Source organism: Pseudomonas sp. MF08831 (genome assembly GCF_059862645.1).
Genome location: NZ_JCBCUX010000001.1, coordinates 226,593 through 683,510 on the forward strand (window position 1 = coordinate 226,593; position 456,918 = coordinate 683,510).

General features: G+C 60.5%; 414 protein-coding genes, 6 tRNA genes, 1 other RNA gene, 5 pseudogenes and 1 riboswitch (2 of these 427 running past the window's edge). Of the genes and pseudogenes, 241 read left to right on the forward strand and 185 right to left on the reverse strand.

Going from position 1 to position 456,918, the window contains the following annotated elements:
• A protein-coding gene (locus AC19YS_RS01075; RefSeq protein WP_500600687.1) for an LTA synthase family protein crosses the window boundary here: on the reverse strand, positions 1-667 show its 5' portion. 1,283 nt of this gene lie to the left of the window's left edge; 667 of the gene's 1,950 nt are visible here — the first part of the coding sequence; the start codon lies at positions 665-667; its stop codon lies off the left edge, out of view.
• A gap of 201 nt (positions 668-868) precedes the next feature.
• Here AC19YS_RS01075 and colR point away from each other — a divergent pair, with 201 nt between their 5' ends.
• The 5 genes from colR (at position 869) to AC19YS_RS01100 (ending at position 4,639) form a co-directional block, all read left to right on the forward strand.
• Positions 869-1,552, forward strand: a complete 684-nt coding sequence (gene colR, locus AC19YS_RS01080; RefSeq protein ID WP_003175870.1) for a two-component system response regulator ColR — start codon at positions 869-871, stop codon at positions 1,550-1,552.
• Entirely contained in the window at positions 1,542-2,822 is a 1,281-nt protein-coding gene (locus AC19YS_RS01085; RefSeq protein ID WP_106578331.1) for a sensor histidine kinase, read from the forward strand. Before colR ends, AC19YS_RS01085 begins: the two co-directional genes overlap by 11 nt.
• A 188-nt stretch (positions 2,823-3,010) precedes the next feature.
• On the forward strand, positions 3,011-3,691 hold the full coding sequence (locus tag AC19YS_RS01090) for a class I SAM-dependent methyltransferase (RefSeq protein WP_106578332.1): 681 nt from the start codon (positions 3,011-3,013) through the stop codon (positions 3,689-3,691).
• A 4-nt stretch (positions 3,692-3,695) separates the two neighbouring features.
• Positions 3,696-4,415 (forward strand): lipopolysaccharide kinase InaA family protein, encoded by a 720-nt coding sequence (locus tag AC19YS_RS01095; protein WP_119736897.1) that lies wholly within the window; start codon positions 3,696-3,698, stop codon positions 4,413-4,415.
• On the forward strand, positions 4,412-4,639 hold the full coding sequence (locus AC19YS_RS01100; protein WP_119736900.1) for a hypothetical protein: 228 nt from the start codon (positions 4,412-4,414) through the stop codon (positions 4,637-4,639). The genes AC19YS_RS01095 and AC19YS_RS01100 overlap by 4 nt, the downstream gene beginning before the upstream one ends.
• 120 nt (positions 4,640-4,759) lie before the next feature.
• On the opposite strand, the gene AC19YS_RS01105 is transcribed toward AC19YS_RS01100, so the two are convergent.
• The 3 genes from AC19YS_RS01105 to AC19YS_RS01115 are packed head-to-tail and all read right to left on the reverse strand — an operon-like array spanning position 4,760 to position 8,398.
• Positions 4,760-5,860, reverse strand: coding sequence for a DUF1513 domain-containing protein (locus tag AC19YS_RS01105; RefSeq protein ID WP_500600929.1), 1,101 nt, complete (start codon positions 5,858-5,860; stop codon positions 4,760-4,762).
• 2 nt (positions 5,861-5,862) lie between these two features.
• Complete coding sequence (locus tag AC19YS_RS01110) at positions 5,863-6,927, reverse strand: imelysin family protein (protein ID WP_119736904.1); 1,065 nt, start codon at positions 6,925-6,927, stop codon at positions 5,863-5,865.
• 31 nt (positions 6,928-6,958) lie between these two features.
• Positions 6,959-8,398 (reverse strand): di-heme oxidoreductase family protein, encoded by a 1,440-nt coding sequence (locus tag AC19YS_RS01115; RefSeq protein ID WP_367243011.1) that lies wholly within the window; start codon positions 8,396-8,398, stop codon positions 6,959-6,961.
• A gap of 139 nt (positions 8,399-8,537) precedes the next feature.
• Between AC19YS_RS01115 and AC19YS_RS01120 the strand changes: the two genes are divergently transcribed.
• The gene (locus AC19YS_RS01120; RefSeq protein ID WP_106578338.1) at positions 8,538-9,101 is read left to right on the forward strand and encodes an NAD(P)H nitroreductase; all 564 of its coding nucleotides are present in this window, start codon (positions 8,538-8,540) and stop codon (positions 9,099-9,101) included.
• Between the two features lie 136 nt (positions 9,102-9,237).
• On the opposite strand, the gene AC19YS_RS01125 is transcribed toward AC19YS_RS01120, so the two are convergent.
• The 8 genes and pseudogenes from AC19YS_RS01125 to gap all read right to left on the reverse strand — a co-directional run bounded on the left by AC19YS_RS01125 (position 9,238) and on the right by gap (position 18,304).
• Positions 9,238-9,993, reverse strand: a complete 756-nt coding sequence (locus AC19YS_RS01125) for a methyl-accepting chemotaxis protein (RefSeq protein ID WP_370004810.1) — start codon at positions 9,991-9,993, stop codon at positions 9,238-9,240.
• A 102-nt stretch (positions 9,994-10,095) separates the two neighbouring features.
• A pseudogene (locus AC19YS_RS01130) lies at positions 10,096-11,430 on the reverse strand (methyl-accepting chemotaxis protein); the annotation flags it as partial.
• Between the two features lie 73 nt (positions 11,431-11,503).
• On the reverse strand, positions 11,504-11,917 hold the full coding sequence (locus AC19YS_RS01135) for a YbaN family protein (protein WP_500600931.1): 414 nt from the start codon (positions 11,915-11,917) through the stop codon (positions 11,504-11,506).
• Positions 11,918-12,070: 153 nt separating this feature from the next.
• Positions 12,071-12,679, reverse strand: coding sequence for a biliverdin-producing heme oxygenase (locus tag AC19YS_RS01140; protein ID WP_106578341.1), 609 nt, complete (start codon positions 12,677-12,679; stop codon positions 12,071-12,073).
• A gap of 151 nt (positions 12,680-12,830) precedes the next feature.
• On the reverse strand, positions 12,831-15,395 hold the full coding sequence (locus AC19YS_RS01145) for a TonB-dependent receptor (RefSeq protein ID WP_200623846.1): 2,565 nt from the start codon (positions 15,393-15,395) through the stop codon (positions 12,831-12,833).
• Between the two features lie 115 nt (positions 15,396-15,510).
• On the reverse strand, positions 15,511-16,479 hold the full coding sequence (locus tag AC19YS_RS01150; RefSeq protein ID WP_119736911.1) for a FecR family protein: 969 nt from the start codon (positions 16,477-16,479) through the stop codon (positions 15,511-15,513).
• A gap of 74 nt (positions 16,480-16,553) precedes the next feature.
• Positions 16,554-17,072 carry an RNA polymerase sigma factor gene (locus AC19YS_RS01155; protein WP_106578344.1) on the reverse strand — a complete coding sequence of 173 codons (519 nt, stop codon included), beginning with the start codon at positions 17,070-17,072 and terminating at the stop codon, positions 16,554-16,556.
• Between the two features lie 230 nt (positions 17,073-17,302).
• Positions 17,303-18,304 carry a type I glyceraldehyde-3-phosphate dehydrogenase gene (gap, locus tag AC19YS_RS01160; RefSeq protein WP_106578345.1) on the reverse strand — a complete coding sequence of 334 codons (1,002 nt, stop codon included), beginning with the start codon at positions 18,302-18,304 and terminating at the stop codon, positions 17,303-17,305.
• A gap of 221 nt (positions 18,305-18,525) precedes the next feature.
• On the opposite strand from gap, the gene edd reads away from it, so the two are divergent.
• The 4 genes from edd (at position 18,526) to AC19YS_RS01180 (ending at position 23,653) form a co-directional block, all read left to right on the forward strand.
• Positions 18,526-20,352, forward strand: coding sequence for a phosphogluconate dehydratase (gene edd / locus AC19YS_RS01165; RefSeq protein ID WP_106578346.1), 1,827 nt, complete (start codon positions 18,526-18,528; stop codon positions 20,350-20,352).
• A complete protein-coding gene (locus tag AC19YS_RS01170; RefSeq protein WP_200623847.1) occupies positions 20,349-21,305 on the forward strand; it encodes a glucokinase in 957 nt (318 codons plus the stop codon). Before edd ends, AC19YS_RS01170 begins: the two co-directional genes overlap by 4 nt.
• 154 nt (positions 21,306-21,459) lie before the next feature.
• On the forward strand, positions 21,460-22,194 hold the full coding sequence (locus AC19YS_RS01175) for a response regulator (RefSeq protein WP_106578348.1): 735 nt from the start codon (positions 21,460-21,462) through the stop codon (positions 22,192-22,194).
• Between the two features lie 31 nt (positions 22,195-22,225).
• On the forward strand, positions 22,226-23,653 hold the full coding sequence (locus AC19YS_RS01180) for an ATP-binding protein (RefSeq protein ID WP_442793492.1): 1,428 nt from the start codon (positions 22,226-22,228) through the stop codon (positions 23,651-23,653).
• A gap of 124 nt (positions 23,654-23,777) precedes the next feature.
• On the opposite strand, the gene AC19YS_RS01185 is transcribed toward AC19YS_RS01180, so the two are convergent.
• Positions 23,778-24,707: an AraC family transcriptional regulator gene (locus AC19YS_RS01185; RefSeq protein ID WP_106578351.1), complete on the reverse strand. Its 930-nt coding sequence runs from the start codon at positions 24,705-24,707 to the stop codon at positions 23,778-23,780.
• A 327-nt stretch (positions 24,708-25,034) separates the two neighbouring features.
• Here AC19YS_RS01185 and AC19YS_RS01190 point away from each other — a divergent pair, with 327 nt between their 5' ends.
• Positions 25,035-25,376 (forward strand): antibiotic biosynthesis monooxygenase family protein, encoded by a 342-nt coding sequence (locus AC19YS_RS01190; protein WP_106578352.1) that lies wholly within the window; start codon positions 25,035-25,037, stop codon positions 25,374-25,376.
• A gap of 44 nt (positions 25,377-25,420) precedes the next feature.
• Positions 25,421-25,669, forward strand: a complete 249-nt coding sequence (locus AC19YS_RS01195) for a hypothetical protein (RefSeq protein ID WP_106578353.1) — start codon at positions 25,421-25,423, stop codon at positions 25,667-25,669.
• Positions 25,670-25,793: 124 nt separating this feature from the next.
• Here AC19YS_RS01195 and AC19YS_RS01200 read toward each other — a convergent pair whose 3' ends face one another.
• The gene (locus AC19YS_RS01200) at positions 25,794-26,426 is read right to left on the reverse strand and encodes a flavin reductase family protein (RefSeq protein ID WP_119736923.1); all 633 of its coding nucleotides are present in this window, start codon (positions 26,424-26,426) and stop codon (positions 25,794-25,796) included.
• Positions 26,427-26,619: 193 nt separating this feature from the next.
• Between AC19YS_RS01200 and AC19YS_RS01205 the strand changes: the two are divergent.
• Positions 26,620-27,374: pseudogene (locus AC19YS_RS01205) on the forward strand (COG4705 family protein).
• A gap of 121 nt (positions 27,375-27,495) precedes the next feature.
• Here AC19YS_RS01205 and AC19YS_RS01210 read toward each other — a convergent pair.
• The 4 genes from AC19YS_RS01210 to AC19YS_RS01225 form a co-directional block, all read right to left on the reverse strand.
• Positions 27,496-28,815: an MFS transporter gene (locus tag AC19YS_RS01210; RefSeq protein WP_106578356.1), complete on the reverse strand. Its 1,320-nt coding sequence runs from the start codon at positions 28,813-28,815 to the stop codon at positions 27,496-27,498.
• 209 nt (positions 28,816-29,024) lie between these two features.
• The gene (locus tag AC19YS_RS01215; protein ID WP_500600694.1) at positions 29,025-30,350 is read right to left on the reverse strand and encodes a sigma-54-dependent transcriptional regulator; all 1,326 of its coding nucleotides are present in this window, start codon (positions 30,348-30,350) and stop codon (positions 29,025-29,027) included.
• Positions 30,344-32,110 carry a sensor histidine kinase gene (locus AC19YS_RS01220; RefSeq protein WP_119736930.1) on the reverse strand — a complete coding sequence of 589 codons (1,767 nt, stop codon included), beginning with the start codon at positions 32,108-32,110 and terminating at the stop codon, positions 30,344-30,346. Before AC19YS_RS01220 ends, AC19YS_RS01215 begins: the two co-directional genes overlap by 7 nt.
• Before the next feature lie 339 nt (positions 32,111-32,449).
• Positions 32,450-33,973 carry a fumarate hydratase gene (locus tag AC19YS_RS01225; protein WP_005790979.1) on the reverse strand — a complete coding sequence of 508 codons (1,524 nt, stop codon included), beginning with the start codon at positions 33,971-33,973 and terminating at the stop codon, positions 32,450-32,452.
• A gap of 218 nt (positions 33,974-34,191) precedes the next feature.
• Here AC19YS_RS01225 and AC19YS_RS01230 point away from each other — a divergent pair, with 218 nt between their 5' ends.
• The gene (locus AC19YS_RS01230) at positions 34,192-35,124 is read left to right on the forward strand and encodes an iron-sulfur-binding ferredoxin reductase (RefSeq protein ID WP_119736937.1); all 933 of its coding nucleotides are present in this window, start codon (positions 34,192-34,194) and stop codon (positions 35,122-35,124) included.
• Positions 35,125-35,154: 30 nt separating this feature from the next.
• Complete coding sequence (locus tag AC19YS_RS01235) at positions 35,155-35,904, forward strand: enoyl-CoA hydratase-related protein (protein WP_169367518.1); 750 nt, start codon at positions 35,155-35,157, stop codon at positions 35,902-35,904.
• Between the two features lie 196 nt (positions 35,905-36,100).
• On the opposite strand, the gene pyk is transcribed toward AC19YS_RS01235, so the two are convergent.
• Entirely contained in the window at positions 36,101-37,552 is a 1,452-nt protein-coding gene (gene pyk / locus AC19YS_RS01240; protein ID WP_106578361.1) for a pyruvate kinase, read from the reverse strand.
• Between the two features lie 175 nt (positions 37,553-37,727).
• Here pyk and AC19YS_RS01245 point away from each other — a divergent pair, with 175 nt between their 5' ends.
• Together AC19YS_RS01245 and AC19YS_RS01250 are read left to right on the forward strand one after the other, a co-directional pair.
• Positions 37,728-38,102 (forward strand): tetratricopeptide repeat protein, encoded by a 375-nt coding sequence (locus tag AC19YS_RS01245; RefSeq protein WP_106578362.1) that lies wholly within the window; start codon positions 37,728-37,730, stop codon positions 38,100-38,102.
• Positions 38,103-38,325: 223 nt separating this feature from the next.
• On the forward strand, positions 38,326-38,685 hold the full coding sequence (locus AC19YS_RS01250; RefSeq protein WP_106578363.1) for a PilZ domain-containing protein: 360 nt from the start codon (positions 38,326-38,328) through the stop codon (positions 38,683-38,685).
• A 70-nt stretch (positions 38,686-38,755) separates the two neighbouring features.
• On the opposite strand, the gene AC19YS_RS01255 is transcribed toward AC19YS_RS01250, so the two are convergent.
• Genes AC19YS_RS01255 through AC19YS_RS01280 form a run of 6 tightly spaced genes read right to left on the reverse strand, consistent with a single transcriptional unit; the run spans position 38,756 to position 45,423 of the window.
• Positions 38,756-40,087 carry a DUF58 domain-containing protein gene (locus AC19YS_RS01255; RefSeq protein ID WP_500600699.1) on the reverse strand — a complete coding sequence of 444 codons (1,332 nt, stop codon included), beginning with the start codon at positions 40,085-40,087 and terminating at the stop codon, positions 38,756-38,758.
• A 7-nt stretch (positions 40,088-40,094) separates the two neighbouring features.
• A complete protein-coding gene (locus tag AC19YS_RS01260; protein ID WP_119736945.1) occupies positions 40,095-41,090 on the reverse strand; it encodes an AAA family ATPase in 996 nt (331 codons plus the stop codon).
• Positions 41,087-42,244: a DUF4350 domain-containing protein gene (locus tag AC19YS_RS01265; RefSeq protein ID WP_500600700.1), complete on the reverse strand. Its 1,158-nt coding sequence runs from the start codon at positions 42,242-42,244 to the stop codon at positions 41,087-41,089. Before AC19YS_RS01265 ends, AC19YS_RS01260 begins: the two co-directional genes overlap by 4 nt.
• Positions 42,241-43,767 carry a DUF4129 domain-containing protein gene (locus tag AC19YS_RS01270; protein WP_500600702.1) on the reverse strand — a complete coding sequence of 509 codons (1,527 nt, stop codon included), beginning with the start codon at positions 43,765-43,767 and terminating at the stop codon, positions 42,241-42,243. The genes AC19YS_RS01265 and AC19YS_RS01270 overlap by 4 nt, the downstream gene beginning before the upstream one ends.
• Complete coding sequence (locus AC19YS_RS01275; RefSeq protein ID WP_214247078.1) at positions 43,754-44,734, reverse strand: stage II sporulation protein M; 981 nt, start codon at positions 44,732-44,734, stop codon at positions 43,754-43,756. The genes AC19YS_RS01270 and AC19YS_RS01275 overlap by 14 nt, the downstream gene beginning before the upstream one ends.
• Positions 44,731-45,423, reverse strand: a complete 693-nt coding sequence (locus AC19YS_RS01280; protein ID WP_500600704.1) for an RDD family protein — start codon at positions 45,421-45,423, stop codon at positions 44,731-44,733. The genes AC19YS_RS01275 and AC19YS_RS01280 overlap by 4 nt, the downstream gene beginning before the upstream one ends.
• A 167-nt stretch (positions 45,424-45,590) precedes the next feature.
• On the opposite strand from AC19YS_RS01280, the gene sbcB reads away from it, so the two are divergent.
• Positions 45,591-47,018 carry an exodeoxyribonuclease I gene (gene sbcB / locus AC19YS_RS01285; RefSeq protein WP_500600706.1) on the forward strand — a complete coding sequence of 476 codons (1,428 nt, stop codon included), beginning with the start codon at positions 45,591-45,593 and terminating at the stop codon, positions 47,016-47,018.
• Between the two features lie 89 nt (positions 47,019-47,107).
• Here the strand turns inward: sbcB and mvaT are convergent, their stop codons facing one another.
• Positions 47,108-47,482, reverse strand: coding sequence for a histone-like nucleoid-structuring protein MvaT (mvaT, locus tag AC19YS_RS01290; RefSeq protein WP_005790963.1), 375 nt, complete (start codon positions 47,480-47,482; stop codon positions 47,108-47,110).
• Positions 47,483-47,831: 349 nt separating this feature from the next.
• On the opposite strand from mvaT, the gene purU reads away from it, so the two are divergent.
• Complete coding sequence (gene purU / locus AC19YS_RS01295) at positions 47,832-48,680, forward strand: formyltetrahydrofolate deformylase (RefSeq protein ID WP_005790961.1); 849 nt, start codon at positions 47,832-47,834, stop codon at positions 48,678-48,680.
• A 78-nt stretch (positions 48,681-48,758) separates the two neighbouring features.
• Complete coding sequence (locus tag AC19YS_RS01300) at positions 48,759-48,929, forward strand: hypothetical protein (RefSeq protein ID WP_164487960.1); 171 nt, start codon at positions 48,759-48,761, stop codon at positions 48,927-48,929.
• A 35-nt stretch (positions 48,930-48,964) separates the two neighbouring features.
• Here the strand turns inward: AC19YS_RS01300 and AC19YS_RS01305 are convergent, their stop codons facing one another.
• Positions 48,965-49,729: a methyl-accepting chemotaxis protein gene (locus AC19YS_RS01305; protein WP_370004806.1), complete on the reverse strand. Its 765-nt coding sequence runs from the start codon at positions 49,727-49,729 to the stop codon at positions 48,965-48,967.
• 93 nt (positions 49,730-49,822) lie between these two features.
• Positions 49,823-50,857 (reverse strand): annotated as a pseudogene (locus AC19YS_RS01310) (HAMP domain-containing protein); the annotation flags it as partial.
• 204 nt (positions 50,858-51,061) lie between these two features.
• On the opposite strand from AC19YS_RS01310, the gene AC19YS_RS01315 reads away from it, so the two are divergent.
• Positions 51,062-52,540 (forward strand): helicase HerA-like domain-containing protein, encoded by a 1,479-nt coding sequence (locus AC19YS_RS01315; protein ID WP_106578373.1) that lies wholly within the window; start codon positions 51,062-51,064, stop codon positions 52,538-52,540.
• Here the strand turns inward: AC19YS_RS01315 and AC19YS_RS01320 are convergent, their stop codons facing one another.
• A complete protein-coding gene (locus AC19YS_RS01320) occupies positions 52,541-52,999 on the reverse strand; it encodes a DUF721 domain-containing protein (RefSeq protein WP_106578374.1) in 459 nt (152 codons plus the stop codon).
• Between the two features lie 307 nt (positions 53,000-53,306).
• On the opposite strand from AC19YS_RS01320, the gene secA reads away from it, so the two are divergent.
• The 3 genes from secA to AC19YS_RS01335 all read left to right on the forward strand — a co-directional run bounded on the left by secA (position 53,307) and on the right by AC19YS_RS01335 (position 58,349).
• Positions 53,307-56,042, forward strand: a complete 2,736-nt coding sequence (secA, locus tag AC19YS_RS01325; protein WP_106578375.1) for a preprotein translocase subunit SecA — start codon at positions 53,307-53,309, stop codon at positions 56,040-56,042.
• 124 nt (positions 56,043-56,166) lie between these two features.
• On the forward strand, positions 56,167-57,384 hold the full coding sequence (gene argJ, locus AC19YS_RS01330) for a bifunctional glutamate N-acetyltransferase/amino-acid acetyltransferase ArgJ (protein WP_500600709.1): 1,218 nt from the start codon (positions 56,167-56,169) through the stop codon (positions 57,382-57,384).
• A gap of 20 nt (positions 57,385-57,404) precedes the next feature.
• Entirely contained in the window at positions 57,405-58,349 is a 945-nt protein-coding gene (locus AC19YS_RS01335) for a Nudix family hydrolase (RefSeq protein WP_119736958.1), read from the forward strand.
• Positions 58,350-58,475: 126 nt separating this feature from the next.
• Here AC19YS_RS01335 and AC19YS_RS01340 read toward each other — a convergent pair whose 3' ends face one another.
• Genes AC19YS_RS01340 through AC19YS_RS01350 form a run of 3 tightly spaced genes read right to left on the reverse strand, consistent with a single transcriptional unit; the run spans position 58,476 to position 62,057 of the window.
• Complete coding sequence (locus AC19YS_RS01340) at positions 58,476-59,054, reverse strand: cob(I)yrinic acid a,c-diamide adenosyltransferase (protein ID WP_106578378.1); 579 nt, start codon at positions 59,052-59,054, stop codon at positions 58,476-58,478.
• 2 nt (positions 59,055-59,056) lie between these two features.
• Entirely contained in the window at positions 59,057-61,093 is a 2,037-nt protein-coding gene (locus AC19YS_RS01345; RefSeq protein ID WP_106578379.1) for a sensor histidine kinase, read from the reverse strand.
• Positions 61,094-61,139: 46 nt separating this feature from the next.
• Complete coding sequence (locus AC19YS_RS01350) at positions 61,140-62,057, reverse strand: putative 2-dehydropantoate 2-reductase (protein ID WP_200623860.1); 918 nt, start codon at positions 62,055-62,057, stop codon at positions 61,140-61,142.
• 123 nt (positions 62,058-62,180) lie between these two features.
• On the opposite strand from AC19YS_RS01350, the gene AC19YS_RS01355 reads away from it, so the two are divergent.
• Together AC19YS_RS01355 and AC19YS_RS01360 are read left to right on the forward strand one after the other, a co-directional pair.
• Positions 62,181-62,666: a YajQ family cyclic di-GMP-binding protein gene (locus AC19YS_RS01355; RefSeq protein ID WP_003193880.1), complete on the forward strand. Its 486-nt coding sequence runs from the start codon at positions 62,181-62,183 to the stop codon at positions 62,664-62,666.
• A gap of 136 nt (positions 62,667-62,802) precedes the next feature.
• A complete protein-coding gene (locus AC19YS_RS01360) occupies positions 62,803-63,645 on the forward strand; it encodes a mechanosensitive ion channel family protein (RefSeq protein ID WP_106578381.1) in 843 nt (280 codons plus the stop codon).
• A 189-nt stretch (positions 63,646-63,834) separates the two neighbouring features.
• Here the strand turns inward: AC19YS_RS01360 and AC19YS_RS01365 are convergent, their stop codons facing one another.
• Positions 63,835-65,106: an OprD family porin gene (locus AC19YS_RS01365; RefSeq protein ID WP_106578382.1), complete on the reverse strand. Its 1,272-nt coding sequence runs from the start codon at positions 65,104-65,106 to the stop codon at positions 63,835-63,837.
• Between the two features lie 742 nt (positions 65,107-65,848).
• On the opposite strand from AC19YS_RS01365, the gene AC19YS_RS01370 reads away from it, so the two are divergent.
• Both AC19YS_RS01370 and AC19YS_RS01375 read left to right on the forward strand, forming a co-directional pair.
• A complete protein-coding gene (locus AC19YS_RS01370) occupies positions 65,849-66,274 on the forward strand; it encodes an HIT domain-containing protein (RefSeq protein WP_500600711.1) in 426 nt (141 codons plus the stop codon).
• 3 nt (positions 66,275-66,277) lie between these two features.
• The gene (locus AC19YS_RS01375; protein ID WP_017847119.1) at positions 66,278-66,484 is read left to right on the forward strand and encodes a SlyX family protein; all 207 of its coding nucleotides are present in this window, start codon (positions 66,278-66,280) and stop codon (positions 66,482-66,484) included.
• 66 nt (positions 66,485-66,550) lie between these two features.
• On the opposite strand, the gene AC19YS_RS01380 is transcribed toward AC19YS_RS01375, so the two are convergent.
• Positions 66,551-67,153 carry a cold-shock protein gene (locus tag AC19YS_RS01380; protein ID WP_106578384.1) on the reverse strand — a complete coding sequence of 201 codons (603 nt, stop codon included), beginning with the start codon at positions 67,151-67,153 and terminating at the stop codon, positions 66,551-66,553.
• A gap of 455 nt (positions 67,154-67,608) precedes the next feature.
• Here AC19YS_RS01380 and AC19YS_RS01385 point away from each other — a divergent pair, with 455 nt between their 5' ends.
• The 18 genes from AC19YS_RS01385 (at position 67,609) to AC19YS_RS01470 (ending at position 81,358) form a co-directional block, all read left to right on the forward strand.
• A complete protein-coding gene (locus AC19YS_RS01385) occupies positions 67,609-68,082 on the forward strand; it encodes a Dps family protein (RefSeq protein WP_003193874.1) in 474 nt (157 codons plus the stop codon).
• A 193-nt stretch (positions 68,083-68,275) separates the two neighbouring features.
• The gene (locus tag AC19YS_RS01390) at positions 68,276-68,617 is read left to right on the forward strand and encodes a ribbon-helix-helix domain-containing protein (protein ID WP_119736966.1); all 342 of its coding nucleotides are present in this window, start codon (positions 68,276-68,278) and stop codon (positions 68,615-68,617) included.
• A gap of 168 nt (positions 68,618-68,785) precedes the next feature.
• Complete coding sequence (locus tag AC19YS_RS01395) at positions 68,786-69,007, forward strand: FmdB family zinc ribbon protein (RefSeq protein ID WP_017139808.1); 222 nt, start codon at positions 68,786-68,788, stop codon at positions 69,005-69,007.
• Between the two features lie 107 nt (positions 69,008-69,114).
• The gene (gene aspS / locus AC19YS_RS01400) at positions 69,115-70,890 is read left to right on the forward strand and encodes an aspartate--tRNA ligase (protein WP_200623862.1); all 1,776 of its coding nucleotides are present in this window, start codon (positions 69,115-69,117) and stop codon (positions 70,888-70,890) included.
• Positions 70,891-71,040: 150 nt separating this feature from the next.
• On the forward strand, positions 71,041-71,787 hold the full coding sequence (locus AC19YS_RS01405; protein WP_017139810.1) for a YebC/PmpR family DNA-binding transcriptional regulator: 747 nt from the start codon (positions 71,041-71,043) through the stop codon (positions 71,785-71,787).
• A 142-nt stretch (positions 71,788-71,929) separates the two neighbouring features.
• Positions 71,930-72,454, forward strand: a complete 525-nt coding sequence (gene ruvC, locus AC19YS_RS01410; RefSeq protein WP_016975450.1) for a crossover junction endodeoxyribonuclease RuvC — start codon at positions 71,930-71,932, stop codon at positions 72,452-72,454.
• Positions 72,455-72,521: 67 nt separating this feature from the next.
• On the forward strand, positions 72,522-73,133 hold the full coding sequence (gene ruvA / locus AC19YS_RS01415; RefSeq protein ID WP_025854761.1) for a Holliday junction branch migration protein RuvA: 612 nt from the start codon (positions 72,522-72,524) through the stop codon (positions 73,131-73,133).
• Positions 73,134-74,192, forward strand: a complete 1,059-nt coding sequence (ruvB, locus tag AC19YS_RS01420) for a Holliday junction branch migration DNA helicase RuvB (protein ID WP_003193867.1) — start codon at positions 73,134-73,136, stop codon at positions 74,190-74,192. It abuts the gene before it with no gap.
• A 140-nt stretch (positions 74,193-74,332) separates the two neighbouring features.
• Positions 74,333-74,788, forward strand: coding sequence for a tol-pal system-associated acyl-CoA thioesterase (ybgC, locus tag AC19YS_RS01425; RefSeq protein WP_071484353.1), 456 nt, complete (start codon positions 74,333-74,335; stop codon positions 74,786-74,788).
• A 1-nt stretch (position 74,789) separates the two neighbouring features.
• Positions 74,790-75,485 carry a protein TolQ gene (tolQ, locus tag AC19YS_RS01430; RefSeq protein ID WP_003209819.1) on the forward strand — a complete coding sequence of 232 codons (696 nt, stop codon included), beginning with the start codon at positions 74,790-74,792 and terminating at the stop codon, positions 75,483-75,485.
• A 23-nt stretch (positions 75,486-75,508) separates the two neighbouring features.
• Complete coding sequence (gene tolR / locus AC19YS_RS01435) at positions 75,509-75,961, forward strand: protein TolR (protein WP_161630238.1); 453 nt, start codon at positions 75,509-75,511, stop codon at positions 75,959-75,961.
• Positions 75,961-77,034 (forward strand): cell envelope integrity protein TolA, encoded by a 1,074-nt coding sequence (gene tolA, locus AC19YS_RS01440; RefSeq protein ID WP_106578387.1) that lies wholly within the window; start codon positions 75,961-75,963, stop codon positions 77,032-77,034. Before tolR ends, tolA begins: the two co-directional genes overlap by 1 nt.
• 17 nt (positions 77,035-77,051) lie before the next feature.
• Positions 77,052-78,332, forward strand: a complete 1,281-nt coding sequence (tolB, locus tag AC19YS_RS01445) for a Tol-Pal system beta propeller repeat protein TolB (protein WP_043205819.1) — start codon at positions 77,052-77,054, stop codon at positions 78,330-78,332.
• 55 nt (positions 78,333-78,387) lie between these two features.
• Complete coding sequence (pal, locus tag AC19YS_RS01450; protein WP_003209827.1) at positions 78,388-78,888, forward strand: peptidoglycan-associated lipoprotein Pal; 501 nt, start codon at positions 78,388-78,390, stop codon at positions 78,886-78,888.
• 6 nt (positions 78,889-78,894) lie between these two features.
• Positions 78,895-79,728, forward strand: a complete 834-nt coding sequence (gene ybgF, locus AC19YS_RS01455) for a tol-pal system protein YbgF (protein WP_119736970.1) — start codon at positions 78,895-78,897, stop codon at positions 79,726-79,728.
• Positions 79,729-79,892: 164 nt separating this feature from the next.
• Positions 79,893-80,540 (forward strand): 7-carboxy-7-deazaguanine synthase QueE, encoded by a 648-nt coding sequence (queE, locus tag AC19YS_RS01460; protein WP_106578389.1) that lies wholly within the window; start codon positions 79,893-79,895, stop codon positions 80,538-80,540.
• A 1-nt stretch (position 80,541) separates the two neighbouring features.
• Positions 80,542-81,219 carry a 7-cyano-7-deazaguanine synthase QueC gene (gene queC / locus AC19YS_RS01465; RefSeq protein WP_234452524.1) on the forward strand — a complete coding sequence of 226 codons (678 nt, stop codon included), beginning with the start codon at positions 80,542-80,544 and terminating at the stop codon, positions 81,217-81,219.
• A gap of 63 nt (positions 81,220-81,282) precedes the next feature.
• A tRNA-Lys gene (locus AC19YS_RS01470) sits at positions 81,283-81,358 on the forward strand.
• A 210-nt stretch (positions 81,359-81,568) separates the two neighbouring features.
• Here AC19YS_RS01470 and pstB read toward each other — a convergent pair.
• The 7 genes from pstB to AC19YS_RS01505 form a co-directional block, all read right to left on the reverse strand.
• Positions 81,569-82,348: a phosphate ABC transporter ATP-binding protein PstB gene (gene pstB / locus AC19YS_RS01475; protein WP_106578391.1), complete on the reverse strand. Its 780-nt coding sequence runs from the start codon at positions 82,346-82,348 to the stop codon at positions 81,569-81,571.
• Entirely contained in the window at positions 82,348-83,220 is an 873-nt protein-coding gene (gene pstA / locus AC19YS_RS01480; RefSeq protein ID WP_106578392.1) for a phosphate ABC transporter permease PstA, read from the reverse strand. Before pstA ends, pstB begins: the two co-directional genes overlap by 1 nt.
• Positions 83,217-84,212, reverse strand: a complete 996-nt coding sequence (pstC, locus tag AC19YS_RS01485; RefSeq protein WP_179609718.1) for a phosphate ABC transporter permease subunit PstC — start codon at positions 84,210-84,212, stop codon at positions 83,217-83,219. The genes pstA and pstC overlap by 4 nt, the downstream gene beginning before the upstream one ends.
• Before the next feature lie 55 nt (positions 84,213-84,267).
• The gene (gene pstS, locus AC19YS_RS01490) at positions 84,268-85,284 is read right to left on the reverse strand and encodes a phosphate ABC transporter substrate-binding protein PstS (protein ID WP_119737129.1); all 1,017 of its coding nucleotides are present in this window, start codon (positions 85,282-85,284) and stop codon (positions 84,268-84,270) included.
• Between the two features lie 172 nt (positions 85,285-85,456).
• Positions 85,457-90,412 carry a hemagglutinin repeat-containing protein gene (locus AC19YS_RS01495; protein ID WP_500600714.1) on the reverse strand — a complete coding sequence of 1,652 codons (4,956 nt, stop codon included), beginning with the start codon at positions 90,410-90,412 and terminating at the stop codon, positions 85,457-85,459.
• A gap of 107 nt (positions 90,413-90,519) precedes the next feature.
• Complete coding sequence (locus AC19YS_RS01500; protein WP_500600716.1) at positions 90,520-92,235, reverse strand: ShlB/FhaC/HecB family hemolysin secretion/activation protein; 1,716 nt, start codon at positions 92,233-92,235, stop codon at positions 90,520-90,522.
• Between the two features lie 319 nt (positions 92,236-92,554).
• Positions 92,555-94,552 (reverse strand): hybrid sensor histidine kinase/response regulator, encoded by a 1,998-nt coding sequence (locus AC19YS_RS01505; protein WP_500600718.1) that lies wholly within the window; start codon positions 94,550-94,552, stop codon positions 92,555-92,557.
• 413 nt (positions 94,553-94,965) lie between these two features.
• Here AC19YS_RS01505 and AC19YS_RS01510 point away from each other — a divergent pair, with 413 nt between their 5' ends.
• The 3 genes from AC19YS_RS01510 (at position 94,966) to nadA (ending at position 99,252) form a co-directional block, all read left to right on the forward strand.
• A complete protein-coding gene (locus AC19YS_RS01510) occupies positions 94,966-96,252 on the forward strand; it encodes an OmpP1/FadL family transporter (RefSeq protein WP_200623867.1) in 1,287 nt (428 codons plus the stop codon).
• A 129-nt stretch (positions 96,253-96,381) separates the two neighbouring features.
• A complete protein-coding gene (locus tag AC19YS_RS01515; protein WP_500600721.1) occupies positions 96,382-97,959 on the forward strand; it encodes a lactate dehydrogenase in 1,578 nt (525 codons plus the stop codon).
• 234 nt (positions 97,960-98,193) lie between these two features.
• Positions 98,194-99,252: a quinolinate synthase NadA gene (gene nadA, locus AC19YS_RS01520; protein ID WP_106578396.1), complete on the forward strand. Its 1,059-nt coding sequence runs from the start codon at positions 98,194-98,196 to the stop codon at positions 99,250-99,252.
• A gap of 131 nt (positions 99,253-99,383) precedes the next feature.
• Here nadA and AC19YS_RS01525 read toward each other — a convergent pair whose 3' ends face one another.
• The 12 genes from AC19YS_RS01525 to arcD (AC19YS_RS01580) form a co-directional block, all read right to left on the reverse strand.
• Positions 99,384-99,872 carry an RDD family protein gene (locus tag AC19YS_RS01525; RefSeq protein ID WP_124418356.1) on the reverse strand — a complete coding sequence of 163 codons (489 nt, stop codon included), beginning with the start codon at positions 99,870-99,872 and terminating at the stop codon, positions 99,384-99,386.
• A gap of 94 nt (positions 99,873-99,966) precedes the next feature.
• Positions 99,967-100,179, reverse strand: a complete 213-nt coding sequence (locus AC19YS_RS01530; RefSeq protein WP_014339904.1) for a cold-shock protein — start codon at positions 100,177-100,179, stop codon at positions 99,967-99,969.
• A 390-nt stretch (positions 100,180-100,569) separates the two neighbouring features.
• Complete coding sequence (gene gcvT, locus AC19YS_RS01535; protein ID WP_500600724.1) at positions 100,570-101,694, reverse strand: glycine cleavage system aminomethyltransferase GcvT; 1,125 nt, start codon at positions 101,692-101,694, stop codon at positions 100,570-100,572.
• Between the two features lie 39 nt (positions 101,695-101,733).
• Positions 101,734-103,110 (reverse strand): L-serine ammonia-lyase, encoded by a 1,377-nt coding sequence (locus AC19YS_RS01540; RefSeq protein ID WP_106578399.1) that lies wholly within the window; start codon positions 103,108-103,110, stop codon positions 101,734-101,736.
• A 164-nt stretch (positions 103,111-103,274) separates the two neighbouring features.
• Positions 103,275-106,115, reverse strand: a complete 2,841-nt coding sequence (gcvP, locus tag AC19YS_RS01545; protein WP_500600726.1) for an aminomethyl-transferring glycine dehydrogenase — start codon at positions 106,113-106,115, stop codon at positions 103,275-103,277.
• Positions 106,116-106,125: 10 nt separating this feature from the next.
• Positions 106,126-106,509, reverse strand: a complete 384-nt coding sequence (gene gcvH / locus AC19YS_RS01550; protein WP_145165334.1) for a glycine cleavage system protein GcvH — start codon at positions 106,507-106,509, stop codon at positions 106,126-106,128.
• Positions 106,510-106,920: 411 nt separating this feature from the next.
• Complete coding sequence (gene gcsR / locus AC19YS_RS01555) at positions 106,921-108,429, reverse strand: transcriptional regulator GcsR (RefSeq protein ID WP_500600727.1); 1,509 nt, start codon at positions 108,427-108,429, stop codon at positions 106,921-106,923.
• Between the two features lie 184 nt (positions 108,430-108,613).
• Positions 108,614-108,976, reverse strand: coding sequence for a DUF5064 family protein (locus AC19YS_RS01560; RefSeq protein WP_119737150.1), 363 nt, complete (start codon positions 108,974-108,976; stop codon positions 108,614-108,616).
• Between the two features lie 18 nt (positions 108,977-108,994).
• Entirely contained in the window at positions 108,995-109,924 is a 930-nt protein-coding gene (gene arcC / locus AC19YS_RS01565; protein WP_106578404.1) for a carbamate kinase, read from the reverse strand.
• Between the two features lie 198 nt (positions 109,925-110,122).
• Entirely contained in the window at positions 110,123-111,133 is a 1,011-nt protein-coding gene (locus AC19YS_RS01570; protein WP_071484378.1) for an ornithine carbamoyltransferase, read from the reverse strand.
• 69 nt (positions 111,134-111,202) lie between these two features.
• Positions 111,203-112,459: an arginine deiminase gene (gene arcA, locus AC19YS_RS01575; protein ID WP_106578405.1), complete on the reverse strand. Its 1,257-nt coding sequence runs from the start codon at positions 112,457-112,459 to the stop codon at positions 111,203-111,205.
• A 24-nt stretch (positions 112,460-112,483) separates the two neighbouring features.
• Positions 112,484-113,911 (reverse strand): arginine-ornithine antiporter, encoded by a 1,428-nt coding sequence (arcD, locus tag AC19YS_RS01580; protein ID WP_106578406.1) that lies wholly within the window; start codon positions 113,909-113,911, stop codon positions 112,484-112,486.
• Positions 113,912-114,356: 445 nt separating this feature from the next.
• On the opposite strand from arcD (AC19YS_RS01580), the gene arcD (AC19YS_RS01585) reads away from it, so the two are divergent.
• Together arcD (AC19YS_RS01585) and AC19YS_RS01590 are read left to right on the forward strand one after the other, a co-directional pair.
• On the forward strand, positions 114,357-115,784 hold the full coding sequence (gene arcD / locus AC19YS_RS01585; RefSeq protein ID WP_179609703.1) for an arginine-ornithine antiporter: 1,428 nt from the start codon (positions 114,357-114,359) through the stop codon (positions 115,782-115,784).
• Positions 115,781-116,644, forward strand: a complete 864-nt coding sequence (locus AC19YS_RS01590) for a DNA-3-methyladenine glycosylase family protein (RefSeq protein ID WP_500600730.1) — start codon at positions 115,781-115,783, stop codon at positions 116,642-116,644. Before arcD (AC19YS_RS01585) ends, AC19YS_RS01590 begins: the two co-directional genes overlap by 4 nt.
• Positions 116,645-117,074: 430 nt before the next feature.
• On the opposite strand, the gene AC19YS_RS01595 is transcribed toward AC19YS_RS01590, so the two are convergent.
• From AC19YS_RS01595 to AC19YS_RS01625, 7 genes are all read right to left on the reverse strand, one after another.
• Positions 117,075-118,424, reverse strand: a complete 1,350-nt coding sequence (locus AC19YS_RS01595; protein WP_200623871.1) for a CoA transferase — start codon at positions 118,422-118,424, stop codon at positions 117,075-117,077.
• A 40-nt stretch (positions 118,425-118,464) separates the two neighbouring features.
• Positions 118,465-119,808 carry a sensor histidine kinase gene (locus AC19YS_RS01600; protein WP_124418349.1) on the reverse strand — a complete coding sequence of 448 codons (1,344 nt, stop codon included), beginning with the start codon at positions 119,806-119,808 and terminating at the stop codon, positions 118,465-118,467.
• Between the two features lie 67 nt (positions 119,809-119,875).
• Positions 119,876-120,340 carry an LTXXQ domain protein gene (locus AC19YS_RS01605; protein WP_106578411.1) on the reverse strand — a complete coding sequence of 155 codons (465 nt, stop codon included), beginning with the start codon at positions 120,338-120,340 and terminating at the stop codon, positions 119,876-119,878.
• A 1,256-nt stretch (positions 120,341-121,596) separates the two neighbouring features.
• Entirely contained in the window at positions 121,597-122,274 is a 678-nt protein-coding gene (locus AC19YS_RS01610; protein WP_200622984.1) for a response regulator transcription factor, read from the reverse strand.
• A gap of 7 nt (positions 122,275-122,281) precedes the next feature.
• Positions 122,282-122,689, reverse strand: coding sequence for an SH3 domain-containing protein (locus AC19YS_RS01615; protein ID WP_200622983.1), 408 nt, complete (start codon positions 122,687-122,689; stop codon positions 122,282-122,284).
• A gap of 119 nt (positions 122,690-122,808) precedes the next feature.
• On the reverse strand, positions 122,809-123,108 hold the full coding sequence (locus tag AC19YS_RS01620; RefSeq protein WP_015885584.1) for a YciI family protein: 300 nt from the start codon (positions 123,106-123,108) through the stop codon (positions 122,809-122,811).
• A 1-nt stretch (position 123,109) separates the two neighbouring features.
• On the reverse strand, positions 123,110-123,706 hold the full coding sequence (locus tag AC19YS_RS01625) for a septation protein A (protein ID WP_106578415.1): 597 nt from the start codon (positions 123,704-123,706) through the stop codon (positions 123,110-123,112).
• An 87-nt stretch (positions 123,707-123,793) separates the two neighbouring features.
• Here AC19YS_RS01625 and AC19YS_RS01630 point away from each other — a divergent pair, with 87 nt between their 5' ends.
• From AC19YS_RS01630 to rluB, 6 genes are all read left to right on the forward strand, one after another.
• On the forward strand, positions 123,794-124,657 hold the full coding sequence (locus tag AC19YS_RS01630) for a PHP domain-containing protein (RefSeq protein ID WP_106578416.1): 864 nt from the start codon (positions 123,794-123,796) through the stop codon (positions 124,655-124,657).
• Positions 124,658-124,670: 13 nt separating this feature from the next.
• Positions 124,671-125,300 carry an L-threonylcarbamoyladenylate synthase gene (locus tag AC19YS_RS01635; protein ID WP_106578417.1) on the forward strand — a complete coding sequence of 210 codons (630 nt, stop codon included), beginning with the start codon at positions 124,671-124,673 and terminating at the stop codon, positions 125,298-125,300.
• A complete protein-coding gene (locus tag AC19YS_RS01640) occupies positions 125,301-126,119 on the forward strand; it encodes a segregation and condensation protein A (protein WP_106578418.1) in 819 nt (272 codons plus the stop codon).
• A gap of 12 nt (positions 126,120-126,131) precedes the next feature.
• Positions 126,132-127,130, forward strand: a complete 999-nt coding sequence (gene scpB / locus AC19YS_RS01645) for an SMC-Scp complex subunit ScpB (protein WP_500600733.1) — start codon at positions 126,132-126,134, stop codon at positions 127,128-127,130.
• Between the two features lie 135 nt (positions 127,131-127,265).
• Positions 127,266-127,457, forward strand: a complete 192-nt coding sequence (locus AC19YS_RS01650; protein ID WP_005790815.1) for a DUF1289 domain-containing protein — start codon at positions 127,266-127,268, stop codon at positions 127,455-127,457.
• A 144-nt stretch (positions 127,458-127,601) separates the two neighbouring features.
• Entirely contained in the window at positions 127,602-128,846 is a 1,245-nt protein-coding gene (rluB, locus tag AC19YS_RS01655) for a 23S rRNA pseudouridine(2605) synthase RluB (RefSeq protein ID WP_106578420.1), read from the forward strand.
• Positions 128,847-129,037: 191 nt separating this feature from the next.
• Here the strand turns inward: rluB and AC19YS_RS01660 are convergent, their stop codons facing one another.
• Positions 129,038-129,997 carry a CgnE/CgnB domain-containing protein gene (locus AC19YS_RS01660; RefSeq protein ID WP_200622977.1) on the reverse strand — a complete coding sequence of 320 codons (960 nt, stop codon included), beginning with the start codon at positions 129,995-129,997 and terminating at the stop codon, positions 129,038-129,040.
• A 73-nt stretch (positions 129,998-130,070) separates the two neighbouring features.
• Entirely contained in the window at positions 130,071-130,208 is a 138-nt protein-coding gene (locus tag AC19YS_RS01665; RefSeq protein WP_003175756.1) for a hypothetical protein, read from the reverse strand.
• Between the two features lie 647 nt (positions 130,209-130,855).
• On the opposite strand from AC19YS_RS01665, the gene AC19YS_RS01670 reads away from it, so the two are divergent.
• The 3 genes from AC19YS_RS01670 (at position 130,856) to arfB (ending at position 133,492) form a co-directional block, all read left to right on the forward strand.
• A complete protein-coding gene (locus AC19YS_RS01670; protein ID WP_106578423.1) occupies positions 130,856-132,277 on the forward strand; it encodes an amino acid permease in 1,422 nt (473 codons plus the stop codon).
• A gap of 105 nt (positions 132,278-132,382) precedes the next feature.
• Positions 132,383-133,066, forward strand: coding sequence for a pentapeptide repeat-containing protein (locus tag AC19YS_RS01675; RefSeq protein WP_106578424.1), 684 nt, complete (start codon positions 132,383-132,385; stop codon positions 133,064-133,066).
• A 12-nt stretch (positions 133,067-133,078) separates the two neighbouring features.
• On the forward strand, positions 133,079-133,492 hold the full coding sequence (arfB, locus tag AC19YS_RS01680) for an alternative ribosome rescue aminoacyl-tRNA hydrolase ArfB (RefSeq protein WP_034109044.1): 414 nt from the start codon (positions 133,079-133,081) through the stop codon (positions 133,490-133,492).
• On the opposite strand, the gene AC19YS_RS01685 is transcribed toward arfB, so the two are convergent.
• The 3 genes from AC19YS_RS01685 to AC19YS_RS01695 all read right to left on the reverse strand — a co-directional run bounded on the left by AC19YS_RS01685 (position 133,489) and on the right by AC19YS_RS01695 (position 135,674).
• Positions 133,489-134,685, reverse strand: coding sequence for an MFS transporter (locus AC19YS_RS01685; protein ID WP_106578425.1), 1,197 nt, complete (start codon positions 134,683-134,685; stop codon positions 133,489-133,491). The genes arfB and AC19YS_RS01685 overlap by 4 nt on opposite strands.
• A 103-nt stretch (positions 134,686-134,788) precedes the next feature.
• Entirely contained in the window at positions 134,789-134,971 is a 183-nt protein-coding gene (locus AC19YS_RS01690) for a hypothetical protein (RefSeq protein ID WP_169367492.1), read from the reverse strand.
• Positions 134,972-135,362: 391 nt separating this feature from the next.
• On the reverse strand, positions 135,363-135,674 hold the full coding sequence (locus tag AC19YS_RS01695; protein WP_106578427.1) for an Mpo1-like protein: 312 nt from the start codon (positions 135,672-135,674) through the stop codon (positions 135,363-135,365).
• A 159-nt stretch (positions 135,675-135,833) separates the two neighbouring features.
• Between AC19YS_RS01695 and AC19YS_RS01700 the strand changes: the two genes are divergently transcribed.
• On the forward strand, positions 135,834-136,892 hold the full coding sequence (locus AC19YS_RS01700; RefSeq protein ID WP_106578428.1) for an AraC family transcriptional regulator: 1,059 nt from the start codon (positions 135,834-135,836) through the stop codon (positions 136,890-136,892).
• Here the strand turns inward: AC19YS_RS01700 and AC19YS_RS01705 are convergent.
• From AC19YS_RS01705 to AC19YS_RS01735, 7 genes are all read right to left on the reverse strand, one after another.
• A complete protein-coding gene (locus tag AC19YS_RS01705; protein ID WP_200622972.1) occupies positions 136,849-138,303 on the reverse strand; it encodes a TrkH family potassium uptake protein in 1,455 nt (484 codons plus the stop codon). The genes AC19YS_RS01700 and AC19YS_RS01705 overlap by 44 nt on opposite strands.
• 174 nt (positions 138,304-138,477) lie before the next feature.
• The gene (locus AC19YS_RS01710) at positions 138,478-139,821 is read right to left on the reverse strand and encodes an imelysin family protein (RefSeq protein ID WP_106578430.1); all 1,344 of its coding nucleotides are present in this window, start codon (positions 139,819-139,821) and stop codon (positions 138,478-138,480) included.
• Positions 139,822-139,948: 127 nt separating this feature from the next.
• Positions 139,949-142,000, reverse strand: a complete 2,052-nt coding sequence (locus AC19YS_RS01715) for a putative bifunctional diguanylate cyclase/phosphodiesterase (protein ID WP_200622971.1) — start codon at positions 141,998-142,000, stop codon at positions 139,949-139,951.
• Between the two features lie 200 nt (positions 142,001-142,200).
• Positions 142,201-142,440: a hypothetical protein gene (locus AC19YS_RS01720; RefSeq protein ID WP_200622970.1), complete on the reverse strand. Its 240-nt coding sequence runs from the start codon at positions 142,438-142,440 to the stop codon at positions 142,201-142,203.
• Between the two features lie 149 nt (positions 142,441-142,589).
• Positions 142,590-143,186 carry a superoxide dismutase gene (locus tag AC19YS_RS01725; RefSeq protein WP_003212997.1) on the reverse strand — a complete coding sequence of 199 codons (597 nt, stop codon included), beginning with the start codon at positions 143,184-143,186 and terminating at the stop codon, positions 142,590-142,592.
• A gap of 178 nt (positions 143,187-143,364) precedes the next feature.
• Positions 143,365-143,964 carry a LysE/ArgO family amino acid transporter gene (locus AC19YS_RS01730; RefSeq protein WP_119741464.1) on the reverse strand — a complete coding sequence of 200 codons (600 nt, stop codon included), beginning with the start codon at positions 143,962-143,964 and terminating at the stop codon, positions 143,365-143,367.
• Between the two features lie 5 nt (positions 143,965-143,969).
• Positions 143,970-144,371 (reverse strand): ACT domain-containing protein, encoded by a 402-nt coding sequence (locus AC19YS_RS01735; protein WP_200622969.1) that lies wholly within the window; start codon positions 144,369-144,371, stop codon positions 143,970-143,972.
• 98 nt (positions 144,372-144,469) lie between these two features.
• Here AC19YS_RS01735 and AC19YS_RS01740 point away from each other — a divergent pair, with 98 nt between their 5' ends.
• The 10 genes from AC19YS_RS01740 (at position 144,470) to AC19YS_RS01785 (ending at position 155,837) form a co-directional block, all read left to right on the forward strand.
• Entirely contained in the window at positions 144,470-145,366 is an 897-nt protein-coding gene (locus tag AC19YS_RS01740; RefSeq protein WP_200622968.1) for a LysR family transcriptional regulator ArgP, read from the forward strand.
• Positions 145,367-145,464: 98 nt separating this feature from the next.
• A complete protein-coding gene (locus AC19YS_RS01745) occupies positions 145,465-146,463 on the forward strand; it encodes an NAD-dependent epimerase/dehydratase family protein (protein WP_119741470.1) in 999 nt (332 codons plus the stop codon).
• Positions 146,464-146,590: 127 nt separating this feature from the next.
• Positions 146,591-147,418: an ATPase gene (locus tag AC19YS_RS01750; protein WP_124418339.1), complete on the forward strand. Its 828-nt coding sequence runs from the start codon at positions 146,591-146,593 to the stop codon at positions 147,416-147,418.
• Between the two features lie 256 nt (positions 147,419-147,674).
• Positions 147,675-148,934: a D-mannose isomerase gene (locus AC19YS_RS01755; RefSeq protein ID WP_200622966.1), complete on the forward strand. Its 1,260-nt coding sequence runs from the start codon at positions 147,675-147,677 to the stop codon at positions 148,932-148,934.
• A gap of 104 nt (positions 148,935-149,038) precedes the next feature.
• Positions 149,039-150,325: an ABC transporter substrate-binding protein gene (locus AC19YS_RS01760; RefSeq protein ID WP_106578439.1), complete on the forward strand. Its 1,287-nt coding sequence runs from the start codon at positions 149,039-149,041 to the stop codon at positions 150,323-150,325.
• A gap of 92 nt (positions 150,326-150,417) precedes the next feature.
• Positions 150,418-151,326 carry a carbohydrate ABC transporter permease gene (locus AC19YS_RS01765; RefSeq protein ID WP_017253695.1) on the forward strand — a complete coding sequence of 303 codons (909 nt, stop codon included), beginning with the start codon at positions 150,418-150,420 and terminating at the stop codon, positions 151,324-151,326.
• The gene (locus tag AC19YS_RS01770) at positions 151,319-152,164 is read left to right on the forward strand and encodes a carbohydrate ABC transporter permease (RefSeq protein WP_106578440.1); all 846 of its coding nucleotides are present in this window, start codon (positions 151,319-151,321) and stop codon (positions 152,162-152,164) included. Before AC19YS_RS01765 ends, AC19YS_RS01770 begins: the two co-directional genes overlap by 8 nt.
• 2 nt (positions 152,165-152,166) lie before the next feature.
• Complete coding sequence (locus AC19YS_RS01775; protein ID WP_200622964.1) at positions 152,167-153,327, forward strand: ABC transporter ATP-binding protein; 1,161 nt, start codon at positions 152,167-152,169, stop codon at positions 153,325-153,327.
• A gap of 96 nt (positions 153,328-153,423) precedes the next feature.
• Positions 153,424-154,770, forward strand: a complete 1,347-nt coding sequence (locus tag AC19YS_RS01780; RefSeq protein ID WP_200622962.1) for a carbohydrate porin — start codon at positions 153,424-153,426, stop codon at positions 154,768-154,770.
• Between the two features lie 221 nt (positions 154,771-154,991).
• A complete protein-coding gene (locus AC19YS_RS01785; protein ID WP_200622961.1) occupies positions 154,992-155,837 on the forward strand; it encodes a D-hexose-6-phosphate mutarotase in 846 nt (281 codons plus the stop codon).
• Positions 155,838-155,967: 130 nt separating this feature from the next.
• On the opposite strand, the gene AC19YS_RS01790 is transcribed toward AC19YS_RS01785, so the two are convergent.
• Positions 155,968-156,828, reverse strand: coding sequence for a MurR/RpiR family transcriptional regulator (locus AC19YS_RS01790; protein ID WP_170039859.1), 861 nt, complete (start codon positions 156,826-156,828; stop codon positions 155,968-155,970).
• 219 nt (positions 156,829-157,047) lie between these two features.
• Here AC19YS_RS01790 and zwf point away from each other — a divergent pair, with 219 nt between their 5' ends.
• From zwf to AC19YS_RS01805, 3 genes are read left to right on the forward strand one after another with little or no spacing between them, the layout of a single operon-like run.
• Complete coding sequence (zwf, locus tag AC19YS_RS01795) at positions 157,048-158,514, forward strand: glucose-6-phosphate dehydrogenase (protein ID WP_106578444.1); 1,467 nt, start codon at positions 157,048-157,050, stop codon at positions 158,512-158,514.
• Positions 158,501-159,214, forward strand: a complete 714-nt coding sequence (gene pgl / locus AC19YS_RS01800) for a 6-phosphogluconolactonase (RefSeq protein ID WP_500600741.1) — start codon at positions 158,501-158,503, stop codon at positions 159,212-159,214. The genes zwf and pgl overlap by 14 nt, the downstream gene beginning before the upstream one ends.
• A gap of 17 nt (positions 159,215-159,231) precedes the next feature.
• Entirely contained in the window at positions 159,232-159,897 is a 666-nt protein-coding gene (locus AC19YS_RS01805; protein ID WP_106578446.1) for a bifunctional 4-hydroxy-2-oxoglutarate aldolase/2-dehydro-3-deoxy-phosphogluconate aldolase, read from the forward strand.
• 202 nt (positions 159,898-160,099) lie between these two features.
• Here the strand turns inward: AC19YS_RS01805 and AC19YS_RS01810 are convergent, their stop codons facing one another.
• Together AC19YS_RS01810 and AC19YS_RS01815 are read right to left on the reverse strand one after the other, a co-directional pair.
• On the reverse strand, positions 160,100-161,275 hold the full coding sequence (locus AC19YS_RS01810; RefSeq protein WP_200622953.1) for an aminotransferase class V-fold PLP-dependent enzyme: 1,176 nt from the start codon (positions 161,273-161,275) through the stop codon (positions 160,100-160,102).
• A gap of 10 nt (positions 161,276-161,285) precedes the next feature.
• On the reverse strand, positions 161,286-161,522 hold the full coding sequence (locus AC19YS_RS01815) for a DUF3820 family protein (RefSeq protein WP_017139191.1): 237 nt from the start codon (positions 161,520-161,522) through the stop codon (positions 161,286-161,288).
• A 204-nt stretch (positions 161,523-161,726) separates the two neighbouring features.
• Here AC19YS_RS01815 and AC19YS_RS01820 point away from each other — a divergent pair, with 204 nt between their 5' ends.
• Positions 161,727-162,194, forward strand: coding sequence for a ferritin-like domain-containing protein (locus tag AC19YS_RS01820; protein ID WP_106578448.1), 468 nt, complete (start codon positions 161,727-161,729; stop codon positions 162,192-162,194).
• A gap of 69 nt (positions 162,195-162,263) precedes the next feature.
• Here AC19YS_RS01820 and AC19YS_RS01825 read toward each other — a convergent pair whose 3' ends face one another.
• Positions 162,264-162,734, reverse strand: coding sequence for a MaoC family dehydratase (locus AC19YS_RS01825; protein WP_003175719.1), 471 nt, complete (start codon positions 162,732-162,734; stop codon positions 162,264-162,266).
• Between the two features lie 71 nt (positions 162,735-162,805).
• A complete protein-coding gene (locus AC19YS_RS01830; RefSeq protein ID WP_200622952.1) occupies positions 162,806-163,750 on the reverse strand; it encodes an alpha/beta hydrolase in 945 nt (314 codons plus the stop codon).
• Between the two features lie 221 nt (positions 163,751-163,971).
• Here AC19YS_RS01830 and fadD2 point away from each other — a divergent pair, with 221 nt between their 5' ends.
• Both fadD2 and fadD1 read left to right on the forward strand, forming a co-directional pair.
• A complete protein-coding gene (gene fadD2, locus AC19YS_RS01835; RefSeq protein ID WP_119741486.1) occupies positions 163,972-165,660 on the forward strand; it encodes a long-chain-fatty-acid--CoA ligase FadD2 in 1,689 nt (562 codons plus the stop codon).
• 389 nt (positions 165,661-166,049) lie between these two features.
• Positions 166,050-167,741 (forward strand): long-chain-fatty-acid--CoA ligase FadD1, encoded by a 1,692-nt coding sequence (gene fadD1, locus AC19YS_RS01840; RefSeq protein WP_145159507.1) that lies wholly within the window; start codon positions 166,050-166,052, stop codon positions 167,739-167,741.
• Between the two features lie 166 nt (positions 167,742-167,907).
• Here fadD1 and AC19YS_RS01845 read toward each other — a convergent pair whose 3' ends face one another.
• Positions 167,908-168,285, reverse strand: coding sequence for a hypothetical protein (locus AC19YS_RS01845; RefSeq protein ID WP_106578452.1), 378 nt, complete (start codon positions 168,283-168,285; stop codon positions 167,908-167,910).
• 198 nt (positions 168,286-168,483) lie between these two features.
• Here AC19YS_RS01845 and AC19YS_RS01850 point away from each other — a divergent pair, with 198 nt between their 5' ends.
• From AC19YS_RS01850 to def, 3 genes are all read left to right on the forward strand, one after another.
• Positions 168,484-168,669: a CsbD family protein gene (locus AC19YS_RS01850; RefSeq protein ID WP_076015848.1), complete on the forward strand. Its 186-nt coding sequence runs from the start codon at positions 168,484-168,486 to the stop codon at positions 168,667-168,669.
• A 181-nt stretch (positions 168,670-168,850) separates the two neighbouring features.
• Complete coding sequence (locus AC19YS_RS01855; RefSeq protein ID WP_106578453.1) at positions 168,851-169,819, forward strand: YihY/virulence factor BrkB family protein; 969 nt, start codon at positions 168,851-168,853, stop codon at positions 169,817-169,819.
• Positions 169,816-170,355: a peptide deformylase gene (gene def / locus AC19YS_RS01860; RefSeq protein ID WP_200622951.1), complete on the forward strand. Its 540-nt coding sequence runs from the start codon at positions 169,816-169,818 to the stop codon at positions 170,353-170,355. Before AC19YS_RS01855 ends, def begins: the two co-directional genes overlap by 4 nt.
• A gap of 136 nt (positions 170,356-170,491) precedes the next feature.
• Here def and AC19YS_RS01865 read toward each other — a convergent pair whose 3' ends face one another.
• Both AC19YS_RS01865 and AC19YS_RS01870 read right to left on the reverse strand, forming a co-directional pair.
• Positions 170,492-171,310 carry a class I SAM-dependent methyltransferase gene (locus AC19YS_RS01865; RefSeq protein ID WP_200622949.1) on the reverse strand — a complete coding sequence of 273 codons (819 nt, stop codon included), beginning with the start codon at positions 171,308-171,310 and terminating at the stop codon, positions 170,492-170,494.
• 66 nt (positions 171,311-171,376) lie between these two features.
• The gene (locus AC19YS_RS01870) at positions 171,377-171,808 is read right to left on the reverse strand and encodes a GNAT family N-acetyltransferase (RefSeq protein WP_106578456.1); all 432 of its coding nucleotides are present in this window, start codon (positions 171,806-171,808) and stop codon (positions 171,377-171,379) included.
• A gap of 301 nt (positions 171,809-172,109) precedes the next feature.
• Between AC19YS_RS01870 and AC19YS_RS01875 the strand changes: the two genes are divergently transcribed.
• The 9 genes from AC19YS_RS01875 (at position 172,110) to AC19YS_RS01915 (ending at position 183,128) form a co-directional block, all read left to right on the forward strand.
• Positions 172,110-173,039, forward strand: coding sequence for a fatty acid desaturase (locus AC19YS_RS01875; RefSeq protein WP_106578457.1), 930 nt, complete (start codon positions 172,110-172,112; stop codon positions 173,037-173,039).
• A 9-nt stretch (positions 173,040-173,048) separates the two neighbouring features.
• Complete coding sequence (locus AC19YS_RS01880) at positions 173,049-173,840, forward strand: phosphate/phosphite/phosphonate ABC transporter substrate-binding protein (RefSeq protein ID WP_200622948.1); 792 nt, start codon at positions 173,049-173,051, stop codon at positions 173,838-173,840.
• A gap of 108 nt (positions 173,841-173,948) precedes the next feature.
• The gene (locus AC19YS_RS01885; RefSeq protein WP_106578459.1) at positions 173,949-174,458 is read left to right on the forward strand and encodes a sigma-70 family RNA polymerase sigma factor; all 510 of its coding nucleotides are present in this window, start codon (positions 173,949-173,951) and stop codon (positions 174,456-174,458) included.
• Complete coding sequence (locus tag AC19YS_RS01890; protein WP_119741494.1) at positions 174,455-175,393, forward strand: FecR domain-containing protein; 939 nt, start codon at positions 174,455-174,457, stop codon at positions 175,391-175,393. Before AC19YS_RS01885 ends, AC19YS_RS01890 begins: the two co-directional genes overlap by 4 nt.
• Positions 175,394-175,634: 241 nt before the next feature.
• Positions 175,635-178,271 (forward strand): TonB-dependent receptor plug domain-containing protein, encoded by a 2,637-nt coding sequence (locus tag AC19YS_RS01895; protein ID WP_500600746.1) that lies wholly within the window; start codon positions 175,635-175,637, stop codon positions 178,269-178,271.
• A 151-nt stretch (positions 178,272-178,422) separates the two neighbouring features.
• Positions 178,423-179,436, forward strand: a complete 1,014-nt coding sequence (locus tag AC19YS_RS01900; protein ID WP_124418327.1) for an ABC transporter substrate-binding protein — start codon at positions 178,423-178,425, stop codon at positions 179,434-179,436.
• On the forward strand, positions 179,436-180,362 hold the full coding sequence (locus AC19YS_RS01905) for an aliphatic sulfonate ABC transporter substrate-binding protein (RefSeq protein ID WP_200622944.1): 927 nt from the start codon (positions 179,436-179,438) through the stop codon (positions 180,360-180,362). The genes AC19YS_RS01900 and AC19YS_RS01905 overlap by 1 nt, the downstream gene beginning before the upstream one ends.
• Before the next feature lie 370 nt (positions 180,363-180,732).
• Entirely contained in the window at positions 180,733-181,737 is a 1,005-nt protein-coding gene (locus tag AC19YS_RS01910; RefSeq protein WP_119741505.1) for an ornithine cyclodeaminase family protein, read from the forward strand.
• The gene (locus tag AC19YS_RS01915; protein ID WP_200622942.1) at positions 181,734-183,128 is read left to right on the forward strand and encodes an aromatic amino acid lyase; all 1,395 of its coding nucleotides are present in this window, start codon (positions 181,734-181,736) and stop codon (positions 183,126-183,128) included. Before AC19YS_RS01910 ends, AC19YS_RS01915 begins: the two co-directional genes overlap by 4 nt.
• Positions 183,129-183,253: 125 nt before the next feature.
• Here the strand turns inward: AC19YS_RS01915 and gstA are convergent, their stop codons facing one another.
• Entirely contained in the window at positions 183,254-183,856 is a 603-nt protein-coding gene (gstA, locus tag AC19YS_RS01920) for a glutathione transferase GstA (protein ID WP_500600748.1), read from the reverse strand.
• A gap of 96 nt (positions 183,857-183,952) precedes the next feature.
• On the opposite strand from gstA, the gene AC19YS_RS01925 reads away from it, so the two are divergent.
• The 3 genes and pseudogenes from AC19YS_RS01925 to AC19YS_RS01935 all read left to right on the forward strand — a co-directional run.
• Positions 183,953-184,822 carry a LysR family transcriptional regulator gene (locus AC19YS_RS01925; protein WP_106578468.1) on the forward strand — a complete coding sequence of 290 codons (870 nt, stop codon included), beginning with the start codon at positions 183,953-183,955 and terminating at the stop codon, positions 184,820-184,822.
• A gap of 272 nt (positions 184,823-185,094) precedes the next feature.
• Positions 185,095-185,718 (forward strand): annotated as a pseudogene (locus AC19YS_RS01930) (PAS domain-containing protein); the annotation flags it as partial.
• Between the two features lie 177 nt (positions 185,719-185,895).
• Positions 185,896-186,309, forward strand: a pseudogene (locus AC19YS_RS01935) (methyl-accepting chemotaxis protein); the annotation flags it as partial.
• 116 nt (positions 186,310-186,425) lie between these two features.
• Here AC19YS_RS01935 and AC19YS_RS01940 read toward each other — a convergent pair.
• The 5 genes from AC19YS_RS01940 to AC19YS_RS01960 form a co-directional block, all read right to left on the reverse strand.
• On the reverse strand, positions 186,426-186,962 hold the full coding sequence (locus tag AC19YS_RS01940) for a hypothetical protein (RefSeq protein ID WP_119741514.1): 537 nt from the start codon (positions 186,960-186,962) through the stop codon (positions 186,426-186,428).
• A 133-nt stretch (positions 186,963-187,095) separates the two neighbouring features.
• A complete protein-coding gene (locus tag AC19YS_RS01945) occupies positions 187,096-188,511 on the reverse strand; it encodes an MFS transporter (RefSeq protein ID WP_119741516.1) in 1,416 nt (471 codons plus the stop codon).
• A gap of 140 nt (positions 188,512-188,651) precedes the next feature.
• Positions 188,652-189,389 carry an NAD-dependent epimerase/dehydratase family protein gene (locus AC19YS_RS01950; protein ID WP_119741518.1) on the reverse strand — a complete coding sequence of 246 codons (738 nt, stop codon included), beginning with the start codon at positions 189,387-189,389 and terminating at the stop codon, positions 188,652-188,654.
• 15 nt (positions 189,390-189,404) lie between these two features.
• Positions 189,405-190,037: a glutathione S-transferase family protein gene (locus AC19YS_RS01955; RefSeq protein WP_106578473.1), complete on the reverse strand. Its 633-nt coding sequence runs from the start codon at positions 190,035-190,037 to the stop codon at positions 189,405-189,407.
• Positions 190,038-190,096: 59 nt separating this feature from the next.
• A complete protein-coding gene (locus AC19YS_RS01960; protein ID WP_200622936.1) occupies positions 190,097-190,531 on the reverse strand; it encodes a PACE efflux transporter in 435 nt (144 codons plus the stop codon).
• Positions 190,532-190,640: 109 nt separating this feature from the next.
• On the opposite strand from AC19YS_RS01960, the gene AC19YS_RS01965 reads away from it, so the two are divergent.
• On the forward strand, positions 190,641-191,516 hold the full coding sequence (locus tag AC19YS_RS01965) for a LysR family transcriptional regulator (RefSeq protein WP_179609653.1): 876 nt from the start codon (positions 190,641-190,643) through the stop codon (positions 191,514-191,516).
• 134 nt (positions 191,517-191,650) lie between these two features.
• On the opposite strand, the gene AC19YS_RS01970 is transcribed toward AC19YS_RS01965, so the two are convergent.
• Entirely contained in the window at positions 191,651-191,890 is a 240-nt protein-coding gene (locus AC19YS_RS01970; protein WP_106578476.1) for a DUF6124 family protein, read from the reverse strand.
• Between the two features lie 461 nt (positions 191,891-192,351).
• Positions 192,352-193,383: an HTH-type transcriptional regulator GntR gene (gntR, locus tag AC19YS_RS01975; RefSeq protein ID WP_200622993.1), complete on the reverse strand. Its 1,032-nt coding sequence runs from the start codon at positions 193,381-193,383 to the stop codon at positions 192,352-192,354.
• 212 nt (positions 193,384-193,595) lie between these two features.
• Between gntR and AC19YS_RS01980 the strand changes: the two genes are divergently transcribed.
• Together AC19YS_RS01980 and AC19YS_RS01985 are read left to right on the forward strand one after the other, a co-directional pair.
• A complete protein-coding gene (locus AC19YS_RS01980) occupies positions 193,596-194,129 on the forward strand; it encodes a gluconokinase (RefSeq protein ID WP_200622927.1) in 534 nt (177 codons plus the stop codon).
• 84 nt (positions 194,130-194,213) lie between these two features.
• Complete coding sequence (locus AC19YS_RS01985) at positions 194,214-195,566, forward strand: GntP family permease (RefSeq protein ID WP_106578477.1); 1,353 nt, start codon at positions 194,214-194,216, stop codon at positions 195,564-195,566.
• A gap of 122 nt (positions 195,567-195,688) precedes the next feature.
• Here the strand turns inward: AC19YS_RS01985 and alaC are convergent, their stop codons facing one another.
• Complete coding sequence (gene alaC, locus AC19YS_RS01990) at positions 195,689-196,906, reverse strand: alanine transaminase (RefSeq protein WP_200622926.1); 1,218 nt, start codon at positions 196,904-196,906, stop codon at positions 195,689-195,691.
• A gap of 197 nt (positions 196,907-197,103) precedes the next feature.
• Between alaC and AC19YS_RS01995 the strand changes: the two genes are divergently transcribed.
• On the forward strand, positions 197,104-197,586 hold the full coding sequence (locus AC19YS_RS01995) for a GyrI-like domain-containing protein (protein ID WP_106578479.1): 483 nt from the start codon (positions 197,104-197,106) through the stop codon (positions 197,584-197,586).
• A gap of 38 nt (positions 197,587-197,624) precedes the next feature.
• Here AC19YS_RS01995 and AC19YS_RS02000 read toward each other — a convergent pair whose 3' ends face one another.
• Positions 197,625-198,230: a pyridoxamine 5'-phosphate oxidase family protein gene (locus AC19YS_RS02000; RefSeq protein WP_119741528.1), complete on the reverse strand. Its 606-nt coding sequence runs from the start codon at positions 198,228-198,230 to the stop codon at positions 197,625-197,627.
• Between the two features lie 21 nt (positions 198,231-198,251).
• Positions 198,252-198,740, reverse strand: a complete 489-nt coding sequence (locus AC19YS_RS02005) for a GNAT family N-acetyltransferase (RefSeq protein WP_106578481.1) — start codon at positions 198,738-198,740, stop codon at positions 198,252-198,254.
• Between the two features lie 147 nt (positions 198,741-198,887).
• On the opposite strand from AC19YS_RS02005, the gene AC19YS_RS02010 reads away from it, so the two are divergent.
• The 4 genes from AC19YS_RS02010 to AC19YS_RS02025 are packed head-to-tail and all read left to right on the forward strand — an operon-like array spanning position 198,888 to position 201,418.
• Positions 198,888-199,307, forward strand: coding sequence for a YybH family protein (locus tag AC19YS_RS02010; protein ID WP_500600753.1), 420 nt, complete (start codon positions 198,888-198,890; stop codon positions 199,305-199,307).
• Between the two features lie 42 nt (positions 199,308-199,349).
• Positions 199,350-199,694 (forward strand): YciI family protein, encoded by a 345-nt coding sequence (locus tag AC19YS_RS02015; protein ID WP_106578483.1) that lies wholly within the window; start codon positions 199,350-199,352, stop codon positions 199,692-199,694.
• A gap of 27 nt (positions 199,695-199,721) precedes the next feature.
• Positions 199,722-200,198: an SRPBCC family protein gene (locus AC19YS_RS02020; RefSeq protein ID WP_500600755.1), complete on the forward strand. Its 477-nt coding sequence runs from the start codon at positions 199,722-199,724 to the stop codon at positions 200,196-200,198.
• Positions 200,195-201,418 carry an RNA polymerase sigma factor gene (locus tag AC19YS_RS02025; protein WP_500600757.1) on the forward strand — a complete coding sequence of 408 codons (1,224 nt, stop codon included), beginning with the start codon at positions 200,195-200,197 and terminating at the stop codon, positions 201,416-201,418. Before AC19YS_RS02020 ends, AC19YS_RS02025 begins: the two co-directional genes overlap by 4 nt.
• Positions 201,419-201,544: 126 nt before the next feature.
• Here AC19YS_RS02025 and AC19YS_RS02030 read toward each other — a convergent pair whose 3' ends face one another.
• Positions 201,545-202,270 carry an SDR family oxidoreductase gene (locus AC19YS_RS02030; protein ID WP_200622916.1) on the reverse strand — a complete coding sequence of 242 codons (726 nt, stop codon included), beginning with the start codon at positions 202,268-202,270 and terminating at the stop codon, positions 201,545-201,547.
• Between the two features lie 111 nt (positions 202,271-202,381).
• Here AC19YS_RS02030 and AC19YS_RS02035 point away from each other — a divergent pair, with 111 nt between their 5' ends.
• Positions 202,382-203,224 (forward strand): LysR family transcriptional regulator, encoded by an 843-nt coding sequence (locus AC19YS_RS02035; protein WP_200622914.1) that lies wholly within the window; start codon positions 202,382-202,384, stop codon positions 203,222-203,224.
• Positions 203,225-203,368: 144 nt separating this feature from the next.
• Here AC19YS_RS02035 and AC19YS_RS02040 read toward each other — a convergent pair whose 3' ends face one another.
• Positions 203,369-204,223, reverse strand: coding sequence for a LysR family transcriptional regulator (locus AC19YS_RS02040; RefSeq protein ID WP_119741536.1), 855 nt, complete (start codon positions 204,221-204,223; stop codon positions 203,369-203,371).
• Positions 204,224-204,311: 88 nt separating this feature from the next.
• Between AC19YS_RS02040 and AC19YS_RS02045 the strand changes: the two genes are divergently transcribed.
• A complete protein-coding gene (locus AC19YS_RS02045) occupies positions 204,312-204,752 on the forward strand; it encodes a multidrug/biocide efflux PACE transporter (RefSeq protein ID WP_106578489.1) in 441 nt (146 codons plus the stop codon).
• On the opposite strand, the gene AC19YS_RS02050 is transcribed toward AC19YS_RS02045, so the two are convergent.
• Both AC19YS_RS02050 and AC19YS_RS02055 read right to left on the reverse strand, forming a co-directional pair.
• Complete coding sequence (locus tag AC19YS_RS02050) at positions 204,739-205,644, reverse strand: LysR family transcriptional regulator (protein ID WP_106578490.1); 906 nt, start codon at positions 205,642-205,644, stop codon at positions 204,739-204,741. The two genes, AC19YS_RS02045 and AC19YS_RS02050, sit on opposite strands and share 14 nt — an antisense overlap.
• A gap of 50 nt (positions 205,645-205,694) precedes the next feature.
• Positions 205,695-206,453, reverse strand: a complete 759-nt coding sequence (locus tag AC19YS_RS02055; RefSeq protein WP_200622912.1) for an SDR family NAD(P)-dependent oxidoreductase — start codon at positions 206,451-206,453, stop codon at positions 205,695-205,697.
• 106 nt (positions 206,454-206,559) lie between these two features.
• On the opposite strand from AC19YS_RS02055, the gene AC19YS_RS02060 reads away from it, so the two are divergent.
• Entirely contained in the window at positions 206,560-207,456 is an 897-nt protein-coding gene (locus AC19YS_RS02060; protein ID WP_200622910.1) for a LysR family transcriptional regulator, read from the forward strand.
• On the opposite strand, the gene AC19YS_RS02065 is transcribed toward AC19YS_RS02060, so the two are convergent.
• Entirely contained in the window at positions 207,453-208,370 is a 918-nt protein-coding gene (locus AC19YS_RS02065; protein ID WP_200622908.1) for a LysR family transcriptional regulator, read from the reverse strand. The two genes, AC19YS_RS02060 and AC19YS_RS02065, sit on opposite strands and share 4 nt — an antisense overlap.
• Positions 208,371-208,474: 104 nt before the next feature.
• Between AC19YS_RS02065 and AC19YS_RS02070 the strand changes: the two genes are divergently transcribed.
• The 3 genes from AC19YS_RS02070 (at position 208,475) to AC19YS_RS02080 (ending at position 211,436) form a co-directional block, all read left to right on the forward strand.
• The gene (locus AC19YS_RS02070; RefSeq protein WP_448197966.1) at positions 208,475-209,278 is read left to right on the forward strand and encodes a 5-oxoprolinase subunit PxpA; all 804 of its coding nucleotides are present in this window, start codon (positions 208,475-208,477) and stop codon (positions 209,276-209,278) included.
• A gap of 308 nt (positions 209,279-209,586) precedes the next feature.
• Entirely contained in the window at positions 209,587-210,465 is an 879-nt protein-coding gene (locus AC19YS_RS02075) for a 5-oxoprolinase subunit B family protein (RefSeq protein ID WP_500600762.1), read from the forward strand.
• Entirely contained in the window at positions 210,462-211,436 is a 975-nt protein-coding gene (locus AC19YS_RS02080; protein ID WP_119741546.1) for a 5-oxoprolinase subunit C family protein, read from the forward strand. The genes AC19YS_RS02075 and AC19YS_RS02080 overlap by 4 nt, the downstream gene beginning before the upstream one ends.
• A gap of 123 nt (positions 211,437-211,559) precedes the next feature.
• Here AC19YS_RS02080 and AC19YS_RS02085 read toward each other — a convergent pair whose 3' ends face one another.
• The 5 genes from AC19YS_RS02085 to AC19YS_RS02105 all read right to left on the reverse strand — a co-directional run bounded on the left by AC19YS_RS02085 (position 211,560) and on the right by AC19YS_RS02105 (position 217,451).
• A complete protein-coding gene (locus AC19YS_RS02085; protein ID WP_200622905.1) occupies positions 211,560-213,176 on the reverse strand; it encodes an inorganic phosphate transporter in 1,617 nt (538 codons plus the stop codon).
• A 261-nt stretch (positions 213,177-213,437) separates the two neighbouring features.
• Complete coding sequence (locus tag AC19YS_RS02090) at positions 213,438-214,460, reverse strand: transporter (RefSeq protein WP_106576083.1); 1,023 nt, start codon at positions 214,458-214,460, stop codon at positions 213,438-213,440.
• A gap of 100 nt (positions 214,461-214,560) precedes the next feature.
• Positions 214,561-215,733, reverse strand: a complete 1,173-nt coding sequence (locus tag AC19YS_RS02095) for a GAF domain-containing sensor histidine kinase (RefSeq protein WP_200622904.1) — start codon at positions 215,731-215,733, stop codon at positions 214,561-214,563.
• A 185-nt stretch (positions 215,734-215,918) separates the two neighbouring features.
• Entirely contained in the window at positions 215,919-216,224 is a 306-nt protein-coding gene (locus AC19YS_RS02100; RefSeq protein ID WP_106576085.1) for a PepSY domain-containing protein, read from the reverse strand.
• Between the two features lie 99 nt (positions 216,225-216,323).
• On the reverse strand, positions 216,324-217,451 hold the full coding sequence (locus tag AC19YS_RS02105; RefSeq protein ID WP_500600764.1) for a glycerophosphodiester phosphodiesterase: 1,128 nt from the start codon (positions 217,449-217,451) through the stop codon (positions 216,324-216,326).
• Positions 217,452-217,683: 232 nt separating this feature from the next.
• Between AC19YS_RS02105 and AC19YS_RS02110 the strand changes: the two genes are divergently transcribed.
• Positions 217,684-218,007, forward strand: a complete 324-nt coding sequence (locus tag AC19YS_RS02110; protein ID WP_500600766.1) for a DUF2025 family protein — start codon at positions 217,684-217,686, stop codon at positions 218,005-218,007.
• Between the two features lie 132 nt (positions 218,008-218,139).
• On the opposite strand, the gene AC19YS_RS02115 is transcribed toward AC19YS_RS02110, so the two are convergent.
• Positions 218,140-218,460, reverse strand: a complete 321-nt coding sequence (locus tag AC19YS_RS02115; RefSeq protein ID WP_500600768.1) for an antibiotic biosynthesis monooxygenase family protein — start codon at positions 218,458-218,460, stop codon at positions 218,140-218,142.
• Positions 218,457-219,164: a CTP synthase C-terminal region-related (seleno)protein gene (locus tag AC19YS_RS02120; protein ID WP_179609635.1), complete on the reverse strand. Its 708-nt coding sequence runs from the start codon at positions 219,162-219,164 to the stop codon at positions 218,457-218,459. The genes AC19YS_RS02115 and AC19YS_RS02120 overlap by 4 nt, the downstream gene beginning before the upstream one ends.
• Before the next feature lie 80 nt (positions 219,165-219,244).
• Between AC19YS_RS02120 and AC19YS_RS02125 the strand changes: the two genes are divergently transcribed.
• The gene (locus AC19YS_RS02125) at positions 219,245-220,123 is read left to right on the forward strand and encodes a LysR family transcriptional regulator (protein WP_500600770.1); all 879 of its coding nucleotides are present in this window, start codon (positions 219,245-219,247) and stop codon (positions 220,121-220,123) included.
• A gap of 261 nt (positions 220,124-220,384) precedes the next feature.
• Here the strand turns inward: AC19YS_RS02125 and AC19YS_RS02130 are convergent, their stop codons facing one another.
• The 4 genes from AC19YS_RS02130 to AC19YS_RS02145 form a co-directional block, all read right to left on the reverse strand.
• A complete protein-coding gene (locus tag AC19YS_RS02130) occupies positions 220,385-220,903 on the reverse strand; it encodes a DUF1003 domain-containing protein (protein ID WP_119741558.1) in 519 nt (172 codons plus the stop codon).
• A gap of 76 nt (positions 220,904-220,979) precedes the next feature.
• A complete protein-coding gene (locus AC19YS_RS02135; RefSeq protein WP_106576092.1) occupies positions 220,980-222,299 on the reverse strand; it encodes a methyl-accepting chemotaxis protein in 1,320 nt (439 codons plus the stop codon).
• A 264-nt stretch (positions 222,300-222,563) separates the two neighbouring features.
• Positions 222,564-223,622, reverse strand: coding sequence for a diguanylate cyclase (locus AC19YS_RS02140; protein WP_500600773.1), 1,059 nt, complete (start codon positions 223,620-223,622; stop codon positions 222,564-222,566).
• A 193-nt stretch (positions 223,623-223,815) separates the two neighbouring features.
• Entirely contained in the window at positions 223,816-224,439 is a 624-nt protein-coding gene (locus tag AC19YS_RS02145) for a TetR/AcrR family transcriptional regulator (protein ID WP_106576094.1), read from the reverse strand.
• Between the two features lie 122 nt (positions 224,440-224,561).
• Between AC19YS_RS02145 and AC19YS_RS02150 the strand changes: the two genes are divergently transcribed.
• Together AC19YS_RS02150 and AC19YS_RS02155 are read left to right on the forward strand one after the other, a co-directional pair.
• On the forward strand, positions 224,562-225,620 hold the full coding sequence (locus AC19YS_RS02150) for an MBL fold metallo-hydrolase (protein ID WP_119741564.1): 1,059 nt from the start codon (positions 224,562-224,564) through the stop codon (positions 225,618-225,620).
• A 107-nt stretch (positions 225,621-225,727) separates the two neighbouring features.
• Entirely contained in the window at positions 225,728-226,462 is a 735-nt protein-coding gene (locus tag AC19YS_RS02155) for a hypothetical protein (protein WP_500600776.1), read from the forward strand.
• A 24-nt stretch (positions 226,463-226,486) separates the two neighbouring features.
• On the opposite strand, the gene AC19YS_RS02160 is transcribed toward AC19YS_RS02155, so the two are convergent.
• Positions 226,487-227,278, reverse strand: coding sequence for an SDR family NAD(P)-dependent oxidoreductase (locus AC19YS_RS02160; RefSeq protein WP_500600778.1), 792 nt, complete (start codon positions 227,276-227,278; stop codon positions 226,487-226,489).
• 114 nt (positions 227,279-227,392) lie between these two features.
• On the opposite strand from AC19YS_RS02160, the gene AC19YS_RS02165 reads away from it, so the two are divergent.
• On the forward strand, positions 227,393-228,325 hold the full coding sequence (locus AC19YS_RS02165; RefSeq protein ID WP_500600933.1) for a GlxA family transcriptional regulator: 933 nt from the start codon (positions 227,393-227,395) through the stop codon (positions 228,323-228,325).
• 38 nt (positions 228,326-228,363) lie between these two features.
• Entirely contained in the window at positions 228,364-228,921 is a 558-nt protein-coding gene (locus tag AC19YS_RS02170) for an AAA family ATPase (protein ID WP_119741571.1), read from the forward strand.
• On the opposite strand, the gene AC19YS_RS02175 is transcribed toward AC19YS_RS02170, so the two are convergent.
• From AC19YS_RS02175 to argH, 7 genes are all read right to left on the reverse strand, one after another.
• Positions 228,851-229,231: a helix-turn-helix domain-containing protein gene (locus tag AC19YS_RS02175; protein WP_106576099.1), complete on the reverse strand. Its 381-nt coding sequence runs from the start codon at positions 229,229-229,231 to the stop codon at positions 228,851-228,853. The genes AC19YS_RS02170 and AC19YS_RS02175 overlap by 71 nt on opposite strands.
• 107 nt (positions 229,232-229,338) lie before the next feature.
• Positions 229,339-230,286, reverse strand: a complete 948-nt coding sequence (locus tag AC19YS_RS02180) for a hypothetical protein (protein WP_200622896.1) — start codon at positions 230,284-230,286, stop codon at positions 229,339-229,341.
• Between the two features lie 173 nt (positions 230,287-230,459).
• Positions 230,460-231,635: an MFS transporter gene (locus tag AC19YS_RS02185; RefSeq protein WP_500600780.1), complete on the reverse strand. Its 1,176-nt coding sequence runs from the start codon at positions 231,633-231,635 to the stop codon at positions 230,460-230,462.
• Positions 231,636-231,782: 147 nt separating this feature from the next.
• Complete coding sequence (locus AC19YS_RS02190; RefSeq protein ID WP_106576101.1) at positions 231,783-232,604, reverse strand: ABC transporter substrate-binding protein; 822 nt, start codon at positions 232,602-232,604, stop codon at positions 231,783-231,785.
• 25 nt (positions 232,605-232,629) lie between these two features.
• Positions 232,630-233,394 carry an amino acid ABC transporter ATP-binding protein gene (locus AC19YS_RS02195; RefSeq protein WP_119741579.1) on the reverse strand — a complete coding sequence of 255 codons (765 nt, stop codon included), beginning with the start codon at positions 233,392-233,394 and terminating at the stop codon, positions 232,630-232,632.
• Between the two features lie 24 nt (positions 233,395-233,418).
• Entirely contained in the window at positions 233,419-234,297 is an 879-nt protein-coding gene (locus AC19YS_RS02200) for an amino acid ABC transporter permease (protein ID WP_017134649.1), read from the reverse strand.
• A 106-nt stretch (positions 234,298-234,403) separates the two neighbouring features.
• Positions 234,404-235,831: an argininosuccinate lyase gene (gene argH, locus AC19YS_RS02205; RefSeq protein WP_500600782.1), complete on the reverse strand. Its 1,428-nt coding sequence runs from the start codon at positions 235,829-235,831 to the stop codon at positions 234,404-234,406.
• A 228-nt stretch (positions 235,832-236,059) separates the two neighbouring features.
• Between argH and AC19YS_RS02210 the strand changes: the two genes are divergently transcribed.
• Entirely contained in the window at positions 236,060-237,019 is a 960-nt protein-coding gene (locus AC19YS_RS02210; protein ID WP_500600784.1) for a LysR family transcriptional regulator, read from the forward strand.
• Between the two features lie 363 nt (positions 237,020-237,382).
• Here the strand turns inward: AC19YS_RS02210 and AC19YS_RS02215 are convergent, their stop codons facing one another.
• From AC19YS_RS02215 to AC19YS_RS02230, 4 genes are all read right to left on the reverse strand, one after another.
• Complete coding sequence (locus AC19YS_RS02215) at positions 237,383-238,027, reverse strand: HAD-IB family hydrolase (protein WP_124418911.1); 645 nt, start codon at positions 238,025-238,027, stop codon at positions 237,383-237,385.
• 72 nt (positions 238,028-238,099) lie between these two features.
• Positions 238,100-238,813 carry an HNH endonuclease gene (locus AC19YS_RS02220; RefSeq protein WP_500600786.1) on the reverse strand — a complete coding sequence of 238 codons (714 nt, stop codon included), beginning with the start codon at positions 238,811-238,813 and terminating at the stop codon, positions 238,100-238,102.
• Between the two features lie 174 nt (positions 238,814-238,987).
• Positions 238,988-240,238, reverse strand: coding sequence for a ribonucleotide-diphosphate reductase subunit beta (locus AC19YS_RS02225; protein WP_032879817.1), 1,251 nt, complete (start codon positions 240,236-240,238; stop codon positions 238,988-238,990).
• Positions 240,239-240,816: 578 nt separating this feature from the next.
• Positions 240,817-241,086: a DUF2790 domain-containing protein gene (locus tag AC19YS_RS02230; RefSeq protein ID WP_106576108.1), complete on the reverse strand. Its 270-nt coding sequence runs from the start codon at positions 241,084-241,086 to the stop codon at positions 240,817-240,819.
• Positions 241,087-241,483: 397 nt separating this feature from the next.
• Here AC19YS_RS02230 and acs point away from each other — a divergent pair, with 397 nt between their 5' ends.
• The 7 genes from acs to argR all read left to right on the forward strand — a co-directional run bounded on the left by acs (position 241,484) and on the right by argR (position 249,525).
• The gene (acs, locus tag AC19YS_RS02235; RefSeq protein ID WP_106576109.1) at positions 241,484-243,439 is read left to right on the forward strand and encodes an acetate--CoA ligase; all 1,956 of its coding nucleotides are present in this window, start codon (positions 241,484-241,486) and stop codon (positions 243,437-243,439) included.
• Positions 243,440-244,132: 693 nt separating this feature from the next.
• On the forward strand, positions 244,133-244,918 hold the full coding sequence (locus AC19YS_RS02240; protein WP_106576110.1) for an ABC transporter substrate-binding protein: 786 nt from the start codon (positions 244,133-244,135) through the stop codon (positions 244,916-244,918).
• A 91-nt stretch (positions 244,919-245,009) separates the two neighbouring features.
• Complete coding sequence (locus AC19YS_RS02245) at positions 245,010-245,699, forward strand: ABC transporter permease (RefSeq protein ID WP_032886746.1); 690 nt, start codon at positions 245,010-245,012, stop codon at positions 245,697-245,699.
• The gene (locus AC19YS_RS02250) at positions 245,696-246,394 is read left to right on the forward strand and encodes an ABC transporter permease (protein WP_106576111.1); all 699 of its coding nucleotides are present in this window, start codon (positions 245,696-245,698) and stop codon (positions 246,392-246,394) included. Before AC19YS_RS02245 ends, AC19YS_RS02250 begins: the two co-directional genes overlap by 4 nt.
• A 1-nt stretch (position 246,395) precedes the next feature.
• Positions 246,396-247,508, forward strand: coding sequence for a succinylglutamate desuccinylase/aspartoacylase family protein (locus tag AC19YS_RS02255; protein WP_179609611.1), 1,113 nt, complete (start codon positions 246,396-246,398; stop codon positions 247,506-247,508).
• A 27-nt stretch (positions 247,509-247,535) separates the two neighbouring features.
• The gene (locus AC19YS_RS02260; RefSeq protein ID WP_003214336.1) at positions 247,536-248,300 is read left to right on the forward strand and encodes an ABC transporter ATP-binding protein; all 765 of its coding nucleotides are present in this window, start codon (positions 247,536-247,538) and stop codon (positions 248,298-248,300) included.
• Between the two features lie 244 nt (positions 248,301-248,544).
• A complete protein-coding gene (gene argR / locus AC19YS_RS02265; protein WP_106576113.1) occupies positions 248,545-249,525 on the forward strand; it encodes a transcriptional regulator ArgR in 981 nt (326 codons plus the stop codon).
• Between the two features lie 6 nt (positions 249,526-249,531).
• Here the strand turns inward: argR and AC19YS_RS02270 are convergent, their stop codons facing one another.
• Positions 249,532-255,456: a dermonecrotic toxin domain-containing protein gene (locus AC19YS_RS02270; protein WP_500600792.1), complete on the reverse strand. Its 5,925-nt coding sequence runs from the start codon at positions 255,454-255,456 to the stop codon at positions 249,532-249,534.
• A gap of 286 nt (positions 255,457-255,742) precedes the next feature.
• On the opposite strand from AC19YS_RS02270, the gene AC19YS_RS02275 reads away from it, so the two are divergent.
• From AC19YS_RS02275 to astE, 7 genes are all read left to right on the forward strand, one after another.
• Complete coding sequence (locus AC19YS_RS02275; protein ID WP_106576115.1) at positions 255,743-256,963, forward strand: aspartate aminotransferase family protein; 1,221 nt, start codon at positions 255,743-255,745, stop codon at positions 256,961-256,963.
• A gap of 200 nt (positions 256,964-257,163) precedes the next feature.
• Positions 257,164-258,183, forward strand: coding sequence for an arginine/ornithine succinyltransferase subunit alpha (gene aruF, locus AC19YS_RS02280; protein WP_106576116.1), 1,020 nt, complete (start codon positions 257,164-257,166; stop codon positions 258,181-258,183).
• A 51-nt stretch (positions 258,184-258,234) separates the two neighbouring features.
• Entirely contained in the window at positions 258,235-259,260 is a 1,026-nt protein-coding gene (gene astA, locus AC19YS_RS02285) for an arginine N-succinyltransferase (protein ID WP_106576117.1), read from the forward strand.
• The gene (astD, locus tag AC19YS_RS02290) at positions 259,257-260,726 is read left to right on the forward strand and encodes a succinylglutamate-semialdehyde dehydrogenase (protein ID WP_164487997.1); all 1,470 of its coding nucleotides are present in this window, start codon (positions 259,257-259,259) and stop codon (positions 260,724-260,726) included. The genes astA and astD overlap by 4 nt, the downstream gene beginning before the upstream one ends.
• A gap of 191 nt (positions 260,727-260,917) precedes the next feature.
• Complete coding sequence (astB, locus tag AC19YS_RS02295) at positions 260,918-262,264, forward strand: N-succinylarginine dihydrolase (protein ID WP_169367453.1); 1,347 nt, start codon at positions 260,918-260,920, stop codon at positions 262,262-262,264.
• Between the two features lie 36 nt (positions 262,265-262,300).
• Positions 262,301-262,591 carry a hypothetical protein gene (locus tag AC19YS_RS02300; protein ID WP_003214319.1) on the forward strand — a complete coding sequence of 97 codons (291 nt, stop codon included), beginning with the start codon at positions 262,301-262,303 and terminating at the stop codon, positions 262,589-262,591.
• 11 nt (positions 262,592-262,602) lie between these two features.
• Complete coding sequence (astE, locus tag AC19YS_RS02305; protein WP_106576120.1) at positions 262,603-263,607, forward strand: succinylglutamate desuccinylase; 1,005 nt, start codon at positions 262,603-262,605, stop codon at positions 263,605-263,607.
• Positions 263,608-263,612: 5 nt separating this feature from the next.
• On the opposite strand, the gene AC19YS_RS02310 is transcribed toward astE, so the two are convergent.
• A complete protein-coding gene (locus tag AC19YS_RS02310; protein ID WP_500600796.1) occupies positions 263,613-265,127 on the reverse strand; it encodes a M91 family zinc metallopeptidase in 1,515 nt (504 codons plus the stop codon).
• 147 nt (positions 265,128-265,274) lie between these two features.
• Positions 265,275-265,781, reverse strand: coding sequence for a 6,7-dimethyl-8-ribityllumazine synthase (locus AC19YS_RS02315; protein WP_119741967.1), 507 nt, complete (start codon positions 265,779-265,781; stop codon positions 265,275-265,277).
• A 113-nt stretch (positions 265,782-265,894) separates the two neighbouring features.
• Positions 265,895-266,064, reverse strand: a riboswitch (FMN riboswitch).
• A gap of 192 nt (positions 266,065-266,256) precedes the next feature.
• Between AC19YS_RS02315 and ltaE the strand changes: the two genes are divergently transcribed.
• The 8 genes from ltaE (at position 266,257) to mgtE (ending at position 273,998) form a co-directional block, all read left to right on the forward strand.
• On the forward strand, positions 266,257-267,261 hold the full coding sequence (gene ltaE, locus AC19YS_RS02320; protein WP_500600798.1) for a low-specificity L-threonine aldolase: 1,005 nt from the start codon (positions 266,257-266,259) through the stop codon (positions 267,259-267,261).
• A 146-nt stretch (positions 267,262-267,407) separates the two neighbouring features.
• Positions 267,408-270,026 (forward strand): alanine--tRNA ligase, encoded by a 2,619-nt coding sequence (gene alaS / locus AC19YS_RS02325; RefSeq protein WP_500600800.1) that lies wholly within the window; start codon positions 267,408-267,410, stop codon positions 270,024-270,026.
• A 97-nt stretch (positions 270,027-270,123) separates the two neighbouring features.
• On the forward strand, positions 270,124-271,365 hold the full coding sequence (locus AC19YS_RS02330) for an aspartate kinase (RefSeq protein WP_056861669.1): 1,242 nt from the start codon (positions 270,124-270,126) through the stop codon (positions 271,363-271,365).
• Between the two features lie 175 nt (positions 271,366-271,540).
• Positions 271,541-271,729, forward strand: coding sequence for a carbon storage regulator CsrA (gene csrA / locus AC19YS_RS02335; RefSeq protein WP_003175645.1), 189 nt, complete (start codon positions 271,541-271,543; stop codon positions 271,727-271,729).
• Between the two features lie 62 nt (positions 271,730-271,791).
• A tRNA-Ser gene (locus AC19YS_RS02340) sits at positions 271,792-271,882 on the forward strand.
• A 108-nt stretch (positions 271,883-271,990) separates the two neighbouring features.
• A tRNA-Arg gene (locus tag AC19YS_RS02345) sits at positions 271,991-272,067 on the forward strand.
• A gap of 72 nt (positions 272,068-272,139) precedes the next feature.
• Positions 272,140-272,216, forward strand: a tRNA-Arg gene (locus AC19YS_RS02350).
• Between the two features lie 339 nt (positions 272,217-272,555).
• Positions 272,556-273,998, forward strand: a complete 1,443-nt coding sequence (gene mgtE / locus AC19YS_RS02355; protein WP_053257609.1) for a magnesium transporter — start codon at positions 272,556-272,558, stop codon at positions 273,996-273,998.
• A 116-nt stretch (positions 273,999-274,114) separates the two neighbouring features.
• On the opposite strand, the gene AC19YS_RS02360 is transcribed toward mgtE, so the two are convergent.
• From AC19YS_RS02360 to AC19YS_RS02370, 3 genes are all read right to left on the reverse strand, one after another.
• The gene (locus AC19YS_RS02360; RefSeq protein WP_003193592.1) at positions 274,115-274,441 is read right to left on the reverse strand and encodes an Arc family DNA-binding protein; all 327 of its coding nucleotides are present in this window, start codon (positions 274,439-274,441) and stop codon (positions 274,115-274,117) included.
• Between the two features lie 392 nt (positions 274,442-274,833).
• Positions 274,834-275,013 (reverse strand): PA3371 family protein, encoded by a 180-nt coding sequence (locus tag AC19YS_RS02365; protein ID WP_500600801.1) that lies wholly within the window; start codon positions 275,011-275,013, stop codon positions 274,834-274,836.
• A 10-nt stretch (positions 275,014-275,023) separates the two neighbouring features.
• Positions 275,024-275,251, reverse strand: a complete 228-nt coding sequence (locus AC19YS_RS02370; protein WP_500600802.1) for a hypothetical protein — start codon at positions 275,249-275,251, stop codon at positions 275,024-275,026.
• A gap of 327 nt (positions 275,252-275,578) precedes the next feature.
• On the opposite strand from AC19YS_RS02370, the gene AC19YS_RS02375 reads away from it, so the two are divergent.
• Positions 275,579-275,655: transfer RNA gene (locus tag AC19YS_RS02375), tRNA-Arg, on the forward strand.
• 280 nt (positions 275,656-275,935) lie between these two features.
• Positions 275,936-277,321 carry an MFS transporter gene (locus AC19YS_RS02380; protein ID WP_500600804.1) on the forward strand — a complete coding sequence of 462 codons (1,386 nt, stop codon included), beginning with the start codon at positions 275,936-275,938 and terminating at the stop codon, positions 277,319-277,321.
• A 60-nt stretch (positions 277,322-277,381) separates the two neighbouring features.
• Here the strand turns inward: AC19YS_RS02380 and AC19YS_RS02385 are convergent, their stop codons facing one another.
• The 4 genes from AC19YS_RS02385 to flgA all read right to left on the reverse strand — a co-directional run bounded on the left by AC19YS_RS02385 (position 277,382) and on the right by flgA (position 279,971).
• Complete coding sequence (locus tag AC19YS_RS02385; RefSeq protein WP_500600806.1) at positions 277,382-278,131, reverse strand: flagellar brake protein; 750 nt, start codon at positions 278,129-278,131, stop codon at positions 277,382-277,384.
• Positions 278,132-278,227: 96 nt separating this feature from the next.
• A complete protein-coding gene (locus AC19YS_RS02390; protein ID WP_106576129.1) occupies positions 278,228-278,698 on the reverse strand; it encodes a flagella synthesis protein FlgN in 471 nt (156 codons plus the stop codon).
• 48 nt (positions 278,699-278,746) lie between these two features.
• Positions 278,747-279,070 (reverse strand): flagellar biosynthesis anti-sigma factor FlgM, encoded by a 324-nt coding sequence (gene flgM / locus AC19YS_RS02395; RefSeq protein WP_106576130.1) that lies wholly within the window; start codon positions 279,068-279,070, stop codon positions 278,747-278,749.
• Between the two features lie 142 nt (positions 279,071-279,212).
• Entirely contained in the window at positions 279,213-279,971 is a 759-nt protein-coding gene (gene flgA, locus AC19YS_RS02400) for a flagellar basal body P-ring formation chaperone FlgA (protein WP_500600807.1), read from the reverse strand.
• Positions 279,972-280,052: 81 nt separating this feature from the next.
• On the opposite strand from flgA, the gene AC19YS_RS02405 reads away from it, so the two are divergent.
• The 7 genes from AC19YS_RS02405 (at position 280,053) to AC19YS_RS02435 (ending at position 286,528) form a co-directional block, all read left to right on the forward strand.
• Complete coding sequence (locus tag AC19YS_RS02405; protein WP_106576132.1) at positions 280,053-280,985, forward strand: chemotaxis protein CheV; 933 nt, start codon at positions 280,053-280,055, stop codon at positions 280,983-280,985.
• Between the two features lie 43 nt (positions 280,986-281,028).
• Positions 281,029-281,856 (forward strand): protein-glutamate O-methyltransferase CheR, encoded by an 828-nt coding sequence (gene cheR / locus AC19YS_RS02410; protein WP_200622880.1) that lies wholly within the window; start codon positions 281,029-281,031, stop codon positions 281,854-281,856.
• Positions 281,857-282,290: 434 nt separating this feature from the next.
• Complete coding sequence (gene flgB, locus AC19YS_RS02415) at positions 282,291-282,698, forward strand: flagellar basal body rod protein FlgB (RefSeq protein ID WP_010208346.1); 408 nt, start codon at positions 282,291-282,293, stop codon at positions 282,696-282,698.
• 3 nt (positions 282,699-282,701) lie between these two features.
• Entirely contained in the window at positions 282,702-283,154 is a 453-nt protein-coding gene (flgC, locus tag AC19YS_RS02420; RefSeq protein WP_106576134.1) for a flagellar basal body rod protein FlgC, read from the forward strand.
• Between the two features lie 16 nt (positions 283,155-283,170).
• Entirely contained in the window at positions 283,171-283,905 is a 735-nt protein-coding gene (gene flgD / locus AC19YS_RS02425; RefSeq protein ID WP_106576135.1) for a flagellar hook assembly protein FlgD, read from the forward strand.
• A 31-nt stretch (positions 283,906-283,936) separates the two neighbouring features.
• Entirely contained in the window at positions 283,937-285,247 is a 1,311-nt protein-coding gene (gene flgE / locus AC19YS_RS02430; RefSeq protein ID WP_106576136.1) for a flagellar hook protein FlgE, read from the forward strand.
• Between the two features lie 189 nt (positions 285,248-285,436).
• Complete coding sequence (locus AC19YS_RS02435; RefSeq protein WP_500600810.1) at positions 285,437-286,528, forward strand: hypothetical protein; 1,092 nt, start codon at positions 285,437-285,439, stop codon at positions 286,526-286,528.
• Between the two features lie 88 nt (positions 286,529-286,616).
• Here AC19YS_RS02435 and AC19YS_RS02440 read toward each other — a convergent pair whose 3' ends face one another.
• A complete protein-coding gene (locus AC19YS_RS02440; protein WP_200622878.1) occupies positions 286,617-289,514 on the reverse strand; it encodes a ribonucleoside-diphosphate reductase subunit alpha in 2,898 nt (965 codons plus the stop codon).
• A 716-nt stretch (positions 289,515-290,230) separates the two neighbouring features.
• Here AC19YS_RS02440 and AC19YS_RS02445 point away from each other — a divergent pair.
• Both AC19YS_RS02445 and AC19YS_RS02450 read left to right on the forward strand, forming a co-directional pair.
• On the forward strand, positions 290,231-290,956 hold the full coding sequence (locus tag AC19YS_RS02445) for a response regulator (protein WP_106576138.1): 726 nt from the start codon (positions 290,231-290,233) through the stop codon (positions 290,954-290,956).
• On the forward strand, positions 290,953-292,563 hold the full coding sequence (locus AC19YS_RS02450; protein ID WP_500600812.1) for an ATP-binding protein: 1,611 nt from the start codon (positions 290,953-290,955) through the stop codon (positions 292,561-292,563). Before AC19YS_RS02445 ends, AC19YS_RS02450 begins: the two co-directional genes overlap by 4 nt.
• Before the next feature lie 84 nt (positions 292,564-292,647).
• Here the strand turns inward: AC19YS_RS02450 and AC19YS_RS02455 are convergent, their stop codons facing one another.
• Positions 292,648-293,364: a 4'-phosphopantetheinyl transferase family protein gene (locus tag AC19YS_RS02455; RefSeq protein WP_500600813.1), complete on the reverse strand. Its 717-nt coding sequence runs from the start codon at positions 293,362-293,364 to the stop codon at positions 292,648-292,650.
• Positions 293,365-293,502: 138 nt separating this feature from the next.
• On the opposite strand from AC19YS_RS02455, the gene AC19YS_RS02460 reads away from it, so the two are divergent.
• From AC19YS_RS02460 to AC19YS_RS02470, 3 genes are read left to right on the forward strand one after another with little or no spacing between them, the layout of a single operon-like run.
• Positions 293,503-293,811: a hypothetical protein gene (locus AC19YS_RS02460; RefSeq protein ID WP_119741979.1), complete on the forward strand. Its 309-nt coding sequence runs from the start codon at positions 293,503-293,505 to the stop codon at positions 293,809-293,811.
• Positions 293,812-293,829: 18 nt separating this feature from the next.
• Positions 293,830-294,507, forward strand: coding sequence for a response regulator (locus AC19YS_RS02465; RefSeq protein WP_017138377.1), 678 nt, complete (start codon positions 293,830-293,832; stop codon positions 294,505-294,507).
• Positions 294,504-295,850 carry an ATP-binding protein gene (locus AC19YS_RS02470; protein ID WP_106576142.1) on the forward strand — a complete coding sequence of 449 codons (1,347 nt, stop codon included), beginning with the start codon at positions 294,504-294,506 and terminating at the stop codon, positions 295,848-295,850. Before AC19YS_RS02465 ends, AC19YS_RS02470 begins: the two co-directional genes overlap by 4 nt.
• 130 nt (positions 295,851-295,980) lie before the next feature.
• On the opposite strand, the gene AC19YS_RS02475 is transcribed toward AC19YS_RS02470, so the two are convergent.
• Positions 295,981-296,979, reverse strand: coding sequence for an AraC family transcriptional regulator (locus tag AC19YS_RS02475; RefSeq protein ID WP_119741981.1), 999 nt, complete (start codon positions 296,977-296,979; stop codon positions 295,981-295,983).
• A 339-nt stretch (positions 296,980-297,318) separates the two neighbouring features.
• On the opposite strand from AC19YS_RS02475, the gene AC19YS_RS02480 reads away from it, so the two are divergent.
• From AC19YS_RS02480 to AC19YS_RS02490, 3 genes are all read left to right on the forward strand, one after another.
• The gene (locus tag AC19YS_RS02480) at positions 297,319-298,650 is read left to right on the forward strand and encodes a dicarboxylate/amino acid:cation symporter (protein ID WP_106576144.1); all 1,332 of its coding nucleotides are present in this window, start codon (positions 297,319-297,321) and stop codon (positions 298,648-298,650) included.
• A 258-nt stretch (positions 298,651-298,908) separates the two neighbouring features.
• Positions 298,909-299,895 (forward strand): XdhC family protein, encoded by a 987-nt coding sequence (locus tag AC19YS_RS02485; RefSeq protein ID WP_500600816.1) that lies wholly within the window; start codon positions 298,909-298,911, stop codon positions 299,893-299,895.
• Positions 299,892-300,482 carry a nucleotidyltransferase family protein gene (locus AC19YS_RS02490; RefSeq protein ID WP_500600817.1) on the forward strand — a complete coding sequence of 197 codons (591 nt, stop codon included), beginning with the start codon at positions 299,892-299,894 and terminating at the stop codon, positions 300,480-300,482. The genes AC19YS_RS02485 and AC19YS_RS02490 overlap by 4 nt, the downstream gene beginning before the upstream one ends.
• A 122-nt stretch (positions 300,483-300,604) precedes the next feature.
• On the opposite strand, the gene rne is transcribed toward AC19YS_RS02490, so the two are convergent.
• On the reverse strand, positions 300,605-303,832 hold the full coding sequence (gene rne, locus AC19YS_RS02495) for a ribonuclease E (RefSeq protein ID WP_500600818.1): 3,228 nt from the start codon (positions 303,830-303,832) through the stop codon (positions 300,605-300,607).
• 759 nt (positions 303,833-304,591) lie between these two features.
• Here rne and rluC point away from each other — a divergent pair.
• From rluC to AC19YS_RS02510, 3 genes are read left to right on the forward strand one after another with little or no spacing between them, the layout of a single operon-like run.
• Positions 304,592-305,551 (forward strand): 23S rRNA pseudouridine(955/2504/2580) synthase RluC, encoded by a 960-nt coding sequence (rluC, locus tag AC19YS_RS02500; protein ID WP_058427510.1) that lies wholly within the window; start codon positions 304,592-304,594, stop codon positions 305,549-305,551.
• Positions 305,538-306,200, forward strand: a complete 663-nt coding sequence (locus tag AC19YS_RS02505) for an HAD-IA family hydrolase (RefSeq protein WP_500600820.1) — start codon at positions 305,538-305,540, stop codon at positions 306,198-306,200. Before rluC ends, AC19YS_RS02505 begins: the two co-directional genes overlap by 14 nt.
• Positions 306,201-306,221: 21 nt before the next feature.
• Complete coding sequence (locus AC19YS_RS02510; protein WP_500600822.1) at positions 306,222-307,205, forward strand: S49 family peptidase; 984 nt, start codon at positions 306,222-306,224, stop codon at positions 307,203-307,205.
• A gap of 130 nt (positions 307,206-307,335) precedes the next feature.
• On the opposite strand, the gene AC19YS_RS02515 is transcribed toward AC19YS_RS02510, so the two are convergent.
• Complete coding sequence (locus AC19YS_RS02515) at positions 307,336-307,914, reverse strand: Maf family protein (protein WP_500600824.1); 579 nt, start codon at positions 307,912-307,914, stop codon at positions 307,336-307,338.
• A gap of 105 nt (positions 307,915-308,019) precedes the next feature.
• On the opposite strand from AC19YS_RS02515, the gene AC19YS_RS02520 reads away from it, so the two are divergent.
• From AC19YS_RS02520 to AC19YS_RS02620, 21 genes are all read left to right on the forward strand, one after another.
• Positions 308,020-308,550, forward strand: coding sequence for a YceD family protein (locus AC19YS_RS02520; RefSeq protein WP_032886799.1), 531 nt, complete (start codon positions 308,020-308,022; stop codon positions 308,548-308,550).
• A gap of 13 nt (positions 308,551-308,563) precedes the next feature.
• Positions 308,564-308,746: a 50S ribosomal protein L32 gene (gene rpmF, locus AC19YS_RS02525; protein ID WP_008152339.1), complete on the forward strand. Its 183-nt coding sequence runs from the start codon at positions 308,564-308,566 to the stop codon at positions 308,744-308,746.
• Positions 308,747-308,750: 4 nt separating this feature from the next.
• Positions 308,751-309,761, forward strand: a complete 1,011-nt coding sequence (gene plsX / locus AC19YS_RS02530; RefSeq protein WP_500600827.1) for a phosphate acyltransferase PlsX — start codon at positions 308,751-308,753, stop codon at positions 309,759-309,761.
• Positions 309,762-309,905: 144 nt separating this feature from the next.
• Positions 309,906-310,844, forward strand: coding sequence for an ACP S-malonyltransferase (gene fabD, locus AC19YS_RS02535; RefSeq protein WP_179609588.1), 939 nt, complete (start codon positions 309,906-309,908; stop codon positions 310,842-310,844).
• A 32-nt stretch (positions 310,845-310,876) separates the two neighbouring features.
• On the forward strand, positions 310,877-311,620 hold the full coding sequence (gene fabG, locus AC19YS_RS02540; RefSeq protein WP_500600829.1) for a 3-oxoacyl-ACP reductase FabG: 744 nt from the start codon (positions 310,877-310,879) through the stop codon (positions 311,618-311,620).
• 192 nt (positions 311,621-311,812) lie between these two features.
• Entirely contained in the window at positions 311,813-312,049 is a 237-nt protein-coding gene (gene acpP / locus AC19YS_RS02545; protein WP_016973676.1) for an acyl carrier protein, read from the forward strand.
• Positions 312,050-312,193: 144 nt separating this feature from the next.
• A complete protein-coding gene (gene fabF / locus AC19YS_RS02550; protein WP_106576156.1) occupies positions 312,194-313,438 on the forward strand; it encodes a beta-ketoacyl-ACP synthase II in 1,245 nt (414 codons plus the stop codon).
• Entirely contained in the window at positions 313,438-314,253 is an 816-nt protein-coding gene (gene pabC / locus AC19YS_RS02555) for an aminodeoxychorismate lyase (protein WP_106576157.1), read from the forward strand. The genes fabF and pabC overlap by 1 nt, the downstream gene beginning before the upstream one ends.
• Before the next feature lies 1 nt (position 314,254).
• A complete protein-coding gene (gene mltG / locus AC19YS_RS02560; protein WP_119741995.1) occupies positions 314,255-315,400 on the forward strand; it encodes an endolytic transglycosylase MltG in 1,146 nt (381 codons plus the stop codon).
• A gap of 19 nt (positions 315,401-315,419) precedes the next feature.
• Positions 315,420-316,052, forward strand: coding sequence for a dTMP kinase (gene tmk / locus AC19YS_RS02565; RefSeq protein ID WP_119741997.1), 633 nt, complete (start codon positions 315,420-315,422; stop codon positions 316,050-316,052).
• Positions 316,045-317,034: a DNA polymerase III subunit delta' gene (locus AC19YS_RS02570; RefSeq protein ID WP_106576160.1), complete on the forward strand. Its 990-nt coding sequence runs from the start codon at positions 316,045-316,047 to the stop codon at positions 317,032-317,034. Before tmk ends, AC19YS_RS02570 begins: the two co-directional genes overlap by 8 nt.
• Before the next feature lie 63 nt (positions 317,035-317,097).
• Entirely contained in the window at positions 317,098-317,883 is a 786-nt protein-coding gene (locus AC19YS_RS02575; protein WP_200622856.1) for a TatD family hydrolase, read from the forward strand.
• Between the two features lie 443 nt (positions 317,884-318,326).
• Positions 318,327-318,995 (forward strand): TetR/AcrR family transcriptional regulator, encoded by a 669-nt coding sequence (locus AC19YS_RS02580; RefSeq protein WP_200622855.1) that lies wholly within the window; start codon positions 318,327-318,329, stop codon positions 318,993-318,995.
• A 139-nt stretch (positions 318,996-319,134) separates the two neighbouring features.
• A complete protein-coding gene (locus AC19YS_RS02585; RefSeq protein ID WP_500600833.1) occupies positions 319,135-320,103 on the forward strand; it encodes a GTP 3',8-cyclase MoaA in 969 nt (322 codons plus the stop codon).
• 108 nt (positions 320,104-320,211) lie between these two features.
• Positions 320,212-320,817: a DUF4823 domain-containing protein gene (locus AC19YS_RS02590; protein WP_106576165.1), complete on the forward strand. Its 606-nt coding sequence runs from the start codon at positions 320,212-320,214 to the stop codon at positions 320,815-320,817.
• 18 nt (positions 320,818-320,835) lie between these two features.
• A complete protein-coding gene (locus AC19YS_RS02595) occupies positions 320,836-321,396 on the forward strand; it encodes a DUF1285 domain-containing protein (RefSeq protein ID WP_124418282.1) in 561 nt (186 codons plus the stop codon).
• A gap of 70 nt (positions 321,397-321,466) precedes the next feature.
• Positions 321,467-322,180: a GntR family transcriptional regulator gene (locus AC19YS_RS02600; protein WP_500600834.1), complete on the forward strand. Its 714-nt coding sequence runs from the start codon at positions 321,467-321,469 to the stop codon at positions 322,178-322,180.
• Positions 322,177-323,178 carry an ADP-ribosylglycohydrolase family protein gene (locus AC19YS_RS02605; RefSeq protein ID WP_500600836.1) on the forward strand — a complete coding sequence of 334 codons (1,002 nt, stop codon included), beginning with the start codon at positions 322,177-322,179 and terminating at the stop codon, positions 323,176-323,178. The genes AC19YS_RS02600 and AC19YS_RS02605 overlap by 4 nt, the downstream gene beginning before the upstream one ends.
• Before the next feature lie 195 nt (positions 323,179-323,373).
• Entirely contained in the window at positions 323,374-324,840 is a 1,467-nt protein-coding gene (locus AC19YS_RS02610; protein WP_500600837.1) for a purine-cytosine permease family protein, read from the forward strand.
• Positions 324,833-325,750 carry a PfkB family carbohydrate kinase gene (locus AC19YS_RS02615; RefSeq protein ID WP_500600838.1) on the forward strand — a complete coding sequence of 306 codons (918 nt, stop codon included), beginning with the start codon at positions 324,833-324,835 and terminating at the stop codon, positions 325,748-325,750. The genes AC19YS_RS02610 and AC19YS_RS02615 overlap by 8 nt, the downstream gene beginning before the upstream one ends.
• A gap of 25 nt (positions 325,751-325,775) precedes the next feature.
• The gene (locus AC19YS_RS02620; protein ID WP_500600840.1) at positions 325,776-326,492 is read left to right on the forward strand and encodes a class I SAM-dependent methyltransferase; all 717 of its coding nucleotides are present in this window, start codon (positions 325,776-325,778) and stop codon (positions 326,490-326,492) included.
• A 157-nt stretch (positions 326,493-326,649) separates the two neighbouring features.
• Here the strand turns inward: AC19YS_RS02620 and AC19YS_RS02625 are convergent, their stop codons facing one another.
• From AC19YS_RS02625 to AC19YS_RS02640, 4 genes are all read right to left on the reverse strand, one after another.
• Positions 326,650-327,030 (reverse strand): Rho termination factor N-terminal domain-containing protein, encoded by a 381-nt coding sequence (locus AC19YS_RS02625; protein ID WP_119742016.1) that lies wholly within the window; start codon positions 327,028-327,030, stop codon positions 326,650-326,652.
• A gap of 50 nt (positions 327,031-327,080) precedes the next feature.
• Positions 327,081-327,347: a hypothetical protein gene (locus tag AC19YS_RS02630; protein WP_106576174.1), complete on the reverse strand. Its 267-nt coding sequence runs from the start codon at positions 327,345-327,347 to the stop codon at positions 327,081-327,083.
• A 50-nt stretch (positions 327,348-327,397) separates the two neighbouring features.
• Positions 327,398-327,751 carry a hypothetical protein gene (locus AC19YS_RS02635; RefSeq protein ID WP_145159255.1) on the reverse strand — a complete coding sequence of 118 codons (354 nt, stop codon included), beginning with the start codon at positions 327,749-327,751 and terminating at the stop codon, positions 327,398-327,400.
• An 84-nt stretch (positions 327,752-327,835) separates the two neighbouring features.
• Complete coding sequence (locus tag AC19YS_RS02640; protein WP_500600841.1) at positions 327,836-329,041, reverse strand: MFS transporter; 1,206 nt, start codon at positions 329,039-329,041, stop codon at positions 327,836-327,838.
• Between the two features lie 191 nt (positions 329,042-329,232).
• Here AC19YS_RS02640 and AC19YS_RS02645 point away from each other — a divergent pair, with 191 nt between their 5' ends.
• The 6 genes from AC19YS_RS02645 (at position 329,233) to AC19YS_RS02670 (ending at position 336,083) form a co-directional block, all read left to right on the forward strand.
• Positions 329,233-329,712: a GNAT family N-acetyltransferase gene (locus AC19YS_RS02645; RefSeq protein WP_119742815.1), complete on the forward strand. Its 480-nt coding sequence runs from the start codon at positions 329,233-329,235 to the stop codon at positions 329,710-329,712.
• 1,069 nt (positions 329,713-330,781) lie between these two features.
• Positions 330,782-331,603, forward strand: a complete 822-nt coding sequence (locus tag AC19YS_RS02650) for an SDR family oxidoreductase (RefSeq protein WP_106576178.1) — start codon at positions 330,782-330,784, stop codon at positions 331,601-331,603.
• A 29-nt stretch (positions 331,604-331,632) separates the two neighbouring features.
• A complete protein-coding gene (locus tag AC19YS_RS02655; protein ID WP_106576180.1) occupies positions 331,633-332,613 on the forward strand; it encodes a substrate-binding domain-containing protein in 981 nt (326 codons plus the stop codon).
• Complete coding sequence (araG, locus tag AC19YS_RS02660) at positions 332,610-334,109, forward strand: L-arabinose ABC transporter ATP-binding protein AraG (protein ID WP_106576181.1); 1,500 nt, start codon at positions 332,610-332,612, stop codon at positions 334,107-334,109. The genes AC19YS_RS02655 and araG overlap by 4 nt, the downstream gene beginning before the upstream one ends.
• A gap of 17 nt (positions 334,110-334,126) precedes the next feature.
• Positions 334,127-335,092 carry an L-arabinose ABC transporter permease AraH gene (gene araH, locus AC19YS_RS02665; protein WP_500600842.1) on the forward strand — a complete coding sequence of 322 codons (966 nt, stop codon included), beginning with the start codon at positions 334,127-334,129 and terminating at the stop codon, positions 335,090-335,092.
• A gap of 187 nt (positions 335,093-335,279) precedes the next feature.
• Positions 335,280-336,083: an IclR family transcriptional regulator gene (locus tag AC19YS_RS02670; RefSeq protein ID WP_106576182.1), complete on the forward strand. Its 804-nt coding sequence runs from the start codon at positions 335,280-335,282 to the stop codon at positions 336,081-336,083.
• On the opposite strand, the gene AC19YS_RS02675 is transcribed toward AC19YS_RS02670, so the two are convergent.
• The gene (locus AC19YS_RS02675; RefSeq protein WP_106576183.1) at positions 336,084-337,136 is read right to left on the reverse strand and encodes an NAD(P)-dependent alcohol dehydrogenase; all 1,053 of its coding nucleotides are present in this window, start codon (positions 337,134-337,136) and stop codon (positions 336,084-336,086) included. It abuts the gene before it with no gap.
• Positions 337,137-337,317: 181 nt separating this feature from the next.
• Between AC19YS_RS02675 and AC19YS_RS02680 the strand changes: the two genes are divergently transcribed.
• A complete protein-coding gene (locus AC19YS_RS02680; RefSeq protein WP_106576185.1) occupies positions 337,318-338,208 on the forward strand; it encodes an AraC family transcriptional regulator in 891 nt (296 codons plus the stop codon).
• Positions 338,209-338,385: 177 nt separating this feature from the next.
• On the opposite strand, the gene AC19YS_RS02685 is transcribed toward AC19YS_RS02680, so the two are convergent.
• The gene (locus AC19YS_RS02685) at positions 338,386-340,050 is read right to left on the reverse strand and encodes an electron transfer flavoprotein-ubiquinone oxidoreductase (protein ID WP_106576188.1); all 1,665 of its coding nucleotides are present in this window, start codon (positions 340,048-340,050) and stop codon (positions 338,386-338,388) included.
• A 532-nt stretch (positions 340,051-340,582) separates the two neighbouring features.
• Here AC19YS_RS02685 and AC19YS_RS02690 point away from each other — a divergent pair.
• The 14 genes from AC19YS_RS02690 (at position 340,583) to AC19YS_RS02755 (ending at position 352,262) form a co-directional block, all read left to right on the forward strand.
• Positions 340,583-341,332: an electron transfer flavoprotein subunit beta/FixA family protein gene (locus tag AC19YS_RS02690; RefSeq protein WP_057009251.1), complete on the forward strand. Its 750-nt coding sequence runs from the start codon at positions 340,583-340,585 to the stop codon at positions 341,330-341,332.
• A gap of 2 nt (positions 341,333-341,334) precedes the next feature.
• Complete coding sequence (locus AC19YS_RS02695) at positions 341,335-342,264, forward strand: electron transfer flavoprotein subunit alpha/FixB family protein (protein ID WP_053257535.1); 930 nt, start codon at positions 341,335-341,337, stop codon at positions 342,262-342,264.
• 81 nt (positions 342,265-342,345) lie between these two features.
• Positions 342,346-343,167 (forward strand): substrate-binding periplasmic protein, encoded by an 822-nt coding sequence (locus tag AC19YS_RS02700; protein ID WP_200622836.1) that lies wholly within the window; start codon positions 342,346-342,348, stop codon positions 343,165-343,167.
• Between the two features lie 9 nt (positions 343,168-343,176).
• Complete coding sequence (locus AC19YS_RS02705; protein WP_500600845.1) at positions 343,177-343,539, forward strand: DUF4398 domain-containing protein; 363 nt, start codon at positions 343,177-343,179, stop codon at positions 343,537-343,539.
• A complete protein-coding gene (locus tag AC19YS_RS02710) occupies positions 343,536-344,351 on the forward strand; it encodes an OmpA family protein (protein ID WP_106576191.1) in 816 nt (271 codons plus the stop codon). Before AC19YS_RS02705 ends, AC19YS_RS02710 begins: the two co-directional genes overlap by 4 nt.
• Before the next feature lie 252 nt (positions 344,352-344,603).
• Positions 344,604-346,043 carry an aminotransferase-like domain-containing protein gene (locus AC19YS_RS02715; RefSeq protein WP_179676874.1) on the forward strand — a complete coding sequence of 480 codons (1,440 nt, stop codon included), beginning with the start codon at positions 344,604-344,606 and terminating at the stop codon, positions 346,041-346,043.
• Positions 346,044-346,160: 117 nt separating this feature from the next.
• Positions 346,161-346,655 carry a translation initiation factor 2 gene (locus AC19YS_RS02720; RefSeq protein ID WP_500600848.1) on the forward strand — a complete coding sequence of 165 codons (495 nt, stop codon included), beginning with the start codon at positions 346,161-346,163 and terminating at the stop codon, positions 346,653-346,655.
• A 161-nt stretch (positions 346,656-346,816) separates the two neighbouring features.
• Positions 346,817-347,071 carry a YkgJ family cysteine cluster protein gene (locus AC19YS_RS02725; RefSeq protein WP_083357231.1) on the forward strand — a complete coding sequence of 85 codons (255 nt, stop codon included), beginning with the start codon at positions 346,817-346,819 and terminating at the stop codon, positions 347,069-347,071.
• Between the two features lie 41 nt (positions 347,072-347,112).
• A complete protein-coding gene (locus tag AC19YS_RS02730) occupies positions 347,113-347,718 on the forward strand; it encodes an START domain-containing protein (RefSeq protein WP_106576195.1) in 606 nt (201 codons plus the stop codon).
• 103 nt (positions 347,719-347,821) lie between these two features.
• Entirely contained in the window at positions 347,822-348,058 is a 237-nt protein-coding gene (locus tag AC19YS_RS02735) for a hypothetical protein (protein WP_106576196.1), read from the forward strand.
• Between the two features lie 213 nt (positions 348,059-348,271).
• The gene (locus AC19YS_RS02740) at positions 348,272-348,613 is read left to right on the forward strand and encodes a ribonuclease E inhibitor RraB (protein WP_003193463.1); all 342 of its coding nucleotides are present in this window, start codon (positions 348,272-348,274) and stop codon (positions 348,611-348,613) included.
• Positions 348,614-349,097: 484 nt separating this feature from the next.
• Positions 349,098-350,507: a circularly permuted type 2 ATP-grasp protein gene (locus AC19YS_RS02745; RefSeq protein WP_124418274.1), complete on the forward strand. Its 1,410-nt coding sequence runs from the start codon at positions 349,098-349,100 to the stop codon at positions 350,505-350,507.
• Positions 350,508-350,511: 4 nt separating this feature from the next.
• A complete protein-coding gene (locus AC19YS_RS02750) occupies positions 350,512-351,462 on the forward strand; it encodes an alpha-E domain-containing protein (RefSeq protein ID WP_106576198.1) in 951 nt (316 codons plus the stop codon).
• Entirely contained in the window at positions 351,459-352,262 is an 804-nt protein-coding gene (locus tag AC19YS_RS02755) for a transglutaminase family protein (RefSeq protein WP_200622834.1), read from the forward strand. The genes AC19YS_RS02750 and AC19YS_RS02755 overlap by 4 nt, the downstream gene beginning before the upstream one ends.
• Before the next feature lie 146 nt (positions 352,263-352,408).
• Here the strand turns inward: AC19YS_RS02755 and AC19YS_RS02760 are convergent, their stop codons facing one another.
• Positions 352,409-353,215, reverse strand: coding sequence for a c-type cytochrome (locus AC19YS_RS02760; RefSeq protein WP_106576705.1), 807 nt, complete (start codon positions 353,213-353,215; stop codon positions 352,409-352,411).
• Positions 353,216-353,862: 647 nt separating this feature from the next.
• Between AC19YS_RS02760 and AC19YS_RS02765 the strand changes: the two genes are divergently transcribed.
• The 3 genes from AC19YS_RS02765 to AC19YS_RS02775 all read left to right on the forward strand — a co-directional run bounded on the left by AC19YS_RS02765 (position 353,863) and on the right by AC19YS_RS02775 (position 358,175).
• Positions 353,863-355,068 carry an acetyl-CoA C-acetyltransferase gene (locus AC19YS_RS02765; protein ID WP_200622833.1) on the forward strand — a complete coding sequence of 402 codons (1,206 nt, stop codon included), beginning with the start codon at positions 353,863-353,865 and terminating at the stop codon, positions 355,066-355,068.
• Between the two features lie 16 nt (positions 355,069-355,084).
• Positions 355,085-357,232: a 3-hydroxyacyl-CoA dehydrogenase NAD-binding domain-containing protein gene (locus AC19YS_RS02770; RefSeq protein WP_500600853.1), complete on the forward strand. Its 2,148-nt coding sequence runs from the start codon at positions 355,085-355,087 to the stop codon at positions 357,230-357,232.
• 214 nt (positions 357,233-357,446) lie between these two features.
• A complete protein-coding gene (locus AC19YS_RS02775) occupies positions 357,447-358,175 on the forward strand; it encodes an amidotransferase (protein ID WP_124418271.1) in 729 nt (242 codons plus the stop codon).
• A gap of 38 nt (positions 358,176-358,213) precedes the next feature.
• On the opposite strand, the gene AC19YS_RS02780 is transcribed toward AC19YS_RS02775, so the two are convergent.
• From AC19YS_RS02780 to AC19YS_RS02790, 3 genes are all read right to left on the reverse strand, one after another.
• On the reverse strand, positions 358,214-359,185 hold the full coding sequence (locus AC19YS_RS02780) for a magnesium and cobalt transport protein CorA (RefSeq protein ID WP_058420797.1): 972 nt from the start codon (positions 359,183-359,185) through the stop codon (positions 358,214-358,216).
• Positions 359,186-359,321: 136 nt separating this feature from the next.
• Positions 359,322-360,062: a lysophospholipid acyltransferase family protein gene (locus AC19YS_RS02785; RefSeq protein ID WP_500600855.1), complete on the reverse strand. Its 741-nt coding sequence runs from the start codon at positions 360,060-360,062 to the stop codon at positions 359,322-359,324.
• Between the two features lie 215 nt (positions 360,063-360,277).
• Complete coding sequence (locus tag AC19YS_RS02790) at positions 360,278-360,970, reverse strand: crotonase/enoyl-CoA hydratase family protein (RefSeq protein ID WP_119742052.1); 693 nt, start codon at positions 360,968-360,970, stop codon at positions 360,278-360,280.
• Positions 360,971-361,306: 336 nt separating this feature from the next.
• Between AC19YS_RS02790 and AC19YS_RS02795 the strand changes: the two genes are divergently transcribed.
• A tRNA-Ser gene (locus tag AC19YS_RS02795) sits at positions 361,307-361,396 on the forward strand.
• A 299-nt stretch (positions 361,397-361,695) separates the two neighbouring features.
• Positions 361,696-362,064 (forward strand): hypothetical protein, encoded by a 369-nt coding sequence (locus AC19YS_RS02800; RefSeq protein WP_200622827.1) that lies wholly within the window; start codon positions 361,696-361,698, stop codon positions 362,062-362,064.
• Between the two features lie 255 nt (positions 362,065-362,319).
• On the opposite strand, the gene AC19YS_RS02805 is transcribed toward AC19YS_RS02800, so the two are convergent.
• The 8 genes from AC19YS_RS02805 to AC19YS_RS02840 form a co-directional block, all read right to left on the reverse strand.
• On the reverse strand, positions 362,320-362,694 hold the full coding sequence (locus tag AC19YS_RS02805) for a c-type cytochrome (protein WP_177410066.1): 375 nt from the start codon (positions 362,692-362,694) through the stop codon (positions 362,320-362,322).
• 192 nt (positions 362,695-362,886) lie between these two features.
• Positions 362,887-363,156, reverse strand: coding sequence for a short-chain dehydrogenase (locus AC19YS_RS02810; protein WP_200622826.1), 270 nt, complete (start codon positions 363,154-363,156; stop codon positions 362,887-362,889).
• Between the two features lie 222 nt (positions 363,157-363,378).
• Positions 363,379-364,419, reverse strand: coding sequence for an EamA family transporter (locus tag AC19YS_RS02815; protein WP_200622825.1), 1,041 nt, complete (start codon positions 364,417-364,419; stop codon positions 363,379-363,381).
• A gap of 68 nt (positions 364,420-364,487) precedes the next feature.
• Entirely contained in the window at positions 364,488-364,823 is a 336-nt protein-coding gene (locus AC19YS_RS02820; RefSeq protein ID WP_106576263.1) for a hypothetical protein, read from the reverse strand.
• Between the two features lie 100 nt (positions 364,824-364,923).
• Positions 364,924-365,277: a gamma-glutamylcyclotransferase family protein gene (locus AC19YS_RS02825; protein WP_106576264.1), complete on the reverse strand. Its 354-nt coding sequence runs from the start codon at positions 365,275-365,277 to the stop codon at positions 364,924-364,926.
• A gap of 9 nt (positions 365,278-365,286) precedes the next feature.
• Positions 365,287-365,946 (reverse strand): M24 family metallopeptidase, encoded by a 660-nt coding sequence (locus AC19YS_RS02830; protein ID WP_106576266.1) that lies wholly within the window; start codon positions 365,944-365,946, stop codon positions 365,287-365,289.
• Between the two features lie 206 nt (positions 365,947-366,152).
• A complete protein-coding gene (locus tag AC19YS_RS02835) occupies positions 366,153-366,731 on the reverse strand; it encodes a DUF4337 domain-containing protein (RefSeq protein ID WP_119742060.1) in 579 nt (192 codons plus the stop codon).
• 54 nt (positions 366,732-366,785) lie between these two features.
• Positions 366,786-367,670 (reverse strand): LysR family transcriptional regulator, encoded by an 885-nt coding sequence (locus AC19YS_RS02840; protein ID WP_200622824.1) that lies wholly within the window; start codon positions 367,668-367,670, stop codon positions 366,786-366,788.
• A gap of 92 nt (positions 367,671-367,762) precedes the next feature.
• On the opposite strand from AC19YS_RS02840, the gene AC19YS_RS02845 reads away from it, so the two are divergent.
• Positions 367,763-368,731, forward strand: a complete 969-nt coding sequence (locus AC19YS_RS02845; protein ID WP_179676880.1) for an NAD-dependent epimerase/dehydratase family protein — start codon at positions 367,763-367,765, stop codon at positions 368,729-368,731.
• Here AC19YS_RS02845 and AC19YS_RS02850 read toward each other — a convergent pair.
• Both AC19YS_RS02850 and AC19YS_RS02855 read right to left on the reverse strand, forming a co-directional pair.
• On the reverse strand, positions 368,718-369,074 hold the full coding sequence (locus AC19YS_RS02850; protein WP_106576272.1) for a DUF2784 domain-containing protein: 357 nt from the start codon (positions 369,072-369,074) through the stop codon (positions 368,718-368,720). The two genes, AC19YS_RS02845 and AC19YS_RS02850, sit on opposite strands and share 14 nt — an antisense overlap.
• A gap of 30 nt (positions 369,075-369,104) precedes the next feature.
• Complete coding sequence (locus AC19YS_RS02855) at positions 369,105-370,001, reverse strand: LysR family transcriptional regulator (protein WP_169367421.1); 897 nt, start codon at positions 369,999-370,001, stop codon at positions 369,105-369,107.
• Positions 370,002-370,098: 97 nt separating this feature from the next.
• Here AC19YS_RS02855 and AC19YS_RS02860 point away from each other — a divergent pair, with 97 nt between their 5' ends.
• Positions 370,099-370,947, forward strand: coding sequence for an oxidoreductase (locus AC19YS_RS02860; protein WP_500600856.1), 849 nt, complete (start codon positions 370,099-370,101; stop codon positions 370,945-370,947).
• 104 nt (positions 370,948-371,051) lie between these two features.
• Positions 371,052-371,741 carry an HAD-IA family hydrolase gene (locus AC19YS_RS02865; RefSeq protein ID WP_106576275.1) on the forward strand — a complete coding sequence of 230 codons (690 nt, stop codon included), beginning with the start codon at positions 371,052-371,054 and terminating at the stop codon, positions 371,739-371,741.
• A gap of 110 nt (positions 371,742-371,851) precedes the next feature.
• Here the strand turns inward: AC19YS_RS02865 and AC19YS_RS02870 are convergent, their stop codons facing one another.
• Positions 371,852-372,598, reverse strand: a complete 747-nt coding sequence (locus tag AC19YS_RS02870) for a 3-oxoacyl-ACP reductase family protein (protein WP_106576276.1) — start codon at positions 372,596-372,598, stop codon at positions 371,852-371,854.
• Between the two features lie 106 nt (positions 372,599-372,704).
• On the opposite strand from AC19YS_RS02870, the gene AC19YS_RS02875 reads away from it, so the two are divergent.
• Positions 372,705-373,628, forward strand: coding sequence for a LysR family transcriptional regulator (locus tag AC19YS_RS02875; protein ID WP_500600858.1), 924 nt, complete (start codon positions 372,705-372,707; stop codon positions 373,626-373,628).
• 106 nt (positions 373,629-373,734) lie between these two features.
• On the opposite strand, the gene AC19YS_RS02880 is transcribed toward AC19YS_RS02875, so the two are convergent.
• The 3 genes from AC19YS_RS02880 to AC19YS_RS02890 all read right to left on the reverse strand — a co-directional run bounded on the left by AC19YS_RS02880 (position 373,735) and on the right by AC19YS_RS02890 (position 377,209).
• Positions 373,735-374,463, reverse strand: a complete 729-nt coding sequence (locus tag AC19YS_RS02880; RefSeq protein ID WP_500600859.1) for an aspartate/glutamate racemase family protein — start codon at positions 374,461-374,463, stop codon at positions 373,735-373,737.
• A 13-nt stretch (positions 374,464-374,476) separates the two neighbouring features.
• On the reverse strand, positions 374,477-376,006 hold the full coding sequence (locus AC19YS_RS02885) for an NCS1 family nucleobase:cation symporter-1 (protein ID WP_500600860.1): 1,530 nt from the start codon (positions 376,004-376,006) through the stop codon (positions 374,477-374,479).
• Positions 376,007-376,474: 468 nt separating this feature from the next.
• Complete coding sequence (locus AC19YS_RS02890) at positions 376,475-377,209, reverse strand: phosphoadenylyl-sulfate reductase (protein ID WP_200622819.1); 735 nt, start codon at positions 377,207-377,209, stop codon at positions 376,475-376,477.
• A gap of 152 nt (positions 377,210-377,361) precedes the next feature.
• On the opposite strand from AC19YS_RS02890, the gene thrH reads away from it, so the two are divergent.
• Positions 377,362-377,979 carry a bifunctional phosphoserine phosphatase/homoserine phosphotransferase ThrH gene (thrH, locus tag AC19YS_RS02895; protein ID WP_119742077.1) on the forward strand — a complete coding sequence of 206 codons (618 nt, stop codon included), beginning with the start codon at positions 377,362-377,364 and terminating at the stop codon, positions 377,977-377,979.
• A 219-nt stretch (positions 377,980-378,198) separates the two neighbouring features.
• On the opposite strand, the gene pabB is transcribed toward thrH, so the two are convergent.
• From pabB to rloA, 4 genes are all read right to left on the reverse strand, one after another.
• On the reverse strand, positions 378,199-379,542 hold the full coding sequence (gene pabB / locus AC19YS_RS02900; RefSeq protein WP_169367418.1) for an aminodeoxychorismate synthase component I: 1,344 nt from the start codon (positions 379,540-379,542) through the stop codon (positions 378,199-378,201).
• A 177-nt stretch (positions 379,543-379,719) separates the two neighbouring features.
• Positions 379,720-380,706, reverse strand: a complete 987-nt coding sequence (locus AC19YS_RS02905) for an alpha-L-glutamate ligase-like protein (RefSeq protein ID WP_106576284.1) — start codon at positions 380,704-380,706, stop codon at positions 379,720-379,722.
• Positions 380,706-382,238 carry an osmotic stress tolerance membrane protein RloB gene (rloB, locus tag AC19YS_RS02910; RefSeq protein WP_106576285.1) on the reverse strand — a complete coding sequence of 511 codons (1,533 nt, stop codon included), beginning with the start codon at positions 382,236-382,238 and terminating at the stop codon, positions 380,706-380,708. Before rloB ends, AC19YS_RS02905 begins: the two co-directional genes overlap by 1 nt.
• 5 nt (positions 382,239-382,243) lie before the next feature.
• Positions 382,244-382,780, reverse strand: coding sequence for a retropepsin-like aspartic peptidase RloA (rloA, locus tag AC19YS_RS02915; protein ID WP_119742081.1), 537 nt, complete (start codon positions 382,778-382,780; stop codon positions 382,244-382,246).
• Between the two features lie 270 nt (positions 382,781-383,050).
• Here rloA and AC19YS_RS02920 point away from each other — a divergent pair, with 270 nt between their 5' ends.
• The 6 genes from AC19YS_RS02920 to prpD all read left to right on the forward strand — a co-directional run bounded on the left by AC19YS_RS02920 (position 383,051) and on the right by prpD (position 391,559).
• A complete protein-coding gene (locus AC19YS_RS02920; protein WP_200622815.1) occupies positions 383,051-383,746 on the forward strand; it encodes a GntR family transcriptional regulator in 696 nt (231 codons plus the stop codon).
• A gap of 11 nt (positions 383,747-383,757) precedes the next feature.
• A complete protein-coding gene (gene prpB / locus AC19YS_RS02925; protein WP_025854214.1) occupies positions 383,758-384,651 on the forward strand; it encodes a methylisocitrate lyase in 894 nt (297 codons plus the stop codon).
• A 67-nt stretch (positions 384,652-384,718) separates the two neighbouring features.
• Positions 384,719-385,846 (forward strand): bifunctional 2-methylcitrate synthase/citrate synthase, encoded by a 1,128-nt coding sequence (gene prpC / locus AC19YS_RS02930; RefSeq protein ID WP_106576288.1) that lies wholly within the window; start codon positions 384,719-384,721, stop codon positions 385,844-385,846.
• 199 nt (positions 385,847-386,045) lie between these two features.
• A complete protein-coding gene (gene acnD, locus AC19YS_RS02935; RefSeq protein WP_500600863.1) occupies positions 386,046-388,640 on the forward strand; it encodes a Fe/S-dependent 2-methylisocitrate dehydratase AcnD in 2,595 nt (864 codons plus the stop codon).
• A gap of 10 nt (positions 388,641-388,650) precedes the next feature.
• Complete coding sequence (prpF, locus tag AC19YS_RS02940) at positions 388,651-389,841, forward strand: 2-methylaconitate cis-trans isomerase PrpF (protein WP_500600865.1); 1,191 nt, start codon at positions 388,651-388,653, stop codon at positions 389,839-389,841.
• Between the two features lie 233 nt (positions 389,842-390,074).
• Positions 390,075-391,559: a 2-methylcitrate dehydratase gene (gene prpD / locus AC19YS_RS02945; protein ID WP_200622811.1), complete on the forward strand. Its 1,485-nt coding sequence runs from the start codon at positions 390,075-390,077 to the stop codon at positions 391,557-391,559.
• Positions 391,560-391,718: 159 nt separating this feature from the next.
• On the opposite strand, the gene AC19YS_RS02950 is transcribed toward prpD, so the two are convergent.
• Both AC19YS_RS02950 and AC19YS_RS02955 read right to left on the reverse strand, forming a co-directional pair.
• Positions 391,719-393,038, reverse strand: a complete 1,320-nt coding sequence (locus AC19YS_RS02950) for an ABC transporter ATP-binding protein (RefSeq protein ID WP_106576292.1) — start codon at positions 393,036-393,038, stop codon at positions 391,719-391,721.
• Positions 393,039-393,052: 14 nt separating this feature from the next.
• Entirely contained in the window at positions 393,053-394,798 is a 1,746-nt protein-coding gene (locus AC19YS_RS02955) for an ABC transporter permease (protein ID WP_106576293.1), read from the reverse strand.
• Between the two features lie 393 nt (positions 394,799-395,191).
• Between AC19YS_RS02955 and AC19YS_RS02960 the strand changes: the two genes are divergently transcribed.
• Positions 395,192-396,082 (forward strand): hypothetical protein, encoded by an 891-nt coding sequence (locus AC19YS_RS02960; RefSeq protein ID WP_500600867.1) that lies wholly within the window; start codon positions 395,192-395,194, stop codon positions 396,080-396,082.
• A 59-nt stretch (positions 396,083-396,141) separates the two neighbouring features.
• On the opposite strand, the gene AC19YS_RS02965 is transcribed toward AC19YS_RS02960, so the two are convergent.
• Genes AC19YS_RS02965 through AC19YS_RS02985 form a run of 5 tightly spaced genes read right to left on the reverse strand, consistent with a single transcriptional unit; the run spans position 396,142 to position 401,630 of the window.
• Positions 396,142-396,873 (reverse strand): alanyl-tRNA editing protein, encoded by a 732-nt coding sequence (locus tag AC19YS_RS02965; protein WP_169367416.1) that lies wholly within the window; start codon positions 396,871-396,873, stop codon positions 396,142-396,144.
• 2 nt (positions 396,874-396,875) lie between these two features.
• The gene (locus tag AC19YS_RS02970) at positions 396,876-397,868 is read right to left on the reverse strand and encodes a serine O-acetyltransferase (RefSeq protein WP_106576296.1); all 993 of its coding nucleotides are present in this window, start codon (positions 397,866-397,868) and stop codon (positions 396,876-396,878) included.
• A 37-nt stretch (positions 397,869-397,905) separates the two neighbouring features.
• Positions 397,906-398,820: a PLP-dependent cysteine synthase family protein gene (locus AC19YS_RS02975; protein WP_119742096.1), complete on the reverse strand. Its 915-nt coding sequence runs from the start codon at positions 398,818-398,820 to the stop codon at positions 397,906-397,908.
• A 15-nt stretch (positions 398,821-398,835) separates the two neighbouring features.
• Positions 398,836-400,698, reverse strand: a complete 1,863-nt coding sequence (moeB, locus tag AC19YS_RS02980) for a molybdopterin-synthase adenylyltransferase MoeB (RefSeq protein WP_500600869.1) — start codon at positions 400,696-400,698, stop codon at positions 398,836-398,838.
• A 38-nt stretch (positions 400,699-400,736) separates the two neighbouring features.
• The gene (locus tag AC19YS_RS02985; protein ID WP_164487959.1) at positions 400,737-401,630 is read right to left on the reverse strand and encodes a DMT family transporter; all 894 of its coding nucleotides are present in this window, start codon (positions 401,628-401,630) and stop codon (positions 400,737-400,739) included.
• Between the two features lie 160 nt (positions 401,631-401,790).
• On the opposite strand from AC19YS_RS02985, the gene AC19YS_RS02990 reads away from it, so the two are divergent.
• Positions 401,791-403,215 carry an aminotransferase-like domain-containing protein gene (locus tag AC19YS_RS02990; RefSeq protein ID WP_500600871.1) on the forward strand — a complete coding sequence of 475 codons (1,425 nt, stop codon included), beginning with the start codon at positions 401,791-401,793 and terminating at the stop codon, positions 403,213-403,215.
• A 109-nt stretch (positions 403,216-403,324) separates the two neighbouring features.
• Here AC19YS_RS02990 and ppsR read toward each other — a convergent pair whose 3' ends face one another.
• Positions 403,325-404,143 carry a posphoenolpyruvate synthetase regulatory kinase/phosphorylase PpsR gene (ppsR, locus tag AC19YS_RS02995; RefSeq protein ID WP_058412273.1) on the reverse strand — a complete coding sequence of 273 codons (819 nt, stop codon included), beginning with the start codon at positions 404,141-404,143 and terminating at the stop codon, positions 403,325-403,327.
• Positions 404,144-404,321: 178 nt separating this feature from the next.
• Here ppsR and ppsA point away from each other — a divergent pair, with 178 nt between their 5' ends.
• The 8 genes from ppsA (at position 404,322) to AC19YS_RS03035 (ending at position 412,464) form a co-directional block, all read left to right on the forward strand.
• The gene (gene ppsA, locus AC19YS_RS03000; protein WP_106576300.1) at positions 404,322-406,697 is read left to right on the forward strand and encodes a phosphoenolpyruvate synthase; all 2,376 of its coding nucleotides are present in this window, start codon (positions 404,322-404,324) and stop codon (positions 406,695-406,697) included.
• A gap of 106 nt (positions 406,698-406,803) precedes the next feature.
• A complete protein-coding gene (locus tag AC19YS_RS03005; protein WP_500600872.1) occupies positions 406,804-407,793 on the forward strand; it encodes an alpha/beta fold hydrolase in 990 nt (329 codons plus the stop codon).
• Positions 407,794-408,023: 230 nt separating this feature from the next.
• Positions 408,024-408,515, forward strand: coding sequence for a ribonuclease E activity regulator RraA (rraA, locus tag AC19YS_RS03010; protein WP_106576302.1), 492 nt, complete (start codon positions 408,024-408,026; stop codon positions 408,513-408,515).
• A gap of 25 nt (positions 408,516-408,540) precedes the next feature.
• Positions 408,541-409,536 carry a divalent cation transporter CmaX gene (gene cmaX / locus AC19YS_RS03015; protein WP_106576303.1) on the forward strand — a complete coding sequence of 332 codons (996 nt, stop codon included), beginning with the start codon at positions 408,541-408,543 and terminating at the stop codon, positions 409,534-409,536.
• Positions 409,537-409,622: 86 nt separating this feature from the next.
• Positions 409,623-409,868 (forward strand): hypothetical protein, encoded by a 246-nt coding sequence (locus tag AC19YS_RS03020; RefSeq protein WP_005790375.1) that lies wholly within the window; start codon positions 409,623-409,625, stop codon positions 409,866-409,868.
• Between the two features lie 2 nt (positions 409,869-409,870).
• Complete coding sequence (locus AC19YS_RS03025; protein WP_003193288.1) at positions 409,871-410,695, forward strand: mechanosensitive ion channel family protein; 825 nt, start codon at positions 409,871-409,873, stop codon at positions 410,693-410,695.
• Positions 410,696-410,782: 87 nt separating this feature from the next.
• Positions 410,783-411,373, forward strand: coding sequence for an RNA polymerase sigma factor SigX (gene sigX, locus AC19YS_RS03030; protein WP_034120675.1), 591 nt, complete (start codon positions 410,783-410,785; stop codon positions 411,371-411,373).
• Between the two features lie 107 nt (positions 411,374-411,480).
• On the forward strand, positions 411,481-412,464 hold the full coding sequence (locus AC19YS_RS03035) for an OmpA family protein (RefSeq protein ID WP_200622806.1): 984 nt from the start codon (positions 411,481-411,483) through the stop codon (positions 412,462-412,464).
• Positions 412,465-412,524: 60 nt separating this feature from the next.
• Here the strand turns inward: AC19YS_RS03035 and cobA are convergent, their stop codons facing one another.
• The 8 genes from cobA to AC19YS_RS03075 form a co-directional block, all read right to left on the reverse strand.
• Positions 412,525-413,268 (reverse strand): uroporphyrinogen-III C-methyltransferase, encoded by a 744-nt coding sequence (gene cobA, locus AC19YS_RS03040; protein ID WP_200622805.1) that lies wholly within the window; start codon positions 413,266-413,268, stop codon positions 412,525-412,527.
• 9 nt (positions 413,269-413,277) lie between these two features.
• Complete coding sequence (locus AC19YS_RS03045) at positions 413,278-415,986, reverse strand: nitrate reductase (RefSeq protein ID WP_500600876.1); 2,709 nt, start codon at positions 415,984-415,986, stop codon at positions 413,278-413,280.
• Positions 415,986-416,303 carry a nitrite reductase small subunit NirD gene (gene nirD / locus AC19YS_RS03050; protein WP_500600877.1) on the reverse strand — a complete coding sequence of 106 codons (318 nt, stop codon included), beginning with the start codon at positions 416,301-416,303 and terminating at the stop codon, positions 415,986-415,988. Before nirD ends, AC19YS_RS03045 begins: the two co-directional genes overlap by 1 nt.
• A complete protein-coding gene (nirB, locus tag AC19YS_RS03055; RefSeq protein ID WP_500600878.1) occupies positions 416,300-418,753 on the reverse strand; it encodes a nitrite reductase large subunit NirB in 2,454 nt (817 codons plus the stop codon). Before nirB ends, nirD begins: the two co-directional genes overlap by 4 nt.
• Positions 418,754-418,987: 234 nt before the next feature.
• A complete protein-coding gene (locus AC19YS_RS03060) occupies positions 418,988-420,658 on the reverse strand; it encodes a bifunctional protein-serine/threonine kinase/phosphatase (RefSeq protein ID WP_179609532.1) in 1,671 nt (556 codons plus the stop codon).
• Positions 420,658-421,869, reverse strand: a complete 1,212-nt coding sequence (locus AC19YS_RS03065) for a nitrate/nitrite transporter (protein WP_124418244.1) — start codon at positions 421,867-421,869, stop codon at positions 420,658-420,660. Before AC19YS_RS03065 ends, AC19YS_RS03060 begins: the two co-directional genes overlap by 1 nt.
• Before the next feature lie 211 nt (positions 421,870-422,080).
• On the reverse strand, positions 422,081-422,656 hold the full coding sequence (locus AC19YS_RS03070) for an ANTAR domain-containing response regulator (RefSeq protein WP_083357333.1): 576 nt from the start codon (positions 422,654-422,656) through the stop codon (positions 422,081-422,083).
• A 13-nt stretch (positions 422,657-422,669) separates the two neighbouring features.
• A complete protein-coding gene (locus AC19YS_RS03075; protein ID WP_500600880.1) occupies positions 422,670-423,896 on the reverse strand; it encodes a CmpA/NrtA family ABC transporter substrate-binding protein in 1,227 nt (408 codons plus the stop codon).
• Positions 423,897-424,155: 259 nt separating this feature from the next.
• Here AC19YS_RS03075 and sctC point away from each other — a divergent pair, with 259 nt between their 5' ends.
• From sctC to AC19YS_RS03095, 4 genes are all read left to right on the forward strand, one after another.
• Positions 424,156-425,634 (forward strand): type III secretion system outer membrane ring subunit SctC, encoded by a 1,479-nt coding sequence (gene sctC, locus AC19YS_RS03080; RefSeq protein ID WP_500600881.1) that lies wholly within the window; start codon positions 424,156-424,158, stop codon positions 425,632-425,634.
• 201 nt (positions 425,635-425,835) lie between these two features.
• Positions 425,836-426,237: a winged helix-turn-helix domain-containing protein gene (locus AC19YS_RS03085; protein ID WP_106576312.1), complete on the forward strand. Its 402-nt coding sequence runs from the start codon at positions 425,836-425,838 to the stop codon at positions 426,235-426,237.
• Positions 426,230-426,685 carry a transglycosylase SLT domain-containing protein gene (locus tag AC19YS_RS03090; protein WP_179609528.1) on the forward strand — a complete coding sequence of 152 codons (456 nt, stop codon included), beginning with the start codon at positions 426,230-426,232 and terminating at the stop codon, positions 426,683-426,685. The genes AC19YS_RS03085 and AC19YS_RS03090 overlap by 8 nt, the downstream gene beginning before the upstream one ends.
• A gap of 86 nt (positions 426,686-426,771) precedes the next feature.
• On the forward strand, positions 426,772-427,797 hold the full coding sequence (locus tag AC19YS_RS03095) for a quinone-dependent dihydroorotate dehydrogenase (RefSeq protein WP_106576314.1): 1,026 nt from the start codon (positions 426,772-426,774) through the stop codon (positions 427,795-427,797).
• A 182-nt stretch (positions 427,798-427,979) separates the two neighbouring features.
• Here AC19YS_RS03095 and rmf read toward each other — a convergent pair whose 3' ends face one another.
• Positions 427,980-428,195 (reverse strand): ribosome modulation factor, encoded by a 216-nt coding sequence (gene rmf / locus AC19YS_RS03100; protein WP_002553055.1) that lies wholly within the window; start codon positions 428,193-428,195, stop codon positions 427,980-427,982.
• A 532-nt stretch (positions 428,196-428,727) separates the two neighbouring features.
• On the opposite strand from rmf, the gene rlmKL reads away from it, so the two are divergent.
• Both rlmKL and AC19YS_RS03110 read left to right on the forward strand, forming a co-directional pair.
• Complete coding sequence (gene rlmKL, locus AC19YS_RS03105; protein ID WP_200622792.1) at positions 428,728-430,992, forward strand: bifunctional 23S rRNA (guanine(2069)-N(7))-methyltransferase RlmK/23S rRNA (guanine(2445)-N(2))-methyltransferase RlmL; 2,265 nt, start codon at positions 428,728-428,730, stop codon at positions 430,990-430,992.
• 150 nt (positions 430,993-431,142) lie between these two features.
• The gene (locus AC19YS_RS03110; RefSeq protein ID WP_500600884.1) at positions 431,143-433,527 is read left to right on the forward strand and encodes a sensor domain-containing diguanylate cyclase; all 2,385 of its coding nucleotides are present in this window, start codon (positions 431,143-431,145) and stop codon (positions 433,525-433,527) included.
• A gap of 138 nt (positions 433,528-433,665) precedes the next feature.
• Here AC19YS_RS03110 and dacB read toward each other — a convergent pair whose 3' ends face one another.
• Positions 433,666-435,126 (reverse strand): D-alanyl-D-alanine carboxypeptidase/D-alanyl-D-alanine endopeptidase, encoded by a 1,461-nt coding sequence (gene dacB / locus AC19YS_RS03115; RefSeq protein WP_106576317.1) that lies wholly within the window; start codon positions 435,124-435,126, stop codon positions 433,666-433,668.
• Positions 435,127-435,362: 236 nt separating this feature from the next.
• On the opposite strand from dacB, the gene AC19YS_RS03120 reads away from it, so the two are divergent.
• Positions 435,363-435,707, forward strand: coding sequence for a YggL family protein (locus AC19YS_RS03120; protein WP_003193255.1), 345 nt, complete (start codon positions 435,363-435,365; stop codon positions 435,705-435,707).
• A gap of 36 nt (positions 435,708-435,743) precedes the next feature.
• Here AC19YS_RS03120 and AC19YS_RS03125 read toward each other — a convergent pair whose 3' ends face one another.
• On the reverse strand, positions 435,744-436,934 hold the full coding sequence (locus AC19YS_RS03125) for a benzoate/H(+) symporter BenE family transporter (protein WP_119742116.1): 1,191 nt from the start codon (positions 436,932-436,934) through the stop codon (positions 435,744-435,746).
• Positions 436,935-437,160: 226 nt separating this feature from the next.
• On the opposite strand from AC19YS_RS03125, the gene AC19YS_RS03130 reads away from it, so the two are divergent.
• A complete protein-coding gene (locus AC19YS_RS03130; protein ID WP_017134778.1) occupies positions 437,161-437,925 on the forward strand; it encodes a GntR family transcriptional regulator in 765 nt (254 codons plus the stop codon).
• 126 nt (positions 437,926-438,051) lie between these two features.
• Here AC19YS_RS03130 and guaD read toward each other — a convergent pair whose 3' ends face one another.
• The 4 genes from guaD to xdhA all read right to left on the reverse strand — a co-directional run bounded on the left by guaD (position 438,052) and on the right by xdhA (position 444,165).
• Positions 438,052-439,356 carry a guanine deaminase gene (gene guaD / locus AC19YS_RS03135; protein ID WP_169367404.1) on the reverse strand — a complete coding sequence of 435 codons (1,305 nt, stop codon included), beginning with the start codon at positions 439,354-439,356 and terminating at the stop codon, positions 438,052-438,054.
• Between the two features lie 7 nt (positions 439,357-439,363).
• Positions 439,364-440,206: a xanthine dehydrogenase accessory protein XdhC gene (xdhC, locus tag AC19YS_RS03140; RefSeq protein ID WP_106576319.1), complete on the reverse strand. Its 843-nt coding sequence runs from the start codon at positions 440,204-440,206 to the stop codon at positions 439,364-439,366.
• A 118-nt stretch (positions 440,207-440,324) separates the two neighbouring features.
• Entirely contained in the window at positions 440,325-442,724 is a 2,400-nt protein-coding gene (xdhB, locus tag AC19YS_RS03145; RefSeq protein WP_124418238.1) for a xanthine dehydrogenase molybdopterin binding subunit, read from the reverse strand.
• Positions 442,717-444,165, reverse strand: coding sequence for a xanthine dehydrogenase small subunit (gene xdhA / locus AC19YS_RS03150; RefSeq protein WP_500600888.1), 1,449 nt, complete (start codon positions 444,163-444,165; stop codon positions 442,717-442,719). Before xdhA ends, xdhB begins: the two co-directional genes overlap by 8 nt.
• A 280-nt stretch (positions 444,166-444,445) precedes the next feature.
• Here xdhA and AC19YS_RS03155 point away from each other — a divergent pair, with 280 nt between their 5' ends.
• The 10 genes from AC19YS_RS03155 to AC19YS_RS03200 all read left to right on the forward strand — a co-directional run.
• The gene (locus tag AC19YS_RS03155) at positions 444,446-445,105 is read left to right on the forward strand and encodes a GntR family transcriptional regulator (RefSeq protein ID WP_500600890.1); all 660 of its coding nucleotides are present in this window, start codon (positions 444,446-444,448) and stop codon (positions 445,103-445,105) included.
• 2 nt (positions 445,106-445,107) lie between these two features.
• Positions 445,108-448,596 (forward strand): chromosome segregation protein SMC, encoded by a 3,489-nt coding sequence (gene smc / locus AC19YS_RS03160; RefSeq protein WP_500600892.1) that lies wholly within the window; start codon positions 445,108-445,110, stop codon positions 448,594-448,596.
• Positions 448,597-448,881: 285 nt separating this feature from the next.
• Positions 448,882-449,745 carry a cell division protein ZipA gene (gene zipA, locus AC19YS_RS03165; protein ID WP_034119293.1) on the forward strand — a complete coding sequence of 288 codons (864 nt, stop codon included), beginning with the start codon at positions 448,882-448,884 and terminating at the stop codon, positions 449,743-449,745.
• A gap of 87 nt (positions 449,746-449,832) precedes the next feature.
• Positions 449,833-452,199, forward strand: coding sequence for an NAD-dependent DNA ligase LigA (ligA, locus tag AC19YS_RS03170; RefSeq protein ID WP_500600893.1), 2,367 nt, complete (start codon positions 449,833-449,835; stop codon positions 452,197-452,199).
• A 136-nt stretch (positions 452,200-452,335) separates the two neighbouring features.
• Positions 452,336-453,499 carry a zinc-binding metallopeptidase family protein gene (locus tag AC19YS_RS03175; protein ID WP_500600895.1) on the forward strand — a complete coding sequence of 388 codons (1,164 nt, stop codon included), beginning with the start codon at positions 452,336-452,338 and terminating at the stop codon, positions 453,497-453,499.
• Between the two features lie 115 nt (positions 453,500-453,614).
• Positions 453,615-453,711: signal recognition particle sRNA small type (gene ffs, locus AC19YS_RS03180), an RNA gene on the forward strand.
• Positions 453,712-453,928: 217 nt separating this feature from the next.
• Entirely contained in the window at positions 453,929-454,930 is a 1,002-nt protein-coding gene (locus tag AC19YS_RS03185) for an N-acetylmuramidase family protein (protein WP_500600896.1), read from the forward strand.
• A gap of 156 nt (positions 454,931-455,086) precedes the next feature.
• On the forward strand, positions 455,087-456,133 hold the full coding sequence (locus tag AC19YS_RS03190) for an N-acetylmuramidase family protein (protein ID WP_119742130.1): 1,047 nt from the start codon (positions 455,087-455,089) through the stop codon (positions 456,131-456,133).
• A 1-nt stretch (position 456,134) separates the two neighbouring features.
• A complete protein-coding gene (locus tag AC19YS_RS03195) occupies positions 456,135-456,725 on the forward strand; it encodes a hypothetical protein (protein WP_500600898.1) in 591 nt (196 codons plus the stop codon).
• A 75-nt stretch (positions 456,726-456,800) separates the two neighbouring features.
• Positions 456,801-456,918, forward strand: the 5' portion of a protein-coding gene (locus AC19YS_RS03200) for a hypothetical protein (protein ID WP_500600900.1). Its footprint extends 104 nt past the window's final position; the window shows 118 of its 222 coding nt (coding positions 1-118); its start codon is at positions 456,801-456,803; its stop codon lies beyond the right edge, outside the window.

Genomic DNA, 456,918 nt, shown 5'->3' on the forward strand with positions numbered 1-456,918 from the left:
TTCGGAACGCGGCGAAAAACTGATACGGGCCATTACTGGCCAATTCATTGTTGTACGCGTTACCGCCTTGGGCGCGTGGGCTGTCCTGGCTGATCAATTGCAGGCTGAGCCCGGCGGCGATCAATAAGCCCAGCGCATTCAGCAGCCGGCCACGCATGGGCGGCAGAGGCGCGCGCATCGCCGCGTTGAAGGGCTTGCGCAGGGCCAGGCTCAACACAATCGCCAACATCGCCAGCAAGCTGAGCAGCTTGCCGATCGGGTACGACTCCAACAGGTTGTTCAGTACTTCATTGGAGTACACCAGGTAATCGACGGCGATAAAGTTGAAACGCACGCCAAACTCATCCCAGAACAGCCACTCCGCAACCGAGGTGAACAGCATCGCGAACAGGCTGACCGTCAGCACGGCCTGCAGGAACCAGCGATGGCCGCGGCGACGCCACAGCGCGGGCGGGCACAGCAGCAAATACAGCCCCAGCGGCAGGGCGGCGTAGGTGAGAAAGCCCAGGTCGTAGAGCAAGCCGACGCCAAACACCGGCAGCAGGTTGCCACCGACTTCGTCCAGGTGCGTGAAGAGCAGCACACTGCGCGTGAGCAGGAAAATAACCAGCCACGTGCCGGTTACGAGCAGCAGAAAGCGCATAGGCGCTGTTTTGAGAAACCCCATGTCTATGTTCCTTATATCGATGGGCGGTGATCTTCGGCCTGACACTGTAGTCAGTTTGTGAAGCTATAGTGAAAAACTTGTTGGTTTATCTTATTGGTTGAAAACCTTTATCGCTAAGGCTCTGAGGTCTATCCCTGAGCCACACTTGGCCTTAAGCTGCGCGAGCCAACACGGCCGTTACCGCGTACGGAGACACTGCCCATGCGAATTTTATTGGTTGAAGACAACCGCGATATTCTGGCCAACCTGGCCGATTACCTGGGGCTAAAGGGCTACACCGTGGACTGTGCGCAGGACGGTTTGTCGGGCCTGCACCTGGCCGCTACCGAGCATTACGACCTGATCGTGCTCGACATCATGCTGCCTGGCATCGATGGCTACACCTTGTGCAAACGCCTGCGTGAAGACGCGCGCCGCGACACGCCGGTGATCATGCTCACCGCCCGTGACCAGTTGGATGACCGGCTGCAGGGCTTCAAGTCCGGCGCCGATGATTACTTGCTCAAGCCGTTCGCCCTGTCGGAGTTGGCCGCCCGCATTGAAGCCGTGCTGCGCCGTGCCCAGGGTGGCGGCCGCCGCGCCCTGCAAGTCGGCGACTTGAGCTACGACCTCGATACCCTGGAAGTCACCCGCGAAGGGCGCCTGCTCAAACTCAACCCTGTGGGCCTGAAGTTGCTTGCGGTGTTGATGCAAAAAAGCCCGCATGTGCTGCGTCGCGAAATTCTCGAGGAGGCCTTGTGGGGCGATGACTGCCCCGACAGCGACAGCCTGCGCAGCCATGTCCACCAATTGCGCCAAGTGATCGATAAGCCCTTCGCCAAGCCGCTGTTGCAAACCGTGCACGGTGTGGGTTATCGCCTGGCCGAGGGTCGTGATGGAGTTTAAGCAAAGCCTTGCCCAGCGGATCATCATCGCCTTTGCCTTGATGAGTGCGTTGGTGGCGGGGGCGTTCGCCATGGGCATCGTTGCGACTGTGCACCTGGTAGAAGAAAAACTGATTTCGGCAGGCTTGGGCGGCGACTTGCAACGGCTGCTGTTGATGGACAGCGTCGAGGACTGGAGCCACCGGCCAGAGCCCGACCAACTGTTCTATTTCAGTGGCGGGCGTGGGGATTTCGAGCTGCCCAAGGATTTGCGGCACCTGGAACCCGGGTTTCATGAGGTGTTCCGCGAGGCGCTGTCTTACCACGCCATGGTCGAAGTGGTGGATGGCCGTCGGTATGTCCTGCTGCAGGACCAAAGCGATTTCGAGGAACGCGAGCGGGTTCTATTTGCCGTGGTGCTGGTGGGCTTCGTGCTCAGCCTGGCGCTGGCGGTGTTCCTCGGTTGGGTGCTGGCGCGCAAAGTGATGGCGCCGGTGGTGCGGCTCGCTCGGCAGGTGCGTCATCGCGACCAGTTGCTGGGCCTGGCGCCACCGCTGGCACCCGATTATGCGGCGGATGAAGTCGGCGAACTGGCCGTGGCCTTCGATGCCACACTGGGGCGTCTGCGACAGGCGTTATCACGCGAGCAATTGTTCACCAGTGACGTCAGCCATGAATTGCGCACGCCTTTGATGGTGCTGGCCAGTTCCTGCGAACTGCTGCTGGAAAATCCGGCGATCGATCAGCGCGGCCGCAATCAGGTTGAGCGTATCGCGCGTGCCTGCGAAGAAATGCGTGAGCTGGTGCAGACCTTCCTGATGCTGGCCCGTGCCGAACACGATGAAGCGGCCATGTCGCCGCAGGTAACGCTGCCGCAGGTGGCGGACGATTTGCTCGGCATCTGGCGCGAGCCGATCGAGCGCAAGGGCCTGGCGTTGATCTACCAGCCAGGCAACCCTTCGGACGCGCGCTATAACACCACCTTTCTCCACGCCGTTATGGGCAACCTGTTGCGCAATGCCCTGCATTACACCGAACAGGGCTTCATCCGCCTGACCCTCGAACCCAATGGTTTTGTGGTGGAGGACACCGGTGTAGGGATTCCCGAAGACAAGCGTGAGGCGATGTTCGAGCCGTTCGTGCGTGGCAGCGAAAAGCGCGGCGAAGGGCTTGGCCTGGGATTATCGCTGGTGCAGCGTATTTGTGAAAACCAGGGTTGGACGGTCAGTCTCAGCACGATGGAACCCAACGGCTGTCGTTTCCACGTGCAGTTGAGTCAGGTCAATCCCTGACACTCACCCTTGCCGTTATCCTGCCAGACATCACCGTAAATCGGCGAAGATGGCCCCATGCTATTGCTTGTGTCTGTAAAGTCTTGAAATGTATGAGGTTGGACAGGACAAGTTTTTCACAACGGGTTGACCTGTTGATCACAGTTCGCTGCATAAGGTTGTAGGCATCAGCTACTGGAGATCCGTTGATGTCTACCCCGATCAAGCTCGATTTTTCTGAAAAGTACGACGATCAGCACGCGCAAAATTATTTGCTCAAGCATCAGGACAATCTGGCTCGCCGGTTGTCCCACAAACGCGACGAGCAATTGGCGCGGGGTGCGCTGGCCATGGCCGGCGAACCTGGCCTGGTGTTGGACCTGCCGTGCGGCGCCGGGCGCTTCTGGCCGCTGTTGGCTGAGAAACCCAACCGTGTGATTATCGGCGCCGATAATTCAGCGTCGATGCTCAAGGTTGCGACCGTTGCTCAGCCAGCGGACGTGGTGAAACGGGTACGACCTTTGCAGACTTCTGCCTTTGATATCGATTTGCCGGATAACTCGGTCGACAGTATTTTCTGCATGCGCTTGATGCACCACATTGGTGATCCGGCGCACAGAATGACAATACTGCGAGAATTTCAGCGGGTTACCCGCGACAGCGTGATTATTTCGCTGTGGGTGGATGGCAATTTCAAGGCCTGGAAACGCAAACGCGCCGAAGTGAAACGTCGCAACAGAGGTGAGCAGGAAGGTTACCAAAACCGGTTTGTGTTACCGGCTGCTACTGTCGAGGCAGAGTTTGAGCAGGCCGGTTTCCGTGTTCAGGAATCCCTGGACTTCATACCGCTCTACGCCATGTGGCGAGTATATGTATTGCGTAAGAGGTAACAGGATGGCAGTTGAGTGCGTAGTAGGCAGTCATGTAGCTCCCGAGGAACGATTCGATTTTTTCTGGCGCCTGCAGGGCGAGTGGGTTGAAGAACCCAATCGCCGACGTGGCGGTGAAAGTGGTGTGCAACGCGTGATGAGCCCCAACGGCCGCTTGCTTTACAGCAAACGCCAGACCGGTCACATCTACCGCAGCTGGCTTCACCCGTTTGGGCGCCCCACCGTACTGCGTGAGCGTGATGCCCTCAGGGGGTTGCGTTCATTGAACGTACGCGTGCCGGAGCTGGTGTTCTGCGAGGCACGTCGCGACCCTGAGCATCAATGGAAAGCGTTGTTGGTGACGGCGTCGCTCGACGGTTTCGACGAAATCGAAAACTGGTACGCCGCCGGTGGTCGTGAGCAATACGGTGAGGCGGTGCATGAGCGCCTGCTCAAGGAATTGGCGGGCACCCTGGCACGTATGCACAAGGGCCGCTGGCAGCATGGCTGCCTGTACATCAAGCACGTGTTCGTACGCGTAACCGGGGAAGGCGACTCGGCCAAAGTAGAAGTGGCGTTGCTGGATTTTGAAAAATGCCGCCAGCGTCTGACCGCTTATCGGGCGGCGTCCCATGACATGCTGCAACTGCGGCGCCATTCGTCGTGGAACGACACCGACTGGAAAAAACTCAGCTACTTTTACGAGACGGCGTTTGGCAGCGCTATCAAGGGTTTAACCAGATGAAGCTAGAAATAGCACGAGGTTTGTTCCTGGTCGGCGCGTTGGGCATTTCAGCCCTGGCGCTGGCTGCCTGGGAGCTGCCTCGGACACAAGTGCTCAGTGCGGTGCAAGGGGGCGGGCAGTGCCCGTTACCGCGCATCGCCAAGGCGAGTGTGGCGGTCAAGCCTGATCATGAGTTGTTGTTGTTCATGTTCGGGATGTCTCAGGGCATGAGGCCGCAGAGCTGAATAAAGCGTTGAATAGATTCAAACCCCAAAAAAGGGCCTTGCGATGCGAGGCCTTTTTTTTGCCTGTTGATTTGGGCCGCAGCACCTGTCCGTCACCGCAGTCACGCACAGGTGTCGATTTCAAATCACATGCAGATGGTTATCCCAAAATCCTGACGGCAGCTCCAACGGTTTAGCCACCAACTGCTTCTGGCGACAGTCGTAGAAGCGGCAGCGTCCCTGGCCTGAAGTCACCACAAACCCGTCCGCTACCGCACCCACGCCGGCACAGTCGGGCAAAGGCCCATCCAGACGCAGCTCGCCGCTGTCCATGTTCCAGATAAAAAAGCGATTGCCGCGCGGCGCCGTCAGCGCCACCAGGCGTAACTCACTGTGCACGGCGACGCTGGCGGTGTAATGCCCCATCGCCTGCAGTTGCTCATCCGCCACCGGGAACGCCACAAACGGCTGCCCCGGTCGTTTGATCGCCAGCAACTCGGACCGCTCCTGAGACGGCCCCATGAACTGCTGCCCCGTGACAATAGTGCCGTCGTCGGCAATCCCCATATGACGCACGCTGTTCATCTGCTGGCCCAGGGTTTCCTTGCTGATCAACCGGCCATCGCGGTGCATCAATACCAGGCTCGGCTCCATCGCATTGAGGTTCATCTCAACCCGGCTTTCCGCCTCGGTACGAATCCCGCCGTTGGCCACCACCAGGGTTTCCCCGTCGGGCATCCACGACACTTGGTGCGGCCCGATGCCGTGGGTCGACATCTCGCCGTTGTGCACCAGCCGTTCGCCCTCGAACTTATACACACCCAGCAACCCACGGCCCGGGTCGGACGTGTCGTTCTCGGTGGCATACAACCAGTCGCCGCTCTTGTGAATCACCGCATGCCCATAGAAATGGCGATTGGCATTCGACGTGATGGTCTGCAGCAACGCGCCATCACGCAGGTTGATCAGGTAACTCTCAGTGCCCGGGCGACGGGCGACAAACAGCGCAATTGGCAGCGTCGGGTGGTTGATGATGTCGTGGCAGCGCTGACCGACCTGGGTGGCAAACACCTGCTTGCCGTCCAGGTGATAGCCCACGGCGTAGTGCTTGCCATCGGCATCATCACGCGCCGAGAGCAGCAACGGGCTTTTCAAGCCCTTCTGCTTGAACAGCGTCCAACCGCCCAACGTGAGTGCGCTGAGCAGCACACTGCCCACCGCCAAAGCCTGTCGCCTGAGCATCATCAGTCACCGTCGTTGGCGTTAAAGCCCAGTTGAATGCCCAGCGCTTTGGCCAACTCGCCTTCGTGCAGGCGGTGGACCACGTTGAGGCTGTCGTAAATGTCGTTGAGTTGCTGGCGGCCGGCGTCGTCGGCCAACAGTTCGTTGAGCGTGCGCTGATTGCTGGCGAACAGCTTCAAAGACGCGGCGTAGGCGGCGTCGATCTTGTCGGCCAACGGCTTCTGCTCCGACGGCAACAAGCCACGCAGGCCTTTGTTGTCGACGCCGGCCCACACGGTCTGGGCCGCAGCCAGGCTGGCTTCCAGGCTTTGCAGGGACGACTGGCTGCGCCACGCATCGGCCTGGAACGGTTGCGGGATGCCCTTGGTCTGGCGACCCATCGGCGTGCCGAGTTTTTTCTTCAGCGTGTCCAGCGCAGTGACTTGCACGCGCAGCAGATCAGCGATGGCTTCGTGGGAATCGGCGTAGCGCTGGTTGGGAAACTTGGTCATCTGCGCGAGCATGCCGTCGGTGCTGTTCCAGCTTGCCAGGATCTCTTCAGCCAAGGCTTTCTGGCGCTCGCCGATGGCGACCAGCAGCGGGCAGTAGCGGGCTTTCTGGGCCTCGTCGGCGACGTCGGTCTTGGCGTCGTAAAGGATGTATTCGTAGGCCGACAGGCCTTGTACCACCACGCTGGACTTGGCCAGGGCCGCGCCATCGATCTGCGGCTGGGCGGTGACCAGTTGTTCGACTTGGCGGCCGACCAGGTTTTTCTTGTCCGGCCAGAACTGCACTTGCCACGAACGGTTGCCCTCGGCCAGCGGGCCGATCAGCAGTGGTTGCAACTCGGCCCAGGCTTTTTGCGCGTGGAGGAAGTCGGCGCGGGCGGTCTCCAGGCTTTCTTTGCCCTGGCAGTAGGCGAGGGCGCTGACGGCCAGTTGGCGGTCGGCTTCAACCCAACGGCTGTAGGTCGGCAGGATCACTTGCTTGGCGATAGCCGCCGAGGTCACCGCTTGCGGGTCCTGCGGCGAGCAGGCGCCGAGGGCGAGGGCGGCCAGGCTGGTGAACAACAACTTGGGACGAAACATGTCGAGCTCCCTTCTGTAAGTGCGGCAAAGCTTATAAAGAATTCAGGAACGCCAGCAACGCGGCACGCTGCTCGGCATTAAAGGACAGCACATGCTGCTGCGCCGCTTGTGCTTCACCGCCATGCCACAGCACGGCTTCGAGCAGATTGCGGGCGCGGCCATCATGTAAAAACTGGGTGTGGCCACTGACGGTCTGCGTCAGGCCAATGCCCCACAACGGCGGGGTGCGCCAGTCGCGGCCACCGGCCTTGAATTCGCTGCGGTTGTCGGCCAGGCCTGCGCCCATGTCGTGCAACAGCAGGTCGCTGTAGGGGCGAATCACCTGGTTGGCCAGTTCGGGTTCGGCGGCGCCTGCGGCCGTGGTGAACGTGGGTTTGTGGCAGCCCTGGCAACCGGCCTGGTAGAACAGGTTTTTCCCGGCCAGTACCTGCGGCGTGTTGACGCCACGGCGCACCGGCACGGCGAGGTTGCGGGTGTAGAACAGCACCAGGCGCAGGATGTTATCGCTGACTTCCGGCTCGCCATCGGGGCCATTGCCGTTGGGGGCCTGCTTGCAGGCGACTTGGGCGTCGGTGCAGTCATCAAAGGGTCTCAGGGACGTGGTGAGGCCCATATCACCAGAAAACGCGTGAACATTTTGTTGATTGAGGTTGGGTTGCCCGGCTTTCCAGCCAAAGCGCCCGAGCACGGTTTTTTGCCGGGCGTCATCCCACACCCAATTGGCGCGGCCGACGAGGGCTTCTTTGTCGGCCGTTTTCGGGTCGGTGTTGCGCAACACATCGGCGTCGCTGATGGCTTCGAGCAAGCCCAGGCCGATCATGGGCGGGGCGATGCGCGCTGAGAAAAGTGTATCCGGATGCATTGGGCCGTAGCCGAGCTGGGTGATGTGGAGGTCGGGCTTGCGCAGCTCGACCACGGTGCCGTCCTTGAACGTCACGTTGACCGGTGTGTAATCCACGCGCACCTTGCCTTCCGGGGCCACGCCCGGCACGGCCATGTCCTGCAATTGCCCGCCGTAGACCGGCTCGGGCACTACGCCGAGCTGCTCGATGAGTTTGGCGTAGGGCGCAGGCGCTGTCATCGGCACGGGAATCGACAGGCGCACCAGCATCGACACCGCATTGGGCGCGTCGGGCAGCGGTGGGTGACCCCGGCCGTCCTTGATGTGGCAGTTCTGGCAGGCGTTGGTGTTGAACAGCGGGCCCAAGCCGTCGCGCGCGGTGGTGGTGGACGGCGCGATCACCCACGGGCTGCGGAAAAAGCTGTTGCCGACGCTGAAGTCCAGGCGGCGCGTCGGCGCCAGGTTGGCCGAGGGCAGGGAAAAGGCGTTCTGGTCGCGCTTGTTCACCGTCGTCGCGCCGCCGGCTCGCGCTTCACCAGGCTCGGCCTTGGTGAAACGTGGGGCGTCATCGCAGGCTGTCAGGCTCAAGGCCATCAACGCTGCGGACAGGCGAAAAAGCGAACAGAACATCAAGTTTCCTGAAGCGATGGCCAAAATTAGGCCGCAAAGTCTAACAGGGCGGGGCTCAATGAATAAGAGCAATTATCGTTTGGTCGAATCCGATTCATTCCCGCTAGAATGGCCGCACATTTTTCTCTGGAGGTGGCCAATGCAGGCTCTCGACGCTTTGCTCAACCGTGTTTCCGTGCCGCGTTTGCTGGAACCGGCACCGACCCAGGAGCAGCGCGATGTGCTGTTCGCCGCCGCCATGCGTGCACCGGACCACGGCCAGTTGCGCCCATGGCGTTTTCTCACCGTCGAAGGCGCGGCCCGCGAGCAGATGGGCACGCTGCTGGCCGAAGCGGCGCGCCTGCAAGACGCCGACGCCCCGCAAGCCGCCATCGACAAAGCGCAGAATGGCCCGCTGCGCGCGCCGTTGGTGGTGGTGGTGATTGCCCGCCTGCAAGAACACTTCAAGGTGCCAAAGTCCGAGCAACTGCTGGCGGCTGCGTGTGCGGCCCACGGTATTCTGCTGGCGGCTTATGCACAGGGGATCGGCGCGGTGTGGCGCACGGGCGAGCTGTCCTACTCGGCGCACGTGGCCAAAGGCCTGGGGCTGACGGCGGATGAGGAAGTGATTGGCTTCCTTTATCTGGGCACGCCGCAGAACCCGCCGCGCACTGCGCAGAAAGAAGATGTGGCGGCGTTTGTTCAGGCGTGGCCTGGCCTGTAGGCCAACGGTGATCTAAATGTGGGAGCGGGCTTGCTCGCGAATGCGGTGTGACAGTCACTGGATGTATTGACTGATCCATCGCATTCGCGAGCAAGCCCGCTCCCACATTTGCTCTTCATTGGCTTTAGATTCGGTGTTACACCTTGAACTGATCCATCAGCTTCATCTGCTGGCTGGCCAAGGCATTCAGCTGGCTGCTGATGGCCGCCGACTCGGTGGCCTGGCCGGTGAGGGTTTCAGTCACGGTACGAATTGCCGAGACATTGCGATTGACCTCTTCGGCCACGGCGCTCTGCTGCTCGGCGGCGCTGGCGATTTGCAGGTTCATGTCGCTGATGACTGTGACCGCGTCGCTGATCTTGCCCAGCGCTTGCACGGCCTGATGGATCTGCCCGGCATTGCTTTGGGCCTGGTGCTGGCTGGAATGCATGGTGGCCACCACGCCACGGGTGCCGCTCTGGATGCGCTCGATCACCAGGCGAATTTCTTCCACCGAATCCTGTGTGCGTTTGGCCAGGTTGCGCACTTCGTCGGCCACCACCGCAAACCCACGTCCGCTTTCCCCGGCGCGTGCCGCTTCGATGGCGGCGTTGAGGGCCAGCAGGTTGGTCTGCTCGGCAATGCTGCGGATCACTTCCAGCACCGAACCGATCTGCTCGCTGTTCACCGCCAAGGCCTCGACCTCGCTCACGGCCTTGCTGACTTCTTCGGCGAGGGTGGTGATGTCGCGGGTGCTCTGCTCAATGATCGACATGCCCTCGCGCGCCGACTGGTCCGCCCCGCGTGCCGCGCTGGCAGCGTTGGACGCGCTGTTGGCCACGTCGTGGGCGGTGGCGCTCATTTCATTGGACGCCGTGGCAACCTGGTCGATTTCGCGGAACTGTACCTGCATGCCTTCGCTGGTCTGGCGCGCAATGGCGGATGACTGATCAGCCGTGCCGCGTGCTTCGGTGATGCTTTGTTTGATCTGCGCGATGGTCGGTTGCAGCTTGTCGAGAAAGCGGTTGAACCAGTTCGCCAGTTCGCCCAGTTCGTCTTTCTTGGCGTAAGTCAGACGCTGGGTAAGATCGCCTTCGCCACTGGCGATGTTCTTGAGCATCGCGGCCACGGTGTTGATCGGGCGGGTTACGCCGGTGGCGGTCAGCCAGATCAGCACCAGGCCCAGCAATGCGGCGGCGGCGCCGACCAGCAAGGCCTTGAGCGTGCCGGCTTGCTGGGCGTTGTCGAGGACGCCTTGCAGTTTCAGGGTGTCCGCCAGCATCACGTTCTTGGGCAGTTTGATCACGATGCCCCAGGACTTGGCGTCGGCAATCGGTTTGACCGGGTACACGGCGCGGATCGTGTCCTCTTGCTCGCGGAGAGTGCGCGTGTCGTTGGCCAGCAATTGCACAATCTCTTTGCCCTCGGCGCCCAGGGTGTCGATCAGGTTTTTGCCGACCCGCGCCGGCTCGCCGCTGTAGGCCGCGATCAAGCCGGTGCTGGAGAGAATTTCCAGGTGCGCGGCGCCGTCGAAGAGTTCTTTTTGTGCTGCGTCGGTCACCGCCTGCAGGGTGTTGAGGGCCAGGTCCACGCCAACCACGCCGATGACCTTGCCGTCGACGATCAACGGCAGCGAGAGGGTGGTCATCAGCACCTGCTTGCCGGCCACGTCGTCGGAGTACGGGTCAAGCAGGCAAACAGTGCGCGTGTCCCGTGGGCAGGTGTACCAAATGTTGTAGGGCGTGCCGCTGAGATTCGGGGTGGTCTTGGTCAGGTCGTCCTCGACCATCACCGTGTTCAGGCCTTCACCGGCGGCGCGGCTCCAGTAGCTGGAAAAGCGACCTTTTTCATTCGAGACGCGGGCCTTGTCGTCGACAAACTCGCTGTCCTTGCCATCCAGGCCATTGGGTTCGAACGACAGCCAGATTCCCAGCACCTTGGTGTTGCGCTCAAAGGCGGTCTTGAGGCTCTGGTTGAGTTCTTCACGCAGTGCACCCGCTTCCAGCCCGCGCTTGGTGGCGGTGGTGCGCAGGCCCTTGATCTGGTCGGCCAGTGCGGTGACCACCACCAGGCTTTCGCCAAAGGTTTTCTGCAGTTGTACCGCCTGTTCGCCGGCTTTGGCTTGCAACAGGTTCTGCACACTCTGGGTGAGCATTCGCGAGCTTGAATCGCTGACCAGTCGGTTGTTCTGATCGGCCTCGTAAAGGTTGACGCCGATGACCAGCGCAATCACGCCCAACAGGCAGAGGCCGGACAGCAGCACGATTTTCAAGCGGATAGAGAGGGTGTCGAACATAGGTTCACTCGCGATTGGACTTGTTGACCTGCAAGCAGGGCGAGCCAAGTCCATTCGGCGCTATGTCCGAAACATCGGCGTAACGAGTTGTTTCATGAGAGAAAGACGATGAGCGGTAGGAAAAAGACTACACGCCGCGCCCTACGGGCGCTGCAAGCCGTTCCGGGCGTGACCATATCCACAGGTTGCCCAGGCTCATGCCGGCGATCGCCAGGTAGATCGGCCAGCCATGATCGAGCACCACCAGCATCAAACCGGCGCACAGCAGCATGCTGACAGTGGCGCTGACTTTGGCACGGCGGGCGATGATCTTGCCGTTGCGCCAATTGAACAGGATCGGCCCGAACAGCCGGTGGTTTTCCAGCCAGGCACTCAGGCGCGGCGAGCTTTTGGTCGCGGCCCAGGCGGCGAGCAGGATGAATTCGGTGGTGGGCAAACCCGGTATGACAATCGCCACCAACCCAATGCCCAGGCTGACGTAGGCCAGCAGGCCGAAGAGGATCCGCGCGATTTTTGAGGTGGATTGGGTTTTGCCGGTCATAGGTTGGTTGATCACAAAAAATCAGTTTGAAATGAGATACAACTGTGGGAGCGGGCTTGCTCGCGAAGGCGGTGGTTCAGTCATGTATATGTCGACTGACACACCGCCTTCGCGAGCAAGCCCGCTCCCACATGTTTAATCGCATTCCAGCAGTCAGGCCAATTCAGGGGCGCTAGCGTACGCCTGTTCCAGCAGCACGGTGAAGCGTACAAACGCGTCGATCGCACCTTTTTCTACCGCCGCTTCTTCTTCAGCGCTGAATGCCAGGCCGTCGAGGGTGCGGGTAAAGCGCTTCCAGCCCTCGGCGCGACCACCGGCCGGCTCGCCGAGGTGACGGGCTCCGAAGGTTTCGCTCAGGCCCAGGCCCACGGCGCGTTTGATCAGGAACGCGGCGCCCAGCTTGGAGCCTTCGGAGACGAACAGCCAGCCCAGGGCTTCGGCCTTGCTCGGGTTCTTAACAGCGCCGGCGACCGGTGCAGGCACTTCGGTGTCCAGGTCGCCGAGGTCCAGCTTGGCGGCTTCGGCGCGGCAGCGTTCAGCCAGGTCAGGGACGATCTTGATCAGCTCAGGGTCGTTGTACAGGGCCACCAGTTCCGATTGGAACAGGTACTGGGCGACCACGAAGCGGGCGAAGTTGGCTTGGGTTTCGAATGGGGCGTGGGCTTTGACCAGCGCATCGAGCTTGGTGTGGGGCTCGTTGGTGATCTGGTTCAGGCGCTGGGAGCGCAGGCTTGGGCGTTCTGCGGTAGGGGAAGCGGTCATCGAAAAAAGTCCTTGAGAAGAGTAGCGCCTGGGTGCCCTAAAGAGAGCTGTTATCAACTAGACGAACAAGAAGACGCGGCACAGTAAAAAATCCTCACCTCGCCGGTGAAATTCCGGCGAGGTAAGGAGACGGCATTTGGGTGTGGTGCTGTCAGATGTCCCAGATCAGGTTGATCGCGAAGTTGCGGCCGGGCTGGGTCAGGCGGTCGAGGTTCGCGGGCGCTGTCACGCCCGCTTCGCCGACGCCGTCGTAGCTGCGCACGTCATCCCAGTTCCAGTACTTCTTGTCGGTGAGGTTGTAGAGGCCGCCATTGATGGTCACATCGTGGGTGACTTTGTAGTAACCGGTCAGGTCGACGATGCCGAAGCCAGGCGTTTTGAACGGCGCACTGGTGCTGCCATCCGGTGCGTGGAAGGTGGTGCTGTCGACGCGGTTCTGTTTCTTCACCAGCGTCCAGCTGACCAGCGCGCCGTATTGCTCTTGCTCGTAGCCCAGGCCGAACACGCCTTTAAGCGGGTTGACGCTGTTGAGCGGCTCGCCGTTGTCGTCGTTGCGGCCGTAGGTGTAACCGACCGAGCCCTGGGTGTAGAGGCCTTGCGGTGCGCCGAACGCGTCGAGGTTCAGGCGGCCCTTGGCTTCTACCCCTTTGATGGTGGCGTGCTTGATGTTGTTGGCTTCGAAGGTTTGTATGTCGCCGCCGGCGACCGAGGCGTCTTCGTCGATAAAGTCGCGGTACTTGTTGTAGAACACCGCGATGTCGAAAGAGCCCTCGTCGAAATGACCGCGAATCCCGGTTTCGATGCCCTTGCTGGTTTCCGGCTTGAGGTTCGGGTTTGGCTCGACGGTGTAGCCAAGGTTGAGGTTTTCAAAGCGACCATAGAGCGCCTTGGCCGATGGCGTGCGGAAACCCTCGGCGTATTGACCGAACCAGGTGTATTGATCGGTCAGCGCATAGGTCAGGCCGAACTTGGGCGTTACACGGTGCCAGGTTTTTTCTTTGTCGCTGACCGGGTAGGTGCCGGTCGGGTTTACGGTGTTGAGGAATTCCTGGGTCAGCTTGGGTTTGAGCTGGGTGTAGTCATAGCGCACTGCCGGCAGGAAGGTCCATTTGTTCCAGGTGATCTGGTCCTGGGCAAACAGCGAGTAGGTGTTGATGGTCGGGTCCGGGAAGTCGCTGGATTTTTTCACGCTGTCGCTGGCTTGCGGGCTGGGGGCGCCGATGGCCGTGCAACCCGAGCCGACGGCGAGGCAGGAGGCCGAGCCTTCGCGCGAGCCGGTGACTTTCTGCTGTTTGAGTGTGGTGCCATAGGTCACTTGGTGATCGGTTTCACCGATGTTGAAAGCCTTGTCCAGTTGGGCGTCGAAGACCCACTGTTTTTCTTCGTATAGCGTGTCACGGGTGCGTAATACGCGACGACCCGCCTGGTAGATTTCGGCGGTGGTCTGGTCGGTCTTGGCGATCTGGTAGTTCAGGCTGGTCTTGATGCGATCGGCAATCGGCGACTCCAGGGCAAAGGTGTTTTCCAGGCCGAAGCGCTCGCGAGTGATGGTGTCGTTGCCCGAGCGGGCACGGTACAAATTCATTCCTCGACCACCGATGAACGGGCCGCCCACGGCGTTTTTCAGGTTAACGTCGCGGTCATCCTTGAACTTCTCGTAGGTCAGGCCCAGTCGGTTGTCATCGCCATAGTTCCAGCCCAATTTGGCCAGGATATTGGTGGTGCGCGCGTCTTCCGGGTTGGCACCGGTGCGGGCCAGGCCGGTGGCGTTGTTGCCGTCGTAGGATTCCATTTCATGGCCATTGCGCTGGCTCAAGTGCAGCAAACCGTCGAAGTCCTGCACGCGGCCGGCAACGGTGCCGGAGGTCAGCCAGCTGTCGTCGGCGGAGCTGTAGCCGGTTTTCAGACGGGCGCCGACGTCCTGGCCGGGCTTGATGATGTCGTCCGGGTCGAGGGTGAAGTAGCTCACCGCGCCGCCGATGGCGCTGCTGCCGTACAAGGCCGAGGCCGGTCCACGCAGGATTTCTACGCGCTTGACGATTTCCGGGTCGACGTAGTTGCGGCGCGTCTTGGCGTAGGGGCCGTTGAAGAAGTTGTCCGGCACTTCGACGCCGTCGACTTGAGTGAGGATGCGGTCGCCGTCGATGCCGCGAATGTTGTAGCCCGCGTTGCTGGCGCGGGTGCCTGCGCCACCGACTGACACGTTGGGCTCGTAGCGCACCAGTTCACGGATGGTGTTGACGTTCTGGCGGTCCAGTTCCTGGCGATCATGCACAGTGACCGTGCTGGGCACGCTGTTGACGTCCTGTTCGTTGCGCGTGGCGCTGATGGTCACCTGTTGCAGGTTGAGCACGCTGCCGGTCGCGCGTTTTTCCAGCACGATGTTGTTGGTGCCCAGTTTGCGATAGCTCAGGTTGGTCCCCACCAACAACCGGTCCAGGGCTTTTTCGGGTGACAGCGGGCCGCGTGCGCCAGGGGACGACACACCTTGGCCCAGCTCTGCCGGCAGGCCGACTTGCCAGCCGGTCACGGCGGTAAACGCGTTCAGCGCCGAGACCAACGGCTGCTGCTCGATGCTGAAATTGTAGTTGCCGTGGCTGCGGGCGACCGGCTCGGCGGCAGTGGCGGCCATGACTGGCGCGCTGGCCATCAGAATGGCAGCGGTCAGCAACGACAGGACGGGCGAAGAAGACCGGCGGTTGAAACGAGAGGACATCGAGAGCGCTCCGGAGTACGAATCTTATAGTTGCGAACCGAATCAAATAGGAATCAGTTGCATTGGCTATAACAAGACGTACCGCCGGTTAACATCGAGTAAAAATAATTCTCATTTAGTTCAGAATGACCAGCGCCGGGTATTCCGAGAGCGTGGCCGAGGTGATGTGCGCCAGTGAGCGCACCACGTCCAGCGGCTGGTCGAGGCGGTAATTGCCGGTGACAGCTGTGCTGGCGAGCTTGTCGTTGGTGTTGACGATCCAGCCCGGGTAATAGCGGCGCAGCTCTGCCAGCACGTCGCTCATCGGGCAGTTTTCGAACACCAGCCGACCTTGGACCCAGGCCAGGTCCTTGCTCACATCCAGCTTGGCGGGTTGGCCAAAGCCTTTGGGGCCGATACGGATACTTTCACCGGCGCGCAGGCGCACGCGGGCGTCGTCGAAGGTGTTGCTCAGGTCGACGTCACCGCGCTGCACCTGCACTTGCGCTTCGCCGTTGAGGTAGCGCACGGCGAAGTCGGTGTCGCGCACGCTGGCGCGCACCGGCCCGGCGTCAATCTCCAGGGGCAGGCCACGGTTGGGCGCAACTTCGAAAAATGCCTCGCCTTGGTACAGGCGCGCGATGCGCTGGTGGTCTTTGATGCGGCTGGAAAACGCCGAGTTGGTGTTCAGCAGTACTTTAGAGCCGTCGTCCAACTGCACGCGCTGGCGTTCACCGACCACGGTGAGGTGGTCGGCTTGCAGGCGCACGGGCAGGTTGCTGAAGCTGAACAGGCCGATCAACAGCACGGCGGCGGTGGCCAAGGGTTTCCAATGCGGTTTTACCCGGCGCCAGGCGCTCGGTTTGCGCGGCGCTGCCAGGGCCACGGCGGCGCTGTGTACCGGCGCGCCGCCCCAGGCGGTCCGGGCTTTGTTGAACGCGTGTGCGTGTGCCGGGTCACTGGCCAGCCAGGCATCGAACTGCGCTTGCTGCCCGGGTTGCGGGCACTGCAAGACGATCAGCCAGTCAAGGGCCTGGTCCATAGCAGTGTCTTGCAACACCTCATGAGCCAGCTCATGGGGGCGCAGTTTATTCGGGTCGGTCACGGTGTTCCTCGGGTCTTCGCCACGTTCTATTCATCTTTCCTACAGACTGGATCGCCACATCTGTCGGCTGAAGCTTAAGGCTGATCCAGCCGTTCAGCCACTCCTACACAGATGGCCATGATCAATTTCAGTTCCTTTTGCACGGTGCTCAAGGACACTTGCAACTGATCGGCAATCTCTTGGTAGCTGCAACCGTGCAGGCGGCTGAGGATGAATATCTGCTGTTGCCGAGCGCTCAGCTGGCCGAGGCTGACACTCAGGTGTTCGAGCAATTGCTCGGCCTGGGTCGCGTCTTCGGGCGTGCTGATGGGCGCCGCGACGCTCTGCAACACGTCCAGCGGGACGTCTTCCTGCAGCGTACGGGCTTGAATGCGGCGCGAACGCAGGTGGTCCAGCGCCAGGTTGCGTGCAGTCTGGTAGACGAAGGGTTCGAGGTGATCGATCGGCCGCTCGCTGAGGGCCCGGGTGACGCGCAGGTAGGTTTCCTGCAACAGGTCCTCGGCGGTGCTGTGGTTGTTCACCATCCGCTGCAAGGTGCGAAGCAGAATCACCCGTTGAGTGATAAAGACTTGGTTGAAGCGGGATTGGCTCACAGTGCTACCAGATCGATTTGCAGTTAATGATAATGCTTATCATCAACGGAAATGGCAAGTGGCTATTGCTGTGGGCCTACCACGGGCTGGTTAGTGCGCAAAACTCATGTGGGAGCGGGCTTGCTCGCGAATGCGCAGTGTCAGTCAATGGATCGGGCGACTGATTCACCGAGTTCGCGAGCAAGCCCGCTCCCACACAAGCCCGCTCACACAGAGCGCTTCGTGCCTGCTTACTCGGCGTTGCAGAGCGCCAGGCAGTTATCCAGCATCCGGTTGGAGAAACCCCACTCGTTGTCGTACCAGGCCAGCACTTTGAGCAATTTACCGCTGACCTTGGTGTGATTGGCATCGAAGATCGACGACAGCGGGTTATGGTTGAAGTCACTGGAAACCAGCGGCAGGGAGTTGTAGCCGAGGATTTTCGAGTGCTGGCTGGCTTCTTTGAGCAGCGCGTTGACTTGCTCGGCGGTGGCTTCTTTCTTCAGCTCCACGGTGAGGTCGACCAGCGACACGTTGATCACCGGTACCCGCACCGCCATACCGGTCAGCTTGCCCGCCAGTTCCGGCAGCACCAGGCCCACCGCTTCAGCAGCGCCGGTCTTGCTTGGGATCATGTTCTGGGTGGCCGAGCGCGCGCGGTACGGGTCGGTGTGGTAGACGTCGGTCAGGTTCTGGTCGTTGGTGTAGGCGTGAATGGTGGTCATCAAGCCGTTTTCGATGCCCAGCTCGCGGTGCAGCACCTGGGCCACAGGCGCCAGGCAGTTGGTGGTGCAGGAAGCGTTGGAGATGATCTGGTGCGATTGGCGCAAGATGTCATGGTTCACCCCGTACACCACCGTGGCGTCTGCGCCTTTGGCGGGGGCCGAGATGATTACCTTGCGCGCGCCGGCGGTAATATGAGCGGCGGCCTTGTCACGGTCGGTGAACAGACCGGTGCATTCGAACACCACGTCGATCTTGTGCGCCGCCCACGGCAACTCGGCGGGGTTGCGAATGGCACTGACGGCAATCCGGTCACCATTGACGGTCAGGCTTTCCTGATCGTGGGCAACCTCTGCTTCGAAAGTACCGTGTACGGTGTCGTATTTGAGCAGGTGGGCATTGATCGAACTGTCGCCCAAATCATTGATGGCGACGATCTGCAAATCCTGGCGGTAGCCTTGGGTATACAGTGCGCGCAGGACATTGCGGCCGATACGGCCAAAACCATTGATTGCGATACGAAGAGTCATTGGAAAGTGCCTGTCGTCGATTTGTTGTAAGAATTACAAGATTATTCGCATAAAAATAGAAAACAAGCCTTTTTAGTGGCAATATTTTGTTCAATCTACAACGAGTGACCTGAATCAACTGGTCCGATGATACAAACGACACCCTGCCATCCCATGAGCTGCGGGCGTTTGATCAGCATAGACACTCAGGTCGCCACATCCGTTAGCCTGGAGTTCTACACATGCATCCCCGCGTTATTGAGGTCACCGAACGGCTTATCGCCCGCAGTCGTGCAACCCGCGAGGCTTACCTTGCGCTCATTCGCGGCGCCGCCAGCGACGGCCCGATGCGCGGTAAGCTGCAATGCGCCAACTTCGCCCACGGCGTGGCGGGCTGCGGCACTGAAGATAAAAATAGCCTGCGCATGATGAACGCCGCCAACGTGGCAATTGTTTCCTCATATAACGACATGCTCTCGGCGCACCAGCCGTACGAACATTTCCCTGAACAGATCAAAAAAGCCCTGCGCGAAGTCGGGTCGGTCGGCCAGTTCGCCGGCGGCACGCCTGCCATGTGCGACGGCGTAACCCAGGGCGAACCCGGCATGGAGCTGAGCCTGCTCAGCCGTGAAGTCATTGCCATGTCCACAGCGGTAGCGCTGTCGCACAACATGTTCGACGCCGCGCTGATGCTGGGCATCTGCGACAAGATCGTCCCCGGTCTGATGATGGGTGCGCTGCGCTACGGCCACCTGCCGATGATCTTTGTGCCGGGCGGCCCGATGCCCTCGGGCATCTCCAACAAGCAGAAGGCCGACGTGCGCCAGCGCTACGCCGAAGGCAAGGCCACCCGCGAAGAGCTGCTGGAATCGGAGATGAAGTCCTACCACAGCCCCGGCACCTGCACCTTCTACGGCACCGCCAACACCAACCAGTTGCTGATGGAAGTGATGGGCCTGCACTTGCCGGGCGCTTCGTTCGTCAACCCGTACACGCCGCTGCGTGATGCACTGACCCGCGAAGCCGCGCACCAGGTCACGCGCCTGACCAAAGCCAGTGGCGACTTCACGCCGATCGGCGAGATCGTCGACGAAAAATCCATCGTCAACTCCATCGTCGCGCTCAACGCCACCGGCGGTTCCACCAACCACACCCTGCACATGCCGGCCATCGCTATGTCGGCGGGCATCATCCTCACCTGGCAGGACATGGCCGACCTCTCCGAGGTGGTGCCGACCCTGTCCCACGTGTATCCAAACGGCAAGGCCGACATCAACCACTTCCAGGCGGCGGGCGGCATGTCGTTCCTGATCCGCGAACTGCTCGAAGCCGGCCTGCTCCACGAAGACGTCAACACCGTGGCCGGCAAGGGCCTGAGCCGCTACACCCAGGAGCCGTTCCTGGTCGACGGCGAGCTGATCTGGCGCGACGGCCCGATCGAGAGCCTCGACGAAACCATCCTGCGCCCCGTGGCCCGTGCGTTCTCGCCCGAAGGCGGCTTGCGCGTGATGGAAGGCAACCTCGGCCGTGGCGTGATGAAAGTCTCTGCCGTTGCCCCGGAGCACCAGATCGTCGAAGCGCCGGCCGTGGTGTTCCAGGATCAACAGGACCTGGCCGACGCCTTCAAGGCCGGTGAGTTGGAAAAAGACTTTGTCGCGGTGATGCGCTTCCAGGGCCCGCGGTCCAACGGCATGCCGGAATTGCACAAAATGACGCCGTTCCTGGGTGTATTGCAGGACCGTGGCTTCAAGGTGGCGTTGGTGACAGACGGGCGTATGTCCGGCGCGTCGGGTAAGATCCCTGCCGCGATTCACGTCAACCCCGAAGCCCAAAGCGGCGGGCCACTGGCGCGGGTCAAAGATGGCGATATCATTCGCGTGGATGGCGTGAAAGGCACCTTGGAGCTTAAGGTGGACGCCGAAGAATTCGCAGCGCGCACGCCTGCCACGGGCCTGTTGGGCAACAACGTGGGGGCGGGGCGTGAGCTGTTTGCATTTATGCGCTTGGCCGCAAGCTCCGCAGAGCAGGGCGCCAGCGCCTTTACCTCTGCCTTGGAGACGCTTAAGTGAAGCTTGCGCTGGTCGGTGACATCGGTGGTACCAACGCCCGTTTTGCGTTGTGGCGGGATCAGGAGCTGCACTCGATCCGCGTGCATGCCACCGCGGACCACCACAGCCCTGAGGAGGCCATCAAGGTCTACCTCAAGGAAGAAGGCCTGGAAATCGGGGACATCGGCGCGGTATGCCTGTCGGTCGCCGGGCCAGTGAGTGGCGATGAATTTAAATTCACCAACAATCACTGGCGCCTGAGCAAAACTGCATTCTGTAAGACCTTGCAGGTGGATGAGCTGCTGTTGGTCAATGACTTCACGGCCATGGCCCTGGGCATGACTCGCCTCAAGCCCGACGAATTTCGCGTGGTCTGCGAAGGCACGCCGGAACCGCTGCGCCCGGCGGTGGTGATCGGGCCGGGTACCGGCCTTGGCGTCGGCACCTTGCTGGACCTGGGCGAAGGCCGATATGCGGCGCTGCCGGGGGAGGGCGGCCACGTCGACCTGCCGCTGAGCAGCCCGCGTGAAACCCAGCTGTGGCAGCACATCTACACCGAGATCGGGCACGTCAGTGCCGAAACCGCCTTGAGCGGCAGCGGCCTGCCACGGGTGTACCGCGCGATTTGCGCGGTCGACGGGCACACGCCGGTGCTGGACACGCCCGAAGCCATTACGGCAGCCGGCCTGGCAGGAGACCCGGTGGCGATCGAAGTGTTGAACCAGTTCAGCATCTGGCTGGGCCGCGTGGCCGGCAACAACGTGCTGACCACCGGGGGACGCGGTGGCGTGTATATCGTGGGCGGGGTCATTCCACGCTTTGCCGACTTCTTTATCAACAGCGGTTTTGCCAAGAGCTTCAGCGACAAAGGCTGCATGGGCGATTATTTCAAAGGCATTCCGGTGTGGTTGGTGACCGCGCCGTATTCCGGGTTGACCGGGGCGGGTGTGGCACTTGAGCAGGCTTTTGCGTAGGCAGTGATGGCCTCTTCGCGAGCAAGCCCGCTCCCACATTCAACCGCATTCATCCAGTTGGAATGAGTTTAAATGTGGGAGCGGGCTTGCTCGCGAAGGGGGCCTTGAAAGCAACACATGACTCAGGTTTGGCCATAACAACAAGGAGGACCCCGTGAGCGCAATCAGTAAATCGATTCTCCTCGTCGACGACGACCAGGAAATCCGCGAATTGCTGCAGACCTACCTCAGCCGCGCCGGCTTCCAGGTGCGTGGCGTGCCGGATGGTGCAGGGTTTCGCCAGGCGATGAACGAGGCGCCGTGCGATCTGGTCATCCTCGATGTGATGCTGCCCGACGAAGACGGTTTCAGCCTTTGCCGCTGGATTCGCCAGCACCCGCGCCAGGCGCAGGTGCCGATCATCATGCTCACTGCCAGTTCCGATGAAACCGACCGCGTGATCGGTCTGGAGCTGGGCGCCGACGACTACATCGGCAAGCCTTTCAGTCCGCGCGAGCTGCAAGCGCGAATTAAAGCCTTGCTGCGCCGCGCCCAGTTCGGCCAGGAACGCAGCAGCGGCGGCGATGTGTGGGTGTTTGATGAATGGCGACTGGACATGATCAGCCATCGCCTGTTTCACGTGGACGGCGAAGAGGTGATTCTTTCCGGCGCCGACTTTGCCCTGCTCAAACTGTTTCTCGATCACCCGCAACAAATTCTCGACCGCGACACCATCGGCAACGCCACCCGTGGCCGCGACCTGATGCCGCTGGACCGTATCGTCGACATGGCCGTGAGCCGCTTGCGCCAACGCCTGCGCGATACCGAAAAACCCCCACGGCTGATCCGCACCGTGCGCGGCAGCGGTTATCAACTGGCAGCCAGCGTGGTTGCCGGCAATGCCCACTGAGCATTTAAGCGAACGCCGCCGCCGTTTCCCGGTGCCGCGCTCGCTGCTGGGGCGGATGTTGCTGCTGACCTTGCTCGCAGTGCTGTTCGCCCAGGCGCTGTCCAGCGTGATCTGGGTCTCGCAATTGCGCGCCACTCAACTTGAAGGCCTGGTCACCAGCGCCCGCAGCCTGGCGCACTCGATGACGGCCAGCGTGAGTTATTTCCGCTCGTTGCCGGTGGCCTATCGCCCGTTAGTGCTTGATCAACTGCGCAGCATGGGGGGCACCCGCTTTGTGGTGACGCTCAACGATCGCCCGCTGGATATGCAGATATTGCCGCAGACCCCGCGCAAGCAGGCGGTGTTGCAAGCGGTGGACGAAGTGCTGCGCCAGACCCTGGGCAGCGACGTGCATATTTCGGTGGAATTCGTCAGCGCCGAGGACCTGCGTATTTTCAACGCTGGCCTGAAGCTCGATGAACTGCCCCGGTCCTGGGCGCATTACGCGTTGACCCTGGAGCCGGTGAATCCGCCGGTGCTGGTCACGCAGATCCAGCTGGCGCCGGGCGAATGGCTGTACATCGCTTCGTTGTTGCCCGAGCCCTACACCAGCCTTGAAGAACAGGGCCTGCCGTCGCAGCAGGTGTGGTTTATCGTGCTGACCAGCGGTTTTCTATTGTTGTTTATCGGCCTGTTGGTGCACTGGCAAAGCCGACCGCTCAAGCGTCTGGCGCGGGCAGCGCGAGACATGTCCCTGGGGGCTGACGTGGAGCCGGTGGCCGAAGGCGGCGGCAGCGAAGTGGTGGAAGTGGGCCGTGCGTTCAACGCCATGCGCGAACGCATCAGCCGTTACCTGACCGAGCGCAGCCAATTGTTCAGCGCGATTTCCCACGATTTGCGCACGCCGATCACCCGCTTGCGCCTACGCGTGGAGCTGCTCGAAGACGAAAACCTGCAAGCCAAGTTCGGTCGCGACCTGGATGAATTGGAGTTGCTGGTGAAGGGCGCGCTGCAATGCGTGAAGGACACTGACATCCACGAAAACATCGAGCCGGTCGACCTCAATCACGTACTCGATTGCCTGGTAGAACCGTACCTGGCGCCCAACGGCAATGGCCGCATCACCCAGGATGGCCGCGCCCTGGCGCCGTATGCAGGCAAGCCGCTGGCGCTCAAGCGCTGCATCGGTAACCTGATCGACAACGCGTTGAAGTACGGGCAGAACGCGCATTTGCACATCGAAGACGATGGCGCGGAATTTATCCTGCACGTTGATGACGAGGGGCCAGGCGTGCCGGAGCAGCGGCTGGAGCAAGTGTTTGAACCGCATTTTCGGTTGGCCGGGCAGCAGCAGGGCTATGGATTGGGGTTGGGCATCGCGCGCAACATTGCCCATAGCCATGGCGGTGAAGTGAGTTTGCAGAACCTGCGCGAGGGTGGTTTGCGAGTCACCTTACAGCTCCCGCGAACCCTGGACTAAAGCACACAGAGGATCAAATGTGGGAGCGGGCTTGCTCGCGAATGCAGAGTGTCAGTCACCGAAAATTTTGACTGATCCACCGCTTTCGCGAGCAAGCCCGCTCCCACATTTTGACGCCTTTGGGTCAGATGCTCTGGCGCAACCGGGCCAAATCTCTCAGCGGTGGCGCCCCAAATAGCCGGCTGTACTCGCGGCTGAACTGCGAGGGGCTTTCATACCCCACCCGATACCCCGCCGCCGAAGCTTCCAGCCCTTCGGCAATCATCAAACGCCGCGCTTCCTGCAGGCGCAACTGCTTCTGGTATTGCAGCGGGCTCATCGCGGTGATCGCCTTGAAGCGGTGGTGCAACGTCGAGACGCTGAGGTTCACTTCACGGGCCAGGTCATCAATACGCAGCGGCTGTTCGTAGTTGCCGTTCAGCCACTTGATGGCCTGGCTCACACGATGGCTCTGACTGTTGGCCACGGCGATTTCATACAGCCTGTAACCCTGCGGCCCACGCAGCAAACGGTAAAGAATTTCGCGGTTGATCAATGGCGCCAGCATCGCGATGTCTTTGGGCGTATCCAGCAGGCGCGCCAGGCGCAGCACGGCGTCGAGCAATTGGGTGTCGATGCGGTCGACGTACATGCCGCGCGAAGTCGGACGCGACGGCACGCCCATTGGCCCGGCCTCGGCGATCAGCGCCGTGAGTTGCGCCGGGTCGATATTGATGCGCACCGACAGGTTGGGATCTTCCGGCGTGGCATCGATGATCCGCCCGGCCACCGGCATCGCCACGGAGAACACCAGATAGTTGAGCGGGTCGTAGGCGAAGATTTCGTCAGCCAGGCGTACTTCCTTGCTGCCGCTGGCGAGGATGCACAGCGCAGGTTCCACCAGCACCGGCATGAAGTCGCGCGGCGTGTTGTGGCGGTTGAGGAACAACGAGGTGATCGCCGTGCCGTAGGAGCCATCTTCCCAGGTATGCCGGTGCACGATGCTGGCGAGTTCGGCGCGCTGTTTTTCCGTCTCGGCATCGAGGGGAGTGGACTTATGTTCCGACGACGACATGACGTGTCCTCTACAAGCTTTTTGATGGGATCAGCTTAGCGGCGGCCTTTGAGAAAGTGTTACGTCGATCCTGCACAATCCTTGCCTGATCCTGCGATAAGTCGCGAATCAGGCAAGTGCAGTGCCTGTCATCTGCCTGAAACACTGAACATGGCCATGGAATAAACCCGTGGGGCCAAACGTCTTATCTACGCTTCTGGCAGGATTGTGCAATAAGCCGGCAGGAATTGACTAACCGCGCCCGCACCCGCGCCGTTATCTTTGATCCTGTGGCAGCACGCCCTCACAGTGCTTGCCGAGCATCACTTCTCAACGGGAGAGTCGAACATGTCCACCCCCATTCCCGCGAGCCATATGGCCTTTATCCGTGCCCGTAACGGGTGCAGCACCGAACTCGGTGCACGCTTGAGCAGTTTGATTGAACCGGGCCGTCAGGCTCAGGGTTGCCTGCAATTCTCGTTGCAGCATTCCCAAGTGGATCCCGATGTGTGGCTGATCTGCGGCTTCTGGAGCAGCGAGCAGGCGATGAGCGCCTACTTCAATTCGCCCGCCTTGATGATCTTTACCGAGCTGTTGAACGACATGGTGGTGCGCAGCATGGACTTCCAGACCTTTACCGATGCATCCGCTGCGCATGCCTACGGCGAGTACCTGCAACTGGCCGGTTGAGAGGGTTAGAATGGCCGACTTTCCCATTGGCCAGGACCTGCAACATGGCACGTAAAGAGTTTGCCCACCACGAAGCCGTTTCCGCCTTGGTGCGTGAAGAAGAGGGTGGCTACAGCGCTGCCATTGCCGTCAAGGCACTGGATGGCATGGGCGCCCCCAGGTTTCACAAGATCCTTGAAGGACACACGTTCAAGACCGCTGACGACGCCGACGATGCGGCTGCCGCGCAATTGCAGCGGTTGGTCGACGTGGACGAAGAAGGGCAATTGACCTGGTCACCTGCGGCTGACTAAGCAACCCCACCGATGCAAAGGTGGGAGCGGGCTTGCTCGCGAATGCACCGTGTCAGTCACCGAAACATTGACTGATCCACCGCCTTCGCGAGCAAGCCCGCTCCCACTTTTTTTTGCCTTTCACTCAGCGCTGAGTGGCGCCTGGGCGATACATCTTGAACAACGCCTGCGGCTCTATCTGGAAGTAATCCGCCGGGCCACCACCGCGCAAGATCGGCTCGGCGGCGGCCGTGTCATAGATCCCATCCTTGAGCAGCCACTTGGCAATGTGCACCGCTACCACCTCGCCAAGCACCAGCCAGCTCGGCACCAACTCTTTGTCGGCGCGCTGTAGCTGAATAATCTGCGTCACTTTGCATTCAAACGACACCGGACTTTCGCCCACGCGCGGCACGCCGACGATTTTCGAGGCGACCGGCGTCAGGCCGGACAGCTCGAACTCGTTGACCTCTGGCGATACCGCCGCGCAACTCTGGTTCATCTGTTCGGCCAACGGGCGAGTGGCCAGGTTCCACACGAATTCGCCGGTCTGTTCGATGTTGTTCAGGCTGTCTTTGCGCCCGACGCTGGAAAACCCAATGATCGGCGGAATGTAATTGAACGCATTGAAGAAGCTGTAGGGCGCGAGATTCAGGCGGCCCTCGCGGTCGTGGGAGGAAATCCAGCCAATCGGCCGTGGCCCGACGATGGCATTGAACGGGTCATGAGGCAGGCCGTGGCCATTGGCGGGTTCGTAGAAATGGATATCGTCAGACATGGGCCGGGGTTCCTGCTGCGGGGGGCTGTGAGGTAGCCATAGTGCAATCCATGACGGCGAATTTCCATTGGCCGGATGGAATTTTCATTGATTGCCCACCTATTTTCACAGCGTGCCGTTCAGTCTGCGCGCCAGGTCGACACTCCCTATGAATCGGCCCCCTGCATGACTGAGCTTCGGAGCCTTGCGCACAATGAACAAACTTCCTCAGATAACCCTGGCGTTCTGGGTCATGAAAATCTGCGCAACCACCCTGGGCGAAACCGCCGGGGATTTGTTGTCGATGACCCTGAATGTCGGCTACGCCATCAGTTCGATGATCTTGATCAGCGTATTTCTCGTCACCCTGATGACGCAGCTCTGGTCCAAAACCTACAACCCGGTGTTGTACTGGATCGTGATTCTGTCCACGAGTACCGCCGGCACCACGATGTCGGATTTCATGGACCGCACCTTGGGCCTCGGGTACGCCACCGGCTCGATGATCCTGATCGTGATCCTGATGATCATCTTCGCGTTGTGGCACCTCAGTGGTGATTCGCTGAACGTGAACAAGGTCCAGACCTTTCGAGGCGAGCTGTTTTACTGGATGGCGATCCTGTTCTCCAACACCTTGGGCACCGCGTTGGGCGACTTCCTGGCGGACGACTCCGGGTTGGGTTTTGCCGGTGGCGCCTTGCTGATCGGCTCGGCCATTGCGGTGGTGGTAGCACTCAAATACTTCACCCAGATTTCTTCGTGCTGTTGTTCTGGGTGGCGTTTGTGCTGACTCGGCCATTTGGCGCGACCCTGGGCGACTTCCTTACCAAGCCCCATGAAAAGGGCGGGCTGGATTTCGGCACCATGGGTTCATCGGCGGTGTTGGCGGCGGTGCTGGTGGTGATGATTGCCGGGGCGTCGTATGCGCAGCGCCGGTATGGGCGCCGGCAGCCCGTAGAGCTGACCTGACGCTGTTTATGAAACGCTGAAGAACAACATGTGGGAGCGGGCTTGCTCGCGAATGCGCAGTGTCAGTCGACGTTGCTCTGACTGATCACCGCGTTCGCGAGCAAGCCCGCTCCCACACTGTTCAGTCCGTGGTAATGCGCGAATGTTTGCGGGTGTCTTTCATGGTCACGTAGACCACCAGCGACACTGCAATACAGGCCGTCACATACCAGTAGTAACCGGTTTCCATGCCAATGCTCTTGAACCACAGCGCGATGTATTCAGCCGTACCGCCGAAGATCGACACGGTCAGCGCATACGGCAGGCCCACGCCCAAGGCACGAATTTCCGTAGGGAACAGCTCGGCCTTCACCACCGCGTTGATCGAGGTATAGCCGCTGACGATGATCAGTGCCGCCATGATCAGGAAAAACGCGCCCCACCAGGTCTGGATGGTGTGCAGGGTGGTGAGGATCGGCACGGTAAACAAGGTGCCGAGGATGCCGAAGGCGATCAGGATCGGCCGGCGGCCAACCTTGTCCGACAGCCCGCCGACAATGGGTTGCAGGCACATGAACAGAAACAGCGTGGCCGCCGAAATGGTGGTGGAGTCGGAAATGCTCATGCCCACCGTGTTCACCAGGTATTTCTGCATGTAGGTGGTGTAGGTGTAGAACGCCAGGGTGCCGCCCATGGTCAGGCCGACCACGGTCATCAGTTCCTTGGGGTGGCGCATCAAGGTGCGCATGGCGCTTTCCTTGGCCTTTGCCTTTTTGGTGAACGACTCGGTTTCTTCCATGCCACGACGCAGGTACAGCGCGACCACTGCGCACAGGGCGCCGATGGCGAACGGGATGCGCCAGCCCCAGTCGTACAGTTGTTCGGTGGTGAGCACCTGTTGCAGCACAATCAATACTGCCAGCGCGATGAGTTGGCCGGAGATCAGCGTCACGTATTGGAAGCTGGAGAAGAAGCCGCGACGTTCCTTGGTCGCCATTTCACTCAAGTAAGTGGCCGAGGTACCGTACTCGCCACCCACCGACAGACCTTGCAGCAGGCGGGCGAACACCAGCAGGATCGGCGCGCCGACGCCGATGGTTTCATAACCCGGGCTCAGGGCGATGATCAGTGAGCCGAAGCACATCAACAGCACCGAAGCCATCAAGGCCGCTTTGCGACCGGCACGGTCCGCGTACAGCCCCATCAGCCAGCCACCGATCGGGCGCATCAGAAAGCCCACGGCGAAGATCGCGGCGGTGTTCAGCAGTTGGGCGGTAGTGTCGCCTTTCGGAAAGAAGGCTTTGGCGAAGTACAGCGAGAAGGCGGCGTAGACGTACCAGTCGTACCACTCGACCATGTTGCCGACCGAGCCGCTGAAAATCGATTTGATCCGGCTGGAAGTACTGCGTTCTTTTGCCGGCGCAGCCGCCGACCCCAGAGGCAGGGAGTTGGAGTTATCCATTGAAGGATCCTTCATCTAGTTGTTTTTATGGAGCCGCACGAGCGCAGCCTGTTCGGGCTATAGCAGGAGCTGTGCCAGTTAGATCAAGGCCCGGTTTAGAAGGGTTTCAGAATGTTTTTGAGCGGAAAATTGCTGATGATTTGAGGGTGATGAGCGGAAATCCGCTTATGGCTGCTGGCCTCTTCGCGGCAAACACCACAGAAAATGGCCTACAGAAACATCTCCCGCACCAGCCCATGCCGCTGCATCTTTTCATTAAAGGTGCGACGCGGCAGCTGCAGCTCCGCCAGTACTGCCTTGATATCGCCCTTGTGCCGCACCAGCGCCGCTTTCAGGCAATGCGCTTCGAAGGCTTCCTGTTGCGCCGCCAGGGATTGCCCGGCCTCGATACCTTCCGGCTCCGGTTCACCCAGGCCCAGCACTTGGCGCTCGGCGACGTTGGCCAGTTCACGCACATTACCCGGCCAATCATGGCTGAGCAGCCGCCCCAGTTGCGCGCCGCTCAAGGGTTCGGCGCTGCGGCCCAGGCGCTCGGCGGCGCTGTGGGCAAAGTGGTCGAACAGTAGCGGAATGTCTTCACGACGCTCGCGCAGAGGTGGCAGGCGCAGCTGTGCGACGTTCAGTCGGTAGGCCAAATCTTCGCGAAAACGCCCTGCGCGTGCCTCTTCCAGCAGGTCCGGCTTGGTGGCGGCAATGATGCGCAAGTCCACGTGAATGCTTTGGTTGGAGCCCAGTCGCTCAAGCTTTTGTTCCTGCAATACGCGCAGCAACTTCACCTGTTGGGCCAGCGGCATGCTTTCGATTTCATCCAGGAACAGCGTGCCGCCATGGGCATATTCCAGCTTGCCGATACGCTTGCCTTGGGCGCCGGTGAACGCGCCACTTTCGTGGCCGAACAATTCGGCCTCAAACAGCTGCTCGGGGATGGCGGCGCAGTTGAGCGCTACAAACGGCTTTTTTGCACGCGGGCCAAAATCGTGCAAGCAGCGCGCGACCAGCTCTTTACCGCTGCCGGTCTCGCCACGGATCAACACATTGACCGGCAGGTTCGCCAGGTCGAGCACCTGACGTCGCAAGTTCTGCAAGCCTCGGGACACGCCCAGCAGGCTCAATTCGAGCTGCGCGCGGTGATCGGCCTGTTGATGCAGACGTCGGTTCTCCAGGATCAGTCCGCGTTTGTCCAGGGCGCGGCGCAGGCTGTTGAGCAAGGCGTCGGGGCTGAAGGGTTTTTCCAGAAAGTCATAGGCACCGTCGCGCATCGCTTCCACCGCCATCGGCACATCGCCGTGGCCGGTGAGCAGAATCACCGGCAAATCGGCATCCCGGCGTTGCACTTCGGCCAGCAGTTCCAGGCCGCTGAGCCCGGGCATGCGCACATCGCTCAGGATCACCCCGGCAAAGTCCCTGGGCAGGTGCGCCAGGCATTCCTCGGCGCGGCTGAACAACTGCACATCAAACCCTGACAGGCTCAACCATTGTTCGACGGCCGTGCGAATGCTGGCTTCGTCATCGACCACAATCACGGCGTTCAACATAGGTCGGGCGTCTCCAGCGCAATCGGTAAGGTCAAGGTGAAAACCGCGCCGTCGCCACGGTTGCCGGCGAGCAGACGTCCGCCCAGTTCATGCACGATAGCGTAGGACACCGCCAGCCCGAGGCCGAGGCCGTCTCCTACGGGTTTGGTGGTAAAGAACGGGTCAAACACGCTGTTCAAGTGTTCTTCTGCAATGCCGCCGCCGCTGTCGCTGACGGTCAGTCGCCACAACTGCTGGTCGGCGTGCAGGCGGATCTCCAGGCGTTTGCGTGGCGTGTCGGCCATCGCATCCAAGGCGTTGCGCAGCAGGTTGATCAACACCTGTTCCAGGCGGATGGCATCACCGCGCACCCATGCGGGGCGGGTCAGGTCCAGCACCACGCCGATGGCTTCGTCGCGCAGGCGCGCGTCGAGCAAGTGCAGGGACTGGTCGACGACGGTGGCCAGGTCGAGCTTTTCGCGCAAGCCGCTGGGGCTTTTGCGCGCGAAGGTCTTGAGGTGGCCGGTGAGTGCGGCCATGCGCGTGAGCATGTCGTCCAGCGGTGTGAGCGCCTGGTAGGCATCGTCCACGCGGCCGTGGTCCAGCAGCAGGCGCAGGGTCGCCAACTGCATGCGTTGGGCGGTCAGCGGCTGGTTGATTTCATGGGCGAGTGCGGCGGACATCTGGCCCAGTGCCGCCAGTTTGGCCGATTGCACCAAGCCATCCTGGGCCGTGCGCAGCGCCTGGGTGCGCTCCTCCACAAGCTGTTCCAACTCTTCGCGGCTGCGCTGGCGCAGGCGTGCCAGGCGCCAGCGCTGGGTCAGGAACAGCACCAGAAACACCAGGGCTAACCAGGACCCGGCGGCGGCGAGGCCGGCGTTGCGTTGGTCTTCAAAGGCAAATTGGGGTTTGCGCAGCAGGTGCAGGGTCCAGCCTTCGGCCTTCAGTGGCAGGGATTCCCAGATGTAGTTGGCATTGCCTTCAGGGCCACTGACGCGCATCAAGTGGCTGTTTTCGTCGAAGCGCTGCAGCGTCTGGGTTTGCAGCGGCTGCAATTGCTTTTTATCGTATTGGCGCGTGGCCTTGAGTTCGGCAAGGTCACTGGCCGACAGCGGCCGCAGGTTGCGGTAACGCCAGCCCGGCTGGTTGGCGATAAACACGATGCCGCGCGCGTCGCTGACCAGCAGCAGGTCATTGCCCTGGGCCCACTCACGTTCAAGTTCGGGGAATTCGAGCTTCACGACCATGGCGCCGAGAAACTGCTCATGCTCATCGACCACCGCGCTGGAGAGGAAGTAACCCGGAATGCCGGTGGTGACTCCGACCGCATAAAAACGCCCGGTGCCTTGGCTCAAGGTCTGGCTGAAATAGGGGCGAAACGCGTAGTTGTGGCCGACATAACTGCTCGGCAAGTTCCAGTTACTGGCGGCCACGGCCAGGCCGTTGCGGTCCATCAGTTCCAGGGTTGAGGACTGTGCTGCGCCGTTGATGCGCTCCAGTTTGCGGTTGAGCAGGTCCTGGGTGGTGGCGTCGAGCGGGCCTTTCAAGGCGCTGATCATTTCCGAATCCAGCGCCAGTACGGCGGGCAGGGCGCGGTAGCGTTCGATCAGGGTGTGCAGGGAATTGCCATAGAGCGTGAGCTGTTGATGGGCGCGGGCGGCGTCATCCACCAAGGCTTGGCGTTCGGCATGGCGAGTGGCCAAGGCAGCGGCCAGCACCGCACCGGCGATGATCAACAGTGAGTAGAAGGTCAGGCGCAGTGGGCGTGGGATCACGATCATACGGTGATGAACAGGCACGGTAAGGGGTGAGCACCATAGCATGCACTGGGTGGGTCTTGTGGCCTGGCAAACCGGCTTGTTGTGGGCAGCGGCCTTGCCCGCGTTGGGTGGCGCAGCCGGCCTGAAACCTGCCACCGCGCTCTGCCTGACACACAGTGCAGGCTGTATGGGGCTGCTGCGCAGCCCAACGCGGGGCGAGCCCGCTCGCCACAACTAGCCCGCTCGCCACCGCTAGCCCATTAGCCATAGCAGGCCCATTCACCACAGAAGAATAGGCAGGTCATAAAAAAGGCGACTGGGCCATGGGCCGCAGTCGCCTTTATCCGTGCAGTGAAGTGCTTACTGCACTTCTACCGCCAGGCTTTCACTGATCTTTTTCTGCCAGATGGCAGGGCCGGTGATGTGGACGGATTCACCCTTGCTGTCCACCGCAACGGTGACCGGCATGTCCTTCACGTCGAACTCGTAGATCGCTTCCATCCCCAGTTCGGCGAACGCGACTACGCGCGACTTCTTGATGGCTTGCGCCACCAGGTACGCCGCACCGCCCACGGCCATCAAGTACACGGCTTTGTGGTCCTTGATCGCTTCGATGGCGGTTGGGCCGCGCTCGGATTTGCCGATCATGCCCAGCAGGCCGGTCTGCTCGAGGATCTGACGGGTGAACTTGTCCATCCGCGTGGCGGTGGTCGGGCCAGCCGGGCCAACCACCTCTTCGCGCACCGGATCAACCGGGCCGACGTAGTAGATGAAGCGACCCTTGAGGTCTACCGGCAGGGTTTCGCCCTTGTTCAGCATCTCGACCATGCGCTTGTGCGCCGCGTCGCGACCGGTGAGCATCTTGCCGTTGAGCAATACGGTTTCGCCCGGTTTCCAGCTTTGCACTTCTTCCGGGGTCAGCGTGTCGAGGTTGACACGGCGGGCCGATGGGCCGGCTTCCCAGACGATTTCCGGGTAGGCGTCCAGCGATGGCGCTTCCAGCGACGCCGGGCCCGAACCGTCGAGCACGAAGTGCGCGTGACGGGTGGCGGCGCAGTTGGGGATCATGCACACCGGCAGCGAGGCAGCGTGGGTCGGGTAGTCCATGATTTTCACGTCGAGCACGGTGGTCAGGCCACCCAGGCCCTGGGCGCCGATGCCCAGTTGGTTGACCTTCTCGAACAGCTCCAGGCGCATCTCTTCGATACGGTTCTGCGGGCCGCGCTTTTTCAGCTCGTGGATGTCGATGGACTCCATCAACACTTCCTTGGCCATTACCGCAGCTTTCTCGGCGGTGCCGCCGATGCCGATGCCCAGCATGCCCGGTGGGCACCAGCCGGCGCCCATGGTCGGAACGGTCTTGAGCACCCAGTCGACGATCGAGTCGGACGGGTTGAGCATGGCCATTTTCGACTTGTTCTCGGAGCCACCGCCTTTGGCGGCCACGTCCACTTCCACGGTGTTACCCGGGACGATGGAGTAGTGGATCACGGCCGGGGTGTTGTCCTTGGTGTTTTTACGCGCACCTGCCGGGTCGGCGAGGATCGAGGCACGCAGGACGTTTTCCGGCAGGTTGTAGGCGCGACGCACGCCCTCGTTGATCATGTCGTCCAGGCCCATGGTGGCGCCATCCCAACGTACGTCCATGCCCACGCGCACGAACACGGTAACAATACCGGTGTCCTGGCAGATCGGGCGATGGCCGGTGGCGCACATGCGCGAGTTGATGAGGATCTGCGCGATGGAGTCACGGGCTGCCGGCGATTCTTCGCGCAGGTAGGCTTCGTGCATCGCCTGGATGAAGTCAACGGGGTGGTAGTAGGAAATGAATTGCAGGGCGTCGGCAACGCTCTGAATCAGGTCGTCTTGCTTGATCACGGTCATGAGTCGCGCTCCTCTATAAGACGGGAACATTCAATAAAGGTGGCTCAGTTGGGTGCATCGGTCGGCTGAGTCCACCTTTCCAAGGCACGCCGTAGGTGCAGGCGCGACGCTAAAAAGGCGCGGCAGTATAACCCGGCGCGGTGGCCGATACACCCGACTATGGTCAAACTCTGTCGGGCATGATTCCCTGTAGGCAGCCCTTCTGATTGAGACCTTATATGCCTGAACTGCACGTCGGCGAACGCCACTGGTCGGTAGCCACCGGCAGCAACTTGCTGGATGCCCTGAATCTGGCGGGGGTGGCCGTGCCTTACAGTTGCCGGGCGGGCAGTTGCCATGCGTGCCTGGTGCGTTGCCAGGGTGAGGTCGAGGACAAACAACCCGACGCCTTGAGCCCGGCACAACGTCAGGACGGGTGGCGCCTGGCGTGCCAATGCCAGGTTGTCGGGGACGTGCAAGTTGAAACGTTCGACCCGCTGCGTGACGGTTTGCCCGCCCGGGTGGTGGGCGTCGACTGGTTGAATGCGAGTGTGCTGCGCCTGCGCTTGCAACCGGAGCGTGGCCTGCGTTATCGCGCCGGGCAGCATCTGGTGGTGTGGGCCGGACAGGTGGCGCGGCCCTATTCCCTGGCGAGCTTGCCCCAGGAAGATCCGTTCCTGGAGTTTCACCTCGATTGCCGTCAGCCCGGTGAATTCATAAGCATCGCCCGCCAGTTGCAACTGGGAGACGACCTGCGCCTGGGCGAGTTGAGAGGCGGGGCGCTGCAATACGACCCTGACTGGCATTCGCGGCCGCTATGGCTGCTGGCCGCCGGCACGGGGCTTGGCCCGTTATGGGGCGTGCTGCGCGAGGCGTTGCGCCAGGATCATCAGGGCGCCATCCGTGTGATTCACCTGGCTCATGATGCCGACGCGCATTACCTGGCCGAGCCCCTGGCGCAGTTGGCTTTGCAGCACCCAAACGTCACCGTGGAGCTGTGGACTGCGGCTGAGTTGACCCAGGCATTGGCGCAACTGCGGCTTGTTTCGCGGCAAACTCTGGCCTTACTCTGCGGGCATCCTGTCAGCGTCGAGGCGTTTTCCAAGCGCTTGTTCCTGGCCGGTCTGCCGCGCAATCAACTGCTGGCCGATGTGTTTGTGCCCCGTGGTTGAGCGCTGACTTCTACAGCCGCGAGATCCACCATGACCGACGCCATCCTGCTGCAACGCGAACGCGGGCTGCTGACCTTGCAGCTCAACCGGCCGGACAAAAAAAACGCCCTGACCCGCGCCATGTACACGCAATTGGCCCACGCGTTGGAGCAGGCCGATGCGGACCCAGCCATCCGTGCCGTGCTGATTCAGGGCAGCCGTGAGTGTTTTACCGCCGGTAATGACATCGGCGATTTCCTCGAACAGCCGCCCAGCGACCTCGACAGCCCGCCGTTTCACTTTATGAAAAGCCTGCTCAATTGCCGCAAACCAGTGATTGCCGCTGTGGCCGGCGCGGCGGTGGGCATTGGTACGACTCTGTTGCTGCATTGCGACCTGGTGTATATCAGCCGCGATGCGCGCTTGCGCATGCCGTTCGTCAACCTTGGGTTGTGTCCGGAGTTTGGCTCAAGCCTGATCCTGCCGCGATTGCTCGGGCATGCCAAGGCGGCTGAGCTGTTGCTGCTGGGCGAGGGATTCACCGGTGAGCAGGCGGCAGCGTGGGGCATTGCCACGCAGGCGTTGAGCAGCGGTGAAGCGGCGCTGGCCAAGGCGCGGGAAGTGGCTGAACGCTTTGAGACGCTGGCGCCGGGTGCGGTGCAGGTCAGCAAACACTTGATGAAAAGTGTGGATCGCGAGCAGTTGCGTCACGTGATCGAAGAGGAGGGGGCGTTGTTTACGCAGCGGTTGAAATCGCCGGAGGCGATTGCGGCGTTGTCGGCTTTTGTCACCAGGCGGTGAATTAGCGTTAAGTGGTCGGACGTCTTCGCGAGCAAGCCCGCTCCCACATTCGAGCGTGTTTCTTCAGGGTGTATGCGGTCAGATGTAGGAGCGGGCTTGCTCGCGAAGAGGCCAGTGACGCCAACACCACTACCAGCCTGAAATGCAAAAAGCCCCGCCATTCACATGGCGGGGCTTTTGTTTTTCAGCCTGTCACTCAGACCATTGGATCGCCAACGTGCAGGATCTTCATGCCGTTGGTGCCACCGATGGTGTGGTAGCTGTCGCCCTTGGTCAGGATGACCCAGTCGCCTTTCTCCACAACGCCGCGCTTGATCAGCTCGTCGATGGCAGCCTGGCTGACTTCATGCGGCGGCAACGAGGCCGGGTCGAACGGCACGGTGTACACGCCACGGAACATGGCCGCGCGGGCCTGGGTTTCGCGGTGCGGGGAGAACGCGTAGATCGGCACCGAGGAACGGATGCGCGACATGATCAACGGCGTGTAGCCACTTTCGGTCAAGGCGATGATCGCTTTAACGCCCGGGAAGTGGTTGGCGGTGTACATGGCTGCCAGCGCGATGCTCTGGTCGCAGCTTTCGAACACTTTGCCGATGCGGTGGCTGGAGGTCTTGCTGGTCGGGTGCTTTTCGGCACCGACGCAGATCCGCGCCATGGCCTGTACGGCTTCCAGCGGGTACGGGCCGGCAGCACTTTCAGCTGAGAGCATCACGGCGTCGGTGTAGTCGAGCACGGCGTTGGCTACGTCGGACACTTCGGCGCGGGTTGGCATCGGGTTCTGGATCATCGACTCCATCATCTGGGTCGCCACGATCACCGCTTTGTTATGGCGGCGTGCGTGCAGGATGATCTTTTTCTGGATACCGATCAGCTCGGCGTCACCGATTTCCACGCCCAGGTCGCCACGCGCAACCATCACAGCGTCGGAAGCCTTGATCAGGCCGTCGAGGGTTTCGTCATCGGCAACGGCTTCGGCGCGTTCGATCTTCGCTACCAGCCAGGCAGTACCGCCGGCTTCGTCGCGCAGTTTACGTGCGTATTCCATGTCGGCAGCATCGCGCGGGAAGGACACGGCGAGGTAGTCCACTTCCATTTCGGCGGCGAGCTTGATGTCGGCCTTGTCTTTTTCAGTCAGGGCCGGCGCCGTCAGGCCACCGCCGCGACGGTTGATGCCTTTGTGGTCGGACAGCGGGCCACCGATGATCACGGTGCAGTGCAGTTCGGTCGGGGTCGCGGTGTCGACGCGCATGACCACGCGGCCATCGTCCAGCAGCAGCTCGTCACCGACGCCGCAGTCCTTGACCAGATCCGGGTAGTCGATACCCACGACTTGCTGGTTGCCTTCGGTCAGCGGATGGCTGGTGGAGAAGGTGAACTTGTCACCGATCTTCAGCTCGATACGCTTGTTGGCGAATTTGGCGATACGAATTTTCGGGCCTTGCAGGTCACCCAGCAGCGCCACGAAGCGGCCGTGCTTGGCGGCCAGGTCACGCACCAGCTTGGCGCGAGCCTTGTGCTCGTCCGGGGTGCCGTGGGAGAAGTTCAGACGGGCAACGTCCAAACCAGCCAGAATCAGCTGTTCGAGGACTTCCGGCGAGTTACTGGCCGGGCCAAGGGTGGCGACGATTTTGGTACGACGGACGGACATGCACAGACTCCTGAGTTCAAGCGCTGGAGAAGGCTACTATGCTCTTTCGTTGTAGTCATTGTTCGTTTGCACTACTTATCGACGATTGGCTTGTTTTTGCAGCGGTTGAATAGACGAACATCCTTGAAGATTTTCGACGAGGGGTCGATACACTGCTCAAGACAGGAGAACCCCCATGCGAATTTTGCTCGTTGCTGCCCTGGCCGTCAGTGTTGTCGGCTGTACCCGCTGGTCGATGGACCACCATTTGAACAACGCTTACCGTGCCTATGGGGTGGGTGATTGCGAGCGCGTCACGCTGGAATTGTCCCAGGTTGACCGCGAGAGCCGCACCCGTCGCTACGTGCAACCGGAGGTCTCGATGTTGCGCGGCCAATGCCTGGAGCGACAGAAATTGTTCGTGGATGCAGTCCAGACCTATCAATTCATCATCAGCCAGTACCCGACAAGTGAATACGCCTACCGTGCGCGAGCCAGGCTCGACACGCTGCAGCAGTTGGGGCATTACCCCGGCGCCAGTGCTGCACAGACGCGGCCGGCGTCTTTGTAATGATATTTGTCATTCTATAGCTGGCCCGTCGCCAGTCTTGAGCTATCCTTTGGGTGTTCGTTTGTACAAGTTTCTATTCGAACGAATGCGAGGCCCGGATTCGGCAGTTGTTTAGTGACCATAGCGACGTCTGTTGGCACACCGAGATCCAGGGAGAGCGAGCCATTGGCTCGTTCCGAATCACTGGACCGGCCAGGGCATGGCCATTGGATGGCGATCTCACATGTTTACCCACCGACGGATCGAGCGGCACCAATTACATTGCTTCCTGCAGGTATTCAACCGAGTTACCGATAAACCTATCGGTTTTCTGGGCAACGTTTCTGAAAGTGGGCTGATGTTGATCAGCCAGTTGCCCATGATGGTCGATGTGGATTTCGAGTTGCGTCTGAAAATTCCTGGCCCGACCGGCGAGTGCCAGGCAATCGACCTGACCGCGACCTGCCTGTGGAGCCATGAAGACATCAACCCGCAGCATTACGACTCGGGGTTCAGTGTGATTGAAGCGGGCGAAGAGTACAGCCAGTTGATCAGCGCCTTGTTGAATTACTTCAGCTTCGATCCGCTTCAGGCATCCGCTTAGGCATTGAACGTGTTGACCCGGCTTGGGGTGGTTAGCCCGGCCTTGGCAACGTGTCTGTGTCAGCGCGCTTTCAGAACACTCCGGCTTTTTTCCAACCCAGATAACGCGTCACGAGCGCGGCTCCCAACCCTGATGGGGGAGTGTCCAGTACGGATAACCCATGGGCGTTCAACCGGTCATGGAGTTCGTTGCGTGTATTGAGGTAGTCGACCGTCCCGCAATAAGCCAATGCTTCGGGCAGGGTTTGCACGGGGGTCTGGCGCAAATCATCGAGTACTTCCTCCCTCAGGCTGGCCACCAGTACCCGATGTTGTCGGCTGATACGCTTGACCGCTGTCAGCAATGCTTCATCGTCCTCATCGCGCAGATTGGTGACCACGATCACCAGCGCCCGGCGTTTTTGCCGAGCCAGCAGTTGGCTGGCCGCAGCTTGATAGTCGGCCGTCCGGCGGGTGGTATCAAGGTCGTACACCGCATTGAGCAGCAGGTTCAGTTGGCCGCTGCCCTTGACCGGCGCCAGGTAACGCGGCTGGTCACTGGCAAAGGTGCTCAGCCCCACGGCATCGCCCTGACGCAGCGCAACATAACTGAGCAACAGGCAAGCGTTGAGTGCATGGTCGAAATGTGACAACTCGCCGTCCTGACTGCGCATGCGTCGACCGCAATCGAGCATGAACACAATCTGCTGGTCGCGCTCATCCTGGTATTCACGGGCGATGGGTGTGCGTTGTCGTGCGGTAGCCTTCCAATCGATCTGACGCAGGCTGTCGCCCTCGCGAAATTCGCGCAGTTGGTGAAACTCCAGGCCCAAGCCCCTTCGCTGGCGTTGGCGTACGCCGAGTTGGCTGAGCCAGTTATCCACACCGAGCAACTGTGCGCCGTATAAATGGGCGAAATCCGGGTAGACGCGAGTGGCATCGCTGACCTCGGAAAATTGCCGTGCCGACCATAGCCCAATAGGGCTGGGCAGGTGAATTTCACAGCGGCTGAAGCTGAAGTGTCCACGGCGCAGAGGCCGCAGTCGGTAGCCCAGTTCGCTGCGTTCACCGGGGCGCAGTTCGATGCTTTGGGGCATGTTTTCCATGCTCAAGCCGTCAGGAACATGATCGAACACCTTCACTGTGATTGGTCGCGAGTAATCGTGCGCCAGGGTCAGGCGCACTTCACCCCAGCGTCCGAGTGCCAGGCTGCCCGGCATTTGCCGCTGAATTTGCACGCCGGGGCGACGCCGCAGGCGCACGGCATCCAGCAGCGCCAGCAGCAACAGCGCCAGTAACAAGCCCCAGGCTATCGAGTGCAGCGTGTCGGGCACCTTGAACTGCAGCGCCGCTGCGGCGCCGAGCAGGATGTTCAGGCCCAACAACACACTCAGCCAGCTCAGCAACAGGCGGGTCGGCTTCATGGGCGAGTCACTGCCGGGGCGCCGGGATCTGGTCCAGCAGTTGCTTGAGCACTTGGTCTACCTCCAGCCCGTCGATGTCCAGTTCCGGCGCAATGCGCACCCGATGACGCAATACCGCCAGCGCGCACCCCTTGATATCGTCAGGGGTGACGAATTCACCGCCACGCAACAACGCGCGTGCCCGGGCTCCGCGAACCAGGGCGATGGAGGCCCGAGGACCGGCGCCGATGGTCAGCCCAGGCCACGTGCGGGTGGCTCGCGCCAGGCGCACGGCGTAGTCGAGGACTTGTTCATCCAGCGCCAGTTCGCTCGCGACCTGCTGTAGGTTTAACACATCATGGGCCTGCAGCACCGTACGTAGCGGGTGCACATCGAGCATGTCTGCCCGGGACGAGCGAGTGACTTCGCGCACCATCTCCAGTTCTTGCTGAGCATCGGGGTAATCCATGCGCACCTTGAGCATGAAACGGTCGAGTTCGGCTTCGGGCAGGGGGTAAGTACCTTCCTGTTCGATAGGGTTCTGGGTCGCCAGTACCATGAAGGGCTGACCGATAGGCAGCGCCTCGCCTTCGAGAGTGACTTGGCGCTCCTGCATGGCTTCAAGCAAGGCGGCTTGAGTCTTGGCCGGAGCGCGGTTGATTTCATCGGCCAGCAGCAAGTGAGTGAACAGCGGGCCCTTGCGCAGTTTGAACTGCTCGGTATGCAGGTCATACACAGCGTGGCCGGTGACATCGCTGGGCATCAGGTCCGGTGTGAACTGGATTCGCGCGAAATCGCCACCAAAGCAACGCGCCAGGGCACGCACCAGCAACGTCTTGCCCAGGCCGGGGACGCCTTCGAGCAGTACATGACCGCCAGCGATCAGCGCGGTAAGTACGTCGTCGATCACCTGATCCTGGCCAATCACCGCCTTGCGCAATTCAACGCGCAGGGCCTGTGCCTGCTGGCTGGCGTGTTGAAGGCTTTCGGCGGTAGGGGCAGTGGCTGCTGGGAGTTCGCTCATAGGGCATTCCTGAGAGTTTGCAGGCATGCCACCTGACGGCTGAAATCGGCGCTGGTGAGCCGTTTTGCCGGGAGTGGGCCAAGGGCCTGACTGATGATGTGGGAGGGTTGGCGCGTCAGGCGTTCAAGTACCTGCCACTGTTCAGCGGTGTCGAGGTGTTCAAAGCCAGGGTGACGTCGGCGGGCAGCGCGCTGGATGTCGCGCTGCAGGGCGTGCAAGAGGGCGCCCTGGCCGGTGCGACGCAGCAGGAAATCGGCGCTGGCCTTCAAGTGTTCCTGCAACTGCCGACGTGCCCTGGGCGCAGGCGCCTGGATCGGGCCCTGGCGCATGCCGGTCCGCCAGAGTGCCAGAGCAATCAACGCCAGGAGTGCCACCAAGGCTTGGGGGAAATAGCGCATCAACAGGGTCAACAGACTGTCTACATCGCTGTTGAACAACAAGGTCACGCCAGTGCCTTGGTTGAGGTACCACAGCAGCCAGGCGTTATCGTGTTGGCCGATGCCCGGGGTTTTCCACAGCTCGCTGTCGGTTACCACGGTGACGGTGCCATGCCCGAGATTGCGTTGCATGAGATGGCTGGATTTGGCGCTGTTGGCTGAAAACTGTGCCAGGTGTTTGGGATCGGTGAGGTTGAAGTCGGTATCGAAACTGAAGTACGCCGGGGCGGTTTCATTGTCGACATAGAGTTTGGTCAGATCCGGCGTTTTCTTTTTGCGCGCCGAGGCTGGCTCATCGAAGGTTTCGCTCAAGGTCTGGTGGATGTCCAACCGATCAAGCAGCAGGTCGCCGCTTTTACCTGTCTCTTCATCCCACAGCGCTTCGGCGACCACCAGCAAATGGCCACCGGACTTTGCCCAATCGAGCAGTTCATCCACCTGGCGTGGTGTCATGTTGCCGCGATCACCCAGCAGCAGAAGGCTGTTGCCTTTCGGCTGGAGGTGAGCGAGGCGTTTGAGGCTCTTGGCATGCTCGACGCTCAGGCCTTGCTGGCGCAGAAAGTACTCGGCCGCCAGATAGGGATTTTCCCGTGCTTGGGGCGATGGGCCGCGATCAACCACTTCGTCATAAGGGATCGCTTTGTGCCAGGCATAAAATGCACCAGCCCCCAGCAGGCACGCCAGCAGTAGACCTGCCCACAGTAATGGGCGGTTCATTGCGCGGCGTCCGAATTGAACAACGCGCGCCATTCGCTGCAGAGCTTTTGCTGGGCGGCGAGCGGAGGCAGTCGATGGCCGTAGGCCAGGTTTTGCCAGTGGCGTGTCAGCTCATTACTGAACACCAGCAGCTGCGGTTGTTGTAATTGGTGAACACGCTCCAGGACCTGGCCTTCGGTGTCGGCGGTTTTCAGTGCAATGTTGTAGTCGTGCAACAGGTGGCTGAGCAGGCCTCGGTACAAAAGGCTGAGGGCTTGCCGTGGTTGTGTGGGCCATAATTGTTCGGCAGTACTGGCGATGTCTTCGGGCAAGGTTTCTATGCCCAACTCCAGGCCGAATAACTGCGTCGGAGCGGGTTTGGTGGCCCTGGATTGACTGATTGCGCGCCGACTGACAAAAGCGTGCAACCCGTCGCGGTAGTGCCAACCGAGCAATGCGAGGCCTCCAATCAACAGGCCCCACAGGAGTATTTCCAATCCCTGGCCTACGTGTTTGAAGGTGTTGCTGTTGAGGTGATCGAGCAGTGCCTGTAACCATCCGGGTAATTTGCCGTCACCGTGCGCGGTGCCTTTGGCCGCAGGCTGGTCTTCGCCGAAGCGATAGCGGGTGACGGTTTCCGGGTTTTTGAACGGGGGGAGGGCCAGCAGAGTCTTGATGGATTGACTCGCAGCCGGGGTGCTCAGTTGCGGTTGGCTACTGGACTCATCCGCCATGACCTGTGGACTGGCCTGCAACATCAGCCCGACCGCCAGGAGCAGTAGCGTCGCCACGCTGCCCAGGCGCTGGCGTAAACGCCGGAATACCAGTTCCAGGTCCCAGGCTTCCAGTACGGTACGGCGGTTGAGGTACAGGCTGAAACCGCAGGCGACGTAGATAGGCTCCCAGAACACCAATATCAACGCATAGAACGCGTTGCCCAGATGCCCCAGCCATAGCCATTGCGAACTGGTGGCGAGCGCCAACCGTTGCCAGTCCCAATCGCGTTCAACCTGCTCAGGAATGAAGAGATAGAACAGTGCCATGCAGCCAAGCCACAGGCCGATTTCCAGGTGCATGCCAATGATTGTCAGCCAGCGCGCGGCCCCTGCGTTGCGTTGTAACAGCACGCCGAGGCGGTGTTGGCGCGCCTGGCCACCCAGGCCTTCGAGTTGGCTCACTGGCAGCACGAAACTGCGGCTCAGGCTGAGACGCCGCCAGGTCAGGCTGACCAGCAACTGGCTTTTTAACAGTCGCGGCCAATGGCGCACGGCTTGTTTGACGCTGGGTGTTTCACCAAACAGTGCCTTGGAGAGGATGTACAACGGCAACCGATCGAACGCCGGCTTGAGCCACCAGAACAGCAAAACGGCGGCCAGTGGAGACTCCCATAACAACACGGTGAGCAAGGCAAATACTGGCAAGCTCACCAGCGCCCAACTGCTCATCAACAGCCAGCGATGCTCCCTGGCCATCAACACACCAAGGTCCATGGCTTCCCAGGCAGTACGGGGGCGAATTGCCACGCTGGCGTCACTCAGGCGCATGGTGAACCCGCCCGGCGAGAATCAAGTAAGCGGCCACCAGTAGCCAAAGCGCGGCGCCCACGAGGTATTTGATCCAAGGCGTGATAGTTGTGGTGGAAGACCAATAGGCCTCAATCAACGCAGCGATCAGCAGGAACACCATCACCCCGCAGAGCATCTGCACGCTTTTGCGCGCCGCCAAACGCAAGGATTCGCTGCGAGCGAGCGACCCCGGAGCGATCAGTGACCACCCCAGTTGCAAACCCGCTGCGCCGGCCAGGGCGATAGCGGTCAGTTCGAATGCACCGTGGCCGATGACAAACGACCAGAAGGTCTGGCCATAGCCAATTTCGGTCAGATGGCCGCAGATTGCGCCGATGATCAAGCCGTTGAAAATCAGAAAGAACACGCTGCCCAGGCCAAACAGCAACCCGGCTGCAAAGGTCTGGAAGGCGATGCCGATGTTGTGCATCACGTAGTAGCCGAACATCATCCAGTTTTCGCTGGAGGCTCGCTCGGCGGCGCGCCCGAGGCGGCTGGCATCGGGGTCGTACATGCTTTGCATGTCGGCGACCTGCTGGGCGCTGACGATGCTGTAGATCAGGTCGGGAAACAGGTAAACCAGCAGGGCTATTCCCAGCAGGCTGCCGAAAAACAACAGGCCGGCGATTAACACGAAGCGCCATTGCTCACGTACCAGGCGTGGGAAGTCGGCCAGGACGAAACTCAGGACCTTTGCTCCCAATTGACTGCGATGGCGATAGAGCTGCTGGTGGCCGCGCAGGGCCAATTGCTGCAGCGGATCTACCAGATAACTGCTGTAGCCACGCTCCTGTGCCAGCGCGAGGTGCTGGCACAGGCGTCGATAGTGATGGGGGAAGTCCGCCACGTCGCGGGCCTTGGCCTTGCCTTGCTCCAACTGTGTCAGTTGCGCTGCAAAGGCTTGCCATTGGGGCTGGTGACGGCTTTCGAACAGGCTCTGCTTCATGTCGGCCCCAACAAGCCACGGGCCACACCATTGAGTTGCTCTACGGCGCGTGCAGGAGACACTTGCAGAGGAGTCGCGAGGATGGACGCAAGTTCATGCACCCGTTCGGCAGAGAGGTCGCCCTGGCGTTCGGCGAAGGCGAGAATGGCGCGCTGTTCGCTCAGGTCAAGGGCGAAGGGCAGGCGCAACGCAGCCGCTTGAGGTATCCGGGGGCGGGCCAGTGATTGTTCGCGGTAGATCACCAGGGTGCCGGCGGCGAGGTCGCCGAGCCGTTTGAAATGGGGATGTTGCAGGCAACTGATGGCGCCGAGGAAGTAGCCGAAGGGCAGCATGTCGACAAAGCGCAGCAGGTTGCGGATCAACGAGGCGGACCAGCCGACAGGCGTGCCATCGTCCTGTACGACCCGCAGGCCCATGACCTGCTTGCCTGGAGAGCAGCCTTGATTGAGCACTTCGAACAAGACCATGTACCACCAGCTGACCAGAAACAGCAGCAATGCACCCAGGCCAATACCAATATTGCCCAACAGGGCCAGCGGCACGAGCAGGATGCCCATGACCAAGCCACGCAAGCCCAGGTCGAAAGCAAAAGCCAGTACCCGCGGCGGCAGGCCTGCCGGGCGCAAGGGCAGATCTATCCCCTCAGGGGTCTCGATCTGGTAGCGGGTATCCAAAGGGTTTTTCGGCATTGCGATCCCTGGCAGTGCGAAGCGGCTGAGAGACACGGATGCTAGCAGTGTCGACGGTGGAAGCAACCATTCAAGGTTTTGCTGGATATTTGTACAGCCAAGGTATCGCTGGCCCCGGACGGCCAACAGCGCCTAGACTTTGCCGGTCTTCAGCACAGGAATAGCCCGTGACCTCCATTTTTTGGTACGACTATGAAACCACCGGAATCAACCCGCGCAGCGATCGCCCGCTTCAGGTTGCCGGTATTCGTACCGACCTCGAACTCAACGAGATCGGCCCGCCGGTCAACCTTTATTGCCAGCTCAGCGACGATATCCTGCCTCATCCGGCCGCCTGCGCGATCACCGGCATCACCCCTGACGTCCTGGCGGAAAAAGGCCTGGCCGAAGCCGACTTCATGACCCGAGTGCATGCCGAACTGGCCGCACCGGGCACCTGCGGCGCCGGTTACAACACTTTGCGTTTTGACGATGAAATGACGCGCTACAGTTTGTATCGCAACTTTTTCGACCCTTACGCCCGTGAATGGCAGGGCGGCAACAGTCGCTGGGATTTGATCGATGTGGTGCGCACGGCCTACGCACTTCGCCCGGAAGGGATTGTCTGGCCAGAGCAGGATGGGCGCGTCACCCTCAAGCTTGAGCGTTTGACCGCAGCCAACGGGATCGACCATGGCCAGGCCCACGACGCCTTGTCGGACGTGCGAGCCACGATCGCCCTGGCGCGCCTGGTCCGCGAGAAACAGCCCAAGTTGTATGAGTGGCTGTTTCAATTGCGCAGCAAGCAGCGGGTGATGGATCAGGTACGCCTGTTGCAACCGATGGTACATATATCCGGACGCTTTTCCGCCGAGCGTCACTATTTGGGCGTGGTGCTGCCGCTGGCCTGGCACCCGCGCAATCGCAATGCATTGATCGTCTGTGACCTTGGGCTGGACCCGCAGGGGTTGCTGGATCTGGACGCAGAGACCTTGCGCCAGCGCCTCTACACGCGCCGTGGCGACCTGGCGGAAGGCGAACTGCCCGTGCCGCTCAAGTTAGTGCATATCAACCGCTGCCCGGTCGTTGCCCCGTTGAATGTGCTGCGGGCGCAGGATCGCGAGCGACTTCAATTGGATATGGACACGTACCAGGCACGTGCGCTGCGACTAACTGACGCACACGAAGTTTGGCGCGATAAGTTGGCGGCTATTTATGCCGAGGAAGATTTTGCGCCGAGTGCGGATCCCGAGCAGCAGCTCTATGACGGTTTTATTGGTGATCGCGATCGTCGTTTATGTGAACAAGTCCGGGCTGCCGAGCCTTTACATCTGGCGCATCAGCAGTGGCCATTTGATGATCATCGTTTGCCGGAATTATTATTCCGCTACCGCGCGCGTAACTTTCCTGACACCTTGAACAACGAGGAACAACAGCGCTGGAAACTTTTCTGTCAGCAACGGTTGTCGAGTTCGGAGTGGGGCGCGCCGACTACCCTGTTGGCATTTAAGCAGGCGCGCGAGGAGTTGGCCGTTAGTGCTACATCGTTTCAGTGTCAGGTGCTGGATCAATGGCAGGAGTACGCCGACTCTTTAGCCGCCCGGCTGAATCTGTAGTCAGGCATTGGAGAATATTCTGACAATAAAAAACGCCAGCAAGCTGGCGTTTTTATTTTGTTGCTTATCAGGCGAAAGCCCGACCAGGCTTAGCCCAGCAGGGTAGCCCAGCCTTCAACCACGTCGCCGCCCCACTTGGCTTTCCACTCTTTCAGCGTCTTGTGGTTGCCACCTTTGGTTTCAATCACTTCACCGTTGTGTGGGTTCTTGTATTGCTTGACCTTGCGAGCACGCTTGGTGCCGGTAGTTTTCACAGCGCCGCGGGGTGCCTTAACTTTCGACTCTGGATCCAGCAGCGCGATGATGTCACGCAGGGATTTGGAGTATTCACCCATCAGGGTGCGCAGTTTGCCTTCGAATTCCAGCTCGGTTTGCAGCTTGTCGTCTTGGGACAGGTTCTTCAAACGGGCTTGCAGCTCTTTGATAGCTTCTTCGGTGGCACGGTATTCGTTGATCAGAGACATGTGGACTACCTTATGTAGAGCGCTGATTGGCAGGAGAGTGGCCTAATAATAGTCAGGCACTAACCCCAAGTAAACATTTAAGGATGCATTTATGTGAATTACGTTGAATGTTTGTAGCCCTGCTACGCAATCGAGTTAATTAGTAGGTGGTAGACGTAAAGATAATCTCGTTTATTTTCCGACAATTGCCCGTGCATCACGTTGTACACGCATATAGCGTTGGTAAAACCTTACGCTATTAAGGGCTGTAGGCAGAGGTTGGGGGCAGAATAAGCCGTAAGGAATACTGCAGTTTTTCTGCGCAATCGCTAGAATGGCCGCCTTTGCGAAGTTCTGGAGTTTCCCCCTAATGCGCACTTTTCGGCTGGTGATTGCTTGCCCGGACCGGGTTGGCATCGTTGCCAAAGTCAGTAACTTTCTGGCCTCCCACAACGGCTGGATCACCGAGGCGAGCCATCACTCGGACGATCTCAGCGGTTGGTTTTTCATGCGTCACGAAATTCGTGCCGACACGCTGCCCTTTGGTCTTGAAGCTTTTCGTGAGGCGTTTGCGCCGATCGCCGAAGAGTTTTCGATGACCTGGCATATCACCGACACCGAGCAGAAAAAACGTGTCGTGCTGATGGCCAGCCGCGAGTCCCATTGCCTGGCCGATTTGCTGCACCGCTGGCACAGCGATGAGCTGGACTGTGAGATCGCTTGCGTAATCTCCAACCATGACGACCTGCGCAGCATGGTCGAATGGCATGGCATCCCGTATTACCACGTGCCGGTCAACCCGCAGGACAAGGAGCCGGCCTTTGCCGAAGTCTCCCGCCTGGTTAAGCAGCACGAAGCGGATGTGGTGGTGCTGGCGCGCTACATGCAGATTCTGCCGCCGGAACTGTGCCGCGAATACGCCGGCAAGGTCATCAACATTCACCACAGCTTCCTGCCGTCTTTTGTGGGTGCCAAGCCGTACCACCAGGCTTCCCTGCGTGGCGTGAAGCTGATTGGCGCAACGTGCCACTACGTCACCGAAGAGCTGGACGCCGGCCCGATCATCGAGCAGGACGTGGTGCGCGTCAGCCACAGCGACAGCATTGAAGACATGGTGCGTTTCGGCCGTGACGTCGAGAAGATGGTGCTGGCCCGTGGCCTGCGTTATCACTTGGAAGATCGCGTGCTCGTGCATGGCAACAAGACTGTAGTGTTCTGATACACGTCTTGAAGAAGCACAGGCCTGGGCGTTAAATCGTCCCAGGCCTTTTTTTTTCCTGCTGTTGGGGATTGATCAATGAGCGATCCACTGGACAAAGCCACCTCCCAAGCCCCGGCGACGCTGGGGGAGGGGTGTTTAAGTCGATATGACCCGGATGACCTGGACGCTGAGGACGGCACCGAGTTTCCCGGTGCCGCTGAGTTGTGGGAGCGCGAACAGGCCAAATCCGAGCGCTCGGAAAAATAACGGCCCGCCGCTCTGAAAAGCGGCGGGCACTGGGCTCAGATTCGGAAACTGCCCACCAACTGTTTCAAGCGTGCGGCCTGTTGTTCCAGGTCGGTGCAGGCGCGCAGGGTGGATTGCAGGTTTTCCACGCCTTCCTGGTTGAGGGTATTGATCTCGGTAATGTCCATGTTGATCGACTCCACCACCGAGGTTTGCTCCTCGGTAGCGGTGGCCACTGACTGGTTCATGCCGTCGATCTCACCAATGCGCTGGGTCACGCTGTTCAAGCGCTCGCCGGCCAGGTTGGCGATTTCCACGCTGTCCTGGCTGTGGCGCTGGCTTTCACTCATGGTGCTGACCGAGTCGCGCGCACCGACTTGCAGCTCCTCAATCATCTTCTGCACTTGCTGCGCCGACTCTTGAGTGCGATGCGCCAGGTTGCGCACCTCATCGGCCACGACCGCAAACCCGCGCCCGGCTTCCCCGGCACGCGCCGCTTCGATGGCGGCGTTCAGTGCCAGCAGGTTGGTTTGCTGGGAGATGCTGGTGATCACCTCCAGAATTTGCCCGATGTTCACAGTCTTGCTGTTCAGCGCTTCTATATTGCTGCTGGAAGCACTGATCATCGCTGACAGTTGGGTCATTGCCTTGATATTGCGATCTACCACCTGCTGGCCGTCTTCGGCCAAGTGCCGCGCATCGCTGGCCTGGCTGGAGGCTTGTGCGGCGTTGCGCGCGATTTCCTGGGCGGCGGCGCCCAGTTCGTTGATGGCGGCGGCGACGCTATTGGTGCGGTTGGCCTGCTCGTCGGAGTTGACCATCGAGGAATTGGAGGCACTGACCACGCGCAACGCCACTTCGTTGACCTGTTCGGTGGCCGAGGACACCTCGCGGATCGAGGTATGAATCCGCTCCACGAAGCGGTTGAAGGCATTGCCCAGCGTGCCGAACTCATCGTTGTTCTGGATGGTCAGGCGGCGAGTCAAGTCGCCCTCGCCATCGGCGATGTCCTGCATTGCGCGGGTCATTACGTGCAGCGGTTGCAGCAGCACGCGGATGAGCATGCCCAGCAGCGCAATGATGATCACCACAGCGATGATCGTGGCGATGACCGCCGAATTGCGGAACTCGCTGAGCATGGCGAACGACTTGTCTTTATCCACCGAAATGCCCAGGTACCAGTTCACCGAGGGCAAGCCCTTGATCGGTGTAAACGTCACGATGTTGCCTTTACCGTTGGCTTGAACTTCACTGAAGTCAGCACTGATCTTGGGCGTGTGATTGGGGTACACGTCGGCCAGGGTCTTCATCACCAGGTTTTTGTCCGGGTGCACGAGCACTTTGCCATCGGCACTGACCAGGAAGGCATAACCCATGCCGCCGAAGTTCAGCGCGCCAATGTTATCCACCAGCGTTTGCAGGCTCAGGTCGCCGCCTACCACGCCGATGCTCTGGCCAGTTGTTGTGGTGCTGGGGGTGGCGACCGAAATGATCAATTTCCCGGTGGCGGCATCAATGTAGGGTTCAGTCAGGGTTGAGCCATTGCTGGACTGGGCGCCCTTGTACCAGGGGCGAACCCTAGGGTCGAAGCCATCGGGCATCTTGGTGTCGGGGCGGATGGTGAAGGCGCCTTTGCTGTCGCCCACGTAGGTGGCCATGAACGAGGACGTCAGGGCTTTCTGTTCCAGCAGGCCGGCGACGGCGGCGGGCTCAGGGTTGATGGCAATGTTCTGTGCTGCGTTTTCTACCAGCGCTATGCGCCCGGTGAGCCAGGTCTGAATATTGCTGGCGGTGACGTCGCCCATTTCATGCAGGTAATTATTGAGGTCGTCGCGAATCGCGTTGCGTTGCAGGTAGTCGTTGTAGAGGGTAAACAATGCGAAGGCGGCGATGACGATAAGAGCGGCTGCAAGCAGGATTTTGTGGCTGAAGCGCAGGTTTTTATTCATGGCTTGAAGGGTCCGCTAAGGTCTTGATATCCGAAGCGCGTCCTCATGGGATGCGCAAAATGGCAGCGTCAAAAAAGGTGTGGTACTTCTGGTGATAGCTCTGTAAGTCCCTTTAGGAACCATCCGATCTGTTTTTAGACTTTGTGGGTCTTACAATTATCTGTATCGACCTGGCGGCACTAAAGATTAACCAAAGGTGACGAAATGCCTGACTCCTCGCAACTTCTTATTGGCGCCGGTCCGGACGGCCAACCTGTCGCCCAGGCCATGCGCCTGGCCAACCGTCACGGCCTGATTGCTGGCGCCACGGGCACCGGCAAGACCGTCACCCTGCAGCGCCTGGCAGAGGCGTTCAGTGATGCGGGTGTGGCCGTGTTCGCCGCTGATATCAAAGGCGATCTGTGTGGTCTGGGGGCTGCCGCGAACCCTCAAGGAAAAGTGGCTGAGCGCATCGCCGGCATGCCCTTCCTTAATTACACGGCGAAGGCTTATCCGGTAACGCTGTGGGATATCCACGGGCAGTCGGGTCATCCACTTCGCACGACCATCAGCGAAATGGGACCTCTATTGCTCGGCAGCCTGTTGGAACTCACCGACAGCCAGCAGTCGGCACTCTATGCCACCTTCAAAGTGGCGGACCGCGAAGGCCTGCTGCTGCTCGACCTCAAAGACCTCAAGGCATTGCTCAACCATCTGCGCTATCACCCGCAACTGCTGGGTGACGATGCCGCGCTGATGACCACCGGGTCCAGCCAGGCGCTGTTGCGGCGCTTGGCGGTGCTTGAACAACAGGGCGCAGAAGCCTTGTTTGGTGAGCCGGCCCTGCAGCTTGAAGATATTTTGCAGCCGGCCAGCGACGGCCGCGGGCGTATCCATTTGCTCGACGCCAGCCGGCTGGTACACGAGGCGCCCAAGGTGTACGCGACTTTCCTGCTGTGGCTGCTGGCCGAACTGTTCGAGCAGTTGCCGGAGCGCGGGGATGCCGACAAACCGTTGCTCGCGCTGTTTTTCGATGAGGCGCATTTATTGTTTGCCGACACGCCCAAGGCTTTGCAGGATCGACTGGAGCAAGTGGTGCGTCTGATCCGCTCCAAAGGTGTCGGCGTGTACTTTGTCACTCAATCCCCCGGTGATTTGCCTGACACGGTCTTGGCGCAACTCGGTCTGCGTATTCAGCACGGCTTGCGGGCGTTCACCACAAAAGAGCAGAAATCCCTGCGCGCGGTGGCGGATGGCTTTCGGGCCAACCCGGCGTTCGACACCTTGTCGGTGCTCACAGAGCTGGGCACCGGTGAGGCACTGGTGGGCACCTTGCAGGAAAAGGGTACGCCGCAAGTGGTCCAACGCGTGCTGGTCGCGCCGCCGCAATCGCGCATCGGGCCGCTCAGCGAAGCCGAACGCGCCGCGCTGATTGCCAGCTCGCCGTTGCTGGGGCGGTATGACAAGCCGATTGACCGGGAGTCGGCCTATGAAGTGTTGATGGCGCGCAAGGAGCTCGGGCCGACTGAGGCAGCCACGCCTGCTGCCGAAGAACCAAGCTTTACCGACAAGGCCGGAGCATTTTTGGGCACCACGGCCGGCAAGGCACTCAAATCAGCCATGCAACAGGCCGCCAATCAGATGGGCCGGCAGTTGGTGCGGGGTTTGTTGGGCTCGTTGCTGGGCGGCAGCAAGCGTAAGTAGCTATTCAGATTTGGGCTTGGCGTGCGCGGCCAATCGTTCCAGTGCCGCGCGCAAGCCCGGATCGCTGATCCCGTCGGCCGTCGCCTGAATGGTTTCGGCCGCATTCACCGAAAGGTTGATGGTGTGCCCCACCGCACCTTGCTGCACGGTAGGCGGCTGCACCTTGAACTGGATACGGGTCAAACTGGCAAATTCATCAAAGGCCATCAATTGTCGCTGCAGACGTTTTTGCTGATAGCGCAAACGGGTCGCCCAATGACCGTCGGTGACAATTAACAGCAAATTTCCTTCGCGCCAGGACGCCACATGGCAATGTTCACGTGCGGCAGGTTGTAGCTGGCTTTCTACCAGGCGTTGCAAATGGCCCAAGCGTTGCGCATGGCCGAAGATGGCTTTCAACGGCTTGGCTTCGCGGAGCAACACGCTGGGCGCGCGGGCTGTAAGAGGGCGAAATGCCATGTTTAGACACCTTAAGTAACAGAGCCGCCATCTTAGCAGAAAGCGCCTGTGTGCCCCCCAGCCAATGCGTCACCCAGCGCTTTGCTCGTAAAATCAATGGGTAACTTCTGCGCCTGATGGGTTGAAGTTCCAGCAAAAGCCCTTATTTTAAACAGGCCCTCTCACAGCGCCATGCCAGCATCAGGGAATAACGCCACTTTCCTCACCCACGATTCCGGGTAGAATGCGCGTTCGCATGCGGCCGTGAGGGCTGCTCGGGCCACTCACGGTGCGCCCTCCATCCCTATGTGTGGAAGAACCTGCCGATATGTTTGCGCCTTTGTTAAAGAAACTTTTTGGAAGCAAGAATGAGCGCGAAGTTAAACGCATGCTCAAGACGGTGCAGCTGGTCAATGCCTTCGAAGAGCAGATGGTTGCCCTTTCGGACGAGCAATTGCGCGCCAAGACCCAAGAGTTCAAGGCCCGCATAGCCAAAGGTGAAACCCTCGACAAGCTGCTTCCCGAAGCCTTTGCGGTCGCCCGTGAAGCCGGCAAGCGTGTCATGGGCATGCGCCACTTCGACGTGCAGTTGATCGGCGGCATGACCTTGCATGAAGGCATGATTGCCGAAATGCGCACCGGTGAAGGCAAGACCCTGGTGGCAACCCTGGGTGTTTACCTCAACGCACTGTCCGGCAAGGGCGTGCACGTTGTGACGGTGAACGACTACCTGGCCCGCCGGGACGCCAACTGGATGCGCCCGCTGTATGAATTTCTCGGCCTGACCGTCGGCGTGGTAACGCCGTTCCAGCCGCCGGAAGAGAAGCGCGCCGCTTACGCTGCCGACATCACTTACGGCACCAACAACGAATTCGGTTTCGACTACCTGCGCGACAACATGGCGTTCAGCATGGAAGAAAAATTCCAGCGCGAACTCAACTTTGCCGTGATCGACGAAGTCGACTCCATCCTCATCGACGAAGCCCGTACCCCGCTGATCATCTCCGGCCAGGCCGAAGACAGCTCGCGCCTGTACACCGAGATCAACAAGTTGATCCCGCGTCTGGAGCAGCACATCGAAGAAGTGGAAGGCGTGGTGACCAAAGAAGGTCACTTCTCCATCGATGAGAAGACCCGTCAGGTCGAGCTCAACGAAGCCGGTCACCAGTTTGTCGAAGAGATGCTGACCCAGATCGGCGAGCTGGCCGAGGGCGAAAGCCTGTACTCGGCCCACAACCTGGGCCTGTTGACCCACGTGTATGCCGGCCTGCGCGCCCACAAGCTGTTCCATCGCAACGTCGAATACATCGTCCAGGACGGCCAGGTCGTGCTGGTTGACGAACACACCGGCCGTACCATGCCGGGTCGTCGTCTGTCCGAAGGCCTGCACCAGGCCATCGAAGCCAAGGAAGGGCTCAACATCCAGGCTGAAAGCCAGACGTTGGCATCTACCACTTTCCAGAACTACTTCCGTCTGTACAACAAGCTGTCCGGCATGACCGGTACGGCCGACACCGAAGCGTTCGAGTTCCACCAGATCTACAACCTAGCCGTGATGGTGATTCCACCGAACAAGCCGCTGGCGCGTAAAGACTACAATGACCTGGTGTTCCTGACGGCCGAAGAGAAATACGCGGCAATCATCAACGACATCAAGGACGGCATGGCCCAGGGCCGTCCGATCCTGGTGGGTACTGCCACCATCGAGACTTCCGAGCACGTGTCCAACCTGCTCAACAAGGAAGGCATCGAGCACAAGGTTCTCAACGCCAAGTTCCACGAAAAAGAAGCCGAGATCATCGCTCAGGCCGGTCGCCCAGGCGCACTGACCATTGCCACCAACATGGCCGGTCGTGGTACCGACATCCTGTTGGGCGGTAACTGGGAAGTGGAAGTTGCGGCGCTGGAAAACCCGAGCCCTGAGCAGATCGCTCAGATCAAGGCCGACTGGCAAAAACGTCACCAGGCCGTGCTGGAATCCGGCGGCCTGCAGGTGATCGCCTCCGAGCGTCACGAATCGCGCCGTATCGACAACCAGCTGCGTGGTCGTGCCGGTCGTCAGGGTGACGCCGGTTCGAGCCGTTTCTACCTGTCGCTGGAAGACAGCCTGATGCGCATCTTCGCCTCCGATCGGGTGAAGAACTTCATGAAGGCCCTGGGCATGCAGTCCGGTGAAGCGATCGAGCACCGCATGGTGACCAACGCCATCGAGAAGGCCCAGCGCAAGGTAGAAGGCCGTAACTTCGACATTCGTAAGCAACTGCTCGAGTTCGATGACGTCAACAACGAACAGCGTAAAGTGATTTATCACATGCGTAACACGTTGCTGGCCGCCGACAACATTGGCGAGACCATTGCCGATTTCCGTCAGGACGTGCTCAACGCCACCGTCAGCGCGCATATCCCGCCACAGTCCCTGCCTGAGCAGTGGGATGTTGCCGGTCTGGAAGCGGCGTTGAAAAGCGACTTCGGTGTCGACTTGCCGGTTCAGCAGTGGCTGGACGAAGACGACCACCTGTATGAAGAAACCCTGCGCGAGAAGCTGATGACCGAGCTGCTGGCCGCGTACAACGAGAAAGAAGAGCAAGCGAGCGCCGAAGCGCTGCGCACCTTCGAGAAACAAATCGTACTGCGTGTGCTGGACGACCTGTGGAAAGACCACCTGTCGACCATGGACCACTTGCGTCACGGTATCCACTTGCGTGGTTACGCCCAGAAGAACCCGAAGCAAGAGTACAAGCGCGAGTCGTTCACGCTGTTCTCCGAGCTGCTGGATTCGATCAAGCGCGATTCGATTCGCGTGCTGTCCCACGTTCAGGTGCGTCGCGAAGACCCGATCGAGGAAGAAGCTCGCCTGCGCCAGGAAGCCGAAGCATTGGCTGCGCGCATGCAGTTCCAGCACGACGAAGCACCGGGTCTGGAAGCGCCTGAGGTGTTGGGCGAAGAGGTCGATGTGGCCTTGGCGCAAACCCCGGTTCGCAATGATCAGAAGCTGGGCCGCAACGAACTGTGCTGGTGTGGTTCGGGCAAGAAGTTCAAACACTGCCACGGCGAAATCAACTAAGATTTTTGCCTGACGCTGCAACACCCCGCGCCGCGACCGGCATCAGCCGTCGCGGCGTTTTGCCATTAATTCCCACCGTCGATAGCGACGGCACAGATATCACCTATTTTTAAGGAGCGCATTCATGGCTGTTGGTCTTGGTCCTTTGCCCACATTGCACCCGGTTGCCGGTTTTGAACTCGGTATCGCTTCGGCCGGCATCAAGCGCCCCGGGCGCAAGGATGTGGTGGTGATGCGCTGTGCCGAAGGTTCGACCGTCGCCGGTGTGTTCACCCTTAATGCCTTCTGCGCCGCGCCGGTAATCCTGGCCAAACAACGCGTGGCCGGTTCGATTCGCTACCTGCTGACCAACACCGGTAACGCCAACGCCGGCACAGGCGAGCCTGGCCTGGTGGCCGCTGCCCGCACCTGCGCCAAGCTGGCCCAGTTGACTGGCGTGGACGCCAGCCAAGTGCTGCCTTACTCCACCGGCGTAATCGGTGAGCCATTGCCGGTAGAAAAAATCGAAGGCGCCCTGCAAGCCGCGCTGGATGACTTGTCTGTGGATAACTGGGCTGCCGCTGCCACAGGCATCATGACCACCGACACACTGCCAAAAGGCGCGAGCCGTCAGTTCGTGCACGACGGCGTGACCATCACCGTGACCGGCATCAGCAAAGGCGCGGGCATGATCCGCCCGAACATGGCCACCATGCTCGGCTACATCGCCACCGACGCCAAAGTCTCCCGCGACGTGCTGCAACGCTTGATGCTGGACGGTGCCAACAAGTCGTTCAACCGCATCACCATCGATGGCGATACCTCGACCAACGACTGCTGCATGTTGATCGCCACCGGCCAGGCCAACCTGCCGGAAATCACCTCCACCGAAGGCCCGCTGTTCGCCGCGTTGAAGCAGGCGGTGTTCGAGGTGTGCATGGACGTGGCCCAGGCCATCGTGCGTGACGGCGAAGGCGCGACCAAATTCGTGACCGTTGAAGTCAACGGCGGCAGCAACCACCAGGAATGCCTGGATGTTGGCTACACCGTGGCGCATTCGCCGCTGATCAAGACTGCCTTGTTTGCCTCTGACCCGAACTGGGGCCGCATCCTCGCCGCCGTTGGCCGTGCCGGCGTGCCTGACCTGGACGTGAGCAAAATCGACGTGTTCCTTGGCGAGGTGTGCATTGCCAGCCGTGGCGCCCGCGCCGAAACCTACACCGAAGCCCAGGGCTCGGCAGTGATGCAGCAAGAGGAAATCACCATCCGCATCGAACTGGGTCGCGGTGAGTGCAGCGAAACGATCTGGACCACTGACCTGTCCCACGAGTACGTGAAGATCAATGCGGAATACCGCACCTGACAGCCAAGAGGATAAGCGCGGTGAAACGAGTGCATGTAGCAGCAGCGGTGATCCGCGGTGTCGATGGCAGGATCCTGCTGGCGCGCCGTGCCGATACCCAGCATCAAGGCGGCCTCTGGGAATTTCCCGGTGGCAAGGTGGAGGCCGATGAGTCGGTTGCTGCCGCCTTGTCCCGCGAATTGCAGGAAGAACTGGGCATCCAGGTCACCACGGCACGCCCGCTGATCAAGGTGCAGCATGACTACCCGGACAAGCAGGTGTTGCTGGATGTCTGGGAAGTCTCGGCCTTTACCGGCGAGCCCCATGGTGCCGAAGGGCAGCCGTTGGAATGGGTGGCCCCGCGAGACTTGATCAACTATGCGTTCCCCGCGGCGAATGCCCCGATCGTGGCGGCGGCGCGGCTGCCGGCTGAGTACCTGATTACCCCGGGCGAGCTGGAAACCCCGACGTTGCTGCGCGGTATTCAGAAGGCGATTGCCGGGGGCATCAAGCTGGTTCAGCTGCGTGCGCCCAATGGTTACGACCCTAAGTACCGTGACCTGGCGGTGGACGCCGTTGGCCTGTGTGCCGGCAAGGCGCAATTGATGCTCAAGGGCCCGTTTGAGTGGCTGGGGGATTTCCCGGCGGCCGGCTGGCACATGACGTCGGCGCAGTTGCGTAAATACGCGAGCAAGGGACGCCCACTGCCGAAGGATCGCTGGTTGGCGGCTTCCTGCCATAACGCTGAAGAACTGGCGCTGGCGCAAATGATGGACGTGGATTTTGTCACGCTGTCACCGGTGCAGCCGACACAGACGCATCCGGATGCTCAGCCATTGGGTTGGGAGCAGGCGGCCGAGTTGATCCGTGGGTTCAGCAAGCCGGTGTTTTTGCTCGGCGGTGTAGGGCCGGCTGAGCGGGAACAGGCTTGGGCCGCTGGGGCTCAGGGTGTGGCAGGTATTCGGGCGTTTTGGCCGCAGGTTTGATGTTGTTCTGACGGGCCTGTTCGCGGACAAGCCCGCTCCCACAGTCGACCGGGTTCCAACGTTGGAATGCAGTCAAATGTGGGGGCGGGCTTGCTCGCGAAGGGGCCAGATCAGTCACCCCAAAACTCAGTGTGGCTTAGCCGCCGCCTGCCACAACACCTCCGCAACCCCCTGGCGCTTGGCAATCACCCGTGCCGCCACAAACAACAAGTCCGACAACCGATTGATGTACGCCAACCCCACGCCTTCCAACGGTTCAATCGCATTCAACTGCTGACACCGCCGCTCCGCACTGCGCGCCAGGCTGCGGCACACGTGCGCTTGGGCGATCAGCGCTGAACCACCGGGCAAGATGAAGTTTTCCAGTGGCCCGACTTCCTCGTTCCAGCGATCAATCGCCGCTTCCAGCCGATCAACTTCGGCCGCATTCAATGCCTTGTACACCGGCATCGCCAGCTCACCGCCCAAATCGAACAACCGATGCTGGCAAGGGGTAAGCACCTCAATCACATCGTCCAGTTGCGGATGCTTGCCGCTCTGCTCTTCAAGGCTGGCCAGCAGTAAACCCAGCTGGCTGTTGAGCGTGTCCACCTCGCCGATGGCTTCCACGCGCGGGTGGTCCTTGGGCACGCGGCGGCCGTCGCCCAGGCCGGTCTCGCCTGTGTCGCCGGTACGGGTGTAGATCTTCGACAGGCGAAAGCCCATGGTTATTGCTCCAGTTGAGTCAGATCAAAGGTTGGCATTTGGCTGCCGGCCAACGGCAGGCGCAGGGTGAAGCAGGTACCTTGGCCGAGGGTGGAATGCACTTCCATCTGGCCCTTGTGGTTATTGGTGATGATGAAATACGACACCGACAGCCCCAGCCCGGTGCCTTGGCCGATTTCCTTGGTGGTGAAGAACGGCTCGAAAGTGCGTTTGCGCACGTTTTCGCTCATGCCGATGCCATTGTCTTCCACCTGGATCTCCGCCCAGGGCGGGTTGAGGCGGGTACGCAAAATAATGCGCCCGGGCTCGCGGTCGTCTTCACGCAGGTGAATGGCCTGGGCGGCGTTTTTCAACAGGTTGAGCAGTACCTGTTCCAGTTCGTTGGCGGTGCCGGGCACCGGGCCGAGCTGCGGGTCGAACTGGCGGATGATTGCCTGACCCTTGAAGTCGAAGCCGATCGTCAGGTCGAAGTCATTACCGGCAATTTCCACTGCCTGGTCGATCAGTGCCGGCAAATCGCAAGGCGCCATTTGGCGATTGCTGCGGCGGCTGAAGCTGAGCATATGCGTGACGATCTTCGCCGCGCGTGCGCCGGCTTGCTGGATGCCATCGAGCAATTGCGGGACTTCGCGGCCCTGCAGGTAGCGGTTGACCACCTCCAGTTCGATGCCCGCCTGTTCCGCGTGTTCCAGGTTTTTCGGCAGGTCGGGAGACAGGCGGCGGCGGATGTTCTGCACGTTGTGCAGGATTGCCCCGAGCGGGTTGTTGATTTCGTGGGCCATGCCCGCGGCCAGGCCGCCGACGGAGAGCATTTTTTCCGACTGCACCATCATTTCTTCCAGGGACAAGCGCTGGGTGATGTCGTCGATACGGATCACCACCCCGCGCCCGGCGCCGCCCATCAAGGGGTAGAAGGTCAGGGCGTAATGCTTGGCCTCGTCATCCTTTATCCAGGTGACGCGCTCAATGCGTTCAACCGTGTGTTGCTCAACCGTGGCCTTGATTTGCGGCAGGTAGGGCTTGAGTGGCTGGAACGCGAGGAAGATCGGCTGGTTCAGCGCTTCGTCCAGGCGCGTGCCGGAAAGCGCAGTGGCTTCCTGATTCCACTGGGTGACGTAGAGTTGTTCGTCCAGGGCGATCAGCGCAGAAGGCATCGAGTCGATAATACTGTTGAGGTAATTCTGGAAGCCCGTAAGTTTTTTCTCGATCTTGCTGCGAACCTGCACCTCGAGTTCCAGCTTGCGGTTGGTGTGACGCGTCTCTTCGGCCAGGCCCTGGGCTTGGGCGTAGGCGGCCTGGGAGTCGTCCCGCGCTCGCTTGAGCTGATGCTCGCGGGCTTCGATGCGCGACAGCATGGTGTTGAACGCTTCGGCCAGGCTGCCGATTTCATCATGGTTACCGCGCCCGGCACGCAGGGCGTAGTTTTCTTCGCGGGTCACCTGGCGCGACAGTTCTTCGAGTTCGTGAATCGGGCGGGTGATCAAGCGTTTGATCTGCCGGGCGATGACCAGCCAGAGCAATACGCTGAAAATCAGGATGCCGAGGCTGGCTGTCAGCGTGCCGGTGTAGAACGCCACGGGTAGCTCGCTGCTGGCGACCAACAGTAAATGCCCCGGAGGCTGGCCGGCGCGGGGCAGGGTGATGACTTGGTTGCTGCGAAATTCGGTGACGCGCCAGGCCTCGATATGCCGGTAGTTGTCCGGCAGGTGCAGGCGGTTGCCATGTTGCATTTGGGCCAGGCGGGTGCCTTCGCCGTCATACAACGCGGCGGCGCGTAATGGCGAGTAACTGGTCAATTCGCTGAGCAGGGCGTCGGCCTTGGCCGGGGATTCGAGGGCTTCGGCGGCGAGGGCGGGGTTGGACACCAGGCGACCGATGGCCTGCAACGCCTGCGGGGCCATGCTTTCCTGGGAGATCCAGTAGGCGGCGCTGATAAACGTCAGGTTGGCCACCAACAATACGGTGGTCAACAACACCAGCAGGGCGGCCAGCAGTTTCTGCCCTACCGGTAGATTTTCAAGACGCTGGCGCAATGGCATCAGGGTTTTCCCAGGTGATAGACAGGTAGGCAGGGTAGCGCGTGCCTCAGTCGGTGGCTAATCCGCGTGCGCGTAAGTGGTCGATCAGCCGCGCTTGCACCTGTTGCAGATGCGGCAGGACCAACTGATGGCGGGCTGCCGCCTGGCAAGCGTAGCCCAGCAGGTAGCTGATTTCGGTGCGCCGGGCGTTGGCCACGTCTTGATACATGGAGGAGTAGTTGGCCGCCGTTGCGTGGATGACCCGCTCTACTTCGCTGTGTAACGCCTCGGCGGCGGCCGGTTGACCGCAGCATTCGAGCAACTCGGTCAATTCGGCGCACAAGGTCGCCACTTCGCATTGGTGGTCGTGCAGGCCGCCGTTGCGGCACTGGTAGAGCACGGTCAACGGGTTGATCGCGCAATTGAGCGCCAGCTTGCGCCACAGGCGGGTGAGAATATCGGTGCTCCATTCGTGGGGAATGCCGGCGGCGTGCAGGTCGTCCAGCCACAGCGGTGGCGTCGGGTGGCCCGCGTCCCCCAGCCAGGTGTAGCCATGGCCGGCAAAGACTACGCGCCAATCGCCGTCGCGGAATGCGCCCTCGGTGCTGGAGGCGAAGATGCAGCGGGCCTGCGGCAGCTGCGCGGCCACGGCATCCTGGCTGCCCAGGCCGTTTTGCAACAGGATCAGTTCGGCGTCCGGTACCAGCCGGTGTTGCAGCTGTGCGATGGCGGTTTCGGCGTCGTAGGCTTTGCACGCCACCAGCAGACGATGAATGGGTTCTTGGCTGTGGGGCGTTTCGCCGATCACTGGGTAGGTGTGTGCTACGCCATGCTCTACCAGCGTCAGGCCGTTTGCCTGCCGGTAGCTGGACAGGCGGGCCTCATCCCGCAGGATCAGCCGCACGGGTACGCCCGCGCGCGACAGGCGTGTGGCCCACAGTGTGCCCAGGCTGCCGGCGCCGAGAATGTGCCAGGTAGTCGACATGAGTTTTTGCTCCGTAGGGTCGCTCACAGTGAACAGCGCGAAAGAACCGCTATAATGCCTCGGCATTTTAGCTTGGGCGCGCTCCATCTCTACTGAGCCCGCCCCTTATATTGGAGAAATGACATGCCTTCGTTCGACGTGGTATCCGAACTGGACAAACACGAAGTCACCAACGCCGTCGAGAACGCCGTCAAGGAATTGGACCGCCGCTATGACTTGAAAGGCAAGGGCAGCTTCGAGTTCAAGGAAAAGGAACTGACCGTCAACCTGACCGCTGAAGCCGATTTCCAGCTGGAAGCGATGATCGAGATTCTCAAGCTGGCCCTGGTCAAGCGCAAGATCGACGTGCAGTGCCTTGAAGTCAAGGACGCCTACGCCTCCGGCAAGCTGATGAAGCAGGAAGCCGTGCTCAAGGAAGGCATCGACAAAGAGCTGGCGAAGAAGATCGTCGCGCATATCAAGGATGCCAAGCTGAAAGTCCAGGCCGCCATCCAGGGTGAACAGGTTCGCGTGACCGGCAAGAAGCGTGACGATCTGCAAGAGGCAATCGCGGCCCTGCGCGCCAAGACTTTCGACATGCCGCTGCAGTTCAATAACTTCCGCGACTGATGGCACTTTGCGGAACCTGCGGGTGTTTTTGACGTCCCACGCCCCAGAGTCTGTGCCTACACTTGAGCCCCACGGGGCTCATTTGCGTTTTATGGCAGTCAATCAAGCCGCACATCCGCGCAACAGGAGAAGATAGATGGATTTGAACGCTGAAGTGGATCACCTGATCAAGACCTCGCAGTCCTGGATCCCGATGATTATGGAATACGGCAGCCGAGTGTTGCTGGCAGTGATAACCCTGGCCATCGGCTGGTGGCTGATCAACGTATTTACCCACCGCGTAGGGCGCTTGCTGGCCATTCGCAATGCGGACCTGGCGCTGCAGCACTTCATCACCAGCCTTGCCAACATCGCATTGAAAGTGATGCTGATTGTCAGCGTGGCCTCGATGATCGGCGTGGCAACCACCTCGTTCGTCGCCGCCATCGGTGCGGCTACCCTGGCTATCGGCCTGGCGTTGCAAGGCAGCCTGGCCAACTTCGCCGGCGGCGTGCTGATTCTGCTGTTCCGCCCGTTCCGCATCGGCGACTGGATCGAGGCTCAAGGCACGTCCGGGACGGTCGACAGTATTCAGATCTTCCACACCGTGCTGCGTACCGGCGACAACAAAACCGTGATCGTGCCTAACGGCATCCTGTCCAACGGCATCATCACCAACACCAACCGTCAGCCTACCCGCAAGGTAGTGTTCGACGTGGGTGTCGACTACGAAGCCGACTTGCAGAAAGCCCGTGAAGTGCTGCTGGAACTGGCGAAAGACCCGCGCGTGCTGACAGACCCAGCAGCGGTGGCGGTGGTGTCGACGTTGGGCGACAGTTCGATCACGGTGTCTTTGCGTTGCTGGACCAAGACTTCCGATTACTGGGACGTGGTGTTCATGCTTAATGAACTGTCGCGTGATCGCTTGAAAGGCGCGGGCATTGATATTCCGTTTCCACAGCGCGTTATCCGCGTGATGCAGGAACCGGCTGCGAAATAACTAAGCGCAGTGTATCGAACTTGGCCGAATGGTCAGGTTCGATGCGCGCCGTTAACCTCGTTAGTTAGCTTGCTAGTTATTTTTTCAGCGAAATAAAACTGCAATAAAAAAGCCGCTCCCTTGCAAACAGGGGAGCGGCTTTTTATTTAAGGCCGAGGCCTTAAGCCATCGTTGTAATCAAACTGGCAATTACAAGATGTTCAACGGGTATTGCGCGATCAGACGCAGTTCGTCGATAGACGCCGAACCGTAGTACACGCCATCAGACGAACGATAGGTCGCTTGACGCACGCGCAGGCTCAGGTCTTTTGCTGGACCGCTCTGAATCACGTACTTGGCTTCGATGTCACGTTCCCACTCTTTGCCGTTGGAGGTCTCTGCGGTATTAGCGCCGGTACCTTTAACGTAGCGAGTCATGAAGCTCAGGCCTGGCACGCCGAAGGTGGCCATGTTCAGGTCATAACGAGCCTGGAACGATTTTTCGTCTTCTGCGTTGAAGTCGGAACGGGCGATGGAGTTGGCCAGGAAAATCGTGCCGCCGCCGTCTACGCCGTAGCCGTAGTCACCGTCACCGCTGACTTTCTGGTAGGCCAGGGTGAACGTGTGAGCCTGGATGGTGTACGCGCCTTGCAAGCTGTAGGCACGGTTGTCCAGTTTGGTGGTGCCGTCTTTTTCTGCGCGTTGCAGGCCGGCGCCGTCGCTCTTGGTGCTGTAGATGTTGAAGTCAACGGCCAGGGACTGTTCGTTGCTCAGCGCGTGAGTCCAGTTCAGGTTGGCGTAGGTTTTCTTCCAGTAGTCTTCAGTCTTCGCGTAGTAGAGGCTGGCGCTGACTTCTGGAGTCAGGGCGTAGACACCGCCGATGAAGTCGGTTTTGGTCAGGCCCAGGCTGTCACGGTAAGTCTGTGCTTGTGCCACGCTCGAGGTGAAGTGACCACCTTCAAGTTTCAGGCCCTTGATCTCGTTGCTGGTGATCGAGATACCTTGCGGCAGCTCTGGCAGCAAGCGGCTGTCATCGGAAGCGAATACCGGCGCGGTGGTGTACTGGTCGCCGACTTTGAGCACGGTGTCGGAGATGCGGAACTTAACAGCGCCGCCGCCTTTGGAGTAGTCGTCTTGCGCGCGGCCGTCTGCACCGGTAGGGAACAGGCCAGTGCCCGAACGACCCTTGCCGCTGTCGAGTTTCACGCCCAGCAGGCCGATGACATCAACACCGACGCCGATGGTGCCTTGGGTGTAGCCCGACTGGAACAGGCCGTTGAAGCCCAGGCCGGTTTCGTCTACACGGCTTTTGCCGGTGTCGTTGTTACGGAAGTCGCGGCTGAAGTTCAGCAAGCGAGTGTTGATGCTGAAAGTACTGTCTTCAACAAAGCCCTTGGAATCGTCCTGGGCGGACGCCATTGCGAACTGCGAGGTGCCTGCTGAAACAGCCAGGGCGATCATGCTCCACTTCATCACGCGCATCGTGATTTGCTCCTTTGGTTTTAGGAAGAGTACTGCCGTCCCACCTGTATTTTTATCTGGGCGGCTCTTTCTTTTTTGTGTCGGCGCAAAGTTATATCACGCGGACCCTATTGACGATACTTACCCATCTATCCTTTCAGCTTCTTTACGAGGCTGTCGTAAATTGCTATTTCCATGTCGCAAATTCACAGCCCGATTGTCACCAGGCTGACAACTTAAGTGCTGTTTTCAGACCGCTTTCGAAGTTTGAAATCTTCCGTGATACGCACTGAATCGCTTGTTTTTTTATCGCGAAACACCTGCTTCCAAACGGGTGTCGTTGCCGACGATAGTGGGGTGAATGCAACAAGCGTGCACAAAGCGGTAACCGAATGTCATTTTTTCGTGAAAAACGTTACGGGAGTGTAAAAACCGCATAAGCACGGGCTTTTTACGCCGTTTGGTTTGGGCTTGACGTCCAGGTGTTACACCTGTGAAGGGGTACCTAAATCCTGTTCCAGAGAAAAACGTTACCGGTTGACCCCCATGAGTGGGTAATCGGCGGATCCCTTTGAAGCACAGGTGGGTCATTTTGGTGCATCCCGTCGAGGCCCGATTTAGCGTAGCTCAAATATTCGCCTGCCTCTAAAGGGTGCAAGTTTTTTATCCGCATGCATCCAGGCTTTCCGCATTCGCCGTGAAGCGTTGCGCATTCAAAGGTATGCTGGGCACCTGAAATTGACCTGCCAAACGGAGTGCCCGCGTGTTCGCCTTAGACCAACGCCTGCAACAAGACACACTGGCTATTGGGGACTTCCCGCTCTGCCGCCTGCTGCTGTCCAATGACTCGAATTACCCATGGTTCATCCTGGTGCCGCGCATTGACGGTATCAGTGAAGTGTTTCAGCTGGATGTCGCCGATCAGCGCACCTTGTGGCAGGAAACCACGGCCCTGGCGGCGTTGTTGAACGAAGGGTTGGCAGCCGACAAGATGAACCTTGGTGCGCTGGGTAACGTTGTCAGCCAGTTGCACGTGCATGTGATCGTGCGCAAGCGTGATGACGCCGCCTGGCCTGCACCGGTGTGGGGCAAACATCCGGCCCGACCGTACACCGAAGAGCAAGTAACGGCGATACGCACCCGACTGCGCGCTTTATTGCCTGCCGGCTTCATCTTTAGCCAGGACTGAATTATGGATCTGCAAGACCGCGTCACCGACCTGGAAAGCCGCCTGGCCTTTCAGGACGACACCATCGAGACCCTCAATGACATTCTGGTCACCCAGCAGCGGGCGGTAGAGCGCCTGCAGCTGCAGATGACGGCGCTGCTCAAGCGTCAGGAAGAAATGGGTGGCCAGTTCGAATCATCCGAAGAAGAAGCGCCGCCGCCACACTATTAAGGTGCGCCATAAAAAAACCGCGACCCAGCCAGGCTGGATCGCGGTTTTTTTTGCGCCGAGAAAGTATCAGCGACGCGGCAATGCCGCGATCACGTCTTCGGCTTGCAGGCCTTTGTCACGGTTCATGACGGAGAACTCCACGCGCTGGCCTTCGACCAGAACGCGGTGACCTTCGCCACGGATGGCCCGGAAGTGGACGAAGATATCGTCGCCCGAATCGCGGGAAATAAAGCCGAAGCCCTTGGAGGTGTTGAACCACTTCACGGTACCGGTATCCCGGTTGGTCATGTCGTAGTTTTGCGTGGCTGCCGCTGGGGACGAACGGTAGAAGCTGATGGCCAGGTGAAGAACGATAGCGACCACAGCAATCACCAGGCTGAGCAGGATAGCCGGGTGGCCGCCGACTTCAGGCATAGGTGCCAGGAGGGTGAGGGTTTGAACGACAACGGTCAGTACCAGCAGCGCGCTGACCAGGTTTTGCAGTTGATGACGTGTGCCTTTGTTCCAGTACGGGATCACCGGTGCCAGCGTCAGGTTAAGAAGGCCGAACAAGGCCAGGTACAGAGCGTCGTGTTGTTCCAGGTAGGGAGGGCTTCCCTGTTGCAAGCTCGGTATAAAGGACAGCAGCAACGCTGCAACGCCCGTTAGCAGGTGGACGATTTTCAACATTTTGATTAACTCACGTTAAGAAGGATCACAAGGAAGAGCTGACGGGCACGGTTCGCTTCTGAACAATGGGAGGCGTTGGGCACGTGCACGGGTATCAGCCTATGTGGTGCGCCGCGCAAATTAACGGCAACCACACGCCGTCTATTTAACAGCAAAGGCTGTGCCTACTCAAATCAAGCATTTCGGGGTGTTGCAGGCGCGATGGCATTTCTGCTTCAAACACTTGTCCTAGACAGGTGCGGACTTTTTCGGCGGCATTTCGGGCGTTTTCCTACTCAAGGCTGAGGCCTGCGCGCCGCCGATTGAGCGGGGACCGCTGGGTGTTGCAAGCCTGTCATGCAGCGGGGCGATTTGCCGCACGCCAGTTGCGTGTGTCGGGCTGCACACCGCCTGCACTCTTGCTAGAGTGGTCCTGCACCTGATCAATGAATGCTCGTCAATTGAAGGGGAAAAACATGGCAATCGATATTGGTATCAGTGAAGAAGATCGTAAATCCATCGTCGATGGGCTTTCACGGCTGCTGTCCGATACCTATGTACTGTATTTGAAGACCCACAACTTCCATTGGAACGTCACGGGCCCCATGTTTCGTACGCTGCACTTGATGTTTGAAGAGCAGTACAACGAACTGGCGTTGGCAGTGGACTCCATTGCCGAGCGTATCCGTGCCCTGGGTTTCCCGGCGCCGGGTGCCTATTCGATCTACGCCCGTCTGTCTTCGATCAAGGAAGAAGAGGGTGTGCCCAGCGCAGAAGAGATGATCAAGCAATTGGTGGCGGGCCAGGAAGCCGTGACCCGCACGGCGCGCGGTATCTTCCCGTTGCTCGATAAGGTCAGCGATGAGCCGACCGCCGATCTGCTGACCCAGCGTATGCAAGTCCACGAAAAAACGGCGTGGATGCTGCGTTCCCTGCTCGAAAACCAGTAACGCTCCAGCCCCAAAAGCAAACCGAGCGGTGCCGTCCTGGCGCCGCTCGCTTGTTTCTCTGCGCTTCCTGGCGTTGTCCTACGACTATCGACTCCGCGTCTTCTGGCTGCCTGTCACGTCCTGCTGTTTTATAGGGCCACTGTCCGATGGGAGAAACCCATGGGCTGCTGTTTGGCAATGGAGTGTCAGGTGTATGTCACGCGGAGTGGGTAGTGGAGTGATGGAAACCTGCGGTTTTCATAAGATAAAAGTCGATCCTTTCGCTAAAGGCTTCGATATGGGACTGGCCAAGCCGTTGTCCCGGTCGGTCAGGCTCAACGGGTTTTCCACGTGCCTGCGGCTTGAGCAGATCTATTGGAATATCCTCACGGAGATAGCCAGGCTCAATGCCTGCTCAGTCAGCGCATTGCTGTCTTATGTCGATCGGGAAGTGCATTTGCGTTACGGAGGAGTGAAGAACTTCAGTGGCTTGGTCAGGGTGGTGTGCGTGGTTCACGTATTAAAAGGCAATACGGCGTCGCACCACCCTGACTAGTCAGGTGGCACCGGGCCGGCCCGCTACCTGGCGGGCAAGGCCTGGGGCAGAAAGCCGGCTGCGCTGCTTCGATTTACCAGATATAATCCCGCGCTTTGCTGCGCGTGCCGGGTCTTTACCCACAGGGCGGGTGCAGCGCAGTAATGATCTGATCGCCGAGACATCTCCATGCCCATGTACGATTATCAATGTGCTTCCTGTGGTCATCAGTTGGAAGCCATTCAGAAAATCAGCGCAGCGCCGCTGGTCGATTGCCCTGCCTGCCAGGCACCTGAGCTGAAGAAGATGTTGTCCATGCCGGGCTTTCGCCTGAGCGGCGGTGGCTGGTACGAGACCGACTTCAAGACCGGCGCCAAGAAGAATCTGGCGGGCGGCGACAAAGCAGACTGAGTTGAACTCTACGCGCAGGCTCCTGCATTATCCGTCCCCTGCTTAACTGTACGGTGACGAGGCGAGCCTCCACCGAAATTCGAATTACGAGAAGTGAAACCACTATCATGATGCGCAGCCACTATTGCGGCCAACTGAACGAGACCCTGGATGGTCAGGAAATCACCCTGTGCGGATGGGTTCACCGTCGCCGTGACCACGGCGGGGTGATCTTCCTCGATATCCGTGATCGTGATGGTCTGGCCCAGGTGGTGTTCGATCCGGACCGCGCTGAAAGCTTCGCCGCCGCCGACCGCGTGCGCAGCGAATATGTTGTGAAAATTACCGGTAAGGTTCGCCTGCGTCCGGCCGGTGCCGTGAACGCGAACATGGCGTCCGGCGCGATTGAAGTGCTGGGCTACGAGCTCGAAGTGCTGAACGAGTCGGAAACCCCGCCGTTCCCGCTCAACGAATACTCCGACGTCGGCGAAGAAACTCGCCTGCGCTATCGCTTCCTGGACCTGCGTCGTCCGGAAATGGCCGAGAAGCTGCGCCTGCGTTCGCGCATGACCACCAGCATCCGCCGCTTCCTCGACGAAAACGGCTTCCTCGACGTCGAAACGCCGATCCTCACCCGGGCCACTCCGGAAGGCGCGCGTGACTACCTGGTGCCGAGCCGTACCCACGCCGGTTCCTTCTTCGCCTTGCCGCAATCGCCGCAACTGTTCAAGCAACTGCTGATGGTGGCTGGCTTCGACCGTTACTACCAGATCGCCAAGTGCTTTCGCGACGAAGACCTGCGCGCCGACCGCCAGCCGGAATTCACCCAGATCGACATCGAGACCAGCTTCCTCGATGAAAAAGAGATCATGGGCCTGACCGAACAAATGATCCGCAACCTGTTCAAGGAAGTGCTGGATCTGGAATTCGGCGATTTCCCGCACATGACCTTCGAAGAGGCCATGCGCCGCTACGGTTCCGACAAGCCAGACCTGCGAATCCCGCTGGAACTGGTGGACGTGGCCGACCAGCTCAAGGAAGTCGACTTCAAGGTGTTCAGCGGCCCGGCCAACGACCCTAAATGCCGCATCGCCGCCCTGCGCGTGCCTGGCGGCGCGAGCATGCCGCGCAAGCAGATCGACGACTACACCAAGTTCGTCGGCATCTACGGTGCCAAGGGCCTGGCGTACATCAAAGTCAACGAGCGCGCCAATGGCGTTGACGGTCTGCAATCGCCGATCGTGAAGAACATTCCGCTGGACAACCTGAACGCGATCCTCGATCGCGTTGGTGCGGTCGACGGCGACATCGTGTTCTTCGGCGCCGACAAAGCCAAGATCGTCAGCGAAGCCCTGGGCGCGCTGCGGATCAAGCTGGGCCACGACCTGGACCTGCTGACCTGCAAGTGGGCACCGATGTGGGTCGTCGACTTCCCGATGTTCGAAGAGAACGACGACGGCAGCTTCAGCGCCTTGCACCACCCGTTCACTGCGCCGAAGTGCTCGCCTGAAGAGTTGGAAGCCAACCCGGCAGGCGCGCTGTCGCGTGCCTACGACATGGTCTTGAACGGCACCGAGCTGGGTGGCGGTTCGATCCGTATCCACCGCAAAGAAATGCAACAAGCGGTGTTCCGCCTGTTGGGCATCAACGAAGCCGAACAGGAAGAGAAATTCGGCTTCCTGCTCGATGCCCTGAAGTACGGCGCGCCGCCGCACGGTGGCCTGGCATTCGGTCTGGACCGTCTGGTGATGCTGATGACCGGCGCCCAGTCGATCCGTGAAGTGATCGCCTTCCCGAAAACCCAGAGTGCTGCGGACGTAATGACCCAGGCTCCGGGCGTGGTGGATGCCAAGGCGCTGCGCGAGTTGCACATCCGTCTGCGCGAGACGCCAAAGGCTGAGTAAGGCTGCTGCGTGAAAGCGCACTGAGGTTTACGCAGTCTAAAAAGGCGCATCTTCGGATGCGCCTTTGCGTTACAAGGGTTGTGCTTTCAAGAGGAAAATCCTGCCTGGGGCGGGATTGATAAGGTTTCTAGAGAATTTCGGAGTTGTGTTATGGCTGGCCATTCCAAGTGGGCGAACATCAAGCACCGCAAAGAGCGTCAGGATGCCAAGAAAGGCAAGATCTTCACCAAGTGGATTCGCGAGCTGACCGTCGCTGCCCGCCAAGGCGGTGGTGACCCGGGCTCCAACCCGCGTCTGCGCCTGGCGCTGGACAAGGCTCTGGGCGCGAACATGAGCCGCGACATCATCGACCGCGCCGTGGCCCGTGGTGCCGGCGCCGCCGACACCGACGACATGGTCGAACTGAGCTACGAAGGCTACGGCCCGGGCGGCGTGGCGGTGATGGTCGAGTGCATGACCGACAACCGCAACCGTACTGCGGCAGCCGTGCGCCATGCGTTCAGCAAATGCGGCGGCAACCTGGGCACCGACGGTTCGGTGGCCTACCTGTTCGAGCGCAAGGGGCAGATCACCTTTGCGCCGGGTACGGATGAAGACGCGCTGATGGAAGCTGCGATGGAGGCTGACGCCGACGACGTGGTGACCAACGAAGATGGTTCTATCGACGTGTTCACCTCGTTTGCCGGCTTCTATGCGGTGCGCAACGCGCTGGAAGCGGCAGGTTTCAAAGGCACTGACGCGGAAATCGTGATGCTGCCGACCACCAGCGCCGAACTGGACCTGGACGGCGCGCAGAAAGTGCTGAAGATGCTGGATATGCTTGAAGACCTGGATGACGTGCAGAACGTGTACTCGAACGCCGACATCCCGGAGTCTGTGGCCGAGCAGCTCACCTGAGAACAATGAGGATCCCCTGTGGGAGCGGGCTTGCTCGCGAATGCGGTGTGTCAGTCACTTGATGCATTAACTGAATGGCCGCTTTCGCGAGCAAGCCCGCTCCCACATTGGGTCTATCTGTATCCACAAAACTGCAGGCGTTATGACTTTAATCCTAGGTATCGACCCCGGTTCGCGCATCACCGGTTTTGGCGTGGTGCAACAGACCCCGCGCGGCTGCGTCTACGTCGCCTCGGGCTGCATCCGCACCGGCGCGGGCGAGTTGGCCGAGCGCCTGCAGATTGTCTACCGCGGCGTGCGTGAAGTGATCCAGACCTACGGCCCGGTGACCATGGGCATCGAAAAGGTGTTCATGGCCAAAAACGCCGACTCCGCGCTCAAGCTTGGCCAGGCCCGTGGCGCCGCGATTGTTGCCGGCGCGGAGGAGGGCATGGAAATCGCCGAGTACACAGCGACCCAGGTCAAACAGGCTGTGGTCGGCACCGGTGCGGCGAATAAGGAGCAGGTGCAGATGATGGTCATGCACATGCTCAAGCTCACCTCAAAACCGCAAATCGACGCCTCCGACGCCCTGGCCATTGCCATTTGCCATGCGCACACGCGCTCAAGCTTGCTGCCGCACGGCCTGGGCACGGCACGCAGTCGTGGCGGCCGGCTGCGTCTCTGATAGCATCAGCGCAATCGTTATTTCCGGTCAGGCCTCGATCTGACCCCAAGCTTTAAGGATCTGAACCGTGATTGGACGCTTGCGCGGCACCCTGGCTGAGAAACAGCCGCCGCACCTGATTCTGGATGTGAATGGGTTGGGGTATGAGCTGGAAGTGCCCATGACCACCCTGTACCGCCTACCGTCGGTCGGCGAGCCGCTGACCCTGCACACCCATCTGGTGGTACGGGAAGACGCGCAACTGCTCTACGGTTTCATTGGCAAGCGCGACCGCGACTTTTTCCGCGAGTTGATTCGCCTGAATGGTGTAGGGCCAAAGCTCGCGCTGGCATTGATGTCGAGCCTGGAAGTCGATGAGCTGGTGCGCGCGGTGTCGGCCCAGGACACTTCGGCGTTGACCAAGGTGCCGGGTGTCGGCAAGAAAACCGCCGAGCGCCTGCTGGTAGAACTCAAGGACCGCTTCAAGGCCTGGGAAGTGGTGCCGAGCATGTTTGCCCTGGTGCCGAACCAGCCGGACATGCCGGCAGGCCAGGTCGCCAGCGCCGAGAGCGATGCGGTCAGCGCGTTGATCTCCCTGGGCTACAAGCCTCAGGAAGCGAGCAAGGCCGTATCGGCTATCAAGGACAAGAACCTGAGCAGCGAAGACATGATCCGCCGAGCCCTGAAGGGAATGATTTAAGTGATTGAAGCTGATCGTCTGATCGCGGCCACTGGCCCGCGCGACCGTGAAGAAGTCCAGGACCGGGCCATCCGCCCGCTCAGCCTGGCCGAATACATCGGCCAGCCCACCGTGCGCGAGCAGATGGAGTTGTTCATCCAGGCCGCGCGCGGGCGCAGCGAGTCCCTGGACCACACCTTGATCTTCGGCCCGCCGGGGCTGGGTAAAACCACGCTGGCGAACATCATCGCCCAGGAAATGGGCGTGTCGATCAAGTCCACCTCCGGCCCGGTGCTGGAGCGTCCGGGTGATCTGGCGGCCCTGCTGACCAATCTTGAACCGCACGATGTGCTGTTTATCGACGAGATTCACCGGTTGTCGCCCATCGTCGAAGAAGTGCTGTACCCGGCCATGGAAGACTTCCAGCTCGACATCATGATCGGCGAAGGCCCGGCGGCCCGCTCGATCAAGCTCGACCTGCCGCCGTTCACCTTGGTGGGCGCGACCACCCGCGCGGGCATGCTGACCAACCCGCTGCGAGACCGTTTCGGCATTGTTCAACGTCTAGAGTTCTATAGCACCGCAGACCTGGCGACGATTGTCAGTCGTTCGGCGAGTATTCTTGGCTTGCCGCTCGACCCGGAAGGCGCCTTTGAAATCGCCCGTCGAGCGCGGGGCACGCCGCGGATTGCCAACCGTTTATTGCGACGTGTGCGCGATTTTGCTGAAGTGCGCGCCAAGGGTCATATCACCAAGGCCGTGGCCGATTTGGCGTTGAACCTGCTGGATGTGGACGAACATGGCTTCGACCACCAGGATCGACGTCTACTCTTGACCATGATCGAGAAGTTCGACGGCGGCCCGGTGGGTGTGGACAGCCTGGCGGCGGCGATCAGCGAGGAGCGTCATACCATTGAGGATGTGCTGGAACCGTACCTGATCCAGCAGGGGTACATCATGCGCACGCCAAGGGGGCGGGTGGTGACGCGCCATGCTTATCTGCACTTCGGGTTAAACATTCCGTCACGATTGGGCGAGATGCCTGTAGTAGACGAATTCCTGGATGCAGTGGACGATTAAAAAGCTCACGTCAGTCGATTTATCTGAGGTTTGTGCTGTCCTAGTGGCTGGTAGCGTCATTCAGTTGCTGCAAATGTTTCAGAGAATGGAAAAAACAGTTGCCCAGCCGGATTGGCAACCTGAGGAGTAAGCACTAGAGTATGCGCGCGCAAAACGGGGATCAGTCGTTCGCACATCGCTGTCGCGTTTATTACGAGGACACCGATGCCGGCGGCATCGTTTATTACGTCAACTACCTCAAGTTCATGGAGCGGGCTCGAACCGAGCGGCTACGGGAGCTGGGCTTTGCCCAATCCCAGCTGGCAGGGGAGGACCTGTTATTCGTCGTGCATTCCAGCGAGGCGCGTTATCACGCACCGGCGCGATTGGACGACGAGTTGCTGGTCAGCGCTGAAGTAATCGAATTGAACCGTGTCAGCCTGCGCTTTAAACAGCAAGTCAGGCGGGCAACGGATGCAACGCTGCTCTGTGAGGGGCAGTTCCTGGTGGCCTGTGTGCGCACCAATAGTTTGAAACCCCGGGCCATTCCCGAAGCTCTACGTGCGGCCTTTGCCGGCGTAAGCGGCGCGGGTAAACAATCAAAGCAGGAGATTTAGCGTGGAACCTACCGTCGTCGACCATTCCTCCATGTGGAGCCTGGTCAGCAATGCCAGTGTCGTGGTTCAACTGGTGATGCTGGTCCTGGTAGCCGCATCGGTTACCTCTTGGGTCATGATTTTTCAGCGCAGCAATTTGCTGCGTGCCGGTCGACGTGCCCTGGAGAGCTTCGAAGAGCGCTTCTGGTCGGGTATCGACCTGTCCAAGCTGTACCGCCAGGCCGGCAGCAACCCGGACCCGGATTCGGGCGTCGAGCAGATCTTCCGCGCCGGCTTCAAGGAGTTCTCCCGCCTGCGTCAGCAACCGGGCGTTGACCCGGAAGCAGTCATGGAAGGCGTGGCCCGTGCCATGCGCGTCGCGATTTCCCGCGAAGAAGAGAAGCTGGAGCAAAGCCTGCCGTTTCTCGCCACCGTCGGTTCCGTGAGCCCGTATATCGGCCTGTTCGGTACGGTGTGGGGCATCATGAACTCCTTCCGTGGCCTGGCTCAGGCCCAGCAAGCGACCCTGGCCACCGTGGCCCCGGGTATCGCCGAAGCCCTGATCGCTACCGCGATCGGCTTGTTCGCTGCTATCCCCGCAGTAATTGCCTACAACCGTTTTGCCGCGCGCGGCGAAACCTTGATCAGCCGTTACTACACCTTCGCCGACGAATTCCAGGCGATCCTGCACCGTAAAGTGCACACCAGCGAAGAATAAGCAGGTAATTCCCAATGGCTTTAATCGCTCGAGCTCGCAAAAAGCGCAAGCCGGTCGCCGAGATGAACGTAGTGCCTTACATCGACGTGATGTTGGTGCTGCTGGTCATCTTCATGGTGACCGCGCCGATGCTCAATCAGGGCGTGAAGGTTGATCTGCCCAAGGTTTCCAGCGAAGCCTTGCCGCAAGACAACAACACTCAGGTCCTGACCATTTCGATCAAGGCTGACAAGACCTATTACTGGAACCTTGGCAGCGAAGTCGACACCCAGAAACAGCAGGACAAGGCCATGACCTTGCCGCAGATGACCGATGCCGTGACCAAGATCATCCGGTCCGGCAACGAAGGCGGCAAGCACACCCAGGTGTTCATTCGCGGCGACAAAGTGGTCGACTATGGTTCCGTCATGGGCGCCATGGGTGGGCTGCAGAAGGCCGGCGTGGGTAACGTTGGCTTGATTACCGAGGCGCCCTGATGCAGCAACAGCGAGAGCCGTCCGCCTCGGAAAGCTACTTCTGGCCTAGCGTCTGGGCAATTGCCCTGCACGTCCTGGTGTTTGGCATGCTGTTCGTCAGCTTTGCCATGACCCCGGACTTGCCGCCAGCCAAGCCGATCGTGCAGGCGACCCTGTATCAGCTGAAATCGAAAAGTCAGGCCACCACCCAGACCAATCAGAAGATTGCGGGTGAGGCCCAGAAGTCGGCTGCGCGCCAGACTGAAGTCGAACAGATGGAACAGAAGAAGGTCGAGCAGGAAGCGGTGAAGGCTGCTGCGGAACAAAAGAAAGAAGAGGCGGCTCAAAAGGCCGAGGAATCGAAAAAGGCTGACGAAGCCAAGAAAGCTGACGAGGCGAAAAAGGCTGATGAAGCCAAAAAAGCCGATAAAGCTGCCGAAGCCAAAAAAGCCGAAGAGAAACAATTGGCTGATATAGCTAAGAAGAAGTCTGAAGAAGAAGCCAAAAAAGCTGCCGAAGAAGAGGCCAAGAAAAAGGCCGCTGAAGACGCCAAGAAAAAGATAGTCGAAGACGCGAAGAAGAAAGCCGCCGAAGACGCCAAGAAAAAAGCTGAAGCAGACGAGGCGAAGAAGAAAGTCGCCGACGACGCGAAGAAGAAAGCTGCCGCCGACGCCAGCAAGAAAAAGGCCCAGGAAGCAGCACGTAAATCCGCCGAAGAGAAAAAGGCCCAGGCCTTGGCAGATTTACTTTCCGACACGCCGCAGCGTCAGCAAGCCTTGGCCGATGAACGTGGTGATGAAGTCGCGGGCAGTTTCGACGACCTGATTCGGGCACGGGCAGCGGAAGGCTGGACACGTCCACCTTCGGCACGCAAAGGCATGACAGTAGTGCTGCAGATCGGCATGTTGCCGGACGGTACGGTGACTTCGGTCAGCGTGGCCAAGTCCAGTGGTGACGGTTCGTTCGACAGTTCGGCGGTTGCCGCGGTCAAGAATATTGGCCGGTTGACCGAGATGCAGGGAATGAAACCAAGCGACTTCGCTCCCTATCGTTCATTCAAGATGACATTCACACCTGAGGATCTAGCCTTGTGAGAAACCTTCTTCGAGGAATGCTTGTCGTTATTTGCTGTATGGCAGGGATAGCGGCGGCGGATGAAAAGAACATCCTGGTTACCAGCGGTAGCGATCGGGCCACCCCGATTGCCGTAGTACCGTTCGGCTGGCAGGGCGGCAGCGTGCTGCCGGACGACATGGCCCAGATCGTCAGTGACGACCTGCGCAACTCCGGTTACTACGCGCCGATTCCGAAAGGCAACATGATCAGCCAGCCTAACCAGGCCAGCGAAGTTGTGTTCCGTGACTGGAAGGCAGTGGGCGCCCAGTACCTGATGGTCGGCAACATCACGCCAGCCGGCGGTCGCCTGCAGATCCAGTACACGTTGTTCAACGTGGCCACCGAGCAGCAGGTCTTGACCGGCAGCGTATCGGGCACCGCCGAACAACTGCGGGACATGGCGCACTACATCTCGGACCAGTCGTTTGAAAAGCTGACCGGTATCAAGGGTGCTTTCTCGACACGTCTGCTTTATGTAACGGCCGAGCGTTTCTCTGTAGACAACACTCGTTACACTTTGCAGCGTTCGGACTACGACGGTGCACGCGCTGTAACCTTGCTGCAATCGCGTGAGCCAATCCTGTCGCCGCGCTTTGCGCCGGACGGCAAGCGTATTGCCTACGTATCGTTCGAGCAGCGCCGTCCACGTATCTTTGTTCAGCACATCGATACAGGTCGTCGTGAGCAGATCACCAACTTCGAAGGCCTCAACGGTGCACCAGCCTGGTCGCCGGATGGTTCGCGCCTGGCGTTCGTGCTCTCCAAGGACGGCAACCCGGACATCTACGTGATGAACATGGCTTCGCGCCAGATCAGCCGTGTTACCAGCGGCCCGGGCATCAACACCGAACCTTTCTGGGGTAAGGATGGCTCGACCATCTACTTCACCTCCGACCGTGGCGGCAAGCCACAAGTTTATAAAGCGAACGTGAATGGCGGTGGCGCAGAACGCGTGACCTTTATTGGTAACTACAATGCCAATCCTAAGCTTTCGGCCGATGAAAAGACGTTGGTGATGATTCACCGTCAGGATGGTTTCACTAATTTCCGGGTTGCGGCCCAGGATTTGCAGCGCGGAACCGTAAAAATCCTCACAGATACCAACCTTGATGAGTCAGCTACTGTTGCGCCCAACGGCACCATGGTAATCTACGCCACCCGCCAGCAGGGCCGGGGAGTCTTGATGCTCGTGTCCATTAATGGACGCGTAAGGCTCCCGCTTCCTACCGCTCAAGGCGAAGTCAGAGAACCGTCCTGGTCCCCTTACCTGAACTGACGCGGCGCTACAAAAAGAAGTACTTAACACACTGGGGTTCATTAGGAGTTTCACGATGGAAATGCTGAAGTTTGGTAAGTTTGCTGCTCTGGCTCTGGCTCTGTCCGTAGCCGTTGGTTGCTCGTCTAAAGGAGGCGACAATGCCGGTGAAGGCGCAGCTGTTGATCCAAACGCTGGTTACGGCGCTAACACTGGTGCAGTTGACGGCTCCCTGAGCGAAGAAGCTGCTCTGCGCGCTATCACCACTTTCTACTTCGAATACGACAGTTCGGACCTGAAGCCAGAAGCCATGCGCGCTCTGGACGTTCACGCGAAGGACCTGAAAGCTAACGGCGCTCGCGTTGTTCTGGAAGGTAACACTGACGAACGTGGTACTCGTGAGTACAACATGGCACTGGGCGAGCGTCGTGCGAAAGCCGTTCAGCGCTACCTGGTACTGCAAGGTGTTGCTCCAGGCCAACTGGAACTGGTTTCCTACGGTAAAGAGCGTCCAGTTGCTACTGGCCACGACGAGCAGTCCTGGGCTCAAAACCGTCGCGTCGAACTGCGTAAGTAATTCGTCATGCGAACGTGCCGTCGTGCTCTAACTGTATTGGCTCTCAGCCTCGCACCGCTTGCGGTGTGGGCTGCGGTTCCTGTGGAAGATAGCAACTCTGGCTATAACAATAGCGGGAGCAGTTATCCGCCAGCGGGTTATGGCACGAACGGCGCCTATGCTGGGGGAGCGGCTACGTCCGCTCCCTCGGCACAGGGCGAACTGTTCAACCAGCTGCAACGCATGCAGGATCAATTGTCGCAGCAACAAGGCACGATTGAAGTTCTGCAGAATCAAGTGAACCAGCTTAAGCAAGAAGGCCTGGAGCGTTACCAGGATCTTGACCGACGCATTGGAGCCGGCGTTACACCTGCCGCCACTCCTGATAATTCTTCTGCCGGTGGCGCACCAAGCGCCGCCGGTGGTGCAGCAGCAGGGGCCGCGGCGGCAAGCCAAGCCCCTGCCGCCAGCAGCGAACCGGGTGATCCGGCGAAAGAAAAGCTGTATTACGATGCAGCCTTCGACCTGATCAAAGCCAAGGATTTCGATAAGGCCAGCCAGGCCTTTACCGCATTCCTGCGCAAATACCCGAACAGCCAATACGCGGGCAATGCCCAGTACTGGTTGGGCGAGGTCAACTTGGCCAAGGGTGATTTGCAAGGTGCAGGCCAGGCTTTTGCCAAGGTCAGCCAGCTTTACCCAAAGCACGCCAAGGTGCCTGATTCGTTGTACAAACTCGCTGACGTAGAACGCCGCCTGGGTCACACCGACAAGGTCAAAGGCATTCTGCAGCAGGTGGTTGCCCAATATCCGGGTACCTCCGCTGCCCAATTGGCACAGCGGGATCTGCAGCGCTTGTAAGCGATGCTTCCCGTTTAGAAGAAACCCGCGCCTGGCGCGGGTTTTTTCGTTAGAATCCACGCCCTTTTACGAAACACGCTTCCTGGGGTTTACGCGTTTGCGCAATTCCTTGAAGTGCCTGACGGAGGCGGACAGCCTGTTTAGCTGTTACGCCCGTGGCGACTATGCAAGACACATTACGTATTACCGAAGTTTTTTACTCGTTACAGGGTGAAACGCGCACTGCTGGCCTGCCGACTGTATTTGTACGGCTGACCGGCTGCCCATTGCGTTGCCAATACTGTGACAGCGCCTACGCCTTCAGCGGCGGCACCGTGCGCACCCTGGACGACATCATCGAGCAGGTTGCCGGTTTCAAGCCGCGCTACGTCTGTGTGACGGGCGGCGAACCCCTGGCCCAGCCCAATGCCATCGCGCTGCTCAAGCGGCTGTGTGACGCCGGTTACGAGGTTTCCCTCGAAACCAGCGGCGCCCTGGACATCTCGGCCGTGGATCCGCGCGTCAGCCGTGTGGTCGACCTCAAGACCCCTGGCTCCAAAGAGGCGCACCGCAACCTGTACGCCAACATGGACCTGCTGACCGCCAATGACCAGGTCAAGTTCGTGATCTGTTCCCGCGACGATTATGACTGGGCGGCTTCCAAGCTGATCCAGTACGGGCTGGACCGTCGTGCAGGCGAGGTGCTGTTCTCTCCCAGCCATCACGACCTGAACGCTCGCGACCTGGCTGACTGGGTGGTGGCGGACAACCTGCCGGTGCGCCTGCAGTTGCAGCTGCACAAATACCTGTGGAATGACGAGCCGGGGCGCTGACATGGCTGAACAAAAGCGTGCAGTCATCCTGCTTTCCGGCGGTCTGGACTCGGCCACCCTGGTGGCCATGGTCCGCGCCCAAGGCTTCAACTGCTACACCCTGAGCTTCGACTACGGCCAGCGCCACCGCGCCGAGCTGAACGCCGCCGCGCGCGTGGCCCGTGACATGGGCGTGGTCGAGCATAAGGTGATCGGTCTCAACCTCAATGGCATCGGCGGGTCCGCGCTCACCGACAGCAGCATTGCCGTGCCCGAGGCGCCCAGTGAAGGCATTCCGCTGACCTATGTGCCAGCGCGCAACACCGTATTTCTGTCTCTGGCGCTTGGCTGGGCTGAAGTATTGAATGCGCGCGACATCTTCATCGGTGTCAACGCGCTGGACTACAACGGCTATCCAGACTGCCGACCAGCGTACGTCGAGTCGTTCGAGCGCATGGCCAACCTGGCCACCAAGGCCGGCGTAGAGGGGCAGGGCTTCCATATTCAGGCGCCGCTGCAGAACATGACCAAGGCGGACATTGTGAAGACTGGTGTAGCACTTGGCGTCGATTACACGCTGACTGTTTCCTGCTACCAGGCAGACGATGACGGCCGTGCATGTGGGAAATGCGACGCCTGCCGACTGCGCGCAGAAGGCTTCCAGGCGGCCGGAATTACTGACCCAACGCGTTATTTCTGATTTATTTAAAATAAGGTGTTGAATAATCCTTAGAAATCAGTATTATACGCGCCACCACACAGCGGGTCGTTAGCTCAGTTGGTAGAGCAGTTGGCTTTTAACCAATTGGTCGTAGGTTCGAATCCCACACGACCCACCATTTTTGGCGGTTTAGAAAATCCGGAAGGCCCACGCAAGTGAGGATTTCCGGGTTTTTTTTTGCCTGTGATTTGGGCCTTGCGACGCCAGGCTTTACTGCGAGCCCTTGGCATACAGACTTATCGCAGCCTGTGCATCGATCAATAGGTAAATCCAGCCCGCTCGGGCTGAGCCTGCCACCAAGCCCCCAATGCTTTACCACGCCGAGCGGTTAGCCAAACCGCCCGGTAATGTAATCCTCAGTCTGCTTCATCTTCGGCGTGGTAAAGATCTGGTCGGTCTTGCCGTACTCAATCAATTCCCCCATGAACATGAACGCGGTGTTGTCCGACACCCGTGCGGCCTGCTGCATGTTGTGGGTCACGATGATCACCGTGTACTGCGTCTTCAATTCCGTAATCAATTGCTCGATGCGCCCGGTGGAAATGGGGTCGAGCGCTGAGGTCGGCTCGTCCAGCAGCAACACTTGCGGGCGCAGCGCGATGGTGCGTGCGATGCACAGTCGCTGTTGCTGGCCACCGGAGAGGCTCTGTGCGCTCTGGTTGAGTTTGTCTTTCACCTCATCCCACAGGGCGCCGCCGCGCAGGGCTTGCTCGACGCGATCGTTCATTTCGCGGCGGGAAAGTTTTTCGTGGTGGCGCACGGCGTAGGCGATGTTGTCGTAGATCGACATCGGAAACGGCACCGGCTTTTGGAACACCATGCCCACGTGGCTGCGCAGGCGATTCATCGAGTAGCCGGGAGCGAGGATGTTTTCGCCGTTGAGCAGCACTTCGCCACGGGCTTCCTGCTTGGGGTACATCGAGTAGATGCGGTTGAACACGCGCAGCAAGGTGGATTTGCCACAGCCTGAAGGGCCGATGATGGCGGTGATACGTTTTTCCGGGATATCAATGTCGATGGCGTTCAGCGAGCGCTGGTTGTTGTAGAAAAACTCCAACCCGCGCACCTGGATTTTGGTTTTTTCGTGAGCAATGCCGGTGGCGTCCATCAGTGAGACCTATTGCGTAAAAGGATCAGGCGGGATGTCAGGCTTAGCACCAGCACGAACAGCGTCAGCACCAGTGCACCCGCCCAGGCGAGCGCGTGCCAGTCATCGAACGGGCTCATGGCGTACTGGAAAATAACCACGGGTACGCTGGCAATCGGCTTGAGCAGGTTGCTGCTCCAGAACTGATTGCCGAAGGCGGTGAACAGCAAGGGCGCGGTTTCCCCGGTAATCCGCGCCAGGGCGAGCAGGATGCCGGTGACGACGCCGGCCTTGGCCGCTCTCAACACAATCTGCAGCGTCAGCTTCCATTGCGGTACACCCAATGCCAGGGCTGCTTCGCGCATGGTCGAAGGTTGCAGCTGGAGCATTTCATCGGTGGTGCGCACCACTACCGGGATCACCAATAATGCCAGGGCCAGGGCGCCGGCGATGGCGGAAAACCCGACCTGATGGTTGGTCAGCAGGTTCAGCGGCAGGATGACGCCGGTGTAGATAAACAGGCCCAGCACAATCGACGGCGCCGACAGCAGGATGTCGTTGATAAACCGCACCGTGGTGCCCAGGCGCGAGTGGCGGGCGAACTCCGCCAGCCAGATTCCCGCCATCAGCCCGATGGGCGTGCCGATCAACAGCGCGATGCCGGACATCAGCGCGCTGCCGTAAAACGCATTGGCCAGTCCGCCTTCGGTGCCGGGTGGCGGAGTCATCTGGGTAAACAGGCGCAGGTTGAGCGCCTGGAACCCATTGATGAGGGTGGTCAGCAGTATCCACGCCAGCCACAGCAAGCCAAAGGCGGTGGCGCCGCAACTGAAGAACATGGCCACGGCGTTTTTAAGCGCGCGTTTGCGGTACAGGCGTTCGTGAGTGTTCATAACCCTTCCTTACGCGACAGGCGCATCAGCATCAGGCGCGCCAGTGCCAGCACCACGAATGTCACGATAAACAGCAAGAAGCCCAAGGCGATCAGCGCGGAGCGATGCAGGTCGGTGTAGGCCTCGCTGAATTCGTTGGCGATGACCGAGGCAATCGAGCTGCTGGGCATCAACAGGGACGCGGAAAACTGTTGCGCGTTACCCAGTACGAAGGTCACGGCCATGGTCTCGCCAAGGGCGCGGCCCAAGCCGAGAAAAATCCCGCCTACGACGGCCGAGCGGGTGTAGGGCAAGACGATGTCCCACACCACTTCCCAGGTAGTGCTGCCAAGCGCGTAGGCCGATTCTTTCAACGGCGTGGGCACACTACGAAACACCTCATGCATCACCGAGGTGATAAACGGCATGATCATCACCGCCAGCACGATGCCAGCAGTGAGCATGCCAATTCCCAACGGCGGGCCCTGGAACAGCGAGCCAACAAAGGGCAGGGCACCCAGGTAGTCATTGATCAAGGGCGAGAGGTGTTCGGCCATGAACGGCCCGAATACGAACAGGCCCCACATGCCATAGATGATCGAGGGGATACCGGCGAGCAGCTCAATGGCCGACGCGACCGGCATCTTCAGCCAGGGTGGCGCGACTTCGGTGAGAAAAATCGCAATGCCGAAACTCACCGGCACCGCGATCAGCAAGGCCAGAAACGAGGTGACCAAGGTGCCGTAAATCGGCACCACAGCACCAAAGTGGTTGTTCACCGCATCCCATTCGGTGCTGGTGATAAAGCTCCAACCAAAGGTCTTGAACGCCAGGCCGCCGCCCCACAGGGTCGAGGCCGCAATGGCACCCAGCAGCACCAACACCAGCATGGCTGCGCCGAACATCGAGCGTTTGAACCACAAGTCGTGGCGTTGATCGCGGGTGGCACGACGGTCGCCCGCGGTCTCGCCTGCGTGAGTAGTCATAACCAGCGGGTGGACGGTGTCGTTCATATCAGATGTGCTCACCGCCTCCCGCAATCAATAAGGAAGGCGGTTGTAGGGCGAATCAGTTGGCGAAGTCAGACTTCCAGTAACCTTCGATGCGCGACACCAGGGAGTCCGGCAGGGCTACGTAGTCCAGCGCTGCTGCCTGTTGTTGGCCTTTTTCCAGCGACCATTTGAAGAAGCTGAACGCTGCCTGGCTTTGCTCGGCATTCTTGGGCTGCTTGTACATGATGATCCAGGTGGTCGCCGTGATCGGCCACGCGCCTTCGCCTGGGGCATTGGTCATGATCAGGTTGAAGTCTTTGGCATTGGCCCAGTCGGCGGTGTCCGCGGCTGCCTGGAAGGCCTTGGCGTCAGGTTTGACGAATTTGCCCGACGCATTCTTCAGCTGGGTGTAGGTCATCTTGTTCTGCAGCGCGTAGGCGTATTCCACAAAGCCGATAGAGTTCTTGATCTGCTTCACGTAGGCCGAAACGCCTTCGTTGCCTTTGCCGCCCACACCCACCGGCCACGGCACAGTGGTGCCGAAACCGATCTTGGTTTTCCAGCTGTCACTGACTTTGGCCAGGTAGTTGGTGAAGTTGTACGAGGTGCCCGAACCGTCGGAGCGGTGTACCACGGTGATGTTTGCCACCGGCAGGTTCAAGCCAGGGTTGAGCGCGGCGATGGCCGGGTCGTTCCAGGCCTTGATGTCACCGAGGAAGATCTTCGCCAGCACGTCGCCGTCGAGCTTCAACTGGCCCGGCGCAATACCTTCGACGTTCATCACCGGCACGATGCCGCCGATCACGCTGGGGAACTGGCCCAGGCCGCCGGCCTTGAGCTCGTCGGCCGACAGCGGGGCGTCGGAGGCGCCGAAGTCCACGGTGGCGGCCTTGATTTGGGCAATACCGCCGCCGGAGCCGATCGACTGATAGTTGATGCGGTTGCTGGAGTTCTTGCTGTAGTCCTGCGACCACTTGGACAGCACCGGGTAGACGAAGCTGGAACCGGCGCCGGTAACGTCAGTGGCGTGGGCCACGCCGCTCAGGCACAGGGCGGCGAACAGAACAGACAGACTTTTTTTAGTCGGCAACATCACGACAACACCTCAAAGGAAGGGGTAAGTGGATAGGTCCACCTGTCTAGCACGTGACGATTTAATTCCTGAGATATGTCTGTTTAATGACGGTTTGGCTTTATGAAGAAACATTTAGAAATGTTTGCGCCGATGAACGCGGGCTTGCCCACGTCCACCGCCGCCGTGCTGCTTAGTTGATGCTTTGGTCGATCCCCGCTTGCAGCACCTGGTTGTCACTGTGCCCGCCCACCCGCAGCGGCCCAACGTTGAAGGCTTGATCCTTACGCGTGGCGTCGTCCTGTTTCTGGGTCAATTCATCCTTGGCCCCCAACGCCAGGTTGACCGGTGATTTGGACAGGTTCAGCCCCACATCCGCGCGGTAGTCGCTGCCAGCTAGCGTCGTTGCCGTCACCTTGGAATCGCCCAAGTCGACCTTGCCATTGTCCGCACTGATCCGCGCGCCCGTGAGGCGAGTTTCACCACTCACCTGCAGGTTGACAGCCTGGGTACCGCGCAGGCCCGACGCTTGACTGACGCTGTCTTTCACCCCATGGCTGACGTCCAGCTTCAACGTCGGGGTGTAGGACGTATTGCCGCTTTTGTCGCCAAACAGCACGCCTTCTGCGGTATCGGCCACCGCACTGCCGGTGGTGTTCTTGCCGCTGACGGCGTAGCTGTCAGTGGTTTTTGGCCAGACCTTGTCCTTGAGGTCGGACAGCCGAGTGCCCACGGCCTCCTTCTTGTCCGCCAGGTAAGCCTTGGCTTTGTCCACGCCTGTACCGAAGGCGCCACGCGGCTCGGGGTTCACGTCGTAGCTGCCGCTGCGGGTGAGTTTTTCGCCGAGGCGCTCCTTGGCGTTGCCGACGCTGTTGACCACGCTGTCCTTGGCCGAAGCCAGGTGCTCGGTGCCTGTGTCCACGGCGTTTTCGAGCTTTTCACGGTGCTTGTCGAACGCGCCCTCGGCCTTGGCTTGCACCTTGTCCTTGAGCGGGCCGCTGGCCTTGGCCAGTTTGTTGACCACGCCGGGCTGGTTTTTTTCGGCATCCAACTTGGCGTCGACGTTGACCTGGGTGCTGCTGACTTGATCCTTGCGGCTCTCGACAACGAGGTTGCCGCCGACGTTGCCACTGACGTGCTGCGCTTCGATCCGCGCGCCAGCCAGGTGCGTATCACCGGCACTGTTGATGACAACGTTATTTGCCTTGATCAGGCTGTTCTGCTGGGTGGTGCCCTGCAGGCGATCCACGTCGACCTTGGCCCGCGCATTGATGGCGTGCTGGGTCTTGGGTGTGTCGTGCTCACCGGCGTCGGCCAGGGTGGTTTTGCCGCCGCTGCCGCCTGCGCCCAGGGTCACGCCCCAGGTGTTATGCGCCTGGGTCGATTGCGCCGATTCTTGCAGGATGCCGCCGTTCTGCGCCTCCAGATTGACGCTGTCAGCCACCACCTGGGTGCCTTGCAAGTGGATGGCATCCGCCGTGGCGGCGCCGCTGGTGAGGCTCACGTTGCCGTTGCTGTGCAACTGGCCGACGCTAACGCCTTGGTCGTTTTCCGCGCCTTTGCCGATGTTGAAGTTGGCGCTCAAGCTGCCAGTCGTGCCGCTGCTTTCGGCGCTGCTGGTCTTGCCGGCCCCCAGCGTCAGGCCGCCGCCCAGGTTGCTGGTGCTGCTCACGTGAGTAGCGGTGGCCGCCTGCAGGTTCAGCTTGCCGCCGGCGTCGAGGCTGATGTCACCGGTCTTCGCGGTGCTGCTGCCGACCCGAGTGCCTTGCAAAGTCATGTCGCCACCGCTGCTGAGCTGGACCGGGCCGTTGCCCTGCAGCGTCGCGACGCGCGCCTGACTGTCGTGGGCGTCCAGGCGCTTGTTGTCCAGTTGCACACCGGCACCGAGGTTGATGTTCGTACCGTTGCTGCCCGGTGCCGTGCCCACGGTCAATGAACCGCTGCCACGCAGGCTGTTATCGGTGTTGTTCTGGGTATCGTTGGCCTGGTTCAGCGCCAATTCGCCACCGGCCTTGAGGTTGACGCCGGCCTGGCCGCCGTTGAACTGGCTGCCTGCATAACGCGCGTCGTCCTTGGTTTGGATGTTCACACCCCGGGCTCCGGCATAGCTGCCAACCACCGCCGTGCTGCCGGACTCGCGTACATCGCTGCTGCCGCCCGCGCCGCTGCCGCGAATGTTCAAGTCTTCACCGGTGCTGGTGTAGACCCGCACGCCGGCCTTGGCGTCCACGCCTTGCTCGCTGCTGCTGTGGGTGTTGGCGGCCGCCGTGGCGAAGTGCTCGCCGGCGTTGATCTTCAGCCCGCCCTCGCTGGCGCGGTATTGGCTGCCTTGATCCTTCAGGGTGTTGGCGACATTGACCTGCACCGTGCCACCACTGAACTGGCTGACCACGGCAGTGCTTGCCTGCTGTGTGCGGGCCTTGTTGGTATGGCCGACTTCCACATCCAGCCCGACATTCGGTTGCTCGAAGGCATCCAGCAGGCCGGGCTGATGGAATTTGGCCTGGGCCACGCCTTCGACGGCTTTTTCGATTGGCCGGGTGATGCCTTTGTATTCCACATTGGCACCGACGTCGGCGGTCCAACCGTTCTGCTTGTGGGTACTGGTCTGGGTGTTATGCGCCGCCTGGTTATCGACCTGGGCCGCATTGACCTGCAACGCGGAACCCGCCTTCACCTGCGCGCCCTGGCTGGTGAGGGTGTTGCCGGCGTTGATCGTCAGCGTGCCGGCCGACGTCACGCGGCTGGTGTGCGCTGTGGTTTTGTCACGGGTGTCATTGCTGCTCTGATGGCTGAACTGCGCACCGCTGCCGGCTCGGTCCAGGCCGCCGGTGTAGTACACGCCGCCGGCAGTGGTGGCCGCGTCGGTTTGATTGCGGGTGCTGTCATCGGTCGCCAGCAATTCGACGTTTTTACCCCTCACGCTCGCATCGCCTGCTGTGGCTTTAAGGTCGGAGCCTTTGATGCTCACCTCGCCACCCGCCGTCACGGCCAGGCTGGCGCCGCTGAGGCTGGAGGCCTGCTGCTTCGTGGTAGCGGTTTTGCTGGTGTGCTGCTGGTCTGCATAGTTCACGCCCGCCCGGTATTGGCGGCTGCCGTCCGCGGTTTCCTTGGCGTAGCCATCAAAGCCCCGCGTGTGAGCGCTGGTGGTGGTGTGGGAGGTGTTTTCAGCCGAAGCGACTTTGATGTCACCCTTGGCATCCGCTTGCAGTTCGCCTGCCGCAGAGACCTTGGCGCCGCTGACGCTGATGTCCTTGGCGCTGCGCAGTGTGAGGTTGCTGTCCGAGCGCAGGTCGCTGGCGACCACGGTGCTGTCCTTGAGGTTCTTGCGACTTTCATCCTTGCTGATGCCGAAGAACTTACTGTCGTTGCTGTGGCTGTTGTCGTGGGACGTGTCTTGCACGCCGTCGATCACCAGCGAGCCGTTGTCGCTGATCACGCTGGCCTGTTGGCCGCCGCGCGCCTGGCTGCCGCTGATGCGCACCTCGTCGGCCTTGACGATCAGCTTGCCGTCGGCGTTGACCTTGCTGCCGGTGTTCAGGGTCTTGCCCTTGTCGCCGTCGCCGTTCTTGCCGAAGAAACTGCCGCCAGTCAGGTCACCGGAGTAAGCGTTGTCGCGGCTGCTCTGGGTGCGGCTGGCGCTGGTGATGTCCACTTGGCGGGCGGCCAATTGAATATCGCCCGCCGATTTCAGCTCGGCGCCCTGCAGCTGCAATGTTTGCTGGCTGGTCAGCGCCAGCGTCTTGCCGGCCTTGAGGCTGCTGGTGACGCTGCGCTGTTCGCTGCTGGAGTTGTCCCAGTTGGCTTTCCACAAGTGCTTGCGATGGTTGCCCTGGTCGCGGGTTTCATGGGTTTGGGTGGCGGCACTCAATTGCAGGTCGGCGCCGCTGTTGACGCGCAGGGCTTGGCCCGCTTCGACGGTGCTGGCCTTGATCTCGGTGTTGGCGCCGGACGACAGCGCGGCGTTTTGCTGCGCGACGACGCTGTTGCCGTGCTGGCGCGAGTCCTTGTCGGTGGTGGTGCGCTCGTAGGTTTCGTAGGTGAACAGGAAGTTGCTGTTGTTCCACTGTTCACGCTTCTCTTGCAGCGTGCGGCTTTCCAGCGTGCTGAGCGTCAGGTTGCGGCCGGCATCGAGCTTGACGTTGCGCCCGCTGACGTCAGCGGCAGCCAGGCTCAAGTCCTTGGCGCTGTGCACGTCGACATCGCCCTGGCGACTGTGCACGCCGGCGCGGGTGGCGGCGAGGCTGTCGGCGTGGACCTGGCCGCTGATACCGAGGTCGCCGGCCGAGCTGACCTTCACCCCGTCGCGGCCTTCGAGTTGCACAGCGCCCACCCGCACGCCGGCACCTTCGGCGGTGCTGATGATGTTGATGCGGCCAGCCTGCATGGCCCCAAATAGACGAGCGTCGATGCGCTGGTCCTGGGTTTTGCTCGCCGGGTCGACCTGGCGCACCTGGCCGCTGGCATAGTCAACCTGATTGCGCCCCACCGTGAGGTTCAATTGGTCACGCGCGCTGAGGCGCCCGTCGCTGTCGATGCGCGGCGCGATCAGGTTGATCGAACCCGCGCCGTTTTGCAGGCCCTGGCCTTGCACCGTCAGTTGGCCGCTGGCATCGCGCGTGTTCAAACCTTGCAGCTTGCCGTCGTTGAGTTCAGGGCGGCCCACCACCAGGTTGGCATTCGGCGTGTTGATGAAACTGCCGCCGTTGACGGAAATCCCGTTGGGGTTGGCCAGCACGTAATCGGCGGCGCGGCCAAAAATCTCCTGGGCGCCGTTGATGGCCGAGGCGTTGCGGCTCACCACTTCGTTAAGGATCACGCTCGCCGCCTGGCCCTGGAACTGCGGGTTGGCCGCCAGCTGCCCGGCGAGTTGCGATTGGCCGGCCTGCAAGGCGTTGTTCAACACCACGCCCTGGCGGTCGACGTTGTAGTCCAGGAACTGATTGTGGGACAGGCCACCGGCGTTCGGCGCGACGATGTTGACGATGGGCACGCCGCCCTGGTTCTGCAGCTGCGGGGTACCGCCAGGCCCTTGGACGACGCTCAAGCCACCGGCCAGCACCAGCTGCGGCAGCAGGAACAGGCTGGCGATGGCCCAGCGCAGTTTGCCCTGAGGGGAAAGGTGAAACGTATGGGTGTCAGTCGGCATAAATATATTCGCTCTGTGTTGGCTGATCCGCGACGTGCGTTGTTCGTTGCAACGCTGCTGAGGGGGTCAGGTACGGCGGTTGACTCAGGCTAAAAACCGGTGGTTGCTCATATTTGCAGGCTCAAGCGCGTCAGCCAGACCTCCGGCTCCTGGCCAAACCCTGTGGGGGTGTTGAGGTTGCGTTGGTAATCGAGGTCTAGTTGCACGTTCTTCCAGCTGAGGTTGAGCCCGGCACTGGCCCCGCTCAGGCGTTGGCCCGGTGCGCCGTGTTCGCGCTTGACCCAGCCGTTGTCCAGGCCCAGGCGTGGCGTGATTTTTATCGGCAGGTCGCTGTTCAGCGGCAGGCGCAAGGTGTTGCGCCACACCGTGCCGATGGCCCCGGATGCACTGTTGTCGCGGTAGCCGCGCACCGCCGAGTCGTCGGTGCCCAGCAATTGTTCGATGGCGGGCAACGTATCCGGGCTGTATTGCGCCGAGAGCTGGCTCTGCCATTGCCACGCTTGGCCCTGCCATTGGCCGTTGCGCCATTGGGTGAGGTTGGCGCGGTACTTGTGGAATTGCGCCTGGGGCAGGTTGTTCTGCGCGTGGTCAGCATCGCGCTCGGCGCCGAACCAGGTCAGGCCTTGGGCGTAATTGACATCGAGGTTCCACACCGCGCTGTTGAGCCAGAACAGATTCACGCCAGCCTCGGCCACAGTCAGCGTCGGGCTCTGGATGTCCAGGCGAACCTTTTGCAGGTAGCTGTCGACGTCCTTGTAGGCCAGTTGCAGGTTGGCGCTGAGTTGATGGCTTTGGTCGCGCCACAGCACGCGGTCGGTGCGCAAGCTGACCTGATCGGTGCGGCCACTGTTGTAAAACGTGGCGCGGCTGAGCTTATACGGCGAGCGGTATTCGGTGTGGCTGGCGAACAGGCTGTAGGTCCAATAACCATAAGGAATCGAATAAAACAGGCTGTTGCTGCGGCTGTAGCGCGGGCCGTGGTTGAGGGTGTCGCTGAAGCTCAGGTTGAGCGCATCGTTAAGCTGCAGCGGGCTGTCCAGGCTCAGGCTGATGGCGTTGCGATCACGCCCGGTGCCGGCGCTACCAAGGTTATCCACGCCCAGCCCCAGACCCCAGCGTGAGGCGCTGCTGCGCGAGCGCAGGATAATGCGCGAGGCGCCCGGCGCACTGCCAGGGGCGATGTCGGCAGTGAGGTCGACCGAGCGCAGACGGTTGAGCTGGTCCAGGCCTTGCTCCAGGTCGCGCAGGTTGAGCGGCTTGCCGAGCATCCCCGCAAACGCGCCGCCTAACGACACCGGCAGGCTTTGGTCGGCCAGCTCGATGGCTTCCAGGTAGCCTTCTTCGACGTGAATATCCAGCGGCTGACCGGCAACGGGCGTGCTGACGAGGTACGGACGGCTGGCGATATAACCGGCTTCGACATACAGCCGGGTGATCTCGGCCAGCAGGCGATTGATCTGGATAACGCCCATGCAGGGCGCAACATAGGGGTCGATGTGCTTGCTCAGCTCAGCCTTGCTGAACAGCGTGACACCGACCAGGTGTGTACCGCTCAACGGCCAGCAACGCTGGTCCCTGGTGATGTCCGCAGGCAGGGCTGGCGTGGCCGGTTGCGTACCGAAACTGCCTCGTTGCATCTGCCGTTGGCGCTGCTCCAGTTGTAATTGCTGCAGGTCGCGCTGCTGTTGCTGCTGCAGGCGCAACGCTTCCTGACCTGGCTGCGGCGCATCGGCGGCGGCAGCCGGCAGCGCGCACAGGCAGAGCAGGGCAATACCCAGTCCGCGCAGATAACACCGGCGTTCGGTTGAGGGCTGACTCGGCACTCGACATCCTTAACGTAGAAATACTGACAAACGGCCGCTGAGCCAAACCTTGGACTCAGAGGACTTGCCGCACTTGAGTCATCATTAAACGGTTTGTTACATCGGCTGTAGGATTTATTACGTAAAACGTGAGGAATGCCGCGTTATTCAGTAAAAAAATGCACAAAGGTGGTGCGAGCGCGGGGCATGGGCGTGGGTTGGGGGTTGGTTTTACGGGTTTTGGTGGCAGTGCCAGGGCGCGGGTCGGTTTTTGATTGTTGCAGAGAGACTGCTTAATCGAAGTGTTTATAGACGGGGCGGGTGCGGCCCCGTCTCAGGCTTAGCTTTGTGCGGTGAGGTTGAAGCGACTCTTGACGACTTTCTGCAGCAGCACGGCCAGTGCTTCGGTGGAGTAGGGCTTTTGCAACAGCACAAAACGCTGGGCTTCTTCCTGGGCGATACGTGCGTATTCGTCGTTGTAACCCGTGGTGAGCACCACCGGCAGCCACGGGTAGAGGGCTTCGAGTGCATCGAGCAATTCCAGTCCGCTCATGCCCGGCATGGAAATGTCGGAGAACACCACCTGGAAGCTTTCCGGGTTTGGCGCGAGGGCCTCGAGCGCACTGTTGGCGTCCGCGACCCAAAGCACTTTGAAACCCATTTGCTCCAGGGTCTGCGAGGTGTAGAGGCCGACGTCGGGGTTGTCCTCAACCATCAGCACGCACAGGTCCGTGGCGATGGGGACGTCGTAACTGTCCTGGATGACTGGCATCAAGCCGGCCTCGACCTTGGGCAGGTACAACATAAACTGGCTGCCTTTGCCGCATTCGCTTCGCACCAGGATTTCACCGCCCGACTGCTTGGCAAAGCCGTACACCTGCGACAACCCCAGCCCGGTGCCCTGGCCAATGCCCTTGGTGGTGTAGAAGGGTTCGAAGATGGCGTCGAGCTTTTCCGGAGGAATGCCCGAACCGGTGTCGCTCAACTCAATGGTCACGTATTCGGCGACTCGCACCGGATGGGCGCGCACTGAAGGCAGCCACGTAGCGGTTGCCACCCGGATCGCCAATTGGCCATTGCCGGCCATGGCATCCCGGGCATTGACCACCATATTCACCAGGGCAGTGTCGAATTGGCTTTCATCGGCGTTGATAAAGCAGGGTTCCTGCGGCACCTCGATGGTGACCTTGACGCGTGAGCCGGTCAGGCTGTCCATCATTTCGCCCACGCGCAGTACGCTGTTGCCGACGTTGAAAACCTCCGGACGCAGCGCCTGGCGGCGCGCGAAGGTCAGCAGTTGGGCGGTCAGGCGCGCGGCGCGGTCCACGGTGCTGGCGATGGCTTCCACGTACTTGATGCGCCGCTCTTCGCTCAAAGAAGGCGTCTTGAGCAAGTCAGCGCAAGACTTGATGACCGTCAGCAGGTTATTGAAATCGTGTGCGACGCCGCCGGTGAGTTGGCCGATCGCTTCAAGCTTCTGCGATTGACGCAGGGCGTCTTCCGACAAGCGCAGGGCTTCCTTGGCTTCTTCTTCGGCCTGGATATCCCGGCCCACCGCGTGGATGTAGTCGCTGTCGGGCACGGCGGTCCAGGCGATCATGCGGTAGCTGCCATCCTGGTGGCGGTAACGGTTCTTGAAGTTGGGAAAATTCTTGCCGTCCCCCAGGCGGCTGACCGCCGAGGAGGAGACCGCGAGGTCTTCCGGGTGCACCAGGGCCAGCAGCTGGCTGCCCACCAAATCATGTTCGGTGTGGCCGAGCATGCGTGTCCAGGCCGGGTTCACCGCAGAGATGACGCCGTCGAGCTGGGCGACCAGCATCAGGTCCGGCGACAGGCGCCAGATACGATCGCGATCGCGCGTGCGCTCCATCACCCTTTGCTCAAGGGATTCGTTGAGTGTGCGCAGGGACTCTTCGGCTTCACGCAGGGCGGTGATATCACGCGAGACACACAGGATCTGTTCCGGCCGGCCGTCGCTGTCGAGGATCGGGCTGACCTGCACATGCCACCATTTCAGGTTGCCGGCCAACGTCTCGGCAGGGCCGATGAAACTTGCGCTTTCGCCATTTTTGGCGGCCTCTACGGCAGCCTTGGCATCCGTGTTTCCCTTGGCCTGCCAAAAGTCGGGCCAGGGGCAACCGCGGATCGCGTTGAAGTCACTGACTTCCATGATTTTCATGCCGCCTTCGCTCATGAAGGTGAGGCGGGCATCGAGGTCCAGAACCTTGATGCAATCGTTGATGCTGGCCAGAACGCGCTCGGTAAACGCTTCGCTTCTGCCCAAGCCGGTGGCGGCCAGCTCGCTTGGCTCTGAGCCGATCCCGACAGTGGTATTCATTTGAGTTTGGCCGAATGGGTTAAATGGGCCTTATCATGTCATTACGATATCTATCCCACCAGCGACTTCCGCACGTACGGTGCTGACTGGCGCCGGCAAAGCGTTGGGGTTGACGCTCAGGCGTCGGGTACTCGCGACGCGTCAGCCAGACACCCTCAATGCAGTCGCGGGCACCCCGTGCCCACGTGTGACTGGGTTCAGCTTTCAAGGGCGGGCCGCCCAGGCGTGACGGGCAGATAAAACCGGGCGGTCACGATCAGGTTCAAAGGTCATAAAAAGACGCTTAAAAACGAGCAAAGTCTTTGAAAAATCTAGAATTGTCCGACAATCCCGCGCATGAAAAACTCTTCATAAACGCCGCGCTCGAACGTTGGTAGTTTTCCCGGCGCTGACCAATTATTCGAGTCCTAATAATGAATAACAAAACTCTTAAAGGCGCCCTGGCGCTTTGCGTTTCGCTTGCCTCTACACAACTGCTGGCCGGTGGCTTCGCCCTCAATGAACAAAGCATCAGTTCAATGGGCACCGGTTACGCCGGGCGTTCTTCCTCGGCCGACGACGCCAGCACGGTGTTTGGCAACCCGGCCGGCATGTCGCGCCTCAAGCACAATGAAGTCAGCATCGGGGCGACCTACCTGGATGCCAAAACCAACATCAAGGACGCCAGCTCCAGCCAGGGCGGCGTCGATAATCCCGGCACCAACAAGGGCGACATGGTCCCCGGCATTGCCGTGCCGATGGGTTACCTGGTCACGCCGATCGATGAGCACTGGGCGTTTGGCCTGGGGATCTACGCACCGTTTGGCCTGGTGACCGACTATGAACACAGCTTCCAGGGCAATGGCTTTGGGAATAAGAGCAAGATTCAAGTCCTCACCGTGCAGCCGACCGTCAGCTACGCGTTCAACGACAAGGTGTCGGTAGGTTTCGGCCCGACCTTCAACAAAATCAGCGGCGAGCTTGACTCCAAGGTACCGGCGTTCGGGCTGGGGACGGAAACGGCCAAGATCAAGGGCGACGACACCGCGATGGGCTTTAACGCCGGTATCCTGGTGCAGGCGCTGGACAGTACCCGCGTCGGCCTCACCTACCATTCGCAAGTGGTGTATCACTTGAGTGGCCATACCGACGCCTCGGGCGTGCTCTCCGACCTGTTGGATGGCGGGGCACAGAAGTACGACGCCAAGCTGAATGTGACCACGCCTTCTTCCGTGGACTTTTCCGTCACTCACCAGCTGACCGATGCCTTGACCCTTTACGTGGGCAGCACCTATACCCGCTGGAGCCAGTTGAAGAAGATCACGGTGAACAATTCCGGCGTGTCCGACCTGACGGCTGAGCTGGCAGGCCTGGATTCCATCACCGAGCAGGAGCACTGGCACGACACGTGGTCCCATGCGATCGGCCTGTCGTATCAGCTCAACAAACAACTGGTGCTGCGCACCGGCTTCTCGGTGGACCAGACCCCGACCAACAATACCGACCGTTCCGTACGTATTCCTACAGGCGACCGTACCGTGTTCAGCCTCGGTGCCGGCTGGACGCCAGTGGATAACCTGACCTTTGACGTGGCCTATTCCTACCTGAAGGAAGAACCGATCAAGATTCGCGACAACAACCCTCAGTTGGCACTGACCTACGATGCCAAGTATGAGAACAGCGCCAATGGTTTCGGGGGCTCGGTGACTTACCGCTTCTGATCGATGCAATCCGGCGAAGAGCCAGTTTTTTGGCATGGCTCTTTGCCGGTTTTGTTGACATCAATGCTGTCATTTACGGCGCGTGTTGATTAGATTGAAAGCTACTCAGCTTTTAAGACATGGACTGTCATGACTACGTTAACGCCTGTTATCGCGACCAATCCCCTTATTGTTCGGGCTGCGACCACCGCGCCTCCCGCCACCCTGACGAACACCGTCGACGTCTCACCGACGCGGCCTTCCGCAGTGGTCAGCCTTGGCAATCCGGCAGCCGACGTCGTCGATACCTATTCTCGAAACGGCTTGTTGCCCGGCCAGGAAAGCGTGCGGACCTGGGAAAACAACAGCGATGATTCGATCACCTGGGTCATCAACTCCAGCTTCCACTCGGTCACTACGGCCAGCCGCTACAGTGGGCTGGGCGCTGCGTTGGTGGACCAATTCACCAAAGGTGGCGGTGCCGCTATTTCCCAGTCGCTGCTCAACACCACCGCTGACCGCGCCGGCGACACCGATGCAATCAAGGCGGACCAGACGCTGCTGCACAGCAAGGCCGACAACCAAGTCAGCCTCAGCATCAAGACTGCCAGCGGCAAGACGGTGACGTTCAGCCTGTCCAGCCAGAAAGATGGCCTGGGCGTACAGGCCACTGTAGAAGGCGGGGAGTTGACCGCCGATGAACTCAAGGCCGTCGGCCAGTTGGGCAGCGCATTCCAGGCCTCGGTCGACGGGCTGACCGCCGTACCGCCGAAACTCGACTTGAGCAAGCTGACTCAGTTCGACGCCAAGCTGCTGTCGTCGGTGGACCTCAATGCCAAGGTGAAGGCCTCGAACGGTGAGGACATTACTCTGGCCTTTCATGCCGACAGCGAGAGCCGTACCACGCGCATGAGTGGCCCGGCGGGTCAGATTGACCTCACGGTGGACCTGAGAAACGCGGCGATCCTCGGCAATGCCAAGCAGCAGGCCAAGGCGCTGCAAACCTACCTAGCGCAGTTCGACCGCGTCGAGCAGCGCGGCAGTGCCAACGCGGACCTGATGGCCATGTTCAAGGACGCGTTCAGCGCCATGAACAGCAACTATCCGCCCGGGGCTGGCGCTGCGAACCCGCTGACTCATAACCCGACCGACAAAGGCTTGCTGACGGGCCTGGCTGACTTCAAGGCCTCGATCAAACAGGCGGCGGGCGCGCCCAATTCGATGCGTCGGTCGGAAGTTGAGGGCTTTTCCTACAGCGTGTCGCAGAAGACCCAGGTCAATGGCCGCAGCATGGGCGACCGCAGCGTCACCCAGAACCAGCAATCGCTGCTGTCGGCCAGCTTCCATAAAGGCCTCGACGGTGGCAAACCGCCGGTTTTTGACGGCTCTCGCGAATCGCAGAATTACCTGTATGTGCAAGTCCAGGACAAGGCCAGCAGCACCGCAACCTTCGCCTATAAAGACGGCCGACTGACGAATGCGTCCGTTAACCAATCGGCTTCCCAGAACACCCACACGCAGAAGTACGTGATGGGCAACCGAGTGCAAGACAGCGTGGTGCCGAAGGAAGCCTCAACCAGGCGCGACTACCTGGCGCTGCTTGAGCATGCCGCCCAGGCGAGCAAAAAGTACAAGGATGCCTTGGAGCAGTCACCCTTGAAGGATGCCTTGGCCAACATGCATGACTCGATCCTGTTGCAGAACGATCCGGATGTGCTGATGCGCTGACGTTCGGCGTGGTCAAAGCGGGAAGGCCCAGTCATGAGCCTTCCCGTTTTTTTGCCGGACCAGCGCGCCTGCGCAGGCCAGATTAGGCTTTTGAATCGATTCGATATTCTGTAGCCTTGCGCAGCTTCACCCGTGCTTGATGAACACAATCACTTCGTCCGGCGGCGCCCGAAAGGCTCCAGAGCCGGTGGTACACTCGACTTTCGCGCAACTGCGCCTGCAGGTCTTGCGAACATGACGCAAATTTCCGAACGCCTACTGGTTCAAGCTCACCTCGACGCCAAGCAGCCCAAGGCGCTCAGCGCCGAAGAAGAGGCAAGCCTGCGTACCGCCATCGCCGCCGAGCTCAAGGCTCAGGACGCGGTGCTGGTCGCCCACTTCTACTGCGACCCGGTGATTCAGGCCCTGGCCGAAGAAACCGGCGGCTGTGTCTCCGACTCCCTGGAAATGGCCCGCTTCGGCGCAGCCCACCCGGCCAAGACCGTACTGGTCGCCGGTGTGCGTTTCATGGGCGAGACCGCCAAAATCCTTACGCCCGAAAAACGCATCCTCATGCCCACCCTGGAAGCCACCTGCTCCCTGGATCTTGGCTGCCCGGTGGAGGAATTTTCGGCGTTCTGCGATCAGCATCCCGAGCGCACGGTGGTGGTGTATGCCAACACCTCGGCGGCGGTGAAGGCGCGGGCCGATTGGGTCGTTACCTCAAGCTGCGCACTGGAAATCGTCGAAAGCCTGATGGACAACGGCGAGACGATTATATGGGGGCCGGACAAGCACCTGGGCACCTACATTCAGCGCCAGACCGGCGCAGACATGTTGCTGTGGGACGGCGCGTGCATCGTCCACGAAGAGTTCAAGTCCAAGCAGCTCGAGGACATGAAGGCGCTGTACCCGGATGCCGCGATTCTGGTGCACCCGGAGTCGCCGACGTCGGTGATTGAATTGGCCGATGCCGTGGGTTCCACCAGCCAATTGATTGCAGCGGCCCAGCGCCTGCCGAACAAGACGTTTATCGTCGCGACCGACCGCGGCATTTTCTACAAGATGCAGCAGCTGTGCCCGGACAAAGTCTTCATCGAGGCACCGACTGCCGGCAACGGCGCGGCCTGCCGCAGTTGCGCGCATTGCCCGTGGATGGCGATGAATACACTGGAACGCACGCTGCAGTGCCTGCGCGAGGGCAGCAACGAGATCTTCGTCGAGCCGTCGGTGATTCCGCACGCGGTGCGGCCGCTCAAGCGCATGCTGGACTTCACCCAGGCGGCGCGCCTCAAGCTTGCCGGCAACGCTTAATTTAATTGTAAACACGGTCAAAATGTGGGAGCTGGCTTGCCTGCGATAGCATCACCCTGGTCTGCCTGATAGACCGAGGTGCCTGCATCGCAGGCAAGCCAGCTCCCACAGTTGTTTTGTGTAGTTTGGAATTACTTTTTCTGCTTCGGAATCCGCACCAGCTGCGTATCCGAATAGATGTCATGCCAGCTGCGTTTTTGCTTATCAAACAGCGACCAGATAAAACCCAGCCCAACGCACAACCACGACGCAATCGACACCACAAACCGCAACAGCGCTTGCCACAGGCTGATCCGCGAGCCGTCGGCGTTCTGCACGCGCACGCCCCACACCTGCATGCCCAGGGTCTGGCCGGAATAGGTCCAGAACTTGGCGAAAAAACCAAATAACACAAAAAACAGAATCGTCGACAGCAACGGGTCTCCGTCCAGTGCGCCGGACTCGGTGAGTGCGCGCATCTTCGCCTCGCCGATAAAGGCCATCCACACCAGCTTGTAGATAAACGCCGTGACGATCAGCAAGGCAGTGCACAGGAGAAAGTCATAAAACATCGCTGCCAGACGACGGCCCAGGCCAACGGCGGGAAACTCGCCTTGGGGGCTCAGCAGGGGTTTGGACATGGCAGTCTCTCTAGAGGAAAAAGCCATTTTACGAGCAAACGCTTATAAAAAAGCCCCTGATGTCACCATCAGGGGCTTTTTGTCGCAGCAAGGATCAGCCTTCTGCTTGTACTTCGTCAGCCTGCATGCCTTTCTGGCCTTGCACGGCGACGAACGTCACTTTCTGGCCTTCTTTGAGGCTCTTGAAGCCGTTGCCCTGAATAGCGCGGAAGTGCACGAACAGATCCGGACCGCTTTCTGGAGTGATAAAACCAAACCCTTTCTCGTCGTTAAACCACTTGACGGTACCGCTCTGACGATCAGCCATTTTCTTATTTCCTTGACGCAAAAAAATTAATGACAGCCCCTTTCACATGAAAGAGTACTGGGCTGAGTTGCAGGAAAGTAAGAGACGTCGAACGGGTTGTAGCAAACTTTGGCTACTGCCCAGGTCCAGGTTCAAAGCGACCCATGCAAACACAGTGGGCAAACTCTACGCCAACTAACAGAGAAAAAACAAGCCCCGCCAAAAGCCCAGCGTTTGCTTGGCTTCGTGACTGTTTGATGGGTAATGTGGATCCCACTTATTCGATAGAGTTGATCACTTGTTATAGGTTGTCCGCTATTACATTGACTATCGTCAATGCACTGTTTTATGGCGGTTGCGTTACACTTTAGTGCACGTTAACGCAACCGCGTTACTTATAGGAACAGTCAATCAGCCACGGAAGTAACGTTGTGGCACGAATGGCATTTTACTTACACGTAATGGCACCTTTTTCCCACGTACCAACGCAGACACCTCGGTGTCCAGTGCAATGAATGCGCTGTCCAGGTAACCCATGGCCAGCGGGCCGCCCAAGGTCGGGCCAAAGCCGCCGCTGCACACGCTGCCGATCACGGTGCCCTGCGCATCGACGATCTCTGCACCTTCACGCACCGGGGTACGTTCCTGTGGCAGCAGGCCGACCCGCTTGCGGCTCACACCGGCTTGTTGCTGGGTGAAAATGCGGTCGGCGCCAGGGAAGCCACCGGCACGCGCGCCATCGGCACGGCGAGCCTTGGAGATGGCCCACAACAGGTTGGCCTCAATCGGCGTGGTGTCGGTGTTCATGTCGTGGCCGTAGAGGCACAGACCGGCTTCCAGGCGCAGCGAGTCACGGGCGCCCAGGCCGATGGCCTGCACTTCGGTCTCGGCCAGCAGGCTGCGCGCCAGGCTCTCGGCGTTGGCGGCGGGCACGGAGATTTCAAACCCGTCTTCGCCGGTGTAACCGGAACGGCTGACATAGCAGTCCACACCCAGCAGGCGCAGGGTGGCGAACTGCATGAAAGTCATCTTGGTCACTTCCGGCGCCAGGCGCGCCAGTACCTTCACCGCCGCCGGGCCTTGCAGGGCCAGCAGGGCGCGCTCTTCAAACAATGGCTCGATCGTGCACTGCTCGCCAATGTGTTGGCGCAGGTGCGCCAGGTCCTGGTCCTTGCAAGCAGCGTTGACCACCAGGAACAGTTCGTCGTTACCCAGGTTGGCCACCATCAGGTCGTCAAGAATGCCGCCCTGATCGTTGGTGAACATCGCGTAGCGCTGCATGCCCACCGGCAGGTCGATGATGTCGACAGGCACTAGGGTTTCCAGGGCCTTGGCGGCATTCGCGCCGGTCAGGCGGATCTGGCCCATGTGCGACACGTCAAACAACCCGGCCTGTTCACGGGTGTGCAGGTGTTCCTTCATCACGCCCAGTGGGTATTGCACCGGCATGTCGTAGCCGGCGAAGGGCACCATGCGCGCGCCCAGCTCAAGGTGCAGCGCATGCAGTGGAGTTTTCAACAGGGTTTGGGTGGACATATTCAGCTCCTGAAAAACGTGCGGACGCGCTGTTAGGCGTCAGCACTCGATAATGTTGACCGCCAAACCGCCACGGGCGGTTTCCTTGTATTTGCTTTTCATGTCGGCGCCGGTCTGGCGCATGGTGCGGATGACTTTATCCAGCGAGACGAAATGCTGCCCGTCACCGCGCAAGGCCATACGCACCGCATTGATCGCCTTGACCGAGCCCATCGCATTGCGCTCGATGCACGGCACCTGCACCAACCCGCCAATCGGGTCGCAGGTCAGGCCGAGGTTGTGTTCCATGCCGATCTCGGCGGCGTTCTCCACTTGAGACACGCTGCCGCCCAGCACTTCACACAGTGCGCCGGCTGCCATCGAACAGGCAACGCCGACCTCGCCCTGGCAGCCGACTTCGGCGCCCGAGATCGAGGCGTTTTCCTTGTACAAAATCCCGATGGCGGCGGCGGTGAGCAGAAAGCGCACCACGCCGTCTTCATTGGCGCCGGGGATAAAGCGCATGTAGTAATGCAAAACCGCCGGCACAATCCCGGCCGCGCCGTTGGTGGGCGCCGTGACCACGCGGCCGCCGTTGGCGTTTTCTTCGTTGACCGCCAGCGCGTACAGGTTGACCCAGTCGAGCACCGACAACGGGTCGCGCAGCGCCGACTCGGGGTTCTTGCACAGCTGTCGATGCAACGCGGCAGCGCGGCGCTTGACCTTCAAACCGCCGGGCAAGATGCCTTCATTGCGACAACCCGCATCCACACAGTCCTGCATGACCTGCCAGATGTTCAGCAAGCCAGCGCGGGTTTCCGCTTCCGGGCGCCAGGCACTTTCATTGGTCAGCATCACCTGGCTGATCGACAGCCCATAGGTGGCGCAATGCCCAAGCAAGTCCTTGGCGTGTTTGAAGGGGAAGGTCAGCGGCGTGGTGTCTTCGACAATCCGGTCGGCGCCGGCCGCGTCTTCGTCCACCACAAACCCGCCACCGACCGAGTAATACTCGCGGCTGCGGATCTGGATGCCGGCGGCGTCGAAGGCCCGAAAAATCATGCCATTGGGATGGTAGGCGAGGGGTTTGCGAATCATCGCCAAATGTTCTTTCTCGTTGAACGCAATGCTGTGTTCACCGAGCAGGTTCAAGCGGCCGTCGCTGCGCATCTGCGCCAGGCGTGCAGCCACGGTTTCAGTGTTCACGGTGTCCGGGTGTTCGCCTTCCAGGCCCAGCAACACGGCCTTGTCGCTGCCATGGCCTTTGCCGGTGGCGCCCAGCGAGCCATAGAGTTCCACCTTGATGCCGGTGGTGGCGCTCAACAGGTTGTCGCGCTTGAGACCCTCGACGAAGCGAGCGGCGGCGCGCATCGGGCCAACGGTGTGGGAACTGGAGGGGCCGATGCCAATCTTGAACAGGTCGAACACGCTAAGGGACATGGTTGTTCTCCGGTTTCTTATTATTTTTGAAGACTGGCTCGGTTCAAATGTGGGAGCGGGCTTGCTCGCGAATGCGTTGGTTCAGTCACCAGATGTATCAACTGGTACACCGCATTCGCGAGCAAGCCCGCTCCCACATTTTTGACCGTGTTCCTCCAGTCAGATCAGGCGTAGCTTTCGATCGACGGGCACGCACACACCAGATTGCGGTCGCCAAACACGTTGTCGACCCGGCCAACCGGCGGCCAGTACTTGCCCTCAATCAACGACGCAACCGGGTACACCGCTTGTTCACGGCTGTACGGGTGGCTCCATTCGCCGACGATTTCAGCGGCAGTGTGCGGCGCGTTTTTCAGCGGGTTGTCGTCCTTGTCCAGCGTGCCGTTTTCCACCGCGCGGATTTCTTCGCGGATGGCAATCATCGCGTCACAGAAGCGGTCCAGTTCTTCCTTGGATTCACTTTCGGTCGGCTCGATCATCAACGTGCCGGCCACCGGGAACGACATGGTCGGCGCATGGAAACCAAAATCGATCAGGCGCTTGGCCACGTCATCCACGCTGATGCCGCTGCTGTCTTTCAACGGGCGCAGGTCCAGGATGCACTCGTGCGCCACCAGGCCATTGCTGCCGGTGTAGAGCACCGGGTAGTGCTCTTCGAGACGACGGGAAATGTAGTTGGCATTCAGGATCGCCAGTTGGGACGCGCGCTTGAGGCCCGCGCCGCCCATCATGCTGATGTACATCCAGGTGATCGGCAGGATGCTCGCGCTACCAAATGGCGCCGCGCACACCGCGCCTTCCTTGCGTTCCATGGCCGCGTGGCCTGGCAGGAACGGGGTCAGGTGCGATTTGACGCCAATCGGGCCAACACCCGGGCCGCCACCGCCGTGCGGGATGCAGAAGGTTTTATGCAGGTTCAGGTGGGACACGTCGCCGCCGAACTTGCCCGGTGCGCACAGGCCGACCATGGCGTTCATGTTGGCGCCGTCGATGTACACCTGGCCGCCGTTGTCGTGAATGATCGCGCAGATTTCGCGGATGCCTTCTTCGAACACGCCGTGGGTGGACGGGTAGGTGATCATCAGCGCGGCGAGGTGCTCGCGGTGCTCGATGGCCTTGGCGCGCAGGTCTTCGATGTCGACGTTACCGCGTGCATCGCAGGCGGTCACGACCACGCGCATACCGGCCATGTTGGCGGTCGCGGGGTTGGTGCCGTGGGCCGACGACGGGATCAGGCAGATGTCGCGGCGCGCTTCGCCACGGCTCTGGTGATAGGCACGAATCGCCAGCAGGCCGGCGTACTCGCCCTGGGAACCGGCGTTCGGCTGCAGCGAGATGGCGTCGTAACCGGTGGCCGCGCACAGCATGGCTTCCAGCTCGGACGTCAGTTGCAGGTAGCCAGCGCTTTGCTCGGCCGGGGCGAATGGGTGCAGCGCACCGAACTCGGCCCAGGTCACCGGGATCATTTCGCTGGCGGCGTTGAGCTTCATGGTGCACGAGCCCAGCGGGATCATGGTGCGGTCCAGCGCCAGGTCCTTGTCGGCCAGCTTGCGCAGGTAGCGCATCAGCTCGGTTTCGGAGTGATAACGGTTGAACACCGGGTGGCTGAGGATCGGCGACTGGCGCAGCAGCGCGGCCGGCAGGGTGCTTTGAACGTTGGCGTCGAATTCCGGCAGGGCTTTGCCGTCCGCGAAGATCGACCACAAGGCTTCGATATCCGCCTGGGTGGTGGTTTCGTCAACCGACAGGCCCAGGCGCTCAGCATCCACCACACGCAGGTTGATGCGCTGGGCGCGCGCCTTGTCGTGCAGGGCCGCGGTGTTGGCGCCGGTGTTGAGGGTCAGGGTGTCGAAGAAGTGTGTTTGCTCAACCTTCAGGCCCAGCGCGCTCAGGCCTTTGGCGAGAATCGCGGTCAGGTGATGAATGCGGTTGGCGATCTGGGTCAGGCCTTTGGGGCCGTGGTACACGGCGTACATGCTGGCGATGTTGGCGAGCAGTACTTGCGCGGTACAGATGTTACTGGTGGCCTTCTCGCGGCGGATATGTTGCTCGCGGGTCTGCATGGCCAGGCGCAGGGCCGGCTTGCCGAAACGGTCGACGGACACGCCGACCAGACGGCCCGGCATATCGCGCTTGAACGCATCCTTGGTGGAGAAATACGCCGCGTGCGGGCCACCAAAGCCCAGCGGTACGCCGAAGCGTTGCGCGCTGCCGATGGCCACGTCGGCACCGAACTCACCCGGCGGGGTCAGCAGGGTCAGGGCCAGCAGGTCGGCGGCGACCGCGACCAAGGCATTGGCAGCGTGGAAGCGCTCGGTCAGTTCACGGTAATCAAACACGTCACCGTTGCTGGCCGGGTATTGCAGCAGGGCGCCGAAGAATGCGCTGACGTCGGTCAGTTCACGCTCGTCGCCCACGACCACGTCGATGCCCAGCGGCTCGGCACGGGTGCGCAGCACGTCGAGGGTTTGCGGGTGGCTGTGGATCGAGGCGAAGAAGGCGTTGCTGCCCTTGTTCTTGCTCAGGCGCTTGCAGAAGGTCATGGCTTCGGCGGCGGCGGTGGCTTCGTCGAGCAAGGACGCGTTGGCGATCGGCAGGCCGGTGAGGTCGCTGATCAGGGTCTGGAAGTTCAGCAGCGCTTCCAGGCGGCCTTGGGAAATCTCGGGTTGGTACGGGGTGTAGGCGGTGTACCAGGCCGGGTTTTCCAGCAGGTTGCGCAGGATCGGCGACGGCGTGTGGCAGTTGTAGTAGCCCTGGCCGATGTAGGTCTTGAACAGTTGGTTCTGGCTGGCGATGGCCTTGATCTTGGCCAGGGCCTGAGCTTCGCTCAAGCCGTCTTCCAGGCCGAGCACGCTGGTGCCCTTGATGCTTTCCGGGATCACGCTGGCGCTCAGGGCTTGGAGCGAGTCAAAGCCCAGCTTTGCGAGCATTTGCTGCTCGTCTTCCTGGCGTGGGCCGATATGACGGGCGATGAATTCGTTGGCGGTGCTGAGATTGATCGTCATGGCGCGCTCCTCAGGCTTGGGCGTTGGCTTTGATCAGGCGGTCGTACGCATCCTGATCCAACAGCTTAGCCACTGCGTCGGCATCGGCGGGTTTAAAGCGGAAGAACCAGCCTTCGCCCATCGGGTCTTCGTTGACCAGTTCCGGGCTGTCGCTGAGTTTGTCGTTTACGTCGAGGACTTCGCCGTCCAGCGGCATGTACACGCCGCTCGCTGCCTTGACCGACTCAACGGTGGAGGCTTCTGCGCCCTTGGCGTAGGCCTGCAACTCCGGCAGTTGCACGAAAACCACATCACCCAGCGCGTTTTGCGCGAAAGCGGTGATGCCCACGGTGACGCTGCCATCGGCTTCGGCGCGCAGCCATTCGTGATCTTCAGTGAAACGCAACTCGCTCATGGAAACTCCTCGGGGCCAGATTCGTCTGGTGGACGGGATTGGAATAATGAGGAGTTACTTAGCAATATCGCGGCCAATGTTATTAATTCATTATAAATCAACGGCTTAATAAAATCGGTGAAGAGTTGGAAAGATTGGCCTGTAGCGATTTCGCTACAGCTGGGCCGCTGAAAAAAAGCCTATGTGGATCAAAGCCTTGCATGGCGCGCAAAAAACAGGGTTGTAGCGATATCGTTACGCTGTAGCGCTTTCAGTACACTGGATGTCGTTCTCAGACCCAATTGGGTGAGTCATGCAATCCCTGTGGGAGCTGGCTTGCCTGCGATAGCGGTCTATCAGTCACTTAGGCGTTGGCTGACCCACCGCTATCGCAGGCAAGCCAGCTCCCACATTTGAACCGTGTTTACTCAGTCAGGGCTTGTTTGGGATGCCGTACTTGCGCAGGCGGTGGGCAATCGCGGTGTGCGAAGTCTGCAGGCGGCTCGCCAGTTGGCGGGTCGAGGGGTAACTGGCGTAGAGCTTTTCCAGCAGGCTGCGCTCGAAGTCTTCCACTGCTTGTTCGAGGCTGTCGACTTCACCGTCGCTTTGGCGCGCCACCGACGTGCCGGCGATGTCCAGGTCGCCGATGTCCACCAAACTGCTTTCGCAAATCGCGGCGGCGCGGAAGATCACGTTTTGCAGCTGCCGAACGTTGCCCGGCCAGCGGTTTCCCAACAGCGCCGGATAGGTGCCCGGCGCCAGGCGGCACACCGGGCGCTGGATCTGCGCGCAGGCCTGCTGCATGAAGTAGCGGGCGAGCAGCAAGATGTCCTGGCCGCGCTCGCGCAACGGCGGCACTTCGACGTTGAGCACATTGAGGCGGTAGAACAGGTCTTCACGAAAGGTGCCTTCGCTGACCATCTTTTCCAGCTCGCGGTGGGTGGCGCTGAGGATGCGCACATTGACCTTTACTTCGCGGTCGCCGCCGACGCGCCGGAAGCTGCCGTCGTTGAGAAAACGCAGCAGCTTGGCCTGCAGGTACGGTGACATCTCGCCGATTTCATCCAGAAAAACCGTGCCTTGGTTGGCCAGCTCCATCAGCCCCGGCTTGCCGCCGCGCTGCGCGCCGGTAAAGGCGCCGGGGGCGTAGCCGAACAGTTCACTCTCGGCGAGGTTTTCCGGCAGCGCCGCGCAGTTCAAGGCCAGAAACGGCGCACTGTGGCGCGCGCTGATGGCGTGACAGGCCCGCGCGACCAGCTCTTTACCGGTGCCGGTTTCGCCTTGGATCAACAGCGGCGCATCGAGTGCGGCGACGCGCTGCGCACGCGCCTTGAGGGTGCGGATCACTGGTGACTCGCCCAACAACGCATCAAAGCCTTCGGCATGGTCATGGTGCAGCGCCGACAGTTGCTCGCCGATGCGGTTGGGCTGGTACAGCGTCAGCAGGGCGCCGGCGTCGGTGATCGGCGTGGCGTCCAGCAAAAAAGTCTGGCCGTTGACGCTGATTTCGCGCAGCGGCAGGCGAAAGCCGTGTTCCAGCAAGGTCTCCAGCAGCGCCGCGTCGTTGAACAGCTCGCTGATGCTTTCCCCCGCCGGCTCGCGGCCGTACAGGGCGATCAGCGCCGGGTTGGCCAGCAGGATCTTGCCGGCACTGTCCAGCGCCAGCACCGGGTCGGTCATGGCGGCCAGCAGGGCGTCGAGTTGCAGGTGGCGGCGTTGGCCGGGAAGGATGTCCACCACCGTGACCGCCTGTACACCGTGCACGCTGAACAGCGCGTCGCGCAGTTCTTCGAGTACCTCGGCGCTTAGCGTCGGCGCATCGATGTAGACGTTGGGCGGCACCATCTCCACCGCATCCAGGTTGAGATTGCGCCCACCGAGCAGGGCCAGGACTTCCTGGGTAATGCCGACGCGGTCGATGAAGCTGACGTGGATACGCATGGGGCGGTTAACGATTCTGGGGAGCGTGAGGCGGCAAGTATGCCTTGGCGCTGAGGGAGATCAAAATGTGGGAGCGGGCTTGCTCGCGAATGCGGTGTGCCAGTCGCTTGATTCATTGACTGAAAGACCGCATTCGCGAGCAAGCCCGCTCCCACATGGAGGGTGTTGTGTCAGTGCGAACGTGTTATCCCAAGTGCTCGGGCTTGACCGGATCCCCGGGCTTCACATCCAGCTGATGCCGTACGTCCTCAAACATCAAGTCGTACTGCTTGTGCATCTGGCCGTTAAGCGTCGCGATCTTGGGCATGCCATATTTCTGCGCGATGTTCATCGCATGGCGCGCAAAATCAAAGGCCTGGTCCTTGGGCAAAAAGAATTCCTCCTTGAGGTCCTTGCCCTGCACCGAACCGTGCAGCTTGAAGAGCATTCCCTTGCCTTCCTTTGGGTCCTGGCTGACCTCGTAGTCGATGCACAGGTTGTAGCTGTAGTCATCCTTGTTGAGCGCGTGACGTTCGACGTGCAAGTGACCGGGTTCAAAGGTGGCCATAGGCGTATCTCCTTTACTTCACAGATAGGTGATGCCAGGTTTTGCCGTGCTGATGCGTGTACCGGCACTGCCCTGGACGATGGCTTCGATGTCCGAGAGTGAACCGATGACGGCGGTTTTTCCAGTCTGGCGGGCGAACTCGCAGGCGGCTTGTACCTTGGGGCCCATGGAGCCGGCGGCGAAGCCGAGTTTTTCCATGTCGTCGGGGTGGGCCTGGCCGATGGCTTTCTGGGTCGGCTTGCCGAAGTCGATAAACGCCGCATTAACGTCGGTGGCGATCACCAGCAAATCGGCGTCCAGTTGCGCGGCAAGCAGGGATGAGCACAGGTCTTTGTCGATCACCGCTTCAATGCCGCGCAGCTTGCCGTCCTCGCCGTACATGGTCGGGATGCCGCCGCCACCGGCGCAGATCACGATGGCGCTTTTTTCCAGCAGCCACTTGATCGGGCGGATTTCAAAGATGCGTTTGGGGCGTGGGCTGGCAACCACACGACGATACTTATCGCCGTCCGGGGCGATGGCCCAGCCTTTTTCGGCGGCGAGTTTCTCGGCTTCGGCTTTGGCGTATACCGGGCCGATGGGTTTGGTCGGGTTTTTGAAGGCCGGGTCGTTGGCGTCCACTTCCACCTGGGTCAGCAAGGTTGCGAACGGCACTTCGAAGTCCAGCAGGTTGCCCAATTCCTGTTCGATGATGTAGCCGATCATGCCTTCGGTTTCGGCGCCCAGCACGTCCAGCGGGTAGGGCGACACGCTGGTATAGGCCGCCGCCTGCAACGACAGCAGGCCGACTTGCGGGCCATTGCCGTGGGCGATCACCAACTCGTTGCCGGGGTGGATCTTGGCGATCTGTTCGGTGGCGATTCGGATGTTGGCGCGTTGGTTATCCGCGGTCATGGGTTCACCACGGCGGAGCAGGGCGTTACCGCCCAGTGCAACGACGATACGCATAAAGAATGTCCTTCTGAAAGTTCTAGGTTGCGAACACAGGACCCAATGTGGGAGAGGGCTTATGTGGGAGCCGGGCTTGCCCGCGATGGCATCACCTCGGTACATCTGAAATAACGAGGCGTCTGCATCGCAGGCAAGCCAGCTCCCACAGAAGCACTCCCACATTGACTGCGTTCCAACAGTGGGAGCGGTGTTGGGTTAGATATCCGCCAGCGCCGACACCAGAATCGCCTTGATGGTGTGCATGCGGTTTTCCGCTTGCTCAAAGGCGATGTTGGCCGGCGACTCGAACACCTCTTCGGTCACTTCCACACCATTGGCCAGGTTCGGGTAACGCGCGGCTATGTCCTTGCCCACCTTGGTTTCGCTGTTATGAAACGCCGGCAGGCAGTGCATGAACTTCACGCGTGGGTTGCCCGAGGCCTTCATCATTTTGGCGTTGACCTGGTACGGCAGCAGTTGCTCGATACGCTCGTCCCACGCTTCCACTGGCTCGCCCATCGACACCCAGATATCGGTGTGGATGAAGTCCACGCCTTTGACCGCTTCTTTCGGGTCTTCAGTGATGGTGATGCGCGCGCCGCTCTCTTCGGCAAACGCCTGGCACTGCTTGATGAAATCCTCGTGTGGCCACAGGGCTTTCGGCGCGCCGATGCGCACGTCCATGCCCAGCTTGGCGCCGATCATCAGCAGCGAATTGCCCATGTTGTAACGCGCATCGCCGAGGTAGGCGTAGCTGATGTCATGCAGCGGCTTGTCGCTGTGTTCGCGCATGGTCAGGGTGTCGGCGATCATTTGGGTGGGGTGGAATTCGGCGGTCAGGCCGTTGAACACCGGCACACCGGCGAACTTGGCCAGCTCTTCGACGATTTCCTGTTCAAAGCCACGGTACTCGATGGCATCGAACATCCGGCCCAATACGCGGGCGGTGTCTTTCATGCTTTCTTTGTGGCCGATCTGCGATGACACCGGGTCGATGTAGGTGACGTGGGCGCCCTGGTCGTGGGCCGCCACTTCGAACGCGCAACGGGTGCGGGTCGAGGTTTTTTCGAAGATCAGCGCGATGTTTTTGCCCTTCAGGTGTGGACGCTCGGTGCCGGTGTATTTGGCGCGCTTGAGGTCGCGGGACAGGTCCAGCAGGTAGTGCAGCTCGCGGGTGGTGTGGTGCATCAGCGAGAGCAGGCTGCGGTTGCGCATATTAAAAGCCATGGTGGATCTCCTTCTGTTTAGGTTATCCCCTTGGCCGGCGCCTCATGAGCGGCGGCCAAGGTTTAAAAGTTAGTAGTCGATTGGGTCGCGGATGATCGGGCAGGTCATGCAGTGGCCGCCGCCACGGCCGCGACCGAGTTCACCGGCGCTGATGGTGATGACTTCCACGCCGGCCTTGCGCAGCAGGGTGTTGGTGTAGGTGTTGCGGTCGTAGCCGATCACCACGCCAGGCTCCACGGCCACCACGTTGTTGCCGTCGTCCCACTGCTCGCGCTCGGCGGCGAAGCTGTTGCCGCCGGTCTCGACCACGCGCAGCGCTTTGAGGTTGAGTGCTGCGGCCACGGTTTCGAGGAAGTTGGTTTTCTCCCGCTGGATATCGATGCCGTGGGGCTTGCTTTCATCCGGGCGCAGGGTGAAGGGGATGATCTGGTTGACCACTTCCGGGAAGACGGTGACCAGGTCGCGGTCGCAGAAGCTGAACACGGTGTCCAGGTGCATCGCCGCGCGGGATTTGGGCAGGCCGGCAACGATCACGCGTTCCACGGCTTTGTTTTTGAACAGGTTGCGCGCCAGTTGGCCAATGGCCTGGTGAGAAGAGCGCTCGCCCATGCCGATCAACACCACGCCATTGCCAATCGGCATGACGTCGCCGCCTTCCAGCGTGGCGGCCCCATGCTCCTGGTCGGGGTCGCCGTACCAGATCTGGAAGTCTGCGTTAGTGAACTCGGGGTGGAATTTGTAGATGGCCGAGGCCAGCAGGGTTTCCTGGCGTCGCGCCGGCCAGTACATCGGGTTCAGCGTCACGCCGCCGTAGATCCAGCAGGTGGTGTCGCGGGTGAACTGGGTGTTGGGCAGCGGCGGCAGAATGAAGCTTGCGTGGCCGAGGAAGTCGCGGAACATCTCGATGGTCTTGCCACCGAAGCTGCTCGGCAGGTCCTCGGCCGACACGCCACCGATCAGGAACTCGCTGATTTTGCGCGGCTCAAGGCTGCGCAGCCAGGAACTGACTTCATCGACCAGGCCAAGGCCCACGGTGTTTGGGGTGATCTTGCGCTCCAGAATCCAGTCCAGCGCTTCGGGGATGGCAACGATGTCGGTCAGCAGGTTGTGCATTTCCAGCACATCGATATCCCGCTCGCGCATCTTGGTGACGAAGTCGAAGTGGTCGCGCTTGGCCTGGGCCACCCACAGCACGTCATCGAACAGCAGTTCATCGCAGTTGTTGGGGGTCAGCCGCTGGTGGGCCAAACCTGGGGAGCACACCATGACTTTGCGCAGTTTGCCGGCTTCGGAATGTACGCCGTACTTCACTTTTTCCGTGGTCATTACAGATCCTCCAGTAGAAAACACTTACAGAGTCAAGAAGCCGTCGTAGAGGCCATAGGCAGCCACCAGGGCGCCAATGACGACGGCGGCGAAAATCAGCTTCTCGACGTTGGTGAAAATCGGTTTGCCCAATTCATGCTTGGCTTTGGCGAACAGGATTACGCCAGGTGCATACAGCAGGGCGGACAGCAGCAGGTATTTCACGCCGCCGGCGTAGAGCAGCCAGACCGCGTAGATCAACGCGATGGCGCCGATGAACAGGTCTTTCTTGCGTTCGCGCAGGGCGTTTTCGTAGGTCTCGCCGCGCACCGCCAGTAGCAACGCATAAGCGGCCGACCACAGGTAAGGCACCAGGATCATCGAGGTGGCGAGGTAGATCAGCGACAGGTAGGTGCTGGCGGAAAACAGCGTGATCACCAGGAAAATCTGCACCATGGCGTTGGTCAGCCACAGGGCGTTGGCCGGCACGTGGTTGGCGTTCTCCTTACGCAGGAACTCCGGCATGGTGTGGTCCTTGGCGGCGGCGAACATGATCTCCGCACACAACAGCACCCACGACAGCAGCGCGCCCAGCAAGGAAATGATCAAGCCGACGCTGATCAGCACTGCGCCCCAATGACCGACCACATGCTCCAGCACGGCGGCCATCGACGGGTTCTGCAACTTGGCCAGTTCCGGCTGAGTCATGATCCCCAAAGACAGCACGTTCACCAGCATCAGGAACAGCAGCACGGTGATAAAGCCAATCACCGTGGCCTTGCCCACGTCGCTGCGTTTTTCCGCCCGCGACGAGAAGATGCTCGCGCCTTCGATGCCGATGAACACCCACACGGTGACCAGCATCATGTTGCGCACCTGGTTCATCACACTGCCCAGGTCCGGGTTTTTAACGCCCCAGATGTCAGCGGTGAAGATGTCCAGCTTGAACGCGAACAGTGCGATCAACACGAACAGCACCAGCGGCACGACCTTGGCGACGGTGGTCACCAGGTTGATGAACGCCGCTTCCTTGATCCCGCGCAGTACCAGAAAGTGCACGGCCCACAGCAACACCGACGCGCCAATCACCGCTGCCGGGGTGTTGCCTTCGCCAAAGATCGGAAAGAAGTAACCGAGGGTGCTGAACAGCAACACGAAGTAACCGACGTTGCCCAGCCAGGCGCTGATCCAGTAACCCCAGGCTGACGAGAAGCCCATGTAGTCGCCGAAACCGGCCTTGGCGTAGGCGTACACGCCGCCGTCGAGGTCGGGTTTGCGGTTGGCCAGGGTCTGGAACACGAAGGCGAGGGTCAGCATGCCGATGGCGGTAATCACCCACCCAATCAACACCGCACCCACATCGGCGCTGGCGGCCATGTTTTGCGGCAGTGAGAAGATCCCGCCACCAATCATTGAGCCCACGACCAGCGCAACCAGCGCGCCTAATCGAAGTTTTCCGGGAGATTCAGACATTGCGTGACTCCAATGCAGGAGAAGTGAGACCACAGAATAATTCCGTGCGCTAATCAAACAGCTGACTCAGATCACTTCATTGGCACATTCCATTGTGAATTAATGACTTAGGGGTAATAACCCTGGGCAATAGTGTTCCTCGCAAAGTCGCGTCCCAGAGCGGCTCTGCGTTGTGATTAATCATTTAGTGCGTTTATGTGGACTTTTGAAGCTAGCCCCTTTTGCTGAATGTGCAAACTTTTTCGGGACGGGCTGCCAAATAGCCGGAAGCTGGCAAAGTGCCTGCCTATTTAAATTCTAAATAAACCTAAACTATATAAACTGTCATGCCATTACGTTATGAGCTTGACGGTTTTATCGCTGTCTTTAATAAACGCTACACTCGCTGAACTAATTAGTTGAGTGCACGGTCGTCAGCTCAATTGTTAGTTATTCAGGAGTGTCCATGTCCCAACCGGCCCAAAAACTCAAACTCAGTGCGCTGATCGCCCTGGTGGTGGGCTCAATGATTGGCGGGGGGATCTTCTCCTTGCCGCAGAACATGGCTGCACGCGCTGAAGTGGGCGCCATATTGATCGGCTGGGCGATCACCGCCGTGGGCATGCTGACGTTGGCCTTCGTGTTTCAGACCCTGGCCAACCGCAAGCCCGAACTGGACTCCGGGGTGTATGCCTACGCCAAGGCCGGTTTTGGCGACTACATGGGGTTTTCGTCGGCCTGGGGTTACTGGATCAGCGCCTGGATGGGCAATGTCGGTTACTTCGTGTTGCTGTTCAGCACCCTCGGCTACTTTTTCCCGGTGTTCGGCCAGGGCAACACGCCGATCGCCATCGCCTGCGCCTCGCTGTTGTTGTGGGCCGTGCATTTTCTGGTGATGCGCGGGATCAAGGAGGCAGCGTTCATCAACCAGATCACCACCGTGGCGAAGATCGTGCCGCTGCTGATGTTTATCGTGATCGCCGGTGTGGCGTTCAAGGCGGATATCTTCACCCGTGACATATGGGGCCTGGGCAACCCGCAAGTCGGCAGCGTGGTTGATCAAGTGCGCAACATGATGCTGGTCACCGTGTTTGTGTTCATCGGCATCGAAGGCGCCAGCGTGTATTCGGCGCGGGCCGAGAAGCGTTCGGACGTCGGCCGGGCCACGGTGATCGGGTTTCTTGGGGTCCTGGCGCTGCTGGTGCTGGTGAATGTGTTGTCCTTGGGAATCATGAGCCAGCCGGAATTGGCGCAGCTGCAAAACCCGTCCCTGGCGGGCGTGCTGGAACATATCGTCGGCCCTTGGGGCGCGATGGCGATCAGCATTGGCCTGGCCGTGTCCTTGCTTGGCGCCTTGCTGTCCTGGGCGCTGCTGTGCGCGGAAATTCTGTATGCCACTGCCCATGACAAGACCATGCCGGCCTTCCTGAAAAAGGAAAACGCCAACCAGGTGCCGGTCAACGCGCTGTGGCTGACCAATGTGATGATCCAGATCTTTCTGGTGATCACGCTGTTTTCCCACAGCACCTACACCACACTGATCTACCTGGCGTCTTCGATGATTCTGGTGCCGTACCTGTGGTCGGCGGCCTATGCGGTGCTGTTGAGTGCGCGTGGCGAAACCTACGAAGGCGCCCGCCGCCAGCGCATGCAAGATTTGCTGGTGGGCCTGATTGCCCTGGCGTATGCCGTGTGGCTGCTTTATGCCGGCGGCTTGAAATACCTGCTGCTGTCGGCGCTGCTGTATGCGCCCGGTGTGATTCTGTTCGCCCTGGCCAAGCGCGAGCAGGGCCAGCCCTTGTTCACCCCTGTGGAAAAAGGCATTTTCAGCTGCGTTGTCGCCGGCGCGGGGTTGGCGGCATATGGCTTGTATGGCGGGGTATTGTCGTTGTGAGACTCGCGTATCAGCCACCCTATGACTGGGCGGCGATGCTGGGCTTTTTGTCCCTGCGTGCGATCACTGGGCTGGAAAGTGTCGAGGCGGGTGTGTATCGGCGCAGCATCCATGTTGACGGTTGCCACGGCTGGATCAGCGTTGAGTCGGGCGCGGGCGATTGGTTGGAATTAGGCGTCGAGGTTTCTGACGCGGCGGCGCTTGCTGAGGTCGAGCGGCGTTTGAGAGCCATGTTCGACCTGGACGCCCAGCCCGGGTTGATCAACGCGCAATTGGCCGCCGACCCGTTGATGGCGCAACTGGTGGCGGCGCGTCCGGGCCTTCGCGTGCCGGGCGCGTGGGACGGTCTGGAACTGGCGATTCGCGCAGTATTGGGCCAGCAGATCACGGTGGTGGCAGCCATTCGCCTGGCGGGCAAGCTGGTCGCGCAGTATGGCCAGCCACTGGCAACCCCACACGCGGGTATCACCCATCTGTTCCCGACGCCGCAGGTGTTGGCGCAGGCGGATCTGGCGACGTTGGGCATGCCCAAAGCGCGGGGCCGCACGATGTCCGGTGTGGCTCAGGCGTTGCTGGATGACCCGCAGTTGTTTGAGCCCAAAGCCAGTCTCAACGACGGCGTGGCCCGGCTGGTGGCCTTGCCGGGGATTGGTGACTGGACCGCGCAGTACATCGCCATGCGTCAAATGCGTGAGCCGGATGCGTTTGCGTCGGGGGATGTTGGGTTGATCAATGCATTGGCGGCATTGGAAGGCGGGCCGGTTTCGGCGCGCCAGTTATTGGTGCGGGCTGAGGCGTGGCGGCCGTTGAGGGCGTATGCGGCGCAGCATTTGTGGGCGTCGCTGCAACGGGCGGATTGATGGCGTCTGTTAGGGCCTCTTCGCGGGCAAGCCCGCTCCCACAGGTTGACCGCATTTCAAAGGATGTACTCGGTAAAGTCTCTTTGCGGGCAAGGCCGCTCCCACAGGTTGACCGCGTTCCAAAGGATGTATTCGGTAAAGCGTCTTCGCGGGCAAGCCCGCTCCCACAGGTTGACCGCATTTCAAAGGATGTACTTGGTAACGCGTCTTCGCGGGCGAGCCCGCTCCCACAGGTTGGCCGCGTTCCAAAGGATGTACTCGGTAAAGTGTCTTCGCGGGCAAGCCCGCTCCCACAGGTTGACCGCGTTCCAAAGGGTGTACTCGGTAAAGGGTCTTCGCGGGCAAGCCCGCTCCCACAGGTTGACCGCACTCCAAAGGATGTACTCGGTAAAGTGTGGGAGCGGGCTTGCCCGCGAAGGCGGTCTTCAGGTCACCACTGAGCCCGGTGCGAGCCCAATTCCCCCGCCGGCAAATCCCACTGCAGCGGCGTGCCGCTGAGGGTGACCGGTGCCAGCAACCGATGGGCCTGACCCCACGCCGTCTGCTCCACCACCAACCCCTGGTCACTCGGCTCTTCGGCCCGTAACGCCGGTTGCTGCGGCACCTGTCCGGCTTCCACCAGCAACTTCGCCGTGCGCGCCAGTGACAATCGCGCCGAGCCGCCACGCCCGGATTTCAAGCGTTCGCTTAGCGCCTGGATCGCGCTGGCTGCCATCAAATACCCGGTGGCGTGATCCAGCGCCTGCACCGGCAGCGGCACCGGTTTATCCGACTGCTTCCAGGCCATGCCCGCGTCGGCAATCCCGCTGCTCATCTGCACCAGGCTGTCGAAGCCGCGGCGATTGCGCCAGGGGCCGCTCCAGCCATAGGCATTGAGGCTCACGTCGATCAGCCCGGGGGCGAGGGTCTGCAGTTCTGCGGCGGTGTAGCCCAGTTGCTCAAGGGCGTCGGCGCGGTAACCGTGAAACAGGATGTCGGCGTCCTTGAGCAGCGCTTCAAACACCTGTCGGCCTTCGGGGCTCTTCAAGTCCAGACGTGCGCAGCGTTTACCCAAGGTCATTTCCGGCACCACGCCGGGTTCGTTCCAGTCAGGCGAGTCGATGCGCAGCACGTCGGCGCCGAGCCCGGCGAGGAAGCGACTGGCCACGGGGCCGGCCAATACGCGCGTCAGGTCCAGTACCTTGATGCCCGCCAGCGGGCGCGCGACCGAGCCAAGCCAGGGTTTGTCGGTGGTGGTGTCGAAGGTCTGGCGCTGCACCAACTTCTCGGCATTCACCGCCAACCCTTGGGGATGGGTTTGCCAGGCCTGCCACGCGCGCATCTGCGCTGCGCAGCCGTTGACATCGACAATCGCCTGCTCCAGCTCGGCGGCGTTCCACGTAGCAACTTTTGCGGCCATTTCGGTGCGGTCATTGACTTTGCCCAAGACCCGTTCGGCGGCGGCGCGGTGATGCGGGGCGTTGGTGTGCAGGCGAATCCAGCCATCGGCGCAGGCATAGTCGCCGGCCACCGGGTCCCACAGCGGCGGTGTTTCCCAACCCACGGGGCGAATCGAGGACGAAAACCAGAAGGAGGCGAGGCGCCGGTCCACGCTGACGCTGGGCAAACGCCCGGTCTGTTGGTGGATAAGGTGAGCCACGGCCTGGCCGGCTGCGCCAATGCTGGCGCTGGCCAGTTCGGTGACGGCGAAGGTCGAGGGCAGGGCGCCAGCCCCGGTGAAAGTCAGCGGGGATTGCGGTAGATCGAGTGCGGCTTGGATGGGAGTCAGCAGGTCAGTCATCAAAGGCCCTCCGTTAGAGAAGGGCCACTATAGAAGATCCTCACACCGGTGTGACAACTCCCGGTTCCAACGGCAGGTCGATGCTGGCGATGAAACCTCCGTCGGGGTGATTGGCCAGGATCAGGCTGCCGCCATGGCGTTCCGCTGCGCGCCGGGCAATCGCCAGACCCAGGCCGTGGCCTTGGGCAGCCTGGCCGGGCGCGCGGTAAAACGGTTCGCCCAATTGGCTGAGGTGTTCGGCTTCGACGCCGGGGCCGTGGTCGCGCACGCTGATCAGAATGCGCTCGCCGTGGCGCCGGGCGTGCAACTCGATCGGTTGACCCTGTGGGTTGAAGCGCTGGGCGTTGCGCAGCAGGTTATCCACGGCGCGCTCGATCATGGTCGGCCAGCCCTTGAGCGCCAGCTCGGGGTCGGCGGTCAGTTGCACCACCTGGTCGGGAGCGCCGAGTTGGGCGTCCTTTTGCAGGCTCTTGAGCAGTGGGTTGAGGTCGACTTCTTCGGCACTCGCGTTGTCGGCATCGACGCGGGCCAAGACCAGGATTTCGCTGATCAACGCTTCCAGGCGATCGCACTCGCGGGTCAGGCGTGGCCAGAGTCTTTCGCGTTCTTCAGGGCTTGCGCGTTCGGCCAACGCCAGGGCGATGCGCAAACGGGCCAGGGGCGAGCGCAGTTCGTGGGACACGTCGCGCAGCAACTGGCGCTGGCTGCCGATCAGGCTTTGCAGGCGCGCGCCCATGCGGTTGAAGTCGGTGGCCAATACGCCGAATTCATCGCGTCGGTTGGCCAGGCGCGCCAGGCTGTTTTGTTGGTAGGTGGCCTGGCCCAGGTCATGCACCGCGCCGCGCAGACGGCTGAGCGGGCGGGTAATGGACAGCGTCACCAGCAGGCTGAACAGGGTCAGCACCACCAGCGCAATCGCCAACGCACTCAGCGGCCAGAGCAGGCTGCTGCGGTGCCAGGCGTCGAGTTCCGGGTGCGGGATGCGGTAGATCAGCAGGTAGGTGTCGCCGGTTTTTTCACTGGTGTACTCGGCGGTCAGGCGGCGCCACGGCAGGTGGCCGTCCTGGCTGTCATTTTGCCGGGCCTCGAAGGCGGCGGCGCGCCGGGGGAACGTACCGCGCACCACCGGCTCGCCGCTTTCATTGAGCACCTGCACGTCGATGTGGTACTGGCGTTTGCGTTGTTGCAGCAAATCCTGAGCGGCGTCCTCGCCCTGGGCTTCGTAGAGTTGCGTCCACTCCTGCGCCAGGTTGTTGAGGCCGGGATGACGGCTGAGAATCCAGGCGTCCTGGTTGAGCATGTGCCCAAGCAGGATCGACAGCCCGGCAACCAAGGCGATGGCCAGCCAGAAACTGGCCAGGATGCGCCAGAACAATGAACGCACAGGAAACCCTCAAGCAGGAAAAGCCCAGCGGCGCGAGCCACTGGGCTGGGGTGGTAAAGCTAGAGCATTATTGCGCTTTTTGCGGCTGCTGGGCTTTCCAGGCCTGGAATTCCTTCCACTCGGCGCGGCGTTCGGCTTGTTTCTTGACGATCTCGTCGAATTTCTTCTGTTGATCGGGCTTGAGCACGGCGCGGATGTCAGCCTGGGTTTTTTGCTTGGCGGCGGCCATTTCGTTTTTCATGGCTTGCTGGTCAGCGGCTGGGAGTTTGTCCAGGTACTTGCGCACGATCTCTTTGCGGCCGTGCCATTGTTCACCCATCAGCTTGCCGATTTGCTCGCGCTGTTCGCGGCTCAGGTCGAGTTGGCTCAGCGGGCCGCCTTTGCCACGCGGACCGTGTTCACCGCCGTGGCCCGGGCCACCCATCATGTGGCCTTCAGGGCCGCCCATCGGGCCTGGGCCTTCTGGCGCGGCGGCCATGGCAACGGTCGGCAGGGCAGCGGCGAACATCAAAGCGATAAGGGTCTTGCGCATGGTGATTCTCCTGTCTCTATTCCGGTGAGTCCGGATGTGAGTAGGTTACTCAGATCAAGGTCAGCGGCGGTCAGGTGTGGGTAAAGCTTGGGTAAAGAGGGGGTTGGGGGGGGCTGACAAAACTTGGGGTGGGGTTGGGGCTGAGTGCATATCCGTTGCTGCGGTCACGGCCGCTATGGGTTCCGCTCTTACAGCGGGTCACTTTTGGCAAACGCCCGGAATGCCGGCCCAGCCAAAAGTAACCAAAAGGTCTTTGCCCCACCACTCGGCACCTCGCTTAGGCTCGGTGTGCCCTCACTCCGGCTTGAATCCGTGGGCCGCCGCGACGGGCCATCCATGGCCCAACGCGGCTAACCCGGCGTCCTGCCGGGTTACCCACGGATTCAAGCCTGCGTTCGGCCAGCGTGGTTGACGGGGCCTGTCAGATCAAGAGCAAGATCAAGAGCAGAGCACGGCGGCCTGAAAGCCGACCTGAGTGGTTGAAGCAAAAGCAGGGCAACAGCACAGCAATACATCTCTATCTGATGCACAGCGTTCTAAATGTGGGAGCGGGCTTGCTCGCGAAGGCGGTGGGTCAGTTAGCTCATGTGTAGCTGACACACCGCCTTCGCGAGCAAGCCCGCTCCCACAAGTTGACCGAGTTGAGCTGCTAGCACCGCAGTGCTTGGCTTTTCTGTGGGAGCTGGCTTGCCTGCGATGCAGGCACCTCGGTACATCAGGCAAACCCAGTTGATGCCATCGCAGGCAAGCCAGCTCCCACCTTTGATTGAGTTCAGCTTCCAAGATCAGGTCGGCTGTCAGGCCGCCTCGCGTCCGCTTTTGATCTAACCACTCAGGTCGGCTACTAGGCCGCCGTGCTGTAGATCTTGATCTTGATCTTGATCTTGATCTTGATCTTGATCTTGATCTTGATCTTGATCTTGATCTTGATCTTGATCTTGATCTTGATCTTGATCTTGATCTTAGGCGCCCCGTTAAACCACGCTGGCCGAACGCAGGCTTGAATCCGTGGGTAACCCGGCAGGACGCCGGGTTAGCCGTGTTGGGCCATGGATGGCCCGTCACGGCGGCCCACGGATTCAAGCCGGAGTGAGGGCACACCGAAGCGTGAGCGAGGTGCCGAGTGGTGGGGCAAGAGCCCTTTGGTTACTTTGGGGCTTTTCCAAAGTGACCCGCCGTAAGGGCGGAACCCAAAGCGGCCATCACCCAAATAACGGATATACCCCCACCCCAAAAAGCCCAACCCCCTGCAATCCTCAGAGGCTGTAATAATACCCGCGACTACGCAACGCCACGATCCGTGGTCGGCCATCCGGGTGTGGGCCGATCTTTTTACGCAGGTTGCTCACGTGCATATCCAAGCTGCGATCATAGAGGGTCAACTTACGCCCCAGGGCAATCTGCGCCAGTTCCTGCTTATCCAGCGGTTCACCCGGCTGGCGCAGCAAGGCCTCAAGCAGGCGACTCTCCGAAACGGTGAGGGCAAATTCCTGCTCACCGATGGTCACCACCCCACGCACCGGGCTGAAGCACAGGTCGCCCAGTTCCAGCTGAGTAGACACCGCCGCCGGATGACTGCGGCGCAATACGGCGCGCAAGCGGGCAGTCAGTTCGCGCGGGTCGCAGGGCTTGGCCAGGTAATCGTCGGCGCCCAGCTCCAGGCCGAGGATGCGATCCAGCGGCTCGCCCCGTGCCGAAAGCATCAGCACCGGCAATTCCGGATGGTCGTTGCGCAATTGCTTGAGCAGCTCCAGGCCGCTGCCGTCGGGCAGCATCACATCAAGCACCACTGCTGCAGGGGCGCTGTCGGCCAGGGCTTTGCGCGCGCTCAAGCCGTCGTGGCAGGCGCGCACCTGGAAACCTTCCTGGCTCAGCCAACTGGTCAGCAGCTCACAGAGCTCCTGGTCATCATCTATCAGTAACAGCTCGCTCATGACTCACTCAATTTAGCCATTGTCGACGGCGACGGTGCCCACCGCTGGCGAAGATACCGCACAGCAGGGCGATCAGGGCGACGGCCGCTCCGGTGACAAACCACTGTTGTTGCTCGGTCAGCCAGCGGGTCAAGGCGCCGCCTTGTGATGCTTTGAGTTGCTGGGCCAGGCGTTGGTTCTCTTGGCGCAAGCGACTCAGTTGGGCACTTTCGCGGGCAGTGTCTGCGCTTTGCAATTGCTTGCTCAGTTCTTCACGCAGCCGTTCGCTTTCTTTCAAACGTTGCTGCAACTCGGTGATCTGGCTGCCGGCACTCAGGGACAGGGGCGTGGAACTGCCGGTGTTCGAGGTTTCTTCAGCGTGGGCGGTAGCCCCGATCGTTAACACGGCCAACAGACACAACTGACGTAAGCGCATCGGAACTCCTGATTCCACACGAATATTCAGAACGTTGTCGGCAGGTCACCGAGAATAATGAGCAATTAGGAGCGCGCCGAACCGAATAGGTTCGGCCCGGCCTTATTAAAGAAAGCGGTTCAAGGCAGGACTTGCTTGAACGGCTTGATCACCACATCAGCGTAGACGCCTGCTGCTACATACGGGTCGGCCTTGGCCCAGGCTTGGGCGTCGGCCAACGAGGCAAACTCGGCGACGATCAGGCTGCCGGTGAAGCCGGCGTCGCCCGGGTCGTTGCTGTCCACGGCTGGGTGTGGGCCGGCCAGCACGATGCGGCCTTCGGCTTGCAGCTGTTTCAGGCGTTCAACGTGGGCCGGGCGCACGGACAGGCGTTTTTCCAGCGAGTTGGCGACGTCGGTAGCAATGATGGCGTAGAGCATGTCAGTCCTCGGTTTTCGGCGTGGTAGGGGCGGTGTCATGCAGGTGGCGCGACAGATAGATACCCTGGCCGATCAGGAACAATACGGTCATGCCCAGGCTGCCGAAGACCTTGAAGTCGACCCAATAGGCCTGGAAGGTAAAGGCCACGAACAGGTTGGCGGCGCCGCAGAACAGGAAAAACACGATCCAGGCCACGTTCAAGCGTGTCCACACCGGGTCCGGCAGGGTCAGTGCATGGCCCATGATGCGCTTGATCAGCAGGCGATCACCGATGAAGTGGCTGCCGATGAAGACCAGGGCGAACAGCCAGTTCACCACGGGGGCTTTCCATTTAAGGAAGGTTTCGCTGTGGAAGGCCAGGGTCAGGCCACCGAATACCAGGCAGGCAATCAGGGTCAGCCATTGGCTTTTTTCCAGCTTGCGCTGGGAGATGAAGATGGCGCCGTAGACCACGATCGAGCTGATGATCAGCACGGCGGTGGCGCTGTAGATGCCCCCGAATGTCAGCTCGTGACCGGCGATATCAATGACCCTGGGGTCGAGTTTGGTAACGATGAAAAACAGCAACAGCGGGATGAAGTCGATGAATTGTTTCACAGTAAGAGCCAGAAGCTGGATGTGGCGGCATAATAACAAACATCCTTGGTTGCGATAGCGCCAGCTGACTTGAGGTTACACACCCCCGTGAATGTTGATTTGCACTGCCACAGCACGGCCTCCGACGGCGCCCTGGCGCCCGCGGTACTGGTTGCGCGTGCGTTTGAAAAAGGCGTGCGAGTCCTGTCTTTGACCGACCACGACACCCTCGAAGGCCTCGATGAAGCCCGTACGGCCGCGCATGCGTTGGGCATGCAACTGGTCAACGGCGTGGAATTGTCCTGTACCTGGGGCGGCGCCACCATTCATGTGCTCGGTTACGGTTTTGATCAGAACGCCGCGCCGTTGGTCGAGGCCATTGCCCAATTGCACGATGGCCGCTGGCTGCGGTCCGAAGAAATAAGCCGCAAGCTCAGCCTTAAAGGCATGCCCAATGCCCTGGAGGGCGCCCGCGCCATCCAGCAGGAACTGGGCGACAGCGGCAACGCCCCAGCCCGTCCGCACTTTGCCGACTGGATGGTGCGTGAAGGTTTTGTAAAGGATCGCGCCGAGGCCTTTCGCAAATGGCTGGGCGCCGGCAAGTTGGGTGACGTCAAGCAACACTGGCCGACCCTGGAAGACACCGTCGCCACTCTGCGGGCCGCTGGGGCCTGGGTCAGCCTGGCGCATCCGTGGCATTACGATTTCACCCGCAGCAAGCGCCGCAAGCTGATTGCCGACTATATTGGAGCGGGCGGCCACGCTATCGAAGTGGTCAACGGGCACCAACCCGCCGATCAGGTGGGCAGCCTGGCGATACTTGCTCGCGAATTTGGTCTGCTGGTCAGCGCCGGCAGTGACTTTCATGGCCCAGGCGGCTGGTCCGAGATTGGCGAGTATCGCCAGGTACCGGAAGATCTGCCGCTGTTGTGGGGGCGATTCAAGCATGACCCCATTATTGCCACCGTCTGAACAGGTAGAACACGTGAGTCAATTCTTCCAGATTCATCCGGAAAACCCTCAAGCGCGCCTGATTAAACAGGCCGTGGAGATCATCCGCGCCGGCGGCGTGGTGATCTACCCAACCGACTCGTCCTACGCCATTGGTTGCCAAATCGGCGACAAGAACGCGGTGGAACGGGTCAGACGCCTGCGTGACCTGGACAAGAATCACAACTTCGCACTGATTTGCAGCGACCTGTCCCAACTTGGGCTGTTTGCGAAGGTCGACACCGGCACCTTTCGTCTGCTCAAGGCCCATACGCCGGGGCCCTACACCTTTATCCTCAACGCCACCCGCGAAGTACCGCGTTTGTTGCTGCACCCCAAAAAGCGCACCATCGGCCTGCGTGTGCCGGAGCATCCGATTGCCCTGGCGTTGCTGGCTGAACTGGGCGAGCCGCTGATGAGTGTGTCGTTGATCCTGCCCGGTGAAGAAGAGCCGCTGTACGACCCGTACGAAATGCGCCGCCTGCTGGAAAAACACGTCGACTTGATCATCGACGGTGGCTACGGCGGCAACAAGGCCTCCACCGTGATCAACCTGGCCGACGGCGAGCCGGAAGTGGTGCGTGTGGGTTGCGGCGATCCGACGCCGTTCATGGTCGAGGCCTGAATGTCGGTCGTCGAAACCGTCGACAGCCAGGCCGGCGCCCAGCAGGAACTGCCGTTTGCCATGGTCTATGGCCAGGCGGTCCTGGAAATGCCGCTGGACCTGTACATCCCGCCGGACGCCCTGGAAGTGTTCCTTGAAGCCTTCGAAGGCCCGCTGGACTTGCTGCTGTACCTGATCCGCAAGCAGAACATCAATATCCTCGACATCCCGGTGGCGGAAATCACTCGCCAGTACATGGGGTATGTCGAGCTGATGCAGACCGTGCGCCTGGAGCTGGCCGCCGAGTACCTGGTGATGGCCGCGATGCTCGCCGAGATTAAGTCGCGCATGCTGTTGCCGCGCTCGGAGACCATCGAAGCCGAAGAGGACGACCCGCGCGCCGAACTGATCCGTCGCCTGCAAGAGTACGAACGTTTCAAGGCCGCCGCCGAAGGCATCGACGGCCTGAGCCGCGTTGGCCGTGACGTGGTCGTGCCCAAGCTCGACGCCCCGGAAGCCCGGGCGCGCAAGCTGCTGCCGGATGTGAGCCTGGAAGAATTGCTGATGTCCATGGCCGAAGTGCTGCGCCGGGGCGACATGTTTGAAAGCCACCAGGTCAGTCGCGAGGCGCTGTCGACCCGCGAGCGCATGAGCGATGTACTCGAACGTCTCAAGGGCGGCGGGTTTGTACCCTTTGTCGAGTTATTCACCAAAGAAGAAGGGCGCCTGGGGGTGGTGGTGACCTTTATGGCGATCCTTGAGCTGGTCAAGGAATCCTTGGTCGAGCTGGTCCAGAATGAGCCTTTTGCGGCTATCCACGTGCGGGCGCGAGCCGAATAACGAGCTGAATCGATGAATTTGACTGAACCCCGCGAACTGGCGCCGCTGCTGGAAGCCTTTCTCCTGGCCTCGGGTAAACCGCAATCCCTTGAGCGCCTGTTCGAACTCTTTGAAGAGGCCGAGCGCCCCGAGCCACCGGTGTTCAAGAAGGCATTGGAGATCCTGCGCAAGTCCTGCGATGGCCGCGCCTTTGAGCTGCGCGAAGTGGCGTCGGGTTATCGCCTGCAGATCCGTGAGAAGTTTTCCCCCTGGGTCGGCCGTCTGTGGGAAGAGCGTCCACAGCGTTATTCGCGGGCGATGCTGGAGACCATGGCGCTGATCGCCTATCGCCAGCCAATCACCCGGGGCGAAATCGAGGACGTGCGCGGTGTGGCGGTCAACAGCCATATCGTCAAGACATTGCTGGAACGTGAGTGGATCCGCATCGTCGGCTACCGCGATGTGCCCGGCAAACCGGCGATGTTTGCCACCACCAAGGTGTTCCTCGACCACTTCAACCTGAAAAACCTGGATGACCTGCCGCCGCTCGCCGAACTGCGCGAGATGGAGGCCGAACCGGTATTGGATTTCGACGACGCACCGGTTCCTGCCAGCCTGCAGGAACTCGCCGACGCCACGGCCGAGCCGGAAGAGCCGAAGGACGAGACCAGTTTCCATACGTTGTTGCTCGAATTGGACGACATGGAGCAGGGGATCAAGACCGACTTCGATGACTTGCTGCGTGACGGTGCGAGTGAACCGCAAACCCAGGTGAACGGTGAAACCGCGCCCGAGGTCGAAGTTGAACCGGAACCGGAACCGGAACCGGAACCGGAACCGGAACCGGAACCGGAACCGGAAGCCGAGCCAGAACCGGAGCCCGAGGACGACATCCTTGGCGTGGCTGAAGCCCGCGAGAAACTCCTGGCTGCCGTCGCCGCCCTCGAACAACCGCCGTTGAGCGACGAGGAAGACGAAGCCCGGGCGCTGGCCGAGGCCATCGAAAACGAACGCCGCCAACTCGAAGACTGACGCACTTCGATGTGGGAAGGGGCTTGCCCCCGATAGCAGTGCCCCAGTGACAAAAATGCAGGCTCACACACTGCATCGGGGGTAAGCGCCCTTGCCACATTGGATCTCCATTGTCTGGATTGTCTGGGAGAAAACATGAGTTCCACCAAAGACCCGTGCATCAGCATCTGCAAATTCAGCGACGATATCTGCGTCGGCTGTGGCCGCAGCAAGCGCGAAATCCGCGCCTGGAAGAAGCTCGACAAGGTCGACAAGCGCACGGTATTGGCCGAAGCCGAGCTGCGCCTGTTGGCGTTGGGCGCCACCGGTCGGCGGAAAAGCAAATGACTGCGCCTTAATCGACTAGTCTGTGATGCGCAACGCGCGCCATGCGCGTATGATTCGCGACCCTTTGGCGACGTATTCGCCCAAAGCCCCGCTTTCAACACTCCTCAGGCCACGCCTGAATCGACCCACCGGGAGGTGCTTAAGATGAACGACCAAGACCAGAACGACAGCCAGGAAATCGGCCCAGCAGGCGAAAAACTGCAAAAGGTGCTGGCGCGTATCGGCGTGGGCTCGCGCCGCGACGTCGAAGCCTGGATCACCCAGAAGCGCATCAAGGTCAACGGCGTTGAAGCCACCCTTGGCCAGCGCGTCGACCTGCACGATGCAATCACCATTGATGGCAAGGTCATCAAGCGTGAAGAGGCCGCCGAATCGGTGCGCCGCGTCATCATGTACAACAAGCCTGACGGCGAGATCTGCACCCGTGACGACCCGGAAGGCCGTCCGACCGTGTTCGACAAAATGCCCAAGCCGAAAGAAGGCCGCTGGATCAACATCGGCCGTCTGGACATCAACACCACCGGTTTGCTGATGTTCACCACCGACGGCGAGCTGGCCAACCGCCTGATGCACCCGTCCTACGAGATGGACCGTGAATACGCCGTGCGTGTACGCGGTGAAGTCGATGACGAGATGATCGAGCGCTTGAAAGCGGGCGTCGTCCTTGAAGACGGCCCGGCCAAGTTCACCGACATCAAGCAGGCACCAGGCGGCGAAGGTTTCAACCATTGGTACCACTGCGTGGTGATGGAAGGCCGTAACCGTGAAGTGCGTCGCCTGTGGGAATCCCAGGGCCTGGTAGTCAGCCGCCTGAAACGCGTGCGTTTCGGCCCGGTGTTCTTGAACTCCGACCTGCCGATGGGCCGCTGGCGCGAAATGAGCCAGTACGAGGTCGATATCCTCAGCGCTGAAGTTGGCCTGACGCCGGTTGCCATGCCGCAGATGAACGCCAAGAGCAAAGACAAGCTTGAGCGTATGCAGCGTAAATCGTCGCGTCCTGTGGCCCGTACCGAACGTGTTGCCCGCACCCTGCGCCCTGCGCTGAATGCGCCGGCCACCGGCGGTCGCATCTCGCGTGAGCCGCACATCGAAGGCGAGCGTCGCCCAACCGCGCCGTCCCGCCAGGAAGGCGAGCGTGGCCCTCGCACCCCGCGTCCTGCGCGTGGCGGCGAAGCACCAAGCGGCGGCCGCGGCAACCGTGGTGAAGGCCGTGGTGCTCCGGCATCCGACCGCCCAGCCGACAGCGCCAGCACCAAGCGTCCAGCCAAGCCGGCAGCGAACAAGCGTCCTGGGCCGAAACTGGTCGCGGACGAGCCGTCGGGCAAGCGCCGTGGCGCCCCGGCCGGTTCGGGCCAGCGTCCTGGTTTTGGTCGCAAGAAGCCGCAGTGATGTAAGTGCTGCACAAAAAAACGCCAACCCTCGGGTTGGCGTTTTTTTTGCCATGAAATACGGTCAAAAATGTGGGAGCGGGCTTGCTCGCGAATGCGGTGCATCAGTCAGTACATCGGGTGACTGACACTGCGCATTCGCGAGCAAGCCCGCTCCCACATTTGTATCTCCAGTGTTTCTGAATTTTGTGCTCAGAACGCAAACGTTCCATCAAACACCGGCTTGTCATCCAGCGCCAACACGCCGCTGGCAAAGATCAAATCCAGGTGATGACTGCCTTTCTGCCCGCCGCCCAAGCCCAGGTGCAAGCCGCAATGGCGCTCCTCGAACCCGGCATTGCGCGCGTACAAATCCTTGACCCCTTCATTGGTGCCAATCCCCAGCTCTTCCACGCGACGGTTAGACGGGTTGGCATTCAAGTACTTGTTGAAATCGTCCGCCAAGCCCGGCACATCGCTGGCCACGCTGCAAATCGTCGAGTTCTCGATCCACAGCTCCAGCGGTGATTGCAGTACGCCGTATTTGCGCGCAAACGGGATGGTGCTCAGAAACGTGCCGACAAACCGCACCTGGCCGTTGATGGCCTCGCTGTGCGTGGCGATCTCGCCCGGCGCCAGGTCATGGTTGCCGACGCCATTGATATTGGTCCACTTCTTGATGCTGCTCATCGGCGCTTCCAGGCGCGAGCCGTGTTTGTCGGTAAAGCTCAGCACGTTGGCCTGGGACATGCGTCGGATCAGCGTGGCGTTGAGGTCGGCAATGCGTTGCGGCTCGACGCTGAAGGTGTCGTAGAAATAGTCGCCGTAATCCTTGAACAGCAGGGATTTCTTCCAGTGCTCGGCCATCACCTCCTGCAGGGCGCGGATAAAGTCCGGGCCTTCGGCGCGTGGGTTGGGCAGGGTCGAGGAATCGTAGAGAAACAGGTACAGGTCACAGGTTTCGATGGCCTGGGCCAGGGTGTCGCTGGCGGCCAGGTCCAGGCGCTGCAACTGGAAATTGAATCGGGCGGCGCTGCCGTGGGTGATCGCCTGGGCAATGGCGTCATAGCGCTCGGTGTGGCCCAGCAGCACGGTTGGGCGGCTCAGGCCATCGAGGGCCGGGTGATGCGCAAGGTAGTAGAGAAAGTGTTCGACGGCGCGGGCCTTGTCCATGACGTGTGTCCTTCTGTGCCTGGGGTAAGGGGGCAGGTGCCGTGCACAACACCTGCCGGTTGCCTGCCGGGTATTAGAAAGGCCACATCGCGGTGCCAAAGGGCACAACGGCATCAGCTTGCATCATTTCAACGGCGGCCTCATGGGTCGGCGCTTCAAACCAATCGTCGAGTTGCAGTTCGGTTTCCAGGTCGTTTTCCAGTGCTTGCATGGTGTATCTCCTAGAGGACGTTGTTTGAGAACGGCTTGCCAACGGGCTTCGCTGGCAAGTGAAAGAACCTAGGAGAGTGTGTTTCAGAATGCAAAATATTTATTGACACGGTCTCATTTGGATTTTTTCTTCTGTTTTTTAGCGGCGGTTTTTTATTCAGAAAAAACAACGGACTGGCGAAGCTAATTTGTAGGATTTTTCATACTGACATTTTTCCGTTTTCTTACGGATCAAGCGCGGCTGTAACGCTTATTTTCCGGGCTGTAACGATTAATTTACGATAAACACGCGCGCTCATTGAGCACCCTGGTGCTGTAAGGAATGCCTGACAGATTGTCACAGGCGCGCCCCGAGGGCGGCCCGAAGCTGTCGAGCGGTGTACAATGCGCCGCGTTTTACTGTGACTCCCTTGCGTACCTACGCAAAAGGCCAAGACCTCAGGGTTTATCCACCCTGATCACTCCGCCTGGCCACGAGCCGGACGGGTTCGATTTCGTCACAGATAAAAACAAACAGGTGACGCATGACCGTTAGAAAGACGCTGTACTCCTGGTGCCTGCGCTGGGGTTTGAGCGGCGCTGCTTGAGTCGAGATTCAAGGCAGCAACGTGCATTCAACATCATCAAACCTTGCGTGAGACCCTTTTCATGAGTGGACCCCATTCCTCTTCAGGCGAGCTGAAACGCGGCCTGAAAAATCGGCATATCCAGTTGATCGCCCTCGGTGGCGCCATCGGCACCGGCCTGTTCCTGGGCTCGGCCGGGGTGCTTAAATCAGCCGGGCCGTCGATGATCCTGGGCTACGCCATCTGCGGCTTTATCGCCTTCATGATCATGCGCCAGCTCGGCGAGATGATCGTCGAAGAGCCGGTCGCCGGCTCCTTCAGCCACTTTGCCCATAAGTACTGGGGCGGTTTCGCCGGCTTCCTGTCGGGCTGGAACTGCTGGATTCTGTACATTCTGGTGGGCATGTCGGAGCTGACGGCGGTCGGCAAATACGTGCACTACTGGTGGCCGGAGATCCCGACCTGGGTCTCGGCGGCAGCGTTCTTCGTGCTGATCAATATGATCAACCTGGCCAACGTCAAAGTCTTCGGCGAGGCCGAGTTCTGGTTTGCCATCATCAAGGTAGTGGCCATCGTCGGCATGATCGCCCTGGGCAGCTACCTGCTGGTCAGCGGCAGTGGCGGGCCGCAAGCCTCGGTGAGCAACCTGTGGGACCACGGCGGTTTCTTCCCGCATGGCGTCAGCGGTTTGGTGATGGCCATGGCGATCATCATGTTCTCGTTCGGCGGCCTGGAGATGCTCGGTTTTACCGCAGCCGAAGCTGACCAGCCGCGAACCGTGATCCCAAAAGCGATCAATCAGGTGATCTACCGCATCCTGATTTTCTACATCGGCGCGCTGGTGGTGCTGTTGTCGCTGACACCGTGGGACAGCCTGCTGGCAACCCTCAATGCGTCCGGCGATGCCTACAGCGGCAGCCCGTTCGTGCAGGTGTTTTCGATGCTGGGCAGCAACACTGCCGCGCACATCCTTAACTTTGTGGTGCTGACCGCAGCGCTGTCGGTGTACAACAGCGGCACCTACTGCAACAGCCGCATGCTGCTGGGTATGGCCGAGCAGGGCGATGCGCCCAAAGCCCTGGCGAAGATCGACAAGCGTGGCGTACCGGTGCGTTCGATCCTCGCGTCGGCGGCGGTCACCCTGGTGGCGGTGCTGATGAATTACCTGATCCCGCAACACGCGCTCGAGCTGCTGATGTCGCTGGTCGTGGCCACGCTGGTGATCAACTGGGCGATGATCAGCTTCTCGCACGTAAAATTCCGCCAGCACATGGACCGCACCGGCCAGGTGCCGCTGTTCAAAGCGCTGTGGTACCCGTACGGCAACTACGTTTGCCTGGCGTTCGTGGCGTTTATCCTGGTGATCATGCTGATGATTCCGGGCATTCAGGTCTCGGTGTACGCGATTCCGGTATGGGTGGCGTTCATGGGGCTGTGCTACTGGATCAAGAACAAGCGCAGCGCTGAAGCGGCGTTGACCACGGCGAGTGCGGCGTTGAAGTAAGCCGTGTTGCCTCAACAGAAAACCCGGCGCCTTGCCGGGTTTTTTGTCGGCGCCGACAGGGTAGACTCGCGCCTTCTTTTTCATCGACCCTTGCCCGGAGGCTTCATGCAGCACATCGATATCGACGGCGGCAGCTTGCAGCGCGATGAGGTGCAAGACCTGATCGACCAGCACCGCGGGCCGTTGCGCTTGATGGGCGTCGATTTGAGCGGGGCAGACCTGTCGCGGATGGTGCTGGAGCATTGGGTGTTCGAGCGCTGCACACTGGCGCAAACCTCTTTTCTCGGTGCGCGCCTGGAAGGCACGCAGTGGAAAAGTTGCCGGGCCGGGCACGCCGTGTTCGAGGCGGCCAACCTGCTCGAGGCGCAATTGATCAGCTGCGACCTGAACAACACCCGTTGGCAGCGCAGCAAGTTATCCCAAGCCAATTTCACGCAGTGCAAACTGACGGGCGCCAACTTCACCCATTGCGCGTCCCTGGGCCTGAGCTTCAGCGAAACCTTGCTCAACAGCGCGTTCTTGTCCGGCCTGTCGTTTGCCCGAACCGTGCTCAATAATCTGGATTTTTCCGACAGCGACTTGTCGGATGCAGACTTTCGCAAGGCCGAACTGATCGACTGCAGCCTCGCCCACGCCCGCATCAACGGTGCCAATTTTGCCGGCGCTGACTTGCGGGGCGCGGATTTGAGCGGCTTTCGCCTCAATGATGCCAAACTGTTCAAAGGCGCCGTGATTTCCAAAGCCCAGGCGTCGATGTTGTTATCCGAATTGGGCTTGTCCGTTGCCTAAGGTTTTTGAGTGATGCTGGTAATTTCCAACAACGTGCACCTGCCCGATGCCGAGATCGAGCTGACCGCCATCCGCGCCCAGGGCGCCGGTGGGCAGAACGTCAATAAGGTATCGAGCGCGGTGCACCTGCGGTTTGATATTCCGGCGTCGTCGTTGCCGGACTTTTACAAGGAACGGCTGCTGGCGCTGCGCGACAGCCGTATCACCAGTGAAGGCGTGCTGGTGCTCAAGGCCCAGCAATACCGGACCCAGGAACAGAATCGCGCGGATGCGCTGGAGCGCCTGGTGGAGTTGATCCTCAGCGCCACCAAGGTCGAGAAGAAGCGCCGCCCGACCAAGCCCACCCTGGGCTCGAAGAAGCGCCGCCTGGAATCCAAGACCAAGCGCGGCAGCATCAAGGCCGGGCGCGGCAAGGTCGACTTTTAAGCGTCGCGCGCTTCGCGGGCCTTGGGCGCTTGCCGATACAGGTACAGGCTCAGCAGCAAGCCACCTGCGGCGGCGAGCGCGGCGAACAGAAAGATTGAGGCAAAGCCGAAACCCGCCGCCACCGCACCCGCCAACGGGCCGGTGATGCCCAACGACAAGTCGATAAACAGCGAATAAGCCCCCACTGCCGAGCCCCGGCTGGAGGCTGGCACCAGGTTGACCGCCTCCACCCCCAACGCCGGAAACACCAGGGAAAAGCCGAACCCGCTCAACGCCGCACCGGCCAGGGCGAGGTGGGCGTCAGGGGCCAGCCACAGCAACAGCAACCCGAGGATTTCCACGGACAGGCAAGCAATCGCCACGCGAAAGCCGCCGATCCGGTTGATCAAATTGCCGAACAGCAGGCGCGCGCCGATGAAGCTGGCGCCGAACAGGCTCAGTGCCCACACGGCGTTGTCCCAGTGCTGGGTGGTGTAATACAGGGTGATAAAGGTGGCGATGGTGCCAAAGCCGATCGAGCCCAGGGCCAACGCGCAGCCGTGGGGCAGCACGCGGCCCAGCACGTTCATGAACGGCAGGCGCACACCGGCCACAATCGGCGCTGCGACTTTATTCCAGGCCAGAAACACGCCGAGCACCGCCAGCAGAATGATGCTGACGCCCATGCTCCACAATCCGAAATGGCTCACCAGCACCACCCCAAGCGGTGCGCCGACGGCCAGTGCGCCGTAACTGGCGATGCCGTTCCATGAAATGACTTTGGCGGTATTGGCCGCGCCGACCCGGCCAATGCCCCAGCCGATGGCGCCCGAACCCACCAGGCTTTCGGCGCTGCCGAGCACCAGTCGGCCGATGAGCAGGCTGATCAGGCTTACAGCCGGCAGGCTCGAAAACCACGCGGCAAGCAACATGAATACGCCACTCAGGCCGCAGCCCACCAGGCCGATCAACACCGCGCGCTTGCTGCCCAGGTTGTCGATGATTTTGCCGGCATACGGGCGGCTCAGCAGCGTGGCCAGGTACTGCACGCTGATCACCAGGCCGGCAATCACCGCGCCGTAGCCCAGTTCACTGTGGACATAGCCTGGCAACACGGCCAGGGGAATGCCGATATTGAGGTAACCGATAAAGGTAAACAGCACGATGGAAACGACTTGCAGCGTGACCGCCATGGGGCGCTGGGTATCTGGCATGGGAGAGGTCCACTGTCGCAGCAGGTAAAGATAGGCTGCTAATGATACCGGCGCTGACGCCTCGCGGGGCGGCAAAACGCAAAAACTTCAGATTACCGACAGATCAGGGTTTGGCAGGCGTCAGCATTTGCGTGGTCACCAGGGCGGCCAGGGCGTTTTCCTGGGTGCCGAAGCGCTCGAGCAGTAGCGCCTGTTTTTCAGGGCTGAGGCGGTGCCACACGTCGATCATTTGCAGCGCTGCGTCGAGTACAGCGGCGTCGGGGGTGTCGGGGAGGGTATCAGTCATGGCGGGCATCTCGGGTGATTCAGGCAGTGTGGAAAGCGCTCAAAGGTGCGCTTTCCACACGGTCTGGTACGGCGTCAGTCCTGGCTTTTGCTGTCGACTGGTTGTGCTTCTTTGGTCTCAGGCTGTTTGTCGCTGGCTTGCTGCGGTGTTGGCTGCTCTGTTGGGTGCAGGCTTGGGAAGGGGAGATTAGGTATCTCGTGCATCGTCGTCGCTCCTCGCAAGGTCTGTTTAATCAATCGCAGTGTGATTGCGCGCTCTCAAAAAGCCTTGGCAGGATACAGCACTGAAAATGACAAAAAGAATTTTATGTCGACGTATGTACGAATTTTCATTCTTTAGGCAAGTGACAAGAGGTCACACCTCTAAGGACGCCCCTTAAAAGGCGCCCTGTTCAAAAAGGGACTTTGCCCAAGATCATGTCGCGGTACATCACAAAGTCGCCCAAGAGGCTGTAGAGCGGGTGTTGGAAGGTCGCCGGGCGGTTCTTTTCGAAGAAGAAGTGGCCGATCCAGGCGAAGCTGTAACCGGCGATGGGCAACGCCAGCAGCAGCCCCATCGAACCTTTGCCGATGGCGTACGCCAGGATGCCAATCACCAGCGTGGTGCCGATGAAGTGCAAGCGCCGGCATGTGCTGTTGCCGTGTTCACTCAGGTAGTAAGGATAGAACTCGGCGAAGCTATTGAATTGTTTGACGTTTTCCACGTTGGCCGGCCCTTGGGTGGTTGTACCGCCTTACAGATGTTCGGCGGGGAGCTTATTTGAGTCTAGAGTGATCAGTGGTAACAGCCAGTGACAATAGATGCCACTTTAGTATCCTTGGCTTCCTGGCTGCCGTTAAGCCTGCTTTTTTAAGAAGACGCCATGAGCGAACGAACAACTTCTGCAAGCTGGGCGATGGGGATAGTCAAGGCGTTGGAAATGGACGGCCTGGACTGCCGAGTGCTGTTCAAGCAGTTGGGCCTGGACTACGCCGCCCTCAGTGACCCTGACGCGCGTTTCCCTCAGGACTCGATGACGCGGCTGTGGCAACGGGCAGTTGAGCTGTCGGGCAACCCGGCGATCGGCCTGAACATGGGCAAGGTTGTTCGCCCGGCGTCGTTTCATGTGGCCGGTTATGCGCTGATGTCCAGCAACACGTTGGCCGAGGGCTTTATGCGCCTGGTGCGTTATCAGCGCATCATCGCCGAAAGTGCCGACTTGAGCTTCCGACTCTTACCTGAAGGCTATGCGCTGATTCTGACGGTGCACGGCGACCACTTGCCACCGACTCGCCAGAGCGCCGAAGCCTCGCTGGCCAGTGCTTTGGCATTGTGCGGCTGGCTGACCGGCCGCACCTTGCAACCGCGCAAAGTGCTGCTGCAAGGCGATCAGCCGGCGGACCTGACGCCTTACAAACAAGCCTTCCATGCACCCCTGGAATTCAACGCACCCTATGACGCGCTGATTTTTGAGCAGGCCGACATGGATGCGCCGTTGCCCACGGCGAACGAAGCCATGGCGTTGCTGCATGATCGGTTTGCCGGTGAATATCTCGCGCGTTTTTCCGAGAGCCGCGTGACCCACAAGGCGCGGCAAGTGCTGTGCCGTCTGCTGCCCCAGGGCGAACCCAAACGCGAAGTGGTCGCCCAGACCTTGCACCTGTCCCAGCGCACCTTGCAGCGGCGCTTGCAGGAGGAGGGCACCAGTTTCCAGACATTGCTCGACGACACCCGCCGCGAACTCGCCGAGCAGTACCTGGCGCAGCCGAGCATGACCCTGCTGGAAATTGCCTACCTGTTGGGGTTCGCCGACCCGAGCAATTTTTTCCGCGCGTTCCGCCGTTGGTTCGATGCCACGCCCGGCGAATACCGGGCGCGGTTGCTCGAGGCGTCGACGGTCAGTGCCGCCAAAACGCCGGAATGCACAGAACAAAGACTGTAATGATCTCCAGTCGGCCCAGCAGCATGCCGAACGACAGGATCCACTTGGCCGCATCCGGCAGGCTGGCGAAGTTACCGGCCGGGCCGATGGTTTCGCCCAGGCCCGGGCCCACGCCGGAAACGGTGCTGGCCGCGCCAGTCAATGCGGTCATCCAGTCCAGCCCCAGCAGCGACAGTGCCAGGGCAATGGCGCAGATGGTGATGGCGAAGAAGAACGAAAAGGTCAGGATCGAACGCACGATCTCTTCGTCGAGGCGGTGGCCGTTGTACTTCTGCTTGATCACCGCGCGCGGGTGAATCAGCTGGTTCAAGTTGGCCTTGAGCAGGATATAGGCAACCTGGAAGCGGAAGATCTTGATCCCGCCCGCCGTGGAGCCCGAGCAGCCGCCAACAAAGCCCAGGTAGAAGAACAGCATGAGTGAGAAGTTGCCCCAGATGCTGTAGTCCCCGAGTGCAAAACCGGTCGTCGTCACCACCGACGTGACGTTCACCGCCACGTGGCGCAGCGCATCGAACCACGGCAGGTCGGTGGTCCACCAGTACCAGGTGCCCAGTACCAGCCAGGTCACCAGCAGCAACCCGAGCAAGCCTTGCACCTGTTGATCCTTGATCAGCGCCCGACGGTTGCCGCGCAAGGTGGCGACATACAGGGTGAAGGGCAAGCTGCCGAGGATCATCACCACCACGGCGACCCAGTGCACCGCCGGTTGTTTCCAGTGGGCCAGGGACTCATCGGAGGTGGAAAACCCGCCGGTGGAAATAGCCGACATCGCGTGGTTGATCGCATCGAACAAGCCCATCCCGGCCCACCAGAACGCCAGGCTGCCGAGGATGGTGATGCCCACATACGCGGCCACAATCAGGCGCGCCACCATGTGCGAGCGCGGCATGACTTTTTCCGAGCGATCCGAGGACTCGGTCTGGAACAGGCGCATGCCACCAATGCGCAGCAGTGGCAGGATCGCCACCGCCATGCCGATAAAGCCGATGCCGCCCAGCCAGTGCAGCAGCGAGCGCCACATCAGGATGCCCGGTGACATGCTGTCCAGCCCGCTCAAGACGGTGGAGCCGGTGGCGGTAATGCCCGACATGCTTTCGAAAAAGGAGTCGGAGTAGCTGATGTGCTGGGTCAGTAAAAACGGCAGCGCGGCGAACACGCAGACCACCAGCCAACTGCTGACGGTCAGCAGGTACATGTCTCGGGGGCGCAGGTGCACGTGTTCGGGGCGGCCAGGAATGACCAGCGCCAGACCTGCGAGAAAGGTGATCAGGCTGGCCCACAGAAACGAGGGCAGGTCGCTGGTGCGTTCGAAAATCACCAGGGTGGCCATCGGAATGACCATGGCGATCGCGAGGGTGATCAGGAAGATGCCGATGATGAAACCGATGATGCGTAGGGTCGGCAACGCCATGAAGAAAGCTCGGGTGTTGGGAGAGTGGCGCCATTCTACCCGCGGTGCAGGGCTTGTAAACCGGGGCTTGGGAGCGACGTCGATCAAATGTGGGGTTTGTGGTGGTCATCGGGCTCCATATAGGCGGGCATAAAAAAGGCGACCCGAAGGTCGCCTCATTCAACGCGGCACGGATCAGAACTCGTGGTCAGCGTTATCCGGGTTCAAGTCGCTGATACCCAGCTTGCCCGCCGCCGCTTCAATCGAACCGGTCTGCTTGACCAGCGCGGCGATGGCGTCACGCACGATCTGGTTGCCTGCGTCGTTACCCGCGGCGATCAGTTGGTCGTAGTGCTCGCCCTTGTTGGCGTGGTCAACCATGACCTGGATCTTCGCTTCGGTCGACGCCAGGTCAGCCTTCAGCGTGGTGTCGGCGGCCGGATCAGCTTTGGCCACCAGGGACGACAAGCTCGGCCCCGTCATCTTGGTGCCGTCAGTGCGGGTGTACTCGCCCAGGTAAACGTTACGAATACCCTTGGCATCGTAGAAGTGCGAGTTGTGGGTGTTGTCGCTGAAGCAGTCCTGCTCGTCTTCCGGCGAGTTGGCTTCCAGGGACACCTTCATGCGCTCACCGGCTAGCTCGCCGAGGGACAGGCTGCCCATGCCGAACAACATTTTGCGCAGGCCGTCGGTGGCCGGTTCGGCCTCCAGGGTGGCGCGGTAGTTGTCTTCGACGTTGGGTTTCCAGTTGCCGACCATTTCTTCCAGGTCGCTGACCAGCAGCTGAGTGACCGCGCGCAGGTAGGTGCGACGACGCTCGTTGTTGCCGCCGGTGGCACCGTCACCGGTCATGTAGTCCGACGCAGGGCGGTTGCCCGCGCCTGGGCCGGTGCCGTTGAGGTCCTGGCCCCACAGCAGGAACTCGATGGCGTGGTAGCCGGTGGCGACGTTGGCCTCGGAACCGCCCAGCTCATTGAGGCTGGCGAGTTTTTCCGGGGTGATTTCTTTCACGTCGACCTTGTCTTCGCCCACTTGGATCTCGGTGTTGGCGATGATGTTGGCGTTGGCGCCTGGGTTACCCAGGGCGTGTTCGTAGGATTTGTCGACATAGTCGATCAGGCCTTCGTCCAGCGGCCAGGCGTTAACTTGGCCTTCCCAGTCGTCGATGATGGTGTTGCCGAAGCGGAACACTTCGCTCTGCAGGTACGGCACGCGCGAGGCGATCCAGGCGGTACGGGCCGCTTTGAGGGTGTCGTCGTTCGGATTGGCGAGGAAGGTGTCGATTGCGGTTTGCAGGGTTTTTGCGGTGGATTCGGCATCGCTGTACACCGCGAACACCATGTCAGCGTAATGCGCGACCACGGCCTTGGCGGCCGCTTCGTCGACCTGGCCTGCTGGGGTGGCAGCCGCTGGAGCGGTGGTGCTGGCAGCCGGGGTCGGCGCTTGGGGCGCGGCGGCCTTGTCTTTACCTTCGCCGCAACCGGCGAGAGAAATGGCAATGGCCAGCAGACTGGCGGTGGCCAGGGGCATACGAATCATGGCGAACATCCTGCTTCGGTTGTTGATAGGGCGCGCGGAGGAGCGCAAAAACTGCGACATAATGCGAAAGATTTGCATTTTGTGTAAAGGTTTATACGAGGGAAATATTTAGTATTGTTTTGAGCGATCAGAGAATCGCAGCGTTGTTGCGCTCGGACTGTTTCAGATACGCCGCCAACTCCCGCGCTGGCAGCGGTTTGCTGTAGTGATAGCCCTGGCCCTCGTGGCAGCCCTCGGAAATGATGTAGGCCTCTTGCTTGGCGGTTTCCACGCCTTCGGCGATCACCTGCATGCCCAGGCTTTTGCCCAGTTGGATAATGGCGCGCACGATGGTTGCGTCGTCGTCGTCATCGAGCAGGTCCTGGACGAAGCTCTTGTCGATCTTGATCTTGTCCAGTGGCAGGCTTTTCAGGTAGCTGAGGGACGAATAGCCGGTGCCGAAGTCATCAATCGCAATCAGCGCCCCGGAACGGCGCAGGCTCAGCAAGTGCTGGGCGGCGGTGCTGATGTCTTCCATCAGGCCGGTCTCGGTCACTTCCAGTTCAAGGCTGCGCGGCGGCAGGCGGTAAATCTGCATCAGGTTGTTGACCACCCGCGGCAGCTCGGTGTGGTGCAACTGCACGGTGGACAGGTTGACCGCCATGCGCAGGGTGGTGAAGCCCAGGTCATGCCATTCGCGCAATTGCCGGCAGGCCTGGTCGAGTACCCATTCGCCAATCGGAATAATGGTGCCGTTCTGTTCGGCCAACGGGATGAACAAATCGGGCGGCACCAGGCCGTGTTCCGGATGCTGCCAGCGGATCAAGGCTTCCACGCCCACCACGCGGTGGTCGCGGTAGCTGATCTGCGGTTGGTAGACCAGGTGAAACTGGTCGCGGCTGAGGGCGTCGCGCAGGTCTTTTTCCAGCTCGCGGCGTCGGCGCATTTCACTGTCGACGCTGGCGATATAGAACTGATAGCGGTTGCGCGAGCGGCTCTTGGCCAGGGTCATGGTCTGTTCGGCTTTTTGCAGCAGCTTCTCGGTGCTGTCGCCGTCTTCCGGGAACAACGTGATGCCGATGGTCGCACGCAGGCGAATCTGCTCATGCTCGAGGGCAAATTCGGCTTCCAGGTCATCCAGGATGCTTTGTGCCAGTTCGGCGGCTTCGTAAGGTTGGTCGATATCCGCCTGCACCAGCGCGAACTGATCGCCGCCCAGCCGGGCCAGGGCGCCGAGGCGGCCGCTGTGGGCGCGCAAGCGATCGGCCAGGGCCAGCAGCAGTTTGTCGCCGGCCTGATAAGTGAACTGTTCGTTGACGCTTTTGAAGTCATCCAGGCCTACGCACAACACCGCAACGCGGCGCTGTCGGCGGCCGGCGTCGATCAGGATCTTGTCCAGTTGCTCCTGCAATTTCTGGCGATTGGGCAGGCCGGTGAGGAAGTCGTACTGGGCCATGCGCAGCAGGCTCGATTCTGCCTCGTGCCGCAGGTGGGTATTGCGTTCGATGGATTCGAGCAACTGGTTGGCGGTGTTGATCCACAGCCCCAGCTCGTTGCGTTCATGGCCTTTGATTTGGGGGATCTTGTGTTCGCTGGGCCGGTCCGGGTTGATCGACGTCAGGTGCTCGATAATCCGTGACAACGGCTTGGTCAGCAGCCAGTGATAGACCAGGTACAGCACCAGCCCCATGGCCAGGGCGCGCAGTACGCCGGAAATAAAGATGATCACCGAGCTGACCAGAAAACCTTTGCCATAGGTGGCCGTGTCCAGGGTGATGCTCAAGTCACCGTAATACTCGCTGTAGGGGCCTTTGCCGACCAATGATGTGGTAAAGGTGCGCTCCTGGCCCAGAATCAGGTCGGTCAGCCAGCGGGTGGGCGATTGCTGTAATGCGCGGCTTTTTTCGGCGAGCATGGTTTCGTTGGGATGACCGATGGAGGCCATGCGCACGGCATCGTCCTGAAACAGGCCTTCGATCACCTGCATGCCCATCTCGCGGTCCAGGCTGTAGACCGCCTGCGTCGAGGGGTCGCGAAACATGTCGAGGATGCGCTGGGCATCGCCGGCCACGGCCTGGCGCGTCTTGTAGGCATCGAAAACGATCTGCGCCACGCTCAGCGCAACGCCCACGATCAATGCCGACAGCAGCACCACCCGTAGCAACTTCACCGACAAGCTGTTTTTGAGTTCCAGCTTCAAAGGGGCATTCCTTGTTCCATGCGGGTGGCCTCAATATGCCATGAGTATTGGCAATCTCGTGATGGCAGTCAAAGGAACATTAGGGCATCGGCAGGTTTGACAAGGAACTTAAGAGGGGCGCTGGGGCGAGGCGGACATGGATCCGCCTGCCTTGAGCAATTCCCGCGGGCGCAGCGGATGCGCTGGGAACTGACGCTTTTTTACGCGACGTTGATGTTGACGGTGCTGGTGGTGGATTCGCTGTTCGAAAAATTCACACGTTCCTTGTTATGCATGGCTTCATGCGCAATCTTGTTTTGATCACCTTCACCTTGCTTGTTGCCAGATTGCGACTGAGCCATTTGACCGGCCGCTTTAGCGAGCTCGGTCACAGCCTTGAGACCCTCTTGGGCCAAACCGGCAACCATAGGGAGCATGGATGTTATTGCGCCGATGGTCATAGTAATTTCTCCGACAGGTACGAGAGGCGAATTCCTCACACTGTCTACGTGGCAAGATCTGCGCACCGAGTTCCAGCCACCAGAGCACAATTCGCTGCCCATAAAAAAGCCCGGCACTATGGCCGGGCTCTCTTTACCGCAAGCGTTGCTTAGGCAGTGAAGGTCTTGCCTTCGAACTGCTCAGCCACGAACTTCCAGTTGACCAGGTTCCAGAACGCTTCCACATACTTTGGACGCACGTTGCGGTAGTCGATGTAGTAAGCGTGTTCCCAGACGTCGCAGGTCAGCAGCGGGGTGTCGCCGCTGGTCAGCGGGTTGCCGGCGCCGATGGTGCTGGCCAGAGCCAGGGAACCGTCAGCCTTTTTCACCAGCCAGCCCCAACCGGAACCGAAGGTGCCGACGGACGTCTTGGTGAACTCTTCTTTGAACTTGTCGAACGAACCGAAAGCGGCGTTGATAGCCTCAGCCAGTGCGCCGGTGGGTTGGCCGCCGGCGTTTGGCGCCAGGCAGTTCCAGTAGAAAGTGTGGTTCCAGACCTGAGCGGCGTTGTTGAAGATGCCGCCCGAAGAAGACTTGACGATTTCTTCCAGGGTCTTGCCTTCGAACTCGGTGCCTGGCACCAGGTTGTTCAGGTTCACGACATAGGTGTTGTGGTGCTTGTCGTGGTGGTATTCCAAGGTTTCCTTGGAAATGTGCGGCTGCAGGGCATCGTGTGCGTAGGGCAGCGGCGGCAATTCGAAAGCCATGATGATTCTCCTAATCAGGTCAGTTGCGGTGAGCGCAAGGCCGATCACGGGCGGCCAAACAAGCGCCGGGGAGTTTGTACTCTTTGCGGCGCAGGGTCCGGATCATAGCACCGGGGGTGCAGCAAAACCACGCAACAACTGTGTGGGATAGAGGTTCCAGAGCGTTTTGGAATATTCATCAAGCACTGATCAGTTGATACGCCACGCTGAACATCATCGCTGCCACCAGAAAGTCCAACAGCCGCCACGTAGCGGGGCGCGCGAGCCAGGGTGCCAGCCACGCAGCGCCCAATGCCAGTGTGGCAAACCACAGGAATGACGCGCTGGCGGCACCGGCTACGTAGGCGCCGGGTTCAGTTTGTTGAGCGCCCAATGAGCCAATCAACAGCACGGTGTCCAGGTACACATGCGGGTTGAGCAGGGTCACCGCCAGGGCGCTGAGCAGCACCGCGCGCAGCGAACGCACCTTGAGGTTTTCGCCCTGTTGCAGGCTTTGCCTGGAACAGGCCCGGCGCAACGCCAGGGTGCCGTACCACAGCAGGAAGGCCGCACCACCCCAGCGGGCGATTGCCAGCAGCAGCGGGTTCTGCGCCAGCACCGTGGCCAGGCCGAATACCCCGGCTGCTACAAGTATTGCGTCGCACACGATGCACAGCGCAGCTACTGGCAAGTGGTGTTCACGGCGCAGGCTTTGCGCCAGCACAAACGCATTCTGGGTGCCGATCGCCATGATCAGGCCGAGGGCCACAAGCAGCCCGTTCACATAGCTTTGCCACATAAGGGTTACTCCGCGTTTGCTGCCAAGTGGCGCAATACATCCATGGCCCGCTCAGCATCGCTGCGGCCGACAAACAGGTGGTCGTGGTAGTAACCGGCGATCACGTTGCAACTGATGCCGGCTTTGCCCAGCGCGCTGGCGAAGGCTGCGGTTAAACCCACGGCTTCCAGGGCGGAGTGCACGTTCAAGGTGATCCACGCAGCGACATAGTCAAACGCCAGCCCGGCGTGCTCTGCCTGTTGGCGCTCAAGGATCAGTGTCAGGCCTTCCTGTTCGCGAAAGCTGCCGATCACGTCGCACCCTTGCGGCACGCGCTGATCGGGCAGGGTGCAGAACACATAATCGCCTTCATTGAGGTGCGGGCTCATGCTGCGCAGCAGGGTTGCCAGGGCGGTTTCACCAGCCATGTGAGAATTCCTTGATAGAGAGAAGCAATGCTGGTCATTCTCGCGGGCTACGCTGTATAAGAAAAACCAATATTGCTGATCGCTCATTAGAGAAACTGATGTTCGACTATAAATTGCTGTCTGCATTGGCCGCGGTGGTGGAACAGGCCGGCTTTGAACGTGGCGCCCAGGTGTTGGGGTTGTCGCAGTCGGCGATCTCTCAACGCATCAAGTTGCTTGAGGCGCGTATCGGTCAGCCGGTGTTGGTGCGGGCCTCGCCGCCGACGCCCACCGACATCGGCCGGCGCCTGCTCAACCACGTGCAACAGGTGCGCTTGCTGGAGCGCGACCTGCAAAGCCAGGTGCCGGCGCTGGACGAGGAGGGCATGCCCGAGCGTTTGCGCATCGCGCTGAATGCCGACAGCCTCGCCACCTGGTGGGCCGAGGCGGTCAGCGACTTTTGCGCCGAGCAGCATTTGCTGCTGGACCTGGTGGTAGAAGACCAGACTGTTGGCCTCAAGCGCATGCGCGCCGGTGAAGTGGCGGCCTGTATTTGCGCCAGCGAGCGCCCCGTGGCTGGCGCGCGCAGCCTGTTGCTCGGTGCCATGCGTTATCGCGCGTTGGCGAGCCCTGCGTTTATTGCGCGGCATTTCCCTGAGGGCGTGCGTGCCGACCAGTTGGCGCGAACACCGGCGCTGGTGTTCGGCCCGGATGATTTCCTGCAACACCGTTACCTGGCTTCTCTGGGAGTCGATGGCGGTTTCGAGCACCATTTATGCCCTTCGTCCGAAGGCTTTATCCGTTTGACCGAAGCCGGCCTGGGCTGGGGGCTGGTGCCCGAATTACAGGTGCGCGAACAGCTGCAAACCGGCGTATTGGTCGAGTTGTTGCCAGATAAGCCCATCGACGTGCCGTTGTACTGGCATCATTGGCGCAGTGGCGGGCAACTGTTGGGCTTGTTGACCGACCATTTGGCCCAGGCATGTGGCCAATGGTTGGTGCCCTATCAGCAGTAACAAGCGTCAAGCTGCAAGCTGCAAGAGAAAAGCTTGCGGATCGTTTTTAACTTGTGGCTTGAAGCTTGACGCTGGCAGCTGCATCCGTAGGAGGCTACATGAAGATTCTGGTCACCGGCGCAAGCGGCTTCATCGGCGGGCGCTTCGCGCGGTTCGCTCTGGAGCAAGGCCTGGACGTACGGGTCAACGGGCGGCGCGCCGAAGGTGTGGAACACCTGGTACGGCGCGGTGCCGAGTTTATCCAGGGTGATTTGAATGATGCCGACCTGGTGCGCGATCTGTGCCGAGACGTCGAAGCCGTGGTGCATTGCGCCGGCGCCGTCGGGCTGTGGGGCAAGTATCAGGACTTCCATCAAGGCAATGTGCTGGTCACTGAAAACGTCGTCGAAGCCTGTCTCAAGCAGCGCGTCGGCCGGCTGGTGCACCTGTCGTCGCCGTCGATCTACTTTGACGGGCGTGATCACCTGGGGCTGACCGAAGAGCAAGTGCCGAAGCGCTTCAAGCACCCGTATGCCGCTACCAAATACCTGGCGGAACAGAAGGTGTTCGGTGCCCAGGAGTTCGGCCTGGAAGTGCTGGCCTTGCGCCCGCGCTTTGTCACGGGCGCCGGTGACATGAGCATTTTTCCGCGCCTGTTGAACATGCAGCGCAAGAACCGCCTGGCCATCGTCGGCGATGGCCTGAACAAGGTCGATTTCACCAGCGTGCACAACCTCAACGAAGCGTTGCTCAGCAGTTTGCTGGCGACCGGCTCGGCGCTGGGCAAGGCCTACAACATCAGCAATGGCGCGCCCGTGCCGGTGTGGGACGTGGTCAACTACGTGATGCGCCAGATGGACATGCCCCAGGTCACGCGTTATCGGTCTTACGGCTTGTCCTACAGCGTGGCCGCGTTGAACGAGGCATTCTGCGCGATGTGGCCGGGGCGTCCGGAGCCAGCGTTGTCGCGCTTGGGCATGCAGGTGATGAACAAAGATTTCACCCTCGACATCAGCCGCGCGAGGCATTATCTCGACTACGAGCCCAAGGTCAGCCTGTGGACCGCCCTCGACGAATTCTGCAGCTGGTGGAAAGCTCAAGATCCGGGGCTCAGGTAATTTCACAACCGGCAATACATCGGGAACCGAATGTGCGGTTCCGGGTCGATCAGTGCGGCGCGAACGCGGTTTATACTGCCGTCGCTCGGCTTTTCAGGTAGCCATCTCACCGATTCAGGGTTGATTCATGCGTAACGATGCTAAAGACGATTTCGACAACGTTCCCAGCCTGCGGGCTGACATCGGGGACGATGATGATTTCGAGCCGACACCCGCTACCTCCGTGCGCTCGCGCAATACGCCGGTGGTCAAGGTCAAGAGCGCCACGACCGGCCCGTTGTGGGCACTGGTAGGCGCGCTGCTGATCGCCTTTGCGGGCCTTGCCTGGTGGAGCTTTCAGCAGATCTCCCTGATGGGCCAGCAATTGGTTGCCACCCAAGAAAGCTTTGCGCGCATCAGTGAAGAAGCGGCGGGGCGTTTGCAGGACATTTCCGGCAAGGTGGTCGCCAGCGAAGCCAACGTGAACAACGGCAGCGAAGCGCTCAAGTTGCAAATCAAGCAGTTGGAAGCGCAGTTGCAGGAGCAAGGCAAGCAACAGGTCGGCGTTGCCGGCCAGGCGAGCGAGCTGGACCAGCGCCTGGCGCAAATGACCGCCAGCACGACCGACCTGGCTAACGCGAATGCCAAATTGCAGGGCCAGGTGCAGGCGTTGACCGACGCGGTGGCAACGCTCAAGGCGGCGCAAGGCGAAATCAAAGACCTGTCTGCCGACGTGGCCGCCCTGAAGAAACAGGGCAACCCAAGCGCGGCGATTGCGCGCCTGGAGCAGGACCTGGTGGTACTCAAAAGCGCTCAGGAAAACCAGCCCGCCAACAGCGATGCACCGACCAATAAAGAGTTCGACGTGTTCCGTATCCAGACCACGCGCAACATCACCACGTTGCAGAGCCAGGTGCAGAACCTGCAGCAACAGCTCAACGAACCGGCGAAAGTCAGGCCTCTAGGGGGGCAGTGATAGTCGGTGTGAGCCGGTTTCAAACGGTGGGAGCTGGCTTGCCTGCGATAGCGGTCTGTCGGCTCATGCTTTTGTAACGGGCTCAGTGTTCTCGCAGGCAAGCCATCCCCCACGATTAAAGGGGGTCAGCGTTAGGCACAGGGCGCTCGTCTGAATTGTCACCGCTTGGTGACACTTCCAATCCCCTTCGTTACTTGCCCTCATGTCACCCTTGTTTAGACTCCGGTCATCCCATAAAAAATAATAAGGGCTACCCATGACCATGCAACCACTGCCTGCCAGTAGTTGGCTGAACGCACCTGCCCATCACAGCTGGCTCGCCACCGAAGGGCAGCGCCTGCTGGCATTCGCCAAAGCCTCGCGCCTGCCTGACGGTTTTGGCAACCTCGACGATCAAGGCCAATTGCCCGCCGATGCCCACGCCGAAACCATGAACACCGCCCGCATGACCCACAGCTTTGCCATGGCCCACGCCATGGGCCTGCCCGGTTATGCCGAGCTGGTGGCGCACGGCGTCGCGGCCCTGAGTGGCCCATTGCGTGATAGCGAGCACGGCGGTTGGTTCGCCGCGCCCCAGGCCGTCGATGGCAACCGTGGCAAGGCCGCTTACCTGCATGCTTTCGTTGCCCTCGCGGCGAGTTCGGCGGTGGCAGTGGGCGCGCCCGGTGCGCAGAGTCTGTTGAACGACGCCGTGCACATCATCGACCAGTTCTTCTGGAGCGAGGAGGAGGGCGCCATGCTCGAATCCTTTGCTCAGGACTGGACCGGTGTGGAGGCTTATCGCGGCGCGAACAGCAACATGCACGCTACCGAAGCGTTTCTGGCGCTGGCCGATGTCACCGCAGACACGCGCTGGCTGGACCGCGCACTGCGCATTGTCGAGCGCGTTATTCACACCTGCGCCGCCGGCAACCAGTTCATGGTCATCGAGCATTTCGATGCCCAGTGGAAACCGCTGCTGGGCTATAACGAAGACAATCCCGCCGACGGCTTCCGCCCTTTTGGCATCACCCCCGGCCACGGTTTTGAGTGGGCGCGGCTGGTGCTGCACCTGGAGGCCGCCCGCCTGCAAGCCGGGCTGACGACCCCGGACTGGCTGGTCACCGATGCCAAGGGCTTGTTCGCCAGTGCCTGCGAATACGCCTGGGCCGTGGACGGTGCTCCCGGCATTGTCTACACGCTCGATTGGAACCACCGCCCGGTGGTGCGCGAGCGCCTGCACTGGACCCATGTCGAGGCCAGCGCCGCGGCCCAAGCGCTGCTCAAACGCACCGCAGAGCTGCATTACGAAACCTGGTATCGGCGGTTCTGGGAGTTTTGCGAAAATCACTTTATCGACCGTGTCCAGGGCAGCTGGCACCACGAGCTGAACCCGCACAACCAGCCCAGCAGCAAAATCTGGGGCGGCAAGCCGGATCTTTATCACGCCTGGCAAGCGGTGGTGCTGCCTGCGCTACCCTTGTCACCCAGCATGACCAGCGCTTTGGCACAGGGTTGCTATGTCACCAAGTGGTGACATTTGTACGTCCCTTTGTTACCTGCGCCTTGAAAATGCCTGTTTAAACTCCGTGCAGCGCAAGCTCTAGACTTGCATGCATAACAACAAGAAAAGGTACTCAGATGAACGCGATTAATCGCCTCGCCGTAGCTATTTCCATTGCCTCGTTGTTTCCCCTCAGTGCATTTGCCGCCGACTCGAAAGGGACGGTTGAAGTTGTGCATTGGTGGACCTCGGGCGGTGAAAAAGCGGCTGTAGATGTCCTGAAGGCCCAAGTTGAGAAAGACGGCTTCACCTGGAAAGACGGTGCTGTCGCAGGCGGCGGTGGTGCCACGGCCATGACCGTGCTGAAAAGCCGCGCAGTTGCCGGCAACCCGCCTGGCGTTGCCCAGATCAAAGGCCCTGACATCCAGGAATGGGCGTCCACTGGCTTGCTCGACACCGACGTGCTCAAAGACGTCGCCAAAGAAGAAAAGTGGGACTCCCTGCTCGACAAGAAAGTCTCCGATACCGTGAAGTACGAAGGTAACTACGTTGCCGTGCCGGTCAACATCCACCGCGTCAACTGGCTGTGGATCAACCCGGAAGTCTTCAAGAAAGCCGGTATCACCAAGAACCCGACCACCCTCGAAGAGTTCTACGCAGCCGGCGACAAGCTCAAAGCCGCAGGCTTCATTCCGCTTGCTCACGGTGGCCAGCCTTGGCAGGACAGCACCGTGTTCGAAGCGGTCGTACTGTCGGTGATGGGTGCCGATGGTTACAAAAAAGCCCTGGTCGACCTGGACAACGGCGCGCTCACCGGCCCTGAAATGGTCAAGGCCCTGACTGAGCTGAAGAAAGTCGCGACCTACATGGACGTCGACGGCAAAGGCCAGGACTGGAACCTGGAAGCAGGCAAGGTCATCAACGGCAAGGCCGGCATGCAGATCATGGGTGACTGGGCCAAGTCCGAGTGGACAGCCGCCAAGAAAGTCGCCGGCAAGGACTACGAGTGCGTAGCCTTCCCGGGCACCGACAAAGCCTTCACCTACAACATCGACTCCCTGGCGGTGTTCAAGCAGAAAGACAAAGGCACTGCTGCCGGTCAGCAGGACATTGCCAAAGTCGTGCTGGGTGAAAACTTCCAGAAAGTCTTCAGCATCAACAAAGGCTCGATCCCGGTGCGGACCGACATGCTCAACGAAATGGACAAGCTCGGTTTCGATTCCTGCGCCCAGACCGCTGCCAAGGACTTCCTGGCTGACGCCAAGACCGGCGGCCTGCAGCCAAGCATGGCGCACAACATGGCCACCACCCTGGCCGTGCAAGGTGCGTTCTTTGATGTCGTGACCAACTACATCAACGACCCGAAAGCCGACCCGGCCGACACCGCCAAGAAACTCGGCGCTGCGATCAAGTCTGCCAAGTAACGGTTAGCAAGGCTGATCCTTGTGAGGGGAAACCCCCTGACCCCTCACAAGGCTTGTTCCTGTAGTCCTTTTTCCCTGTACTGGATTTTCCCATGAGTTCTGTTGCTGTGTTCAGCAAGGCCTCGCCGTTCGATGCACTGCAGCGCTGGCTCCCTAAACTGGTGCTGGCGCCCAGCATGTTCATCGTGCTGGTGGGCTTTTATGGCTACATCCTGTGGACGTTCGTGCTGTCGTTCACCAATTCCACGTTCCTGCCAAGCTACAAATGGGCGGGTCTTGCGCAATACGCGCGGTTGTTCGACAACGACCGCTGGTGGGTAGCGAGCAAGAACCTGGCGGTTTTTGGCGGGATGTTTATCGGCATCACCCTGGTGATTGGCGTGACCCTGGCGATCTTCCTCGACCAGAAAATCCGCCGCGAAGGCTTTATCCGCACCATTTACCTGTACCCGATGGCGCTCTCGATGATCGTCACCGGTACCGCCTGGAAATGGCTGCTCAACCCGGGCATGGGCCTGGACAAACTCCTGCGTGACTGGGGCTGGGAAGGCTTCCGTCTCGACTGGCTGATCGACCCCGACCGTGTCGTGTACTGCCTGGTGATTGCCGCCGTGTGGCAAGCCTCCGGTTTCATCATGGCGATGTTCCTCGCCGGCCTGCGTGGGGTTGATCAGTCGATCATCCGTGCCGCCCAGATCGACGGCGCCAGCCTGCCGCGCATTTACTGGAGCGTGGTGCTGCCCAGCCTGCGTCCGGTGTTCTTCAGTGCGGTGATGATCCTGGCGCACATCGCGATCAAGAGCTTCGACCTGGTCGCAGCCATGACCGCCGGCGGCCCGGGCTACTCGTCCGACTTGCCTGCGATGTTCATGTACTCGTTCACCTTCAGTCGTGGCCAGATGGGCATGGGCTCGGCCAGCGCAATCCTGATGCTCGGCGCGATCCTCGCGATCATCGTGCCTTACCTGTACTCCGAGCTGAGGACCAAGCGTAATGACTAGTCTTGCTTCCAAACCGACCATCAGCCTGAGTCGCGTCGCGATCTACGCGGTACTGATCCTCGCTGTGCTGCTGTACCTGGTGCCGCTGGTGGTGATGTTGCTGACCAGCTTTAAAACCCCGGAAGACATCAGCACCGGCAACCTGCTGAGCTGGCCGACCGTGGTCACCGGCATCGGCTGGGTCAAGGCCTGGGCCACTGTGGATGGCTACTTCTGGAACTCGATCAAGATCACCGTTCCGGCCGTACTCATCTCCACCGCCATCGGCGCGTTGAACGGCTACGTGCTGTCGTTCTGGCGCTTCAAAGGCTCGCAGTTGTTCTTCGGCCTGCTGTTGTTCGGCTGCTTCCTGCCGTTCCAGACCGTGCTGCTGCCGGCCTCGTTCACCCTCGGCAAAATGGGCCTGGCCAGCACCACCACCGGCCTGGTGTTTGTGCACGTGGTCTACGGGTTGGCGTTTACTACACTGTTCTTCCGTAACTACTACGTGAGCATTCCGGATGCGCTGATCAAGGCGGCACGACTGGACGGTGCGGGTTTTTTCACCATCTTCCGTCAGATCATTCTGCCAATGTCGACCCCGATCATCATGGTCTGCCTGATCTGGCAGTTCACCCAGATCTGGAACGACTTCCTGTTCGGTGTGGTGTTCTCCAGCGGCGACTCACAGCCCATCACGGTGGCGCTGAACAACCTGGTCAACACCAGCACCGGGGCCAAGGAATATAACGTGGATATGGCGGCGGCGATGATCGCCGGGCTGCCGACCCTGCTGGTCTATGTGATCGCAGGCAAGTATTTCGTGCGCGGCCTCACGGCCGGCGCGGTCAAGGGGTAATCATGGCTACGCTTGAACTTCGTAACGTAAACAAGACCTATGGCGCCGGCCTGCCCGACACCTTGAAGAACATCGAACTGTCGATCAAGGAAGGCGAGTTCCTGATCCTGGTCGGCCCTTCGGGTTGCGGCAAATCCACGCTGATGAACTGCATCGCCGGTCTGGAGACCATCACCGGCGGCGCAATCATGATCGGTGATAAAGACGTCAGCGGCATGAGCCCCAAGGATCGCGACATCGCCATGGTGTTCCAGTCCTACGCGCTGTACCCGACCATGAGCGTGCGCGAGAACATCGAGTTCGGCCTGAAGATTCGCAAAATGAGCCAGGCCGATATCGACACCGAAGTGGCGCGCGTGGCCAAGCTGCTGCAGATCGAACACTTGCTCAACCGTAAACCGGGACAACTCTCCGGTGGCCAGCAACAGCGTGTGGCCATGGGCCGTGCGTTGGCACGTCGACCAAAGATTTACCTGTTCGATGAACCGCTGTCGAACCTCGACGCCAAGCTGCGCGTCGAGATGCGCACCGAAATGAAACTGATGCACCAGCGTCTGAAAACCACCACCGTCTACGTCACCCACGATCAGATCGAAGCGATGACCCTGGGCGATAAAGTCGCGGTGATGAAGGACGGCATCATCCAGCAGTTCGGCACGCCAAAAGAGATCTACAACAACCCCGCCAACCAATTTGTGGCGAGCTTCATCGGTTCGCCACCCATGAACTTCGTGCCGCTGCGCCTGCAACGCAAGGACGGTCGTCTGGTGGCGCTGCTCGACAGCGGCCAGGCGCGCTGCGAGCTGGCGCTTAACGCGACGGACGCCGGCCTCGAAGACCGTGATGTGATCCTGGGCCTGCGCCCGGAGCAGATCATGCTGGCGGCAGGCGAGGGCGACAGTGCATCGAGCATTCGTGCCGAAGTCCAGGTCACCGAGCCGACCGGCCCGGACACTCTGGTGTTCGTGCAACTGAACGACACCAAGGTCTGCTGCCGCCTGGCGCCCGACGTGGCGCCGCAGGTGGGCGAGACCCTGACCCTGCAATTCGATCCTGCCAAGGTGCTGCTGTTTGACGCCAACACCGGCGAGCGCCTGGGCACTGCCGCTTCATTGCCAGCACAGGACCGTGCGGACAATGTGGCCCAATTCAAGGGACGCTGAGTGTTGCGCCTGAATGGATAACTTGTTGTTTTGGTTAAAAAAGTAACCCGCGTTAGATAAAAACAGTTTAATAACAATAAAGACGAGGATGTAGGGATGAAAAAGCAACACAACAACACCCGGCTGATCTGCCAATTGTCAGCGGCAGCAGCCCTGGTATTGTCCGCCAATGCGATGGCGGACGATGCTTTCAGTGCCGATTCCAAGTGGATGACCGGCGATTGGGGCGGCGAGCGTACCAAGCTGATCGAGCAAGGTATCGACATCAAGGCTGACTACGTTGGGGAAGTCGGTGGCAACCTGAGCGGTGGCTACAACAACGACAAAACTGCCCGTTACGCTGACCAGTTCGGTCTGGGCGTAGCACTGGATCTGCAAAAGCTGTGGGGCTGGGATAACACCCAGGCCAAGATCCAACTGACCAACCGTAATGGTGCGAACATCTCCAATGACCGCATTGGTGACCCGCGTGCCGGCACCTTGAGTTCGTCTCAAGAAGTTGATGGCCGTGGCCACATGGTGCGTCTGACCCAATTCTGGATTCAGCACCAGATGTTCGACAACAAGCTGGACGTGAAACTCGGTTACTTCGGTGAAGGCGAAGACTTCAACACCTTCCCGTGCGACTTCCAGAACCTCTCGTTCTGCGGCTCGCAAGTGGGTAACTATGTAAACACCTGGTACAACTGGCCTGTCAGCCAAGCGGCGATCCGCGTGAAGTACAACATCACGCCTGAGCTGTATGCGCAAATCGGTGCGTACAACCAGAACCCATCGCAGCTGGAGCACGGCAACGGCTTCAAACTCAGCGGCAGCGGCACCAAGGGCACCGTATTGCCGGTGGAATTGGTCTGGTCGCCGAAGGTCAATGGCCTGCCGGGCGAATACCGTGTGGGTTACTACAAGAGCACCGCCGATGCCACCGACGTACGTGAAGACGTCAACGGCGGTGATGCTGGCAGCTCCGGCGCGGCTTTCCGCGTTCGTAGCAGCAAAAGCGGCTACTGGGGCGTTCTGCAGCAACAACTCACCACGCACAATGGCGACGCTTCCCGTGGTCTGAACATCGCGGCCAACGTGACCTTCCACGACAAAGACACCAACCTGGTCGACAACTACCAGTCGTTGATGCTTGTGTACAAAGGGCCATTTGACGCGCGTACCAAGGATGACGTCGGTATCGGTGTGTCGCGTATCCACGCTAACAGTGACGTGAAGAAAACCGCTGAGTTGCTCAATGCGGCCGGCGGCTTCACTGATTACGATCAAGCGGGCTACGCACCGCTGCGTAACACTGAGTACAACGTCGAACTCAACTACGGCATCCACGTCACCAACTGGCTGACCGTGCGTCCTAACCTGCAGTACATCGCCAACCCAGGTGGTGTGAAACAAGTCGACAACGCGGTAGTTGCGGGCCTGAAAATTCAGACTACGTTCTAACGCTGTTGCGATAAGCTCCTTCTCTCTGTGCGCATTTTGCGGATAGCCATGGCTATCCGCTTTTTTTTGGGCAGCCGTGCACACCTCATGTGGGCGCTGGCTTGCCAGCGATGCAGGCGCCTCGGTTTGTCTGAATGACCGAGGCGGTGCTATCGCAGGCAAGCCAGCGTCCACAGGGTCACCCAAGGTTTGAGCAACAATGAATTTCAGGACCGTGGCACATGCATGAGCATCCGCTGCAACGCTTTTTTAAATCCCTGCGCGAGCGTCCGGTATTCGCCTGGGAACGCTTTCAGATGCGCGACGTGTTGGTCATCGACCATCCGTTGTGCCAGGCAGTGTTCAGTCGTCAGGGTGCGCAATTGCTGCACTTTCAACCGCGTGGCCAGAAACCCTGGCTGTGGTGCGCGGCCAAGTGGCCGCAAGTCGGCGCCATCCGGGGCGGCGTGCCGGTGTGCTGGCCGTGGTATGGGCGCCATCCGAGCGAAAACGCCTGGCCTTCCCATGGGTGGGCGCGGCTGATCGACTGGAAACTGCTCGACAGCAGCACCGACGACGACGGCGTGCGCCTGCACTGGCAATTGCAGCTGTGCGACTGGCAGGTCGACCTGCACGCCCACTTGGGCGAAACCCTGGCGCTGCGCCTGTGCACTGAGCATCAGGACGAGTTGCCGTGCCAATTGAGCCATGCTTTGCACGCCTATTGGCGTATTGGTCACGTGGATGAGATAGCGCTGTCTGGGCTGGATGGCGCGCAAGGTTACGATCAGCTCAATCGCCAGGCTTGCCAGCAGGAAGGTGAGCTTCGCGTGGATGGCGGGTGCCAACGGGTGTTCCAGCACGAGGGCGAATTGCACCTCAAGGACCACGCCTGGCAGCGCGAATTGTGCATCGACACCGGCGACAGCGCCGACACCGTGGTGTGGCATCCGGGAAGCCGGCCGTTGTTGGGCGTGAGCTTTAACGAAGCGTCAGGATTTGTGTGCGTGGAGTCGGCGATGGCCGGTGCGAGTCTGGCGCCAGGGGAGAGGGCGCATTTGAGTTTGCAGGCCAGGGCTGGGGCTTAGCGGTGGAGCTTATGCTGCCATCGCAGGCAAGCCAGCTCCCACCGGGGAATGCATTCCAAATGTGCAACTCGGCCCAGTGTGGGAGCTGGCTTGCCTGCGATAGGGCCGGTACTGCAGGTGGAGATTGCTGCTAGTTAAACTCATCCCCCACCGGATACCGGCTGTCATTCAGGCTCTCTTTGATCTTGCGCAAATGCGGCTGGAAATCCACGCCGCGGCGCAAGGTCATGCCGGTCGCCAGCACATCCAGCACGGTGAGCTGGATGATCCGCGAGGTCATCGGCATGTAGATGTCCGTGTCTTCGGGCAGCGGAATGTTCAGGCTCACCGTACTGGCCTTGGCCAGTGGGGAGTTCTCGGCGGTCACGCCCAGTACTGACGCACCGTTTTCCCGTGCGATGCGCGCCACTTCCACCAACTCGCGGGTACGCCCGGTGTAGGAAATAATCACGAACAGCTCGCCTGTATGCGCCACCGAGGCGATCATGCGTTGCATCAGCACGTCGGCATGCGCGGTCACGGCCAGGTTGAAGCGGAAAAACTTGTGCAGCGCATCCATGGCCACCGGGGCCGAAGCGCCCAGGCCAAAGAAGTGGATCTGCCGCGCCTGGATCAACAGGTCCACGGCCTTGCTGATCAGGGCCGGGTCCAGGGCCTGGCAGGCGCTGTCCAGAGATGCGATGGCGCTGCCAAAGATCTTCTGCGTGTAGGCCTCAGGGTTATCATCGGCTTCCACGGCGCGGCTGACATACGCTGCGCCACTGGCCAAACTTTGCGCCAGCTGCAATTTAAGTTCAGGGTAACCGCTGACGCCGAACGAACGGCAGAAACGGTTGACCGTCGGTTCGCTGACCGAGGCGGCCTGGGCGAGGGCGGCGATAGAGAAGCGGGTCGCCTGCTGCGGGTTGAGCAGGATGACCTCGGCGACTTTTTTCTCGGCCTTGTTCAATTCTTCGAGGCGGTTCCGGATCTGTTCCAGAAGATTTCGCACGCGGTCCATTCAGTCTTTCCTTCGGGCGACGATGCAAATTAAGGGCGGTAACCAATCGACGAGTGGTTCTTTGCGGTGGCCTATCCTACTGAGGGTAGCTGAACACCACCACTCGGAATGCGTATTTTGGGAAAATGTTGTGGTTATTACTACATTTTTCCTTGAGTGATGCCTTGAAAAAAGGTATTTGTAGCTTAACTTGATAAAAGAACAAACATCATGCCTTCGATAACCGTAGAACCCTGCACCTTTGCCCTGTTTGGCGCGTTGGGTGATCTGGCGCTGCGCAAGTTATTTCCTGCTCTCTATCAACTCGATGGCGCAGGCCTCCTGCACGACGACACGCGCATTCTGGCCCTGGCCCGTGAGGCCGGCTCCGAACAGCAGCACATGGCCCACATCGAGAAAGAACTGCGTAAGTACGTCGGCAAGGAACTCGATGAAGCCGTGGCCACACGCTTCCTCGCGCGCCTGGCCTATGTGCATGTCGATTTCATGAAAGCCGACGATTACGTCGGCCTGGCCGAGAAGGTCGGCAGTGACCAACGCCTGATCGCCTATTTCGCCACTCCTGCGGCTGTTTACGGGGCGATCTGCGAAAACCTGGCCAAGGTCGGCCTGGCGGAAAACACCCGCGTCGTGCTGGAAAAACCCATCGGTTCGGACCTGGAGTCCTCGCGCAAGGTCAACGACGCCGTGGCGCAGTTTTTCCCGGAAAACCGCACCTACCGTATCGACCACTACTTGGGCAAAGAGACGGTCCAAAACCTGATCGCGTTGCGTTTTGCCAACAGCCTGTTCGAAACCCAGTGGAACCAGCACTACATTTCCCACGTGGAAATCACTGTGGCCGAGCAGGTCGGTATCGAAGGCCGCTGGGGTTACTTCGACAAGGCCGGCCAGCTGCGCGACATGATCCAGAACCACCTGCTGCAACTGCTTTGCCTGATCGCCATGGACCCGCCGGCCGACCTGTCCGCCGACAGCATCCGTGACGAGAAGGTCAAGGTGCTCAAGGCGCTGGCGCCGATCAGCCCGGAAGGCCTGACCACCCAAGTGGTGCGCGGCCAGTACATCGCCGGCTACAGTGCCGGCAAGCCAGTGCCGGGTTACCTGGAAGAAGAGAATTCCAACACCCAGAGCGACACCGAAACCTTTGTCGCCCTGCGTGCCGATATCCGTAACTGGCGCTGGGCCGGGGTGCCGTTCTACCTGCGTACCGGCAAGCGCATGCCGCAAAAGCTGTCGCAGATCGTCATCCACTTCAAGGAACCGTCCCACTACATCTTCGCCCCCGAGCAGCGCCTGCAGATCAGCAACAAACTGATCATTCGCCTGCAGCCGGACGAAGGTATTTCCTTGCGTGTGATGACCAAGGAGCAAGGCCTGGACAAGGGCATGCAACTGCGCAGTGGCCCGCTGCAACTGAATTTTTCCGACACCTATCGCAGCACCCGTATTCCGGATGCCTACGAGCGGTTGTTGCTGGAAGTGATGCGCGGCAATCAGAACCTGTTTGTTCGCAAAGATGAAATCGAAGCCGCGTGGAAATGGTGTGACCAGTTGATCGCCGGGTGGAAAAAATCCGGTGATGCGCCCAAGCCGTACGCGGCGGGTTCCTGGGGGCCGATGAGCTCAATTGCACTGATCACGCGGGATGGGAGGTCATGGTATGGCGATATCTGAATTGAAACTGCCTCAGGGCGTAACTGCTCATGAGTACCGCACGCCCGTATTGCTGGCCGATGGCCTGGCCAATGACGTGGCCGAGCAACTGCGCGCGGCCATCAGTGCCCGTGGCGAGGCGACCCTGGTGGTGTCCGGCGGCCGCAGCCCCGTGGCGTTTTTCCAGAACCTGGCCAAACAGGGCCTGGACTGGTCCAAGGTCACCATCACGTTGGTCGACGAACGTTGGGTGCCGGTGGAACACGCCGACAGCAACGCCGGCCTGCTGAAAAAATACTTGCTGCAAGGTCCGGCGGCCAAGGCCAAGTTCCTCAGCCTGTATCACGTTGCAGCCACGCTTGAAGACGCCGCCGAACTGGCCGATCGCCAGTTGGCAGAGTTGCCCGCCATCGACGTGCTGGTACTCGGCATGGGCGATGACGGCCACACCGCGTCGCTGTTCCCCAACAGCCCGAACCTGGCTGAAGCACTGAAGCCCGACGGTACCCGCCGTTGCTGGCCGATGCTCGCGCCGACCGTGCCGCACCAGCGCCTGACCATGAGTCGTGCGTTGCTGGCCACGGCCCACTACACCGTGCTGTCGATTTCCGGCAGCGCGAAATTGACCACCTTGAGCGCCGCGCTGGCCAGTGACGACGTTGCTGCCATGCCGATTCGCGCGTTTTTGCAACCTACTTTAGAGATTTACTGGTGCCCATGAGCCAAGGATCAGCCGCTATGAAAAGCCCTCAACCGACCGTGTCCATGGCGGATAAAGTTGCCTTGATCGACAGCCTCTGCGCCAAGGCGCGGATCCTGCCGGTGATCACCATCGCCCGTGAACAGGACATCCTGCCGCTGGCCGATGCCCTGGCAGCCGGCGGTTTGACCGCATTGGAAGTGACCTTGCGTTCCGAGTTTGGCCTCAAGGCAATTCAAGTGCTGCGCGAGCAACGCCCGGAATTGTGCACCGGTGCCGGCACCGTACTCGACCGCCACATGCTTGAAGCCGCCGAAGTGGCGGGCTCGCAGTTTATCGTCACGCCAGGCATTACGCGTGACCTGCTGGAAGCCTCGGTGCACAGCCCGATCCCGTTGCTGCCAGGCATCAGCAACGCCTCCGGCATCATGGAGGGCTATGGCCTGGGTTACCGTCGCTTCAAACTGTTCCCGGCTGAAGTGAGCGGCGGCGTTGCTGCGATCAAGGCGCTGGGTGGGCCGTTCGGCGAAGTGAAGTTCTGCCCTACCGGCGGCGTTGGCCCGGCCAACATCAAAAACTACATGGCGTTGAAAAACGTGATGTGCGTGGGCGGTAGCTGGATGCTTGATCCGGAATGGATCAAGAACGGCGACTGGGCCCGCATCCAGGAAGTCACCGCACAGGCGCTGGCGCTGCTGGATTGAGCTGATTTACCGAATCGTTGTTGCTGTGCTTAACGGCATTTTTGCGGCGCACTTGGTCGGTGTGCCGCTTTTTTTTGCCTGTAGAAAACCTCAAATTCAACGCCGATCAATGTGAGAGCGGGCTTGCGCGCGAATGCGCTGGTTCAGTTGGCCTATTCGTCGACTGACACAGCATATTCGCGCGCAAGCCCGCTCCCACATTTCAGTCCGCGCTTAGCTCGGTTATTGCTTTGACCAAGACATCGATGTCCGCCGCCGAGGTCACCAACCCCGGCGTCACCCGAATGCAGCTGCCAAAGGCCGCGCCGACACGGGTGGTGGTAAACAGGTCGTAGTCCTTGAGCAACCGATCCGCCATCACCTGCTGATCACGCCCGGTGAACTTGAACGCCGTGATCCCGCAATACAGCCGTGGGTCATCCGGCGTCAGCACCTCGATGCCCGGCAACTGACGCACCTGGTTCACCCACAGATTCCGCAGATAATTGACCCGTGCGCCCTTGGCTGACGAGCCACCCAATGCCCGGTGCTCTTCCAGCACCAGCGGCAAGGTCATCAGTGCCGGGAAATTCGGTGTGCTGTAGGGCGTACGCGCGCGAACATCGGTGGGCGGGTAATGAAACTCGCCCATGTCCGGGTCGATAGCGGCCAGGCGCTCCGGGGCGATGTACAGAAAGCCCAGGGTCAGCGGCGCGCCGATCCATTTGTGCAGATTGAAGCCGGCAAACTGGATGCCCAGTTGGGCGAGGTTGAATTCGATCTGGCCCAGGGCATGGGCGCCATCAAGGATCACATCCACGCCGTGCTCACGTGCGGCGTTGGCAATCGCCTCGACGGGCATTACCAGGCCGGTGCGGTGGGTCACATGGGTCAGGGCCATCAACTTGAGGCGCGGGTACTGCACAAACGCGGTGCGATAAGTCTGTACCAGGCTGTCGAAACTGGCCGGGTGGGCGTGGGATAACTCGATCACCTCCACACCGCGATAGCCCGCCAGCCAGCGCATCGCGCCTTTGACCGTGTCGTACTCCAGGTCGCTGATCAGCACTTGGTCGCCCGGTTGCAGGTTGTTGTAGTTGCGGATCAGTGACTGCAACGCCTCAGTGGCATTGCGGGTGAAGGCAATCGACTCCGGGTCGGCGTCGATCAGCCCGGCCAGTTGGCGGCGCACCTCGACGTTTTCACCCTGCTCAAAGCGCTGGCGCACATACAGCGAGTTGCTGCGGTTGATAAACGCGACGTGCTCCAGGTACTGCGCCCGTACCGCGCGGCTCATACGCCCGAAGTAGCCGTTTTCCAGATTGATCGGGCCAGGTTCCAGCTCATAGCGCTGGGCAATGGCCTGCCAATGACGTTCGTTATCTGCATTCCTTGGCATGGCGAGACTCTCAGTGGCGGGGGGCAGGTTTGCCGTGCTTTACGCGCAGCGGTTCCAATAGTTCGGACAGGCCGTTGTGGTCAATTTCCTGCATCAATGCCAGCAAGCCGCCCAACTCGCCGTGAGGAAATCCCTCGCGGGCAAACCAGTTCAGGTAGGGGCCGGGCAAGTCGGCGATGATCCGCCCCTTGTATTTGCCGAAGGGCATTTCGCGGGTGATCAGCAATTCGAGTTTTTCGGGGTTCATGGCATCAGGCGTTTAAGTCGAGACCTTGGAAAATACAGGCATTCTGCATGAAGGCCAAATGACAGATCATGCAAATAACTCGCATACAGATGGTTCAATAATTTTTATCCAGTTGAAAAATAAGGGAAAAGTTGTTTTTAAAAACTTGGCACGGGCGCTGCAATCATTAATACACGTTTCTTAACCCGCACAAGGAATTGAAAAATGACTGACATCAACAAAGAATCGATCTCTGTACTCAACGACCTGATCGAGACCAGCAAAGACGGCCAGAAAGGCTTCGCAACTTGTGCTGAAGACATCAAGCACCCAGAGCTCAAAGCGCTCTTCCAGAAGCGTGCCGCCGACTGCGCCAGCGCTGCTGCCGAGCTGCAAACCGCTGTGAAAGCCCTGGGTGGCGATCCGGAAAAATCCGGTTCGGTTGCCGGCGCACTGCACCGTGGTTGGGTCGACGTGAAATCGCTGGTCACCGGCAAAGATGAAGAAGCCGTGTTGAACGAAGCCGAGCGTGGTGAAGACCACGCACTGAAGGCTTACAAAGAAGCGATCGAGAAGATCAACAAGCACAACCTGCTGGGTATTCGTGACCTGGTTGAGCGTCAGTTCCATGGCGCCCAACGTAACCACGACCAGGTGAAAGCTCTGCGTAACCAGGCTCGCGCTCAGTCTTGAGTCGCTCCTGATTAGAAAAAGCCCCGCTGATGCGGGGCTTTTTTTATGGGCAATTTTTACACCCAGGCATCAGCCGATGCTGATCGGCGGCAGTTCGGTCAACGTCACCACCTGCTGCTTGCGGGGTGCCAGGATTTCCGCCTCACCGTCCACTACCAGCTCATCGCGCTGGTTGAACACGCGAGTGGCGATGCGCACGCGAAACTTGGGCAGCTTCTCGAGGATTTCCAGACGCACGGTCAAGGTGTCGCCGATTTTCACTGGCTTCTGGAAGCTCATCTGCTGGCCGATGTAGATAGTGCCCGGCCCGGGCAGTTCGCAGGCAACGGCCGCGCTGATCAAGGCGCCGCTGAACATGCCGTGGGCGATACGCTCCTTGAACATGGTCGCCTTGGCGTACTCGGCATCCAGGTGCACCGGGTTGTGGTCGCCGGACATCGCGGCAAACAACTGGATATCGCGCTCTTCGACGGTCTTGCTGTAGCTGGCGGTCTGGCCGACTTCGAGGGCTTCGTACGGGGTGTTGGTAACCTGCGTCATCTCGGGGTGCATCCTGTGGCTAATCGGTAATTAAACAGTATGATTTTAAGCGTTTGATTTTAAACGAAAATTTATTCGCGGCGGGTCGGCCTGCGCAAGGTCAGAGCCTGTTGCAACCACGCCAGTACATCCGCTGTGACGTCATCACGGTTGGTTTCATTGAACACTTCATGACGCGCCTGCGGGTAGATATTCAATTGCAGGTGCTGGCAGCCGGCCTTACGCAACGCATGGGCCAGGCTTTTGAGACGCTTGCCTTCACTCACCGGATCACATTCGCCGCCCATCACCAGGATCGGCAGGCCCGGGTCGATCTGCGCGAGATTGGACGCTTTGCTGATTTGCTGCAAGCCGCCCAGCAGGTCGATCCACAACTGGTTGGTGCAGCGAAAACCGCACAGCGGGTCGGTGATGTACTGGTCGACCTCGACCGGGTCGCGACTGAGCCAATCAAACGCCGTTCGGTTGGGCTTGAAGGCTTTATTGAACGAGCCGAACGACAGGAACTCGATCAACGCACTGCGCCCGCGCAAGCCCTGGCGTGCCCGTTCGATACGAGCAATCACCGCCGCCGCGCGGTACAGCGCAATCGGTTGGAAATTCGACCCGCTCAGAATCGCGCCAGTCAGGCTGGCGCTGTGGTGCAGCAGGTAGGCCTGGGCGATGTAGCTGCCCATGCTGTGGCCCAGCAGGATAATGGGCAGCCCCGGATGCTGCTGGCCGATGTGCTGGTTGAGGCTGGCCAGGTCGCCCACCACTTTGTTCCAGCCGTCCTTTTCGGCGTACAACCCCAGCGTGCCTTCATCGGCGGTGCGGCCATGACCGCGCTGGTCCAGCGCATACAGACCGTAACCGGCACCGCACAGGGCTTGGGCCAGGCGTGCATATCGACCACTGTGCTCGGCCATGCCGTGGGACAGCATGACGACTGCCCGGGTCTCGCCTTCCGGCAGCCATTGATTGACGTACAGGCGGCTGCGGTCATTCGCGGTCAGCCAGAAGGTGCTGTGGTTCATGGCGCTTCCTTTGCTCAGGGTCGTTGCAGTGTATAGCTCATCCTCGGGCTTGCGTCTGATCAGTGCAGGCCCTTGTAGGAAGATTCACGCAATTAATGACGCTCTTTCCTGTATTTGCCTGTTTGGCCATAGCTGCTAACGTCCCCAAAGCTCCGCTTTTTATAGCAGCACGTTTTTATCGCTGCAGCGGTCGGACACACTCAGGTAAGAGGACAAGAATAATGCAACCTGATTTCTGGAATGACAAACGCGCCGCGGGCGTTCCCAATGACATCGACCTCACCACGTACAAGTCGGTGATCGAAGTCTTCGAACGTTCCTGCAAGGCCTTTGCCGACCGTCCGGCGTTCAGCAACATGGGCATCACCCTGACCTACGCCGAGCTTGAGCGCCAGAGTGCTGCGTTCGCCGGTTACCTGCAGCAACACACCGACCTCAAGCCGGGCGAGCGTATCGCGGTGCAGTTGCCCAACGTGCTGCATTACCCGATTGCCGTATTCGGAGCACTGCGTGCCGGGCTGATCGTGGTCAACACCAACCCGTTGTACACCCCGCGCGAGATGCGTCATCAGTTCAAGGATGCCGGCGTGCGTGCGCTGGTGTACCTCAACCTGTTCGGTGCGAGGGTGCAGGAGGTGTGCGCCGACACCGAGATCGATTACCTGATCGAAGCCAAAATGGGCGACTTCATGCCCGCCGCCAAGGGCTGGTTGATCAATACCGTGGTCGACAAAGTCAAGAAAATGGTCCCGGCCTACCACCTGCCTCGGGCGGTATCGTTCAAACGCGCGTTGCGCATGGGCGCGGGGCAGGGGTTGATCCGGCATCCGGTCACGCTGGATGACATCGCCGTGCTGCAATACACCGGCGGTACCACTGGCCTGGCCAAGGGCGCGATGCTCACCCACGGCAACCTGGTGGCAAATATGCAGCAGGCCCGGGCGTGCATGTCCCAGGTCACCGACGATGGCCAGCCGCTGGTAAAGGAAGGGCAGGAGGTGATGATCGCGCCGCTGCCGCTGTACCACATCTATGCCTTCACGGCGAACTGCATGTGCATGATGGTGACCGGCAACCACAACGTGCTGATCACCAACCCGCGCGACATTGGCGGGTTCATCAAGGAGCTGAAAAAGTGGCGGTTCTCCTGCCTGCTGGGGCTCAACACCCTGTTTGTGGCACTGATGGACCACCCCGACTTCAAGACCCTGGATTTCTCCCACCTCAAGATCACCAACTCCGGCGGCACCGCCCTGATCAAGGCCACGGCCGAGCGCTGGAAGGCGGTGACCGGGTGTTCCATCGGCGAAGGCTACGGCCTGACTGAAACCTCACCCGTGGCCAGTACCAACCCGTACGGCAGCCAATCGCGCCTGGGCACAGTGGGGATTCCGGTGCCGGGTACGGCGATGAAGGTGATCGACGATGACGGGCACGAGCTGCCATTGGGTGAGCGCGGCGAACTGTGCATCAAGGGCCCGCAGGTGATGAAGGGGTACTGGCAGCAGCCGGCCGCTACCGCCGAGGCGCTGGACGCCGACGGTTGGCTCAAGACGGGTGACATTGCGGTGATCGACAACGATGGCTTCGTAAGCATTGTTGATCGCAAGAAAGACCTGATCATCGTTTCGGGCTTCAACGTTTACCCCAACGAGATCGAAGACGTGGTGATGGCCCACCCGGCGGTGGCCAACTGCGCGGTCATCGGCGTGCCGGATGACCGCACCGGGGAGGCGGTGAAGCTATTTGTGGTGGCGCGTACCCAAGGCGTGAGCCTTGAAGAGCTGAAGGCGTACTGCAAGACCAATTTCACCGGGTACAAAGTGCCCAAGCATATTGTGTTGCGCGACTCGCTGCCGATGACGCCGGTGGGCAAAATTTTGCGCAGGGAGCTTCGCGACATCGCCTGACCATGATTGAAAGCCACTCAAAATGTGGGAGGGGGCTTGCCCCCGATGGCGGTGTATCAGTCAGCAGATGTGTTGGCTGATACACCGCTATCGGGGGCAAGCCCCCTTACACATAGATTCTTTATTGCCCTGAAAACCCTATTCCAGAGCCTTTTGCTGGGATATTTGATCGCTGCTTAAAGTGTGACCAAATATTGTAGGACAGTCATGTTTATGACCGTAGGGGCCCCTTTTGGCTCTAGGCGGCCCTTGGCAAAGCTGCTACTCTCGGCGCGCTTTGTGACTTCTCGGCCTGCTTGAAAGCGCCAGACTCACCTTAAAAAAACATACACCAATAATAATCGCATCAAATGCGATGATGAATTCGCGTCGCTGAGGAGTGGGCTTCCATGAACGAAGACTTTTGGAAGGATAAGTACCCCGCCGGGATTGCTGCAGACATCAATCCAGACGAGTATCCAAATATTCAGGCGGTACTGAAGCAGTCCTGCCAGCGCTTCGCCGACAAGCCGGCTTTCAGCAACCTGGGCAAAACAATCACCTACGGTGAACTGTACGAATTGTCCGGTGCTTTCGCCGCTTACCTGCAACAACATACCGACTTGAAGCCTGGCGATCGCATCGCCGTGCAACTGCCCAACGTCCTGCAATACCCGGTTGCCGTGTTCGGCGCCATCCGTGCCGGCCTGATCGTGGTCAACACCAACCCGCTGTATACCGCGCGGGAAATGGAACACCAATTTAATGACTCCGGGGCCAAGGCCCTGGTCTGCCTGGCGAACATGGCGCACCTGGCTGAAAAAGTCGTGCCCAAGACTGCCGTCAAACACGTGATCGTCACTGAAGTCGCCGACCTGTTGTCGCCGTTCAAGCGCTTGCTGATCAACAGCGTCATCAAGTACGTGAAGAAAATGGTCCCGGCCTATCACTTGCCCAAGGCGATCAAGTTCAACGACGTGCTGGCCAAGGGGCACGGCCAGGCGGTCAATGATGCCAGCCCGGCCAGCAGCGATGTTGCCGTGCTGCAATACACCGGCGGCACCACCGGCGTGGCCAAGGGCGCGATGCTCACCCACCGCAACCTGGTCGCCAACATGCTGCAATGCAAGGCGCTGATGGGCTCCAACCTTAATGAAGGTTGCGAAATCCTGATCACGCCGCTGCCGCTGTACCACATCTATGCCTTCACCTTTCATTGCATGGCGATGATGCTGATCGGCAACCACAACATCCTGATCAGCAACCCGCGCGACTTGCCGGCGATGGTCAAGGAACTGTCGAAGTGGAAGTTCAGCGGCTTTGTCGGCCTCAACACGTTGTTCGTGGCGCTGTGCAACAACGAAGGCTTTCGCAAGCTGGACTTCTCTGCGCTGAAAGTCACCCTGTCCGGCGGCATGGCCCTGCAACTGGCCGCGGCCGAGCGTTGGAAGGACGTGACCGGTTGCAACATCTGCGAAGGCTACGGCATGACCGAAACCAGCCCGGTGGCCACGGTCAATCCGATCCAGAACATCCAGATCGGCACCATCGGCATTCCGGTGCCTTCGACTGTGTGCAAAGTCATCACCGATGACGGCGTCGAGCTGGCTCTCGGTGAAATCGGCGAACTGTGCGTCAAGGGCCCGCAAGTGATGAAGGGCTACTGGCAGCGCGAAGATGCCACCGCCGAAATCCTCGACAGCGAAGGCTGGTTGAAGACCGGTGACATCGCGATCATCCAGCCTGACGGCTACATGCGCATCGTCGACCGCAAGAAAGACATGATTCTGGTCTCCGGCTTCAACGTCTACCCCAACGAATTGGAAGACGTGCTGGCAACCCTGCCCGGCGTGCTGCAGTGCGCGGCCATCGGCGTGCCGGATGAAAAATCCGGGGAGCACATCAAGATCTTCATCGTGGTCAAGCCCGGTGCCACCCTGACCAAAGATCAGGTGATGGAGCACATGCGCGCCAACGTCACCGGCTACAAGGTGCCCAAGGCCGTTGAGTTCCGTGATGCGTTGCCGACCACCAACGTGGGCAAAATCCTGCGGCGTGAATTGCGTGATGAAGAACTGAAGAAGCTGGGCCTGAAAAAGTAACCCAATAAAAAACCCCGCAATTGCGGGGTTTTTTTATGCCTGGATTGGAATGCAATCCAGATGCGGGAGCGGGCTTGCTCGCGAAAGTGGCGAGTCAGTAACACATCCGGCGACTGACACCCCGTGTTCGCGAGCAAGCCCGCTGCCACATGTTTGATCTGCGTTTTTACACCGCAAACTGCGCGAAGCTCACACCCGCACCTGCCGGGCGCACATCGGTGAGGAACGAATCCTTGTCCGCGCTCAGCTCCAGCGTGATCTCCGGGCTGCGCTTGCCTGCATTGCGCACTACCAGCCCTTCAAGTTTTTCACGCAAAAATGCTGTCGGCACCTTCAGGTGCAGCAACTGGTCGGACTCGGCGTTGTGCATCAACAAGTGAATCCACTCGTATTGGCCCACGGCAATACGGCCCACCGGCAGGTCGAACCACCAGATGTTGCGTTTGCGGTCCAGGTCGGTGAAGTGGCAGTTGTTGAGGCCGAGTACGGCACCGCCCAGTTCCTGGTTTCTGCGGGCGATAGCCTGTGCTTTATTGAGTTTCATAACCTTCCTACGGGATCTGTTATTCAGCGTTATAGCCTGAATGTGCGGGGCATTCTCGTGGGTTGGCTGCAAAACATAAAGCCAAACCTGCAAGCGGCGATGAAATGCCCGTCGAAAAATAATTGAAACTCTGCCGAACAGCCTCGGGTCAATCTCTACGTAATGACCAAAAACCTCGATTGTTCCAGGAGAAATACCATGAGCAGCACATCGGATAAGGCAAAAGGTTTGGCTAACGAAGCCGTCGGCAACGTCAAGCAAGGTGTTGGCAAAGTGACTGGCAACGACAAGCTGCGCGCCGAAGGCGTGGTTCAGGAAAAGAAAGGCGAAGTGCAGAAAGCGGTGGGCGATACCAAAGACGCGGTAAAAAAAGCCACCAAGTAAGTCTGAATCGTTGGCTGTATGCGTGCAGCCCGACGGCCATCCACGGATGGCCGTTTTTATGTCAGATGCTGCAACTAAAATCTGGTAATTGTTTCAAAGTCGCCAAGTAGGCTACTTTTGATGTAGAAAACGGCCCCTGAGTCGCCCACGACCTCACCCTTTTGCGGCGAAAGGAGACGCTATGATTTTTCCGGTATTACAAGGTTTACCCCTGCATAAGGTGCTGGTGCGCACCGTCAAGGAATTCGTCGATGACGAAATGCCCACCTATGCCTCGGCACTGGCCTACCAGATGCTGTTCTCATTGTTTCCCTTCCTGCTGTTCCTTATCGCCCTGATTGGTTTCCTGCATCTGCCGGACTTCTTCACCTGGCTGCGCATGCAATCGGAACTGGTGCTGCCGCCCCAGGCGCTGGAGCAGGTCAACCCGGTGATCGACCAGTTGCAGCAGTCCAAAGGTGGCTTGCTCTCCGTTGGTATCGTGATCGCCCTGTGGACTGCCTCCGCCGGTGTACGGCTGATGATGAGCGCGATGAACGCTGCCTACGATGTGGTCGAAGGCCGTCCGATCTGGAAGCGCTTCCCGCTCTCGGTGTTCTACACCGTCGGCATCGCCGGCATGCTGCTCGCCGCCGCCGCCTTGATGGTGCTTGGCCCGCAGGTGATGGAGTGGCTCGCCGGGCAGATCGGCATGCAGGAATTCGTGGTGACTTTGTGGACCATCCTGCGCTGGCCGCTGATTGTGATTCTGCTGATGTTTGCCGTGGCCCTCATGTATTACGTGATGCCCGATGTGGAGCAGAAATTCCGCTTCATCACGCCCGGCTCGGTGCTCGCCGTAGTGGTGTGGATCGTTGCTTCCCTGGGCTTTGGCTATTACGTCAAAACCTTCGCCGACTACAACGCCATGTATGGCAGTATCGGTGCGATCATCGTCCTGCTTCTGTACTTCTATATTTCCGCCGCGGTGCTGTTGCTGGGCGCGGAGATGAATGCCGTGATCGAACACATGTCGGCTGAAGGCAAGGACCCGGGAGAAAAGGAGTTCGATGAACCCGCCGAAGAAGTTTCTGACACGGATGCAAAACAGCACGTCTCAGGCCTAGGCCGGGACCACTCCAAGCCCACACCCATTGAGCCTGATCGATGATCCGTGAAATCCTGAAAATGGGCGATGAGCGCCTGCTGCGTATTGCACCGCCGGTTACGCCGGAAATGTTCGACAGCCCCGAGCTTTGGCAGTTGATTGACGACATGTTCCAGACCATGGAACACGTCGGCGGCGTTGGCCTGGCCGCACCGCAGATCGGCGTCGATCTGCAACTGGTGATCTTTGGTTTCGAAGCCAGCGAGCGATACCCGGATGCGCCGCCGGTGCCGCAGACCATCCTGATCAACCCGTTGATCACACCGCTCAGCCCGGTGGTGGAAGAGGGCTATGAAGGCTGCCTGTCCGTGCCCGGCCTGCGTGGCGCGGTAGACCGTTATCAGCAGATTCGCTACGAGGGTTTCGACCCCAAAGGCGAGCCGATCACGCGCATCGCCGAGGGTTTCCATGCGCGCGTGGTGCAGCATGAATGCGATCACCTGATCGGCCGGTTGTACCCCTCGCGGATTACCGACTTCAGCAAGTTCGGGTTTATCGAAGTGATGTTTCCAGACATGGACCCGAACGCTGACGAATAGCTTTCAAGCCCAATGAGATCCAAATGTGGGAGCGGGCTTGCTCGCGAAAGCGGTGTATCAGTGACTTATCCTGTGACTGATACTCCACATTCGCGAGCAAGCCCGCTCCCACATGTGCATTGCATTTCAAAGCGGGTTATTTGGCCGGTTTCACAAACCGCAACGTCATCCGATCCGACTCACCAATCGCCACATACTTGGCCTTGTCCTGCTCACCCAACTTCAATGCCGGCGGCAAGGTCCATACGCCACCGGGGTAATCCTTGGTGTCCTTCGGGTTGGCATTCACCTCACTCTGTCCCGCCAGCTTGAACCCGGCGTCCGTTGCCAGCTTCACCACCTGCGCGGTGGTCAGGTAACCACTGTCCTTGATCGCTTCCAGATCCGCCCCATCCTTGGCGCGATGATCTTCCACGCCCAGCACCCCACCGGGCTTGAGCACCGTGTAGAACGCGCTGAAGGTGGCCGGCGCGGTGCCCGCGTCAACCCAGTTATGCACATTGCGAAAGGTCAGTACCGCATCGGCCGACGCAGGCTTGCCGAACACCGGCGCCTTGGGATCGAATTCGACAACCTCGGCCTTGGCATAACGCGCAGGGTCGGCGGCGAATTTCTTTTTCAGGTTCTGTTCGGACGTCGCGGCGTAAGCACTGCTGCTCGCAGCCTGCACGGCGGCGACGTAATGCCCATGGTCCTTGAGCAACGGCGCCAGGACCTCGCTGTACCAGCCGCCGCCCGGGGTGATTTCGATCACCGTCTGCTTGGCGCCCAGGCCGAAGAATTCCAACGTTTGCTGCGGATGGCGATAAACGTCGCGCGCGCTGTTGGCCGGGTCGCGCCAGCTGCCGGCAAGCACGCTGGTGTACTGCGCGGCGGTAATCGGTGCGTCGGCTGCCTGGCTGAGCGTTGGAACGAGGAGGGCGGTGAGGGACAGAGCTGCAAGCGTCGTTTTCATGATCATCCTGTAAGGGGCCACTGTGCCGTCGAGGCTAGCATGGGCCCTCTACCGGGCGATCACACATTATCCGAGGTGCACCTCACCCTTGGTTATAAGCCCCATGGCGATCATTGGTTTATTGCGTTTGTAGCGCACCAGCCGCTCGCTGAGCGATTGTGGCAGCACCGTGTCCTGAGTGAAGCCCATACGCCGGTACAGACCTTCTAGATCCGGATGGCACAGCAGCCACACTGTGCCTTCCACTTCGGCCACAGCCTGCAGAATCAGGCGCGCCGCCAACCCGTTGCCGCGATACGCGGGGTCCACAAACACCCCCGTCAGCCACTGCCCGCCCAGCACCGGGCTCAGGCACAACCCGGCCACGATCTCGCTGTCGCGCGCCACCCATAAACGCCCGCCTTTAATGGCTTTCATCGACGAGTCGTGGCTACGGTAAAACTTGTTGAGCAGCGGCCACAGCGGCGCTGCCAGCGGTTCGAGGTGCAGTTCGGGCATGGTCTTCAAGCGAGCAATATCAAGGGTCGGGGATTATAAGCGCCTTCTGCCCGGCAATAGGTGGTATACCCACTGTTACATCCCCTTCAGTTGAGCATGCATCATGGCCAAAGGTATGGATTCAAAGAAAGCCGCGAAGAAGAAACCGGCAAAAACCGCCGATGAAAAACGCGCTGACAAGAAAGCCAAGAAGTCCGACACAGGCCTGTTCGGTCACTGAGTTACAAGCTTAGAACCAAACGGTCTGCAAGATTTTCAAGCCTCAATGCACAGAGCAGGAAACACCTGCTCTGAGCTGCCGATGGCCAACTACCTTGATCTGACCCAGCGCCGGGAAATCGAAGCCCTGGTGCACCGTTTTACCGCCCGAACCGAATGGCCGACCTGGCTGTTGCTGATCGGCGTGTACACCGGCTGGTTCGCCGTGATGCTCGCCAGTCAATGGCTGGGCCTGTGGCTGAGCACCTTGCTGCTGATCCCGTTGGTGACGCTGTGGCTGTCGGTGCAGCACGAATTGCTCCACGGCCATCCCACCCGCTCGCTTCTTGTGAACAAACTGCTCGGCTATGCACCTTTTGCCGTGTGGTATCCCTATACGCTGTACCGCGAAAGCCATTTGTTGCACCACAACGATGAAGACCTGACGCTGCCGGGCATCGACCCGGAAAGCCGCTACCTTAACCAATCCCAATGGGACAACAGCTCGTTGTTCAAACGCAGCGTGCATTGGCTGACCAAAACCGTGCTCGGCCGTTTCCTGCTCGCGGCGCCGTTGGCAATTGGCCGACTGGCGCGTCATGAGTTTCAACGCTTGCCCCACGTGTGGCCGATGTGGCTGGCCCACGGCGCCGTGACCCTATTGATGCTGAGCTTCATTGCCCACTGCAGCGCACTGCCGGTGTGGCACTACCTGCTGCTGGTCAGCGTGCCGGCCTTGTCCCTGGCGTCGATCCGTTCTTACTATGAGCACCGTCCACACCTGCAGCCGGAACAGCGCACCGTCCTCAACGAAGCGGCCTGGCCCTGGACCTGGCTGTTCCTCAACAACAACCTGCACCTGGTGCACCATGACTTGCCGAAACTGCCCTGGTACTTGCTGCCCACCGTCTACCACGCCCGCCGTGAACAATGGGTGGCGCGCAGCGGCGGGTTTGTGGTGCAGGGCTACGGCCAATTGATCAGCCGCCACGGCCTCAAGGCCATCGACAGCCCCCGGCACCCTTTTGCCTGAGAGACGCCCATGAGTGATCACTACGCCGAACTGCTGATGTACGTCGCCCCCGAAGCGGTGCAGCGCGCCAACCAGCAGTGGTTGGCGCGGATAGTGGAGCGTCTGAACCTGAGCCGCCGCAACGCCGACCACCTCGACCTGCACGGCCTGTGGCTGGCGCCCGAACTGCTCGTCACGCAAACCTGCGGCTATCCGCTGATGACCCAACTGCGCGGCCAGGTGCGCATGATCGGTCGCCCACGCTACGAGTTGGCCCACAGCAGCCAGGGCGAACATTGCAGCCTGCTGCTGGCCCGCGACGACGACCCGCGCACCGCACTGGCGGACTTCTACCTCAGCCGTGGCGTGATCAATGGCCATGACTCCAACAGCGGCATGAACCTGCTGCGCGAACGCCTCGCGCCGTTGCAGCGCGGCGGTCGTTTCTTTGCCAGCGTCGGCATCAGCGGCGCCCACCGTGAAAGCCTGCGCTGGCTGCGCGAAAACCTTGCCGACCTCGCCGCCATCGACAGCGTCACCTACGACTACCTGGCGCGTTTCGCCCCGCAGGAAGTGGCGGGGCTGCGCATCGTCACCCGCAGCGCGCCGAGCCCGACCTTGCCTTACATCGGGCCGCTTAGGCTGAGCGATGAGCACGTGGCGCAGATCCGCGAGGCAATGAACCTGGCGTTGCAGGATCTGCCGCAGGTGGTCGACACGCTGGGTATCCAGCAAGTGCTGCCCGCGCGCGAAGACGACTACCGCGTGCTGTTGGATTACCAGCAACAGGCGGTCAACGCGGGTTATTCGAAGCTTCAATAAGGTTATATAAAAATACCTTTTAAATATTATTAAAGAATAAGCCGCCTTGCTAGGATCGCTCCACCGGAACACCGGACATAACGCGCAACCTACTCAGATGGAGCCACTATGTCCGGCGCCGACACTTCTCACAGCGATTACGTGGGCGGATTGTTCCGCAGTCATTACGACTGGCTGTGCAGCCGTTTGCACCGCCATCTCGACTCGCGTGCCCACGCCGAAGACATCGCCGCCGACACCTTCGTCCAACTGCTGAGTTCGCCAGGCGTGGTGCCGATTCGTCAGCCCCGCGCCTTGCTCACCACCATTGCCCAGCGCCTGATGTACCAGCTGTGGCGCCGGCGGGATCTGGAGCGCGCTTATCTCGATGCCCTGGACAACGACGAAACCTGCACCGCACCGTCTCCCGAAGACCTGGCGCACATGCTCGAAGCCTTGCAGGCCATCGACCAGTTGCTCGACGGCTTGCCGGCCAAGGTCAAGGCGACCTTCCTGCTGTCGCAACTCAATGGCCTGACGTATCCCGAGATTGCCGCTGAACTGGGGATTTCCCAACGCTCGGTCAGCGACTACATGGCCCGCGCGCTCAACCGTTGCCTGCGGCTGTGCCTGGAATGAACGACGCCTTGATCGACAGCGCCACGCGCTGGTACGTGCTGCTGCGTTCGGGCGAGGCCACGGCGGCGGACTGGCAGCGCTATCACCACTGGCGCGCAGCCGACCCGCGGCATGACGCATTGTGCCGGCAACTGGAAACGCGCCTTGGCGTGTTTCAGGTTGCGCAAGCGCAAGGCGTAAGCGGCAAGGTTCTGCAGCAAGCGCTGGATGCGCCTTCCAGCCGCCGCCATGTCTTGCAGGTCGCATTGGCGGGTGCAGGCGTGGCCATGGGCGCTGCGCTGTTGAGCAAACCCATGGGGTTAGCGGACCTGACTGCGGACATCCGCACCGGCACCGGTGAACGTCGCACCGTCACCCTGGCCGACGGCAGCGAGTTGTTGCTCAACGCGCAAAGCGCGGCGGATATCCAGTTCGACCCGCAGCGGCGCCTGGTGCGCCTGCGCGAAGGCGAGTTGCTGGCCAGGGTCGCCAGCGACCGTAACCGCCCCTTTCTGATTCAGACCGAGCAGGCGCAGGTGCGCGCCTACGGCAATCGCTTTGTGTTGCGCGAGAGGCAAGGGCAGGGCCAGGTCGTGGCGCTCGATGGCGCGCTGGAAATCGATCGTCAGAGCGGCGAACGCCTGCAACTCGCCGCCGGCCATGAAGTGCATTTCGACCGCGCCGGCTTCGGCCCGGTGCAGGTCAGTTCGGCCGGCGCCACGGCGTGGATCGACGGCTTCCTGCAAGTGCGTGACCGTCCGCTGGCCGAAGTCATCGACGCGTTGCGGCCCTATCACACTGGCGTGTTGCGCCTGGACCCGTCAGTCGCCGGCTTGCGCGTCAGCGGCCTTTATCGGCTGGACAACCCGCAGCAAATCCTCGACACCCTGGCGCGCACCTTGCCGATCCACATCACCCGCCGCACCGGGTTGTGGGTGACCGTCAATGCGGCCTGACGGACTTGCTCGGCCAATGTGGGAGCTGGCTTGCCTGCGATGGCATCACCTGGTGGTGGCTGATGGACCCAGTCGCCTGCATCGCAGGCAAGCCAGCTCCCACAGGGGTGGGGTTTTCACTTCGCGGGTGGGTTCTATCGACATAACCAAACGATCTGCAAGTTTTGCCCCCGCCATCCCACATCACTCCCGTAAGCGCTGCGGGGAGCAGCGTTCTCGAGTTTCCTTGGGGGGAGCCAAAGTGAGTCAGTTCAACCGTGTGCCGCTTCGAACCTTTGCCCTGGTGCCGTTGGCCAGCCTGTTTCTGTCATTTGCCGCCAGTGCCGAAGAGGCGCGTCAGGTCTACCACATCGCCCCCGGCCCGCTGGATGAAGTGCTGTTGAACATCAGTCGCCAGAGCGGCCAGGTGATTTCCTTCACGCCACAACTGGGCAATTATTCCTCGGCCACGGTCGACGGTTCGCTGTCAGCGCACCAGGCGGTGGACGCCGCGCTCAAGGGCACCGGCCTGCAAGTGCAGGTGAGCCCGGACGGTGCGTTCATCATCAAGGAAGGCGCAGCCAAAAACGCGACCAGCAGCGTCAAGGCGCAGACCAGCGCCGCGCAGGCGCCGACCCTCGACCGCGTGGTCGCCATCGGCACCCGGCGCAGCAATGCCACCGCCCTGACCAGCAGCGCGCCGGTGGATGTGATCAACGCCGAAGAACTCAAGCAGACCGGCGCCACCAGCCTTAACCAAGCGCTGTTCCAACTGCTGCCGTCGTTCAACTTTCCGCAGAACAACAGCGCCACCCGCGGGCAAGACCCCAAAGGCGCTTCCTTGCGTGGCCTGTCGCCTGACCAGACCTTGGTGCTGATCAACGGCAAGCGCCGGCACACCTCGGCAGTGGTGAATATTTCCGGTGGCGTGCCGTTCATTGGCGCCCAGCCGGTGGACCTGGACATGATCCCCATCAGCGCCATCGACCACGTCGAAGTGCTGCGTGATGGCGCCTCGGCACAGTACGGCTCCGACGCAGTGGCGGGGGTGGTCAACATCGTGCTCAAGGAGCGCGACAGCGGTGGCGGCATCAACACGCAACTGGGCAAATACGCCCAGGGCGATGGCTTCAGCAAAACCACCGACGGCTGGTACGGCATTGGCCTGCCGGGCGATGGCTTCCTGACCCTGAGCTTCAACACGTTGAACAACAAGCCCGACGACATTGGCGACAAGTACATCGCCGACGGTCAGGTGCAAGACCCACGCTGGGGCGGCGCCGGGCGTGACAAATACAACCTGGCGGCCAACGCCGAGATCGGCCTGAACGACCAATGGCGCGTCTACAGCTTCGCCACCTTCGGCCAGGACACCTCGGTGAACAACACGCCGCCGCTGTTGGCCAGCAGCCCGAACAACGTTGCCTCGATCTACCCCGGCGGCACGATTCCCAAGTACCGCTATCGCTACGAAGACGGCGCCATCACCGTGGGCACGCGTTATGAAGACGACAGCATCGGCCGCTTCGACCTGAGCGCCACCTATGGCCGCGACGAGCACGACGAGTTGGCCTTCAACACGGTCAACCCGAGCTACGGCGCCAACAGCCCGACCAAGTTCAACGTCGCCACGCTGGTCAACGACCAGACCAACATCACTCTCGATTACGCCAAGGACCTGGACGTGAGCTGGTCCAGCCACCCGCTGACTGTCTCCGGCGGAGTGGCGTATCGGCATGAGCGATATCGCCTCGAAGCCGGCGACTACGATTCCTATTCCTACGGCGGCATCGATGGCGTACAGGTTGGCGCGGTACAAGCCTCGGGCCTGACCCCGGAAGACGCCGGCACGTTTAAACGGGACGTGGGCGGCGTGTATTTCGGCCTTGAAAACCAGGTCACCGACAAGCTGCAAGTCGGTGTCGCCGGGCGCACCGAGCACTACTCGGACTTCGGCTCGGCCACCACCGGCAAGCTCTCGGCGCGTTATGACTTCACCCCGCAAGTGGGCGTGCGCGCTACGGTCAACAATGCTTACCACGCGCCGAGCCTGGGGCAGATCGGCACCTCGTGGACCACCACCACCAACCTGGACGCCAACGGCAACCCGGTGCTGACGCGCATGCTGCCGGCCGACAACCCGGCGGCCCGTGCCCTTGGCGCGCAACCGCTCAAACCTGAGAAATCGACCAACTACTCTTTGGGCCTGGTGCTGCGACCGGCAGAAAATGCCTCGCTGACCATCGACGCCTATCAAATCTCGATTCGCGACCGCTTGCTGTTCAGCGGCGGCATCTCCGGGCCACTGGCCGAGCAGATCCTCACCAATGCCGGTTACGGGCAGTACTCTTGGGCGCAGTTCATGACCAACGCTGCCGACACCCGCACGCGCGGCGTCGACATCGTCGGCAAGTACAACCTGGACCTCGCGCAGTTCGGCAACCTGGCCCTGTCCGCCGGCTACACCAAGGCGCGCACCACCATCGAGAAAGTCCACGAAAACCCCAACGGCTTTGAAGTGCTGACCCGCGAAGCGCGTGGCTTTATCGAACACGGCTACCCCGAAGACAAACTGGTGTTCGGCGCGGTGCACACGCTCAACCAATGGACCATCGCCCTCAACCAAACCCGCTACGGCAAATACCGCAAATACGCGGCCAGCGAGACCAACGCGCAGTACGACCAGGTTTTCAGTGCGCAATGGAGCACCGACCTGGACGTCAACTACGCGTTCACCAAGCAACTGCGCGTGTCGGTGGGCGTGAACAACCTGTTCGACAGCAAGCCCGACGACTTCAACAGCCGCCTGCGCCAGACGCCGGGCCAGCAATACAGCTACCTGTCACCGACCGCGCCGGAAGGGGCGTTTTACTACACGCGGCTCAGTTATGACTTTTAACCCACTGCAATAGCACACCGATCAAGTGTGGGAGCTGGCTTGCCCGCGATAGCGATGTTGAAGCCACCACCGCCTTCGCAGGCAAGCCAGCTCCCACATTGACCATGCCCACTGTGAATACGTTGTGAATCGAATCTCCAAGAGGCTACTCATGAGAACACTAAAAAACCTGCTCGGTGGCTCGCTATTGGCACTGACTGTCCTGGCCCAGCCGGCCCACGCTGCCGAGGCCGTCAAACCGATTCACTTCGGTGACATCACCTGGGAAAGCGGCAGCCTGATCACCGAAGTGCTGCGCCTGATCGTCGAGAAAGGCTACGGCCTGCCCACCGACACCTTGCCCGGCAGCACCGTGAGCCTGGAGGCCGCGCTGGCCAAGGACGACATCCAAGTGATCGGCGAAGAGTGGGCCGGGCGCAGTCCGGCGTGGGTCAAGGCTGAAGGCGAAGGCAAAGTGTTCGGCCTGGGCGACACCGTCAAAGGCGCCACCGAAGGCTGGTGGGTGCCGGAATACGTGATCAAGGGTGACGCCGAGCGCGGCATCAAACCCCTGGCCCCGGACCTCAAGTCGGTGGCCGACCTGTCGCGCTACAAGGACGTGTTCCGCGACCCCGAAGACCCCAGCAAAGGCCGCTTTCTCAACAGTCCCACCGGCTGGACCTCGGAAATCGTCAACAGCCAGAAGCTCAAGGCGTATGGCCTGACCGACACCTTCGTCAACTTCCGTACCGGCTCCGGCGCGGCGCTGGATGCCGAAGTGGCGTCGTCGATCCGCCGCGGCAAACCGGTGTTGTTCTACTACTGGTCGCCAACCCCGCTGCTGGGCCGCTTCAAGCTGATCAAACTGGAAGAACCGCCGTTCAACGCCGAGGCCTGGAAAACCCTGGCCGACGCCAACAACCCGCACCCCATCGGCACCCGTTCAATGCCGGCGCATCTGGCGATTGGCGTGTCGGCGCCGTTCAAGGCGCAGTACCCGCAACTGGTCACGTTCTTTGAAAAAGTCGACCTGCCGATCGACCTGCTCAACGGCATCCTTGCGCAGATGAGCGAGAAACGTGAACAGCCACGCCAGGTCGCGCTGGCGTTCCTCAAAGCGCAGCCGAACGTCTGGCAGCAATGGGTGCCGGCGGATGTCGCGGCCAAGGTCAAGGGAGCCCTCTGATGCTCAAAGCCCTCGCTGTTGTTGTGCTTTCGCTGGTGGCCAGCCATGTGCTCGCCGCCGAACCTTCCACATTGCGCATCGGCTACCAGAAAAGCTCGGTGAGCATGGTGCTGGCCCGCGAGCACAAGTTGTTTGAAGACGCGCTGCCCGGCACCCAGGTGCAATGGATCGAATTCCTTGGCGGCCCGCCGCTGATCGAGGCGCTGAACGGCGGCAGCCTGGACATCGGCAACATCGGCGACATCCCGCCGATCTTCGCCCAGGCCGCCGGCATTGATCTGCAGTACTTCGCCGTCGAGCCGAATGAGGGCAAGACCGAAGCAGTGTTGGTGCCCAAAGCCAGCCCGATCCAGCACGTGGCCGAACTCAAGGGCAAGCGCGTGGCGCTGCTCAAGGGTTCCAGCGCACACAACCTGTTCCTCAAGAGTCTGCTGCGCGCCGGTTTGCAGTGGAAGGATGTAGACGTGGTGTACCTGTCGCCGTCCGACGGCCGTGCCGCGTTTGAACAAGGCAAGGTCGACGCCTGGGTAGTGTGGGACCCGTACTACTCCGCGGCCGTGGTCGACGGCTCCGCCCGCGTGCTCGGCGATGGCCAAGGCCTCAACCCGGCGGGCAGTTTCTTTGTGGTCAGCAGCCCGTTTGCCAAACAGCACCCGCAAGCGGTCGGCACGATTATCAACACCCTGGCCAAGGCCCAGCGCCTGTCCCTGGATCAACCCGAGCAAAGCATTGCGCTGATGGCCAAGACCCTGGGCCTGCCACCGGCGGTGGTTAAAAGCTACTTCGAACACCGCTCGCCCGCGCCGATTCGTCCGCTGGAAGCCATCGACATCGCCAACCAGCAACGCACTGCCGACCTGTTCTTTGCCAACGGCCTGATCCCGAAGAAGGTCGATGTGCAGCAGATCGTGTTCAAGGCGCCTTGAATCCAGCGGCCAGCAAGGCTCCTGTGGTGAGCGGGCTTGGTATGGGGGCGGGCTTGGTATGGCGAGCAGGCTTGTTGTGGCGAGCGGGCTTGCCCCGCGTTGGGCTGCGCAGCAGCCCCAAAACCATTCACCGCAGTGTGTCAGGGGACGCGCGCAGGTTTGAAATGGGGCCGCTTCGCAGCCCAACGCGGGGCAAGCCCGCTCGCCACGAGAAGCCCGCTCGCCACAGGAAGCCCACTTGCTACAACAAGCCCGCTCGCCACAGGAAGCCCACTTGCTACAACAAGCCCACTTGCCACAGGAATCCCACTCGCCACACCAAGCCCGTACGCCACAACAAGTTCTAAAACCTCCCCTCAGTGAGCAGACCATGCAACCGATCTACATCGACTTTCTCAACGGCCTGGACATCGACGCGCTCAACCTTTCCAACGAGGAAATCCTCACCGCCATCCAAGCCAGCCTGGCGATTCAGGGCCGTGGCGAGGCGGTGATCGAGCCGCGCACTCACCTGATTCCTGGCGGCGGCATCAACGGCCACTTCAACGTGTTGCGCGGCGTGCTCGGCGGCGACATCGGTTATGCCGGGGTCAAGGTAGTGGGCGACTTTGTCGATAACTACCGCAAGGGCCTGCCGTCGGAGTTGGCGATCCTCAACCTGCTGGACCCGGCCACCGGCATTCCCAGGGCCATCCTCGACGCCTCGGCAATCACCGACATGCGCACCGGCGCCGTCACCGCCATCGGCGCCAAATACCTCGCCCGGCCCGACAGCAAAGTGCTGGCGCATATCGGCGCGCGCGGCACCGCGTATTGGAATGTGCGCCTGCTGGACCATCTGTTCGACTTCGAGGAGATCCGTGTGCATTCGCGCCGCAGCGAAAGCCGCGAAGCCTTCGCCCAACGCCTGCGCCAGGACTTGGGCAAGCCGGTGATTGTCACCGACGACTGGGAGTCGGCCGTGCGTGGCGCCGACATCGTGGTCGAGGCCTCGCGCCTGGATCAGCCCGAGCCGTTGTTGCACACCGACTGGATCAAACCCGGCGCCTTCGTCGTGCCCTACGGCACCATGAGCGCGGTGCAATTGTCGCTGACCGACATCATGAGCAAATTGGTGGTGGACGATTGGGGCCAGTGCAAAGGCGGGATGTTTGGCGCACTGCGCGCGCATGTCGATGCCGGCAAGCTCAGTGCCGACACCCTGCACGCCGAGCTTGGGCAGATTGTCGCCGGCTTGAAAACCGGCCGCGAAAACCCGGAAGAAACCATCCTGTTCTGGCACCGTGGCCTGAGCCTCAGCGACATCGCCCTGGGCCATGCACTGCTGGAAAAAGCCCAGCGATTGGGCATCGGCCAGCGGCTGCGCTGGGCATGATCAGCTTCGATCCCCAAGGCTTGGCGTTGGCAGATCTGCTCGCCATTGCCCGGCACGACACACCGGCGCAGTTCAGCGCGCAAGCGCGCCAGCGGATCGACGAAGGCCACCGCCTGCTGCTGAAACGGGCGGCCGAGGGCACGCCGATTTATGGCGTGACCACCGGGCTCGGTGCCGCGGTGGACACGCCGGTGGCACCGTTGCAGGCCACTATTCCTCTGGGCCGAGCGGTGGGCGTCGGGCGTCTGGCCAACCGCCAGGAATTACGCGCAATCACCGCCGCCCGTTTGGCCGGGTTGGCCCAGGGCCGTTCGGGCATTTCACCGGCGGCGGCCGAGGCACTGTTGGCGTTGCTTAATTCCGGTGCCGAGCCCGAGGTGCCGTTGCTCGGCTCGCTGGGCGAGAGTGACCTGGCGCCGTTGGCTCACTTGAGCTTGGCGCTTACGGTGCCGTTGACCGGCAAGGATGGCCTGGCGCTGGTGTCGGCGAATGCGGCAAGTGTCGGGCTGGGGGCGTTACTGGTGGCCGAGGCGCAGCAGGTGTTACAGGCCGTGTTGGCGGCGCTGGCGTTGTCGTGTGAAGGCTACCGGGCCAACCTCAGCCCGTTCCAGCCGTGGGCCTCACGCTTGCGCCCGGCGCCTGGGCAAACCGAGCAGTCGGCGGCGTTGTTGCACCTGCTTGAAGGCGGCGATTTGGCGTACAGCCCGCGCCGCTTGCAAGATCCGTTGAGCTTTCGTTGTGCCACGGTTGTGCAAGGCGCTGCGCAACAGGCGTTACAGCAACTGCATGAACTGATCGAGTTGGAACTGCGCAGCGGCGCGGATAATCCGGCGCTGATCAGCGAGGAATCTTTGGTGTTGGCCACGGCCAATTTCGACAGCACGCACCTGGCCCTCGCCGCTGAAGGTTTGGGCCTGGCGCTGAGTCGAGTCGCCGCGTGCAGCGCCGAGCGCATTGCCAAGTTGCTGTCGCCCGCGTCCAGTGACTTGCCGCGCTTTCTGATCACGCAGCCGGGGCATGTCGGCATGGCGGCCTTGCAGCGCACCAGCGCGGCGCTGGTCGCAGAGATCGGGCACCTGGCCAACCCGCTGCCCGCCGTCAGCGTGCCGGTGGCCGATCGGGTGGAAGACTACGCCGGGCAGGCGCTGGCGGTGGTCGACAAGACCCGCCGGTTGACCGAGCGGGTGGTGTGGTTGGCCAGCATTGAACTGATCGTCGCGGCGCAGGCGGTAGACCTGCGGGGTGTAGCGCGATTGGGGCAGGGCACGCGGCGGGTCCATGATGCGGTGCGCAGCCAAGTGGCGCATCTGGATCAGGACCGGTCGGGTTCGGTGGATGTACTGGCGCTGAGTGCGTTCATCACCGATGGCAGCTTGAAACCCTTTCTTTGAAACGAAGCAGATCAACGGTGGCAGCGGGCTTGCTCGCGACTGCGGTGTATCAGTTGATGCATGTGCTGACTGACCCACCGCATTGGCGAGCAAGCGCGCTCCCACATTTTTATTTGCATTTCAGGTCATGCGGCCTCGGCGGCCAATGCGGCGATAGCAGCGGGCCGTGATCCCACGCGTAGTTGAAACGCCGCCAATGCCGGCCACTGTTGCAAATCAATAGCGTGGACACCCGCCCAGCGCAGCACCACAAACAAATACGCGTCCGCCACCGAATACTGCTTGCCCAGCAGGTACTCCTGACGCTCCAGTGTCTGCACCAGAATCGCAAAGCGCTTGAACAGCGTGGCCAAAAACATCGTCCGCACTTCGCCTTGAATGGCCGGGTTGAAGAAAATCGCCAAGCCGCCATAAATCTCGCTGGCGATAAAGTTCAGCCATTCCTGCAACCGCACGCGTTGCCAACTGCCATTGGCCGGGGCGAGCAGGGCGGCGGGTTTGAGGTCGGCCAGGTATTGCAGGATGGCGCTGGCTTCGGTCAGCACAGCGCCGTTGTCCAGATGCAGCGCCGCCACGTAGCCCTTGGGGTTGATCTGCAGGAAATCTTCTCCGTTGCCGAAGGTTTTAGCCTGGTTGTTCACCTGCACCAGCTCGAACGGCAGCGCCAATTCACGCAGCACGATATGCGGGGCGAGCGAACAGGCGTTGGGGAAAAAATACAGTTTCATCAAAGGCGACTCCGTTGGGTTTGCGCCAGTCTCGCGGGCGTGGCACCGTGCGTAAAATTAAACCTGCAGACCCCATCCATAAGGACAGCTACTGCCATGATGAACCTGATGCACTGGCGCCTGCTGGTGGCCGTCGCCGACCACGGCAGCATCACGGCGGCTGCCGAACAGGTGGGCATGACGCAGTCCGCCGCCAGCCAGGCCATGGCGTCCATGGAGGCGACGCTGGGCGCGCAACTGTTTACCCGTGAACCGCGCAAGACGTTGCCCACAGCGCTTGGGCTCGACGTGATCGCACAGGCGCGGGTGATGATGGGCGCGCTGCAGGCCATTCGCACCACGGTGGATGAAGCGCGCCCGCTGCTGCGTGGGAACATTCGCATCGCCAGTTTTCCGAAGGTGCTGGCGACTTTTCTCACGCCGTTGCTGCAGCGTTTCCGTCAGTTGAACCCGGGTATCGAGGTCACCACCCTGGAAGTGACTGACAGCGAAGTGCACACCTTGCTCGACGCGGGCCTGATCGATTTGGGCGTGGTGCTCAACCCCAAACCCGAGCGCAACGCCACGGTATTGGGTCGCGACCTGTGGATGGCAGTGCTGCCGGCCCACCATCCACTGGCGCAGTGCCCGCAGGATGCCAGCGTGGCGCTCGAAGCCTTACTCGAACAACCCTTCGTACTGGCCACCGGCGGCTGTACCGCGAATGCCCGCAGCCTGGCGGCCGACGCGGGCCTGCGCCTGCACGATATCCGCGTGGAAGTGCGTGAATGGAGCAGCGCCTACAGCCTGGTGCGCGAGGGCGTCGGTGTCACGCTGGTGCCGGAAATGGCCTTGCCGGCCCAGCGCAATGGCCTGCGCGTGATGCCGCTGACGGTGCCGTTGTACCGTGAGTTTGCCTTGGTCGGTTCGCAGACCCTTCCACCCTCGGCGGCGGCCGGTGCATTGTTAAAAATGCTGGCTGACTAGTGGCCTTGCATAGCGCCATGCCCTGTCTATGCTCACCCAGAACCGTTGATGACGCTTGGCATGTAAAGCGATTCGGATGGTTTTTTCCCATGAAGGTGTGCCAGCAATAGCCAACTGAAGAATGGAATGCGCCGTTTCAGGCGCCGGGAATCTAGGGTGATCTGACCATGTTCAACCGCCATCACAAATCCGACCTGCAAGAAATCGAACGTTTTTCCTGTGCTCTCACCGAAGCCAACGCCAAGCTTGCTGCCATCAGCCGCTCCATGGCGATGATCGAGTTCGACCGCAACGGCGTGATCCTCGACGCCAATCCCAACTTCTGTAAAACCATGGGCTACAGCGTGGAGGAGATTCGCGGCAAGCATCACCGCATCTTTTGCGAAGAGGCATACACCCACACCGAGACCTACGCCAAGCTGTGGCGCGACCTGGCGCGGGGTGAAGCGCTCAGTGGCACGTTCATGCGCCTGAACAAGCGCGGTGAGGAAGTGTGGCTCCAAGCCAGCTACATGCCGGTGCTGGACAGCAGCAATCAGGTGCAGAGCGTGATCAAAGTGGCGTCGGACATTTCTGCGCGGGTCCACCATGAACACGAGAACCAAAGCCTGATCGATGCGATCAGCCGGTCCATGGCCGTGATCGAGTTCACGCCACAAGGCCAGATCATCAATGCCAACGACAACTTTTTGCGCACCGTGCAGTATTCCCGCGAAGAAATCATTGGCCAGCACCACAGCATGTTTTGCCATCGCGGCGAAGTGGAATCCCCGGCGTACAAGGCCTTTTGGGCCTCGCTCAACCGCGGCGAATACCATTCCCACCGCTTTGAACGCAAAAACAAATACGGCAAAACCCTGTTTCTGGAGGCGTCCTACAACCCGATCTTCGATGCCAATGGGCGCCTGTACAAAGTGGTGAAGTTCGCCAGTGACATCACCGATCAGGTCACCACCCTGCGTACCGCCGCCGATTCGGCCCACGCCACCTCAGTACAAAACGACGCGTGCGCACGCAAGGGCTCGGAGGTGGTGCAGCAAACCGTGCAGATCATCGAGGAGATTTCCCACGACCTGAACCAGGCGGCCCAGAGCATCGATGCGGTGAGCAAGCAGTCGGACATCATCGGTTCCATCGTGCAGACCATTCGCAGCATCGCCGAGCAGACCAATATGCTCGCGCTCAACGCGGCCATTGAAGCTGCGCGGGCCGGCGAGCATGGGCGCGGGTTTGCGGTGGTGGCCGACGAAGTGCGCAGCCTTGCGGCGCGTACCAGCCAGGCGACGGTGGAGATTGTGGATGTGGTGCGCAAGAACCACGACCTGTCGCTGAGCGCGGTTTCGAGCATGCAGTCGAGCTTGAGCCGCACCGGGCTTGGGGTGGAGCTGGCGAATGAAGCGGGGCAGGTGATCCTGGAGATTCAGGAAGGGTCACGGCATGTGGTGGATGCGATCAGCCAGTTCAACTCGACCCTGCAGCTGCAGTAGGCACGGCCCCTGTGGGCGCTGGCTTGCCCGCGATAGCGTCACCTGGGTGTACTTGATACACCGGGGTGTCTGCATCGCAGGCACGCCAACTCCCACATTTTGATTGGCCGTGTCGGTTAAATCGCAGCCAGGGTCTCTTTCACCGACTGCGCCGGGTCCGTGGCTTTCGCCGCTACTTGCTGTTCTTGCTGCTGCTTCACACGATCAGCCACTTGCTTGGCAATCGCGTCTTGTTTTTCCTGCGGCATGGCCTGCACCTGCGCTTCGGTCAAACCCTGCTCCTTGAGCAGCTGTTCGCGAATGCGTTCGGCCGGGGATTTGTTCATGTAGTCGGTGAAGTCGGCCCGCGCGCTGCTGGTGGTCGAGCCGGCGGCAGGCACATCGGTGCTTGTTGCCGTCGTGGTGGATGCCGTCGTGGCGGTCGTTGCCGCCGTGGTGGCTTGCAACTGCACACGGGTCTTGGCAAAGGCTTCGTCGATGCGGTCGTTGGCCTTGTCCAGGTCCTTCTGCGCGGCCGGTACGGTCACGCTTTGCTGCGCCGCTTGCAGGGCACCGCTGTACAGCGTGCTGGCGGCGGCATTGGCCGGGTCCATGTCGGGTCGCTTGAGCTGTTGGACGGTCGACACCGCTTGGGCGTTGTTGTTAACCAGCATGATCGGTCACCTGAGGATGTGTTCGGTGTTTGAGGTGGAGCAAATAGCATGCCGAGGGCGATGTGCCCGGTTTTATTGGGGATGACACCGCCGTCGCGGCAACCTTTGGCCCGCCGGCGGCCAAGGCTTGCCGTCAGTGCGCAATATTTTCCAGTGCCAGGTTACGCGTGCGCGGCCCGAACCAGCTGATGGTGATCATCACGATCAACATGCTGCTGGCGATAAACGCCAGCACGCCCGGCGTGCCCAGGTGTTCGAGGATAAAACCGATCAACAGGCTGCTGAACACCGTGGACAAACGGCTGAACGAATAGCAGAAGCCCACCGCCCGCGCGCGGATATTGGTGGGGAACAGTTCGCTTTGGTACGAGTGATAACTGAAGCTCAGCCAGGCGTTGCAAAAGGTGATCATCACCCCGCAGATCACCAGCCCCACGGCCGTGGTTTGCAGGGCGAACAGGCTGCCGAAGATCATCGCGCCCATGGCCGAGCCGACGATCTGCCATTTGTTTTCGAAGCGGTTGGCCACCTTCACAAACAGCAACGGGCCCAGCGGGTAGGCGAGGGTGATGATAAAGGCGTACAGCAAGCTGTGGGTCACGCTCACGCCCTGGCCCGAGAGCAACGCCGGCAGCCAATTGCCGAAGCCGAAAAAGCCGATGGCCTGGAACACATGAAACACAATCAGCATCAACGCGCGGCGGCGGTAAGGCGGTTGCCAGATATCGGCAAAACGGCCGTTGCCCTGCACGCTGACGGCTTCGGGTTCGGGTTCATCCAGCGCTTTGCCGTGGTCTTTCTGGCAGCGTGCTTCCAGGCTGTCCATGATCTGGCCGGCCTGGTCGAAACGGCCTTTCTGCGCCAGCCAGCGCGGTGACTCCGGCAGACGCTTGCGCAGTTGCCAGATAAACAGCGCAAACACTGCGCTGCTGAGTACCACCCAGCGCCAGCCCGACACCCCGAACGGCGCCTGGGGCACCAGCCACCATGACATCAACGCCACCGCCGGCACTGACAAAAACTGGATGAAAAACGCAAAGGCAAAGGCCGAACTGCGCATGCGCTTGGGCACCAGTTCCGAAAGGTAGGCGTCAATGGTCACCAGTTCGATGCCCAGGCCAATGCCCACCAGAAAGCGCATGCAGATGATGCCCAGGGCGGAGGTCTGGATGCCCATCAACACCGTCGCGACGGTGTACCAGATCAACGCGAAGGTGAAGATCGCCCGACGCCCGAAGCGGTCGGCAATGGGACTGAGCAGGCTGGCGCCGAGGAACAGGCCGAGGAAGGTTGCCGAGGCGAAAGCGGCCTGGTCGGAGAACCCGAACACGCCCTCGCTGCCAGTGTGGAAAATCCCGTCGCTGATCAGGCCGGGGCTGATATAGGCGGTCTGGAACAAGTCATACAGCTCGAAAAAACCGCCGATCGACAGCAACGCCACCAGGCGCCAGAGCGTGGCGACGGCGGGCAAGCGGTCAATGCGCGCGCTGATGTGGGCGGCACGGATCGGGTCAATGCCGTCCGTGGCTGAGGCGGTGAGTGTCGACATGGGCGGATTCCAGGGGCAGTGACCTGGAATCTTAGCGGGCTAACGTAAACCGGCGCTTGTGAAATTGCGTGCGCCACGGCACGCAATTGCCGATTTATTGCGCCAAGCCTTCCGGTTTGAAGGTTTTATGGCGCAGGGGGTCAATAGGTGATGGGCATCTCGAAGGTCTGGAATGCATCATCCACCGGCTGATAGCCCAGCACCCGTGTGGTTTCGCTCAAGTCCAGGCGCTTGAAGCGGTTATTGGAAATGCCATGGGCGATCAGGTGTTTGACCCCTTCGACGTCAACCGAACGTTGCAGCAATTGCACGGCGTCACGCGGGCTGAGCCAGGCGCTGAGGTCGCGGGCGTTGTTCAGGTCGGGGGCTTGGCGCGATTCGAAGGCGCCGATGCGCAGGGCAATGGTCGACAGCGCGGTTTTTGCCGCGTAGTAGCTGCACAGCGCCTCGCCGTAGCATTTGCTCACGCCGTAGAGGTTGCCGGGCATGACCTGCATGCCGGGCGTGATCTGCCGGTCAACCGGGTAGCCCTCGATGGCTTGCGCGCTGCTGGCGTACACCAGGCGTGTTACGCCCGCGGCCACGGCGGCTTCGAACAGGTAGGTGGTGGCGAGGATGTTGTTGGGCAGCAGGTCCTCGAACGCGGCGCTGGCGTCGGGGATACCTGACAGGTGCACGATCACGTCGATGCCGCTGAGCAGGCCGGCCAGGCTGGCTTTGTCGCTGAGGTCGGCTTTTATGTAACGGTGCTCGCCCAGGTCGAAGTCCGGTGCGATGCGGTCAGTAAGGGTGAAGCGGTAGCGGTCTTTCGAGGCTTCGAAAAACACCTTGCCGATTCTGCCGCAGGCGCCGGTGAGCAATACGTTGAGTCCTTTCACGGTGGTGTCCTTGTTTCAGTTATGACCGCCAAGGGCGAAGGTCTGAAAGCCCGGGCGTTGGCTGAGGCGCTGGTAGTAGGCCGCCACTGCGGGGTAGGGCGGGCGCTCCATGGGGGTGTTCTGCCAGCGATGCACCGAGAGGCCGATGAGGATATCGGCGAGGGTGAATTCGTCGCCAGCCACGTAGGCGCCGGTCTTGGCCAGCTGTTGCTCCAGCAGGCCCATCTTGTCGTTCCATACCCGCACGGCGGCGACTATCTGCGCCGGGTCGAGACCGTCCGGGTTGTTGCGCACCAGGGCGGTGAACGCATCGCCCCAGGCGCGGTTGAGTTCGGTGGCTTGCCAGTCCATCCACTGCTCGACCCGAGCGCGTGGCGCCGGTTCGGCGGGTAACAGGTCGTGGCGTTGGTAAAGGCCTATCAGGTAGCGGCAGATGGTGTTGGATTCCCACAGCACGCCGTGGTCGTCGATCAGCACCGGCACCTGGGCGTTGGGGTTCAGGGCGAGAAATTCGGCCGACTGGGTGGGTTTGAAACCGATGCCCCAGTCTTCGCGCACGTAGTCGATGCCCAGTTCCTGGCAGGTCCAGAGCACTTTGCGCACGTTGATGGAGGACGTGCGGCCGAGGATTTTCAGTGAGTGTCCCATGGTACTTCCCTGACGATGGAGATGACCCATGGGAATCTATCAGGGGTAAACCTTCGACGCTACGCGGTTGTGGCCGGCAACGCCGACGCGGGCAAACCGAAGGTGCGGTCGAACAGCCAGTTGAAGGCAAACGTGTAGCAGGGAATGAACAGGATCAACGCCAGGTCCAGCACAAACGCCTGTACCAGGCTGACCTTCATCCACCAGGCGATCAGCGGAATCAGGAAGACGATCAGCGTCAGTTGAAACCCGACCGCGTGGGCAATCCGCCGCTTGACGGTGCGCGTGCGGTCGGCTTGACGGCTTTCCCAGCGCTCGAACAGTGAGGTGTAGATGAAATTCCAGGTGACCGCGATGGTCGTGATGACCACAGCCAACGGCCCTGTGCTGGACAGGTGAGTGCCCGATAGCAGCGCCAGCCCGAGCGCCGAGAAGGTCATGCCGATCAGCTCATAGAGCGACACATACACCAGTTTGCGTTTCACGCCTTGCATAGCACTTCCTCTTTTTTACGTGACAGGAACGTCAGAGGGTGCAGACGATAGCGTCAGTTTGACTGATACTAAAAGTCAGAAGATTTCAATTTTATTGATAGGTGGCGCGATGAGTTTTACCAGTGACAGTGTCCAATTGTTCCTGGCGGTGGTGGAGCGTGGCTCGTTTTCGGCGGCGGCGCGGGCGTTGGGCAAAGTGCCTTCAGCCGTGAGCATGGGCATTGCCAACCTTGAAGCCGAGCTGGGTTACCCGTTGTTCGATCGCAGCCACCGCGAGCCGGTGCCCACCGACCTGGCGCTGGCGTTGATTCCCCATGCACGGCTGATGGCCGAGCAACTCAAACAATTGCAGGTGCATGCGTTGCAGCTGTCCCAAGGGCTGGAGAGCAAGCTGTCGATTGGCGTGGGCGCCGACATCAATACGCGCCGCCTGCTGGCCGCCATTGGCGAGCTCAGTGAGCAATTCCCGTTGCTTGATATCGAAGTGCTGACCGCCCCGCAAGATGACGTTTTGCAGCTGCTGCACAGCGGCCGGGTGCAGCTGTGCCTGGCCTATGCGGGCTTGAGCGTGAACGTGCTGGAGCGGTTTCAGTTTGTCGGCAGCGAGCAACTGATGGCCTGTATCAGCCCGCGCCACCCTCAGGCGGGCGGTGAGCCGTTTTTGGAAGACTTGGTGCGGGTGCGACAGATTCTGGTGGCCGGCCGGGACTTGCCTCTCAGCGATTGTCGACCACTGGTGGGGCAATCCTATTGGCGGACCGACACCCTGGGCATGGCGCTGGAAATGGTGGAAGCCGGGCTGGGTTGGGGCAACTTCCCGCAGTCGGTGGTGGCGCCGTTGTTGGCGGCGGGGCGCTTGCGGCGCTTGAACTTCAAGAACATCGAGAACGGGCTGGCCATGGTGGTGAATGCGGTGTGGTTGAAAAATCAGCCGTTGCATAAGGGGGCGTCGGCATTGGTGAACATGCTGGCTTCAGCGGATTAACCCCGCCCTAAAGTGGGCACGGTAAAGGTGGGAGCGGGCTTGCCTGCGAAGGCGGTGGGTCAGTCAGCCCATTTGTAGCTGACCCGCCGCCATCGCAGGCAAGCCAGCTCCCACATGTTTAACGGCGCTAGGCGTTAGGTGCGCGGTGTTTGCTGGTCCATGGCTTTGCCTACCATGAGCACTGATAGCTCGCTCAATTGGTGAATGGCGAGAGCTATGTCGCGGTGCTTGCCAGTGAGGTCGTCGGACAGGTCGAGCAACAAGGCGCTGACGGAACACACGGTTTCGTAGCTGTTGATCAGTAGGGACTCGATGGGTGTATCGGGCGTGATGGTGAAAAGAGTAGTTACCGGTTTTTCAGTTTCTTTGATCATTTGAGCGTCCTGGAAACAGGCCGCCGCCGGATCGCTACTAAACGAGGGGTGGCAGCTGTACGCAGGTTAGTAGACCGGTGGACACTCAAAGCCGGCGCACCCGAAGATGCCCTACGCACAGCCGCCATCAAACTCAGATGAGGCTCATGCATTAAGAGTGTCCAAAAGTAGGGCTACTAAACCCGATCACCGAGAAATTCAGCGACCGGTAAACCTTAAAGACCACCACCCAAGCGCACAAGCCGGCGGATTCTGACGTAAGCGTAGGCAGCCGGGCAAGGCGCTGACCGCAATGTCAGCCGCGTCCTACAGGCGTCCTACATCTCAAGCGAGCACGGTAAAAAAAGGTGGGAGCTGGCTTGCCTGCGATGGCGGTGAATCAGTCAACACATCATTACCTGACACTGCGCCATCGCTGGCAAGCCAGCTCCCACACGTTGAGTGTGTCTGGCCTTCAAAAATCAGGTGCTCTCGCGCACTTGCAACTCAAAGCCCATGTCCACCACCGGCTTGGCGATCTTGTTGCCGGCCATGATCGTCAACAGGTGCTCCGCCGAGCGCCGGCCAATTGCTTCACGCGGTGTGCTGATGCTGCTCAAGCGCGGCACCATGAAAGAAGAGGCGGGCAAGTCGTTGAAACCCAACACGGCCACGCGCTCCGGCACGTTGATGCCGTGGCGCAGGGCTTCGAGCAGTGCGCCCTGGGCCAGGTCGTCGTTGCCGAAGAAAATCGCATCCACCTCCGGATGCGCCGCCAGCAACTGCAGAAACAACTCGCCACCCAAACCCACGGAGGAGGGGCGCGGCGTCAGCAATTCCAGCGCCGGGTCATACATGCCGGCCTGTTGCAGCGCGCGGCGGAAACCTTCGCCGCGCAGCAACGTGCGCTGGTCTAATTGCGCGCCGATGTAGGCCAGGCGCTTGCGCCCACGCGAGATCAGATGCGCCGCCGCCGTTTCACCCGCGGCCAATTGCGAGAAGCCCACACAGTTCACGCCGGCATTCGGGTCCAGGTCCATCATGTACACACACGGCACATTGCTCGCCTCGACCATCCGGCGCGCGCTTTCGGTGCGGTCAAAGCCGGTCAGCAGCAACCCGCGTGGCTGGTAGGCCATGTAGTTGCGCAACAGGTTTTCTTCTTCGTCGCGCGAATAGTGAGAGTTGCCGATCAGCACTTCAAAGCCCTTGGGCCGCAGCACTTGGTGGATGGCTTCCAGGGTTTCGATAAACAGCAGGTTGGACAGCGACGGCACGATGACCACCACCGAGTGGCTTTGCGCCGAGGCCAGGGCGCGGGCGGCGGGGTTGACCACGTAGTTGAGTTCGGCGGCGGCCAATTGCACTTTTTCCACCAGCTCGGTGGCCACGGTGCTGATGCCACGCAGGGCGCGGGAGGCGGTGATCGGGCTGACGCCGGCCAGGCCGGCTACTTCATTGAGGGTCGGGCGACCGGTGGTGCGGGTATTTTTATCGTTCTTGGAGGTCATCAGGCGGTTGCCAAACAAAAATCGAGGCACTAAGGTAGCGCTGTCTCCAAAAGGCTGCAAATTCTTGAACGCAGGGTTGCCTGATCCGGTTCAACGGTGTTGGAGAGGATGCACGCGTCACTCCATAAAAATGACAAGTCGGCGCGGGAAAAGCCTGTTTTTGCACTAGCCTTACAGCGTGCGAAGGTAGCGCTATCTGCGTCCTGAGGTGTTTCATGAGTCAACCTGTTACCGCCCTGGTCATCATGGGTGTTTCTGGCTGTGGCAAGTCCAGCGTCAGCGAAGCCCTGTGCCGTCTGAACGGCGCCACCGCCATCGAAGGCGACAGCTTTCACCCCGCCGCGAACATCGAAAAGATGAGCGCCGGCCATCCCCTCAACGACGAAGACCGCGCCGGCTGGCTCGACATCCTGTGCGATGAGCTGCGTCGCTCGCTCAAAGCCGGCGAGCATCCGGTGCTGACCTGTTCGGCGCTGAAGAAAAAATACCGCGACCACCTGCGCGAAGCCGCGCCGGGCCTGGGCTTTGTGTTCCTGGAGCTGACCCGCGCCGTGGCCGCCGACCGCGTGTCCCATCGCCCCGGCCATTTCATGCCGGCCAGCCTGATCGACAGCCAGTTCGCCACCCTTGAATCGCCCGTGGGCGAGCTGCTGACCCTGGCGCTCAACGCCAGCGAAGACAGCGTCGAGGACCTGGCCGAGCAAACCAATGCCTGGTGGCTGCAACACGGCTTTGAACCAACCCATTAATTTTTTGCCGGAAAAGATAGCGCTATCCCCGGCAGGAAATTCAACACCCGCTTTAATAACAACAACAAACAGGAGAGACCCCCCATGTTTGGCATGTCCCACGAGTCTTACCTGCTGCTAGATGCAGTGGTCACTATCATCGGGCTGATCTTTTTGATCACCAAGTTCAAGGTGCACCCGTTCATTGCACTGATCATCGCGGCCGGCTTTCTCGGCCTGACCTCGGGCATGCCCGTGGACAAGATCATCAAGGCGTTCCAGGACGGCTTTGGCGGCGTGCTCGGCTTTGTCGGCATCATCCTCGCGCTGGGCACGATGCTCGGCAAAATGATGGCCGAGTCCGGCGGCGCCGATCAGATCGCGCAGACCTTGATCCGCGCCTTCGGCAAAGAGAAAGTGCAGTGGGCGATGATGTTCGCCGCGTTCCTGGTGGGCATCCCGCTGTTCTTCGAGATCGGTTTTGTGTTGCTGATCCCGCTGGTGTTTATCGTTGCGCGCCGCACCGGCGTGTCGCTGATCAAAATCGGCATCCCGCTGCTCGCCGGCCTGTCGGCCGTGCACGGCCTGGTACCACCGCACCCGGGCCCGCTGTTGGCCATCGGCGTGTTTGGCGCGGACATCGGCAAGACCATCCTGTACGGCCTGATCGTCGCACTGCCGACCGCCATCATTGCCGGGCCGATTTTCGGTACGTTTATCGCCAAGTACATTCCGGGCAATCCGTCCCAGGAACTGGTCGATCAACTGGCCCGCGAGCCGGAGTCCAAAGACCTGCCGAGCTTCAGCATTACCCTGATCACCGTGCTGCTGCCGGTGTTCCTGATGCTGCTCAAAACCTTCGCTGACGTCGCGCTGCCGGACGGCCACGCCATTCGTAACTGGATGGACATGATCGGTCACCCGATCACCGCGTTGCTGCTGGCGTTGCTGTTGTCGCTGTACACCTTTGGCCATCGCCAGGGCATTCATTCCAAGCAGATCCTCAAGCTGCTCGACGCCAGCCTGGCGCCGACCGCTGCGATCATTTTGATCATCGGCGCCGGCGGCGGTTTCAAGCAGATGCTGGTGACCAGCGGCGTGGGTGATGTGATCGGCCACATGGCCGTGAACGCGCAGATCAACCCGATTTTGCTGGCCTGGCTGGTGGCGGCAGTGATTCGCGTGGCGACTGGCTCCGCGACCGTGGCGACCATTACCGGCGCAGGCATCGTGGTGCCGGTGGTGGGCATGATCCCAGGGGTTAACCGTGAGCTGCTGGTGTTGGCGACGGGCGCAGGCTCGCTGGTGTTGTCTCACGTCAACGATGCGGGTTTCTGGCTGGTGAAGCAGTACTTCAACATGACCGTGGTCGAGACGTTCAAGACCTGGACAGCGATGGAGACCATCCTGTCGGTGGTGGCGCTGATCTTTATCATGTTGCTGTCGATGGTGGTGTAACAGGTTCACCGCAAAACAAATGTGGGAGGGGGCTTGCCCCCGATGGCAGTGGACCAGTCATCCGATGCAGTGACTGACACTCCGCTATCGGGGGCAAGCCCCCTCCCACAGTGTTGACCGAGTTATGACCCGGTTTTGGCTACCAACCCATCCGCGCGGAACATCCCGCGAATCCCGCGCACCGCCTGGCGAATGCGGTCCTGGTTTTCGATCAGCGCAAAGCGCACATGATCGTCCCCATACTCACCAAAGCCGATGCCCGGCGACACACACACCTTGGCTTCCAGCAGCAGTTTCTTGGCAAATTCCAGCGAGCCCATGGCGGCATACGCGTCGGGAATCTTGGCCCAGACGTACATCGACGCCTTCGGGTTCTCAACCATCCAGCCCAGTTCATGCAGGCCCTTGACCAGCACATTGCGGCGCTGGCGGTATTGCTCGGCGATGTCTTTGACGCACTGCTGATTGCCTTCGAGCGCCGCAATCGCCGCCACCTGCAGCGGGGTGAAGGTGCCGTAGTCGTGGTAGCTCTTGATGCGCGCCAGCGCGTTGACCAGCTCCGGGTTGCCGACCATGAAGCCGATGCGCCAGCCGGCCATGTTGTAGCTCTTGGACAGGGTGAAAAACTCCACCGCAATGTCCTTGGCGCCCGGCACCTGCATGATCGACGGGGCTTTCCAGCCGTCGTAGACGATGTCGGCGTAGGCCAGGTCGTGCACCACCAGTACGTCGTACTGCTTGGCCAGGGCGATCACCCGTTCGAAGAAGTCCAGCTCCACGCACTGCGCGGTGGGGTTGGACGGGAAGCCGAGGATCATCATCTTCGGCTTGGGGATCGAGCCACGAATGGCGCGTTCCAGTTCAGCGAAAAAATCCACCCCCGGAATCAGCGGCACCGAGCGCACCTGGGCGCCGGCAATCACGGCACCGTAGATGTGAATCGGGTAGCTCGGGTTGGGCACCAGCACGGTGTCGCCCTGGTCGAGCGTGGCGAGCATCAAGTGCGCCAGGCCTTCTTTGGAGCCGATGGTGACGATGGCTTCCGTTTCCGGGTCGATGTCCACTTCATAGCGGTCCTTGTACCAGCGCGAGATCGCCCGGCGCAGACGCGGAATGCCTTTGGAAGTGGAGTAGCCGTGGGTGTCTTCACGCTGGGCGACGGTGACCATTTTTTCCACGATGTGTGCAGGCGTGGCGCCGTCAGGGTTACCCATGCTCAAGTCGATGATGTCTTCGCCGCGCCGACGCGCAGCCATCTTCAGCTCGGCAGTGATATTGAAAACGTAAGGAGGGAGTCGATCTATGCGCGCAAAGCGGCGCGGCGAACCTTGGTCTGCCATTGTTGCCTCAAGAGTACGTAAGCGCCCGGAACCGTCCGAGCGACGTCGGCCACTGCGGTGGCCTGCGGGGCAGACAATACGGTCGATGATGGCCAGTTGTCCAGATGGCGCAGGAAAAATTTCTGATTGGGGTGAGGTGTCAATAAGCCCCTATACTCGATGCGGGTTTGTGCCCTCACAAGAAGGAGACTGTTCAGATGGATCAGCAGACAAAATTACCGTTGCAGCCACGCCTGGAAGAGGGCAAAGCCCTGGTGATTGCCGGGCTCAAGGGCCATTACGACAAAGCCACCGTGGGGGACATTCCCAAGTTGTGGGAAGTGCTCGACAACAACATCAAAGACATCAGCAAGCGCGTTGACCGCCAGACATACGGCGTGTGCTACAACGCCAAGCAAGGCGAGTTCGACTATCTGGCCGGCGTTGAAGTGCCGGCCAAAAGCGATGTACCCAGCAATTTCCAGTCGGTTGAATTGCCTGCCCGCCATTACGCGGTATTTGCGCACCACGGCCCGGTGCAAGCGCTTGAGCAGACCTACGAGCGCATCATGTTCGAGTGGTTGCCACACTCGGGCTACAAAGTGGCCGGGGCGGATTTCGAGCGCTACAGCGCGGATTTTGATGCACGCAAAGGCACGGGTTCCGTCGAGATCTGGATGCCGGTCGAAAAGAAAGCCTGATGAATCACAGGGGCCGGCGCTCCGGCCCCACAGATCCTTCAATACAGCGTGGCCTTGACCCGCTCCGGCATCTCCCGGTCATACGCCTCGGCGTCAAACTGCCCATCATTGAGCCGCTTGTGAAACGCCCCGGCCGACGGCAATGCCGAACGGTCCAGGTGCTTCTCGGGGTTCCAGCAGTCCGAGCGCACAAACGCTTTTGAGCAATGGAAATACGCGGCTTGCACCTGCACCAGAATCACCGAGCGCGCAGGCTTGCCATTCACCGCAAAACTCTCCAGCAACTCGGGCTCGATGCAAATTTGCGCCCGGCCATTCACGCGCAAGGTCTCGCCAATGCCCGGGATGATGAACAGCAATGCGATGCGGGGGTCCTGCACCAGGTTGCGCAGGGTATCGAGGCGGTTATTGCCCGGCCGATCCGGGATCGCCAGGGTGCGCTCATCCACAATCCGCACAAACCCCGGCACATCGCCGCGCGGCGAGCCATCGATGCCCTCCGGCCCGGATGAACTGACCACCACCAGCGGCGACGCCCGCACCATGGCCTGGTAATCCTCGTTGAGAAACGGGATCTCCTTGCGCACTGCCCGCTCGTGGGGGAGGCCGTAGAGGGTTTCGAGTTGTTCCAGGGTTGTCAGCATGTTCACCACCTCCTTATCGTTTCAAAACACTAACGCCAGCCGGCGCTCATGGCCAATCCGGCCCTTGTACGCCTCGCCGCTGTCGACCCAGCCCGCCGCCAGATACAGGCCCATCGCCGCCACATTCTGCGCGTCCACCGACAACTCCAACGCTTTGATCTGCGGCCACGCTTGCAGGGCCGCCGCCGGCAGCGCCTGCAAACAGGCTTTGCCGAACCCACGCCCCTGCTGATGCCGATCAACCTGCAACGCATGCAGCGTGGCGCTGTGTTCATCGGCCCAATGAGGCAGGCAGGGCGGGCGTTTAAGCAGCAGGAAAGCGACGGGCACGTCATCGGCGAGCAGGGCGAAGCCTTTGATGGCGTTGGGGCTGGGATTGACCAGCAGGCTGTTCAGCGCGCAGTAGATATCGCCTGAATACGCCAGTTGCTCGGGATGCACTTGCAGGGTGTCGAGTTGCTGTTTTTGCACAAGGCTCAGCGTCTCATAGGGCACGAGGCGAGTTTCCATCGAGGGCGCATACCAAATCCTACAAAGAGGCGTGGATTCTAGCGGGTTTGCGCGTGGCGAAATTATTTTTCAGCGTGCTGTCGATTTACCCAAGGCGCGTTCGACTAAGGGTGTCCCTCGTGATTTTCCACCCTCAGGAGTATCGCCATGAGCACTGCAATCACCCGTCTGATCGATGAATGGCAGCAGGCCGTGCTGGCCCGTGATATCGACAAAATTGTCAGCTTTTACACCGACGATATCGTCGCGTTCGACGCCGTTACCGCGTTGCAATTCAAGGGCAGGGCGGCCTACCGCACGCATTGGGAAGACTGCATGAAGCATTGCCCCGGCCCGGGTATTTTCGAGTTTCATGAGCTGCATATCGTCGAGGCCCCAGAGAGTGCGTTTGCCCATTGGCTGGCCCATTGCGGCGGCGCCGGGCCCGATGGCGTGGTGAAGGCGTGCTGGATGCGGGTGACCGCCGGTTACCAGCGCATCGAGGGTCAATGGCGCGTGGTGCATGAGCATTGGTCGGCGCCCTTCGACATGGGCAGCGGCAGCGCATTGTTCGACCTGAAACCCTGACCGCCACCAACTATAGTCAGTAGTCCGAAAAGGGAGACGCCCATGAAATACCTCTGCCTGATCTACAGCGACGAGCAGGTGTTGCACACCTCGCCGGACAGCCCTGCGGACCCTGAGTGTTTTGCCTACGCCGAGGCAATCCAGGCCAGCGGGCGCATGCTCGCCGCCGAGCCACTGGAGTCGGTGAGCACCGCCACCACCGTGCGCATGCGCCATGGCAAGTTGTCGATCACCGACGGGCCGTTTGCCGAAACCAAGGAGCAGCTTGCCGGGTTTTACCTGATCGAGGCCAAGGACTTGAACGAAGCGATCCAGGTGGCCGGTGGCATACCGGCAGCCAGGGTCGGCAGTGTGGAAGTACGCCCCGTGCGTGAATTGAATCTCTGAAAACAACAACCACAAGAGGTTTATCCCATGACAACGCCAATTGCCGAATTTGAACTGTCCATCAGCCGCTTGATCGACGCCCCGCGTGACCGTGTGTTTCGCGCCTGGACCGAACCTGCCTTGTTGCAACAATGGTGGGGACCCCACGGCATGACCACGCCCGAGTGCGAAATGAACCTGTGGGTCGGTGGTCTGTTTCGTACCCTGATGCGCGCACCGGATGGCGCCGAGTACCCGACCCAAGGCGTGTTCCTGGAGATCCAGGCGCCGAGCCGGCTGGTGTTTACCGATGCTTACGCGCCAGGCTGGGTGCCGTCGGGCAAGCCGTTCATGACCGCCGAAGTGACCTTCGAAGAGGTCGAAGGCAAGACGCTGTACACCGCTCGCGCCATGCACTGGAGCGAAGCCGATAAACAGGCGCACGAAGCCATGGGGTTTCATGACGGCTGGGGCCAGAGCCTCGATCGCCTGGTGACGCTGGTGACCCAGGGCATGCCCGATTGACGCCTGAACTCGAGGCGATCTACCGCAGCGAGTCACGCCGCGTGCTCGCCACGCTGATCCGTTTGCTCGGTGATTTCGACCTCGCCGAAGAAGCCCTGCACGAGGCGTTCTTCGTCGCGGTCGAGCGCTGGCAGCGCGACGGTGTGCCGAGCAATCCACGCGCCTGGCTGGTCTCGACCGGTCGTTTCAAAGCCATCGACCGCCTGCGCCGCCAGGCCCGTTTTACCCCCTTGTTGCAGGAGCAGGCCGACGCGCTGGAAGCGGCCGAGTGGAGTGAGGACGACGTGGAAGACGACCGCCTGCGCCTGATGTTCACCTGCTGCCACCCGGCGCTGGCGCCTGACGCCCAGGCGGCGCTGACCTTGCGTGAGATCTGCGCCCTCACCACCGAAGAAATCGCCCGCGCCTTTCTCGCCACGCCCACCACCATTGCCCAACGCATCGTGCGCGCCAAGGCCAAGATTCGCGAAGCAGGGATTCCCTATCAGGTGCCGTGCCGCGACGAATTGCCCGAGCGCCTGGACAGCGTGTTACGCGTGGTTTACCTGGTGTTCAACGAGGGCTATTCGGCGTCCATGGGCGCGAACCTTACGCGGGAGGACCTGACCCGCGAAGCCATTCGGCTGGGACGCCTGCTGGTGGAACTGCTGCCAGAGCCGGAAGTCATCGGCCTGCTGGCGCTGATGCTATTGCACGAGTCACGCCGAGCGGCGCGCACCTCGGCCGACGGCGAGTTGGTGTTGCTGGATGAACAGGACCGTGGGTTGTGGGACGCGTCCTTGATTGCTGAAGGCTGCGCGCTGGTGGAGCAGGCGTTGAGCACACGGCGTTTTGGCCCGTATTGCCTGCAAGCCGCCATTGCGGCGGTGCACGCCGAAGCGTCGAGCGCGGGGGAAACGGACTGGCCGCAGATTGTCGGGCTCTACGACGTGTTGCTCAGGGCTGTGCCGTCGCCGGTGATCGAGTTGAACCGCGCGGTGGCGCTGGCCATGCGCGATGGGCCGTGGGCAGGCCTGCAGGCAGTGGAAGCGATTTTTGCGCGCGGCGAGTTGCTGGATTACCACTGGGCACATTCGGCGCGCGGGGAGTTTTGTCGGCAGTTGGGGCGTACCGAGCAAGCCTGTGCTTCGTACGAAAAAGCCCTGTCACTGACTCAGCAAACCCCAGAAAAGCGCTTTTTAGAGCGGCGCCTGGCCGAACTCAAAACCATCAGACCATAAGGATCAACACTGTGGGCACTGGCACGCCTGCGATAGCGGTGTATCAGCCAACAGATTGACAGCCTGATACACCGCCATCGCCGGCAAGCCTGCGCCCACATTCAACAGGGGGGGCAGTTTGTTCGGTTAAGGCTGCTGACGAGTAGCCGCCAACACAATCTCACGGATGCACACATGCTGCGGCTGCTGGTAGGCGTAGGCAATCGCCGAAGCCACATCATCGGCGCTCAACACGGTGCCGCCCATGTCCTGTTTCCAGGCTTGATAACCCGTCTTGATCGCCTCATCAGTGGTGTGGCTGAGCAGTTCAGTTTCCACCGCACCCGGTGCAATGGTGATTACCCGCACGTTGCTTGGCGACAATTCCTCGCGCAGGTTTTCCGAAATCCCATGCACCGCGAACTTGGTGCCGACATACGCGACATGGTTTGGGAAGGTCTTGCGCCCGGCCACCGAGCTGACGTTGATGATCGTGCCGCCCTTGCGCGCGACCATGCTGCCGGCCACCGCATGGATACCGTTGAGCAAACCTTTCACGTTGACGTCGAGCATCTGCTCCCATTGCTGCGGGTCTTGCTCGCTGACGGCGCCCAGCAGCATGACGCCGGCGTTGTTGATCAGCGCGTCGGCCGGGCCGAATTGCGCCTCGGCTTCTTTAACGGCGGCAACCAGTGCGACGCGGTCGGTGATGTCGACGCCGCGGTTCAAGGTGTTTGGCAGTGCCAGGTCGTTCAGGCGCTCTATGCGCCGCGCCAGCAACAGCAGTGGGTGGCCGGCGGCCGACAACAGGCGGGCGGTGGCTTCGCCAATACCGGAACTGGCACCGGTGATGATGATCAGTGGCTTGCTCATGAATGCACTCCTGGAATAAGAAATATCGATAACTGAACGGTCGGCGCAGTATATTTACCGCCGCCGAGGCTGAAAAATGCCTTATTCCTCTGTCTGCCATCGGATAAAGCTATGGATGTGCGTCACCTCAGGGCCTTTCTCGCGGTGTTCGAAGAACGCAACATCACCGCGGCCGCCCAGCGTTTGTTTATCAGCCAACCGACGCTGTCGGTGACCATCAAGCAGCTGGAAGACGAACTCGGTGTGGCGTTATTTGTGCGCCAACCGCGGGGTGTAGAAGTCAGCGCCGAGGCCCGGGTGCTGTACCCGCAGGCGCGGCGCATGGTCGCCGAAGCGGACGCCTTGAGCGGTTTGTTTCGCGGGCGCGAAAACCGTATCGCCCTGGAGCTGGGCGTGGAGGGCGATATTGCCGACAGCCAGATCGAGACTTTCCTGCGTATGGCGCACCACGGCCTGCCGGGTTTGCTGCTGACCTTGCAGGAAGGTTGCGAAGGCGACGGGCGCTTGGCCGTGGAGGAAATGTGCTGCGAGGACGAGCTGTTCCTGCCGCTTTGGGAGGAGTCCTACGTGATGGCATTGCCCGAGGCACACCCGATGGCACACGCCGGTAAAGCGCAGGCCTGGGCGCCGATTGAAGACTGGATCACCTGCCCACAACACGATTCGCACCAACGCTTGATGGCGCTGTACGGCCGTTCGCCGCATGCAGTGGCCGGGCATGCCGGTTCGTTGACCCAGGCACTGCACATGGTCGCGGCCGGTGTGGGCGTGGCCATGTTGCCGCAGTCGATGGCGGCCGAACGGGCCGGCGTGGTGACTCGCGAATGGCACCTGCCGGCGCCGACGCGGCGCGTGGGGTTGTGCTTTGCCGCGCAGGCGTTGGAATTGCCTGCATTGCGCGCCCTGCACGAATATTTCCAGAACAATCGGCCGCCACAGCTCTCTGCGGCGTGACACAAATCTCCTGTTCGAAGCAGTTCCAATGTGGGAGCGGGCTTGCTCGCGAAAGCGGTGTGCCAGTCAGCGCATTTTTTACTGACCCACCGCCTTCGCGAGCAAGCCCGCTCCCACATTTGGATCTCTATCGCCTGCAAGTAATCACTCCAACATCTGCCCCAACATCCAACTCCCCGCCGGCCCCGGCGGGTGCTGGCGTGACCACAGCGCATCCACCGCCACCGAACGTGGCCAACTGCGCACCTCAAGTTCCACCAGCCCGGCATTCCCAAATCGCTCCACCAGCCAGCGCGGCAGCGCCGCCCAGCCGAAACCGAGCTGGGCCATTTCCATCAGCATCAGAAAACTCGGCGCCGACCACACACGGCCGGTCGGGCGGGTTTCGTTGGGGTTGATGATGCTGGCCAGACGCAATTCGCGGTGTTGCTGCAAGGCCTGCGGGTCAAGGTTTTGCACGTTGGCCAAAGGATGAGTGGGGGCCACGAACACGGCGATTTCCGTACGCTCTGCCACGGGCGCGCGGGTCAGGTCGGGCGGGTAAACCTCCTGGGCTTCGATCAAGGCAATCTGCGCGCGGCCGCTTTGCACCAGGGCGATCAGGTCTTCGCATTCGGCGATCAGCCATTCCAGCTCCAGGTCCGGGTAGCGTTGTTCAAACGCTTTAAGCGCGAGCTCGAAACGCTCCGACTGATACGTATCGGACATGGCGATACTCAACTTCGGCTCCAAACCCATTGCCAACTGGCTCGCCGCCAGCTCCAGGCGGCTGCTGGCTTCCAACACCTGCTCGGCCCGTTGCAATAACACATGGCCGGCGGGCGTGAGCGTTGGCTTGCGGCTGCTGCGATCAAACAGCACCACGTCCAGGTCAATCTCCAGACTCGCGACCGCCGCGCTTACGGTGGACTGGCTCTTGCCTAACTTGCGCGCCGCGGCGGAAAACGAACCTTGGGTGGCCGCCTGGACAAACGCCTGCAGCACTTCATGAGAGGCCATGACTATCGCCTTGATCGATGGTTATTAGTTATGAAGTATCGATTCAAAGGGTAATCATGGCAACCGTCGTCACTCACGGAGCCGGGTCATGAACCCTACCAAGTCGATTACTGAACGTGTATGCCAGGCCATTGGTTTTGAAGGTTTGGCGTTGTTGATCTGTACCCCGTTGCTGGCATGGATCATGGACAAGCCTGCCCTGGAGATGGGCATGGTCACCCTGGCAATCAGCCTGATGGCGCTGACCTGGAACGTGATCTTCAACGGCCTGTTCGATCGCCTGAAGGCACGCTGCAAGCTCGCCAACAACGGCTGGACGCGTGTGCTGCACGCGTTGATGTTCGAGGGCGGCCTGATTCTGGTGTGCGTGCCGTTGATCGCCGCGTGGCTGAACATCAGCCTGATGCAGGCGTTTATTCTCGACATCGGCGTGCTGCTGTTCTTCCTGCCGTACACCTATGTGTATCACTGGGGCTATGACGTGCTGCGGGAAAAGTTCTTACAGCGGCGGCTGGTCAGCCAAGCTTGAGCGAGGCGACAAACTCCAGAAACGCCCGCACCTTGGCGGCGGGCAAATGCCGCGACGGGTAGTAGGCGTACAGCGGAAAACGCTCGTCCGGCCAGTCGGGAAACAACTCCACCAGGCTGCCGGCATCGAGCGCCGGCGTCAGGCCCAGATCGAGCATTTGCGCCACCGCGTGCCCGTGTTCACACACGCTGTACAAGGTGCTGGCGTCGTTGACCACCAAGCGACCGTCGGTGCGCACGATCACTTGCTCGCCCTTGCGGTGGAACTCCCAGGCAAACGGGCGCCCGGTTTGCGAGTCGCGAAAGTCCAGGCACATATGCCCGGTTTCCAGGTCTTGTGGCGTGGCCGGTCGGCCGTATTGCTCAAGGTAAGCGGGAGAGGCCACGGTGAGCACGCGCACTTCCATCAATTTGCGCGCGATCAGCGAGGAGGATTGTGGGATGCCGAAGCGAATTGCCACGTCAAAACCGTCGGCGACCAGGTCGCCGAGTTGGTCGCGGGTGTGCAAGTCCAACTGCAGCTGCGGGTAGCGCCGCATAAAATCGCCCAGCACCGGGCCCAATACCAGGCGCGAGAAGTACGGGTCGATATTCACCCGCAAGCGCCCGCGCACGGTCAATGCACTGTCGGCGGCGGAGCTGGCGGCTTCTTCAAGACCGGCCAGCAACGGCGCGATTTGCTGGTAAAAGCGTCGACCTTCGTCGGTCAGTTGCACCGAGCGCGTGGTGCGGTCGAACAGGCGAATCCCCAGGCGTTTTTCCAGGCGCGAAATCGCCCGGCTGACCCCCGAAGGCGTCATGTCCAGGCTGTCGGCGGCGCGGGCAAAGCTGCCGCTGTCGACCACGGCTGCCAATACGCCCATGCCGCCGGCCAAACCTGGATCGAAACTCATCGGTGATTGCCTGTCTGTGACTTGAAGGCATTGATGCTAGCGCACAATGCCTACAGAAACATGCCGCCCGACGCTTCGATGCGCTGCCCGGTGATCCAGTTGCTGCCATCGGCCAGCAAGGTCGAGATCGCGCCGCCGATGTCGTCTGGCAAACCGGCACGGCCCAGCGCGGTGTTGTTGGCGACCATTGCGTTGACGTCCGGGTTATCGCGCACTGCGCCGCCGCTGAAGTCGGTGGCAATGGCGCCCGGTGCCAGGGTGTTGACGGTAATGCCGCGCGGGCCCAACTCTTTGGCCTGGTAGCGCGACAGCACTTCAACCGCGCCCTTCATCGAGGCATACGCCGAATACCCTGGCAGGCTGAACCGCGCCAGGCCGCTGGAGATATTGATGATGCGCCCGCCATCGCTGATCAGCGGCAGCAACTTTTGCGTGAGGAAAAACGGCGCCTTGAAGTGGATGGCCACCAGGCGGTCAAACTGTTCTTCGGTGGTATCGGCGAAGCTGGCGTGAGCGCCGATGCCGGCGTTGTTGATCAGAAAATTGAAGTGAGCCTGTGCGAAAACATCCTTGAGTACTGTGCTGACCTCGCCGACGAAGTCATTGAAGGTGCCGCTTTGGCTGACATCCAGTTGCAACATGGCAGCACGGCCACCCAGCGCTTGAATCTGTTCCACCACCGCTTGGGCTTCGGCTGCGGCGCTGTGGTAGGTGCCGATGATGTCGACGCCCTGTGCCGCCAGGTGCAGCGCTGCGCTTTTGCCCAGGCCGCGGCTGGCGCCAGTGATGAGTGCGATTTTACGGGTCATGGTGCAGTCCTCTTGTGTGATCAGTGGGACTGAGTGTATTTGTCCGCTCGTAACGTGATAAACAGGGCGCTATCGGAATCACTGGCCGGATAAGGCGAACAATCCCATGAACAAGCTTGAGTTGTTGCGCACCTTCGTGCGGGTCACCGAACTGTCGAGTTTCACCCAGGCGGGCGAGAGCCTGGGGCTGCCGCGCTCCACGGTGTCCGAGCACGTGCAGGCACTCGAAGAATTACTCGGCGCGCGCCTGTTGCAGCGCACCACGCGCAAGGTCCAGGCCACTCAGGACGGGCGCGTGCTGTATGAGCGCAGCAAGGATTTGCTGTCGCACATGGAAGAACTTGAAGGCCTGTTTCGTCAGGATGAAGCGCAACTGACCGGGCGCATTCGCGTGGACATGCCCAACGTCATGGCGCGGGACCTGATCCTGCCGCGCCTGCCCGAATTCATGCACGCCCACCCCTTGATCGAGCTGGAAATCAGCACCACCGACCGTCAGGTAGACCTGCTCGCCGAAGGTTTCGACTGCGTGTTGCGCGTCGGCGCGCAGCCTGATCAGTCGGTGGTGGCGCGCCTGCTGTGCAGCATGCCGATGATCAACTGCGTCAGCGTCGAGTATGTCCAGCGCCATGGCAAGCCCGAGACCCTGGCCGACCTGGCGCATCACCAATTGGTGCATTACGTGCGGCCATTGGGTTCGCGTTCGCCGGGGTTCGAATACCAGCAGGGCAACAAAGTGCACCGCGTGCCGATGGCCGGGCGCGTCACGGTCAACAGCACCGATGCCTACAAGTCGGCGTGCCTGGGCGGTTTTGGCATCACGCAGGTGCCGGTCCTGGGAATTCGCGATTTACTCGAGCGCGGTGAACTGGTGGCCGTGTTGCCTGACTACCCCGCGCCGGCGTTGGACGTGTCGTTGCTCTATGCCGGGCAGCGGCATTTGCCACAGCGCGTGCGGGTGTTCATGGATTGGCTCGCCGCCACCGTGCAAGCCCAGATTTAACGCCGCGCCGACAACTGCTGCGGTGCCAGGAAAGCATCGTGGAAGTAATCCCGAAACGCCTGCATCGCCGGTGTGAACGCGCGCTCGCGGTGCCAGGCCAGGCCGACGCTCATGGGCGTCACCGGGTCGGTCACGGTCAGCGTCTCGATGCGCTTGCCTTCCAGGGACCAGGGCCGGTGCACCAGGTCCGACAGAATCGCCACGCCGCTGCCATTGGCAACCATGCTGCGCACCGCCTCCACCGAGCTGGTGCGCAGACGCACCCTGGGCGTTTGTCCGGCCTGTTCCCAGTAGCGCATGGCGCTGTGTTCGGCCTCGTCGACGGTGAGCAGGATGTAAGGTTCCTGCGCCACATCGGCCAGGCTCACGGCGCCGCGTTCGCACAACGCGTGGTGGCTGGGCAGCCACAGGCGGCGTTCCGAATTGAACAGGATCTCGGAGACGATATCCGGGTGAGTGAGGTTGGCGGTGAGCACCACGGCCATGTCGAATTGACCGTCGAGCAGGCCGTGTTCGATGGCTTGGCGCTCCTGCTCGAACACCTCGATGGTCACGTCCGGGTGCCAGTGTTCCATGCGTTGCAAGTGATGCGGCAGGAAATAGCCGAGCACCGTGTAACTGGCCGCCACGCGCAGCACGCCGCTGGCGCGGTAATCCGGCAGCGGGCTGTTCAGCGCGTCGTCCACGCTGCGCACAATCACATAGGCACGGTTGAGAAAGTGCCGTCCGGCATCGGTCAGGTTCATGCCTTGGGCCGAACGCACAAACAGCTGCACGCCGAGCATGGCTTCCAGTTCCTTGATCGCCGTGGTCACCGCCGACTGGGAGATGTTCAAGTGAATGGCCGCCTGGGAAATCTGGCCGATCTCGGCAGTAGCGACGAAGTAGCGAACTTGGCGCAAGGTCAGGGACATGGCTTTATCTGATTTTCAGAAGATGGGCCATCTGATAATAGATCTTCCCAAGGGGTCAAGCGCCAGCCTACTTTCCTGGCATCACCTTTGGCGGAGCGACACCGATGCAGGCAGTGGATTTCAATTCAGACATGGGCGAAGGCTTCGGCCCCTGGACCATCGGCGATGGCGTGGATGCTGAACTGATGGCTTACATCAGCTCAGCCAACATCGCCACCGGCTTCCACGCCGGCGACCCCGGTACCATGCGCCGCACCGTTGCGCGCGCCAAGCAACTCGGCGTGGCCATCGGCGCGCACCCAGGCTTTCGTGACCTGGTGGGGTTTGGCCGTCGGCATATCCACGCACCGGCGCAGGAACTGGTGGACGACATGCTCTACCAGCTCGGCGCCCTGCGCGAAATCGCCCGCGCCCAAGGCGTGCCCCTGCAACACATCAAGCCCCACGGCGCGCTCTACATGCACCTGGCTCGCGACGAAGAGGCCGCGCGCTTGCTGGTGCAAAACCTGCAACTGATCGAACCGACACTGTTGTTGTACTGCATGCCCAACTCGGTGATCTGGCGCGTTGCCAAGGAACTCGGGCAGCCTGTGGTGCGCGAGTTTTACGCCGACCGTGAATACGACCTGACCGGCTCCATCGTGTTTACCCGCCATGTGCGGGCGCTTGACCCTGCAACGGTCGCGGCGCGGGTCTTGCGGGCTTGTCAGACGGGGTTGGTGCGCACGGTAGAGGGCGAAGACCTGCCTATCGCATTCGACTCCATCTGCCTGCACAGCGACACGCCCGGCGCGCTGGAGTTGGTCGAGGCCACCCGCGAAGCGTTGGACCGGGCGGGCATCATAGTCACAGCGGCGAGTGGACGTGTTGGGGCGAGAGGACTCTCTGAGGGCGAGCGGGCTTGCTGAGACAACCGGGCTTACTGTGGCGAGCGGGCTTGCCCCGCGTTGGGCGGCGAAGCCGCCCCAATAAACGCCGCGTCATGTCAGGTAGCACCCGGTCGCCTGATTTAAGGGCTGCTGCGCAGCCCAACGCGGGGCAAGCCCGCTCGCCACAGTAAGCCTACTGACCACAGTAAGCCTACTGAACACAGTAAACCCACTGGCAACAGCAAGCCGGCTTGCCACAACGACATGCGCTCACCCCAACAAAAAGCATGCACACACACACATTATTTTTTGCCTGCCTTTCTACAATGATTCCAAGAGGAACAGACATGGCTGAAACGTCCCCCATCCGCTACAGCTTCGGCGGTGATGAACACTTGTTTGCCGAGGTCAGCGACAGCATGTCCCTGCAGGCCTTTTTCAAAGGCATGGCCGTGACCCGTGCCGTGGAGCGCCTGGCGCTGGATGGCGTATTGGATGTGTGCCTGGCCAATGCGTCGTTTCAGATTCGCTTCGACCCCGACCGCATCGCGCCACACGTGCTGCTCGACGCGGTGCAAAGCGCCGAAGCCCGGGCCGTGGCCGAGCGCACGTTGCACACGCGCATCATTGAAATCCCGGTGCTCTACAACGACCCGTGGACCCACGAAACGCTGATGCGTTTTCGCGACCGTCACCAAGACCCCACGGGCACGGACCTGGAATACGCTGCGCGCATCAACGGCCTGGCCGATGTCGACGCGTTTATCGCCGCCCACAGTGGCGCGCCGTGGTTTGTGTCGATGGTGGGCTTTGTCGCAGGCCTGCCGTTCATGTTCCAGATGGTTGAGCGCGAACGGCAATTGCAGGTGCCCAAGTACCTGCGCCCGCGCACCGACACCCCCAAATTGACCCTCGGGCATGGCGGCTGCTTTGGCTGTATTTACTCGGTACGCGGCGCCGGGGGTTACCAGATGTTCGGCGTGACCCCGGCGCCCATCTACGACCCGGCGCAGCAGTTGGCGTACCTCAAGGAGCACATGGTGTTCTTCCGCCCCGGAGACATCGTGCAGTTCAAACCGCTGGACCGCGACGCCTATGACCTGGCGGTCGCCGAGGTGGACGCGGGGCGTTTCGACTTGCGCATCCGCCCGGTGGAATTTTCCCTCGACGCCTTTATTGCCGACCCCGTTGGCTATCCGAAAACCCTGCAGGAGGCGCTGACATGATCAAAGTCATCAAACCCGGCCTCGCCACCTCTGTGCAGGACCTTGGTCGTGAAGGCTATTACCACTTGGGCATCCCGCCCTCGGGTGCGCTGGACCAATACGCCTTGAGCGCGGCCAACCACCTGGTGGGCAACCCGGTGGGTGCGGCGGGCCTGGAATGCACCTTGATCGGGCCTGAGCTGCTGTTTCAACAGGACGCGTTGGTGGCGCTCAGCGGTGCGCTGATGGCGCCGCGCCTGGACGGTGACGTGGTGCATCAGGACACCGCGTTCCAGGTGCGCGCCGGGCAGGTGCTGCGCTTTGAATTTCCCAAGGCGGGCGCGCGCACCTACCTGGCGGTGGCGGGCGGCATTGATGTGCCATTGGTGCTCGGCAGCCGCTCGACGTACACCCTCGGCGCGCTTGGCGGGTTTCAGGGACGGCGCTTGCAGGCGGGCGATGAACTGCCGATCGGCCAGGACTTTGGGCTGGGGCGTGCGGGCAACAGTTTGCCGATGGCGCTGCGTCGCTCAGTCGGCGGCGATGTGACCTTGCGTGTGGTGCCGGGGCTGTATTACGACCGGCTGACTGACGGCGCGAAAAGCAGCTTTTTTGCCGAACCGTGGACAGTGGGCTCCGAGGCGGATCGCATCGGCTATCGCTTCAAGGGCGGCAGCGCGTTGAGTTTTCAGCCGCGTGAGCAGCCGTTTGGCGCGGGCTCGGACCCGTCGAATATCGTCGACAGTTGCTACCCCATTGGCTCGATCCAGGTGCCGGCGGGGTTGGAGCCGATTGTGCTGCACAGGGATGCGGTCTCGGGCGGTGGCTACGCGATGATTGGCACGGTGATCAGTGCGGATCTGGATTTGATCGGGCAGATGCAGCCGAACCAGCGGGCGGGGTTTGTGGCGGTGACGCTTGAGGAGGCATTGGAGGCGCGGCGGGTGTACAAGAAGCGGCTGAAAATAATGGGCGGTTTATTCACTCCCTGAAAACACATAGGACCCATGTGGGAGCGGGCTTGCTCGCGAAGGTGGTGTGTCAGCCAGCCTATTCGGTACTGACACACCGCCTTCGCGAGCAAGCCCGCTCCCACAGTTTTTAACAGTGTTGTGTCAGAACAGTTGGGTGAACAGCCAGTACAAACTGCCCGACAACAGAATCGCCGCCGGCAACGTTAGCACCCAGGCCATCAGCAAATTGCGGATGGTCTTCATCTGCAACCCCCCGCCATTGGCCACCATGGTCCCGGCCACACCGGACGACAGCACATGGGTGGTCGACACCGGCAACCCGAACATGTCCGCTGCGCCAATCGTCAGCATCGCCACTGTCTCGGCCGAGGCGCCTTGGGCATAGGTCAGGTGGGTCTTGCCAATTTTCTCGCCCACCGTCACCACGATGCGCTTCCAGCCAACCATGGTGCCCAGGCCGAGAGCGATGGCCACGGCGATCTTCACCCACAGCGGAATAAAGCGCGTGGAATTGTCGATCTGTTCCTTGAACAGCTTCAGCTTGCCTTGGGTGTCGGCGTCGAAGCTGCCGACCTTGTCCTTGTCCATCAGGCGAATGGTTTCGCTGGTCAAGTACATGTCGTTGCGCACGTTGCCTACCGCTTCGGCGGGGACTTTGGCCAGGGAGCCGTAGCCTTTGACTTCGTCACCTATCTGGCCTGTCAGGGCGGCGAGGGCGGGTATCAGTTGCGGGGTAGCTTCCTTGGTGCGCACGTAGGTCGACAGGATCGGCCGTGGGTCGCCCGGCAGTGCTTGCGGTGCGCTTTTCATCAACGCGACCTGGGTCACCTCGGCCACTGCCGCAAACTGCAACGACTGCTCGGCCGGCATGGTGCGGTTCAGCGCGTAGGCCATTGGCAGGGTGCCGACCAGAATCAGCATGATCAGGCCCATGCCTTTCTGGCCGTCGTTTGAACCGTGAGCGAAGGACACGCCGGTGCAGGTGGCGATCAGCATGCCGCGAATCCACCACGGCGGCGGGGTGTCGCCCTTGGGCGCCTTGTACAGCGAGCGGTTTTTTACGAAGGCGCGAAGCGCCAGCAACAGCAAGGCGGCAAACGCGAAGCCGATCAGCGGTGACAGCAGCAGCGCATAACCAATCTTGATCGCCTGGCTCCAATCGACGCCGCTGGTGCCGTCACGCCCGTGCATCAAGGCGTTCGCCACGCCGACGCCGATGATCGAGCCGATCAGGGTGTGCGAAGACGAGGCCGGCAGGCCCAGCCACCAGGTGCCGAGGTTCCACAGGATCGCGGCGATCAGCAAGGCAAAGATCATCGCGAAACCGGCCGAGGAGCCCACTTGCAAAATCAGCTCGACCGGCAGCAGGGCAATGATGCCGAACGCCACGGCGCCGCTGGACAGCAGCACGCCGAGGAAGTTGAAAAAGCCCGACCACACCACTGCAAAGTGCGGCGGCAGCGAGTTGGTGTAGATCACCGTCGCCACTGCGTTGGCGGTGTCGTGGAAGCCGTTGACGAATTCGAAACCCAGGGCGATCAACAGCGCCACGCCGAGCAGCAGGAACGGTGTCCAGGTGGTGACCACCGTGCCCAGTTCGTGCATGTCGTGCATCAGGCTGTAGGCGGTAAACAGCAGGCCCATGGCGAGCACGGCGAAGAAGATGATCACCGTCACCAGGCCGGGTTTCTTGTCCAGCCGGGGTTTGGGGTCTGCGTGTGAGGCGGTGGTGGAGGCAGTCAGGGAAGGGGTGGCCATGCCGGAGCATCCAGTGTGGGGAGGATGTCGTTGATGATCATTGCAGAATGTTACAGAGATGCTGCGGTAAGTCAGTGTTTAGGGAATTGGGCGTGCCACTGGTCTACAAACCCCCACAAAAGTAATGGCAGAGTGCAATCAATGGGGGGCCTGGCTTGTGTGGGAGCCGGGCTTGCCTGCGATGCAGGCACCTCGGAATTTCAGAGACACCGGGGTGATGCTATCGCAGGCAAGCCCCCACCGTTTTGTAGCATTCCACCGTCAGTAATCTTTGCGCTTTCTAAAGGCCCAGCGCCCGGCAATCAAGGTGAACGTGGCCACCAACGCCACCAGAATCCAGAAGCCTTCCGGGTCAGTGGAGAGCGGCACGCCGCCCACGTTCATGCCGAAAAAACCGGCAATGATGTTGATCGGCAACGCCAGCACTGTCACCACCGTAAGGGTGAACAGCGTGCGGTTGCTTTGTTCATTGAGGTTGGCGGCGATCTCTTCCTGTAACAATTTGATCCGCTCACCCAGGGCCATCAAGTCGTTGATGATCAGCGCAAACTCCTCGGTGGATTTGCGCAATTCCTTCACGTCCTCCTTTTGCAGCCACTGCGGCGGGCGATTGAGCAGGCGCAGCAACGAGCCCGGTTCCAGCGCCAGCAGGCGTTGCAGGCGCACCAGCACCCGGCGTGCGGCACCCAGTTCGGCGCGGTTGGTAGACAGGCGCGAAGACAGCAATTGGTCTTCGATGTGGTCGACGCTGAGGCTGGTCTTGCGCACGATCTGGGTCAGCACCTCGCCCTGGTCGCGCAACAAATGCACCAGCAGCTCCAGCGGCGAGCGAAAGCGTTCACCGGCTTTTACCGACGAGCGCAATTTGTCCACCGAATGCAACGGTTGCAGGCGCGCACTCACCAGCAAGTGGCTGCGGGCGCACACCCACAGCGTGGAAATATCCGAGGAAACCATGCTGCTGAAGTTGAACACCACGTCGTTGACCACCGCCAGCAAGGCCGAGTCAACGTGTTCGATGCGCGTAGAGCGTGAACCTTCGTGCAAGGCTTCGAAAAACTCTTCCGGCAGCGCCAGATGCGTCTGCATCCAGCGCTCGCACGCGGCGTGCGCCAGGTTCAGGTGCAGCCACAGAAATTCATCCGGGTTGTGCGGCGCCTGCAAGGCTGCGAGCGCCGTGGCCGAATCAATCTGTTCGCCCTTTTCGCCGGGTCGAAAACGAAAACCGTAAAGCAGGCCAAACAGATCGGGATCCTGATGGCCGTGGTCGATGCTGTGGTTCATGGAGGCTCGCAGAGAAAGCGCCTGTAGGACGTTTCACAGGTTCGCGTGGGCGAATCATTGCAAGGCCGGATGACGATTTTGTGACGGTATGAAAACGAGTTCAGCGGGTTTTCAGTGTGAAGGTGAAGCGCGTGCCATTTTCTGCGCAGGACGATACCTGCAGCTGTCCGCCGTGGGCATCGGCAATCTGCTTGACGATATACAAACCCAGGCCGAGGCCTGCTTGTGGCGTGTCCCTGACCGGCCGCGAGTAGGGCTGAAAGAGCCGAGGCAACGCCAGTTCGTCGATCTGGCCGGGGTTCTTCACGGTCAGTGTGAAGTGTTCATGCTCAATCCGCGCCGTGACCTCCACCGGGCCGTCGTGGCTACCGTGATGGATGGCGTTGGCCACCAGGTTGGAGAGCAATTGCGCCAGCCGATCGCGGTCGCCGTAGACGCCACGCAGGTCGCCGATATCGGCCTTGATCAAGCGTTGCGGGTGCACACTTTGCACTTCGAAGACCACGTGTCGAAAAGCGTCCTGCAAATCCAGGCAATCATTGAGGTGCAGCGGAATGCCGCTGCCCATGCGCCCGCGAGCGAAATCCAGTACATCTTCGACCAGTTGCGACGCGCGCCGGCCGCTGGCGAGGATGTGCCGTACGAGCGGGTCGGTCGCCGCGTTGGGGTGTTTGCGCAGTAGCCGCTCGGCACCGAAGTTGATGGCGAACAGCGGGTTGCGCAGGTCATGGCCGAGCACGGCGATGAATTGCTCGCGCAGTTCGGCCGTGCCGCGCTCTTCCTGCAATTGCGCCTGGGTATCCTGCAAATCCTCCTCGGCTTCGATCTGCAAGGACAGCACCCGGGCGAACGACTCCATGGTCGATTGGATCGTGCTGCTGCGCAGCTGCGCCGGGTTGGGGTCCAACGCGCAAATGGTGCCGAAAAAGCGCCCGTCAGTGCGGAACACCGGCACCGAGATGTAGCTTTCAAACTGGTACATGCGCGGGGTGTGGTGGTCGTGGTAGCGCGGGTCTTCGCTGGCCTTGTCGATTACCACGGAGACGTGGGAACCCCGGATTTCGTGACAGATAGTCGTGGAAAGGTCCAGCTCGCCACCCACACCGAGGCCGAACTCCAATTGATCGAGCACAGCGCAGGCGGTCCAGGTGTCCTCGGTCACGCGCGCCACGGCGGCAAAACGCAGGCCGGTCATGTCGCTGATGACTTTGAGCATCGCAGGTACGGCACTGATACGGCCAATAGTGGCGATGTCGGCGGCTTTCTGCCCCATTCAGCGGTCTCTATAGGGAGGAGGGTGGGCGTTGCGCCCACGTTAATGAGTGGGATTCTAGCGACCTTGCGCGTTGTAGGTGTAATTTCATTAACTATGTGGGTACTTTTCCTGCCTCTGGCTTTCCAGCGCGCATAAAAAAACCGCGCCACTTAAAAAGTGGCGCGGTTTTTTTGGCGGTTGACTCAAGTGTCTTGCTTGTTTTCCAGCACCGCGCCGGTCTTGGCGTCGAGCTTGACTTCAAAGCGCTTGCCAGCGGTGTCGGTCACGTCAACTTCGTAAACCAGTACACCGTTTTTGTGGTCCAGCTCGGTGTCGGTGATGCTGGCGCCGGGGTGAGTGGCCACGGCGGCGGCGTTGAGTTTCTCGAACGGCATGACTGCGCCGGATTTGAGCAGGCCTTCAATGTGGTCCGGACGAACGTCCGCCTGGGCCAGGCCGGCAGTCAGGGTCAGGGCGGTAGCGGCAAACAGGGCGGTCAGGGTTTTCATGGTGTGTCCTTCTGGGTGAGCTGTTTAAGTGGCGCCAGATTAACCAGCGCAACTTAATTCATCCTTAATGGCGAACCGACACCTATTGCGGCCTGACGCTTAGTACCCGTTGTCCTTGAGCAGGTCCTGCACACTCGACGACGGCCAGCGCTTGTAGAACTTCAGCAGTTCGGCGGCGCGGTTGGTGAAGATGCCATCGACGCCAGCGGCCATCACTTTCTCGAAGTCCACGGGTTCATCGACGGTATAGACGTGCACCAGCAAGCCTTTGTCGTGGGTCAGTTTGTTCATTTGTGGCTTCACCAGGTCGGTGTAGCTCTGGTCGCCATGGTTGGTCAGTTCGGCCGATGGGCCGGTGCCGATGGCGCCGAGGCTCTTGGCTTCGTCGACCCACTTTTCAAACTCGGCAGCGTCTTTCTGCTCTTGCTTGGCGTAGTAGGCCGCTTTGGTGGTCTCGCCGGATTCGGCGAATGTCTGCGCGGACTTCGGCTCGATGCTGCCTGGGCCGACCCACAGCAGCAGGATTTTCGGGGTGTTGGGCATTTCTTTCTGCAGCTCTTTCAAGCTGTCTTTTTCAAACGTTTGCAGCACCACGCGCCCCTTGCCCTGGCCGACGCCCGTGTTGCTCTTGCCCAGTTTGGAGCCGGCAGAGCTCAACCAGCCCTTGTCCAGCAGCTTGTTTTTCAGGTCGGCTTCGATGCCCGGGAATTGCTTGGGCTCTTTGGTTTCGATGTACAGGCCGGGTTTGTGCTGCGGGTTGCCTTCGGCGATCTTGATGATTTCGTCCAGGCTCTGGATTTTCAGGCCGACGAACGCTGGGCGCGCACGATCCGGGTAGGCGGCGTTGAACCAGCTGCCAGCGTCCAGGGTGCGCAGCTCGGCCCAGGTGAACTCGTTGGCCGGGGCGTCTTTGCGCTCGGGGAACTTGGTGGCCACGTCGGTGGTGCGCTGCAGGTTGTTGTCGTGCAGGGCGAACAGCACGCCGTCTTTACTGCGCTGCAGGTCCATTTCCAGGTAGTCGGCGCCCAGGTCGCGAGCGAGCTTGTAGGAAGCCGCGGTGGATTCGGGAGCGTCGTAGGAAGCGCCACGGTGCGCAATGACGGCCGGGTACGGAATGCCTTCGTTTGTTGCCAATTCAGCCGGGCTGATCGGGTCGGCAGCCTGTGCCTGGCCAAGGCCGAGCATCAGAGCGAGCAGCAAGGCGCTCTTGGTAAACGTGACAGGCATATGCGAAGTCCTTTCATGGAGGTAACTTTGAGAAGGCGTCCTTTTTAACAATTGATTGCGAAAGGCGCTATCACCAAACCGACATTAAGGTGCTCAGGCGCCATTTTTCTGGGTTTTTTTGTGCTGTAGTGCAGTATTCTTGGCCGCAGCTGCCCCGTCAGAGGGCCGTAATTTCTGCCACGCGTGTAAACCATCTTTCCAGTCCCAGTGGGACTTTTCAGTGAGGTTTACCATGCGCATCACTTCAGAACTCATCTGCAAGGCCGCCGACCAACTCCACGGTTTTGTCGGCCTGAACCGCAAAACCGGCCAGTACATTGTGCGTTTCAGCGAAGATGCCTTCGGCATGGACGTGGCCGATGACGGCATCATTCCCACCGCTGAATTTGTCTGGCTGCCGGCCGCCGACCACGCCATGACCCTGTCGCGCGAACGCCTGCAGTTGCTGCTGGACCAGAATATCGACGACCGCATCAACATCACCGAGCCATTGCGCGTGTACATGCGCCGGGTCGAAATCCCGCAGATCAGTGCGTTGCGCAGTTTGGTCAGCTAAGCACCTGTTGTTTTGCAGGCAATCAAGATCAGAGGTGGGAGCTGGCTTGCCTGCGATGCAGACGACGCGGTCTTTGGGTGGAACCGAGTTGATGCCATCGCAGGCAAGCCAGCTCCCACCGGGGCACGCATGTCACTTCTGGAAGGTGTAGGCCCGCTCCACCTTGCACACCCGTGTGTGAAACGCCGAGTACCAGGTGGCGCGGCCTTGCTCGCGTACTTCGCGGTGCTCGGCCTGCTGTTTCCAGGCCAGGATCGCCGCCTCGCTTTCCCAGTAGGACACTGTGATCCCCAAGCCGTCCTCGCGCGCCGATTCCATCCCGAGAAACCCCGGTTGTTCACGCGCCAGTTCCAGCATGCGGGCGGCGGCCTGGCCGTAGCCTTGATCGCCCTCGGTGCGCACTGAGCTGAAAATCACTGCGTAGTAGGGCGTGGCGGGAGTGTTGGCGATCATCGTGACAACTCCAGACAGGCCTTGAGCAGAGCGATCGCCAAGGGTGGCGTGACGTGTTTGAGCGCGGCACGTTCCGGTTGGAACAGCGTGGCGACAAAAAACGGATGGTCGAGCAATTCGATGGCGCGCAGATCGCCGGCCGAGTCGTGGCCGCTGGGGATCAGGTCGCTTTCCAACAGCGCGTTGGCGAACTCGGGGTTGATGCCGTAGCGGCAGCGATAACCCTCGTGGATATCCAGCGTGCCATAGGCCTCGGCGATGCGGGTGTAGGGCGCCAGACGCACGGTGTCCGTGGCCTCTACCAGCGCGCAACTGAGCGGTGTGATCACCGCACGTTTGGCGTGCGGGGCCAGTTCGCCGTGTTCGGCATCCGCCCAACCCAGCACGTTGCGGGCATATTCCAGCACCGCATGCTGAAAACCGCCGCACGTGCCGAGGAAAGGGCGCTTATGTTCGCGGGCAAACCGGATCGCCCGCAATGCGCCGTCGGTGTCGCGGTAGGGGCTGGCGGGCACACACCAGAAACCGTCGAACGTATGCAATTGAGGGGTGGGCGTGATCGAGTCCGTGTCGAGCCATTGCACGTGAACGTTCAGGTTCAAGGCGTCGGCCGCCTGTTGCAGCGCCACGGGGATGGCCTGGTGCGCGGTGACGTCGGGGTTGTAGTCGCCGATCAGGGCAAGGTGCAAGGTGCTGGCTTTCATCGGGTACGTCCCATGGCTTGTTGTGTTCTGGTGCCCACTATAGATTGGCGCTCACGCAATCAAAATTGGCGTTCGCCCACATGCTCAATGCAGCCACGCACTATCAAATCGACTATCCCGACCTCTCGCTGATCCTCGCCCTGGTACGCGGTGGCACCCTGGCGCGGGCGGCGGCGCTGTTGCGGGTGGATGTGTCCACGGTGTTTCGCGCGGTGCGCCGGCTGGAGGCCGCCTTGGGCCAGAGCCTGTTTGAAAAAAGCCGCGCCGGTTACCTGCCCACCAGCCTGGCCAGCAACCTGGCGCAGCAGGCCGAGCACGCCGAACAAGCGTTGGAGGCGGCGCGCATTGGCGTGGAGCAGGGCGGCGAAGTGATCAGCGGCACTGTGCGCCTGACCTGTACCGACTCGGTGCTGCAAGGTTTGCTGCTGCCGGCGCTGGCGCGGTTCATGCCCGACTACCCGGCGTTGACCCTGGAGTTGAGCACATCGAATGATTTCGCCAACCTCAGCCGCCGCGATGCCGACATTGCCCTGCGCCTGACCAAGACGCCGCCGGAGCACCTTGTCGGTCGTTGCCTGGGCACGGTTGCTTATCAAGTGTGTGCCAGTGCCGATTTTGCGCGCCAGCACGCAGGCCGCGAGTTGGCCGACCTGCCGTGGATCGCCCCGGACGACTTCCTGCCCGATCACCCCACCGTCGCCTGGCGCCGCGAGCATTTGCCGGGTGTGCGGCCCAGCTATCGCTGCAACAGCATGTTGTCGGTCACCGAGTTGGTACGTGCAGGCCTGGGCGTGGCGGCGCTGCCGGATTTTCTCTTGGGCGATGGTGTGCAACCACTGGGGCCGGCGTTGGCCGCACGGAACACCGCACTGTGGCTGCTGACGCGTCCGGATTGCCGGGCGTTGCGTTCGGTGGTCACGTTGTTTGATGAGCTGGGGCGGCATGTGCGGTTGCCGTGAACGGCATCTTTTGTGACTGGCGAGCTGCTGTGGCGGGCTTGTTGCGGCGCACGGGCTTGTTGTGGCGAGCGGGCTTGCCCCGCGTTGGGGCGCGAAGCGGCCCCCAGATAGGCCAACGCGATGCTTCATGTAAACCGCGGTGTCAGGTTTTGGGGCTGCTTTGCAGCCCAACGCGGGGCAAGCCCGCTCGCCACAGCAGCTCGCTCGCTACGACAAGCCCGCTAGCCATAACAAGCTTTCCTTAAGGCAACTGCTTCGCCCTCAGGGTTTACGCATGAACTGCTCATGCATCTCGCAGGTCAGGGTCTCGATACGCTCGGTCAATTGCTTGGTCATTTCTGTCAGGCGGGTGTTCTGCTCCAGCAGTTCCAGCAACTGCTTGGTGGTTTGTTCGGCTTGGGCCTGGCGCTCGGTGTTGGCAATGGCCAGCGCTTCGCGGTGCTGGGCATCGGCGTCGGACTGGGCTTTGTCGCGGGCGGCCTGGCGTGTCTGGGCCAGCAGGATCAGCGGCGCGGCATAGGCCGATTGCAGGCTGAAGGCCAGGTTGAGCAGGATGAACGGGTACACGTCGAAGTGGGTGATGCCGGTCATGTTGAGCACCACCCACAAGATCACGATCGCGGTTTGCGCGCCGAGAAAGGTGGGCGTACCAAAGAAGCGCGCGAACGCTTCGGCCTTGAGCGCAAAGGTGTCGTTGCCGAAGGTCGGCGCCAGGTGGGCGTGGCCTCGGTGGAAACGCAGGTGATCGACGGGGGCTGCTTCTGGCTTGTCTGGGGTCATGGCGGGCTCGAATCCTTGGCGTAAAAACTAGCCAGCACTATAGACCGAGCCCCCGGGCAGACACATGAAGATCAGGTCAGTTGTTGCCCCGCTCATTGGCAAACGCGCTCACCGCCTGCACAGCCTCGCCCGTGCCTTCGCGAATCTGCAGGATCACCGTGCCGGCCTGGTTGGCCAACTCCACACCTTGAGCGGCGCGGTCGCGAGTCCCTTCCATGCTGTCGATGGCTTGGCGGGTTTCCTCCTGGATCATCGCGATCATGCTGGAGATTTCCGCCGTCGAGCCGCTGGTGCGTGCCGCCAGTTGCCGCACTTCGTCGGCCACCACGGCAAAGCCACGGCCTTGTTCGCCAGCGCGCGCCGCTTCGATGGCGGCGTTGAGGGCCAGCAGGTTGGTCTGGTCGGCGATGCCGCGGATGGTGTTGACGATGGCCGTGATCTGCTGCGAACGCTCGCCCAGCTTGGCGATCAGTTGCGAGGAGCCATCGATGTCGGCAGCAATCTCGCGCATGCCGCTGGCGGTTTGCTGGATCACATCAGCGCCCTTTTCGGCGATATCCCGAGTGTTCAGCGAGATGTGATAAGCCTGGGCAGCGCTGGCGGCGTCGGCGGCATGCTGTTGCACTCTGGCGGTGATGTCGGAGGCAAACTTCACCACTTTGCACAGGCGCCCGCTGGCGTCGTACACCGGGTTGTAGTTGGCCTCCAGCCACACCGTCTGGCCGTTTTTGTCGATGCGTTCAAACTGGCCGTTGAACAGTTCGCCCTGGTTCAGGCGCTTCCAGAACTCACTGTAGGTCGAGCTGTTGGCCAGGTCCGGCTTGCAGAACAGGCGGTGATGCTTGCCCTGAATCTGCGCCAGGCTGTAGCCCATGCGCTGCAGGAAATTTGCATTGGCGGTAATGATGGTGCCGTCGAGGTTGAATTCGATCACCGCCATGGCCCGGTCGATGGCACCCAACTTGGCGTTGGCTTCGCTTTCGGCCTGCAGGCGCGGGGTGACGTCCATGGCGTATTTCACCACTTTGATGACCTGGCCGGTGTGATCGCGCACCGGGTTGTAGCTGGCTTCCAGCCATACCGATTGGCCGTCGCCGCCGACGCGTTCAAAGGTGCCCGACTGAAATTGGCCATTACGCAGCTGCGTCCACAACTGGTTGTACTCGGCACTGCGCGTGAACGCGGGGGTGCAGAACATCCGGTGGGGCTGGCCCTCGATCTGTTCGGCGCGGTAGCTCATGGTCTTGAGGAAATTCTCATTGGCCCGCAGGACGGTGCCTTGCAGATCGAATTCGATCACCGCCATGGAGCGCTCGATGGCATCCAGCAAGCTGGCTTGTTGGGCGTTGGTGTGTTGCAGGGTGTTGATAGTTTTTTTGTGGGCGTTGAATAGCATGTTCGAGAGCTCGGGGAAGCACGCGTCAGAGGTATCCATGAATATGCGCCTGCCCCCGTAGGGCACCAGGCCTTACGGTTGACTTGCTCATTGTCAGCTTCCTTGTGCTGACAGAGGGGGGTTGAACAACGGGTTCAGAGTGATCGGCCAGCCAAGAAGTTCGCCTTCAGGGCGGTGGCATCAATGAGTAGGCGACCAATGGTGGCATTATGCTTCTGCAGCAGTGCGGCGGAAGAGAAATCAGACGAGGTGTTGTAGGACGACTTAGGCGGAGTGGGCGACGACACGGTGGCTGACATTCACCCGGTTGCGGCCGGTGTCCTTGGCGGCATAGAGCGCGCGATCCGCGGCGTTGAGCCACATTGCCGCGTCGCTGAAGACGGGTTGGAAGTCTGCCAGACCAATGCTCAGGCTCACGCGCAACGCTGGGATCTGCGAATTGCGATAGTTACTAAAGGTTTCTCGCATGTGTTCCATGACCAGCGCGGCTTCTTCCAGTGGCATTTGCGGAAGAATCACGCAGAACTCATCGCCACCGTAACGGCCGGCCAAGTCATTTTCCCTCAGGTGTTGACGCAACTCCTGACTCAGCTGGCGCAACACCTGATCACCGACGATATGGCCGTAGGTGTCGTTGATCTGTTTGAAATGGTCGATATCGATCAAGGCAATGGTGGCGTGGCCCTGTTGCTGCTGGCATTTGTGAAACTTGAGATTGAGCAGGTCTTTCCACGAGCCATGATTGAGCAGGCCGGTAAGGCTGTCGACGCGGCTGAGGGCGCTGAGGGCGCGTTTGTGTTCCGAGAGTTTGATTGCCAATTGATAGCAGACCATGCCGATCGCCATCGGGTACAGCGTCAGCATCGGCAGGCAGGTATACACCTGGGCAAGGCTGACGTTGGGATTGAACTTGATCCCCAGCAGCGCCCACGCCACCCCGATACCGCCCGCCTGTGCCACCAGCCCGCGCAGAAACAGGCGCTTGCCCCCGGCCGCGACGTTGTTCATGGTCATCATCGACAGGATGGTCACGGTCGTCAGCGGTGTGAATTGCGTGGCCGCCGCCCAGAAACCGCCGAGCAACGAGTCATAGAGCAAGTTGCGTTGTTCGGCCTGGTAGGGAAATTGCGAGCGCGTGGAGAGCTGGTACGCCACATGGGCCCAGGCATAACCGTTGAATATCAGCAGCGCCCATACCCAGCCCGGCATGGCCAACGGGTAAAGGGCGCCGATGACGCTGATACAGCCGATACCCAGGCCGATAATCCTTGGCTTGTAGATACGTCTGGCAAATGACAGCCCTTTGCCTCGTCTGTTTTCCATAGTGTTCCGGGTCAGCTCTTTTTTGCAGATACGACAGCGTGCGTCAGCGGCTTGGACCGTTGATCGGATATTAGGTGGGAATATTGTCAGTTATTCACGTGGGAATAATCAGTGTCCTTCCAAGCCATTTGCGCAGCACACCGGGTGAATGCGCTAAAAACGACCTGGAATGTCGCTCATGCAACAGGCTGTATTACGAACGGGCAGGGCTGACTTCGTAGCCGGCCAGGAACAGGTCGATGGCCGATTCGATCACGCTGGCCTGTGTGGCAGCGTCGAGGGTAGGTTGGCCCAGCGTAATTTGCGGCCAAAAGGCGAACGCCTTGAGCAGGCTCTGAATCTGATGGGCCGCAAAGGCCGGGTCGGTGCAAGCCAGGCGGCCATCTTCCTGGGCCGCGCGTACCCACTGGGTGAAGCCTTCCTCGCGTTTGCTCAAGCGGTTGACCATGTCTTGCGCGCGTTCGGGCGAATGAATGGTGGCGGCGATCGCGACACGGGCCAGGTCGAGGAAGTTGGCGTCCGACATCATCTGCATCTTCGCCTGCAGCAAACCGCGCAATTGCTCGCGCAGGGGGCGGTCACTGGCGTAGCTGGCGTCCAGTTGGGCAACGCTGCTGGCCCACAACTGGTGCAGGATTTCTGCAAACAACTCTTCCTTGCTGGGAAAGTGGTTGTACACCGTGCGCTTGGAGACTCCGGCGGTGGCCGCAATTTTGTCCATGCTGGTGACCTCGAACCCGTTAGCCCGAAACTCGGTGATGGCCGCTGCCACGATGGCTTCGCGTTTGCGGTCGGTGAGGCGTTGGGGAGCAGTCATGGAGGGCGTTCGGCTCTTGGATGAAATTACACTCGGTAGTTTACTTGCTCCGAGTTTTGTTGCAATCTAGAAACTACACTGTGCAGTGTAATTTGTGAGCGGACCTCAGGAGTCACTCTGTAATGGCCACGATTTCAAGCCGTCTCGACCCTTCGCCTGAAGCACTCAAGCCTGCCGAGCAGGAGCAAGGGCATTTCACCAACGATGCCCCAGTGCAACATGGCGGCTTTGGCAAGACGTTGCGGATTTTCTGGAACATGCTTTTCAACAAGCCGCGCAGCACGCGCCCTGTGGGCAAGATCCCGGTGCAACCGCTGACACGCGAGCAACTGCTGGCCGCTCCCGATCACAGCGTGTTCCGTCTGGGGCATTCCACCGTGTTGCTGAAAATGCGTGGTAAGTTCTGGCTAACCGACCCGGTGTTTGCCGAGCGCGCTTCACCGTTCAGTTGGGCCGGGCCCAAGCGCTTCCATCAGCCACCCATCAGCCTTGAAGACTTGCCGCCGCTGGAAGCGGTGATTCTTTCGCACAACCACTATGACCACCTGGACCATAAGGCCGTGGTCCAGCTGGCCGACAAAACCCGCTACTTTCTCGCCCCGCTGGGTGTGGGCGACACCCTGGTGAAATGGGGTGTGGACGCCAGCAAAGTCAGGCAACTGGATTGGTGGCAAGGCACCGAGGTCGATGGCATTCGCTTTATCGCCACGCCGGCCCAGCACTTTTCGGGGCGCGGTCTGTTTGACGGCAACCAGACCCTGTGGTGTTCCTGGGTGATGATCGACGGTGCGCGGCGGGTCTTTTTCAGTGGCGACACGGGTTATTTCGACGGTTTCAAACGCATCGGCGAACAATACGGCCCGTTTGATCTCACGCTGATGGAAACAGGTGCTTACAACGTCGACTGGCCCCATGTGCACATGCAGCCGGAGCAAACCTTGCAGGCGCATATCGACCTTAAAGGCCGTTGGCTGCTGCCGATTCACAACGGCACGTTCGACCTGGCGTTCCATGCCTGGCACGAGCCGTTTGACCGCATCATGGCCCTGGCCTGGGAGCGCAACGTTTCGATTACCACGCCGGCGATGGGGCAAGCGTTCAATCTGAACCAGCCTGAGCGTGGGCATGCGTGGTGGTTGGACGTGGAAACTCAAGGTGCGAAAGAGCACGCGGCGGGCTGACGTTTGGGGCCGTAGGAAAATGAGTTTTCAGGGTATTTCAGCCCTGCGACAACCATCAGGTCCGAGTGCGATGATCCCGCACGGTCATTGTCGGGGTGCGGGTTCTGATGGAAAAAAACTGTAGGGAGCATTGGCGATTGGGCTTGCCTTGTCGACTTGGGCCTTCCTTGCCGGAAGCGGGTGAAGCGGGCGGCTCGAACGCTGCGCCGGCCCAGGCCCAACCCGATAAAGCCAACCCGGGCGGTATCGTCTTTGGCGCTGATTATCCAAAGGGTGTCGCACTCATTCCCGGCTACAACGCCGTGGCTGCGCCGATAAAACCCGTGCGGGATCCTGCGCTGTCACTCGTCGCTTTGAGTGGTATCGAGCCCACTGGGCCTGTGATGGTTGAAGTGCCTCTGGTACGCAATAACAGCACTTTTACCGCTTCCAAGGTGCTCGCAGGGTGGCGCATCGGGTTCGCTGACCGGTATGTGCACGGGGCTCATTACGAACCCGTTGAACACAGTGCAGCCTTGCGCCGAGCGTTCGACATCCTGCAACTGGCCGGTGCGCAATTGGTACCGGTAGATGCACGACGTGAAGACCACAGCCTTCAATTCTCTTTGCAAACGCGTGAAATCGACGATCTGGTGACCAGGCATCGGCTTGATGCCTTGGTGTCTGATGATCAATCTGCGGCGTTTCATGGTGCGTGCATAAGTGGGTATCCCGCCGTTTGCGAGCCGTTGGCAGAGGGCGCGAAGCTCTGGTTTTATGGCGCTCGGTGGTCTCGCGATGCTTTGCACGCGTTGCTCTACGCCTATCGGCAAAACAGCGCCGGCGGCCCAGGCGGCCACTGACCTGGGCTTCAGTCTATTAGCTGACTACACGCCGTAACGTGGGGCCGGGCTGCTGCGTGACAGGTTTGGCCCCAAGGCCAGGCGCGCGGTTTCGTAAGCGTCCCAATCCAGGCTGTCGGGCAGTGACGGGATGGTGACTTTTTCACCTTGTGCGAGCCCTGCCAGCGCGGCATCTACCAGGTTTTGCGTGGTCATGACCATTGTCTCGGGCAGGTTGCTCACCGGCAGGCCGGCAACATCCCAGAACTCGGTGGCGATGGCACCGGGCAACACCACTTGAACCCGTACTCCCTTGTCGCTCAGCTCATGCTCGAGTGATTCAGTAAACGCCTGCACAAACGCCTTGGTGCCTCCGTAAACGCCATTCAGCAGCTTGGGTGCGACCGCCACGATCGAACCGATGTTGATCAGGGTACCGCGACCCTGGGCGACAAAGTTGGTTGCTGCGGCTTTGGCCAGGCGGGTCAGGGCAAGCACATTGAGCAGGATCATCGCCTCCATCTTGTCCGCATCGCTGTCCAGCAAGGACGCGGTGGCACCGATGCCGGCGTTGTTCACCAACAGGCTGATGCGGCTGTCGTGGTGCAGGATCTGTTCGACACGGGCCAGATCGGCCGGCAGGTTCAGGTCGGCCACCACCACGTGGATATCCCGTTGGGTGTTGGCGTTGAGCTGAGTCGCCAGTCGCTCCAGCCGGTGCTGGTTACGTGCCACCAATATCAGGTCGTAACCCTGGCGAGCCAGGCGATCGGCGTAGGTGGCGCCAATACCTGAAGAAGCGCCGGTGATCAGCGCATAACCTTTGGATTGAATCATTGCAGTTGCTCCAGGAGGGCCGAGGAAGGAGGGCCTTGTTGCAACCAAGATTATGGGTGTAATGTCGTGGCTGCAATGTCGTATATCCCTCCTTTAGAGACATGAGGTTTGACCATGGTGTCTGTCGGTATTTTGCTGTTTCCGGGTTTCCAGATGCTCAGCCTGAGCACCAGTACGGTGTTTGAATTCGCCAACCTGGAGGTGCAACGGCCGTTCTATCGGGTAGACCTGGTATCCGAGGAAGGCGGGCCGATCAAAAGCTCCATGGGTTTTGCCATTGATACCGTGCCTTTTGGTCCATACGACACGGTGTTGGTGGTGGGCGATAACGAAGTGCTCGACGCCACGCCTGGCCTGCTCAGCTACTTGCAGCAGTCAGTGGTGACGTCGCGTCGTGTGACGTCTGCCTGTACCGGCTCTTTCCACCTGGCGGCCGCCGGACTGCTGGAAGACCGCAAGGCAACCACTCACTGGTACCACGCCCGTGCCTTTCGTCAGGCTTATCCCACTGTGAGGCTTGAAGAAGACCGCATCTTCACTGTCGACGGCCCACTCTGGACTTCTGCCGGCATGACCGCCTGCCTTGACCTGGCCCTGGCCCTTGTCGAAAACGACCTGGGTATAGAGGTGGCCCGCGAGGTCGCGCGCAAGTTGGTGATCTACCATCGCCGTGCGGGCGGCCAGTCGCAATTTTCCGCGCTGCTGGACATCGACCCCAAGTCCGACCGCGTGCAAACCGCCCTGGTCTACGCCCGCCAGCATTTACAGGAAGAGCTCTCGGTTGAACGGCTGGCCGACGTCGCGCACCTTAGTCCGCGCCAGTTCAGCCGTCTGTTTCGCAGCGAAACCGGCCACACCCCGGCCAAGGCGATCGAACGCCTGCGCATTGAAGCGGCGCGCCTGATGCTTGAATCCGGCGACCACCCTATCGACATCATTGCCCGCGACACCGGCTTCGGTGACCCGGAGCGCATGCGTCGTGCCTTCCTGCGTGCCTTCGGCCAGCCGCCACAAATGATGCGCCGTGCGCTGCAATTGCAGGCTTGATGCCCCTGCGGCTTACACTCAAGTTAAGGGGGCAAGTTATGCGCCATAAAATTCACATCCTCGGCGCTGCGGGCGCAGGCACCACGACACTGGGCAAAGCCTTGGCCGAACGCTTGAACGTGGTTTATTTCGACTCCGACGACTTCTTCTGGCAGCAAACTCCGGAACCGTTCACCGTCGCTCGGCTACGGGATGAACGCACGCGTCTGTTACAAGAGCAAAGTGCCGGCCTCGAAGGCTGGGTGCTGTCCGGCTCGGTGTGCGGATGGGGCGACGCCATGATCCCGCAGTTCACCCAAGTGGTGTTTCTGCGCGTAGACCCGCCAGTTCGCCTGCACCGCCTGCAGCTGCGCGAAGAGCAGCGCTATGGTGACCGGATTCTGGAGGGCGGCAGCCGCCATGAAAACAGCGTCGCGTTTCTCGCCTGGGCTGCTCGTTACGATGATGGTAACCACAGCCTACGCAGCCTGCGTCGGCATGAAAGCTGGCTGAAACCACTGAGCTGCCCGGTGATCCGGCTGGACGCTACGCACCATTCGGTTGAGGCGTTGGTGAATCAATTGATGCCGCTGTTGAGCCCATCAGCCGCGAAATGATGCCTTGTGCAGCGGGCTCGGCCGGGGCCTTGTCGAACTTGCGCGCACTCATGCCCCAACCCGGCGCAAACCCCGGGAAAAACACCAGCCCCTCAGCTTCCAGCCGAAAGGCCAATACCAGGCGGGTTTCATCATCTACATCGCCCTGGCTTTCAAAGCGTTGCACCGTTTCGACCGCCAGCCCGGCTTGGCGGGCGAGTTCTTCCCGGCTCCAGCCAAGCATCGCGCGGGCCTGCACACTGTGCTTGGCGGTGAATTGGTGCAGGACGATCTGCTGTTCTACAAAAGAGCTCATTGCCAGAGAGGACATGGGGGTTTCTCCAGGTTCGACGGGGGAAGGCAAACTATACTGTGTTTTTGTACAGTTGTTTTGACCGCTCATCAACTGGATTTTTTTAATGGCGTTTGGGCCGCGCGTTATTCCACGCCCGGCGCTTCTCGAATGATCAGGTGATCCAGGTTCTCGATATTCGCGCTGAAGACCCCGAATGTCTGCTCGGGGTTTTTCTTGCTCGGCACCTGTTTCAATTGCGGCGTGACCCCATAAAAGAAGCAATACAGCGCCTTTTTACTGTCTGCTGCCGCCTTGATCTGTTCCAGGAACGCCGTGCGCTTGCGGTAGTTTTCGATGAGTTTTTTGCTCAGGTAGACGTTGACCGAGTAGGGCTTCTTGTCGAGCCACACTTTCTTTTCGAAATCGATGCGAAAGCTGGCGGTGTAGTCCTTGATCTCCTTGATTTTCCCCCAGTAGATCAGGCCGTTGTTGTCCTGTAGGTATTCGATCTTCTTGAAAAACGTCCAATAGGTTGCCGCGTGATCGCCGATCTTCAGCGGCATGCTCTTGAGCTTGTCTTTATCGTCGATGTTCGACACATAGCATTCCACCGGGTGGGCGAACACGCTGGTTTTGTCTGGGGTAGAGTCGCTGGCGCTGGGGGACGAACCGGTACGAGTAGACGCAACCTTCGTGGGATCGTGTGGGACGCCGACTTCGGTGCCGGTCACGGCCGGCTTGCGCTCGTACTGGCGCCGCGTCAGTACCCATTCCGATGGGAAACTGTCCTCGCGCTCATCATCAGTTTCGCCGGTCGCGGTCTTGTGCGTGCTGGCGTAGCGGCAGCCGTCAATGTGCTGGGTACTGGCCTTGTTCTTAAAATGCGGCGTGCGCTGATAGTTGACGTTTTTTGCGTTGAAGGTGCTGAGGGCGTTGCCCGCATCGAACGCTGCGCGGCACTCATCGTTGGGGCATAGGAAGCTGTCCTTGTCGGAGTCGAAAGGGCTGGTTTCGTCGAAATTCAGGTCCCGTACGTCGTAGATCGACAGCTTGTCATCGAGACTCAGGCTGTAGGCCGTGTCGAATTTCATGGGGCTCGGGTCCGTGAGATGAATGACTGGATATTACGCAAAACTTCGCCGTTACGGAGATCAAAAAATCTGGGAGCGGGCTTGTGTGGGAGCGGGCTTGCTCGCGAAGGCGGTGTGTCAGTTCCGAGTGCATTGATTGATCCACCGCGTTCGCGAGCAAGCCCGCTCCCACATTAGATAGGCGGTGTTCCGGCCACCCGCCGTCCACTCAGGAAACACAAGGTGCCACCCACGGCGGTCAACGCGCCGAGTGCGTAGAACATGCTGACCGGCGCCGCATTGATCAGCAGGTACCCGCAAATGACCGGGCTCATCGCCCCGCCAAACGCCGCCAGGTTTTGCGCGCCGTAATAACTGCCGCGTAGTGCATCCGGGGCGATGGTGTCGATGAACAGGAATTCCGAGGGGTAAATGATCATCTCGCCCAAGGTGAACACGAACATCGCCAGGCACCAGGTCACCAGGCTGTCCGCCAGACTGAAACCGATCAGCCCGACAATGAACAGCAACGTGCCCAGCACAATCCAGTAGCGCAATTGCTCGCGTTTCAGAAATCGGCCGATCTGGTACTGCATCAAAATCACGGTGATAGCGTTGCAGGCCAGCACCGCCGACAGAATCTTCAGCGCCTCGGCGGGTTTGTAGGCCACCAGCAGAAACTGTGACAGATAAAGCGTATAGCGCCCGTGGACAATGGTGCTCAACAGGTTGCCGCTGGTGAACAGGATCAGTGTGCGGTCGCTGCGCAGCGTGCGCAGGGTCGTGAGAAAACTCAGGGGTTTATTGCTGTTGTCGCGTTGGGTCGGCGCAATGCCGATCATCAGGAACACACTGCCCAAGGCGATGGCGCTGGCGATCAGGAACGGCGCCCAGGGGATCTGCCCGGCGATCACCACACCCACCATCGGGCCGGTGGCATAGCCGACGTTGGTCAGGGTGTAGCGCAGGGAAAATACTTTGGCGCGGTCGCCCACCGGCAGGTTTTCGCTGATGATGGCCTTGGAGCCGATCAGGAACAGTGCCGACGCGGCTTCGGTAATCACCAAGGTCAGGGTGGTGAGGTAGAGGTTGCTGGCAAAGGTCAGCAACAGAAATCCGATGGCGCTTGAAAGCATGGCCAGGATCAGCAGCTTGCGCTTTTCCAGGCGGTCGATGACGTAGCCGCCATAGAGGCCGAGCAGCGTGGCGATGAACACGGCGATGCCCATCAGCAAGCCGATGTCCTGCTGGTTGAGGCCCAGGCGCGTGCTCAGCCAAAGGGCCAGCAGCGGACTGGTCATCGCGCGGCTGACGACGATGGTCACCGAGCAGATCATCAGGCGGCGGATTACCAGGGAGTAGGTGGCCACGGTGGGGCGGATGTCCTTATTATTTTTCCAATACAACACAATTCAAATGTGGGAGCGGGCTTGCTCGCGAATGCGGTGGATCAGTCGGTAAATTTGTCACTGATACATCGCATTCGCGAGCAAGCCCGCTCCCACATTCAGATCAAGTTACTGCCCGGCATTGATGCTGATTTTTTCCACCGCACCCTGTTCCAGATCCCACTTCTTCAGGATCTTGCCGTACGTCCCATCATCAATCATGCCCTGCAACGCTTCACTGATCGCCGTGACCAGCTCGGTGTTGCTCTTCTCAATCCCCAGCCCCGTGAACTGCTTGGAAATGGCCAGGCCCACCGGCTTGTATTTGCCCTTGTCCAACGACATCAAATAAGGAATCGTCTCGCTGCCCTGCATCGCCGCATCCAAACGGTTCTGCTGCAACTGGGCGCGCGCGTCCGCGGAGCCTTCGGTGCCGATCACCACGATTGCCGGCTTACCCGCCGCTTCGCAGTTTTCCTTGCTCCACGCGGCAATTTCCGACGGCCAGGTGGTACGGCGGCTGGTGCCGACTTTTTTACCGCACAGGTCAGTCAATTCCTTGAGGTCTTCACGCTTGGCCAGGGTGTACAGCTGCGGACCGCTGGTGAAGTAGTCGATGAAGGTCACGGCCTTCTGGCGCTCGGCGGTGTCACTCATGCCTGACAGCACGATGTCGACGCGCTTGGTGGTCAGGCCGCTGAGCATCTGCTCGAAGCCGGTTTCCTGCCACTTGATCTTCACGCCCAGGCGCTCGGCCAGGGCGTTGCCCAGGTCGAAGTCCAGGCCGGTGAGCTTGTTGGTCGCGGTGTCCTTGAAATCCATCGGCGGGTAGTTCGGCACGATGGCCGCGCTGATCTCACCCTTGTCCTTGATCGCCGCCGGCAATGCCGCGAATACACACGAGGAGGCCATCAGGCCTGCGAGCAACGTTGGGATAAACAATTTTTTCATGGGGGCGTTCTCGTTAGTTTTTTAGTTAAGTGCGAACGGCAGAAATGAAGCTTTGGGTACGTGGGTTTTGTGGGCTTATTAGAATTTCTTCAGGGCTGCCGGCTTCCACAATCTGGCCGGCGTCCATAAACACCATGCGGTTGGAGACTTCGCGGGCGAAGCCCAACTCATGGGTGACCACGATCATGGTCATGCCGGTGGTGGCCAAATCGCGCATCACCGACAGCACTTCGCCTACAAGCTCCGGGTCGAGGGCTGACGTGGGTTCGTCGAACAACATCAGCTTGGGACGCATCGCCAGTGCGCGGGCAATGGCCACACGCTGTTGCTGGCCGCCGGACAATTCCACCGGGTAGGCATTGCGCTTGTCAGCCAGGCCAACGCGGGCCAGCAACTCCAGAGCATCTTCGATGGCTTCCTTGGGCGAGCGCTTGAGCACCTGCACCGGGCCTTCGATGATGTTTTGCAACACGGTCATGTGCGGGAACAGATTGAAGCGCTGAAACACCATGCCGGTCGCCAGGCGCTGGCGGGCAATCTGCGATTCATTCATTTCATGCAGCTTGTTGCCGACGACGCGGTAGCCCACCAGCTCGCCGTCGACCCACAGGCCGCCCTTGTCGATTTTTTCCAGCTGGTTGACGCAGCGCAACAGCGTGCTTTTGCCCGAGCCGGACGGGCCGATGATGCACATCACTTCGCCTTGCTCGACCTCAATATTGATGTCGCGCAGCGCGTGATACTCGTCGTAATACTTGTTCAGGTTGACGGCCTTGACGATGCTTCTCATGGGGCAAATCTCCTCAACCCAGACTTACGAGCGCTTGCCGGCGCCGCGGGCAAAACGACGCTCAAGGCGGCTTTGGCCGAATGAAAGAACAGTCACCACCGCCAGGTACCAGATGCCGGCCACAATCAGCAGCTCCATGACGCGGGCGTTGGCGTAGTAGATGTTTTGCGCGTTGTGCAGCAGCTCCGAGTACTGGATCACACTGGCCAGGCTGGTCATTTTCACCATGCTGATGAACTCGTTGCCTACAGGCGGAATGATCACCCGCATCGCCTGCGGCAGAATCACCCTACGCAGCGCCTGAAGGCTTGGCATGCCGATGGACTTGGCGGCCTCGTACTGGCCAGTGTCGACCGACAGTAAACCTGCGCGCACCACTTCGGCGGTGTAGGCGCCCTGGTTGATGCTGAGGCCGAGCAGGGCGGCCACGAATGGCGTCATCAGGTCGACGGTGTCAATGCTGAACAGGCCGGGGATCGCGATCACCGGGAAAATCAGCGCCAGGTTGAACCACAGCAACAGCTGCAGAATCAGCGGCGTACCGCGGAACAGCCAGGTGTAAGTGATGGCCACATAGCGCAGGATCGGGTTGGCCGACATGCGCATGATCGCCGTGATCACCCCGATGACCACGCCCAGTGCCATTGCCAGAATCGACATGACGATGGTGTTAACCAGGCCCCACAGAATGGCCTCAGACGTGAGGAACTGCCCGATGTAGGACCATTCGATCTGGCCATTGGCAAAGGCGCGCAACAACGCGGCCAGTGCGATCACGATCAACGTGGCAAAAAACATCCGCCCGTAATAACGACGCGGCACATGCTCGTACTGCGTGATATCGAACTGGTTCTCGGACAACTTGCGCTCAGCTTCCAAGCGCTCCGCCGGGGTTTGGTTCATGGTGTTACTCCACTGCTGTACTCGATCCAACTGTTAAAACACAGTCCAAATGTGGGAGCTGGCTTGCCTGCGAAAGCGCCAGCAAACTCACCACAAAGGCCCAGGTTTAAATCCGAAACCCCTGATAACTCTCAGTCCATCTCTGCTGCTCAGCCAAGGCAGTCTTCAACCGCCCAATCTGCTCCCGAACCCGCTCTGGCGCCGTCCCACCCCAACCACTGCGCGCCGCAATTGCCGCTTCCAGGGTCAAGCAGTCCCGCACCTCAGGCAGCAACCGCGCATCCACCTCCGCCAACATCGCCGGCGAGGCTTCCCACAACTCAATCTCGTGTTTCTCGCAGGCCTGCACCAACGCGCCGGTAATCTCATGCGCCTCTTTAAACGGCACGCCACGGGTGGCCAACCAGTCCGCCACCTCAGTCGCCAAAGTGAAGCCCATCGGCGCCTGACGCCGCAGCTCTTCGACTTGCACCTTCATGGTCGCAACCATCCCGGCCATCGCTGGCAGCACCAGCAGCAAGGTGTCCACACTGTCCAACACGCTGTGCTTGTCTTCACTCAAGTCGCGGTTGTACGACAGTGGCAATGACTTGAGCGTCGACATCAGCCCGGTCAGGTTGCCAATCAAACGCCCAGCTTTGCCGCGTGCCAGCTCGGCAATGTCCGGGTTCTTTTTCTGCGGCATGATCGAGCTGCCGGTGGCGTAGGCATCGTCCAGCACCACCCAGCGAAATTGGCGCGACGACCACAGGCAAAACTCCTCCGACAGCCGCGAAATATTCACCCCCAGCATGCCCGCCACAAACAGGAACTCCGCCACATGGTCACGGCTGGCGACGGCGTCGATCGAGTTTTCGCACGGCCCGGTGTAGCCCATTTCCTTGGCCGAATGCTCTGGCTGACGCGCAATCGCCGAGCCTGCCATCGCGGCAGCACCCAACGGTGACAACGCCGTGCGCGCATCCCAATCCACCAAGCGCTGCACATCGCGCAGCATCGACTGCGCATGAGCGAGCAAGTGATGGGCAAACACAATCGGTTGCGCCTGCTGCAAGTGGGTGAAGCCCGGGCAAATGCTCTCCACATGCCGCTCAGCCTGCTCAACCAACGCCTGCTGCAAACCCAACACCTCGGAGGTGATGGTGCGCGCATGGTCGCGTAGGAAAAGGCGCAGATCATTGGCCGTCTGATCGTTACGCGAACGCCCGGCGCGCAACTTGCCACCCAAGGCGCCCAGGCGCTCGGTCAATACGCGTTCGATAAAGGTGTGCACGTCCTCGTCATCCAGGGTTGGATGCAGGCGGCCGGCGGCGAAGTCCTCACCGATACGGTCCAGGGCTTCGAGGGTGCGCAAGGTCTCCGACTCATCCAGCAAACCGGCGCGCTGCAACTCCCGGGCATGGGCACGGGAGCCGGCCAGGTCGTAGGGCGTCAGGCGAAAATAGCGCTCAGGGCAACGTGACAACGCGGCCAATGCAGCAGATGGGCCGGTCTTGAAACGAGCACCCCAAAGGCGGTCGGTGGGCTGGGACATCGGTATTCCTCACGCTTGTTTTTAGAAGAGTCGGAGGCAGTAAAAAGCTAAAAAGACCTGATCGTAGTGTCAGGTTTTTACGGGTGTTAAATCAGCCTCTGTGTGCTGTTCAACCCGCTATATTCAAGGTTGCCAAGGGCGGATGTTTACGGCCATTATCGCCGCCTGGCTATGTTCAAGGATTGGGTTGAAGCCTGTTGAATATGGCACTTGAGGTCAACGCGTATTATGGAAACCCCACTTTCCACTTCTGGAAACATGCCGCCAAAACCCGGCACACGACCGCCCCTGCAACTGAGCGGGCTGGATTTCAAATTGCTGCGCGTGTTCATGGCCGTGGTCGAAGCCGGCGGCTTCAGCGCCGCGCAAAACGAGCTGAACGTGGGCCTGGCGGCCATCAGCAAACAGATCTCCGACCTCGAAATCCGCATCGGCATGCGCCTGTGTACGCGGGGCAGGGAAGGCTTCGGCCTGACTGAAGAAGGCAAGTTGGTGTACCAGGCATCTATCGAGTTATTTACCTCGGTGGACAGTTTTCGCGACAAGCTTAGTTCGGCGCAAAACGAGCTTATTGGTGACCTTAGTGTGGGCGTTATTGATAACACCGTTTCCGACGTTAATTCGCCGCTAATTACCGCGTTAGGCAAACTACATAGCGAATCGCCAAAAATTAGATTGCGCCTACATGCCTCGCAATTGGATGAAGTTGAGCGCGGCGTGGTGGAAGGGCGGCTGATCGTCGGCATCGTCCCGGTGTACCAACGCCGCGAAGAATTCGACTACTTCCCGCTGTACGAAGAAAAAGCCCACGCCTACTGCGCCGTAGGACACCCACTGTTCAACGCGAGCGACATCACGCCAGAAGTGCTGCGCCAATACGAAGTGGTCAACCATCGGTATGCGATCCATCGCGACAAAGCCGACTTTGTCACCTACGACAGCCAGTCCGCCTCGGCCTCACAGGTTGAAGCCGTCGCCATCCTGATCCTCACCGGCCGCTTCCTAGGCTTCCTGCCCGAACACTACGCCGCGCCACTGGTAAGGGAAGGGCGCCTGCGCGCACTGTGCCCGGAACACGTCCAACTGAGCACCGCCTTCAACCTGATCCTGCGCCACAACGCCCCGCGCAGCCCGATGGTAAAAGCCTTCGCAACAGCCCTGGGCGTAGACCTTAAAGCCGCAACATAACCCCCGCCGAGCACCGATCAACAAGCTCACGAAGCTCAACTGTGGGAGCTGTCGAGCCCCAGCGAGGCTGCGAAGGGATCACCTCGGTCCGCTGCCGACCCCGCTATGTGTATCGACCCCCAGCCCCCCATGCTAGTGCGCTGTCCGGCCTGAAACCGATCAAAAATGTGGGAGCTCTCGAGCCCCAGCGAGGCAGCGAAGGGATCACCTCGGTCCACCTGCAGAACCCATCCACCCGCATCGCCCCCGAGCCCCTGTGCGAGTGCACCACCCAGCCCTGCACCGATCAAATGTGGGAGCTCTCGAGCCCCAGCGAGGCAGCGAAGGGATCACCTCGGTCCACCCGCCGACCCCATCCACGTATCAGCGCTGCAACTTGCCTTGCTTCTTCTTCGAATGAAAATGCCGAAAATGCGCATCCTGCGCCGCCGCCAACAACTCCCGATCCCCGCGGGTATCGCCCCAGGCCCTGAGCCGATAATCGCCCAAATCCCCATACACCGCCTCAAGGCGCAGCACCTTGTTCTCACAGCGGCAATTATTCCCAGTGAGCTTGCCCGTCAACACCCCGTCGACCACCTCAAGCTCAGTGCCAATCAACTTGATCCCCAGCCGATTCGCAAACGGCTGCAACACCAACGCCGGCGACGCCGAACACAACGTCACCTCCGCTCCGGACTTCACCTCATCCGCCACTGATTGCAACCCAGTCGGGCGCATCAGCTTGCTCCAAGTGCGCTGGCAATACGCCTCAGCCTGCTGCTGAACCCACGCCTTCTCCACGCCGGTCATAAAGGTGCGAATCAACTGCGCCTTCAACTCATCCCGACTGATCTGCCGCAGCAAAAAGCGCAGCCCCGGCACCGCCAGCTTGACCATCCGGCCATAGAACTCACCGGTGCCAAAGGCAAACTTGAGGAAGGGCACGAAACTGTCGTGATGGGTCAGGGTGCCGTCGAAGTCAAAGACGGAAAGTACTTTGGCGTCTGCAGGGCCGGCTTCGAGCATGTCTGGGTTCACGGGTTGGCCTCGGTCCTATCTAGTGTTTATTAAGCGTGCATCAGGTGTGACAGCAGGAGTTTACTCCCGTGCCAATCTTCCGATCTTGGCGTAAAGCGACTCGGTGAAAGCCTCCCGGTCACTCGACCGGTGGCAACGCTGATGGCAATTGGGGCACAAGGCTACAGCATTGGTGATGCGATCCGAACCCTTCCGGGCGAGGTGCTTGACGTGATGCACTTCGAGAAATGGCAAACCGTCGACCTCGAAAGGTGCGTTAGAGCCGCAGCCTTCGCAGATGCCGTTAGCTTCTTTCAACACCCAGGCGCGGACCTTTGGATCGCGGACGAAGGCCGTGCTTACGGTCGATACCTTCTGCGGCTGGGCAATACCGTCCGGTAGCTTAGGGAAAGGTTGCTGCTGCAGTTTGGACGCGCGGCGCATCAGCGTTTGCTCGTCTGCTGTTTGGGCAGCATCTTCTGATTCGAACACGCCCTTTGCGGCCAGTGCATTGCGGATGCGTTGCTCTACGCCTGTGCCCACATTCTTGGCGGGCTTATAGCCTTCAATGCGGTCCCAGCCCATACGGACGAGCACGGTAGAGATATTTTGCATGCGAAATTCGATGGAGCCCTTTGCGCGGCCTGCCACAGGGCCTTCGCGCAGAAGGCGGTTTTCGAAGGCTTTGTTAAAAGGCTGGCCGCTCTTTTCCCAGGCCAACATCTTCAAGTACGTCTCGACCGCCGCTGCCAGCTCCGCGTCGTTCCAGTCCGTTTTGTCTTTCGCAATATCCATACAGCCGCCAAGGGTAGAAAACCCTCGGACGATACTGAGTAGCCATTATTGCGTCTACGAAATTTCCTACAGTCTGCTGGGATTTGACCGTCTCTGAATTTGGGAATATTCAGATCACTGAGCATAAAAAAGCCCTGAACATGTCAGGGCTTCTCGGTGGGGCCGACTCTAGGATTAATCCCAGCTCAACGCGCCGCCGGTCTGGTACTCGATCACGCGGGTTTCGAAGAAATTCTTCTCTTTCTTCAAGTCCATGATCTCGCTCATCCACGGGAACGGGTTGGTGGTGCCCGGGTACTCTTCCTTCAAGCCAATCTGCGACAGACGACGGTTCGCGATGAACTTGAGGTAGTCCTCCATCATCGCCGCGTTCATGCCCAACACGCCGCGAGGCATAGTGTCACGAGCATATTCAATTTCCAGCTGAGTCCCTTGCAGGATCATCTGGGTCGCTTCTTCCTTCATCTCGGCATCCCACAAGTGTGGGTTTTCGATTTTGATCTGGTTGATGACATCGATACCGAAGTTCAGGTGCATCGACTCGTCGCGCAGGATGTACTGGAACTGCTCGGCCACGCCGGTCATTTTGTTGCGACGGCCCATGGACAGGATCTGGGTGAAGCCGCAGTAGAAGAAGATGCCTTCCAGGACGCAGTAGTAGGCGACCAGGTTGCGCAGCAGTTCTTTGTCGGTTTCGACGGTGCCGGTTTCGAACTTCGGATCGGAGATCGAGCGGGTGTACTTCAAGCCCCAGGCGGCCTTTTTGGCGACTGATGGAATCTCGTGGTACATGTTGAAGATCTCGCCTTCATCCATGGCCAGCGATTCGATGCAGTACTGGTAGGCGTGGGTGTGGATCGCTTCTTCGAAGGCCTGGCGCAGGATGTACTGGCGGCACTCCGGGTTGGTGATCAGGCGGTACACGGCCAGCACCAGGTTGTTGGCAACCAGGGAGTCGGCGGTGGAGAAGAAGCCGAGGTTGCGCATGACGATGCGACGCTCGTCGTCGGTCAGGCCTTCGGGGTTTTTCCACAGGGCGATGTCGGCGGTCATGTTGACCTCTTGCGGCATCCAGTGGTTGGCGCAGCCGTCGAGGTACTTCTGCCAGGCCCAGTCGTACTTGAACGGCACGAGTTGGTTGAGGTCGGCGCGGCAGTTGATCATGCGCTTTTCGTCAACGGCGACGCGGGCGGCGGAGCCTTCCAGCTCGGCGAGGCCTTCGGCGACGTCGAGTTTGTCCAGGGCGGCCTTGGCGCGCACGATGGCGGCGGAGTCACTGGCGGTGACGGCGCGGGCTTCGATGGCGGCGGCAGCGCCGGCACCGTCGAGGCGGTCCATGTTGGCTTCGGTGGCGTGGCCGGCGTTGGCGCCTTTAGCGGCTACTTCGCCTTCTTCTTCTTTGTCGAATTCGTCCCAGCTCAGCATGACGTGTCGTCTCCTGCGTGAGGGCTCAAAGGTGCCCGTGTGAAACCGGATGGTTGGGTGTTCACACGGCCCAGAGGCCGCGGTGGATCTTAAGAAATCGTTTGTTGCAACAGCTCGCGCAGGCATTAAACGGAATTGGGTAACGGGTGTTCTGCGTGAGGCTGAGGGGCGGAGCGACTGGTGCATGCTCCAGCGGGAGGCCTCAGGTCTGGCTCTTCATCCCAGTGTAAAGGGATATTGCAGGCCCGATTTACCCGCGCATTATAGGGAAAAAATCGGCTTTGTGTTGCGGCGGATGGTCACGACGGAGGGCCAAAATGGCGTGGTTTTCGGCCAAAGCGTGTGTTTGCAAGGCTTTGCCGGGATAGGAATTTTTTGACGGGCGGTGGGATAGTTTTTGTGGGGGCAGGAGAGGCGGGTAGGTGGCGGGCTTTGGGAGGTGGGTAAGGCTGAAATTGCCATCGCAGGCAAGCCAGCTCCCACATTTGTTTCATGGTGGGTTCGAAATAGGTTCTTGGCCGCAAGAACGATTACTTGCGGCGACCAAGATCCGGGTTTAAACCTGACTCAATAACCTGTTACCCGTTAGAACAACCGTTGCCCATTACTTGGTAATTAAGAATATGACGTTGACCTTGGGAGTCTTCATATTCCATTTGTACCGGTACAACTTGGCATACTTCCGGAACAGTGCTCATGGACAAGACTTTGGCCACATCCAGATGGGTGCTGTAAGTGTAATCCTCAACGATCGGGGCGTTCTGGCCGGCCAGCTCGGTCGGGGCCTCATCGGCCAGGGCGGCGGTGGCGCACAAGCTGCTGAGGGCCATAACTACGAGAGCTTTCATTTCTTTACTTACCTTCTTCAGGGCGAAAGGGGTCACGGGGCCCTTGTGAGGCCACGTGTGTAACTTAAGAGTTGGGGAGTTCGGATTAACGTTGCCTTCGTGGGGGCTGTTACGTTGTTAATCACAGTGTCTTGTTGACGGCGTTGATTTTAGGCGCACGCGTTATATTCATATACCCGTGCTTTTGATAAACACTATTGGCGGTTTTTGTAACAATCCCCTGATAAAGGTTTTTTCACCCAGCCGGAAAGCCACGCAGGGCGCGGGCCAGAGCCGTAAACGGGCATGGCAGGGCAATTTGTAGGGGCTTGTTACTACCATCGTCGAATGGTTCTATGGGGGCGCCCCGGCTACAACAGGGCATACAAAAACAACTATTGTCACCGAGGTAAGAAAGATGAGTGCGGCTTCCCTGTACCCCGTTCGCCCCGAAGTAGCAGCCAACACGCTGACCGACGAGGCGACCTACAAGGCCATGTACCAGCAGTCGGTGGTCAACCCCGATGGCTTCTGGCGCGAGCAAGCCAAGCGCCTTGACTGGGTCAAGCCTTTCACCGCGGTCAAGCAGACCTCTTTCGACGACCACCATGTCGACATCAAATGGTTCGCCGATGGCACCCTCAACGTTTCCTACAACTGCCTGGACCGTCACCTCGCCGAGCGTGGCGACCAGGCGGCGATCATCTGGGAAGGCGATGACCCTTCCGAAAGCCGCACCATCACCTACCGCGAGCTGCATGAAGAAGTCTGCAAGTTCGCCAACGCCTTGCGTGGCCAGGATGTGCACCGCGGTGACGTGGTGACTATCTATATGCCGATGATCCCCGAAGCCGTGGTCGCCATGTTGGCCTGTACCCGCATCGGTGCGATCCACTCCGTGGTGTTTGGCGGTTTTTCGCCGGAGGCGCTGGCCGGTCGCATCATCGACTGTAAGTCGAAGGTGGTGATCACTGCCGACGAAGGTATCCGCGCCGGTAAGAAAATTCCGCTGAAGGCCAACGTCGACGACGCGCTGACCAACCCGGAAACCAGCAGCATCCAGAAGGTCATTGTGTGCAAGCGCACCAATGGCAACATCAAGTGGAACCAGCATCGCGACATCTGGTACGAAGACCTGATGAAAGTGGCGGGCACCGTGTGTGCGCCCAAAGAGATGGGCGCCGAAGAAGCGCTGTTCATCCTCTACACCTCCGGCTCCACCGGCAAACCCAAAGGCGTGCAGCACACCACCGGCGGCTACCTGCTGTATGCGGCCCTGACCCACGAGCGCGTGTTCGACTACCGCCCCGGCGAAATCTACTGGTGCACCGCCGACGTCGGTTGGGTCACCGGCCACACTTATATCGTGTACGGCCCATTGGCCAATGGCGCGACCACGCTGCTGTTCGAAGGCGTGCCGAACTACCCGGACATCACCCGTGTCGGCAAGATCGTCGACAAGCACAAGGTCAATATCCTCTACACCGCGCCCACTGCGATCCGCGCGATGATGGCATCCGGCACCGCCGCCTGCGAAGGCGTGGACGGCAGCAGCTTGCGTCTGCTCGGTTCAGTCGGTGAGCCGATTAACCCGGAAGCGTGGGACTGGTACTACAAGAACGTCGGCCAATCCCGTTGCCCGATCGTCGACACCTGGTGGCAGACCGAAACCGGCGCCACCCTGATGAGCCCGCTGCCGGGTGCGCACGCGCTCAAGCCGGGCTCGGCGGCGCGGCCATTCTTCGGTGTGGTGCCGGCGTTGGTGGACAACCTGGGCAACATCATCGAGGGCGCTGCCGAAGGCAACCTGGTGATTCTCGATTCGTGGCCTGGCCAGGCGCGTACGCTGTACGGCGACCATGACCGCTTCGTCGACACCTACTTCAAGACCTTCCGTGGCATGTACTTCACCGGTGACGGCGCGCGTCGCGATGAGGATGGCTACTGGTGGATCACCGGCCGTGTAGACGACGTGTTGAACGTGTCCGGCCACCGCATGGGCACTGCCGAGATCGAAAGCGCGATGGTTGCACACCCGAAAGTCGCCGAAGCGGCGGTGGTGGGCGTGCCCCATGACATCAAGGGGCAGGGCATCTATGTGTATGTCACGCTCAAAAATGGTGAAGAGCCGAACGAAGCGCTGCGCCTGGAACTGAAAAACTGGGTGCGCAAAGAGATCGGGCCGATTGCGTCGCCGGATGTGATCCAGTGGGCACCGGGCTTGCCGAAGACGCGCTCGGGGAAAATCATGCGGCGGATTTTGCGCAAGATCGCCACGGCTGAATATGACGGGTTGGGGGATATCTCGACTTTGGCTGATCCGGGTGTGGTGGCGCATTTGATTGAAACGCACAAGACCATGAACGCCGCGTAAGGCGGGGTTTGTGGGACAGGGCCCCATTTGGCGTGAGCCGGGTGGGGCTTTTTTGTGGGAATTCGAAACCGATGCAAATCCCCTGTGGGAGCGGGCTTGCTCGCGAATGCGGTGCACCAGCTAGCAGATGTGCAGCTGACCCAGCGCATTCGCGAGCAAGCCCGCTCCCACATTTGGAATGTATTTCATGGGCAAGGCGGTGTAGGTCTGACAGACCCGCACAACCCCCAAGCCAATAAATATCGACTTAGCGCGTAGGACGTTTCTGAATGTTACCGGGCGCCCTAAATGTGTAACCCAACGCCAAAACCTGAGGCAAAGTGCTACGCCCGCGTCCCTAAAAGCCCCGTTTTAGACACCCTCTGAAATAAGATTAAACGCCAGACTTGCCGTGCTAGAAGGGTTTGCGAATAATAGGCCCGCAATTTGCAGCATCAACAGGTTTAATATCTTTTGTCTCTGCATAAAAATCAGAGGCTGTCAATGTGCTGGAACCGCTTTCTCAGTGCTTCTGTAAATTGTTGTCGCATTGAGGAAATATCGGCTTCCGGCCTGTCGTTAGAATGCCGATCACTCGCTCGTCGTCTCCAATGCTTAACCGGGGTAGGACGCAGCACCGCTATTCGGTTTCACTTAAGTCGCATCGTGGGCCACGGCTCATTCTGCTTTTTGCCCTACCGATGGAGTCCCAAGATGAAGAAACTTGTGCTGTTGGGCGCCCTGGCGCTGTCCGTGCTGTCGATGCAGGCCTTCGCTGATGAAAAGCCCCTGAAGATTGGTATCGAAGCGGCTTACCCTCCGTTTGCCTCGAAGGCGCCGGATGGCAGCATCGTCGGTTTTGACTACGACATCGGCAATGCCCTGTGCGCCGAGATGAAGGTCAAGTGCGTCTGGGTCGAGCAAGAATTCGACGGCCTGATCCCTGCGCTCAAAGTGCGCAAGATCGACGCGATCCTGTCGTCCATGTCCATCACCGAAGACCGCAAGAAATCCGTGGACTTCACCAACCGCTACTACCTGAGCCCAGCGCAGCTGGTGATGAAGGAAGGCACCACGGTCAGCGACAGCCTGGATGAATTGAAAGGCAAGAAAATCGGCGTGCAACGCGGTTCGATCCACGATCGCTTCGCCAAGGAAGTCCTGGCCCCTAAAGGCGCCACGGTCGTGCCTTACAGCTCGCAGAACGAAATCTACCTGGACGTGGAAGCCGGTCGCCTCGACGGCACCGTGGCAGACGCCACCCTGCTGCAAGACGGCTTCCTGAAAACCCCGGCCGGTAAAGGCTACGCGTTCGTGGGCCCACAGTTCACCGACGCCAAGTACTTCGGCGACGGCATCGGCATCGCGGTACGTAAAGGCGACAAGGCCGAGCTGGACAAGATCAACGCGGCCATCGCAGCGATCCGTGCCAACGGCGAATACAAGAAAATCCAGGACAAATACTTCGACTTCGATATTTACGGCGCTGACCCTAAGTAACTCGTCCTAGCTGTCTGTCCAGAATGGCGCAAGCAACAGAATTCCTGCGGTTTGCGCCATTTTTTCATCCCCCTTTTCGAGGACCTGAATCATGTTGAAAGGCTACGGGGCCGTCATCCTCGATGGCGCATGGTTGACGCTTCAGCTCGCCTTGTCGTCCATGGCCTTGGCCATTGTTCTGGGTCTGATCGGGGTCGCGTTACGCCTGTCGCCGGTGCGCTGGTTGGCCTGGCTGGGTGACTTGTACTCCACGGTGATCCGCGGGATCCCCGACCTGGTGCTGATCCTGCTGATTTTCTACGGCGGTCAGGACTTGCTGAACCGCGTCGCGCCGATGCTCGGCTACGACGACTATATCGACTTGAACCCCTTGGCCGCCGGTATCGGCACCCTGGGTTTCATCTTTGGCGCCTACCTGTCGGAAACTTTCCGCGGCGCCTTCATGGCCATTCCCAAGGGCCAGGCCGAGGCCGGCCTTGCGTATGGCATGAGCAGTTTCCAGGTGTTTTTCCGGGTGATGGTGCCGCAGATGATTCGGCTGGCGATCCCTGGGTTCACCAACAACTGGCTGGTACTGACCAAGGCCACCGCGCTGATTTCGGTGGTGGGCCTGCAAGACATGATGTTCAAGGCCAAGCAGGCAGCAGACGCCACCCGCGAGCCTTTTACCTTCTTCCTCGCAGTGGCGGCGATGTACCTGGTGATCACCAGCGTGTCGTTGCTGGCCCTGCGCTATCTTGAGAAGCGCTACTCGGTAGGCGTAAGGGCGGCTGATCTATGATCTTCGACTACAACGTCATCTGGGACGCCATGCCGCTGTACCTCGGCGGTTTGGTGACCACCCTGAAATTGCTCGCCATCTCGCTGTTCTTCGGCTTGCTCGCCGCCTTGCCCCTGGGCTTGATGCGCGTGTCCAAGCAGCCGATCGTCAATGGTGCGGCCTGGCTCTACACCTACGTGATTCGCGGCACGCCGATGCTGGTGCAGCTGTTTTTGATCTACTACGGTCTGGCCCAATTCGAAGCCGTGCGCGAAAGCTTCCTGTGGCCGCTGCTGTCCAGCGCCACGTTCTGCGCGTGCCTGGCCTTTGCGATCAACACCAGCGCGTACACCGCCGAGATCATCGCCGGTAGCCTCAAGGCCACGCCGAACGGTGAGATCGAAGCGGCCAAGGCCATGGGCATGTCGCGCTACAAGCTGTACCGCCGAATTCTGCTGCCGTCGGCCCTGCGCCGTGCGCTGCCGCAGTACAGCAACGAAGTGATCATGATGCTGCAGACCACGAGCCTGGCGTCCATCGTCACCTTGATCGACATCACCGGTGCCGCGCGCACAGTGAACGCCCAGTTCTACTTGCCGTTCGAAGCCTACATCACGGCCGGCGTGTTCTACCTGTGCCTGACCTTTATCCTGGTACGCCTGTTCAAGTTGGCCGAGCGCCGCTGGCTCAGCTACCTGGCGCCACGGAAGCACTGATATGGAACGTATCGATCACCTGTTGCCCTGGGGCCACCTGGGCTGCGAGCGCCAGCTGAGCGTGTTTCGTTTTGGCAGCGGCGAGCGCAAGGCCTACATCCAGGCCAGCCTGCACGCCGATGAATTGCCCGGCATGCGCGCGGCCTGGGAACTGAAAAAACGCCTCACCGAACTGGAACAGCAAGGTGCGCTCAATGGCGTGATCGAGCTGGTGCCCGTGGCCAACCCGATGGGCCTGGGCCAGCTGTTGCAAGGCAGCCACCAGGGGCGTTTCGAAGTCGGCAGCGGCAAGAACTTCAACCGTGATTTCGTCGAGTTGAGCGAGCCGGTCGCCGCGTTGCTCCAGGGCAAGCTGGGCGATGACCCACACGCCAATGTGCGCATGATCCGCCAGGCAATGAGCGATGCACTCAATGCGTTGCCCGAGCCGAGCAGCCAGCTGCAAGGCATGCAGCGCGTTTTGCTCAGCCACGCCTGCACCGCCGATATCGTCCTCGACCTGCATTGCGACGCCGAAGCCGCGCTGCACATGTACGCGTTGCCGCAACACTGGCCGCAATGGCGTTCGCTGTCGGCGCACTTGAATGTAAAAGTCGGCCTGCTGGCGGAAGACTCCGGCGGCAGCTCGTTTGATGAAGCCTGTTCGCTGCCCTGGCTGCGTCTGTCCCGGGCGTTCCCCGAGGCGCAGATCCCGCTGGCGTGCCTGGCGACAACGCTGGAGCTGGGCGGCCAGGCCGACACCGGCCGTGATGACGCGATCTTCCACGCTGAAGGCATTCTCGCGTTCCTGGCCGAACAAGGCCTGATCAAGGGCGAATGGCCCGCGCCGCAGCACGCGCCGTGCGAAGGCCTGCCATTCGAAGGGACCGAGCTGTTGTTTGCGCCCCATGCCGGCGTGATCAGTTACCTGCGTAAAGCCGGTGACTGGGTGGAGACCGGCGAGCCGATTTTTGAAGTGATTGATCCCTTGACCGACCGCGTCAGCATTGTGTGTGCGGGCACGTCCGGGGTGTTGTTTGCCGTTGAACGGCTACGTTATGCCCAAGCGGGTTTCTGGCTGGCCAAGGTGGCGGGGCGCGAAGCGCTGCGTCACGGGCGCTTGCTCAACGACTGACCACCTGTTTTTGTGAGAACCGACCGCATGTACAAACTTGAAGTCCAAGACCTGCATAAACGCTATGGCAGTCATGAAGTGCTCAAAGGTGTGTCCCTGGCCGCCGCGGCCGGTGATGTGATCAGCATCATCGGTTCCAGTGGTTCAGGCAAAAGTACCTTTTTGCGCTGCATCAACCTGCTCGAGCAACCTCACGCCGGCAAGATTCTGCTCAACAACGAAGAGCTGAAACTGGTGGCCAACAAGGACGGCGCCATGAAGGCTGCCGACCCGAAACAACTGCAACGCATGCGTTCGCGCCTGTCGATGGTGTTCCAGCATTTCAACCTGTGGTCGCACATGACCGCGCTTGAAAACGTGATGGAAGCGCCAGTGCACGTGCTGGGCATGTCGAAAAAAGATGCGCGTGAAAAAGCCGAGCATTACCTGGCCAAAGTCGGCGTGGGCCATCGTAAGGATGCGTTCCCCGGCCATATGTCTGGCGGCGAGCAGCAACGCGTGGCGATTGCCCGCGCCCTGGCGATGGAGCCTGAGGTGATGCTGTTCGACGAACCGACCTCGGCGCTCGACCCGGAACTGGTCGGCGAAGTACTCAAGGTTATGCAGGACCTGGCCCAGGAAGGCCGCACCATGGTGGTGGTGACTCACGAAATGGGCTTTGCCCGTGAGGTGTCGAACCAGCTGGTGTTCTTGCACAAAGGCATCGTTGAAGAGCGTGGCAACCCGCGTGAAGTGCTGGTGAACCCGCAGTCTGAGCGGTTGCAGCAGTTCCTTTCGGGCAGCCTGAAATAATCAAGACTGCTTTTGTGCACTGAATTAGTGCAAGCTGCGCAGCTTTAAGGCTGGCCTCGATCCCCTGAGGGAGCTGGCTTGCCTGCGATGGCGGCGTGTCTGTGCCAGAGAGGCAAACTGACCCACCGCTATCGCAGGCAAGCCAGCTCCCCATTAGATCTCATATGTTTTGAGATTTGTGTTGGTTTCCGGGCTAGCATTGGCCCTTGTCTTCATTACCGTTCTTCGTTTCGGATAGCATTCCATGACCGCCCACAAAATTGGTTTCCTGATTTGGCCCAGCACAAAAGCACTGACGCTTGCGCTGGCTGAGGAGGCCTTGCGCGTTGCTCAGCGGGTGCATCCGGACGTGGTCTACGAGTTGTCGTTCCTGCTCGCCGAGCCTGCCACCGAAGGCGCCTGGCAATTGCCGGGCGAGCCGTGGGCCGGCAAGCTTGAAGGCTTCCAGAAACTCTTCCTGCTGGCGGACGAGCCGCCGACCGTCATCGCCTCTCAACTGAGCGCTGCGCTCAAGCAGCTTGTGCGGGCGGGTTGCGTGATCGGTGGCTTGTCGGCGGGTGTGTATCCGCTGGCGCAACTCGGTCTGCTCGACGGCTACCGCGCCGCCGTGCATTGGCGCTGGCAGGACGATTTCGCCGAGCGCTTCCCCAAGGTCATCGCCACCAGCCATCTGTTCGATTGGGACCGTGATCGCCTGACCGCCTGCGGCGGCATGTCGGTACTCGACCTGTTGCTGGCCGTGCTGGCCCGTGACCATGGCGCCGAACTGGCCGGCGCCGTCTCCGAAGAACTGGTGGTCGAGCGCATCCGCGAAGGCGGCGAGCGCCAGCGCATTCCCTTGCAGAACCGCCTGGGCTCCAGCCATCCGAAGTTGACCCAGGCCGTGTTGCTGATGGAAGCCAACATCGAAGAGCCGTTGACCACCGACGAAATCGCCCAGCACGTATGTGTGTCGCGACGACAGCTTGAACGCATCTTCAAGCAATACCTCAATCGCGTTCCCAGCCAGTACTACCTCGAATTGCGCCTGAACAAGGCGCGCCAGATGCTCATGCAAACCAGCAAGTCGATCATCCAGATCGGCTTGTCGTGCGGTTTCTCGTCGGGCCCGCACTTCTCCAGCGCCTACCGCAACTTCTTCGGCGCTACCCCGCGTGAAGACCGCAACCAGCGACGCAGCAGCAGCCCGTTCGAGTTGTCGTCGGTGCCGTCCGAGCGCGGCTGACCGCTGTTATTCCTCCATGGGTTCGGGTGTGGACGGTGGCGTCAGGGGCGCGCCCTGGGCGTTCAGGCCGGCTTCATCCACCTGCAGATCATTGCCTGTCTGGCGAAAATACTGCCGAAGGCGGTCCAGGCTGTCCTCAGACAGCGGGTTGCCGCTGAGGTCGGACTCGTCGTCCCACGGCTGGCGCATGCTTAGAATGTCGTCCGGCACCTGGGTGATCAGGTTGTCGCTCAAGTCCACGGTGCGCAAATAAGGGCGGTCAAACACCCCGAACGGTACGTCGCTGAGCTCGCAGTTTTGCAGGTAGAGGCATTCCAGCTTGGGCATATTGTCCAGCTCTGGCGCCCGGCCCAGCGGGTTGTCACTCAAGTCCAGGTACTCCAGGTTACGCAGGTCTCGCAACTGGGCGCGGGCCCGCGGGCTGAGGCGAAGACGACTCTGCGTCAACGTCAGGCTGGTCAGCCTCGGCAGGTTGAAGATCGGCTCGGGGACCTCGTCCAGGGCGTATTTATCCAGCGCCAGCGTGCTCAGGTTAGGGAAGGCACGCACCAGGCCTTCAACGTTGGTGGTGGTTCCTTCGCCGATGAGCTCCAGATGCGACACATGTTCGAACCGTGCGCTCAAGGTGGGCAGCTCGCCAAAAATCGACGTATGGCACGTCAGTTTATGGGTCACGGCATACCCGCCATTGAAATCGTCGATCTCGCTCTCGCGGCGCCAGCCTTCTTCCAGCGTTGCCTTGATGGCAAGGCGCCGGATTTGCTCCTCGGCCGCCGTTTGTTCGTCCAGTGCTACATCAAGGACGGGATGCCGTTCGGGCACGGTCAGTGCCCAGACGGTGAGGTCTGCACTGAGGCGCGCGTATTCGCTTTCCAGGCGCCGGATGGCGCCCTCAATCGCATCCAGATCGCCGGGCAGGCTGAAGATAAAGGCGTTGACCTCCGCAGCGGTGAACGTCGGGTACAAGGCTGCGATGCGGGCGTTATAGCCGCCAGGTGCATCGACCTGGAGGTGCTCGCCGCGGGTTTGGCAATAGCGCTTGAGCTGTTCCAGGGTCGCTCGTGACAACGGATTGGCAGACAAGTCAAACGCGTTGGTAATCGAGGCCGGCCTTTGCAGCAGCGGTTCGGGAATCTGCGTGATCAGGTTGTGGCTCAGGTCTACGAGGTTGCGTTCTCGGGCAGTGAGCAGGCTGCGCGGAATCTCTGTGAGGTGGGTGTTGCGCAGTCCCAGGCTGTCCAGGGATGTCATCGAGGTAAAGTCCGGGAGTTGCTCCAGAGGGTTATGGCTCAGGTTCAGCCGTGTCAGGTTGCGCTGGGTCTCCAAGGCTTTGACGGTTTTCGCTGACAGTCGCAGGTTGCAGCGTTCAAGGCTGAGGGCCGTGAGCTGTGGCAGCTGGAAAACCGGCTCGGGGATATCCTCCAGCGCGTAGTCTTCAATGATCAGATGCTGCACGTGCGAAAAGCTCGCCAGCCAGTTTCCTACGTCCAACGGCTGAGCATCGCCACTGAGCCTGAGGGTCGACACGTGAGTGAACCGGCTGCTGAGTGTGGGCAATTTGCCGCTTATGGGGGCAGAGATGTCCAGCGTGTAGGTGGGATGAATGTCGTTGCCGCGTTCGTCCTGCTTCAGTTGCCGACGCCACCCAGCGAGCAACGCTTGTTTGAACGCCTCGCGTTGATAGTGGGCGGTTTCGCCGAAGCCGGAGCTGTTCACCCAGGCGTCCAGCTCGTGGTTCAGCTGCTTGTAGTCAAGGTCTCGCCGCGCCAGTTCGATTTTGCCCATTTCCAGGTTACCCGGCAGACCGAAAATCAGGCGGTTGATTTCGTCACTGCTCAAGGTGGGGTAAAGCATCTTCGCGCTGGCAATGTCCACCGGGGCCGCATTGGCCTCCCAGTAACTGCCGGTGCGCTGGAAGTAGGTTTTGACCTGCTCCAGAGTCTGCGCAGACAGCGGATTGCCGGAAAAGTCGAACGAATGGCTGGTTGCCACGGGCAGCTCGAAAAGTGCGTCGGGCAATGCAGCAATGCGGTTGTCCCGAAACAGCGCGGTCTCCAGCTGGGGGCGCTGCAAAATCCCGGCAGGCAATTGCGTGATACCCGTGTTGCTCAAGTCGAGGAAGTGCAGGCCAGGCATGTTCTCGACACTGGGCAGGAGCCCCAGCGGGTTGTTGAAGAGGTCGAGGGTCTTGAGCTGGGTCATGTTTTCAAGCGCGGTGCGGGTCTGCGCTGTCAGGGTAATGTTGCAATCGCTGAGTACCAGTTCATTGAGGCTGGGTAGGGCGGTGACGCCATCGGGCAGTCTGTCGAGGTTGAAGTTGCGCACGGTCAGGCGACGCAGGAACGGGAACATCGACAAGAACGTGTTGATCTCCAGCGGCCCTTGCTCGCCCTGCAGCGACAGGCTGGAGATATGACCGAAACGTCCGGGCAGCACGGGAGGATTGCCGGAAATCGGCCAGTTCAAGTGCAGTTGGTAGCCATTGGGGGCAGGCGGCTCGTAGTACGCGTCGAGCGGGGTTTCCAGGCGCCAGGCCCGGCGCAGTTCATCGGCCCAGGCCGTGCGGTTGCGCCGGGCATAGGCAAGTTCCTGGCGACTGATGCGCACTTGTGGGTCAGCGCTCAGGCGCGGCGTGGCAGTGATCCAGGCCTGCAAGTCGCGCTCAAGTTGCTGGTATTCGTTGCGCATGGTGCTCAGCGCCGTCGTCACCCCGCCGGGCGCTTGTTCCAGGCTGCGCACAATGTTGTCGATATGCGCGCGGGGCAGCGCCGGGAACAGGTGTTGGGCGTGTTCATGCGCCGTCAGCTCGTTCTGCGCACCGGGCGCGGTTGCTGCTCGATAGCCCGGCATGCCGCCGCGCAGGCGCATGGTGCTTGGGTCGTAGGCGGGTTTGCCGACGGGGGCGTCCGCGAGCAACTCGCGCAGATGCCAGTGGTGCAGGGCATGACGAGCAAGCGCCTGGCGCAGGGCCGGACCCTGGCCGATATGAATGCCCAGCGCAGCGCGCGCCTGGTCGGGCAGCGCCTGGAGCAGGGCGGTGTAGAAGTCGGTTTCGCCAAACAGCGGGCCGCTGCTGTCGGTGGGCACATAGCCGCCGTTGGCGGTGTAAACCAACGTGCGTTGAACGCGGGCGCGGTCATCACCGATCACGTCGCGCAACGGCCCATCAGCGGTGTCGTTTCTGACGCTAATGCGCAGCCCCGCGGGCCAGTTCGGCAAATCGGGCAGGGAGTGCAGGGCCAGGCGGTAAGTGTCCAGGTTGTCGATGCTGTCCAGGTACAGCCCTTCGAAGGCACGGCAGGCGCGTATTTCTCGCTGGGCTTCGCGCGCCAACTCGATCAGGCGCCGGGGCACCCGGCCCTGATCGAGGGCGCGCAGCTCCTCCGGGCTGGCGATGGCACGCAGGGTTTCGGCGGCGCTCACCGGCAAGCCCGGCGACGCGTCGACAAGCGCGCTCAGCTGCGCGTCGTCGGTACGTTGCAGGGCGCGATATGCCGATTCGAACAGCGCCCAGCGTTTTTCCCGAGCCAGTTGGGCAAGTGTTTGCCTGAGGACGCCCGTACGTGCTTGAAGCGAGGCTGTGGGATGGCCGGACGCTTCCCCCAGCAACGTCCTTCTCTGCGGTTCGTCCAGCGCTTCGAGCAGGGTCTGGAGCAAGTCGCCATTGTTGAGTTGGTGCTCGTGAATCTGGGTGACGCTGGCGTCTGCGGCGCCCGGGATTTCCCAGTGCGTGCGTCCCTGGTTGTCGATCAGGCGCAAGGTTCTGGTGGTGGGCCACAGCCCGTAGTTGGTCAAGAGCAGCAGTTGGGTCTGGGCATCGGCCAACGCCTGAACACCGGGGTCATCACTGTTCATTTGGTCGATGAAGGTTTGCAGGTCCTGGTCGATTTTGAAGCGCTTGAAGGTGTCGGCCAGCAGCGGTGGCAGGGGTTCGCGGGTCATGTAGAGCTTGCGCAGCGCCGCGTCTTCGACGCCGCTGACGTGGCGAATCTGTGCCAGTTGCAGGTCGCTGAAGCTTTGCGCCTGATGGCCCAGACGGCGCATCAACTGGGCGCTGTCCCAACTCAGCGGTTGGTCCAGCTCACTTACCCAGGCGCCTTGGCCATTGCTGTGTGCCGTTGGGCGGTAGGCATTGGTGCGGGTGGGATGCTTGAAGTAATGCGTGTGGGTGCCGGGGTCGAGGCCCAGCGCGTAATGCGCGCCGGAGAGGGGCAGGATGTCTTGCTCGCCATGCGCGTGCAGGCCGAGCGGGTTGGCGCGCGAGCCTTCGGGCAGCGTCACCGCATGGGCGTAAGGCGCAAGGTCCGGTCGCCACAGCCGGGTCTGGCCATCGGGCAAGGTGACGGGTTTGAGGCGGTCGAAAAACTGCCAGAGCTCAGCGGGCAAGTGCTGGCGCAACAACCCTTCGGCAAGCGGCGGCCCAAGGGCGAACATGCCCAGTTGGACCATCTGCTCCAGCACTGACATCAGGTGCCCGAACGCCTGGGCCTTGAGGCCTTCGGCCCAGTCGACGATGCCCTCGAACGTGTCATCCAGCAGCTGATACGCGGTGTAACCCAGCATCAGTAAACCCACCGGCGGTACGAACGGCGCCGCGACCAGCGCGGCAATCTGCAGCAGGGCCGAGCCGATCTTTTCGAACAGGCTCCAGCGCTGCCAGCGGGTTTTCTGGTCGGCGCTGGCAGTGGACACGGCTTGAGCGCGTGCGTCGTTGAAGAGTTTGCTCAGGGTGGTCTGGTAAAGGTGTTCGAGCACCGAGCCGCTGATCGGTGTGACGGCAAACTGCAGCCCAGGCTTGTCCACCGGTGTATTCCGCCAGGCCGGACGCGGGTCGCCGCGGGTGTGCGCATGCCAGGTGACGCGGGACAGGCGCTGGCCGAGGTCGGCGAAAAAATGCCCGCGTTCGTCGTGGTTCACGAAACGGCTGAAGAATTGCTGGTACGCAGGCTGGCGCAGGTCGGCGGTCAGGGCCTGCATGAACTGCACGCTGGAGCGGTACTCCTTGAGCGGGTGTTGCGGGTCGTGCGGAATATAGGCAATGACGGGCACCACGTGATTGGCCCGCTCAAGGTCCGCGTGGGCAAACAGCACAATGCCTGTCAGCGGGCTGGACAGCATGCGCAGGGCGTGACAACGCAGTGCGTTGCAGCCCCCCGGGTTGCTCAACAATTGTTGCAGGCGCTGCGAGCTGGCTTGCGACAGGTCGCCCCGCAGGCGCGCCATGTGCAGGGCGAGTTTCAGGTTGGCGACCTGGCTGGCATCGAAGCGGTGTTGCAGGTGTGCAGTGGCGACGGGGTTGTTGAGGTCCAGGGAGTGCTCGAGGTAGGTGCTGTATTGGCCGCCGATGTCCAGTTCGCGACACAGGCGGGTAAAGGCCGGCACGCTGATACGTGTGTCTATGTCGGGCAGGGTATCGAAATGCCCGGTGGCGGTGGGCGGGGTGATAAAACCGGATGGTGGCTCGTAGGCGTCGTCAGCGGTTTCGCCGGCTTCAAAGTTATGCAAGGCGGCGTCCAGCAGCGACACGGTCCAGGTTCGCACTGCGCCGGAGCGCACGGGGAACCAAGGAATGGTCGTCGGTATAGACAGGCGCAGGAAGGTGTTGCGCACATCGCACTCCACACCAAAGCGCTGCTTGAGCGCCTGCTGCAGCACGGGCGCGGCGAAGTCGGCGGGTGACTTGAGTGCGTCCATGGCCTTGTCGAGCAGGTTTTGGGTGATCCAGGCCTCACGGATCAGGACTTTGAACGCCGTGTCCTGCTCGGCTGAGGGTTGGGCGTACCCTGCCGGGGCACTGGTTTTAAGGGCGTTGCGACGTGCGGCCGACGCGTCGCCCAGCCAGTCGGGGATCGCGTTTTTGAGCGTTTCATGATGAACGTCGCGCGCAGGGATCAGCCGGTCGAAAGCGGGCACGCTGGGTTGCTGGCTCATTGCAAAGCTTCCTGAGGATCAAATGATGCCCTCAGCAGAACAGTTCGCCGTCGCCGATCCGTGTTAGATAATTAAGCGCGAGCCGTAAATCGGTGCCGCTGGGCGAGCCCACGGTTTAAACTGCGCCATTGCGATGCTATTTGTCGCATTGGCGTAAACCCGCTGAAAACGCGGGTTGGCGCTATAAGAAGTTGTCGCTTGGCGGCAAGGCCGCACTGAAAACTGTCCTTACAATCCCTGCATCGCCCGCCAGTTCCAGGCAGGCGTTCCTCTTCAGGAGACTCCGATGTCCGTTGAGCAAGCCCCGGTGCAACGTGCCGATTTCGACCAGGTCATGGTTCCCAACTACGCACCTGCCGCATTCATCCCTGTGCGTGGCGCGGGTTCGCGCGTTTGGGACCAGGCGGGTCGCGAGCTGATCGACTTTGCCGGCGGCATCGCGGTTAACGTATTGGGCCACGCCCACCCGGCGCTGGTCGGTGCACTGACCGAACAAGCCAACAAGCTGTGGCACGTCTCCAACGTCTTCACCAATGAGCCGGCCCTGCGCCTGGCGCATAAGCTGATCGACGCCACCTTTGCCGAGCGCGTGTTCTTCTGCAACTCCGGCGCCGAAGCCAACGAGGCCGCGTTCAAGCTGGCCCGCCGTGTGGCGTTCGACCGTTTCGGTACCGAGAAGTACGAGATCATCGCCGCGCTGAACAGCTTCCACGGCCGTACCCTGTTCACCGTCAACGTCGGTGGCCAGTCGAAGTACTCCGATGGTTTCGGGCCTAAGATCACCGGCATCACTCACGTGCCTTACAACGACCTGGACGCGCTGAAAGCCGCCGTGTCGGACAAGACCTGCGCCGTGGTGCTCGAACCGGTTCAGGGCGAAGGCGGCGTTTTGCCGGCTGAGCTGGCGTACCTGCAAGGCGCCCGCGAGCTGTGCGATGCGAATAACGCGCTGCTGGTGTTCGACGAAGTGCAAACCGGCATGGGCCGCAGCGGTCACCTGTTCGCCTACCAGCATTACGGCGTGACGCCGGACATCCTCACCAGCGCCAAGAGCCTGGGCGGCGGTTTCCCGATTGCAGCCATGCTCACCCGTGAAGACCTGGCCAAGCACCTGGTGGTCGGCACCCACGGCACCACGTACGGCGGCAACCCGTTGGCGTGTGCGGTGGCGGAAGCGGTCATCGACGTGATCAACACCCCCGAAGTGCTGGCCGGCGTGAACGCCAAGCACGAGCTGTTTAAGGCACGCCTGCAACAGATCGGCGAGAAATACGGCATCTTCACCGAAGTGCGCGGCATGGGCCTGCTGATTGGTTGCGTGCTCAGCGACGCGTTCAAAGGCAAGGCCAAGGACGTGTTCAACGCGGCCGAAAAAGAAAACCTGATGATCCTGCAAGCCGGCCCCGACGTGGTGCGTTTCGCCCCGAGCCTGGTGGTCGAAGATGCAGACATCAACGAAGGCCTGGACCGTTTTGAGCGTGCTGTGAAGACGCTGACGCAAGCCTGATAGCGACACATTTTGCTGGTTGGACTGGTCAAAAATGTGAGAGGGGGCTTGCCCCCGATAGCGGTGGATCAGTCACTGGATTTATCAACTGACAGACTGCTATCGGGGGCAAGCCCCCTCCCACATTGGATCTGTGTGAGCTCAGATCCCGTGTCCGGCATTTTTCCCTCTATGAGTTTTTCGAGTTAAGGAGTGACACCATGCTGGTGATGCGCCCCGCGCAAATGGCTGATCTGGGCGAGGTACAGCGTCTGGCTGCGGACAGCCCGATTGGTGTCACCTCCTTGCCGGATGATGTGGAACGCCTGAGCGACAAGATCGCCGCCAGCGAAGCGTCCTTCGCGGCCGAGGTCAGTTTCAACGGCGAAGAAAGCTATTTCTTCGTGCTTGAAGACACCGAGACCGGCGAACTGGCCGGCTGCTCGGCCATCGTCGCGTCGGCCGGTTACTCGGAGCCGTTCTACAGCTTCCGTAACGAAACCTTCGTGCACGCGTCCCGCGAGCTGAAGATCCACAACAAGATTCACGTGCTTTCCCAATGCCACGACCTGACCGGCAACAGCCTGCTCACCAGTTTCTACGTGAAGCCTGCGCTGGTCGGTTCGCCGTGGTCGGAACTCAATTCCCGTGGCCGCCTGTTGTTCGTCGCCAGCCACCCCGAGCGCTTTGCCGACTCGGTGGTGACCGAGATTGTCGGCTACAGCGACGAGAACGGTGATTCGCCGTTCTGGGACGCCATTGGCCGCAACTTCTTCGACCTCAACTACGCCGCTGCCGAACGCCTGTGCGGGCTCAAAAGTCGCACCTTCCTCGCCGAGCTGATGCCGCATTACCCGATCTACGTGCCGCTGTTGCCCGACGAAGCCCAGGAAGCCATGGGCCAGGTGCACCCGCGTGCGCAGATCACCTTCGACATCCTGATGCGTGAAGGCTTCGAGACCGACCATTACATCGACATCTTCGACGGCGGCCCGACGCTGCACGCGCGGGTCTCGGGCATTCGCTCGATTGCCCAAAGCCGCGTGGTGCCGGTGAAGATCGGTGAAATGGTCAAGGGGGCCGGCCGCCAGTACCTGGTGAGCAACGCGCAGTTGCAGGATTACCGCGCGGTGATGCTGGAGCTGGACTACGCGCCCGGCAAACCGGTGACCCTGGACCTGGCCGCGGCAGAAGCCCTGGGTGTCGGCGAAGGTGCCAGCGTGCGCCTGGTCGCTGTTTAAAGCAGAGTTTTGCGGGTGGCCTGGAGCAGGCGGCCCGTCTGAGGAGATAGCATGATCGTTCGTCCCGTACGCAGCAGCGATTTACCGGCCCTGATTGATCTGGCGCGCAGCACCGGCACCGGCCTTACCACCTTGCCGGCCAACGAAGAGCGCCTGACCCACCGTGTTGGCTGGGCGGAAAAAACCTTTCGCGGCGAAGCCGGGCGCGGCGATGCCGACTACCTGTTTGTGCTGGAAAACGACGAAGGCCGCGTGGTGGGTATTTCCGCCATTGCCGGCGCCGTCGGCCTGCGCGAGCCGTGGTACAACTTCCGGGTCGGCCTGACCGTCAGCGCCTCCCAGGAACTGAACATCTACCGCGAGATTCCGACGCTGTTTTTGGCCAACGACCTCACCGGCAACTCCGAATTGTGCTCGTTGTTCCTGCACGCCGATTACCGCAACGGCCTCAACGGCCGCATGCTGGCCAAGGCGCGCATGCTGTTTATCGCTGAATTCCCGCAGCTGTTCGGTAACAAGATCATTGCCGAGATGCGCGGGGTGTCCAACGAGGCTGGGCGCTCGCCGTTCTGGGAAAGCCTGGGCCGGCATTTCTTCAAGATGGAATTCAGTCAGGCCGATTACCTGACCGGCGTGGGCAACAAGGCGTTTATCGCTGAGCTGATGCCCAAGTTTCCGCTGTACAGCTGCTTCCTCTCTGAAGATGCGCGCAATGTCATCGGCAAAGTCCACCCGGACACCGAGCCGGCGCTGAGCATGCTCAAGAGTGAAGGCTTCAGCTACCAGGGCTATGTCGATATCTTCGACGCCGGCCCGGCGGTGGAATGTGAAACCAGCAAAATCCGTGCGGTGCGCGACAGCCAGTCACTGGTGTTGGCCATCGGCACCCCAGGGGACGACGCCACGCCGTTCCTGATTCATAACCGCAAGCGTGAGGAGTGCCGCATCACGGCCGCTCCGGCCCGTCTGGCGGCAGGCACGCTGGTGGTCGATCCTCAGACCGCCAAACGCCTGCAACTGGTGGTGGGTGATCAAGTGCGCGCTGTTGCGTTGTCTGCTGCTCGGGAGTCGAAATAATGAATTCGCTGTATATCGCAGGTAGCTGGCTGGCGGGCCAGGGTGAACTGTTCGAGTCGCGCAACCCGGTGACCCAGCAGGTGCTGTGGGCCGGCAATGGCGCCACCGTCGAACAGGTTGAATCCGCCGTGCAGGCCGCGCGCCAGGCGTTTCCAGGCTGGGCCCGGCGCCCGCTGGAAGAACGCATCAGCGTGCTGGAAACCTTTGCCGCCACGCTGAAAAGCCGCGCCGACGAAATTGCCCGTTGCATCGGCGAAGAAACCGGCAAACCGCTGTGGGAATCGGCCACCGAAGTCACCAGCATGGCCAACAAGATTGCCATCTCGGTGCAAAGCTACCGTGAGCGCACTGGCGAGAAGAGCGGCCCGCTGGGCGACGCCACCGCCGTGTTGCGCCACAAGCCGCACGGCGTGGTGGCGGTGTTTGGCCCTTACAATTTCCCTGGCCACTTGCCGAACGGGCACATCGTCCCGGCGTTGCTGGCGGGCAATACCGTGCTGTTCAAGCCGAGCGAGCTGACCCCCAAAGTCGCCGAGCTGACCGTGCAATGCTGGATCGACGCCGGCTTGCCGGCGGGCGTGTTGAACCTGCTGCAAGGCGCGCGGGAAACCGGTATCGCGTTGGCGGCCAACCCCGGTATCGATGGGTTGTTCTTCACCGGCTCCAGCCGCACCGGCAATCACCTGCACCAGCAGTTTTCCGGGCGCCCGGACAAGATCCTCGCGCTGGAAATGGGCGGCAACAACCCGCTGGTGGTCGACGAAGTGGCCGACGTGGATGCGGCGGTCTACACCATTATCCAGTCGGCGTTTATCTCGGCCGGTCAGCGTTGCACCTGCGCGCGTCGCTTGCTGGTGCCCGAAGGTGCCTGGGGCGATGCGTTGCTGGCGCGCCTGGTGGCGGTCAGCGCGACGATTGAAGTGGGTGCGTTTGATCAGCAGCCAGCGCCGTTCATGGGCTCGGTGATTTCCCTCGGCGCGGCCAAGGCCTTGATGGACGCCCAGGAGTTGATGTTGGCCAATGGCGCCGTGGCGCTGTTGGAAATGACTCAGCCGCAGGATCAGGCCGCGTTGCTGACCCCTGGCATTATCGACGTGACCGGCGTGACCGAGCGCGAAGATGAAGAGCTGTTCGGCCCGCTGCTGCAGGTGATCCGCTACGCTGATTTTGCCGCTGCGATCACTGAGGCCAACAACACCCAGTACGGTTTGGCCGCGGGCTTGTTGTCGGATTCCGAAGCACGCTACCAGCAGTTCTGGCTGGAAAGCCGCGCCGGCATCGTCAACTGGAACAAGCAGCTGACCGGTGCTGCCAGCACCGCGCCGTTCGGTGGGGTAGGGGCGTCGGGCAACCATCGCGCCAGCGCCTATTACGCGGCGGATTATTGCGCGTACCCGGTGGCGTCTCTGGAAACGCCAAGCCTGGTGGTCCCGGCAACGCTGACCCCAGGTATTACGCTGATCTAAAGGTGGGAGCGGGCTTGTGGGGGAGCTGATTTGCCTGCGATGCGGGCAACTCGGTCCTTTAGTCAAACCGCGCCGCTGCCATCGCAGGCAAGCCAGCTCCCACAGTTGATCGGGTTTACAGATAGAGAGTAGCGGTGGTGTGAAGACTGCTATTGATGCCTATAAAAACAGATGTTCGTGGAGCCTCGCCGATGAAATCCTGTGAAGTCAATTTTGACGGTCTCGTGGGGCCGACCCATAACTACGGCGGTTTGTCCTACGGCAACGTCGCGTCCCAGAGCAACAGCCAGCAGTCTTCGAACCCGAAGGAAGCGGCGTTGCAGGGGCTGCAGAAAATGAAAGCCCTGATGGACATGGGCTTTGTGCAAGGTGTGCTGGCGCCGCAGGAACGTCCTGACGTGGCCGCGTTGCGCAACCTTGGTTTCAGCGGCACCGACGCGCAGGTGATTCAGCAGGCGGCCAAGCAGGCCATGCCGCTGCTGGTTGCCAGCTGCTCGGCCTCCAGCATGTGGGTAGCCAACGCCGCCACTGTCAGCCCGAGTGCTGACACGGCGGACGGCCGCGTGCATTTCACTGCCGCCAACCTCAACTGCAAATACCATCGCAGCATCGAACACCCGACCACCAGCCGCGTGCTGGGTGCGATGTTCGCCGACCAAAAGCACTTCGCCCACCACGCCGCGTTGCCGGCGGTGGCGCAGTTCGGCGACGAAGGCGCGGCCAACCACACGCGTTTCTGCCGTGATTATGGCGAGGCCGGCGTCGAGTTCTTCGTGTTTGGCCGCAGCGCGTTCGACACCCGTTATCCCGCGCCGCAGAAATACCCGGCGCGCCAGACCCTTGAAGCCTCCCAGGCCGTCGCGCGCCTGCATGGCCTGAAGGATGACGGCGTGGTCTACGCCCAGCAGAACCCGTCTGTGATCGATGCCGGCGTGTTCCACAACGACGTGATCGCGGTGGGCAACGGCGAGGTGCTGTTCTACCACGAGGACGCGTTTCTCAATACCGAGCAGATGCTCGCCGAGCTGCAAGGCAAGTTGGGCAAACTGGGCGGCAACTTCCAGTCAGTGTGCGTGCCGCGCGCCCAGGTCAGCGTCGAGGACGCCGTACGGTCCTACTTGTTCAACAGCCAGTTGCTGACCCGCGCCGACGGTTCGATGCTGCTGATCGTGCCGGAAGAGTGCCGCGCCAACGAGCGCGTCTGGCAGTACCTGCAAGGCCTGACGGCCTCCGGCGGGCTGATCCGTGAAGTGAAGGTGTTTGACCTCAAGCAAAGCATGCAGAACGGCGGTGGCCCGGCGTGCCTGCGCTTGCGCGTGGCGTTGAATGAAACTGAGCTGGCGGCAGTGAACCCAGGGGTTATCATGACCGCGCCGTTGTACGACACGCTGACCCAGTGGGTCGACAAGCACTACCGCGACAGCCTGCGTGAAACCGACCTGGCTGATCCGCAATTGCTGCTTGAGTGCCGGACGGCACTGGATGAACTGACGCAAATCCTTAAACTGGGCTCGGTTTATCCTTTCCAGATCAACTAGCGTCACTTTTTTACACCCTATGGCTGAGAACTTTTTATGACCACCGACACCCTGAAACTGATTCTTGAAGACACCGACGGCACCCAGCTGGAAACCTCCTGCACCCGCGTCGCCGTGGTCTGGCAGGGCAAGGAAATCTGGATCCAGCACGACGGCCGTGGCCAGTTGCTGATTGGTGTGGACGTGGAAGAAGGCGACGCTGAGTACGCCAACCTGCTGATGCGTCCACTGGCCACCAACCTGATGAGCCTGCAACTGGAAATGGAACCGGCCGACGTTGAAGGTGATGACGACGATCACGTTCACGGCCCTGGCTGCAACCACTAAGGAAGCTGCTTATGCTCGCCCTCGGCAAATTGCTTGAACTGACCCTCGCCGGTCGCGAACCGGCGCAAAAAATTCAACTGACTGTCGACGGCGTGCAGATGCGCTGGCTCAGCGAGGGCGCGCTCGAAGTGCGCCCGCCGCAAGCGCTGGACAACGGCAGCGACCTGCTGCTGTCGTCCGGCATCCATGGCAACGAAACCGCGCCGATCGAATTGCTCGACCGCCTGTTGCATGGCATTGCCCGTGGGGAAATCAAACCCCGCACCCGCATTCTGTTCCTGTTCGGTAACCCCGAGGCCATGCGCCGCGGCGAGCGTTACCTCGAGCTGGACGTCAACCGGCTGTTCAATGGCCGCCACGAACAAAACATTGGCCCTGAGGCCATGCGCGCCGCTGAGCTTGAGCAGTTGGCCCGCACGTTCTTCAGCCTGCCTGAACGCTCGCGCCTGCATTACGACCTGCACACGGCCATTCGCGGCTCGAAGATCGAGCAATTCGCGCTGTACCCGTGGAAGGAAGGTCGCCAGCATTCACGTCACGAGCTGGCGCGCCTGTGTGCTGCCGGCATGCAAGCGGTGCTGTTGCAGAACAAGACGTCGATCACCTTCACCGCGTTCACCTATGAGCAACTGAACGCCGAGGCTTTCACCCTGGAACTGGGCAAGGCGCGACCGTTCGGCCAGAACCAGGGCGTGGATGTTTCCCGCCTGGAGACGCGCCTGACGCAGATCATCGAAGGCAGCGAGCCGGCCACTGACAGCCTGGACGGCCTGCAACTGTTTGCGGTATCGCGTGAAGTGATCAAGCACAGTGATGCCTTCCTGCTGCACTTGCCGGCGGACGTGGAAAACTTCTCGCCGTTGGCCAAGGGCTACCTGCTGGCCGAAGACGTTGCCAAGACCCGCTGGGTAATCGAGGAGGAGGGCGCACGCATTATCTTCCCGAACCCGAAAGTGAAGAATGGTTTGCGGGCCGGGATTCTGATTGTGCCCACCACCGACGCGGCGCTGGTCTAGTTCCCTCAAGGCTTCGCCAGGTACGCGTCGCGAGTCGGCAACCCGAATTCCTTGCGCAGCGCATTTTCCGTAAAGGCCTCGGGGTTGGTCCGCGTGGGCGGGGTGTCGGGGTTCAGATCGAAGTCAAAAGGCGCCAGATCAATGGGCAGGCCCACGGCTTGCCGCTCAACGTTTTTGATCGCAACGCTTTTGCCTCCGTGATTTTCATTGGTGGTGCCGGGCGCCACGGTACCGGTAACGGCGTTATAGGCGTGACACAGCTCGTGATAGAGCCCGATGATCGGCAGCGAGCCCGGTGGGCTGAAAAAGGGGTTGTACTCGATCAGCCCGCCGTAGGCCGGCGTGCCGGGCTGGCCGTCGCGGATCATCAACGTGTCGGCGTCGGTGGAGGGCGTGAACCTGGCATTGTTTTCGTCACCCGGTTCAATGCTGACGGGTTGCCCACTGCGTTGTGCCGCCATATCCAGTGCGTGGAGCAGTTTTTGCCCATTGGGTGATACGCGCAGCACGCTGAGATCGGATTCGACGCGCATAACAAACTGCCTGTTTCCCCCAATCGACAGACCCGTTTTACCGGCCTCGTCGGACGCCATGAGCGGTGGGTGGACTGTGTCGAGGTCGGTGGGGAACAGCACCGCCATCACCTGGTCGAGCGATGGGGTTGGCAGGCTGGCGAGTTTTTCAAGCAACCACGCGTAGCGTTCGTCGTTGGTCATGGCGACCAGGGTGTCGCCGGGCAGGCCATAAACCCGGTCTGTCGTCTTGAGTTTGCTGACATGGTCATGGCCGTTACCCGGATAGATAACGTTAGTGCCGCTGCCGGCCTTGATGGTGTCATTGCCGTCGCCGCCGCTGAGTAGGTGATGGCCGCTGCCACCGACAATCACGTCGTCGCCCGGGCCGCCATCGATAAAGTTGAGCCCGGCGCCGCCGTGAATGCTGTCGGCGCCGTCACCCGCGTAGATACGGGCGGTGCCGGCGCCGATGACTTGCGTGCTGTCATTACCGGGGCCGCTGTCGACGGTGCAGTCCTCGGCGCTGATCCGTAGCGTGTCATCGCCCTCGCCGGACAGGATCGTTGAGTGACGGCCGCCGACGCGCAGGTAGTCGTCGCCAGCACCTGCATCAATGCTGACGGGGTTCTGGAGGCTGTCATCGACATGGATGCAGTCGGCGCCATGGCCGGTGACTAGCTCGATGATTTGCGTTGGCGAAGACGGCGTTATCTGATAGAGCGCCGTGCCGACGTACAGGTGCAGGTGATCGCCCGCCGCGCTGAGCCAGAGCTCGCGTTGATCGGCGGTGAATGCAAACCTCAAGGTATCTCTGCGCGGCGCTTTATCCTGGCGGGTCTGCTGCCTGAGTCGTTCGACCCGAACGACCGTGTCCCGATAGACCTGCGCACGCGCTGGGGCACCGTCCAGGTTGGCGGTTTTTTCTGCGTCGGTGGGCGTCAGGTTTCCCCCGTGCACGGTGTGAATGGCGCTGGGGGTGTCGGGTACAAAAAGAGGGCGGTGCATGGCGTGATGGCTCTCGGTCAGGTGAGAAGGCGGGCGGTTGCCCGGCGTGTGGCTCACCAGACCGCAGATACATCATGGCGCGGTGGTAGATGCTTGAACGAAAAACGCCCCGCTCACCAGGGTGGGCGGGGCGTTTTCGGGGGCGACTTACACCGCCAGTTTCTGCTCGCTGCGACGGATTGCACGCACTTTGTGCAAGGTGTCGGCGCAGGTGCGCGCGGCTTCCTGGCCCTTGTGGACGAAGTGCTCGTAGAAGAAGGTGTGGTGTTCGCTGCCCGCGTGGAAGTGATGCGGCGTCAGGGACACCGAGAACACCGGCACTTCGGTTTCCAGCTGCACTTGCATCAGGCCACTGACCACCGATTGGGCGACGAATTCGTGACGGTAGATGCCGCCGTCCACCACCAGTGCGGCTGCGACGATGCCGGCATAGCGGCCGGTCTTGGCCAGCAGCTTGGCGTGCAGGGGCAGTTCAAAGGCGCCGCCGACTTCGAAGAAATCGATGTCCGATTCCTGGTAGCCCTGGGCGATCATTTCGGCGAGGAAGCCTTTACGCGATTGGTCGACAATATCCTTGTGCCAGCAGGCCTGGATAAACGCGACGCGCTCGCCGTGATGGTTCTTGAGTTTGCTGTCGATTGCGGTGGGTTGCATGTTCTGACTCCTGTTTAAGAAAAAAACAGGGCGTTATGAATCGAATGGGATTTAAGGGTACGAACCACTGCCTCATGCAAGCATGAACCCAGCGCGCGGCCCTTAGGTGCCAATCCCGTTCTCTCTTCATCCGGACTATGACCGTCGGCCCCGGGATCACACCGGGTCTGCTGACCTTGTCGCCGTCCTGCGTGAGCAGTTCGAGGCGCCAAGCGCTCGCGGGCTATGCACATTGCGTGCAATTACCGCCGGTGGGGAATTACACCCCGCCCTGAGAACGTTGCCACCAGAACCCTGGCGGCGGAGAGTTTTTAACATGGTTTTTCAAAAACTGCACGAGCGCCGTATTGATAACCTATATCGGTTTGTTTGGTTGGTATTCGATTGAAGCCAATTGGGGCTTGATATTCCGTGGCTTTGCCCGCAGTAATCACCCACAAGAGCACATCACATTACCCCGTTAGAGGCCTGTTTCATGTCTGTGATCGACCTGCGTAGCGACACCGTGACCCAACCCAGCCCCGGCATGCTCGACGCGATGGCCAGCGCCGTCAGTGGTGATGACGTCTACGGCGAAGACCCCAGCGTCAATCTGCTGGAGGCCGAGATGGCCAAGCGTCTGGGGTTCGAAGCTGCGCTGTTCGTGCCCACCGGCACCATGAGCAACCTGCTGGCGTTGATGGCTCACTGTGAGCGTGGCGAGGAATACATCGTCGGCCAACAGGCCCACACCTACAAATACGAAGGCGGTGGCGCGGCGGTACTCGGATCGATCCAGCCGCAGCCGCTGGAGGTGCAGGCGGACGGCTCGCTGGACCTGGACCATGTGCTGGCGGCGATCAAACCGGATGACTTCCACTTTGCCCGCACCCGCCTGCTGGCGCTGGAAAACACCATGCAAGGCAAGGTACTGGCGCTGGACTACCTGGCGAAAGCGCGGGCGTTTACCCGTGAGCATGGGCTGTCGCTGCACCTGGATGGCGCGCGGATCTACAACGCCGCGGTCAAGCTTGGGGTGGACGCGCGGGAAATTGCTCAGCACTTCGACTCGGTTTCAGTGTGCCTGTCCAAGGGCCTTGGTGCACCGATTGGCTCGGTGTTGTGCGGCTCGCGCGCGTTGATCGCCAAGGCGCGTCGTCTGCGCAAAATGGTCGGCGGCGGTATGCGCCAGGCCGGCTCGCTGGCGGCGGCCGGGCTGTATGCCCTGGATCATCAGGTGCAGCGCCTGGCCGATGACCACGCCAACGCCCAGTGGCTGGGCGATGAACTGCGCAAGATCGGTTATGCGGTGGAGCCGGTGCAGACCAACATGGTCTATGTACAGATCGGTGAACGCGCCGACCCGTTGAAAGCCTTTGCTGCCGAGCGCGGCATCAAGTTGAGCGCCGCGCCGCGTCTGCGCATGGTCACTCACCTGGATGTCAGCCGGGCACAGATCGAGCAAGTCGTGCAGACATTTGCCGAGTTTTCACGCAAATGACGGTGCAGACCGTCTAATTGACTGTTTCTATCACATAAACACGCTGTACCACCGGCAAAGGGCCGATATAATGCGGCCCTTTGCCGTCGCTCCGTCTGATGATGTTGCGCACTGGCCTTTGGCCGCAGACTCCGTGGAAGAACCTAATGAAAAGCGCAGAAATCCGTGAAGCCTTCCTTCGCTTCTTCGAAGAGCAAGGCCACACCCGTGTAGCCTCCAGCTCCTTGATCCCAGGCAATGACCCCACCCTGCTGTTCACTAACGCGGGGATGAACCAGTTCAAGGACTGCTTCCTGGGCCAGGAAAAGCGCGCCTACACCCGCGCGACCAGCAGCCAGAAGTGCGTGCGCGCCGGCGGCAAGAACAGCGACCTGGAAAACGTCGGTTACACCGCCCGTCACCACACCTTTTTCGAGATGCTGGGTAACTTCAGCTTCGGCGACTATTTCAAGAAAGATGCGATTACTTTCGCCTGGACCTTCCTGACCGGCGTGTTGAAGCTGCCAAAGGAAAAACTCTGGGTCACCGTCTACGCCACGGACGACGAAGCGTATGACATCTGGACCAAAGAAGTCGGCGTGCCGGTCGAGCGCATGATTCGCATCGGCGACAACAAGGGCGCGCCTTACGCCTCCGATAACTTCTGGACCATGGGCGATACCGGCCCATGCGGCCCGTGCACCGAGATTTTCTACGATCACGGCGCCGACATCTGGGGCGGCCCACCGGGCTCGCCGGAAGAAGACGGTGACCGTTACATCGAGATCTGGAACAACGTGTTCATGCAGTTCAACCGCACCGCCGATGGCGTGTTGCATCCGCTGCCAGCCCCGTCGGTCGACACCGGCATGGGCCTGGAGCGGATCAGTGCGGTGATGCAGCACGTTCACTCCAACTATGAAATCGACCTGTTCACCAACCTGCTAAGCGCATCGGCCGCCGCCATCGGCTGCGCCAACGAAGGTCAGTCTTCGCTCAAGGTGGTGTCTGACCACATCCGCTCCTGCAGCTTCCTGATCGCCGACGGCGTACTGCCATCGAACGAAGGCCGCGGCTACGTGCTGCGCCGGATCATCCGTCGCGCCTGCCGTCACGGTAACAAGTTGGGTGCCAGCGGCAGCTTCTTCTACAAAATCGTTGCCGCGCTGGTGGCCGAGATGGGCGATGCCTTCCCGGAACTCAAGCAGCAGCAGTCCAACATCGAGCGCGTGCTCAAGGCTGAAGAAGAGCAGTTCTCCAAGACCCTGGAACACGGCTTGAAGATTCTGGAGCAGGACCTGGCCGAGCTCAAAGGCACCGTGGTGCCGGGCGACGTGGTGTTCAAGCTGTACGACACCTACGGTTTCCCTATGGACCTGACTGCCGACATCGCCCGCGAGCGCGAGCTGACCGTCGATGAAGTGGGTTTTGAGCGTGAGATGGAAGCCCAGCGCGTGCGCGCTCGCTCTGCCAGCTCCTTTGGTCTGGACTACAACACGCTGGTCAAGGTTGATGTGCCTACCGAGTTCATCGGCTACAAGGCGACCGTTGGCGCGGCGAAGATCGTGGCCATTTATAAAGACGGCAAATCGGTCGACGTGCTCAATGAAGGCGAAGAGGCTGTTGTGGTCCTGGACCAGACGCCGTTCTACGCCGAATCCGGTGGCCAGGTGGGCGATTGCGGCTACCTGAGCTCGACGTCCGGTCGTTTTGAGGTGCGCGACACCACCAAGACCGGCGGCGCATTCCTGCACCACGGCGTGTTGGTGTTGGGCAACTTGACCGTCGGCGCGCCGGTAGACACTCAGGTGGATGCCGACGTGCGGCATGCAACTGCTTTGAACCACTCCGCCACTCACTTGCTGCACGCCGCTTTGCGTCAGGTGCTGGGTGAGCACGTGCAGCAGAAGGGTTCGTTGGTTGATAGCCAGCGCCTGCGTTTCGACTTCAGCCACTTTGAAGCGATCAAGCCTGAGCAGATCAAGGCGCTGGAAGACATTGTCAACGCCGAAATTCGCAAGAATACCCCGGTGGAAACCGAAGAAACCGACATCGAAACCGCCAAAAACAAAGGCGCCATGGCGCTGTTTGGCGAGAAGTACGGCGACGAAGTACGCGTACTGAGCATGGGCGGCAGCTTCTCGGTGGAGCTGTGTGGCGGTATCCACGCCAACCGTACCGGCGACATCGGTTTGCTGAAAATCATCAGCGAGGGCGGTGTGGCCTCGGGTGTACGTCGTATCGAAGCGGTCACCGGTGCTGCGGCCCTGGCCTACCTCAATGCGGCCGAAGAACAACTCAAGGAAGCGGCCAGCCTGGTCAAGGGCAGCCGCGACAACCTGATCGACAAGCTCTCTGGGGTACTGGAGCGCAACCGCCAGCTGGAAAAACAGCTGGAGCAGTTGCAGGCCAAGGCCGCCAGCGCAGCGGGCGACGATCTGTCGGCCTCTGCCCTGGACGTCAAGGGCGTGAAGGTCCTGGCCGTGCGCCTGGATGGTCAGGACGGCAAGGCGCTGTTGGCCTTGGTCGATCAGTTGAAGAACAAGCTCGGCCGCGCAGTGATCCTGCTCGGCAGTGTCCATGAGGATAAGGTCGTTCTGGTTGCCGGTGTAACCAAAGACCTGACTGGCCAACTCAAGGCTGGTGATTTGATGAAGCAAGCCGCTGCGGCAGTGGGCGGGAAGGGCGGCGGTCGTCCGGACATGGCGCAAGGCGGTGGTGTAGACGCCGGTGCCCTGGACGCGGCCCTGGCCCTGACTGTGCCGTTTGTCGAGGCCGGTATTTAAGGCGCTGTTAATGAGCCCATGGTCTAGTCATGGGCTTGTTCAGTTGCTGGAAGATTTGTTTATTGGGCGCCCCTTTACGGGCTGAGGCGGCTTAGAAATGGCTTTGATCGTACAGAAATTCGGAGGCACCTCGGTCGGTTCTGTCGAAAGAATCGAGCAGGTCGCCGACAAGGTTAAGAAATTCCGCGACGCCGGCGACGACCTGGTGGTGGTGCTGTCGGCCATGAGCGGCGAGACCAATCGCCTGATCGATCTGGCCAAGGCGATCAGCGGTGATCAACAGCCGCTGCCGCGTGAGCTGGATGTGATCGTGTCCACCGGTGAACAGGTCACTATTGCCCTGTTGGCCATGGCGCTGAACAAGCGTGGTGTACCGGCGGTGTCCTACACTGGCAGCCAGGTGCGCATCCTGACCGACAGTGCACATACCAAGGCGCGCATCCTGCAGATTGATGATCAGAAAATCCGCACAGATCTGAAAGCCGGGCGCGTGGTAGTTGTAGCCGGTTTCCAGGGTGTGGACGAGCAGGGCAATATCACGACCCTGGGGCGTGGCGGTTCAGACACCACCGGCGTGGCGCTGGCGGCGGCCCTCAAGGCTGACGAATGCCAGATCTATACCGATGTGGACGGCGTCTACACCACCGACCCGCGTGTGGTGTCCGTGGCCCAGCGTCTGGACAAGATCACCTTTGAAGAGATGCTGGAAATGGCCAGTCTCGGTTCCAAGGTGCTGCAGATCCGCGCGGTGGAGTTCGCAGGCAAGTACAACGTTCCGCTGCGCGTATTGCACAGCTTCAAAGAGGGTCCGGGCACCCTCATTACTATTGATGAAGAGGAATCCATGGAACAGCCGATCATTTCCGGCATCGCTTTCAACCGCGATGAGGCCAAGCTGACGATCCGTGGCGTGCCGGATACTCCGGGCGTGGCCTTCAAGATCCTCGGTCCTATCAGTGGCGCGAACATTGAAGTCGACATGATCGTGCAAAACGTTTCGCACGATAACACCACCGATTTCACCTTCACCGTGCACCGTAACGAGTACGATGCGGCGGAGCGGATCCTGCAGAACACGGCGAGCGAGATTGGCGCCCGTGAAGTAGTCGGCGATACCAAGATTGCCAAAGTGTCGATCGTGGGCGTAGGCATGCGTTCTCATGCCGGCGTTGCCAGCCGCATGTTTGAGGCGCTGGCCAAGGAAAGCATCAACATCCAGATGATCTCCACCTCGGAAATCAAAGTCTCGGTGGTGATCGAAGAGAAGTACCTGGAACTGGCTGTACGCGCGCTGCATACCGCTTTTGAGCTGGACGCTCCGGCCCGACAGGGCGAGTGATGCGATGCCAGGAAGGCGCGGTTTACCGCGCCTTTCATTTTTTTGTGGGGCGCATGGTCTTTTGCGTGTGCTCGACAATACTTAGGCCGTTAGGGCTGCGGCTTTCACGTCGTAGGTCGAACGCCTTTTTTTTGCAGACTGTTGTTCCTGAACTGAAATGCGTGAGGAGAAAGGTATGCTGATTCTGACTCGTCGGTGCGCAGAAAGCCTGATTATCGGTGATGGCGAAATCACCGTGACCGTGCTCGGCGTCAAAGGCAATCAAGTACGTATCGGGGTTAACGCTCCGAAAGAGGTAGCGGTCCACCGCGAGGAAATTTACCTGCGGATCAAGAAAGAGAAGGACGAAGAACCAAGCCTTTAATTTTTATCGTTTTTTATGTTTGCAAACGGGGATGAACGTGGTTAATATACGCCCCGTGTTGCGGAGAGCTGGCCGAGTGGCCGAAGGCGCTCCCCTGCTAAGGGAGTACACCTCAAAAGGGTGTCGGGGGTTCGAATCCCCCGTTCTCCGCCATTATTTGCTTAGTACGTTGCAATCTGGTTTTTTCGGTAAGTTGTTGAAATTACTCGAAAAAATAGCTTTACATAGAGATTGAACGGCCTATAATGCGCGGCAACAAATGCACTCGTAGCTCAGCTGGATAGAGTACTCGGCTACGAACCGAGCGGTCACAGGTTCGAATCCTGTCGAGTGCACCATTTAAGAGTCAATTGCAGCAATGCAGGTGACTCGGCTTCAACCAGTTGTGATCTGGTCTAAAAACACAATTTGCACTCGTAGCTCAGCTGGATAGAGTACTCGGCTACGAACCGAGCGGTCACAGGTTCGAATCCTGTCGAGTGCACCATACAAACAAAAAGCCCGCCTAGTGCGGGCTTTTTGCCGTCTGGGGTTTGTGTGGGATTTTATCTTTTTCTCCTGTGCCATGTGTTTTCCTTATTCGCCGTGTCGTCGCAGTTCATAGATGCAGCCAATGCTCAGCTTTGGCTCGCAAGCGCTTGTTCTTTCCAGTTTTTTAACGTTTAAACCGGACGCACGGTGTATCATTGCGCCCGTCAGCCCCGCCGGGGCTTGTGGAATACCTCCATGGACTTACCCAGTAGTTACTTAGTACCCCGTTTTACCAATCATGAATTGACTGATTGATCCTTCCGGCGTGCCCCGCTGCTGGGAGTGGAGTTCGCCTATGACCGAAGTAGAAGTAAAGAAAACACAAGACAGCCTGCAGGATCGCCTGGCTCAAGTTATTGAGCTGCTGCAGCGCCAGCGCGTGGTCGAAGACCTCACGCACCGCCAGGAAGGTCCGCATCACGACCGCGTCGAAAACCTGGTGCACCGGCAGAACCTCGTCGAGCTGCAACGCAAGCTCGATGACCTGCACTCCGCCGACGTTGCTTATATCCTCGAAGCCTTGCCGCTGGATGATCGACTGACCCTCTGGCAGTTGGTCAAGGCCGACCGCGACGGCGATATTCTCCTTGAGGTATCCGACTCGGTCCGTGAAACCCTGATCGCCGACATGGACGATCATGAGCTCCTGGCTGCAGCCAAGGAGATGGACGCCGACGAACTGGCCGACCTGGCCCCTGAGCTGCCCCGTGATGTTGTCCATGAGCTGATGGAAGCGCTCGACAGCCAGCAGCGTGAGCGAGTGCGCTCCGCGCTGTCCTACGACGAGGACCAGGTCGGCGCGTTGATGGACTTCGAGATGGTCACCATCCGCGAAGACGTCAGCCTGGAAGTAGTGCTGCGTTATCTGCGTCGCCTGAAAGAGTTGCCCGGTCACACCGACAAATTGTTTGTGGTCGACTACGAAGGCATCCTCAAGGGCGTGCTGCCAATCAAGCGTCTGCTGGTAAATGATCCGGACAAGAAAGTTGCGGATTTGATGGCCAGCGATACCGTGAGCTTTCACCCGGATGAGGATGCCTACGAGGCGGCGCAGGCGTTTGAGCGTTACGACTTGATCTCGGCGCCGGTGGTCGACAAGAACGGCAAGCTGATTGGCCGTTTGACCATCGACGAAATGGTCGACCTGATTCGTGAAGAGAGTGAAACCGAAGTCCTCAACATGGCCGGTTTGCGTGAAGAGGAAGACATTTTTGCGTCGGTCTGGCGCTCTCTGCATAACCGTTGGGCCTGGCTGGCGATCAACCTGATCACAGCCTTCATCGCCTCGCGCGTGATCGGGCTGTTCGAAGGTTCGATCGAGAAGCTGGTGGCCTTGGCGGCGCTGATGCCGATTGTGGCGGGTATCGGCGGCAACTCCGGTAACCAGACGATCACGATGATTGTGCGTGCGATGGCATTGGACCAAGTGAGTACGGCCAATTCCTCGCGACTGTTGCGCAAAGAGTTGGCCGTGGGCCTGATTAATGGCCTGGTGTGGGGTGGCGTGATCGGCGTGGTGGCTTACTTGCTGTATGGCAGTTGGTCGCTTGGCGTTGTGATGACCGCCGCGATGACCCTCAACCTGCTACTGGCGGCGTTGATGGGGGTGTTAATCCCCATGACCCTGGCGCGCCTTGGGCGTGATCCGGCGATGGGTGCCAGTGTGATGATCACTGCCATGACCGACAGCGGCGGCTTCTTCATCTTCCTGGGCCTGGCGACGATCTTTCTGCTCTGATCCCCCTCGGCGGGAGCACCTCTGCTCCCGCTTTGCTGTCTGTTCTCGACACTCCTTGATCAAATCGCAGGCAAAAAAAAGCCAGCACATGGCTGGCTTCGGCTTTCAACTGCAGATCAATTGGCTTCTGCGGCCGCCTCGACGTCGTGCGCAATAAGCGAGACGAGAGCATTTTGCTGGCGGTGGGAGAGCTGACGAAAACGCTGCAGCAGTTCGCGTTCGTGCAGTGACAGCTCGGGGCTGTCCAGGCGCATGCTCAACTCTTCGCCCAGCGCACCTTCCTGAATAAGGCTCTGTTCCAGGCGCGCGATGATTTCGGAGTTCATGCTGCGGTGATGATTGCGAGCCACCTCGGCAATGCGTTCCCGCATTCCGTCTGGCAGACGTACGACGAACTTGTCAGCCGTACGGCTGGAATAAATTGCCTGTTTCAATGGGCGCATATATTTAACCGGTTAGTTCAGGGGAGCGGTTTTTGGAATTGGCCGCAAGATGAGTGTTAAGACAAGGCTCACGACCAAAGTTCAACCCGAATTACAAAGAGGCCGCATCATGCCTCAGATTTGACAGTTCCTTGGCGTCAATTCTGTGACAAATATTGAACTGCCTAAAGGCTTTATGCCAGCACTCATTTGCATTTTTGCGGACTGGTTTGAAAACTTTTCAATGAGTAATTCCGCAAAGGAACTTCTCGCAAGTCCAGGCCGCGACGGGGTTTGAGGCCGCACATCCTATAGCAATATGGCCTTTTGCCCTCGTGTTTAAGACTAGTGGCAATTTGCCGATTTACTAGCACGAGGCGACATAAGGTAGGGGGATAAGCAGGAGGGAAGGATCAGCGCAAGACGGGGTCGAATTTGATTCTGCGGCCCACGATGAGCGTCAGCAGCAGCAGGCTTGCACATACACCGGCAGCAACAAAAGCAATGGTTTGCGCATCTTGAGCATCGGCGCCAAGGCCTGCGATGCCGGTTGCAACGGTCAGGCACAAAAACAGCCAGGCAGATTTAGTCATTCACGATCCCTCAGAAAACCCAGTGTTCAGATGCTGGCGCGGCCTGACTGCCCTGGGTCAGGTGGACCGGCGATTGTGCATTGGGCGTCATCACCGCCAATTGTGGGCGTTGTTGCAAGTGGTGCGGCACCGCCTGGCTGATATGTGCAGGATCATTGCTGCCAGTCGATTGAAAATGGAAGGTCACCAGTGCAGCGAGGGCTACGGTGTTGAGGGCTAACAGAAGGGCACTGTTCATGGTCATGTTCTCCGCTTAACGCCGTGGCCGATTAGGTTTTGTAGGAGAAGTATTGCAGGTCTCGTGCCAAACTATTATTTCAATAAAATCAGTGCCTTAAGTCTACTTTAATGGCCCGTAAGGTTGCAATTTGCAATGCTGGCATTTTGGGGGAGTGCATTTTGCACGACGGAGACGGATCCCCCGGTTTTACGGGCTCAGACGGCGCTCTGCAGAACAAGGACAGGCCTACGCGCAAAAAGCCAACGGACGACATGACAAAACCTACCTCGGCCGTTAACATGCACGCCGTCCGTCGCCGCGCCCCTGGTCCGGTGGCTGTCATTTGTCCCAGTAGCTCAATTGGATAGAGCATCCCCCTCCTAAGGGGAAGGTTGGCCGTTCGAACCGGCCCTGGGACACCAGATTCAGCACCTGTGAAAAAGCCCCGCCCAGAGCGCTCTGGCGGGGCTTTTTTGTGCGCGCTTGGTGAACACCGGTCGAACCTTGCCGCCGTTGAGGGTTCACAGCAGGTGCGCGGTGTATTTATCGCAAACTGTGTACCTTGCACACGGCCAGGCAGCGTCTGAGCCATATGCAAAATATTCCCCGGATACAGCCGATATCGCCTGTCCGGACCCGGCAACCCCGGACTATCATGCCGATAGCCCTGACTCTCACTGCAAGGAGCCGCTCGGAACGCCGATGCGCCAGATCTGGAAATCTTTTCGAGCCCTTTATTTCGCCTCCTTGATGATGTTGATCGGGTCCGGCCTGCTCAGCACCTACCTTGCCTTGCGCCTGGCAGCCGACCACGTCGACAGCCTGTGGGTGGGTGCGCTGATGGCGGCTAACTACTTTGGCCTGGTGCTGGGCGGCAAGATCGGGCACCGCCTGATCGCTCGCGTCGGGCACATTCGCGCCTATGCCACCTGCGCCGGGATTGTCGGGGCGGCCGTTTTGGGCCATGGCCTGATCAACTGGCTGCCCGCCTGGATCGTACTGCGGATGATCGTGGGCCTGGGGATGATGTGCCAGTACATGGTCATCGAGAGCTGGCTCAATGAGCAGGCGGACGCCAAGCAGCGTGGCGTGGTGTTCAGCGGTTATATGATTGCCTCCTACCTTGGGCTGGTGCTGGGTCAACTGATCCTGGTGATGCACCCGGAACTCGGCCTCGAGCTGCTGATGTTGGTCGCGCTGTGCTTCGCCCTGTGCCTGGTGCCGGTCGCCATGACCCGGCGCATTCACCCGGCGCCTTTGCATCCTGCGCCAATGGAGCCGCGCTTCTTTATAAAGCGCGTGCCTCAGTCACTTAGTACCGTGCTGGGCGCGGGGCTGATCGTCGGTTCGTTCTATGGTCTGGCGCCGCTCTATGCTTCGCAGCAAGGCCTGACTACCGAGCAAGTGGGTCTGTTCATGGGTAGCTGCATTTTCGCCGGGCTGGTGGTGCAGTGGCCTTTGGGCTGGCTGTCGGACCGTTATGACCGCGCCTTGCTGATTCGGTGTTTTGCCTTGTGCCTGGCAGTGGCGGCGTTGCCGCTGGCGCTGCTGACCAAGGTGCCTCTGGAAGTGCTGTTCGTGGCCGGGTTCTTGTGTTCCCTGGTGCAGTTCTGCCTTTATCCGTTGGCGGTGGCGTTCTCCAATGACCACGTCGAGGGCGATCGGCGGGTGTCGTTGACCGCGATGTTGCTGGTCACCTACGGCATCGGCGCCAGTGTCGGACCGTTGCTGGCGGGCGTGGTCATGAAGCTCTTCGGCAGCCATATGTTGTATGCGTTTTTCAGCCTGTGTGCGTTGATTCTGGTGTGGCGTATCCGGCCGAAGGCGGTGACCAACCTGCACCAAGTGGACGATGCGCCGCTGCACCACGTGGCGATGCCTGACAGCATGTCCAGCTCGCCGCTGGTGGCATGCCTGGATCCCCGGGTAGATGAGGCGGTGGTGCAGGAGCAAATGCAGACTACCGTGCCCGATCCTGAACCTGACGCTGATCCACAGCCGACCGCAGACGAGCCAGCCTTCGAAGGCCCGCCGGAACCTCTGGGGCCGGAGGAACACCCTCACGATTTGAGCAGGGCGCGCCCCTGAATGCAAAAACGGGCAGATCCCATCAGGATCTGCCCGTTTTTTTGCCCCGATCGTTAACGCTTAGAGATCGTCGTCCTTGTCAAAGCGTCGCGCCTCGCGCTGCAGCTGATACACAAACCGCTCCACCTGGCGCTGCACCAGCCCGCTCATGTTGTGAAAGCGCACACCGGCGAAGGTGGTGTTGATCTTGTCTTCGAAGTGCAGGTAACGCAGCTCGACAGAGGTGGTCATGCTGCCAAAGGGCAGGGCGGCAATAAAACGGTCATAGACCTGGCCCAGTTGCAGGCGCTCGGAAATGTCGCCTTCAAAGCGCAATTTGCAGCCGGTGGCGGAAATGTCCAGGAGCTTGCCGCTGATCGGCGCCTTGAGCTTCTCGCCGCCCAGTTCGATGCTGACCAGTTGTGCCAGCTTCAACGCCGCGCGAAAGGCATTGCGGCGTTGGTGGTAGACCACCTCGTCGGGCATGCTGCCGGTGTAGATGCGGTGGCCGTCTTTTTCACTGATGGTCAGTGTGCCGTTGCTTTCCCAGGCGACGCGTACGCCATCGTGGAAGCCTTCGATGCGGAAAGGTTCGCCCTTCTCGAGGTAGCGTTCACCGTCACGCGGAATCATTTCGTCCAGGATCAGCGTCTTGCTGTCCCGGTCAACGTCCACCAGGTAGCTCTGAAAGCGCTGGCTGCGTTCATGGAATGTAATGATCAGTGGATCATGGCTTTCTTGCAGCATCCGCAATGTGCTGGCGATTTCCAGAGGCGTGGCGAGCACCTTGGGTGGCTGCGGAGCATCTTCCGCATTAAGGGCGTTGAACACGGTTCTTCCATCTCCAGACAAAATACGACTACACGCAAGAACCGGCATTTTGCCAGCATGTAGCGCGCCTTGGATAGGGCGCGCTGTAAACCACTGTCAGGCTTGGCTGCGGGTGCTTGGCTTCACCAGGCGCGAGGTGGAACCCTGGGCGTTGTACAGCGCCGGGGGTTCTCCGCCGTGAAGTATGCGCAACTGGTTGGCAGTCGTCGCTTGCTGCAGCTGGATCGACTGACCGTTGAGCAGGTTGGCTTCCTGGCACTGGGCAAGCAATTGATTAAGTGCGGTGCTCTGCGCCAGCAACTGATCGCCCACCGAAGAGTGGCTGGCCAGTTGTGCGAGGCCGTCGTGATCAGCCGGGAGGCCCAGGCTGACAAGAATTTCGCTGCGCTTTTTGCCATGCTGTTCAAGCAGCACAATCAGCGACTGCTTGCGCGCCAGGATTTCTTCCAGCAAGCGCATGTCCCGGCCGTACAGGGCCAGGGATTCTTCCTTTAGCAGCTCGAGCAGATGTTGCGTCGGCGCCAGATCATCAATGATCAGTTGAAGCAAATGTTCGTCGTGGTGCATGGCTGGCCTTGGGTTTTAAGCGTCCAAAAGCCCTGCGCAGGCCTTCGCCTAGCGCTCGGCTTCGAAGTTGAGCAGCTTGCTGGCTACACGGTTGCTGTCGACTTTATAGCTGCCATCGGCGATGGCCTGTTTCAACTCGGCCACACGGGCTTTATTGACAACCGGCTGGTCGCGCAGCGAGTCAGTGACCTTTTGCAACTGTTGAGCCTCATTGCTCAGGTGAACCGATTCCCCGCTCTGGCTGGCGCCGGCCTGTTCGGTCTTGGCGGGCGCTGGCTGGGCCTTGGCTTCTACGCTGTCCTTGGCACCGCTGGTGCGCGTATTGCCGGGCAATGCCGGGGTGTTATTCAAACGACTGAAATCGATGACCATGATAAAAAAACCTCTGGGTATTTGGACGCTTGCCATGTTTTCGGCCATACCCGGACAAACTTTAGGCTCGATTGACAATAAACCTGTACAGGTCGACATCCAACGCACAGTGTAGGAAAAGCTGGCGCTTGATACCAGTGATCTATAAAGCGACCTCGACTTGGCCTGGCGCCATCACCTGTGCCTTGATCACGCGATTGGAATTGAGGTTTTTGACCCGAATCTGTTCGCTCATGCCGCCATTGGACAGCGCCTCGCCCGGCATCTTTACCGTCAGCCCGCCGCTGCTGGCGGAAATCACCACCTGGTCGCCCTTGCGAATCACCTCAGCCTGTTCCAGATGCACCAGCGTAATCACTTGGTCGGTGACCATTGGTCGGGTAAGTTTTTGCCCGACGGCCTGGTCCACCGAGGTGAGATAACCCTGATTGATCGAGCTGATATCCCGTTCACGCAGCGCAACGTCTTCAAACCCGATGATGCCCGTCCGTTTGAGCGGACGTGTGACAACCACTACATCACGAAACAGTTTGACCTGCGCCGGGACGAACACGGTCCAGGGCGAGGCACCGTCGCAGCGCACTTTGACCGTCACGCGGCCGATGGGCTGGGCGGGGCTTTCCAGCGTGGCTGTCAATTCCTTGTCGCACATGGGCATGCGCAGGCGCGGGTCCAGCGGGTTCACCTGAATTTCATAACGCCCCGGCGCCTGCGTGGTCGTCAGATAATCTTCTACAGTGAATTCAAGAAAGCCTTGAGTGACGCCGATAAGGAGATCAGGCAAGGTGACATTATCTGCACGGGCCGTGGTGCCTGCGCCCAAGGCAAGCAATGCCAGCCAGACGCAGACAACTCTGCGGTAGCGTGGGATGCGTCGGGAAACTGTCGTTTTAAGGTTCATAAATCAATAAATAGCAAAGCTCGTGCCGTTTAGTGTTGGGTACGCGTCGTACCCCTAAGGTTTTTGCGTAGGAGTCTGGGCATGGCAGGAGTAATGGATTCAGTAAACCAGCGCACACAGCTGGTAGGGCAGAATCGCCTGGAGTTGTTGCTTTTTCGCCTGGACGGCAAGCAGCTGTACGGCATCAACGTGTTTAAAGTGCGGGAAGTGTTGCAGTGTCCCAAGCTGACGATCATGCCCAAGTCCAGTCCGGTGGTGTGTGGCGTGGCCAACATTCGTGGTGCGACCATCCCCATTCTTGACCTGGCCTTGGCCACCGGCTCTGCGGGGCTGCAGGACCGCCAGAATCCGTTCGTGATCATTACCGAATACAACACCAAGACCCAGGGTTTCCTGGTGCGCTCGGTGGAACGCATCGTCAACATGAACTGGGAGGAAATCCACCCGCCGCCCAAGGGCACGGGGCGCGATCACTACCTGACGGCGGTGACTCGGGTCGATAACCAGTTGGTGGAAATCATCGACGTGGAGAAGATCCTCGCAGAAGTGGCACCGACATCCGAATCGATTTCGGTGGGCGTCGTCGACGCCGAAACGGCGCACAAGGCAATCTCGCTGCGCGTGCTGACCGTGGACGATTCCTCGGTCGCGCGCAAACAGGTGAGCCGTTGCCTGCAAACCGTCGGCGTGGAAGTGGTGGCCCTCAACGACGGTCGCCAGGCCCTGGATTACCTGCGCAAGCTGGTGGACGAAGGCAAGAAGCCGGAAGAAGAATTTTTGATGATGATCTCCGACATCGAGATGCCGGAAATGGATGGCTACACGCTCACGGCCGAGATACGCAACGATCCACGCATGCAAAAACTGCATATCATCCTGCATACTTCGTTGTCGGGCGTATTCAATCAGGCGATGGTCAAGAAGGTCGGTGCCGATGACTTTCTGGCCAAATTCCGTCCTGATGACCTGGCATCCCGGGTAGTCGACCGGATCAAGGCAGCAGATCACGGCTAAGGGGAGTTCCCCTGGCGGTCACACGATTTAAGAGGCGGTATCATTGTCTACGGGTAATTTGGATTTCGAACAGTTCCGGATCTTCCTGGAAAAAGCCTGTGGCATATTGCTCGGTGAAAACAAGCAGTACCTGGTATCCAGCCGTCTCAACAAACTGATGGAGCAGCAGGGCATCAAGTCCCTGGGCGAGTTGGTCCAGCGTATTCAGGGCCAGCCGCGCAGTGGGCTCAAGGAAATGGTGGTGGATGCCATGACCACCAACGAAACCCTGTGGTTTCGTGACACCTACCCCTTCGAAGTGCTCAAGAACAAAGTGCTGCCGGAGGCCATCAAGGCCAGTCCGGGCCAGCGCTTGCGTATCTGGTCGGCCGCTTGCTCCTCGGGGCAGGAGCCGTACTCGATCTCGATGTCCATCGACGAGTTCGAGCGCACTAACATGGGCCAGTTGAAGGCCGGGGCGCAGATTGTCGCCACTGACTTGTCCGGCACCATGCTCACCAATTGCAAGACCGGTGAGTACGACAGCCTGGCCTTGGGCCGTGGTTTGTCTCAGGAGCGCCTGCAACGTTACTTCGACCCCAAAGGGGCGGGACGCTGGGCGGTCAAGGCACCGATCAAGAGCCGGGTAGAGTTTCGTTCGTTCAACCTGCTCGACAGCTACGCCAGCCTGGGCAAGTTCGACATGGTGTTCTGCCGCAACGTGCTGATCTATTTCTCGGCCGAAGTGAAGAAAGACATCCTGTTGCGCATCCACGGCACGCTCAAGCGTGGTGGGTACCTGTTCCTCGGTGCGTCCGAGGCGCTCAATGGGTTGCCGGACCATTACCAGATGGTGCAGTGCAGTCCCGGTATCATTTACCAGGCCAAGTGATCGGCCCATGAGCATAAAAAAACGGGAGGCCCCCAAAGGCCTCCCGTTTTTTAATGCGCGCGATTCGGCAGGCTTCATCTCGATGACTGCCTGAGCGCTGGCGTCGGCGACCGTCACCAGGTGTTCAGCCGCAAAGCGCTTCGCCGAATCCTGTTCGAACCCAGGCGACGCAATGATCAGTGTTCAGGCCGCTGTATTGAAGGGCTGCCTGCTGAGCCTGGCGTTCAATCAGCCGTGGCACTACCGGCAGTCTGCATAAAAGCGGCAACCGGTATTGCCGCTTTACTGGCGCCACGCGGAAGGCCGTTGCCGCTTTTCTGGCATTGCCACCGGCAAACTCCCCGCAAACCCTTGAATTACGGGTCCCGATGGAATTGGCATGCGCCTTGCTATAACCCTGTTACGAAAAGCAGGTCAGCCTAAAGGTTTCCGCCATGAGCATCAGCTTCGATAAAGCGCTCGGTATCCACGAACAAGCCCTGGGCTTCCGCGCCCAGCGTGCCGAAGTCCTGGCCAACAACATTGCCAACGCCGACACCCCGAACTACAAGGCTCGGGACCTGGACTTCTCTGCCGTGCTCGCCGCACAGCAGGACAAGACCAAGAACGGCACCTTCGCCTTGAACATGACCAACAGCCGTCATATCGAAGCGCAAGGCTTGAGCAATGGTGACGAGTCGTTGCTGTATCGCACGCCGATGCAGCCATCGATCGACCAGAACACCGTCGACGCCCAGCTGGAGCAATCGGCCTACGCCGAAAACTCGGTGAACTTCCAGGCCAGCTTCACCCTGCTCAACAGCAAATTCAAAGGGCTGATGTCAGCCCTGCGTGGAGAGTAAGCCATGTCCTTAGCCAGTGTTTTCAATATTGCCGGCAGTGGCATGAGCGCGCAGACCACGCGCCTGAACACCGTCGCCAGTAACATCGCCAACGCCGAGACCGTGTCTTCGAGCATTGACCAGACCTACCGTGCCCGTCACCCGGTGTTCGCCACCATGTTTCAGGACGGCCAGAGTGGCCAAAGCGGTAGCGGCGACTCGCTGTTCCAGAACCAGGATGCCGCAGGCCAGGGCGTGCAGGTGCTTGGCGTGGTCGAAGACCAAAGCAATCTGGAAGCCCGCTACGAACCCAACCATCCCGCCGCGAACGAAAAGGGTTACGTGTACTACCCCAACGTCAACGTGGTCGAGGAAATGGCCGACATGATTTCCGCCAGCCGCTCGTTCCAAACCAACGCGGAAATGATGAACACCGCCAAAACCATGATGCAGAAGGTCCTGACCCTGGGTCAGTGATAAGGGGCGCCAAATAATGGCCATTGTTGATACCACTTCTACGACACCCAACACGCCGGTTCAGGACCTTTTCAACTCCAAGGTCAAGACCGCGACAGACAACAGCGGCCTCGCTTCGGCGGCCAGCGCGGCCACCGGTAACCAGGCGCTGGGTAAAGATGCATTCCTGCAGCTGCTGGTCACCCAGCTGAAAAACCAGAACCCGCTGTCGCCACAGGACAACGGCGCGTTTGTGGCCCAGCTGGCTCAGTTCAGCAGCCTGGAAGGCATCAACACCCTGAACGACTCGGTAAATGCGATCTCCAGCAACTTCAGTTCCTCGCAAGCGCTGCAGGCATCGTCGCTGGTCGGGCGTTCGATCATCACCCAGACCGATAAGGCCATGGTTGACACCAGCAAGAGCATGACCGGCTCGGTGGCGGTGACCGCGGCGACGGGCAACGTCTCCGTGAAGATCACCGACAAAGACGGCAACGTGGTCCGCACCCTCGACATGGGCGCCCAAAGCGCCGGTGATTCCAGCTTTATCTGGGATGGCAAGGACGACAAAGGCGAGGTCGCCCCCGCCGGGACTTATACCTTCGCGGCCAGCACCAAAAATGATACGGGCGACTCGGTTGCCTTGTTGACCTCGCTGCCGGCAACAGTGACCAGCGTGACGTTGAGCAAGACCGGCGGCGAAATGCTGCTCAACCTTGCCGGCGGCATGGGCAGCGTCAAGCTGTCGCAAATTCAGACTATCGGTACATAGAGCCGGCTAAATACGGCAGAAGGAGAGAAACATGTCTTTTAACATCGGCCTTAGCGGCCTCTATGCGGCCAACAAACAGCTGGACGTGACCGGCAACAACATCGCCAACGTCGCGACCACGGGCTTCAAATCGTCCCGTGCCGAGTTCTCGGACATCTACGCCGCGTCCAAGCTGGGCACCGGCCAGAACAGTGTCGGCAGTGGTGTGAACCTGGCGGCCGTTTCCCAGCAGTTCACCCAGGGCGACGTCAACAATACCGGCGGTCTGCTGGACATGGCGATCCAGGGCGGCGGCTTCTTCGTTCAGAAGGGCAGTGACGGCTCGCTGGAATACACCCGCAGCGGTGCCTTCCGTTCGGATAAAGACGGCTACGTCACCAACAACACCGGCACCTCGCGCCTGCAAGGCTACGCGGCGGACGCCGACGGCAATATCATCAAGGGCGCGCTGACCGACCTGCAATTGAACCTGTCGAACCTGCCGCCCAAGGCTTCCACCAAAGTCGACTCCACCAGCAACCTGAACTCGTCGTCGCCGGTGATTGATCAGACCACCAAGCCGTTTGATCCAACTGACTCCACCACGTTCAGCACTCAATACAACACCACCTTGTATGACACCCAGGGCAACGCCCACCCAATGGTGCAATACCTGGTGAAAACGGATTCCAACACCTGGAAATCCTACACCCTGATCGATGGCCGTAACCCTGACGGTTCGGCGCCTACCGGCACAGGCTCGACGCCGCCGGTCGCCTCGACGTTGAGCTTCGACGGTTCCGGCAAGCTCACCGGGATTGTTACGGGCACCACTTCCAGCACCACCTTGCAGCTGACCGGCTGGGTGCCGGGCACAGTGACCAACGGCGTGTGGACCAAAAACGGTGCGAACGCCAACCCTGGCGGGATTGCCATCAACATGAGCAACATCACCCAGTACAACTCGGCCACCTACCGTAACCCACCGGTCACCGATGGCTACGCCACCGGCCAGATCACCGGCCTGAACATTGACGGTAACGGCGTGTTGTTCGCGACCTTCAGCAACCAGCAGAGCAAGGCCATCGGCCAGCTTTCCCTGGCCAGCTTCAACAACGAACAAGGCCTGCAGCCGGCGGGCGGCACCACTTGGAAAGAAACCTATGCGTCGGGTCAGCCGGGTTACGACACCCCGCAAGCCGGCACCCTGGGTTCGATCGTGTCCAAATCCCTGGAGAACTCCAACGTCAACCTGACCAACGAGCTGGTGGACCTGATCAAGGCCCAGAGCAACTATCAGGCGAACGCCAAGACCATCTCCACTCAGAGCACCATCATGCAGACCATCATTCAGATGACCTGATGCTGTTGGCCTGACGCGCACGCGCAACGAAAGCCCCTCGATCGAGGGGCTTTTTTTTGCCTGCCATTTGGCATCGGGGAATATTCCCACCTCTGGCCTGATCACAGCCGACAGGCCCGTGTTGGAACCGGCCACACGGTTCTTCCCACTCATCAAGCCTCAACGTGTTCGATCACAAGGTGGCTCGGTATGGGAAGTTCGTCGATGTCCGGCCAGGGGGCTGGAGGTGTGCGTTATGGCGTGGGGTGGGCGGGGCAGTACCTGAGTGGAGTCAGCCGGTCAGAGGGCAGCCGGGATGCGGTCGATGTCGATAAAGACGCGGTCACGCAGCTTCTCAGGCAGTTGGATGACGCCGAAAAAACCGCCAAAAACCAGACTGTCCAGGACCTGCGCGACAAGCTCAATGAAAAGCGAAACGCGCTGGGAGAGGAAAAATTCAAAGCGATCCTTGAGCAGTTGAAGCGGGAGGCGGTTACAGATTTTCTTGCGCTGTTGAAGAGGCTGTTTCCAGAGCTGTTTGCAGATGAGCCAACTCCTTCTCCAGCACCTTCACCAACACCCTCGCCAGACCGCGGTGGCGGCGGCGGCGGCGGCGGTGGCGGTCGGGTTAGTCCAAGCGATTTTGGCGGCAGTGAGCCCATGAGTAATCTGCCGATTACCGAAGGCTCCAAGCATTTCAACTACAAGCCGGACGCAAGTAATCCGGGCAAGAAACCGGACAATATCTGGAGTGGATTCAGCCAGGGGCCCGATGGTAATTGCGTCACGGTTGCCGCGATAAAGGGGGCGATGATGAAGTTTGGGCAGAAGCCCACTGATGTTTTCGCTGAGGTGCATGAGACCGCTGGTGGCTATCACGTCAAGATGCGCGATGGCTTCGAACTGGATTTATCCAAAGCTGAACTGAGGCACGCCGCCAGTTACGCACAGTTCAAGGGAGATAACCCCTCGATGATGACCGACGCCAACTTCATGTACGCCGTAAGTGCCAAGCGTGCACAGATGGAAGGGAATGGTTTTGATGACAATCCCGAGGTCGCCAAGCAGAGTTTCGCGCATGCGATGCAAAGCTTGAACAATGGCGAGATGGGGCGAGAGGCGCTGGACCGGCTTGGATTGAATGGTCTCTATAAAGACTCTTCGAGTTCAGCGCTGGCAAGCGGCGCACTGGGCGTGGTGGATTACGGCGGCCATTCAATGGCGGTGATTGGCGGTCGCGTAGAGTTGTGGGGAGGGCGAGGCGGCGCTCCCCAGGAAGGCAACGCCTACGAATTCGTTTAGCGTAAAAACAAAAAAACCGATAAACCCATTGCAGCAGGGTCTATCGGTTTTTTCAATCCCGGGCAATCAAGCCCGGGATCAGCTCAGCTTATTGGCAAGCTTCGCAATCCGGCTCATCAATCGCGCAGGCCTTTGGCACTGGCGCTGGACCGGCTGGTGCCGCAAGAACCGAATCATCACCGTGGTTGCCGCCGCTGGAAACAGCGTTCAGCTTACCGGTGTTGATGGTCGACTTCTCGGTGCTGGTCGCGGCCAGGGCACGGAGGTAGTAAGTGGTTTTCAGACCACGGTACCAGGCCATGCGGTAGGTCACGTCCAGCTTCTTGCCCGAAGCGCCGGCGATGTACAGGTTCAGCGACTGCGCCTGGTCGATCCACTTCTGACGACGGCTGGCCGCGTCAACGATCCACTTGGTGTCCACTTCGAACGCAGTTGCGTAGAGCTCTTTGAGTTCTTGCGGGATGCGCTCGATCTGCTGCACGGAACCGTCGTAGTACTTCAGGTCGTTGATCATGACCGAGTCCCACAGGCCGCGAGCTTTCAGGTCGCGAACCAAGTACGGGTTGATCACGGTGAATTCGCCCGACAGGTTCGATTTCACATACAGGTTCTGGTAGGTCGGTTCGATCGACTGCGACACGCCAGTGATGTTGGCGATGGTGGCGGTCGGCGCGATGGCCATGATGTTGGAGTTACGAATGCCTTTCTGCACACGGGCGCGTACCGGCGCCCAGTCCAGGGATTCGTTCAGGTCAACGTCGATGTACTTCTGGCCACGCTGCTCGATCAGGATCTGTTGCGAATCCAGCGGCAGGATGCCTTTGGACCACAGCGAACCCTGGAACGTCTCGTAGGCACCGCGCTCGTCGGCCAGGTCGCAGGAAGCCTGGATCGCGTAGTAGCTGACCGCTTCCATCGACTTGTCGGCGAACTCGACCGCAGCGTCCGAACCGTAAGGAATGTGCTGCAGGTACAGCGCGTCCTGGAAGCCCATGATGCCCAGGCCGACCGGACGGTGCTTGAAGTTGGAGTTCTGCGCCTGTGGTACCGAGTAGTAGTTGATGTCGATAACGTTATCGAGCATGCGAACGGCGGTGTTCACGGTGCGTTCCAGCTTGGCGGTGTCCAGCTTGCCGTTGACGATGTGGTTCGGCAGGTTGATCGAGCCCAGGTTGCAAACGGCGATCTCGTCCTTGTTGGTGTTCAAGGTGATCTCGGTGCACAGGTTCGAGCTGTGGACCACGCCCACGTGCTGCTGCGGGCTGCGCAGGTTGCACGGGTCTTTGAAGGTCAGCCATGGGTGGCCGGTTTCAAACAGCATGGACAGCATTTTGCGCCACAGGTCTTTAGCCTGGATGGTCTTGAACAGCTTGATCTTGCCTGGGTACTGGGACAGGGCTTCGTAGTACTCGTAACGCTCTTCGAAGGCCTTGCCGGTCAGGTCGTGCAGGTCTGGCACTTCGGATGGCGAGAACAGGGTCCATGGGCCGTCATCGAAGACACGCTTCATGAACAGGTCAGGGATCCAGTTGGCGGTGTTCATGTCGTGGGTACGACGACGGTCATCACCGGTGTTCTTGCGCAGCTCGATGAACTCTTCAATGTCCATGTGCCAGGTTTCCAGGTAGGCACACACAGCGCCTTTGCGCTTGCCACCCTGGTTCACGGCTACAGCGGTGTCGTTCACCACTTTCAGGAACGGTACAACGCCCTGGGACTTGCCGTTGGTGCCCTTGATGTACGAACCCAGTGCACGCACAGGGGTCCAGTCGTTGCCCAGGCCGCCGGCGAATTTGGACAACATGGCGTTGTCGTGGATCGCGTGGTAGATGCCCGACAGGTCATCCGGCACGGTGGTCAGGTAGCAGCTCGACAGCTGTGGACGCAGGGTGCCGGCGTTGAACAGGGTTGGGGTCGACGACATGTAGTCGAAGGACGACAACAGGTTGTAGAACTCGATGGCGCGGTCTTCTTTGTGCTTCTCTTCGATCGCCAGGCCCATGGCCACGCGCATGAAGAACACTTGCGGCAGTTCGAAACGGATACCGTCCTTGTGGATGAAGTAACGGTCGTACAGGGTCTGCAGGCCCAGGTAGGTGAACTGCTGATCGCGCTCGTGGTTGATCGCCTTGCCGAGTTTTTCCAGGTCGAAGGTGGCCAGGATCGGGTTCAGCAATTCGAATTCGATACCCTTGGCGATGTAGGCAGGCAGGGCCTTGGCGTACAGGTCAGCCATCTCGTGGTGGGTGGCGCTGTCGGCGACTTTCAGGAAGCCCAGGCCTTCGGCACGCAGGGTGTCCATCAGCAGGCGCGCGGTCACGAACGAGTAGTTCGGCTCACGTTCAACCAGGGTACGGGCGGTCATCACCAGGGCGGTGTTGACGTCGGTCAGGGCCACGCCGTCGTACAGGTTCTTCAGGGTTTCGCGCTGGATCAGGTCACCGTCGACTTCTTCCAGGCCTTCGCAGGCCTCGGTGATGATGGTGTTCAGGCGGCCCAGGTCCAGCGGTGCAAATGTGCCGTCAGCCAGGGTGATGCGGATCGACGGGTGAGCTTGCACGGCAGCTTCTTCAGCCGGGGTGCGTACCGCGCGTTCCTTGGCGCGCGAGTCACGGTAGATCACGTAGTCGCGGGCAACTTTCTGCTCGCCGGCACGCATTAGGGCCAGTTCGACCTGGTCCTGGATTTCTTCGATGTGGATGGTGCCGCCCGAGGGCATGCGACGCTTGAAGGTTGCGGTGACTTGTTCGGTCAGGCGGGCAACGGTGTCATGGATGCGCGACGAGGCAGCAGCGGTGCCGCCTTCAACTGCAAGAAACGCTTTGGTGATGGCGACGGTGATTTTGTCATCGGTGTAAGGAACGACAGTGCCGTTACGCTTGATCACTCGCAGTTGGCCAGGTGCAGTGGCGGACAGATCCAGGTTCGAATCAGCGGCCTGCGGCACGGAGCCCTGCGGGTTCTCGCGAGTTGTGTCGGTTTGCATGGGGGGTTGTCTCCACATTCTATATTTATTTGGGCACCATCACGGTGCCCACCGTTCCGTCCTGAAGCACTTACAGCAGGCCTGGGCCTGGCATAACAACTTCGGGACAGGAGGAAGGGAGCTCATCGCGCCGCTTCCATGCCGAAGTCTTCGGTTCGGGCCTTGAGGCGCCCTTCGCCGTATTCCTGGTGGGTGACAGTTGCTCGCTTCAAGCACTGCAACACCCGTACCGCTTTCTGCCCTGGAGGCTGGAAAACGGCTGCCATCCGCGTGCGCGGTTTGGGCTTTTAAAAAATGCGTTGGTTCCAACCAAACGGGAGCAAGAAAGCGCTTGAGTTTCTTGTCTGATCTGTGTTTGGTTTTTTCGCTTAAAACCCTACATGTAGGGTTTTTTTAGCGCCGAGGTACAAGATAATGCGTTTTGGGGGGCTTAGCAACGCACTACCTGTGGATAACGCTGTGGGTAAAATGTGTATGAAACGTAGAACGCCCGTGTAGGCCGCAGTACTACTGGATCGCACCGTTTGTCACCGAATATTCCAAGGTAAAAACAGCCGATTGGAATTTTGAGGGCGCGAACCCTACCACAAAAAAACGTGATCACCGAATGGATTTCCCGGCTTGTGCCAGAGGGCTGGCGCATGGCTACAATCGGCCTTCAATAGAGGCAGTAGTGTGTGCCCCGTAGATGACAATAATTAGAACCGAGGTAGCGCATGGAGCAAGAAGCCTGGCAGATATTGATCGTCGAGGACGACGAGCGATTGGCCGAGTTGACCCGTGATTATTTGGAGAGCAACGGCCTGCGGGTGGCGGTGGAAAGCGACGGCGCCCTGGCGGCGGCACGCATCATTGCCGAACAGCCCGACCTGGTGATCCTCGACCTGATGCTGCCCGGCGAAGATGGCCTGAGCATCTGCCGCAGCGTGCGCGAGCGCTATGACGGTGTGATCCTGATGCTCACTGCACGCACCGATGACATGGACCAGGTGCAGGGCCTGGACATGGGCGCCGATGATTACGTGTGCAAACCCGTGCGCCCGCGGCTGTTGCTGGCGCGTATCCAGGCCCTGCTGCGGCGCAGTGAGCCGGCCTTGCCGATTGCCGTGGAAAACCAGCGTCGCCTGCAATTTGGCCCTTTGGTGGTGGACAACGCCCTGCGCGAAGCCTGGCTGCACGAAGGCGGTATCGAATTGACCAGTGCCGAATTCGACCTGTTATGGCTACTGGTGGCGAATGCCGGGCGCATCCTGTCGCGCGAAGAAATCTTCATCGCCCTGCGCGGCATCGGCTATGACGGCCAGGACCGCTCCATCGATGTGCGCATCTCACGCATTCGCCCCAAAATCGGCGACGACCCGATCCATCCGCGCCTGATCAAGACCATCCGCAGCAAAGGCTACCTGTTCGTCCCCGAAGCCGCTGCCGATATGCCGCTGTGAACTCGATCTTCCTGCGCATCTATGGCGGCATGTGCGCGGCGCTGATCCTGGTCGCGCTGCTGGGCGTACTGGCCCTGCACCTGCTCAATGAAGTGCGCAGCGGTCAATACCGTGAACGCCTGGCCCACGGCACCTTCGCGTTGATGGGCGACAACCTGCAGCCCATGAGCGCCATCGAACGCCAGCGCGCCCTGGCGGTGTGGGAGCGTTTGCTGGGCATTCCCCTGGAGTTGCGCACACTCACCGACGCGCAACTGGACCTGAGCCAACGCAACCGCCTGCAACGCGGCCAGGTGCTGGTCGAGCAGACCGGGCCGCATGCCGCGCGGGTGCTGCGCCTGGTCAGCGGGCAGGAACAGCTGGTACTCACCGGTGAAGTGCAACAGATCAGCGAGCAACTGGCCCGCGCGACGATTTACCTGTTGGCGGACGAACTGGTGCGCTTCCCGGTCGCCGAGCAACCGCAAAAGCTGGCCGACATCAAGCAAGCCAAAGGTTTTGGTTTTGACATGCACCTGATGACCCTGGATCAAGCGGACATGGACGACGATCAGCGTCGCCGGGTGTCGGAAGGCGACACGGTGATGGCCTTGGGCAAGGGCGGCGATTCGATCCGCGTGTTTGCCGGCATGGTCGGGACGCCATGGGTACTGGAAATCGGCCCGCTGTACCAAATGAACCCTTACCCGCCGCAGTGGCTGATCCTGATCGCCTTGATCAGCCTGACCCTGATCGGCTTGATCGTGTATTTATTGGTGCGCCAGCTCGAGCGGCGGCTCAAGGGGCTGGAAGCGGCGGCTACACGTATCGCTAAAGGCAATCTGGAGGTCCGCGTGCCGGCACGCGGCGCCGACTCGGTGGGGCGGCTGGCGGCGGCCTTTAATGGCATGGCCGAGCACTTGCAGCAGTTACTGGCGATTCAGCGTGAGCTGGTGCGGGCGGTGTCCCACGAATTGCGCACTCCGGTGGCACGCCTGCGCTTTGGCCTGGAGATGATCGGCGGCGCCGCCAGCCCCGAGGCGCGGCGCAAATACATGGATGGCATGGACAGCGACATTCAAGACCTGGATGGCCTGGTTGACGAAATGCTCACCTACGCGCGCCTGGAGCAGGGCGCGCCGGAGCTGAATTTCCAGCGGGTCGACCTCAGCGCGTTGCTCGATCAGGTGATCGGCGAATTGTCGCCACTGCGCCCTCAGGTCAACGTGGCCCGCGGTATTTGCTTGTCGTCGGCGCATTGGGACGATGCCTGGGTCGATGCCGAACCGCGCTACCTGCACCGCGCCGTGCAAAACCTGGTGAGCAATGCGATGCGCCACGCCCAGGGCCAGGTGTTGATCAGCTACCAGGTCGGCCAGGTGCGGTGCCGCATCGATGTGGAAGACGACGGCCCCGGTGTGCCGGAAAGCGCCTGGGAGCGCATTTTCACGCCGTTTCTGCGCCTGGACGACAGCCGCACCCGCGCCTCGGGCGGGCACGGCCTGGGGTTGTCGATTGTGCGGCGGATCATCTATTGGCACGGCGGGCGGGCGTTGATCAGCAAGAGCAACAACCTGGGCGGGGCGTGTTTCAGTTTGAGCTGGCCACGGGATCAGGAGAAGGCTTGAGATCGCTATCGCAGGCAAGCCAGCTCCCACAGGGCGAATGCATGCAAAAAAAGTGGGAGCTGGTTTGCCTGCGATGGCGGTAGATCAGGCCTTGATGGCCACCAGGCTCAACAACTGCTCCCCGTCCACCCCAAACTGCCCCTCCAACTCTGTGCCATGGCACCACTCAGCCGAAAGGTCGGTTAGCAGCTTTAGTCGCACCTGCCCGGTCTCGGACCACTTCACCACCTCGGCATGTTCGAAGTAAAAGCGCTTCTGCACGATCGGGTAGAGCGCCTTGAACAGGCTTTCCTTGGCCGAAAACGTCAGCGTCACCAACAAGGCGACCTGCTCGCGCGGCACGCTTGCCATGCGCTGCATTTCTTCAGCCGTCAGAATCTCCCCGGCCAGGCGTTCGGCCCGTTCCAGGGCCAGCACATTCTCCAGATCCATCCCCAGCCCACGCCATTGCGCCTTGTGCCCGACAATCGCCGCAGCGTGCCCGGTGCTGTGGGTGATTGAGCCGCTGATGTGTTCAGGCCACACCGGCGCACGGTCTTCGCCGATGGGCGGCACGCAATCAAGGTGATCGAGTTGTTGCAGTGCCGCGCGGGCGCACAGGCGGCCGGCGAGAAACTCCGCCTGGCGCTTGGCCACCGAGCGCTGGATGCTGGCCGGAGGCGGCACCGCGCAACGCTGGAAATCGCCGGCAGCTAATAAGGCCGGATCGAAACGGGTGCTCAGAAACACCGTGCCCGGCAACGGAGCGGGCAGCGGCCAATGGGCATCAAGTGGGGTGCAGCAAGCGGGTAGGGGCGTCATGCGCGGTATTTTGCGTCAGTTGGCGCGCCAGTGGATAGCCCGTCACGGTTCAGGCGCGGTTCAGAGCCCGTTCAGGGGGAGTTCAGGGGCGCCTGCGTAGTCTGGGCTCAACAGCCAAAACGCGTAGAGGTAAGCACCATGACTGCGATCAAAAAGCTGATGTTGGCGTTAACCATGCTCAGTGCCACTGCCGGCGTCCAGGCGTCGGACGGTGCATTTGCGGCATTTGGTGGCGAGAAAACCAAAAAGTCCAGCAACCTGATCCATCGTGTCAGCTTCGAAGACGCGGGCACCCAGGCCGCGCCGTGGGGCCAGTCCCTGGGCCTGAGCGCCGCGCAACCTGCCTACCGCACCGGTTATGAACACCTGACGGGCCAATACAATGGCATTAAACTGCGCCCGCAAGACTTGCAGGGCCGCTATGATATCCCCCTGTCGGACAGTTGAATTGCCTTGGAGAGCCTTATGAAATTGCTGGTCGTGGAAGATGAGGCGCTGTTGCGTCATCACCTGTTCACCCGCCTGACCGACAGCGGGCACGTGGTCGAGGCCGTGGCCAATGCCGAGGAAGCCCTGTACCAGACCGGGCAATTCAACCATGACCTGGCCATCATCGACCTGGGCCTGCCCGGCATGGGCGGCCTGGACCTGATCCGTCAACTGCGCAGCCAGGCCAAGACCTTCCCGATCCTGATCCTCACCGCCCGCGGCAACTGGCAGGACAAGGTCGAAGGCTTGGCGGCCGGCGCTGACGACTATGTGGTCAAGCCGTTCCAGTTCGAAGAACTGGAGGCGCGGATGAACGCTTTGCTGCGCCGCTCCAGCGGGTTCACCCAGTCGACCATTGTTGCCGGGCCCTTGCTGCTGGACCTCAATCGCAAGCAAGCATCCCTGGATGAGCAGCCGCTGGCGCTGACCGCCTATGAGTATCGGATTCTCGAATACTTGATGCGCCACCATCAGCAAGTCGTCGCCAAGGACCGCTTGATGGAGCAGCTTTATCCCGATGACGACGAGCGTGATCCGAACGTGATCGAAGTGCTGGTCGGCCGCCTGCGCCGCAAGCTGGAAGGGCCGGCGGGGTTCAAGCCGATCGACACCGTGCGGGGCCTGGGTTACCTGTTTAATGAGCGCTGCCGTTGATACGCTCGTTACGTGTGCGCTTGATGCTGGCGGCCACCACCCTGGCCGTGTTGTTTATGCTGGGCTTACTGCCCGCCATGCAAGGGGCGTTCAGCCTGGCGCTGCAGGATTCCATCGAGCAGCGCCTGGCGTCGGACGTCACCACCCTGATTTCCGCCGCGCGCGTCGAAAACAACCGCCTGCTGATGCCGGCGCAGTTGCCGGACGAACGTTTCAACCTCACCGATAGCCGTCTGCTTGGCTATATCTACGACCGTGAAGGCCATCTGGTATGGCGCTCACGCGCTACTCAGGAAGAAAATATCAACTACAAGCCGCGCTACGACGGGCGCGGTAACGAGTTCGCGCGCATTCGCGAAGCCAATGGTCAGGAATTTTTCGTGTATGACGTCGAGGTCAAGCTGCTGGGCGGCAAGAGCGCGGCGTTCAGTATCGTGGCCCTGCAGCCGGTGCGCGAATACCAGCTGACCCTTGAAGGCCTGCGGGAAAACCTCTATTTGGGGTTCGGCGCGGCCTTGCTGGTGTTGCTGACGTTGCTGTGGCTGGGCCTGACGTGGGGCCTGCAGGCGCTGCGGCGCCTGAGCCAGGAACTTGACCAGATCGAAGGCGGCACCCGCGAAAGCCTTTCCGAGGAGCATCCCCGTGAATTGCTGCGTCTGACGGGCTCTCTCAACCGGTTGCTGCACAGCGAGCGTGAACAACGGGCGCGCTACCGCGATTCCCTCGACGACTTGGCCCATAGCCTGAAAACGCCGCTGGCCGTGTTGCAGGGTGTGAGTGAGGACATGGCCCAGCGCCCGGAAGATCGCGGCCAGGCCTGGGTATTGCAATCGCAGATCGAACGGATGAGCCAGCAGATCGGCTACCAGCTGCAGCGTGCCAGCCTGCGTAAAAGCGGCCTGGTGCGCCACCAGGTGCGCCTTGAGCCGGTATTGCAAAGCCTGTGCGACACGCTGGACAAGGTCTATCGCGATAAACGCGTGACGGTGACCTTTGAGTTGCCCGCCGAATGCGATGTGCCGATCGAGAAGGGCGCGTTGCTCGAAATGCTCGGCAACTTGCTGGAAAACGCCTATCGCCTGTGCCTGAGCGAAGTGCGCATCAGCCTGACAGAAAGCCTCGAAGGCACCGAGCTGTGCATTGAAGATGACGGGCCTGGCGTGCCACCTGATCAGCGTGCGCGGATCCTGCAAAGGGGCGAGCGGCTGGACCGCCAGCATCCGGGGCAGGGCATCGGTCTGGCGGTGGTCAAGGACATTATCGAAAGCTACAGCGCGCGGCTGACCTTGGGCGACTCACCATTGGGCGGCGCGGCGTTCAAGATTCACTTTCCGGCCTTGTGATCTCTGTTGACTCCACTGGCCTCTTCGCGAGCAAGCCCGCTTCCACATTTAACCGCGTTTATCCTGTAGGAATGCGGTCGAATGTGGGAGCGGGCTTGCTCGTGAAGGGGCCGGCAATGGCACCACACCGCTAACTCTCCTGCGCCCGATACGCCCCAGGCGTCAAGCCCGTCCACTTCTTGAACGCCCGATGAAACGCCGACGGCTCAGAAAACCCCAGCTGCTCGGCAATCTCCTGCAAAGACAAATCCGCCCGTCCCAAGTGATAGATGGCAATGTCCCGGCGCAATTCATCCTTGAGCGCCTGAAAGCTGGTGCCTTCCTCACGTAAATGCCTGCGCAGGGTTTGAGGACTGATGTGCAAGTGCTGCGCGACCGCTTCGAGGTCCGGCCAGGGCGTGCGGTCACGGCTCAACAAGCGGCGCAGCTGGCTGCTCAGGCTGTCGCCTTCATCCGGCCGCGACAGCAGGTCGGCGGGGGAGCGCTCAAGAAAATGCTTGAGGGTGCGTTCGTCCTGCAGCAGCGGCAAGCTCAGGTAGCGGCTGGGAAACACCAGGCTGCTGTGTGGCGCGCCGAATACCTGAGGGCAGGGAAAGAGCAGGTCGTATTCGCCGGCATGGGCCGGCATCGGGTAGCTGAACGTTGCCTGTTGCAGGCGGATACGCTGGCCGATCAACCAACTGCCCAGGCGATGCCAGATCACCAGCAGGCATTCACTGAGGAAGTGATCCGGGTCCCACAACTGCGAATCGTCCAGGCTCAGTCGGGCCATGTCGCCTTCTCTTGTCAGCTGCCAGCGCGGACCCTGTGGGAATAGGCTATAAAATAATAAGCCGCGTTCCAGAGCCTTCTCCAGGGTGCGGCAGTGGATCAGCGCGTGGCACATCATGGCGAAGGTGCCGCGCTTGCTCGGACCTTCGGCGAACCCCAGGTATTCGTCGTCCAGCGCCAGCCACAACATCTGCAACAGCCGGGTAAATTGCTCGGGGGCGATGCGGGCGCGGGGTTCGGTCAACAGCTCTGGGGTGATGCCCACCTGCAGCAGCAGGCCCGAGCAGTCGTAGCCCGCCCGGCGCGCACCACCGAGGGCGGCTCGGGCGTAGTGGCTGGCGATGGTACGTTCACGCATGTGAGGGCCTCGTCCATGGAGTGGCGGATGTTAGCCATCACCGGGAGGGGCGACAAGGCGGATATCCGCCAAATTGTAGGACGAGACCGGGTGGCCTGGCGGAATTCCGCCACATCTCCCAAGGTGTGCAAGGCCGTCGTCGTGCCCCCAGCCCTGATGTCTAAAGGCCTTCAGCGTTTTTAAGCGATGTGGCACGGCGTTTGCGATACAGAGAACAGCGCAGGCCGGTTTCAACGGACCTCGCAAACAACAAATCCCTCCAGTGCAGGAGGGTTCGCAATTCAAGTGTCGTGGGCAATGGCGGATATTTGCCACACGGTGCGATTGAGGAACTTTGCAATGACGACTCGTCAGCCACTGTACAAATCCCTGTATTTCCAGGTGATCGTTGCAATCGTTATCGGTATTTTGCTCGGTCACTTCTACCCGCAGACCGGCGTGGCGCTCAAGCCACTGGGTGACGGCTTCATCAAGCTGATCAAAATGGTCATCGCCCCGATCATCTTCTGCACCGTTGTCAGCGGCATCGCTGGCATGCAAAGCATGAAATCGGTTGGCAAAACCGGTGGCTACGCGCTGCTGTACTTCGAAGTTGTTTCCACCATCGCCCTGTTGATCGGTCTGGTCGTGGTTAACGTCGTGCAACCGGGCGCCGGCATGCACATCGACGTGGCTACCCTGGACGCCTCCAAAGTCGCGGCCTACGTGACTGCCGGTGCAGACCAGAGCGTGGTTGGCTTCATCCTTAACGTGATCCCGAACACCATCGTCGGCGCTTTCGCCAACGGCGATATCCTGCAAGTGCTGATGTTCTCGGTGATCTTCGGTTTCGCCCTGCACCGCCTGGGTGCCTACGGCAAGCCGGTGCTGGACTTCATCGATCGCTTCGCGCACGTGATGTTCAACATCATCAACATGATCATGAAGCTCGCGCCACTGGGTGCCCTGGGCGCCATGGCGTTCACCATCGGTGCCTACGGTGTAGGCTCGCTGGTTCAGCTGGGTCAGCTGATGATCTGCTTCTACATCACCTGCGTCCTGTTTGTGGTCGTGGTGCTGGGCGCCATCTGCCGCGCACACGGTTTCAGCGTGTTGAAGCTGGTTCGCTACATCCGTGAAGAGCTGTTGATCGTACTGGGGACTTCCTCCTCCGAATCGGCACTGCCACGCATGCTGATCAAGATGGAGCGTCTGGGCGCGAAGAAATCCGTAGTAGGCCTGGTGATTCCGACCGGCTACTCCTTCAACCTCGATGGTACCTCGATCTACCTGACCATGGCGGCCGTGTTCATCGCTCAGGCGACCGACACCCACATGGACATCACCCACCAGATCACCTTGCTGCTGGTGCTGCTGCTGTCCTCCAAAGGCGCTGCAGGCGTGACCGGTTCGGGCTTCATCGTGCTGGCGGCCACCCTGTCGGCTGTTGGCCATCTGCCGGTTGCCGGCCTGGCGCTGATCCTGGGTATCGACCGCTTCATGTCCGAAGCCCGCGCACTGACCAACCTGGTCGGTAACGCCGTTGCCACCATCGTTGTGGCCAAGTGGGTCAAGGAACTGGACACCGACAAGCTGCACAGCGAGCTGGCGTCCGGCGGCACTGGCATCTCCGACACCCGTCCGGAAGATGACCTGGGCGTGGCTGAAGGTCCTGCTCCTGCGGTCAAGTAACATGCCGAAGGCGTGAATCGCGTCAGACGCTCTGCAAACGCCCCGACTTGATCGGGGCGTTTGCGTTTCTGCGGGGTCACTTTTCGGTTCTTTTGATTTACAGTCAGCAATCACTTCATCAAACCGCGATGAGGCTGGTATCTACCGGCGTTTGTTGGCCCTGGCCGGACTATGCTGATGAAACTCGCGCCGGGGTGTCCGCTCTAAAACCCATTAGCCAGCCGCATGTTTGCGCTGCAATCGCTTGCAGGAGTTTCGATGGACAGTGTGGATCTGAATGTCTTGCGCAGCGTGCTCGATTGGCGCCGCGCTGGGCACCGAGTGGTGCTTTACAGCGTGGTCCAGACCTGGGGCAGTGCGCCGCGCCCGCCAGGGGCGATGTTGGCCTTGCGAGGCGACGGTGTCGTGATTGGGTCGGTGTCCGGTGGCTGCATCGAAGATGACTTGATCGCGCGCCTGCAGGACGGTCGCTTGCCGGACGATGGGCCGCCGGTGCAACTGGTGACCTACGGCGTCACCCGGGATGAGGCTGCGCGTTTTGGCTTGCCTTGCGGCGGGACATTACGCCTGACCGAAGAGCGCGTGGACAGCTGGGCTTGGGTCGCCGAATTGCTGGCGCGGTGTGAGGCGCATGAAATCGTTGCGCGCGAGTTGGACCTGGCCACTGGCGAGGTGAACTTGAGCGGTGCGAGCAAGACCGATGCCGTGACCTTCGATGGCGAACGCCTGCGTGCGATCTATGGCCCCCGTTGGCGTTTGTTGCTGATCGGTGCGGGCCAGTTGTCACGCTACGTGGCTGAGATGGCACGGTTGCTGGATTTCGAAGTGCTGATCTGCGACCCGCGTGAAGAATTCGCCTATGGCTGGGAAGAGCAGCACGGCCGCTTTGTGCCGGGCATGCCGGATGAAGCGGTGCTCAATATCCAGACCGATGAACGCACTGCCATCGTCTGTCTGACCCACGATCCACGCCTCGATGACATGGCGCTGCTGACGGCGCTCAATTCCACAGCGTTCTACATTGGCGCCCTTGGTTCGCGGGTCAACAGCCAGAAGCGCCGAGAGAACCTGGCGGCGCTGGGCCTCTCGACGCAAGCCATTGCCCGCTTGCATGGGCCTATCGGTTTGCACATCGGCAGTCATACACCGTCGGAAATTGCGTTGTCGTTGATGGCCGAAATCGTTGCGATCAAGAACGGCGTGGCAACACTGCAGAAAAAGCCGTTGCCGGTAGCGGCCCAATGACTGTTGTCGCGATTGTGCTGGCGGCAGGGCAGGGCAGTCGTTTCCGCGCTGAGGCAGGGCCAGATAAAGACAAGTTGCTGGCCGATTGCGTGGGCCGCGATGGTGTGACGCGGCCGGTGATCGAGCAGGTGCTTGTGAACTTGCCTGCGCGTGTTGTAACGCGCTGGGTGGTGACTTCGCCGGACCGGTTGGAGGTGATTCGCCTGGCACAGGCTTACGGCTGTGAAGTCCTGTTGTTGCATTCCGCCGGCATGGGCGACAGCCTTGCTGCGGTGGTTGCGGCCAGTGGCGCGGCAGACGGCTGGTTGGTGGTATTGGGCGACATGCCGTTTATTCAAGCATCGAGCATTGAGCAGGTGCTGGACGCGCTGCAGGAGGAGGGTATCAGCGTGCCGGTGCATGCGGGAACGTGCGGCCATCCTGTGGCGTTTGGTCGTGCGTTCGGGCCAGGCCTGATGGCGTTGACTGGGGATCGTGGCGCCAAGCCTCTGTTCGCTCAGGCGAAGGTAGCGCAGGTTCACGTCAATGATCCGGGTGTGCTTTGGGATGTGGATCTGCCACAGAGGCTGAATTTTAACGCCGACTGAATATGAGAGTGGGCTTGCTCGAGAATGCTGGATGTCAGTCAATCTGCGCAGGTCTCAAATCAATCGCCCATAAAAAAGCCCCGCCTGATCACTCAGGCGGGGCTTTTTAGTGGCTGATGGAATCAGACGAGAGGTTTAGGCTCGTGTTCTGCTTCCAACGCCTTTGGGGCGTGCTCCGCGGCAGCCGGGGCTGGCGCCTCGACTACTTCGGCAGCAGCCGGTGCGGCAGCGGCTGCAGCGGCGGCGGCTGCAGCGGCGGCGGCCTCAGCTTCCTTGCGGCGGCGACGCACTTCGCGTGGGTCGTTCGGCGCGCGGCCATTTTCGGTCAGTGCGCTGGCAGGGGCTGCTTCAACCACCGGGGCGGCAACTTCGGCAACCACTGGCGCTTCAACCACTGGCGCAGGTTCGGCAACCACAACCGGAGCGGCTTCAACCACTTCGGCAACCGGTGCTGGCGCTTCTTCTGCCACAGGGGCAGGGGTTGGCGCTTCAACCGGAGCGGCTGGCTCGGCAGTCCACTGGAAGGCGGTCTGTTCTTCGCGAACTTCACGCACTGCCGGGGCGGCCTCTTCGACAGCCGGCGCTTCAACCACGGCTTCAACCGCTGGCTGAGGCTCAACTACCGGTGCAGGCTCGACCGCGGTGACATCCACTGCTGGTTGAGCTTCGCGAACCGGTGCAACTTCCACTTCCGGCACCACTGGGGCTTCGATCGGGGTCGTTGCTTCGACGACTGGAGCTTCAACTACCGGCGTTTGAACTGCCGGGGCCTCAACCACTGGCGCTTCAACCGCTGGCGTTTCAGCGACTGGCGCTTCTACAACAGAGGTGTCTTCGACGGCGGCAGTAGCGCGTTCAGCTTGCTCGTGAGCCTGGGCCTCAGCAGGTGCGCTGATGACCGAGGTGGCCACGGCGGCTGTCACAGCCAGGCCGGCAGCCAGTTCGGCGCCAGTCGGCTCGGCGGTGGCGGCTTCTGCGTTTTCGCCAGACTCTTCCGAGCCTTCGATGACATTGCCGTTGGCGTCACGTTGACGCTCGCGACGGTTGCTGCGACGACGCTGGCCACGGGAGCGGCGACGTGGACGATCACCTTCGGCGTTGTCCTGGCCGTCTTCCTGCAGTTGCTCTTCGCTCGTCAGCACTTCTTCTTCGCTGGCGGCAGCGGCTTGCTCGGCGCGTGGTTGACGCTCTTCACGCGGTGGGCGCGGCTGGCGCTCTTCACGTGGGGCGCGTTCTTCACGCGGCTGGCGAGCCGGGCGTTCTTCGCTGGCCGCTTCGGCAGCCACGGCTGGAGCTGCGTCCAGTGGCTCGCGCAGTTCACGCACACGTTCTTCACGCTCGCCACGCGGCTTGCGGTCTTCACGAGGGGCGCGTGGGGTACGTGGTGCGCGCTCTTCACGCGGTGCACGTTCTTCACGGGCTACGGCCGGGGTTTCTTCGCGGGCTTCGCGAGGTGCACGCTCTTCACGTGGCGCGCGTTCTTCACGCGGAGCACGTTCCTCGCGAGGCTTGCGCTCTTCATCACGGCGACCGTTGCGGTTACGGCTTTGCTGACGACCGTTGCGACGTTCTTCGTTACGGGCCGGGCGCTCGGTGGCAGGTTTTTCAACCACTACCGGAGCAACTGGCTCTTCCTTGGTGGCGAACAGGCTGACCAGCGACTTCACCAGGCCTTTGAACAGGCTTGGCTCAGGCAGGGCGGCTGGCGCGGCAACCGGGGCGGCTACTTCGGCAGGTACCGGTGCGTTGGCACGGGCCGGTGCGGTCTTCACGGCAGCTTCCTGGCGAACCAGGGTGCGGGTTGCGGCAGCTGGCTGAACTTCTTCCACTTCAGCCGCGGCAGCAGCGATTTCGTAGCTGGACTGGCCGCTGTGTGCTTCCGGGCTGTCATCACGCAGGCGCTGCACTTCGAAGTGCGGCGTTTCGAGGTGATCGTTCGGCAGGATGACGATACGGGCACGGGTACGCAGTTCGATCTTGGTGATCGAGTTGCGTTTTTCGTTGAGCAGGAACGCTGCAACCGGGATCGGCACTTGCGCGCGGACTTCGGCGGTGCGGTCTTTCAGGGCTTCTTCTTCGATCAGGCGCAGGATCGCCAGGGACAGCGATTCAACGTCACGGATGATGCCGGTGCCGTTGCAACGCGGGCAGACGATGCCGCTGCTTTCGCCCAGGGATGGGCGCAGGCGCTGACGGGACATTTCCAGCAGGCCGAAGCGCGAGATGCGGCCGACCTGTACGCGGGCGCGGTCAGCTTCAAGGCATTCGCGGACTTTTTCTTCCACGGCGCGCTGGTTCTTGGCCGGGGTCATGTCGATGAAGTCGATCACGATCAGGCCGCCGATGTCACGCAGGCGCAGTTGGCGGGCGATTTCTTCAGCCGCTTCCAGGTTGGTCTGCAGGGCGGTTTCTTCGATGTCGCTGCCTTTGGTCGCACGCGCCGAGTTGATGTCGATGGACACCAGGGCTTCGGTCGGGTCGATCACAATGGAGCCACCGGAAGGCAGTTCGACTACGCGCTGGAAGGCGGTCTCGATCTGGCTTTCGATCTGGAAACGGTTGAACAGCGGAACGCTGTCTTCGTACAGCTTGATCTTGCTGGCGTACTGCGGCATTACCTGGCGGATGAAGGTCAGGGCTTCGTCCTGAGCTTCAACGCTGTCGATCAGCACTTCGCCGATGTCCTGGCGCAGGTAATCGCGGATGGCGCGGATGATCACGTTGCTTTCCTGGTAGATCAGGAACGGCGCGGAACGATCCAGGGACGCTTCTTTAATAGCGGTCCACAGTTGCAGCAGGTAGTCGAGGTCCCACTGCATTTCTTCGCTGCTGCGGCCAAGGCCGGCAGTGCGCACGATCAGGCCCATGTCGGCTGGTGCAATCAAGCCGTTCAGCGCTTCACGCAGTTCGTTGCGCTCTTCGCCTTCGATGCGACGGGAAATACCGCCGGCACGTGGGTTGTTCGGCATCAGCACCAGGTAACGGCCGGCCAGGCTGATGAAAGTGGTCAGGGCGGCGCCCTTGTTGCCACGTTCTTCTTTTTCGACCTGAACGATGACTTCCTGGCCTTCGCTCAGGACGTCCTTGATGTTCACGCGGCCTTCTGGGGCTTTCTTGAAGTATTCGCGGGAGATTTCTTTGAGGGGCAGGAAGCCGTGGCGCTCGGAGCCGAAATCGACAAAGGCAGCCTCAAGGCTTGGTTCGATGCGAGTAATACGGCCTTTATAGATGTTGGCCTTCTTTTGCTCGCGTGCACCGGATTCGATGTCCAGGTCGTAGAGGCGTTGGCCATCTACCAGTGCAACACGCAACTCTTCGGGTTGAGTTGCGTTAATCAGCATTCTTTTCATGTTGTACCGTCGGTTTCCGGGCTGCCGGAAACGGCGTTCGGCACACACGACTTCTCACGGTCGGTGTCAGGTGCGTCAAGAGTGGTTGGCCACTCCAGTGTCCAGCAATAACGAGCCAATTGGGCCGGTATCGCGACGGACGCGTCCTGCTTGTTAGCGGTGGTGACAAAGGCACCACTTCAACAAAAGCTAAGGTCAGGAGGAGGAATCAACCGGCGACTGTGGACGAGATGAAGCGTCTAAATATAAGCCTAGTGCTACACGGTCCGACGGTTGTGCATCTCCACCCTACACGTATCCCTGATAATTCGGGTGCTGCCGCGCGCAGAATCCGCAGCGGGTTGGCATTTACCGTGTTCTCCAATGGGGAGTCCACGCTCATGGCTAAACAAGACTAGGTGTGGGCGACTGCGCTCTCACTCAGCTCTTAACAGGCGTTGTTTCCGAAGCTTTCGCCATGGTCTGGCTCAAGACTGACTGCACTTTGTGAACTGGCCGTAAATATCGGCGCAGAACGCGAGTATTCACTCTGCTTTCTGCACTCGCTTCAGGCCTCATGTCACCTGCGCTTGTTACAATCTCGAGCCTTCCAAGGTGGCAAAAGCCCCGTAGGACGGCCTCGCGTCCTGATGAATTGCGATGGTCAGGGCCGGCAGTTTGCCGCAAGTCCTCTGTCCAGGCCGCTTTTGGCGGCGTTCGCGACTATAGCAGCAATGATTAAGTGCTTCAATTCCATAAAAAATTGTTATCATCGCCGCCATGACGACTACCGCCCCCCAGACCCCCAGCGTCCAGCTGCTCGAGGTCTCGCCGGAATATGCCGGCCAACGCATCGACAATTTTCTCCTGGCCAGGCTCAAAGGCGTGCCCAAGACCTTGATTTACCGCATCTTGCGTAAAGGCGAAGTGCGCGTGAACAAGGGCCGCATCAAGCCCGAGTACAAGCTGCAGGCGGGCGACATCGTCCGTGTGCCGCCGGTTCGCGTGCCTGAGCGTGACGAGCCCGTGCCGCTGGCCCAGGGCCTGCTGCAGCGCCTTGAGGCTTCAATTGTCTTCGAAGACAGCAAGCTGATCGTGATCAACAAACCGTGCGGCATTGCGGTGCACGGCGGCAGCGGCCTGAATTTCGGCGTGATCGAAGCGTTCCGTCAGTTGCGCCCGGATGCCAAGGAACTGGAGTTGGTCCACCGCCTGGACCGCGACACCTCTGGTCTGCTGATGATCGCCAAAAAACGCAGCATGTTGCGCCACCTGCACACCGCTCTGCGTGGCGATGGTGTCGACAAGCGCTATATGGCGCTGGTGCGTGGCAACTGGGCGAGCTCGATCAAAAGCGTTCGTGCGCCGCTGCAGAAGAGCAACCTGCGCTCCGGCGAGCGTATGGTCGAAGTGGACGAGGAGGGCAAAGAAGCCCTGACCCTGTTCAAAGTGCTGCGCCGTTTCGGTGACTTCGCCACCATGGTCGAGGCCAAGCCGGTGACCGGGCGTACTCACCAGATTCGTGTGCATACCCTGCACGCAGGCCACTGCATCGCCGGCGACACCAAGTACGGCGACGAGGATTTCTCCAAGGAAATTCGCGACCTGGGCGGCAAGCGCCTGTTCCTTCACGCCTACATGCTGACAGTTCCGCTGCCTGACGGCGGTGAGCTGAAGCTGCAGGCGCCGGTCGACGAAATGTGGGCCAAGACCGTGGAGCGTTTGAGTGTCGCACCTTGATTACAAGCTGCTGATCTTTGACTGGGACGGCACCCTGTGCGATTCCATTGGGCGGATCGTGGAATCAATGCACGCAGCTTCAACCCGCTCGGGCTTTGCGTTGTGCACCGATCTCGCGGTCAAAGGCATCATCGGCCTGGGCTTGCCTGAAGCTATCCGTACCTTGTACCCGCAGATCAGTGACGCTGAGCTGGTGACGTTTCGCGACCACTACGCCGACCACTACATCGCGCTGGAGGCCACGCCTTCGCAGCTGTTCGACGGTGTGGTGCAATCGCTTGAGGCCTTTCGTGCCCAGGGTTATCACTTGGCAGTCGCCACCGGCAAAGCCCGTCGCGGGTTGGATCGGGTTCTTAAGGCGCACAATTTCGAAAATTATTTCGACATCACCCGGGCGGCGGATGAAACCGCCAGCAAGCCTCATCCTCTGATGCTTGAGCAGATCCTTGCCCATTGCGGTGTGTCGCCGCGCCAGGCGTTGATGGTGGGTGACGCCTCCTTCGACCTGATGATGGCGCGCAATGCGGGCATGGACAGTGTGGCGGTCAGCTACGGCGCTCAGTCTGCCGAGACCTTGCAGCAGTACGAGCCGAGGCTGACGATTGATCATTTTTCCGAACTGCAGGCCTGGCTCAGCCGGGCCCAATAAGTCTTTGCTGGGGTTAATGGCATGAGTGACGAGTGGAAGGCGCCGGAAAAGGCGGATAGCAGTGATGATAAAAGCTGGAAGCTGCTGGAGAAGACTTTCCTGGCCAGCGTTCAGGAGCAGCGCCGTGCGCGGCGTTGGGGGATTTTCTTCAAGCTGCTGACCTTTATCTGGCTGCTCGCGATGCTGGTGCTGTTCAGTCCACTGATGGACATGGAAAAAAGCGCTACCCGCGGCAGCAATTACACCGCCTTGATCGAAGTGCGTGGCGTGATCGCCGACAAAGAGTCCGCCAGCGCCGACAACATTGTCAGCAGCCTGCGCGCGGCGTTTGAAGACCCGAAGGTCAAGGGCGTGATCCTGCGCATCAACAGCCCAGGTGGCAGCCCGGTGCAGTCGGGTTATGTGTATGACGAAATTCGCCGTCTGCGCGGCCTGCACCCGGATATCAAGTTGTATGCGGTGATTTCCGACCTGGGCGCCTCGGGCGCCTATTACATCGCCAGCGCCGCTGACCAGATCTACGCCGACAAGGCCAGCCTGGTCGGCTCCATTGGCGTGACGGCGGCCGGTTACGGCTTCGTCGGCACCATGGAGAAGCTGGGGGTTGAGCGTCGCACTTACACCTCGGGTGAGCACAAAGCGTTCCTCGACCCGTTCCAGCCGCAAAAAGCCGATGAGACTCAGTTCTGGCAGGGCGTGCTCGATACCACTCACCGTCAGTTCATTGCCAGCGTGAAGCAGGGGCGTGGCGATCGTCTGAAGGACAAAGACCATCCGGAGCTGTTCTCCGGGCTGGTGTGGTCGGGTGAGCAGGCGTTGCCGCTGGGCTTGATCGATGGGCTGGGCAGTGCCAGTTCGGTGGCGCGGGATGTGATTGGCGAGAAGGAATTGGTGGATTTCACCGTTGAGGAATCGCCGTTTGATCGCTTCTCCAAGAAACTGGGTGCCAGCGTGGCCGAGAAGCTGGCGATGTACATGGGCTTCCAGGGCCCGACGCTGCGCTGATACCTCGAAAGCGACAGGGTTCAACATGTGGGAGCTGGCTGGCCCGCGATAGCGTCACCTCGGTGCGACTGATGTTCCGAGGTGTCTGCATCGCAGGCAAGCCCGCTCCCACATTGGTTTTGTGCTGGGCTTAGGGGGTCTGCACGCCTTCAGCCAGCAGCATATCCACCAGGCGAATCAGTGGCAGGCCGATCAGGCTGGTCGCATCCGGCCCTTCGGTGCTTTGGAACAAGCTCACGCCCAGCCCTTCGGCCTTGAAGCTGCCGGCGCAGTCATAAGGTTGCTCGATCCGAAGGTAGCGCTCGATGCGTTCAGCGCTCAGTTCGCGCATGTGCACCGTAAACGGTACGCAGTCGACCTGGCAGTGCCCGGTCTGGCTGTTCAGCAGCGCCAGCCCGGTAAGGAAGCTGACACGCTTGCCGCTCGCTGCCAGCAGTTGTGCGCGCGCGTTCTCGAAGGTATGGGGCTTGCCGATGATGCGGCCTTCCAGAGCAGCGACCTGATCGGAACCAATGATCAAATGCCCCGGATGGCTGCCGGCGAGGGCGCGAGCTTTCTGTTCGGCCAGGCGCTTGACCAGCTCGATGGCGGATTCATTTTCACCGTGGCTTTCGTCGATATCAGGCGAGCTGCAGATGAACGGCAGGTGCAGGCGGCTCAGCAATTCCCGGCGATAAACCGAGCTGGATGCAAGTAATAAAGGCAGCATAGGCGTCTCCTCAGAGCAGCCGGGGATTCTAGCGGGGTGACCGGCTGACGCACAGGGCTGAATTTCCTTTGACATGGCTGGGTGCATCCCTATAATGCTGCGCCTATGTTGAATGACCCGATTCCACCTCACGTTGACCCGCGCAAATTGGCAGATCGTGGCACTTCCCTTCAAGGTGAATTGCTGCTGGCCGATTTGGAGAGACTCTGCGACCCGCTTTCCGACACTGTCGGTACGGTGCAGGCCAAATTTGTTTTTGAACGAGATGAACGTAAGTCTGTGGTAATCCACAGTTTTATCGACACCGAAGTCAAAATGGTTTGCCAGCGTTGTCTTGAGCTGGTCACCCTGCCGATTCACAGCGAATGCAGTTACGCTGTGGTGAAGGAGGGTGCGAATACCCAATCGTTGCCGAAAGGTTATGACGTGCTGGAACTGGGCGAAGATCCTTTGGATCTGCATGCACTGATCGAGGAGGAGCTTTTGCTCGCCTTGCCCATTGTGCCTGCTCATCATCCGGAAGAATGCCAGCAGCCGGAGGGTCTCGATGACGAGGCCGAGCCGAGCGAGGACGAGGTAACGCGGTCCAACCCGTTCAGTGTATTGGCGCAGTTAAAGCGTGACCCAAACGTTTAGGAGTTAATCAATTATGGCTGTTCAGCAGAACAAAAAATCCCGCTCTGCCCGTGACATGCGTCGTTCGCACGATGCCCTGACGGCAAGCACTCTGTCTGTAGAAAAAACCACCGGTGAAATTCACCTGCGTCACCACGTATCGCCAGAAGGCGTATACCGTGGTCGTAAAGTGATCGACAAGGGCGCTGACGAGTAATCACTTGTCTGCTCAAGTCATCGCGATTGACGCAATGGGCGGGGACTTCGGTCCCCGCAGCATTGTTCAGGCTTGCATTGCCAGCCTGTCTGCTACGCCCTCGCTGCACCTGACCCTCGTCGGTCAACCCTCCCTTCTTGAAGAATTGATTGCCAGCCATCCGGCAGTGGATCGCGTGCGCCTGACGATTACGCCAGCCAGCGAAACCATCAGCATGGATGACAAGCCGGCGGCAGCCCTGCGTGGCAAGCCCGACTCTTCGATGCGGGTGGCCCTTGAGCTGTTGCGTGATGCCAAGGTGCAAGCCTGTGTCAGTGCCGGCAATACCGGAGCCTTGATGGCGTTGTCGCGGCATGTGCTCAAGACATTGCCCGGAATCGATCGCCCGGCGATGGTCGCGGCCATCCCTACGCAAGAAGGCTACTGCCAGTTGCTGGACCTGGGCGCGAACGTCGATTGCAGTGCCGAGCACCTGTTCCAGTTCGCGGTGATGGGCTCGGTGGCCGCTGAGGCGTTGGGCGTGACCCGGCCGCGGGTAGCGTTGCTGAATATCGGCACTGAAGACATCAAGGGCAATCAGCAGGTCAAGCTCGCCGCCACCTTGCTGCAAAATGCGCGAGGGGTGAACTACATCGGCTTCGTCGAAGGTGACGGTGTGTACCGTGGCGAAGCCGACGTGGTGGTATGCGACGGGTTTGTCGGCAATATCCTGCTCAAGTCCAGCGAAGGCCTGGCGACCATGATCGCTACGCGTATCGAGGCCTTGTTCAAGCAGAACCTGGCCTCGCGCATGGTCGGCGCCCTGGCGCTGCCGTTGATGCGCCGCTTGCAGGCCGATCTGGCACCGGCGCGGCACAACGGTGCGAGCTTTCTGGGGTTGCAGGGCATTGTGGTGAAAAGCCATGGCTCGGCGGGGGTGCAAGGTTTTCAAAGTGCGATTGCGCGGGCGCTGATCGAGATCCAGGAAAACCTGCCGCAACGCTTGCACGGCCGTCTTGAGGACTTGTTGCCTTAGGCGAATCGGCCCGGGAATGCTTAAATGTGACCGGCCAGTTCAATTGACCATCCAATCTGTCAGTTTCGTGCGCTCCCACCCGGGGATTCATCTCAAAATCGGGAGCGTTCATTTTTGACGACCAGATCATTAGGGGCTTGTTACATGTCTACATCCCTCGCATTCGTCTTTCCAGGGCAGGGTTCGCAGTCCCTCGGCATGTTGGCCGAGCTGGGCGCGCAACATCCGTTGATCCTGGACACTTTCAAGGAAGCTTCCGACGCCCTGGGTTACGACCTGTGGGCGCTGACCCAGCAAGGGCCGGAAGAACAACTCAATCAAACCGATAAAACCCAGCCGGCCATCCTCACCGCGTCGATCGCGCTGTGGCGCCTGTGGCTGGCTGAAGGCGGCGCGCGCCCGGCCTACGTGGCCGGTCACAGCCTGGGCGAATACAGCGCCCTGGTGGCGGCGGGCAGCCTGACCCTGGGCGAAGCGGTCAAGTTGGTCGAGCGTCGTGGTCAACTGATGCAAGAAGCCGTTCCGGCCGGACAGGGCGGCATGGCCGCTATCCTGGGTCTGGACGACGCCGTGGTGATCCAAGCCTGTGCCGAAGCGGCCCAGGGCGAGGTCGTCAGCGCAGTGAACTTCAATTCCCCTGGCCAGGTGGTGATCGCCGGTGCCAAGGCTGCCGTTGAACGTGCCATCGAGGGTTGCAAGGCCCGAGGCGCCAAGCGCGCCTTGCCATTGCCGGTCAGCGTGCCGTCCCACTGTGAGCTGATGCGCCCGGCTGCCGAGCGGTTTGCCGAGTCCATCGCCGCCATCAACTGGCAGGCGCCGCAGATTCCGCTGGTGCAGAACGTCAGTGCGGCCGTTGCCGCCGACCTCGAGACCCTCAAGCGCGACCTGCTGGAGCAACTCTACAAGCCTGTGCGCTGGGTTGAGTCGGTTCAGACCCTGGCGGCCAAGGGTGCCACCGAGCTTGTCGAGTGCGGCCCGGGCAAAGTCCTGGCTGGCCTGAACAAGCGCTGCGCCGAGGGCGTCTCGACTGCCAACCTCAATACCCCGGATGCCTTCGCTGCCGCCCGCGCGGCACTGGCCTGAATCCCTGATCCCCGAACTTAGGAGAAGCTTGCATGAGTCTGCAAGGTAAAGTTGCACTGGTTACCGGCGCGAGCCGTGGCATTGGCCAGGCGATCGCCCTGGAACTGGGCCGTCAGGGCGCCGTAGTCATCGGCACCGCGACATCCGCCTCGGGTGCCGAGCGTATCGCCGCCGCCTTGAAGGAAAACGGCGTTCAGGGCACTGGCCTTGAGCTGAACGTGACCAACGATGAGTCGGTTGCCGCTGTGCTGGCTCAAATCACTGCACAATTTGGCGCACCGGCTATTCTGGTGAACAACGCCGGTATCACCCGCGACAACCTGATGATGCGCATGAAAGACGACGAGTGGTACGACGTGGTCGATACCAACTTGAACAGTCTGTTTCGCCTGTCCAAGGGTGTTTTGCGTGGCATGACCAAGGCGCGTTGGGGCCGAATTATCAATATTGGCTCCGTAGTGGGTGCCATGGGCAACGCAGGCCAAGTAAACTACGCGGCGGCCAAAGCCGGTCTGGAAGGTTTCAGCCGTGCATTGGCGCGTGAAGTCGGTTCGCGGTCGATTACGGTCAACTCGGTGGCCCCTGGGTTCATCGACACCGATATGACCCGCGAACTGCCGGAAGCACAGCGTGAAGCGTTGCTGACGCAGATTCCGCTGGGCCGTCTGGGCCAGGCTCAAGAGATCGCAAATGTGGTCACTTTCCTGGCATCCGACGGTGCGGCATACGTGACTGGGGCTACAATCCCGGTGAACGGCGGGATGTACATGAGTTAAATTGTGACGGATCGCTTCAAAAAAATGTCATACGAGCTGTCTAAAATCCGTTATAAAGCTGCAACTTAATTTATAGGCTGGTGGCCGACCGGGTACAGGGTGAAGCTTTCAGTTGAAAAGCTGAAATGGCTTTCTATACACTTACCCACTGGCCAGCTGCCTGAATTTGTCCATTAGGAGTGAAAACAAGGTATGAGCACCATCGAAGAGCGCGTCAAGAAAATCGTTGCCGAGCAACTGGGCGTTAAAGAAGAAGAAGTGACCAACTCCGCTTCCTTCGTTGAAGACCTGGGTGCCGACTCCCTTGACACCGTTGAGCTGGTGATGGCTCTGGAAGAGGAATTCGAGACCGAAATCCCGGACGAAGAAGCTGAAAAAATCACTACTGTTCAAGCTGCTATCGACTACGTTACTGCCCACCAGGCGTAATAGTTTGTAGTCGTCGCTTGCTGTTAGGGAAAAACCGCACTGCTGTAACGGCGTGCGGTTTTTTCTTTAGCTCTGATGAAACTTCAGCGCTGATAAAATGCGTGCTGAAGCGAAGTGTCGCCATCAAGAAAAAAGGAGAGTGCTGTGTCGCGTAGACGCGTCGTAGTCACCGGTATGGGTATGTTGTCGCCACTGGGTACGGATGTGCCAAGCAGTTGGCAGGGCATTCTGGCTGGCCACAGTGGTATCGGTCTGATCGAGCACACGGACCTTTCTGCCTATTCCACCCGTTTTGGCGGCTCGGTAAAGGGCTTCAATGTCGAGGAATATCTCTCGATCAAAGAGTCCCGCAAACTCGACCTGTTCATTCAGTACGGCCTGGCAGCCGGTTTTCAGGCGGTGCGTAATGCCGGCCTGGAAGTCACCGACGCCAACCGTGACCGCATCGGCGTGGCCATGGGTTCGGGTATTGGCGGTTTGACCAATATCGAAGAAACCAGCCGCACGCTGCACGATTCCGGCCCCCGTCGAATTTCACCATTCTTCGTACCGGGCTCGATCATCAATATGATTTCCGGTTTCCTGTCCATCCACTTGGGTGCGCAGGGGCCTAATTACGCCATTGCTACGGCGTGCACCACGGGCACTCACTGCATCGGCATGGCGGCGCGCAACATCGCCTATGACGAGGCAGACGTGATGATCGCCGGTGGCGCCGAGATGGCCGCCTGCGGGCTGGGCATGGGCGGCTTCGGCGCGTCCCGTGCGCTCTCCACGCGCAATGACGAACCGACCCGTGCAAGCCGTCCGTGGGACAAGGGCCGTGACGGTTTTGTACTGTCTGACGGCGCCGGTGCCCTGGTACTGGAAGAGTTGGAGCACGCTAAAGCGCGTGGCGCCACCATCTACGCCGAGCTGATCGGCTTTGGCATGAGCGGCGATGCGTATCACATGACGTCGCCACCGTCTGACGGTGCCGGCGCTGCGCGTTGCATCACCAACGCGTTGCGCGACGCGAAGGTGAATCCCGATCAGGTGCAGTACATCAATGCCCACGGCACCTCGACCCCGGCCGGCGACCTGGCGGAAGCCGAAGCCATCAAGTCGGTGTTTGGCGAGCACGCCTACAAGCTGGCGGTCAGCTCCACCAAGTCCATGACCGGCCACCTGTTGGGTGCGGCGGGCGCGGTCGAGGCGATCTTCAGCGTGATGGCCATCAAGGATCAGGTCGCTCCGCCGACCATCAACCTTGATGAGCCGGATGAAGGTTGCGACCTGAACTTCGTGCCTCACGAAGCCCAGCCGATGCCAATTGACGTGGTGATCTCCAACTCCTTCGGGTTTGGTGGCACCAACGGCTCCCTGGTGTTCCGCCGGTTCGCCGAGTGATGCACAGCTGGGTCGACGGTCAGCCAGCGGACAGCGTGCCCCTGAAAGATCGCGGCCTGGCGTACGGTGATGGGCTGTTTGAAACCATCGCCGTCAAGGCCGGGCAGCCCGTGCTGCTCGACCGCCACCTGCAACGCCTTGAGGAGGGTTGCCGGCGCCTTGCGTTGATCACGGATCACGCACTGATCCGCAATGAAGTCTTGGCTTACGCCGCCGCCCTTGGCGACGCAGTGCTCAAGTTGATCCTCACCCGCGGCGACAGCCAGCGCGGTTATGGGATCAACCCCGGCGCCCCGGTGCGCCGTATCTTGCAGGGCAATCCGCCCGCTACCTATCCCCACGCTCACGCAACCGACGGCATCCGCCTGTTTGCGTGCGCTACCCGTTTGGCCGAGCAGCCGTTGCTTGCCGGGCTCAAGCACCTTAATCGTCTGGAACAAGTGATCGCCCGCGCCGAGTGGCAGGATGCCGAGCATGCCGAAGGTTTAATGCTGGATATGTCTGGTCGCGTTATCGAGGGCGTGTTCAGCAACCTGTTCGTGGTGCGCAATGGCGTGTTACTGACCGCTGATCTGAATCGTTGTGGCGTTGCCGGGGTCATGCGCGCCGAGATTCTGGCCCAGGCGCACGCACTGGGTATCCCGCTGGCCGTGGCCGACATCAGCCTTGAGCAGTTACAGCAGGCCGATGAAGTCTTCGTGTGCAACAGCGTTTATGGCATTTGGCCGGTGCGCAGTTGCGCTGCGATGAGCTGGTCGGTTGGGCCGCTCACCCGTAAACTGCAGGGCATTGTTCGCGCGCTATTGGATATTTGAGTTGATACGAAAACTGGTTTTACTGCTGCAGATCGGCCTGGTCTCGGCAGGCTTGCTGCTGGGCTTCTCGGCCTGGAAGCTCGATTCTGCCTTGAAGCAGCCCCTGAATCTGACCCAGGAACAATTGCTCGATGTGCCTGCCGGGTCGACCCCGACGGGCACCTTCAATCGCCTCGAAGCCGAGGGCGTGCTGGATGATGCTTTTTGGTTGCGCCTGTACTGGCGCTTCAACCTCGACGGCCAGCCACTGCACAGCGGCGAATACCGCATGACTCCAGGCCTCACCGCCGAAGGCTTGATCGGCCTGTGGCAGCGCGGCGAAGTGGTGCAATACAGCCTGACACTGGTCGAAGGCTGGAACTTCCGTCAGGTGCGGTCGGCCCTGGCCAAGCATGAAAAGATCGTGCAGACCCTGTCGGGCCTGAGTGACAGTGAAGTGATGGACAAGCTGGGTCACCCCGGCGTGTTCCCCGAGGGGCGGTTCTTTCCTGACACTTACCGCTTCGTGCGCGGCATGACCGACGTCGAGTTCCTCAAAAAAGCCTACAACCGCCTGGATGATGTACTGGCCCAGGAGTGGAGCAAACGCGCCGCCGATGCGCCCTACACCGACCCTTACCAAGCGCTGATCATGGCTTCGCTGGTCGAGAAGGAGACCGGCGTACCGGAAGAGCGCGGGCAAATCGCCGGCGTGTTCGTGCGGCGCATGAAGATCGGCATGCTGCTGCAAACCGACCCGACAGTGATTTACGGCCTGGGCGAGCGCTACAACGGCAAGTTGACCCGTGCGCATCTCAAGGAAGCCAACCCTTACAACACCTACCTGATTGCCGGCCTGCCGCCGACGCCGATCGCGATGGTCGGCCGCGAGGCGATTCATGCTGCGTTGAACCCCGTGCCGGGCAGCAGCCTGTATTTCGTCGCCCGTGGCGATGGCAGCCATATTTTCTCCGATGACCTGGATGCGCATAATGCCGCCGTGCGCGAGTTTCAGCTCAAGCGTCGTGCCGATTACCGTTCCAGCCCCGCGCCAGCGGTGAAACCGCTGGAAGACGCGGCGCCACCTGCCGATACGCCGATTGAAGCGCCGGTTGAAAAGCCTGTCGAGGCTGCGCCGGATACCGCCACGCCGCAAAGCCCGCAATGACTCTGACTAAGGACTGCCTGTGACTGGCTTGTTTATTACCCTGGAAGGCCCGGAAGGCGCCGGCAAAAGCACCAACCGCGATTACCTGGCCGAACGCCTGCGCTCGGAGGGCATCGAGGTGGTATTGACCCGCGAGCCCGGCGGCACGCCACTCGCCGAGCGCATCCGTGAAGTATTGCTGGCCCCGGGTGAAGAACCGATGAACGCGGACACCGAGCTGCTGCTGGTGTTTGCTGCACGCGCTCAGCATCTGGCCGAGGTGATTCGCCCAGCCCTCGCGCGTGGCGCAGTGGTGATTTGCGACCGTTTTACCGATTCGACCTACGCCTACCAGGGCGGCGGGCGCGGCTTGTGCCTGGCGCGTATCGCTACGTTGGAAACTTTCGTTCAGGGCGATTTGCGTCCGGACCTGACCCTGCTGTTCGATCTGCCGGTGGAGGTGGGGATGGCCCGCGCCAGTGCCCGGGGTCGTCTGGACCGCTTCGAGCTCGAAGGCCACGTGTTTTTCGATGCGGTGCGCAGTGCATTCCTGCTACGCGCCAAGGCGGAGCCCGCGCGCTACCACCTGCTGGACGCGGCTCAGCCGCTGACGCAGGTACAGCAAGCCATCGACGCCTTGGTGCCGACGCTGCTGGAGCGCGCCCGTGGCTGAGGCCTATCCGTGGCAGGACAGCCTCTGGCAGCAACTGGCCGGGCGTGCCCAGCATGCGCACGCCTATTTGCTGCATGGGCCAGCGGGTATCGGCAAGCGTGCGTTGGCCGAGCGCTTGATGGCCAGCCTGTTATGCCAGCGCCCGGTCAATCTGGAGGCTTGCGGTGAGTGCAAATCCTGCCTGCTGCTCAAAGCCGGCAGCCACCCCGACAATTACCTGCTGGAGCCTGAGGAAGCCGACAAGGCGATCAAGGTCGACCAGGTGCGTGACCTCGTCAGCTTCGTGGTGCAGACCGCGCAGATGGGCGGGCGCAAAGTGGTGCTGATCGAGCCGGTGGAGGCGATGAACATCAACGCCGCCAACGCCTTGCTCAAGAGCCTGGAAGAGCCGTCGGGCGATACGGTGCTGTTGCTGGTGAGTCACCAGTCCAGCCGTCTGTTGCCGACCATTCGCAGTCGTTGTGTGCAGCAGGCTTGTCCACTGCCGAGTGAAGCGATGAGCCTGCAGTGGCTGGCGCAGGCGCTGCCCGAGTGCGGCGAAGACGAACGCGTCGAGTTGCTGACCCTGGCCGCGGGTTCTCCCTTGGCGGCCGTCAAGCTGCACGCCCAGGGCGTGCGTGAGCAACGTGCGCTGGTGGTCGATGGCGTGAAGAAGCTGCTCAAGCAGGAGCTGTCCGCGACGCAACTGGCCGAAAGCGCCTGGAAGGATATTCCGTTATTGCTGCTGTTCGACTGGTTCTGTGACTGGTCGAGCCTCATCCTGCGCTACCAGTTGACCCAGGATGAAACCGGCCTGGGCCTGCCGGACATGCGCAAAGTGGTGCAGTACCTGGCGCAGAAAAGCGCGCAGGACAAGGTGCTGAATATCCAGGACTGGATTCTGGCCCAGCGCCAGAAGGTGCTCGGCAAAGCCAACCTCAACCGCGTGCTGTTACTCGAAGCACTGCTGGTGCAGTGGGTCGGCTTGCTCGGCCGGCGTTAATTTCCGCGGCCGACGGGTGTATCGTCGGCCAGACACTTTCCGTGACTCAAGTTGTAAATTCCTATGCTCGTAGATTCCCATTGCCACCTTGATCGCCTCGACCTTGCCCAACATGGTGGCTCCCTCGACGCTGCCCTTGAAGCTGCGCGCCAGCGTGGAGTAGGGCACTTCCTGTGCATTGGTGTCAGCGCTGAAAATGCCGCCGACGTCAAAGCGCTGGCTGATTGTTATGCCGATGTCGATTGTTCGGTGGGCATCCACCCGCTGGACCTCAAGCCCGGCGAAGCCCCCGCCCTCGATTGGCTGCTGGGCGAACTCAATCACCCACGCGTGGTGGCGATTGGCGAAACCGGCCTGGATTACCACTACGAGCCCGAGGCCGCTGAGTTGCAGCAGGCGTCGTTCCGCCTGCACCTGCAGGCCGCCCGGCAAACCGGCAAGCCGGTGATCGTTCACACCCGTGGCGCCCGCGCAGACACCCTGACGCTGCTGCGCGAGGCTGCGTTGCCCCAGGCCGGCGTGCTGCATTGCTTCACCGAAGACTGGGACATGGCCAAGGCCGCACTGGACCTGGGCTTTTATATTTCCCTGTCGGGCATCGTCACCTTCCGCAATGCCGACGCCCTGCGCGATGTGGCGCGCCAAGTGCCGGCCGATCGCCTGCTGGTGGAAACCGATTCGCCGTACCTGGCGCCTATCCCCCATCGTGGCAAGCCGAACCTGCCGGAATACGTGCGCGATGTGGCGGATTACCTGGCAATGCTGCGGGGTGAGTCGTACGAACGCTTCGCCGAGCAGACCACCGAAAACTTCAAGCGCCTGTTCCCGCTGGCCCACGTCGCCGGCTGATGGAGCCAAATTGCAGGCAAAAAAAACCCGGGTTCTGGGGGGTGAATCCGGGCTAAGACCATTAGGAGTAAACAAGGGCACACAGTCCGTCGGTACCCAGGTCGACGCGTCACTTGGGGGAGATGCCACGCCGACAGTTCAAGTATTGATCAGGATCCCATTCAGTCCAGTCGCATCTGATCGTTTTTTAAACAGATTTGGAATACGCGCGCTTCGCTTGAGTTCTCATTGCGCAGGTGCACGGGTGTCAATATTGCGTATTGTTTCTGACTGATAACGGCGAAAACGTTGGCGCGCTGAAAGTTAAGTGCATAACGGGTTCACATAGGCGTTGCCCAACGACTGTTCAGTCGGGATAATCCCTCGCACTGGGTAAATCGTATCGCCACGTATCACTGGCCCTGCGCAACCCTCCCACTTTGACCTCTGCAGACTTCTCCCTCATGCAAAAAGAACCCCGTAAGGTCCGTGAGTTTCGCCGCCGTGAGCAGGAAATTCTCGACACTGCACTCAAGCTGTTCCTCGAACAAGGTGAAGACAGCGTCACCGTCGAGATGATTGCGGATGCCGTGGGTATCGGCAAAGGCACGATCTACAAGCACTTCAAGTCAAAGGCCGAGATCTACCTGCGCCTGATGCTCGACTACGAGCGCGACTTGAACGAGCTGCTGCACTCGGCCGATGTCGACAAAGACAAGGAAGCCTTGTCCCGCGCCTATTTCGAGTTCCGCATGCGTGATCCGCAGCGCTACCGTCTGTTCGATCGGCTCGAAGAGAAAGTGGTCAAGGGCAATCAGGTTCCGGAAATGGTCGAGGAGCTGCACAAGATTCGCGCCTCGAACTTTGAGCGCCTGACCCTGCTGATCAAAGGTCGTATCAGCGAAGGCAAGCTTGAAGATGTGCCGCCTTATTTCCACTACTGCGCCGCCTGGGCGTTGGTGCACGGCGCCGTGGCGCTGTACCACTCGCCGTTCTGGAGCAACGTGCTGGAAGATCAGGAAGGTTTCTTCCAGTTCCTGATGGACATCGGCGTGCGCATGGGCAACAAACGCAAGCACAGTGCTGAAATGCCGGGCGCTGAGCCTAAGAGCGGTGAAACCCCCGCTGCTTGAGCTATTCCCGACAGTGATGGCGCAATGATTTACTGCCAGTTGCAGTACCCCAGGAATATACTCAGGCAAGGACCTTGCTAAAATTTGATTTATAAGTCAGCTTTTAGCGCGCCCGAATCATCCTCTGCCGGAGTGATCCATGATCGTTGATCGTCAAGGCAGGCGATTTCGCAACTTGCGAATCAGCCTGACCTCAGCCTGCAACTACGCGTGTACCTACTGCGTGCCTAATGGCAAGCGGCTGGTGGCTGCCCAGGACGAACTCTCGGCCGAGGCGATGGCCCGTGGGGTGGCGTACCTGATTGAAGCGGCGGGTATCGACCGCCTGCGCATCACGGGCGGCGAACCGCTGGTGAGCCCCAAGCTGGAAGCCTTCATGAGCGCGGTCGGCGGAATGGGCCTCAGTGATATCAGCCTGACCACCAACGGCCAATTGCTGGCGCGCAAACTGCGATTGCTGGTGGAGGCCGGCATTCGCCGCATCAACGTCTCCCTCGACACCCTGGACGCCGACGCCTTCCGCAGCATCGCCCGTGGCGGCGACTTGGCCACCGTGCTTGATGGCATGGAGCAGGCCCGCGCCGCGGGGATCAAGATCAAAGTGAACATGGTGCCGTTGCGCGGGCAGAACCTGGACCAGGTGATGCCGCTGCTCGACTATTGCCTTGAGCGTGGCTACGAGCTGCGCTTTATCGAACTGATGCGCATGGGCCATCTGGCCAAGGATTCCAACGCGTTCCTGCAGCAATTCGTCAGCCTGCAGCAACTGCTCAGCCTGATCGGTGAACACCACGAATACCTGCAAGCCAACGCGCCAGTAGACGCTACCGCGGTGCGCTACGAGGTGCCGGGCCAGGGCTTCTTTGGTGTTATCGCCAATGAAAGCGTGCCGTTTTGCCGTACGTGTTCGCGTCTGCGTTTGTCGTCTACCGGGTGGCTGCATGGCTGCCTGTCGTCGAGCAACCGTCATTACGTCGGCGACCTGCTCGACCTGCCGCGCCATCAGGCGCTGCCAGCCTTGCAAGGCCTGCTGATGAAGGCCCTGGGCGACAAACAGGAAGTGGCCTTCTCCGGCGGTGCCACCATCATGAAGATCATCGGCGGCTAGCCCACACACGCTCTTCCCACATTTCATTTGCGCCGCTGCTGAATGGCGCGGATTCTGCATCTCACGCCCATTCGCCGGTTTTCCGTCACCGGCTTTTGGAGGATTAGGATGCGTAGTCTGGTTTTGTTGCTGGCGTCGTTGACGCTGAGTGGTTGCATGACCGTCAGCGATATGGCCGAAGGCACCCGCTATCAGATGAGCGACGCCGGCTTGCTGGACCACAGTGATACCCGCCGCACTGCGTCGATTCGCATACAGCCGGACTCTTTTGTCTTTATCGCCCAAGGTGCGTTTGTGCCGCCGGGCAGCGCTTATCCGCGACCTAACGTGGTGGCCGAAGAGGCCTTCAACGGCTTTGTCGAATACTTCCCGATGGTGCGCCGTGCGCGCAAGCCCGAAGGCCTGGAACAGGCGATGGCCGAAGCCCGTGGGGCGGGTGCGCATTACCTGTTGTATTGCCGCTTCGCTGCAGCCGATGACCGCATCGGCAATGCCGATGAATGGACGGATCAACAGGCGCTGGACCGCGTCGGGCTGGACAGCGGCGTCATCCAGATCATGTTGATCGAGACCAGCACCCAGTATTTGATTGATACTGCACGTATTCGCAGTCGTGGCGGTTTACTGACGTTCCACGACAATAAGCCAGAAGATCTGATTGCCCGCCCCCTGGCGCAGTACGCCCGCGGCCTGCTGGGCATGGGGGATCAGTAAAAACTCAAGGAGAACTGCATGTCCGATTCCGCCAAGGCCAATGACCTGTTGGCTCAACTGCCCAAAGGCAAGGGGCCGGCACCGGTGCACCTGTGGAATCCGGATTTCTGCGGCAACATCGACATGCGCATCGCCCGCGATGGCACCTGGTTCTACCAGGGCACGCCGATCGGGCGCAAGCCGATGGTCAAGTTGTTCTCCAACATCATTCGCCGCGACGGTGATGATTATTTTCTGGTGACACCGGTGGAGAAGGTCGGCATCACCGTCGATGACGCACCGTTTGTGGCCGTAACCCTTGAGGTGCAAGGGCAGGGCGAAAGCCAGGTGCTGCACTTCACCACCAACGTCGACGAGCAAATCGAGGCCAGCCTCGAACACCCGCTGCGCGTCGAAATCGACCCCGTCACCCAAGAGCCCGCGCCTTATTTGCGTGTGCGCACCAACCTCGAAGCCCTCGTGCATCGCAATGTTTTTTACCAACTGGTCGAGTTGGCGGTGAGCCGTCCGATCAACGGTCAGAACTGGCTTGGCGTGTGGAGTGCCGGGGAGTTTTTCCGCATTGGCCTGGAGCCCTGAGGCCAGCTTTTTCATCTGCCTGAAATAATTCGCTTGCTGTAATCGGGCGCTATCGGTTATCAATTTGTACATGATTAGACATGTCCGATTTGATAAGAAAAAACGCGTCGTCGACGAGCTTATCCGCCGTATCGAGGCGGGCGTCATGGCCGACGGTTTCCTGCTGCCAGGCGAGCACCAGTTGGCCGAAGAGTTCGCGGTCAGCCGTGGCACGTTGCGCGAAGCCCTGGCTGAGCTCAAACGCCGCAACTACATCGCCACTCAGAGCGGCGTCGGCTCCATCGTCACCTTTGACGGCATGGTGCTCGACCAACGCAGCGGCTGGGCCCAGGCCCTGGCGGACACGGGGGCGCTGGTCACCACCGACATCCTGCGCCTGGAAGCCGTGACCCGCCCCGATCTGCTCAGCCGTTTCGGCAGCGACCAATTCATCGCCCTCGACCGTCGCCGGCGTATCACCGATGGCACGGCGGTGTCGCTGGAGCGCTCGCTGATGCCCGCCTCTGGTGGCCTGGAAGGCCTGCCCCGCGTCGGCCTGATCGACAATTCCCTGACCATCACCCTGGCCGCCTACGGCTACGTTGGCGCCGAAGGTGACCAATGGATCGGCGCCGAGCCCCTCAGCGACGAAGACGCCGAGTTGCTTGGCCGCCCCGCCGGCACGGTGTTTCTCAAGGCCTCGCGCACCACCTACGACCGCCGCGAGCGCTTCATGGAGTACGTCGAAAGTTTGCTCGACCCTCTGCACTTTCGCCTGCACCTGCAGTTTGGAGCGTCAAAATGACCCCGCAAAACCGCGCCCTCGGCGCCTTCTACGGCCTGGCATTGGGCGACGCATTGGGCATGCCCACCCAGTCCTTGAGCCGCGAACAGGTGCAACAGCGCTTCGGTGCCATCACGGGTTTGGAAGACGCCGATGCCGACCAACCGATTGCGCCAAACATGCCGGCCGGTTCGATTACCGATGACACTGAACAGGCGATCCTGGTCGGCGAGTTGCTGGTTGAAGGAAACGGCAAGATCGAACCGACCGTGCTCGCCCAGCGCTTGATCGACTGGGAGGCGGCGATGCGCGCCAAGGGCTCCCAGGATTTGCTCGGGCCATCGACCAAGCGCGCCATCGACATGATCCTCGCCGGCCACACCCCGGAAGAATCCGGGCGCTTTGGCACCACCAACGGCGCCGCCATGCGGATCACGCCCGTGGGGATCGCCGCCGATGTCAGCGACCCGGCGCCGTTCATCCAGGCGGTGATCCAGGCCTGTCAGGTGACCCACAACACCACGTTGGGCATCTCCAGCGCGGCTGCTGTTGCAGCGGTGGTCTCGGCCGGCATCAACGGCGTGGACCTGGGCGAAGCGCTCAACATCGGCACGCAGATCGCCCGGCAGGCGGAAAACCATGGTCACTGGATTGCCGGTGGGCGTATTTCCACGCGCATCAGCTGGGCGCGCACCTTGAGCGTCGGCAGCGGCGACAACGCCCTGTTTGCCGACCTGCTTTACGAACTGATTGGTACCTCCGTGGCCTCCCAGGAATCGGTGGTGGTGTCGTTTGCCCTCGCGCAGCAAGTGGCGGTGGGCGCGATGAGTGCTTTGGAAGCCGTGTGCCTGGCCGCCAGCCTTGGCGGCGACACCGACACCATCGCCGCGATGCTCGGCGCGATGTTGGGCGCGTGTCTGGGCATGCAGTGCTGGCCGCCGGTGATGATTGAACAGGTCAAGCAGGTCAATGGCCTGGACTTGCAGCCGCTGGTGCAGGGGCTGCTGCAAATTCGATAAGCGCCGCAGGCAAACAGGTGGGAGCGGGCTTGCTCGCGAAAGCGGTGTATCAGGTGGCACATCAGTTGACTGTCCCACCGCTTTCGCGAGCAAGCCCGCTCCCCCATTGAACTCGCAGAGTCAGGAAGACCGAGAGTCGATTCACCTTGAGTATCTGCCACAACCACAACAATACAGGCACCAGGAGCACCCCTCATGAGCACCACTTCTACCGGCCAAAGTGCTGGGCAATTGGAAACACGCGGTATCGAACTGGTCCCTGAAGGCGAGTGCAACGGTCATCCGCTGCAACTGTTCTGGGTGTGGTTCGCGGCCAACATCAGCATTCTCGGTTTGCCGCTGGGCGCGACCCTCGTGGCGTTCCGTGGCCTGGCGATCTGGCAGGCGATCATCGTTGCAATCCTCGGCGCCGCCGGCTCTTTCGCCGTGGTGGGCATCATCTCGATTGCCGGCCGCCGCGGGCGTGCGCCGAGCCTGACGCTGTCCCGCGCGATCTTTGGCGTGCGCGGCAATATCGGCCCGACCCTTGTGTCGCTGATGTCGCGACTGGGCTGGGAAACCGTCAACACCACCACCGCGGCATTCGTGTTGCTGTCGTTGTGTTCGATCCTGTTTCACTCGCCGGTCGAAGCGAAAAGCGCGCCCGTGCTGACACTGATCTTCATCGCCATTTTCGTGCTGCTGACCCTGTCCGTCTCCGGCCTCGGCCACGCGACCTTGCTGGTGATCCAGAAGTGGGCCACCTATGTATTTGGCGCCTTGAACATCCTGGTGGGCGGCTTCCTCTGCGCCACCATCGACTGGAGTGCGGTGTTCAACGCCACGCCGGCGCCGCTGAGCGCGATGATCATCGGCGTCGGCACCATGGCCGCCGGCACCGGTATCGGCTGGGCCAACGCCGGCGCCGACATGTCGCGCTACCAGCACCGCAGCGTCAAGGCCGTGCGCCTGGTGGCTTCGGCCGCGTTTGGTGCGGGGATTCCGCTGGTGTTGCTGATCACCCTCGGTGGCTTGCTGTCGGTGGGCAACAATGATCTGGCCTCGGCCACTGACCCGATTATCGCGATCCGCGACATGCTGCCCACCTGGATGGCCGTGCCGTACCTGATCACCGCGTTTGGCGGGCTGCTGCTGTCCAACAACCTGTCGGTGTACTCGGCGGGCCTGACCACCTTGACCCTGGGCTTGAAGGTCAAGCGCGTGCACGCGGTGATCGTCGACATCGTCGCGATCTTCGCCGGTTCGATCTACTTCATGCTGATTGCCGACAGTTTCTACGGCCCGTTCATCACGTTCATCTCGCTGTTGGCGGTGCCGATTACGGCGTGGGTCGGGATCTTCGTGGTCGACTTGCTTCATCGCCACTACTACAGCCCCAAAGACTTGCTGGACGTAAGCCCAAGCAGTGCCTACTGGTATCGCGGCGGCGTGGAGTGGCGTGCATTCGGCGCCTGGGCCGTGGCCATCGTGCTGGGCTTCAGCTTCACCACCATCGGCACCACAGCCGAAAACATCTGGTTCGCCGGCCCGCTGTCCGACTCGTGGCTGGGTCACAACGGGCTGGGCTGGATCGTCACCTTCCTGGTGGCCGGCGGAATTTACGCAGTACTGGGCGGCGCGGCTGACCGTCGTCCGGCTTTAGTAGAGAGCCCCAATGTCTAGATTGCTGCACACCGGCCAGGTCATCGTCGACCTGGTCATGGCCCTCGACACCTTGCCTGCAACCGGCGGCGACGTGCTGGCGCGGTCTGCCAGCTTTGAAGCCGGCGGCGGTTTCAACGTGATGGCCGCCGCCCGGCGCAATGGTCTGCCGGTGGTTTACCTCGGCCGCCATGGCAAGGGCCGCTTCGGCGACCTGGCGCGCGCGGCCATGCAAGCCGAGGGCGTAGAGATGGCTCAGTCGACCAGCGACGGCAAGGACACCGGTTTATGCGTGTCGCTGACCGAAGCCACCACCGAACGCACCTTCATTTCGCATATCGGCGCAGAAGGGGATTTGAGCGCCGAGGACTTGGCGAACGTCGTGCCGCGCGCGGACGATTACGTGTACGTCAGCGGCTACAGCCTGTTGCTCGAAGGCAAGGCCCAGGCATTGCTCGAATGGCTGCTGGCGCTGCCGCGTGACATCACGGTGGTGTTCGACCCGGGGCCGCTGGTCAAGGCGCCGGACTCGGCGCTGATGGTCGCCTTGTTGCCGCGCATCGACATCTGGACCAGCAACGGCCCGGAAGCCCTGGCGTTTACCGGCGCCGACACTCTGGCCAAGGCACTGCTCGAACTCGAACGGCACTTGCCTGCCGACGCGTTGCTGGTGGTGCGCGATGGGCCGAACGGGTGCTGGGTCAGTCTTCAAGGCGAGGCCAGGCATGTGCCCGGCTTCAAGGTGACCGCCGTGGACAGTAACGGCGCGGGCGATGCCCATGCCGGGGTGTTTCTTGCGGGGTTGGCCCAGGGCTTGGAACCGGCTGACGCGGCATGCCGCGCCAATGCGGCCGCCGCGTTGGCGGTCACGCGCTGGGGGCCGGCAACCTCACCCGGGGCTGCCGAAGTGGATGCCTTGTTGGCACAATAGGCGCCACTCAGCACGGAGCGACGCCATGACCCAGAATATCTACGACACGCCAGCCTTCTTCGAGGGCTACAGCAAAATGGGCCGCTCTGTCGAAGGCCTGGCTGGCGCGCCGGAGTGGCCTGCCTTACAGGCAATGTTGCCGCCGATGGCTGGCTTGAATGCAGTTGACCTGGGCTGTGGCTATGGCTGGTTCAGCCGCTGGGCGCAGGAGCAGGGCGCGGCTCATGTGCTGGGGTTGGACGTGTCGCAAAAGATGCTGGCGCGGGCCAAACAGATGACCTCTGCGACGACCATTACCTATGCCATCGCTGACCTGGAACAACTCGACCTGCCTGCTGCCTCGTTCGATCTGGCCTACAGCTCGCTGGCTTTTCATTACATCGTCGATCTGAAGGGGCTGTTCGAGCGTATTCACCACGCCCTAGTGCCCGGTGGCCGACTGGTGTTTTCCATCGAGCACCCGATCTTCATGGCACCCCGCAACCCGGGGTGGCTGGTCGATGATCAAGGCCGCAAAAGCTGGCCGGTGGATAGCTATCAGTTGGAAGGGCCGCGGGTGACCCATTGGTTGGCCGAAGGTGTGATCAAGCAGCACCGTACGCTGGGCACCTTGCTTACTCTGATGATTCACGCGGGGTTCACCCTCAGTCACGTGGAGGAGTGGGGGCCTAGCGAAGCGGACCTCATTGCTCGGCCAGCATTGGCCGAAGAACAAGAGCGCCCCATGATGCTGCTGGTATAGGCTCACCGCTGATTTTGGGTGTGCAACGTAAAACAAAATGTGGGAACGGGCCTGCTCGCGAATGTTGTGGAACAGTCGGTATGTTGAGTGACTGTTCTACCGTATTCGCGAGCAAGCCCGCTCCCACATTGGGTTTGGTGTGTCGGCAAGGCCGGCGTCAGCCAGCCTTGCGCAGCGCTTCGATCAGCTCATCCTTGCGCATGCTCGACCTGCCCGGAATATCCTTCGCACGCGCTTCCTTCAGCAGGCTTTCCTTGGTCTGCGTCGCCAGCGAAGTGCGACCGGTGCGAGGGTGACCCTCGCGGCTGGCGGCAGCTCGCTTGGCCGAATCACTGCGTGCCTCGGCTTTTTTCTGCGGCGCTTTGCGTTGGCCCGAACCGCCGGCTTTGTCACCGCCGCCGGACTGCTTGTTGACGGTGGCCCAGGCGCGGGCTTCGGCTTCTTCCTTGGACACGCCTTTGTGCTCGTAACTGTGTTCGATACGGGCGGCTTTGCGCTTCTGTGCGGCGGTGTATTTAGCTTTGCTTCCAAGAGGCATTGCGATACTCCAACTGGCCCTGTTGTCAGGGCCAGACCAGACAAAATGGATTACTGGGTGCTTTCGCCTTCCAGCTTGCGCGCCTCGTCAACGCCTGACGCGGTCAACTTGATCGGCAGGTTCAACGAGTATTCACCGGCGTCGTCGGTGGTCACATGCCCATCCTTGATAAATCCACGGTCCTGCAGGAAAGCCAAGACACTGGCAACCTCCTTCCCGCCGCGGTAGTTATCCAGCACCTCCTTGCCCAGACCGTTCGGGTGGGCGTGCAGCAGGCGGGTGAGGACTTCTTTTTCAAGGTTTCTATCGACGTTCATGCGTACCTCTTCACTGGGAATGATCGGGTGTCGGTGTCGTTATGGATGCTTCAAGGCGCAGGTTGTTTTGGGGCGCCAGGGATGTTCGAGTCGTCGCCTTTATTGACCTTCGGCTCATTGCTGATGCCAGGGCCCATTTTGCCGTTGCCGACCGCAGCCGGTGCCTGGCGTTGGGTGTCGTTGCCCTTGGTGCGAGGGTCAGCGCCAGCGCCGTTGTCGATGATCGCGCCGCCATTGGTGTCCAGGCCGGTGCCCATCGAATCCTGGGATTCCTGGGTGGCAGGGCTTGGCGGGCTGCCGACCGGGTCGGTCTTGCCGGTTGAGGAAGTGGCGGCAAAGGCGTTAAGCGATGCGGCAGACAGCAGGCCGGTGAGGGCGAGGGCGGCAAACTTGGAATTCTTCATGGGGTGTCTCCATATGATTAATGTCCTTACCCTTTATTGGTCCGCCCCCGCTGGCGGTTCGTGCCTTGATGGCGACGAACGGTCTTAGCTCACCTGTAAGATTTTGTGTGCAGAGGCTTTGCGCCACACCAGCCGCGCCACCGTGATCAGCCAATTCAACGACGCCACACCCACGACAATTGCCAGCAATGTCGGCAGGCCGTAATCGACGATGATCCTCCCCGCCAGCCAGGGAAACCCGAACACACCGACAAAGTACGCCAGGCTGAACAGCAGCAATGCCTGGGACGTCGTGCCGGGCGGTGCTTCGTTGGCTACCAGCCCGTTGATCACCGAATACGTCAGACCGTAACCCACGCCCAGCGTGGCAGCGGCCAGCAAGTAACTGAGGTTTGCGCTCACGCCCACCGCAAACAGCACGATCGACCCGAGCATGATCCCGGACAACACACACGCCGCCCGGTAGGCATCGCGTTTGACCACGTGGCCTGCGATCAACAGACGGCTGGTGATCGCAGCACTCAGGAACCCGGCGAAGAACAGCGAGTAGTCCAAGCCATGCGCGGCCGCATAGCTGGTTTGAAACGACGAAAGCCCGCCAAACACACACCCTCCCAGGCCGACCATGAGGATTGCGAACCCGGCCTTGGATGACAGCACGCGACGGCTGGCGGCCCAGGAAATCCTCGCGGCCGGCACATTCGCGTGCTGTTTGAGGCGGGCACTCATGCGCCAGAACATCAGCACCCCGGCAACGCTGGCCAACCCGGCAATATAGAAGGCCGTCGTCAGGGGCAGGTCCAGCGCACTGGCGGCTCGACCGAGCAACGGGCCGGCGCCGATCCCGCTCAACATGCTGCCCGACAGCAGGGCAAAGTATTTGGCTCGCTGCTGGGGCTCCACCAGCAGGCTCACGATGATCGGGCCCAAGGTGTAGAACACGCCCCAACCCAAGCCAAGGGCCAGCCCGAACACCATCAAGCCTTGGCCGAACCCCGGCGTCAGGGCAAAGCCCAGGCAGGCCACCACCAGCAACACGCCCATCGCGGCAATAGCCCGCGCGGCCCCGACCGCATCGGCCAGGTGCCCGGAAAACACCACGGCCACAAAGGTACTGAGCATCGCCGTGGAGATCACACTGCCCGCATCATGCTCGTTGCCACCGCGAGAGTGGATCAGCAGTGACAGCAGAAACGTCGAGCCGTAGGACAGCGACAACAGGAAGCTGGCCAGGCAGAACAGGGCGAAGAGCGTCGCGCCTTGCTTTGTCGCAGGTGCAATGGCGTGCATGGGGTAAGCCTTGGAATAGTTGGAGTTGTGGCCAACTTTTACCACGCACGCTGCGACCGATTGTTCTGTGCTTGGTGGTGCTTGCTTTAGCATCCGATGAAGTAACGCGCCCCGGCCTTCACGAAAATGCGCTGCAATCAGTCATGAAAGCGCCTTAGTATGTGGCCTTTAACATTGCCCAAGGCCCGCCCATGACCATCGAGATTCGCCCTGCCGTGCCCAGCGATGCTGCGCAGATCCTGACCTTCATCACCGAGCTTGCCGAATACGAAAAGGCCCGGCATGAAGTGATCGCCAGTGTGGCGGATATCGAGCGCAGCCTGTTCAGCGAGGGCGCCACCGCCCATGGCCTGATCTGCTCGCGGGACGGCCTGCCGATTGGCTTTGCGGTGTTCTTTTTCAGCTATTCCACATGGTTGGGCAGCAATTGCCTGTACCTCGAAGACCTCTACATCAACCCCGAACAGCGCGGCGGCGGGGCGGGCAAGAAATTGCTGCGCCACCTGGCAAAAATTGCCTGCGACAACGGCTGCGGACGTTTCGAATGGAGCGTGCTGGACTGGAACGAGCCGGCGATCGCCTTCTACAAGTCCATCGGCGCGCAACCGCAGGAAGAATGGGTGCGTTACCGCATGGAAGGCGACGCACTGCGCGATTTCGCCCAAGGCTGAAGCCTGCTCCCACACTTACTGTACGACTGCGCAAAATTCCGCACCCACCGCAATCCAAATGTGGGAGCGGGCTTGCTCGCGAGGGCGGTGTATCAGTAACAACCAAGCCGCCCGACCCACCGCCATCGCAGGCAAGCCAGCTCCCACCTTTATGGGTGACAGACCAAAATCTCCGCACCCACCCCAATCCAAATGTGAGAGCGGGCTTGCCCGCGAAGGCGGTGTATCTGCCCCAACCAAGCCGCCTGACCCACCGCCATCGCAGGCAAGCCAGCTCCCACCTTTATGGATGACAGACCAAAATCTCCGCACCCAGTGCAATCCAAATGTGGGAGCGGGCTTGCCTGCGAAGGCGGTGTATCTGCCCCAACCAAGCCGCCTGACCCACCGCCATCGCAGACAAGCCAGCTCCCACCTTTATGGGTGACAGACCAAAATCTACACACCCAGCGCAATCCAAATGTGGGAGCGGGCTTGCCCGCGAAGGCGGTGTATCTGCCCCAACCAAGCCGCCTGACCCACCGCCATCGCAGGCAAGCCAGCTCCCCCACTAATGAGCGACAGAGCAAAATTCCGCACCCACCGCAATCCAATTGTGGGAGCCGGGCTTGCTCGCGAAGGCGGTGTATCAGTAACAACCAAGCCGCCTCACCCACCGCCATCGCAGGCAAGCCAGCTCCCACACTAATGAGCGGCAGACCAAAATCTCCGCACCCAGCGCAATCCAATTGTGGGAGCGGGCTTGCTCGCGAAGGCGGTGTATCAGTAACAACCAGGCCGCCTGACCCACCGCCATCGCAGGCAAGCCAGCTCCCCCACTAATGAGCGACAGAGCAAAATTCCGCACCCACCGCAATCCAATTGTGGGAGCCGGGCTTGCCCGCGATGGCACTCCTCCAGCCGACCGTTCACCTCTGGACCCACCGCATTCCCAAGCACCCGCACGCCCGCATTTTTCAGGTTTGGTTCCAATATATGGGATGCAAATTTATATATTGAGATATTTCAAAAGATGGGTTTATAGTCGCCTGCATCAGCACTCACTACCAAAAATAAAACAGGTGAAGCGATGCAGCCCCAACCGTTGTCATTACCCGCCGTGCCGGAACCCACCTACGGTGAGCGGCTGAAAAACAAAGTGGTGATCATCACCGGCGCCGCTCAAGGCATTGGCGAGGCGATTGTCGCCTGCTTCCAGGCCCAGCAGGCCCGTCTGGTGATCGCGGATATCCAGGCTGAAAAGGTCCAGAGTGTCGCCGCCCACTGGCGCGAACGCGGTGCCGACATTGTCGCGCAGGCCGTCGACATCACGTCCAAAGAGCAATGGCAGTCGCTGGTCAACCTGGCCATCGAGCGCTTTGGCCGTGTGGATGTGTTGGTCAACTGCGCCGGCGTCAATGTGTTCCGTGACCCGCTGGAGATGACCGACGAAGACTGGCGCCGCTGCTTTGCCATCGACCTCGACGGCGCCTGGTACGGTTGCCGTACGGTGCTGCCGCACATGATCGAGCAGGGCATCGGCAACATCATCAACATCGCCTCCACCCATTCCAGCCACATCATCCCCGGCTGCTTTCCCTACCCGGTCGCCAAGCACGGCCTGCTCGGCCTGACCCGCGCGCTCGGCATCGAATACGCGCCCAAGGGCATTCGCGTGAATGCCATCGCGCCGGGCTATATCGAAACCCAGCTCAATGTCGACTACTGGAACGGTTTCCCCGACCCGCATGCCGAGCGCCAGCGTGCCTTCGATTTGCACCCGCCCAAGCGCATCGGCCAGCCGGTCGAGGTGGCGATGACGGCGCTGTTCCTGGCGACTGACGAGGCGCCCTTTATCAACGCAACCTGCCTGATGATCGATGGCGGGCGTTCTGTGATGTACCACGACTAAAATTTTTCGATAACAAGAAGAGGTGGTTCATGTTCAAGAAAACACTCGGCGCCCTGGCGCTCGCCGCAGCCTTCAGCGGCTTCGTGTCTGCCGAAGAGGTAAAGATTGGTTTTTTGGTCAAGCAGGCAGAAGAACCCTGGTTCCAGACCGAATGGGCCTTCGCTGAAAAGGCCGGCAAGGACCAGGGCTTCACCGTGATCAAGATCGCCGTGCCCGATGGCGAGAAAACCCTGTCGGCCATCGACACCCTCGCCGCCAACGGCGCCAAGGGCTTTGTGATCTGCCCGCCGGACGTGTCACTGGGCCCGGCGATCATGGCCAAGGCCAAGCTCAACGGCTTAAAAGTGCTGGCGGTGGATGACCGTTTCGTCGACGCCAAAGGCAAGCCCATGGAAGACGTCCCCTACGTCGGCCTGGACGCCTACAAGATCGGCCAGAAACAAGGCGAGGCCATGGCCACCGAAGCCAAGCACCGCAACTGGGACTGGAAGGAAACCTACGCCGTCATCAACACCTTTGATGAGCTGGAAACCGGCAAGAAACGCACCGACGGTTCGGTAGAAGGCCTCAAGGCCGCCGGCTTGCCCGCCGACCACATCCTGTTCAGCGCACAGAAAACCCTCGACGTGCCGGGCAGTATGGATTCGACCAACTCGGCACTGGTGAAGCTGCCGGGCACCGCGAAAAACCTGATCATCGGCGGCATGAACGACAGCACCGTGCTTGGCGGCGTGCGCGCCACCGAAAGCGCCGGGTTCAAGGCGGCCAACGTGATTGGCGTGGGCATCAATGGCACCGATGCCATCGAAGAACTCAAGAAATCAGACACCGGTTTCTACGGCTCGATGCTGCTGAGCCCGGACGCTTCCGGCTACAAAACCGCCACGGCGATGTTCGAGTGGGTGACCAAAGGCACTGAGCCGGCCAAGTTCACCGCCCTGGACAACGTGACCCTGATCACCCGCGCCAACTTCAAGGAAGAGTTGAGCAAAATCGGTCTGTGGAAATGACCGGCGCGGCCTTGCGCTTCAACGGCATCGGCAAGGAATTTCCCGGGGTCAAAGCCTTGGCGCAGATCAGCTTTGAAGCGCGGCCGCACTCGGTGCACGCGCTGATGGGCGAGAACGGCGCGGGCAAATCGACCCTGTTGAAAATCCTCGGTGGCGCCTACATTCCGAGCAGCGGCACGGTGCAGATCGGCGAGCAGACCATGGACTTCAAGTCTGCCGCCGACAGCATTGCCAACGGCGTCGCGGTGATCCACCAGGAGTTGCACCTGGTGCCGGAAATGACCGTGGCCGAGAACCTGTTCCTCGGGCATTTGCCGTCGCGTTTTGGCGTGGTCAATGGCGGGCTGCTGCGCAAGCAGGCGCTGGCGTGTCTCAAAGGCCTGGCCGATGAGATCGACCCGCAGGAGAAGCTCGGCCGGCTGTCGCTGGGCCAGCGTCAGCTGGTGGAAATCGCCAAGGCATTGTCGCGTGGCGCCCATGTGATTGCCTTCGACGAACCCACCAGCAGTCTGTCGGCGCGCGAGATCGACCGTTTGATGGCGATCATCACGCGCCTGCGCGACGAGGGCAAAGTGGTGCTCTACGTGTCGCACCGTATGGAGGAGGTGTTTCGCATCTGCGACGCGGTGACGGTGTTCAAGGACGGCCGCTTTGTGCGCACCTTTGACGACATGGCCACGCTGACCCACGACCAATTGGTGACGTGTATGGTCGGCCGGGATATTCAGGACATCTACGACTACCGCCCGCGTGAACGCGGCGAGGTGGCGCTCAAGGTCGAGGGGCTGCTGGGCCCGGGCCTGCGCGAAGCGGTCAGCCTTGAGGTGCACAAGGGCGAGATTCTCGGCCTGTTCGGGTTGGTAGGCGCGGGGCGTACCGAGTTGTTTCGGCTGCTGAGCGGATTGACGCGTTCCACCGCCGGTCAGCTGCAGCTCTTTGGTGAAACCCTGCACCTGCGCTCGCCGCGTGATGCCATCGATGCGGGTGTGCTGCTGTGCCCGGAAGACCGTAAAAAGGAAGGCATCATCCCGCTGTCCAGCGTCGCCGAGAACATCAACATCAGCGCACGCGGCGCCCATGCCACCTTTGGCTGGCTGCTGCGTGAGGGCTGGGAGAAGGGCAACGCCGACCAGCAAATCAAGGCGATGAAAGTCAAAACGCCAAACGCCGAGCAGAAAATCATGTACCTGTCCGGCGGTAACCAGCAGAAGGCCATTCTCGGCCGCTGGCTGTCGATGCCGATGAAGGTGCTGCTGCTCGATGAGCCGACGCGCGGCATCGACATCGGCGCCAAGTCGGAGATCTACCAGATCATCCACAACCTGGCCGCCAGCGGCATCGCGGTGATCGTGGTGTCCAGCGACTTGATGGAAGTGATGGGCATCTCCGACCGCATCCTGGTGATGAGCGAAGGCGTGCTGACCGGCGAGTTGAACCGCGATCAGGCGGACGAAGCACAGCTATTGCAACTGGCACTTCCGCGTACGCGGGCTTGAAGAATTCGAGGTGAATGATGTCGCAAATAAAAACTGCAAAGAGCTTCTGGCCGGGTTTTAACCAGCGCAAGTTTCTTGATGATTGGGTGATGCTGCTCGCCGCGTTGAGCATCTTTGTGCTCAGCGCGTTGTTTATCGACAACTTCCTCTCGCCGCTGAACATGCGCGGGCTGGGTCTGGCGATTTCCACGGTGGGCATCGCTGCGTGCACCATGTTGTTCTGCCTGGCGTCGGGGCACTTTGACTTGTCGGTGGGTTCGGTGATTGCCTGCGCTGGCGTGGTGGCGGGGATTGTGATTCGTGACACCGACAGCGTGGTGCTCGGGGTGTCGGCGGCGTTGGCCATGGGCCTGGTGGTGGGGCTGATCAACGGCATTGTCATCGCCAAGTTGCGTATCAACGCCTTGATTGCCACGTTGGCGACCATGCAGATCGTGCGCGGCCTGGCCTACATCTTTTCCAACGGCAAGGCCGTCGGCGTGATGGACGAGCGCTTTTTCGTGTTCGGCAATGGCCAATTGATGGGCGTGCCGGTGCCGATCATCATCACCGTACTGTGTTTTGTGTTCTTCGGCTGGCTGCTCAACTACACCACCTACGGGCGCAACACCATGGCCATCGGCGGCAACCAGGAGGCGGCGTTGCTGGCCGGGGTGAACGTCGATCGCACCAAGATCATCATCTTTGTCGTGCACGGTTTGATCGGTGCCCTGGCTGGGGTGATCCTCGCCTCGCGCATGACCTCGGGCCAGCCGATGATCGGGCAGGGCTTTGAGCTGACGGTGATTTCCGCCTGTGTACTGGGCGGCGTGTCGCTGAGCGGCGGCATCGGCATGATCCGGCATGTGATTGCCGGGGTGTTGATTTTGGCGATCATCGAGAATGCGATGAACCTGAAGAACATCGACACCTTTTACCAGTACGTGATCCGCGGTTCGATCCTGTTGCTGGCGGTGATTATTGACCGCATGAAGCAGCGCTAAAGTCGTGCCCTGTAGAGATCAAAATGTAGGAGCTGGCTTGCCTGCGATGAGGGTGTGTCAGCCTGCACGTTTACTGGATGACACGCCCTCATCGCAGGCAAGCCAGCTCCCACAGTGGATCTCCTCTGTTCAGGAGGGCTGCATTTGCCATAATGGCGCCGTTTTCGTACTTCCCAATAGGCCCGATATGCAGGAAAACGCCCACATCCCCGTCAAAGACGCCGCGCCCACCGGCACCCAGACTCTGTTGCGTGGCCTGGGCGTGGTACAGGCAGTGGCGGCCGGTGCGCGCGATCTGAAAGAGATCGCCCGGCGCATCGGCACCACCCGCAGCACCACCCACCGTCTGGCCAGTTGCTTGGTGGAAGAGCGTTACCTGCGCGTGGTGCCGCAAGTCGGTTACCTGTTGGGGCCCAAGCTGATCGAGTTGGGCTTCCAGGCCCGTGAAGAATTGCCGTTGGTGAGCCTCGCGGTGCCGTATCTGGATGAGTTGTCGGCGCTGACCGGTGACACCATCCACCTGGCGATTCGCGAATACGACGACGTGCTTTACCTGCACAAGAATCCCGGCCGTAACGGTCCGGAAATGCGCTCGCGAGTGGGCCATCGCATGCCACTGGCGCGCACGGGTGTGGGCAAGGCGATGTTGCTGGACGACTCGGTGCAGGAGTGGCAGCGCCTGTATGAAGCCAGCCTTCCGGCCGGTGGCAAGAGCCAGCAGTGGCCGCAGCACCCGGAGCAATCCTGGGCGCAGTTCGAGCAGCGCATGCGCGAATACGTGGCGGGGGGGTATGCGTTCGATCTGGAAGACAACGAACCGTCGATCCGTTGTGTGGCGGCACCGGTGCGCGATGCCAGCCGGCGAATCGTCGCCGGCATCAGCATCGCCAGTACCGTGCCCTACATGCCGCTGGAAAAAATGGCCGAGCTGATCCCTGTGATCAAACAGGTCGCAGCGCGGCTGTCAGCGGAGTTGGGCGCCAAGGCCTGATCAGGCCTTCAAGGTCGCCATGTCGATGACAAAGCGGTACTTCACATCACCGGCGATCATGCGGGTGTAAGCCTCATTGATCTGGCGGATGTCGAGCATTTCGATGTCGCAGGTGATGTTGTGCTCGGCGCAGAAATCCAGGACTTCCTGGGTTTCGGCAATACCGCCGATCAACGAACCGGCCAGCACTTTACGGCCCAACACCAGCTTGGCGGCGTTGACCGGCGGATCGACCGGCTCGATCAGGCCGACCAGAATGTGCACGCCGTCAAAGCGCAGCACATCGAGGTAGGGGTTCAGGTCGTGCTGTACGGGAATGGTGTCGAGCAGGAAGTCGAAGCTGCCGGCAGCGGCTTTCATTTGCTCGGCGTCGGTGGACACGATCACGTGGTCGGCGCCCTGGCGACGGCCTTCTTCAGCCTTGCTCGCGGAGCGGGTGAACAGCGTGACTTCTGCGCCCATCGCCTTGGCGAACTTGATGCCCATGTGGCCCAGGCCACCCATGCCCAGCACGCCGACTTTGTCGCCCGCTTTCACGCCATAGTGCTTGAGTGGCGAGTAGGTGGTGATGCCGGCACACAGGATCGGTGCGGCGCTGGCTAGGTCGAGCTTGGCCGGGATTTTCACCACGAAGTGCTCGCTGACCACGATGCTGTCGGAGTAGCCGCCCATGGTGTTGCTGCCGTCGACCCGGTCCGGGGTGGCGTAGGTCATGGTCGGGCCTTCGAGGCAGTATTGCTCCAGGTCCGCGTGGCAGGCGTCGCAGTGACGGCATGAATCAACCATGCAGCCTACGCCGACCAGGTCGCCGACTTTGTGCGCGGTGACGCTGGCGCCGACGGCGGTGACTTTGCCGACGATCTCGTGGCCCGGCATCAGCGGGTAAACGGCAATGCCCCACTCGTTGCGCGCCTGGTGGATGTCGGAGTGGCACACGCCGCAGTAGAGAATCTCGATGGCCACGTCATCGGCGCGCGGGCTGCGGCGTTCGAAGGACATCGGGGCGAGGGGAGTGGTCGGCGACTGGGCGGCATAACCGATGGCGGTATACATGAGGAAACCTCGCAGCAGGAATAACTAGGGAGGCGGCGCATTCTCCGCGCCGCGCCTGGATGCGGCCATGGCGATTGCTCCGAGTCTCATGCCTATTCGTCCGGGAGTGCCCCTTGTTTGGATCCATGCGCCCTCAGACCTGCGATGATGCTCTCATCCCTTTTTCGCGAAGTTTTTTGCCATGTTGTTGACCCGCCATCTCGACGCCAACGCCACGTTGGTGGCCTTGATAAAAGGGCTTACGCCCTGCGACGGATTTTCGCCGACGAACCTTCCCGGCGTGCAGGTCTTGCGCGCCAGTTGCGACGTGGCGCGCGGCCCGCAGATCTACGAGCCGAGCCTGATGATCGTCGCCCAGGGTAGCAAGGTCGCCTACCTGGGCCCGCGTACGCTGGAGTATGGCGCCGGGCATTATTTGATCCAGGCGATGCCGGTTCCGTTTGAATGCGAGACCTTTGCCCTGCCGAACGCGCCGTTGTATGGCGTGACGGTGGGTATTGATCGGGTGGTGCTGGGCGAGTTGGTCATGGCCATGGGCATTCAGGCCGGGCCGCCGCCGGCAGCGCAGACGCTGGAATCGATGAGTTCGGTGGTGCTCGATGATGCGATGCGTGGGTGCGTCGAGCGGCTGTTGCAGTGCCTGCACGATCCGCTGGAAAGCCGGATCATGGGCCCGGCGCGGGTGCGCGAATTGTTGTTCACCGCGTTGCGTGGGCCGCAGGCCGATGTGTTGCGGGCGTTGGTGGAGCAGCAGGGGCAGTTTTCGCGCATCGCCACGTCGTTGAATCACCTGCATGCCCATTACGCCGAGCCGCTTAATATCGAGACGTTGGCCGGTTATGCGCACATGAGCGCGTCGACGTTTCACGAGCATTTCAAGCGCTGCACGTTGTTGTCGCCGGTGCAGTATTTGAAGCGGTTGCGGTTGCTCAAGGCGCAGCAGTTGCTGCTGGTGGAAGGCATGGGTGTGGCGCAGGCGGCACACAATGTGGGGTATCAGAGTACGTCGCAGTTCAGTCGCGAATATAAGCGCTACTTTTTGCGTAACCCCGGTGAAGAGCGGGCTGCATAACTCCACAAGGTACACCACCGTAAAGGTGGGAGCGGGCTTGCTCGCGAAAGCGGCCTGTCAGTTGATGAGTGTGTTAGCTGACCCACCGTATTCGCGAGCAAGCCCGCTCCCACATTTGATCGGTGTTGGGCATAAAAAAGGCCCCCGTCTGGGAGCCTTTTTGGTCAAGCCAATGACTTACATATTCGGGTAAGTCGGCCCGCCCGCGCCTTCCGGCGTCACCCACGTAATGTTCTGCGAAGGGTCCTTGATGTCACAGGTCTTGCAGTGCACGCAGTTCTGGGCGTTGATCTGGAAGCGCTTCTCGCCGTCTTCCTTGGTGATCACTTCATACACGCCGGCCGGGCAGTAGCGCTGCGCCGGTTCATCGTAGAGCGGCAGGTTGGTGCCGATCGGGATGCTTGGGTCTTTGAGCTTCAAGTGGCACGGCTGTTCTTCTTCGTGGTTGGTGCCGGAGATGAACACCGAGCTCAGCTTGTCGAAGCTCAGCTTGCCGTCGGGTTTTGGGTAGTCGATCTTCTTGCTGTCCTTGGCGAGCTTCAGGCAGGCGTAGTCCGGCTTGGTGTCGTGCAAGGTGAACGGCATTTTGCCGCCGAGGATGTTCTGGTCGAACCAGTTGAAGCCGGCACCCAGGATCGGGCCGAACTTGTGCATCGCCGGGCCGAAGTTGCGGCTGGCAAACAGCTCTTCGTAGAGCCAGCTGGCTTTGAAGCTGTCGACGTAGTTGGTCAGTTCGTCGCCGCCTTCAGACTCGGCGAACAGGCGTTCGGCCACCGCGTCGGCGGCGAGCATGCCGGACTTCATCGCGGTGTGGCTGCCCTTGATCTTGGCCACGTTCATGGTGCCCAGGTCGCAGCCGATCAAGGCGCCGCCTTTGAAGACCATCTTCGGCAACGAGTTGATGCCGCCTTTGGCCAAGGCACGCGCGCCGTAGCTGACGCGCTTGCCGCCTTCCAGGTACTGGGCCAGCACCGGGTGATGCTTGAGGCGCTGGAACTCATCGAATGGCGACAGGAACGTGTTGCTGTAGGACAGGTCGACGATCAGACCCACGACCACCTGGTTGTTTTCCAGGTGATAGAGGAAAGAACCGCCCGTGTTCTCGTTGCTCATGATGTCCAGCGGCCAACCGGCGGTGTGTACCACCAGGCCAGGCTGGTGCTTGGCAGGGTCGATTTCCCAGATTTCTTTCAGGCCGATGCCGTAGTGCTGGGCGTCGGCGTCGCTGTCCAGGTTGAAGCGCTGGATCAGTTGCTTGCCGATGTGGCCACGGCAGCCTTCGGCGAACAGCGTGTACTTGCCACGCAGCTCCATGCCTGGGGTATAGACGCCTTCTTTTGGATGGCCTTCGCGGTCGACGCCGAGGTCGCCGGTGATGATCCCGCGGACCACGCCGTTTTCGTCGAACAGTGCTTCTTGAGCGGCGAAGCCTGGGTAGACTTCCACACCCAGGTTCTCAGCCTGCTGGGCCAGCCAGCGGCACAGGTTGCCCAGGGAAATGATGTAGTTGCCTTCGTTGTGCATGGTCTTGGGCACAAAGAAGTCGGGAACCTTGGTGGCGGCTTCCGGGCTGCGCAGTACATAGATGTCATCGCGCACCACGGGCGTGTTGAGCGGGGCGCCAAGTGCTTTCCAGTCCGGGAACAGTTCGTTCAGGGCGCGGGGTTCAAACACCGCACCGGAAAGGATGTGTGCGCCGACTTCGGAGCCTTTCTCGACCACGCAGACGCTGATTTCTTTACCGGCTTCGGCGGCCTTCTGCTTCAGTCGGCAGGCGGCAGACAGGCCTGCCGGGCCAGCGCCGACGATGACCACGTCGAATTCCATGTATTCGCGTTCCACAGGCTATCTCCTACTCAAGGCTCAACAGGCTTTTTTTTTAATGGGTGGAGGTTCGGTGTCGCATCCGTCATCACTGCATTCGGAGCACGGGATGACCCACCTTTCTCTCTAGGTGGCGCATTATATCTACACCACTGGCAGCGTCCAATACAAACGTTTGTTTGAATTGCTTGGAAGCTAGGTAAATCAAAGCAACGCGGCTTATGACTGGCTATTTTGGCGTATTGACCAGAATAGGCGTTCCGGTCAATATACGGTCGGTTTTGCGCATACCGTAGGCATACCGCAGGTTTCAAGAGCACGTCCAAAAGCAGGGCCAAGGCAAAACAGGTGACGCGCGTTTCATTGATGGCGCGCAGTTTACACGCCGCGATAAAGAATGACCTCTCAGTCACCACTGACGAACGGTCATCATTTCCCGTGAGCAAGGTCATCCGCCGACGTTTTTGGAGGTGCCCTTGTGTGCCGATGAGCATCAACCGCCAGGTTCGCCTAGGCGACTTTCTTTTCACCGGAGAGTAACGAGGAATCCATGAAGGTTCTTGTAGCTGTCAAACGCGTTGTCGATTACAACGTGAAAGTTCGCGTCAAGGCGGACAATTCCGGCGTCGACCTCGCTAACGTCAAGATGTCGATGAACCCTTTCTGCGAAATCGCTGTGGAAGAAGCTGTACGCCTGAAAGAGAAAGGCGTGGCGACTGAAATCGTCGTGGTTTCCATCGGTCCTACCACTGCCCAAGAGCAGTTGCGTACCGCCCTGGCACTGGGCGCCGACCGCGCCATCCTGGTTGAATCGGCTGAAGAGCTGACCTCCCTGGCCGTTGCCAAATTGCTCAAAGCCGTTGTCGACAAGGAACAGCCTCAGTTGGTGATCCTCGGCAAACAAGCCATCGACAGCGACAACAACCAGACGGGCCAGATGCTGGCTGCGCTGACCGGTTATGGCCAGGGCACTTTCGCCTCCAAAGTCGAAGTGAGCGGCGACAGCGTTGCTGTTACCCGTGAAATCGACGGCGGCGCACAGACCGTTTCGCTGAAACTGCCGGCCATCGTCACCACCGACCTGCGTTTGAACGAGCCGCGCTATGCGTCCCTGCCAAACATCATGAAAGCCAAGAAGAAGCCGCTTGAGTCGCTGACTCCAGAAGCTTTGGGCGTTTCCACCGCCTCCACCAACAAGACCGTCAAGGTTGAAGCGCCGGCTGCACGCAGCGCGGGCATCAAGGTCAAGTCGGTGGCTGAACTGGTCGAGAAACTGAAAAACGAAGCGAAGGTAATCTAATCATGACTATCTTGGTAATCGCAGAACACGACAACAAGGTGCTGGCCCCGGCCACCCTGAACACCGTGGCTGCCGCTGCGAAAATCGGTGGCGACATTCACGTGCTGGTCGCAGGTCAGGGCGCTGGCGCCGTGGCTGAAGCCGCAGCGAAAATCGCTGGCGTGAGCAAAGTACTGCTGGCCGACAACGCCGCTTACGCGCATCAGCTGCCGGAAAACGTTGCCCCTCTGGTTGCAGAGCTGGGCGCTGGCTACAGCCACATCCTGGCTGCCGCTACTTCCAACGGCAAAAACATCCTGCCACGCGTTGCCGCGCAGCTGGACGTTGACCAGATCTCCGAGATCATCTCGGTTGAAAGCGCTGATACCTTCAAGCGCCCGATCTACGCCGGTAACGCCATTGCCACCGTGCAGTCCAACGCGTCGGTAAAAGTCATCACCGTGCGTGCCACCGGTTTCGACCCGGTGGCTGCTGAAGGGGGTTCGGCTGCCGTTGAAGCCGTCTCCGCTGCCCACGACGCCGGTACTTCCAGCTTTGTTGGTGAAGAGCTGGCCAAGTCGGATCGTCCTGAGCTGACCGCTGCCAAGATCGTCGTTTCCGGCGGGCGTGGTATGCAGAACGGTGACAACTTCAAGCACCTGTACGCCCTGGCCGACAAGCTGGGCGCTGCGGTGGGCGCGTCCCGCGCGGCCGTCGACGCAGGTTTTGTACCCAACGACATGCAGGTCGGCCAGACCGGCAAAATCGTTGCGCCACAGCTGTACATCGCCGTCGGTATCTCCGGCGCGATCCAGCACTTGGCCGGTATGAAAGACTCCAAAGTGATCGTTGCGATCAACAAGGACGAAGAAGCGCCGATCTTCCAGGTGGCTGATTACGGCCTGGTGGCAGACTTGTTCGAAGCCGTACCCGAGTTGGAGAAGCTGGTCTAATCCAGCCGCTTCACTTATAAAGAGCCCGGTCTTTGGACCGGGCTTTTTTTTGCGCGCCCCTTTTTATTCTGGAGAACCGCCTTGGATCTGCGTCCCGTAGTGCTGGCATTGACCCTTGGATTGGCGTTACTGCCGAGCCTGGCGCTGGCCGCCGGCAAATGTGAGCGTCTGGTGATCACCGGCAGCCCGGACGCACCGCCGTTGTTATGGCGTGACCCACAAGACCCGACGCACCTGATCGGCGCCACCGCCGATGTGTTGCAACAAGTGGCCAAAGAGCTGGGGCTTAAAGTCGACCTGCTCTATGGTGGCAAACGCGCCTTGGCCCTGGATGAAGTACGCAGCGGGCGCATGGACATTCTTGCCGATGCGCCGTTGAACCTGGGTGAGTTGGAAACCCTTGATTACATCCACCCAGCCTTGATGCAGATCGACTACCTGGTCTGGACCCGTAAGGATTCGGCGCTGGTCTATGCCACGGCGGCCGACCTGCACGGCCAAAAGGGCGCAGTCTCGGAACGCGCGCGCTTGAGTGCCGATTTTGACACCTTCGCCAGCCAACAGCTCAACCTGCAACGCTTTCCCACCTTGACGCCGGCCTTTCAAAAACTGTTGCTGGGGGAAGTGGACTACGTGCTCGCCGGGCGTTATTCGGGCATGGCCATGGCCCAGACTCTGGGCATGAGCAATGACCTGATCGCACGTGAAGTGCCTGTCGATCAACCCGGCTTGTACCTGGCGATTTCCCACAACTCGGCCTGCAATGATCCGTGGCTGCGCGGACAGCTGGCCAAAAAGATGACAGAATTGCCCGCGTCCGGTGTGGTGCAAGCAGCAATGCAGCGCAACCTCGAGCGCTGGAAAGCGCAATTGCAGCAACCCGTCGGCACCCCAGCAAAGTAAGGATTTACAGTGACTGTTCGACCTCTTTTCGCGGCCCTCGCCGTTGTTGCTTTGGCGGGATGTGCAGCCGATCCTGCGCCGAATGAGCAAATACGCCTCACCCAGCAAGCCCTGGAACAAGCCAGCGCCGTGGGGGCCAGCGCCGACGACTCGCCTGAGCTGAAGCTGGCCGAAGACAAGTTCGCCAGGGCCAAGGCCGACATGGCCGATGAGTCCTACAAGCATGCGCGCATGCGGGCCGAACAAGCCGAGTTGGACGCGCGTCTGGCCGAAGCCAAGATTCTGACCCAAAAGAGCCAAGAGCAACTGAGCGTGCTCAACACCCGCATCACCCGCCTGCGCAAGCAATTGCAGCTGGGAGAAGCCCAATGAGCCCGATGATCCGTGGTTTGAGTTGTGTCGTGCTGCTGGGCAGCGCCGCCCTGGGCGGTTGCGCCAGCCAACCGAACAGCGAGCAGGCCTTGCAACAGGCCGGCACTGATTTCCAGAAGGTCAAGGAAGACGCCAATGTGCTGCGCTTTGCACCCAAGGACGTCATTCGCGCCGGTGAGTCCCTGGCGCGCGCCGATCGTTTGTCCAGCTACTGGGGCAGCGGTGCCGACGTGGTGCATTACGCTTACCTGAGCCAGCGTTACAGTGCGATCGCCCGCGAACACACCGAACAGGGCCTCAACGCCGAGCGCGGCACCAAGCTCGAATTGGAACGCCAGCGCCTGCAGCTGGCGCTGCGCGAAAACAAACTTGCCAGCGTGCAGCAACAGGGCAAGTGGCTCGAAGAGCAAATCGCCAGCCTGACCACCACCCAGACTGATCGCGGCCTGGTGATGACCCTCGGCGATGTGTTGTTCGACACCGGCGAAGCGCAATTGGAAAACTCGGCCAACCGCACGGTGTTGAAAATTGTGCAGTTCCTGCAACTGAACCCCAAGCGCGTGGTGCGCATCGAGGGCTACACCGACAACACCGGTGGCGAGCAGGAAAACCTGAAGCTGTCGCGCGACCGTGCGCAATCGGTGGCCGACGTGCTGATGGACCTGGGGATCGATGAAAAACGTATCCAGGTCGAAGGCTATGGCGACCAGTACCCGGTCGAAGCCAACGCCTCCGAACGTGGCCGCGCGCAGAACCGTCGGGTGGAAATTGTGTTCTCCGATGAAAAGGGCCAGCTTGGCGCTGCCCGCTAACGCCTGACGCCGATCAACCTGTGGGAGCGGGTTTGCTCGCGAATGCAGTGTGTCAGTCAACATTTCAGTGGCTGACACACTGCATTCGCGAGCAAGCCCGCTCCCACATTTTTGTTCGGGGTACCCCCTTACAGTTTTTTCTATCACTGCCGCCCGCGCTCGACTATTCTCGCAACTGTCCCCGTACACTTCTAAACTGTGCCGGTATGTTTCACACAAAAATAAAATACCCGTGAAATCGAGTGCTGCGTCATGACCAATCTGTTGCTCTACCAACGTATCGCCCAGCAACTGGCTGAGGACATCCGCCGTGGCGTCTATCAGCCCGGTGAGCGTGTGCCCTCGGTGCGCAAAATGAGCTCCCAGCTCAACGTCAGCCACGCCACGGTGTTACAGGCCTATGCCAATCTGGAAGACCAGGGGCTGATCCGGGCGCGGCCGCAGTCGGGCTATTACGTGCACCAGACACCTGCGTTGACGGCCCCCACGCCGGACATCGCGCGGGTCGAGCGCCCGGGGTTGGTCACCCGCAGCAGCATCATCCAGCAAGTCTTGGTCGAGTCGCGCCGCGAAGGTGTGTTCCCATTGGGCGCCGCCGTGCCGAGTGTGGATTACCTTCCTGTGCGGGCGCTGCACCAGCAATTGGCCAAAGTCACCCGCTTCCAAAGCCCGCGCGCATTCAGTTACATGTTCAGCCCGGGCTTTGAGCCATTGCGCCGCCAAGTGGCGATTCGCATGCGCGACGCCGGCGTGGTGGTGGACCCCTCCGAAGTGGTGATCACCCACGGTTGTGTCGATGCGTTGCAGATGTCGTTGCGCGTGCTGACCCGTCCGGGCGACCTGATCGCCGCCGAATCGCCCACCTATTACGGTTTGCTGCAATTGGCCGATCTGTTGGGCCTCAAAGTCATCGAGATCCCCAGCGACCCGTCCACCGGCATGAGCCTTGAGGCCTTGCAACTGGCGGCCAACCAATGGTCGATCAAGGCCCTGGTGCTGACCACGCGCCTGAGCAATCCCTTGGGCGCGACCATGCCTGAGGAACGCCAGAAACAGTTGCTGCGCCTGGCCTCGGATTTCGATATCCAGATCGTCGAGGACGATATTTACGGCGAACTGATGTTCGAAGTGGGCCGCACCAAGGCGCTGAAAGCCTACGACCGCCTCGACCGGGTGATCTACTGCTCGAGCTTTTCCAAGACCTTGTCTCCCGGCGTGCGCATCGGCTGGATGATTGCCGGCAAATACCAGCAGGAAATCCAGCGGCTGCAGATGTTCAGCACCCACTCGGCCTGCAGCGTGACCCAGATGGGCGTTGCGGCCTACTTGGAAAACGGCGGGTATGACCGCCACCTGCGTTATATCCGCCAGGAGTACCGCAAGAACCTCAGCGCGTTTCAGCTGGCGGTGCAGCAGTATTTCCCGGAAGGCACGCAAATGACGCGCCCCAACGGCGGCTTTATCCTGTGGGTCAGTTTGCCGGGGCGGGTCAATACCCAGGAACTGCACGTGCGCGCACTGCAGCAGGGCATCAGCATTGCGCCGGGGGTAATTTTCAGTAATACGGAACAGTTCAACCACTGTATTCGCCTCAACTGCGGCACGCCGTGGAACCGCGAAGCAGAGCGGGCGCTGATGACCTTGGGGATGCTCGCCAGCCAGCTGTGCCAGGAAACCGCGGCCGGGCTTTGAGGCCGGTGGCTGAGGCGTGTAATGGGGACAGTACCGATAGCTGGCTAATCACCAGGCTTGTCATGCCGCGCACAACAAGCGAGCATATGGCCCTCTGCCGTTAATGCTGTTGGCGATATGACATCTATTTTTCGCGCTGCTGTAGTGGTTGGCCTGTTAAGCCTGTGTAACGTCGGCACCGTGCTGGCGGCAACGCCTGTGGTGCCTGAAAGCAAGCCCGCCGCCAGTACCGAGCAGGACACCCCCGCGAAAAAACCGGCTCCTGCTAAAAAAGCCCCGGCGGCCAAAAAGAAAGCCGCCACGGTGAAAAAGCGCGCACCCGTCGCGAGCAAGTCCAAGTCAGCCCATGAGGTGGCGCAGACCAAACTGCCACCGGCACAGTTGGACCTGACACTGCCTAATGAGATGGTCAGGCACTTGCAGCCCATTGGCACCCTGCCCAAGCCCAAGAGCGTGCCCTTGCTGCCGCCGATGTTTGGCGAGAAACCCCCCGACAACAGCGCGTTCCAGATCAACGGCCGCTTGCTCAGCAACGAGATGAAGCTGCAGTTGCGTAACGACGAACGTCGCGACATCGAAGGCGCGGCACTGGATTTCGAATTCAAGCAATAAATTTCCGCGCAAAGGTGACGCCACCCATCGACCATCTGTCGCAGACTGGTCAGTCACTTTTGTTTTGTGCGAAAAACCCCTGTTAGACCATTTTAAAACGGCTGTTTAAGGGCGTACTCTAGCCCGGCCATCCACATTGAGTCGTCGAGGACCTGTTGGTCATGAAATGCCGTGAAGGCTGTGGCGCATGCTGCATTGCCCCCTCCATCAGTTCGCCATTGCCGGGAATGCCTCACGGCAAACCCGCGGGCGAACGCTGCCTGCACCTGTCGGTCGAACAGCTATGCCTGCTGTTCGGTCAACCGGAACGCCCAGCGGTGTGCAGTGATTTCAAGGCAGATCTGGATGTCTGTGGCAACGACCAGGCCGATGCGATCCGGTTGATCGGCTGGTGGGAGCAGATGACGGCGGCTTGATGGGCTTTACTATCGGAACTTCGACAATAAGGAATACAACAATGGGTTCGCTGAAACGAGTGGCTGTGTTGTGCGGTTTTACGGTGTTGTTCGCTGCCACGGCGCAGGCTGAGGACTGGCAGGTCGCCAAGGACGAGGACGGTATCAAGGTGTCCCTGAGCGAAATTGCCGGCTCCAAATACAAGGCCTACCGCGGTGTGACGCTGATCAAGGCGCCTGTCGCCAAGATCCAGGCCCTGCAGGAAGACGTGGCCGGCGCCTGCTCCTGGATCCACGAATGCAAATCGCAAAAACTGCTCAAGACCGAAGGCGACAAGAGCTGGACCTACACCCAGTTCAAGGCACCGTTCCCGGTGACCGACCGCGATTCGATCCTCGAAATCACCACGTCCAAGGCCGCCGATGGCACCGTGACCCGCAAATTGCTGGAAGTGCCGACTTACCAGCCGGAAGTAAAAGGTTACGTGCGCGTTGCCCAGGTAGACGGCTACTGGAAGCTTGTGCCAAAAGGCGACAACCAGACCGAAGTGACCTACCAGGTGCACACCGAACCAGGCGGCAGCGTGCCATCGTGGCTGGCCAACAAGTTTGTGGTGGACGCGCCGTTCAACACCTTGAAAGCCTTGAAAGAACACGCTGAAAAATAAGTGTCATTAATCAGGTGCCTCCTGACTTGAGTGGAACGTTTGCCGAGCCCTCAAGGTCCAGATAGTTGTAAGCCCACACACGGGTTTTATCGAGGAGGCACCGATGCAAAAGTGGCAGATTACCTTCGTTGATGATCACGGCGTTCAGTCCGTCGAGCAGTTCAGCTGCGACCAGAAGCCCAGCCTCGAAGACGCGGCACACATGATTCGTAACAAGCTGGTGCCAGTGGCCGCCGAACTTGACCTGAATGATTTGGAAGGGCGCAAACCCGAGCCTACGGTCAAGATTCTGAAAGACCAGAACAGTATTCAAATCCTCGACATTTCGCCCGCCGCCTGAACATTGCCTGTATGCCCTTCAAGCGCCTCTGGTGGAGGTGATAGCTTCGCGCTACTCTGCAATCGAGATCAGCGAATGAATCGCTAAGGTCTGGTCTTGTCAGCTACATGCTTGTTTTCCCGCGGTGTCGTTAATGCCGTAGCACCCGCGCCAGCAGGGCGCGGTCTTCGGGAAGCACGGAAAGTCTATCCATCAGTTTGAGGAGGACGTTTCATGAGCACAGCCTATCAAGAAGACATCAGCACCAACGTACTGCGCCGCATGAAAGAAGGCGGTTTCGACTTCTCACGGTTTCACCCCATCGAGTTCTACGCCATTTTCCCGGATGAGGAACGGGCGCGCAGGGCTGCGGGTCGATTTCGTGGGGAATCCCTGAATGCCCAGGTCAGCGCGCGCGATGATGGCGCCTGGTACCTGGAACTGAGCAAAATCATGTTCGCCACCTACGACGGCATAGGAGACTTCGAGCAAGACTTTGAAGCGGTGGTCGAGCCTTTGGGCGGGATCATCGAGGGATGGGGCGTCAAGCAGGAGGTGCGTGGGTTACCCATGTAGCGGCATTTGATGAGCAACACCGCGTATCGGCTGACCCTTGGGTCGGCCGATTTTGTTTGTGCACGCCTCACAACCGCATCCTCAATATAGCCACCCACTACGAGCCCGGCCTGCTGCTGATAGCGTCTTTTAACGTCGCGATCGCCGGCAAGCCGGGCTCTTGGCTTTCTACCGCGCAAAAAAAACCACCCAAACAGGGTGGCCTAAAGGGAAGAGCGGTTCGCTGACATCTCAGGAAACATCCTGGTCAGCCGGTGTGGGGATTATCCGCAAGCGTGACCGGGCAGTGAAATCAACTCTGACTATGCTGTTGATAGTCAAAGCCCGCATTGCGATGAAGCGTGGTACAGGACAGCGGGCGTTCTACGCACCAGGACGGTGCGCGCGAAACCCGTAGGTTATTCAACTCACTGATTTCTAAGTGTTTATGCCGCTGGCACGGGCCTTGCGACGGTTCTCGCGCCCGGGTGACAAGGAGTACGGCATGATCCGCACTTATTACGATGAAATGTACGACGGGGCAGGGCAGGTCCGGCCCCATTACCGCGAGTTCGCTCGCTGGTTAGCTGAAACCCCCGCCGAACTGCTGGCCCAGCGCCGGCGTGAAGCCGATTTGCTGTTCCACCGCGCCGGGATCACCTTCACCCTTTACGGGGACGAGCAGGGCACCGAGCGCCTGATTCCTTTCGACACCATCCCGCGCAGCATTCCGGCGAGTGAGTGGCGGATTGTCGAGCGCGGCTGCATTCAACGGGTCAAGGCGCTGAACCTGTTTCTCGCCGACCTCTACCACGAGCAACGCATCATCAAAGCCGGAATCATCCCCGCCGAACAGGTGCTGGCCAACGAGCAGTATCAGTTGGCCATGCAGGGCCTTGACCTGCACCGCGGTCTGTATTCCCACATCTCCGGTGTCGACCTCGTACGCGATGGCGACGGCACTTACTACGTATTGGAAGACAACCTGCGCACACCGAGCGGCGTCAGTTACATGCTCGAAGACCGCAAAATGATGATGCGCCTGTTCCCCGAGTTGTTCGCCGCCCAGCGCATCGCGCCCATCGACCATTACCCCAACCTGTTGCTCGACACGCTGAAAAGCTCGAGCCCCCTGGATAACCCCAGCGTGGTGGTGCTGACCCCGGGGCGCTTTAACAGCGCGTTTTTCGAGCACGCCTTTCTGGCGCGGGAAATGGGTGTGGAACTGGTGGAAGGCGCCGACTTGTTCGTGCGCGATGACCGCGTATTCATGCGCACCACAGACGGCCCCAAGGCCGTGGATGTGATCTACCGTCGCCTCGATGATGCCTTTCTCGACCCACTGGCCTTCAACCCGGACTCCATGCTCGGCGTGCCCGGCCTGCTCGCGGCGTATCGCTCGGGCAATGTGGTGTTGGCCAATGCGATTGGCACCGGGGTGGCGGATGACAAGTCGGTGTATCCCTTCGTCACCGAGATGATCCGTTTTTACCTGGATGAAGAGCCGATTCTGAAGAACGTGCCTACGTTTCAATGCCGTAAGCCCGACGAATTGTCCCACGTGCTGGCCAACCTTCCGGACCTGGTCGTCAAGGAAACCCAAGGTTCCGGCGGCTACGGCATGCTGGTGGGCCCGGCGTCGACAAAAGCGGAAATCGAAGCCTTCCGCGCCCGCATCAAAGCCAAGCCCCACGCCTATATCGCGCAGCCGACGCTGTGTTTATCCACGTGTCCGACTTTTGTCGAAAACGGCATCGCGCCGCGCCATATCGACCTGCGGCCGTTCGTGTTGTCCGGCAAGGAAACCCGCGTGGTGCCCGGCGGCTTGACCCGCGTGGCCCTGCGCGAAGGCTCGCTGGTGGTCAATTCGTCCCAGGGCGGCGGCACCAAAGACACCTGGGTGGTCGAGGACTGATGCCATGTTGAGTAGAACTGCCTCGGATTTGTACTGGATGTCGCGTTACCTGGAACGCGCGGAAAACCTCGCGCGCATGCTTGATGTCAGCTATTCGCTGTCGCTGATGCCTCAGGACGGGCGCGGTGATGGCCTGCACGAATTGGCCATGCCGTTGCTGATCACCGGCACCTTGGAGGATTACCACGAGCGCCACGGCGAACTGCATGCCGAGCGCCTGCTGCACTTCTTTGCGTTGGACGCGGCCAACCCGGCGAGCATCTACAGTTGCCTCGGCGCCGCGCGCGCCAGCGCCCATGCAGTGCGTGGGCGAATTACCGCCGACATGTGGGAAAACATCAACGCCACTTGGCTGGATATTCGTGATATCGCCCAGCAAGGGCTGAGCCGCTACGGCATGAGCCGGTTCTGTGAGTGGGTCAAGGAGCGGTCGCACCTGTTCCGTGGCGCCACCTACGGCACCATCATGCGTAATGACGCGTTTCGCTTTATTCGGCTGGGCACCTTCATCGAGCGTGCCGACAACACCCTGCGCCTGCTGGATGCGCGCTACGAAATGGCCGGCGACCAAGCCGCTGCGGTCAGCGACGGCACGGCTCATGCCTACTATCAGTGGAGTGCCTTGCTGCGCGCGCTGTCATCGTTTGAGGCTTACACCGAAATCTACCGTGACGCCCCCGGCGCCCGGCAGGTGGCCGAATTGCTGTTGTTGCGCGCCGATGTCCCACGCTCGCTGCGTGCCTGCAGCGAGGAAATCGACCAGATCCTTGCCAGCCTGCCCGGCCTCAATGGCCGCCCGGCCCAGCGCCTGGCCGCCGAGATGGACGCGCGCCTGCGCTTTACTGCCATCGACGAAATTCTCGAGGAAGGCCTGCATGCCTGGCTGACCGACTTCATCCCTTTGGTCCGCCAGTTGGGCGACGCCATCTACAGTTCCTACCTGGAGGCGGCATGAGACTTTCCATCAGCCACGAAACCACCTACCACTACGAAGACATGGTGCGCGCCAGCATCCAGTACCTGCGCCTCACGCCCCACGACAGCGAACGCCAGCACGTGCTCAGTTGGCAGCTCGATCTGCCGCGCCCGGTGCGCGCGCAGGTCGACCCGTTTGGCAACATCCTGCATGTGCTGACCCTTGATGAGCCCCACGACGCCATCATCATCGGCGCGCGTGGCCAAGTGGACATCGATGAATTGCGCGAGGCTGAGCACGAAAGCCAGTCGGCGTTTCCGTTTCTACGCAGCACGCGACTGACCGAGCCGGACGACGCGTTGCGCGGTTTTGCCGACCAGCATTGCCGTCAACGCCGCGACCGCTCTGCGTTGATTGACCTGATGCATGCGCTCAACCAGTCAATGGTCTACACGCCCGGCGCCACTGAAGTCGACACCTGCGCCGCCACGGCGTTTGCGGGGCGCGCAGGCGTGTGCCAGGACCACACCCATGCATTCCTGGCCTGCGCGCGCAGCCTGGGCATTCCAGCGCGATATGTGTCGGGGTATTTGTACACCGAAGACAGCACGCACCTGGCCAGCCACGCCTGGGCCGAAGCCTGGCTGGATGACGCGTGGTACAGCTTTGATGTGACCAACCAATTGGCGCGGCCCGAGCGACATTTAAAGTTGGCGGTGGGCCTGGATTACCTGGATGCCTGCCCGGTACGCGGCATGCGCCGAGGCGGCGGGCATGAGCAAATGCACGCCAAGGTGTTCGTGGCGCCGACGCCAGTGATTCTGGTACAGCAGCAGTAATCTTCAGAACGAAGCAGATTAAAGGTGGGCGCTGGCTTGCCTGCGTAAGCGGCGGGTCAGCTGTAAATGGGTTAACTGACCGACCGCCATCGCAGGCCAGCCAGCTCCCACAGTGAACGGTGGTGTTTTCAGAGTCTGTGCCAGGCTCAAGGCTGCTGCTTACGCCCCGCCATGTGCTTCAAATACCCCACCAGCAAATCCAGCTCACCGTCCGGCAACACACTGGCCGCGAACGCTGGCATCTTCGCCTGGGGCCAATGCCGCAGGCTCTGCGGGTCACGGATATAACGCTTGAGGAAATCCCCGCTGAAATATTCCGTAGGGTTGTAGGGAATATTCAGGTCCGGCCCCACCTGCGCATCGCCGGCGCCGTTGAGGCGGTGACAGGCCAGGCAGTTTTTCTGGAACACCGCAAACCCCTGGTTGATCGGGTCATTCGCGGCGAGTTTCGGGTCAGGCAACAACGCCGGGAAACGCTCGGCCACCGTCTTCAATTGCTTGATCCCGGAGATCTGGAAAGGCCACTGCTCAGGGCTGATGTTGCCGGCTTGCGGGTCGGTCCACACCAGATAGAACGGCCCGGCACTCGGCTTGCCTTCGGCCAGCGCGGGCCACGGATGAGCCGGGTCTTCGACCGCCAGCCAGGCACGGGCACCGTGTTTTTGCAGCAATGGCGCCGCCGTCAGCTCGGCGGCGAACCCGTCGAGGGCGACGGCTTGCAGATGATTTTCCGGCGAGAGGCCGGGCAACAGAGCCGCCAGCGGCACCGCGCGATAAGTCATCTCGCGCTTGTAGGAAACGTCATCGACGATATGCACCGTCTGCGCATCCGGGTGCTTGAGCAGATCTTCGGTCTGCCAGGTTCTGCTGGCGTGGTCCAAGTCGATGGTCAACTGGGCAGCCGCAGCGGGAAGGGCCAACAGCGCGGTGAGAAAGGCGAGGATCAGTTTCAAGTGTGAGCCCGGTTTGAAGTGGCGATAGCGCCCACGATACCGGAAATCGGCACGCAAAAAGACAGCCCCTGCAACAGGACCGCTATACGCAATGTCCCGGCAGGTGCTGCCAAACGCTGCAGTCCTGATGCAATGTGTGCACGGAATGTGAGGATCGAGTCGTCACCCAATAACCTTGGTTAAATTGGGCAAGATCAGAATCAGTGTGGTGGCGAACAGAATAAGTCCCGCCTGACGTACTTTCGAATGTTTGAACATGGCTGACTGCCTTTTGTTGTTATTCCTGAGCGTCAAATGCGTGCCGGTCAATTTCAGTATCGCAACGTGACGTGTCGCTTTTCTTACAGCTGCTCCAGCAAAACCCGGCAGCAACTTCTTACTGATTGAACCTTAGAGCCCTCGTTCTGCGTGGCTTAGATCCATTTAATATCAGCTAATCAGCATTTCTACTTAAAAAGGCATGAGGCATATCGCCATCTTGGCGCCAATGCCTTGGCTAGACCGCTAAAACGATTAACCCGCGCTTTCCCATAGCGCCCTACCGTTCGTCCGAGCGTGAGGGTCAAAAGCAATGAGCGCATCCGTCATTGAAACCGTGTCAATCGGGCCTAAGGTAGGGGCACACACGCACTGCGTTCGAGGATGTCATGACCCAAGCTTTGATCTTTGATGCGATACGCACGCCCCGGGGCAAAGGCAAGGCCGACGGCGCCCTGCATAGCGTCAAGCCGGTAAACCTGGTGGCGGGTCTGCTCACCGCGCTGGCACAGCGCAGCGACCTCGACACACGCCAGGTGGACGACATCGTGCTCGGTTGCGTTAGCCCGGTGGGCGATCAGGGCGCCGACATCGCCAAGACCGCCGCACTGGTGGCGGACTGGGACATCAGCGTCGCTGGCGTACAAATCAACCGTTTCTGTGCTTCGGGCCTTGAAGCGGTGAACCTGGGCGCGATGAAAGTGCGTTCCGGCTTTGAGGACCTGGTAGTGGTCGGCGGCGTCGAATCCATGTCGCGCGTGCCCATGGGCAGCGATGGCGGCGCCTGGGTGCTCGATCCGCAGACGAACATGCACAGTCACTTCACACCTCAAGGCATCGGCGCGGACTTGATCGCGACCCTGGAAGGCTTCACCCGCCAGGACGTCGACGCCTTCGCCCTACATTCCCAGCAGAAAGCGGCCAGGGCGCGTGCGGACGGTTCTTTCAACAAGTCGCTGATCGCGGTGCAGGACCAAAACGGCATCGTGCTGCTGGACCACGACGAGTTCATTCGCGGCGACTCCAGCCTTGAAGGCCTCGGCAAGCTCAAGCCGAGCTTCGAGATGATGGGCCAGATGGGCTTCGATGCCACCGCCTTGCGCGTCTACAGCCATGTGGAGCGCATCCATCACGTGCACACGCCAGGTAACAGTTCCGGCATCGTCGACGGTGCCGCGCTGATGTTGATCGGCTCCGAGGCCAAAGGCCGCGAACTGGGCTTGCAACCGCGGGCGCGCATCGTCGCCACGGCGGTCACCAGCACCGACCCGACCATCATGCTCACCGGCCCGGCCCCGGCCACGCGCAAAGCCCTGGCCAAGGCCGGTTTGCGCGTGGAAGACATCGACCTGTTCGAAGTCAACGAGGCCTTTGCCTCGGTCGTCCTCAAGTTCATCAAAGACATGGGCATCGACGCTGCGCGGGTCAACGTCAACGGCGGCTCCATTGCCATGGGCCACCCGCTCGGCGCCACGGGCTGCGCGATCCTCGGCACCCTGCTCGACGAACTGGAAGTGCGCCAGCAGCGCTACGGCCTGGCCACCCTGTGTGTCGGCGGTGGCATGGGCATCGCCACCATCCTCGAACGCCTCTGAGCCCAAGGAACCTGTCATGACCGACGCCATTCGTTACGAAAAAGGCCAGGACCAGATCGTGGTGCTGACCCTCGACATGCCCGGCCAGAGCGCCAACACCATGAACGGCGTGTACCGCGAGGCCATGGCGGCCACAGTCGCGCGCCTGGAAGCAGAAAAGGACGGCATCGCCGGGGTGGTAATCACCTCGGCGAAGAAAACCTTTTTTGCCGGCGGTGACCTCAATGAATTGATCAAAGTCGACAAGGCCCACGCCAAGGAATTTTACGACGGCGTGGTGGTGTTGAAGGCCCAACTGCGCCGCCTGGAAACCCTCGGCAGGCCAGTGGTGGCCGCCATCAACGGTGCGGCGTTGGGCGGCGGCTGGGAGATTTGCCTGGCGTGCCATTACCGTGTTGCGCTGGACGACAACGCGACACAACTTGGCTTGCCGGAAGTCACCTTGGGCTTGCTGCCGGGCGGCGGCGGGGTAGTGCGCATGGTGCGCATGCTGGGGTTGGAAAAGGCCCTGCCGTATTTGCTGGAAGGCAAGAAGGTGCGGCCGCAGCAGGCGCTGCAGGCCGGGTTGATCAATGCGCTGGCGAGGGATCGCGATGAGTTGCTGGCCAAATCCCGCGCCTGGATTCTGGCCAATCCCGAGGCCAGACAACCGTGGGACAACAAGGCTTATCAGATCCCGGGCGGCACGCCGTCGAACCCGAAAGTGGCGCAAATGCTGGCGATTGCACCGTCGATTTTGCGCAGCAAAACCCATGGCTGCTTCCCGGCCCCGGAGAAAATCCTCTGCGCCGCCGTGGAGGGCGCCCAAGTGGATTTCGACACGGCGCACCTGATCGAAACGCGCTACTTCACCGAACTCGTCACCGGCCAGGTGGCGAAAAACATGATCGGTACCTTGTGGTTCCAGCTTAATGAAATCAACGCCGGCAGCTCACGGCCACAAGGTTTTGCGCCGTACGTCACGCGCAAAGTCGGCGTACTGGGCGCGGGGATGATGGGCGCGGGCATCGCCTATGTCAGCGCCAGTGCGGGCATCGAAGTGGTGCTCAAGGACATTAGCCTGGCCGCGGCCGAAAAGGGCAAGGCGCATTCGGCTGCGCTGCTGGACAAGAAGATCAGCCGTGGGCAACTGACCGCCGAACAGCGCGACATCACCCTTGCGCGGATCCATCCTACGCAAGACGACGCCGACCTGGCCGGCTGCGACCTGATCATCGAAGCGGTGTTCGAAGACCGTGAACTCAAGGCCAAGGTCTCGGCCGCCGCGCAACGTGTGGTCGGCAGCGATGCGGTCATCGCCTCCAACACCTCGACCTTGCCCATCAGCGGCCTGGCCAACGCCGTGCCCGATCAAGGCAAATTCATTGGTCTGCATTTTTTCAGTCCGGTCGACAAGATGCCGCTGGTGGAAATCATCAAGGGCGCCCACACCCGCGACGAAACCCTGGCCCGAGGTTTTGATTTCGTCCTGCAAATCAAGAAAACTCCGATCGTGGTCAACGACAGTCGTGGTTTTTTCACCTCGCGGGTGTTCGGCACCTTCACCAACGAAGGCATTGCCATGCTCGGCGAAGGCGTGGCTGCGCCGATGATCGAAACCGAAGCGCGCAAGGCCGGCATGCCGGTGGGGCCGTTGGCGGTGTCGGATGAGGTGTCGCTGAGCTTGATGAGCCACATCCGCCAGCAAACCGCGAAAGATCTACAGGCTGAAGGCAAGGCGCCGCCGACGCATCCCGCGACCCAGGTGATCGACCTGTTGGTGAATGAGTACAAACGCGCGGGCAAGGCGGCGGGCGGTGGTTTTTACGACTACCCCCAAGGGGCGCAGAAACACCTGTGGCCGGAGCTGAAAGCGCGCTTTGAACAGCCCGACAACCAAATTTCGCCACAGGATGTGCGCGACCGTTTGCTGTTTATCCAGGCCATCGAAACCGTGCGTTGTGTGGAGGAGGGCGTGTTGAGGTCGACGGCTGACGCCAACGTCGGCTCAATCTTCGGCATTGGCTTTGCCGCGTGGAGCAGCGGCGCGCTGCAGTTTATCAACCAGTACGGCCTGAACGACTTTATCGCCCGGGCGCGCTACCTGGCCGAGCAGTATGGGGAGCGCTTCTCGCCCCCGGCTCTGCTGCTGGAAAAAGCAGCGCAGGGAGACATTTTCGCCTGACCGAAACGCCCTATCCTGAATCATGGAAAACCAAGGTGGGAGCCGGCTGCCCGCGATAGCAGTGTGTCAGCCAATGCAGATTTCGGCCGATATAACGCCAGCGCAGGCAAGCCCGCTCCCACATTGAGGCACTTGGCGAGACTTGCTTTGCAGGGGTGTTTCAAGGCAGGCTCTGGGGTGTGCATTATTCCCATCACCGTGTCAGGTATTTTTTATGTCGCTACGCGTCTGTATCCTGGAAACCGATATCCTGCGTCCAGGCTTGATCGATCAATACCAAGGGTACGGGCAGATGTTCAAGCGCCTGTTCTCCCAGCAGCCGATTGCTGCCGAGTTTGTGGTGTACAACGTGGTTCAGGGTGAATACCCGCCGGATGACGAGGCGTTTGACGCCTACCTGATCACCGGCAGCAAGGCCGATTCCTTTGGCACCGACCCGTGGATCCAGACCCTCAAAACCTACCTGCTTGAACGCTATGAACGCGGCGACAAGTTGCTGGGCGTGTGCTTCGGCCACCAATTGCTCGCGCTGCTGTTGGGCGGCAAGACCGAGCGCGCCAGCAAGGGCTGGGGCATGGGCATCCACGACTACAAGCTCAATGCCAAGGCGCCGTGGATGAGCCCGGTGGTGGAAGAGCTGACCTTGTTGATCAGCCATCAGGATCAGGTCACCAGCCTGCCGGAAAACGCTACCGTGATTGCCTCCAGCGATTTCTGCCCGTACGCCGCTTACCACATTGAAGACCAGGTGCTGTGTTTCCAGGGCCACCCGGAATTCATCCACGATTATTCCCGCGAGCTGCTGGAAATTCTTCAGACAACGTTGGGCGAAAAGATCTACACCAACGGCGTGGCCAGTCTGGCGCGTGACCACCACGGCGCAACCGTGGCGGAATGGATGATGCGGTTTGTGGCGCACAAGCCAGAAGCCGACGTGGCCTGAATCACGCTTGAGGCGGGGGCCGGCTGTCCGGCGTTGATTTACAACCAGCCCGACCGCTTGAAGCTGGCCCACAAACTGGTGCAGCCCACTGCAATAAACCCGAGCACCGCAAAGTAGCCGTAATGCCATTGCAGCTCGGGCATGTTCTGGAAGTTCATCCCATAAATCCCCGCCACCGCGGTGGGGAACGCCAGGATCGCCGCCCACGCAGCGAACTTGCGCTGCACCACGCTCTGGCGCGACGCTTCGAGCAATACACCAATCTCAATCGTCTGGCTGGCGATATCGCGCAAGGTGGTGAGGTCTTCCATCTGCCGTGTCACGTGGATCTGCACGTCACGAAAATACGGGCGCATGTTCTTGTCGATAAACGGGAAGCTCAGCTTTTGCAGTTCCTGACTGATCTCCACCATCGGCGCCACGTAGCGTTTAAGCCGCAGCACGTCGCGGCGCAGGCCGTGGAGGTTCTGGATATCACGCTCGCTCAGCGAGCTGCACAGCACATTGCGCTCCAGCTCATCAATTTCGGCGTGGATCGCTTCGCTCACCGGCTGGTAATTCTCGGTGACGAAATCCAGCAGCGCATAGAGTACGAAATCTTCCCCGTGCTCCAGCAACAGCGGCCGCGCCTCACAGCGCTGGCGCACAAAGCCGTAGGACGCCGAGTGGCCGTTGCGGGCGGTGATGATGTAGCCGTTGCCGGCAAAAATATGGGTTTCGATAAACTCCAGCTTGCCGTTCTCGCGCACCGGTGAGTAGGTGACGATAAACAGCGCATCACCGAAGGTTTCAAGCTTGGGGCGGCTGTGTTTTTCGAGGGCGTCTTCGATGGCCAGTTCGTGCAGATTGAACTGGCGTTGCAGGTTGGCCAGCTCTTGAGCGCTGGGCTCTTCCAGGCCGATCCACACAAAGTGATCGGGCTTGGCGGCCCAGGCTGCGCCTTCATCGAGGGTGATATCAGTGACTTTCTTTCCGGCGCTGTAGACGGCCGCCGCAACAACTCTACCCATGGTGCTGATCGCTTCTTATTGGGAGGACAGGTGTTGGGCAGCTTAGCGTGAATGGCGTTCCCTTGTTGCTCATGCAGACACGCTTTTTGTGGCGAGCACGCTTGCTTGTGCGCAGGTGCAAAGCGCCCGCAAAAAATCACAAAGGCGCGGGTGCCCAAACGGTCTGCAGTTCACGGTCCATCTGTGCAATACACGCATCCATCTGCTTCTGACACGCCTGCATCAACGCCGGGATGTCATCCGAAGTCAGTCCTACGGTAGGAATCGGCGGCAGCGAGCGAATGAGCACATCACCGCTGTCCCAGCGATTAAGCTGCATGTGCGTGACGTAGTTGCTGACACACACCTGCACGATGGGCACACCCGCCGCAATCGCCATATGAAACGCGCCTTTCTTGAACGGCAGCAGCCCTTTGCCCAAGTTGCGTGTACCTTCCGGGAACACCCAGATCGATGTGTCTTCATGCTGCAAAGTGCGCGTCGTGGTGAGCATCGCGCGCCGCGCCTTGTGCGCGTTGCCCCGGTCGATCAGCACATTGCCTGCCAACCAGAACAACTGGCCGAACAGCGGCACCCATTTCAGGCTTTTTTTGGCAATGCACACCGTGCGATGCGGCACCACAGTGCCCAGCACAAACAGGTCGTAGTTGGACTGATGGTTGGCGATGATCACGCACGTGCCGGGCTTATTACGCAGCGAGTCAACGTCCGCCCTCACGTTCAGTCGCAATATCCACATCGCAGGCAACCCATACAGGCGAGCGCACAAGCGACTGTTATCCGGGTTGAACGGCCGACAGATGCCCAGCAGTACGCCCAGCACACCGGCGACCATAAAGTGCAGGCCCATCAACAACATACGTAACAGGAGAAGCATCGACACGGCCCATCGGGACAAAAGGTGGCGCAGTGTACGGATGTGCACTGTATTCGGCAATTGCCCCTACAGACGTAGGAGATAGGCGATGTTTAAGCACATGTTTCAACGTGTGCCGGCAACGCCCAGCTAGAGCGGTTTAAGAAGTGTCCGCTTTTTTTTTGTAAGAAAAAGCCCGACTCAAGGTCGGGCTTTGGCACAACATGGGTGAGGCATCAGATCAGGTTATGGCCCTGATCCTGAATGATCGCGTCATCCAAGGCTTCCAGCAGTGCCTTGCGCACCTTCAACTTGGTGTGCTTATGGGCGTTCATGTTGATCTTCTTCAATTGACGCGCCGCTTCCAGGGCCGCCGCGTGCAACTCTTCTGGCGCAACCACTTTATCCAGGAAGCCGGCTCCCAAGGCACCTTGCGGGTCAAACATTTCGGCATTGATGACCGACCGGTGAAACGCCGACTTGCGCAGACGATCCCGCGCCAACTCGATACCGGCGTGGTGCATGGTCATGCCGATCGCCACTTCATTCAGGCCAATGCTGAACGGGCCTTCCACACCAATGCGGTAATCGGCCGACAACAGCAGGAATGCACCTTTGGCCACCGCGTGCCCAGGGCACGCCACAATCACCGGGAACGGGTGCGACAGCAGGCGACGCGCCAACGTCGAGCCCGACGTCACCAGGCTGATGGCCTCTTTAGGTCCGGCCGTCATCACCTTCAAATCATAACCGCCCGACAGAATCCCCGGCGTGCCGGTGATGATCACCACCGCGCGATCCTTCTCGGCCTGATCCAGTGCCGCATTAAACTCACTGACCACCGCCGGAGAAATGGCATTCACCTTGCCGTTGCTCAAGGTCAGGGTCGCGATACCGTCTTCGAGGTGGTAGGCAATCAACTCACTCATGACGCGGTTCCTTGTAGGATTTGTTATAGATAGGCTGTTTATAGAAGCGCATGCGCAGACGTTACCCACCACGCCCGCCCCGGTAAAGCGCCGTGACTGACTACCCAGTCAGACTTTTCCCGCATCCCCAAGGGTAGACGGCCCGGAGCAGGGCGCAGCAGCCCCACCAAACGCGTACCGCCGATGCCCGAGAATGGCAGATTCACCGTCCCTCGCTGGGTGGGTAACGGCATAACCGTCTAAGCGCATGAAAATTCTGAAAAAAACCGTTGCCATCAGAAAGGCTTTCGACTACATTAGCGCGCCTCGGCAGACTGAACTGGTTTGACGAGATACGGTGAAGTGTCCGAGTGGCTTAAGGAGCACGCCTGGAAAGTGTGTATACAAGAAATTGTATCGAGAGTTCGAATCTCTCCTTCACCGCCACATTAAGTAAACACAGACCCCTGATTTTCCTAGAGAAAGTCGGGGGTTTGTGGTTTCTGGTGTCTGGAAATTATCTCCATGGGACGGGTGTGCTAGATGGGTACATAAGTACAGCCAATAACTGAATTGCCAGGGCCGATCCATCTGCCGCTGACGACTTTGTCTATGTGTGACTAATCCTACCCAAGCGGCTATTCACCTATTACAAATCAGCGGCGTTCAGTCCTCAGTGCCCTTGCCCCCGGTGCGTCGTAAACCTACAACTACACTTTGTGCATCGAGCACTCTCAGGACAGCGCATGGATATCACAATTCATCGCAAGAAAGGCCTGTTTGATAGCGCTTATGGTCAAGCTATTGCGCTGGCAATCTTGTTTGACGGTAAGGTCGTAGGGCGCCTGGAAACGGGTGAAACATTATCTCTAGTCCTTCCGGATGCTTGCGGGACGTTGCAAGTCGGTCTGCTTGACCCCGCAAATTCGCCTTATGTAGGACGCATGTCTGGTGCGCTCATATCGATCAGCAATGCTCAGAGCCTTACCCCGGGGCAAGCCGTTCAGGCATTTTCGGTACGAACTCGCAAATGGGTGTTTTTTGATGTGCTGGGTTTGGCGGGCATAGCACCCTTTAAGCGCTGGGCGCTGGCGCTTGAGATAGATCGAAGTTAGAACGCTTCTGACAAACTGCAATTGACGGCAGTAGACCTTGGCCATGCGCCGCTTCGATTTGTAAACGGCAGGCCGTTATCAGCAAGGCGATAAAAGAACTTTATAGTGGCTGAACGCTGAATTCGAATAAGGCCGCTTATTTAATACAGGCCCTCACACGCTCGCTCGGTGAGAGCGCTTGTTTTGCGAGGGTTATCCCCATCTACTTGGCAAATGACAAAGTAATTGATACTTGGATTGCTGTTTAAAAAAACATCATTTTTTTAAAATAGCGCCACTCATATATTGATTCAAATCGCGAAAATCATTAACCGTCCAGGCATGGGGCGGCACCTTCACACCATTGTCCCGCAACGTTCTCGGAATCAAGTCTCCATTCGGCCGAAGTATTACCGACGATACAATAACGCCCGGATAATCACTCAGTCGTTTCTTGAAAGCAGGTGTTGTCAAATCAGGCGTAGGCGGATTGCTCTTATGCGCTAATGGTCCTGTTCCCTTGATATCAGCTCCGTGGCACATGGCGCATCGCTGTAAGAACAGGTTTTTCCCATTGGTATTTTCCGCGAAGGAGAGGGGTGTTTGGATGAGCGATAACATTCCCAGCGTAGCGATGAACACTATTTTCATTTTTATAAGGTCTTGTTGGTTGAGTCAGGGCTGAATCGAGGGGAATCCCGCAGGTGCCATTGCAGCTCAGTGTATAGGCGAGCCCTTGAATTCTAAAGCGAGGGACATGGCGTCAAATACGAGACAAACAAAACCCCCAGGTTTCTGCAGAGACCTGGGGGTCGTGGAGTTTGAAAGCGTAGCGTTCTTAGATCATGCGCGCGGCATGTCTATCCGCCGCGCAATGACATCCAGCAAGTCGCACCCGTCGCGCAGCGGAATTGAGCAGAGCAACGCAAAATCGCTGAGCACCACTGCATCACTACTTATCTCACTACGTAGTGCAAGGTTCTCAAGCACTTGGGTGACGGCCTGCAGCCGATAACTCGCGGCGTCGAGGAGTACTTCCAGCGGTGCAGTGGTATCGACAAAAAGTGCCGGTGTGGCGCTGTCGTTGCTGGTAAGGGCCATGTATTGGTTCATGAGTGACTCCATTAAGACAAAGATAAATAACCACGACGCTTTTTCACCCGCTACGGCCAAAAACGGCCGTTGCCTGGCATAGCGTTGTTTGCATTCCGTCTTGTAGTCGAGTCGCCAAACCCGGCCGCTCACACAGCGACCGAGCGACTATAAGGTTGGTCTTTGAAAAACAGGAGCGAGCTGCTTCCGAATGGGCTGTAGGACGTTGCTCAAATCGGTGCCTCAATGCCGATGCCGATGATGCACATCCGGAAAGTGCGCATGGTTATGCTTTATCACGCTGTGAACATGCACGTGACTATGCGGCTGCGCCGGGTCCCACTCGAACCCATGCTCATGCTGATGATGCTCATCATGCACGTGCCGATGCCCGTGTTCCGTCGCGTCATGCAGATGGTCGTGCGCATGCCGCTCTGTCAGGTGCAACCACACGCCCACGGCCATCAGCGCCGACGCAATCCAGAACGCCACCGTCACCGACTCCCCGAACGCCAGCAAGGCCACCGCCGCCCCAAGGAACGGCGCCGTCGAGAAGTACGCCCCGGTGCGCGCACTGCCCAGCCCGCGCAAGGCCAGGACAAACATGACCAGGCTGATGCCGTACCCGAGAAACCCCACCAGCAAGATCGGCGCCAGCTGCGCCACACCCGGCATCTGCGCCCCGAGGTACAGCGCGAGGCTGCAGTTCACCGCCCCGGCAATCAAACCTTTGGCGCCGGCGATGAACAATGCGTCCGCCGCAGACACCTTGCGCGTCAGGTTGTTATCGATGCCCCAGCACAAACAGGCGACTGCCACGGCCACCGGCCCGAGCCAATCGTGGCTGGCGCCGCCGGCGTCGGACCAGGACAGCACCACGCCGCCCAGCACAATGGCGATCATCCCGAACACAATGCGCCGGTCGGCGTTTTCTCTGAACACCCGCCAGGCGATGAAGGCGGTCAACACCGATTCAAGGTTGAGCATCAGCAAGGCGGTCGTGCCGGCGGTGCGGTTCAGGCCGAACATCAGTGCCACCGGCCCGAGGATACCGCCGAACGCGATGGCGCCGATCAGCCACGGCCATTCCGCCGGGGTGAGCCCGGTGGGTTTCCAGCCATGATCACGGATCAGGCGCACGCCTGCGAGGCCGACGCCGCTGCCGAGGTAGAGCAGGCCGGCGAGCAGTATGGGCGAGAGGCCCAGGCCGAGGGTTTTGGCGAGCGGGGTGCTGGCGCCGAAGAGCGCGGCAGCGGCGAGTGCGTAAAAGATACTGAGGTTCATGGGCCGTCCTCGAAGGTCTGGCCCATGATACGTCGCTTGTCGGGCTCAAGGCCCTGACAACTTCCTGCTTATTGCGCGGTTTTCAGCTTGATCACATCACCGGAGATTTTGGTGGTGTAACCGCTCAGCACCCAGGCCCAGAACCAGTTTTCCTGCACTTGGGTGTTGATCAGCGCGTCGCCGCCTTTGGCCTTGATGGCCGCAGTCTGGGCGCGCACGAAGCGGCTGTTCTGGCCGATCGGGATGACGCCGAACAACATGATGCCGGTAGCGCTGGCTTCACTGTGGCCCAAAACGGTGTATTGGCTGCTGTCGTACTGCGGGGATTTGATGGCGGTGCCGGTGCAGCCTGCGAGGGTAAAACCGAGAACAGCTGCTGCAACCACTTTACTGACGTACTTCACTGTGTAACTCCATGGACTGACCCTCGAGATTCAATTCTCGAGGGGGCGCCACTTTAATCTGCACAGTGGCAGATTGAAATCAATTGCCCGCAATCTCATCTCAGGCTTGCACGTAGACCCACGCTGTCAGGCCCGAAGCCAATGCCACTGACACACGCTTGTAGTCCGACACCTCGTAGGCATCGGCTGCCGCCAGTTCCTGCTCGTTGATCTGAAACACCATGCCTTCAACGCTGGCAGCCTGTTCTTCGGTCGGCGCGACAATCGGGTGGTGCGTCTTGCCGCTGGTGGCCAGCACTTCGGGGTCGGTGATTTCGACCCAGCTTTGCGAATAGCCGAGCATCGCGTCGTGCTGGCCGACCAGTTCCCGGCCAAAGTTGGCCAGTTGCACGGCCTTGTCTTGCAAGGTGCCGTAGGAAAACAACAGCACGGGGAATTGGGTGGAGTGTTCCATGGGTATTCCTTAAGCGAGTAGGTCTTCGTAAAAAGCGCCGTAGGGCTTGCTCGGGTGGGCAATCTGAATTTCCAGGATCCACAGCCCGGCGTTAGGGCAGTGCTCGAAATCCCCCAGGTCGCCGCCACGGTGGATCGCGTGAGGAAAGTCGCTGACGCGGTGGCCCTTGATGTCCAGGTTCAGTTGCCAGCCCATGGCCTTGGCGTGTTCTTCTGCGTAGCGGTACAGCTCAAGGCCTACGACCTGGTCATTTTTCCAGCGCGATTGTACGCGGTCGAACAGTACTTTGGCGGCGCTTGCGCAGGCGATCATTTCAGGGTCGTTGCCGGTGGTGAAGGTAGCGCCGGCGTCACCTTCGTGGCCTTGCCAGACGGCGCCCATGTCGATAAAGAAGATATCGTTTTCACCCAGCACCGGGTCGCCGTCCGAGCGCTGGTTGAAAGCCTTGAGGGTATTGGCGCCAAACCGTACCAGCAGCGGATGCCAGATGCGTTGCATGTCGAGCTCGGCGAGCACCTGTTTGCCCAGCTCACGCGCTTGGGATTCAAGCATGCCGGGGCGAATGCGTTGGGCGAGGTGGTCGATGGCTTGCCACGTCATGGCCTGGGCGTAGCGCATGGAGTCGATACTGTAGGCGGCGCCCACGGCTTCTTTGGGTTGTGCAGTCACCGGTTTCCCCTCGCATTGAACAGCATCAGGCGTTATGCGTTTTACTATATAGCGATGTGATGGCTGAACCCAACTCCGAAAACACCGCAGAGCCAATGTGGGAGCTGGCTTGCCTGCGACAGCGGTGGCACAGCAACATTAATGCTGCTTGACCCACCGCCATCGCAGGCAAGCCAGCTCCCACATTTTTGACTGTGATCAGTCTGTCAGAGGTGCAACCACGCCAGGCCACCCAGCACCACGGCGACCCCGCCAGCGGTATAGGACATGCGTTTGAGCCACTCCTTGCGCGTCAGCAACGTAATCGCCGCCAACGAAATCGCGATCTGAATCGCCGTCATCGCCTGCGCCCAACGGTGATGCTGGTGCAGCGCCTCTTCGGATTTCTGATCCCATTCCTTGGAGGTCGCCTCAAGCTTTTCGGCCTGTTTGCGCACGTCTTCCTTCTGGCTCTTGTAACGCTCGATCTCATCCTTGTAATGCGCAGCGTCCACGCCGGGAATATGCGTGGCCAGTTCGGCCAGGTTCTGCCGGCTGGATTTGGCCTGGTAGTAGTTCCACTGGTTGGCGGCTTCGGTCTTGATGATGGCGGCGTTGTTCTTGTCCATCGCCGCTTCGCTTTCGGTGGAGCCGGCCTGGTAGCTGAGCATGGCGCCGAGGGTGGCCATCAGCGCGGTCATCACGGCGATGCGGCTGGCAAAATTGTCACCGCGCCCGTGCGCATGTTCGGTGGTGTGTTCGATGTGTTTTTCGTGAGGGCTGGGGACTTCGAAGGCTTCGGACATGGGGGCGTCTACGAACGGAATGAGGGAGACTGATTCTTTACCAAACAAGCTGTCTCAAGCCTGTACGTAATGCTGCAAACCTGCGACCAGCGCATCAAAGGTCACCCGGCAGCGCGGGCTGTTGCGCAGATCTTCGTGCATGGTCACCCAGGTGTCCATCTTGAACGCGAAACCTTCAGGCAGCACCCGGTGCAGGCGTGGGTTCTGCTTGGCCAGTTGCACCTGGCAGCCGCCGATACCGGCACCCGCGCGGATCAGCGCCAGTTGCGCCAGGTCACTGTCGCTGCTGATGGCGAAGGCGCTGCGTTCAAAGCCCTTGATGGCCAGGCTGCGGATAAACGCGTTCTCCTGGTCGAAACCGATCACGGAATGGCTGACCAAGTCCTGCATTTGCAGAGGGATGCCGTGTGCTTGCAGGTAATCATCGCGGGCGTGCAGGCCTACTTCGATCAAGCCGACACGCCGCGCCAGCAATTGCTCCTGGCTGGGGCGGACCATGCGCACGGCGATGTCGGCTTCCAGTTGCAGCAGGTCGATCAGGCGGTTGGTCAGGATCAGTTCAACCCGCAGGTGCGGGTGCTGGCGGCGCAGCGCGGTGATGATCGGCGGCAGCACTTCCACGCCGATCACTTCACTGGCCGAGACCCGCACCACCCCGCGCACTTCATCGCCTTGAGAAGACGCCGCGCGTTCCAGGGCGGCGGCGGTGCGCTCCATGGTTTCAGCATGGGCGCGCAAGGTGCGCGCCACCGCAGTTGGCAACAGCCCCGTCGGTGAACGGGTAAAAAGCACCACGCCCAGCGCCGTTTCAAGCGCGGCAATGTGCCGACCGACCGTGGGCTGTGTGATGCCAAGCTGCCGTGCGGCCCCCGACAACGAACCTTCCTTGAGTACACCAAGGAACGATCGGTAAAGCTCCCAACCAATATTTGCGGCCATGCATAAATGTATAGCGGCTGGATGCTCTTCGGCAATTTATCTATAGCCACGCTGCACACAAAATGGCCTCACCAACAACGTGGGAGAAGGTCATGAGCAAAGTTCTGGTACTGGGTGCAACGGGCGGGATTGGCGGCGAAGTGGCGCGGCAGATGCGCGCGGCGGGCTGGGAGGTGTGTGCGTTGACCCGTGATGTGGACAAGGCGCGGCGTGAGAACGCGGGCTTTTCCTGGATCAAGGGCGACGCGCTCAATCGTCAGGAGGTCCTCGCTGCCGCCCATGGCTGTGCGGTGATCGTGCATGCGGTCAACCCGCCGGGCTATCGCAACTGGGCTGAATTAGTGATGCCGATGATCGACAACACCGTTGCGGCGGCCATCGCCGAGGGCGCGACCATCGTGTTGCCCGGCACGGTCTACAACTTCGGTCCGGACGCATTTCCCGTGCTGCACGAAGACTCGCCGCAACACCCGCAAACCCGCAAGGGCGCGATCCGGGTGCAATTGGAGCAGCGTTTGCAGCAGGCTTCCCGCCAGGGCGCGCGGGTGTTGATCGTGCGGGCCGGGGACTTTTTCGGTGCCCGCGTGGCCAACAACTGGTTTGCCCAAGGCCTGGTCAAACCCGGCAAGCCGGTGCACGCCGTGAGTTATCCGGGCGCGCCGGGTGTGGCGCACCAATGGGCGTACTTGCCGGATGTGGCGCGCACCGTGCTCGAGTTGATTGAGCGCCGGGCAAGCCTTGATGCGTTCGCGCGCTTTCATATGGCGGGGCACGTGGACACCGATGGCACGCAGATGACCCAGGCGATCCAGCGTGTGGTGCTGCGCAGGACGGGTCATCAACCCCGCGTAGGCCGCTTCCCGTGGTGGTTGATGAAACTCATCGCGCCCTTTGTCGTCACCGTCCGCGAGATGCTGGAGATGCGTTACCTGTGGCAAACCCCGCTGCTGCTCGATAACAGGCGACTGGTTGCGGCGCTGGGGCAGGAACCGCACACGCCGCTGGAACAAGCGGTGGAAGCCACATTGGCCGACCTTGGCTGCCTGCCTACGCCCGTCTGATCAGGCGCACATACACCGCGAGGTTGATCAGCAACACCAGCGCGCCAAGCACCAGTTGAATGTTCGGCGTCAGCCCGGCCGGGTAGATCAGCGTGACGATGTAATGCTCGATAAACCCGCCGCCATAACCGTCCTGCCCGGCGAGGTGGCGAAACAGGTTTTCCCAGCGAGTCAGCGGGCAGGGCAGGTGAAACACTTCCACGGCCACGCCCCAGGCGGCAGCGGGCAAGTGCAGCCACATGACTGGCCGCCACTTGAGCGCCAGCAGCCCGCCGAACAGCACGAACAGGATGAAACACAGGTGAAACAGCACCAGGCTGTCGGCGGCTACGCGATAGAACATGTGTGGGTTCGCTTTTAAGGTGGGCCCGTCTCAGGCGCCGAGTTGTGCTTGCAGGTAGTCGATAAACACGCGCAGTTTTTTCGGCGTGTTAGTGCGGTTGAAGTAATACAAATACAACGCGCTGTGCGTGATCCAGTCGCCCAATACTTCCACCAATTCACCGCTGCGCAAATATGGCTCGACGCTGGAGCGCGCCACATACGCGAAGCCGAAGCCGTCCAGTGCGCCCTTGATCATCAGTTCGATGTCATTGGTGGCCAGCCGGCCTTTGACCGTAACGCGCATCGGCTTGCCGTCTTTTTCGAAATCCCAGCGGTGCATCAAACCGGTCTGGGCACTGCGGTAGTTGACGCAATCGTGCTCAAGTAAGTCGTGAGGATGGGTCGGGATTTTGCGCCCCTGCAAGTAACCCGGCGTGGCGACGATGACAAAGCGCAGCTGCCGGGCGACCGGTATGACCACCATGTCCTCGGCGAGCACGTGGTCATAGCGGATGCCCGCGTCAAAGCCTTGGGCGACGATATCCACCAGGGCATTGTCCACGGCCACTTCCAGGTTGATCCCCGGGTGCGCGCGCAAGAAACCCTGCAGCAACGGTTGCAGCACCATCCGGCTGGCGGTGGAGGGCACGTTCAGGCGCAGGGTGCCACTGGCCTCGACGGTGGCGGCGGCGACGCTGTGCAAACTGGTTTCCAGCTCTTCGAGCAGCGGTGTGATTTTTTCCAGCAATTGCGCACCGGCTTCAGTGAGGCTGACACTGCGAGTGGTGCGATTGAGCAGGCGCACGCCCAGCTGTTTTTCCAGGGCGCCGACGCGCTGGCTGACGGTCGACACCGACAGGCTCACCGCATCGGCGGCCTGGGTAAAGCTTCTGGCGCGTGCAACCTGCAGGAACAGGCGCAATTGCTGAAAATCAGGCGTGTCCATTGTGTGGTTTTTCCGAAAGGGTCTTGTGGATTATGCATCTTTTTCACAAGAACGCCGGCGCGCATACTTTTTCTACACCCACGAGGAAGGCCCCTTCATGACCGATTCAACTGCAAAACCTGTCTGGTTTATCACCGGTTGTTCCACCGGTTTCGGCCGCCAATTGGCGCTGCACACCTTGAGTCTGGGTTACCCGACGGTGGTCACCGCGCGCAACCCGCAACAGGTACAAGACATTGTTGCCGGGCATGAAGACAAGGCGCTGGTGCTGGCGCTGGACGTGACGGACCAGGCCCAGGTCGAGGCGGCCGTGCAGGCGGCTCAGGCCCGCTTCGGGCATATCGACGTGTTGGTCAACAATGCTGGTATCGGCTATTTCGGCGCGTTTGAGGAAAGCGACCTGGATGAAGTGCGCCGCATGTTCGAGATCAACGTCTGGGGCCTCAGCGCCATGACCCGTGCCGTGTTGCCGGGCATGCGCGCCCGTCGCTCGGGCACGGTGGTGAATATTTCCTCGGTAGGCGGGATTGCTGCGTTCCCGTCCTTGAGTTTCTATAACGCCACCAAGTTCGCCGTGGAAGGCTTGTCCGAGGCGCTCTCCCAGGAAGTCGCCCCGTTGGGCATCAAGGTGCTGCTGGTCGAGCCGGGCCCCTTCCGGACTGACTGGGCCGGGCGTTCAGCGAATGAGGCGCCTCACGCCATCGATGACTACCGCGACACAGCCGCGGCGCGTACCAGTCGCGTGCGTAACTACAGCGGCAAGCAACCCGGTGACCCGGTGCGCGCAGCCCATGCCATCGTCAAGGCGGTGGAAGCCGAGCAACCGCCCTTGCGCTTGTTGTTGGGCAAGGCCGCGCTGGGTTTTGCGCGCACCAAGGTCGAGGCGTTGAGTGCTGATTTTGACGCCTGGGCCGCGGTCACTGTGGGCGCGGATTTCCCTGAGTAAGGCCTGAGGGGGAAGAGTTGTGGCGGTCGCAACGGTTGCTTGCAGGCAACCATGACCGTTATTGTGCTGAATCCTTTTAGTCCTTCCCCCAAGGTTCTGTTGTGATGAATGCACCGCGTATTGCAGTCGGTCCAATCAAGGCCGTGATTTTCGATATGGACGGGTTGTTGCTGGACACTGAAGGCATCTACACCGAAGTCACGCAGATCATCGCCGAACGTTACGGTCGCACCTATGACTGGGGGATCAAGCAGCACATCATCGGCCGAGGCGCGCAGGACCTGGCCGACTATGTGGTGAAAGCGTTGGACTTGCCGATCACGCCGGCGGAGTTTCTGAAAATTCGCGAACCGCTGATGAGCGAGCGTTTCCCCAAGGCCCTGGGCATGCCCGGCGCCGAAGCGCTGGTGCGGCACTTGAACGCGCATAACATCCCGATTGCGGTGGGCACCAGCTCATCGCGTCATTCGTTTGGCCACAAAACCACGTTGCACCGTGAATGGTTTGGCCTGTTCGGCACCATCGTCACCGCTGACGACCCGGAAGTCGGCGCCGCCAAACCGTCACCGGATATCTTCCTCACCGCTGCGCGCCGCTTGGGCGTAGCGCCAGAAGATTGCCTGGTGTTCGAAGACTCACCGTTTGGCGTAACGGCCGCAAAAGCGGCCAACATGACGGCCATCGCCGTGCCGGATGAAGCCATGGCCGACAGCAAGTACGCGCATGCCGACCAGATCATCCGCAAACTCGCTGACTTTGACCTGGCCGCCTACGGCCTCCCACCCATGCGCTGACTCAACACAGTCAAAAAATGTGGGCGCTGACGGGCCTGCGATGGCGACCTTGAGGACGCCATCGCAGGCCAGCCAGCGCCCACATTGGGTTGTGCTGTTCTCCAGACCCCTTAGGCGCTGAAGCCACCATCGATGGTCAAGCTGGCACCCGTGATATACCCGGCTTCCGGCCCGGCCAGATACGCCACGAAACTGGCAATTTCCTCCACGTGGCCATAACGTCCCACTGCCATCAAACCGATCAATGTTTCGGCAAATTCGCCATTCGCCGGGTTCATATCGGTGTCCACCGGCCCAGGCTGCACGTTGTTAATCGTGATGCCACGCGGCCCCAGGTCCCGCGCCAAGCCCTTGGTCAGCCCCACCAGCGCCGCCTTGCTCATCGCGTACGGCCCGCCGCCGCCGAACGGCATGCGCTCGGCATTGGTGCTGCCGATATTGATCACGCGGCCGCCTTCGCTCATATGTTTGGCCGCTTCCTGCGTGGCAATGAACACGCTGCGCACATTGATCGCCAGGGTCTGGTCGAAGTCTTCCAGCTTGAAGTCTTCCAGTGGCGCGATGGCCAGCACCCCGGCGTTGTTGACCAGGATATCCAGGCGCCCGAAAGCGTCGACGGTGGCGTTGACGGCGGCGCGAATCGCTGTGGCATCGGCGCTGTCGGCCTGTATCGCCAGGGCTTGGCCGCCTGCGCTGATCACGCTGTTTTGCAACGCTTCGGCTTTTGCGGCCGAGCTGACGTAGGTAAAGGCGACGGCTGCGCCCTGCGCGGCCAGGCGTTTGACGATGGCGGCACCGATGCCGCGGGAACCGCCTTGAATCAAGGCGACTTTGCCAGTGAGGTTGTGTGCAGTCATGTCGATCTCCAAGTAGTTGATGGGGTGAGTATCGACCTCGTCCCGCCGCCCCGGTAGACCGTGATTGCTATAGTCTGTGTAAACCAAAAGTTTGCAATGGGGCAATATGGAAAGCTTTGGCAGTATCGAATGTTTTGTGCGCAGCGCCGAAGGCGGCAGCTTTGCCGAGGCCGCCAGGCACTTGAGCCTGACGCCGGCGGCGGTGGGTAAAAGCGTCGCCAAGCTGGAGGCACGCCTGGGTGTGCGGCTGTTCCAGCGCAGCACCCGACGCCTGACCCTGACCGAGGCCGGCAAGCTGTTCCTCGAAGAGGTCAGTGGCAGCCTCACCACCATCCAGAACGCCGTGGCCAACCTGGCCAGCGCCGAAGGGCGGCCGGTGGGCACGCTTAAAGTCAGCATGGGCACGGTGTTCGGCAATCGTTATGTGGTGCCGCTGCTGGCGGAGTTTACGCGGCGCTTTCCGGACATCAGCCCGGATTGGCATTTCGATAACCGTCAGGTCGACCTGATCGGTCAAGGCTTCGACGCTGCCATTGGCGGTGGTTTTGAACTGCCCCAGGGCGTGGTGGCGCGCAAGCTGAGCCCCGCGCATCGAGTGCTGGTGGCCTCGCCGGATTACCTGGCGCGACGCTCGCCGGTGCACGCGCCCGAAGATTTATCGCGGTGCCTGGGCATCCTGATCCGCTCGCCGCAAACCGGCCGCGTGCGCACCTGGCAACTCACCGGTCCGGACCGTGAACAACGCCCGCTGGTGCTCAAGCCGCGCATGACCATGAGCGACTCCGAAGCCGCCTGCTGCGCCAGCGCTCAAGGCCTGGGCATTGCGCTGGTGAGCATGCCGATGGCCGTGCCGTTTCTGGACAGCGGTGCGGTGGTGCGGGTGTTGCCCGACTGGTACGTCGACGACGGCAACATCTCCCTGTACTACGCCGAGCACAAACTGCTGCCCGGCAAGACCCGGGTGTTTGTGGATTTCATCATTGAGCAGTTTGCCGAGCAGCAACTGGGGCGACGGTTCAGCGCCATTTGATCACGGCGGCCTACCGAGGCGCGGCCATCGCGGGCAAGCCCGGCGCCCACTTTTAATCACATTCCCCTGTGGGCGCCGGGCTTGCCCGCGATGCAGGCGGAGCGGTCTACCGGCCGAATTGACCCGGCCAGCCAATCACTTTCTTCGGCCTCGGCGTGGCATACGTCCTGATCTTCGACGTCGACAACCCCAGCCGCACCAGCGATTCGGCAATGGTCACCGCGGCCGTCACCCCATCCACCACCGGCACGCCGGTGCGCAGGCGAATCTGTTCATCCAGCCCGGCCATGCCGCCGCAGCCCAGGCAGATCACCTCGGCCTTGTCTTCGTGAATGGCCCGTTCCGCCTGACGCACGATGGCTTCCATCGCCGCCAGCGGGTCTTCTTCCAGTTCCAGTACTGCCATGCCACTGGCGCGTACCGAGGCGCAGCGCTGGTACAGGCCGGCGAGTTTCAGGCGGTCTTCAATCAAGGGCACGGTGCGATCCAGGGTGGTGACTACTGAATAGGCATGTCCCAGGAACATCGCTGTGCTGGCGGCTGCTTCCGTGATGTCCACCACTGGCACGTTCAACAGCTCCTGCAACCCTTCACGGCCATGTTCGCCATAGCCGGCCTGGATCACCGCATCAAACGGCTGGTCGTAGGCCATCACGCGGTCCATCACCGCGATGGCGGCCAGGTAGCTTTCGAAATTGCCTTCCACTGATTCGGCGCCGAAGTACGGCGTGAGCCCGACAATCTCAGTGCTTGGCGAGGCGACGGCCCGCGCCTGCTGGGCAATGGTTTCAGTGATGGATTCGGTGGTGTTGACGTTGACCACGAGGATACGCATGGAATGTCCTTGATTAATGACTGACGTTATCGACTGCAATGCTTTCGCCGCTGACATCGGCGTAGTGCGGCCGACGCTTGGCGATTAAGAGGTACAACAGCCCTGCAATACCGGCGCCAAACAGCCAGGAAAACGGGGCGACGCTGGAAAAACCGGGCAACAGCGCCAGCAGAATTGCGATCACCGCTGCGGGAATAAACGCCGCGACCGCACGTAAATTGACTCCGCGGCTGTAGTAATAAACGCCATTTGGGTCTTCGCTATACAACTGCAATACGTCCACCTGGCTTTTACGGATCAGCCAGTAATCGACCATGATCACCCCGTACAGCGGCCCCAGCAGTGCGCCCAGGCCCGAGAGGAAATACACGATCACCAGCGGGCTGTTGTAGAGGTTCCACGGCAGGATCAGCACTGCCAGCGTGGCGCTGATCAACCCGGCGCGCCGAAAGTTCAGGTACTTGGGCGCCAGGTTGCTGAGCACGAACGCGGGGGCGACGAAGTTGGCCATGATGTTGACGGCCACGGTAACGATCAGGAAGGCCAGGCAGCCGAGCACCAGGAAGAAGGTATTGGGAATGGCTGCGATGATTTCGGTCGGGCTTTCGATCACCCGGCCATTGAGCTGGAACTGCCCGCCGCAGAGCAGCACGGTGATTGCGGCAAACACCAGGATATTCACCGGCAAGCCCCAGAAGTTGCCGACCAGAATGGTCTTGCGGCAGGGAGAGGAGCGGGCGAAGTCGCAGAAATTGAGGATCAGCGTGCCGTAGATCGTCAGCCACAACGCGCCACCGGCAAAGATATTGCGCCACATCTCGCCGCCGCTCAGCGGCTCGCGGATCGACCAGGCAATATTGCCGCCGACCTGGAAGTACATCCAACCGGCGAGCGAGGCCACCGTCACCAGAATCACCGGCCCGGCGAACGCCTCGTAGCGGCGCACCATTTCCATGCCGTAAGCCAGGATCACCAGCTGCACAAACCAGATCGCCACGAAACACGCCCAACCGAGGGTCGATAGGCCGAGGATGGAGTTGTGGTCATAGTCGGCAAATCCTGGATGAATGGCCGACAGCAGCACGCGGAAAACCACCGAGGCCAGGTAGGTCTGGATACCAAACCAGGCAATCGCAATGACCGCACGAATCAGCGCCGGAATCTGTGCACCGTGGATGCCGAAACTGATGCGGCTGATCACCGGGAAGGGCACTCCGGTCTTCTGGCCCATAAACCCCGACAAGTTCATGAAGAAATACACCAGCGCTGCGCCGATCCCCAGCGACATCAGAATCTGCCAGCCGCCGAGGCCCAAGGCATACAGGCCGATGGCAAACGAATAGTTGGCGATGTTGTGCACGTCATTGGTCCACAGCGCAAAGATGCTGTAGCGGCCCCAACGTCGGCCTTCAACCTTGGTGGGCGCCAGGTCTTTGTTGTGCAAGCGCGGGCTGAGCACGAGCGGGCCGGGGCTTGCGGCCACAGGGTTCAGGACGGAGGAGGGCAGATCCAGTGCGATGTTATTCGAGAGGCTTGTACGCATTCCGGCAGGCTCCGGCGCATCTGCTGCAACGTCGCAGATGGCAAAGTGTATGTAGGTTTTGTATTTATTGTATACAAAGCGCAATTCACCTTAAGCCACATGCGTGCCAGTTTTCGATCTATAAAAACGGTGTTTAATTTCGTTTTTACTGATTATTAAAATAACTATCTGAATTTAAAGCGATATAAATTGACCGTTTGAACAGGTATTTATTTTTTAATGGAGAGGCGCGCTATTGGATAGGCAAACAGCACGCGGGGAGGGGTGTTACGTTTTGGTGCGGTGAAATATGAATTGCACACATAAATGGCACCGATAGTTACATAGGTGTGTACAAAATTTTGTCCCTCACAAAGCAAATGTGGGAGCGGGCTTGCCCGCGATAGCGATCTGTCAACCAACAATTCATTGACTGACACACCCTCATCGCGAGCAAGCCCGCTCCCACATTTTTTACTGCGACAGACCTCAGGCCTTGCTGATGATATTCCCGGCGTGCAGCCCGCATTCCTTCTGCGTGGCTTCTTCCCACCACCAGCGGCCTTCACGCTCATGCTGGTTCGGCAATACTGGCCGGGTGCACGGCTCGCAGCCGATGCTGATAAACCCGCGCTCATGCAGGCTGTTGTACGGCAGCTCAAGCATGCGGATGTAACCCCAGACTTCCTCGCTGGTCATTTGCGCCAGCGGGTTGAATTTGTACAGGGTGCGCTCGGGTGTAGAGAACGCCGTGTCAATTTCCAACGCCGCCACCTGGCTGCGGGTGCCGGGGCTCTGGTCACGGCGTTGGCCGGTGGCCCAGGCGCTCACGCCGGACAGTTTGCGCCGCAGCGGTTCGATTTTGCGCACACCGCAGCACTCGCCATGGCCATCCTTGTAGAAACTGAACAGGCCCTTTTCCTTGACGAAGGGTTCCAGTTTGCTCTGGTCCGGCGAGATCAGTTCGATGTCGATCTTGTAGAAATCGCGCACCTGTTCGATGAACCGGTAGGTTTCCGGGTGCAGGCGCCCGGTGTCGAGGCTGAACACCTTGACGTTCTTGTTCAGCTTCCAAGCCATGTCTACCAGCACCACGTCCTCGGCGCCGCTGAAGGAAATCCACAGGTCGTCACCGAACTGGCTGAACGCCAGTTTGAGAATGTCCTGGGCGGATTTGTTGGCGTAAGTCGTGGCGAGTTCAACGACGTCGAAGGCTTGGTTCATCAGGACGGTTCCTACAGGTCAGTGGCGCTGAGCGCTCTATAGGGAAGCGATGGTACCAAAATCCGCCCTGCGTTGCGGCGCAGAGCTTGAGTCGCTAGAGTTCGGCAGTCCTTTTGCTCGCTCAACTAACAACATCTAAATGGGAGTGTCTTGTGGAAATTGCCTGTCTTGACCTGGAAGGGGTGCTGGTTCCGGAAATCTGGATCGCCTTCGCCGAAAAAACCGGTATTGAATCCCTGCGCGCCACGACCCGCGACATTCCCGACTACGACGTGCTGATGAAGCAACGCCTGCGCATCCTCGACGAGCATGGGCTCAAGCTTGCCGACATCCAGGAAGTGATCGCCACCCTTGAGCCGCTGGACGGCGCCATCGAGTTCGTCAACTGGCTGCGCGAGCGTTTCCAGGTGGTGATCCTGTCCGACACCTTCTACGAATTCTCCCAACCGCTGATGCGCCAGCTGGGCTTTCCGACCTTGCTGTGCCACCGCTTGATCACCGACGAAAACGACCGGGTGGTGAGTTACCAACTGCGTCAAAAGGACCCGAAGCGCCAATCCGTGCTGGCATTCAAGACCCTCTACTACCGCGTGATCGCCGCCGGCGATTCCTACAACGACACCACCATGCTGGGCGAAGCTGACTGTGGGATTCTGTTCCATGCGCCGCAGAATGTGATTCGCGAGTTCCCGCAATTTCCAGCGGTGCATACGTTTGAGGATTTGAAGAAAGCGTTCATCAAGGCGTCAAATCGGGCGTTGAGCCTGTAAGTTTTTCAGCGCTGCTGATGGCCCCTTCGCAGGCAAGCCCGCTCCCACATGTGATCGGGTTCACACAGTTGAATGTGTGGTGGCTGGCTTGCCTGCGACAGGGCCGGTACAGCCAGGTCAGGCCCCTGCGAGCAACCGATCATAAGGAATACTCAAGCCCTCATGCAGGCTTTTTCGGCAGCGCGGCTCTGCGTCTGAGCCTCAGGCAGGGCCGGGCTGCTACAAGCCTTCCAACGTTTGTAACAACACCCGCACTTTCGTCAGCGACTCCTGATACTCCGCCTCCCACTGCGAGTCCGCCACGATCCCGCCACCGCCCCAGCAGCACACCTGCCCATCCTTGACCAGCAAGCTGCGAATCGCGATAGAGCTGTCCATCTCGCCGCGCACATCCAGGTACACCAACGAGCCGCAGTACAACCCGCGCCGCGTGGGTTCAAGCTCGTCGATGATCTGCATGGCGCGAATCTTCGGTGCGCCGGTGATGGAGCCACCGGGGAAGCTGCCGGCGATCAGGTCGAGGGCGTCTTTGTCGTCGGCCAAGGTGCCAGTGACGCTGCTCACCAAGTGATGCACGTTGGGGTAGCTTTCCAGGCTGAACAATTGCGGCACTTTCACCGAGCCCGTCCGGCAGGTGCGGCCAAGGTCGTTGCGCAGCAGGTCAACGATCATCAGGTTTTCGGCGCGATCCTTGGGGCTGGCCATCAGCTCGGCGGCGTGGGCTGCGTCTTCTTCGGGTGTCAGGCCACGCGGGCGGGTGCCTTTGATCGGGCGGGTTTCGACGCGGCGCTCGCTGATGTGCACAAAGCGCTCCGGCGACAGGCTTAGCACTGCGCCGTCGTCCGGCAGGCTCTGGAACCCGGAAAACGGGGTAGGGCACGCCTCACGCAAGGCGCAGTAAGCCGCCCACGGATCGCCGACGCACGGCGCGCGAAAGCGCTGGGCAAAGTTGACCTGGTAGCAGTCGCCGGCCTGGATGTAGTCCTGAATGCGCACGATGGCCTGCCGGTAAGCGTCGGCGGTCAGGTCCGCAACCATGGGGCCGTGCAGTTTGAAGCTGGCCTGGCTGTCGACTGCGTCAACGTTGAACAGCGCAATCAAGCGTCGTCGCTCGCTGTCGATCAGCGAAGGGTGGAAGACCAGCTGACTGCTCTGCACCTGGTGATCGCTGATCAGCGCCCAGGCATACAGCCCAAAGCGCGCGTCCGGCAGGTGCAGGTCGTCCACCGCCAAGTGCGGCATGTGTTCCAGGTGGCGGCCGAAGTCGTAGCTCAGGTAACCGATCAAGCCGCCAGCGAACGGCAACTCATAACCCGCAGGCAGCCCCGCCTCACCCAACTGCGTGAGGTTTTCGCGCAAGCGTTGCAGGAAATCACTGCCGTTTTCGTCAGGCCGTACCGTCAGCGTTTCCACTGGCCAGGCGCTGAGCAGGTCATAGCGCCCGCGTTCGGCAGCCGGGCGGCCGCTGTCGAGCAACACTGCGCCGGGAGCGTGACGAATCGCCGCGAAGTAGTCGGCGGGGTTGGCCCGGTAGGGCAGCGGGTGTACAGAACAGGTCGACATGCGGGGTGGATCAGCTGTTGGCTTGGGGGAGGCGATTGTAGTCCCCCGAAGGGTTTGGTCCTAGAGCGCGGTTTAAATGGGGCAGCGGGTTTGCTCGCGACGGCGGCGTATCAGTCCCGGTTGTGTTGAATGGCACTCCGCTTTCGCGAGCAAGCCCGCTTCCACAGTTGAGTGGCGTCAGCCTTCAACGGCGGGAATATGCCCGAACATCTCCTGCACGAACTTCACCCGCTCTTCCGGCGTTTCCGTCACGCCTGCAGCTTTCAGTTCTTCCAACCGCGCTTCCACCGCATGGGTGCGCAACGTCAGGCCGCAGTCGTTGGCAATCTGGATATTGAGCCCCGGCCGCGCGTTCAGCTCGAGGATCAGCGGGCCTTTTTCCTGGTCCAGCACCATGTCCACGCCGATGTAACCCAGCCCGCACAGCTCATAACAGCTGGCCGCCAACTTCATGAAACCGTCCCAGTTGGGCAGTTGCACGCCATCCACCGCGTTGGTGGTGTCGGGGTGTTTGGTGATGATGTTGTTCAGCCAGGTGCCGCGCAGCGTCAAGCCCGTGGCCAGGTCGACACCCACGCCAATCGCGCCCTGGTGCAGGTTGGCCTTGCCGCCGGACTGGCGCGTCGGCAAGCGCAGCATGGCCATTACCGGGTAACCCATCAGCACAATAATGCGGATGTCCGGCACGCCTTCGTAACTGATGCTCTTGAAGATCTGGTCGGGCACCACGCGGTACTCGATCAGCGCGCGGTCACGGTGGCCGCCCAGGGAATACAGGCCGGTGAGGATGCTGGAAATCTGGTGTTCGATTTCTTCATGGCTGATGATCTTGCCGGAAACCGTGCGATAGCGCCCTTCAAACCGGTCGGCCACCACCAGGATGCCATCGCCGCCGGCACCCTGGGCCGGCTTGATCACGAAGTCGCTGCGCCCGCCGATGATCTCGTCGAGCTTGTCGATTTCTTTCTCGGTGGAAATGATCCCGTACATTTCCGGCACGTGAATACCGGCCGCCATCGCCCGCTCCTTGGTGATGATCTTGTCATCCACAATCGGGTACAGGCTGCGCTTGTTGTACTTGAGCACGTAGTCGGCGTTGCGCCGGTTGATGCCCATGATGCCCCGCGCTTCCAGGGCCTTCCAGGTCTTCCAGAAGCCGAACATTACGAGTCAGCCTTGAGGAAGGCCTTGAAACGTACCAGTTCGGTCAGGCGGTAGCCGCGATAACGACCCATGGCCAGCATGAAGCCCACCAGGATCAACAGGACTGCCGGGAAGGTGAACACGAAGTAGATCAGCTCCGGCACGCTCATGATGATGTGCGCCAGCGAGGCGGCGAACAGCGTACCGATCGCCACTTTCAGCGCATGGTTGGCGCCGCGTTCTTCCCAGGTGATCGACAGGCGTTCGATGGTCATGGTCAGAATCACCATCGGGAACAGCGCCACCGACAGCCCGCGCTCAAGGCCCAGCTTGTGGCTGAACAAACTGATGGCTGCAATCAGCACCACCACGAAGGTCAGCACCACCGACAGCCTCGGCAGCATCTGCAGCTTCAAGTGTTCCAGGTACGACCTGAGCGACAAGCCCAGCGCGGTAATAATGGTGAACAGCACAATGCCAAAGCCCAACTGCGTCTCGCGGAACGCCAGGGCGATCAATACCGGCGTGAAGGTGCCCAGCGTCTGCAGGCCGATCAGGTTGCGCAGGATCAGAATCACCAGCACGCCAATCGGGATCATCACCATGATCATGAAGGTCTGCTGGGTTTGCAGCGGCAGGCCGTACAGCGAGTATTCGAGGAAGTTGGCGTCGGTGTTCTCGTCGGTCAGCTTGGCCAGGCGAATCGCGTTCATTTCGCTGTTGTTCAGGCTGAAGGTCACCATGGCTTTCTTGCCACCATCCACCGTGATCAGGTTTTCATCGCCGGTCCACCACAGCAGGCGGTCAGCGGGCAGGCCTTGCTCGCCGGTTTCCGGATTGAAATACAGCCAGTCATTGCCATTGAAGCTGCGCAGCCATAGTTCCGGGGTTTGCGGCTGGTCGGCGACGAGGCGGATGGTGTGGACTTTTTCCACCGGCACATGGGCGATGGACAGCAATAACTCGACGATCTTGGCCTTGTGCGGCGTCGACGGGTCGCCCGCCAGCAGCAGCTTCACATTGTCGTCGTTGAGGTTGTTGGTGCGCTTGATCGCTTCGGTAATAAAGGTTTCGACGTCGGCCGAATGCTGGCGGATCGGCGCCAGCAAGGCTTCGGCGGCGATTTTCTCCGGGCCTTCCACGGCAATGCTGTCGCGGAAGGTCGGACCTTTGACCTTGACCTTTTCGCCGCTGTAACGCTTGGTCAGCACCAGGCGGTAATACAGCGTCTGATTGCCCTTGGCGCGGCGCGCCGACCAGGTGACCTTGCGGTTGCCGTCGGTGCGGTTGACGCTCACGCCGTAGTTATTGGAGATGAAACTCTCGTTGAGGCTGACGAAGTCGCGGCTCAGGGGCGGCACGAACATCGAGATCTTCACCGGGTCTTTGGGGCTGGCGACAAACTCGACCTTGGCGTCGATGTTCCACAGGTCGTCGGTGGCGTCCTCGGTGACGGGAATCCCCAGCACGAAAATCTGGTAGGCGGTGACCGAAATACCCAACACCACCAAAATGGTGATGAGGATTTTCAGGTGCAGGGTCAGAGAGCGCATTCGGTTTACTCGGCGGTAGGAGCGTCAGCGGCGCAGGCAGGTTTGCCCGCTGCGTATTTAAGACTGGGGTCGACCAGCGCATCAAAGCGTTTCAAGGCTTCGGAGCCGATCAGCAGCGGGTATTGGAATGCGCTGCGGTCAGTCAAGTTCACTTCGATGCTGCGTAAAGCAGTGCCCATGCAGATGTCCAGGGCGATCACTGGGCGGGCGGTGTAGTTCTTGTCCTCATCGGGGTCGTAGTCACCGGCGCGGCGTTTGATTTTGCTGACGCGGGCCAGGGGGCGTTCGATGGGGTGGGAATGGGCGGTGTCGATGGCCAGGTAGAAACGTACCCAGGATTCACCGTTGCGTTTGAAGCGCTTGATGTCGCGGGCGCTCAACGAGGCGGTCTTGGCGCCGGTGTCGAGTTTGGCCGCCACTTCCAGGTCTATGCCCGCCAGTTTCGCGTATTCATTCAGGCCATACACGGTCTTCTCGGCGGCGCCGCCAAGGCTCGGTATGCACGCTAGGCAAAACATTAAAAGGAAGGGCTTGAGTCTCATAGATCCTGAGGCGCTGCAGTGCGATGTTTAATTCAAGGCGACTGGCATTGCTGCGCAATCTCGGGTGCGCCGTTTCATCAAGTGATGTCAGGCAAAAGCGGCGGGCATTCTAACATGATGCTTTTTTGGCGCCAGCGCTGGCAGGCGGCCATGCCCCTATTCGGCGCACACGGGGTTATTAGACGATTGTCGACAATGTTGATTTATTCTTTGACTATTTGGGTCTGAGTGGCTAGTTTTTGCGGCACTGCTTTTAAAGGTGTCGACAATATGCTGGATCAACTGGAAACCCCAGTGGTGGTGCAGGACGATTCCCAGACCATGTCCGAGAACGTCTTCCGGCGCATCCAGGCCGCCATCGTCAAAGGCGAAATCGCCCCCGGCAGCAAGATTTCCGAGCCGGAACTGGCCCGCACCTACGGCATCAGCCGTGGCCCGTTGCGCGAAGCCATCCACCGCCTGGAAGGCCAGCGCCTGCTGGTGCGCGTGCCTCACGTTGGCGCGCGAGTGGTGTCCTTGAGCCATGCCGAGCTGATCGAACTCTATGAAATCCGCGAGTCCCTGGAAGGCATGGCCTGCCGCCTGGCCGCCGAGCGCATGACCGACGCGGAAATCGAAGAGCTGCGCCAGGTGCTTCATACCCATGAGCGCGACGAAGCGTTCCAGGCCGGCCTGGGCTACTACCAGCAGGAAGGCGACTTCGATTTTCATTACCGGATAATTCAAGGCGCCGGCAATCGCACCCTGACCCAAATGCTCTGCGGCGAGCTGTACCAGTTGGTGCGCATGTACCGCATCCAGTTCTCCGCCACGCCCAATCGTCCACGCCAGGCTTTTGCCGAGCACCACCGCATTCTTGACGCAATTGCCGATCGTGACGGTGAACTGGCCGAATTGTTGATGCGCCGGCATATCGGCGCCTCCAAACGCAACATTGCCCGTCACTTCCCCGACGGCACTTCCTGAAGAGGTGAGTCATGAGTTCTAACAATAAAAGTACACCCGGCCAGCGTTTCCGTGACGCGGTTGCCAGCGAACATCCGCTACAGGTCGTTGGCGCGATCAACGCCAACCACGCGCTGCTGGCCAAGCGCGCCGGTTTCAAGGCGATTTACCTGTCGGGTGGCGGCGTGGCGGCGGGCTCTCTGGGTGTGCCAGACCTGGGCATCACGGGCCTGGATGACGTGTTGACCGACGTGCGCCGCATCACCGACGTGTGCGACCTGCCGCTGCTGGTGGACGTGGACACCGGTTTTGGCTCCTCGGCCTTCAATGTGGCGCGCACGGTCAAGTCGATGATCAAGTTCGGCGCCGCCGCCATCCATATCGAAGACCAGGTTGGCGCCAAGCGCTGCGGCCATCGCCCGAACAAAGAAATCGTGTCCCAGCAGGAAATGGTCGACCGTATCAAGGCCGCCGTGGATGCGCGCACCGATGACAGTTTCGTGATCATGGCGCGCACCGACGCCCTCGCCGTCGAAGGTTTGGAATCGGCACTGGAACGCGCCGCCGCCTGCATCGAAGCCGGCGCTGACATGGTGTTCCCCGAAGCCATCACTGAGCTGGAGATGTACAAGCTCTTCGCCTCCCGCGTGAAGGCACCGATCCTGGCCAACATCACCGAATTCGGCGCGACGCCGCTGTACACCACCGAACAGTTGAAATCTGCCGATGTTTCCATCGTGCTGTACCCGCTCTCGGCCTTCCGCGCCATGAACAAGGCCGCCGAGAATGTCTACACCGCGATCCGTCGCGATGGCACTCAACAGAATGTGATCGACACCATGCAAACCCGCATGGAGCTATACGATCGCATCGACTACCACACCTTCGAGCAGAAGCTCGACGCGCTGTTCGCCGCGAAAAAATAAACCCTGTGGGGGCGAGCAAGCCCGCTCCCACACGCTCCCTGAATAACTACAAAATTGGAGAACAACCATGGCTGAAGCAAAAGTATTGAGTGGCGCCGGCCTGCGTGGCCAGGTGGCCGGGCAGACCGCACTGTCCACCGTGGGCCAGGCCGGCGCCGGTTTGACCTATCGCGGCTACGACGTGCGTGAACTGGCCGCCGATGCGCAATTTGAAGAAGTTGCCTACCTGCTGCTGTACGGCGAATTGCCAACCAAAGCCGAACTGGCGGCCTACACCGCCAAACTCGGCAAGCTGCGCGACCTGCCGCAGGCGCTCAAAGAAGTGCTGGAGCGCATCCCCGCCGACGCCCACCCGATGGACGTGATGCGCACCGGCTGCTCGTTCCTGGGCAATATCGAGCCGGAAAAAGACTTCAGCGTGCAGCGCGATGTCACCGACCGCCTGCTTGCCGCTTTCCCGGCGATCATGTGCTACTGGTATCGCTTCAGCCACGATGGCAAGAAGATTGATTGCGTGACCGACGAGCCGAGCATCGGCGGCCATTTCCTGCACCTGCTGCATGGCAAGAAGCCGAGCGCGTTGCACGAGAAGGTCATGAACGTGTCGCTGATTCTCTACGCCGAGCACGAGTTCAACGCCTCGACCTTCACCGCCCGTGTGTGTGCCTCGACCCTGTCCGACCTGTATTCCTGCGTCACCGCCGCCATCGGTTCGCTGCGCGGCCCGCTGCACGGCGGCGCCAACGAAGCGGCGATGGAAATGATCGAGCGTTTCGGCTCGGCCGAAGAAGCCGTCGAAGGCACCCTGGGCATGCTGGCGCGCAAGGACAAGATCATGGGCTTTGGCCACGCGATCTACAAAGACAGCGACCCGCGTAATGAAGTGATCAAGGGCTGGTCGAAAAAACTCGCTGACGAAGTGGGCGACAAGGTGCTGTTCCCGGTCTCCGAAGCCATCGACAAGACCATGTGGGAGCAGAAGAAACTGTTCCCCAACGCCGACTTCTACCATGCCTCGGCGTACCACTTCATGGGCATCCCGACGAAGCTGTTCACGCCGATCTTCGTCTGCTCACGCCTCACCGGCTGGGCTGCGCATGTGTTCGAGCAGCGCGCCAACAACCGCATCATCCGTCCAAGCGCCGAGTACATCGGCGTTGAGCAGCGCAAGTTCGTGCCAATCGAACGTCGCTGAATGAGGAGACCGACGAGCCGGGAATGGGTATGAGGTTAAATGTGGGAGGGGGCTTGCCCCCGATAGCAGTCTGTCAGTTGATACAGCTGGCACTGAACCACCGCCATCGGGGGCAAGCCCCCTCCCACATTTTGATCACATTCCAATTCTGGATCTGCTTCGGTTCTTCTTTTGTAACTACCGTGACCGAGTCCTGACGATGAACACTGAATTTCGCAAACCGCTCCCTGGCAGCCGCCTGGATTTCTACGACGCCCGTGCGGCTGTCGATGCAATCGCCCCCGGCGCCTACGCCACTTTGCCGTACACCTCCCGCGTGCTCGCGGAGAACCTGGTGCGCCGTTGCGACCCGGCCACGCTCAACGCTTCCTTGAGCCAACTGATCGAACGCAAGCGCGACCTCGACTTCCCCTGGTTCCCGGCGCGTGTGGTGTGCCACGACATCCTCGGCCAGACCGCCCTGGTCGACCTTGCCGGCCTGCGCGACGCCATCGCCCTGCAAGGCGGTGACCCGGCCCAGGTCAACCCGGTGGTGCCCACCCAGCTGATCGTCGACCACTCCCTGGCGGTCGAAGCCGGTGGTTCGGACCCGGACGCGTTCGAGAAAAACCGCGCCATCGAAGACCGCCGCAACGAAGACCGTTTTCACTTTATCGAGTGGACCAAAAAGGCCTTCAAGAACGTCGACGTGATCCCGCCGGGCAACGGCATCATGCACCAGATCAACCTGGAGAAAATGTCTCCGGTGATTCAGGTGCGTGACGGCGTGGCGTTCCCGGATACCTGCGTCGGCACCGACAGCCACACGCCGCACGTGGATGCGCTGGGCGTGATCGCCATCGGCGTCGGCGGCCTGGAGGCCGAGAGCGTGATGCTCGGTCGCGCGTCGTGGATGCGCCTGCCGGAAATCATCGGCGTCGAACTCACCGGCAAGCTGCTGCCTGGCATCACTGCCACCGACATGGTGCTGGCGCTGACCGAATTCCTGCGTAAGCAGAAAGTGGTAGGTGCGTGGCTGGAATTCTTCGGCGAAGGCGCCTCCAAGCTGACCCTGGGCGACCGCGCGACCATCTCCAACATGGCCCCGGAATACGGTGCCACCGCGGCGATGTTCTACATCGACCCGCAGACCATCGCCTACCTGAAACTCACCGGCCGCGAAGACGAACAAGTCACTCTCGTTGAGCAATACGCGCGTCACACCGGCCTGTGGGCGGATGACTTGAAAGGCGCGCAATACGAGCGCGGCCTGACCTTCGACCTGTCCAGCGTGGTGCGCAACATGGCCGGCCCGAGCAACCCGCATGCGCGCGTGGCGACCAGCGATCTGGCGTCCAAGGGCATCTCCGGCCAGTGGGACGAAGTGCCAGGGCAAATGCCGGATGGCGCGGTGATCATTGCTGCTATCACCAGTTGCACCAACACCAGTAACCCGCGCAACGTGATCGCCGCCGGCCTGCTGGCGCGTAACGCCAACAAGCTTGGGCTGACGCGCAAGCCGTGGGTCAAATCCTCGCTGGCGCCCGGCTCGAAAACCGTGGCGATGTACCTCGACGAAGCGGGCTTGACCCACGAATTGGAGCAGCTGGGTTTCGGTGTTGTGGCGTTTGCCTGCACCACCTGCAACGGCATGTCCGGCGCACTCGACCCGGTGATCCAGCAAGAAATCATCGACCGCGACCTGTACGCCACCGCCGTGTTGTCGGGCAACCGCAACTTCGACGGGCGCATTCACCCCTATGCCAAGCAAGCGTTCCTGGCTTCGCCGCCATTGGTCGTGGCTTACGCGATTGCCGGCACCATCCGTTTCGACATTGAAAAGGACGTGCTCGGCTTCGATGCCAACGGCAAGGAAATCCGCCTGCAGGACATCTGGCCGAGCGATGAAGAGATCGACGCAGTGGTCAAGGCCTCGGTCAAGCCGGAGCAGTTCCGCGCGGTTTACATCCCGATGTTTGCGATTCACGAAGACACCGGCCCCAAAGTCGCGCCGCTTTACGACTGGCGCCCGCAAAGCACCTACATCCGCCGCCCGCCGTATTGGGAAGGCGCGCTGGCCGGTGCGCGGCCGCTTAAAGGCATGCGCCCGTTGGCGGTGCTGCCGGACAACATCACCACCGATCACCTGTCGCCGTCCAACGCGATCATGCTCGACAGCGCCGCCGGTGAGTACCTGGCGAAAATGGGCTTGCCGGAAGTCGACTTCAACTCCTACGCGACCCACCGCGGCGACCACTTGACCGCGCAACGCGCGACCTTTGCCAACCCGAAACTGTTCAACGAAATGGTCCAGGAAAACGGCAAGGTCAAGCAGGGTTCCCTCGCGCGTATCGAGCCGGAAGGCCAGGTCACGCGGATGTGGGAAGCCATTGAAACCTACATGGAGCGCAAGCAGCCGCTGATCATCATTGCCGGCGCCGACTACGGCCAGGGTTCGTCCCGCGACTGGGCGGCCAAGGGCGTGCGCCTGGCCGGTGTGGAGGCCATTGCCGCCGAAGGCTTTGAGCGTATTCACCGCACCAACCTGGTGGGCATGGGCGTGTTGCCGCTGGAGTTTCTGCCGGGTACCGACCGCCACACCCTGAACATCGATGGCAGCGAAACCTATGACGTGGTTGGCCAGCGCACCCCGCGTGCGCAGCTGACCCTGGTGATCAACCGCAAAAATGGTGAGCGTGTCGAAGTGCCGGTGACGTGCCGCCTGGACACCGCCGAAGAAGTGTCGATCTACGAGGCGGGCGGCGTGTTGCAACGTTTTGCCCAGGACTTCCTGGAATCGGCGGCGACGGCTTAAGGGGATAACCATGGCACACGCAGCGCAAATCAAAATCCCCGCCACCTATATGCGTGGCGGCACCAGCAAGGGCGTGTTTTTCAGCCTCAAGGACCTGCCCGAAGCCGCGCAGGTGCCGGGCGCCGCGCGCGACGCCTTGCTGTTGCGGGTGATCGGCAGCCCCGATCCCTACGACAAGCAAATCGACGGCATGGGCGGCGCCACTTCGAGCACCAGCAAAACCGTGATCCTGGCCAAGAGCACCCGCGCCGATCACGACGTGGACTATTTGTTTGGCCAGGTCTCCATCGACAAGCCTTTTGTCGACTGGAGCGGTAACTGCGGCAACCTGTCGGCGGCGGTGGGTTCGTTCGCCATCAGCGCCGGGCTGGTCGACCCCGCCCGCGTGCCCCGCAACGGCGTGACCGTGGTGCGGGTCTGGCAGGCCAACATCGGCAAGACCATCATCGCCCATGTGCCGATCACCGACGGCGCGGTGCAGGAAACCGGCGACTTCGAACTCGACGGCGTGACCTTCCCGGCCGCCGAAGTGCAGCTGGAGTTCATGGACCCGGCGGCGGAAGAGGAGGGCGGCGGTGGCTCGATGTTCCCCACCGGCAATCTGATCGACGACTTGGAGGTGCCCGGTGTCGGCACTTTCAAGGCGACGCTGATCAACGCGGGCATTCCGACGATTTTCATCAATGCCGAAGACCTCGGCTACACCGGCACCGAGCTGCAAGGCGCGATCAACAGCGACCCCAAAGCCCTGGCGATGTTTGAAACCGTGCGGGCCTATGGCGCGTTGCGCATGGGCCTGATCAAGCATCTTGACGAAGCCGCCCAGCGTCAGCACACGCCCAAGGTCGCCTTTGTGGCCAAGCCTTTGGACTACGTGGCGTCCAGCGGCAAGGCAATCAAGGCCGGTGATGTGGATTTGCTGGTGCGCGCCTTGTCGATGGGCAAGTTGCACCACGCGATGATGGGCACGGCGGCGGTGGCGATTGGCACGGCGGCGGCGATTTCCGGCACCTTGGTCAACCTCGCAGCCGGTGGTGTGGAGCGTAACGCGGTGCGCTTCGGGCATCCGTCCGGCACCTTGCGTGTGGGCGCGGAGGCGACCCAGGTGAACGGCGAATGGGTGGTTAAGAAAGCCATCATGAGCCGCAGCGCGCGGGTATTGATGGAAGGTTTCGTACGCGTGCCCGGCGACGCCTTTTAATCCCCGGCACTGAACCCCTGTGGGAGCCGGCTTGTGTGGGAGCGGGCTTGCTCGCGAATACGGTGTGTCAGCTGCACATAAGTTGACGGGCCCACTGCATTCGCGAGCAAGCCCGCGCCCACTAGTGCTTAAGCGCGCTACCCAACACTTATAAGCAGGCAATCAGACCTGCCAACACATGATCAACCCTGACCCTGAGGATGGAACAACCCCTAACTGTTTGGAGAACTGCCATGAGCGCCAACGTCGACCAGAACAACCGCCCCGACTACGACCAGGTCCTGCAGGACATCGCCGATTATGTCCTCGATTACCGCATCGACTCCCAGGCCGCATTGGACACCGCCCGCCACTGCCTGATGGACACCCTCGGCTGTGGCCTGCTGGCCCTGCGTTTTCCCGAGTGCACCAAGCACCTGGGGCCACTCGTGGAGGGCACCGTCGTGCCGTTCGGGGCGCGCGTGCCGGGCACCTCGTTCCGCCTGGACCCGGTCAAAGCCGCCTGGGACATCGGCTGCATCGTGCGTTGGCTCGACTACAACGACACCTGGCTCGCCGCCGAATGGGGCCACCCTTCGGATAACCTCGGCGGCATCCTCGCCGTGGCCGACCACCTTTCGCAAAAGCGCGTGGCCAATGGCGACGCGCCGCTGACCGTGCGCGCGGTGCTGGAAGCGATGATCATGGCCCACGAAATCCAGGGCGTGATCGCCCTGGAAAACTCCTTCAACCGTGTCGGCCTCGACCACGTGTTGCTGGTGAAAGTCGCCTCCGCGGCGGTTTCCGCCAAGCTGATGGGCGCCAACCGCGAGCAGTTGCTCGCGGCCTTGTCCCATGCGTTTGTCGACGGCCAGGCACTGCGCACTTACCGCCACGCGCCAAACGCCGGTTCGCGCAAATCCTGGGCCGCCGGGGATGCGTCGAGCCGTGGCGTGCGCCTGGCCGATATCGCCTTGCGCGGCGAGATGGGCATTCCGGGTGTGTTGAGTGCGCCGCAGTGGGGCTTCTATGACGTGCTGTTCAGTCACACCAACAACGACCTGGCGCTCAAACCTGAGGACAAACGCGCGTTCCGCCTGTCGCAGCCCTACGGCACTTATGTGATGGAAAACGTACTGTTCAAGATCAGCTTCCCCGCCGAATTCCATGCGCAAACCGCCTGCGAAGCCGCAGTGACATTGCACCCGCAGGTCAAAGCTCGCCTGCATGAAATCGAGCGCATCGTGATCACCACCCACGAGTCGGCGATTCGTATCATCTCCAAGGTTGGCCCGTTGGCCAACGCCGCCGACCGCGACCACTGCCTGCAATACATGACCGCGGTGCCGTTGGCCTTCGGCAATCTGGTGGCCGAGCAGTACGAGGACGCGTTTCACGCGGCCCACCCGATCATCGATGAATTGCGCCAGAAGATGGTGATCGTCGAAGAGCCACGCTACAGCCGCGAATACCTGGAGGCGGACAAGCGCTCCATCGCCAACGCGGTGCAGGTGTTTTTCAAGGATGGTTCCAGCACCGAGCAGGTGGCGGTGGAGTACCCGATTGGCCATCGTCGGCGTCGGGTGGATGGCATTCCATTGCTGGAAGACAAGTTCAAGGCCAACCTGGCCACGCGGTTTACCGCGCAGCGCAGTGACGAGATATTTGCGTTGTGCAAGGATCAGGCGCGGCTTGAGGCTACGCCGGTGAATCGATTTGTGGACTTATTTGTAATCTGACAAACACCACCGCGCCAATGTGGGAGCGGGCTTGCTCGCGAAAGCGGAGTGCCAGGCATTTCATCTGTCACTGACCCAGCGCATTCGCGAGCAAGCCCGCTCCCACAATTTGACCGAGTTCAAGTGCAAGGCCGTGGTGATCTGCTTTTCTGTGGAAGCCTACATACTGCCTTCCACATCATCCAGGCTGAAGGTCTCGGTATGGTCGTCATAGGAGAAAATCTCCGCATACCGGCCCCACGCCACCACGCTTTCCAGGGTTTTCTGCACAAAGGCTTCGGTCATCGAGTCCTCCAGCTCCTGCTCGAAGCGCACCCGTGGCGCGCGGTGCCCGCTGCGCTCAAGCAACACCTGATGAATGCGCGCGGCCAGTGGCACGTGCCGGATCAAATGCTCGGCGAACAGGGTTTTGCGCTCCTGGGTGCCGTAGTCGGCGAACAGTTTACCGGCGTCTGTGAGGGTGATGTCGGCGCCCTTGAGTTCGGCGAAACCCAAATGCTCGAGCATCTCGGCCACCGGGAATAAATCGTCCACTTCCAGCAAACGGCGCTCGGCCACCGTGGGCAAACCTGCGTGGCCGTTGTAAGGCTCGGCGGCGAGGGTTTCGATCAGGCCGGCCATCAGGTTGGTCGACACTTCCGGCAGCAGGCTGCCCATTTTCAACTCGGGGATGCCTTTGGCATCGGCGCTGCGCCGGTCGGTCATCAAGGCATAAATGTCGTCGACCATTTGCCGAAAGGTCGGGTCCAGGCGGTTGCGCGGGTGCGCGAATGGCACTTTGATTTCGGCGACCACGCGGCCAGGGTTGGACGACAACACCAGGATGCGGTCGCACATCAGCACCGCTTCTTCGATGTTGTGGGTCACGATCAGGATCGATTTGATCGGCAGTTGCTTGCCGCTCCACAAGTCCAGCAAGTCGGTGCGCAGGGTTTCGGCAGTGAGCACGTCGAGGGCCGAGAACGGTTCGTCCATCAGCAGCAGCGTCGGGTTAACCACCAGGCCACGGGCAAAGCCCACGCGCTGGCGCATGCCGCCGGACAATTCGCGCGGGTAGGCGTTTTCGAACCCGTCCAGGCCGATCAGGTCGATGGCGGCCAGGGCACGGCGGCGGCTTTCCTTGCGCTCGACTTGCAAGGCTTGCAGGCCGGCTTCCACGTTTTCCAGCACGGTCAGCCAGGGGAACAGCGCAAAGGTCTGGAACACCATGGCCACGCCTTCGGCCGGGCCGTTGAGCGGCACGCCGTTGTAGTGAACTTCGCCCGACGACGGCTGAATCAGCCCGGCGATGATGCGCAGCAAGGTGGACTTGCCCGAGCCGGAGCGCCCGAGCATGCCGACGATCTCGCCTTCGTGCAGGCTCAAGTCCACGCCGCTGAGCACTTGCAGCTCGTCTTTGCCCTTGCCGAAAACCCGGTTGACGTTTTTCAGCGAGTAGATTTGCGGGGTATCAGCAGCGTGTTCGGTATTGGTATTCATCACAGCGAATCCCGTCAATTCAAGCGAAGTTTGTTTTCAGCCAGGGCGTACATCGGCCGCCAGACTGCGCGGTTGAAGGCCACCACAAAGATCGACATCACCACCACGCCCAGGGCGATTTTCGGGAAGTCGCCGGCGGCGGTGGTCTGTGCAATGTAGGCGCCCAGCCCGTGGGCGACCACGTTGTCCTGGCCCCAGGACACGTACTCGGAAACGATACTGGCGTTCCACGCGCCGCCCGAAGCCGTAATGGCCCCGGTAACGTAATAGGGGAAGATCCCCGGCAGCATCACCTTGCGCCACCACAACCAGCCGCGAATGCGGAAGTTGGCGGCAGCTTCCTTGAAGTCATTGGGAAACGCGCTGGCCCCGGCGATCACGTTGAACAGGATGTACCACTGGGTGCCCAGCACGATCAGCGGGCTCAGCCAGATGTCCGGGTTGAGCTTGTAGTGCAGGATCACGATGACGAATACCGGGAACAGCAGGTTCGCCGGGAAGGCGGCGAGGAACTGCGCCAGGGGCTGGATTTTCTCCGCCAGGCTGGGGCGCAGGCCGATCATCACGCCCAGCGGCACCCAGATGAGTGATGCGATCAGGATCAGCCCGGTTACCCGCAGCAGCGTGATCAGGCCCAACACGAACACATGGCCGACCTCGGCAAAGGTCACTTCGGTGCCGACGTACTGCACGATGTGATACAGCGCATACGCGGCCAGCAGCGCTATGAGTGTGCCCCACACCCAATCGATCACTTTTGACGCCTTCGGTGTTTCTGCCGGCAATGCCTTGAGCGCACCGCCCGCAAGGCTGAAACGCTTGTTACCGATACGGCTGATGGCACGGGTGATCGGGCGCAGGATGCGCTGAACCACGCGCGTACGCTGGATCAGGTTCAATAGCCAGGATTGCGGCGCGGCGCCCTGAGAGGCCGTGGTCTCCATGCGGAACTTGTCGGCCCAGGCCACCAGCGGGCGGAACAGGAACTGGTCATACATCAGGATGACCACAATCATCGCCAGGATCACGTAACCCACGGCGTGCAGGTCTTTCTGGGCAATGGCCAGGGCCAGGTAAGAACCCACGCCCGGCAGGGTGATGGTCTTGTCGCCGACGGTAATGGCTTCGGAGGCGACCACAAAGAACCAGCCGCCTGACATGCTCATCATCATGTTCCAGACCAGCCCGGGCATGGCGAAGGGCACGTCGAGCTTCCAGAACTTCTGCCAGCCGGAGAGCCGCAGGTTGGTCGACACTTCAACCAGGTCGTGGGGCAGCATGCGCAGCGACTGGTAGAAACTGAACGTCATGTTCCAGGCCTGGCTGGTGAAAATCGCAAAGATCGCGGCGAACTCGGCGCCCAGTACACGCCCGGGAAACAGCAACAGGAAAAACGTCACGGTAAACGAGATATAGCCGAGCACCGGCACCGATTGCAGGATGTCGAGCACCGGCACCAGCAGTTTCTCGGCACGCCGGCTTTTGGCGGCCAGGGTGCCGTACAGCAGGGTGAAGACCAGCGCGGCGACCATCGCCGCCAGCATGCGCAGGGTGGTGCGCATGGCGTATTCCGGCAGGTTGGCCGGGTCGAGGGAGATGACTTCACTTTGCAACGTGGCGATCGGTGCCCAGGTTTCCCGCGCCGTAATGGAGAAAAACAATAAAAAGCCGATCACCAACGGCAAGGCGACCAAATCCCAGCGATTGGGCAGCAAGCGCAGCGTGGACGCCGGTAAATAGTGACGAAACACTCTGTTCATAGGCAGTCAGTCCTGCAGCGTTCAGGGGCGTGATGGGAGTGAGCTTAGCTGCTGCACGAATGACCCACCGAGAAGGGCGGGCGCTGTTTTCGTGAGTCAGGGGCAACGAGGCGTTGCTGGCGGGATTGTACGTTTCTGAATGTTACAAGCACATAAATTTGCTGTCAGTTTCCTGTACGAACTGCGGCTTATGTGGTGGTGCACCGGGCGTGCGCCCTGACACAACCGCAAGACACCGCTGTTTTTTGCCTGAGATACAAATAGCCACTTACCCGCCCTACGGTTTCGGAACCCTCTTTCAGAGAAACGCCAATCAGGTAACCAGACGGCGTGCGAACGCAGGCCTTCGAATCGGCAATCACCCCTCCACTACCTGAATCCGGGAAGGTCCCTATGACTAGCGTAAACACTCGACCAGCACCCTACACGGTTGGCTATGAACAGCCTCAAAAGCCGTCGCCCATCAGCTACCAGGACAGCGCCCGCGCATCCGAACGCACCAGTACCCCGCCCGATTCGGCGCCGCTGCGTCCCGCGATGACGCCCGAGCAGCGCGGCCAGTTCTCAAGTCATAGCGCCATCGTGAACCCGCCACCGTCACAGGGCTCGGAGGCAACGGACTTGCTGGCAGAACTGACGCAAAAAAATATAGCGCTTCGTGCCAAGTTCCAGGGGTTTGCCGCCGAGGTTGGGCCGCAGATCCAGAGCCTCCAACAGCAAGTCGTCGACCTGACTCAGCAACTCAATACCACTCAACCCTCCTCGAATGAGCCTGAGGCTGCGCCGCAGAACCGTTCTGCAGGTGAGCAGCACACTGCGCCGTCGCAGGCTACGCCGGTTACACAGGACCCATCGGGGACTGAGCCGGGCCAGGCTCAAAGCCTTGAAGCGTTGAACCGTGAGAGCAAAGCGTTTCGTCAGGAAGTGTTAGCGTTTTTCGGGGAGCTCAAGACGGTGATTCAGCAACTGCAAGAGCAAATCCAGGGCTTGGCTCAACGCATTGACGCGATTGGCACGCCTCAGAATGCGGTGCCTTCTGAGCCGGACAATTCCGCTGAGCCGGGTCCGTCACCCGACGCAACTGCGCCCGCGAATGACTCAACGCCGGTCCCGAGCGATGAGCCAGACACGACTTCTGCGCGTGGCGTCGAAGCACTCATGAGCGAAAACGCCCAGCTCCAGGCTGGGCTTGATCAGATGGAAGCGCAGTTCAAGGCCGTGGTTGCGCAGCTTCAGGCGCAGATCGAAGCCTTGAGCAAGAAAATCAGCGAGCAAAAGCAATAAGGGCTGCACCGCGTCGGCCGTGTATGGGGGCACCCCATACGGGCCGCGTCAGGGTTGATCTATCCCTCGAACCGCAGGATCACCCGGCGGTTGTGCTTGCTCTTCTTCTCGATTTTCTCGCAGAACACCCGGCCGATTTCCTCGGTGTTGATCACATGGGTGCCACCGCATGGCTGGATATCGATGCCGGCGATTTCAATTACCCTCACCGAACCCTGGATCACCGGCGGCGCTACCGCCTGGGTACGGGTGATCTGCAGCAGGGTTGAGTACTCCGAGGCGGGCATCGACAGGGTTTTCACCACGTGGGCCTGCTCGATCAGGGCGTTGAGGTCGCGGGTGATGCTGTCTTTATCGAGGGTCATTTCCGGCAAGTCGAAATCCAGCCGGCCTTTGTCTGCGCTGATGCTGCAACCGGTGACGGGGGCATCAATGATCGAGCACAGCAAATGCAGGCAGGTGTGCATCTTCATATGCTGGTAGCGGCGCTCCCAGTCCAGACCCGCGTCCACCTGGACCCCGGCAGTCAACTGCGGCGGACACTCTTCGACCTGATGCCAGATGATCGAACGCAGCACCGGGTCGCGTACAGTGCCGATCACCTCGACGCGCGTGCCATCGGCCAGTGTCAGGTGCCCGGTGTCGCCCGGCTGGCCGCCGCCGGTGGGGTAGAACAGCGTGTGCTCCAGGGCAATGCCGTGTTCGCTGACAGCAATTACCCGCGCGCTGAAGGCATTCTGGTAGGGCGCGCTGTCGAACAGCGCCAGGGTTTCCATGGTGTGCACAGACATGTTCAACCTCCGACAATCAGTGGGCTGGCTTGCAACAGGTGGCGCACCATCGCACTCAAGCCAGGGGGGGAGAGCAGGGTGATTTCAAATTCCGGCCCGCAGATTTTGAGGTTCAGCGGCAAGCGTGGCAGCTGCTCGCCGACATCCAGGCGGCGCAGGCGAAACTGCAGGTGATGCCGCTCTTTCACCGTGGGCTCCAGCATCAGCCCCTGTAACGGGTGAAAGTCGGCGTCGAGCACCGTGACCTTGTGGCTGGCATTCACTTCGCCGACCACGTGCAAACGCTCGTCCAGGGCAAACGCCCCGAGGTAGTTGCTGTGGTCTGACTCGTCGTTTTTCTGCAGTTGAACCTGATTGACCACCTTGACCTTGGTCCCTGCAGGCACGTCCTGGGTGATGACGCACGAAGGGCTGATAAACACGTTGTCGCCGATCAGCACATAACCCAACACGCGGGCGCCGGCGCCGACCTCGACGTTGTTGCCCAGGCGCGGGTGGCGTTTGCCATCCGGGTTGTTGGCGATCCCGCGGGCGCCCAGTGTCACGCCGCAGAGGATGTAGCAGTCGTTGCCGATCTCGCAGGTTTCGCCGATCACTGTGCCGTAACCGTGGTCCAGCACGAAGCGCCGGCCTATGCGCGCAGCGGGATGGATCTCGGCTCCAGAGAGAATTTTGCCCTGGTTGCTGAGCTTGAGAGCCATGCGCGAAAACTCGCCATTGGTTTGATCGGGGAAATGCCATACCAGGTGCGCAAGGCGGTAGAACAGCACGGCCTTGAACGAGGCATAGGATTCCAGAATCAACTCGCCGCGCCCGCGTGACGCCGGGTCGCGATAGGCATAGGCGATCAAGTCTTCGGCCACCGCCTGGGCGGCGTTCTGGATCAGCGGCGCCAGGTGCGGTTCCAGCTGCTTGATCTGCGCAGGCGTCAGGGTCTTGATGAGGTGGGTGAGCAACTCATCGTGCAGCTGTTGCATGTCGATAAAGCCCCCCATGGAGGCACCCCCGCGTTCTGGATGGTTGGGAAACCGGTTATTCGAAACTGGGCAGGTAGCTGTCAGCATTGTCGTAGACCATGGTCAACACCACCGTTTCGGGCGGCAGTTCGGGGGCGAGTTGGGCGATGGCGACCATGTTGGCGGCCGAGGACAAGCCCAGGCTGATGGCGTCGGTGCGCATGATGCGTTTGATCATGTCCATGCATGCCTGGTGCGATACCTTGAGCATGCCGTCGATCACGTCCAGGTTGAGAATGCTCGGGATCAAGCCAATCGACAGGCCCTGGATATGGTGCGGCGCGTGCTGGTTTTTCAGCAGGTCGCATTCCTCCGGTTCCACGCCCATGACCCGCAGTGCAGGCCAAGCGGCCTTGAGCGTTTCGCCGATGCCCGTGAGGTGGCCGCCGGTACCGATGCCGCTGACGAAATAATCCACGCGTCGTTCACCGAACGCGCGGAGGATTTCCGGGGCGGTGGTGTCGCGGTGGGTTTGCGGATTGGCGCCGTTACGCTGCTGGTTGAGCATCACGTAGCTGGGGTTTTCCAGCTGCAGCTCCATGCACTTTTCGCCGTGGGAATTGTTCCCCAGGCGGCTGTCCGACAGCACAACCCTGGCACCGTACAGGCGCAGCAGTTTCTGCTTTTCGGGGCTGTAGTTGTCCGGGATCACCAGCACCACTTTGTAACCCAACACGTTGCCGGCCATCACCAGCCCAATGCCGGTGTTGCCGCCGCTGGGCTCGATGATGGTCTGCCCGGAATCGCGCATCAGCACGCCGCGGCGCTCGGCGTCGAGGATCATGCCCAGGGCGATGCGTGCCTTGTGGCTGCCACCTGGGTTGAGGGATTCCAGCTTGGCGTAGACCTCGATGCCAAGGTCTTCGGAAAACTGCGCCAGACGCACGATCGGCGTGTGGCCGATCACGTCAAGAATGGAGTTATGCAACATCAGTCAGCCCCCGGATCAGTACAAAGGCATGTCGGGTTCGACGTCGCGAACCCAGTGTTTCATGCCGCCCTGCAGGACTTTGGTGTTGGCGAAACCGGCGGCCAGCAAAGTGCTGGCGGCTTGCTCGGCGCGGGAGCCGGCGTAGCAGATCAGGTAATGGGTGTTGTCGCGGCTGAGGCTGTGCAGTTGCTCATCCAGTTCGGCCAGGGGGATATGCACCACGCCTGGCAGTTTGCACACCTCCAGCTCAGTGGCGTCACGCACGTCCAGCAGCACATCGGCGCTGCGGTGGTGTTCAAGCACTTGCTTGAGTACTCGCGGCTTGATGTAGCGTTCTTCGGCCAGTGACGGTTGGCTGGGCACGGCATCGGCGCACACTGTCGGCGCCACGGGTTCGCTGCGACGCAGCGCCGAGCAGCACGGGCAGTCGGCGCGACGCTTGAAGCGGATTTCGCTGAATTTCATCGCCAGCGCATCGAAGCGCATCAACCGACCGGACAGCGGCTCGCCAATGCCGATCAGCAACTTGATGGCCTCGGTGGCTTGAATCATGCCGACCACCCCCGGCAATACGCCGATTACGCCGCCGGCGCTGCAGTTGGGTGCCAGCTCGGCAGGCGGTGCAGAGGGAAACAGGCAGCGGTAGCACGGCCCACCTTTATAGTTGAGCACACTGATCTGCCCGTCGAAGCGGTAGATGGCGCCGTAGACCAGCGGCTTACCCAGCTGCACGCAGGCGTCGTTGACCAGGTAACGCGTGTCGAAATTATCGGTGCCATCGATCACCAGGTCGTAGGCGCCTACCAGCTCCAGGGCGTTGTCGGCGTTGAGGGCGGTGTCGTGCGCGTTGATCTGGATGTGCCGGTTTAGATCCTGCAGGCGCTGCTTGGCCGACTCGACCTTGGGCATGCCCAGTGTGCTGTTGCCGTGAACGATCTGGCGTTGCAGGTTGCTGCTTTCCACCACATCGAAGTCCACCAGGCCCAGGGTGCCAATGCCGGCCGCCGCCAGGTACAGGCTGATGGGCGAGCCGAGGCCGCCGGTGCCGATGATCAATACCTTGGCCTTTTTCAGGTTCAACTGACCTTCGCGCCCGACGCCAGGCAGAGTGATATGGCGCACGTAGCGCTGCACTTCTTCATTGCTTAAAGCCTCCACGTCCATGCCGCCCGAGGTGGCGAGCAGCACTTCGATTCTGGCTTTTTCCGGCAAGGGTTCGTCGGCGTCGATCAGTTCTTCCTCGGCCGTGAACAGGAAGTGTTCCTTGAGCTGATTGTTCTGCTCGTGAAACAGGTGCGGGCGCAGCTGCGGATGGCTGCTGCAGAGGTTTTCAATGACTTCGCGCAATGTCGATCCGGTGCCCTCGAGGGTCGATTCCGGCAGCTTGGCCACGCGAACCAGAATGTCGGGGAAAGAGACAGCGTTCATGGACAACTCCGTGTGCAGGTCGTTGAAGGGTTGAGGGGCGAAATGCTTGCCGTCCCAGGCAAACAGCTTTGAGCCCAGGGCCTGGCCCTGGCGTACATCCACCACCAGGTAGCTCACGGGGTAGATCGGCTCACCCAGGAACAGCGCCTTGTCCTGGTCTTCGTCACTGAAATAGGCGCCGACATCCGGGTGCGAGTGATAGATCACCACCACCGGGTTATCACTGCGCAACGCCTTGTTCATCAACAGGGTGTCGGCCACCGAGAAGGTGTAGCCGTTGGCCGCGCTGCGCGAGTACATCTGGGGGTTCTTGCGGTGCAATTCGTTCTGGATATTGCTGCCCAGGTACACGCTGCCGTCGGCGAAGACAAAACCACAGCATTCCTCTGGGTAGCTGCGGCTGGCGTGGGCATAGATCTGCTCCAGGGCATTGGGGCGGAGGACGTCCATGTTTCTCTCGCGTTGCTGATAGGGGTGGGTCAGGAGGCTCAATTTTTCTTGGCCAGGAGTTTTTCGACAGGCAGCTTGGTGATCGCAAAACCAGCCAGCAGGATGGCGGAATACAGCATCAGGTCACGGGAAATTTCCACGCCTTCGTACCAGGCGCCGATGATCACCGCGAATACCGGGAAGATGATGAACACGAACGACAGAATGATCGGACTCAAGCGCTTGAGCAGCATGAAATACACGATAAACCCGCCCACCGACGCCACCAGCCCCAGGTAGAACAGCGCGCTCCAGGAACGCAGCGTGATGGTTTCAAAGGTTGGAGTTTCAAACCACAGGCCGGCCACGAACAGCATCAACCCGGCAATGCCGATGGGCAGTGTGTTGTAGGTGATCACGCTGATGGCGCTGCCTTTTTGCTTGGTAATGACGTAGCACAAGGCATGCATGATCGCGGCGGTCAGAATCGCCAGCACCCCGAAGAACTCGGCGTGGTCCAGGTGCAGGCCCTGGCTCTTGATGATCATGTAGAGGCTGCCGAAACCGATGCCGATGCCGACCACCTGGGAAAAATAGATGCGCTCGCGCAGAAACAGCGCGGAAAAAATCAGGATAAACACCGGCATGCAGCTGAACAGCAGCGCGGTGAGGCCTGAAGAAACATGCATCTCGCCGTAGTTGAGCAGGTAATAGGGAACGCTGAAGTAGGACAGCGTCACGAATACGAAGAACCAGCGGCTTTCACGCGGGAACAGGATGGGCTCGCGGCGCACCAGGGCGAAACACAGGAACAGCGGGAAGGCGATCAGGAAGCGCAGGCCCGCGGAGGTCAGCGGTGGCACGCTTTCGACGGCGATCTTAATCCCCAGCCATGTAGTGCCCCAACTCAGGCACACGATAAGAAACATCACGCTGGTTACCAGGCCGGCCAACCACTGTTTCTGAGTTTTTGTTTTTGTTGTGTTTTCAAGAACGGCGGACATTGGCATCGTTTATTGCTTCCCTGAGCCGGAATTGAACTCTATATTGACTGTGTATTAAGTTGTTTCATCCGGTGATTGAACCCGTAAAAGCACACTATTAGGGCGAATGATGGCTGTCAAAACAAATATTGACATGGTGTCAATTATGCGTGAGGGGTTGTCCAGCGGTCAGGGCGTGAAGTACAAGCGCCTGTCCGATGTGATGGAACGGGGCATCCTTGAAGGCTTGATTGAACCCGGACGAAAACTGCCGCCCCATCGGGTGCTTTCCGACAATCTGGGTGTGACCATCGGCACTATCAGCCGAGCCTACGGCGAACTGGAACGCCTTGGGTTGGTGGTGGCGCGAGTGGGTGACGGCACTTTCGTGCGCAAGCGTGGGATGGAGCGCCAGCGTGATGAAGGTTTTCGCAACGTCAGCGAGGAGCCGCGCCATTACTTCGACATGAGCCGTAACATGCATATTCCTGGTCAGGAGACGGTGTTTCTGGCCCAGAGCTTTCAAACGTTGTCGACCAACGCCAAGTTTCTCCAGGACATCAGCGCCTACACTCCGGATGCCGGTTTGCCGCGCTACCGTGAGGCCGGGGCGCAGTGGCTGGTGCAGCGTGATTTTCATCCGATTCCCGAACAGGTCATCTGCGTCAACGGCGGTCAGCATGGCCTGCTGTGCGCGATGATGGCATTGCTGCGGGCGGGCGATACGGTGGTTACCGAACAGCTGACCTATCCAGGGCTGATCACGGCCGCGCGCATGCTCGGCGTGCGCCTGATCGGCCTGGAGATGGATGAAGAAGGCGTGCTGCCGGGCGCGCTGGATGAAGTCTGTCGTAATCACCGGGTTTCGGCGTTGTATTGCACGCCCACCATCCAGAACCCGACCACGGCGGTATTGTCGGTCCCGCGCCGGGAAGCGTTGGTCAAGGTGTGTCGCGAGCACAATCTGCTGATTCTGGAAGACGAAGCCCACGGCGTATTGGTAGAAGATCGGCCGCCGCCCCTCAGCCATTTCGCGCCTGAACGTACGATTTTGATCAGTAGCCTGAGCAAGGCGGTGTCCGCAGGTTTGCGGGTGGGCTATGTGCACGCACCACCGGCGCTGGTCAGCCGTATTTCGGCGGCCTTGCGCTCGACGTGCTGGATGGCCACGCCAGTCACCCTGGAGCTGGCGACCCAGTGGATCGAAAACGGCACGGCGGAATACCTGCTACGTCAGCAGATCAACGAGATCAGCCGCCGCAAAGCCCTGGTGCGCGACCTGCTGACCGGCCTTGAGTACCGCACCCACCTCAACAGTCCGCATTTTTGGATTGAAGTGCCGGAGCCATGGCGCGCGTCGGAAATCGAAGCGGAACTCAAGCAGAATAATTACCTGATCGCCACGGCCGAGGCCTTTGCCGTAGGGCAAACGGCGGTGCCGCAGTTTATTCGGGCGAGTATCTGCAATACGTCGGGTGACGATCAATTGTTGCGGGCGGGGTTTGATGCGCTGGCCACGGCGTTGGGGCAGGGGGGGGGCCGGTTTCACCTGTAGGCCGGTTTACCGCGTTAACGTTCATCGCAGGCAAGCCAGCCCCCACACGGGAATGCATTCAAATGTGGGAGCTGGCTTGCCTGCGAAGGGGCCGGCCCAGGCACCGCAGTTATTTGAATCGGCGCTCCACGCCTTTTTCCACAAGAATCTTCGCCGAAATTTCTTCCACCGAAAAATGCGTGGAATTGATGTGCGCAATATTCTCGCGACGGAACAGATTTTCCACCTCGCGCACTTCGAACTCGCACTGTGCGTAGCTGGAATAGCGGCTATTGGGCTTGCGTTCGTTACGAATCGCCGTGAGGCGGTCCGGGTCGATGGTCAGACCGAACAGCTTGTGCTGGTGCGCGCGCAGGGCGGCCGGGAGCGTCAGGTGTTCCATGTCGTCTTCGGTCAGCGGGTAATTGGCCGCGCGGATACCGAACTGCATGGCCATATACAGGCACGTCGGGGTTTTACCGCAGCGGGACACACCCACCAGGATCAAATCGGCCTTGTCATAATAATGAGTGCGGGCGCCGTCATCGTTGTCGAGGGCAAAGTTTACCGCCTCGATACGCTCCATATAGTTGGAGTTGTGGCCAATGGAATGGGACTTTCCTACTGAATAGGAGGAGTGTTCACTCAACTCCTGTTCCAGGGGCGCCAGGAACGTGGAGAAGATGTCGATCATGAAACCATTGGAGGTGGCGAGGATCTCACGGATGTCTTGATTGACGATGGTGTCGAAAATGATCGGGCGAAAACCGTCTTTTTCAGCCGCCAGATTGATTTGTTGTACCATGGCCCGCGCTTTATCCACGCTGTCGATATAGGGCCGCGTGAATTTGGCGAAGGTAATGTTTTCGAACTGCGCGAGCAGGCTCTGACCCAATGTTTCGGCTGTGATGCCGGTGCCGTCGGAGATAAAGAAAGCAGATCGTTTCATTTGAGCCCTGGGCCTTAAGCTGATGGCGAATCTTGGATATGATAGGCGCGATTTTGCCGTCCCGCAGTGGGCCGCATTCTCACTTATTTTCCAGGTCCAGGCCACAAGCGCTGGCGTTTGCTCCTACTGAGCCGCCGGCGTCCTGAGCTTTTCCAACACAGAAAGTGGAGAGATCACCTTGGTAGAGTACGTAGTTTCCCTCGATAAGCTCGGCGTCCATGATGTAGAGCATGTGGGGGGCAAGAACGCATCCCTCGGCGAGATGATCAGTAATCTTGCAGGCGCTGGTGTCTCGGTGCCCGGTGGTTTCGCCACCACGGCCCAGGCTTACCGCGACTTCCTCGAGCTGAGCGGCCTCAACGCCCAGATCCACGCCGCGCTGGACGCCCTGGACGTCGATGACGTCAACGCCCTGGCCAAGACCGGTGCCCAGATCCGTCAATGGATCATGGACGCCGAGTTCCCCGAGAAGCTCAACGAAGAAATCCGTACTGCCTTTGCTACATTGTCGGCCGGCAACCCGGACATGGCCGTCGCCGTGCGCTCTTCGGCCACCGCCGAAGATTTGCCAGACGCCTCCTTTGCCGGTCAGCAGGAAACCTTCCTGAATATCCGCGGCGTCGAAAACGTGATCCGCGCGGCCAAGGAAGTATTTGCCTCCCTCTTTAACGATCGCGCCATTTCCTACCGCGTACACCAGGGTTTCGACCACAAGCTGGTGGCCCTGTCTGCCGGTGTGCAGCGCATGGTGCGTTCGGAAACCGGCACCGCCGGCGTGATGTTCACCCTGGACACCGAATCCGGTTTCCGTGACGTGGTGTTCATCACCGGCGCCTACGGCCTGGGCGAAACCGTCGTTCAAGGCGCGGTCAACCCGGACGAATTTTACGTACACAAACACACGCTTGAGGCCGGTCGCCCGGCGATCCTGCGCCGCAACCTGGGCAGCAAGGCCATCAAGATGATCTACGGCGACGAGGCCAAGGCCGGTCGCTCGGTAAAAACCGTTGAAGTCGACAAGGCCGAGCGCGCGCGTTTCTGCCTGACCGACGCTGAGGTCAGCGAGTTGGCCAAACAAGCGATGATCATCGAAAAGCACTACAAGTGCCCGATGGACATCGAGTGGGCCAAAGACGGTGATGACGGCAAGCTGTACATCGTGCAGGCGCGTCCTGAAACCGTGAAAAGCCGCACCTCTGCCAACGTCATGGAACGCTACCTGCTGAAAGAAACCGGCACCGTGCTGGTGGAAGGTCGTGCCATCGGCCAGCGCATCGGCGCCGGCAAGGTGCGGATCATCAAGGACGTGTCCGAGATGGACAAAGTCCAGCCGGGCGACGTGCTGGTGTCCGACATGACCGACCCGGACTGGGAGCCGGTGATGAAGCGCGCCAGCGCCATCGTCACCAACCGTGGCGGGCGCACCTGCCACGCGGCGATCATCGCCCGCGAGCTGGGTATTCCGGCAGTGGTGGGCTGCGGCAACGCGACCCAACTGTTGAAAGACGGCCAGGGCGTGACCGTATCCTGCGCTGAAGGCGACACTGGTTTCATCTTTGAAGGTGAGCTGGGCTTCGACATCAAGCAAAACTCCATCGATGCCATGCCGGACCTGCCGTTCAAGATCATGATGAACGTCGGCAACCCGGACCGCGCCTTTGATTTCGCGCAGTTGCCGAACGCCGGTGTGGGCCTGGCCCGCCTGGAATTCATCATCAACCGCATGATCGGCGTGCACCCCAAGGCTCTGCTGAACTACGACGGCCTGCCGCTGGACATCAAGGAAAGCGTCGACAAGCGCATCGCCGGCTACAACGATCCGGTGGGCTTCTACGTCGAGAAGCTGGTGGAAGGTATCAGCACCCTGGCGGCGGCGTTCTACCCGAAAAAGGTCATCGTGCGGCTGTCGGACTTCAAGTCCAACGAATACGCCAACCTGATCGGCGGCAAGCTCTACGAGCCGGAAGAAGAAAACCCGATGCTGGGCTTCCGTGGTGCCTCGCGCTACATCAGCGAGGCCTTCCGCGATTGCTTCGAGCTTGAGTGCCGTGCTCTCAAGCGCGTACGCAATGAAATGGGCCTGACCAACGTCGAGATCATGGTGCCGTTCGTGCGTACCTTGGGCGAAGCGAGCCAAGTGGTCGACCTGCTCGCAGAAAACGGCCTGAGCCGTGGTGAAAACGGCCTGCGCGTCATCATGATGTGCGAGCTGCCGTCCAACGCCATTTTGGCCGAAGAGTTCCTGGAGTTCTTCGACGGTTTCTCCATTGGCTCCAACGACCTGACTCAGCTGACCCTGGGCCTGGACCGTGACTCGGGGATCATCGCCCACCTGTTCGATGAGCGTAACCCTGCGGTCAAGAAGCTGCTGGCCAACGCTATCCAGGCCTGTAACAAGGCCGGCAAGTACATCGGCATCTGCGGCCAGGGCCCTTCCGACCACCCGGACCTGGCCAAATGGCTGATGGAACAGGGTATCGAAAGCGTCTCGCTGAACCCCGATTCCGTGTTGGAAACCTGGTTCTTCCTGGCGGAAGGGCAAGCGTCCGCCTAAGGTCGTGACTTAAAAAGTGCCGGTCACTCCCAAAGGGTGACCGGCATTCTTATCTGTGCAGGGCGGAACTCCTTCCGGACGCCGCCCTTTTTTGTGCAAGAGCATTATGCAAAGCAGCAGCAACCTGTTTCCCGTCGCCCTGATCAGTGCTGAACGTCGCGGCGACCTGAGTGAAGACGTGTACCGCCTCAAACCCGGCAACAGCCCCGACGGTACCGTCGAGCTGGCCGTAACGCGTTTGGGCCTGGCCGATGTCCCGGAAAACCGGGGCACGCCGGTAATTTTATTGCACGGTAGTTTTTCCAACCGGCGTTTCTGGTACTCGCCCAAAGGCATCGGTTTGGGCGCTTATCTGGCGCGCCAGGGCTTTGATGTGTGGATTGCGGAAATGCGCGGGCATGGCTTGTCCAAGCGCAACCATGACTACGCGAGCAATCGCGTTGCCGACTACGCGCGTTACGATTTGCCGGCCATCGGCGCGTTTGTGCGTGAGCAATGTGCACAAATCCCGCACTGGATCGGGCATTCCCTGGGCGGCACTGCACTGGCTGCAGCCCTCGGCGGGCAGTACCTGGGGGCGCCAGCGGTGGCCTCGGTGGCGTTGTTTGGTTGCCAGGTCAGCCGTGCCCACTGGCCGTTGAAAATTCCCCCGGTGGAGTGGACCGCTCGTTTGCTCCTGAAACGTTTTGGCGAGGTGTCCGGCGCGCGGCTTAAGCGTGGTCCGGAGGATGAGCCTGCGGGCGTGATGATCGAAGCCATGCGTTGGAACGGCCTGTTCGGTCGCTTTGGCGATGGGAAACAGGATTGGTGGAAGGGCCTCGCGGAAGTCGATGTGCCGTTGTTGGCGGTGAGTGCCGCCGGTGACCAGCAGGACCCGGATTGGGCGTGCCGCAAGTTGTTCGAGCAAGTCGGCTCCGAGCACCGCCAATACTTGTGTCTGGGGCGCCAGCAGGGCTTCAGCGGGGATTTCGGGCATGTCGAGATGCTGGTCAGCAAAGCCGCTCAAGCCGAGGTATGGCCAATGGTAGCGCGGTGGTTGAACGATCCACTGACACCCTTGGCCGGTGCGCACCCGCAGGTACTGGCAGCTGTTTGATCAAGCGCTCTGCCAAGGGCGTTTCACTCGTGTGTGGTTGCGGCTAAGATATGACGCGTTAAACGCTTCTGGTCATATTCAGTCGCGCAGTCGCTATTGCGTTGCGACGAAGTGAGTCCGATCATGGCCGCCGCCAACCGGTGAACCGTTAAAGATTGCCTGTTGCGACACGTTTTTCTGATGTACACCGTGGGATGTTCGACCTCTTATTTGATGACAGGAGTTTCTCGATGAACCATTACGTGACGCCCGATCTGTGCGATGCCTACCCGGAGCTGGTGCAGGTGGTTGAGCCGATGTTCAGTAATTTCGGTGGCCGGGATTCCTTTGGCGGCGAGATCGTCACCATCAAATGCTTCGAGGACAACTCCCTGGTCAAGGAACAGGCCGATCAGCCGGGCGCCGGCAAGGTGCTGGTGGTCGACGGTGGTGGTTCGCTGCGTCGCGCGTTGCTCGGTGACATGATTGCCGAGAAAGCCGCAAAGAACGGGTGGGAAGGGCTGGTGATCTATGGCTGCATCCGGGATGTCGATGTCATTGCCCAAACCGATCTGGGCGTGCAGGCGCTGGCAACTCACCCGATGAAGACCGACAAGCGCGGCATTGGCGACCTGAACGTGGCAGTGACCTTCGCCGGCGTGACGTTCCGCCCCGGTGAGTACATCTATGCGGACAATAACGGCGTGATCGTCTCGCCCAGCCCGCTGACAATGCCTGAATAAACTGCTGTAGCCGATAGGGGTGAGGATGTTCGAGGAAGAAAACGCGCAATGGGGGCTGGTGCATGCCCTGGTGCTGGACGGTAAAGGCGGTGCGCGTTCGATTGCCCGGACTGAGCTCGACGACTTGCAACTGCAGCCTCAGGAAAGCCTGTGGCTGCATTGGGATCGCAGCCATCCGCAGACCCAGACCTGGCTGCGTAAATCCAGCGGCTTGAGCGAGTTTGCCTGCGACTTGCTGCTGGAGGAAAATACCCGTCCGCGCCTGTTGCCGCTGCCCGAAGCCCAATTGCTGCTGTTTCTGCGCGGGGTCAACCTGAACCCGGGCGCCGAACCGGAAGACATGGTGTCGGTGCGTATCTTCGCAGCGGCCGATCGCGTGATTTCCTTGCGCCTGCGTCCGCTGCGCGCCACTGATGAGTTGCTGGTGCAACTGGCGGAGGGGAAAGGACCGAAAACCGCTTCGGAACTCATCCTTTATATGGCGCAGTACCTGACCAACAAAGTGCAGGATCTGGTTACCGACCTGTCTGAAGTTGTCGATATCGAAGAAGAAAAACTGGATGCCGACGAACGGTATACTCCGGAACATGGCAGCGTCCTGCAGATCCGTCGGCGCGCGGCAGGGCTCAAACGTTTTCTCGCCCCTCAGCGAGATATTTTTGCCCAACTGACGCGAACCAAATTGCCGTGGTTTTGTGATGACGATGCTGACTACTGGAACGAATTACACAACAGCCTGACGCGTTACCTGGAAGAGCTCGAATTGGCTCGAGAGCGCGTGGGGCTTGTGCTTGAGACCGAAGACCGGCGATTGAGCCTGCGGATGAACCGCACCATGTACCGCTTCGGTATCATCACCGGGATTTTTTTGCCGATGAGTTTTCTCACCGGTTTGCTGGGCATAAATGTGGGCGGTATTCCGTTCTCCGCCAGCCCCTACGGATTCATGATTGCGTGCCTGATGATGGTGGCCGTCGCGTTGGGACAATGGTGGCTGTTTCGACGATTGCGCTGGGTTTGACCTGAATATGACCTGAACGTAGTAGAGGGTACATGTGACCTCAGGAAATTAACCCTCGTCTTTTAAATCACTTGCGAGAGGTCTTTATGCACGATCCGTTCGAACAGTCTTTGCGTGACATGCTTAATGCTTCGCCGTCCAACCGTGACGACGACGCCTGCCTGGGTCGCGTGTTGAAAACCGCCAACCGTCAGGTCGGTGCGGGAGATCTGTTCGGGCTGCTCGGTCGCTGGCTGCCGGCGCTGATGATGGCTTTGAACAACGGTTCGGCCCATGTATCGCCGGTTTCCCGTCGTAAACCTCTTGCTCGCACTGCTGATAAGGCTGATTGAATATGGAACTTGATCTCTGGACCCAGAGCCTGGTCACTGCGATGACTGCATTGTGGACCAAGGTGGCGAATTTCATTCCCAACCTGTTTGGTGCTCTGGTTTTGGTCTTGCTGGGCTTTGTCGTGGCCAAGCTGCTCGACACCCTGCTGTCCAAATTGCTTGCAAAACTGGGCCTGGACCGCTTGATGGCAGGCACGGGCCTGACCAAGCTGTTGGGTCGTGCCGGGCTGCAAGTACCGATCTCGACCCTCATCGGGAAGATCGTTTATTGGTTCGTTTTACTTATTTTTCTGGTTTCTGCTGCTCAATCCCTTGGACTTGAGCGAGTTTCAGCTACGCTCGACATGCTGGCGCTGTATTTGCCGAAAGTTTTCGGTGGCGCGCTGGTGCTGCTCGTAGGCGTTTTACTGGCACAACTGGCCAATGGGCTGGTGCGCGGAGCCGCTGAAGGCGTGGGGCTGGACTATGCTGCGGGCCTGGGGCGGATCGCTCAGGGGCTGGTGATCATCATCAGTATTTCCGTTGCGATCAGCCAGCTCGAGGTCAAAACTGACCTGCTCAACCATGTGATTGTGATTGTTTTGATTACCGTTGGTCTGGCCGTTGCGCTGGCCATGGGGCTGGGAAGCCGGGAAATTGCCGGTCAGATTCTTGCGGGAATCTATGTGCGTGAGCTGTATCAGGTGGGGCAACAGGTGCGTGTGGGCGAGGTCGAAGGGCAAATCGAGGAGATCGGCACAGTCAAGACGACCGTGCTGACCGATGACGGTGAGCTGGTATCGCTGTCCAATCGGATTCTTCTGGAGCAGCAGGTCAGTAGCCGCTAATCCGGCAAACCCTGCTAATGTACGCCGCCGCAAACCCGGGTAACCGGGCTGCAGCGGACATTGACCTGACTGCCGGCACGACTTGTTTTGAATAAAGCCCAAACGCTGTCCACGCGCTATGACCCCCGTGAGCTCTCTGATGAGGAGTTGGTCGCGCGCGCACACACGGAGCTGTTTCACGTAACACGCGCGTACGAAGAATTGATGCGCAGATATCAACGCACTCTGTTCAACGTTTGTTCAAGGTATTTAGGGAACGATAGAGATGCGGACGATGTCTGTCAGGAAGTGATGCTCAAGGTGCTGTATGGCCTGAAGAACTTCGAGGGCAAATCGAAGTTCAAGACATGGCTCTACAGCATCACGTACAACGAGTGCATCACGCAGTATCGTAAGGAGCGGCGAAAGCGTCGGTTGATGGACGCTTTGAGTCTGGACCCCCTTGAGGAAGCGTCTGAAGAAAAGGCGCCAGCACCCGAGGAAAAGGGCGGACTTGATCGCTGGTTGGTGCATGTGAATCCAATTGACCGCGAAATTTTGGTGCTACGATTTGTCGCAGAGCTGGAGTTTCAGGAAATTGCTGACATCATGCACATGGGTTTGAGTGCTACAAAAATGCGTTACAAGCGTGCTCTTGATAAATTACGTGAGAAATTTGCGGGCGAGACTGAAACTTAGTGCGTGGCAAATATCTCTTACGTGTAGGCAAGTTCTGTTAGACTTGTCGCCGAGTTGTCCCCCGGTTTGTGGGACTGCTTTACAATCACCAGATGGGGATTTAACGGATGAAACTGAAAAACACCTTGGGCTTTGCCATTGGTTCTCTTATTGCTGCCACTTCTTTCGGCGCTCTGGCACAAGGCCAAGGCGCAGTTGAAGGCCAGCTGTTCTACAAGAAGCAGTACAACGATAGCGTTAAGCACATCGAAGACGGCTTCAACCCTGGCGCAAGCATCGGTTACTTCTTGACCGACGACGTGTCGATCAACCTGAACTACGACACCACCAACCACACCCGTTCGAACGACGGTACTGGCAGCCAGAAGATCAAAGGTGACACTGGCAGCGTGACTGCTCAGTACCACTTCGGTCAGGCTGGTGTTGACTCCTTGCGTCCATACGTTGAAGGTGGTTTCGGTCACCAGAGCCGTACCAACGTTGAAGTTGACGGCCACAAAGGTCGCGACCAGTCCACTCTGGCTATCGCTGGCGCTGGTGTGAAGTACTACTTCACCAACAACCTGTTCGCACGTGCCGGTGTTGAGTCTGACTACAACCTGGACAACGGCAAGTGGGATTACTCCGCACTGGTTGGCCTGGGCGTAAACTTCGGCGGTAACGCTGGCGCAGTAGCTCCAGCTCCTACCCCAGCACCAGCTCCAGAGCCAACTCCAGAGCCAGAAGCTCCAGTTGCTCAGGTTGTTCGTGTTGAGCTGGACGTGAAGTTCGACTTCGACAAGGCGGTTGTTAAGCCTAACAGCTACGGCGACGTGAAAAACCTCGCTGACTTCATGAAACAGTACCCACAAACCACCACCGTTGTTGAAGGTCACACTGACTCCGTCGGTCCTGACGCTTACAACCAGAAGCTGTCCCAGCGTCGTGCTGACGCGGTCAAGCAAGTTCTGGTCAAAGACGGTATTGCTCCTAACCGTGTAAGCTCGGTTGGTTATGGCAAATCCCGCCCAGTTGCTGACAACGCAACTGAAGCTGGCCGTGCTATCAACCGTCGCGTAGAAGCCTCGGTAGAAGCTCAAGCTGCTCAGTAATTACTGAGTGGTAAAAAAAAGCCCGGCTTAGGCCGGGCTTTTTTTCGTCTGGCGTTTACTTCAAGCGCTGGCGGATACGGCCACGCATGCCGCCTGTGCCGCCGCGGCGACACTGCCGATGACCAGGATTGCCGGGCTCTTCAAGGCGAACGTCTGCGCATCCTTGTGCATCTGCCCCAACGTGCTACGGCATTCTCGCTGTTGAGGCAGCGATGCGTTTTCGATCATCGCCACCGGCATATCCTCTGCCATGGCGCCTTCCAGCAGCTGCTGACGGATCTCCTCCAGCTTCGCCACGCCCATGTACACCACCAACGTCGTCCCGCTTTCGGCCAGTGCACGCCAGTTCAGGCTGCTGTTGTCCTGGGTATGCGCCGTAATGAGCGTTACACCGCGACTGACCCCGCGCAACGTCAGCGGGATATCGCAGTTTGTCGCACCGGCCAGGCCCGCCGTGATCCCGTTGACCAACTCCACGGCCACGCCACGTTCGCGCAACCACATCGCTTCTTCGCCGCCACGCCCGAAAATGCACGGGTCACCACCTTTTAATCGCACCACGCATTTGCCTTGCCGGGCATAACGCAGCATCAGGCGATGGATAAAATCCTGTGGCGTCGAACGGCAGCCACCGCGTTTGCCTACGCTGATAATCCGCGCGTCAAGGCAGTGTTCCAGCACAGCCGGGTTGACCAGGTCATCAATCAACACCACGTCGGCCTCATGGAGCGCCCGCACCGCCTTCAGGGTCAGCAGTTCAGGATCACCGGGCCCTGCACCCACCAGCCAGACTTTTGCGCTCATGTTTTTTCCTCACACACTGATTGCGATTGGCCGCGGGTTGCTGGCCAAAAGACGTTTGATTTCCGGTACGCACGAGCCGCATTGCGTGCCGCAGCCCAGCGCCTGTTTGAGCCCGTTAAGGTCCAGGCCGCGAGTGATGCCTGCGCACACGGAGTTTTCGCTGACGTTCTTGCAGTTGCACACAATCTTGCCGCTGGCTGCCGCACCGCCCGGTGGCGCGCTGAGCGGTGCCAGCAGCCAGCGTCGCAATTGATCGTCAGTGCGGCCTTCCAGCCAAAGGCTTTGCAGCCAATGCCGAGCCAGGGTTTCGCCGGCCAGGCGCAACGCGGTAATCCGGCCTTGTTCGATTTTTACGCGTTTACCGATCGAGCGGCGCGGGTCGTCATACGCCATCACAGGACCGTCGTTGAGCCCCAGCAAGGCGTCGATACGCGTCAGCAGTTGCAGGTCGGGCGCCTCGGTATGTGCCGCGCGCACCACCAGTGCCGGCCGTTCGCGCCCGGCCAGGCTCAGGCTCACGTAGGTAAAGCCCTCGCACAGTGGGCGCAGTGCCTCGACGTGTTGCTGCACATCGCCTTCGATCAACGCAAACAGCTGCCACGGCAGCTGCACAGCCTCCAGTCGCACACCGCTGTGTTTGAGTTCCGGCTGTTTCGACAAAGGGTCGAAGGCTGGCTGGGTCAACGTATTTACGCCCCCCTTGAGAAAACGGTCACCCCAATGCATTGGCAGGAACGCTTGCCCGGGGCGCACGCTGTCATCACTGTTGATGGCAACAATCACGCTGCCGCGACGGCTCTTGAGGTTGACCAGGTCACCGTCCTTGAAGCGATGGCGGCGCAACTCATCCGGGTGCAGGCTCAGCAGTGCTTCGTTCACATGCCCAAACAACTGGGCTGCAGTACCTGTGCGACTCATGCCGTGCCATTGATCACGCAGACGGCCAGTGATCAGCGTCAGCGGGAAGCGTGCGTCGCGCTGCTCTTTGGCGGCGCGGTAGGGGTCGGCAACAAAGTGCGCGCGGCCGCTCTCGGTGGGGAACACGCCGTCGGTGTACAGGCGCGCGGTTCCAGATTGCGCGCCTGTGGGAAACGGCCATTGCTGCGGACCCATCTGATCGAGCAGGGCATGGCTGATGCCCGTCAGGTCAAGGTCGCGGTTGCGGGTCAGCAGTTTGTACTCATCAAAGATCTGCGAGGGGTGTTCAAAGGCGAAAAGACCCGGTTTTCCGGGACAAAGACGTCGCTCCAGGCGCTGGGCAAAATCCACAGTGATTGCCCAATCCGGACGCGCCTCCCCAGGTGGGGCGATGGCCCGTCGCACGTGGGAAATGCGCCGTTCAGAGTTGGTCACCGTGCCTTCTTTCTCGCCCCAACTGGCCGCTGGTAACAGCAGGTCAGCGAAACGGGCCGTCTCGGTTGTACGAAAAGCCTCCTGTAGCACCACGAAAGGGCACGTCTCCAAGGCCATGCGCACGGTGTTCTGGTCGGGCAAGGATTGGGCCGGGTTGGTGCAGGCGATCCACAAGGCCTTGATCTTGCCGGCCTGTACCTGTTCAAACAGTTCGATAGCTGTCAGCCCGGTGCTGGCTGGGAGTTGTTCAACACCCCAATACGCGGCCACTTCGGCCCGATGGTCCGGGTTGGCCGCCTCGCGATGGCCGGGCAGCAAATTCGACAAACTGCCGGTCTCGCGCCCACCCATCGCATTCGGCTGGCCCGTCAGGGAAAACGGCCCGCATCCTGCTCGGCCAAGCGTGCCGGTGGCCAGGTGCAAATTGATCAGTGCGCTGTTCTTGGCGCTGCCGGCGGTGGATTGGTTGAGCCCCATGCACCACAGCGACAGAAAACTGCTGGAGGTGCCGACCCATTCGGCGCACAGGCGCAGCTGTTCGACGCTGATTCCGCACAGCTGCGTGACCATTTGCGGCGTGTAGTCATGCACCAGCCGTTTCAGCTCGGCCAGCCCATCGGTATGCGCCTGGATGAAGTCTCGGTCGATCCAGTCTTCCCACAGCAACAGATGCAAAATCCCGTGGAATAACGCCACATCCGTCCCAGGCAGGATGGCCAGGTGCAGGTCAGCCAAATCGCAGGTGTCCGTGCGGCGTGGGTCGATCACCAGCACTTTCATCTGCGGGCGCCGCGCTTTGGCTTCCTCAAGGCGTCGGAACAATACCGGGTGGGCGTAGGCCATGTTGCTGCCGACGATCATTACGCAGTCGCTGCACTCCAGGTCTTCATAACTGCACGGCGGCGCATCGGCGCCCAGGCTGCGCTTGTAGCCCACCACTGCCGAGGACATGCACAGCCGCGAGTTGCTGTCGATGTTGTTGGTGCCGACCAGCGCGCGCGCGAGCTTGTTGAAACTGTAGTAGTCCTCGGTCAGCAATTGCCCGGAAATGTAGAACACCACGCTATCCGGCCCGTGTTCGCTGATGGTCTCGGCGAACACGTTGGCCGCGTGCTCCAGTGCGGTTTCCCAGTCGGTGCGTGCTCGCGCCAAGCCTTTGCCCAGACGCAGCTCCGGGTACAACGCGCGGGCCGCCAGGTCGCCGGTCAGGTGCAGACTTGAGCCTTTGCTGCACAACTTGCCGAAGTTCGCCGGGTGGTTCGGGTCGCCTTGTACACCGAGGATCTGCGCGCCGTCGTGCTCGATCAGCACGCCGCAACCCACCCCGCAATAACAGCAGGTGGACGCGGTGACCTGGCGGTTCATCAACCCGCGTCTCGCAGGGCCAACATGACCCGGCCGTTTTCCACGCGGGCGGGGTGATGGTGCGCGCAGCCGATGTCCGGTGCCTGGGCTTCGCCGGATACCAGATCAATCTGCCAGTTGTGCAGCGGGCAGGCCACGCGCTTGCCGTAGATCAGGCCTTGGGATAACGGACCGCCCTTGTGCGGGCAGCGGTCATCGAGGGCGAACACTTCGTCATCACTGGTGCGAAAAATCGCGATATCACCTTTGGGCCCATTGATGATTCGCGAGCCCAGGGCGTTGATTTCATCGAGTGCGCAGATATCCAGCCAGTTCATACCGACACCTCCAGCTGTTTGACGGGGATGACCTCGAATTCCTTTTTCAGCAGCGGCTGTTCCAGGCGTTCTTTCCAAGGGTCTTGTTCGAACGACAGCGAAAACTGCAGACGCTCGTTGAGGGCTTGGCGGCGAGCCGGGTCTTCCAGTACGGCCTTCTTGATGTGCTCCATGCCCACGCGTTGCAGGTAGTGCACGGTGCGCTCGAGGTAGAAGGCTTCTTCGCGGTAAAGCTGTAGGAAGGCGCCGTTGTATTCACGGACTTCTTCGGCGGTTTTCAGCTTGACGAAGAACTCCGCGACTTCGGTTTTGATCCCGCCGTTGCCGCCGATGTACATCTCCCAGCCGGAGTCCACGCCGATGATGCCCACGTCCTTGATGCCGGCTTCCGAGCAATTGCGTGGGCAACCGGACACCGCCAACTTGACCTTGTGCGGCGACCACATATTGAACAGGTCATGCTCCAGCTCAATGCCCAGCTGCGTCGAATTCTGTGTGCCAAAACGGCAGAACTCACTGCCGACGCAGGTCTTCACGGTGCGGATGGATTTGCCATAGGCGTGACCGGAAGGCATGTCGAGGTCCTTCCAAACACCTGGCAGGTCCTGTTTCTTGATACCCAGCAGGTCGATGCGTTGACCGCCGGTGACCTTGACCATCGGCACGTTGTACTTGTCGGCCACGTCGGCAATACGCCGCAGCTCTGACGGATTGGTCACACCGCCCCACATCCTCGGTACTACGGAGTAGGTGCCGTCTTTCTGAATATTGGCGTGGGCACGTTCGTTGATCAGGCGCGATTGCGGATCATCCCTGGCTTCGCCCGGCCAGGTGGAAATCAGGTAGTAGTTGAGGGCCGGGCGGCAGGTGGCGCAGCCGTTGGGCGTGCGCCAGTTCAAGTAGCTCATGGTGCCGGTGATGGTCAGCAAGTGCTGATCACGGATGGCCTGGCGGATTTGCCCGTGGTTGAGGTCGCTGCAACCGCAGATCGCTTTTTCGCTCTTCGGTTTGACGTCCGCGGCACCGCCAACGGTATTGATCAGGATCTGTTCCACCAGCCCGGCGCAGGAGCCACAGGAGCTGGCGGCCTTGGTGTGCTTCTTGACCTCGTCAACGCTGAACAGCCCGTGTGCCTGGATGGCCTTGACGATGGTGCCCTTGCATACGCCGTTGCAACCGCAGACTTCGGCGTTGTCGGCCATGCTCATGGCCTTGTCCTGGCCTTGATGGCCGACATCGCCTAATGCGTTTTCGCCGAACATCAGGTGGTCGCGGATCTCGCCTATCGCATGGTTCTCACGGATCTGACGGAAATACCAACCGCCGTCAGCGGTATCGCCGTACAGGCAGGCACCGACCAGGATGTCGTCCTTGATCACCAGTTTTTTGTACACGCCGCCAATTGGGTCGCTGAGGGTGATGGTTTCGGTGCCTTCGCCGCCCATAAAGTCGCCGGCGGAGAACAGGTCGATACCGGTGACCTTCAATTTGGTTGAGGTGACCGAGCCCTTGTAGCTGGCAAAGCCCAGCTGCGCCAGGTGATTGGCGCAGACTTTGGCTTGCTCGAACAGTGGCGCAACCAGGCCATAGGCGATGCCACGATGGCTGGCGCATTCGCCGATGGCATAAATGCGTGGGTCGTAGGTCTGCAAGGTGTCGTTGACCAGAATCCCGCGGTTGCACGGGATGCCGGATTTTTCTGCGAGTTCGGTGTTGGGGCGAATGCCGGCAGCCATCACCACCAGGTCAGCGGGGATGACGTCGCCATTCTTGAATTGCACCGAGCCGACGCGGCCGTTGCCGGCGTCGTGCAGTGCCTGGGTCTGTTCACGCAGACGGAACACCAGGCCACGGCTTTCCAGTTCGGTTTGCAGCAATTGGCCGCTGGTCTTGTCCAGTTGCCGCTCCAACAGCCATTCGCCGATATGCACCACGGTCACGTGCATGCCGCGCAGCATCAGGCCGTTGGCGGCCTCCAGGCCGAGCAGGCCACCGCCGATCACAACAGCATGCGTGTGGGTCTTGGCGGTGTCGATCATGGCCTGAGTGTCGGCGATGTCGCGGTAGCCGATCACGCCCTGCAACGTGTTACCGGGGATCGGCAGGATAAACGGCGTCGAACCGGTGGCGATCAGCAGGCGATCGTATTCGGCTGTGGTGCCGTCTTCGGCGATGACCAGGCGTTTGACACGGTCGATCTGCACCACTTTGCGGTTGAGCAACAGCTTGATGTGGTTATCCAGGTACCAGTCGAGATCGTTGAGCACGATCTCTTCGAACGTTTGCTCGCCGGCCAGCACCGGCGACAGCAGAATGCGGTTGTAGTTGGTGTGGGGCTCGGCGCCGAACACGGTGATGTCGTACAGGTCGCTGCTCAGTTTGAGCAATTCTTCAAGGGTGCGAACCCCGGCCATGCCGTTGCCGATCATCACCAATTTGAGTTTTTTCATGTCGTTCTCCGCAATGGCTCGACCAATTACGCGCAAACAAAAAAAGGCGTCCCCGCTAGTGATCTAGCGAGGACGCCTTTGTCCTGGTCCCGTTCTCTCGGGAAGCTCGCCCTTCGACGTTGAAGGGGCGGCTGTATGTGTGTTGTTGGGGAAGCTAATGCAGTGGCTGTGCCAAGTTGGCCAGCCTGCGGGTTTATAGGGGCTTTGAGTCAAAGCCGCCTGGGGATTTGCCCTCTAGTGGTGCAACAGCCAGTACAGCAGCACCAGATTGACCAGCAGCGACACGGCGGCCAGGCTTTGCCAGACCTTGAGCGGTTCGCGCTCCAGCAAGGGCCGTGGTCGCACGCTCAATTCACGGCGGTCGGCCTGCTCCAGCACCAGCAGCCATTCTTCGGCGGTTTCATAACGTTGCGCGGGTGAGGCCGCCACGGCGCGTTCCAGACTCAGTGGCAACCCGTCAGGCAGGTCGGGACGGTAGCGGCTGGCGCTGACGGGCTGGGCGAAACGCGGCCGTTGGAAAGCTTCGATTTCGCCGTAGGGATAATGCCCGGTCAGCAGGTAATACAAGGTAACGCCAACACTGTATAAATCCTGCTGCGGCGTAGGCCGCTCGCCGCTGAACGCTTCGGGTGCGATAAAACTTGGCGTGCCGGGCAGCAAATGAGCGCGGTCTTCGGAGAGCCCCGGGCAATAGGCCAGGCCAAAATCCAGCACGCGCAGTTCGCCATCGTCGCCCAGCAGCAGGTTTTCCGGCTTGATATCGCGGTGCAGGATTTGTCGCCGATGCAGCAGGCCCATCGCCCGCAGCAGCCGCTCGGCGATGAACTGCCACTGCGCCAGGGGCAATGGGCCCTGTTGCCGGAACAGTTCAGCAAGGGTTTGCCCCGGGTATTCGCGCATCACGTAGTACAAGTGCTGGCGCCCACTGGCCGCGTGAACTTCAGGAAACGCGCGCCCGGCAACCCGCCGCAAAAACCACTCTTCAGATAGCAGCGCTTGGCCGGCATCGCTGTCATCGTCGCGGTTGAGCGGCAAGGTTTTCAGCAGCCAGGGTTGTTGCTGGGCATCACGTACCCGGTACAGCAACGACTGTCGACTCTGCGCCAGCAGGCTTTCAACCTGCCAGCCTTCAAAGCGTTGCCCAGGTTTGAGCGGCGGTGGCAGCGGCCATTGCTGCAACTGCACCAGCGCATCGCCAAGGGTGGCGGCGCCGAGCTGGTCGATGCGCACCAGCAGGGCGCTGGCATTGTCCTGGCTGGCGGCCAGGTGCGCGGCGTTGACCAGCGTGTTGACCGCCACATCGAGGTCAGTTTGCTCGCGCAGGATCGCACTGATGCTGTGCTCACCCAAGGCGGCCCACACACCATCGCTGAGCAATAAAAAACATTCGCCTGCGCGCAGTTCACCGTCGAGAAAATCCAGCACCAGGTGCTGGTCCAGACCGAGCGCGCGCTTGAGCACGTGCTGCATGCCCGGCTGTTCCCACACATGGTCTTCGCTGATGCGCTGCAACTCGCCGTCCAGCCAGCGATACACCCGGCAATCGCCGACATGCGCGAGGGTGAAACGTTGGCCGCGCAACACCAGTGCACTCAAGGTGGTCAGCAGCGGCTGCCCGCCGCCGTTGGCCTGCAACCAGCGATTCTGCGCCAGCAACAGACGCTCGAGCGCCTGGGCCACGCCCCAGGTTTGCGGCGTGGCGTAGTAGTCCAGCGCCAGCGCCTGCAAGGTCGAGCGCGCCGCCAGGCCGCCATCGGCGCATTGGCTGACGCCATCGGCGATGGCGCACAGGTAACCTTTACTCGCCGCCAGCTCCGCCACGGGGGTGACGACGCGCAGGGCGTCCTGGTTTTCGGCGCGAGGGCCAATGGCGCTGGCCTGCGCGACACTCAGTTGCAAGCCCATCAGACGCGTGCGGCGGTCACGGCAGCCGAACCCCAGGTGGTTCTCCAGCGACGTTTGACCCCGTGCAGCCCGAACCAGGCCAGCACGCCGAGGCTGGCGAACAGCCACAGGGCCATTTGATAACTGCCGGTGCTTTGCTTGATCGCGCCCATGCCTGCCGCGAGGGCGAAGCCGCCGATCCCGCCGGCCATGCCGATCAGGCCGGTCATCACGCCGATCTCGCGGCGAAAACGCTGGGGCACCAGTTGAAACACCGCACCATTACCTGCGCCGAGGCCGAGCATGGTGCAGACGAAAAGTGCCAACGCAGCGTAAGAACTTGGCAGGTTGAAACCCACCGCTGCGATGCAGATCGCCGCCACGCTGTACATGCCGAGCAGGGTGCGAATCCCGCCGAAACGGTCCGCCAGGGCGCCACCCAGCGGGCGCATCAGGCTGCCGCCAAACACACAGGCCGCGGTGTAGTAGCCCGCGGTCACCGGGCTCAAGCCGTATTGGTCGTTAAAGTAGCCGGGCAGGGCGCTGGCCAGGCCGATAAAGCCGCCGAACGTCACGCTGTAAAAGAACATGAACCACCAGCTGTCGCGGTCGCCCAGGGCTTTAAAGTAGTCGGCCATGGATTTGGCCTTCGGGCGTTCCGGGGCATTGCGCGCAAGCCAGGCGAAGACAACCAACGTGATGACCAATGGAATCAGCGCGAAGCCGAACACATTGCTCCAGCCAAACGCGGCGGCGAGTACCGGTGCCAGCAATGCAGCAAACACGGTGCCGGAGTTGCCGGCACCGGCGATGCCCATGGCCTTGCCCTGGTGTTCAGCGGGATACCACTGAGAGGCCAGCGGCAGGGCGACCGCAAACGAGGCGCCCGCCATGCCCAGGAACATGCCCAGCAGCAGGGCCTGCTCGTAACTGTGAATGCCCAGTTGCCAGGCGCCGAACAGTGCGGCAATCACAATGACCTGGCCGATCAGCCCGGCGGTTTTAGGCGACAGTTTGTCGGCCAGCATGCCCATCAGAAAACGCAGCACCGCGCCGGCCAGGATCGGCGTGGCCACTACCAGTCCGCGCTGTTGAGTGGTCAAGTGCAGGTCGGCGGCGATCTGCACCGCCAGCGGTCCCAACAGGTACCAGACCATGAAACTCAGGTCGAAATACAGGAACGCGGCAAACAGGGTCGGGGTGTGCCCGGATTTCCAGAAGCTTGATTTCATCACGCACCTCAACGGTTGGGGTCTTGTAAGAAGGCCAAGTGATGGGGCCGCCGGCTAAAGGCCACCCCACCGGCCCCAGGCTCTGGGGCCAAAACGAAAAAACGCCGCCACCGGGCTCGCGAGGGCAAACCGGATGTGCGACGTCTTTGTCGTGGAAGGGGCAACCGCCGTTGGTTACCTGTGGTGAATGCTTAGCAAGAGCTGCGCCAGATCAGCCGAGCAACTCGCTCATGGCGATAATCTGCTCCGCCACCTGGATCAGTTTCTGTTGGCGGCTCATGGCTTGGCGGCGCATCAGGGTGTAGGCCTCTTCTTCGTTGCAGTGCTTCATTTTCATCAGCATGCCTTTGGCCAGCTCGATGCGTTTACGCTCGGCCAGTTGCTGGTCGCGCGCCTGGAGCTGGGCGCGCAAGGCCTGATCGCTTTCAAAACGGGCCATGGCCACGTCCAGGATCGGCTGCAGGCGCTGGGCCTGAATGCCTTCGACGATATAAGCGCTGACCCCGGATTTGATGGCCTGGCGCATCACGTTCGGGTCGTGCTCGTCGGTAAACATCACGATCGGCCGGGGCTGATCGCGGCTGACCAGTACCACCTGCTCCATTACATCTCGGCCAGGTGACTCGGTATCGATCAGGATCACGTCCGGGCGCACCGTTTCGACGCGCGCGGGCAGGTCGATGGTCAGGCCGGACTCATCGATCACCTCGAACCCGGCTTCGATCAATGCGGCCTTGAGGCGCCCGACCTTGCGCGGCGTATCGTTGATCAACAGGATGCGTAACATAAAGGTCGTCCTGTCAGCGCTGCGCCTGGTGGCTGGAGTGGTCTGCCATGGCGTGCAGTCGAAAGCTGCGCGCGTAGGCGGCGGGGTCGGAGCCGTCCCAGATTTTGCCGTCGATCAGTTGGCTGCTGCGCATGTCCGCTGCGTTTGCATTGACGCCGACGGCGGCAGCGGCCTGACGGTATAAAGCCAGTTGCTGCACGTGGCGGGCCACGCCCAGGTAGTCCGGATCTTCGCGCAGCAAGCCCCAGCGCCGAAACTGGGTCATGAACCACATGCCGTCGCAAAGGTACGGCAGGTTCACCTCGCCATCGCCGAAAAACCGCAGGGCATGTGGGTCTTGCCACTGGTGGCCGAGGCCGTCGTCATAAGCACCCAGCAGGCGTGGCTCGATGCAGTCGAGCGGTGCATCGAGGTAGTCGCGAGCACTGAGTAATTGCGCGGTGGAGCGGCGGTTTTCCAGGCTTTGCTCGATAAAGCGGCTGGCCTCGAGAATCGCCATCACCAGGATGCGCGCAGTGTTCGGGTATTGATCGACAAACGCCTGGGTGCAACCTAGAACCTTTTCCGGATGATTCGGCCAGATCGCCTGGGTGGTCGCCAGGGTGAACCCCTGGTTTTGCTTGACCGCGCTGGCACACCAGGGCTCGCCGACACAGAACCCGTCGATGCGCCCGGCTTGCAGGTGCGCGACCATCTGCGGCGGCGGTACCACCACGCTGTCGACGTCGTGCAACGGATGAATGCCTTGGCTCGCCAGCCAGTAATACAGCCACATGGCGTGAGTGCCTGTGGGAAATGTCTGTGCAAAGGTCAGTTTTGTGCGGCTTTGGTGCACGTGGCGGTCCAGTGCCTCAGGAGTGATCACGCCTTGCTTTTGCAGGCCGTGGGACAGGTTGATGCTCTGCCCGTTCTGGTTGAGCCCCATCAGAACGGCCATGTCGGTCGGCGCTACGCCACCGATGCCCAGGTGCACGGCATAGATCAGCCCATAGAGGCTATGGGCAGCATCCAGTTCGCCGCTGACCAGTTTGTCGCGCAGGTTGGCCCAGGACGATTGGCGCTTGAGGTTCAGCGTCAGGCCGTAGGGTTGCGCGAAACCCTGGGTGGCGGCGACCACCAGCGAGGCGCAATCGGTCAGCGCCATGAAGCCCAGGTCGAGGCTGCTCTTTTCCGGGGCGTCACTGCCGTTTACCCAGGCCAGCGAATGGTTCACCGGGTTGTTGCCGACCGAATCGTTCATCAACACTCACCTTTGCTCAAAAAAAAGCGTCGTAACCCTTGAGGGTTGCGCGGGTGGCAGCGCAAGCCATTGCAGGGAAACGACGCCATTGTCCGTAAGCCTGCTCCGACGTTGGTGCAGGCTTCGATACAGAGCCCGTAGCAAGGCACATGCCACGGAGATCCAGGCGCAGTCCGCCGTCAGCTTTCCATCAAGATTGAAACTCAGCCGCCTTCCAGTATGGCCGCCTCTTTGCGCCAGGCGGCGAGGAACATCCACGGTGTCTATCAATTCCCCAACCATCAGCCGTTACCGCAGGTTATACCGTTGGCTGGTGTGCGGTGCATTGCTGTTGGCAAACGCGTGCGCCCTGGGGGATAGCTATCAGGCGCGGGCTGAAAGCCTGCATACGTTTTTCACCGCGCTGTCGGTGCCCTTGGGCTTGCCTGTCGTTGTCAGCCGCGAGGTGGCGCGTAAAACCATCACCGGCCAATTCGACCTGGGGGCGGCGCAGCACACGCTGGAAACAGTCGCCGAGCAGCAAGGCCTGATCTGGTATAGCGACGGGCAGGTGCTGTACCTGTACGACGCCGGTGAAGCAAAAAGCTCGGCAGTAGCGCTGCGGCATATCTCGGTCGACAGGCTGCGCGGGTTCATGCGCCGTTCCGGGCTCGATGAATCGCGTTTTCCCCTGAGGGAAAGCGGCGGGCGAATGTTCTATGTGTCCGGGCCACCTAACTATGTCGACCAGGTATTGCACCTGACTCAACTGATGGACAAGCAGCGCACTGAGGTACGCGTCGGCGCACAAACCTTCGGCGTGGTGCAGGTGTTCAACACCCACGTGGCGGATCGCACGTATTCGATGGGCGACGACCAGGTCAACGTTCCGGGTATGGCCTCGATGATCGAAGCCGTGCTGGCCAGCGAGCAAAAGAACGACACGCAACGCCCCCCGGGTTTACTGGCCGACAAGAGCCTGGTGGTGATGGCCTATCCGGATTCAAACAGCCTGTTGATCAAGGGCAAACCTGCCCAGGTGAAGGTGCTCGAGGAACTGGTGGCGGAGCTCGACAAGCCCAAGCGGCCGATTGAGGTGACGCTGTGGCAAGTGGATGTGGAGCGCAGTGAATTCGCCAAGATGGGCGCGGCCTGGGCTCAGCAAACCGATACCGGGGCTTTCGTGACGCGCGTACTGGAACCTTTGGAAGACAACCGCTTGATGGCACAGCTCGGTGTGCTGGAGCGCCGGCGCAAGGCCAGGGTAGTCGCGTTTCCCATCATCCTTACCCAGGAAAACGTGCCTGCGGTTTTCCAGGATAACCATACGTTTTACCTGCCACGGCCTGGCGACGATAAGGGTGATTGGCAGCCCGTGCGTTATGGCGTTGAAGCCAGTGTGCTCCCGCGCTTTGCCGGAGCGCATCAGATCGAGATGCTGGTGAACCTCGAGGATGGCCGTCAGATGGACAGCCAATTCAAGCCAGGCTCGGCAGGGGCGGTGGGGCGAATGGCCGTCAGCTCTGTGGTGCGTGTACCTCAAGGCAGACGCTTGTGGCTGGGTGGTTTCCACCGTGAGGGCGAGGCGCCCCGCCATGGTCGACGCGCGCAGGTACGGCTCTTTGTGATCCAGGCGCGGGCGGTCGGCAGTGAGCCGCGGATGTTGGCCGGTGCTGTCGGCCCGCCGCCGCTGACCCCTAGCCAATATGAGCGCGTACAGCGTGCGTTTGTGCGCGAAAGCCGTGAAGTCCTTGAGTGACACAACCTGTTGGTCAGAGCCCTGAAACGCTTGTGGGCGGCGACTGCGAAAAGTCCTACGTGGCGCCCGCCGAAAGCCTCGATTACATGGGCTTTTTCCTAACGTTGTTCGCGGCTCAGGTTTTTATAGTCGTGATGTTGGCGTATCGGCCGTTTCTGGAAACAAGGAATTCAATGTCAGTAGTCGGGTGCAGAGGTGTGCATGACCCTCGTGAATGATGGGCTGACGGCTGCCTGGGTGTTTGCCGGGTGGACCTTGCAGGGCGATGGCCGATTGATCGGCGAGGGCGCGGATATTCAGTTGCCGCCCAAGGAGTGGCACGTGCTGCGGCTGCTGTTGGCGTCTGACGGAGCATTGATGACCAAGGATCGTCTGCTTGAGTTGGTCTGGCCCCGAGGGGAGGTGGCAGAGGAATCGCTGACGCGCTGTATCTACGCATTGCGCAAGCAGCTTAAGAAGGACAAGGGCTTTATCAAAACAATTTACGGCAGGGGGTATCGCTTTACCTGTGCCGTGAAAGCCGAGCAGCGCGCAATCCTCCAGACGGGGCCAGGGCGCGTGCAACGCATCTGCTCGGCTTGTGGGCAGGTGACACATGATTAGTCGATTGGGCAAAGCGTTGGTGTTTAGCCTGTTGATGGGCAGCCATCAGGCCTGGGCCGATTGCTGGGAAGAGGTGGCTAGCCGCTATGACCTCGAACCTGAGCTTTTACAGGCCATCGCCGCCGTGGAATCGGGTTACCGTGCGCACGCCGTGAACGCACTCAACAGCGATGGCTCTCGGGATATTGGCCTGATGCAGATCAACAGCATGCACTTGCCTCGCCTGGCCAAGCAGGGCATTACCGAAGAGAGGTTGTTGAGTGAGCCCTGTTTGTCGGTCGAGGTGGGCGCTTCGATTCTTGCCGGGTTTGTCCAGCGTTTCGGTTACAACTGGACAGCCGTGGGCTCCTACAACGCCGGCGCAGCACCTGAGCGTGAAGCGTTGCGTTTGCGTTACGCAGAAAAAATATGGGCGCGGTATGAGGCGTTGGTGGCACAACGTCATTGACGATTGGACGGCGCACCTCGCACCTGGCGCGCCACCCCGGCTATAATCGGCGCCACCTTTCGCCGCCATCCGAGTCTAGCCCGCCCATGTATACCCTGGCCCGCCAGCTGTTGTTCAAACTCTCTCCGGAAACCTCCCACGATCTGTCCCTGGACCTGATCGGTGCCGGTGGTCGTCTGGGGCTCAATGGCCTGGTATGCAAGGCACCGGCAAAAATGCCGGTATCGGTGATGGGACTCGACTTCCCCAACCCGGTCGGGCTGGCTGCCGGCCTCGACAAGAACGGCGCGGCCATCGACGGGTTTGCGCAACTGGGTTTCGGTTTTGTCGAAATTGGCACCGTGACACCACGCCCGCAACCGGGCAACCCAAAACCCCGGATCTTCCGCCTGCCGGAAGCCGAGGCGATCATCAATCGCATGGGCTTTAACAACCTGGGCGTCGATCATCTGCTGTCACGGGTTCAAGCCGCGAAATACAAGGGCATCCTCGGCATCAATATCGGCAAGAACTTCGACACGCCCGTAGAGCGCGCCGTCGATGATTACCTGATTTGCCTGGACAAGGTCTACGCCCACGCCAGCTACGTCACCGTCAACGTCAGCTCGCCGAATACGCCGGGTCTGCGTAGCCTGCAGTTCGGTGATTCGCTCAAGCAACTGCTCGAAGCCTTGCGTCAGCGCCAGGAAGACCTGGCCGTACGTCATGGCAAACGTGTGCCGCTGGCCATCAAGATTGCGCCGGACATGAGCGATGAAGAAACCGTGCTGGTCGCTCAGGCGCTGGTGGATTCGGGCATGGATGCGGTGATCGCCACCAACACCACCCTCAGCCGTGTGGGTGTCGAAGGGCTGGCGCATGGTGATGAAGCGGGTGGGCTGTCGGGCGCACCAGTGCGCGACAAAAGCACTCACATCGTCAAGGTGCTGGCGGCTGAGTTAGCCGGGCGCTTGCCGATCATCGCCGTGGGCGGCATCACCGAAGGCAAGCACGCGGCCGAGAAGATCGCCGCCGGTGCAAGCCTGGTGCAGTTGTATTCCGGTTTTATCTATAAGGGACCGTCGCTGATTCGCGAGTCGGTGGATGCAATAGCGGCTTTGCCAAAAAGGTAGGCCCGGCTTGTTGGCGATGGCAGGCCAAAAGTACACCTGTGAGTGCGTAGGCCATGTCGCCGTCGGAGCAATAAAAAGGGCTCCCTAAAGGAGCCCCTGGGCCGAAGCCCGCCGCCCTGATGGGGCGTGCGTGGTTAAGTCGTTACATATTCAAGGTGGTGTGTCGGATTAAGTGCCCTGTGTTAGCCGACGGCGTGAAGTTCGTTGAGTCTGTGGATTCCCGCAGTGCCAGTCATACCGTCCCAGTTGTCGCCGCGTCCTTCTCGCCAGCCATTGATCCAGGCTTGGCGTACCGACGGTAGAGTAAATGGGCAAAGCTCACGGGATTTGCCATGAACGCCATATTGATATCCGCGTAAAAATGCTCTTTCCAACGGATCACGCTTAAGTCTTCTCATAGGGTGTTTCCCTCACTTGTTGACTGTCTTGATATCCTTCGGCCTCGTCTGAGGCCGGGCAGAGTTTTTCTGCCGTTGGTGGGCTCGCTGCCGGCGTGGCGAGCCAACGTGTCGGCGTCGTTACGGCGCCAACCTGTGTTGAGTTCTAACCAATAGGTCACATGGATTCAATGATCGTTTTGTCATAAGCACGTAACGATAACGATGCTATAGCCATAAGCTGGGATGGCTTTTCGCCCCTTTTATTGGGCAAAGCCAGCTATGATGTGCCCTGCATAGAGGATGGGTTTAATCCTTTAGTGAGAATGTCCGCCCGTTGCAGTCGGTTATTATTCGACGAAGGGTCGGAATATTTCTTTTTGTTGCAATCAATTATTTCTCTGCCCCGGAAATTCTGGCCCAAAGGCCCGGCAGCCGGGGTGGGACGGCACATTCGTGCCACGCGAGCACTCTTCGAGAAAAGTGCTTGATTAAAAACCGAGCCGGCGATGCGTCGCCTGTTCATTTATTGCTGAAAAGCCTGGAATGCCCCATGTCGGACCGTTTTGAACTCTTCCTCACTTGCCCCAAGGGCCTCGAAGGCCTGCTGATCGAGGAAGCCGTCGGGCTTGGCCTTGAGGACGCACGCGAGCACACCTCGGCCGTGCGCGGCATGGCCGACATGGAAACCGCCTACCGCTTGTGCCTCTGGTCGCGCCTGGCCAACCGCGTGTTGCTGGTGCTCAAGCGCTTCCCGATGAAGGACGCTGAAGACCTTTACCATGGCGTGCTGGACATCGAATGGGCCGACCACATGGTCCCGGATGGCACCCTGGCGGTGGAATTCAGCGGCCATGGTTCGGGCATCGACAACACTCACTTCGGCGCGCTGAAGGTCAAGGATGCGATTGTCGACAAACTGCGCACCCCGACCGGCGAACGCCCCTCCATCGACAAGATCAACCCGGACCTGCGTATTCACCTGCGCCTGGACCGCGGCGAAGCGATTCTTTCGCTCGACCTGTCGGGCCACAGCCTGCACCAGCGCGGTTACCGCCTGCAGCAGGGCGCGGCACCGTTGAAGGAAAACCTGGCGGCGGCGATTTTGATTCGCGCCGGCTGGCCGCGCATTGCGGCCGAAGGCGGCGCGCTGACGGACCCGATGTGTGGCGTGGGTACCTTCCTGGTCGAAGGCGCGATGATCGCCGCCGACATGGCCCCCAACCTCAATCGCGAACTGTGGGGCTTCACCACGTGGCTCGGCCACGTTCCGGCGCTGTGGAAGAAGCTGCACACCGAAGCGACCGAGCGGGCTGCCATCGGCATGAACAAGCCGCCGTTGTGGGTGCGAGGCTATGAAGCCGACCCACGCTTGATTCAACCTGCGCGCAATAACATCGAGCGCGCCGGCTTGAGCCACTGGATCAAGGTGTACCAGGGCGAAGTCGGCACTTTCGAGCCGCGCCCGGACCAGAACCAGAAAGGCCTGGTGATCTGCAACCCGCCGTACGGCGAGCGTTTGGGTGACGAAGCCAGTCTGTTGTATCTCTACCAGAACCTCGGCGAGCGTCTGCGTCAGGCCTGTATGGGTTGGGAAGCGGCGGTGTTCACCGGCGCGCCGGACCTGGGCAAGCGCATGGGCATCCGCAGCCACAAACAGTATTCGTTCTGGAACGGCGCGTTGCCGTGCAAACTGCTGCTGATCAAGGTCAACCCGGACCAGTTCGTCACTGGCGAGCGGCGCACCCCGGAGCAGCGTCAGGCCGAACGTGAGCAAGCCGCTTACGATCAGGCCCCGACCGAGCCGGTAGAACGCCAGTACAACAAGAACGGTAACCCGATCAAGCCAGCCCCGGCCCCGGTGGTTGAGCAGGCGCGCCTGAGCGAAGGCGGGCAGATGTTCGCCAACCGCCTGCAGAAAAACCTCAAGCAGCTGGGCAAGTGGGCCAAGCGCGAAGGCGTGGACTGCTACCGTGTGTACGACGCCGATATGCCGGAATACTCCATGGCCATCGACCTCTACCACGACTGGGTGCACGTGCAGGAATACGCCGCGCCGAAATCCATCGACCCGGAAAAAGCTTCCGCACGGATGTTTGACGCCCTGGCCGCGATTCCCCAGGCGCTGAACGTCGACAAGAGCCGCGTGGTGGTCAAGCGCCGCGAGCGTCAAAGCGGCACCAAGCAGTACGAGCGCCAGAGTGCCCAGGGCAAGTTCACCGAGGTCAACGAAGGCGGCGTGAAGCTGCTGGTCAACCTCACCGATTACCTGGACACCGGCCTGTTCCTCGACCACCGCCCGATGCGCATGCGCATCCAGAAGGAGGCGGCCGGCAAGCGCTTCCTCAACCTGTATTGCTACACCGCTACCGCCAGTGTGCACGCGGCCAAGGGTGGCGCGCGCAGCACCACCAGCGTTGACTTGTCCAAGACCTACCTGGACTGGGCACGTCGCAACTTCTCGCTCAACGGTTTCTCCGACAAGAACCGTCTGGAGCAGGGCGACGTGATGGCGTGGCTGGAAGCCAGCCGCGATGAGTTCGACTTGATCTTCATTGATCCGCCGACCTTCTCCAACTCCAAGCGCATGGAAGGCATCTTCGACGTGCAACGTGACCACGTGCAGTTGCTCGACCTGGCCATGGCGCGTCTGGCACCGGGCGGCGTGTTGTACTTCTCGAACAACTTCCGCAAGTTCGTGCTCGAGGACAACCTCAGCGAACGCTATGCGGTCGAGGAGATCAGCGACAAGACCCTCGACCCGGATTTTGCACGTAACGCGAAGATCCACCGGGCGTGGAAAATCACCGCGCGCTGATTGCTGCACACAGTTGGAACAAAAAAGCCGCAAGCCTGGCGTATTCCGGGCTTGCGGCTTTTTTGCGCTGGTCAAACAGTGGCCTCATGGCTATAACTTAAGCCCTAGCCAAAGTGACAGCCCCGCACGCTGGCGTTGTGAGTGTTGCCTATGCCGATGCATGCCGTACGCCCAAAAATCCTAGGCTTTATCAGTGAGCAGGCGTCGGCTTGGCTGGTGGCATTGGTGGTGTTATTGGCAGGTTGCGCGCTGACGGTGATTGTTGCCTGGGCCGCTGCCGATCTCTATCAGCAACAGGTTCGCCAGCGTTTTCAGCTGCTGGTCAATGAACGCTACAGCCGCCTGCAGGAGCGCTTCGAAGACCAGGAGCAACGCCTGGCCAGCCTGCAGCGCTTCTTCGTCAACTCAAATGATGTGTCCCGCGCCGAGTTCGATGGGTTTGCTCAACCCTTGCTGTTGCGCGCCCGCGCCTATGCCTGGGCACCGCGGATTTTTCGCGATCAGCGCAAGCCGTTTGAACAGGAGATCTCGCGCCAGCGCGGCACGCCCTTTGCCATCCGTGAACTGAATTCGTCAGGGGAGTTGGCGCCTGCCGCCGAGCGCGATGAATACGTGCCGGTGTTGTATAGCCAAACCCAAAGCCTGCTGGGCTCGCCGCTCGGTTTCGACCTGTTGGCCCAGCCGCTTCGCCGCTCGGTTCTTGAGCGTGCGCAAAAAAGCGGTGCGCCCGCGGTATCCCAGCCGATGCAATTGGTGGGTGTGGAGCCGGCCTATGCGGCCGGGGTTTTGCTGGTGGCGCCGGTGAGCAAGCTGGCTGAGGCCGAGCCCAGCGGCTTTGTGATGGCGGTGATCAGCATGCGACAGCTGGTGGCCGACGGTTTGCCCAAGCCGAACCGCGACAACCTGGTGATGCAGATCGTCGATACCTCCGACACCCAGCAGCGCGTGCTGTATGCCTCCAGCAATGCGGTGGGCGCCAGCGACCTCAGCGCCGCGCGCCGTCTGACCCTGGGCGACCATGTGTATGCCCTCACGTTGCGTGCCAGCCAGGTCTTCGATCAGGCCAACCATTCCTCGATGAGCACCATCCTGACCATGGGCGGTTTGCTCAGCCTGCTGCTCAGTGCCTTGTTGTATGTGGTGGTCAGCCAACGCCAGCGCGCGCTGAAACTGGTGGAGCAGCGCACCGTGCAGTTGCGCCTGCGTGAACAGGAATTGCGCGGTGCGCACGGGCAATTGCGCAGCGTGCTGAATGCGGCCACCCAAGTCGCGATCATCGCCACTGACCTGCGCGGGGTGATCAACACGTTCAATGCCGGGGCCGAGCAAATGCTGGGGTACACATCCGACCAGGTGCTGGGGCGCATGACCCTGGAAAGCCTGCACCTGGCCGCTGAACTCGAGGCGCGCGCCACCCGTTTGAGCGCGGCCATGGGCAAGCGCATCCCGCCAAGCCAGGCGATGCTGGTGGAGAGCCCGGACCACCTGCACCAGGCGCGCGAGTGGACCCTGTTACGCGAAAATGGCAGCCCCTTAACGGTGAACATGCTCGGTACCGTATTGCTGGACGACCATGGCCTGTGGATCGGGCATCTGGCGATTTACCTGGATGTCACCGAGCAGAAACGCGCCTACGAGGCGTTGGCGGCGCGCGATCGTTTGCTGAAAAAACTCAGTGCCCATGTGCCCGGCGGGATCTTCCAGTTCACCCTGGAGCCCAAGGGCAACGGGCGTTTCATCTATGCCAGCGATGGCATGCGCGACATTTATGAAATCGAAACCGGCGTGTTGCACCAGGACGCGGGCAAGGTCTTCGAACGCATTCATCCCCAGGACGTCGAGCGGGTCCGCCTGTCGATACGCTTGTCGGCGTTGCAGCTGAGCCATTGGCGCGAAGAGTACCGCGTGCTGTTGCCACAACGCGGGCTGCGCTGGATTCGCGGCGAAGCCACGCCTGAAGAACTGCCGGGCGGCGGTACGCTGTGGCATGGCTACGTGTCGGATATTTCCGACCTCAAGCGGGTAGAGGAAGAGCTGCGCGCGCTGTCCATCACCGATTCGCTGACGGGCATTCATAACCGGCGTTATTTCCAGGATCGCCTCAAGGCCGAGATGCTCAGGCTCAACCGCGCCTGTGGGGCGCTGTCGTTGATCATGCTGGATATCGACCACTTCAAGCGCATCAACGACCAGTACGGTCACGCGGTAGGCGATGGGGTTTTGCAGGAGGTGTGCAAGCGCATCAGTCAGCGCCTGCGGCGCACGGATGTATTTTGCCGACTGGGCGGCGAAGAGTTCATGGTGCTGTGCCCCCACACTGATTGCGAGCAGGCGTACAGCCTGGCGATGGCGTTGTGGCAGTCGTTGCGCAGTGCGCCGATGGACACGGTGGGCATCGTGACTGCCAGCTTCGGTGTGGCCAGCTGGCGGATCGACGAAGGCATTGATGGGCTGCTGCTGCGGGCGGACTCGGCGGTGTATGTGGCCAAGCAGGCGGGCAGGGACCGGGTGGAGGCCGAGCGACTTAGGGCTTGATTGACAGGTTTTTCCAGGCGTTGCGCATTCATGTGGGAGCGGGCTTGCTTGCGATTGCAGCGTGTCAGTCAGCGAATCGCAGACTGATACACCGCTATCGCAGGCAAGCCCGCTCCCACATTTGATCTGTGTTGCCTTTTAGAGCACCGGCGCAGCCGCCGCCAGCTTCGGCTGGCGATACAGGTCCAGCAGCACCTGGTCCAGCACTGATGAGGCGCCCCACGGTTTCGAATCGTTGAGGATCGCCACCACCACCCAGGTGTTGCCATTGTTGTCACGGCTGAACCCGGCGATGGCACGCACGGTGTTCAGGGTCCCAGTCTTGACGTGGGCTTCGCCGCGCATGGCGGTGGTCTTCAGGCGTTTACGCATGGTGCCGTCGGTGCCGGCAATCGGCAGCGAGCTGATGTATTCCGCCGCGTACGGGCTCTTCCAGGCGGCTTGCAGCATGGCCGCCATCTCGCGGGCGCTGACACGTTCGGCGCGCGACAGGCCGGAGCCGTTCTCCATGACGAGGTGCGGCGCGGTGATGCCCTTCTTCGCCAGCCACTGACGGACCACACGTTGCGCAGCCTTGGCGTCGTCGCCGTCGGCATCGTTGCGAAATTGCGCGCCCAGGCTCAGGAACAGCTGCTGGGCCATGGTGTTGTTACTGTATTTGTTGATGTCGCGGATGATTTCCGCCAGGTCCGGCGAGAAGGCACGGGCGAGTACTTTGGCGTCCTTGGGCACGGGCGCCTGGATATCGCGGCCCTGGATGGTGCCGCCCAATTCCTGCCAGATCGCACGCACAGCGCCGGCGGTGTAGGTGGCATGGTCGAGCAGCGACAGGTAAGTCTGCGAACTGCAGCCATCGCCCAGTTGGCCACTGACCGTCACGGTGACACTGCCGTCGGCGGCGGTGACCGGGCTGTAGCGCACGTCGCCGGTGCATTGCTTGGCGTTGGAGACTTTCACCTGGTTGTCGATGCGAATGCTGGCAATCGGCGGCTCGACCGATACGATCACGCGGCCCGAATCATTGCGGGTCACGAAGCGCAGGGCCTTGAGGTTGACCAGCAGGGCGTCGGGCTTGACCAGGAACGGCTTGTTCTCGTCATTACCGTCGTCATTGAATTCGGGCAATTGCGGCTGGTTGAAGAAGCTGCGGTCGAGCACCAGGTCGCCGGTCACTTGCTGCACGCCATTGGCACGCAGGTCGCGCATCAGCAGCCAGAGTTTTTCCATGTTCAGCTTGGGGTCGCCGCCGCCCTTGAGGTAGAGGTTGCCGTGCAGGACGCCACCGCTGAGCGTGCCATCGGTGTAGAACTCGGTCTTCCACTGATGGTTGGGGCCGAGCATTTCCAGGGCGGCGTAAGTGGTGACCAGCTTCATGGTAGAGGCCGGGTTCACCGAGACGTCGGCGTTGAACACGGTAGGGGTACCGGGGCCGGTGAGGGGCAGCATCACCAGCGACAGCGCGGTATTTTGTAGCTTGGCTTTCTGCAGGGCCTGCGCAACGTTGGGTGGCAGGGTGTTGTTGATTGGGGCGGCAGCGGCAGAGAAGGCCAGTGGAAGAAGAAAGCCGGCCAATAACACGCAACGAAAAGATTTGATCATAAGGAATAAAACCCTACTGCTGAGAAGGGTGAAAAAGGCGAGGGGTATGGAAGAAAATCCCTCATTGGTCACGAAAGTGTCGGCATTATGCCCCAAGGTGGATCCAGTTGTAGCTGAACGATAGCTGGTATTGCGCGTTTTTTTGCAGACAGATAGCCGCCTGTCCCAGAGAGTCGGGCAATCCTTGCCTTAAACTGCTAAAGTGCCGCCCGTTATTACTTATGAGGATTGTTCCAATGGCGACTAACCGTTCCCAGCGTCTGCGCAAAAAACTGTGCGTTGATGAATTTCAAGAGCTGGGTTTCGAACTGAACCTGGACTTCAACGAAGGCCTGAGTGAAGAAGCTATCGACGCTTTCCTCGAAGCATTCATCAAAGAAGCCATGGAAGCCAACGGTCTGGGCTATGTCGGCGGCGATGACTACGGTCTGGTTTGCCTGCAGAAGCGTGGCTCGGTCTCCGAAGAGCAGCGTGCTGCCGTTGAAGCCTGGCTGAAAACCCGTTCCGAGCTGACCAAGGCTGAAGTCAGCCCGTTGCTGGACGTGTGGTATCCGGAAAAGCCGATCAACGCGGCTAAGTGATACTGAAAAAACGGCGACCTTCGGGTCGCCGTTTTTTTATGCCTTGCGCCCGTTCAGAATCAGCAGCGTCAACACCCCCGCCACAATCCCCCAGAACGCCGAACCGATGGAAAACAACGTCAAGCCTGACGCGGTGACCATAAAGGTGATCAGCGCCGCTTCGCGTTCCTTCGGCTCATTCATGGCGATGCTCAAGCCATTGATGATCGAGCCAAACAACGCCAACGCTGCAATCGAGAGCACCAGTTCCTTTGGCAATGCTGCGAACAGTGCCGCCAAGGTCGCGCCAAATACCCCGGCAATCCCGTAGAACACGCCGCACCACACCGCAGCGGTATAGCGCTTGTTGCGGTCTTCATGGGCATGCGGCCCGGTGCAGATGGCCGCGCTGATGGCCGCCAGGTTGATGCCGTGGGAGCCGAAGGGCGCGAGCACCAGCGAGGCCAGGCCGGTTGCGGTGATCAAAGGCGAGGCGGGCACGGTGTAGCCGTCGGCGCGCAACACGGCGACGCCGGGCATGTTCTGCGAGGTCATCGCCACCACGAACAGCGGGATGCCGATACTGATGGTCGCCGCCAGCGAGAAATGCGGCGTGGTCCATACCGGCGTTGCCACTTCCAGGTGAAAGCCACTGAAATCCAGCAACCCCATCAGCCCCGACAGCACAGTGCCGAGCACCAGCGCGGCGAGTACCGCATAGCGGGGCGACAGGCGCTTGATGATCAGGTACGTGAAAAACATCCCCAGGACCAGGCCGGTGCGATGCTGCGCGGCGACGAAAATCTCGCTGCCGATCTTGAACAGGATCCCCGCCAGCAAGGCCGCCGCCAGCGACGCCGGGATGCGCTTGACCAGTTTCTCGAAGCTGCCGGTCAGCCCGCACAGCGTCACCAGTACGGCGCAGGTGATGTAGGCACCAATGGCCTCGCCGTAACTTACGCCGCCCAGGCTGGTGATCAACAACGCCGCGCCGGGTGTGGACCAAGCAATGGTGATGGGCGTGCGATAGCGCAAGGACAGGCCGATGCTGCACACCGCCATGCCGATGGAGATGGCCCAGATCCACGAAGAAATCTGCGCCGTGGTCAACCCGGCGGCTTGTCCGGCCTGGAACATCAGGACCAGCGAGCTGGTGTAGCCGGTCATCATGGCAATGAAGCCGGCGACAATGGCCGACGCAGAAGTGTCGGCCAACGGGCGCAAAGGCGCTTGGGTGGCGTCGTTCATGGAGAGGCGTTCCTTTTACCTGGGTATTTGCCGGTGAAGGCGCAGATTCAAGCCTAAACTCAAACGGAACTACTCGTTGCAATACAGCCAACGCAGCAAACAGCCGTACAGTGTGTTGGCGCATTGGGTTGTGTACAATGTGCCCTGTTTTTAGGTGATACTTGCCAGCAACCCGCGCTTGCCGTATTACCGTTAATTCGCCGCCGTTCTCCAAACCCGAGTGCCCATGAACGAACAGTTGCAACCTCTCAAGAAACAACCGCGAGCCGGCAAGGCCGGTCGCAGCGGAACCCAGGACGATATTGTCTACGCGCATATCTTCGAGGCCATCCTTGAACAACGCCTGGCGCCCGGAACCAAGTTGAGTGAAGAGGCACTGGGCGAAATCTTCGGCGTCAGCCGCACCATCATTCGCCGCGCGCTCTCGCGTTTGGCCCATGAAGGCGTGGTACTGCTGCGGCCCAATCGTGGTGCGGTGGTGGCGAGCCCGAGTGTAGAAGAAGCGCGCCAGGTATTCCTGGCCCGGCGTCTGGTCGAACGGGCGATCACGGAATTGGCAGTGCAGCACGCCACGGCCGAACAGCTGGCCGAGTTGCGCCAGATGGTCAACGACGAGCGTGACAGTTTCTCCCGCGGCGACCGCGGTGCCGGGATCCGCCTCTCCGGCGAATTCCACCTCAAGCTGGCCGAGGCGGCGAAGAACGCGCCGCTGATCAGCTTCCAGCGCAGCCTGGTGTCGCAGACCTCGTTGATCATCGCCCAGTACGAAAGCGGCAACCGCTCGCACTGTTCCTACGATGAGCACACGCAGCTGATCGATGCGATCGAAGCACGCGATGCAACGTTGGCGGTGAATCTGATGATGCACCACATGGATCACATCGACAGCAAGCTCAACCTCGATGAGGAAAGCGCGTCGGATGATTTGCACGCGGTGTTCTCGCATTTGTTGCAGACGAAAAAGCCGGGTCGCTCGTCCGTAAAACTGTAAACCCGATCAAAAATGTGGGAGCGGGCTTGCTCGCGAAGGCGGTGGTTCAGTCTAAGTACCTGTTGACTGACACACCGCATTCGCGAGCAAGCCCGCTCCCACATTTGTTTTGTGGCGTTTGTTAGATCAGCGTTGGTGCACGAGATTGCCGGCTGCGTAGGTCTGCAGAACCGCCCGATCATCCCCCAGCGTCATCAACACAAACAGCGTTTCGGCAATGTTATTGGCCTGCTTCAATCGATAGCTCAGCAGCGGCGTGGCGTTGTAATCCAGCACCAAAAAGTCCGCATCGGTACCCGGCTGCAACGTGCCGATCTTGTCCTCCAGACGCAGCGCCCGCGCGCCGCCCAAAGTGGCCAGGTACAGCGACTTGAACGGGCTCAACCGCGCGCCCTGCAGTTGCATGACTTTGTAGGCTTCGTTCAGGGTTTGCAGCAGCGAGAAGCTGGTGCCGCCGCCCACGTCGGTGCCCAGGCCGACATTCAATTTGTGCTTCTCGGCCATCGGCAAGTTGAACAACCCACTGCCGAGGAAGAAGTTCGACGTCGGGCAGAACGCCACCGCCGAACCCGTCTCTGCCAACCGCGCGCACTCGTCATCACACAGGTGCACGCCGTGGGCAAACACCGAGCGCTCACCCAGCAATTTGTAGTGGTCATACACGTCCAGGTAGCCCTTGCGCTCCGGGAACAGCTCTTTCACCCATGCCACTTCCTGCAGGTTTTCACTGATGTGCGTCTGCATGTACAGGTCTGGGTATTCGCCCAGCAGTTGCCCGGCCAGCGTCAGTTGCTCCGGGGTGCTGGTCGGGGCAAAACGTGGCGTTACCGCATAGTGCAAACGGCCCTTGCCGTGCCAGCGTTCGATCAGCGCCTTGCTTTCCTGGTAGCCGGATTCGGCGGTGTCGGTCAGATAGTCCGGCGCGTTGCGGTCCATCATCACCTTGCCGGCGATCATGCGCAGGTCGAGTTTTTCGGCCGCTTCAAAGAATGAATTGACTGATTGCGGGTGCACGCTGCCGAACACCAGCGCCGTGGTCGTGCCGTTGCGCAGCAGTTCCTTGATGAAGATATCCGCGACTTCTTCGGCGTGCGCCTTGTCGGCGAACTGGCTTTCGCACGGGAAGGTGTAGGTGTTGAGCCAATCCAGTAACTGCTCGCCATAGGCGCCGACCATGCCGGTTTGCGGCAGGTGGATATGGGTGTCGATCAGGCCTGGGGTGATCAGCGCATCCTGATAATGGGTAATGTCGATATCGGCGGGCAGCGTCGGCAACAAATCGCTGGCGTGGCCCAGGGCGCTGATCTGGCCGTTATCAATCACCAGCAGGCCGTCTTCGAAATACTCATAGGAAGCTTCGATCCCCACTTCAGCAGGGTCGGCGATGCTGTGCAGGATGGCGGCACGGTAGGCTTTGCGAGTCAAAGGCATGTTCATCTCAATTGATAGCTTGGCTGCGGCGCGAGGCCGGCAGCAGTTTGGCAATGGGTTCGGCGCTCGCGGTGTGCTGACCGAAATTGGCGTTATAGGTGGCGATGATTTCGCCGGCGATGGAGATGGCGATCTCCACCGGCAGTTTGCCCTTCACCTCGGTGAGGCCCATCGGGCAGCGCATGCGTTGCAGTTGCGCGGTGTCGAAGCCGCGATCACGCAGGCGGTGTTCGAACTTGACCCGTTTGGTTTTCGAGCCGATCAGTCCGAAGTAGGCAAAGTCGTTGCGTTTGAGCAGTGCGGCGGTCAGTTCCAGGTCCAGCGCGTGATTGTGGGTCATGACGATGCAGTAACTGCCCACTGGCAGGTCGGCAATTTCGTCGACTGGCTCCTCGCTGACGATTTTACGCACGCCCTGGGGAATGTGTTCCGGAAACTCCTGGTCGCGGGAATCGATCCAGCGCACTCGGCACGGCAGGCTTGCCAACAGCGGCACCAAGGCGCGGCCGACATGGCCGGCGCCAAACACTGCAATGTGCGCCTGCACCTGGCCCATGGGTTCGAACAGCAGCACCGTCACACCGCCGCAGCACTGGCCCAGGCTTGCACCAAGGCTGAAGCGCTCCAGATGGGTGTTTTGCTGGCCGCGCACGAGCATGTCGCGGGCGATCTGCATCGCCTTGTATTCCAGGTGCCCGCCACCAATGGTGTCGAAGGTCTGCGCGGCGCTGATCACCATCTTCGAGCCGGCATTGCGCGGCGTGGAGCCGAGCTCTTCGATGATGGTCACCAGCACGCAGGGTTCACCCTGGTTCTGCAGGTCGGCGAGGGCGCTGATCCAGTTGTTCATAGTCACCTCTTGTGGCGTCTGTCAGGCCGCTATCGGGGGCAAGCCCTCTCGCACATTTTGATGTGTGAACACCATCAAATGTGGGAGAGGGCTTGCCTGCGATGGCAGCACCTCGTTCCTAGAGCGAAGCCATCTCGGTTTCAGCTTCAACAGCCTTTGCCGCCTGCAACTGGCGCATCTGCTCGCACCCCCACAACACCCGCTCGGGTGTGGCCGGTGCATCAATCCTGGGCTGATGGCGATACTCACCCACACTTGCCACGGCATCCTTGATCGCGCACCACGAGGCAATCCCGAGCATGAACGGCGGCTCACCCACGGCCTTGGAATGGAACACCGTGTCCTCCGGGTTCTTGCGGTTTTCCACCAGCTTTACGCGTAAGTCCAGGGGCATGTCAGCCACGGCCGGGATCTTGTAACTGGCCGGGCCGTTGGTCATCAGCTTGCCTTTGTTGTTCCACACCAGCTCTTCCATCGTCAGCCAGCCCATGCCCTGGATAAAGCCGCCTTCCACCTGGCCGATGTCGATGGCCGGGTTCAGCGAGGCGCCCACGTCGTGCAGGATGTCGGTGCGCAACATTTTGTATTCGCCAGTGAGGGTGTCGACGATCACTTCGCAGCAGGCCGCGCCGAACGCGAAGTAATAGAACGGCCGGCCCCTCGCCTGGCTGCGGTCGTAGAAGATTTTCGGGGTCTTGTAGAAACCGGTGCTCGACAGCGAGACCTGGGCGAAATACGCCTGCTGGATCAGGCTCTCAAAGGTCAGGATCTGGTCGCGTACCCGTACGTGACCATTGTGAAATTCCACATCCGCTTCACTCACGTCGTATTTGCGTGCGGCAAATTCCACCAGGCGCTGCTTGATGGTTTCGGCGGCGTTCTGCGCAGCCTTGCCGTTCAGGTCGGCACCGCTGGACGCGGCGGTGGGCGAGGTGTTGGGCACTTTATCGGTGTTGGTGGCGGTGATCTGCACACGGTCGATGTCGACCTGGAACACTTCGGCCACCACTTGCGCGACCTTGGTGTTCAAGCCCTGGCCCATCTCGGTACCGCCGTGGTTCAAATGGATGCTGCCGTCGGTGTAGATGTGGATCAGCGCACCGGCCTGGTTCAGGAAGCTGGCGGTAAATGAAATACCGAACTTCACCGGCGTCAGCGCCAGGCCTTTTTTCAGGATCGGGCTGTGGGCGTTGTACAGGCGGATGGCTTCGCGGCGCTCGGCGTATTGGCTGCTGGCTTCAAGCTCGGCGGTCATCTCTTCGAGCATGTTGTGCTCGACGGTCTGGTAGTAGTGGGTGACGTTGCGCTCGGTCTTGCCGTAGTAATTGACCTTGCGCACTGCCAATGGGTCCAGACCCAGGTGCCGGGCGATGGCGTCCATCACTTCCTCGATGGCGACCATGCCTTGTGGCCCACCGAAGCCGCGATACGCGGTGTTGGAGGCTGTGTTGGTCTTGCAACGATGGCCATTAACGGTGGCGTCGCCCAGGTAATACGAATTGTCGGCGTGGAACATCGCGCGGTCGACAATCGAGTTCGACAAGTCCGGCGAGCAGCCACAGTTACCCGCCAGTTCCAGATTGATCCCGTGCAGGCGACCCGTGTCGTCAAAGCCCACGTCGTATTCGATATAGAAGGGGTGGCGCTTGCCGGTCATCAGCATGTCTTCGACGCGTGGCAGGCGCATTTTGGTCGGCTGGCCGGTGAGGCGCGCAACCACCGCGCACAGGCACGCGGGGCTGGCGGCCTGGGTTTCCTTGCCGCCGAAACCGCCGCCCATGCGGCGCATGTCGACGACGATTTTGTTCATCGACACGTCCAGCACTTCAGCCACCAGCTTCTGCACTTCGGTGGGGTTTTGCGTGGAGCAGTAGACAATCATGCCGCCGTCTTCGGTGGGCATCACCGACGAGATCTGGGTTTCCAGGTAGAAGTGTTCCTGGCCGCCGATGTGCAGCGTGCCCTGGATACGGTGTTTCGCCGTGGCCAGCGCGCCCGCCGAGTCGCCGCGCTGGTGAGTATGGCTGTCGAGCACGAAATGCTTGTTGCGAAAGGCCTCGACTACGTCCAGCACCGGCTCCAGGTCTTCGTATTCGATCACCGCCGCCATGGCCGCTTTGCGGGCGGTTTCCAAGTCGCGGGCGGCGACGGCGAGCACCACCTGGCCGACAAACTGCACGGTGTCGATGGCCAGCAGCGGGTCGCCGGGCATCAGCGGGCCGATGTCTTTCAGGCCCGGCACGTCTTCGTGGGTGATCGCGATGCGCACGCCGTCAAAGGCGTAGCAAGGCGCGGTGTCGATGCTGAGGATGCGGGCGTGGGCGCGGTCGGACATGCGCGCATACAGGTGCAGTTGGTTGGGGAATTCCAGGCGGTCATCGATGTACTGCGCCTCGCCGGACACATGCTTGGCGGCGCTGTCGTGCTTGACGCTGCGGCCGACCCCGCAGGTCAGGTCCTGGGCGAACAGCTCGGCGAGTTCGGCCTGGGTTTTAACGACGGCGTGATGGTTAGACATAAGCGGTCACCCGAGTCTCGATGTGCGGCGTTTGCAGTTCGATGAAGTATTTGCGCAGCAGGTTTTGCGCGCTGAGCAGGCGGTATTCCTTGCTGGCGCGAAAGTCCGACAGCGGGGTGAAATCCGCGGCCAGGGCGGTGCAGGCTTTCTCCACCGTGGCGGCGTGCCAGGTGGCGCCAACCAGCACGGCTTCGCAGCTTTTCGCGCGTTTGGGCGTGGCGGCCATGCCCCCGAAGGCGACGCGCGCCTCGTTGATCACGCCGTTCTCGATCTTCAGGTTGAAGGCGGCGCACACCGCAGAAATATCATCGTCCAGGCGCTTGGACACCTTGTAGGCACGGAACAGTGTGTGGCCCTTGGGCACGATGATTTTCTCGATGAACTCGCTGTCCTGACGCGCGGTGACGCGGTAGTCGATGAAGTAGTCTTCCAGCGCCAGGGTGCGGCGCACGTTGCCTTTGCACAGCACGATCTGTGCACCCAGGGCGATCAGCAGCGGCGGTGAATCGCCAATCGGCGAGGCGTTGCCGATGTTGCCGCCCAAGGTGCCCTGGTTGCGGATTTGCAGGGAGGCGAAGCGGTGCAGCAAGTCGCCGAAGTCCGGGTATTCGTGGTGCAGCGCGGTGTAGCAGTCGGAGAGGGCGGTGGCGGCGCCGATTTCCAGGCGGTCATCGAAGCGTTCGATGCGCTTCATTTCGTCGATATTGCCGACGTAGATCATCACCGGCAGTGTGCGATGAAACTGCGTGACTTCCAGCGCCAGGTCAGTGCCGCCGGCCAGCAGCCGGGCTTGCGGGTAGGCGTCGTAGAGGTCGGCGAGGTCGGCGACGGTCAGCGGCACCAGGCAGCGTTTGTCGCCACTGTTGAGTTCGCCGGTCTGCGTTGGCGCGATGGCTTTGAGGCGGGCGATGGTCTCGGCCTGGCGGCTGTCGAACTGGTCTACGGGTTTGTTGCAGCAGGCCTGTTCGGCGGCGGCCAGGATCGGGCGGTAGCCGGTGCAACGGCACAAATTGCCGGCCAGCGCTTCGTGGGCTTTTTGGCTGTCGGGCGCGTCGCTGTTCTTTTGCAGGGCAAACAACGACATCACAAAGCCCGGTGTGCAAAAGCCACATTGCGAGCCGTGGCACTCGACCATGGCTTTTTGCACGCTGTGCAATTGGCCTTGGTGCTTGAGGTCTTCAACACTGATCAGCTGTTTACCGTGCAGCGACGACACAAAGGTCAGGCACGAGTTGAGGCTGCGATAACGAATCTGCTCGGCGCCTTGTTCATCGTGGTGCAATTCGCCGACCACCACGGTGCACGCCCCGCAATCGCCGCTGGCGCAGCCTTCCTTGGTACCGGATTTGCCCAGGTGCTCACGCAGATAGTTGAGCACGGTCAGGTTGGGGTCCAGGGCGTGCTCACTACGGAGTTCCTGGTTGAGTAAAAACTGGATCACGGAAGGCCTCGCAGACTCATTATTGTTGTTAACCGCTTTGCGCCGAATCTAGTCATGTCTGACTTTTCGGTCAACGATTTTCTGACCAGAAGGTCAAGAAATTGCGGTCACAACACTTTCAATTATGGTCCAGTCTTCTGGAACCGTTGTTTTTGGCGGCTTCTGGCTTTTCATCGCTGCTTATTTCATGCCAAATTCGCCACTGTGGGCGTAGCGCCATCAGCGGGCCAATGCGCTACACTGCCGCGCTTGTACTGATAGAAGATTCTGAAGGGAAAACATGACGTTCAAGGCGCCGGACAGTCTCGCCGAGCAAATTGCTCACCACCTCGCCGAACGTATCATTCGCGGCGATCTCAAGCCTGGGGAGCGGATCCAGGAACAGAAAGTCACGCTGGCGCTCAATGTCAGCCGTGGTTCCGTGCGTGAAGCCTTATTGATCCTCGAGCGCCGTCACCTGATCGCGATCCTGCCGCGCCGTGGCGCCCACGTCACCGAGCTCACCGCGCACAAGGTGCAGAGCCTGTGCACGCTGATGGGCGAGTTGTACATTCTGCTCGGCAATGCGGTGGCCGAGGGCTGGAAGGTGAAGGCCGACATGGCGCCGTTCCTGCAGATCCAGCAGCGTCTGGTGAATAGTTTTGAGCGTCAGGACATCCGCGCCTTCGTCGAAGAAAGCTTCAACGTGATGCGCGCCGCGTACCCTTTTGCCAACAACCCGTATTTGCAGGAAACCGTCGAGAACCTGCAGCCGGCGATGAACCGCGCCTATTACCTGGCGCTGGATCAACGCAAAGCGTCCATGAGCGAGTACCTGGCGCTGTTCGAGCAACTGCTCGCTGCCGTGCTGGCGCGTGACCTGGCGCAGATTCGCCTGGTGCTGTCCGCCTACGGCCAGCGCAGTTGTTCATTGGTCATCGCTGCGTTGGCGGACGCCTAAACGTGCGGCTCAAGTGCATCAAACTGGCGGGGTTCAAATCCTTCGTCGACCCGACCACGGTGAACTTCCCCAGTAACATGGCGGCGGTGGTGGGGCCCAATGGGTGCGGCAAGTCGAACATCATCGACGCCGTTCGCTGGGTGATGGGCGAGAGTTCGGCAAAAAACCTGCGCGGCGAGTCGATGACCGACGTCATCTTCAATGGCTCCACCAGCCGTAAACCGGTGAGCCAGGCCAGCATCGAGCTGGTGTTCGACAACTCCGACGGCACCCTGATCGGCGAATACGCGGCGTACGCGGAAATTTCCATTCGCCGCAAAGTGACGCGCGACAGCCAGAACAGCTATTTCCTCAACGGCACCAAGTGCCGGCGCCGGGACATCACCGACATATTCCTCGGCACCGGCTTAGGCCCGCGCAGCTACTCGATCATCGAGCAGGGCATGATCTCCAAGCTGATCGAAGCCAAGCCCGAAGACCTGCGTAATTTCATTGAAGAAGCGGCCGGCATCTCCAAGTACAAGGAGCGCCGCCGCGAGACCGAAAACCGTATCCGTCGCACCCACGAGAACCTCGCCCGCCTGACCGACCTGCGCGAAGAGCTGGAGCGCCAGTTGGAGCGCCTGCACCGCCAGGCCCAGGCCGCCGAGAAGTATCAGGAATACAAGGGCGAAGAACGCCAGCTCAAGGCGCAACTCTCGGCCCTGCGCTGGCAGGCGCTGAACGATCAGGTCGGCCAGCGCGAAGCGATCATCGGCACTCAGGAAATCAGCTTTGAAGCGCTGGTGGCCGAACAGCGCAATGCCGACGCCAGCATCGAGCGTCTGCGTGACGGTCACCATGACCTTTCCGAGCGCTTCAATCTGGTGCAGGGGCGCTTCTATTCGGTGGGCGGCGACATTGCCCGTGTCGAGCAGAGCATTCAGCATGGCCAGCAGCGTCTGCGCCAGTTGCAAGATGATCTGAAGGAAGCCGAGCGCGCCCGACTGGAGACCGAATCGCACCTGGGCCATGACCGCACCTTGCTGCTGACCCTCGGCGAAGAGCTGGACATGCTCACCCCCGAGCAGGAAATCACCAGCGCCGCCGCCGAAGAAGCCGCCGCCGCCCTGGAAGAAGCCGAAACCACCATGCACGGCTGGCAGGAGCAGTGGGACGCTTTCAACCTGCAATCCGCCGAGCCGCGCCGCCAGGCTGAGGTGCAGCAGTCGCGCATCCAGCAGTTGGAAACCAGCATGGAGCGTTTGGCCGAGCGTCAACGGCGTCTGCAGGAAGAGCGCGTGTTGCTCGCCGCCGACCCGGAAGACGCGGCGATCATGGCGTTGAGCGAGCAACTGGCCGAAAGCGAGATGACGCTGGAAGAGCTGGAAGCCAGCGAAGAACAACAAGTGGAGCGCCTGGAGCAATTGCGTCAGCAACTGCAACAGGCGACCCAATCGCAGCAGCAGGCCCAGGGCGATTTGCAGCGGCTGAACGGCCGATTGGCGTCGCTGGAGGCCTTGCAGCAAGCCGCGCTGGACCCCGGCACCGGCACCGCCGAGTGGCTGCGCGACCAGCATCTGGCCGAGCGCCCGCGCCTGGCTGAAGGGTTAAAAGTTGAAGCGGGTTGGGAGCTGGCGGTAGAGACCGTTTTAGGCGCCGACCTGCAGGCTGTGCTGGTCGACGATTTTGGTGGCTTTGACCTGGCCGGCTTTACTCAGGGCGACCTGCGTTTGCTCAGCCCGGCGGCCGATGGCACGCGCGTGCCGGGCAGTCTGCTGGACAAGGTCGAGGCGGCGATTGACCTCTCGCCCTGGCTTGGGCAGGTCAAACCGGTGGATTCCCTGGAGCAAGCCTTGGCGCAGCGCGGCCAACTGGGCGCGGGCGAAAGCCTGATCAGCCGCGACGGCTACTGGGTCGGCCGCCACTTCCTGCGTGTGCGCCGTGCCAGCGAAGCGGAAAGCGGCGTATTGGCCCGTGGCCAGGAAATCGTCAACCTGAGCGCCGAGCGCGAAGAACGCGAAGCCACCCTCGAACGCCTGGAAACCGAACTGCAAACCCTGCGCGCCACCCAGCGCCAGCAAGAGACCGGCCGCGAACACCTGCGCCGCCTGTTGCAGGACGAAGCGCGCCAGCAAGGTGAACTCAAGGCCCAGCTGTCGGCGAGCAAGGCCAAGGTCGAGCAATTGACCCTGCGCCGCACCCGTCTTGACGAAGAAGTGGCGGAGATGGGCGAGCAACGCGCCCTCGAGCACGAACAGATCGGTGAGGCGCGCCTGCAACTGCAGGAAGCCCTCGATAGCATGGCGCTGGACACCGAGCAGCGCGAACTGCTGCTGGCCCAGCGCGACAGCCTGCGCGAGCGCCTTGACCGCGTGCGCCAGGAAGCGCGCCAGCACAAAGATCACGCTCACCAATTGGCGGTGCGCCTCGGTTCATTGCAGGCTCAGCACGCGTCCACGCGTCAGGCCCTTGAGCGCCTGGAGATGCAATCCGAACGCCTCACCGAAAAGCGCGAGCAACTGAGCCTCAACCTGGAGGAGGGTGAAGCGCCGCTGGAAGAGTTGCGGCTCAAGCTCGAAGAATTGCTCGACAAGCGCATGACCGTCGACGAAGAACTCAAGACCGCGCAAATCGCCCTGGAAGACGCCGACCGTGAACTGCGCGATGCGGAAAAACGCCGGACCCAGGCCGAGCAGCAATCCCAGTTGATTCGCGGCCAGCTCGAACAGCAGCGCATGGAATGGCAGGCCCTGACGGTTCGCCGCAAGACCCTGCAGGACCAGTTGCTGGAAGACGGCTACGACCTGCACGGCGTGCTTAATACGTTGACCGCCCAGGCCAACGAGAAAGAAGCCGAAGAAGAACTTGAACGGATTGCCGCGCGTATTCAGCGACTCGGCGCGATCAACCTTGCGGCCATCGACGAGTACCAGCAGCAGTCCGAGCGCAAACGTTATCTGGATGCCCAGGACGCCGATCTGGTGGAAGCCCTGGACACCCTGGAAAATGTGATCCGCAAGATCGACAAGGAAACCCGTAATCGCTTCAAAGATACCTTTGATCAGATTAATGGCGGTTTACAGGCGTTATTCCCGAAAGTTTTCGGTGGAGGCAGCGCCTACTTGGAACTGACGGGCGAAGATCTACTCGATACAGGGGTAACGATCATGGCGCGGCCTCCGGGCAAGAAGAACAGCACCATCCATTTGTTGTCCGGTGGCGAAAAGGCACTGACCGCATTGGCACTGGTATTTGCGATCTTCAAGTTGAACCCGGCGCCGTTTTGCATGCTCGACGAAGTTGACGCCCCGCTGGATGACGCTAACGTTGGACGCTACGCTCGGTTGGTTAAAGAGATGTCCCAGACCGTGCAGTTCATCTATATCACCCACAATAAGATCGCCATGGAAATGGCCGATCAATTGATGGGTGTAACGATGCACGAGCCCGGCTGTTCGCGTTTGGTGGCGGTGGATGTGGAAGAAGCGATGGCGCTGGTGGACGCCTAACGGCGAGTTGCTAGTTACAAGTGCTTGAGGCTTAAAGCTTGCAGCTTGAGGCTCACAGTTGACGGCTGGCGCAAGAGTTCTTCCAGGTGGCCGAAACATGGCAAATCGACACATTTCGCGCCAACTGTGTAAAGTTATCGAAGGTCGTGCTAGTTTATTGTCAATTCCTCGTATGCGTGGGCAAAACGTCAGTCAGAACATAGAGTTGGCGCCACGTTTTAAAGCGGTTTGGATGTTGCTAAACCCCTTATTTTTCAGCATTTTTTATTAGAGGCACGGGATTACATGGAAATCGGTCTGCGCGAGTGGCTGATCGTCATCGGCATTATTGTCATTGCCGGTATTCTTTTTGATGGCTGGCGCCGCATGCGCGGTGGCAAGGGCAAGCTTAAGTTCCGTCTGGACCGCAACCTGTCCAACTTGCCTGACGATGATGGCAGCGCCGAACTGCTGGGGCCGCCTCGCGTGCTGGATACCCATAAAGAGCCGCAACTGGACGAACACGACTTGCCGTCGATGAGCGCGCCGGTGCGTGAAGCCCGTGAACCGTCTTCCAAGCGCGGCAAACGCGGCAGCGCCGCAGTTGCCGAGCCGCATCAGGGCGACCTGAACCTTGACGTCGATGATGGCCCGAGCTTCAGCAGCCGTGATGATGATTTCCCCGACGAGACCCCAACCAAAAGCGCGCCACGCCAGTCAGTCAATGACCAGCCGGCCGCTGAAGAAGTCTTGGTGATCAGCGTGATCTGCCGCGACGCAGCCGGTTTCAAAGGCCCGGCGCTGTTGCAGAACATCCTGGAAAGCGGCTTGCGTTTTGGCGAGATGGATATTTTCCACCGTCACGAAAGCATGGCCGGTAACGGCGAAGTGCTGTTCTCCATGGCCAACGCGGTCAAGCCGGGCACTTTCGATCTGGACGATATCGACCTGTTCAGCACCCCGGCGGTGAGCTTCTTCCTCGGCCTGCCAGGCCCGCGTCACCCCAAACAAGCGTTCGACGTAATGGTGGCCGCGGCCCGCAAGCTGTCTCAGGAACTCAACGGCGAGCTCAAGGACGACCAACGCAGCGTCCTGACCGCCCAGACCATCGAACACTACCGTCAGCGCATCGTCGAGTTCGAGCGTCGCGCCCTGACACAGAAACGCTGAGGATTGGTCTTCAGCGTTGTCAGTAGAATAAGCGCACTAACATATTGAGCAGCTTCGGCTGCTCTTTTGCTTTCTGAGAGAACACCCATGACCGCCGCCCATACCCGCATCCTCCAATTGCGCGCTGAACTGGATCAGCACAACTACCGTTACCACGTGCTCGACGAGCCGAGCATTCCGGACGCCGAGTACGACCGGCTGTTCCACGAGCTCAAAGCCCTGGAAGCCGAGCATCCGGATTTGGTAACGCGTGATTCACCGACGCAGCGGGTCGGCAGTGCGGCGTTGTCGGCGTTCACTCAGGTCAAGCACGAAATACCGATGCTCAGCCTCGGTAACGCTTTTGACGAAACCACCATGCTCGAGTTTGATCGCCGGGTCACCGAAGGCCTCGATCTGCCGGTGGGCGATCTGTTTGGCGGTGGCGCGGCGGTGGAATACAGCTGTGAGCCCAAACTGGATGGCCTGGCGGTCAGCCTGCTGTATCAGGAGGGCGAACTGGTGCGCGGCGCCACCCGTGGCGATGGCACCACTGGCGAAGACATCAGCGTCAACGTGCGCACTGTGCGCAATATCCCGCTGAAGCTGCACGGCAGCGGCTGGCCAGCGACCCTGGAAGTGCGCGGCGAGGTGTTCATGTCCAAGGCCGGTTTCGAGCGCCTGAATGCCTCGCAGCTGGAAGTCGGCGGCAAGACCTTCGCCAACCCGCGCAACGCGGCGGCTGGCAGCCTGCGCCAGCTGGACTCGAAGATTACCGCCAGCCGCCCGCTGGAGTTCTGCTGCTACGGCATTGGCCAGGTCACCGCAGACATCAGTGACACCCATATCGGCAACTTGAAGCAGTTGCAGAAGTGGGGCATGCCGATCAGCCACGAACTGAAGCTGGCCACGGGTATCCAGGAATGTCTGGACTACTACCGCGATATCGGCGAGCGGCGTAACAGCCTGGCTTATGAGATCGACGGCGTGGTGTTCAAGGTCAACAGCATTGCGGCCCAACGTGAACTGGGTTTTCGCGCGCGTGAACCGCGCTGGGCCATCGCGCATAAATTCCCGGCCATGGAAGAGCTGACTGAACTGCTCGACGTCGAATTTCAAGTCGGTCGTACCGGCGCCGTCACCCCCGTTGCACGCCTCAAACCGGTCAAGGTCGCGGGTGTGACCGTGTCCAACGCCACCTTGCACAACATGGATGAAGTCGCGCGCCTGGGCCTGATGATCGGCGATACGGTGATCATCCGCCGCGCCGGTGACGTGATCCCGCAAGTCGTCTCGGTGGTCACCGAACGCCGCCCGGAAAACGCCCGCGAGGTGCAGGTCCCCGAAAGCTGCCCGGTGTGTGGTTCCCACGTGGAGCGCACGCAACTGGTCAAGCGCAGCAAGGGCAAGGAAACCGTCAGCGAAGGCGCGGTGTACCGTTGCGTCGGGCGTCTGGCCTGTGGCGCGCAGCTCAAGCAGGCGATTATCCATTTCGTCTCGCGCCGTGCCATGGACATCGACGGCCTGGGCGACAAAACCATCGAGCAGCTGGTGGACGAAAAACTCATCGGTTCGCCGGCCGACCTCTACACACTCAAGTACGAGCAGATCATCGACCTGGAAGGCTTTGCCGATATTTCCAGCAAGAAGCTGATCACCGCCATCGAAAACAGCAAGACCCCGACCCTGGCGCGCTTTATCTACGCCTTGGGCATCCCGGATGTGGGCGAGGAGACTGCCAAGGTGCTGGCGCGCTCCCTGGCGTCTCTGGAGCGTGTGCAGAAGGCCTTGCCGGAAGTGTTGACGTACTTGCCGGACGTGGGCCTGGAAGTGGCGCACGAGATTCACAGCTTCTTTGAAGACAGCCATAACCAGGAGGTGATTGGCGCGCTGCTGTCGCCGGAGCAATGCGGCCTGCAATTGCAGGATCAGGGCGACCTGAGTGCCGAATTCGCCGCCAGCACTACCTTGGGCGGCTTGCTCGACAAACTGCACGTGCCCAGCGTTGGGCCGGGCGCTGCGCAGAAACTGGCGGATAAATTCGGCTCTCTGGAAGGCGTGATCAAGGCTGACTGGCTGGACATGCGTCAGGCACTGCCTGAAAAGCAGGCCAAGGCTGTGCGCGAGTTTTTTGATAACCAGGACAATGCCAACCATGCCCTGGCCATTGAGCAGCAGCTCAAGGACTTCGGCATGCACTGGCAGAGCGAGAAGAAGGTCGTCGAAGGCTTGCCCGAAGCAGGGCACACCTGGGTACTCACCGGCTCTCTGGAGCTGATGAGCCGCGATGTGGCCAAGGACAAACTCGAAAGTCTGGGCGCCAAGGTGGCCGGTTCGGTCTCGGCGAAAACCCACTGCGTGGTGGCCGGGCCGGGCGCCGGCTCGAAATTGGCCAAGGCCAGCGAGCTGGGCTTGAAGGTGCTGGACGAAGAAGCGTTCGTGGCATTCCTGGCCAAGCACAACATCACGGTCTGATGGCGCGTGTGGGGAGTGAGCCTTTTGTTGTGGCGAGCGGGCTTGCCCCGCGTCGGGCTGCGTAGCCGCCGCCTCGCCTGTGGAACGATCTCTCACGGGAAATGATCTAGTCTTGGTCACCCAGGGAGAGATCGCCATGTTCCGCTACTTTGAGCAACTCAGTTCACGCATCGCAGCACCCTTCACGGCGGGCGCATCTCGTAACAGCAAAGTCTGGCAGTGCCGCTGTGGTCAGTCCCTGTTCTTTCGCAACAGCCAGTGCCTGGCGTGCCAGGCGCTGCTCGGTTATCAGCCGCAGCAAAGCCGCCTATCGTCTTTACAGCCGGGCCCGGTTGTCGGGACCTGGCTGCAAGACGACAACCTTGACGCCGGCGCCTTCCGTCGCTGTGCCAACCTCGACACTCCCGCCGCCTGCAACTGGCTGATCCCGGCGCACAGTACGGCGCCGCTGTGCGTGGCGTGCAGTCTGAACCGCACCATTCCCGACCTGTCGATTGCGCAAAATCATGAGCGCTGGCGCAAAGTCGAAAACGCCAAGCGCCGCTTGGTCGCGCAATTGATCAGCCTCGGCCTGCAAGTGGTGCCCAAGAGCGTCGATGATGACAACGGCCTGGCCTTCGACTTTGTCGGCGTCGACCTGGAAGGCAATGCTCCAATGACGGGCCACGCCAACGGTCTGATTACCCTCGACATCAAGGAAGCCGACGACGCCCACCGTGAGAAAGTCCGCGTACAAATGCGCGAGCCTTACCGCACGCTGCTTGGGCACTTTCGCCATGAGGTCGGCCACTACTACTGGGACCGCCTGATCGCCGATACCCACTGGCTCGAACCTTTTCGCGCCTTGTTCGGCGACGAACGCGCCAGCTACGCCGATGCCCTCGACCATCATTACCAGAACGGCCCGCGCCCTGACTGGCAGCAAACCTGCGTCAGCGCCTACGCCACCATGCACCCCTGGGAAGACTGGGCCGAAACCTGGGCCCACTACCTGCACATGATGGACGCGGTCGACACCGCCCTGGGCTTTGGCATGAGTGCCCGTGAGATGGACCTGGATTACCAGCCGTTTCCCCTCAGCACCCTTTACGACCCTGAGCACCCGGGTGGTGCGGCGTTCCTGTCGTTCGTCAACGCCTGGATCGAACTGGCCGGCATGCTCAACGAACTGTCGCGCAGCATGGGCCAGCCGGATTTTTATCCCTTTGTGCTGCCGCCGGCAGTGATCGCCAAGCTGCACTTTATTCACCTGGTCATCCAGGAAGAGGGCGGCAAGGCAGATGAAGCCGTGATTCTGTAACGGCACAAGTGCTTGAGCCCCTTGATTTTTTAATCCTGAACCAACGGTTGTAACTTCCGATGAGATCGGTACAATGGCGCGGCTTGCCGAGAGGCGAGCGTCGTTATGGTGACCCCATCGGTCCCCCCGCAACGATTACCCGTGAACCTGGTCAGAGCCGGAAGGCAGCAGCCACAGCGGGAACATTGTGTGCCGGGGTGTGGCTGGTGGGGTTGCCTCCATAACGCTCTCCCGCAACGCCCTCTGTTTCAAATCAAAAAATGTCTCTTCAGTCATCTGCCCATCTGTAGTGTGCAGCGATGACGGCTTTTTGCTGGACAACCTTCGACCGTCTGCTAGCGTCAATCATGCGTTTTTTTCAAAAAATGACCGTGGTGCTGGAGTAGTAAAGAAGTGATGGCACTCCTTCAATCAGAAAGGATGATTGCCATGCACAGCCTCCAAGGTTTACCCAGTCGTATCAGCGGTTCCGTCGGCACCCCCGGCAAGGCCCGCAATGATTCTGATGATGTTCGATCCATTCAGAATCTATTCAACCTGATCACCCCCAAACCCACGTCGCCTTTGCTGGTGGATGGCAAGTGCGGCCCGCTGCTGGTCCAGCGCATCAAGGACTACCAATCCAGTCGTCTGAAGGTCGCCACCCCCGACGGCGTGATTGACCCGGCAGGCCGAACGTTCAGCACCCTGCTCGAAGACGCGCGCAAGGCAACTCCCGTGACCCCGGCCAACGACTCGGCCGGTGCCGCTGCCGCCCCAACCCCGCCACGCCCTCCGGCGCCTGCTCCGGCCCCAGCAGACACACTGCAGTTGGTTACAAAAGCCATCTGTGATGGACGTGTGACGCTGACCGACGCTGATTTTCAAAGCGCCGCGACAGCACTGGGCAGCGGTATTTCGGTGAACATCATCAAGGCCTTCGCCACTGTGGAATCGGGTGGGCGATCCGGCTTCGGCCCGGCCCAGATGCCGGTGATCGCGTATGAAGGCCACATCTTTCGCAAATACACCCAGCAGAAGTACGACAAGGCCTATCCCCTGCTGTCATACGCCTACCGGGAGAAAGCCGGCCCGCAATGGAAAGCCAACAACAAAACCCAGGCGGTGGCGTGGCAGACCCTGGCCGATGCGTTCAAGTTAAATCAGGAGGCGGCGTTGATGTCGGCGTCGTACGGCATGTTTCAGATCATGGGCTTCAACTTCGCCGCCTGCGGTTACAAGAGCGTCTTCGATTTTGTCAGCGCGATGAAACTCAACGCCGGCCAGCAACTGATGGCGTTTGTCGGCTTTTGCCGCAAGAACCCGACGTTGTTCAAGGCCATGAAGAACAAGGACTTCGCGGGCATGGCCGCCCAATACAATGGGGCGGATTATGGCGATTACGACAAGCGAATCCAGAAGGCCTTTGAGGCGCTGGAGAGGAAAAAGTAGCCGTGCATGACGGTTGTTTCACAACGTGCAAAGCGCCCACTGGACAACCCAAAACCATCTTGTTAGTTTCCGCCAGCCGCTTGTTTCAAGGTGTAACAAGAGCGCTGCATTGATATTGAAGTGCCAGCACTTCTTTAACTTACAAGGATGTCAGTGATGAAAAGCCTGCAAGGGTTGCCCCGTCTTATCAGTGCTTCGGTGGGCGCGCCGGGTAAAGCGCGCAACTTGCCTGCCGATGTTCAGTGCATCCAGTATTTATTCAATTTGATCATTCCCAAGATGGGTTTTCCGCTGGCCGAAAACGGTAAGTGCGACGGCCAGTTGGTGCAGTGCATCAGTCAGTATCAGTTTCGCCACCTTAAATACGCGCATCCCGATGGGGTGATCGACCCCACCGGCCGTACGTTCAACAGCCTGATCGAAGAGGCGGTGAAAGTGCCGGTGAAGGCGTTTCCGACAATGCGCATTCCAAGCTTTCTCAACGCGTTCGGCAATAACAACGCCGATGCGGTGCAGGCCACCGTCAATGTGTACCTGGACCGCATGCGTGCGATGGTCGAGGCCGAGCGCCGCAACCGGCAATTGATGCTCCAGCCCACGTGCGACGGCGGCATGACACTCACCGAAACCGACTTCCAGAACGCCGCCACGCAGTTGGGCAGCGGTATTTCGGTGAATATCATCAAGGCGTTCGCCACTGTGGAGTCCGGCGGGCGTTCCGGTTTCGGGCCGGCCAAGTTGCCGGTGATCGCTTTTGAAGGGCACCTGTTTCGCAAGTACACCAAGCACATCTATGACCAGGCACACCCACTGCTGTCGTATATCTACGTGAGGAAGGCCGGGCCACAGTGGCAAGTCAACAACAAGGACCAGGCCAAGGCCTGGGAAACCATGGCCACCGCCTTTGCGTTGGATCAGGAAGCGGCCTTGATGTCGGCGTCCTGGGGCATGTTCCAGATCATGGGGTTCAACTATGCCTCCTGTGGTTACAAGACCGTGTTTGAATTCGCCGCGGCATTAAAGATCAATGCCGGCAACCAATTAAAGGCGTTCCTCGGTTTTTGCAGCAAAAGCCCGGCGTTGATCAAAGCCATGAAAGACAAAGACTACGTGGCCATGGCGCGCAACTATAACGGCGAGGATTACGGCGACTATGACCGCCGTATCAAGAAGGCCTACGAAGCACTGGAAGGGAAGAAATAAGATGATGCGTTTTCTGGCAGTGGGTGTTTTGTCGTTGTGCGCTATCGCGCCTGCATGTGCAGACGAAACAGCCTTGCACTCAGGCAAGTACGAAGGGCTGATGCTGGCGGTCACCCCTGAGCATCAAGTCGAAGGTTTCTACTCGGAAGAGTTGGGTGAGGGCGTAACCCGCACCTGTACGTTTTACCTGCAAGGCGCGCCCGACGCGCTGACGACCTGGGTCGATGACGCCTACCCTGGCAGCGTGACGGCCTCGTCCGACGGCGTGACGCTGACCGTGGAACAAGGCCGCCAGCACCCCGGTTGTCTCAGCGTGCTGATGCCGGAAATCGCCACCGGGCTGGACCTGACCCAAACCGCCCGCAAACAGTGGATCGGCCTGGTGATGGTCACTGCCGACAAGGCTTACCTGCTCAAAACCCCTGGCGACAACGCGGGCAAGCATCCGTATATCGTCAAGGACGATGTGGTCGGCGTACTGGCTTACAAGGATGGCTGGGCCCAGGTTGAATTCACCAATGCCAAGGACCGCTCGTTCACCGGCTGGATCCGCCAGGATCAATACAGCCGCCTGACTGCGCCTAAAAGCTGAACCGCGACCCTCTACCAGCGAAAGTCCTACCTGCCGGTCAGGACCCTGCGCGTCGATGAGGTGATGTGCGCAAAAGTGACGCAGGGCCGCGGCAAACCTGAAACCTTCTACGTGTTTACCCACGATGATGCCTTCATGCTTGCCCCGATCACGCCGCGTGGCGCACTCAACGTCCCGATGAAAGGCAAGGTAT

Coding starts and splice junctions, on each gene's coding strand:
- colR (WP_003175870.1), top strand. CDS start 869: ATGCGAATTTTATTGGTTGAAGACAACCGCGATATTCTGGCCAACCTG.
- AC19YS_RS01085 (WP_106578331.1), top strand. CDS start 1,542: ATGGAGTTTAAGCAAAGCCTTGCCCAGCGGATCATCATCGCCTTTGCC.
- AC19YS_RS01090 (WP_106578332.1), top strand. CDS start 3,011: ATGTCTACCCCGATCAAGCTCGATTTTTCTGAAAAGTACGACGATCAG.
- AC19YS_RS01095 (WP_119736897.1), top strand. CDS start 3,696: ATGGCAGTTGAGTGCGTAGTAGGCAGTCATGTAGCTCCCGAGGAACGA.
- AC19YS_RS01100 (WP_119736900.1), top strand. CDS start 4,412: ATGAAGCTAGAAATAGCACGAGGTTTGTTCCTGGTCGGCGCGTTGGGC.
- AC19YS_RS01105 (WP_500600929.1), bottom strand. CDS start 5,860: ATGCTCAGGCGACAGGCTTTGGCGGTGGGCAGTGTGCTGCTCAGCGCA.
- AC19YS_RS01110 (WP_119736904.1), bottom strand. CDS start 6,927: ATGTTTCGTCCCAAGTTGTTGTTCACCAGCCTGGCCGCCCTCGCCCTC.
- AC19YS_RS01115 (WP_367243011.1), bottom strand. CDS start 8,398: ATGTTCTGTTCGCTTTTTCGCCTGTCCGCAGCGTTGATGGCCTTGAGC.
- AC19YS_RS01120 (WP_106578338.1), top strand. CDS start 8,538: ATGCAGGCTCTCGACGCTTTGCTCAACCGTGTTTCCGTGCCGCGTTTG.
- AC19YS_RS01125 (WP_370004810.1), bottom strand. CDS start 9,993: ATGCAGGTACAGTTCCGCGAAATCGACCAGGTTGCCACGGCGTCCAAT.
- AC19YS_RS01135 (WP_500600931.1), bottom strand. CDS start 11,917: ATGACCGGCAAAACCCAATCCACCTCAAAAATCGCGCGGATCCTCTTC.
- AC19YS_RS01140 (WP_106578341.1), bottom strand. CDS start 12,679: ATGACCGCTTCCCCTACCGCAGAACGCCCAAGCCTGCGCTCCCAGCGC.
- AC19YS_RS01145 (WP_200623846.1), bottom strand. CDS start 15,395: ATGTCCTCTCGTTTCAACCGCCGGTCTTCTTCGCCCGTCCTGTCGTTG.
- gap (WP_106578345.1), bottom strand. CDS start 18,304: ATGACTCTTCGTATCGCAATCAATGGTTTTGGCCGTATCGGCCGCAAT.
- edd (WP_106578346.1), top strand. CDS start 18,526: ATGCATCCCCGCGTTATTGAGGTCACCGAACGGCTTATCGCCCGCAGT.
- AC19YS_RS01185 (WP_106578351.1), bottom strand. CDS start 24,707: ATGTCGTCGTCGGAACATAAGTCCACTCCCCTCGATGCCGAGACGGAA.
- AC19YS_RS01190 (WP_106578352.1), top strand. CDS start 25,035: ATGTCCACCCCCATTCCCGCGAGCCATATGGCCTTTATCCGTGCCCGT.
- AC19YS_RS01195 (WP_106578353.1), top strand. CDS start 25,421: ATGGCACGTAAAGAGTTTGCCCACCACGAAGCCGTTTCCGCCTTGGTG.
- AC19YS_RS01200 (WP_119736923.1), bottom strand. CDS start 26,426: ATGTCTGACGATATCCATTTCTACGAACCCGCCAATGGCCACGGCCTG.
- AC19YS_RS01210 (WP_106578356.1), bottom strand. CDS start 28,815: ATGGATAACTCCAACTCCCTGCCTCTGGGGTCGGCGGCTGCGCCGGCA.
- AC19YS_RS01215 (WP_500600694.1), bottom strand. CDS start 30,350: ATGTTGAACGCCGTGATTGTGGTCGATGACGAAGCCAGCATTCGCACG.
- AC19YS_RS01220 (WP_119736930.1), bottom strand. CDS start 32,110: ATGATCGTGATCCCACGCCCACTGCGCCTGACCTTCTACTCACTGTTG.
- AC19YS_RS01225 (WP_005790979.1), bottom strand. CDS start 33,973: ATGACCGTGATCAAGCAAGACGACCTGATTCAGAGCGTTGCCGACGCC.
- AC19YS_RS01230 (WP_119736937.1), top strand. CDS start 34,192: ATGCCTGAACTGCACGTCGGCGAACGCCACTGGTCGGTAGCCACCGGC.
- AC19YS_RS01235 (WP_169367518.1), top strand. CDS start 35,155: ATGACCGACGCCATCCTGCTGCAACGCGAACGCGGGCTGCTGACCTTG.
- pyk (WP_106578361.1), bottom strand. CDS start 37,552: ATGTCCGTCCGTCGTACCAAAATCGTCGCCACCCTTGGCCCGGCCAGT.
- AC19YS_RS01245 (WP_106578362.1), top strand. CDS start 37,728: ATGCGAATTTTGCTCGTTGCTGCCCTGGCCGTCAGTGTTGTCGGCTGT.
- AC19YS_RS01250 (WP_106578363.1), top strand. CDS start 38,326: ATGTTTACCCACCGACGGATCGAGCGGCACCAATTACATTGCTTCCTG.
- AC19YS_RS01255 (WP_500600699.1), bottom strand. CDS start 40,087: ATGAAGCCGACCCGCCTGTTGCTGAGCTGGCTGAGTGTGTTGTTGGGC.
- AC19YS_RS01260 (WP_119736945.1), bottom strand. CDS start 41,090: ATGAGCGAACTCCCAGCAGCCACTGCCCCTACCGCCGAAAGCCTTCAA.
- AC19YS_RS01265 (WP_500600700.1), bottom strand. CDS start 42,244: ATGAACCGCCCATTACTGTGGGCAGGTCTACTGCTGGCGTGCCTGCTG.
- AC19YS_RS01270 (WP_500600702.1), bottom strand. CDS start 43,767: ATGCGCCTGAGTGACGCCAGCGTGGCAATTCGCCCCCGTACTGCCTGG.
- AC19YS_RS01275 (WP_214247078.1), bottom strand. CDS start 44,734: ATGAAGCAGAGCCTGTTCGAAAGCCGTCACCAGCCCCAATGGCAAGCC.
- AC19YS_RS01280 (WP_500600704.1), bottom strand. CDS start 45,423: ATGCCGAAAAACCCTTTGGATACCCGCTACCAGATCGAGACCCCTGAG.
- mvaT (WP_005790963.1), bottom strand. CDS start 47,482: ATGTCTCTGATCAACGAATACCGTGCCACCGAAGAAGCTATCAAAGAG.
- purU (WP_005790961.1), top strand. CDS start 47,832: ATGCGCACTTTTCGGCTGGTGATTGCTTGCCCGGACCGGGTTGGCATC.
- AC19YS_RS01300 (WP_164487960.1), top strand. CDS start 48,759: ATGAGCGATCCACTGGACAAAGCCACCTCCCAAGCCCCGGCGACGCTG.
- AC19YS_RS01305 (WP_370004806.1), bottom strand. CDS start 49,729: ATGGTCAACTCCGACGAGCAGGCCAACCGCACCAATAGCGTCGCCGCC.
- AC19YS_RS01315 (WP_106578373.1), top strand. CDS start 51,062: ATGCCTGACTCCTCGCAACTTCTTATTGGCGCCGGTCCGGACGGCCAA.
- AC19YS_RS01320 (WP_106578374.1), bottom strand. CDS start 52,999: ATGGCATTTCGCCCTCTTACAGCCCGCGCGCCCAGCGTGTTGCTCCGC.
- secA (WP_106578375.1), top strand. CDS start 53,307: ATGTTTGCGCCTTTGTTAAAGAAACTTTTTGGAAGCAAGAATGAGCGC.
- argJ (WP_500600709.1), top strand. CDS start 56,167: ATGGCTGTTGGTCTTGGTCCTTTGCCCACATTGCACCCGGTTGCCGGT.
- AC19YS_RS01340 (WP_106578378.1), bottom strand. CDS start 59,054: ATGGGCTTTCGCCTGTCGAAGATCTACACCCGTACCGGCGACACAGGC.
- AC19YS_RS01345 (WP_106578379.1), bottom strand. CDS start 61,093: ATGCCATTGCGCCAGCGTCTTGAAAATCTACCGGTAGGGCAGAAACTG.
- AC19YS_RS01350 (WP_200623860.1), bottom strand. CDS start 62,057: ATGTCGACTACCTGGCACATTCTCGGCGCCGGCAGCCTGGGCACACTG.
- AC19YS_RS01355 (WP_003193880.1), top strand. CDS start 62,181: ATGCCTTCGTTCGACGTGGTATCCGAACTGGACAAACACGAAGTCACC.
- AC19YS_RS01360 (WP_106578381.1), top strand. CDS start 62,803: ATGGATTTGAACGCTGAAGTGGATCACCTGATCAAGACCTCGCAGTCC.
- AC19YS_RS01365 (WP_106578382.1), bottom strand. CDS start 65,106: ATGCGCGTGATGAAGTGGAGCATGATCGCCCTGGCTGTTTCAGCAGGC.
- AC19YS_RS01375 (WP_017847119.1), top strand. CDS start 66,278: ATGGATCTGCAAGACCGCGTCACCGACCTGGAAAGCCGCCTGGCCTTT.
- AC19YS_RS01380 (WP_106578384.1), bottom strand. CDS start 67,153: ATGTTGAAAATCGTCCACCTGCTAACGGGCGTTGCAGCGTTGCTGCTG.
- AC19YS_RS01385 (WP_003193874.1), top strand. CDS start 67,609: ATGGCAATCGATATTGGTATCAGTGAAGAAGATCGTAAATCCATCGTC.
- AC19YS_RS01390 (WP_119736966.1), top strand. CDS start 68,276: ATGTCACGCGGAGTGGGTAGTGGAGTGATGGAAACCTGCGGTTTTCAT.
- AC19YS_RS01395 (WP_017139808.1), top strand. CDS start 68,786: ATGCCCATGTACGATTATCAATGTGCTTCCTGTGGTCATCAGTTGGAA.
- aspS (WP_200623862.1), top strand. CDS start 69,115: ATGATGCGCAGCCACTATTGCGGCCAACTGAACGAGACCCTGGATGGT.
- AC19YS_RS01405 (WP_017139810.1), top strand. CDS start 71,041: ATGGCTGGCCATTCCAAGTGGGCGAACATCAAGCACCGCAAAGAGCGT.
- ruvC (WP_016975450.1), top strand. CDS start 71,930: ATGACTTTAATCCTAGGTATCGACCCCGGTTCGCGCATCACCGGTTTT.
- ybgC (WP_071484353.1), top strand. CDS start 74,333: ATGCGCGCGCAAAACGGGGATCAGTCGTTCGCACATCGCTGTCGCGTT.
- tolA (WP_106578387.1), top strand. CDS start 75,961: ATGCAGCAACAGCGAGAGCCGTCCGCCTCGGAAAGCTACTTCTGGCCT.
- tolB (WP_043205819.1), top strand. CDS start 77,052: ATGCTTGTCGTTATTTGCTGTATGGCAGGGATAGCGGCGGCGGATGAA.
- pal (WP_003209827.1), top strand. CDS start 78,388: ATGGAAATGCTGAAGTTTGGTAAGTTTGCTGCTCTGGCTCTGGCTCTG.
- ybgF (WP_119736970.1), top strand. CDS start 78,895: ATGCGAACGTGCCGTCGTGCTCTAACTGTATTGGCTCTCAGCCTCGCA.
- queE (WP_106578389.1), top strand. CDS start 79,893: ATGCAAGACACATTACGTATTACCGAAGTTTTTTACTCGTTACAGGGT.
- queC (WP_234452524.1), top strand. CDS start 80,542: ATGGCTGAACAAAAGCGTGCAGTCATCCTGCTTTCCGGCGGTCTGGAC.
- pstB (WP_106578391.1), bottom strand. CDS start 82,348: ATGGACGCCACCGGCATTGCTCACGAAAAAACCAAAATCCAGGTGCGC.
- pstA (WP_106578392.1), bottom strand. CDS start 83,220: ATGAACACTCACGAACGCCTGTACCGCAAACGCGCGCTTAAAAACGCC.
- pstC (WP_179609718.1), bottom strand. CDS start 84,212: ATGAACGACACCGTCCACCCGCTGGTTATGACTACTCACGCAGGCGAG.
- pstS (WP_119737129.1), bottom strand. CDS start 85,284: ATGTTGCCGACTAAAAAAAGTCTGTCTGTTCTGTTCGCCGCCCTGTGC.
- AC19YS_RS01495 (WP_500600714.1), bottom strand. CDS start 90,412: ATGCCGACTGACACCCATACGTTTCACCTTTCCCCTCAGGGCAAACTG.
- AC19YS_RS01505 (WP_500600718.1), bottom strand. CDS start 94,552: ATGAATACCACTGTCGGGATCGGCTCAGAGCCAAGCGAGCTGGCCGCC.
- AC19YS_RS01510 (WP_200623867.1), top strand. CDS start 94,966: ATGAATAACAAAACTCTTAAAGGCGCCCTGGCGCTTTGCGTTTCGCTT.
- AC19YS_RS01515 (WP_500600721.1), top strand. CDS start 96,382: ATGACTACGTTAACGCCTGTTATCGCGACCAATCCCCTTATTGTTCGG.
- nadA (WP_106578396.1), top strand. CDS start 98,194: ATGACGCAAATTTCCGAACGCCTACTGGTTCAAGCTCACCTCGACGCC.
- AC19YS_RS01525 (WP_124418356.1), bottom strand. CDS start 99,872: ATGTCCAAACCCCTGCTGAGCCCCCAAGGCGAGTTTCCCGCCGTTGGC.
- AC19YS_RS01530 (WP_014339904.1), bottom strand. CDS start 100,179: ATGGCTGATCGTCAGAGCGGTACCGTCAAGTGGTTTAACGACGAGAAA.
- gcvT (WP_500600724.1), bottom strand. CDS start 101,694: ATGTCCACCCAAACCCTGTTGAAAACTCCACTGCATGCGCTGCACCTT.
- AC19YS_RS01540 (WP_106578399.1), bottom strand. CDS start 103,110: ATGTCCCTTAGCGTGTTCGACCTGTTCAAGATTGGCATCGGCCCCTCC.
- gcvP (WP_500600726.1), bottom strand. CDS start 106,115: ATGACGATCAATCTCAGCACCGCCAACGAATTCATCGCCCGTCATATC.
- gcvH (WP_145165334.1), bottom strand. CDS start 106,509: ATGAGCGAGTTGCGTTTCACTGAAGATCACGAATGGCTGCGCGCCGAA.
- gcsR (WP_500600727.1), bottom strand. CDS start 108,429: ATGCGTATCCACGTCAGCTTCATCGACCGCGTCGGCATTACCCAGGAA.
- AC19YS_RS01560 (WP_119737150.1), bottom strand. CDS start 108,976: ATGGCCACCTTTGAACCCGGTCACTTGCACGTCGAACGTCACGCGCTC.
- arcC (WP_106578404.1), bottom strand. CDS start 109,924: ATGCGTATCGTCGTTGCACTGGGCGGTAACGCCCTGCTCCGCCGTGGT.
- AC19YS_RS01570 (WP_071484378.1), bottom strand. CDS start 111,133: ATGGCTTTTAATATGCGCAACCGCAGCCTGCTCTCGCTGATGCACCAC.
- arcA (WP_106578405.1), bottom strand. CDS start 112,459: ATGACCACGGAAAAAGTGAAGTACGGCGTACATTCCGAAGCCGGCAAA.
- arcD (WP_106578406.1), bottom strand. CDS start 113,911: ATGTCTGAATCTCCCGGAAAACTTCGATTAGGCGCGCTGGTTGCGCTG.
- arcD (WP_179609703.1), top strand. CDS start 114,357: ATGTCCCAACCGGCCCAAAAACTCAAACTCAGTGCGCTGATCGCCCTG.
- AC19YS_RS01595 (WP_200623871.1), bottom strand. CDS start 118,424: ATGACTGACCTGCTGACTCCCATCCAAGCCGCACTCGATCTACCGCAA.
- AC19YS_RS01605 (WP_106578411.1), bottom strand. CDS start 120,340: ATGCGCAAGACCCTTATCGCTTTGATGTTCGCCGCTGCCCTGCCGACC.
- AC19YS_RS01610 (WP_200622984.1), bottom strand. CDS start 122,274: ATGAGCGAGCTGTTACTGATAGATGATGACCAGGAGCTCTGTGAGCTG.
- AC19YS_RS01615 (WP_200622983.1), bottom strand. CDS start 122,689: ATGCGCTTACGTCAGTTGTGTCTGTTGGCCGTGTTAACGATCGGGGCT.
- AC19YS_RS01620 (WP_015885584.1), bottom strand. CDS start 123,108: ATGCTCTACGCCATCATTGCTACCGACGTCGCCAACTCGCTGGAAAAA.
- AC19YS_RS01640 (WP_106578418.1), top strand. CDS start 125,301: ATGTCGGTCGTCGAAACCGTCGACAGCCAGGCCGGCGCCCAGCAGGAA.
- scpB (WP_500600733.1), top strand. CDS start 126,132: ATGAATTTGACTGAACCCCGCGAACTGGCGCCGCTGCTGGAAGCCTTT.
- AC19YS_RS01650 (WP_005790815.1), top strand. CDS start 127,266: ATGAGTTCCACCAAAGACCCGTGCATCAGCATCTGCAAATTCAGCGAC.
- rluB (WP_106578420.1), top strand. CDS start 127,602: ATGAACGACCAAGACCAGAACGACAGCCAGGAAATCGGCCCAGCAGGC.
- AC19YS_RS01660 (WP_200622977.1), bottom strand. CDS start 129,997: ATGGACAAGGCCCGCGCCGTCGAACACTTTCTCTACTACCTTGCGCAT.
- AC19YS_RS01665 (WP_003175756.1), bottom strand. CDS start 130,208: ATGCAAGCACTGGAAAACGACCTGGAAACCGAACTGCAACTCGACGAT.
- AC19YS_RS01670 (WP_106578423.1), top strand. CDS start 130,856: ATGAGTGGACCCCATTCCTCTTCAGGCGAGCTGAAACGCGGCCTGAAA.
- AC19YS_RS01675 (WP_106578424.1), top strand. CDS start 132,383: ATGCAGCACATCGATATCGACGGCGGCAGCTTGCAGCGCGATGAGGTG.
- arfB (WP_034109044.1), top strand. CDS start 133,079: ATGCTGGTAATTTCCAACAACGTGCACCTGCCCGATGCCGAGATCGAG.
- AC19YS_RS01685 (WP_106578425.1), bottom strand. CDS start 134,685: ATGCCAGATACCCAGCGCCCCATGGCGGTCACGCTGCAAGTCGTTTCC.
- AC19YS_RS01690 (WP_169367492.1), bottom strand. CDS start 134,971: ATGACTGATACCCTCCCCGACACCCCCGACGCCGCTGTACTCGACGCA.
- AC19YS_RS01700 (WP_106578428.1), top strand. CDS start 135,834: ATGAGCGAACGAACAACTTCTGCAAGCTGGGCGATGGGGATAGTCAAG.
- AC19YS_RS01705 (WP_200622972.1), bottom strand. CDS start 138,303: ATGGCGTTGCCGACCCTACGCATCATCGGTTTCATCATCGGCATCTTC.
- AC19YS_RS01710 (WP_106578430.1), bottom strand. CDS start 139,821: ATGATTCGTATGCCCCTGGCCACCGCCAGTCTGCTGGCCATTGCCATT.
- AC19YS_RS01720 (WP_200622970.1), bottom strand. CDS start 142,440: ATGACCATCGGCGCAATAACATCCATGCTCCCTATGGTTGCCGGTTTG.
- AC19YS_RS01725 (WP_003212997.1), bottom strand. CDS start 143,186: ATGGCTTTCGAATTGCCGCCGCTGCCCTACGCACACGATGCCCTGCAG.
- AC19YS_RS01730 (WP_119741464.1), bottom strand. CDS start 143,964: ATGTGGCAAAGCTATGTGAACGGGCTGCTTGTGGCCCTCGGCCTGATC.
- AC19YS_RS01735 (WP_200622969.1), bottom strand. CDS start 144,371: ATGGCTGGTGAAACCGCCCTGGCAACCCTGCTGCGCAGCATGAGCCCG.
- AC19YS_RS01740 (WP_200622968.1), top strand. CDS start 144,470: ATGTTCGACTATAAATTGCTGTCTGCATTGGCCGCGGTGGTGGAACAG.
- AC19YS_RS01745 (WP_119741470.1), top strand. CDS start 145,465: ATGAAGATTCTGGTCACCGGCGCAAGCGGCTTCATCGGCGGGCGCTTC.
- AC19YS_RS01750 (WP_124418339.1), top strand. CDS start 146,591: ATGCGTAACGATGCTAAAGACGATTTCGACAACGTTCCCAGCCTGCGG.
- AC19YS_RS01755 (WP_200622966.1), top strand. CDS start 147,675: ATGACCATGCAACCACTGCCTGCCAGTAGTTGGCTGAACGCACCTGCC.
- AC19YS_RS01760 (WP_106578439.1), top strand. CDS start 149,039: ATGAACGCGATTAATCGCCTCGCCGTAGCTATTTCCATTGCCTCGTTG.
- AC19YS_RS01765 (WP_017253695.1), top strand. CDS start 150,418: ATGAGTTCTGTTGCTGTGTTCAGCAAGGCCTCGCCGTTCGATGCACTG.
- AC19YS_RS01770 (WP_106578440.1), top strand. CDS start 151,319: ATGACTAGTCTTGCTTCCAAACCGACCATCAGCCTGAGTCGCGTCGCG.
- AC19YS_RS01775 (WP_200622964.1), top strand. CDS start 152,167: ATGGCTACGCTTGAACTTCGTAACGTAAACAAGACCTATGGCGCCGGC.
- AC19YS_RS01780 (WP_200622962.1), top strand. CDS start 153,424: ATGAAAAAGCAACACAACAACACCCGGCTGATCTGCCAATTGTCAGCG.
- AC19YS_RS01785 (WP_200622961.1), top strand. CDS start 154,992: ATGCATGAGCATCCGCTGCAACGCTTTTTTAAATCCCTGCGCGAGCGT.
- zwf (WP_106578444.1), top strand. CDS start 157,048: ATGCCTTCGATAACCGTAGAACCCTGCACCTTTGCCCTGTTTGGCGCG.
- pgl (WP_500600741.1), top strand. CDS start 158,501: ATGGCGATATCTGAATTGAAACTGCCTCAGGGCGTAACTGCTCATGAG.
- AC19YS_RS01805 (WP_106578446.1), top strand. CDS start 159,232: ATGAAAAGCCCTCAACCGACCGTGTCCATGGCGGATAAAGTTGCCTTG.
- AC19YS_RS01810 (WP_200622953.1), bottom strand. CDS start 161,275: ATGCCAAGGAATGCAGATAACGAACGTCATTGGCAGGCCATTGCCCAG.
- AC19YS_RS01815 (WP_017139191.1), bottom strand. CDS start 161,522: ATGAACCCCGAAAAACTCGAATTGCTGATCACCCGCGAAATGCCCTTC.
- AC19YS_RS01820 (WP_106578448.1), top strand. CDS start 161,727: ATGACTGACATCAACAAAGAATCGATCTCTGTACTCAACGACCTGATC.
- AC19YS_RS01825 (WP_003175719.1), bottom strand. CDS start 162,734: ATGACGCAGGTTACCAACACCCCGTACGAAGCCCTCGAAGTCGGCCAG.
- AC19YS_RS01830 (WP_200622952.1), bottom strand. CDS start 163,750: ATGAACCACAGCACCTTCTGGCTGACCGCGAATGACCGCAGCCGCCTG.
- fadD2 (WP_119741486.1), top strand. CDS start 163,972: ATGCAACCTGATTTCTGGAATGACAAACGCGCCGCGGGCGTTCCCAAT.
- fadD1 (WP_145159507.1), top strand. CDS start 166,050: ATGAACGAAGACTTTTGGAAGGATAAGTACCCCGCCGGGATTGCTGCA.
- AC19YS_RS01845 (WP_106578452.1), bottom strand. CDS start 168,285: ATGAAACTCAATAAAGCACAGGCTATCGCCCGCAGAAACCAGGAACTG.
- AC19YS_RS01850 (WP_076015848.1), top strand. CDS start 168,484: ATGAGCAGCACATCGGATAAGGCAAAAGGTTTGGCTAACGAAGCCGTC.
- AC19YS_RS01855 (WP_106578453.1), top strand. CDS start 168,851: ATGATTTTTCCGGTATTACAAGGTTTACCCCTGCATAAGGTGCTGGTG.
- def (WP_200622951.1), top strand. CDS start 169,816: ATGATCCGTGAAATCCTGAAAATGGGCGATGAGCGCCTGCTGCGTATT.
- AC19YS_RS01865 (WP_200622949.1), bottom strand. CDS start 171,310: ATGAAAACGACGCTTGCAGCTCTGTCCCTCACCGCCCTCCTCGTTCCA.
- AC19YS_RS01870 (WP_106578456.1), bottom strand. CDS start 171,808: ATGCCCGAACTGCACCTCGAACCGCTGGCAGCGCCGCTGTGGCCGCTG.
- AC19YS_RS01875 (WP_106578457.1), top strand. CDS start 172,110: ATGGCCAACTACCTTGATCTGACCCAGCGCCGGGAAATCGAAGCCCTG.
- AC19YS_RS01880 (WP_200622948.1), top strand. CDS start 173,049: ATGAGTGATCACTACGCCGAACTGCTGATGTACGTCGCCCCCGAAGCG.
- AC19YS_RS01885 (WP_106578459.1), top strand. CDS start 173,949: ATGTCCGGCGCCGACACTTCTCACAGCGATTACGTGGGCGGATTGTTC.
- AC19YS_RS01890 (WP_119741494.1), top strand. CDS start 174,455: ATGAACGACGCCTTGATCGACAGCGCCACGCGCTGGTACGTGCTGCTG.
- AC19YS_RS01900 (WP_124418327.1), top strand. CDS start 178,423: ATGAGAACACTAAAAAACCTGCTCGGTGGCTCGCTATTGGCACTGACT.
- AC19YS_RS01905 (WP_200622944.1), top strand. CDS start 179,436: ATGCTCAAAGCCCTCGCTGTTGTTGTGCTTTCGCTGGTGGCCAGCCAT.
- AC19YS_RS01910 (WP_119741505.1), top strand. CDS start 180,733: ATGCAACCGATCTACATCGACTTTCTCAACGGCCTGGACATCGACGCG.
- AC19YS_RS01915 (WP_200622942.1), top strand. CDS start 181,734: ATGATCAGCTTCGATCCCCAAGGCTTGGCGTTGGCAGATCTGCTCGCC.
- gstA (WP_500600748.1), bottom strand. CDS start 183,856: ATGAAACTGTATTTTTTCCCCAACGCCTGTTCGCTCGCCCCGCATATC.
- AC19YS_RS01925 (WP_106578468.1), top strand. CDS start 183,953: ATGATGAACCTGATGCACTGGCGCCTGCTGGTGGCCGTCGCCGACCAC.
- AC19YS_RS01940 (WP_119741514.1), bottom strand. CDS start 186,962: ATGCTGGTTAACAACAACGCCCAAGCGGTGTCGACCGTCCAACAGCTC.
- AC19YS_RS01945 (WP_119741516.1), bottom strand. CDS start 188,511: ATGTCGACACTCACCGCCTCAGCCACGGACGGCATTGACCCGATCCGT.
- AC19YS_RS01955 (WP_106578473.1), bottom strand. CDS start 190,037: ATGGGACACTCACTGAAAATCCTCGGCCGCACGTCCTCCATCAACGTG.
- AC19YS_RS01960 (WP_200622936.1), bottom strand. CDS start 190,531: ATGCAAGGCGTGAAACGCAAACTGGTGTATGTGTCGCTCTATGAGCTG.
- AC19YS_RS01965 (WP_179609653.1), top strand. CDS start 190,641: ATGAGTTTTACCAGTGACAGTGTCCAATTGTTCCTGGCGGTGGTGGAG.
- AC19YS_RS01970 (WP_106578476.1), bottom strand. CDS start 191,890: ATGATCAAAGAAACTGAAAAACCGGTAACTACTCTTTTCACCATCACG.
- AC19YS_RS01980 (WP_200622927.1), top strand. CDS start 193,596: ATGAGTCAACCTGTTACCGCCCTGGTCATCATGGGTGTTTCTGGCTGT.
- AC19YS_RS01985 (WP_106578477.1), top strand. CDS start 194,214: ATGTTTGGCATGTCCCACGAGTCTTACCTGCTGCTAGATGCAGTGGTC.
- alaC (WP_200622926.1), bottom strand. CDS start 196,906: ATGGCAGACCAAGGTTCGCCGCGCCGCTTTGCGCGCATAGATCGACTC.
- AC19YS_RS01995 (WP_106578479.1), top strand. CDS start 197,104: ATGGATCAGCAGACAAAATTACCGTTGCAGCCACGCCTGGAAGAGGGC.
- AC19YS_RS02000 (WP_119741528.1), bottom strand. CDS start 198,230: ATGCTGACAACCCTGGAACAACTCGAAACCCTCTACGGCCTCCCCCAC.
- AC19YS_RS02005 (WP_106578481.1), bottom strand. CDS start 198,740: ATGGAAACTCGCCTCGTGCCCTATGAGACGCTGAGCCTTGTGCAAAAA.
- AC19YS_RS02010 (WP_500600753.1), top strand. CDS start 198,888: ATGAGCACTGCAATCACCCGTCTGATCGATGAATGGCAGCAGGCCGTG.
- AC19YS_RS02015 (WP_106578483.1), top strand. CDS start 199,350: ATGAAATACCTCTGCCTGATCTACAGCGACGAGCAGGTGTTGCACACC.
- AC19YS_RS02020 (WP_500600755.1), top strand. CDS start 199,722: ATGACAACGCCAATTGCCGAATTTGAACTGTCCATCAGCCGCTTGATC.
- AC19YS_RS02030 (WP_200622916.1), bottom strand. CDS start 202,270: ATGAGCAAGCCACTGATCATCATCACCGGTGCCAGTTCCGGTATTGGC.
- AC19YS_RS02035 (WP_200622914.1), top strand. CDS start 202,382: ATGGATGTGCGTCACCTCAGGGCCTTTCTCGCGGTGTTCGAAGAACGC.
- AC19YS_RS02040 (WP_119741536.1), bottom strand. CDS start 204,223: ATGGCCTCTCATGAAGTGCTGCAGGCGTTTGTCCAGGCGGCCACCCAA.
- AC19YS_RS02045 (WP_106578489.1), top strand. CDS start 204,312: ATGAACCCTACCAAGTCGATTACTGAACGTGTATGCCAGGCCATTGGT.
- AC19YS_RS02050 (WP_106578490.1), bottom strand. CDS start 205,644: ATGAGTTTCGATCCAGGTTTGGCCGGCGGCATGGGCGTATTGGCAGCC.
- AC19YS_RS02055 (WP_200622912.1), bottom strand. CDS start 206,453: ATGACCCGTAAAATCGCACTCATCACTGGCGCCAGCCGCGGCCTGGGC.
- AC19YS_RS02060 (WP_200622910.1), top strand. CDS start 206,560: ATGAACAAGCTTGAGTTGTTGCGCACCTTCGTGCGGGTCACCGAACTG.
- AC19YS_RS02065 (WP_200622908.1), bottom strand. CDS start 208,370: ATGTCCCTGACCTTGCGCCAAGTTCGCTACTTCGTCGCTACTGCCGAG.
- AC19YS_RS02070 (WP_448197966.1), top strand. CDS start 208,475: ATGCAGGCAGTGGATTTCAATTCAGACATGGGCGAAGGCTTCGGCCCC.
- AC19YS_RS02075 (WP_500600762.1), top strand. CDS start 209,587: ATGGCTGAAACGTCCCCCATCCGCTACAGCTTCGGCGGTGATGAACAC.
- AC19YS_RS02080 (WP_119741546.1), top strand. CDS start 210,462: ATGATCAAAGTCATCAAACCCGGCCTCGCCACCTCTGTGCAGGACCTT.
- AC19YS_RS02085 (WP_200622905.1), bottom strand. CDS start 213,176: ATGGCCACCCCTTCCCTGACTGCCTCCACCACCGCCTCACACGCAGAC.
- AC19YS_RS02090 (WP_106576083.1), bottom strand. CDS start 214,460: ATGAACCACAGCATCGACCACGGCCATCAGGATCCCGATCTGTTTGGC.
- AC19YS_RS02095 (WP_200622904.1), bottom strand. CDS start 215,733: ATGGGGCAGAAAGCCGCCGACATCGCCACTATTGGCCGTATCAGTGCC.
- AC19YS_RS02100 (WP_106576085.1), bottom strand. CDS start 216,224: ATGAAAACCCTGACCGCCCTGTTTGCCGCTACCGCCCTGACCCTGACT.
- AC19YS_RS02105 (WP_500600764.1), bottom strand. CDS start 217,451: ATGCCTGTCACGTTTACCAAGAGCGCCTTGCTGCTCGCTCTGATGCTC.
- AC19YS_RS02110 (WP_500600766.1), top strand. CDS start 217,684: ATGCGCATCACTTCAGAACTCATCTGCAAGGCCGCCGACCAACTCCAC.
- AC19YS_RS02115 (WP_500600768.1), bottom strand. CDS start 218,460: ATGATCGCCAACACTCCCGCCACGCCCTACTACGCAGTGATTTTCAGC.
- AC19YS_RS02120 (WP_179609635.1), bottom strand. CDS start 219,164: ATGAAAGCCAGCACCTTGCACCTTGCCCTGATCGGCGACTACAACCCC.
- AC19YS_RS02125 (WP_500600770.1), top strand. CDS start 219,245: ATGCTCAATGCAGCCACGCACTATCAAATCGACTATCCCGACCTCTCG.
- AC19YS_RS02130 (WP_119741558.1), bottom strand. CDS start 220,903: ATGACCCCAGACAAGCCAGAAGCAGCCCCCGTCGATCACCTGCGTTTC.
- AC19YS_RS02135 (WP_106576092.1), bottom strand. CDS start 222,299: ATGCTATTCAACGCCCACAAAAAAACTATCAACACCCTGCAACACACC.
- AC19YS_RS02140 (WP_500600773.1), bottom strand. CDS start 223,622: ATGGAAAACAGACGAGGCAAAGGGCTGTCATTTGCCAGACGTATCTAC.
- AC19YS_RS02145 (WP_106576094.1), bottom strand. CDS start 224,439: ATGACTGCTCCCCAACGCCTCACCGACCGCAAACGCGAAGCCATCGTG.
- AC19YS_RS02150 (WP_119741564.1), top strand. CDS start 224,562: ATGGCCACGATTTCAAGCCGTCTCGACCCTTCGCCTGAAGCACTCAAG.
- AC19YS_RS02155 (WP_500600776.1), top strand. CDS start 225,728: ATGGAAAAAAACTGTAGGGAGCATTGGCGATTGGGCTTGCCTTGTCGA.
- AC19YS_RS02160 (WP_500600778.1), bottom strand. CDS start 227,278: ATGATTCAATCCAAAGGTTATGCGCTGATCACCGGCGCTTCTTCAGGT.
- AC19YS_RS02165 (WP_500600933.1), top strand. CDS start 227,393: ATGGTGTCTGTCGGTATTTTGCTGTTTCCGGGTTTCCAGATGCTCAGC.
- AC19YS_RS02170 (WP_119741571.1), top strand. CDS start 228,364: ATGCGCCATAAAATTCACATCCTCGGCGCTGCGGGCGCAGGCACCACG.
- AC19YS_RS02175 (WP_106576099.1), bottom strand. CDS start 229,231: ATGTCCTCTCTGGCAATGAGCTCTTTTGTAGAACAGCAGATCGTCCTG.
- AC19YS_RS02180 (WP_200622896.1), bottom strand. CDS start 230,286: ATGAAATTCGACACGGCCTACAGCCTGAGTCTCGATGACAAGCTGTCG.
- AC19YS_RS02190 (WP_106576101.1), bottom strand. CDS start 232,604: ATGAAAAAATTGTTTATCCCAACGTTGCTCGCAGGCCTGATGGCCTCC.
- AC19YS_RS02195 (WP_119741579.1), bottom strand. CDS start 233,394: ATGAGAAGCATCGTCAAGGCCGTCAACCTGAACAAGTATTACGACGAG.
- AC19YS_RS02200 (WP_017134649.1), bottom strand. CDS start 234,297: ATGAACCAAACCCCGGCGGAGCGCTTGGAAGCTGAGCGCAAGTTGTCC.
- argH (WP_500600782.1), bottom strand. CDS start 235,831: ATGTCCCAGCCCACCGACCGCCTTTGGGGTGCTCGTTTCAAGACCGGC.
- AC19YS_RS02210 (WP_500600784.1), top strand. CDS start 236,060: ATGGAAACCCCACTTTCCACTTCTGGAAACATGCCGCCAAAACCCGGC.
- AC19YS_RS02215 (WP_124418911.1), bottom strand. CDS start 238,027: ATGCTCGAAGCCGGCCCTGCAGACGCCAAAGTACTTTCCGTCTTTGAC.
- AC19YS_RS02220 (WP_500600786.1), bottom strand. CDS start 238,813: ATGGATATTGCGAAAGACAAAACGGACTGGAACGACGCGGAGCTGGCA.
- AC19YS_RS02225 (WP_032879817.1), bottom strand. CDS start 240,238: ATGCTGAGCTGGGACGAATTCGACAAAGAAGAAGAAGGCGAAGTAGCC.
- AC19YS_RS02230 (WP_106576108.1), bottom strand. CDS start 241,086: ATGAAAGCTCTCGTAGTTATGGCCCTCAGCAGCTTGTGCGCCACCGCC.
- acs (WP_106576109.1), top strand. CDS start 241,484: ATGAGTGCGGCTTCCCTGTACCCCGTTCGCCCCGAAGTAGCAGCCAAC.
- AC19YS_RS02240 (WP_106576110.1), top strand. CDS start 244,133: ATGAAGAAACTTGTGCTGTTGGGCGCCCTGGCGCTGTCCGTGCTGTCG.
- AC19YS_RS02245 (WP_032886746.1), top strand. CDS start 245,010: ATGTTGAAAGGCTACGGGGCCGTCATCCTCGATGGCGCATGGTTGACG.
- AC19YS_RS02250 (WP_106576111.1), top strand. CDS start 245,696: ATGATCTTCGACTACAACGTCATCTGGGACGCCATGCCGCTGTACCTC.
- AC19YS_RS02255 (WP_179609611.1), top strand. CDS start 246,396: ATGGAACGTATCGATCACCTGTTGCCCTGGGGCCACCTGGGCTGCGAG.
- AC19YS_RS02260 (WP_003214336.1), top strand. CDS start 247,536: ATGTACAAACTTGAAGTCCAAGACCTGCATAAACGCTATGGCAGTCAT.
- argR (WP_106576113.1), top strand. CDS start 248,545: ATGACCGCCCACAAAATTGGTTTCCTGATTTGGCCCAGCACAAAAGCA.
- AC19YS_RS02270 (WP_500600792.1), bottom strand. CDS start 255,456: ATGAGCCAGCAACCCAGCGTGCCCGCTTTCGACCGGCTGATCCCTGCG.
- AC19YS_RS02275 (WP_106576115.1), top strand. CDS start 255,743: ATGTCCGTTGAGCAAGCCCCGGTGCAACGTGCCGATTTCGACCAGGTC.
- aruF (WP_106576116.1), top strand. CDS start 257,164: ATGCTGGTGATGCGCCCCGCGCAAATGGCTGATCTGGGCGAGGTACAG.
- astA (WP_106576117.1), top strand. CDS start 258,235: ATGATCGTTCGTCCCGTACGCAGCAGCGATTTACCGGCCCTGATTGAT.
- astB (WP_169367453.1), top strand. CDS start 260,918: ATGAAATCCTGTGAAGTCAATTTTGACGGTCTCGTGGGGCCGACCCAT.
- AC19YS_RS02300 (WP_003214319.1), top strand. CDS start 262,301: ATGACCACCGACACCCTGAAACTGATTCTTGAAGACACCGACGGCACC.
- astE (WP_106576120.1), top strand. CDS start 262,603: ATGCTCGCCCTCGGCAAATTGCTTGAACTGACCCTCGCCGGTCGCGAA.
- AC19YS_RS02310 (WP_500600796.1), bottom strand. CDS start 265,127: ATGCACCGCCCTCTTTTTGTACCCGACACCCCCAGCGCCATTCACACC.
- AC19YS_RS02315 (WP_119741967.1), bottom strand. CDS start 265,781: ATGCAACCCACCGCAATCGACAGCAAACTCAAGAACCATCACGGCGAG.
- ltaE (WP_500600798.1), top strand. CDS start 266,257: ATGTCTGTGATCGACCTGCGTAGCGACACCGTGACCCAACCCAGCCCC.
- alaS (WP_500600800.1), top strand. CDS start 267,408: ATGAAAAGCGCAGAAATCCGTGAAGCCTTCCTTCGCTTCTTCGAAGAG.
- AC19YS_RS02330 (WP_056861669.1), top strand. CDS start 270,124: ATGGCTTTGATCGTACAGAAATTCGGAGGCACCTCGGTCGGTTCTGTC.
- csrA (WP_003175645.1), top strand. CDS start 271,541: ATGCTGATTCTGACTCGTCGGTGCGCAGAAAGCCTGATTATCGGTGAT.
- mgtE (WP_053257609.1), top strand. CDS start 272,556: ATGACCGAAGTAGAAGTAAAGAAAACACAAGACAGCCTGCAGGATCGC.
- AC19YS_RS02360 (WP_003193592.1), bottom strand. CDS start 274,441: ATGCGCCCATTGAAACAGGCAATTTATTCCAGCCGTACGGCTGACAAG.
- AC19YS_RS02365 (WP_500600801.1), bottom strand. CDS start 275,013: ATGACTAAATCTGCCTGGCTGTTTTTGTGCCTGACCGTTGCAACCGGC.
- AC19YS_RS02370 (WP_500600802.1), bottom strand. CDS start 275,251: ATGAACAGTGCCCTTCTGTTAGCCCTCAACACCGTAGCCCTCGCTGCA.
- AC19YS_RS02380 (WP_500600804.1), top strand. CDS start 275,936: ATGCGCCAGATCTGGAAATCTTTTCGAGCCCTTTATTTCGCCTCCTTG.
- AC19YS_RS02390 (WP_106576129.1), bottom strand. CDS start 278,698: ATGCACCACGACGAACATTTGCTTCAACTGATCATTGATGATCTGGCG.
- flgM (WP_106576130.1), bottom strand. CDS start 279,070: ATGGTCATCGATTTCAGTCGTTTGAATAACACCCCGGCATTGCCCGGC.
- flgA (WP_500600807.1), bottom strand. CDS start 279,971: ATGAACCTTAAAACGACAGTTTCCCGACGCATCCCACGCTACCGCAGA.
- AC19YS_RS02405 (WP_106576132.1), top strand. CDS start 280,053: ATGGCAGGAGTAATGGATTCAGTAAACCAGCGCACACAGCTGGTAGGG.
- flgB (WP_010208346.1), top strand. CDS start 282,291: ATGAGCATCAGCTTCGATAAAGCGCTCGGTATCCACGAACAAGCCCTG.
- flgC (WP_106576134.1), top strand. CDS start 282,702: ATGTCCTTAGCCAGTGTTTTCAATATTGCCGGCAGTGGCATGAGCGCG.
- flgD (WP_106576135.1), top strand. CDS start 283,171: ATGGCCATTGTTGATACCACTTCTACGACACCCAACACGCCGGTTCAG.
- flgE (WP_106576136.1), top strand. CDS start 283,937: ATGTCTTTTAACATCGGCCTTAGCGGCCTCTATGCGGCCAACAAACAG.
- AC19YS_RS02435 (WP_500600810.1), top strand. CDS start 285,437: ATGGGAAGTTCGTCGATGTCCGGCCAGGGGGCTGGAGGTGTGCGTTAT.
- AC19YS_RS02440 (WP_200622878.1), bottom strand. CDS start 289,514: ATGCAAACCGACACAACTCGCGAGAACCCGCAGGGCTCCGTGCCGCAG.
- AC19YS_RS02445 (WP_106576138.1), top strand. CDS start 290,231: ATGGAGCAAGAAGCCTGGCAGATATTGATCGTCGAGGACGACGAGCGA.
- AC19YS_RS02455 (WP_500600813.1), bottom strand. CDS start 293,364: ATGACGCCCCTACCCGCTTGCTGCACCCCACTTGATGCCCATTGGCCG.
- AC19YS_RS02460 (WP_119741979.1), top strand. CDS start 293,503: ATGACTGCGATCAAAAAGCTGATGTTGGCGTTAACCATGCTCAGTGCC.
- AC19YS_RS02465 (WP_017138377.1), top strand. CDS start 293,830: ATGAAATTGCTGGTCGTGGAAGATGAGGCGCTGTTGCGTCATCACCTG.
- AC19YS_RS02475 (WP_119741981.1), bottom strand. CDS start 296,979: ATGCGTGAACGTACCATCGCCAGCCACTACGCCCGAGCCGCCCTCGGT.
- AC19YS_RS02480 (WP_106576144.1), top strand. CDS start 297,319: ATGACGACTCGTCAGCCACTGTACAAATCCCTGTATTTCCAGGTGATC.
- AC19YS_RS02485 (WP_500600816.1), top strand. CDS start 298,909: ATGGACAGTGTGGATCTGAATGTCTTGCGCAGCGTGCTCGATTGGCGC.
- AC19YS_RS02490 (WP_500600817.1), top strand. CDS start 299,892: ATGACTGTTGTCGCGATTGTGCTGGCGGCAGGGCAGGGCAGTCGTTTC.
- rne (WP_500600818.1), bottom strand. CDS start 303,832: ATGAAAAGAATGCTGATTAACGCAACTCAACCCGAAGAGTTGCGTGTT.
- rluC (WP_058427510.1), top strand. CDS start 304,592: ATGACGACTACCGCCCCCCAGACCCCCAGCGTCCAGCTGCTCGAGGTC.
- AC19YS_RS02510 (WP_500600822.1), top strand. CDS start 306,222: ATGAGTGACGAGTGGAAGGCGCCGGAAAAGGCGGATAGCAGTGATGAT.
- AC19YS_RS02515 (WP_500600824.1), bottom strand. CDS start 307,914: ATGCTGCCTTTATTACTTGCATCCAGCTCGGTTTATCGCCGGGAATTG.
- AC19YS_RS02520 (WP_032886799.1), top strand. CDS start 308,020: ATGTTGAATGACCCGATTCCACCTCACGTTGACCCGCGCAAATTGGCA.
- rpmF (WP_008152339.1), top strand. CDS start 308,564: ATGGCTGTTCAGCAGAACAAAAAATCCCGCTCTGCCCGTGACATGCGT.
- fabD (WP_179609588.1), top strand. CDS start 309,906: ATGTCTACATCCCTCGCATTCGTCTTTCCAGGGCAGGGTTCGCAGTCC.
- fabG (WP_500600829.1), top strand. CDS start 310,877: ATGAGTCTGCAAGGTAAAGTTGCACTGGTTACCGGCGCGAGCCGTGGC.
- acpP (WP_016973676.1), top strand. CDS start 311,813: ATGAGCACCATCGAAGAGCGCGTCAAGAAAATCGTTGCCGAGCAACTG.
- pabC (WP_106576157.1), top strand. CDS start 313,438: ATGCACAGCTGGGTCGACGGTCAGCCAGCGGACAGCGTGCCCCTGAAA.
- AC19YS_RS02575 (WP_200622856.1), top strand. CDS start 317,098: ATGCTCGTAGATTCCCATTGCCACCTTGATCGCCTCGACCTTGCCCAA.
- AC19YS_RS02580 (WP_200622855.1), top strand. CDS start 318,327: ATGCAAAAAGAACCCCGTAAGGTCCGTGAGTTTCGCCGCCGTGAGCAG.
- AC19YS_RS02585 (WP_500600833.1), top strand. CDS start 319,135: ATGATCGTTGATCGTCAAGGCAGGCGATTTCGCAACTTGCGAATCAGC.
- AC19YS_RS02590 (WP_106576165.1), top strand. CDS start 320,212: ATGCGTAGTCTGGTTTTGTTGCTGGCGTCGTTGACGCTGAGTGGTTGC.
- AC19YS_RS02595 (WP_124418282.1), top strand. CDS start 320,836: ATGTCCGATTCCGCCAAGGCCAATGACCTGTTGGCTCAACTGCCCAAA.
- AC19YS_RS02600 (WP_500600834.1), top strand. CDS start 321,467: ATGATTAGACATGTCCGATTTGATAAGAAAAAACGCGTCGTCGACGAG.
- AC19YS_RS02605 (WP_500600836.1), top strand. CDS start 322,177: ATGACCCCGCAAAACCGCGCCCTCGGCGCCTTCTACGGCCTGGCATTG.
- AC19YS_RS02610 (WP_500600837.1), top strand. CDS start 323,374: ATGAGCACCACTTCTACCGGCCAAAGTGCTGGGCAATTGGAAACACGC.
- AC19YS_RS02615 (WP_500600838.1), top strand. CDS start 324,833: ATGTCTAGATTGCTGCACACCGGCCAGGTCATCGTCGACCTGGTCATG.
- AC19YS_RS02620 (WP_500600840.1), top strand. CDS start 325,776: ATGACCCAGAATATCTACGACACGCCAGCCTTCTTCGAGGGCTACAGC.
- AC19YS_RS02625 (WP_119742016.1), bottom strand. CDS start 327,030: ATGCCTCTTGGAAGCAAAGCTAAATACACCGCCGCACAGAAGCGCAAA.
- AC19YS_RS02630 (WP_106576174.1), bottom strand. CDS start 327,347: ATGAACGTCGATAGAAACCTTGAAAAAGAAGTCCTCACCCGCCTGCTG.
- AC19YS_RS02635 (WP_145159255.1), bottom strand. CDS start 327,751: ATGAAGAATTCCAAGTTTGCCGCCCTCGCCCTCACCGGCCTGCTGTCT.
- AC19YS_RS02640 (WP_500600841.1), bottom strand. CDS start 329,041: ATGCACGCCATTGCACCTGCGACAAAGCAAGGCGCGACGCTCTTCGCC.
- AC19YS_RS02645 (WP_119742815.1), top strand. CDS start 329,233: ATGACCATCGAGATTCGCCCTGCCGTGCCCAGCGATGCTGCGCAGATC.
- AC19YS_RS02650 (WP_106576178.1), top strand. CDS start 330,782: ATGCAGCCCCAACCGTTGTCATTACCCGCCGTGCCGGAACCCACCTAC.
- AC19YS_RS02655 (WP_106576180.1), top strand. CDS start 331,633: ATGTTCAAGAAAACACTCGGCGCCCTGGCGCTCGCCGCAGCCTTCAGC.
- araG (WP_106576181.1), top strand. CDS start 332,610: ATGACCGGCGCGGCCTTGCGCTTCAACGGCATCGGCAAGGAATTTCCC.
- araH (WP_500600842.1), top strand. CDS start 334,127: ATGTCGCAAATAAAAACTGCAAAGAGCTTCTGGCCGGGTTTTAACCAG.
- AC19YS_RS02670 (WP_106576182.1), top strand. CDS start 335,280: ATGCAGGAAAACGCCCACATCCCCGTCAAAGACGCCGCGCCCACCGGC.
- AC19YS_RS02675 (WP_106576183.1), bottom strand. CDS start 337,136: ATGTATACCGCCATCGGTTATGCCGCCCAGTCGCCGACCACTCCCCTC.
- AC19YS_RS02680 (WP_106576185.1), top strand. CDS start 337,318: ATGTTGTTGACCCGCCATCTCGACGCCAACGCCACGTTGGTGGCCTTG.
- AC19YS_RS02690 (WP_057009251.1), top strand. CDS start 340,583: ATGAAGGTTCTTGTAGCTGTCAAACGCGTTGTCGATTACAACGTGAAA.
- AC19YS_RS02695 (WP_053257535.1), top strand. CDS start 341,335: ATGACTATCTTGGTAATCGCAGAACACGACAACAAGGTGCTGGCCCCG.
- AC19YS_RS02710 (WP_106576191.1), top strand. CDS start 343,536: ATGAGCCCGATGATCCGTGGTTTGAGTTGTGTCGTGCTGCTGGGCAGC.
- AC19YS_RS02715 (WP_179676874.1), top strand. CDS start 344,604: ATGACCAATCTGTTGCTCTACCAACGTATCGCCCAGCAACTGGCTGAG.
- AC19YS_RS02720 (WP_500600848.1), top strand. CDS start 346,161: ATGACATCTATTTTTCGCGCTGCTGTAGTGGTTGGCCTGTTAAGCCTG.
- AC19YS_RS02725 (WP_083357231.1), top strand. CDS start 346,817: ATGAAATGCCGTGAAGGCTGTGGCGCATGCTGCATTGCCCCCTCCATC.
- AC19YS_RS02730 (WP_106576195.1), top strand. CDS start 347,113: ATGGGTTCGCTGAAACGAGTGGCTGTGTTGTGCGGTTTTACGGTGTTG.
- AC19YS_RS02735 (WP_106576196.1), top strand. CDS start 347,822: ATGCAAAAGTGGCAGATTACCTTCGTTGATGATCACGGCGTTCAGTCC.
- AC19YS_RS02740 (WP_003193463.1), top strand. CDS start 348,272: ATGAGCACAGCCTATCAAGAAGACATCAGCACCAACGTACTGCGCCGC.
- AC19YS_RS02745 (WP_124418274.1), top strand. CDS start 349,098: ATGATCCGCACTTATTACGATGAAATGTACGACGGGGCAGGGCAGGTC.
- AC19YS_RS02750 (WP_106576198.1), top strand. CDS start 350,512: ATGTTGAGTAGAACTGCCTCGGATTTGTACTGGATGTCGCGTTACCTG.
- AC19YS_RS02755 (WP_200622834.1), top strand. CDS start 351,459: ATGAGACTTTCCATCAGCCACGAAACCACCTACCACTACGAAGACATG.
- AC19YS_RS02765 (WP_200622833.1), top strand. CDS start 353,863: ATGACCCAAGCTTTGATCTTTGATGCGATACGCACGCCCCGGGGCAAA.
- AC19YS_RS02770 (WP_500600853.1), top strand. CDS start 355,085: ATGACCGACGCCATTCGTTACGAAAAAGGCCAGGACCAGATCGTGGTG.
- AC19YS_RS02775 (WP_124418271.1), top strand. CDS start 357,447: ATGTCGCTACGCGTCTGTATCCTGGAAACCGATATCCTGCGTCCAGGC.
- AC19YS_RS02780 (WP_058420797.1), bottom strand. CDS start 359,185: ATGGGTAGAGTTGTTGCGGCGGCCGTCTACAGCGCCGGAAAGAAAGTC.
- AC19YS_RS02785 (WP_500600855.1), bottom strand. CDS start 360,062: ATGCTTCTCCTGTTACGTATGTTGTTGATGGGCCTGCACTTTATGGTC.
- AC19YS_RS02790 (WP_119742052.1), bottom strand. CDS start 360,970: ATGAGTGAGTTGATTGCCTACCACCTCGAAGACGGTATCGCGACCCTG.
- AC19YS_RS02800 (WP_200622827.1), top strand. CDS start 361,696: ATGGATATCACAATTCATCGCAAGAAAGGCCTGTTTGATAGCGCTTAT.
- AC19YS_RS02805 (WP_177410066.1), bottom strand. CDS start 362,694: ATGAAAATAGTGTTCATCGCTACGCTGGGAATGTTATCGCTCATCCAA.
- AC19YS_RS02810 (WP_200622826.1), bottom strand. CDS start 363,156: ATGAACCAATACATGGCCCTTACCAGCAACGACAGCGCCACACCGGCA.
- AC19YS_RS02815 (WP_200622825.1), bottom strand. CDS start 364,419: ATGAACCTCAGTATCTTTTACGCACTCGCCGCTGCCGCGCTCTTCGGC.
- AC19YS_RS02825 (WP_106576264.1), bottom strand. CDS start 365,277: ATGGAACACTCCACCCAATTCCCCGTGCTGTTGTTTTCCTACGGCACC.
- AC19YS_RS02835 (WP_119742060.1), bottom strand. CDS start 366,731: ATGTCCGAAGCCTTCGAAGTCCCCAGCCCTCACGAAAAACACATCGAA.
- AC19YS_RS02840 (WP_200622824.1), bottom strand. CDS start 367,670: ATGGCCGCAAATATTGGTTGGGAGCTTTACCGATCGTTCCTTGGTGTA.
- AC19YS_RS02845 (WP_179676880.1), top strand. CDS start 367,763: ATGAGCAAAGTTCTGGTACTGGGTGCAACGGGCGGGATTGGCGGCGAA.
- AC19YS_RS02850 (WP_106576272.1), bottom strand. CDS start 369,074: ATGTTCTATCGCGTAGCCGCCGACAGCCTGGTGCTGTTTCACCTGTGT.
- AC19YS_RS02855 (WP_169367421.1), bottom strand. CDS start 370,001: ATGGACACGCCTGATTTTCAGCAATTGCGCCTGTTCCTGCAGGTTGCA.
- AC19YS_RS02860 (WP_500600856.1), top strand. CDS start 370,099: ATGACCGATTCAACTGCAAAACCTGTCTGGTTTATCACCGGTTGTTCC.
- AC19YS_RS02865 (WP_106576275.1), top strand. CDS start 371,052: ATGAATGCACCGCGTATTGCAGTCGGTCCAATCAAGGCCGTGATTTTC.
- AC19YS_RS02870 (WP_106576276.1), bottom strand. CDS start 372,598: ATGACTGCACACAACCTCACTGGCAAAGTCGCCTTGATTCAAGGCGGT.
- AC19YS_RS02875 (WP_500600858.1), top strand. CDS start 372,705: ATGGAAAGCTTTGGCAGTATCGAATGTTTTGTGCGCAGCGCCGAAGGC.
- AC19YS_RS02880 (WP_500600859.1), bottom strand. CDS start 374,463: ATGCGTATCCTCGTGGTCAACGTCAACACCACCGAATCCATCACTGAA.
- AC19YS_RS02885 (WP_500600860.1), bottom strand. CDS start 376,006: ATGCGTACAAGCCTCTCGAATAACATCGCACTGGATCTGCCCTCCTCC.
- AC19YS_RS02890 (WP_200622819.1), bottom strand. CDS start 377,209: ATGAACCAAGCCTTCGACGTCGTTGAACTCGCCACGACTTACGCCAAC.
- pabB (WP_169367418.1), bottom strand. CDS start 379,542: ATGTCGACCTGTTCTGTACACCCGCTGCCCTACCGGGCCAACCCCGCC.
- AC19YS_RS02905 (WP_106576284.1), bottom strand. CDS start 380,706: ATGTTCGGCTTCTGGAAGACCTGGAAGGCCCTGGAAGCGCGGGGCATC.
- rloB (WP_106576285.1), bottom strand. CDS start 382,238: ATGCGCTCTCTGACCCTGCACCTGAAAATCCTCATCACCATTTTGGTG.
- rloA (WP_119742081.1), bottom strand. CDS start 382,780: ATGAGACTCAAGCCCTTCCTTTTAATGTTTTGCCTAGCGTGCATACCG.
- AC19YS_RS02920 (WP_200622815.1), top strand. CDS start 383,051: ATGCTGGATCAACTGGAAACCCCAGTGGTGGTGCAGGACGATTCCCAG.
- prpB (WP_025854214.1), top strand. CDS start 383,758: ATGAGTTCTAACAATAAAAGTACACCCGGCCAGCGTTTCCGTGACGCG.
- prpC (WP_106576288.1), top strand. CDS start 384,719: ATGGCTGAAGCAAAAGTATTGAGTGGCGCCGGCCTGCGTGGCCAGGTG.
- acnD (WP_500600863.1), top strand. CDS start 386,046: ATGAACACTGAATTTCGCAAACCGCTCCCTGGCAGCCGCCTGGATTTC.
- prpF (WP_500600865.1), top strand. CDS start 388,651: ATGGCACACGCAGCGCAAATCAAAATCCCCGCCACCTATATGCGTGGC.
- prpD (WP_200622811.1), top strand. CDS start 390,075: ATGAGCGCCAACGTCGACCAGAACAACCGCCCCGACTACGACCAGGTC.
- AC19YS_RS02950 (WP_106576292.1), bottom strand. CDS start 393,038: ATGAATACCAATACCGAACACGCTGCTGATACCCCGCAAATCTACTCG.
- AC19YS_RS02955 (WP_106576293.1), bottom strand. CDS start 394,798: ATGAACAGAGTGTTTCGTCACTATTTACCGGCGTCCACGCTGCGCTTG.
- AC19YS_RS02960 (WP_500600867.1), top strand. CDS start 395,192: ATGACTAGCGTAAACACTCGACCAGCACCCTACACGGTTGGCTATGAA.
- AC19YS_RS02965 (WP_169367416.1), bottom strand. CDS start 396,873: ATGTCTGTGCACACCATGGAAACCCTGGCGCTGTTCGACAGCGCGCCC.
- AC19YS_RS02970 (WP_106576296.1), bottom strand. CDS start 397,868: ATGGGGGGCTTTATCGACATGCAACAGCTGCACGATGAGTTGCTCACC.
- AC19YS_RS02975 (WP_119742096.1), bottom strand. CDS start 398,820: ATGTTGCATAACTCCATTCTTGACGTGATCGGCCACACGCCGATCGTG.
- moeB (WP_500600869.1), bottom strand. CDS start 400,698: ATGGACGTCCTCCGCCCCAATGCCCTGGAGCAGATCTATGCCCACGCC.
- AC19YS_RS02990 (WP_500600871.1), top strand. CDS start 401,791: ATGGCTGTCAAAACAAATATTGACATGGTGTCAATTATGCGTGAGGGG.
- ppsR (WP_058412273.1), bottom strand. CDS start 404,143: ATGAAACGATCTGCTTTCTTTATCTCCGACGGCACCGGCATCACAGCC.
- AC19YS_RS03005 (WP_500600872.1), top strand. CDS start 406,804: ATGCAAAGCAGCAGCAACCTGTTTCCCGTCGCCCTGATCAGTGCTGAA.
- rraA (WP_106576302.1), top strand. CDS start 408,024: ATGAACCATTACGTGACGCCCGATCTGTGCGATGCCTACCCGGAGCTG.
- cmaX (WP_106576303.1), top strand. CDS start 408,541: ATGTTCGAGGAAGAAAACGCGCAATGGGGGCTGGTGCATGCCCTGGTG.
- AC19YS_RS03020 (WP_005790375.1), top strand. CDS start 409,623: ATGCACGATCCGTTCGAACAGTCTTTGCGTGACATGCTTAATGCTTCG.
- AC19YS_RS03025 (WP_003193288.1), top strand. CDS start 409,871: ATGGAACTTGATCTCTGGACCCAGAGCCTGGTCACTGCGATGACTGCA.
- AC19YS_RS03035 (WP_200622806.1), top strand. CDS start 411,481: ATGAAACTGAAAAACACCTTGGGCTTTGCCATTGGTTCTCTTATTGCT.
- cobA (WP_200622805.1), bottom strand. CDS start 413,268: ATGAGCGCAAAAGTCTGGCTGGTGGGTGCAGGGCCCGGTGATCCTGAA.
- AC19YS_RS03045 (WP_500600876.1), bottom strand. CDS start 415,986: ATGAACCGCCAGGTCACCGCGTCCACCTGCTGTTATTGCGGGGTGGGT.
- nirD (WP_500600877.1), bottom strand. CDS start 416,303: ATGAACTGGCTGGATATCTGCGCACTCGATGAAATCAACGCCCTGGGC.
- nirB (WP_500600878.1), bottom strand. CDS start 418,753: ATGAAAAAACTCAAATTGGTGATGATCGGCAACGGCATGGCCGGGGTT.
- AC19YS_RS03060 (WP_179609532.1), bottom strand. CDS start 420,658: ATGGGCTTGCAACTGAGTGTCGCGCAGGCCAGCGCCATTGGCCCTCGC.
- AC19YS_RS03065 (WP_124418244.1), bottom strand. CDS start 421,869: ATGAAATCAAGCTTCTGGAAATCCGGGCACACCCCGACCCTGTTTGCC.
- AC19YS_RS03070 (WP_083357333.1), bottom strand. CDS start 422,656: ATGTTACGCATCCTGTTGATCAACGATACGCCGCGCAAGGTCGGGCGC.
- AC19YS_RS03075 (WP_500600880.1), bottom strand. CDS start 423,896: ATGAACGATTCGGTCGGCAACAACCCGGTGAACCATTCGCTGGCCTGG.
- AC19YS_RS03085 (WP_106576312.1), top strand. CDS start 425,836: ATGACCCTCGTGAATGATGGGCTGACGGCTGCCTGGGTGTTTGCCGGG.
- AC19YS_RS03090 (WP_179609528.1), top strand. CDS start 426,230: ATGATTAGTCGATTGGGCAAAGCGTTGGTGTTTAGCCTGTTGATGGGC.
- AC19YS_RS03095 (WP_106576314.1), top strand. CDS start 426,772: ATGTATACCCTGGCCCGCCAGCTGTTGTTCAAACTCTCTCCGGAAACC.
- rmf (WP_002553055.1), bottom strand. CDS start 428,195: ATGAGAAGACTTAAGCGTGATCCGTTGGAAAGAGCATTTTTACGCGGA.
- rlmKL (WP_200622792.1), top strand. CDS start 428,728: ATGTCGGACCGTTTTGAACTCTTCCTCACTTGCCCCAAGGGCCTCGAA.
- AC19YS_RS03110 (WP_500600884.1), top strand. CDS start 431,143: ATGCCGATGCATGCCGTACGCCCAAAAATCCTAGGCTTTATCAGTGAG.
- dacB (WP_106576317.1), bottom strand. CDS start 435,126: ATGATCAAATCTTTTCGTTGCGTGTTATTGGCCGGCTTTCTTCTTCCA.
- AC19YS_RS03120 (WP_003193255.1), top strand. CDS start 435,363: ATGGCGACTAACCGTTCCCAGCGTCTGCGCAAAAAACTGTGCGTTGAT.
- AC19YS_RS03125 (WP_119742116.1), bottom strand. CDS start 436,934: ATGAACGACGCCACCCAAGCGCCTTTGCGCCCGTTGGCCGACACTTCT.
- AC19YS_RS03130 (WP_017134778.1), top strand. CDS start 437,161: ATGAACGAACAGTTGCAACCTCTCAAGAAACAACCGCGAGCCGGCAAG.
- guaD (WP_169367404.1), bottom strand. CDS start 439,356: ATGCCTTTGACTCGCAAAGCCTACCGTGCCGCCATCCTGCACAGCATC.
- xdhC (WP_106576319.1), bottom strand. CDS start 440,206: ATGAACAACTGGATCAGCGCCCTCGCCGACCTGCAGAACCAGGGTGAA.
- xdhB (WP_124418238.1), bottom strand. CDS start 442,724: ATGTCTAACCATCACGCCGTCGTTAAAACCCAGGCCGAACTCGCCGAG.
- AC19YS_RS03155 (WP_500600890.1), top strand. CDS start 444,446: ATGACGTTCAAGGCGCCGGACAGTCTCGCCGAGCAAATTGCTCACCAC.
- zipA (WP_034119293.1), top strand. CDS start 448,882: ATGGAAATCGGTCTGCGCGAGTGGCTGATCGTCATCGGCATTATTGTC.
- ligA (WP_500600893.1), top strand. CDS start 449,833: ATGACCGCCGCCCATACCCGCATCCTCCAATTGCGCGCTGAACTGGAT.
- AC19YS_RS03175 (WP_500600895.1), top strand. CDS start 452,336: ATGTTCCGCTACTTTGAGCAACTCAGTTCACGCATCGCAGCACCCTTC.
- AC19YS_RS03185 (WP_500600896.1), top strand. CDS start 453,929: ATGCACAGCCTCCAAGGTTTACCCAGTCGTATCAGCGGTTCCGTCGGC.
- AC19YS_RS03190 (WP_119742130.1), top strand. CDS start 455,087: ATGAAAAGCCTGCAAGGGTTGCCCCGTCTTATCAGTGCTTCGGTGGGC.
- AC19YS_RS03195 (WP_500600898.1), top strand. CDS start 456,135: ATGATGCGTTTTCTGGCAGTGGGTGTTTTGTCGTTGTGCGCTATCGCG.